The organism is Pseudomonas sp. G7(2022) (assembly GCF_052660475.1).
In genome coordinates this window covers 3275241-3734645 of sequence record NZ_CP109659.1, presented here as the reverse complement: position 1 = coordinate 3734645, position 459405 = coordinate 3275241, and the positions used below count along the sequence as shown (strand labels likewise).

General features: G+C 60.6%; 421 protein-coding genes, 3 tRNA genes, 8 pseudogenes and 2 riboswitches (2 of these 434 running past the window's edge). Of the genes and pseudogenes, 197 read left to right on the top strand and 235 right to left on the bottom strand.

Going from position 1 to position 459405, the window contains the following annotated elements:
* On the top strand, positions 1-323 hold the 3' portion of the coding sequence (locus NE357_RS16835) for a ParB/Srx family N-terminal domain-containing protein (protein ID WP_249314304.1). It extends 73 nt beyond the left edge of the window; the window shows 323 of its 396 coding nt (coding positions 74-396); its start codon lies beyond the left edge, outside the window; its stop codon occupies positions 321-323.
* Positions 305-1963, top strand: coding sequence for a SulP family inorganic anion transporter (locus NE357_RS16830; protein WP_169430817.1), 1659 nt, complete (start codon positions 305-307; stop codon positions 1961-1963). The genes NE357_RS16835 and NE357_RS16830 overlap by 19 nt, the downstream gene beginning before the upstream one ends.
* 66 nt (positions 1964-2029) lie before the next feature.
* On the opposite strand, the gene acnB is transcribed toward NE357_RS16830, so the two are convergent.
* Positions 2030-4639, bottom strand: a complete 2610-nt coding sequence (acnB, locus tag NE357_RS16825) for a bifunctional aconitate hydratase 2/2-methylisocitrate dehydratase (protein ID WP_039767143.1) — start codon at positions 4637-4639, stop codon at positions 2030-2032.
* A 468-nt stretch (positions 4640-5107) separates the two neighbouring features.
* Here acnB and NE357_RS16820 point away from each other — a divergent pair, with 468 nt between their 5' ends.
* Positions 5108-5578 carry a DUF1289 domain-containing protein gene (locus tag NE357_RS16820; RefSeq protein WP_065260613.1) on the top strand — a complete coding sequence of 157 codons (471 nt, stop codon included), beginning with the start codon at positions 5108-5110 and terminating at the stop codon, positions 5576-5578.
* 125 nt (positions 5579-5703) lie between these two features.
* Here the strand turns inward: NE357_RS16820 and NE357_RS16815 are convergent, their stop codons facing one another.
* On the bottom strand, positions 5704-6567 hold the full coding sequence (locus NE357_RS16815; RefSeq protein WP_169430816.1) for a universal stress protein: 864 nt from the start codon (positions 6565-6567) through the stop codon (positions 5704-5706).
* A 159-nt stretch (positions 6568-6726) separates the two neighbouring features.
* Between NE357_RS16815 and NE357_RS16810 the strand changes: the two genes are divergently transcribed.
* The 3 genes from NE357_RS16810 to NE357_RS16800 all read left to right on the top strand — a co-directional run bounded on the left by NE357_RS16810 (position 6727) and on the right by NE357_RS16800 (position 9469).
* On the top strand, positions 6727-7335 hold the full coding sequence (locus tag NE357_RS16810) for a tRNA-(ms[2]io[6]A)-hydroxylase (protein ID WP_011334764.1): 609 nt from the start codon (positions 6727-6729) through the stop codon (positions 7333-7335).
* A gap of 139 nt (positions 7336-7474) precedes the next feature.
* Positions 7475-8182 (top strand): response regulator, encoded by a 708-nt coding sequence (locus NE357_RS16805; RefSeq protein WP_169430815.1) that lies wholly within the window; start codon positions 7475-7477, stop codon positions 8180-8182.
* The gene (locus NE357_RS16800; protein WP_169430814.1) at positions 8183-9469 is read left to right on the top strand and encodes an ATP-binding protein; all 1287 of its coding nucleotides are present in this window, start codon (positions 8183-8185) and stop codon (positions 9467-9469) included.
* 140 nt (positions 9470-9609) lie between these two features.
* On the opposite strand, the gene NE357_RS16795 is transcribed toward NE357_RS16800, so the two are convergent.
* Together NE357_RS16795 and moaA are read right to left on the bottom strand one after the other, a co-directional pair.
* Complete coding sequence (locus tag NE357_RS16795; RefSeq protein ID WP_096820198.1) at positions 9610-10509, bottom strand: bestrophin family protein; 900 nt, start codon at positions 10507-10509, stop codon at positions 9610-9612.
* Between the two features lie 28 nt (positions 10510-10537).
* A complete protein-coding gene (gene moaA / locus NE357_RS16790) occupies positions 10538-11536 on the bottom strand; it encodes a GTP 3',8-cyclase MoaA (protein ID WP_169430813.1) in 999 nt (332 codons plus the stop codon).
* A gap of 356 nt (positions 11537-11892) precedes the next feature.
* Here moaA and NE357_RS16785 point away from each other — a divergent pair, with 356 nt between their 5' ends.
* From NE357_RS16785 to NE357_RS16770, 4 genes are all read left to right on the top strand, one after another.
* A complete protein-coding gene (locus NE357_RS16785; RefSeq protein ID WP_169430812.1) occupies positions 11893-14217 on the top strand; it encodes an FdhF/YdeP family oxidoreductase in 2325 nt (774 codons plus the stop codon).
* A 109-nt stretch (positions 14218-14326) separates the two neighbouring features.
* A complete protein-coding gene (locus NE357_RS16780; protein WP_169430811.1) occupies positions 14327-15742 on the top strand; it encodes a cytochrome ubiquinol oxidase subunit I in 1416 nt (471 codons plus the stop codon).
* 16 nt (positions 15743-15758) lie between these two features.
* Positions 15759-16775, top strand: coding sequence for a cytochrome d ubiquinol oxidase subunit II (gene cydB, locus NE357_RS16775; RefSeq protein ID WP_169430810.1), 1017 nt, complete (start codon positions 15759-15761; stop codon positions 16773-16775).
* Positions 16762-16914, top strand: coding sequence for a DUF2474 domain-containing protein (locus tag NE357_RS16770; RefSeq protein ID WP_169430809.1), 153 nt, complete (start codon positions 16762-16764; stop codon positions 16912-16914). The genes cydB and NE357_RS16770 overlap by 14 nt, the downstream gene beginning before the upstream one ends.
* An 82-nt stretch (positions 16915-16996) precedes the next feature.
* On the opposite strand, the gene NE357_RS16765 is transcribed toward NE357_RS16770, so the two are convergent.
* The gene (locus tag NE357_RS16765; RefSeq protein ID WP_169430808.1) at positions 16997-17848 is read right to left on the bottom strand and encodes a CAP domain-containing protein; all 852 of its coding nucleotides are present in this window, start codon (positions 17846-17848) and stop codon (positions 16997-16999) included.
* A 201-nt stretch (positions 17849-18049) separates the two neighbouring features.
* Here NE357_RS16765 and NE357_RS16760 point away from each other — a divergent pair, with 201 nt between their 5' ends.
* Positions 18050-18670, top strand: coding sequence for a cell wall hydrolase (locus NE357_RS16760; protein ID WP_169430807.1), 621 nt, complete (start codon positions 18050-18052; stop codon positions 18668-18670).
* On the opposite strand, the gene NE357_RS16755 is transcribed toward NE357_RS16760, so the two are convergent.
* Positions 18667-19554, bottom strand: a complete 888-nt coding sequence (locus tag NE357_RS16755) for a LysR family transcriptional regulator (RefSeq protein WP_169430806.1) — start codon at positions 19552-19554, stop codon at positions 18667-18669. The genes NE357_RS16760 and NE357_RS16755 overlap by 4 nt on opposite strands.
* A gap of 104 nt (positions 19555-19658) precedes the next feature.
* Between NE357_RS16755 and NE357_RS16750 the strand changes: the two genes are divergently transcribed.
* Positions 19659-21050, top strand: coding sequence for an MFS transporter (locus tag NE357_RS16750; protein ID WP_169430805.1), 1392 nt, complete (start codon positions 19659-19661; stop codon positions 21048-21050).
* A 54-nt stretch (positions 21051-21104) separates the two neighbouring features.
* On the opposite strand, the gene NE357_RS16745 is transcribed toward NE357_RS16750, so the two are convergent.
* From NE357_RS16745 to NE357_RS16730, 4 genes are all read right to left on the bottom strand, one after another.
* Complete coding sequence (locus NE357_RS16745) at positions 21105-22511, bottom strand: heavy metal sensor histidine kinase (protein WP_169430804.1); 1407 nt, start codon at positions 22509-22511, stop codon at positions 21105-21107.
* Entirely contained in the window at positions 22508-23179 is a 672-nt protein-coding gene (locus NE357_RS16740) for a heavy metal response regulator transcription factor (RefSeq protein WP_169430803.1), read from the bottom strand. Before NE357_RS16740 ends, NE357_RS16745 begins: the two co-directional genes overlap by 4 nt.
* A gap of 9 nt (positions 23180-23188) precedes the next feature.
* Positions 23189-23446, bottom strand: coding sequence for a DUF2790 domain-containing protein (locus tag NE357_RS16735; protein ID WP_169430802.1), 258 nt, complete (start codon positions 23444-23446; stop codon positions 23189-23191).
* A gap of 167 nt (positions 23447-23613) precedes the next feature.
* Positions 23614-24327 carry a murein L,D-transpeptidase catalytic domain family protein gene (locus NE357_RS16730; RefSeq protein WP_169430801.1) on the bottom strand — a complete coding sequence of 238 codons (714 nt, stop codon included), beginning with the start codon at positions 24325-24327 and terminating at the stop codon, positions 23614-23616.
* 152 nt (positions 24328-24479) lie between these two features.
* Between NE357_RS16730 and NE357_RS16725 the strand changes: the two genes are divergently transcribed.
* Positions 24480-26075, top strand: coding sequence for a L,D-transpeptidase family protein (locus NE357_RS16725; RefSeq protein WP_169430800.1), 1596 nt, complete (start codon positions 24480-24482; stop codon positions 26073-26075).
* 3 nt (positions 26076-26078) lie between these two features.
* Here the strand turns inward: NE357_RS16725 and NE357_RS16720 are convergent, their stop codons facing one another.
* On the bottom strand, positions 26079-26594 hold the full coding sequence (locus NE357_RS16720; RefSeq protein WP_169430799.1) for an HvfX family Cu-binding RiPP maturation protein: 516 nt from the start codon (positions 26592-26594) through the stop codon (positions 26079-26081).
* A gap of 57 nt (positions 26595-26651) precedes the next feature.
* Entirely contained in the window at positions 26652-26849 is a 198-nt protein-coding gene (locus NE357_RS16715; RefSeq protein ID WP_169430798.1) for an HvfA family oxazolone/thioamide-modified RiPP metallophore, read from the bottom strand.
* Positions 26850-27209: 360 nt separating this feature from the next.
* Between NE357_RS16715 and glsB the strand changes: the two genes are divergently transcribed.
* Both glsB and NE357_RS16705 read left to right on the top strand, forming a co-directional pair.
* Positions 27210-28118: a glutaminase B gene (glsB, locus tag NE357_RS16710; RefSeq protein WP_085711458.1), complete on the top strand. Its 909-nt coding sequence runs from the start codon at positions 27210-27212 to the stop codon at positions 28116-28118.
* Positions 28119-28187: 69 nt separating this feature from the next.
* A complete protein-coding gene (locus NE357_RS16705; RefSeq protein ID WP_169430797.1) occupies positions 28188-29690 on the top strand; it encodes an aldehyde dehydrogenase family protein in 1503 nt (500 codons plus the stop codon).
* 47 nt (positions 29691-29737) lie between these two features.
* Here the strand turns inward: NE357_RS16705 and NE357_RS16700 are convergent, their stop codons facing one another.
* The 4 genes from NE357_RS16700 to cynS all read right to left on the bottom strand — a co-directional run bounded on the left by NE357_RS16700 (position 29738) and on the right by cynS (position 32139).
* Positions 29738-30511 carry an alpha/beta fold hydrolase gene (locus tag NE357_RS16700; protein ID WP_169430796.1) on the bottom strand — a complete coding sequence of 258 codons (774 nt, stop codon included), beginning with the start codon at positions 30509-30511 and terminating at the stop codon, positions 29738-29740.
* Positions 30512-30682: 171 nt separating this feature from the next.
* Entirely contained in the window at positions 30683-31342 is a 660-nt protein-coding gene (locus NE357_RS16695) for a carbonic anhydrase (protein WP_169430795.1), read from the bottom strand.
* Positions 31343-31354: 12 nt separating this feature from the next.
* Entirely contained in the window at positions 31355-31591 is a 237-nt protein-coding gene (locus NE357_RS16690; protein WP_169430794.1) for a DUF2790 domain-containing protein, read from the bottom strand.
* An 83-nt stretch (positions 31592-31674) separates the two neighbouring features.
* On the bottom strand, positions 31675-32139 hold the full coding sequence (gene cynS / locus NE357_RS16685; protein ID WP_011334741.1) for a cyanase: 465 nt from the start codon (positions 32137-32139) through the stop codon (positions 31675-31677).
* A 120-nt stretch (positions 32140-32259) separates the two neighbouring features.
* Here cynS and cynR point away from each other — a divergent pair, with 120 nt between their 5' ends.
* Positions 32260-33138, top strand: coding sequence for a transcriptional regulator CynR (cynR, locus tag NE357_RS16680; protein ID WP_169430793.1), 879 nt, complete (start codon positions 32260-32262; stop codon positions 33136-33138).
* Between the two features lie 74 nt (positions 33139-33212).
* On the opposite strand, the gene NE357_RS16675 is transcribed toward cynR, so the two are convergent.
* Positions 33213-33542 (bottom strand): hypothetical protein, encoded by a 330-nt coding sequence (locus NE357_RS16675; RefSeq protein WP_047293552.1) that lies wholly within the window; start codon positions 33540-33542, stop codon positions 33213-33215.
* Between the two features lie 127 nt (positions 33543-33669).
* Here NE357_RS16675 and NE357_RS16670 point away from each other — a divergent pair, with 127 nt between their 5' ends.
* A complete protein-coding gene (locus tag NE357_RS16670; RefSeq protein ID WP_169428213.1) occupies positions 33670-34041 on the top strand; it encodes a hypothetical protein in 372 nt (123 codons plus the stop codon).
* A 12-nt stretch (positions 34042-34053) separates the two neighbouring features.
* On the opposite strand, the gene NE357_RS16665 is transcribed toward NE357_RS16670, so the two are convergent.
* A complete protein-coding gene (locus NE357_RS16665) occupies positions 34054-34557 on the bottom strand; it encodes a GNAT family N-acetyltransferase (RefSeq protein ID WP_169430792.1) in 504 nt (167 codons plus the stop codon).
* 47 nt (positions 34558-34604) lie between these two features.
* Complete coding sequence (locus tag NE357_RS16660; protein ID WP_169430791.1) at positions 34605-36548, bottom strand: DNA topoisomerase III; 1944 nt, start codon at positions 36546-36548, stop codon at positions 34605-34607.
* A gap of 279 nt (positions 36549-36827) precedes the next feature.
* Here NE357_RS16660 and NE357_RS16655 point away from each other — a divergent pair, with 279 nt between their 5' ends.
* Complete coding sequence (locus NE357_RS16655) at positions 36828-38234, top strand: serralysin family metalloprotease (RefSeq protein WP_169430790.1); 1407 nt, start codon at positions 36828-36830, stop codon at positions 38232-38234.
* A 93-nt stretch (positions 38235-38327) separates the two neighbouring features.
* Here NE357_RS16655 and NE357_RS16650 read toward each other — a convergent pair whose 3' ends face one another.
* Genes NE357_RS16650 through NE357_RS16625 form a run of 6 tightly spaced genes read right to left on the bottom strand, consistent with a single transcriptional unit; the run spans position 38328 to position 44494 of the window.
* Positions 38328-39542, bottom strand: a complete 1215-nt coding sequence (locus NE357_RS16650) for an MFS transporter (RefSeq protein ID WP_064379501.1) — start codon at positions 39540-39542, stop codon at positions 38328-38330.
* Positions 39543-39587: 45 nt separating this feature from the next.
* Complete coding sequence (locus NE357_RS16645) at positions 39588-39974, bottom strand: ectoine synthase (protein WP_169430789.1); 387 nt, start codon at positions 39972-39974, stop codon at positions 39588-39590.
* 37 nt (positions 39975-40011) lie between these two features.
* Positions 40012-41193: an acyl-CoA dehydrogenase family protein gene (locus NE357_RS16640; protein WP_169430788.1), complete on the bottom strand. Its 1182-nt coding sequence runs from the start codon at positions 41191-41193 to the stop codon at positions 40012-40014.
* The gene (locus NE357_RS16635) at positions 41186-42220 is read right to left on the bottom strand and encodes a class I SAM-dependent methyltransferase (protein ID WP_169430787.1); all 1035 of its coding nucleotides are present in this window, start codon (positions 42218-42220) and stop codon (positions 41186-41188) included. Before NE357_RS16635 ends, NE357_RS16640 begins: the two co-directional genes overlap by 8 nt.
* A 16-nt stretch (positions 42221-42236) precedes the next feature.
* Complete coding sequence (locus NE357_RS16630) at positions 42237-43778, bottom strand: class I adenylate-forming enzyme family protein (protein WP_169430786.1); 1542 nt, start codon at positions 43776-43778, stop codon at positions 42237-42239.
* A 35-nt stretch (positions 43779-43813) separates the two neighbouring features.
* A complete protein-coding gene (locus NE357_RS16625) occupies positions 43814-44494 on the bottom strand; it encodes a class I SAM-dependent methyltransferase (RefSeq protein WP_169430785.1) in 681 nt (226 codons plus the stop codon).
* Positions 44495-44916: 422 nt separating this feature from the next.
* Between NE357_RS16625 and NE357_RS16620 the strand changes: the two genes are divergently transcribed.
* A complete protein-coding gene (locus NE357_RS16620) occupies positions 44917-45285 on the top strand; it encodes a DUF427 domain-containing protein (RefSeq protein ID WP_085602857.1) in 369 nt (122 codons plus the stop codon).
* 49 nt (positions 45286-45334) lie between these two features.
* Here the strand turns inward: NE357_RS16620 and NE357_RS16615 are convergent, their stop codons facing one another.
* Together NE357_RS16615 and NE357_RS16610 are read right to left on the bottom strand one after the other, a co-directional pair.
* Positions 45335-46957, bottom strand: a complete 1623-nt coding sequence (locus NE357_RS16615) for an MFS transporter (protein ID WP_169430784.1) — start codon at positions 46955-46957, stop codon at positions 45335-45337.
* Positions 46958-47093: 136 nt separating this feature from the next.
* The gene (locus NE357_RS16610; RefSeq protein ID WP_169430783.1) at positions 47094-48755 is read right to left on the bottom strand and encodes a GMC family oxidoreductase; all 1662 of its coding nucleotides are present in this window, start codon (positions 48753-48755) and stop codon (positions 47094-47096) included.
* Positions 48756-48888: 133 nt separating this feature from the next.
* On the opposite strand from NE357_RS16610, the gene NE357_RS16605 reads away from it, so the two are divergent.
* Both NE357_RS16605 and NE357_RS16600 read left to right on the top strand, forming a co-directional pair.
* Complete coding sequence (locus NE357_RS16605; RefSeq protein ID WP_169430782.1) at positions 48889-49776, top strand: LysR family transcriptional regulator; 888 nt, start codon at positions 48889-48891, stop codon at positions 49774-49776.
* A gap of 98 nt (positions 49777-49874) precedes the next feature.
* The gene (locus tag NE357_RS16600) at positions 49875-51137 is read left to right on the top strand and encodes an MFS transporter (protein WP_169430781.1); all 1263 of its coding nucleotides are present in this window, start codon (positions 49875-49877) and stop codon (positions 51135-51137) included.
* 31 nt (positions 51138-51168) lie between these two features.
* Here the strand turns inward: NE357_RS16600 and NE357_RS16595 are convergent, their stop codons facing one another.
* From NE357_RS16595 to NE357_RS16565, 7 genes are read right to left on the bottom strand one after another with little or no spacing between them, the layout of a single operon-like run.
* Complete coding sequence (locus NE357_RS16595; RefSeq protein ID WP_169430780.1) at positions 51169-52536, bottom strand: ATP-binding protein; 1368 nt, start codon at positions 52534-52536, stop codon at positions 51169-51171.
* Complete coding sequence (locus NE357_RS16590; RefSeq protein WP_169430779.1) at positions 52533-53195, bottom strand: response regulator; 663 nt, start codon at positions 53193-53195, stop codon at positions 52533-52535. The genes NE357_RS16595 and NE357_RS16590 overlap by 4 nt, the downstream gene beginning before the upstream one ends.
* A gap of 11 nt (positions 53196-53206) precedes the next feature.
* Positions 53207-53488 carry a hypothetical protein gene (locus NE357_RS16585; RefSeq protein WP_169428212.1) on the bottom strand — a complete coding sequence of 94 codons (282 nt, stop codon included), beginning with the start codon at positions 53486-53488 and terminating at the stop codon, positions 53207-53209.
* Positions 53454-54263 carry an SDR family oxidoreductase gene (locus NE357_RS16580; RefSeq protein WP_169430778.1) on the bottom strand — a complete coding sequence of 270 codons (810 nt, stop codon included), beginning with the start codon at positions 54261-54263 and terminating at the stop codon, positions 53454-53456. The genes NE357_RS16585 and NE357_RS16580 overlap by 35 nt, the downstream gene beginning before the upstream one ends.
* Positions 54250-54924 carry a TenA family transcriptional regulator gene (locus NE357_RS16575; RefSeq protein WP_169430777.1) on the bottom strand — a complete coding sequence of 225 codons (675 nt, stop codon included), beginning with the start codon at positions 54922-54924 and terminating at the stop codon, positions 54250-54252. The genes NE357_RS16580 and NE357_RS16575 overlap by 14 nt, the downstream gene beginning before the upstream one ends.
* Entirely contained in the window at positions 54921-56402 is a 1482-nt protein-coding gene (locus tag NE357_RS16570; protein WP_169430776.1) for an AMP-binding protein, read from the bottom strand. Before NE357_RS16570 ends, NE357_RS16575 begins: the two co-directional genes overlap by 4 nt.
* Positions 56392-57069, bottom strand: coding sequence for a thermostable hemolysin (locus NE357_RS16565; protein WP_169430775.1), 678 nt, complete (start codon positions 57067-57069; stop codon positions 56392-56394). The genes NE357_RS16570 and NE357_RS16565 overlap by 11 nt, the downstream gene beginning before the upstream one ends.
* A gap of 208 nt (positions 57070-57277) precedes the next feature.
* Here NE357_RS16565 and NE357_RS16560 point away from each other — a divergent pair, with 208 nt between their 5' ends.
* Positions 57278-57832, top strand: coding sequence for a cytochrome b (locus NE357_RS16560; protein WP_169430774.1), 555 nt, complete (start codon positions 57278-57280; stop codon positions 57830-57832).
* Between the two features lie 209 nt (positions 57833-58041).
* On the opposite strand, the gene NE357_RS16555 is transcribed toward NE357_RS16560, so the two are convergent.
* Positions 58042-58620, bottom strand: coding sequence for a DUF4337 domain-containing protein (locus tag NE357_RS16555; protein ID WP_169430773.1), 579 nt, complete (start codon positions 58618-58620; stop codon positions 58042-58044).
* A 515-nt stretch (positions 58621-59135) separates the two neighbouring features.
* Here NE357_RS16555 and NE357_RS16550 point away from each other — a divergent pair.
* Positions 59136-59477 (top strand): DUF6124 family protein, encoded by a 342-nt coding sequence (locus NE357_RS16550; RefSeq protein ID WP_169430772.1) that lies wholly within the window; start codon positions 59136-59138, stop codon positions 59475-59477.
* Between the two features lie 67 nt (positions 59478-59544).
* On the opposite strand, the gene NE357_RS16545 is transcribed toward NE357_RS16550, so the two are convergent.
* On the bottom strand, positions 59545-59901 hold the full coding sequence (locus NE357_RS16545) for a hypothetical protein (protein WP_169430771.1): 357 nt from the start codon (positions 59899-59901) through the stop codon (positions 59545-59547).
* Between the two features lie 289 nt (positions 59902-60190).
* Here NE357_RS16545 and NE357_RS16540 point away from each other — a divergent pair, with 289 nt between their 5' ends.
* The 6 genes and pseudogenes from NE357_RS16540 to NE357_RS16515 all read left to right on the top strand — a co-directional run bounded on the left by NE357_RS16540 (position 60191) and on the right by NE357_RS16515 (position 64721).
* Positions 60191-60460: a hypothetical protein gene (locus NE357_RS16540; RefSeq protein ID WP_169430770.1), complete on the top strand. Its 270-nt coding sequence runs from the start codon at positions 60191-60193 to the stop codon at positions 60458-60460.
* A 240-nt stretch (positions 60461-60700) separates the two neighbouring features.
* Positions 60701-62242, top strand: a complete 1542-nt coding sequence (locus NE357_RS16535; protein WP_169430769.1) for a phospholipase effector Tle1 domain-containing protein — start codon at positions 60701-60703, stop codon at positions 62240-62242.
* Entirely contained in the window at positions 62242-62895 is a 654-nt protein-coding gene (locus tag NE357_RS16530; RefSeq protein ID WP_169430768.1) for a DUF2931 family protein, read from the top strand. Before NE357_RS16535 ends, NE357_RS16530 begins: the two co-directional genes overlap by 1 nt.
* Before the next feature lie 517 nt (positions 62896-63412).
* Positions 63413-63643, top strand: a pseudogene (locus tag NE357_RS16525) (DUF2235 domain-containing protein); the annotation flags it as partial.
* The gene (locus tag NE357_RS16520; RefSeq protein WP_169430767.1) at positions 63643-64299 is read left to right on the top strand and encodes a DUF2931 family protein; all 657 of its coding nucleotides are present in this window, start codon (positions 63643-63645) and stop codon (positions 64297-64299) included. The pseudogene NE357_RS16525 and the gene NE357_RS16520, both read left to right, overlap by 1 nt.
* A gap of 122 nt (positions 64300-64421) precedes the next feature.
* Complete coding sequence (locus NE357_RS16515; RefSeq protein WP_169430766.1) at positions 64422-64721, top strand: hypothetical protein; 300 nt, start codon at positions 64422-64424, stop codon at positions 64719-64721.
* A gap of 87 nt (positions 64722-64808) precedes the next feature.
* Here the strand turns inward: NE357_RS16515 and NE357_RS16510 are convergent, their stop codons facing one another.
* The 3 genes from NE357_RS16510 to NE357_RS16500 form a co-directional block, all read right to left on the bottom strand.
* Entirely contained in the window at positions 64809-65426 is a 618-nt protein-coding gene (locus NE357_RS16510; protein ID WP_169430765.1) for a LysE family translocator, read from the bottom strand.
* A gap of 110 nt (positions 65427-65536) precedes the next feature.
* Entirely contained in the window at positions 65537-66640 is a 1104-nt protein-coding gene (locus NE357_RS16505; protein WP_169430764.1) for a DNA alkylation repair protein, read from the bottom strand.
* 2 nt (positions 66641-66642) lie between these two features.
* On the bottom strand, positions 66643-67248 hold the full coding sequence (locus NE357_RS16500) for a glutathione S-transferase (protein WP_169430763.1): 606 nt from the start codon (positions 67246-67248) through the stop codon (positions 66643-66645).
* Positions 67249-67656: 408 nt separating this feature from the next.
* Here NE357_RS16500 and NE357_RS16495 point away from each other — a divergent pair, with 408 nt between their 5' ends.
* From NE357_RS16495 to NE357_RS16485, 3 genes are all read left to right on the top strand, one after another.
* Entirely contained in the window at positions 67657-68061 is a 405-nt protein-coding gene (locus NE357_RS16495) for a TraR/DksA family transcriptional regulator (protein ID WP_039767046.1), read from the top strand.
* A 229-nt stretch (positions 68062-68290) separates the two neighbouring features.
* Positions 68291-69895, top strand: coding sequence for a methyl-accepting chemotaxis protein (locus NE357_RS16490; RefSeq protein ID WP_169430762.1), 1605 nt, complete (start codon positions 68291-68293; stop codon positions 69893-69895).
* 115 nt (positions 69896-70010) lie between these two features.
* Positions 70011-70214 carry a hypothetical protein gene (locus tag NE357_RS16485; protein ID WP_169430761.1) on the top strand — a complete coding sequence of 68 codons (204 nt, stop codon included), beginning with the start codon at positions 70011-70013 and terminating at the stop codon, positions 70212-70214.
* A 6-nt stretch (positions 70215-70220) separates the two neighbouring features.
* Here NE357_RS16485 and NE357_RS16480 read toward each other — a convergent pair whose 3' ends face one another.
* Positions 70221-70457, bottom strand: a complete 237-nt coding sequence (locus tag NE357_RS16480) for a DUF2789 family protein (protein WP_169430760.1) — start codon at positions 70455-70457, stop codon at positions 70221-70223.
* A 40-nt stretch (positions 70458-70497) separates the two neighbouring features.
* On the bottom strand, positions 70498-70761 hold the full coding sequence (locus NE357_RS16475; protein WP_249314302.1) for a hypothetical protein: 264 nt from the start codon (positions 70759-70761) through the stop codon (positions 70498-70500).
* Positions 70762-71167: 406 nt separating this feature from the next.
* On the opposite strand from NE357_RS16475, the gene NE357_RS16470 reads away from it, so the two are divergent.
* The 3 genes from NE357_RS16470 (at position 71168) to NE357_RS16460 (ending at position 72982) form a co-directional block, all read left to right on the top strand.
* Positions 71168-71638, top strand: coding sequence for a hypothetical protein (locus NE357_RS16470; RefSeq protein ID WP_085711422.1), 471 nt, complete (start codon positions 71168-71170; stop codon positions 71636-71638).
* On the top strand, positions 71638-71841 hold the full coding sequence (locus NE357_RS16465; RefSeq protein WP_169430759.1) for a hypothetical protein: 204 nt from the start codon (positions 71638-71640) through the stop codon (positions 71839-71841). The genes NE357_RS16470 and NE357_RS16465 overlap by 1 nt, the downstream gene beginning before the upstream one ends.
* Before the next feature lie 127 nt (positions 71842-71968).
* The gene (locus NE357_RS16460) at positions 71969-72982 is read left to right on the top strand and encodes an ABC transporter substrate-binding protein (protein WP_169430758.1); all 1014 of its coding nucleotides are present in this window, start codon (positions 71969-71971) and stop codon (positions 72980-72982) included.
* A 38-nt stretch (positions 72983-73020) separates the two neighbouring features.
* Here NE357_RS16460 and NE357_RS16455 read toward each other — a convergent pair whose 3' ends face one another.
* Complete coding sequence (locus NE357_RS16455; protein ID WP_169430757.1) at positions 73021-75153, bottom strand: TonB-dependent receptor; 2133 nt, start codon at positions 75151-75153, stop codon at positions 73021-73023.
* Between the two features lie 94 nt (positions 75154-75247).
* Positions 75248-75634, bottom strand: coding sequence for a DUF2946 domain-containing protein (locus NE357_RS16450; protein ID WP_169430756.1), 387 nt, complete (start codon positions 75632-75634; stop codon positions 75248-75250).
* 94 nt (positions 75635-75728) lie between these two features.
* Here NE357_RS16450 and NE357_RS16445 point away from each other — a divergent pair, with 94 nt between their 5' ends.
* Positions 75729-76169, top strand: a complete 441-nt coding sequence (locus tag NE357_RS16445; protein WP_007950535.1) for a DUF3995 domain-containing protein — start codon at positions 75729-75731, stop codon at positions 76167-76169.
* Here the strand turns inward: NE357_RS16445 and NE357_RS16440 are convergent.
* The 7 genes from NE357_RS16440 to NE357_RS16410 all read right to left on the bottom strand — a co-directional run bounded on the left by NE357_RS16440 (position 76166) and on the right by NE357_RS16410 (position 83250).
* Positions 76166-76528, bottom strand: a complete 363-nt coding sequence (locus NE357_RS16440; RefSeq protein WP_169430755.1) for a Na+/H+ antiporter subunit G — start codon at positions 76526-76528, stop codon at positions 76166-76168. The two genes, NE357_RS16445 and NE357_RS16440, sit on opposite strands and share 4 nt — an antisense overlap.
* Entirely contained in the window at positions 76525-76803 is a 279-nt protein-coding gene (locus NE357_RS16435; protein WP_003225959.1) for a K+/H+ antiporter subunit F, read from the bottom strand. Before NE357_RS16435 ends, NE357_RS16440 begins: the two co-directional genes overlap by 4 nt.
* A complete protein-coding gene (locus NE357_RS16430) occupies positions 76800-77288 on the bottom strand; it encodes a Na+/H+ antiporter subunit E (protein WP_169430754.1) in 489 nt (162 codons plus the stop codon). The genes NE357_RS16435 and NE357_RS16430 overlap by 4 nt, the downstream gene beginning before the upstream one ends.
* On the bottom strand, positions 77285-78964 hold the full coding sequence (locus tag NE357_RS16425) for a monovalent cation/H+ antiporter subunit D (RefSeq protein ID WP_169430753.1): 1680 nt from the start codon (positions 78962-78964) through the stop codon (positions 77285-77287). The genes NE357_RS16430 and NE357_RS16425 overlap by 4 nt, the downstream gene beginning before the upstream one ends.
* Positions 78961-79305, bottom strand: a complete 345-nt coding sequence (locus tag NE357_RS16420; protein ID WP_003192163.1) for a Na+/H+ antiporter subunit C — start codon at positions 79303-79305, stop codon at positions 78961-78963. The genes NE357_RS16425 and NE357_RS16420 overlap by 4 nt, the downstream gene beginning before the upstream one ends.
* A complete protein-coding gene (locus NE357_RS16415) occupies positions 79305-82205 on the bottom strand; it encodes a monovalent cation/H+ antiporter subunit A (RefSeq protein WP_169430752.1) in 2901 nt (966 codons plus the stop codon). Before NE357_RS16415 ends, NE357_RS16420 begins: the two co-directional genes overlap by 1 nt.
* 106 nt (positions 82206-82311) lie before the next feature.
* On the bottom strand, positions 82312-83250 hold the full coding sequence (locus NE357_RS16410; protein WP_169430751.1) for a DMT family transporter: 939 nt from the start codon (positions 83248-83250) through the stop codon (positions 82312-82314).
* An 85-nt stretch (positions 83251-83335) separates the two neighbouring features.
* On the opposite strand from NE357_RS16410, the gene NE357_RS16405 reads away from it, so the two are divergent.
* The 3 genes and pseudogenes from NE357_RS16405 to NE357_RS16395 all read left to right on the top strand — a co-directional run bounded on the left by NE357_RS16405 (position 83336) and on the right by NE357_RS16395 (position 85710).
* On the top strand, positions 83336-83899 hold the full coding sequence (locus NE357_RS16405) for a helix-turn-helix domain-containing protein (RefSeq protein ID WP_169430750.1): 564 nt from the start codon (positions 83336-83338) through the stop codon (positions 83897-83899).
* A gap of 166 nt (positions 83900-84065) precedes the next feature.
* Positions 84066-84232: pseudogene (locus NE357_RS16400) on the top strand (5,10-methylene tetrahydromethanopterin reductase); the annotation flags it as partial.
* 59 nt (positions 84233-84291) lie between these two features.
* Positions 84292-85710 carry an FAD/NAD(P)-binding protein gene (locus NE357_RS16395; RefSeq protein WP_169430749.1) on the top strand — a complete coding sequence of 473 codons (1419 nt, stop codon included), beginning with the start codon at positions 84292-84294 and terminating at the stop codon, positions 85708-85710.
* Here the strand turns inward: NE357_RS16395 and NE357_RS16390 are convergent.
* The 3 genes from NE357_RS16390 to ppnN form a co-directional block, all read right to left on the bottom strand.
* Positions 85704-85913 carry a hypothetical protein gene (locus tag NE357_RS16390; protein WP_134826386.1) on the bottom strand — a complete coding sequence of 70 codons (210 nt, stop codon included), beginning with the start codon at positions 85911-85913 and terminating at the stop codon, positions 85704-85706. The two genes, NE357_RS16395 and NE357_RS16390, sit on opposite strands and share 7 nt — an antisense overlap.
* A gap of 280 nt (positions 85914-86193) precedes the next feature.
* A complete protein-coding gene (locus tag NE357_RS16385) occupies positions 86194-86526 on the bottom strand; it encodes a hypothetical protein (RefSeq protein ID WP_169430748.1) in 333 nt (110 codons plus the stop codon).
* Positions 86527-86917: 391 nt separating this feature from the next.
* A complete protein-coding gene (gene ppnN, locus NE357_RS16380) occupies positions 86918-88291 on the bottom strand; it encodes a nucleotide 5'-monophosphate nucleosidase PpnN (RefSeq protein WP_169430747.1) in 1374 nt (457 codons plus the stop codon).
* 211 nt (positions 88292-88502) lie between these two features.
* Between ppnN and NE357_RS16375 the strand changes: the two genes are divergently transcribed.
* Positions 88503-89024 carry a DUF3087 domain-containing protein gene (locus tag NE357_RS16375; protein WP_169430746.1) on the top strand — a complete coding sequence of 174 codons (522 nt, stop codon included), beginning with the start codon at positions 88503-88505 and terminating at the stop codon, positions 89022-89024.
* Here NE357_RS16375 and NE357_RS16370 read toward each other — a convergent pair.
* Positions 89021-89407: a DUF2784 domain-containing protein gene (locus tag NE357_RS16370; RefSeq protein WP_169430745.1), complete on the bottom strand. Its 387-nt coding sequence runs from the start codon at positions 89405-89407 to the stop codon at positions 89021-89023. The two genes, NE357_RS16375 and NE357_RS16370, sit on opposite strands and share 4 nt — an antisense overlap.
* Positions 89408-89561: 154 nt before the next feature.
* On the opposite strand from NE357_RS16370, the gene NE357_RS16365 reads away from it, so the two are divergent.
* From NE357_RS16365 to NE357_RS16355, 3 genes are read left to right on the top strand one after another with little or no spacing between them, the layout of a single operon-like run.
* Positions 89562-90260 carry an AzlC family ABC transporter permease gene (locus tag NE357_RS16365; RefSeq protein ID WP_169430744.1) on the top strand — a complete coding sequence of 233 codons (699 nt, stop codon included), beginning with the start codon at positions 89562-89564 and terminating at the stop codon, positions 90258-90260.
* On the top strand, positions 90260-90571 hold the full coding sequence (locus NE357_RS16360) for an AzlD domain-containing protein (protein ID WP_164872179.1): 312 nt from the start codon (positions 90260-90262) through the stop codon (positions 90569-90571). Before NE357_RS16365 ends, NE357_RS16360 begins: the two co-directional genes overlap by 1 nt.
* Before the next feature lie 50 nt (positions 90572-90621).
* Positions 90622-90768, top strand: a complete 147-nt coding sequence (locus NE357_RS16355; protein WP_169430743.1) for a hypothetical protein — start codon at positions 90622-90624, stop codon at positions 90766-90768.
* Positions 90769-90814: 46 nt separating this feature from the next.
* Here NE357_RS16355 and NE357_RS16350 read toward each other — a convergent pair whose 3' ends face one another.
* The 4 genes from NE357_RS16350 to NE357_RS16335 form a co-directional block, all read right to left on the bottom strand.
* Positions 90815-91087, bottom strand: a complete 273-nt coding sequence (locus NE357_RS16350; RefSeq protein ID WP_169430742.1) for a hypothetical protein — start codon at positions 91085-91087, stop codon at positions 90815-90817.
* Positions 91088-91355: 268 nt separating this feature from the next.
* Positions 91356-92036: an SOS response-associated peptidase gene (locus NE357_RS16345; RefSeq protein ID WP_169430741.1), complete on the bottom strand. Its 681-nt coding sequence runs from the start codon at positions 92034-92036 to the stop codon at positions 91356-91358.
* 53 nt (positions 92037-92089) lie between these two features.
* Positions 92090-92929, bottom strand: a complete 840-nt coding sequence (locus NE357_RS16340) for an ABC transporter permease (protein WP_169430740.1) — start codon at positions 92927-92929, stop codon at positions 92090-92092.
* Between the two features lie 61 nt (positions 92930-92990).
* Positions 92991-93977, bottom strand: a complete 987-nt coding sequence (locus tag NE357_RS16335) for an aliphatic sulfonate ABC transporter substrate-binding protein (RefSeq protein ID WP_169430739.1) — start codon at positions 93975-93977, stop codon at positions 92991-92993.
* A gap of 293 nt (positions 93978-94270) precedes the next feature.
* Between NE357_RS16335 and NE357_RS16330 the strand changes: the two genes are divergently transcribed.
* From NE357_RS16330 to NE357_RS16320, 3 genes are all read left to right on the top strand, one after another.
* The gene (locus NE357_RS16330; protein WP_169430738.1) at positions 94271-95218 is read left to right on the top strand and encodes an ABC transporter substrate-binding protein; all 948 of its coding nucleotides are present in this window, start codon (positions 94271-94273) and stop codon (positions 95216-95218) included.
* A gap of 133 nt (positions 95219-95351) precedes the next feature.
* Positions 95352-96251 carry a polysaccharide deacetylase family protein gene (locus tag NE357_RS16325; RefSeq protein WP_169430737.1) on the top strand — a complete coding sequence of 300 codons (900 nt, stop codon included), beginning with the start codon at positions 95352-95354 and terminating at the stop codon, positions 96249-96251.
* A gap of 122 nt (positions 96252-96373) precedes the next feature.
* The gene (locus NE357_RS16320) at positions 96374-96616 is read left to right on the top strand and encodes a DUF1652 domain-containing protein (RefSeq protein WP_169430736.1); all 243 of its coding nucleotides are present in this window, start codon (positions 96374-96376) and stop codon (positions 96614-96616) included.
* Position 96617: 1 nt separating this feature from the next.
* Here NE357_RS16320 and NE357_RS16315 read toward each other — a convergent pair whose 3' ends face one another.
* On the bottom strand, positions 96618-96980 hold the full coding sequence (locus tag NE357_RS16315) for an NUDIX hydrolase (protein WP_169430735.1): 363 nt from the start codon (positions 96978-96980) through the stop codon (positions 96618-96620).
* 219 nt (positions 96981-97199) lie between these two features.
* Here NE357_RS16315 and NE357_RS16310 point away from each other — a divergent pair, with 219 nt between their 5' ends.
* Positions 97200-97388: a DUF2188 domain-containing protein gene (locus NE357_RS16310; RefSeq protein WP_096820121.1), complete on the top strand. Its 189-nt coding sequence runs from the start codon at positions 97200-97202 to the stop codon at positions 97386-97388.
* A 57-nt stretch (positions 97389-97445) separates the two neighbouring features.
* On the opposite strand, the gene NE357_RS16305 is transcribed toward NE357_RS16310, so the two are convergent.
* Positions 97446-97685 carry a hypothetical protein gene (locus NE357_RS16305; protein WP_065259780.1) on the bottom strand — a complete coding sequence of 80 codons (240 nt, stop codon included), beginning with the start codon at positions 97683-97685 and terminating at the stop codon, positions 97446-97448.
* 227 nt (positions 97686-97912) lie between these two features.
* Here NE357_RS16305 and NE357_RS16300 point away from each other — a divergent pair, with 227 nt between their 5' ends.
* Complete coding sequence (locus NE357_RS16300) at positions 97913-98248, top strand: hypothetical protein (RefSeq protein WP_169430734.1); 336 nt, start codon at positions 97913-97915, stop codon at positions 98246-98248.
* Between the two features lie 153 nt (positions 98249-98401).
* Here the strand turns inward: NE357_RS16300 and NE357_RS16295 are convergent, their stop codons facing one another.
* Entirely contained in the window at positions 98402-99286 is an 885-nt protein-coding gene (locus NE357_RS16295) for a LysR substrate-binding domain-containing protein (protein WP_169430733.1), read from the bottom strand.
* A 159-nt stretch (positions 99287-99445) separates the two neighbouring features.
* Between NE357_RS16295 and ydiJ the strand changes: the two genes are divergently transcribed.
* Positions 99446-102475 carry a D-2-hydroxyglutarate dehydrogenase YdiJ gene (ydiJ, locus tag NE357_RS16290; protein ID WP_169430732.1) on the top strand — a complete coding sequence of 1010 codons (3030 nt, stop codon included), beginning with the start codon at positions 99446-99448 and terminating at the stop codon, positions 102473-102475.
* Between the two features lie 115 nt (positions 102476-102590).
* Positions 102591-103760 carry a DUF1624 domain-containing protein gene (locus NE357_RS16285; RefSeq protein WP_169430731.1) on the top strand — a complete coding sequence of 390 codons (1170 nt, stop codon included), beginning with the start codon at positions 102591-102593 and terminating at the stop codon, positions 103758-103760.
* Here NE357_RS16285 and NE357_RS16280 read toward each other — a convergent pair whose 3' ends face one another.
* Positions 103761-104666 carry a LysR family transcriptional regulator gene (locus NE357_RS16280; RefSeq protein WP_169430730.1) on the bottom strand — a complete coding sequence of 302 codons (906 nt, stop codon included), beginning with the start codon at positions 104664-104666 and terminating at the stop codon, positions 103761-103763.
* Positions 104667-104772: 106 nt separating this feature from the next.
* Between NE357_RS16280 and NE357_RS16275 the strand changes: the two genes are divergently transcribed.
* Positions 104773-106305: an MFS transporter gene (locus NE357_RS16275; protein WP_169430729.1), complete on the top strand. Its 1533-nt coding sequence runs from the start codon at positions 104773-104775 to the stop codon at positions 106303-106305.
* Positions 106306-106355: 50 nt separating this feature from the next.
* On the opposite strand, the gene NE357_RS16270 is transcribed toward NE357_RS16275, so the two are convergent.
* Positions 106356-107747 (bottom strand): aldehyde dehydrogenase family protein, encoded by a 1392-nt coding sequence (locus tag NE357_RS16270; RefSeq protein ID WP_169430728.1) that lies wholly within the window; start codon positions 107745-107747, stop codon positions 106356-106358.
* Between the two features lie 103 nt (positions 107748-107850).
* Here NE357_RS16270 and ptrR point away from each other — a divergent pair, with 103 nt between their 5' ends.
* On the top strand, positions 107851-108732 hold the full coding sequence (gene ptrR / locus NE357_RS16265; RefSeq protein WP_039767672.1) for a putrescine utilization regulator PtrR: 882 nt from the start codon (positions 107851-107853) through the stop codon (positions 108730-108732).
* Positions 108733-108820: 88 nt separating this feature from the next.
* Positions 108821-109483: a M24 family metallopeptidase gene (locus NE357_RS16260; protein WP_169430727.1), complete on the top strand. Its 663-nt coding sequence runs from the start codon at positions 108821-108823 to the stop codon at positions 109481-109483.
* 92 nt (positions 109484-109575) lie between these two features.
* On the opposite strand, the gene NE357_RS16255 is transcribed toward NE357_RS16260, so the two are convergent.
* The 7 genes from NE357_RS16255 to NE357_RS16225 all read right to left on the bottom strand — a co-directional run bounded on the left by NE357_RS16255 (position 109576) and on the right by NE357_RS16225 (position 116824).
* On the bottom strand, positions 109576-110199 hold the full coding sequence (locus NE357_RS16255; RefSeq protein WP_169430726.1) for a glutathione S-transferase family protein: 624 nt from the start codon (positions 110197-110199) through the stop codon (positions 109576-109578).
* 99 nt (positions 110200-110298) lie between these two features.
* A complete protein-coding gene (locus NE357_RS16250; RefSeq protein WP_169430725.1) occupies positions 110299-111714 on the bottom strand; it encodes a purine-cytosine permease family protein in 1416 nt (471 codons plus the stop codon).
* A 397-nt stretch (positions 111715-112111) separates the two neighbouring features.
* Entirely contained in the window at positions 112112-113260 is a 1149-nt protein-coding gene (argE, locus tag NE357_RS16245; protein WP_169430724.1) for an acetylornithine deacetylase, read from the bottom strand.
* Positions 113257-113934 (bottom strand): DUF1028 domain-containing protein, encoded by a 678-nt coding sequence (locus tag NE357_RS16240; RefSeq protein ID WP_169430723.1) that lies wholly within the window; start codon positions 113932-113934, stop codon positions 113257-113259. Before NE357_RS16240 ends, argE begins: the two co-directional genes overlap by 4 nt.
* A 27-nt stretch (positions 113935-113961) precedes the next feature.
* Entirely contained in the window at positions 113962-114378 is a 417-nt protein-coding gene (locus NE357_RS16235; protein ID WP_007950460.1) for a RidA family protein, read from the bottom strand.
* A 58-nt stretch (positions 114379-114436) separates the two neighbouring features.
* The gene (locus NE357_RS16230) at positions 114437-115744 is read right to left on the bottom strand and encodes a flavin-containing monooxygenase (RefSeq protein WP_169430722.1); all 1308 of its coding nucleotides are present in this window, start codon (positions 115742-115744) and stop codon (positions 114437-114439) included.
* A 261-nt stretch (positions 115745-116005) separates the two neighbouring features.
* The gene (locus tag NE357_RS16225; protein ID WP_169430721.1) at positions 116006-116824 is read right to left on the bottom strand and encodes an alpha/beta fold hydrolase; all 819 of its coding nucleotides are present in this window, start codon (positions 116822-116824) and stop codon (positions 116006-116008) included.
* Between the two features lie 180 nt (positions 116825-117004).
* On the opposite strand from NE357_RS16225, the gene NE357_RS16220 reads away from it, so the two are divergent.
* Together NE357_RS16220 and NE357_RS16215 are read left to right on the top strand one after the other, a co-directional pair.
* Positions 117005-117454 (top strand): winged helix-turn-helix transcriptional regulator, encoded by a 450-nt coding sequence (locus tag NE357_RS16220; RefSeq protein WP_169430720.1) that lies wholly within the window; start codon positions 117005-117007, stop codon positions 117452-117454.
* Between the two features lie 148 nt (positions 117455-117602).
* The gene (locus NE357_RS16215) at positions 117603-118151 is read left to right on the top strand and encodes a hypothetical protein (RefSeq protein WP_169430719.1); all 549 of its coding nucleotides are present in this window, start codon (positions 117603-117605) and stop codon (positions 118149-118151) included.
* A 77-nt stretch (positions 118152-118228) separates the two neighbouring features.
* On the opposite strand, the gene NE357_RS16210 is transcribed toward NE357_RS16215, so the two are convergent.
* Positions 118229-119272 (bottom strand): LLM class flavin-dependent oxidoreductase, encoded by a 1044-nt coding sequence (locus NE357_RS16210; RefSeq protein WP_169430718.1) that lies wholly within the window; start codon positions 119270-119272, stop codon positions 118229-118231.
* A gap of 67 nt (positions 119273-119339) precedes the next feature.
* Positions 119340-119825: a flavin reductase family protein gene (locus tag NE357_RS16205; protein ID WP_169430717.1), complete on the bottom strand. Its 486-nt coding sequence runs from the start codon at positions 119823-119825 to the stop codon at positions 119340-119342.
* 325 nt (positions 119826-120150) lie between these two features.
* Here NE357_RS16205 and NE357_RS16200 point away from each other — a divergent pair, with 325 nt between their 5' ends.
* Together NE357_RS16200 and NE357_RS16195 are read left to right on the top strand one after the other, a co-directional pair.
* Positions 120151-121557 (top strand): purine-cytosine permease family protein, encoded by a 1407-nt coding sequence (locus NE357_RS16200; protein ID WP_169430716.1) that lies wholly within the window; start codon positions 120151-120153, stop codon positions 121555-121557.
* A 251-nt stretch (positions 121558-121808) separates the two neighbouring features.
* Positions 121809-122909, top strand: coding sequence for a polyamine ABC transporter substrate-binding protein (locus NE357_RS16195; RefSeq protein ID WP_169430715.1), 1101 nt, complete (start codon positions 121809-121811; stop codon positions 122907-122909).
* A gap of 42 nt (positions 122910-122951) precedes the next feature.
* Here the strand turns inward: NE357_RS16195 and NE357_RS16190 are convergent, their stop codons facing one another.
* Entirely contained in the window at positions 122952-123929 is a 978-nt protein-coding gene (locus NE357_RS16190; RefSeq protein ID WP_169430714.1) for a TerC family protein, read from the bottom strand.
* Positions 123930-124088: 159 nt separating this feature from the next.
* Here NE357_RS16190 and NE357_RS16185 point away from each other — a divergent pair, with 159 nt between their 5' ends.
* Positions 124089-125072: a Dyp-type peroxidase gene (locus NE357_RS16185; protein WP_432760309.1), complete on the top strand. Its 984-nt coding sequence runs from the start codon at positions 124089-124091 to the stop codon at positions 125070-125072.
* Positions 125073-125107: 35 nt separating this feature from the next.
* Here the strand turns inward: NE357_RS16185 and NE357_RS16180 are convergent, their stop codons facing one another.
* Complete coding sequence (locus tag NE357_RS16180; protein WP_169430713.1) at positions 125108-126820, bottom strand: amidase; 1713 nt, start codon at positions 126818-126820, stop codon at positions 125108-125110.
* A 138-nt stretch (positions 126821-126958) separates the two neighbouring features.
* Complete coding sequence (locus NE357_RS16175; protein WP_169430712.1) at positions 126959-127747, bottom strand: AraC family transcriptional regulator; 789 nt, start codon at positions 127745-127747, stop codon at positions 126959-126961.
* Between the two features lie 84 nt (positions 127748-127831).
* Here NE357_RS16175 and NE357_RS16170 point away from each other — a divergent pair, with 84 nt between their 5' ends.
* Positions 127832-128830: a bile acid:sodium symporter family protein gene (locus NE357_RS16170; RefSeq protein ID WP_169430711.1), complete on the top strand. Its 999-nt coding sequence runs from the start codon at positions 127832-127834 to the stop codon at positions 128828-128830.
* A 15-nt stretch (positions 128831-128845) separates the two neighbouring features.
* Here NE357_RS16170 and NE357_RS16165 read toward each other — a convergent pair whose 3' ends face one another.
* A complete protein-coding gene (locus NE357_RS16165; protein WP_169430710.1) occupies positions 128846-129451 on the bottom strand; it encodes a LuxR C-terminal-related transcriptional regulator in 606 nt (201 codons plus the stop codon).
* A gap of 115 nt (positions 129452-129566) precedes the next feature.
* Here NE357_RS16165 and NE357_RS16160 point away from each other — a divergent pair, with 115 nt between their 5' ends.
* Positions 129567-131204, top strand: coding sequence for an ATP-binding response regulator (locus NE357_RS16160; protein ID WP_169430709.1), 1638 nt, complete (start codon positions 129567-129569; stop codon positions 131202-131204).
* Here the strand turns inward: NE357_RS16160 and yecR are convergent.
* From yecR to NE357_RS16135, 5 genes are all read right to left on the bottom strand, one after another.
* Positions 131176-131484: a YecR family lipoprotein gene (yecR, locus tag NE357_RS16155; RefSeq protein WP_007950440.1), complete on the bottom strand. Its 309-nt coding sequence runs from the start codon at positions 131482-131484 to the stop codon at positions 131176-131178. The two genes, NE357_RS16160 and yecR, sit on opposite strands and share 29 nt — an antisense overlap.
* Positions 131485-131544: 60 nt before the next feature.
* Positions 131545-131859 carry a hypothetical protein gene (locus NE357_RS16150; RefSeq protein WP_039766904.1) on the bottom strand — a complete coding sequence of 105 codons (315 nt, stop codon included), beginning with the start codon at positions 131857-131859 and terminating at the stop codon, positions 131545-131547.
* Positions 131860-133315: 1456 nt separating this feature from the next.
* A complete protein-coding gene (locus NE357_RS16145) occupies positions 133316-134494 on the bottom strand; it encodes a cystathionine gamma-synthase (RefSeq protein WP_169430707.1) in 1179 nt (392 codons plus the stop codon).
* A complete protein-coding gene (locus NE357_RS16140; RefSeq protein ID WP_169430706.1) occupies positions 134491-135867 on the bottom strand; it encodes a pyridoxal-phosphate dependent enzyme in 1377 nt (458 codons plus the stop codon). The genes NE357_RS16145 and NE357_RS16140 overlap by 4 nt, the downstream gene beginning before the upstream one ends.
* A gap of 259 nt (positions 135868-136126) precedes the next feature.
* On the bottom strand, positions 136127-137062 hold the full coding sequence (locus NE357_RS16135; RefSeq protein WP_207866571.1) for a Ppx/GppA family phosphatase: 936 nt from the start codon (positions 137060-137062) through the stop codon (positions 136127-136129).
* A gap of 297 nt (positions 137063-137359) precedes the next feature.
* Here NE357_RS16135 and NE357_RS16130 point away from each other — a divergent pair, with 297 nt between their 5' ends.
* Positions 137360-137620 (top strand): ParD-like family protein, encoded by a 261-nt coding sequence (locus tag NE357_RS16130; RefSeq protein WP_169430704.1) that lies wholly within the window; start codon positions 137360-137362, stop codon positions 137618-137620.
* Entirely contained in the window at positions 137617-138408 is a 792-nt protein-coding gene (gene map, locus NE357_RS16125) for a type I methionyl aminopeptidase (protein WP_169430703.1), read from the top strand. The genes NE357_RS16130 and map overlap by 4 nt, the downstream gene beginning before the upstream one ends.
* A 212-nt stretch (positions 138409-138620) precedes the next feature.
* On the opposite strand, the gene NE357_RS16120 is transcribed toward map, so the two are convergent.
* From NE357_RS16120 to ribBA, 5 genes are all read right to left on the bottom strand, one after another.
* Entirely contained in the window at positions 138621-139775 is a 1155-nt protein-coding gene (locus NE357_RS16120; protein ID WP_169430702.1) for an ABC transporter ATP-binding protein, read from the bottom strand.
* A gap of 17 nt (positions 139776-139792) precedes the next feature.
* Positions 139793-140602, bottom strand: a complete 810-nt coding sequence (locus NE357_RS16115) for an ABC transporter permease (RefSeq protein WP_169430701.1) — start codon at positions 140600-140602, stop codon at positions 139793-139795.
* Positions 140603-140608: 6 nt separating this feature from the next.
* Complete coding sequence (locus tag NE357_RS16110) at positions 140609-141556, bottom strand: ABC transporter permease (RefSeq protein WP_169432663.1); 948 nt, start codon at positions 141554-141556, stop codon at positions 140609-140611.
* Entirely contained in the window at positions 141553-142578 is a 1026-nt protein-coding gene (locus NE357_RS16105; RefSeq protein ID WP_169430700.1) for an ABC transporter substrate-binding protein, read from the bottom strand. Before NE357_RS16105 ends, NE357_RS16110 begins: the two co-directional genes overlap by 4 nt.
* 389 nt (positions 142579-142967) lie before the next feature.
* Positions 142968-144077 (bottom strand): bifunctional 3,4-dihydroxy-2-butanone-4-phosphate synthase/GTP cyclohydrolase II, encoded by a 1110-nt coding sequence (ribBA, locus tag NE357_RS16100; protein ID WP_064380429.1) that lies wholly within the window; start codon positions 144075-144077, stop codon positions 142968-142970.
* Between the two features lie 64 nt (positions 144078-144141).
* On the opposite strand from ribBA, the gene NE357_RS16095 reads away from it, so the two are divergent.
* Both NE357_RS16095 and NE357_RS16090 read left to right on the top strand, forming a co-directional pair.
* A complete protein-coding gene (locus tag NE357_RS16095; protein ID WP_169430699.1) occupies positions 144142-144435 on the top strand; it encodes a DUF1330 domain-containing protein in 294 nt (97 codons plus the stop codon).
* A 137-nt stretch (positions 144436-144572) separates the two neighbouring features.
* Complete coding sequence (locus NE357_RS16090; protein WP_249314299.1) at positions 144573-145055, top strand: hypothetical protein; 483 nt, start codon at positions 144573-144575, stop codon at positions 145053-145055.
* Between the two features lie 57 nt (positions 145056-145112).
* Here the strand turns inward: NE357_RS16090 and NE357_RS16085 are convergent, their stop codons facing one another.
* The 7 genes from NE357_RS16085 to NE357_RS16055 form a co-directional block, all read right to left on the bottom strand.
* Positions 145113-145676 (bottom strand): NUDIX hydrolase, encoded by a 564-nt coding sequence (locus NE357_RS16085; RefSeq protein WP_169430698.1) that lies wholly within the window; start codon positions 145674-145676, stop codon positions 145113-145115.
* A gap of 1 nt (position 145677) precedes the next feature.
* Complete coding sequence (locus NE357_RS16080) at positions 145678-146430, bottom strand: GntR family transcriptional regulator (protein ID WP_169430697.1); 753 nt, start codon at positions 146428-146430, stop codon at positions 145678-145680.
* Between the two features lie 58 nt (positions 146431-146488).
* On the bottom strand, positions 146489-146878 hold the full coding sequence (locus NE357_RS16075; RefSeq protein WP_007968634.1) for a carboxymuconolactone decarboxylase family protein: 390 nt from the start codon (positions 146876-146878) through the stop codon (positions 146489-146491).
* A 136-nt stretch (positions 146879-147014) separates the two neighbouring features.
* The gene (locus NE357_RS16070) at positions 147015-147500 is read right to left on the bottom strand and encodes a flavin reductase family protein (RefSeq protein WP_169430696.1); all 486 of its coding nucleotides are present in this window, start codon (positions 147498-147500) and stop codon (positions 147015-147017) included.
* A gap of 12 nt (positions 147501-147512) precedes the next feature.
* A complete protein-coding gene (locus NE357_RS16065) occupies positions 147513-148994 on the bottom strand; it encodes an aldehyde dehydrogenase (protein WP_085603065.1) in 1482 nt (493 codons plus the stop codon).
* Positions 148991-149824: an alpha/beta fold hydrolase gene (locus NE357_RS16060; protein WP_169430695.1), complete on the bottom strand. Its 834-nt coding sequence runs from the start codon at positions 149822-149824 to the stop codon at positions 148991-148993. Before NE357_RS16060 ends, NE357_RS16065 begins: the two co-directional genes overlap by 4 nt.
* A gap of 33 nt (positions 149825-149857) precedes the next feature.
* Entirely contained in the window at positions 149858-150448 is a 591-nt protein-coding gene (locus NE357_RS16055) for an amino acid synthesis family protein (protein ID WP_007957412.1), read from the bottom strand.
* Positions 150449-150773: 325 nt separating this feature from the next.
* Between NE357_RS16055 and NE357_RS16050 the strand changes: the two genes are divergently transcribed.
* Positions 150774-151802, top strand: a complete 1029-nt coding sequence (locus NE357_RS16050) for a WD40/YVTN/BNR-like repeat-containing protein (RefSeq protein WP_169430694.1) — start codon at positions 150774-150776, stop codon at positions 151800-151802.
* Between the two features lie 28 nt (positions 151803-151830).
* Positions 151831-154215 carry an efflux RND transporter permease subunit gene (locus NE357_RS16045; RefSeq protein WP_169430693.1) on the top strand — a complete coding sequence of 795 codons (2385 nt, stop codon included), beginning with the start codon at positions 151831-151833 and terminating at the stop codon, positions 154213-154215.
* 282 nt (positions 154216-154497) lie between these two features.
* Here NE357_RS16045 and NE357_RS16040 read toward each other — a convergent pair whose 3' ends face one another.
* Both NE357_RS16040 and NE357_RS16035 read right to left on the bottom strand, forming a co-directional pair.
* Positions 154498-155217, bottom strand: a complete 720-nt coding sequence (locus NE357_RS16040) for a FadR/GntR family transcriptional regulator (protein WP_169430692.1) — start codon at positions 155215-155217, stop codon at positions 154498-154500.
* A 185-nt stretch (positions 155218-155402) separates the two neighbouring features.
* Positions 155403-157139 carry an IlvD/Edd family dehydratase gene (locus NE357_RS16035; protein ID WP_169430691.1) on the bottom strand — a complete coding sequence of 579 codons (1737 nt, stop codon included), beginning with the start codon at positions 157137-157139 and terminating at the stop codon, positions 155403-155405.
* Positions 157140-157332: 193 nt separating this feature from the next.
* Here NE357_RS16035 and NE357_RS16030 point away from each other — a divergent pair, with 193 nt between their 5' ends.
* The 8 genes from NE357_RS16030 to NE357_RS15995 all read left to right on the top strand — a co-directional run bounded on the left by NE357_RS16030 (position 157333) and on the right by NE357_RS15995 (position 163981).
* Positions 157333-158655 (top strand): MFS transporter, encoded by a 1323-nt coding sequence (locus tag NE357_RS16030; RefSeq protein ID WP_169430690.1) that lies wholly within the window; start codon positions 157333-157335, stop codon positions 158653-158655.
* Positions 158656-158690: 35 nt separating this feature from the next.
* Entirely contained in the window at positions 158691-159683 is a 993-nt protein-coding gene (gene araD1 / locus NE357_RS16025; protein ID WP_169430689.1) for an AraD1 family protein, read from the top strand.
* Positions 159684-159692: 9 nt separating this feature from the next.
* Positions 159693-161273, top strand: a complete 1581-nt coding sequence (locus tag NE357_RS16020; RefSeq protein WP_169430688.1) for an aldehyde dehydrogenase (NADP(+)) — start codon at positions 159693-159695, stop codon at positions 161271-161273.
* A 170-nt stretch (positions 161274-161443) separates the two neighbouring features.
* Complete coding sequence (locus tag NE357_RS16015; RefSeq protein ID WP_169430687.1) at positions 161444-161752, top strand: DUF5629 family protein; 309 nt, start codon at positions 161444-161446, stop codon at positions 161750-161752.
* Positions 161749-162924 (top strand): lactonase family protein, encoded by a 1176-nt coding sequence (locus tag NE357_RS16010; protein ID WP_169430686.1) that lies wholly within the window; start codon positions 161749-161751, stop codon positions 162922-162924. Before NE357_RS16015 ends, NE357_RS16010 begins: the two co-directional genes overlap by 4 nt.
* A gap of 156 nt (positions 162925-163080) precedes the next feature.
* A complete protein-coding gene (locus NE357_RS16005) occupies positions 163081-163260 on the top strand; it encodes a hypothetical protein (protein WP_011334602.1) in 180 nt (59 codons plus the stop codon).
* Positions 163261-163514: 254 nt separating this feature from the next.
* Positions 163515-163727 (top strand): hypothetical protein, encoded by a 213-nt coding sequence (locus tag NE357_RS16000; protein WP_169430685.1) that lies wholly within the window; start codon positions 163515-163517, stop codon positions 163725-163727.
* Positions 163724-163981, top strand: a complete 258-nt coding sequence (locus NE357_RS15995) for a hypothetical protein (RefSeq protein ID WP_169430684.1) — start codon at positions 163724-163726, stop codon at positions 163979-163981. The genes NE357_RS16000 and NE357_RS15995 overlap by 4 nt, the downstream gene beginning before the upstream one ends.
* 5 nt (positions 163982-163986) lie before the next feature.
* On the opposite strand, the gene NE357_RS15990 is transcribed toward NE357_RS15995, so the two are convergent.
* The 10 genes from NE357_RS15990 to NE357_RS15945 form a co-directional block, all read right to left on the bottom strand.
* Complete coding sequence (locus NE357_RS15990) at positions 163987-164571, bottom strand: glutathione S-transferase (RefSeq protein WP_169430683.1); 585 nt, start codon at positions 164569-164571, stop codon at positions 163987-163989.
* Positions 164568-168209, bottom strand: coding sequence for an SbcC/MukB-like Walker B domain-containing protein (locus NE357_RS15985; protein WP_169430682.1), 3642 nt, complete (start codon positions 168207-168209; stop codon positions 164568-164570). The genes NE357_RS15990 and NE357_RS15985 overlap by 4 nt, the downstream gene beginning before the upstream one ends.
* Positions 168206-169450 (bottom strand): exonuclease SbcCD subunit D C-terminal domain-containing protein, encoded by a 1245-nt coding sequence (locus NE357_RS15980; RefSeq protein ID WP_169430681.1) that lies wholly within the window; start codon positions 169448-169450, stop codon positions 168206-168208. The genes NE357_RS15985 and NE357_RS15980 overlap by 4 nt, the downstream gene beginning before the upstream one ends.
* 95 nt (positions 169451-169545) lie before the next feature.
* Complete coding sequence (locus NE357_RS15975) at positions 169546-171186, bottom strand: BatD family protein (protein ID WP_169430680.1); 1641 nt, start codon at positions 171184-171186, stop codon at positions 169546-169548.
* Positions 171183-172919, bottom strand: a complete 1737-nt coding sequence (locus NE357_RS15970) for a tetratricopeptide repeat protein (RefSeq protein ID WP_169430679.1) — start codon at positions 172917-172919, stop codon at positions 171183-171185. Before NE357_RS15970 ends, NE357_RS15975 begins: the two co-directional genes overlap by 4 nt.
* Positions 172916-173995 carry a vWA domain-containing protein gene (locus NE357_RS15965; protein ID WP_169430678.1) on the bottom strand — a complete coding sequence of 360 codons (1080 nt, stop codon included), beginning with the start codon at positions 173993-173995 and terminating at the stop codon, positions 172916-172918. Before NE357_RS15965 ends, NE357_RS15970 begins: the two co-directional genes overlap by 4 nt.
* The gene (locus NE357_RS15960) at positions 173988-174485 is read right to left on the bottom strand and encodes a DUF4381 domain-containing protein (protein ID WP_169430677.1); all 498 of its coding nucleotides are present in this window, start codon (positions 174483-174485) and stop codon (positions 173988-173990) included. Before NE357_RS15960 ends, NE357_RS15965 begins: the two co-directional genes overlap by 8 nt.
* The gene (locus NE357_RS15955; RefSeq protein ID WP_134826462.1) at positions 174482-175426 is read right to left on the bottom strand and encodes a DUF58 domain-containing protein; all 945 of its coding nucleotides are present in this window, start codon (positions 175424-175426) and stop codon (positions 174482-174484) included. The genes NE357_RS15960 and NE357_RS15955 overlap by 4 nt, the downstream gene beginning before the upstream one ends.
* 5 nt (positions 175427-175431) lie before the next feature.
* A complete protein-coding gene (locus NE357_RS15950) occupies positions 175432-176391 on the bottom strand; it encodes an AAA family ATPase (protein ID WP_007913915.1) in 960 nt (319 codons plus the stop codon).
* A gap of 270 nt (positions 176392-176661) precedes the next feature.
* The gene (locus NE357_RS15945; RefSeq protein ID WP_169430676.1) at positions 176662-177015 is read right to left on the bottom strand and encodes a hypothetical protein; all 354 of its coding nucleotides are present in this window, start codon (positions 177013-177015) and stop codon (positions 176662-176664) included.
* 516 nt (positions 177016-177531) lie between these two features.
* Here NE357_RS15945 and NE357_RS15940 point away from each other — a divergent pair.
* Positions 177532-182424 carry an NAD-glutamate dehydrogenase gene (locus tag NE357_RS15940; protein WP_169430675.1) on the top strand — a complete coding sequence of 1631 codons (4893 nt, stop codon included), beginning with the start codon at positions 177532-177534 and terminating at the stop codon, positions 182422-182424.
* A gap of 283 nt (positions 182425-182707) precedes the next feature.
* On the opposite strand, the gene NE357_RS15935 is transcribed toward NE357_RS15940, so the two are convergent.
* The 4 genes from NE357_RS15935 to pdxR all read right to left on the bottom strand — a co-directional run bounded on the left by NE357_RS15935 (position 182708) and on the right by pdxR (position 186162).
* Positions 182708-183421: an ATPase gene (locus NE357_RS15935; protein ID WP_169430674.1), complete on the bottom strand. Its 714-nt coding sequence runs from the start codon at positions 183419-183421 to the stop codon at positions 182708-182710.
* A 241-nt stretch (positions 183422-183662) separates the two neighbouring features.
* Positions 183663-184082, bottom strand: a complete 420-nt coding sequence (locus tag NE357_RS15930; protein ID WP_169430673.1) for a cupin domain-containing protein — start codon at positions 184080-184082, stop codon at positions 183663-183665.
* Between the two features lie 229 nt (positions 184083-184311).
* Positions 184312-184605 (bottom strand): putative quinol monooxygenase, encoded by a 294-nt coding sequence (locus NE357_RS15925; RefSeq protein ID WP_169430672.1) that lies wholly within the window; start codon positions 184603-184605, stop codon positions 184312-184314.
* A 120-nt stretch (positions 184606-184725) separates the two neighbouring features.
* Positions 184726-186162 carry a MocR-like pyridoxine biosynthesis transcription factor PdxR gene (gene pdxR / locus NE357_RS15920; protein ID WP_169430671.1) on the bottom strand — a complete coding sequence of 479 codons (1437 nt, stop codon included), beginning with the start codon at positions 186160-186162 and terminating at the stop codon, positions 184726-184728.
* Between the two features lie 310 nt (positions 186163-186472).
* Between pdxR and NE357_RS15915 the strand changes: the two genes are divergently transcribed.
* Positions 186473-186913: a carboxymuconolactone decarboxylase family protein gene (locus NE357_RS15915; protein WP_169430670.1), complete on the top strand. Its 441-nt coding sequence runs from the start codon at positions 186473-186475 to the stop codon at positions 186911-186913.
* A 9-nt stretch (positions 186914-186922) separates the two neighbouring features.
* Here the strand turns inward: NE357_RS15915 and NE357_RS15910 are convergent, their stop codons facing one another.
* Positions 186923-187237, bottom strand: coding sequence for a hypothetical protein (locus tag NE357_RS15910; protein WP_169430669.1), 315 nt, complete (start codon positions 187235-187237; stop codon positions 186923-186925).
* A 195-nt stretch (positions 187238-187432) separates the two neighbouring features.
* On the opposite strand from NE357_RS15910, the gene NE357_RS15905 reads away from it, so the two are divergent.
* Genes NE357_RS15905 through NE357_RS15895 form a run of 3 tightly spaced genes read left to right on the top strand, consistent with a single transcriptional unit; the run spans position 187433 to position 189639 of the window.
* A complete protein-coding gene (locus NE357_RS15905; RefSeq protein WP_169430668.1) occupies positions 187433-188107 on the top strand; it encodes an STN domain-containing protein in 675 nt (224 codons plus the stop codon).
* Positions 188104-188655 carry an RNA polymerase sigma factor gene (locus NE357_RS15900; RefSeq protein ID WP_169430667.1) on the top strand — a complete coding sequence of 184 codons (552 nt, stop codon included), beginning with the start codon at positions 188104-188106 and terminating at the stop codon, positions 188653-188655. The genes NE357_RS15905 and NE357_RS15900 overlap by 4 nt, the downstream gene beginning before the upstream one ends.
* Before the next feature lie 45 nt (positions 188656-188700).
* Positions 188701-189639, top strand: a complete 939-nt coding sequence (locus tag NE357_RS15895; RefSeq protein WP_169432661.1) for a FecR family protein — start codon at positions 188701-188703, stop codon at positions 189637-189639.
* A 141-nt stretch (positions 189640-189780) separates the two neighbouring features.
* Here the strand turns inward: NE357_RS15895 and NE357_RS15890 are convergent, their stop codons facing one another.
* The gene (locus NE357_RS15890) at positions 189781-190389 is read right to left on the bottom strand and encodes a prepilin-type N-terminal cleavage/methylation domain-containing protein (protein ID WP_169430666.1); all 609 of its coding nucleotides are present in this window, start codon (positions 190387-190389) and stop codon (positions 189781-189783) included.
* Positions 190386-190838: a type II secretion system minor pseudopilin GspH gene (gspH, locus tag NE357_RS15885; protein ID WP_108562333.1), complete on the bottom strand. Its 453-nt coding sequence runs from the start codon at positions 190836-190838 to the stop codon at positions 190386-190388. Before gspH ends, NE357_RS15890 begins: the two co-directional genes overlap by 4 nt.
* Positions 190839-190971: 133 nt before the next feature.
* Here gspH and NE357_RS15880 point away from each other — a divergent pair, with 133 nt between their 5' ends.
* On the top strand, positions 190972-191403 hold the full coding sequence (locus NE357_RS15880) for a type II secretion system protein N (RefSeq protein ID WP_445576622.1): 432 nt from the start codon (positions 190972-190974) through the stop codon (positions 191401-191403).
* A gap of 253 nt (positions 191404-191656) precedes the next feature.
* Positions 191657-192322, top strand: a complete 666-nt coding sequence (locus NE357_RS15875; protein WP_169430665.1) for a DUF4145 domain-containing protein — start codon at positions 191657-191659, stop codon at positions 192320-192322.
* Between the two features lie 513 nt (positions 192323-192835).
* Here NE357_RS15875 and NE357_RS15870 read toward each other — a convergent pair.
* Together NE357_RS15870 and NE357_RS15865 are read right to left on the bottom strand one after the other, a co-directional pair.
* Entirely contained in the window at positions 192836-194797 is a 1962-nt protein-coding gene (locus NE357_RS15870; RefSeq protein WP_169430664.1) for a hypothetical protein, read from the bottom strand.
* A gap of 278 nt (positions 194798-195075) precedes the next feature.
* On the bottom strand, positions 195076-195672 hold the full coding sequence (locus NE357_RS15865) for a hypothetical protein (protein ID WP_169430663.1): 597 nt from the start codon (positions 195670-195672) through the stop codon (positions 195076-195078).
* A 219-nt stretch (positions 195673-195891) separates the two neighbouring features.
* Between NE357_RS15865 and NE357_RS15860 the strand changes: the two genes are divergently transcribed.
* Together NE357_RS15860 and NE357_RS15855 are read left to right on the top strand one after the other, a co-directional pair.
* Positions 195892-196047 carry a hypothetical protein gene (locus NE357_RS15860; protein ID WP_212633388.1) on the top strand — a complete coding sequence of 52 codons (156 nt, stop codon included), beginning with the start codon at positions 195892-195894 and terminating at the stop codon, positions 196045-196047.
* Positions 196047-196493, top strand: coding sequence for a phage baseplate assembly protein V (locus NE357_RS15855; RefSeq protein WP_249314297.1), 447 nt, complete (start codon positions 196047-196049; stop codon positions 196491-196493). Before NE357_RS15860 ends, NE357_RS15855 begins: the two co-directional genes overlap by 1 nt.
* Before the next feature lie 83 nt (positions 196494-196576).
* Here the strand turns inward: NE357_RS15855 and NE357_RS15850 are convergent, their stop codons facing one another.
* Positions 196577-197233, bottom strand: a complete 657-nt coding sequence (locus tag NE357_RS15850) for a DUF4145 domain-containing protein (RefSeq protein WP_445576621.1) — start codon at positions 197231-197233, stop codon at positions 196577-196579.
* A gap of 100 nt (positions 197234-197333) precedes the next feature.
* Here NE357_RS15850 and NE357_RS15845 point away from each other — a divergent pair, with 100 nt between their 5' ends.
* The 6 genes from NE357_RS15845 (at position 197334) to NE357_RS15820 (ending at position 201505) form a co-directional block, all read left to right on the top strand.
* The gene (locus NE357_RS15845; protein WP_169430662.1) at positions 197334-197711 is read left to right on the top strand and encodes a GPW/gp25 family protein; all 378 of its coding nucleotides are present in this window, start codon (positions 197334-197336) and stop codon (positions 197709-197711) included.
* Entirely contained in the window at positions 197695-198147 is a 453-nt protein-coding gene (locus NE357_RS15840) for a baseplate J/gp47 family protein (RefSeq protein ID WP_169430661.1), read from the top strand. The genes NE357_RS15845 and NE357_RS15840 overlap by 17 nt, the downstream gene beginning before the upstream one ends.
* Before the next feature lie 90 nt (positions 198148-198237).
* Complete coding sequence (locus tag NE357_RS15835; RefSeq protein WP_169430660.1) at positions 198238-198525, top strand: hypothetical protein; 288 nt, start codon at positions 198238-198240, stop codon at positions 198523-198525.
* A 471-nt stretch (positions 198526-198996) separates the two neighbouring features.
* Complete coding sequence (locus tag NE357_RS15830; protein ID WP_169430659.1) at positions 198997-199383, top strand: DUF6124 family protein; 387 nt, start codon at positions 198997-198999, stop codon at positions 199381-199383.
* 592 nt (positions 199384-199975) lie between these two features.
* Complete coding sequence (locus NE357_RS15825) at positions 199976-200689, top strand: hypothetical protein (protein ID WP_169430658.1); 714 nt, start codon at positions 199976-199978, stop codon at positions 200687-200689.
* 429 nt (positions 200690-201118) lie between these two features.
* The gene (locus tag NE357_RS15820) at positions 201119-201505 is read left to right on the top strand and encodes a DUF6124 family protein (protein ID WP_169430657.1); all 387 of its coding nucleotides are present in this window, start codon (positions 201119-201121) and stop codon (positions 201503-201505) included.
* A gap of 564 nt (positions 201506-202069) precedes the next feature.
* Here NE357_RS15820 and NE357_RS15815 read toward each other — a convergent pair.
* From NE357_RS15815 to NE357_RS15785, 7 genes are all read right to left on the bottom strand, one after another.
* Positions 202070-203389, bottom strand: coding sequence for an OprD family porin (locus tag NE357_RS15815; protein ID WP_169430656.1), 1320 nt, complete (start codon positions 203387-203389; stop codon positions 202070-202072).
* A 192-nt stretch (positions 203390-203581) separates the two neighbouring features.
* Positions 203582-204415 (bottom strand): phosphodiesterase, encoded by an 834-nt coding sequence (locus NE357_RS15810; protein WP_169430655.1) that lies wholly within the window; start codon positions 204413-204415, stop codon positions 203582-203584.
* A 24-nt stretch (positions 204416-204439) separates the two neighbouring features.
* Complete coding sequence (locus NE357_RS15805; protein WP_169430654.1) at positions 204440-205471, bottom strand: ABC transporter ATP-binding protein; 1032 nt, start codon at positions 205469-205471, stop codon at positions 204440-204442.
* Positions 205468-206262, bottom strand: coding sequence for an ABC transporter permease (locus NE357_RS15800; protein WP_169430653.1), 795 nt, complete (start codon positions 206260-206262; stop codon positions 205468-205470). The genes NE357_RS15805 and NE357_RS15800 overlap by 4 nt, the downstream gene beginning before the upstream one ends.
* On the bottom strand, positions 206259-207077 hold the full coding sequence (locus tag NE357_RS15795) for an ABC transporter permease (RefSeq protein WP_432760330.1): 819 nt from the start codon (positions 207075-207077) through the stop codon (positions 206259-206261). The genes NE357_RS15800 and NE357_RS15795 overlap by 4 nt, the downstream gene beginning before the upstream one ends.
* 51 nt (positions 207078-207128) lie before the next feature.
* Positions 207129-208133 carry an ABC transporter substrate-binding protein gene (locus tag NE357_RS15790; protein WP_169430652.1) on the bottom strand — a complete coding sequence of 335 codons (1005 nt, stop codon included), beginning with the start codon at positions 208131-208133 and terminating at the stop codon, positions 207129-207131.
* On the bottom strand, positions 208117-209136 hold the full coding sequence (locus NE357_RS15785; protein WP_169430651.1) for a LacI family DNA-binding transcriptional regulator: 1020 nt from the start codon (positions 209134-209136) through the stop codon (positions 208117-208119). The genes NE357_RS15790 and NE357_RS15785 overlap by 17 nt, the downstream gene beginning before the upstream one ends.
* A 156-nt stretch (positions 209137-209292) precedes the next feature.
* Here NE357_RS15785 and NE357_RS15780 point away from each other — a divergent pair.
* From NE357_RS15780 to NE357_RS15770, 3 genes and pseudogenes are all read left to right on the top strand, one after another.
* A pseudogene (locus NE357_RS15780) lies at positions 209293-209589 on the top strand (hypothetical protein); the annotation flags it as partial.
* 204 nt (positions 209590-209793) lie between these two features.
* Entirely contained in the window at positions 209794-212175 is a 2382-nt protein-coding gene (locus NE357_RS15775) for a hypothetical protein (protein ID WP_212633387.1), read from the top strand.
* A 235-nt stretch (positions 212176-212410) separates the two neighbouring features.
* Complete coding sequence (locus NE357_RS15770; protein WP_169430650.1) at positions 212411-212710, top strand: hypothetical protein; 300 nt, start codon at positions 212411-212413, stop codon at positions 212708-212710.
* Positions 212711-212816: 106 nt separating this feature from the next.
* On the opposite strand, the gene gspI is transcribed toward NE357_RS15770, so the two are convergent.
* Positions 212817-213197, bottom strand: a complete 381-nt coding sequence (gspI, locus tag NE357_RS15765) for a type II secretion system minor pseudopilin GspI (protein ID WP_445576620.1) — start codon at positions 213195-213197, stop codon at positions 212817-212819.
* A gap of 146 nt (positions 213198-213343) precedes the next feature.
* Here gspI and gspG point away from each other — a divergent pair, with 146 nt between their 5' ends.
* The 9 genes from gspG to NE357_RS15720 all read left to right on the top strand — a co-directional run bounded on the left by gspG (position 213344) and on the right by NE357_RS15720 (position 235553).
* The gene (gspG, locus tag NE357_RS15760; protein WP_283241340.1) at positions 213344-213802 is read left to right on the top strand and encodes a type II secretion system major pseudopilin GspG; all 459 of its coding nucleotides are present in this window, start codon (positions 213344-213346) and stop codon (positions 213800-213802) included.
* 8 nt (positions 213803-213810) lie between these two features.
* Positions 213811-214764, top strand: a complete 954-nt coding sequence (gene gspK / locus NE357_RS15755) for a type II secretion system minor pseudopilin GspK (RefSeq protein WP_169430649.1) — start codon at positions 213811-213813, stop codon at positions 214762-214764.
* Positions 214761-215918, top strand: coding sequence for a type II secretion system protein GspL (gspL, locus tag NE357_RS15750; RefSeq protein ID WP_169430648.1), 1158 nt, complete (start codon positions 214761-214763; stop codon positions 215916-215918). Before gspK ends, gspL begins: the two co-directional genes overlap by 4 nt.
* The gene (gene gspM, locus NE357_RS15745; protein ID WP_169430647.1) at positions 215911-216456 is read left to right on the top strand and encodes a type II secretion system protein GspM; all 546 of its coding nucleotides are present in this window, start codon (positions 215911-215913) and stop codon (positions 216454-216456) included. Before gspL ends, gspM begins: the two co-directional genes overlap by 8 nt.
* The gene (gene gspD, locus NE357_RS15740) at positions 216453-218804 is read left to right on the top strand and encodes a type II secretion system secretin GspD (RefSeq protein ID WP_169430646.1); all 2352 of its coding nucleotides are present in this window, start codon (positions 216453-216455) and stop codon (positions 218802-218804) included. The genes gspM and gspD overlap by 4 nt, the downstream gene beginning before the upstream one ends.
* Complete coding sequence (gspE, locus tag NE357_RS15735) at positions 218801-220207, top strand: type II secretion system ATPase GspE (RefSeq protein ID WP_169430645.1); 1407 nt, start codon at positions 218801-218803, stop codon at positions 220205-220207. The genes gspD and gspE overlap by 4 nt, the downstream gene beginning before the upstream one ends.
* Complete coding sequence (gene gspF / locus NE357_RS15730) at positions 220207-221418, top strand: type II secretion system inner membrane protein GspF (protein ID WP_169430644.1); 1212 nt, start codon at positions 220207-220209, stop codon at positions 221416-221418. Before gspE ends, gspF begins: the two co-directional genes overlap by 1 nt.
* A gap of 338 nt (positions 221419-221756) precedes the next feature.
* Entirely contained in the window at positions 221757-222866 is a 1110-nt protein-coding gene (locus tag NE357_RS15725) for a substrate-binding domain-containing protein (protein ID WP_169430643.1), read from the top strand.
* 189 nt (positions 222867-223055) lie between these two features.
* A complete protein-coding gene (locus tag NE357_RS15720) occupies positions 223056-235553 on the top strand; it encodes a filamentous haemagglutinin family protein (protein ID WP_169430642.1) in 12498 nt (4165 codons plus the stop codon).
* 64 nt (positions 235554-235617) lie between these two features.
* On the opposite strand, the gene NE357_RS15715 is transcribed toward NE357_RS15720, so the two are convergent.
* Entirely contained in the window at positions 235618-236565 is a 948-nt protein-coding gene (locus tag NE357_RS15715; RefSeq protein ID WP_169430641.1) for a SphA family protein, read from the bottom strand.
* A 211-nt stretch (positions 236566-236776) separates the two neighbouring features.
* Here NE357_RS15715 and NE357_RS15710 point away from each other — a divergent pair, with 211 nt between their 5' ends.
* The 15 genes from NE357_RS15710 to NE357_RS15640 all read left to right on the top strand — a co-directional run bounded on the left by NE357_RS15710 (position 236777) and on the right by NE357_RS15640 (position 253621).
* Positions 236777-237808: an AraC family transcriptional regulator gene (locus tag NE357_RS15710; RefSeq protein WP_169430640.1), complete on the top strand. Its 1032-nt coding sequence runs from the start codon at positions 236777-236779 to the stop codon at positions 237806-237808.
* Between the two features lie 292 nt (positions 237809-238100).
* The gene (locus NE357_RS15705; RefSeq protein ID WP_169430639.1) at positions 238101-238988 is read left to right on the top strand and encodes a Dyp-type peroxidase; all 888 of its coding nucleotides are present in this window, start codon (positions 238101-238103) and stop codon (positions 238986-238988) included.
* A gap of 33 nt (positions 238989-239021) precedes the next feature.
* Complete coding sequence (locus tag NE357_RS15700; protein ID WP_169430638.1) at positions 239022-239990, top strand: Gfo/Idh/MocA family protein; 969 nt, start codon at positions 239022-239024, stop codon at positions 239988-239990.
* A gap of 216 nt (positions 239991-240206) precedes the next feature.
* Positions 240207-240953, top strand: coding sequence for a GntR family transcriptional regulator (locus NE357_RS15695; RefSeq protein ID WP_169430637.1), 747 nt, complete (start codon positions 240207-240209; stop codon positions 240951-240953).
* A gap of 2 nt (positions 240954-240955) precedes the next feature.
* Positions 240956-242686, top strand: a complete 1731-nt coding sequence (locus NE357_RS15690) for a fumarate reductase/succinate dehydrogenase flavoprotein subunit (protein ID WP_169430636.1) — start codon at positions 240956-240958, stop codon at positions 242684-242686.
* A 25-nt stretch (positions 242687-242711) separates the two neighbouring features.
* The gene (locus NE357_RS15685; RefSeq protein WP_003225615.1) at positions 242712-242957 is read left to right on the top strand and encodes a 4Fe-4S dicluster domain-containing protein; all 246 of its coding nucleotides are present in this window, start codon (positions 242712-242714) and stop codon (positions 242955-242957) included.
* Between the two features lie 234 nt (positions 242958-243191).
* On the top strand, positions 243192-244595 hold the full coding sequence (locus NE357_RS15680; protein ID WP_169430635.1) for an ABC transporter substrate-binding protein: 1404 nt from the start codon (positions 243192-243194) through the stop codon (positions 244593-244595).
* A 222-nt stretch (positions 244596-244817) separates the two neighbouring features.
* Entirely contained in the window at positions 244818-245600 is a 783-nt protein-coding gene (locus tag NE357_RS15675; RefSeq protein ID WP_169430634.1) for an ABC transporter permease, read from the top strand.
* Positions 245600-246448 (top strand): ABC transporter ATP-binding protein, encoded by an 849-nt coding sequence (locus NE357_RS15670; RefSeq protein WP_169430633.1) that lies wholly within the window; start codon positions 245600-245602, stop codon positions 246446-246448. The genes NE357_RS15675 and NE357_RS15670 overlap by 1 nt, the downstream gene beginning before the upstream one ends.
* Positions 246445-247407: a HEAT repeat domain-containing protein gene (locus NE357_RS15665; RefSeq protein WP_169430632.1), complete on the top strand. Its 963-nt coding sequence runs from the start codon at positions 246445-246447 to the stop codon at positions 247405-247407. The genes NE357_RS15670 and NE357_RS15665 overlap by 4 nt, the downstream gene beginning before the upstream one ends.
* Complete coding sequence (locus tag NE357_RS15660; RefSeq protein ID WP_169430631.1) at positions 247404-247682, top strand: DUF971 domain-containing protein; 279 nt, start codon at positions 247404-247406, stop codon at positions 247680-247682. Before NE357_RS15665 ends, NE357_RS15660 begins: the two co-directional genes overlap by 4 nt.
* A gap of 207 nt (positions 247683-247889) precedes the next feature.
* Positions 247890-248507: a transcriptional repressor LexA gene (gene lexA / locus NE357_RS15655; protein ID WP_119429325.1), complete on the top strand. Its 618-nt coding sequence runs from the start codon at positions 247890-247892 to the stop codon at positions 248505-248507.
* Positions 248507-249124 carry a translesion DNA synthesis-associated protein ImuA gene (gene imuA / locus NE357_RS15650; protein WP_169430630.1) on the top strand — a complete coding sequence of 206 codons (618 nt, stop codon included), beginning with the start codon at positions 248507-248509 and terminating at the stop codon, positions 249122-249124. The genes lexA and imuA overlap by 1 nt, the downstream gene beginning before the upstream one ends.
* 7 nt (positions 249125-249131) lie before the next feature.
* Positions 249132-250547 carry a Y-family DNA polymerase gene (locus NE357_RS15645; protein WP_169430629.1) on the top strand — a complete coding sequence of 472 codons (1416 nt, stop codon included), beginning with the start codon at positions 249132-249134 and terminating at the stop codon, positions 250545-250547.
* Complete coding sequence (locus NE357_RS15640; RefSeq protein WP_212633386.1) at positions 250523-253621, top strand: error-prone DNA polymerase; 3099 nt, start codon at positions 250523-250525, stop codon at positions 253619-253621. Before NE357_RS15645 ends, NE357_RS15640 begins: the two co-directional genes overlap by 25 nt.
* On the opposite strand, the pseudogene NE357_RS15635 reads toward NE357_RS15640, so the two are convergent.
* Both NE357_RS15635 and NE357_RS15630 read right to left on the bottom strand, forming a co-directional pair.
* Positions 253622-253894, bottom strand: a pseudogene (locus NE357_RS15635) (flavin reductase family protein); the annotation flags it as partial.
* Positions 253885-254213: pseudogene (locus tag NE357_RS15630) on the bottom strand (spermidine/putrescine ABC transporter ATP-binding protein); the annotation flags it as partial. The pseudogenes NE357_RS15630 and NE357_RS15635, both read right to left, overlap by 10 nt.
* A gap of 137 nt (positions 254214-254350) precedes the next feature.
* Here NE357_RS15630 and NE357_RS15625 point away from each other — a divergent pair.
* The 3 genes from NE357_RS15625 to NE357_RS15615 all read left to right on the top strand — a co-directional run bounded on the left by NE357_RS15625 (position 254351) and on the right by NE357_RS15615 (position 259947).
* Positions 254351-255040, top strand: coding sequence for a GntR family transcriptional regulator (locus NE357_RS15625; RefSeq protein WP_169430628.1), 690 nt, complete (start codon positions 254351-254353; stop codon positions 255038-255040).
* A gap of 132 nt (positions 255041-255172) precedes the next feature.
* Complete coding sequence (locus NE357_RS15620) at positions 255173-257284, top strand: hybrid sensor histidine kinase/response regulator (RefSeq protein WP_169430627.1); 2112 nt, start codon at positions 255173-255175, stop codon at positions 257282-257284.
* A 29-nt stretch (positions 257285-257313) separates the two neighbouring features.
* Complete coding sequence (locus NE357_RS15615; RefSeq protein ID WP_169430626.1) at positions 257314-259947, top strand: excinuclease ABC subunit UvrA; 2634 nt, start codon at positions 257314-257316, stop codon at positions 259945-259947.
* Between the two features lie 120 nt (positions 259948-260067).
* On the opposite strand, the gene NE357_RS15610 is transcribed toward NE357_RS15615, so the two are convergent.
* The 7 genes from NE357_RS15610 to NE357_RS15580 form a co-directional block, all read right to left on the bottom strand.
* Positions 260068-262011, bottom strand: coding sequence for a response regulator (locus NE357_RS15610; RefSeq protein WP_169430625.1), 1944 nt, complete (start codon positions 262009-262011; stop codon positions 260068-260070).
* Positions 262001-262876 carry a sensor histidine kinase gene (locus NE357_RS15605; RefSeq protein ID WP_169430624.1) on the bottom strand — a complete coding sequence of 292 codons (876 nt, stop codon included), beginning with the start codon at positions 262874-262876 and terminating at the stop codon, positions 262001-262003. The genes NE357_RS15610 and NE357_RS15605 overlap by 11 nt, the downstream gene beginning before the upstream one ends.
* Positions 262869-263879 (bottom strand): ATP-binding protein, encoded by a 1011-nt coding sequence (locus NE357_RS15600; RefSeq protein ID WP_169432656.1) that lies wholly within the window; start codon positions 263877-263879, stop codon positions 262869-262871. Before NE357_RS15600 ends, NE357_RS15605 begins: the two co-directional genes overlap by 8 nt.
* Positions 263876-264280 carry an anti-sigma regulatory factor gene (locus tag NE357_RS15595; RefSeq protein WP_039768856.1) on the bottom strand — a complete coding sequence of 135 codons (405 nt, stop codon included), beginning with the start codon at positions 264278-264280 and terminating at the stop codon, positions 263876-263878. Before NE357_RS15595 ends, NE357_RS15600 begins: the two co-directional genes overlap by 4 nt.
* Complete coding sequence (locus NE357_RS15590) at positions 264277-264639, bottom strand: STAS domain-containing protein (protein ID WP_011334518.1); 363 nt, start codon at positions 264637-264639, stop codon at positions 264277-264279. Before NE357_RS15590 ends, NE357_RS15595 begins: the two co-directional genes overlap by 4 nt.
* A 3-nt stretch (positions 264640-264642) precedes the next feature.
* Positions 264643-265494, bottom strand: a complete 852-nt coding sequence (locus tag NE357_RS15585) for an STAS domain-containing protein (RefSeq protein WP_169430623.1) — start codon at positions 265492-265494, stop codon at positions 264643-264645.
* A 239-nt stretch (positions 265495-265733) separates the two neighbouring features.
* Entirely contained in the window at positions 265734-266255 is a 522-nt protein-coding gene (locus NE357_RS15580; protein ID WP_169430622.1) for a DUF4142 domain-containing protein, read from the bottom strand.
* A 206-nt stretch (positions 266256-266461) separates the two neighbouring features.
* On the opposite strand from NE357_RS15580, the gene NE357_RS15575 reads away from it, so the two are divergent.
* Together NE357_RS15575 and NE357_RS15570 are read left to right on the top strand one after the other, a co-directional pair.
* Positions 266462-266704, top strand: a complete 243-nt coding sequence (locus tag NE357_RS15575) for a YdcH family protein (RefSeq protein ID WP_039768852.1) — start codon at positions 266462-266464, stop codon at positions 266702-266704.
* Between the two features lie 109 nt (positions 266705-266813).
* Positions 266814-266984, top strand: coding sequence for a hypothetical protein (locus tag NE357_RS15570; RefSeq protein WP_169430621.1), 171 nt, complete (start codon positions 266814-266816; stop codon positions 266982-266984).
* A gap of 108 nt (positions 266985-267092) precedes the next feature.
* Here NE357_RS15570 and NE357_RS15565 read toward each other — a convergent pair whose 3' ends face one another.
* The 4 genes from NE357_RS15565 to NE357_RS15550 form a co-directional block, all read right to left on the bottom strand.
* Positions 267093-268109 carry an SMP-30/gluconolactonase/LRE family protein gene (locus NE357_RS15565; protein WP_432760329.1) on the bottom strand — a complete coding sequence of 339 codons (1017 nt, stop codon included), beginning with the start codon at positions 268107-268109 and terminating at the stop codon, positions 267093-267095.
* Positions 268110-268165: 56 nt separating this feature from the next.
* Positions 268166-269311 (bottom strand): sterol desaturase/SRPBCC family protein, encoded by a 1146-nt coding sequence (locus tag NE357_RS15560; protein WP_169430619.1) that lies wholly within the window; start codon positions 269309-269311, stop codon positions 268166-268168.
* Between the two features lie 109 nt (positions 269312-269420).
* Positions 269421-270284 carry a LysR family transcriptional regulator gene (locus NE357_RS15555; RefSeq protein WP_169432655.1) on the bottom strand — a complete coding sequence of 288 codons (864 nt, stop codon included), beginning with the start codon at positions 270282-270284 and terminating at the stop codon, positions 269421-269423.
* 238 nt (positions 270285-270522) lie between these two features.
* Positions 270523-272241 (bottom strand): hydrogenase maturation protein, encoded by a 1719-nt coding sequence (locus NE357_RS15550; RefSeq protein WP_169430618.1) that lies wholly within the window; start codon positions 272239-272241, stop codon positions 270523-270525.
* 298 nt (positions 272242-272539) lie between these two features.
* Between NE357_RS15550 and NE357_RS15545 the strand changes: the two genes are divergently transcribed.
* The 8 genes from NE357_RS15545 to NE357_RS15510 all read left to right on the top strand — a co-directional run bounded on the left by NE357_RS15545 (position 272540) and on the right by NE357_RS15510 (position 285540).
* Complete coding sequence (locus NE357_RS15545) at positions 272540-273046, top strand: sigma-70 family RNA polymerase sigma factor (RefSeq protein ID WP_169430617.1); 507 nt, start codon at positions 272540-272542, stop codon at positions 273044-273046.
* Positions 273043-273993, top strand: a complete 951-nt coding sequence (locus tag NE357_RS15540; protein WP_169430616.1) for a FecR domain-containing protein — start codon at positions 273043-273045, stop codon at positions 273991-273993. Before NE357_RS15545 ends, NE357_RS15540 begins: the two co-directional genes overlap by 4 nt.
* A gap of 91 nt (positions 273994-274084) precedes the next feature.
* A complete protein-coding gene (locus NE357_RS15535) occupies positions 274085-277003 on the top strand; it encodes a TonB-dependent receptor (protein WP_169430615.1) in 2919 nt (972 codons plus the stop codon).
* 144 nt (positions 277004-277147) lie between these two features.
* Positions 277148-279802 (top strand): TonB-dependent receptor, encoded by a 2655-nt coding sequence (locus NE357_RS15530; protein WP_169430614.1) that lies wholly within the window; start codon positions 277148-277150, stop codon positions 279800-279802.
* A 229-nt stretch (positions 279803-280031) separates the two neighbouring features.
* Complete coding sequence (locus NE357_RS15525; protein WP_169430613.1) at positions 280032-281882, top strand: extracellular solute-binding protein; 1851 nt, start codon at positions 280032-280034, stop codon at positions 281880-281882.
* Entirely contained in the window at positions 281869-282933 is a 1065-nt protein-coding gene (locus tag NE357_RS15520) for a microcin C ABC transporter permease YejB (protein WP_169430612.1), read from the top strand. Before NE357_RS15525 ends, NE357_RS15520 begins: the two co-directional genes overlap by 14 nt.
* Positions 282933-283955: an ABC transporter permease gene (locus tag NE357_RS15515; RefSeq protein WP_169430611.1), complete on the top strand. Its 1023-nt coding sequence runs from the start codon at positions 282933-282935 to the stop codon at positions 283953-283955. Before NE357_RS15520 ends, NE357_RS15515 begins: the two co-directional genes overlap by 1 nt.
* 1 nt (position 283956) lies before the next feature.
* The gene (locus tag NE357_RS15510) at positions 283957-285540 is read left to right on the top strand and encodes an ABC transporter ATP-binding protein (RefSeq protein ID WP_169430610.1); all 1584 of its coding nucleotides are present in this window, start codon (positions 283957-283959) and stop codon (positions 285538-285540) included.
* 52 nt (positions 285541-285592) lie between these two features.
* Here the strand turns inward: NE357_RS15510 and NE357_RS15505 are convergent, their stop codons facing one another.
* A complete protein-coding gene (locus tag NE357_RS15505) occupies positions 285593-285910 on the bottom strand; it encodes an SCP2 sterol-binding domain-containing protein (protein ID WP_007959502.1) in 318 nt (105 codons plus the stop codon).
* 48 nt (positions 285911-285958) lie between these two features.
* A complete protein-coding gene (locus tag NE357_RS15500) occupies positions 285959-286669 on the bottom strand; it encodes a histidine phosphatase family protein (RefSeq protein ID WP_169430609.1) in 711 nt (236 codons plus the stop codon).
* 207 nt (positions 286670-286876) lie between these two features.
* On the opposite strand from NE357_RS15500, the gene sohB reads away from it, so the two are divergent.
* On the top strand, positions 286877-287899 hold the full coding sequence (sohB, locus tag NE357_RS15495; RefSeq protein WP_169430608.1) for a protease SohB: 1023 nt from the start codon (positions 286877-286879) through the stop codon (positions 287897-287899).
* A gap of 55 nt (positions 287900-287954) precedes the next feature.
* Here the strand turns inward: sohB and NE357_RS15490 are convergent, their stop codons facing one another.
* Both NE357_RS15490 and NE357_RS15485 read right to left on the bottom strand, forming a co-directional pair.
* Complete coding sequence (locus tag NE357_RS15490; RefSeq protein WP_169430607.1) at positions 287955-288449, bottom strand: DUF934 domain-containing protein; 495 nt, start codon at positions 288447-288449, stop codon at positions 287955-287957.
* A complete protein-coding gene (locus NE357_RS15485; protein ID WP_169430606.1) occupies positions 288433-290091 on the bottom strand; it encodes a nitrite/sulfite reductase in 1659 nt (552 codons plus the stop codon). Before NE357_RS15485 ends, NE357_RS15490 begins: the two co-directional genes overlap by 17 nt.
* 525 nt (positions 290092-290616) lie before the next feature.
* Between NE357_RS15485 and NE357_RS15480 the strand changes: the two genes are divergently transcribed.
* Positions 290617-291690 (top strand): ABC transporter substrate-binding protein, encoded by a 1074-nt coding sequence (locus NE357_RS15480; protein ID WP_169430605.1) that lies wholly within the window; start codon positions 290617-290619, stop codon positions 291688-291690.
* Between the two features lie 6 nt (positions 291691-291696).
* Here NE357_RS15480 and NE357_RS15475 read toward each other — a convergent pair whose 3' ends face one another.
* Together NE357_RS15475 and metH are read right to left on the bottom strand one after the other, a co-directional pair.
* Positions 291697-291915, bottom strand: a complete 219-nt coding sequence (locus NE357_RS15475; RefSeq protein WP_065257810.1) for a DUF2970 domain-containing protein — start codon at positions 291913-291915, stop codon at positions 291697-291699.
* 100 nt (positions 291916-292015) lie between these two features.
* Positions 292016-295726 carry a methionine synthase gene (gene metH, locus NE357_RS15470; protein ID WP_169430604.1) on the bottom strand — a complete coding sequence of 1237 codons (3711 nt, stop codon included), beginning with the start codon at positions 295724-295726 and terminating at the stop codon, positions 292016-292018.
* A gap of 158 nt (positions 295727-295884) precedes the next feature.
* Here metH and NE357_RS15465 point away from each other — a divergent pair, with 158 nt between their 5' ends.
* The 3 genes from NE357_RS15465 to nfuA all read left to right on the top strand — a co-directional run bounded on the left by NE357_RS15465 (position 295885) and on the right by nfuA (position 299915).
* The gene (locus tag NE357_RS15465; protein ID WP_169430603.1) at positions 295885-298179 is read left to right on the top strand and encodes a fatty acid cis/trans isomerase; all 2295 of its coding nucleotides are present in this window, start codon (positions 295885-295887) and stop codon (positions 298177-298179) included.
* A gap of 59 nt (positions 298180-298238) precedes the next feature.
* Positions 298239-299240 (top strand): acyltransferase family protein, encoded by a 1002-nt coding sequence (locus NE357_RS15460; protein ID WP_169430602.1) that lies wholly within the window; start codon positions 298239-298241, stop codon positions 299238-299240.
* Between the two features lie 90 nt (positions 299241-299330).
* Positions 299331-299915, top strand: coding sequence for a Fe-S biogenesis protein NfuA (gene nfuA / locus NE357_RS15455; protein ID WP_007959519.1), 585 nt, complete (start codon positions 299331-299333; stop codon positions 299913-299915).
* A gap of 145 nt (positions 299916-300060) precedes the next feature.
* Here the strand turns inward: nfuA and cobM are convergent, their stop codons facing one another.
* From cobM to NE357_RS15425, 6 genes are all read right to left on the bottom strand, one after another.
* The gene (cobM, locus tag NE357_RS15450; RefSeq protein ID WP_169430601.1) at positions 300061-300807 is read right to left on the bottom strand and encodes a precorrin-4 C(11)-methyltransferase; all 747 of its coding nucleotides are present in this window, start codon (positions 300805-300807) and stop codon (positions 300061-300063) included.
* Positions 300808-300897: 90 nt separating this feature from the next.
* The gene (locus NE357_RS15445; protein ID WP_169430600.1) at positions 300898-301311 is read right to left on the bottom strand and encodes a cobalamin biosynthesis protein; all 414 of its coding nucleotides are present in this window, start codon (positions 301309-301311) and stop codon (positions 300898-300900) included.
* Complete coding sequence (locus tag NE357_RS15440) at positions 301308-302009, bottom strand: CbtA family protein (RefSeq protein ID WP_169430599.1); 702 nt, start codon at positions 302007-302009, stop codon at positions 301308-301310. The genes NE357_RS15445 and NE357_RS15440 overlap by 4 nt, the downstream gene beginning before the upstream one ends.
* Before the next feature lie 11 nt (positions 302010-302020).
* Positions 302021-302218 (bottom strand): CbtB domain-containing protein, encoded by a 198-nt coding sequence (locus NE357_RS15435; RefSeq protein WP_016983301.1) that lies wholly within the window; start codon positions 302216-302218, stop codon positions 302021-302023.
* A gap of 122 nt (positions 302219-302340) precedes the next feature.
* Positions 302341-302562, bottom strand: a riboswitch (cobalamin riboswitch).
* 435 nt (positions 302563-302997) lie between these two features.
* Entirely contained in the window at positions 302998-303861 is an 864-nt protein-coding gene (locus NE357_RS15430) for an IS3 family transposase (RefSeq protein ID WP_169430598.1), read from the bottom strand.
* Positions 303858-304151, bottom strand: a complete 294-nt coding sequence (locus NE357_RS15425) for a transposase (protein ID WP_169428789.1) — start codon at positions 304149-304151, stop codon at positions 303858-303860. Before NE357_RS15425 ends, NE357_RS15430 begins: the two co-directional genes overlap by 4 nt.
* 605 nt (positions 304152-304756) lie before the next feature.
* A riboswitch (cobalamin riboswitch) is annotated at positions 304757-304966 on the top strand.
* 99 nt (positions 304967-305065) lie between these two features.
* Between NE357_RS15425 and cobW the strand changes: the two genes are divergently transcribed.
* Genes cobW through NE357_RS15400 form a run of 5 tightly spaced genes read left to right on the top strand, consistent with a single transcriptional unit; the run spans position 305066 to position 313395 of the window.
* Positions 305066-306139: a cobalamin biosynthesis protein CobW gene (gene cobW / locus NE357_RS15420; RefSeq protein WP_064597024.1), complete on the top strand. Its 1074-nt coding sequence runs from the start codon at positions 305066-305068 to the stop codon at positions 306137-306139.
* A 3-nt stretch (positions 306140-306142) separates the two neighbouring features.
* Entirely contained in the window at positions 306143-310024 is a 3882-nt protein-coding gene (gene cobN / locus NE357_RS15415) for a cobaltochelatase subunit CobN (RefSeq protein WP_169430597.1), read from the top strand.
* Between the two features lie 8 nt (positions 310025-310032).
* Positions 310033-311046, top strand: coding sequence for an ATP-binding protein (locus NE357_RS15410; protein ID WP_169430596.1), 1014 nt, complete (start codon positions 310033-310035; stop codon positions 311044-311046).
* Entirely contained in the window at positions 311016-311711 is a 696-nt protein-coding gene (locus NE357_RS15405; protein ID WP_249314443.1) for a vWA domain-containing protein, read from the top strand. Before NE357_RS15410 ends, NE357_RS15405 begins: the two co-directional genes overlap by 31 nt.
* Positions 311712-311751: 40 nt before the next feature.
* Positions 311752-313395 (top strand): phospholipase D-like domain-containing protein, encoded by a 1644-nt coding sequence (locus NE357_RS15400; RefSeq protein WP_169430595.1) that lies wholly within the window; start codon positions 311752-311754, stop codon positions 313393-313395.
* Between the two features lie 3 nt (positions 313396-313398).
* Here the strand turns inward: NE357_RS15400 and NE357_RS15395 are convergent, their stop codons facing one another.
* Positions 313399-314622 carry an NADH:flavin oxidoreductase/NADH oxidase family protein gene (locus tag NE357_RS15395; RefSeq protein WP_169430594.1) on the bottom strand — a complete coding sequence of 408 codons (1224 nt, stop codon included), beginning with the start codon at positions 314620-314622 and terminating at the stop codon, positions 313399-313401.
* A 79-nt stretch (positions 314623-314701) separates the two neighbouring features.
* On the opposite strand from NE357_RS15395, the gene NE357_RS15390 reads away from it, so the two are divergent.
* Both NE357_RS15390 and NE357_RS15385 read left to right on the top strand, forming a co-directional pair.
* Positions 314702-315112 (top strand): MerR family transcriptional regulator, encoded by a 411-nt coding sequence (locus NE357_RS15390; RefSeq protein ID WP_169430593.1) that lies wholly within the window; start codon positions 314702-314704, stop codon positions 315110-315112.
* Between the two features lie 295 nt (positions 315113-315407).
* On the top strand, positions 315408-316964 hold the full coding sequence (locus NE357_RS15385; protein ID WP_169430592.1) for a TerC family protein: 1557 nt from the start codon (positions 315408-315410) through the stop codon (positions 316962-316964).
* An 8-nt stretch (positions 316965-316972) separates the two neighbouring features.
* Here the strand turns inward: NE357_RS15385 and NE357_RS15380 are convergent, their stop codons facing one another.
* Entirely contained in the window at positions 316973-317404 is a 432-nt protein-coding gene (locus NE357_RS15380) for a thioredoxin family protein (RefSeq protein ID WP_169430591.1), read from the bottom strand.
* Between the two features lie 338 nt (positions 317405-317742).
* On the opposite strand from NE357_RS15380, the gene NE357_RS15375 reads away from it, so the two are divergent.
* The 8 genes from NE357_RS15375 to NE357_RS15340 all read left to right on the top strand — a co-directional run bounded on the left by NE357_RS15375 (position 317743) and on the right by NE357_RS15340 (position 324376).
* Positions 317743-318591, top strand: a complete 849-nt coding sequence (locus NE357_RS15375) for a transporter substrate-binding domain-containing protein (protein WP_085695951.1) — start codon at positions 317743-317745, stop codon at positions 318589-318591.
* A 51-nt stretch (positions 318592-318642) separates the two neighbouring features.
* Positions 318643-319305, top strand: a complete 663-nt coding sequence (locus tag NE357_RS15370; protein WP_007960243.1) for an amino acid ABC transporter permease — start codon at positions 318643-318645, stop codon at positions 319303-319305.
* A gap of 9 nt (positions 319306-319314) precedes the next feature.
* Positions 319315-319977, top strand: coding sequence for an amino acid ABC transporter permease (locus NE357_RS15365; protein ID WP_065260531.1), 663 nt, complete (start codon positions 319315-319317; stop codon positions 319975-319977).
* Positions 319974-320771: an amino acid ABC transporter ATP-binding protein gene (locus tag NE357_RS15360; RefSeq protein ID WP_169430590.1), complete on the top strand. Its 798-nt coding sequence runs from the start codon at positions 319974-319976 to the stop codon at positions 320769-320771. Before NE357_RS15365 ends, NE357_RS15360 begins: the two co-directional genes overlap by 4 nt.
* A gap of 31 nt (positions 320772-320802) precedes the next feature.
* Entirely contained in the window at positions 320803-321192 is a 390-nt protein-coding gene (locus NE357_RS15355; RefSeq protein ID WP_007912330.1) for a RidA family protein, read from the top strand.
* Positions 321193-321419: 227 nt separating this feature from the next.
* A complete protein-coding gene (locus NE357_RS15350) occupies positions 321420-322184 on the top strand; it encodes an IclR family transcriptional regulator (RefSeq protein ID WP_085603279.1) in 765 nt (254 codons plus the stop codon).
* A gap of 39 nt (positions 322185-322223) precedes the next feature.
* Positions 322224-323444, top strand: a complete 1221-nt coding sequence (locus NE357_RS15345) for an amino acid deaminase (RefSeq protein ID WP_169430589.1) — start codon at positions 322224-322226, stop codon at positions 323442-323444.
* A complete protein-coding gene (locus tag NE357_RS15340; RefSeq protein WP_169430588.1) occupies positions 323444-324376 on the top strand; it encodes a sugar kinase in 933 nt (310 codons plus the stop codon). Before NE357_RS15345 ends, NE357_RS15340 begins: the two co-directional genes overlap by 1 nt.
* A gap of 119 nt (positions 324377-324495) precedes the next feature.
* Here the strand turns inward: NE357_RS15340 and NE357_RS15335 are convergent, their stop codons facing one another.
* Complete coding sequence (locus tag NE357_RS15335) at positions 324496-324771, bottom strand: peptidylprolyl isomerase (RefSeq protein WP_169430587.1); 276 nt, start codon at positions 324769-324771, stop codon at positions 324496-324498.
* A gap of 50 nt (positions 324772-324821) precedes the next feature.
* Complete coding sequence (locus NE357_RS15330; RefSeq protein WP_169430586.1) at positions 324822-327359, bottom strand: PAS domain-containing hybrid sensor histidine kinase/response regulator; 2538 nt, start codon at positions 327357-327359, stop codon at positions 324822-324824.
* Between the two features lie 127 nt (positions 327360-327486).
* Between NE357_RS15330 and NE357_RS15325 the strand changes: the two genes are divergently transcribed.
* Positions 327487-328596 (top strand): PilT/PilU family type 4a pilus ATPase, encoded by a 1110-nt coding sequence (locus NE357_RS15325; protein ID WP_169430585.1) that lies wholly within the window; start codon positions 327487-327489, stop codon positions 328594-328596.
* 6 nt (positions 328597-328602) lie between these two features.
* Here NE357_RS15325 and NE357_RS15320 read toward each other — a convergent pair whose 3' ends face one another.
* The 10 genes from NE357_RS15320 to NE357_RS15275 form a co-directional block, all read right to left on the bottom strand.
* A complete protein-coding gene (locus tag NE357_RS15320; protein ID WP_169430584.1) occupies positions 328603-330558 on the bottom strand; it encodes an acetoacetate--CoA ligase in 1956 nt (651 codons plus the stop codon).
* A 63-nt stretch (positions 330559-330621) separates the two neighbouring features.
* Positions 330622-331395, bottom strand: a complete 774-nt coding sequence (gene hbdH / locus NE357_RS15315; protein ID WP_169430583.1) for a 3-hydroxybutyrate dehydrogenase — start codon at positions 331393-331395, stop codon at positions 330622-330624.
* A 7-nt stretch (positions 331396-331402) separates the two neighbouring features.
* Positions 331403-332794 carry a GntP family permease gene (locus NE357_RS15310; RefSeq protein WP_169430582.1) on the bottom strand — a complete coding sequence of 464 codons (1392 nt, stop codon included), beginning with the start codon at positions 332792-332794 and terminating at the stop codon, positions 331403-331405.
* A gap of 274 nt (positions 332795-333068) precedes the next feature.
* A complete protein-coding gene (locus NE357_RS15305; RefSeq protein ID WP_169430581.1) occupies positions 333069-334484 on the bottom strand; it encodes a sigma-54 interaction domain-containing protein in 1416 nt (471 codons plus the stop codon).
* Between the two features lie 40 nt (positions 334485-334524).
* Entirely contained in the window at positions 334525-336099 is a 1575-nt protein-coding gene (locus NE357_RS15300; protein ID WP_169430580.1) for an ABC transporter ATP-binding protein, read from the bottom strand.
* A 13-nt stretch (positions 336100-336112) separates the two neighbouring features.
* Positions 336113-337135 (bottom strand): ABC transporter permease, encoded by a 1023-nt coding sequence (locus NE357_RS15295; protein WP_102622254.1) that lies wholly within the window; start codon positions 337133-337135, stop codon positions 336113-336115.
* Positions 337135-338196: a microcin C ABC transporter permease YejB gene (locus NE357_RS15290; RefSeq protein ID WP_169430579.1), complete on the bottom strand. Its 1062-nt coding sequence runs from the start codon at positions 338194-338196 to the stop codon at positions 337135-337137. Before NE357_RS15290 ends, NE357_RS15295 begins: the two co-directional genes overlap by 1 nt.
* Positions 338196-340064, bottom strand: a complete 1869-nt coding sequence (locus tag NE357_RS15285; RefSeq protein WP_169430578.1) for an extracellular solute-binding protein — start codon at positions 340062-340064, stop codon at positions 338196-338198. Before NE357_RS15285 ends, NE357_RS15290 begins: the two co-directional genes overlap by 1 nt.
* A 134-nt stretch (positions 340065-340198) precedes the next feature.
* Entirely contained in the window at positions 340199-340480 is a 282-nt protein-coding gene (locus NE357_RS15280; RefSeq protein WP_041478733.1) for a peptidylprolyl isomerase, read from the bottom strand.
* 94 nt (positions 340481-340574) lie between these two features.
* On the bottom strand, positions 340575-341444 hold the full coding sequence (locus tag NE357_RS15275; RefSeq protein WP_169430577.1) for an esterase/lipase family protein: 870 nt from the start codon (positions 341442-341444) through the stop codon (positions 340575-340577).
* A gap of 336 nt (positions 341445-341780) precedes the next feature.
* On the opposite strand from NE357_RS15275, the gene NE357_RS15270 reads away from it, so the two are divergent.
* Positions 341781-342890: a hypothetical protein gene (locus tag NE357_RS15270; RefSeq protein ID WP_249314291.1), complete on the top strand. Its 1110-nt coding sequence runs from the start codon at positions 341781-341783 to the stop codon at positions 342888-342890.
* 47 nt (positions 342891-342937) lie between these two features.
* Here NE357_RS15270 and NE357_RS15265 read toward each other — a convergent pair whose 3' ends face one another.
* Both NE357_RS15265 and NE357_RS15260 read right to left on the bottom strand, forming a co-directional pair.
* Positions 342938-344014, bottom strand: coding sequence for a 3-deoxy-7-phosphoheptulonate synthase (locus NE357_RS15265; RefSeq protein WP_169430576.1), 1077 nt, complete (start codon positions 344012-344014; stop codon positions 342938-342940).
* A 335-nt stretch (positions 344015-344349) separates the two neighbouring features.
* Positions 344350-344478 carry a hypothetical protein gene (locus NE357_RS15260; protein WP_279382168.1) on the bottom strand — a complete coding sequence of 43 codons (129 nt, stop codon included), beginning with the start codon at positions 344476-344478 and terminating at the stop codon, positions 344350-344352.
* 188 nt (positions 344479-344666) lie between these two features.
* Here NE357_RS15260 and NE357_RS15255 point away from each other — a divergent pair, with 188 nt between their 5' ends.
* The 7 genes from NE357_RS15255 to NE357_RS15225 all read left to right on the top strand — a co-directional run bounded on the left by NE357_RS15255 (position 344667) and on the right by NE357_RS15225 (position 348858).
* Positions 344667-345131: a GNAT family N-acetyltransferase gene (locus tag NE357_RS15255; RefSeq protein WP_169430575.1), complete on the top strand. Its 465-nt coding sequence runs from the start codon at positions 344667-344669 to the stop codon at positions 345129-345131.
* Positions 345132-345258: 127 nt separating this feature from the next.
* Positions 345259-345900 (top strand): response regulator transcription factor GacA, encoded by a 642-nt coding sequence (gacA, locus tag NE357_RS15250; protein WP_024012761.1) that lies wholly within the window; start codon positions 345259-345261, stop codon positions 345898-345900.
* A gap of 2 nt (positions 345901-345902) precedes the next feature.
* Positions 345903-347726 (top strand): excinuclease ABC subunit UvrC, encoded by a 1824-nt coding sequence (gene uvrC / locus NE357_RS15245; RefSeq protein ID WP_169430574.1) that lies wholly within the window; start codon positions 345903-345905, stop codon positions 347724-347726.
* A gap of 32 nt (positions 347727-347758) precedes the next feature.
* Positions 347759-348319 carry a CDP-diacylglycerol--glycerol-3-phosphate 3-phosphatidyltransferase gene (pgsA, locus tag NE357_RS15240; protein WP_169430573.1) on the top strand — a complete coding sequence of 187 codons (561 nt, stop codon included), beginning with the start codon at positions 347759-347761 and terminating at the stop codon, positions 348317-348319.
* Between the two features lie 60 nt (positions 348320-348379).
* A tRNA-Gly gene (locus NE357_RS15235) sits at positions 348380-348455 on the top strand.
* Positions 348456-348502: 47 nt separating this feature from the next.
* Positions 348503-348576 (top strand) — tRNA-Cys (locus NE357_RS15230).
* 195 nt (positions 348577-348771) lie between these two features.
* Positions 348772-348858 (top strand) — tRNA-Leu (locus tag NE357_RS15225).
* Positions 348859-349018: 160 nt separating this feature from the next.
* Here the strand turns inward: NE357_RS15225 and NE357_RS15220 are convergent.
* The 4 genes from NE357_RS15220 to NE357_RS15205 form a co-directional block, all read right to left on the bottom strand.
* Complete coding sequence (locus NE357_RS15220; protein WP_169430572.1) at positions 349019-350371, bottom strand: c-type cytochrome; 1353 nt, start codon at positions 350369-350371, stop codon at positions 349019-349021.
* Positions 350372-350388: 17 nt separating this feature from the next.
* Positions 350389-352641: a xanthine dehydrogenase family protein molybdopterin-binding subunit gene (locus NE357_RS15215; RefSeq protein WP_169430571.1), complete on the bottom strand. Its 2253-nt coding sequence runs from the start codon at positions 352639-352641 to the stop codon at positions 350389-350391.
* Complete coding sequence (locus NE357_RS15210; RefSeq protein WP_085611777.1) at positions 352641-353096, bottom strand: (2Fe-2S)-binding protein; 456 nt, start codon at positions 353094-353096, stop codon at positions 352641-352643. Before NE357_RS15210 ends, NE357_RS15215 begins: the two co-directional genes overlap by 1 nt.
* A 78-nt stretch (positions 353097-353174) precedes the next feature.
* Positions 353175-354107 carry an AraC family transcriptional regulator gene (locus NE357_RS15205; protein WP_169430570.1) on the bottom strand — a complete coding sequence of 311 codons (933 nt, stop codon included), beginning with the start codon at positions 354105-354107 and terminating at the stop codon, positions 353175-353177.
* A gap of 229 nt (positions 354108-354336) precedes the next feature.
* On the opposite strand from NE357_RS15205, the gene NE357_RS15200 reads away from it, so the two are divergent.
* The gene (locus NE357_RS15200; protein ID WP_169432652.1) at positions 354337-355545 is read left to right on the top strand and encodes an MFS transporter; all 1209 of its coding nucleotides are present in this window, start codon (positions 354337-354339) and stop codon (positions 355543-355545) included.
* Between the two features lie 199 nt (positions 355546-355744).
* Here the strand turns inward: NE357_RS15200 and NE357_RS15195 are convergent, their stop codons facing one another.
* The 4 genes from NE357_RS15195 to NE357_RS15180 form a co-directional block, all read right to left on the bottom strand.
* Entirely contained in the window at positions 355745-356743 is a 999-nt protein-coding gene (locus NE357_RS15195) for an NADP-dependent oxidoreductase (protein ID WP_169430569.1), read from the bottom strand.
* Between the two features lie 68 nt (positions 356744-356811).
* Positions 356812-357681, bottom strand: a complete 870-nt coding sequence (locus tag NE357_RS15190) for an alpha/beta fold hydrolase (protein WP_169430568.1) — start codon at positions 357679-357681, stop codon at positions 356812-356814.
* An 83-nt stretch (positions 357682-357764) separates the two neighbouring features.
* The gene (locus NE357_RS15185; RefSeq protein WP_169430567.1) at positions 357765-358553 is read right to left on the bottom strand and encodes an SDR family NAD(P)-dependent oxidoreductase; all 789 of its coding nucleotides are present in this window, start codon (positions 358551-358553) and stop codon (positions 357765-357767) included.
* A 39-nt stretch (positions 358554-358592) separates the two neighbouring features.
* Entirely contained in the window at positions 358593-359693 is a 1101-nt protein-coding gene (locus NE357_RS15180; RefSeq protein WP_169430566.1) for an alkene reductase, read from the bottom strand.
* Between the two features lie 148 nt (positions 359694-359841).
* On the opposite strand from NE357_RS15180, the gene NE357_RS15175 reads away from it, so the two are divergent.
* The 3 genes from NE357_RS15175 to NE357_RS15165 all read left to right on the top strand — a co-directional run bounded on the left by NE357_RS15175 (position 359842) and on the right by NE357_RS15165 (position 361212).
* Entirely contained in the window at positions 359842-360429 is a 588-nt protein-coding gene (locus NE357_RS15175) for a TetR/AcrR family transcriptional regulator (protein WP_169432651.1), read from the top strand.
* 93 nt (positions 360430-360522) lie between these two features.
* On the top strand, positions 360523-360960 hold the full coding sequence (locus tag NE357_RS15170) for a hypothetical protein (protein WP_169430565.1): 438 nt from the start codon (positions 360523-360525) through the stop codon (positions 360958-360960).
* 18 nt (positions 360961-360978) lie between these two features.
* Positions 360979-361212: a hypothetical protein gene (locus tag NE357_RS15165; RefSeq protein WP_169430564.1), complete on the top strand. Its 234-nt coding sequence runs from the start codon at positions 360979-360981 to the stop codon at positions 361210-361212.
* A gap of 38 nt (positions 361213-361250) precedes the next feature.
* On the opposite strand, the pseudogene NE357_RS15160 reads toward NE357_RS15165, so the two are convergent.
* Positions 361251-361400 (bottom strand): annotated as a pseudogene (locus NE357_RS15160) (DNA-methyltransferase); the annotation flags it as partial.
* A 577-nt stretch (positions 361401-361977) separates the two neighbouring features.
* Between NE357_RS15160 and NE357_RS15155 the strand changes: the two are divergent.
* Entirely contained in the window at positions 361978-362427 is a 450-nt protein-coding gene (locus NE357_RS15155; protein WP_169430562.1) for a hypothetical protein, read from the top strand.
* Between the two features lie 369 nt (positions 362428-362796).
* On the opposite strand, the gene NE357_RS15150 is transcribed toward NE357_RS15155, so the two are convergent.
* The 10 genes from NE357_RS15150 to NE357_RS15105 form a co-directional block, all read right to left on the bottom strand.
* Positions 362797-364770, bottom strand: a complete 1974-nt coding sequence (locus NE357_RS15150; RefSeq protein WP_169430561.1) for an acyltransferase family protein — start codon at positions 364768-364770, stop codon at positions 362797-362799.
* A 556-nt stretch (positions 364771-365326) separates the two neighbouring features.
* Positions 365327-365611: a hypothetical protein gene (locus tag NE357_RS15145; protein ID WP_169430560.1), complete on the bottom strand. Its 285-nt coding sequence runs from the start codon at positions 365609-365611 to the stop codon at positions 365327-365329.
* Positions 365612-365697: 86 nt separating this feature from the next.
* Complete coding sequence (locus tag NE357_RS15140) at positions 365698-365928, bottom strand: hypothetical protein (RefSeq protein WP_085710047.1); 231 nt, start codon at positions 365926-365928, stop codon at positions 365698-365700.
* 120 nt (positions 365929-366048) lie between these two features.
* The gene (locus tag NE357_RS15135; RefSeq protein WP_169430559.1) at positions 366049-366279 is read right to left on the bottom strand and encodes a hypothetical protein; all 231 of its coding nucleotides are present in this window, start codon (positions 366277-366279) and stop codon (positions 366049-366051) included.
* A 71-nt stretch (positions 366280-366350) separates the two neighbouring features.
* Positions 366351-367988: an ABC-F family ATP-binding cassette domain-containing protein gene (locus tag NE357_RS15130; RefSeq protein WP_169430558.1), complete on the bottom strand. Its 1638-nt coding sequence runs from the start codon at positions 367986-367988 to the stop codon at positions 366351-366353.
* A gap of 143 nt (positions 367989-368131) precedes the next feature.
* Entirely contained in the window at positions 368132-369169 is a 1038-nt protein-coding gene (locus NE357_RS15125; protein ID WP_169430557.1) for a DNA topoisomerase IB, read from the bottom strand.
* A gap of 70 nt (positions 369170-369239) precedes the next feature.
* On the bottom strand, positions 369240-370319 hold the full coding sequence (modC, locus tag NE357_RS15120; protein ID WP_169430556.1) for a molybdenum ABC transporter ATP-binding protein: 1080 nt from the start codon (positions 370317-370319) through the stop codon (positions 369240-369242).
* A 3-nt stretch (positions 370320-370322) separates the two neighbouring features.
* Positions 370323-371003, bottom strand: coding sequence for a molybdate ABC transporter permease subunit (gene modB / locus NE357_RS15115; protein ID WP_169430555.1), 681 nt, complete (start codon positions 371001-371003; stop codon positions 370323-370325).
* Positions 371004-371771 carry a molybdate ABC transporter substrate-binding protein gene (modA, locus tag NE357_RS15110; protein WP_169430554.1) on the bottom strand — a complete coding sequence of 256 codons (768 nt, stop codon included), beginning with the start codon at positions 371769-371771 and terminating at the stop codon, positions 371004-371006.
* Between the two features lie 174 nt (positions 371772-371945).
* Positions 371946-373007 (bottom strand): NAD(P)H-dependent flavin oxidoreductase, encoded by a 1062-nt coding sequence (locus NE357_RS15105; protein WP_169430553.1) that lies wholly within the window; start codon positions 373005-373007, stop codon positions 371946-371948.
* A 256-nt stretch (positions 373008-373263) separates the two neighbouring features.
* Between NE357_RS15105 and acuI the strand changes: the two genes are divergently transcribed.
* On the top strand, positions 373264-374247 hold the full coding sequence (gene acuI, locus NE357_RS15100; protein ID WP_169430552.1) for an acrylyl-CoA reductase (NADPH): 984 nt from the start codon (positions 373264-373266) through the stop codon (positions 374245-374247).
* A 114-nt stretch (positions 374248-374361) separates the two neighbouring features.
* On the opposite strand, the gene ada is transcribed toward acuI, so the two are convergent.
* The 5 genes from ada to NE357_RS15075 all read right to left on the bottom strand — a co-directional run bounded on the left by ada (position 374362) and on the right by NE357_RS15075 (position 377493).
* Positions 374362-375429, bottom strand: coding sequence for a bifunctional DNA-binding transcriptional regulator/O6-methylguanine-DNA methyltransferase Ada (gene ada / locus NE357_RS15095; RefSeq protein WP_169430551.1), 1068 nt, complete (start codon positions 375427-375429; stop codon positions 374362-374364).
* 88 nt (positions 375430-375517) lie between these two features.
* The gene (gene alkB, locus NE357_RS15090) at positions 375518-376174 is read right to left on the bottom strand and encodes a DNA oxidative demethylase AlkB (RefSeq protein ID WP_169430550.1); all 657 of its coding nucleotides are present in this window, start codon (positions 376172-376174) and stop codon (positions 375518-375520) included.
* 5 nt (positions 376175-376179) lie between these two features.
* The gene (locus NE357_RS15085; protein ID WP_432760308.1) at positions 376180-376893 is read right to left on the bottom strand and encodes a 2OG-Fe(II) oxygenase; all 714 of its coding nucleotides are present in this window, start codon (positions 376891-376893) and stop codon (positions 376180-376182) included.
* Positions 376894-376985: 92 nt separating this feature from the next.
* Positions 376986-377162, bottom strand: coding sequence for a hypothetical protein (locus NE357_RS15080; protein ID WP_169430549.1), 177 nt, complete (start codon positions 377160-377162; stop codon positions 376986-376988).
* A 28-nt stretch (positions 377163-377190) separates the two neighbouring features.
* Positions 377191-377493, bottom strand: a complete 303-nt coding sequence (locus NE357_RS15075; RefSeq protein WP_039768744.1) for a DUF1883 domain-containing protein — start codon at positions 377491-377493, stop codon at positions 377191-377193.
* 212 nt (positions 377494-377705) lie between these two features.
* Between NE357_RS15075 and NE357_RS15070 the strand changes: the two genes are divergently transcribed.
* Together NE357_RS15070 and NE357_RS15065 are read left to right on the top strand one after the other, a co-directional pair.
* Positions 377706-378062: a hypothetical protein gene (locus NE357_RS15070; RefSeq protein ID WP_169430548.1), complete on the top strand. Its 357-nt coding sequence runs from the start codon at positions 377706-377708 to the stop codon at positions 378060-378062.
* Positions 378063-378134: 72 nt separating this feature from the next.
* Positions 378135-378365 (top strand): hypothetical protein, encoded by a 231-nt coding sequence (locus NE357_RS15065; RefSeq protein WP_169430547.1) that lies wholly within the window; start codon positions 378135-378137, stop codon positions 378363-378365.
* Between the two features lie 4 nt (positions 378366-378369).
* Here NE357_RS15065 and NE357_RS15060 read toward each other — a convergent pair whose 3' ends face one another.
* Complete coding sequence (locus NE357_RS15060; protein ID WP_169430546.1) at positions 378370-378666, bottom strand: hypothetical protein; 297 nt, start codon at positions 378664-378666, stop codon at positions 378370-378372.
* A 128-nt stretch (positions 378667-378794) separates the two neighbouring features.
* Positions 378795-378983: a hypothetical protein gene (locus NE357_RS15055; RefSeq protein WP_169430545.1), complete on the bottom strand. Its 189-nt coding sequence runs from the start codon at positions 378981-378983 to the stop codon at positions 378795-378797.
* Between the two features lie 247 nt (positions 378984-379230).
* Between NE357_RS15055 and galU the strand changes: the two genes are divergently transcribed.
* From galU to gorA, 3 genes are all read left to right on the top strand, one after another.
* The gene (galU, locus tag NE357_RS15050) at positions 379231-380070 is read left to right on the top strand and encodes a UTP--glucose-1-phosphate uridylyltransferase GalU (RefSeq protein ID WP_007912230.1); all 840 of its coding nucleotides are present in this window, start codon (positions 379231-379233) and stop codon (positions 380068-380070) included.
* Between the two features lie 215 nt (positions 380071-380285).
* Positions 380286-380555, top strand: coding sequence for a hypothetical protein (locus tag NE357_RS15045; protein ID WP_212633385.1), 270 nt, complete (start codon positions 380286-380288; stop codon positions 380553-380555).
* Positions 380556-380660: 105 nt separating this feature from the next.
* Positions 380661-382019 carry a glutathione-disulfide reductase gene (gene gorA / locus NE357_RS15040; RefSeq protein ID WP_169430544.1) on the top strand — a complete coding sequence of 453 codons (1359 nt, stop codon included), beginning with the start codon at positions 380661-380663 and terminating at the stop codon, positions 382017-382019.
* On the opposite strand, the gene NE357_RS15035 is transcribed toward gorA, so the two are convergent.
* Positions 382016-383020: a DNA-binding protein gene (locus NE357_RS15035; RefSeq protein ID WP_169430543.1), complete on the bottom strand. Its 1005-nt coding sequence runs from the start codon at positions 383018-383020 to the stop codon at positions 382016-382018. The genes gorA and NE357_RS15035 overlap by 4 nt on opposite strands.
* Before the next feature lie 177 nt (positions 383021-383197).
* Between NE357_RS15035 and NE357_RS15030 the strand changes: the two genes are divergently transcribed.
* The 3 genes from NE357_RS15030 (at position 383198) to ahpF (ending at position 386527) form a co-directional block, all read left to right on the top strand.
* The gene (locus tag NE357_RS15030) at positions 383198-384136 is read left to right on the top strand and encodes a site-specific integrase (RefSeq protein WP_169430542.1); all 939 of its coding nucleotides are present in this window, start codon (positions 383198-383200) and stop codon (positions 384134-384136) included.
* Between the two features lie 136 nt (positions 384137-384272).
* The gene (gene ahpC, locus NE357_RS15025; RefSeq protein WP_007958941.1) at positions 384273-384836 is read left to right on the top strand and encodes an alkyl hydroperoxide reductase subunit C; all 564 of its coding nucleotides are present in this window, start codon (positions 384273-384275) and stop codon (positions 384834-384836) included.
* 128 nt (positions 384837-384964) lie between these two features.
* On the top strand, positions 384965-386527 hold the full coding sequence (ahpF, locus tag NE357_RS15020) for an alkyl hydroperoxide reductase subunit F (RefSeq protein WP_169430541.1): 1563 nt from the start codon (positions 384965-384967) through the stop codon (positions 386525-386527).
* A gap of 82 nt (positions 386528-386609) precedes the next feature.
* Here the strand turns inward: ahpF and gloA are convergent, their stop codons facing one another.
* Positions 386610-387131: a lactoylglutathione lyase gene (gene gloA, locus NE357_RS15015; RefSeq protein ID WP_169430540.1), complete on the bottom strand. Its 522-nt coding sequence runs from the start codon at positions 387129-387131 to the stop codon at positions 386610-386612.
* Between the two features lie 142 nt (positions 387132-387273).
* Between gloA and NE357_RS15010 the strand changes: the two genes are divergently transcribed.
* The gene (locus NE357_RS15010; protein ID WP_169430539.1) at positions 387274-387792 is read left to right on the top strand and encodes a DUF4946 domain-containing protein; all 519 of its coding nucleotides are present in this window, start codon (positions 387274-387276) and stop codon (positions 387790-387792) included.
* A gap of 209 nt (positions 387793-388001) precedes the next feature.
* On the opposite strand, the gene NE357_RS15005 is transcribed toward NE357_RS15010, so the two are convergent.
* The 3 genes and pseudogenes from NE357_RS15005 to NE357_RS14995 all read right to left on the bottom strand — a co-directional run bounded on the left by NE357_RS15005 (position 388002) and on the right by NE357_RS14995 (position 391126).
* Positions 388002-388367, bottom strand: coding sequence for a histone-like nucleoid-structuring protein, MvaT/MvaU family (locus NE357_RS15005; RefSeq protein WP_169430538.1), 366 nt, complete (start codon positions 388365-388367; stop codon positions 388002-388004).
* A gap of 235 nt (positions 388368-388602) precedes the next feature.
* Positions 388603-390138, bottom strand: a pseudogene (locus tag NE357_RS15000) (EAL domain-containing protein).
* A gap of 115 nt (positions 390139-390253) precedes the next feature.
* Positions 390254-391126 carry a LysR family transcriptional regulator gene (locus tag NE357_RS14995; RefSeq protein WP_169430537.1) on the bottom strand — a complete coding sequence of 291 codons (873 nt, stop codon included), beginning with the start codon at positions 391124-391126 and terminating at the stop codon, positions 390254-390256.
* 77 nt (positions 391127-391203) lie between these two features.
* Between NE357_RS14995 and NE357_RS14990 the strand changes: the two genes are divergently transcribed.
* Complete coding sequence (locus NE357_RS14990; RefSeq protein WP_169430536.1) at positions 391204-392151, top strand: DMT family transporter; 948 nt, start codon at positions 391204-391206, stop codon at positions 392149-392151.
* A 246-nt stretch (positions 392152-392397) separates the two neighbouring features.
* Positions 392398-393474 carry a 4-hydroxyphenylpyruvate dioxygenase gene (gene hppD / locus NE357_RS14985; RefSeq protein WP_007958955.1) on the top strand — a complete coding sequence of 359 codons (1077 nt, stop codon included), beginning with the start codon at positions 392398-392400 and terminating at the stop codon, positions 393472-393474.
* 127 nt (positions 393475-393601) lie between these two features.
* On the opposite strand, the gene rarD is transcribed toward hppD, so the two are convergent.
* The 3 genes from rarD to NE357_RS14970 form a co-directional block, all read right to left on the bottom strand.
* Complete coding sequence (gene rarD, locus NE357_RS14980; RefSeq protein WP_169430535.1) at positions 393602-394483, bottom strand: EamA family transporter RarD; 882 nt, start codon at positions 394481-394483, stop codon at positions 393602-393604.
* A gap of 316 nt (positions 394484-394799) precedes the next feature.
* A complete protein-coding gene (locus tag NE357_RS14975) occupies positions 394800-395813 on the bottom strand; it encodes an aldo/keto reductase (protein WP_169430534.1) in 1014 nt (337 codons plus the stop codon).
* Positions 395814-395882: 69 nt separating this feature from the next.
* Entirely contained in the window at positions 395883-396782 is a 900-nt protein-coding gene (locus NE357_RS14970; protein ID WP_169430533.1) for a LysR family transcriptional regulator, read from the bottom strand.
* A 99-nt stretch (positions 396783-396881) separates the two neighbouring features.
* Between NE357_RS14970 and NE357_RS14965 the strand changes: the two genes are divergently transcribed.
* The 3 genes from NE357_RS14965 (at position 396882) to NE357_RS14955 (ending at position 398677) form a co-directional block, all read left to right on the top strand.
* Complete coding sequence (locus NE357_RS14965; RefSeq protein ID WP_169430532.1) at positions 396882-397586, top strand: SDR family oxidoreductase; 705 nt, start codon at positions 396882-396884, stop codon at positions 397584-397586.
* Positions 397583-397948, top strand: coding sequence for a hypothetical protein (locus NE357_RS14960; protein ID WP_169430531.1), 366 nt, complete (start codon positions 397583-397585; stop codon positions 397946-397948). Before NE357_RS14965 ends, NE357_RS14960 begins: the two co-directional genes overlap by 4 nt.
* Positions 397949-398305: 357 nt before the next feature.
* Complete coding sequence (locus tag NE357_RS14955; RefSeq protein WP_169430530.1) at positions 398306-398677, top strand: DUF6124 family protein; 372 nt, start codon at positions 398306-398308, stop codon at positions 398675-398677.
* Positions 398678-398739: 62 nt separating this feature from the next.
* Here the strand turns inward: NE357_RS14955 and NE357_RS14950 are convergent, their stop codons facing one another.
* On the bottom strand, positions 398740-400050 hold the full coding sequence (locus tag NE357_RS14950; protein WP_169430529.1) for an MFS transporter: 1311 nt from the start codon (positions 400048-400050) through the stop codon (positions 398740-398742).
* Positions 400051-400221: 171 nt separating this feature from the next.
* Here NE357_RS14950 and NE357_RS14945 point away from each other — a divergent pair, with 171 nt between their 5' ends.
* The 4 genes from NE357_RS14945 to NE357_RS14930 all read left to right on the top strand — a co-directional run bounded on the left by NE357_RS14945 (position 400222) and on the right by NE357_RS14930 (position 405653).
* Positions 400222-401346: a sugar diacid recognition domain-containing protein gene (locus NE357_RS14945; protein ID WP_169430528.1), complete on the top strand. Its 1125-nt coding sequence runs from the start codon at positions 400222-400224 to the stop codon at positions 401344-401346.
* Positions 401347-401437: 91 nt separating this feature from the next.
* Positions 401438-402577 (top strand): glycerate kinase, encoded by a 1140-nt coding sequence (locus tag NE357_RS14940; RefSeq protein ID WP_169430527.1) that lies wholly within the window; start codon positions 401438-401440, stop codon positions 402575-402577.
* Positions 402578-402798: 221 nt separating this feature from the next.
* Positions 402799-404424, top strand: a complete 1626-nt coding sequence (locus NE357_RS14935) for a methyl-accepting chemotaxis protein (RefSeq protein WP_169430526.1) — start codon at positions 402799-402801, stop codon at positions 404422-404424.
* Positions 404425-404465: 41 nt separating this feature from the next.
* Positions 404466-405653 carry a pyridoxal phosphate-dependent aminotransferase gene (locus tag NE357_RS14930; RefSeq protein WP_169430525.1) on the top strand — a complete coding sequence of 396 codons (1188 nt, stop codon included), beginning with the start codon at positions 404466-404468 and terminating at the stop codon, positions 405651-405653.
* A 123-nt stretch (positions 405654-405776) separates the two neighbouring features.
* On the opposite strand, the gene NE357_RS14925 is transcribed toward NE357_RS14930, so the two are convergent.
* The 8 genes from NE357_RS14925 to NE357_RS14890 all read right to left on the bottom strand — a co-directional run bounded on the left by NE357_RS14925 (position 405777) and on the right by NE357_RS14890 (position 416212).
* Complete coding sequence (locus NE357_RS14925) at positions 405777-406754, bottom strand: 2-hydroxyacid dehydrogenase (RefSeq protein WP_169430524.1); 978 nt, start codon at positions 406752-406754, stop codon at positions 405777-405779.
* A 21-nt stretch (positions 406755-406775) separates the two neighbouring features.
* The gene (locus tag NE357_RS14920) at positions 406776-408074 is read right to left on the bottom strand and encodes an MFS transporter (RefSeq protein WP_169430523.1); all 1299 of its coding nucleotides are present in this window, start codon (positions 408072-408074) and stop codon (positions 406776-406778) included.
* 66 nt (positions 408075-408140) lie between these two features.
* On the bottom strand, positions 408141-409160 hold the full coding sequence (locus tag NE357_RS14915; protein ID WP_169430522.1) for a sugar kinase: 1020 nt from the start codon (positions 409158-409160) through the stop codon (positions 408141-408143).
* A complete protein-coding gene (locus tag NE357_RS14910) occupies positions 409153-409935 on the bottom strand; it encodes a sugar phosphate isomerase/epimerase family protein (RefSeq protein ID WP_169430521.1) in 783 nt (260 codons plus the stop codon). The genes NE357_RS14915 and NE357_RS14910 overlap by 8 nt, the downstream gene beginning before the upstream one ends.
* A 105-nt stretch (positions 409936-410040) precedes the next feature.
* Positions 410041-411069: a LacI family DNA-binding transcriptional regulator gene (locus NE357_RS14905; protein ID WP_169430520.1), complete on the bottom strand. Its 1029-nt coding sequence runs from the start codon at positions 411067-411069 to the stop codon at positions 410041-410043.
* Between the two features lie 151 nt (positions 411070-411220).
* On the bottom strand, positions 411221-411862 hold the full coding sequence (locus tag NE357_RS14900; protein WP_169430519.1) for a DUF1345 domain-containing protein: 642 nt from the start codon (positions 411860-411862) through the stop codon (positions 411221-411223).
* A 78-nt stretch (positions 411863-411940) separates the two neighbouring features.
* Positions 411941-415039, bottom strand: coding sequence for an efflux RND transporter permease subunit (locus NE357_RS14895; RefSeq protein WP_169430518.1), 3099 nt, complete (start codon positions 415037-415039; stop codon positions 411941-411943).
* 15 nt (positions 415040-415054) lie between these two features.
* The gene (locus NE357_RS14890; protein WP_102718708.1) at positions 415055-416212 is read right to left on the bottom strand and encodes an efflux RND transporter periplasmic adaptor subunit; all 1158 of its coding nucleotides are present in this window, start codon (positions 416210-416212) and stop codon (positions 415055-415057) included.
* Positions 416213-416415: 203 nt separating this feature from the next.
* Between NE357_RS14890 and NE357_RS14885 the strand changes: the two genes are divergently transcribed.
* The gene (locus NE357_RS14885; RefSeq protein WP_065261627.1) at positions 416416-417117 is read left to right on the top strand and encodes a response regulator transcription factor; all 702 of its coding nucleotides are present in this window, start codon (positions 416416-416418) and stop codon (positions 417115-417117) included.
* 4 nt (positions 417118-417121) lie between these two features.
* On the top strand, positions 417122-418423 hold the full coding sequence (locus tag NE357_RS14880) for an ATP-binding protein (protein WP_169430517.1): 1302 nt from the start codon (positions 417122-417124) through the stop codon (positions 418421-418423).
* Positions 418424-418516: 93 nt separating this feature from the next.
* On the opposite strand, the gene pncA is transcribed toward NE357_RS14880, so the two are convergent.
* The gene (gene pncA, locus NE357_RS14875; protein ID WP_169430516.1) at positions 418517-419143 is read right to left on the bottom strand and encodes a bifunctional nicotinamidase/pyrazinamidase; all 627 of its coding nucleotides are present in this window, start codon (positions 419141-419143) and stop codon (positions 418517-418519) included.
* A gap of 222 nt (positions 419144-419365) precedes the next feature.
* Here pncA and NE357_RS14870 point away from each other — a divergent pair, with 222 nt between their 5' ends.
* Positions 419366-421630, top strand: a complete 2265-nt coding sequence (locus NE357_RS14870; protein WP_169430515.1) for a hypothetical protein — start codon at positions 419366-419368, stop codon at positions 421628-421630.
* On the opposite strand, the gene NE357_RS14865 is transcribed toward NE357_RS14870, so the two are convergent.
* The 3 genes from NE357_RS14865 to NE357_RS14855 form a co-directional block, all read right to left on the bottom strand.
* Positions 421614-422369: an anti-sigma factor family protein gene (locus NE357_RS14865; protein WP_169430514.1), complete on the bottom strand. Its 756-nt coding sequence runs from the start codon at positions 422367-422369 to the stop codon at positions 421614-421616. The two genes, NE357_RS14870 and NE357_RS14865, sit on opposite strands and share 17 nt — an antisense overlap.
* Entirely contained in the window at positions 422366-422851 is a 486-nt protein-coding gene (locus NE357_RS14860) for an RNA polymerase sigma factor (protein ID WP_169432649.1), read from the bottom strand. The genes NE357_RS14865 and NE357_RS14860 overlap by 4 nt, the downstream gene beginning before the upstream one ends.
* Before the next feature lie 62 nt (positions 422852-422913).
* The gene (locus tag NE357_RS14855) at positions 422914-423447 is read right to left on the bottom strand and encodes a tetratricopeptide repeat protein (RefSeq protein WP_169430513.1); all 534 of its coding nucleotides are present in this window, start codon (positions 423445-423447) and stop codon (positions 422914-422916) included.
* Positions 423448-423605: 158 nt separating this feature from the next.
* Between NE357_RS14855 and NE357_RS14850 the strand changes: the two genes are divergently transcribed.
* From NE357_RS14850 to nudC, 3 genes are all read left to right on the top strand, one after another.
* Complete coding sequence (locus NE357_RS14850) at positions 423606-424379, top strand: class I SAM-dependent methyltransferase (protein ID WP_169430512.1); 774 nt, start codon at positions 423606-423608, stop codon at positions 424377-424379.
* Positions 424380-424461: 82 nt separating this feature from the next.
* A complete protein-coding gene (locus NE357_RS14845) occupies positions 424462-425274 on the top strand; it encodes a crotonase/enoyl-CoA hydratase family protein (RefSeq protein ID WP_085709995.1) in 813 nt (270 codons plus the stop codon).
* Positions 425275-425280: 6 nt separating this feature from the next.
* The gene (gene nudC, locus NE357_RS14840; protein WP_169430511.1) at positions 425281-426111 is read left to right on the top strand and encodes an NAD(+) diphosphatase; all 831 of its coding nucleotides are present in this window, start codon (positions 425281-425283) and stop codon (positions 426109-426111) included.
* Here nudC and NE357_RS14835 read toward each other — a convergent pair.
* From NE357_RS14835 to NE357_RS14820, 4 genes are all read right to left on the bottom strand, one after another.
* On the bottom strand, positions 426079-426858 hold the full coding sequence (locus NE357_RS14835; RefSeq protein ID WP_169430510.1) for a TSUP family transporter: 780 nt from the start codon (positions 426856-426858) through the stop codon (positions 426079-426081). The two genes, nudC and NE357_RS14835, sit on opposite strands and share 33 nt — an antisense overlap.
* A gap of 108 nt (positions 426859-426966) precedes the next feature.
* Positions 426967-427488 (bottom strand): hypothetical protein, encoded by a 522-nt coding sequence (locus tag NE357_RS14830; protein WP_169430509.1) that lies wholly within the window; start codon positions 427486-427488, stop codon positions 426967-426969.
* 213 nt (positions 427489-427701) lie between these two features.
* On the bottom strand, positions 427702-428181 hold the full coding sequence (locus NE357_RS14825) for a nuclear transport factor 2 family protein (protein WP_007951263.1): 480 nt from the start codon (positions 428179-428181) through the stop codon (positions 427702-427704).
* A gap of 53 nt (positions 428182-428234) precedes the next feature.
* On the bottom strand, positions 428235-428801 hold the full coding sequence (locus tag NE357_RS14820) for a TetR/AcrR family transcriptional regulator (RefSeq protein WP_007951264.1): 567 nt from the start codon (positions 428799-428801) through the stop codon (positions 428235-428237).
* Positions 428802-428971: 170 nt separating this feature from the next.
* Here NE357_RS14820 and pssA point away from each other — a divergent pair, with 170 nt between their 5' ends.
* A complete protein-coding gene (gene pssA, locus NE357_RS14815; protein ID WP_169430508.1) occupies positions 428972-430315 on the top strand; it encodes a CDP-diacylglycerol--serine O-phosphatidyltransferase in 1344 nt (447 codons plus the stop codon).
* A gap of 148 nt (positions 430316-430463) precedes the next feature.
* On the opposite strand, the gene efeO (NE357_RS14810) is transcribed toward pssA, so the two are convergent.
* Genes efeO (NE357_RS14810) through efeU form a run of 4 tightly spaced genes read right to left on the bottom strand, consistent with a single transcriptional unit; the run spans position 430464 to position 434682 of the window.
* Positions 430464-431288, bottom strand: coding sequence for an iron uptake system protein EfeO (efeO, locus tag NE357_RS14810; protein WP_169430507.1), 825 nt, complete (start codon positions 431286-431288; stop codon positions 430464-430466).
* A 21-nt stretch (positions 431289-431309) separates the two neighbouring features.
* The gene (gene efeB, locus NE357_RS14805) at positions 431310-432608 is read right to left on the bottom strand and encodes an iron uptake transporter deferrochelatase/peroxidase subunit (RefSeq protein WP_169430506.1); all 1299 of its coding nucleotides are present in this window, start codon (positions 432606-432608) and stop codon (positions 431310-431312) included.
* Between the two features lie 17 nt (positions 432609-432625).
* Complete coding sequence (gene efeO / locus NE357_RS14800) at positions 432626-433825, bottom strand: iron uptake system protein EfeO (protein WP_169430505.1); 1200 nt, start codon at positions 433823-433825, stop codon at positions 432626-432628.
* An 8-nt stretch (positions 433826-433833) separates the two neighbouring features.
* On the bottom strand, positions 433834-434682 hold the full coding sequence (gene efeU / locus NE357_RS14795; protein ID WP_169430504.1) for an iron uptake transporter permease EfeU: 849 nt from the start codon (positions 434680-434682) through the stop codon (positions 433834-433836).
* Positions 434683-434903: 221 nt separating this feature from the next.
* Between efeU and NE357_RS14790 the strand changes: the two genes are divergently transcribed.
* The 6 genes from NE357_RS14790 to NE357_RS14765 all read left to right on the top strand — a co-directional run bounded on the left by NE357_RS14790 (position 434904) and on the right by NE357_RS14765 (position 441851).
* Positions 434904-435920, top strand: a complete 1017-nt coding sequence (locus NE357_RS14790; protein WP_169430503.1) for an AraC family transcriptional regulator — start codon at positions 434904-434906, stop codon at positions 435918-435920.
* Positions 435921-436145: 225 nt separating this feature from the next.
* Entirely contained in the window at positions 436146-437810 is a 1665-nt protein-coding gene (locus tag NE357_RS14785) for an AMP-binding protein (RefSeq protein ID WP_169430502.1), read from the top strand.
* Positions 437811-437825: 15 nt separating this feature from the next.
* Positions 437826-438587 (top strand): SDR family NAD(P)-dependent oxidoreductase, encoded by a 762-nt coding sequence (locus NE357_RS14780; protein WP_169430501.1) that lies wholly within the window; start codon positions 437826-437828, stop codon positions 438585-438587.
* Positions 438588-438600: 13 nt separating this feature from the next.
* Positions 438601-439794, top strand: a complete 1194-nt coding sequence (locus tag NE357_RS14775; protein WP_169430500.1) for an acetyl-CoA C-acyltransferase — start codon at positions 438601-438603, stop codon at positions 439792-439794.
* Positions 439795-439935: 141 nt separating this feature from the next.
* Positions 439936-441063 (top strand): acyl-CoA dehydrogenase, encoded by a 1128-nt coding sequence (locus NE357_RS14770; RefSeq protein WP_169430499.1) that lies wholly within the window; start codon positions 439936-439938, stop codon positions 441061-441063.
* A gap of 14 nt (positions 441064-441077) precedes the next feature.
* Entirely contained in the window at positions 441078-441851 is a 774-nt protein-coding gene (locus NE357_RS14765; RefSeq protein ID WP_169430498.1) for an enoyl-CoA hydratase, read from the top strand.
* A gap of 254 nt (positions 441852-442105) precedes the next feature.
* Here NE357_RS14765 and NE357_RS14760 read toward each other — a convergent pair whose 3' ends face one another.
* Entirely contained in the window at positions 442106-443257 is a 1152-nt protein-coding gene (locus tag NE357_RS14760; RefSeq protein ID WP_169430497.1) for an acyl-CoA dehydrogenase family protein, read from the bottom strand.
* Between the two features lie 3 nt (positions 443258-443260).
* Entirely contained in the window at positions 443261-444367 is a 1107-nt protein-coding gene (locus NE357_RS14755) for an enoyl-CoA hydratase/isomerase family protein (RefSeq protein WP_169430496.1), read from the bottom strand.
* A gap of 281 nt (positions 444368-444648) precedes the next feature.
* Between NE357_RS14755 and NE357_RS14750 the strand changes: the two genes are divergently transcribed.
* Positions 444649-445128, top strand: a complete 480-nt coding sequence (locus NE357_RS14750) for a hypothetical protein (RefSeq protein WP_169430495.1) — start codon at positions 444649-444651, stop codon at positions 445126-445128.
* Between the two features lie 34 nt (positions 445129-445162).
* Here NE357_RS14750 and NE357_RS14745 read toward each other — a convergent pair whose 3' ends face one another.
* From NE357_RS14745 to argH, 9 genes are all read right to left on the bottom strand, one after another.
* Positions 445163-445849, bottom strand: a complete 687-nt coding sequence (locus tag NE357_RS14745) for an HPP family protein (protein ID WP_169430494.1) — start codon at positions 445847-445849, stop codon at positions 445163-445165.
* A gap of 159 nt (positions 445850-446008) precedes the next feature.
* Entirely contained in the window at positions 446009-447187 is a 1179-nt protein-coding gene (locus NE357_RS14740; protein WP_169430493.1) for an MFS transporter, read from the bottom strand.
* 16 nt (positions 447188-447203) lie between these two features.
* Positions 447204-448556, bottom strand: coding sequence for an MmgE/PrpD family protein (locus NE357_RS14735; protein WP_169430492.1), 1353 nt, complete (start codon positions 448554-448556; stop codon positions 447204-447206).
* A complete protein-coding gene (locus NE357_RS14730; RefSeq protein WP_169430491.1) occupies positions 448553-449443 on the bottom strand; it encodes a polysaccharide deacetylase family protein in 891 nt (296 codons plus the stop codon). The genes NE357_RS14735 and NE357_RS14730 overlap by 4 nt, the downstream gene beginning before the upstream one ends.
* Positions 449436-450284 carry a polysaccharide deacetylase family protein gene (locus NE357_RS14725; protein ID WP_169430490.1) on the bottom strand — a complete coding sequence of 283 codons (849 nt, stop codon included), beginning with the start codon at positions 450282-450284 and terminating at the stop codon, positions 449436-449438. The genes NE357_RS14730 and NE357_RS14725 overlap by 8 nt, the downstream gene beginning before the upstream one ends.
* A 147-nt stretch (positions 450285-450431) precedes the next feature.
* A complete protein-coding gene (locus NE357_RS14720) occupies positions 450432-451256 on the bottom strand; it encodes an ABC transporter substrate-binding protein (RefSeq protein WP_169430489.1) in 825 nt (274 codons plus the stop codon).
* A 39-nt stretch (positions 451257-451295) separates the two neighbouring features.
* The gene (locus tag NE357_RS14715) at positions 451296-452060 is read right to left on the bottom strand and encodes an amino acid ABC transporter ATP-binding protein (RefSeq protein WP_169430488.1); all 765 of its coding nucleotides are present in this window, start codon (positions 452058-452060) and stop codon (positions 451296-451298) included.
* Between the two features lie 10 nt (positions 452061-452070).
* Positions 452071-452949, bottom strand: a complete 879-nt coding sequence (locus NE357_RS14710) for an amino acid ABC transporter permease (RefSeq protein WP_169430487.1) — start codon at positions 452947-452949, stop codon at positions 452071-452073.
* Between the two features lie 150 nt (positions 452950-453099).
* Positions 453100-454527 (bottom strand): argininosuccinate lyase, encoded by a 1428-nt coding sequence (argH, locus tag NE357_RS14705; protein WP_085745592.1) that lies wholly within the window; start codon positions 454525-454527, stop codon positions 453100-453102.
* A gap of 298 nt (positions 454528-454825) precedes the next feature.
* On the opposite strand from argH, the gene NE357_RS14700 reads away from it, so the two are divergent.
* Positions 454826-455791 (top strand): LysR family transcriptional regulator, encoded by a 966-nt coding sequence (locus NE357_RS14700; protein WP_169430486.1) that lies wholly within the window; start codon positions 454826-454828, stop codon positions 455789-455791.
* Positions 455792-455793: 2 nt separating this feature from the next.
* Here NE357_RS14700 and NE357_RS14695 read toward each other — a convergent pair whose 3' ends face one another.
* From NE357_RS14695 to arnF, 4 genes and pseudogenes are all read right to left on the bottom strand, one after another.
* Entirely contained in the window at positions 455794-456312 is a 519-nt protein-coding gene (locus NE357_RS14695) for a GNAT family N-acetyltransferase (RefSeq protein WP_169430485.1), read from the bottom strand.
* Between the two features lie 62 nt (positions 456313-456374).
* Positions 456375-457973, bottom strand: a complete 1599-nt coding sequence (locus tag NE357_RS14690; RefSeq protein ID WP_169432648.1) for an ArnT family glycosyltransferase — start codon at positions 457971-457973, stop codon at positions 456375-456377.
* Positions 457968-459349: pseudogene (locus tag NE357_RS14685) on the bottom strand (UDP-glucose dehydrogenase family protein); the annotation flags it as partial. The gene NE357_RS14690 and the pseudogene NE357_RS14685, both read right to left, overlap by 6 nt.
* Positions 459346-459405: the 3' end of a 4-amino-4-deoxy-L-arabinose-phosphoundecaprenol flippase subunit ArnF gene (gene arnF, locus NE357_RS14680; RefSeq protein ID WP_169430483.1), read on the bottom strand. Its footprint extends 354 nt past the window's final position; the window shows 60 of its 414 coding nt (coding positions 355-414); its start codon lies off the right edge, out of view; it ends in the stop codon at positions 459346-459348. The gene arnF and the pseudogene NE357_RS14685, both read right to left, overlap by 4 nt.

The window sequence follows — 459405 nt, the reverse complement described above, 5'->3', positions numbered from 1 at the left end:
TCGCTGAAGTCGCCGACAAGCGTCAGGAATGGAAAAAGCTCAAACGCAAGGAGCGGGCGGCAGCGCTGGACAATCACTGGTTCCCCAGTGTGCTTGGGCCTGAAGGCGTCTACTACATCGTTGATCAGCATCACTTTGGTCTTGCGCTGATCGAGGAAGAGGTCAAAAAGGCTTCGCTGCTGGTGCTCAAGGATCTTTCGTTTGTCGACACGGTAACCTTCTGGAACGTGATGAAAGCAGACCAAAGCCATGAACCTGGCGCGCAGCCAGGAGGCTCGGTATCTGCCGGGGTGGGTGGGTCCGATTGTCAACTGAACCGCTGAGTACCGCTTCCCGGCCCGAAGTACCCAGTCGCAGTCAGGACCTGCTGGCCGGGCTGTCGATTGCCGGTCTGTTGCTGCCCGAAGCGGTGGCGTATTCCAGCATTGCCGCTCTGCCACCCCAGGCCGGGGTGATCGCGTTGTTCGCCGGGCTGCTGTGTTACGCGTTGATGGGCACCAGCCGCTTTGCCGTGGTCTCGGCGACGTCGTCATCGGCGGCGGTGCTGGCGGCTGCGACGGCTTCGCTGGCTGGCGGCGATCCGGCATTGCGCCTGAGCCTGGCGGTCGGTCTGGTGATGATGACCGGTGTGCTGTTTCTGCTGGCGGGGTTGTTCAAGCTCGGCAGTGTGACGTCCTTCATCGCCAAACCGGTGTTGCGCGGCTTCGCCCTGGGGTTGGCGGTGACGATCATCCTCAAACAGGTAGCGAGCGTCGTCGATGTCCACCTCACGGACAGCAACCTGATCCGTTTCCTGCCGCAACTGATCGAGCAGTGGCCAAAATGGAACCTGGCCGGCGCTGCAGTAGCGCTGGTGGCGTTGCTGGTGCTGATGGCCTGCGCCCGCTTTCGTCGGGTGCCGGGTGGGCTGATCGTCGTGGCGCTGGGCGTTGCCGCCAGCCAATGGCTGAACCTGCCGGCCTATGGGGTGAAACTGATCGGTGTCATCGACCTGGCGCTGGAGATGCCACAGCTGCCGAACATGCCGTTTGCCGATTGGCTGCGCCTCGGCGAGCTGGCGTTTGCCATGGTGATGATCCTGTACGCCGAGTCCTATGGGTCGATCAGCTCGTTTGCCCTGAAGCACGGTGACCGGGTTTCCTCGAACCGCGATCTGCTGGCTCTTGGCGCGTCCAATCTGTTATCGGGCCTGTTTCACGGCATGCCCGCCGGGGCCGGGTATTCGGCGACTTCGGCCAATGAAGCGGCGGGCGCTACATCGCGGTTGGCGGGCGTTGTCGCCGCGGCAGTGGTGTTGCTGATCGTGTTGACCGTGCTGCCGTACATCGCCCTGACCCCGGAACCTGTGCTGGCCGCGATCGTGATTCACGCCCTGGGACGAGCGTTGAGCCTGCAACCGCTGGGTCGCTACTTCATCTGGCGCCGTGATCGCTTGCTGGTGATCTGCGCGGTGGCCGCGGTGCTGGTGCTGGGCGTGCTCGACGGCTTGCTGCTGGCGGTGGCGATCAGCGTGGTGCTGATGCTGAGGCAGATGTCTTCGGCGGAAATTCAGGTGCTGGGACAAATGGGCGGCGGTCACGATTATGTCGACCTGCAACGTCATCCGGATGCCCGGGAAATCCCCGGCGTGCTGATCGTGCGGCCGAGTGAAGCGCTGTTCTTTGCCAACGTGGAACGGATTCTCGGCGGCGCGCTGCGGTTGGCTCGTCATGCGCCGGCGGCGGTGCACACGATCATCCTGAGTCTGGAGGAGTCACCGGACCTGGACGGCACCAGCATCGAAGCGCTGGAAGCGTTCTTCCTGCAAGTGCGGGCCGAGGACAAACTGTTGATTCTGGCGCGCCTCAAAGATCAGGCGCAGACCGTGCTGGCGCAATTGCCAGAGCTGGAACGCGAGCAGGTGCTGTTGAGCGGTTTGAGTGTGGATGAGGCGGTTCAGCAGGCACTCAAGCTCAATGCCTGAATGTCAGAGGGCATAAAAAACGCCGCTCATCTCGCGATGGGCGGCGTTTTTCATTGCGTTGCAGCGTCAGGCTTGAACGACAGGGATCTTGGCGTTCGCAGCAGCTTCACGGAACTCGGCAATCTGGTCGAAGGACAGGTAGCGGTAAACGTCGGCCGCCATGCTGTCGATCTTGCCAGCGTATTCCATGTACTCCTCGACGGTCGGCAGGCGACCCAGGATCGAAGCAACGGACGCCAGCTCAGCCGAAGCCAGGTAGACGTTCGCGCCGTCGCCCAGACGGTTCGGGAAGTTACGGGTCGACGTCGACACCACGGTGCTGTTCGGCTCAACGCGTGCCTGGTTACCCATGCACAGCGAGCAGCCTGGCATTTCCATGCGGGCGCCGGCCTTGCCGTAGATGCCGTAGTAGCCTTCTTCGGTCAGCTGGTGAGCGTCCATCTTGGTCGGTGGCGACAGCCACAGACGGGTTGGCAGCTGACCCTTGACCTGATCCAGCAGCTTGCCGGCAGCGCGGAAGTGACCGATGTTGGTCATGCACGAACCGATGAACACTTCGTCGATCTTCTCGCCAGCGACGCTGGACAGCAGACGGGCGTCGTCCGGGTCGTTCGGCGCGCACAGTACAGGCTCGCTGATGTCGGCCAGATCGATTTCGATGACTTCGGCGTATTCGGCGTCGGCATCGGCTTCCATCAGTTGCGGGTTGGCGATCCAGGCTTCCATCGCTTGGGCACGACGCTCCAGGGTACGCGCATCGCCGTAGCCTTCGCCGATCATCCAGCGCAGCAGGGTGATGTTGGACTGCAGGTACTCGGTGATCGACTCTTTCGACAGCTTGATGGTGCAACCGGCAGCCGAACGTTCGGCCGAGGCGTCGGACAGTTCGAACGCCTGTTCCAGGGTCAGACCTTCCAGGCCTTCGATTTCCAGGATGCGGCCGGAGAAGGCGTTTTTCTTGCCTTTCTTCTCGACGGTCAGCAGACCGTTCTGGATGGCGAAGTAAGGAATGGCATGAACCAGGTCACGCAGGGTGATGCCAGGTTTCATTTTGCCTTTGAAGCGCACCAGGATCGATTCCGGCATGTCCAGCGGCATGACGCCGGTGGCTGCGGCGAACGCGACCAGACCGGAACCGGCCGGGAACGAGATGCCCATCGGGAAACGGGTGTGCGAGTCACCACCGGTACCCACGGTGTCCGGCAGCAGCATGCGGTTCAGCCACGAGTGGATGATGCCGTCGCCCGGACGCAGGGAAACGCCGCCGCGGGTCATGATGAAGTCAGGCAGGGTGTGGTGGGTGGTCACGTCGATCGGCTTTGGATAGGCCGCGGTGTGGCAGAACGACTGCATCACCAGATCAGCGGAGAAGCCCAGGCACGCCAGGTCTTTCAGTTCGTCACGGGTCATTGGACCGGTGGTGTCCTGAGAACCTACGGTGGTCATCTTCGGTTCGCAGTAGGTGCCAGGACGAACGCCTTTGCCTTCTGCCAGACCGCAAGCCTTGCCGACCATTTTCTGCGCCAGGGTGAAGCCCTTGGTGCTTTCAGCCGGAGCTTCAGGCTTCTTGAACAGGTCGAACGCTGGCAGACCCAGTTCGGCGCGAGCCTTCTCGGTCAGGCCACGGCCGATGATCAGCGGAATACGACCGCCGGCACGGACTTCGTCCAGCAGCACAGGGGTCTTCATTTCGAAGGTGGTGATGACTTCGTCGGTACCGTGCTTGCAGACTTTGCCAGCGTGCGGGTACAGGTCGATCACGTCGCCCATGTTCATGTTCGATACGTCGAACTCGATTGGCAGTGCGCCGGCATCTTCCATGGTGTTGTAGAAGATCGGAGCGATTTTGCTGCCGAAGCAGAAACCGCCAGCGCGCTTGTTCGGTACGTAAGGAATGTCGTCGCCGAAGAACCACAGGACCGAGTTGGTCGCCGATTTACGCGAGGAACCGGTACCGACCACGTCACCGACGTAGGCGATAGGGAAGCCCTGGCCGCGCATTTCTTCGATCTGCTTCATCGGGCCGGTCTTGCCTTGCTCGTCCGGCACGATGCCGTCACGGGCCATTTTCAGCATGGCCAGGGCGTGCAGCGGGATGTCAGGACGCGACCAGGCGTCTGGAGCAGGGGACAGGTCGTCGGTGTTGGTTTCGCCGGTCACCTTGAACACGCGCAGGCTGATCTTGTCGGCCAGCACAGGGCGTTTCTTGAACCACTCGCCGTCAGCCCAGGATTGCAGCACGGCCTTGGCGTGAACGTTGCCGTTCTTGGCTTTTTCAGCCACGTCGTGGAAGGCATCGAACATCAGCAGGGTGTGCTTGAGTTCTTCGGCGGCCACTGGTGCCAGCTCGGCATTGTCCAGCAGTTCGACCAGGGTCACGATGTTGTAGCCGCCCTGCATGGTGCCGAGCAGTTCTACAGCGCGTTTCTTGTCCAGCAGAGGGGAGGAGACTTCGCCCTTGGCCAGTGCGGAGAGGAAACCGGCCTTGACGTAGGCGGCTTCGTCCACTCCTGGTGGTACGCGATTGGTGATCAGGTCAACGAGGAAAGCTTCTTCGCCAGCCGGAGGATTCTTCAGCAGCTCGACCAGGCCTGCAGTTTGTTCGGCGTTAAGCGGCTGGGGAACGATACCCAGGGCTGCACGCTCTTCGATATGTTTGCGGTAGGCTTCAAGCACAGTTATTACCCTCATCAGTGGTCCCAAATGGGTGTCCGGGACGCTCATCCCGAAATTGCCGTACTCATGCTCCTCACGACGTTGTGGGTCGTTCGGCCAGAATTACCGGCAATTCCTTACAGAAGCTGCTTTCAAAGTTTTACGCCTGCAGAACGGGGAGCTGATGAGGGTTGGCGTTGGGCTTTTCCCCGCTGGAAAAACCCTTCGCCAACACCGCTCTGAAGGAACGACTGTGCTCGTGACGCTTTGAAAACAGCTTCTAACGGACATTGGCGCCTAAAAAGGCTGGCTGATTCTACGGCAAAAAAAATTTAAAGGTAAGTCGGGCTCTATTGGACTTTGGTGGCGTTGTGCGCGGGCGGGGCAAACCTTGATCCAGCGCTTGCCCCTGACGTTTGAGGGGTGATGTATGCCGGACAAAGGGCTAACATGCCGACCTGTTCCGCGTTTCAAGTGTTCTGCCCATTTATGCCCAATCAGACCATCAAGACCCCCTGCGTCGGCCTCTGCTCCACTGTTTACGGTGATCTGGTGTGCCGTGGCTGCAAGCGTTTCCACCACGAAGTGATCCACTGGAACGGTTACAACGAGGAAGAAAAGCGCGCGGTGTGGCTGCGTCTTGAGCAATTGCTGTCACAAGTGATGGCGAGCAAGGTCGAGGTCTTCGACCCGGCGCGCCTGCGCCAGCAGCTTGAGCAGAGAAAGATCCGCTTCGTGCCGCATCAGTCGGAGTATTGCTGGGCGTATCAGCTGATCGCCCGGGGCGCGCGGGTGATCATTAATCTGGAAGCCTACGGGATGGTGCTGCTGCCGGAGTTTCGCGACTGGAACCTGCCGGAACTGCGCGATGCCATTGATCGGGAATTTTTCCTGCTGTCGGAAGCGCACTATCAGCGCTACATCGCGCCCGGTTTTCTCAAGGATGCCCTCGGCGACTGAAGATCAAAAGCTTCGCGGGCAAGTCGAATCGTCGCACCGTCGCTCCCACATGGCTTTGTGAACGACACCGGCCTGATGTGGGAGCGGGCTTGCTCGCGAAGGGGACATGACAAACGCCGCAACACCTAATGCTTCACCGCCAACTCCACCAAATGGTCTTCAACCTCTTGGGGTTTTAGCACCAGCACATCACTCTCCAATTGATCCAGCACCTGTTCGGCCGTATTGCCGATCAACGCCCCCGACACACCGCTGCGCGCCACGGTGCCAATCACGGTCACGGCGGCCTGCAGCTTGTGCGCCATGAACGGAATCAGTACATCCGCCGGGCCTTCCTCGACATGCAGATGCTCGTCGTCGACATCGAATTCAGCCTGAAACGCCCGGCATTGCTCGCGATAGCGCGCTTCGATGGTTTCCTTGAGTTGGAACGTCGGGTCGGCCGCCGAGAGCATCGGCGACGGATGGGCGGTAATCACGTGCAGATGCCCTTTGGCCAGGCTCGCGATGTCATAGCCGTGGTCGATGATGGTGGTGTGCAGATGACGGTGCTCGCCGTCGGCATTGCCCACGTCGACCGCGGCCAGAATCACCCGGTCTTTCCAGGAGGCGGCGGTTTTCACCAGCAGCACCGGAGTAGGGCAATGGCGCAGCAGTTTCCAGTCCGCGGGGGTCAGCAGGGCCTTTTTCAGCGAACTGTCGGGGAAGTGCTGCTTGATCACCAGGCCACAGCCTTCGGCCTGCTGCACGTCGATGATGGTTTCGTGCAGGCTCTCGTTCCACGCCTGTTCGGTGGTGACGCTGTAACCGTCCGCCAGCAGCCCGGCCTTGAGCACGCTGAGCATGCCGGCGTGATCGTGCTTCTTGTCGCAGACCAGCAGGTGCAGATGGGCCTGGGTCACCCCGGCGATCAGCTTGGCGCGCTTGAGCGCCAGGCTTTCCGCGTGTTCGGGTTCGATGACCACCAGAATGCTGCGAATGGCTTGCATGAGTGAGTCTCCAGCAATGAAAAGGCACGGCGTTGCACAACTATAGTTGCTGCCGATGCGCCTGCGAGTTGATGCATATCAAGGGCTGGCGCTGGTGGTCTGCGGGCAGGCCGGTATAATCGGCGCCCTTCGCTCGAACACCTTTTGACCGTGAGCCCCATGATCCTTCCCGAAATCCACGAATTCCTTGGCTGCCGCACGCCTGACGCCTGGGTCCAGGCCGCGCTGGCCGATCAGGAAACCCTGCTGATCGACCACAAGAACTGCGAGTTCAAGGCCGCCAGCACCGCGTTGAGCCTGATCGCCAAATACCACTCCCATGTCGATCTGATCAACATGATGTCGCGCCTGGCCCGGGAAGAGCTGGTGCATCACGAACAGGTCATGCGCATCATGAAACGGCGCAAGATCGAACTGCGCCAGCTCCACGCCGGCCGTTATGCCTCAAGCCTGCGCAAAGTGGTGCGCAGCCACGAACCGGTGAAACTGGTCGACACCCTGGTGGTTGGCGCCTTCATCGAAGCGCGCAGTTGCGAACGTTTCGAAGCGCTGGTGCCGCATCTGGACGAAGAACTCGGCAAGTTCTATTTCGGCCTGTTGAAAAGCGAGGCCCGGCATTTCCAGGGTTACCTGAAACTGGCCTACCAGTACGGCGACGCCAAGGACATCGCCCAGGTGATCGAGAGAGTCCGCGCCGCCGAGCAGGACCTGATCGAGTCGCCGGACGAGGAATTCCGTTTCCACAGTGGCGTACCCGTCGCGGCATGAATTGTTAAAAACTCTTAAGAGTATGAAACTTCAACGAAAACCGGCCCCAGAGGCCGGTTTTTGCTGCCCGCAATAAACGTCTCGCGTGTGAATGCCGCCATAATGGCGCCCACTTCACTGAGGGTTGGCGACGATTGTTATGGATAACCTGGGTTTTGGCAGAGTCCTGCTGGTGGAAGACGATGAGCGCCTGGCCGCACTGATCGCCCACTTTCTTGAACAACACGGCTATGAGGTGCGCACGGTGCATCGCGGCGATCTGGCCGTGGCCGCGTTTCTTGAATTCAAGCCCAAAGTCGTGGTGCTCGACCTGATGCTGCCGGGGCAGAGCGGCCTGCATGTGTGCCGGGAAATCCGCAGCGTGTCTGACACGCCGATTGTCATCCTGACGGCCAAGGAAGATGACCTCGACCACATTCTGGGTCTGGAGTCCGGCGCCGACGACTACGTGATCAAACCGATCAAGCCGCCCGTCCTGCTCGCACGCCTGCGGGCGCTGCAACGCCGGCAGGTGCCGGACAGCGGCGTGGTCAGCTCGCTGGAGTTCGGCAACCTGATCATCGACCGCAGTTGTCGCGAAGTGCGTCTGGCGGGCGATTTGATCGAGCTGACCACCATGGAATTTGAACTGCTGTGGCTGCTCGCCAGTGCCGCCGGCACCATCCTGTCGCGCGATGACATTCTCAATCGCATGCGCGGCATCGCTTTCGATGGCCTCAATCGCAGCGTCGATGTGTACATCAGCAAGCTGCGCAACAAACTCAAGGACAATCCCCGCGAACCGGTGTGCATCAAGACCGTGTGGGGCAAGGGCTATCTGTTCAATCCGTTTGCGTGGGAGCTGTAGATGCTGCGGTTATTCCTCGGGCTGTTTCTGGTGATGACCGTCGGGCTGGTGGCGGCGCTGCAAACTGTCGAGCACACTTTCAACGCGTTGCTCGACAACCAGATGCAAGCCTACAACCGTGAGGCGGTGCGCGGTCAGGCCTGGTCGTTGATCGAGCACATGCGCGATCAGCAGGGCGCGGCGCGCGAGGCGCAGTTGGAGGCGTTGCGGCCGCACTACGGGTTGACGCTGAGTCTGGTGGAGGCCGATCAACTGAACCTCAGCGATGAGGAAAAAGCCGAACTGGCCCAAGGCCTGTTGGTGATCCGTCACGACTACACCCAGTTCATCAGTAACATCGACGGCGGCTCGCAACTGCTCAGTATCAAGCTGCCGCCCGAGCCGAGCCTGATGCCGTTCTATATCTCGGCGGCTTACATGATGCTGGCCGTGCTGCTCGGTATCGTCCTGTATTTCTGGGTGCGCCCGCACTGGCGTGACCTGGAAAAACTGCGACTGGCGGCCGAGCGCTTCGGCGACAACGACCTCTCGTCGCGCATCCAGCTCTCCAAGCGTTCGAACATTCGCGATCTGGCCGAACACTTCAACCTGATGGCGGCGCGCATCGAAGGCCTGATCGCCAATCAGCGCGAACTGACCAACGCCGTGTCCCACGAACTGCGCACGCCGATTGCCCGGTTGTCGTTCGAACTCGACCAGCTCAAGCAGCAACCGGACGCCAGCCAGAACCGCGAACTGATCGCCGACATGTACGCCGACCTCGGCGAACTGGAAGAAATGGTCTCCGAACTGCTGACCTACGCCAGCCTCGAACGCGGCGCGACCGTGATCACCCGCGAGAATATTCAAGCTGCCAACTGGCTTGACAGCGTGGTCGGCAGCGTGGCACTGGAAGCCGAGGCGGCCGGGGTGCAGCTATTGATCGTTGATTGCCGGGTCGATGAAGTGCGGATCGAGCCGCGGTTCATGGCGCGGGCGGTGATCAATCTGCTGCGCAACGCCATTCGTTATGCCGAGCAGCGGGTCGAAGTGTCGCTGGTGCGCATCGGCGATCAATACGAAGTGCAGGTCAATGACGACGGGCCGGGTGTGCCGCTGGCAGGGCGGGAGAAAATCTTCGAACCGTTCTCGCGCCTGGACGCCAGTCGCGACCGCCGCACGGGCGGCTTCGGACTTGGTCTGGCGCTGGTGCGGCGGGTGTCGCAATCCCATGGCGGTCAGGTCGAGGTCGGTGATTCCCCGTGGGGCGGAGCATCGTTTCGTATGACCTGGGCGCATCTGGACTGACCCGATCCAAAAAACACCACATGCCCTCTGTGGGAGCCAGCCTGCTGGCGATGACGGTGTGTCAGCTTGCAAATCAGTTGGATCAGGCACCGCTATCGCCAGCAGGCTGGCTCCCACAGGTAAACAGAGGTGCATCAACTTCAGCTGAGTACGTAGTCGACGGGCTTGAGCGCCGGCGGCAACGGCTCAGTCCCCAGCTCCGAAAGAATGTCCCGCTCGATACCCCGCACCAGCGCATCGGTCGGCAGGTCGTTTTCATCCCGGCCGAATGGGTCTTCCAGCTCATCGGCAATCGCATCCAGCCCGAAGAAGGTGTAGCTGACAATCGCCGTGAACAGCGGCGTCAGCCAGCCCAGCGGTTCGGCCATGGCGAACGGCAGCAGGATGCAGAACAGGTAAATCGTGCGGTGCAGCAGCAAGGTGTAAGGGAAGGGCAGCGGCGTGTTCTTGATCCGCTCACACACCGCCTGCGCCTGGGTCAGGCTGGTCAGGTGATTGGCCAGCAGCATGTAGCGCCATTCGCTGAGATCGCCCGCTTCATGCAGATCGGAACATTGCTGACCGACGGTTTGCAGGATCCGCCCGCTGTAGTCCGGCACCTGCGCATCGTGTTGCGGGGTGATCCATTCGGCGCTGGCAGCCGCTTCGTTTTCCCGGCGCAACCGCGCATTCAACGCATGAGCGAACCCACAAAGGTTAAGCAGCAATAACCGACGCTGGGCCGATTCGCGGATCACATGGGTCTCGCGAATCACCGAGCGCACATGCACGATCACTTCACCCCAGGCCTTGCGTGCTTCGTACCAGCGGTCGTAGCAGGCGTTGTTGCGAAAATTCATGAAGATCGACAGCGATAGACCAAGCAAGGTGAACGGCGTGGCGTTGACCTTGGTGAAGTTGCTCGGGTGGAGCATTTCCACCAGCACGATGGCCGACGCCAGCAACGTCACCATCAGGGTGCGCAGGGCGATGCGCTTGGCAATTGAACCCTTGAGGGTAAACAGGACGGCGAACTGATTGATCTTGGGCCGGATGATCATGCTTTTTTTGCCTTGAAAACGTGGCGGCTCAGCCGCCGGTCATGTTCATGAAACGCACCACTTGCACGTCGTCGTTCACTTCGAAATTGTGCCGGTAAGGCTTGAGTTTCATCGCTTCGATAATGGCTTTCTCCAAGCGTTCCGGTTGGCCCGGATGAGCCCGAAGCACCGCTTTCAAGTCCACCGAATGCTCGTTCCCCAGACACAGTAGCAAACGCCCCTCGACGGTCAGCCGCACCCGGTTGCAGGTGCCGCAGAAGTTGTGGCTGTGGGGCGAGATGAACCCCAGCCGAATGTGCGGCGCTTCGGCCAGCCGCCAGTAGCGCGACGGGCCCTGGGTCGACTCGGCGGAGTCGATCAGGGTGTAGCGCTCGGCAATCCGCTCACGCACCTGGGCACTGGAGAAGAACGACTCGGCGCGGCTGTGTTCGCTGATGATCCCCAGCGGCATTTCCTCGATGAAAGAAATATCCAGATCCCGCTCGATGGCGAACTGCACCAGATCGTTGATCTCGTGATCGTTGCGGCCCTGCATCACCACGCAGTTGAGTTTAGTGCGGGTAAATCCGGCGGCGCGTGCGGCGTCGATGCCGTCGATCACCCGGGCCAGGTCACCGGTGCGAGTCATTTGTTTGAAAAGCACAGGGTCAAGGCTGTCGAGGCTGACGTTGAGGCGCTTGAGCCCGGCGTCGAACAACGGGCCCGCAAGTTTGCCGAGCTGCGAGCCGTTGGTGGTCAGGCACAGTTCGCGCAGGCCGGGCAGGGCGGCGATCTGCTTGCACAACCCGACGACCCCGGGACGAATCAGCGGTTCACCACCGGTCAGGCGGATCTTGCGGGTGCCCAGCGCCACAAAACTCTGCGCCATTTGATAGATCTCCTCCAGCGTCAGTACTCGTTGCCGGGGCAGAAACTGCATGTCTTCAGCCATGCAATAGACGCAGCGGAAGTCGCAGCGGTCGGTGACCGACATGCGCAGGTAGTCGACGCGGCGGTTGTAACCATCGATCAAGACGCGCTCTGACATGACAGCCTCGCTTGGGTGAAATCCGCTGTTGAAGGGATTGGGTCGGCGCAGGTTATGAGCAACTTCGAACAGCGTCCAATCACTCTTGATTACCGGCCGATTGATGCTGTCGATGATGAAATAATTATTACGGATTTATCGCTTCCTGGTTTTGCAAGTGCCCGTATTTAAAGGGTTTAAGTCCGTGATAGATGCTTTCGATAACGCAGTCATTAATAGCGATTAGACAAGTTTTTGCAGCGGTTCCTATCCTTGGCCCCGTCAAACGAAACGACCGCTTTTGAACTTGAAAGTCAGTCGTCGCTGTTTAAACCCGATCAGGTTTTTGCCTGTGTGCATCGTCATGGAGAAGTCCCATGTCACAAGTCGACCGTTACAAACCCTACAAGGGCGCCGCTGCGGGTTGGGGCGCTGTGATCAGCCTCACCAGGAACTGGCTGGGCAGTGAAAACGCCCTGAAGAACATCCGCGCCATGCTCAAGACCAACCAGAACGGCGGCTTCGACTGCCCCGGTTGCGCCTGGGGTGAAGCACCCGGCGCGAGCATGCTCAAGTTCTGCGAGAACGGCGCCAAAGCGGTGAACTGGGAAGCCACCGGCCGCCTGGTCGACCCGGCATTCTTCAACAAGTACACGGTGTCGACCCTGGCCGAGCAAAGCGATTACTGGCTCGAATATCAGGGCCGGATCACCCATCCGATGCGCTACGACGCGCGGGTCGACCGCTATGTCGAAACCACCTGGGACGACGCTTTCGCACTGATCGCCAAACACCTCAAAGGCCTGAAATCGCCCCACGAGGCCGAGTTCTACACCTCGGGTCGCGCCAGCAACGAAGCGGCGTTTCTCTATCAGTTGTTCGTTCGTGCCTACGGCACCAACAATTTCCCGGACTGCTCGAACATGTGCCACGAAGCCAGTGCGGTGAGCATGGGCGAGAGCCTGGGCGTGGGCAAAGGCACGGTGGTCTATGAAGACCTGCACCACGCCGACGCGATTTTCGTGATCGGCCAGAACCCCGGCACCAACCACCCGCGCATGCTCGAACCGCTGCGTGAAGCGGTGAAGCGCGGCGCTCAGGTGGTGTGCATCAACCCGCTCAAGGAGCGTGGGCTGGAGCGATTCCAGAACCCGCAGAACCCGATCGAAATGCTCAGCAACGGCTGGGAAGCGACCAACACCGCGTATTTCCGTCCAGCCTTGGGCGGCGACATGGCGATGATTCGCGGCATGGCCAAGTTCCTGCTGGAGTGGGAGCGTGAAGCTCAGGCCACGGGCGGCGAGGCGGTGTTCGATCACGCCTTCATTGCCGAGCACACCTCGGGTCTCGACAGCTATCTGGCCGAAGTCGATGCCACGCGTTGGGAGCACATCGTCGAGCAGTCCGGCGTGCCGCTGCATGACATCGAACTGGCCGCGCGCATGTATGCCCGGGCCAAGAGCGTGATCATGTGCTGGGCCATGGGCCTGACCCAACACGTGCACTCGGTGCCGACCCTGCAGGAAGTCATCAACCTGCAACTGCTGCGCGGCAACGTCGGCCGTCCGGGCGCCGGGCTGTCGCCGGTGCGCGGCCACAGTAACGTGCAGGGCGACCGCACCATGGGCATCAACGAACTGGCCCCGACCGAACTGATGGACGCCCTGGAAAAACGCTTCAACTTCAAGGTGCCGCGCATGCACGGCCACAACACGGTCATGGCGATTGGCGCCATGGAACGTGGCGAAGCCAAGGTGTTTATCGGTCTGGGCGGCAACTTCGCCCAAGCCACGCCGGACACCCCGCGCACCCATGCAGCGATGCGCAAACTTGATCTCACCGTGCACATCTCGACCAAGCTCAACCGCAGCCATCTGGTGACCGGGCGTGATGCGTTGATCCTGCCGTGCCTGGGCCGTACCGACATCGACGTGCAGGCCGAAGGCCCGCAAGGCGTGACCGTGGAAGACACCTTCAGCATGGTGCATTTGTCGTTCGGCCAACTGAAGCCGAAGTCGGCGCACCTGAAATCCGAGCCGGCGATCATTGCCGGGATCGCCGCCGCGACGCTGGGCAAACACCCGATCGACTGGGAATGGGCGGTGGGCGACTACGGGCGCATCCGCAACCTGATCGCCGACGTGATTCCGGGTTTCGAGAACTTCAACGAGAAGCTGCTGATCCCCGGCGGTTTCCACCTCGGCAACAACGCTTCCGACCGGGTCTGGAACACCGAATCCGGCAAGGCCCAGTTCACCCCGTGCGTGCTGCCGGAACATTTGATCAGCGAAGGCGTGCGCAACCTGCCGGTCAAGCCGCACCTGATCCTGCAAACCATGCGTTCCCACGATCAGTACAACACCACGCTGTACGGCCTCGACGACCGTTATCGCGGTGTTTACGGTATGCGCGACGTGGTGTTCGCCAACGAGCAGGACATCCGCCGGCTCGGTTTTGAACCGGGGCAAAAGGTCGATCTGGTGGCGCTGTGGGGCGACGAGCGCGAGCGTCGGGTCAGCGGTTTCACGCTGATCGCCTACGACATTCCCGCCGGGCAGGCTGCCGCGTACTACCCGGAAACCAATCCGCTGGTGCCGCTGGAAAGCTACGGCGACCGCACCTACACGCCAACCTCCAAATTCGTGGCGATCCGCCTCGAAGCGGCCGAGACGAGCAACCTGATTCCGTCGTCGGTGGTGTAACCGACTCACGCGATCCAACCCTTTTGCAATTTGACTGGCTGCAGGCGTTCGCGCCTGGCGGTGGCCCGGCCGTGTGCCGCCGCTTTTCAGCCTGGATGAGGACAACATCATGTTCAACCTGGAGGCACTGGACCTGGCGCGAATTCAATTCGCGTTCACGGTTTCGTTCCACATCATTTTCCCGGCGATCACCATTGGTCTTGCGAGTTTCCTGGCGGTGCTCGAAGGCCTGTGGCTGAAAACCCGCAACGACACTTACCGCGATCTCTACCATTTCTGGTCGAAGATCTTCGCCGTCAACTTCGGCATGGGCGTGGTGTCGGGGCTGGTCATGGCGTACCAGTTCGGCACCAACTGGAGCGGATTCTCTGATTTTGCCGGCAGCGTCACCGGGCCGTTGCTGACCTATGAAGTGCTGACCGCGTTCTTCCTCGAGGCCGGGTTCCTCGGGGTGATGCTGTTCGGCTGGAACCGTGTGGGCCGTGGCTTGCACTTCTTTGCCACGGTGATGGTCGCCATCGGCACGCTGATTTCGACCTTCTGGATTCTCGCCTCCAACAGCTGGATGCAGACCCCGCAAGGCTTCGAAATCGTCGACGGCCGGGTGATGCCGGTCGACTGGCTGGCCATCGTGTTCAACCCGTCGTTCCCGTTCCGCCTGGCGCACATGGCGATTGCCGCGTTCGTCGCCACGGCGTTCTTCGTCGGCGCTTCGGCGGCCTGGCATTTGCTGCGCGGCAATGACAGCAAACCGGTGCGCAAGATGTTTTCCATGGCGCTGTGGATGGCGCTGATCGTTGCACCGATTCAGGCGGTGGTCGGTGACGCCCATGGCTTGAACACCCTGGAGCACCAACCGGCGAAAATCGCTGCCATCGAAGGCCACTGGGAAAACCCCGACAACGGACCGACCCCGCTGGTGCTGTTCGGCATTCCGGACATGCAGGCGGAGAAAACCAAATACGCCATCGAGATTCCGTACCTCGGCAGCCTGATCCTCACCCACAGCCTCGACAAGCAGATCCCGGCGCTCAAGAGTTTCCCGAAAGAAGACCGGCCGAACTCGACCGTGATCTTCTGGAGCTTTCGCGTGATGGCCGGGTTGGGCATGTTGATGATTCTGGTCGGCGTGCTGGGGCTGGCGTTGCGGCGCCACGGCAAGGTCTACCGACATCGCGGCTTCCAGCGACTGGTGCTGTTGATGGGGCCGAGTGGTCTGATCGCGTTGCTGGCCGGCTGGATCACCACTGAGGTCGGGCGTCAGCCGTGGGTGGTGTATGGACTGATGCGTACCCATGACGCCGCGTCCCACCACTCGGTGGCGCAGATGAGCACCTCGCTGGCGCTGTTCGTCGTCATCTACTGCTCGGTGTTCACCGTGGGCATCGGCTACATGATGAAACTGGTGAGCAAGGGCCCGCAGCCGCACCACGAACATCCGCCCGAAGGCACTCAGGTGCAGACCCCGCGCCGGCCACTTTCGGCGGTCACCGACAACCTCGAATCCGCGACCCGGATCCACTGAAAAGGAGCGTTGAGTCATGGGTATTCAAGGTATCGATCTCTCGTTGATCTGGGGCGTAATCATTGCCTTCGGCGTGATGATGTACGTGATCATGGACGGCTTCGATCTGGGCCTCGGGATCCTGTTCCCGCTGATCGGCGACGAGCAGGAACGTGACGTGATGATGAACACCGTCGCGCCGGTCTGGGACGGCAACGAAACCTGGCTGGTGCTTGGCGGTGCGGCGTTGTACGGCGCATTTCCGCTGGCGTACGGAGTGATTCTGGAGGCGCTGTATCTGCCGCTGATCTTCATGCTCGCGGGGCTGATTTTTCGCGGGGTGGCGTTCGAGTTTCGCTTCAAGGCACCGACCGAAAAACGTCATCTGTGGGACTGGGCGTTCATTGGTGGTTCGCTGCTGGCGACGTTCTCCCAGGGCGTGGTGATCGGCGCGTATGTGGCCGGGATTCCGGTGGTGGATCGGCAGTTTGCCGGTGGCGGTCTCGACTGGCTGGCGCCGTTCCCGCTGGTCTGCGGCGTCGGTCTGGTGATTGCTTACGCCTTGCTCGGCAGCACCTGGCTGCTGGTCAAGACCGAAGGCATGCTCGAATCGCGGATGCGTCACTACAGCCGTCCGCTGGCGTGGCTGTTGCTGGCGATGGTGGTGGTGATCGGCGCGTGGACGTTGCAACTGCATCCGGAACTGGCCACTCGCTGGTTCAACCATGCGCACCTGACCGTGTTCGCCGGGCTGGTGGTGCTGGCGGTGCTGTCGCTGTTCGGGCTGTTGCGTTCGCTGCGTCAGCGACACACCCACTGGCCGTTCGTGTTCACCCTGGTGCTGATGTTCCTCGGCTACATCGGGCTGGCGCTGAGCATCTGGCCGAACATCATTCCGCCCTCGGTCAGCCTGTGGGCGGCGGCCTCACCGGCCACCAGCCAGTTGTTCGCCCTGATCGGCGCACTGTTCATCCTGCCGGTGATCCTGATGTACACCTTCTGGAACTACTACGTGTTCCGCGGCAAAGTGAGGATTGGTGATGGCTACCATTGAGATGCGTGAAGTGAAAAGCCGCTGGTACAAACGCCTGGGCTGGCTGCTGCTGATCTGGTCCGGCAGCGTGGTGTCACTGGCGGTGGTGGCGAGCCTGCTGAAACTGGCGATGTATGCGGCGGGAATGAGAATCCACTGACCATAAAAAAACCGGAGCCTGGCTCCGGTTTTTTATTGCCTGCATTTTGGGTTTTCCTCTTGGGGGGAAAGAACCTTGAGGTTTATTCCCCGCCAAACATCGCCGTCCAGTAGATCCCGGCGCTGCTCTTCGGGTCGACTGCGTAAGCAGCACCCAGTTCGCGATACTGCGGGTTCATCAGGTTGGCGCAGTGGCCGGGACTCGCGAGCCAGCCATCGACGACCTTCTGCACGGTGTCCTGCCCGGCGGCGATGTTCTCGCCAACCAGCTGGCCGCTGTAACCGGCCAGTTCCGCGCGATCACCGGGGGTACCGCCGTTGCGGTCCTTGTGGTCGAAATAGTTGTTGTTGGCCATCTCGCGGCTGTGATCCTGAGCGACACCGCCGAGCACCGCATTCCACGCCAATGGCGCAGCCGCGGAGAAGGCCTGGCCGCCGCACTGGCGTGGCTGGCTGCGGGCGGCGTTGAGTTGCGTCAGCAGTTTCTGGCCCTCGGCTTGTCCGTCACCCAGGCGGGCGGACAACAGCGGCCGCGCCAACGTGATGCGCCAGTCTCGGTCGGCGCGGCTGACGCCGATATCGACAAACTGCGGATCCAGCACCACCTGACAGAAGCTCTCCTGAATCGCCTTCATCGCTGAAACCGGATCGCGAGGGCCGTTGAGGGTGATCGCCTGCACGTTGACCATCGGGTAGCTGGCGCTGGCCATGGCCTGTTGCAGATCGACCATGCCACTGGCGGGCAGACGCAGGCGCGGGTCGGCCGACAGCGGCGGCAATTCACTGGACGCCTGCGCACCGCAACGCTGGGGCTGGCTGCGGTAGCTGTTGATCGACTCGATCAATTGCGACTCATCGCTGGCCATGGCCGAAGCGGCCAGCGCCAGGCCCACGGACAACGCGGCGAATCGCAGAACGGATGGCATGAAGCGCATGGAAATCTCCCTTGGGCTGAGAGTGCCCATGATGCGCGAAACGCCCCGGGGTCGTGCAATGTCTTTTTTCTTCATCGAGTGGTTTTCAGCGCGGAACGTTGCGCCGGATTCTGCCGTCTACACTCTGCGAAGTCCCCGGAAACCGGGCGTCTCAGCCACGCAACACTTTGCCCGCATCGGGCGCTGCCGGAAGAAACGATCATGAAATTGCACGGGCTGATCTGTTGTTTTTTATTGACCCTGCTGAGCGGTGCGGTGCTGGCCACCGATCAGGCGCCGATCAAGGAAAAGGCCGAGGCAAAAGCCGAGGTACTGGAAGAGAAAGCGGCCGACAAGCCCAACGCGCCCCCGGCGCCGAAGTCCGAAGCCATCACCCCCAAAGAGGTGCAAGCCGTCGACCCGGCCGGCACCGCGCCGCTCGACGACCCGATCACCTGTCTGGCGCGCAGCATCTATTGGGAGGCCAAGGGCAAGGACACGGCAGAGATGGAAGCCGTGGCCAGCGTGGTGATGAACCGCCTCGGCCACGACGGATTCCCCGGCACCGTGTGCGAGGTGGTCAAACAGGGTTCGGAAACCAAGAGTTGCCAGTTTTCCTGGTGGTGCGACGGCAAGTCCGATCAGGTCAAGGAAGACGCCGAATATGCGCTGGCCAAGGAGATCGCGGGCAAGGCCCTGAACCGTCAGCTCATCGATCGCACCCGCGGCGCTTTGTACTTCCACGATCACAACGTCGACCCGAGTTGGGCCAAGGAGTACACCAAGACCGCCGAGACCGGGAAATTCCTGTTTTACAAACCCAAGGATGGAGAGGCGCGCTAAGCGCAGACTTCCCTCACGCAGTTGCGCAACCAGCGATGCGCCGGGTCGGCGTCCATGCGTGGATGCCAGAGCATGGACACGCTGATGTCCGGCATGCGCAATGGCAGGGCGAAACTGAACAGTCCCGTTCGCAGTTTGCTGGTGTGGCGTTCCGGGACGGTGGCGATCAGGTCGGACTCTCGGACCAGTGTCAGCGCTGCCGAAAACCCGCCGAACGAGGTGACGATGTCCCGCTTCAGGCCGAAAGCAAGCAGCGCCTCGTCTACCGGTCCGCTGCTGCGACCACGGCGTGACACCAGAATATGCTGGCCCGAGGCGAAGCGTTTGGCGCTGACCTTGCCGCTGCTCAGCGGATGTCCCTCACGCACCACACCAATCCACTGATCGCGGAACAGGATGCGGCTGTGCAGCGTCGGGTCGGTGCTGTCGTCGACCACGCCGGTTTCCAGATCCACCCGGCCTGCGCGCAGCAATGTGCTGTCCTTGTCGGCCTTCTGCACAAAGCGCAGGCGCACGCCGGGCGCCTCTTCGGCGATGCGGGCGAGCAGGGCGGCGGCAAAGGTTTCCACAAACCCGTCGGTGTTGCGCAGGGTGAAGGTGCGCCGCAACTGACCGGGATCGAGCACTTCTGCCGGGCGCAGAACCGCTTCGGCTTCCTGCACCAGATAACTGACCCGGTCGCGCAGCTCCAGGGCACGCGGGGTTGGCACCAGCCCACGACCGGCGCGCACCAGCAGCGGATCCCCGGTGGTTTCGCGCAGCCGGGCCAGCGCCCGGCTCATGGCGGAAGGGCTCAGACGCAGGCGCTCGGCGGCGCGGGCGACGCTGCCTTCGCTCAGCAACACGTCGAGGGTAATCAACAGGTTCAGATCCGGTGCATTCATGACATGGCGTTCCATGCAGGTATCAAGTGCAAAGCATGCGTCTTGCGCCTCGTATTGTCGAGGCTCAGGCTATGTCCCACGACCTCTGCCGCAATGAGCCTCCCATGCACCGAGAATCCCTGAGTCCTTCCGCCCGCTGGGCGCTGACCAGTCTGGCGCTGTCGATGTTGATGCCGTCGCTGGACACCAGCATCGCCAACGCCGGATTGCCCACGTTGGCGGCGGCATTCGATGCGACGTTTCAACAAGTGCAGTGGATCGTGCTGGCCTATCTGCTGGCGGTCACCACGTTGATTGTCAGCGTCGGGCGGCTGGGTGACGGCTTCGGGCGGCGGCGCTTGCTGTTGATCGGCATCGGTATTTTCAGCGCCGCTTCCCTGGCTTGCGCACTGGCGCCGAGCCTCGCCTGGCTGATCGGCGCGCGGGCGGTGCAAGGCCTGGGCGCGGCGATCATGTTCGCGCTGACGGTGGCGCTGGTGGCCGATGCGGTGCCCAAATCCCGGGCCGGCAGTGCGATGGGCTTGCTGGCCACGATGTCGGCGACCGGCACCACCCTCGGGCCGTCGCTCGGTGGGCTGTTGATGGCGCATGTTGGCTGGCAGTCGATCTTTGTAATCAACGTGCCGTTGGGATTGCTCAATGGCTGGCTGGTGTATCGCTATCTGCCGAAGGATCGAAGCGCTCGCACGGGTATGGCGTTCGATTATCCCGGCACCGCCGTGCTGATGCTGACATTGGCGGCTTATGCGTTGGCGATGACGGTTGAAGGATTCACCCCGGCATTGCTCTTGCTCAGCCTGTTGGGTGTTGGGTTGTTCGTCCTGGTCGAAAAACGGAGCAAGGCACCGCTGATTCACTTGTCATTGTTCACCGATACGCGAATCAGCAGCAGTCTTGCGCTGACCTTGCTGGTGACGACGGTGATGATGACCACGCTGGTGGTCGGGCCGTTTTATCTGAGCCGAGGCTTGGGCCTCAGCAGTACTCAGGTCGGCCTGGTGTTGTCGGTCGGGCCGTTGCTGGCGGCGTTCAGCGGCGTACCGGCCGGGCGTCTGGTGGATCGTTTCGGCGCGCGGCGGGTGGTGCCCGGCGCTTTGCTCGGCCTGGGCTGCGGTTGCGGTTTGTTGGCGCTGTTGCCGATGAGTCTCGGAGTGCTTGCGTATGTGCTGCCGATCACGGTGGTGGCCTTGAGTTATGCGTTGTTCCAGGCCGCCAACAACACCGGGTTGATGTCCGGCGTCGCGCAGGATCAGCGCGGCGTGGTCTCGGCCATGCTCGGGTTGTCGCGCAATCTGGGCTTGATCACCGGGGCGGCGGCGATGGGCGCGGTGTTTGCCCTGGCCACGGACGATCCGACTCAGGCATCGACTGAAGTGATTGCCAGCGGATTACATGTCACTTTTGGTGTTGCCACGGTGTTAATGATCGCTGCCCTCGGCCTTGGCTGCAGCCCTGTGGGAGCGAGCCTGCTCGCGATGCGGAGTGTCCGGCGCTGATTAAGCTGGCTGATCCGACGCTATCGCGAGCAGGCTCGCTCCCACAAAGAGTACTCAATCCCGAAGTTGGCGGGCCGGAAAGAACAGCTCAAAGCAGGTGACGCCGTCAACGCTGGTGACGCTGTAGCGGCCCTGATGCAACTGCATGATGGTCGCGACAATCGACAGGCCCAGACCGTTGGATTGGGCCGAGCGTTCGCGAGACGGATCGACGCGGTAGAACCGCTCGAACAGTCGCGACAGATGCTCGGGGGGAATCGTCGCCCCGTGATTGCGCACTCGCAGGTAGCTGCCATCCGCTTCGGCGATGGCTTCGACCTGCAACGTCGAATCCGCCGCGCCGTACTTGATCGCGTTGGCGCACAGATTGGCCAGCGCCCGGCGCAGCAGCATCGGCTCGGCCCAGATCACGCCGCTGCCACTGGCCTCGATGGTGACGCCAACGTCCGCCGCCAGCCCTTCGAAGTAATCGGCAATGCGTTGCATCTCATCGCAGGCGTCCAGCTCCTGCCGCTGGCTCAGCGCGCTGGTTGGGTCAGTGCGGGCGAGAAACAGCATGTTGTCGAGCATCCGCGCCAGCCGTTCGAGCTCTTCGACGTTGGAGGCGAGCAACTGCTGGTAGGCGTCGACACTGCGGTGCTGTTGCAGGGCGACCTGGGTTTCGCCGAGCAGGTTGTTGATCGGCGTGCGCAGCTCGTGGGCCATGTCAGTGGAGACCTGGCTCAGTTGCGCAACACCTCGGTCGAGCCGGTCCAGCATCGCATTGAAGGCTTCGATCATCGGCTGCAATTCCCGGGGCGTGCCGTGGCGGTCGAGGCGTTCACCGAGGTTGGCGATGCCGATCCCGTGGGCATGCCGGGCAATCCGCCGCAGCGGCAGCAGGCCGCGATACACCAGCAGACAGCCAACCAGCGCCAGGACAATCGCCGCCAGTGACGCCAGGCCATACACGCTGAGTCGATAGCTGGCGAGCATCGCCGTGCGCTCGCTCATCACCTTGCCGATCAGCACTTGCAGATTGCCCTGATCGCCGGAGTCGATATTGGCCGCCACCGCCGAGAACGGCACGCCGTTGATGCTCGGCAGGTGCTGCACATCGTTGAGGGCCATCACATGGTTGATCGGCACGGCGGGCACGGTCGGCAATGTCAGGTTGCTGGGATTGACCACGAACAAGGGCGGTTGCCCCGGTGCGCCGATGGTCAACAGCGCTTCGCGGTTGCCGAGCATGTTCTGGAACAGCGCCGGTTTGTTCTGGATCAGTTCAAGGGTGTTGCTGTCGTTGAGGATGGTGCGCAACTGATCGATGCGGCTGACCAACTGGATGTCGTCGCGGCGGGTCAGTTGTTCTTCCAGCTGGTTGTAAAGCGCCGCGCCCAGGCCCGCCAGAGACGCGAAGGCGAGCACCGCGAACACCAGCGCCAGGCGCAGCGTCAGGGAATACGTGCCGGCGATTTTCATGGCTGGGTATCGAAGCGGTAGCCGATGCCGCGCACGCTGTGGATCAGCTTGAGCGGGAACGGATCATCGATCTTCGCCCGCAGGCGGCGCACGGCGACATCGACCACATTGGTGTCGCTGTCGAAATTCATGTCCCACACCCGCGAGGCGATCAGCGAGCGCGACAGCACTTGCCCTTCGTGGGTGGCGAACAGTTGCAGCAGGGCGAACTCCTTGTTGGTCAGGGTGATCCGGCTGCCGGCGCGGGTGACCCGGCGCTTGAGCACATCGATCTGCAGATCGGCCACCTGCAATTGCTCTTCTTCGTGAATCGGCCCGCGCCGGGTCAGGGTGCGCAGGCGCGCCACCAGTTCGGCGAAGGAAAACGGTTTGATCAGGTAATCGTCGGCGCCCAGCTCCAGGCCCTTGACCCGGTCGGCGATGTCGTCCCGGGCGGTGAGGAACAGCACCGGCGTGTGGGCTTCCTTGCGCAGCCGGCGCAGGACTTCCCAGCCATCCATTTTCGGCATCATCACGTCCAGCACGATCACGTCGAAATCGAATTCCAGTGCCAGGTGCAGACCGTCGGCGCCGTCCCGGGCCAGGCTCACGCTGTAGCCCAGTTCCTGCAAGCCGTTGAGCAAGTAGTTGCCGGCCTTGGGTTCATCTTCGACGACAAGGATGTTCATGAACGTGCCTCAATGATCATTCGTGCAGCCGCTGCCTTGCACTTGATAGTCCAGCACATGTTCGCGGCCCTGGTGGTCGAGGTAATTGAGCCGGGCGGGGATGATGCCGCAGGCCTGGGAAATATCGGTGCTGGAAAGGACTTTGTCGACATCCAGATGCACGTAAAAGCCGTTGGTGTCGTGAATGACCGTGTGCTCGGGCATTTCGGCGGCGAACACGGAGCCGGTGGCGAGGAGGGCGGTGAAGGCCAGGATCAGGGTTTTCATGATGAGTCACTCGGGTCGGTGAAGTGGATCGGCAGGTGTGCCGGAACAACTTCAGGCTACCGAGCGATCCGCTCGGCAAACCGACAACTCAATGACAAAGTTGTAATGAAACCCTGAAAACAAAAATCCCCTGTGGGAACAGGGGATGATTTTTACAGCGCAGACTTTCAGCTGCCGTGAGTGCTGAGAATGCTCGCAATCTGCTGTGGCTGGCAGTTGAGGTACGGCGAGGACTTCAGCCAATGCTGGTCCGGATACCAGGAAAACATGTACTGCCCGTCCTTCAGGCTGTCGATCACCCGTCTGGCGACCTGCGGCCGCACCGCCGGGCAACCCTGGCTGCGACCCAGTCGGCCCGTACGTTTGCTCCAGAACAGATTCACGTAGTCGGCGGCATGGATCACGATGGCGCGATCGCGGGCCATGTCGTTGACGCCCGGCTCCAGACCGTCCATGCGCAGCGAATAACCGTGGGTGCCTTCGTAACTTTCCTGGGTGCGGAACAGGCCGAGGCTGGATTGAAAGCTGCCTTCACGGTTGGAGAACCGGGTGGCGAAGTTGTCCCCGGAGTTTGAGCCGTGGGCGACCAGGTCGCGCAGGATCAGTTTTTTCTGCGTCAGGTCGAAGATCCACAGGCGCCGCTCGGTGGACGGTTGCGAATAATCGATGATCGCCAGGTGCCGGGACTGCTTCGCGCCGTTGTTGATTGCGCATTGCATGGCGTTCAGGGCACCTTTAAGCGCCTGGGGATTGAGTTCCGGAGCGGCGTGGGCGAGGCTGCTATAGAGAACCGGCTGCGAGGTGCCGGCGGCAAAAACCTGACTGGTCACCAGCCCGATGGCAGTGGCAGTCAGCAGAAGTCGGCGCAAAAACGTCAACATTTAAAGTGAATCCTCACTGGCTACATGTTTGGCACTTTGGCTCCTGACGTCCAGTCGTCCCCGGCAGGCCCGCGAATCGGACCTGACTGTATCACCGCACCTGATGTAAGGTTGACCGTCAATCAAGACGGCCATGGATTGGAGTAAAGCAGTTGTTCAAAAAGTACGCATGCTACTTGAGCATTTGTTTGCTCGCTGCGCCGTTTGTCGCTTGCGCCGAAGAGCCATTGCCGGCACTCCCGGCGCAAGTGCCCGTGGAGCCGCAAAGTCCGTTGCACGCCGTGCTGATCGGTTTGCCGCAGGCTTGCCCGGCGATTGCCGCCCGTCTCAGCGGCCCGGCCCTGGAGCAGTTGCAGTCCTTCTACCAGCAGCAGGACTGGATGCCGGTCTGGGCGGCGGCCGGGCAATTGCCGGCCTTGCACGCGCAATTGCAGCTGTTGGCCGACGATGGCCTCAATCCGAAACGCTATCCGGTCGCCGACACGGCCCCGCAGGATGGCGAGCTGTGCGCTGACATCGACATCAGCCGCAACTACCTGCAGGCCTTGCAGGACCTGCATTACGGTCGCCTTCTGCAGTCTCACTTCGAGCCGCTTTGGCATGCCGACGATACGCCCCGTGACCGACAGGCGGAGCTGCTCGCCATCGCCGTGCCGGGCATGCATGACGTTGCCGCCGCCTTCGATCTGGCCCGCCCGCGCCTGGCGCAATACCAGAATCTGCGCCACCTCTATGCCGCGCAACGCCTGCAGGCCTTGCCGCACTGGCAATCGGTGGGCAACGGGCCGCTGCTGCGCCCGGACATGGAAGACAAACGCGTGCCGGAACTTGCCAGGCGGCTGTACAGCGAAGGTTATTTGAGCCATGTGGTCGGCACGCCGGACAACGCTTATCACGGTGTTTTGGTGGAGGCCGTGAAAAGCTTCCAGGCCAGCCATTCGTTGCAGGCCGACGGCGTGGTCGGGCCGGGAACGATTGCCGAAATGAACATCAGCCCACTGACTCGCCGCGAACAGCTGCGGGTCAACCTTGAGCGTTTCCGCTGGCTGGCCCAGGACATGGAGCCCGACGGCCTGCTGGTCAACGTTGCCGCTGCCGAACTGACCCTGTATCAGGGCGGCCTGCCGGTGTGGCAGACCCGCACCCAGGTCGGTCGCGCCGAACGCCAGACACCATTGCTCAAATCCCGGGTCACTCGCTTGACGCTGAACCCGACCTGGACCGTGCCGCCGACCATCTGGAAGGAGGACAAGCTGCCGGAAATCCGCAAGGACCAGACCTTCCTCAGCCGTCAGAACCTGCAAGTGCTCGACGCCAACGGCCAGCCACTGGCTGCTGCCGACATCGACTGGGACAACCCCGGCAATATCCTTTTGCGCCAGGACGCCGGGCCGCGCAACCCGCTGGGGCAAATGGTCATCCGTTTCCCCAACCCGTTCTCGGTGTACCTGCACGACACACCGAGCAAGGCGCTGTTCGACAAGGGGCCACGGGCGTTCAGTTCCGGTTGTGTGCGGGTCGAGCATCCGATGAAACTGCGCGACTTCCTGCTCAGCCCGGCGGAAAGGGCCCGCACCGACACCTTGCTCGCCACCGGCACCACCCATGAGTTTCGCCTGAGCAATCCGGTGCCGATCCTCATGACTTACTGGACGGCGCAGGTCGACGGGCAGGGCCGGCTGGTGTACGCGCCGGACATCTACAGCCGTGACAGCGCATTGCTGGCGGGGCTCGACCGGGCGCCTTGATCTTCAGTGGCTGGCGCGTTTCCAGAAACGCCGCGCCAGCCACGCATCCACGCTCAACTTGCCGGCCCCGGCGAACACCAGCGGCACCAGTGCGGCCAGGTAGATCGCCGGCAGCTTGAAGTTGCCGAAGCCTTTGTTGGTGATCGCGTAGCCCTGGGCCAGTTCGCTCAAGGACGACCAGTCTGCCGGCCAGTGCACCGCAGCGGTGGCGACGACCGTCACCACGATCAGCGAAATCGCCGAGATCCGCGTACCCAGCCCGATCAGGATCGCCAGGGCGCAGATCAGCTCGGCCCACATCGACAGCTCCCAGTTCAGCGTGGCCGGCAGACGATCGAAGGGAAACGGGAACCGCTCCTGAATGTCTTCGAACCAGTTCTGGCCGTTGAATTTCTCCAGGCCCGATTCGAAAAACTCCCAGGCGATAAACAGGCGCAGGGTCAGCGGCGCCAGCCATTGGCCTGCGCGATCAAGATTCAGGTGCAGGCCTTTGACGACGGTCGAGAGAGCAGTGGTCATGGGATGGCTCCGTTCAATCAAGGGAAAACGGGGCACCGACGTGCCCCGTGAAGAGGGTTATTCGCTGGCACCGCACTTGCCTTCGCCGCACTTGCCTTCCGAGGTTTTTTCCGGGGTGTCGGCCTGGGCCTGGCTGTAGCCGTGATCCAGTTGCTTGACGCTGAAGGCCTCGGAAGCCGAAGCCGCGTTGGACAGGGCCAGGCCGCCAGCCAACAGCAGGCCGAGCGTCAAAGAAGTTTTCGAGAGCTTGGTCATGGTGAATCTCCGATAAAAATGTGGGTTCAAAGGCTTGATCGGGGCTGCCGATCGACAGGTTCATTTGAGCGTCGGGCTGTATCGGGGATGTGTCGCGAAGGGCCGGATTTGTGCGCGGGATGTGTCGGGCGTCGGGCCGTACACACTGCGATACACAGACTGCTAAAAACTGTGGGAGCGAGCCTGCTCGCGATAGCGGTGGCTCAGGCGCCGAGTATGCTGGCTGTGCTGGCCTCATCGCGAGCAGGCTCGCTCCCACAATGGATCTCCAATTATTCCGAATGTGTGATTTGCCTCAGCCCCGCAGCGTCTAGCCACGGTGTCCCCGCAATCCCATGGGGCGAGACTTCGAGACCCGGCATGCAAGCGCTGTTGAACGAGATCCTTGACGCTGTCCGGCCCCTGATCGGGCAGGGCAAGGTGGCTGACTACATTCCCGCCCTCGGCACCGTGCCGCCGGACCAATTGGGCATCGCCGTGTATGGCAACGACGGCGAAATGTATTGCGCCGGCGATGCCGAGACGTTGTTCTCGGTGCAGAGTATTTCCAAGGTGTTCAGCCTGGTTCAGGCCATCGAACACTCCGGCGAGGCAATCTGGGAACGCCTGGGTCACGAGCCGTCCGGCCAGCCGTTCAACTCGCTGGTGCAGCTGGAGTTCGAGCGCGGTCGCCCGCGTAATCCGTTCATCAATGCCGGGGCACTGGTGATCTGCGACATCAACCAGTCGCGCTTTGCCGCCCCGGCGTTGTCGATGCGTGATTTCGTGCGTCGGTTGTCGGGCAATCCGCAGGTGATGGTCGATGGCAAGGTCGCCGATTCCGAATACCAGCACCGCGCACGCAACGCGGCGATGGCCTACCTGATGCAATCCTTCGGCAACTTCCACAACGACGTCGAAGCGGTGCTGCGCAGCTACTTCAGCCACTGCGCGTTGCGCATGAGCTGCATCGACCTGGCCCGGGCGTTCTGCTTCCTGGCCAACGACGGCTATTGCAAGCACAGCGGCGAACAGATCCTGACTCGCCGCCAGACCCAGCAAGTCAACTCGATCATGGCCACCAGCGGTCTGTACGACGAAGCCGGCAACTTCGCCTACCGCGTTGGCCTGCCGGGCAAAAGCGGTGTCGGCGGTGGCATCGTCGCGGTGGTGCCCGGGCAATTCACGGTGTGCGTGTGGTCGCCGGAACTCAATGCGGCGGGCAACTCGCTGGCGGGCATGGCGGCGCTGGAAATGCTCAGTTCGCGGATCGGCTGGTCGGTGTTCTGAGCCTGTGTTGCTTTGAGGGAGGCCAACCTATACATTTTCCGGCCGCCCTCAATATGGTGAATCCGCTCCATGTCTCTCGCGCTCGAACGTCTCGTCGCTGGCACGCCTATCCCTTTCGCCGGTAACCGCGTCACCGTGGTCAGCCCCGAACTGGCCGAGCGTTTCCGACCCGGCGACCACCTGTTGGTGGAGCAGGTGAGCGGCGAGCTGTTGCTGATTCCGGTGGCGGATCAGCAGGCCGCGTCGGTGGCGATCGAGCGTGCAGCGGCGGCGTTTACTGCGTTGTCTGCTGTGTCGGATGAGGCCATTAGCCGCTTCTTCGATCTGTTCGCCCAACGCCTGGAAAGCCCGGACGCCTGGGCACTGATCGAAACCGCCAACCTCGCCGACATCGAACGGGCCAAGGCTCGCGGTCGTTCGACTACCCGTTTGCTCGCCGACGAGCGCATGCGCCGCGACATGATCGCCGGCCTGCGTGCCTGGCGCGACGCGCCGGCCACCCGTGGCAAGGTGATCAGCAGCGTCGAACATGACGGCTGGAAGGTCGAGCAGGTGGTGTCGCCGCTGGGCATCGTTGCGTTCGTGTTCGAAGGTCGGCCGAACGTCTTCGCCGACGCCGCTGGTGTATTGCGCACCGGCAACACAGCCGTACTGCGCATTGGCAGCGATGCATTGGGCACCGCACAGGCCATCGTCACCCATGCCCTGAACCCGGCACTGGCCGATGCCGGTCTGCCGGCGGGGGCGGTGTCGCTGGTGGAGAGCGTCAACCACGCCGCTGGTTGGGCGATGTTCGCCGACCGGCGTCTGTCGCTGGCCGTGGCCCGTGGTTCGGGCCGTGCGGTCAGCCAGTTGGGCAGCATTGCCCAGCAGGCCGGCACCGCTGTCAGCCTGCACGGCACCGGTGGCGCGTGGCTGATTGCCGATCGTGATGCCGACGCCAAACGCTTCTCCGCCGTGGTACGCAACTCGCTGGATCGCAAGGTTTGCAACACCTTGAACGTCTGCCTGATCCAGCGCGATCGCGCCGCTGAACTGGTGCCGTTGTTCCTCGACGCCTTGCAACAGGCCGGTACTGCGCGCGGTCAGGGCTGCAAATTGCACATCGTCGAAGGCAGTGAGGGTTACCTGCCGAGCGATTGGCAGAGCGCGACGGTCGAGGTTTATCGTGCCGAGGGCTATCAGACCGAAGCCTTGGCCGAACCATTGCCGCAAGCACAACTGGGCCGTGAGTGGGAATGGGAAGAAACCCCGGAAACCAGCCTGATGATCGTCGACGATCTGGATCAGGCCATCGCGCTGTTCAACCGCTACAGCCCGCAGTTCACCGTATCGTTGATCAGCGAAGACGCGGCGGTTCAGGAGCGTTTTTACAGCGCGGTCAACGCGCCGTTCGTGGGCAATGGCATCACCCGTTGGGTCGATGGCCAATATGCGCTGAACAAGCCGGAGCTGGGGCTTTCGAACTGGGAAAGCGGTCGCCTGTTTGCTCGCAGCGCGATTCTCTCGGGTGACGGTGTGTTCACCGTCCGCAGCCGCATGACCCAGGTCGATCTGGGCGTAAAACGCTAAAACAAAAACGCCGCGCCTGTCGCAATGACAGGCGCGGCGTTTTCTTGTCACTTGGCGGTGGCGGCGGATTCGATCAGGCTGGCCACGGCTTTCGGATTCGACACCATCGCCACGTGGGACGCGCCCTTAATCACAAGGGTCTTTTTGGCGTGCGCCCGTTCGGCCATGAACGCCATGGCTTGCGGCGGGATGTTCTTGTCCTTGTCGCCATACACGAACCATGACGGAATCGTCTTCCACGCTGGCTCACTGGCGGCTTCGTTGAGCGCCGCCTCGGTAACGGGGCGCTGAGTCGCGGCCATCAGTTTCGCGTCGGCGTTCGGTACGTCGGCGGCAAACTGGTCGTGGAACTTGTCCTGCTGGATGTACAGATCCTTGCCGCCGTCCTTCAACGCAACGGGCGGCGCCAGAGTCGGGCCGAGGGTGCTTCCGGGGAATTTTCCGGCCAGCCCGGCCACGGTTTCACCGGCTTCGGGCGCCAGCGCTGCCACATACACCAGTGCCTTGACGTTGGCGTTGCCGTACGCGGCTTCACTGATCACCGGCCCACCATAAGAATGGCCGACCAGCACCACCGGCGATTTGATGCCGGCCAGCACGTCGGCGACCGATTGCGCATCACCCTTGAGCGTACGCAGCGGGTTGGCCGCCGCGATTACCGGATAACCGTCCTTTTCCAGAATCTTCACCACACCGTTCCAACTGCTGGAATCGGCAAAGGCACCGTGCACCAGCACCACGGTGGGTTTCTCGGCGGCCATCGCCGAGGTGGCGCCGGCCATGGCGGCGGTAAGGGCCAGTCCTGCAAACAGCTTGTTCATCGAGTGTTCCTTGTGTCGGGAGGAGGGATGCAGCGTTCGGGCTTATTCAAGGCGTTCGCTGTATCGGGGATGTGTCCGCCTCCCGGTTCGGGTGCATGGAACTGTGTCTGGCGGGGTGCTGGCTACACGCTGATACAAAGCAAACGCCCCGACAGGTGCGGGGCGTTCGGTTCAGGCGGCATCGACCGTCTGGCCATGCACTGCGCACGTCGACGGCTGTTCGGCCAGCGAGACGAAGGTGCGACGGTCGGCTGTGAGGGCATCGATGGAACCGGTCTCGATGTCGTAGACCCAGCCGTGCAGGTTCAGCAAGCCTTTCTCCTGGGCCAGACGCACACTCGGGTGGGTCTGGATGTTCGCCAGTTGGGCGATCACGTTCTCGCGCACCATCGAACTCAGCTTGGCCGCGTCATTGGCGTGTGGCCGTGATTCGTTGACCACTTTCGCCGACTCGGCATGTTGCAACCAACCGCTGACGGCGGGCAGGTGATCCATGCATTTGCACTGGGCGATGGCGGTCATGGCGCCGCAATCGGAGTGACCGCAGATCACTATGTCGGTGACGCCGAGCACGGCTACCGCGTATTCCACCGTCGCCGAAACCCCGCCCGGATGCGGGCTGTAGGACGGCACGATATTGCCGGCGTTGCGGATCACGAACAGCTCGCCGGGTTCTTGTTGCGTCAGCAGCTCGGGCACTACACGGCTGTCGGAGCAAGTGATGAACAAGGTGCCCGGGGTTTGGGTAGTCGCCAGGTGTTTGAACAGTTCAGTGCGTTGCGGGAACGCTTCGTTCTGGAACTTCAGAAAGCCTTCGATCAGGTTTTTCATGGGGCAGTCCTCTCAGTTCGAGCAGCCGGTGCCGAACTCGCTGTATTGAAGAATGTGTTTTGCGCCGTGACTGTCGAGGTAAGTCATCTCGACCGGCACTACACCGCAGACGTCGGCGACCGGGGTGATGCTCACGACTTCAGCGATATCCAGAGACATGCCGTAGTGATAGGCGACGGCCTCTTCATCAGCCTGGGCCTGGGCGGTAAGGCCGGCGAGCAGGGCCAGAGTCAACAGAATTTTTTGCATGGGGCAGCCTCCAGGCAGGTGGGGTGACGACTTGGCGAATCAGGTTTGGATGAGCCCGCACGCGAGGTGCGGGCCCGGAGGGATCAGAACGGACGCAGCGGGAGGAACTTGCCGTCGAGGGTGACCACGGCGCGGGAACCGCCTTCAGGATCTTCGACTTTCTTGATGTCGAGCTTGAAATTGATCGCGCTGATGATGCCGTCACCGAATTGCTCGTGAACCAGTGCCTTCAGGGTGGTGCCGTAGATCTGGATCATCTCGTGGAAGCGGTAGATGGTCGGGTCGGTCGGCACACCGTCGAGGCTGCCGCGCAGCGGGATGATTTGCAGAGCGGCGACGTCTTCGGCGCTCAGCTCAAGCTTGTCGCCGACCACTTCGGCAGCGGCTTTCGGCAGTGGATGCTGGCCGAGGAGGGCGGCGGTGACGTAGGCCAGGCTCAGGCCGGTGCCGTCGGCCAGATCCTGCCACGACAGGTTTTTCTGAGCCTTGGCATCCAGGGCGCGGGTGGTCAGGGCGATGCGGCTGTCGTTGTAGGCTTGAGATTGCATGGTGTTTCTCCTTTCGGGGTTGGCTTGCTGTGTGGGATTCATCTTCTGCCGATTGATCCATAGCGTCCAAGACCGATATACAATGCAAAGCATAAGCAATGCCTATAGATGGAGCGTCCCATGCTGTTGCGACATTTGCGATACCTGCTGGCCGTGGCCGATCACGGTGGCTTCACCCGGGCGGCCGAGGCGCTGCATGTGTCGCAGCCGACTTTGTCGCAACAGATCCGCCAGTTGGAAGAAAGCCTCGGTGTGGATTTGTTTGATCGCACCTCGCGTTCGGTCAAACCCACCGACGCCGGTCAGGCCTACATAGAATGTGCGCGGCGGGTGCTGGTGGAGCTGGAGGCGGGCAAACGCGCGTTGCATGACGTGAAGGATCTGTCCCGAGGCTCGTTGCGCCTGGCCATGACCCCGACCTTCATGGCATATCTGGTCGGGCCATTGGTGCGAGACTACGTGGCGCGTTATCCGGGGATTCACCTGGAGATTTTCGAGCTGTCGATGGACGACATCGAGGCCGGGCTGGCGGATGACTCGCTGGACATCGCGATTGCCTTCACCCCGGTGCGCAACCCGGACATTGAATGCATTCCGGCGTTTGTCGAGACGCTGGGAGTGATGGTCGGGCGTGGGCATCCGTTGTATGACAGCGCTGCAGTGCTGACGCCGGATGACATTGCGCAACTGGATTTCGCCTTGCTGGCACCGGACTTCATCACGCGCTTGTCGATTGATGAGTACTTCCGCCAGCACGGCATCACGCCCAAGGTGCAGATCGAGGTGAACTCGGTGAGTACGTTGCTTGAAGTGATCCGGCATGCGCCGATTGCGACCATGCTGCCGGAGGCGATTGCGACCGAGGACCGGGCGTTGCGCCGGTTACGTGTGGAGAGTGAGGCGCCGCAGCGAGGGGCGGCGTTGTTGCGGCGCCAGAACAACTATCACAGTGCGGCATCTGTGGCGTTCATGGAGATGGTGCTGGAAACCCGTTCATGAACAGGGTTTGCGATCAATAAAAAAGGGCCTGCTCCTTATCGGAAGCAGGCCCTTTTGTTTATTGAAGATTCAACTTAGCAGAACCGATCAATCACCCGAACTTCGTTCTTGTTCTGCATCGAGTCCCACGCCTGTTTCAGCGTTTGCAGAACATTACCGATGAAGTCCTTGTCGGCCGCGGCTTTCTTGCCGACGTAGCCGTGGCCGCGGCGGTACATCTTCAGGCGGGCCAGCAGGTTCTGGTTGTTCCGGTCGAACTCTTCTTCACCAGCATGGGGCGACAGGCAGTCGATATGCACCTGACCCGACTTGCTGATCCACAGAATATGGCTGTCATGGCTGTCTTTTTGTGCAGCGAACATACGAGCCAGTTCTTCGATAGTAGGTTGATTGTTCAGATTCATGATATTGCCCCTTGACCAGTCTGGTGATCTTTCAAAGTTGATTCGCTAATACAGGTAGCCCATCGGTTAGTTGATCCCTGGCACCGAAACCAGGACGTCAGCGGTCGCCCGTGTGAAGTACGGGGTCATGCGTCTGTTGCATGTAGTCGTGTTGAATAACTGCTACGCAATAGCGTCACAACGAGGAGAAGCAGCGAAAACCGGGAGGCTCCTTGACGACGTTTTCAGGGTCGACCACAAGCGTCTTGAGAATTTTCGCCAGCGCTTCTCGTCCTTGTACTGGACGTTCAGGCCAGGTCAGCTTCTTCAATCTGCCTTGTGGGCAGCGTGTATCCGGAAAAAACAGCTCGGCGGTCAGACGAGCTTGCTCAAGCGTGTTGCCAGTGCTCCCGATCGGGGAGACGTCTGCATCATGCAAAAGCCAAACGACGCCGTCAACGGTTTTGTAGTGATTATTTTTAGTCACTACATATTGTCGGACAAAGTCATTCTGGAATGAAAAAAGGGGGCTTCAGGCAGCGGGAGAAAGGCTTCGCAGGCCGTAGAAGGTGCAGGGGTAGCCGTCCACGGTTTTGGGCTGGCGGGTAAAGTCGCCGCCGCTCAGCTCGGGGATGAGCCGGGCCCAGAACCGCTGCGCAGGCAGGTTGGCGTCGACATGGAAAATCTGCCATCGACCGGGCAGGTGGCTCAAGAGGGCAGAGGCGACAAACTGCGCGACACCTTGGCCACGCCAGCGTCGGCTGACGAAGAAGTAGCCGATGTTGTAGTCGGCGCCTTCGATGAGGAGGTGGTCGTCCACGGTCACGAACCCCGCCAGCTCATCGTCGACGTGGATCAGGAATGGCCGGGTCGCCGGTTGACGCCAGTAATCGTCTTTCAACTGGATCGGGAAAAAACCATGCCCGCCCAACTTCAACGGCACCCACTCGCTGAAGTCATAGGTGTAGAACTGCATCAGGTTTTCGAGGGTTTCCAGTTCGTCGCGCCGGGCGACGCGCAGTTCGATGACAGACATGCCGCAGGCTCCTGACAATCACTGCAGAAACAGTAGCGCGCAACGAGCTATCTGGCAGCCGGTTTTGCCGTACGTTTGCCGGTACCCGTGGTTTTTCGCCGGGTGGTCTTGCGCTTGTTCTTCCACGGTGCTGCGGCCTTGCCGGCAGGCGGCGGGCCGCTGATGGTCAGGTTCAACCCGGCACAACGGGTCACTTGCTTGCTCATCCACGCCGCCTGTTTGGTGACGAACTCTTCCAGACTCATCTCGCCACTCTGCACCATGTCCAGCGCCTGTTCCCAGATTGCCGTGGTGCCGGGGTCGGCAATCGCGCGCGGCACGGCGTCGATCAGGCTGAACGCGGCGGGCGTGGCGGACAATGCCTTGCCGTTCTTCACCAGATAACCGCGATCCAGCAGGCCTTGAATGATCGAGGCGCGGGTGGCTTCGGTGCCGATGCCGGTGGTGTCCTTGAGTTTCTGCTTGAGCAGCGGATCTTCCACCAGTTTGGCGACGTTCTTCATCGCCTTGATCAGGTCGCCTTCGGTGTAGGGTTTGGGCGGTTGCGTCCAAAGGTCCTTGAGCTTCACGTCCGCCACAGCGCATTCGGCACCTTGGGTCAGTGTCGGTAGCGTTTGTGGCGCGGGGGCTTCACGGCCCTTGGCCGGGGCCAGCGCTTCGGGCAATGCGCGTTTCCAGCCCGGCTCGATGATTTGCTTGCCGACGGCGCGCAAGGCCTCCCCGGCGCAATCGAAATCGGCCTGGGTGCGGTCGTATTCATGATTGGGCAGAAACTGCGCCAGATACCGCGCGCGGATCAGCGTGTAGACCGCGCGGTGCTTGCCGGTCAGACGCTCCAGATTTTTCGCGGCAGCGGTGGGGATGATGCCGTGGTGAGCGCTGACCCTGGCGTCGTTCCAGGCGCGGGAGCGGCGCTGTGGCTCCAGATGGTCACGCAACGCTTCGAGGCCCGGATCGGCCTGACGCAACGCCGCGAGAATCCCCGGTGCCTCGCTGTGCTGGCTCAGGGGCAGGTAACCGCAATCGCTGCGCGGGTAGGTGATGACTTTGTAGGTTTCGTAGAGGGCCTGGGCGATGTCGAGGGTTTCCTGGGCGCCGAGGCCGAGCTTCTTCGAGCAGACCTCCTGCAAGGTGCCCAGATCGAAGGGCAGGGGCGCTACTTCGCGCATGCGCTCGGTGCGCAGCTTGACCACCCGGGCGCTGGCGGCGCTGCCGATTGCGGCGGCCGCTTGCTGGGCGAGTGCCTGATTGAGGCAGCGGTCCTGATCATCGCAGGCATCGTTCGGGGCGCGCCATTGGGCGGTGAACGATGTGCCGTTGTGCAGCAGTTGCACATCGATGGCCCAGTACGCGACCGGCACGAAATCGGCGATGCTGCGGTCGCGATCCACCACCAGCCGCAACGTCGGCGTCTGCACCCGGCCTACCGGCAGCACGCCTTGATAACCGGACTGCCGGCCGAGCAGGGTGAACAGGCGACTCATGTTCATCCCGATCAGCCAGTCCGCCCGTGAGCGGCCCAGTGCCGAGTGATACAGGCTGAAGGTTTCGGCGCCCGGCTTGAGCGCCGCCAACGCCTTGCGAATCGAGGCTTCGTCCAGCGCCGACAGCCACAAGCGGCGGATCGGCCCGCGATAGCGACAATGCTCCACCAGTTCCCGGGCGATCATTTCGCCTTCGCGGTCGGCGTCGGTGGCGATGATCAGTTCGCTGGCCTCGCCCAGCAGGCGCTTGACGGCTTTGTACTGGCTGGCGGTACGCGGCTTGACGGTCATTTTCCACTTGTCCGGGATGATCGGCAGGTCGGCCAGCACCCAGCGCTTGTATTTGGCGTCGTAGGCGTCCGGCGGCGCGGTTTCCAGCAGGTGGCCGATGCACCAGGTCACCGTGACGTCCGTTCCCAGCCAGCAGCCGTCGCCTCGGCGCTTTGCGCCCAGCACGGCCGCAATATCCTTGGCCTGGGAAGGTTTTTCACAGAGGTACAGCCGCATAACCACCGTCGTCGATCATTGCCCGAAGAGGCGCACAGAATGGCCTGAGTCGGGCGCCGGGGCAACTTTTATCTGTATGGATATACAGATAAAAGAATTACCGGTGATGACAGACGTCGCCGGGGCAATCGGGGACGCTATCGAGAAATTGAATGGCGTTCACGCCCGGCACTGTGTCAGGTTCGAGTCGCCTCAAAAGGGCGAGTGACAGGACGATCTCGCCAGAAGATCGCCGTTTTACTGTCTGACACTGACTCTTCAGCAACAAGGACGTACACCATGTCTCAACCTTCCTCCCAGGCCAGCAGCGCCTTCACTGCTGTCGACACCTTCAGCCACCTGTATGACCGTGGCACCGGGACCGTCAACGGCAAACCGTCGTTCACCGCCGACCAGGCCGCTGCCGAAATCCTGCGCAAAGGCATGTCCTGGCAAGACAAGAACGCCGACGGCAAGATCGATCTGACTTACACCTTCCTGACCGACAAACCGTCGAACTACAACCCGAAACTCGGCAACTTCAGCGAGTTCAGTGCCCAGCAGAAAGCCCAGGCTGTGCTGTCGATGCAGTCGTGGTCGGATGTGGCCAAAGTCACCTTCACCGAGGGCAAGGGCGGTGACGGTCACATGACCTTCGGCAACTACGATGTCAGCACCGGCGGCGCAGCGTTCGCCTACCTGCCGCAGGGCAGCAGCTACGACGGTCAATCGTGGTATCTGATCAACGATCAATATCAGGTCAACAAGACCCCGGACACCAACAACTACGGGCGTCAGACCCTGACCCACGAAATCGGCCACACCCTCGGCCTGTCGCACCCGGGCGCCTACAACGCCGGCAACGGCAACCCGACCTACGGTGACGCCAAATACGCCGAAGACACCCGTGGCTACAGCCTGATGAGCTACTGGAGCGAGGCCAACACCGACCAGAACTTCAGCAAGGACGGCAGCGGCGCCTACGCTTCGGCACCGTTGATGGACGATATCGTCGCGGTGCAGAAACTCTACGGTGCCAACCTCGAAACCCGTGCCGACAACACTGTGTACGGCTTCAATTCCAACGCCGATCGCGACTTCTACAGCGCCACGTCGAACACCTCGAAAGTGGTGTTCTCGGTGTGGGATGGCGGTGGTAACGACACCCTGGATTTCTCCGGCTTCAGCCAGAACCAGAAGATCAACCTCAATGAAGGCTCGTTCTCCGATGTCGGCGGTCTGGTGGGCAACGTGTCCATCGCTCACGGCGTGACCGTGGAAAACGCCATTGGCGGTTCGGGCAATGATTTGCTGATCGGCAACGCGGCGGCCAACGACCTGATCGGTGGCGCCGGCAACGACATCATTTACGGCGGTGGCGGCGGTGATTCGCTGTGGGGTGGTGAAGGCGCGGACACCTTCGTGTTCGGCGCGGCCAGCGATTCGACCATGACCGCGCCGGACTGGATCATGGATTTCACCAGCGGCCTGGACAAGATCGACCTGTCGGGCATCGCCGGGTTCGCCACCGGCGTAGCCACGCTGAACTTCGTCAGCGGCTTCACCGGCCACGCGGGCGATGCGATCCTCACTTACTTCGAACAGACCAACCAGACCAGCCTGATGATCGACCTGACAGGCCAGGGTTCGGTGGACTTCGCCGTGGGTGTGGTGGGGCAGGCCGTGGCGACCGATATCGTCGCCTGATCTGAAAACGGAAATCTGAAACGAAAAAACCGCAGTCCTTCGCAGGCTGCGGTTTTTTTGTTTTCGGACATCGCTCTACGACATTGAAATCGGTTACTGCTCGGTTTCGAGGATCGAAGCGGCGGATGTATTACGTACTCTGGCAAACCACCAGAGAGCCGCAACGCCCAGCAGCGTCGCCAGCACAGCCAGGATCAGGATCACACGTTGTGCCCCCAAAGGCGCGGCGAGCAGCGCAACAAGCAGTCCCGCGAGCGGTTGTGACAAGTTGTTGAGCAGGGTGATCACGCCCACGGTCTTGCCGAAGTCCTGAGGGGGAATGACTCGCTGGCGAATGCTGCGCATGTAAACGTTGAACATCTTGTCGAAGCCGACGATCAACAGGAAACCCAGCACATAACCCGCCAGGTTCGGGCTCAGGGCGCTGATGAAGGCGCCGGCGGCGAGCATCGAACAGGCAACGCCACCCAATACGCGCAACGGCAATACCACCCGGGCGAGGAAAAACAGAATCACGATGGTGGTCACCGCGCCAGCCGCTTGCAGCACGGCGTAGTCGTCCTTGCCGGCGCTGTATTGACCGAGCACCATGGCCGCCGAAGTGGCCAGGGTGACCCCGACAATCAGGTTGACCCCGATCGCCAGGGTGATGATCTTTTTCAGCTCCGCCAGTTCGCGGATATGCCTGAACGCGATGCGCAGAGGCTGCAGCCAGATGTCCTGATGCTGCTCAAACACCTCGAGGGTGATACGACTGAAACGTTGCCACACCAGCATGCTCAGGTCGGCCAGCAGGAACAGCCCGGCCACCCACAGCACCACCCAGTGCCAGGCCGAAACCTCCAGCAGCAATGCCGCCACCAAGGGTCCCAGAACCAGTCCGGTCTGGTCGGCTATCTGCGAGTAGGAAAGGGTTTTGGTGTAGCTGTAGTGCTGGAAAATATGCGGCATCAGCACTTCGCGGGCCATGATGCCCTGAGTAGTCAGCACGCCGCACAGCGCAGACAGCACCACAAGCCACGCGATACCGCCGAAGACGGCATAAAGCCCAACCGCCAACACGCAGAGCAGCGCCCGGTAGACCTGACTGATGTGCAGAATCCTGATGGGCGAGAACTTGTCGCACAGGGCCCCACATAGTGGAAACGCGAGAAAACGCGGCAGCGACTCGACGAAAAATGCGAGCCCCGCCCAGGACGCGCTGTTGGTGGTCTGGAACACCACCAGCGGCACGATGAACAACAGGATCTGATCCGCCAGCCGCGACAGGAACAGCGAGATGAAGAAAGCCAGGTAATCCTTACGCATGATGACACTCCTGTGGGTGGGCGCCCTGGCGGGGCTGCCGCAACATCAGTAAGCCGAGCCCGAGCTGTCGTTGAGGTTATGTCGCTCGTCGCCACGCAGGGGCGGGTTGAACACGCTGACCAGAATCAGATCCTTTTCCTTGCCCCCGCGCAGATAATGGCGATCGTGCTGGTCAAGCACATACACATCGCCGGGCCGAATCGGGTAGACATTTCCCTGCATATCTTCGACTTCGCCTTCCCCGGCAATGCAATAACACGCCTCCAGATGATTGCGATAGTGCAACAGCGATTCGGTGCCGGCGCGGACCACGGTGTGACACAGGGTAAAGCCCATGGCATCGCGTTCGGTGAGCAGCCGATGGCTGGTGCCGGCGCCCCATTCGACGAAGTACGGGGTTTTTTCTACATCGGATTTGTTGCGAATGAACATGTAAACCTCGCTGAGACAATCGCTAATGAAATATCAGTCAGGCCGTTTTGGCGTCGACGCTGGAAGGGTTCAATATGGCCTCGCCACAGGCCAGCATCGTGTCGTTCCACACCAGGTCGCGGTGCGCGGCGATGGCCTGGATATCGCGCCAGTGACGCTGGAGCGGGTTGCCGGCCACCAGTGACGAGGCACCAAGTCGTTCCACCAGGCGCCGGACCACTTGCACGCATTGCTGTGCCAGATAGGCGCGGTCGCGCTTGAGCTGTAACACCTGGCCGCTGTCCAGTGGGCAATTCTGGACACCTGCCTCATGCAGTCGGGAAACCAGCGAGTCATACAGCAACCCGGCGCTGTACAACTGCGCGGCCGAATGGGCTGCTTGTTCGGCAATCCGTGGGTCACTGGCCAGGGACGATCCGGTGAGCGCCGTCACAAACGCGGCGTGGGCGCCCTCGGCGCAACCCAGCAACGGACCAATGATCGAGGTCGTGAGATAAGGCACCAATGGAGCATGGTCGATGTAGTCGGTGCCGGGCATAGGCGAATGTCGGGCAAATACCTCATGCAGCGCGAACACCCGTTCATGGGGTATTAGCAACTGATGGGTCAGCACATCGTGGGAACCGGTGGCCGACATGCCACAGCTGTCCCAGCTGTCGAGCCGCTGAACATCATTAGCAGCGACCAGCAGCAGGAATCGAGGAGTCTTTTCGGCATCCGGATGGTTCGGGCAGGGAGCATTGAGCATCAGCCAGGTGGCGTCTTCGATACCCGAGCTGAAGCGCCACCGCCCGTTGACCCGAATGCCATCGGATTCTCGGGATAACTGGCTGTTGGTGCTGCCGGACGCCGAAGCGAACAATTGCCGGGACCCTTCGGCGTACAACAGGTCCTGGCAGGCCGGCGGCAGGCGCCGGGCGATGCAGCCGTGGCCGCCGACCAGGGCCAGCATCCAGCCCGTGGAGGCACAGGCTCTGGCGGCGATGCGCGCGCTTTCCACCAACGTTGGCCAGTGCCCGCTGCTGGTGGTCTGCGCGCGCGGCGAGAGCAGGTCCAGCCAGTCGCCAGCGAACAGTTCGCTGAAGGTGCTGCTGCTCAGTCGGCGGTTCTTTTCTGCCGCGGCTGCGCGTTCGCGCCAGACCGGAAGATGCTCCAGCGCCCGTTGGCACAGTGCGGGTGACGCGGCGTGGTGAAACGCTTGGCCGGTGCGATCAATCATCGACTGGCTCCGCGACAGCATTGTGGGGAGCTGACAAGTCGCCAAGGCGCGCCCTTTCAAAACAGAATGCTGCGGGTTGCACTACCGGTCCCAGCAGACCGAGGAAACGTTCGATTTGCGCTGGATCGTCCGAGGCAACGAATTCGCAGAAATTGCTGCTGCTCCACAGCAAGTGGACATGCTTGAATCGGGCCGACAGGGCACTGACCAATTCTTCCAGGGTGACCTGTCCATTCTGCATCTGCTCAAGCATCTGCTGGCGTTTCCAGCGGATTTCTTCCTCGCTGAAGTAGCGAGTCTTGAATACTTCGTCCTTGATCCGTTCGCGCCGCAGGTATTCCTGCGGGTCGGGGTGGTTGAGTTTTTCAAGGAAGAACACCAGCCCCCCAGGTTTGAGAAACTGTTTGATATGACCGATCTGCCGCTCGCGATCGCGGGTATAGAACTGAAACGCGGCCATTTCATAAATGAAATCGAACCCCTGGCTGAAGCGTTCGTAGTCGGGACTTTGCAGCAGCGCAGGGGTGACTTTGAAGACCGATTGCGGATAGAACAGCGACAGCGCCGGGTCTGCATGGCGCTCGAACGGAATCCGGTTGGCCTGGTTGGGCGATGAGGTAAAGCTGCGAATCAGGCCCTGCGAGTGGCCGGCCAATGCGCGGCCGTTGCTGCCATCGAAAGCGTCCACCTCGAACAGACTGAAGGTCTGGTCGACGCTTCGGGTGTTGGCCCGGGCCAGGCGGTTCAGGGCCACGCCGACCCTCGACAGTTCTTCGAGGATGTACGGCACGCTGGCCAGAAAGTGCGAGAACAGCGGACCCGCACCTTCGATCAGACGATCGTGATAGTCGAGGATCTCAGGGTCTCCGATCTCTGACATCAGATGGCTGTGCAGCGACTGCAAAGGCACCTGGCTGGCGCCCGTGGCCAGACTGTGGAAGTGCCCGGCCAGTTTCAGCATGGCGCTCTGTTGCAGATTGTGGTCCAGACCGATGTCATCCAGTGACGACTGCGGACAAGTGTTCATGAAGTAGCTCCTGCTGTCAGATCAGTCCTTTGGCGGTGAACTTGCCCGAATCGGTTTTTGGCAAGGCTTCGAGAAATACGAATTGGGCCGGCACCATGTGCCAGTCCAGGCGGCTTTTGCAGTAATCCAGCAAGGCCTGTTCGCTGGTCTGGCGATGGTCGGTGTCAAGTACGATGCAGGCCTTTGGCACGTGCCCGGCCGATTCGTCGGCGACCGGCACCACCAGCACTTCGGCGACGGCGGGGTGGGAGGCCAGGCACTGTTCGATTTCCCTCGGGTTGACGTTCCAGATGTTGCGCGCAAACACGTCATCCTTGCGCGCCACGTAGTAGAGATAACCCTCGGCATCTCGCTTGAACAGATCGCCGGTGCGGTACAGCCGCGAATGGCCGAACTTATCGTGGACGAAGGCCCTGGCATTAGCCTCGGGCATGTTCCAGTACTCCAGCATCAGGTAGTCGCTGGTCACCAGCAACTCGCCGATTTGTCCGGGTTCGTCAATGGCACGACCCTGTTCGTCGACCAGATAGAGGCTGACGCCGGGCAGAGGTTTGCCCACCGACGTCGGGCGCAGGTCAATCTCTTCAGGGGGGAGATAACTGACACGTTTGCATTCGGTGAGCCCGTAATTGGAAAAAATCCGCACCTGGGGCAAGGCCTGGCGGATTCGCTGAATATGTCGGGTGTGCAAGGCCTGGCCGCTGCTGGAGATATAGCGCAGCTCCGGGACTCGTGCCTGCCACTGCGGGCCGGTATTGGCCAGCAGAAAAAACACTGGGGGAAACACATGCATGGCGGTTACGGACTCGCGCTCGACCACCCTGAGGACATCCTCCGCGCTGGCGGCGGGCTTGCTTTCAATGACGCTGGTGGCGCCGGCAAACAACGGCATCATCACGTTGTAGACGCCGTAGTCGGAGGCCAGCGTCGAGTAGCTGAGGATGCGGTCGTCGGGACTGTTCTGCAGGTAGGTGGTAACCCTGCTGGAAGCCGCCAGCATGATCCGGTGATTGACCAGCACGCCTTTGGGATTGAAGGTCGAGCCTGAGGTATAGAAAATCGAGGTGGCTCGTTCAGGGTCCGCGTAAAGTGGTGCGGTGGCCGGGGTATCTTGTGTACGGTGCGCGGCAAGGGCATCGGCCAGGGGGATGACATTTGGCGTAGCGTCGGGGACGGGAACGGTCAGCAGGATCAGCTCCAGTCCGGCGGCTTCGATCAGGCCAGGCAGGTCGTCAGTGCAATCGGTGATCAGGACCCGGGCGCCCGAATGCTTGAGCTGGTGAATCAGCTTGGCGCGACTCAGTGTGTGATGGGTGGCGGCGGTGATCGCCCCGGCTTGCAGCAGCCCGAGGTAGGCGGCGATGAGTTCGATGGATATGGGCGAATACAGTCCAACGCGTTCGCCGGGGGCGACTCCCAGGGTGGATACAAGGGCGGCGATGGCATCCGCTCGTTGCTGCAGTTGCTGATAAGAGGTTGCGACCCCATCCAGAACGATGGCCGGTTTGGTCGGGTATTGACGGGCGTTATCGGCGATGACCTGATGAAAAAGTTGCATGGCTCAATATCCTTTCAAGCACAACTTCGGGGGAGTTAATTGCGTTTTCTTGCGCACACCGAAACATAGGTGCCCTGCCAGGTATAAGGATCGATGGGCAAGTTGTCAGAGTTGCTCAATGGCCAACTTTGCTTGTCGAAAAATTTATTGAAGGAATAGATATCAAAGTCGCCCAGCCAGGCATCAAAGAAACCTTCGCTGTCTTGAATGGATAGTCCGGCTTCCTTGTCCCAGATAAAAGGCTCGCCGCTTGCTTGGAAGTAACGTGTCAGGTCGGATAACAAGTCGAGAAATATATAGCCACCCGTTTTTACTGCGCTGATGATTTTGGGCATCACCTTGTTAAGCTCCTCCTGAGTGAAGAAGTGCAACACTTCGGAACAGACGAGTACGTCGTAAGTCGCAGGGGCGGGGTCATAGTTGAGGATGTCCGTCTGCTGGAAGTCGAGCTCGCGTAACAAGGGGTTGAGCCTGCGGCTCCGAATCGTGCTGTCAACCATGTCCACACCGCTCAGGCTGTAGCCCTTGCGAGCCAAGGCCGTGAGGTTGCGACCATCGCCGCAACCCAATTCCAGTGCGCGACCCGGGCCGTCGGGAAGACTGGTCAGAAATTGCTTGAATTCATCGCGTAATTCACCGAACAGGGTGCCGTTGTCGCAAGCGCTGTATTCTCTGTCATACCATTCCTTCAGGACGGAACTGTTCACTACTTTCATAGTTATTCTCTGGCATCGATAGATGTGGCACAGGAAAATGCGCTGGGTAAGAGCGTGCGATCAATTGATCAGGCTGGGGGCGGGAAATATGAAATATTTATGAGGGAGAAAGAATGTGGCTGGCGAAAGCAAGGCATGCTGAAACTCCATTTCATTATTTTTTTGAGAGCGTCCATGGTTATCGGAGATTGAAGTTTCTCGATAACGGTAAGGATATTTCCATCGCGTGGCTGGCGCTGTCAAGGCGAACTACGGGAGGACAAGAGTTATTTTTGTCACAAGTTGGTGACCTTCAAAGTTACAGTCTCCACAGGCCACGATTTTATTTGCTCGGCAAAAAACCGTTCGGCTGCGAACCCGACGAGTTTCCCCCGCATGGGTTATACCTGAACCGGTGCCTTCGCCGCCGTCAGGAGAAACCGATGAAAACCTCCGGTCCCAGCCCCGTCATCACCATCGCCGAGCAGCCAGGCTGCCTCCTTGTGAAATTCCACGGCATACAAGTCGCCGCCTCGGCCCGAGCGCTGGTGCTGCTGGAAGCCAATTACCCACCGGTCTACTACATCCCCCGCGAAGACATCGACGAGAAGTACTTCGCCCGCACCGACCACACCACCTACTGCCCGTACAAGGGCGACGCCAACTATTTCAGTCTGCAAGTGCCGGGGCATGAGGGGGCGAACGCGGTGTGGACGTACGAACATCCGAAGATTTCGGTCAGCCAGATCAAGGACTACGTGGCGTTCTATCCCGATCAGGTGAAGTTTGAGTTGCTGGAGGCGGAGGTTTGAGATCCAGCAGGGTGGCGAGGGCATTGCGCCCCCGCCACACGTCGATCAATCAGTTCTTGTCCAGATCGATATTCCTGGTCTCACGCAGGCAGATCATCCCCACCACCAGGCTCACTCCGGTAATCAGCACCGGATACCACAGCCCGTAGAAAATATCCCCGGTGTACACCACCAGCGCAAACGACACGGTTGGCAGGAAACCACCGAACCAGCCGTTGCCAATGTGGTACGGCAGGGACATCGAGGTGTAGCGGATACGGGTCGGGAACAGTTCGACCATCAGCGCCGCGAGCGGGCCGTAGCACATGGCGGAGATGATGATCAGGCCGACGATCAGGGCCACGATCATCGGTTTGTTGATCTGCTGCATGTCGGCCTGTTGCGGGTAGCCGGCGAGGGTGATGGCGCCGCGCAGGGCGGCCTCGTCGAAGCCGTCGAGTTTCACATCGCCGACGCTCACTTGCACCGTGCTGCCCGCCGGGGCGGCGACGCTGGAGTAGGGCAGACCTTGCTTGACCAGGAAGGTCTTGACCTTGTCGCACGGGCTGTCGAATTTGGCCTTGCCTACCGGGTCGAACTGGAAGGTGCAGGTGGCAGGGTCAGCCACCACGGTGATTGGCGCCTGTTGGCTGGCCTGATCGATGGCCGGGTTGGCGTAGTGGGCCAGGGATTTGAAGATCGGGAAGTACAGCGCCGTGGCTAACAACAGGCCGAGCATCAACACCGGTTTGCGCCCGACCTTGTCCGACAGCCAGCCGAAAATGATGAAGAATGGCGCGCCGATCACCACACTGATGATCAGCAAGCTGTTGGCCACCGCCGGGTCCATTTTCAGGAACTGGGTGAGGAAGAACAGTACGTAGAACTGCGCGGCGTAGAAGGTCACCGCTTGCCCGGCGTTGATGCTGAACAGGGCGATCAGCACGACCTTGAGGTTTTCCCATTTGCCGAAGGATTCGCGGATCGGCGCCTTGCTGGCCTTGCCTTCCTCTTTCATCTTCAGATAGGCCGGCGACTCGTGCAGGCTCAGGCGAATCCAGGTGGAAATGCCCAGCAGCACGATCGACAGCAGGAACGGAATACGCCAACCCCAGACTTCGAACTGATCACCGGTGAAGTAGCGGCAACCGAGCACCACCAGCAGCGACAGCAGCAGGCCGAGGGTCGCGGTGGATTGAATCCAGCTGGTGTGGAACCCGCGCTTGCCGATCGGCGCGTGTTCCGCGACGTAAGTCGCGGCGCCGCCGTACTCGCCGCCCAGGGCCAGGCCCTGAAGCATGCGCAGCACCACCAGAATGATCGGTGCGGCGATGCCAATGCTGGCGTAGGTCGGCAGCAGGCCCACCGCGAACGTCGCCACGCCCATCAGGATGATGGTCGCGAGGAAGGTGTATTTGCGCCCGATCATGTCCCCCAACCGACCGAACACCAGCGCCCCGAACGGCCGCACGATGAAGCCTGCGGCAAACGCCATCAGCGCGAAGATGAACGCCGTAGTGTCGTTGACCCCGGCGAAGAACTGCTTGCTGATCACCGCCGCCAGGGCGCCGTAGAGAAAGAAGTCATACCACTCGAACACCGTCCCCAGGGACGAGGCGAAGATGACCTTTCGGGTATCGGGGCTGGCGTCCGCGCTGCGCACGGCATCCAGCGGCTGAACGTGTTCTGACATATCGGTATCCCTCACAGTGATTGTTTTTGTTGTTTCCACTGGTGTTGCGTGTCCGGGTGAAGCGCGATGCCTTTGTGTCTGGTGCAAAAAACTGTGGGAGCGAGCCTGCTCGCGAAGGCGTCCTTTCAGTCAACAACTATGTTGAATGTGTAACCGCATTCGCGAGCAGGCTCGCTCCCACAGGGGCAGTGATTACAGGTGGAGTAAGGATCAGCTGTGCTGCCTTCTCGGCAATCATCAGCGTAGGCGAACAGGTGTTGCCGGAGGTAATGCGCGGCATGATCGACGCATCGGCAATCCGCAGGCCCGGCACGCCGTGCACCCTCAATTGCGCATCGACCACCGCATCTGCGTCGTTGCCCATGCGACAGGTGCCGACCGGGTGGAAAATCGTCGTGCCGATCTTCGCCGCCGCTTCGTGCAGTTGTTCTTCGGTCTGCAGGCTGGCGCCGGGCAGGTACTCCACCGGGTTGAAGGCTCGCAGGGCCGGGGCGCTGACGATGCGGCGGGTCAGGCGGATCGCATCGGCGGCGACGCGCAGGTCTTCGGGATGGCTGAGGTAGTTTGGCTGAATCAGCGGTGCTGTTTGCGGATCGGCGGAGCGGATCTCGACCCGGCCACGGCTCTGCGGACGTAAATCACACACTGAAGCGGTGAACGCGGGGAAGCTGTGCAGCGGCTCGCCAAAACGCTCCAGCGACAGCGGCTGCACGTGGTATTCGAGATTGGCCGAGGTCTGTTCCGGCCCCGAGCGGGCAAACGCGCCCAGCTGACTTGGCGCCATCGACAATGGCCCGCTGCGGTCATACAGATAGCGCAGGCCCATGCCCATCTTGCCCCACACACTGCCGGCGATCTGGTTGAGGGTGCGGGCGTTTTCCAGTTGGTAGATCAGGCGCAGTTGCAGGTGATCCTGCAGGTTGCCGCCCACCCCCGGCAATTCATGCACCACGCCGATCCCGAGTTTTTCCAAAAGCGGACGCGGCCCGATCCCGGAGCGTTGCAGAATGCCTGGCGAGCCCACGGAGCCTGCGCACAACACGATCTCTTTGCGCGCCTTGAAGCGCTTTTCCTGACCCTGCCAACGTGCGCTGATCTTTGCGGCGCGGCCATCCTCGAACAGCACCCGATCAACCTCGACGTCGGTCAACACCGTAAGATTGGCGCGATCTCGAATCGGCTTTAGAAACGCTTTCGCCGCATTCCAGCGGACCCCGGCCTTCTGATTGACCTGAAAGTAGCCGCAACCCTCGTTGTCGCCCTGATTGAAGTCATCGATGCTGGCGATGCCGCTCTGTTCGGCAGCGCTGCGGAATGCATCGAGAATCGGCCACGACAGGCGCTGGCGTTCGACCCGCCATTCACCCTTGTCGCCATGGAATTCCGCTGCGCCGGCAAAGTGGTTTTCGCTCTGTTTGAACAGTGGCAGCACATCATTCCAGGCCCAGCCCGGATTGCCCTCGGCGGCCCAGCCGTCATAGTCGTTGGCCTGGCCGCGCATGTAGATCATGCCGTTGATCGACGAGCAGCCGCCCAGCACCTTGCCGCGCGGATAACTCAGCGCGCGGCCATTGAGGCCCGGTTGTTCTTCGGTCTTGAAGCACCAGTCGGTGCGCGGGTTGCCGATGCAGAACAGGTAACCCACGGGTATGTGAATCCACGGATAGTTGTCACGCCCGCCGGCCTCCAGCAGCAACACACGCTGCTGCGGATCCGCCGACAGCCGATTGGCCAGCAAACACCCGGCCGGCCCGGCGCCGACCACGATGTAATCGAATTCATCGAGGGAAGTCTGCATTCCCTGACCTCGCTTATTGTTTTTGTTATCAGTCATCCTAGTTGTTAGCTTTCGTCAAAAGAATGTTAGTTTTTGCGCAGCCGCTGTGCGTTTTCAAACAGCACTTTCTGACGATAGCCGACAAGGACAAGCCATGTTCGACTGGAACGACCTGCGGTTCTTTCTTGAGTTGCAGCGCAGTGGCCGACTGCTTACCGCTGCCCGCCGCCTCAACACCACCCACGCCACCGTCGCTCGGCACATCGAGGCCATCGAAAAAAGCCTCGGCACCGCGCTGTTCGTCCAGCACGCCCAAGGCTACGAAATGACCCCGGCGGGGGAGGCGCTGCTCAAGCACGCCGAAGCCATGGAAAACGTCGCGCTGCTGGCTCAGGAAGAAATCACCCAGTCCACGGCGCCACTGGGCAAGATTCGAGTCGGCGTGACGGAAGGGCTGGGCATCATGTTCCTGGCCAGCCGCATGATCGGATTGTTCGAGCGCTATCCGGGGCTGGAAGTGGAGTTGGTGGCGGTGCCGCGCTTCGTCAGCATCCTCAACCGCGAGGCGGAAATCAGCATTCACCTGGAGCGCCCGGCGGCGGACATGCTGGTCACCCGCAAACTCACCGATTATCGGCTCGCGCTCTATGCCAGCCGTGCTTACCTCGACCATGCGCCGCCACTGCGTACCCGCGAAGATCTTGGCCAACATGCCTGGATCGGTTACGTGGATGATCTGCTGTTCAGTCAGGAGCTGATGTTTCTCAACAGCTTCTGCCGCAATCCGCGTGTGGTGTTTCGCAGCACCAGCGTGATTGCCCAGCAGCAGGCGGCGCGTTCGGGGCTGGGGATTGCGGTGCTGCCTTGCTATATGGCGGCGTCGGACCCGGATCTGGTGCCGCTGTTGCCGGATGAGAGCATTGAGCGCAGTTACTGGATCAGCACGCGGCGCGAGCTGCACAAGTCGGTGCGGTTGCGAGTGGTCTGGGATTACGTGGTGGGGTTGTGCGAAGGCGAGCGGGAGTTGTTGATGGGCCAGTAAAGACGGCTGTTTCATGCAACTAAAACGCTTGGCAAAAGGTCATTCGATTTGCGGAGGTTGAGTCATTTCGCAGAACCTCGACAACGAAGAAGTTACCCGTGGCTACTCACCTCGATCACCGCAACAACCTGTCCCTCGACAGCCTGAATTTCTTCCTCGCCGATGTACGCGACGGGCTCGGTCCCTATCTGGCGATTTACTTGCTGGCGGTTCATCACTGGGAGCCGGCGAGTATCGGGCTGGTCATGACGATTGCCGGGATCGCCGCGCTCATCACGCAAACCCCGGCGGGTGCGCTGGTCGACAGCACACGCTTCAAACGGGCGCTGATCGCGATTGCCGCGCTGGTGGTCACCGGAAGCTGTCTGCTGCTGCCGTTCGTGACGTCGTTTACCCTGGTGGCCGTGACGCAAGCCATCAGTGCCGTTGCCGCTTCGATCTTCGCGCCGGCCATCTGCGCGATCACTCTCGGCATTACCGGACCTCGCGCGTTTACGCGCAGAACCGGGCGCAACGAAACCTTCAACCACGCCGGCAACGCCTGCGCGGCGCTGTTGGCCGGTTTGTCCGCGTACCTGTTCGGCCCGGTCGCGGTGTTTTATTTGATGGCGGTCATGGCGCTGGCCAGCGTGATTGCCGTTTCGTTCGTATCGGCAGAGGCCATTGATCACGATCTCGCCCGAGGTCTTGCACCGAGCGGGTCGGGGCAGAGCAAGCAGCCTTCGGGCTTTTCCGTATTGCTGACCAACCGACCGTTGCTGATGTTCGCGATTTGCTGCGCGCTGTTTCATCTGGCAAACGCGGCGATGTTGCCGCTGGTGAGTCAGAAACTGGCGCAGGCCAATCTGCAAATGGCCACGCCACTTACGTCCGCCTGCATCGTCGCGGCGCAGCTGGTGATGGTGCCGGTCGCGCTGCTGGTGGGAGCAAAGGCCGATCTGTGGGGACGCAAGCCGTTGCTGCTGGCGGGGTTTCTGATCCTGCCGTTGCGCGGCGTGTTGTATGTGCTGTCGAACGATCCGTGGTGGCTGGTTTCGGTGCAGTTGCTCGATGGCATCGGCGCGGGGATTTTCGGCGCGCTGTTTCCGGTGGTGGTGAAAGACCTGACGCTGGGGACCGGGCACTTCAACGTCAGCCTCGGGGCGATCTCGACGGTGTTCGGTCTGGGCGCGGCATTGAGCAACAGCCTGGCGGGGATTGTGGTTCAGGAGGCGGGGTACAGTGCTGCGTTTCTGACATTGGCCGCCGTTGCGGCGGTGGCGCTCATGTTGCTGTGGGTGACGCTGCCGGAAACCTTGCAGCGCTCCCGAATGGAATCCGCCGAGTCAGACGCTGCCGCACGGCCAATCGTGTCATCTTGAGTTCTCTTCTGAACGGCAAACCGCGCAATGCTCAGCCGACCGGAATCGACAACGTCGCCCGTAACCCGCCCTCTGCCCGGTTGACCAGCGTGATGCGCCCGTGCAAGCGCGTTGCGATGGTGTTGACGATGGCCAATCCCAGTCCTGCCCCCTGCGGATTGCCCCGACTGTAAAAGCGCTCGAACAACCGGGGCCTGTCCGCTTCATCAATGCCTGGCCCCTGATCCTCGACACTCAGGTGATAGAAGCCGTCTGCCTGATGAAGAAACACTGAAATCACGCCATGCTCGGGTGAAAAACTGGCGGCATTGGTGATCAGGTTGTTTAGCGCGATGTCGATGACGGCCGCATCGGCGTGAACGTTGAAAGGGTGGTCGCTGGCATCGAATGCCACTTCCAGATGCCGGCTCAGCAGCCACGGCGTAAGTTGCACCAGCGTGTTGCGCACGGTTTCGCCGAGGTCGATTAGTGGGCGGACGGGCTTGTCGGCCGTGGGTTCCAGGCGGGCCATGGTCAGCAACTGGTTGACCAGACGGCTGGTACGGTCCACGCCTGCGATCAGAAACTCCAGCGATTCACGCCGTTCCTGTTCGGTGCCGGCTTCCTGCAGGTTTTGCGCATGCAAACGCAACACGGCCAGCGGCGTGCGCATTTCATGAGCGGCATCGGCAATGAAGCGACGTTCGCGCCCCAGTACTTCCTGAATCTGCGCAAGCATGCGATTGAGCGCCGCCTGCATGGGTTCCAGCTCGCTGGGCAACGGTGTCAGTTGCAAGGGTTCAAGGGAACCACTGTGCCGGGCACGAAGGGTCGCCGCCATATTGGCCAGGGGCTTGAGCCCCCAGCCGATGGCAAGCCAGACCATCGCCGCGAGGATCAGGCTGCCAACCACGTTCGGCCATAGCGTGTGACGGACGATGCGGTCGACCAGGTCGGCACGGACATCACTGCGTTCGCCGGCCCAGATACGGAAACCGTTCTGCGGGTCTTCGAGGATGAAGGCTCGCCACTGGCGCTGGTCAAGGTCCACCACATCGCTGAAGCCGGGCTGGGACGGCGGCGTGGTGAACGTCGGTGCGCTGGCGGTGTGTACCAATACCTCGCCCTTGGCGTTCCACACCTGAAAGGCGAGCTTTCGCTCATAGGGATGGCCGTCGCCCCGAGGGACCCCTTCAGCCAGCGCAGCGTTGAAGGCGCGGTACAGGTCCGCGTGTTCGTGCCCCGTCAGAGGCATGCGCATGACGCCCTGCAGCAGACGCGCGTTCTGCGCCAGTTGCGCGTCGTAGACTTCGGCGATTTCATGGTTGCTGTCGTGCAGGTTGAACACGCTGAGTACCAACAGGCCGGCAAGCAGCAGGCCGGTTATCAGGGTCAGGGTACGGCGACGGATCGAGGTCATTGACGCTCCTCCACCAGATACCCCACACCACGGATGGTACGGATCAGCTCGGTGGAGAATTTTTTCCGCAGGTGGTGAATGTGCACTTCCAGGGTGTTGCTTTCGGCTTCTTCGTTCCAGCCATAGAGCAGTCGCGTCAAGTGATCGCGGGTCAGGACCCGTCCCGGCGGCGACAACAATTCATGCAGCAGTTGATACTCCTTGGGCGTCAGCACCACCGGTTCGCCCAGATAGCTGACTTGCTGGGTACCGGGGTTGAGGCTGATGCCGGCATGCTCGATCAGCATCTGTGCGCGGCCGGCGCTGCGCCGCAGCAAGGCGCGAAGGCGTGCCTTGAGCTCAGCCAGATCAAAGGGTTTGACCAGGTAATCGTCGGCACCGGCATCGAGACCGGCGATGCGATCCTCGGTGGCATCTCGAGCCGTGAGGATCAGCACCGGCAGGTTGGCGCCGCTGGCCCGGACCCGGCGCAGTACATCGAGGCCGTCCATGCGTGGCAGGCCAAGATCCAGCACCGCCAGGTCAAAGGTTTCGCTGAGCAAGGCGTGCAGGGCGCTGCTGCCATCCTTGAGCCAGTCGACGGTATAACCTTCGCGCCCCAGCGCCTGGTGAATGCCCTCACCGAGCGCTACGTCATCCTCGATCAGTAATAAACGCACACGGACTCCTGTCATTCGAGTTTCTTGTTCACGTCCACCAGCAACGCGTCGATTTCTTCGTGGTGCCCGCTATCGGCACTTTCCCGGCCAGGGTGGGGAGCGGCCTGCCGGGCCTTGAGCAGCGTCGCCCTGGCTTCAGCGTAGCGTTTTTGACGGTAGAGATGATCGCCCCGCGAGCACAGGTTGTCGCTGCTGATCGACGGCGTCCAGTGCCCGGACCGTGCGAGGCACCCGGCAACACAGGTGCGAAGAGTGGTTTCATGGCTTTGGCGTCTCGTTGTCGATTTTTTCACTCAAGCGACGAATCAATGGCAACTGCTTGCGCAGACCGCGATCCACCAGATTGGGCAGCAGGTTGTTCAGGCGCACGAAAAAACGCTCGGGCCAGCCCAGATAGAGGTCGCGTCGATCACCGGCAATCGCATGCACCACCGCCGTGGCCACGGCTTGCGGGTCGTCGACGCTGGCGTTGAGCGCATCGTTCAGTGCCTGGGCTGCGGGACTGTTCATCGATGTGCGGGTGGCTCGGGGAGCGACGTACAACACGCCGACATGGGTGTCAGCCAGCTCGCGGCGCAAGGCTTCGGAAAACCCGCGCAAGGCGAACTTGGTTGCGCAGTAGCTGGCATAGCCGGGGTAGCCGATCGAACCATAAGTCGAACCGACATTGACCACCATCGCGCTGTCAGCCTGCTTGAGCAGCGGCAGCAAGAGTCTGGTCAGGCAGATCGGCGCACTGATGTTCACCGCCAGCATCGCGTTGATTTCGCTGTCGTCGAGCTGTTCGAGCATGGCGAAGTGATTGATCCCGGCCGCGTTGATCAGCAGGTTGAGGCCGCCAATCGCCTCGGCGGCGACCAGCACCTTGCGCCGGTCGCTCAGAAATGTCAGATCGGCGGCGACCCAGCACAGGTTCTGCGGATAACGCTCAAGCAAGGGCTGCAAACGTGCCTGATGCCGGGCGACTGCCAGTACCTGCGCGCCGGCTGCGCAAAGGGCGTCGGCGATGGCGAGGCCGATGCCGCCGCTGGCACCGGTCAGGACCACCCGGGCTTCATGCAACTGCATGATGGGCCTCCGCATCGCGGGGCAGGCCACGGAACATATCGGAGTAGAGCCGGTAGACGACTTTTGAGGCGTGGATCACCGCGGCCTGGTCGGCGGGATCCTGCAACTGATTCATCAGGTGCCGATAGGTTTGCATGTGCTCGATGTCGAGTGCGCCGTGAGAATTGAGGTAACTGAAAGCGGTTTCCGGCAGCCCCAGTTGCTCGCGGATACTGCCCGCCGCATGGGTGGCCAGGGCAATGCTGGTGCCTTCCAGTACATTGACCATACCGAACAGACCCACCGGGTTGCCCCGGGCGATCAGGTCGTAAAGGAAGCTGACCATCAATTCGATCGGCAGTGACGGCTGCCCGCCGCGCACGGCCTCGCGGTCGCCGCCACAGGCTTCGATATCGTCCAGCACCCATTGCTCATGTCCATATTCGTCCTCGATGTATTCGCACACCGCCTTGCGCAGCCATTCAAGGTGCGTCGGCAGGCGAGCACCGCACGCCATCATCAGCGGTACGGTGTGGCGTACGTGGTAGTAGGCCTGGGCAAGAAATGCCCGGTAACTCTCAAGGCTGACCTTGCCCTGCAGGGCATCGTGGATGATCGGCAGGTTGAACAGCGCATGACGCTCCTCGTGCGTGGCTTCTTGCAGGGTGTCGAAAAAACTCATGATGCGGACTCCTGGGATTTGGCGAATTCAGTCAGTTGCGCCTGATACAGCGAAACGATGGCGTCGCGACGCGGGCGGCCATTGGCGGTGAGCAGACCGTTGGACGCGGTGAACGGGTGCGTCAGGCGTGTCCAGTGGTGCACCTGGGCATAGTCGGGCAAGGCCTCGTTGGCGGCGGCGACATCGGCCGCCAGTTGCGCATCGGTACACGCCGGGCTGTGTGGCCAGAGCAGGGCGTGGTTATGTGGCATGGCTTCGCCGTAGACGAAGGCCTGGGCGATGTGACGGCGTTGGGTCAGTTCCGATTCGACCCATTCCGGGTTGACGTTGCGCCCGAAACTGGTGACGAACTGATGCTTCTTGCGACCCTTGAGATAGAGAAAACCTTCCGGATCGAATTCACCCAGATCGCCGCTCGGCCACCACTGCTCGGTGCAGGCCGGCTCACCGAGATAACCGAGCAGGGTCGACCCCTTGATCAGTACCTCTGCGTCTTCGGCCAGGCGCACCTCCACATGGGGAAGAGGGCGGCCAACGCTTCCCGGACGGCACGCCCCGGGACGATTGAGACAGACCACCGAGGCGCACTCGGACAATCCGTAACCCTCGTACACGGGCAGGCCCACTCGTTGGGCACGCTGCAACAGATCTGCGGAAACCCGCGCACCACCGACCGCAGCAAAACGCAGGGATTGCGGATCGAAGGCTTTCTGTTCGGCGGCACTGACCAACAGGAACAACAGTTGCGGCACCAGAATCAGGCTTTCGGGTGCCCGACTGGCCAGACAGTCAAGCAGGCGCGGCACGTCGACACTGCTGGCCCCCTGGATGCCCAGGGTCTTCTGGCTTGGCACACTCAGTGTCACGCCGGCATACAACGCGGCGTAACAACCGAGGTTTTCCAACAGAATCGCCAGCGGCAACAACGCCAGGTGATGGCGCGGTGCGGTGGGTTTGCTGGCCTGATCGAGTTCGCGTGCCACCCGAAGCAGGCTGTCTGCGCTCAGGCATACGCCTTTCGGGGTGCCGGTGGTGCCGGAGGTGAATGTCAGTTTGGCGGTGCCTGGGAGCAACCCACTGGGTCCACTGAAGCGGCGGTGCCAGAACTCGCCGTGTTGTTCATACCCTGCGGCGCGTAACTCTCGCTCCAGCTCCGGTCCCGCGATCACCCATTGCGCCTTGCTCTGCTCCAGGCAATGGGCGCGTTGTGCCGGGCTGAAAAACGGTGGCAGAGTCACGCACGTCAAACCTTCGAACAGCACCGCCAGATCCCAGAGCATTGCCTGGACCCCGTTTTCCAATGCCAGTGCAATGACCGTCACGTGTTCATCGCGCAGACGCTGCTGGCGATACATCACTTCGCTGTACAGCGTCGTGTAATCGAGCTTCAGGTTGTCGCCCCACAGCGCGATAGTGTTGTCGTTGCGCCGGGCATGGCTGCGCAGGGTTTCCTGGAATTGTTGCCGTTCAAGCGACATGGCAGGCTCCTTCCAGCGAGGTCTGCAGGCCAAGCCGGGTAAAAAGGCCGATATTGCGCAAATGAAAGAAGCCGGCGCGGATATTGCCGACATGCACCCAGGGCTTGCTTTCGTAATAACTGCCCCAGTGTTGACGCTCGTCACCCAGGCGTTCCGGATCCGCGGCGCACAATGTCACGGGTTTGAGGCCCAGACGATGGAAGCTGTTGACTAGTCCGACATTGCCGGTGAAGGTCACCCATTCCAGGCCACCCATGGCCAGCAGATAGGTGATGGCGATGATGCTCAAGCGCGCGCTGCCGGCATCGCTGGAGGCGAGGTTGCCGACTTCGACAATGTCGCGGCGCTCCACCGGTTTACCGGCAGCGGCACTGATCAAAGGCTCGATAGGCTCGTCCAGATAACGCTCCAGAAACAGCGGTTCAAGATGGGCGCGGCGTACCCCGGCCACCGCGCACAGCTCGCCATCGCCGGTGTGAACACCGAACAGCTCGGGCATGAAGTGCCGGATGTCGGCGCCATGTGCCTTGCGGAATCGATGCTGGATGAAGGCTTCGAACGTCTCGCGCAGCGCATCGTCCGGCAAGGCGGCGGTCAACGTCATCGGCGGTGTTTCGGCCTGGCCGAAGTGCAGGGGCAGGGGAATATTCCAGACGGGATCGGGCATGGGCTGAACGCCTCCCTCATTAGGTTCGAGGGAAGTATCCAGACCATTTCTTAACGAAGTCTGAAGGTGAAAAAAAGTTTACGGGCAGTCTATCTTCAGACTGCCTTAAGGCTGGGCAGGCAGGGTGGCACCGTCGGTTTGCCCGGCAACAAGATCGAGACTGTCGAACGAATCGACCGTCGCCCACGACAATCACGAGGCGCTTCTTATGACCCGCGACAACGCCGTAACCCGTTATGGAAAACTTTCAATCACGCTTCACTGGCTGATGCTGGCGCTGTTCGTCGGCGTGTATGCGTGTGTTGAAATCAAGGGTTTCATGCCCAAAGGCAGTGAAGCCCGAGGTCTGCTGATGGGCCTGCATGGCGCATTTGGCGCGGGTATCTTCGCCCTGGTATGGGTTCGCCTGCTCGGGCGCCTGACGCCGCGCCCGCCGATCACCCCCAAGCCGCCAGCCTGGCAGACGGGCATATCGCACCTGATGCACCTGGCATTGTACGTGCTGATGATCGCCACTCCGGTACTGGCCTGGCTGATGCTCGCCGCTGCCGACAAACCGTTTCCGTACTTTGGCTTCCATCTTCCGGCCCCGGTGGATATCGACCCGGACTTTGCCAAACGCCTCAAATACTGGCATGAACTGCTGGGCAGCACCGGCTACTGGCTGATCGGTCTGCATGCGGCGGCGGGGCTTTTTCACCACTACTGGGTGCGGGATAACACCTTGGTGCGGATGTTGCCGGGGCGCAGCAATTCGCAGTAGGCCTGTTCGGATCGACTCCTGGAAGGTCGCCATCCTGGCGCCTGCCCGCCGCAAGACCGTGCAGGTAGTGATGTCGGGGGCATTGGTGGTGAAGCAGGCATTGGATAGCGTGGAGCCGAAGGGGCAGAGGCCGTTTCCAAGCGAAAAGGAACAGATTCATGCACTGAGTCTGTTCCTTTTTTCGTCAGCTTCAGCGGTTTCTGCCTCTTTCAGATATGCAACCAGGCCAAGGAGCCCAACATGACACCCAGGCCCGCCGCCCCAAACGAGACGCGTCTGAGCCATTCCTTGCGCGTCAGCAGGGTGATGGCCGCCAGCGAAATAGCGATTTGAATCGCGGTCATGGCCTGGGCCCAGCGGTGATGCTGATGCAGGACCTGCTCTGACTTTTCGTCCCACTCTCGCGCCTGCTGCTCAAGTGTTTCCGCCTTTTTGCGCGCTTGCTCTTTCTGCTCGGCATAGCGCCGAGCCTCGGCAACATAATGAGCGGAATCCAGTCCCGGAAGATGGCTGGCCAGCTCCGACAGGTTCTGCCGACTGGACTTGGCCTGGTAATAGCTCCACTCGTTGGCCGCTTCGGTCTTCTGAATGGCCGCGTTGTTTTTGTCCATGGCCGCCTCACTCTCCGTCGAGCCGGCCTGATAACTCATCAGGGCGCCGACCGTCGCCATGATCGCTGTCATGACCGCAATCTTGCTGGCAAAGCGATCGCCTTTTGCGTGGGCATGATGGGTGGTGTGTTCAACGTGTTGCTCGTGAGGACTGGGGACTTCGAACTCTTCAGGCATGACGGTCGGACTTGGGTTGATGGGGAAATTTGCGCGGATTATGCCGGGTGGCCGGTTTTTTAGACACAGGGCAATGGTGGTGTCTGGGTGAAAGCGGACGGCCTGATTTACGTATTCCCGTCGGACTGCGAAACAGTCTTTTTTGTCAGACATTAAACACAGAATACGTAGCCTGTTTATGCGTGGTCTTTCGTCACATCCCGATGCCCACAACGCCTTGCGCCACGCCCTGCACCTAAGACAGAATCCGCCGGCTTGTGCGTCTGGCGCTCCCTCCGTAACTTTATTCCCGTCACTGCCTATCAGTGATCGGGTCTGCAAGCCCGCCGGAAAAACCAGTCGCACAGCCCTGCCAAAAAGGACGCTCGTTTGTGTCCGCTCAATGGCGGCTTTGTGCGGGAGACCCTCGGGTCTGCCGGGTGCCTGGTTTCCCGGTCTTGCAGACCCGCACTTGGCTGCCACCCATCATCTGCAAGTGATGCTGGTAGCTCCTAATCAAAATCAGGAGTTTCACCATGATCAAACCAACACCTAATCCGCCAGAAACTGATCCGGTCTCACCCTACAAATTCCCCGATTCGCGAACCTTGAACGAAGCCGCAGAACGCGCCCTCGATCATTACCTGACCCCGCAACAACGCATCATGGGCAGCCACACCACACACGACCCCATGTTCCTGGCCAACCCCGCCTACAACAGCGAATCCCTGTTGGCCAGCGCCAGCGAAATGCTCAGCAACTTCGCCGCCATCCTCGAGCCCGCCCACCGTAAAACCGCACTGGGCATCGCACAAGTGGTCATGGTCGCAGGGCTGGCCGTGAATCAGGCGCTGGATAAGCTAGAGCTGAAAGCGTAGAGGCTGCCCTCAAGTAAAAAGGAGCAGATTCATTACCTGAATCTGCCCCCTTTTTTGTTCGATGAGCTCAGCCGTTGGCGCCGGCTCGCTTTTCCGCCGTCACGATGCAAGCCTTGTAGAAATTGGAATGGAAATCGCTGATCGCTTTCTGCTGCAAGCTCTCGCTTGAGTACTGCGGAATCGCGTACGCCTCGCGAATCAGCGTCTTGAACAACTCACCCACATACTCGCTCTGCTTGCCTGCCGCTTCGGCCAGTTCCCACACCGAATCCATGGGCGCGCCTTGCTGCCTGCTTTTCATGACCTGTTTGGCCGAGTTTTCTATTCGCTGGCACTCTTCGAGCTCTTCCTGCGGCACAGGAGAGGCGAGAGCGGAAAGGCTGATGGTGAAGGTTATTGCTGCTGCAAGACATTGTTTGTGCACGAGGTGTCGTCCGTGATTTTGAGGCTGAACCTTATCATTCGGGGCTTGGCGCCACCATTGCACACAGGGTGATAGACAGGAAAAGAACCCGGCGCGTTGCCCGAGTCTTGAGCGTTCGAAAAGATCTCTCCCCTCACTCCATCAGCTTGTCAATAGCACAGTTGAGCGACTGTGCAGCCGGCAGCGCGGTGGTAGGCTTTTTACGAGCGCCCGATCTGTTCAGATTATTGATTAAGGCAGGTCAGGCCAATGCACAAGCCGCATGTCAGATAACTGAAAGGATTCGAAAATGAAAAAGTCCATCACTGCTCTGGCCGTATCCGCAACGCTCGCTTTCACCGCCACCGTTGCGAATGCTTCCGTACATCCGACCACCCTCAAGGCTCCTCAAGCTGTCAATCAAGTAACAGCTTCTATTGGCACGCCTTTCGGTACCCAACAAACAGCGGGCGGAATCCATATGGCCAGTCTGGCCAGAAGTTGCTCCGATGATCGATATTCCTGGTGGGAATACAGCGGTTGGGAAATCGTCGGCTGTCTCGCAAGCGGCCAGTGGTAACTGCTCAAATGAGTCTGGTGCGTGACTTGCGTGGTGAGTGCGCACCAGCGCTTGTTGTGAGGTTGGTTGTGAGTCAGGTGCTGGATGTATCTAAAGGCATAAACCCAATTCTGCTGCGACAAGAGGAGCCGTTCTTCGCCGCATGAAGCCAAGCGCTGGCACTGGGCCACGGCTTGCGCCACCCTGCATCGACTGTCACCCTTCGGCCCGTTCTCAAGGATCAGAACGAGGTATCAAGGATTGAGTGGCTACGTTCCCAACCCGCCTAAACATTTCCGCAACACAGGCACCAAACCCGTCGATATCCATGCCCAGCGTTGGGCGGAGTATGAGAAACACGGGAAAGAGCCTGCGCGTGCGCCTGAAAAAATCGGCATAGCCCTGCGGATCGGAGTGTTCTTCGATGGTACGGGGAATAATGCCAACAACGCTGCGGCCGGACTTCTGTGCGGCGCTCATCATCCGATTGCGGCTAAAGATATCGATGCAAGCTGCAAGCCGTATATGAGTGATCCGGATAGTAGTTATGGCAATGATGTCAGTAACATCAAAAAGCTCAGTGATCTATATGACACTCCCGAGGCAGCTGAAGGCGAGGGGGCGCGAAAGCGTGCTTTTCGCATGGTGTATGTTGAAGGTATCGGTACCCGTTCAGGTCAAGAAGACAGCTCCTTGGGAGCAGGAACCGGGCGCGGCGAAACGGGTGTTGCGGGACGTGTCCAATCTTCGTTTGTATTGATCAAGCAGCGTATCAAGGAGGCGCTGGACGAGAATCCGGGTAGTGAAATCGTCTCCCTGACATTTGACACTTTCGGCTTCAGTCGCGGTGCGGCAGCCGCTCGGCACTTTGCAAATGAGGTCGTCCGGGGAAAACAAGGTCCATTGGGAGAAATCCTTCGCAGCAATGCTGATGCCTTCAGTTCGACTTTCAGCGATCAATATAAAAGCGATATCAATATGGGCTTCATAGGCCTGTTCGATACCGTTCCTTCGATTGCTGGCTGGTCCAATCTGGGCGACATCAAAAGCCCGATTGCGACAGGTATCAAGCTCTACCTGGATCGACGCTATTTCACCGATGTCGTCCAGTTGGTTGCGCGTGATGAATGCAGGGGGAACTTTGCCCTCAGCCGAGTAACACCAGATCACCAGGAAATTGTCTTGCCCGGCGTGCATTCTGATATTGGCGGGGGATACCTTGAGGAGGCTGAAGAATGTGTACTTGTCAGCCCCATGCAAATGCTTGAGGTGTCGCTTAACACTGATGTCGTCAGCACTTCGATTTATCAGGATGCGGTAACGGTCAAAAATCAGTGGCTCGCTAATGGTTGGCCTTCTGAAATGCTGGAAATCGTAACGCCACCTGCACTTGTAATGCCCAACAGCCCACAGGATCGAATGAGCCCTCGCGTCAAACGCGTCTACGCCGCCGTTCAGCTCAGGCGGACGGTGAGCGGAATGCTATCGAGAGTGTGCCTGCGTGTAATGCATCAGCAGGCGAAAGCCAAAGGGGTTCGCTTCAACGACATTCCTGAAACACCCGACTTTTCCATTCCCGCAGAGCTTCAAGGGTTGTCTGATCGTTTTGTCTCTGGCGACTACAGCACGACCCTGTTAGAGGAGAAAACCCTCAAACTCAAGTACATTCATACATCGGCCAACTGGAACCATCCACTTGGCCGAAGGGATGGAAGTGGTGTGAAAGCGGTTTACATCAACGCTCCCACGTCAGACGCAATTCGCGTAAAACACCCGCACGTACCTGATTGGACGCTTTGGTAATGAAGCTACTTTTAACCCTGCTGTGCACTTTGCTTGCTGCTGGTTGTTCCGCAGACCCGCTTTCAGCAAAGAACGATCCAAAATCTCCATGGTGGGAGCTGGGTTTCACTGAGCCTCGCTACATGAAGGTTTGGGTGGAAGACACTTCGGTGGAAGACATCAAAGGAAGAACGTTCCTGCACACGGGCTCTGGATCGGCGTCGGGAGGGCAACCAGAGGATGGCACAGAGTCCGCCAAAGGCTGGCACGGCGTAGGTGGTTCTGCGAAAGCAGTAGTAGGCGCGGATCTTCCCAAACGAATCTTCGTTCGCTGGCAATCTATCGTAGAACCACAAACCTATCGTGTTTGGGTGGACATACCCGAGGAAGCCAGGCAACTGATGCTGACGTCGGTCAACCAGCGATGCGCGAAAACGCCAGAGCAAACGGCTACCTATATTTCTTCGGTTTATCTGGGGTTGGCTCCTGGTGGAGTTGTGCAGGTGTGGGTTAGAGATTCTTGTCATCACCCGGTAAAGGTGGCAAGGGCGCAAGCTGAGATTGAGCCGCTGGGGCCAAGTCAAGGCAAGAATCAAGGGCGTTACGCCTATCCAGTTAATGAAAAGGCTAAGCGCTATATTGAGAAATTTGGTATTCCATATGGCAGTTGGTAATTCTTCGAAGTTGGGAAGAAATGAGGGGGGCAAATAGCGTGGGCGCTTAAGATGTAAAACTGTCCTCGCTCTTTGAATAAATCGCTGCATGATGCGATTTTTCTATGGGTCCCGAATGCCGGATACTGTTTTGCAAATAGTGTACTCGCTTTGGTGATGTTGACCATGAAGTTTGATATGAATACCGTGGTTATAACTACGATATACAGAGTGAAGAGGGTGTGTTTTTAATTAGGGTTTACGATGATGAACCCGGACAGGCAACGGTAGTGCGTCCGACTTCAATGTCTAAAAACGAAAGCCTTGGAAAGCTTGTCGAGTTCTTACGATCCGAACTGGGAGTGGGCAGGGTCTTGCTTTATATGGAGAATGTGGGGGGCTATGCCGAGATTGATCTTGATGGTCTGACATTCTATCCCGCCTGAACTCGGTCTCATGATGGGAAGAGGGAAGATTTACTTCTCGAAAATAAATCTGTCCCGTTATCCTGCGTTATCCTGACACGCCCGATTTGACCATCCCAGCAGAACTTCAAACTTTGTGTGATCGGTTCGTTGCGGGTGACTACAGCACCACGCTTGAAGAGGAGCAACTGCTGAAACTCAAGTACATTCACATGTCCGCAAACTGGAACCATCCACTCGGCCGCAGAGATGGCAGCGGACTAAATGCGGTATACATCAACGCCCCGACGGCCGACACCATCCGCGTGCTGCATCCCCACGTACCTGATTGGACGCTTTGGTAATGAGAGTTCTTGTAACCCTGCTTTGTGCTTTGTTCACGACTGGATGCCAGTCTGCGGATCCACTGTCTGCCAAAAACGACCCTAAATCCGAGTCGTGGGAGCTTGCGTTTACTGAGCCTTACTACATGAAAGTGTGGGTGGAGGACAGCGCCGTCGAAGATATAAACGGCAAGCTGTTCAAGCGTACGGGGGGAGGTACGGCCGCTGGTGGGGAGCTTGAAGACGGTAAAGAATCTGCACGTGGATGGCACGCCGTAGGCGCTGCTGCAAAGCCAGTGATTGGTGCCGACCTCCCCAAACGCATTTACGTGCGTTGGCAATCGATTGTCGAACCTCAGACCTATAGTGTTTGGTTGGATGTGCCCGAAGAGGCTAGGCAACTAATGAGGACGTCGGTCAACCAGCGTTGTTTGGAAACTCCGAAGGAGCAAGCGAGTTATTCCGCTTCTATTTACCTGGGGTTGGCTCCCGGCGGGGTTGTACAAGTCTGGGTCAGGGACTCGTGCCACTATCCGGTGAAAGTGGCCAGGGCCAAAGCCGAAATCGAACCTCTTGGTCCGAGTCAGGGTAAGAACCAAGGGCGTTACGCTTATCCGATCAGTGAAAAATCCAAGCGTTATATCGACAAATTCGGCATTCCATATGGCAGTTGGTAACTCTTGGAAAATGGGGGCGAGTCGGAAAAGATAGGGCGGCTCTTTTGATAAATCGATGAGTCCCCATTTTTTGCATTTCTTTGAAACGATCCTTCTATGGTGATCGAATACTGGATGCCACTTTGAAGATAATAAAAGCTACCCGCTTTGATGATGTCGACCACGACCTCGGGTATGAGTATCGTGGTTATAACTACGAAATACAGAGCGAAGAGGATACGTTTCTGATCAGAATTTACGATGACGAACTCGAACAGGCAACGGTGGTACGTCCGGCTTCGCTGTCCAAAAACAAGAACCTCAGAAAGCTTGTCGAACTCTTACAGTCCGAGCTGGGAGTGTCCAGGGTCTCGCTTTACAAGGGGGATATGGGGTGTTACGCCGAGATCAATCTTGATAGTTTGACATTCCTTCCAGCCTGAAGCCTGCCGCGAGAAAGTGCCACGCGTGTTTACAGGATCTGGGCCAAAAGCAGTCCGAAAGTAAATCTATCCGCATTCCTCCCTGACTTATTGGACAAGCTGCCGGATCCCCAGAGATAAAATCAAAGCGCCGCATAATTGATCAATAGCCTTTTTCCTCCTTTGATACGCTGACGCGATGTCAGGCTGCGAAAGAGCGATTGCGACCATTCCATACCAAGTCATTGAAACCACCACTACGACTGCCAGCATCGACAAAAACGTGCTTGTTGACACGTGGGCGGGGGCTGCCGCTGAGAAAATAGCGGCGTAGAAGGCCATGGATTTAGGGTTGCCGATGTTCGTGATGACTCCTTGAATGAATGATTGCTGAAAATTTCCGACGGCAGCCTCATTACTGGGGGAAAGTGTGGTCTTCCCGGCATTTAGCAGCAGTCGCAGTCCAAACCACATCAGATAGGCTGCCCCCAGAACTTTTACGAATAGCGCCGCCCAAGGAAACGCAGCAAATACAACGCCGATACCTGCTATTGCACAGGTGGCCCAGAGTAAGTTGACCAATACAATGCCTGCCACCAAGGCCAAAGCTTCTGACCGCGACGCAGCTACCGCTTTGTGGACTACCGCAACGAAATTGGGTCCTGGAATAACGACACCGGCCAGGTAAACCAAAAAGACTGTCAAAACAGCGGGACCATCGATCATGTGCGTTCCTTTGCGAGCTCAGTGGTTGGAGAGGTCATCATTCGGTTCAAGATCCAACGTACCTGCTACTTTCGGTTGTCATCCGATGAGCAGACCATTTTTGACGCTTATTAAGTGATGATGTCAACGGCAGTACTCCCCAGCCGCTCCCCGTTAACCACCACATGCACCGCATGTACCCCCGCATAGTGCTTGCGCGTAGTGAAGTCCTTGATCACCTGCCGCCGCGCCACAACCTCACTCCCAAACCCCGCCAACACCAACGTCTTCAACTTGAAAACCTTGGCCGAAGTCCCGCCATTGGCCTTCACGTAGTCAATCGCATAATCAATCACCAACCGCTGCTCCACCGGAACCAACGACTTCACCGTAAACGATAAAGTAATCGTCTCCCCAAGCCGGACAACCGCCGGTTCCACCTTCACATCCAGCAACTCAACTTCAGCCTTCGCCCCTGCGCCGATAACCGTGAGCGCCCGAGAATCCCCCTGTTTGATCAAACTCCGCAACGCATGCTTGGCAATCCATGCCGTGTGCCTGTTCTCCAGCGCCCACCCCTCAATCGTATCCAGCACCCACTCCGGATGTTCCTTGGTCACATCATTCAAATGATTCGCCACGGACTTGCGCACGTACAAACTCTCATCGGCCTTCAATCGATCAAGAATCCCGGCGGCCAATTGTGGATTTGCCTGCACCGGTTCCAGCCGAAACGACCATGGCAGGCGAGGGCGGCTGCCTTCGCTGGCGAGGCGGCGGACGTGGTGGTTTTCGTCTCGTGCCCAGTCGTGCATCAGTTCCAGCGAGCGCTCGAGGTCGCTGCGCAGGAAGTGGCGGATAGCGAATTCGGAGGAGCCGAAGGTGGTGAAGTACTTCAGGGCTTCCATCGAGGTGTCGAATGCGTGCGCGCCGTAGCTCGCGACGTAGTGCGGCAGGCACATGCTGACGAAGCCGCTGTTCAGGCGCGGGGCGAGTTCGCGCAGTACGGAGAGGGAATCGGTGTAGTCCAGTGGCAGCACGGCGTGCAGGCTTTCGCTGACGCGGGCCATGCGTTGCATGACCGAGAGTTCGCCGAGGCCGTCGTTGGCATGCTTGAGAAAGGCCTTGGCCTTGAACGCCGGGTATACGGCGCTCATCTCGCTGGCGATGTGTTGCAGGCGTTCGGCGTTGAAGATTTCTTTCAGGGCCGGGGCGGCGGTTTCGGTTGTGCTCATGGTCAGGTCATCGGGGTGCTGATGAACGCTTGGAGGCCTTCGGCGCAGGCGGTGTATTGGGCGATGCGCGGGAAGCGTTCAGCGTCGATCTGATCGGGAACGACAAGGCCGGTGAAACTCCAGGCGACGGCGAGGGTGATGCCGTCCTGTTGCAGCGTCCCGTCAGTGGACAGTGGGTGTTTTTCCAGTTGGTGTTCCAGGGCGGTGAAAGCGGCGGCGAGCTGGCCTTCGACGCGCTCGACCCACGGCTGGTATTGAATGTCGGCCGGACGCAGGTTGCGTTCATAGTAGAGCTGCACGGCTTTTTCGCAGGCGGCGAGGCCGAGGCCGATCAGGCGCAGGGCTTTTACCCGTCGCGGCAGGTCCGTCGGCAGCAGGGTTTGGCCGGACAGGGCTTCGAGGTAGTCGAGGATCAGCGTCGAGTCGATCAGCACTTCACCATCGTCGAGGACCAGAGTCGGCGCCTTGACCACCGGATTGATCTGTTGGAAGCGCTCGAAATGGCGGAACACCGACACCGGGTCGTGTTCCAGTTCAATCCCCAGGCATTTGGCGGAGATCGCCACGCGACGCACGTAAGGGGAGTCCAGCATGCCGATCAGTTTCATGACGCGTTCCTTCAAGTCGAACCGGGGAGGGCATAACGTAGCTGAGGTTGGGAGGAATGTCAGTCCTGAGGGCGGACTGGTTTTGCCGTCGGCGATTGTAAAGAAATGCGACAAAGCGCCGCTCATCCGCCGTTTGTCTTCTATATACAGCCGCTCGACTGAATTTCTTGCTATAAACGCACTCCGATGAGCGCCGTGAAGCCTGTGTCAGAGCAGTTTCCGGGCTTTGTCGGACAAATTCCCGGTATTTAGAGTTGCTGAGGCCTCAAACGGGCCTTAGACTGCCGCCCCTTCGTAAATTGAGTGCCGGGTGGCGTTTGCAATAAACGATGCCTTTCCGATGACCGCAGGCGGTTCGCCGGAACGCTCCCTAATTCGCCTTAATGCACGTTTTTTATAGAGATATCAATGACAAAGGACAAGTTGCTGGCCATGCCGGCAGATGACTACATGAATGCCGAGCAACACGCTTTCTTCCAGGAGCTGTTGCAGAACATGAAAGTCGAAACCCACGAGCGCATTGAGCAGAACCGTATTGCCATCGAAAGCCTGGACACCCCGGCTGACCCGGCGGACGCCGCATCGGTGGAAGAAGAGCGCACCTGGCTGGTGAACGCGATCGATCGCGACCAGCGCATGCTGCCGCAACTCGAGCAGGCCCTTGAGCGTATCAAGGAAGACAGCTTTGGCTGGTGCGACGACAGCGGCGAGCCTATCGGCCTGAAACGCCTGCTGATCAGCCCGACCACCAAGTACTGCATCGAAGCTCAAGAGCGTCATGAGCAGATCGACAAGCACCAGCGTCAGGCCTGATTCCTGAGGCGACCCCTTCAATGCGGGTCGTCGCGAAAAGATCGCAGCCTTCTGCAGCTTTTGTTTAAAGCTGCAGAAGGCTGCGATCTTTGCTTTTTCTCGTCTGCCGGAAATCCTCCGCACCGTTCCATTGACCTGCCACAGACCCACGACTAACGGACCATGGATAATGGCCTTGTAGTGGCGTTTAATGCAGTCACAACAATGAGAACAAGCGTGGGGTCACAACATGACGAGAGATGGATCTCTGGTTGCAGATCTACCTGCACCAGTTGTTTTGCCGAAAAATCGCTGGCTGATGCCGACCCTTCAAAGCATCGCCCTGATGCTGGTGCTGGCCGGGATAAGCCTGGGTGAATGGCCCTTGTATGTGGGCATGCCATTGGCGGTGCTGATTGTATGGCTGCCGCGCCTGCGTGCCCGTGCCGTCGCCGATGTGCAACCCGTCGTCGGTAACGACGCGATGTCCGAGCTGACTCGCGACCTTTCCTACACCACCAGTCATAACGCGCTGTCGGCCGCCGGTGTGGCTTTTTCCGTCAAGGAACTGGCTGGCCGCCTGCAATCGCAACTCGACGCCGCCGCGCAGATCGTCAACAACGCCGAAGTGATGATTGCCACTGAGCAAGCCACGTCCCAGCTCAGCCGCGAAGCGCTGGGTGCCGCCAGTGAAGCCCATCACAGCAGCGCGGCGGGGCGCACCGAACTGGTGGATTCGATTTCGCGCATGCATCAGCTCAGTCAGCGTGCCAATGCCAGTCGCGAACTGATCGAGGCCTTGAGCGAGCGCAGTGATGACATCCAGCGCGTGACGCTGGTGATTCAGTCGATTGCCAGTCAAACCAATCTCCTGGCATTGAACGCGGCCATCGAAGCGGCCCGGGCCGGTGAGCACGGTCGTGGGTTTGCGGTGGTGGCGGATGAAGTGCGCGGTCTGGCGGCTCGTACGGCGACGGCCACTGGCGAAGTGGGCGAGATGGTCGCCGACATCCAGCAACGTACGGCGCAGGTGGTGGAGCAGATTCGTCAGCTCTCCGACGATTTGCATACCGGCGTCGAGCAGGTCGAACACACCGGTCAGCACCTGGAAAACATCGCAAGGCTGGCGGCCGGGGTTGAAACCCAGGTCGGCGAAATCGCCCGGGGCGCCGAAACCAATCGCGAACAACTCGACAGTCTGTTCACCGCCATCGAGCAAATGCGCAGCGATCTGGCGATCAGCGACCAACAGACCCGGCGCCTGGCCGAAGCAGCGGTGCAGATGGAAGGGCAGGCAGAAACCATCAGCGAACGCCTGGCCGAAGTCGGTCTGGATGACTATCACCAGCGTATCTACGACCTGGCCCGGGAAGGTGCGAGCCAGATTGCCGCGCGTTTCGAGGCTGACATCGAGCAGGGGCGGATCAGCCTCGAAGACTTGTTCGACCGCCAGTATCAGCCAATCCCGAACACCCAGCCCGCCAGGTTCCAGACCCGATTCGACCGTTACACCGATCAGGTGCTGCCGGCGATTCAGGAACCGTTGTTGCCGCGCCACGAAGGCCTGGTGTTCGCCATCGCCTGCACGCAACAGGGTTATGTGCCGACCCACAATCAGGCGTTCAGCCAGCCACTGACCGGGGATGTGCAGGTCGATACCATCAACAATCGCACCAAACGCAAATTCGCCGACCGCACCGGCATCCGCTGCGGCAGCCATCAGCAACCCGTGCTGTTGCAGACCTACACCCGCGATACCGGCGAGCTGATGCACGACCTGTCGGTGCCGATCATGGTCAAGGGCCGCCACTGGGGCGGATTGCGTCTGGGCTACAAACCGGAGAAGCCGCGGTGAGGCATTGTTGCCGGAACTGCAATTAAGCTGTGCACGCGCGTTGCTGTTTCCTCCTGATTCCAATCATTAACATGCCTGCATAGTTAGGTAGCTAATGAAAAGATTGGAGGTCAGCATGCAATGCAGAGTCGATGTCGCCGTGATGATCGGCAGTGGTGTTCCGGCCGGGCTGCGTGCGATGGGGCAGAGTGTCTGCTGGGTGGTGTTGCTCAACGGAGAGCGACGGGGCACGGCGTTCGCCAGTCGTGACGAAGCGGAAGAGTGCAAAGCCGCCTGGCTCGCGCAATTGGGCGACGAGCCCGGAGACTGCGTCCATTGATCGAATTTATTTGCCTCTGTGCAGGCGTACGTTGAGTTCGTCGACCATCACGGCTTCCTCGCCATCGGCACGCAACCACTCCTTGAGCAATTGGGCCTGCTGCGGGCTCCAGAAATCGGCGTCGATCAGTTTGGTCTCGGCATCCAGCGGATGGGCTTCGATGAAGTCGTCTATGGCCATTTCCTCCGAAGGCAGCCCTAATTGATCGAACAGGGTTGTCAGATTGTAGGCAGGCAGTTCCATGGTGTGCTCCTTGGCGGGTGGGGTGGTCGATCACTCTCTTTTATCTGAGGGGGACGTTGGGCAGGAGTTCGATTCGTGATTCCAGCGAACGCGCAAGCGCACACGCGGCATTGTGATCTTCACGGAAACCTCTTACGCGGCCGGTCGACTTTTCCTTGATATGGAAAAAGGCGTTTCCGGCGAGAATCACTTGAAACTGGGGCTCCCGGCCCGAGGAGTCGGGTGCGGAGTCAGTACCAAAGTCAGGGTTATTCAAGTCAAAGGGTTGTTCGTAAGCCACGGCAAAATGCGTCAAAGTGCACATATGAAGTCCTTTTCATGGATTGACCCGCATTTACAGACGGTTGCGGGTAGTCGCGAGCAGCGTCGCTGCTCTAGAATCGCCAACACCTGTTGACGGCATGGCGTTATCTAAAGCAATTTTTTGCGTGCGATATGTCGGAAAAGTGCTTTTCTTGGTGAGTTTTTTCCCTAAAGTTCGTAGTCAGTTTTCTCTGGCCGACCGTGAAGCTTTTTCCTTCAACATTTGGAGAACGTCTTTGCAGGTTTCGCGAGTGCCATTCCAGTAGTCTTGTGAACCTCGCGCTGAATGAGCTCTTTGCTCGCTCAGGCTTTTATCCGAGTCATTGCGCAACACCATCGGCCTGGCCGTTTTTACTGTCGTGCGCGTTTTCCGCGTGCGGCACTCTTTCAAGTGTGGGGATGTTTCTTTGGCAGTCAGTAACCTCGATATGCATGCTTTGTTCGTGCTGGGTGATTTGCGGGCAAAGCTGGTCAAGCAGTTCCAATCGCGTTTTGTTTACATCACCGAGCAAAACGCTGAAGGCATTTACGTTGCCGAGATCGACACCGAAAGCGCATTGGTGGTCGACGACAAGCCTGGCCTGAAGCTCAAGGTCGGCGATCACTTCAGCGCTTCGGTATTGCCCAGCCGTGAAGGCGGCAAGATGGATATCCGTTTTCGCGAGATCAAAATGACCGTGTACGGTCTGGGCGACTATGCCTTTGTCAGCACGGCCGACGGCCATGCCATCGTGTTCAAGGAAGGCCATAGCGCGGTCACCGTGTTTGCCGCCAATGAACAACTGCAGGAAGGCCTGACCAAGACCCTGAAAGCCGTTACCGCCAAGGCTGCCAAATGGCGCAAGGGCGAGCTGGTGACCTTCAAGGCCAGCGAGTGATGACGGTGAGTCGCGCCGATTTCCATTTGCAGAACCTCGACAGCGCCCGCGACGAGGCCCGGCGCCTTTTCGATGCCAGGGCCGAGTTGAAGGGCGTCTGGCTCGGTTGGGTCGCCTCGCAGATCTACGCTTTGCAGCCTGCCGAGTACGCCAGCATGGTCAGACGCGAGCTGCAACGCTTGCAGGAAATGTCTGAAAAGTAGCCTCGCCCGTGGCATGCCCCTGAAAAAGCAGGAACCTCGTCTACAGTCAGTTGACTGAGTATTCAGAGGCTGGCGGACTTCTGTCAGGCCTTCCTGCTATTGCTGCGAACAGCACGAGGTGCAAAGCATGAACGGATTTCGACGGTTGCTGGGCGCTTGTCTGGCCACATTCGGTTTGTTGACAGCGGTGCCAGCGGTCAATGCCGCACAAGCGCCGATTCACTTCGCCGACCTGAACTGGGAAAGCGGAAGCCTGATCACCGATGTCCTGCGGATCATCGTCGAGAAAGGCTACGGCCTGCCGACGGACACGCTGCCGGGCACCACCATCACCCTGGAAACCGCGCTCGCCAACAACGACATCCAGGTGATCGGCGAGGAGTGGGCGGGGCGCAGTCCGGTGTGGGTCAAGGCTGAAGCCGAAGGCAAGGTTGCCAGCCTGGGCGATACGGTCAAGGGGGCTACCGAGGGGTGGTGGGTGCCGGAGTACGTGATCAAGGGCGATGCCGCCAAAGGCATCAAGCCAATGGCGCCGGACCTGCGCAGTGTCAGTGATCTGAAGAAGTACAAGGATGTGTTCAAGGATCCGGAGAACCCGAAAAAGGGACGGTTCCTCAACAGCCCGATCGGCTGGACATCGGAAGTGGTGAACAAGCAGAAGCTCACGGCTTATGGGTTGCAGGATGACTTCACCAATTTCCGCAGCGGCTCCGGTGCGGCGCTGGACGCCGAAATCAGTTCATCGATCCGCCGGGGCAAACCGGTGCTGTTCTATTACTGGTCGCCAACGCCGTTGCTTGGCAAGTTCAAACTGGTGCAGCTGGAAGAGCCGCCGTTCGACGCCGAGGCCTGGAAGACCCTGACCGACGCCGATAACCCCAACCCGAAACCGACCCGTTCACTGGCGTCGAAACTGTCGATCGGTGTGTCCACGCCATTTCAGAAGCAGTATCCGGAGATCGTTGCGTTCTTCAGCAAAGTCCATTTTCCGATCGAGGACCTGAACAAGGCGCTGGCCGAGATGAGCGAGAAGCACACGCCGCCAAGGGATGCGGCGCACGCGTTCATGAAAGCCCATCCGGATGTGTGGCAGGCGTGGCTGCCGAAGGATGTGGCGGACAAGGTTCAGGCAGGTCTTTAGATTTGAGGCGAGGAAGCCTGCTCCCTCGCCCGACCCAATCAGAACCGGGTCTGTACGGCCAGTTCAAAGGTGCGTGGTGTGCCCAGGTAATACGCCGGCGACACATGGGCGAATTCGGCATACACCTCGTTCGTCAGGTTGCGCACCCGCCCCGTGACAGTGGTGTGTGCGTCGACCTTGTAGCTGAGGAAACTCCCGAACAACGTGTACGACGGCACGGTCATGGTATTGGCACTGTCCGCATACACCGACGCCACATACCGCGCATCGACCCCGCCTTGCCATTGTGGGGCGAAGTCATAGGTCAGCCACAGATTGCCGACCCGGTCCGGCACGTTGGTCGGTGTGTTGCCCTTGCGTGAAACCACCCCACCGGCGGCGTTCTTTTCGTTGAACTCATCGTACTCTGCATCGACCCAGGCGAAGTTGACCTCGGCCAGCAGCCTGTCGGTGATCCGCAGTGAGCTGGCAATCTCGATACCCTTGGACGTCTGTTGGCCAACAGGAATGCTGTTGGTCGGGTCCAGCGGATCTGTAACGGCAAAGTCCTTGCGCTCGATGGTGTAAGCCGCGACCGTCGCCGAGCCACGTCCGTTCAGGTAGTCGAACTTGCTGCCGATTTCCCATTGCTTGCCCGTTGAAACATCGAAGTCCTGAGTACCGTTGGGTTGTTCGGCGGCGGTGCTGTATTGCGCGTAGACATTGGCTGATGGCGTGAATTGGTAGGTCAGGCCGACACGCCCGGTGACCGGCTCCCAGCTGCGCTTGAGGTGGCGCGGGTTGCTCGCCGTCACCGTGCGATGGTTGGTCACGTCCAGATCGATGTCGTCATGGCGCAGGCCAGTGAGCAACGAAAGTTTGTCGGTCAATGCCAGGCGGTTTTCAGCGAACAACGCTTTGGTGGTGACCTCGTTGGTCTTGTCGCTGACAAAACCCGGATTCGTGCCCGGTATGTCGTAGAAGTGTCCCGGGCGATAGTTGTTCGGATCCACGGTGCTCGCGCCTTTGACGTTGAGTGGCGAGTTGGTGGTCTGGTTGACCTTGTACTCGAAACCGCCGGACCAGGTGGTGTCGAGGCCGAACAGGCTGTTGTCGTGGCGCAGTTCGAACTGGTTGCCGTTCTGCTCGCCCTGGTGTCGCACCTGATACGCAGTGGAGCGGTTCACTGCGCTGTTGTCGGCGTTGTATTGATAGGTTTCCAGGTTGCGGTAATCACGCTGGCTGTCGAGGTGATAGAGGGTGTTGCGCAGGGTGGTGCTGTCGTTGATCCGGTAGTCGATGATCGAGCGTACCCAGATTGTCCGTTGCTCGTAGCGGCCGTCTTCGACGTTGTAGTTGTTGAAGCGATTGTGCTTGTCGATCCTCAATTCGCCGCCCTTGGGGTTGAGCACCGGCGTGCCCCAGTACGGGCTGTCTTCGTGTTCGTCCTGATATTCCAGGGCCAGGGTGTGCGACAGGTTCGGCGTCAGATCGCTGAGCAGCGAGAACGCCACACTCCAGGCATCGCGTTCCTGGCGGTCGATGTAGCCGTTGCTGGTGTTGTGGCTGACGTCGAGGCGCGCGTAGTGCTGCACGTCGGCACCGGGTTCGGTCAGCGCGTGGTTGAGTCCGAACGCGGCTTCGGTGGTGTCGTAGGTACCGTAGCTGACCCGACCTTCGGCGGCCTGCTCGTCGCGCGTGGCCAGTTTGGTCACGTAGTTCAGCGAGCCGCCGACCGAGCCTGCACCATTGATCAGCGACGACGGGCCGCCGACCAGTTCCACCCGGTCATAAATCCACGAATCCACCGGCCGCGCCAGCCCGCCGGAGACGTTGACGCCGTTGAACATCTGGGTGATCTGGCTGCTGGTGAAACCGCGATAGGAGACGAACCCGCCAAACCCCGGCGGCGCACTGGCGTTCACCCCCGGCAAGGTGTTGGCCGCGTCCTGAAAGTTTTGCGAACCGTGACGTTCGATGTCATTGCGGTTGGCGATGGCCACTGAGGCCGGAGTGTCACGCACGCTGAGGCCGAGGCGCGAGGCCATGCCGCTGGACTGGTCGAGGCTCAGGCCCGGTTCGGCGCCGGACTCGCCATCAATGGTGATCGGCGCCAGATCCACGGTGGATTGCGCCCAGACGTTGACGGACAGGCAGCCGCACAGGCTCGCCAGCAAGGTAAGTTGTTTCATCGTTTGAATCCTGAATGCTTGTTCTCGGAGTCAGCGCACAGGCGAACGCCGCGCGTTGGCGCAGTGGGCTGACAAATCAAAAAGGCAAAGACACTCAGGCGAGCGGTGGGGCGCGGGGGTTGGCCGAAGGCCAGATAAAGCGGGCAGGGAGGTTGATGCTGACGATGACCGGCAGCGGCGGGCTGTGTTGTTCCGGCAGGATCGCCAGCGTCAGGCTGGAGTTGAACGCCGGGCCCATGCCGCCGGTGGAGCACAGCGGACAGCCAAAGGCCTTGGCCAGGGTCGGCAGTTTTTCTTCGGCGGGATTTGAGGCCAGCGGCGCCTGGGTGCTCGGGTCGACGGCGCAGAACTGGCCACCGATTCCGTTGAGCTGCATCCCGACCATTTGTCCGTGACCGATGCTGCAGGCGAACACGTTGAACAGGACGCAGCAATAGAGCATCCAGGCCAGCATTGAGCGATCGGTACGGGTGAATTTCATGGGGCGGCACTTTACCGCACCGCCGATCGGTCGTGCACATGGAAAAATGCCGACTAGGATGTTTTGTTCAAATCCCTTTAAAGGATTCTCGACCATGACCTTTGTGTTGGCTCAATGGCTGGTGACGATATTTGCGGTGATCAGCCTTATGCATGTGTATTGGGCGATGGGTGGGCAGTGGGCGGCCGTGGCGGTGGTGCCACAGGTTCCGGTGGATAACGGCGGACTGACGCTCAGGCCGGCTTTCAAGCCTTCAGGCTGGATCACGCTGGTGGTGGCGGCAGCCCTGCTACTGATTGCCGCATTGGTGTGCATGCGGGTGGGATGGTGGCTGCCCGCCGTGCATCACTGGGCGCTGCAATGGGTGATCAGCGCGATTGCGCTGCTGATGTTTGCGCGGGCGATTGGCGATTCGGAGCTGGTGGGTTTTTTCAAGGAAGTGAAGGGGTCGCGGTTTGCCCGGCTCGACACTTGGGTTTACTCGCCGCTGTGTCTGATATTGGGAGCCGGGCTGTTGGCTGTCGCCTGGATCTAGCTGCCGGTTTCAGTACGCCGGCTGCTGACCTCGGCCGGCACATCATCCCCGGCCATGCGCTTGCGGAACAACGCCGCTCGCGCCAATAGCAAGGTGGTCACCGGCACGGTGATCGACAGAAGAATCGGGATCAGCCACGCGTGCAGCACCGGCCCGGACTTGAGCGCGGAAAAGCAGATGATCGATGCCAGCGCCACGCACCACGCGCCGAGGGTCGAGGCCAGCGCCGGAGGGTGCATGCGCTGGAAGTAGTCCTTCATCCGTAACAGGCCGGTCGCGCCGATCAGGGCAAACACACCACCGAGCACCAGCAGGATCGCCACCGGGATTTCCACCCACAGAGACAATTCAGCGTTCATTCGATCACCTCGCCACGCAGCAGGAATTTGGCCAGGGCAAACGAGCCGACGAATCCGAACAGCGCGATCAGCAGCGCCGCCTCGAAATAGGTGTCGCTGGAGTAGCGAATCCCCAGAGTCAGCATCATCAGCATGGCGACGATGTACAGGTAGTCCAGTGCGAGTACCCGATCCTGTGCCGATGGCCCTTTGAACAGGCGAATCAGCGTGAGCACCATCGCCAGGGAAAACAGGAACAGCGTCAGCAGAATCGCGTTCGACAGCAGCGGGCTCATTCGAAAATCTCCATCAACGGCTGCTCGTAAGTGACCTTGAAGTGCTGGATGAATTGCGCTTCGTCATCCAGGTCCCAGACGTGCAGCAACAGAATGCTGCGATCCAGCGCCAGTTCCGACCATACCGTGCCGGGCACGACCGTGCAGATCATCGACAACGCCGCCAGGCCATGGGCATCGCGCAGGTCCAGCGGCACCTTGATAAAGCGCGAGCGGGGCGGACGGCGACCGGCGTTGAGGACGCCCCACGCCACTTGAAGGTTGGAGACGATCACGTCACGCCCGACCAGCAGAAACAATCGCAGGATGGTGCCCGGGCGGCGGATATGGATCTGTTGCGGGCGCAGCTTGCGCATCATCAGCGGGGCACAGAAACCGAGTACGGCACCCAGCAGCAGGTTGCCCGGGCTGGCCGACAGGTTCAGCACCAGCCACAGCAACCACAGCGCGAGCGACAGCCACGGAGCAGGAAACAGACGCTTCATGGTTGCACCTCCAGCAGCGCAGCCTTGGCTTCCGGGCTCGGCACGGCGCGGGTGCCGAGCACCGCCATCACATATTGCTGCGGATTGTTCAGGGCATCTGCGGCGGCCTGGGTGTAGCGCAGCAGCGGCTCGGCCTTGAAAGTCAGGGCGATGCTCAGGCCCAGCAGCAGGAAAATCGGCACGCATTCGAGTTTGCGCAGCACCGGCGACGGGCGCTCTTCCGGTGACCAGAAACGCTGGATGCCCAGGCGCGAGAAGGCCATCAGCGAACCGAGACCGGTGAGGATCAGCAGAGCCAGCAAACCCCAGGCGGCCATCGAGATCGGTTCGTCGGAACCCAGACCCAACGGATTGAGCAGGGCGCCGATCAGGCTCAATTTGCCGATGAACCCTGATAGCGGCGGCATGCCGATAATCAGCAGCGCACAGGCGATGAAGCTCAGGCCCAGGAAGGCCATGGTCCACGGAATCACCTGGCCGACCACGGCTTTCTGGTCATCATCCAGGTTGATGCCTTTGACTGGCCGCTGCCATTCTTGCGGACGCGGCAGCAGTTCGTTCTCGTCTTCCAGCGGTACTTCGATGGCGGTGCGCGAACGTTCGATCAGTTCCGCCAGCAGGAAGAGTGCGCTCAGGGCCAGGGTCGAGCTGACCAGATAGAACAGCGCCGCGCCGATCAGGTTCGGCTGGGCGAAACCTGCGGCCGACAGCAGAATCCCCGCCGACACCAGAATGCTCAGGCTGGCCATGCGCTCCAGGCGTTGTGCGGCGATGATCGCCACGCCGGCGCAGAGCATGGTCGCCATGCCGCCGTAGATCAGCCAGTCGCCGCCAAAGTAGGCCGAGGCGCCTGCCTGCCCGGAGAACAGCAGCGTCCACAGGCGCAGCAGGGTGTAGACGCCGACCTTGGTCATGATCGCGAACATCGCCGCTACCGGTGCGCTGGCCGAGGAATAGGCCGGCACGAGCCAGAAGTTCAGTGGCCACATTCCGGCCTTGGCCAGGAACGCTACTGCCAGAATGGCCGCGCCAGCATGCAGCAAGCCACGGTCGGCTTCCGGTACCAGCGGAATCTTCATGGCCAGGTCAGCCATGTTCAACGTGCCGGTGACACCATAGATCAGTGCTGCGCCAATCAGGAACAGCGACGAGGCCAGCAGGTTGATCGAAATGTAATGCAGCCCCGACGACACCCGCGCCCGTCCCGAGCCATGAAGCAGCAAGCCATAGGACGCGGCGAGCAGCACTTCGAAGAACACGAACAGGTTGAACAGGTCCGCTGTCAGGAACGCGCCGTACAGGCCCATCAACTGAATCTGGAACAGCGCGTGAAAGCTCGAACCTGCGCCGTCCCAGCGGGCCATGGCGAACAGCAAAGCGCTGACACCGATGATGCCGGTCAGCACCAGCATCAGCGCCGACAGCCGATCGACTACCAGCACGATGCCGAACGGCACCTGCCAGTTGCCCGGCAGGTACACGCCGATGGAACCGGGCACGCCGGTGGTCTGGGTCCATTGCAGCAACATCACCGAGATGCCCAGGCCAAGCAGGCTGGAGAACAGGTTGATTTTCGCCTTCAGCGGACGGTGCTTTTCACCGAGCATCAGCATGATGGCAGCCGTCAGCAGCGGCAGCAGAATCGGTGCGGCGATCAGGTGTGTCATCGCCGTCATTCCTTGGGCTCCCTTCCGTCAACGTGGTCGGTACCGGTCAGGCCCCGCGACGCGAGCAGCACCACCAGAAACAGCGCGGTCATGGCGAAGCTGATGACGATGGCCGTCAGTACCAGTGCCTGGGGCAGCGGATCGGTGTAATTGAGTAGGTCCTGCGGTACGCCGTCCTTGATGATCGGTTCTTTGCCGATGAACAGGCTGCCCATGCTGAAGATGAACAGATTGACGCCGTAGGACAGCAGGCACAGGCCCATGACCACCTGGAACGTCCGCGGACGCAGGATCAGCCAGACGCCGGAGGCAGCGAGCACTCCGATGGCGATTGCGATGACTTCTTCCATCAGACGGCTCCTTTGATGGCAGCGGTTTTGTGGCCCCTGACTGACTGGTGGGCGAGGGCAGTGAGGATCAACAGCGTCGAACCGACCACCACTGCATACACGCCGATGTCGAAGAACAATGCGCTGGCGACATGGATGTCACCCAGCACCGGCAGACTGAAGTGCCAGGTATGCGTGGTGAGAAACGGATAACCCGCCAGCATCGCGCCGAGTCCGGTGACCGTGGCGAACAGCAGTCCGGTGCCCATCCAGCGCAGCGGCCGCAGACTCATTTGAGCCTCGACCCATTGGGTGCCGGCGACCATGTATTGCAGGATGAACGCCACCGACATCACCAGACCGGCAACGAAACCGCCCCCCGGCTGGTTGTGTCCACGCATGAACAGATAGAAAGACACCACCAGCGCAATCGGCAGCAGCAGGCGCACCAGCACCGCCGGCACCATCATGAACCCGAGCGCGGTGTCGCTGGCCGAACGCGGGTTGACCAGATCGGTGACCACGTCCGGTGCCAGCAGGCGTTGCTGGGCGGGCAGTTGCAGGCTCTCTTTCGGTGGGCGGAAGCGGCGCAGCAGGGCGAATACAGTCAGCGCCACGGCCACCAGCACGGTGATTTCACCGAGGGTGTCGAAACCGCGGAAATCCACCAGCATCACGTTGACTACGTTGCTGCCGCCGCCTTCAGGCAAGGCACGGCTCAGGTAGAACGAGGAAATGTCGTTCGGAGTCTGCCGGGTCAGCATCGCGTAGGACAGCAAAGCCATACCCCCACCGACGGCGATCGACAGCAGCAAGTCGCGCAGGCGCCGGACCCGGGCCTTGCGCAGGCTGCTCGGCAACGGCGAAACCTCTTCGATCCGCCGTGGCAGCCAGCGCAGACCGAGCAGGATCAGCACCGTGGTGACCACTTCGACTACCAATTGCGTCAGGGCCAGATCCGGTGCCGAGAACCAGACAAAGGTCACGCAAGTCATCAGACCGCAGACGCTGACCATGGTCAGGGCGGCGAGACGGTGATACTTGGCCTGCCACGCGGCGCCGAGGGCGCAGGCGATTGCCAGCAGCCACAGGGTCACGAACACGATGGAACCGGGGATTTTCGGCCGGTCGCCCCAGCTCAGGCTGCTGTGCAGCATCGGGATCAGCCCGGCGAGCACCGCCGCCAATACCATCAGGAACAACTGGGTTTGCAGGCGTTTGGTGCCGATTCGCCGCTCCAGGCGTCGAGCCAGGCGCATCATCGCCACCAGACTGCGTTCGAACATTCGCTTGCCGTTGAGGCGACCCGCCAGCGGCGGATACTTGAAGCGGCCGCGCTTGAGCTGGTTGCGTAGCAGCAGATACAGCACGATGCCGCCGGACATGGCGATCAGGCTCATGATCATTGGTGCATTGAGGCCGTGCCAGATCGCCAGGCTGTATTCCGGGAGCACGCCGCCGACTACCGGCAGTGCAGCGGCAGCCAGCAACGGGCCGACTATCTGGGCCGGGAAGATCCCTACCAGCAGACAGGTGAACACCAGCAGTTCCACCGGAGCACGCATCCAGCGCGGGGGTTCGTGCGGGGTGTGGGGGAGATCGGTGGCGGTGGTGCCGAAGAACACGTCGACGGTAAAGCGCAGCGAGTAGGCCACGCTGAACGTACCGGCGATGGTCGCCACGATTGGCAAGGTCGCTTCAACCCAAGCGGTGGCATTGATGAACACGGTTTCGGCGAAGAACATTTCTTTCGACAGGAAGCCGTTGAGCAGCGGCACGCCGGCCATGGACGCGCTGGCCACCATCGCCAGGGTGGCGGTGAACGGAATCAGTTTGAACAGACCGTTGAGCTTGCGGATGTCGCGAGTGCCGCTTTCGTGGTCGATGATCCCGGCGGCCATGAACAGCGAGGCCTTGAAAGTCGCGTGGTTGAGAATGTGGAACACCGCCGCGACGGCGGCCAGTGGACTGTTCAAACCCAGCAGCAGCGTGATCAGGCCGAGGTGGCTGATGGTCGAGTAGGCCAGCAGTCCCTTGAGGTCGTTCTGGAACATCGCGCAATACGCGCCAAGCAACAGCGTGGCGGCGCCGGCGCCACTGACGATGTAGAACCATTCTTCGCTGCCGGACAGCGACGGCCACAGGCGGGCCAACAGGAACACCCCGGCCTTGACCATGGTCGCCGAGTGCAGATAGGCCGAAACCGGTGTGGGCGCCGCCATTGCGTGGGGCAGCCAGAAGTGGAAGGGGAACTGGGCGCTTTTGCTGAGGGCGCCGATGAGGATGAGGGGAAGCAGGATAGGGTAGAGGGCATGTGCGCGAATCAGATCGCCGGCGGCCAGGACCTTGTCGAGGTCATAGCTGCCGACCACATGGCCGAGGATCATGACCCCCGCCAGCAGACACAATCCCCCGGCACCGGTAACCATCAACGCCATGTAGGCGCCGCGGCGCGCGTCGTGGCGGTGGTGCCAGTAGCCGATCAACAGGAATGAGAAAAGGCTGGTCAGCTCCCAGAAGAACACGATCTGGATCAGGTTGCCGGAGATCACCAGCCCGAGCATGGCGCCCATGAACGCCAGAAAGAACGCAAAGAAACGCGGCACCGGATCGTCCGGCGACATGTAATAACGGGCATATAAGGAAACGAGGGTGCCGATGCCCAGTACCAGCATCGAGAACAGCCAGGCGAAGCCGTCCATGCGCAGGACGAAGTTCAGGCCCAGGCTGGGCAGCCACGTGAATTCTTCGCGGATCACGCCGCCGTGGGCGATCTGCGGGTACAGCATCGCGACCGAGACAGTGCCGATCAGTGCGACCAGACCTGCGAGCAGGGATTCGGCGTTACGTGCGTTGTGCGGCAGCACGGCTGCCAGACAGCTGCCCAGAAAAGGCAGAAGCAGTAGAACTATCAGGGACATAGGCTTCTAATCTGCGGAAGTTTGTGAAGCATCATACGTGCCAGCTCCCGGATCGCCAAACGCGAGGATGTCTCTGAATCCTACAAAGTAGCCGTAAAACCCCCGTTCAGCCTTCGGTCTCGTGCTCCAATTCTTCCGTGACCGTTTGTGTCTCTTTACCTTTGGTCTTCAGTTCACTGACGATCACTGCCGCCACGATCAGTCCCGCACCCACCAATGCAATCGCTGGCAGACGCTCTCCGGCGATGCGTCCGACGATCCCCGCCCACACGGGCTCACCAGCGTAGATCAGGGTCGCGCGGGTTGGCGAAACACTTTTTTGTGCCCAGTTCATCGCCACCTGAATTGCCGCACTCATCGCGCCCAGGCCCAGGGCGGTGCTCAGCAACAACCACGAGAAGTCCGGAATCGTCTCTCCGGTCGGTACCACCATCAAAAACGACAGCACCGAAGTCGTCGCCAGCTGCACCACGGTTACGCGGCGCACATCGACCTGACCCGCATAGGTGCTGATCAGAATGATCTCGGCCGCTATGGCAATGGCGCTGATCAGCGTGGCGATTTCACCTGGGCTGAAATTCAACGAAGCGCCGGACGGCCCCGACAGCAGCATCAACCCGGTAAACGCCAGCATGATGCCGATGCTCGGCATCAAACCCGGGCGCCGGCCCAGCACCAGCCATTGCAACAGCGGCACGAACGGCACGTAAAGCGCGGTGATGAACGCCGACTGACTGCTGGGAATGCTCTGCAAACCGACGGTCTGCAAGCCATAACCGAGCATGATCGCCACCCCGATAAAAGCGCCGGCCTTTAGTTCGAACAGGGTCAGTTCGCGCAAGTGTTTCCACGAGAACAACGCAACGATGCTCGCGGCGGCGGCAAAGCGCAGACCGACGAAAAACATCGGGCCACTGACGGTCATCGCGTGCTGCACCAGCAGAAAGGTGCCGCCCCAGAGCATGGTGATCAGCACCAGCACGCACTCGGCTTTGCTGAACCGGGAAAATCGCAGGGGAGTTTGAGTGGAGTTAGCTGACGTCATGACCTTGCGTACTTTTAAGGAGGGGACGCACAATGCGCCAAATGTTGCGCAGTATACTGCCCAACCCCAGCCAGTGAGCAATATAGTGCACAGAGATTCCGTTCAGCGGGCTTCGGTCCTGCAACACGTCAGCCAGAACGTCCGACGCCTGCGCCACGCCGCCGACATGAGTCAGACGGCCCTGGCGGAAAAGTCCGGGGTCAGCCGGCGGATGCTGGTGGCCATCGAGGCCGGCGAGAAGAATGTCAGCCTGACCACCCTCGACCGCGTCGCCGAAGCCCTCGAAGTGGCCTTCAGCGATCTGATCCAGGCCCCGGACAATCGCGATCCGGGTCGTATCAACGAACTCGCCTGGGCCGGCAGCATCCCCGGCAGCAAAGCCGTTTTGCTGTCCAAGGCCAACGCCACTCGCGCGGTGGAACAGTGGGAATGGTGCCTGCAACCGGGCGAGGTCTATCCCTCGCAACCGGACGCCGACGGCTGGAGCGAGCAGATTTTTGTGTTCGAAGGCTGCCTGACGCTGATGCTCGGCGATCAACCCCAACAGATCGCGGCCGGGGAGTTTTTCATGTTCGCCAGTAACCAGCCGCACACCTATCGCAACGATGGGGACGTGGCCGCGCGGTTCGTGCGCAATGTGGTGATCTGACTGTTGCAGGGCCGACAGCGGATAAACAGTTTGCTTCACCCTGCGTGCAGACTGCTTTAAGTTGTTATCTCAATCTATTGATAAATAAAGAATATATATTCAGGCATGACTCCTGCTAAGGGTTCTGGATCCTCATCCGGAAACCACGGAGTCGCCTCATATGCGGGTGCCGGAGTTGCAGAGGCGCGGTGTCTACAAGACCGAGTACGCGCCGGGGACCTTGCGCGAGAAACTGTTTGGCGAGGGGCCAGGTTGCCGGAGATCCCTCCGGGCAGCGGGTATCGAAACCTGGGCGAGCTGCATCGGCAGGAGAAAAAAGTCGCGTCCGTCTAGACGCCTTCGCGGCGTCTGCACGACACTGACTTGAGCAAACCCTCAGCAGCGAGAACGGCATGACTCAAACCGATACGACCGCACTGCGTCACGCTGACATCCTGATTGTCGGCGGCGGCCTCAGCGGCACGATGCTGGCGGTGCAATTGCTGCGTTTGCCGGGGCGCAGAAAGATTCTGGTGATCGAGCCCCGGGCCGAACTGGGCCGGGGCGAAGCGTACAGCGCGGTGGAACTGGGCCATACGCTCAACGGCAACGCGGCCCGGATGAGCGTTGATCCGGACAATGCCGATGATTTGACCCAATGGCTGACCGCTCACATTGCCGCTGGCGGTTGGCCGGAGTCGGATCAGCAGCATGTGCCGGTCAGCGAACTGTTTCCGCCACGGGGGCTGTTCGGTGTGTACGTGCAGCAGCGTCTGGCCGAAGCGCAGCAGGTGGGCGCGCAACACGGGTCGACGGTCGAGCATGTGCGCGCCGAAGTGGTCGATGTTCAGGCTGCCAGCGATTCCGTGCAGCTCACCTTGAATGACGGTCAGCAACTGCACGGCGCTTTTGCAGTGTTGGCGACCGGGATGTTCCCGGCTGCCCGCACCCCTCAAAAAGAATCCAGCGGCCTCAATGCAGCGGCGCTCGATCCGTGGGATGTCGCGGCCATGCGTCAACTCGATCCGCAATCCACGGTGCTGATCATCGGCTCCGGCCTGACCATGGTTGATGCCGTGGTCTCGCTGGAACAGGCCGGGCATCGCGGGCCGATCGAGGTGTTTTCCCGGCACGGGCTGCTGCCCCATGTGCGTCGACAACCACCGGCCTGGGCGGATTTCCTTGCCGAGGACCACGGTATTCGCTCACCACGTCAGCTATTGCGCGAGTTGCGCCGGCATTGCAAAGACGCAATCGCTCAGGGTATCGACTGGCAGGCGCCGCTGGACACGGTGCGCGCTCATATCGGCCGGCTGTGGAGCCAGGCCACTGATGTGCAACGCCGGCAATTCGTGCGGCATGTGCGGCCGTGGTGGGAGAGCCATCACCATCGCTCACCGCCGCTGAGTGCGGAACTGGTCGAGCGTCTGCACCGCGAAGGGCGCCTGCAGATTCATGCCGCTTCTTATAAAGGACTTGAACAGGTGTCGGGTGCAGGCGTCGGTATCCGCATCCGTCGTCGGGGCGAAAATGCAACTTGCGTGGTGCAAGGCGCGGCGCTGATCAATTCCAGTGGTATCGAATACGATTGGCGCCGGGTCGATCGGCCTTTGCCGCAGCAGTTGCTGGCCCGTGGGCTGGTGCAACCGGGGCCGTTGGCGCTGGGGATCGCGGCGGCAGAGGATGGTGCGGTGCAGGATGCGCAGGGGAAAGCGTCACAAAGACTGTTCGCGATGGGCCCGCCACTGAGAGGGATGTGGTGGGAAAGTACGGCGGTGACCGATGTTGCGTCGCAGGCCAAGGCGTTGGCCACGCGGCTGGTGGCTCAATAGTCGTAGGCGAATCCGGAATCGTTTTGCGCGACGTAAAGATTCTGCTCCACACTGCCACGGGCCTCACGGTCAATGCCAACGGTGTCGACATTCACGGTACCGGTCATGGCGACAGCCGGCCCGTGGCCATGTGCGCTGGCGATTGCGGCGGAAGTGGCACCGATCAGGGCGACGATAAACCCAAGGGCAATGAAGTCTTTCATGGGTCTGTACCAGAAAGTGGGAGGAAGGTGACTGCCACTTTAGGGCGACCGGCGCCAGAAGAAAAAACACCTTTTCAGATAGTTGTTATCAAAGACGTTGATGCGTGATCAGCGCGGCACGGTGATCCGGCCCAGGTGATCGGCCTCGCGCAGGCTGCGTACCGGTGGCTGTCTTGGGGAAACAGCGGGGCTTTTGTGTCAGAGAACAAGGCTTATCGTTAGTGATCGCTGCGGGGGCAGAGCGCCCCCGGCAGGAATCGACAACAGCCGGTACAAATGATCAGTAGCGCTGGTACTTGGAACCGAACTCGGGACGGTTCTCGGCGACCAGCACGCTGCGGGCGGAACGTTCGCGCAGTTCCTGCAAGCGGTCGGCACCAACCTCGGCGACGCGCTCATGCAACTCCTGCAAGCGGTCGGCGTCACCTTCAGCCACCCGCTCACGCAGTTCCTGCAAGCGATCCGCGCCACCTTCGGCAACGCGATCCTTCTGCAGGTTTTCCGAACCGTATTCGGCGATCAGCGGCTGGGAGCTGGCGGATGCCAGGTCGGCCAAAGCCAGGCCGCCGAGCAGGCTGAGTGCGAGTACCAGGGATTTAGTGGACTTGAACATGGTGCTTCTCCTTGCGTTTGAGATGAGTGAGCCAGTGCTTTCTGGTGGGTTCATTCAATCGCGAGGGTGTATCGCTGATATGTGGTGATGGGGCCCGAAAACACGGGTTACGTATCTGCGCGGCGAATTTATACAGAGCGATACAAATCCATCAGGATTCGGCGCCCGTTTCCAGGCCGAGGACGCGGTCGGTCTGGTCGTCGCGGGCGGTGAGCATCAGGATCGGGATGTGGTGGGTTCACACTCTTTTTGTGGAAGCGAGCTTGCTCGCGAAAGCGGTCTGTCAGTCAACAATGATGCTGAATTCGATGGCGCCTTCGCGGGCAAGCCCGCTTCCACAATGTTGTGGGGTGCCCTGAAGAACGGGTCTTCAGGGCTTGTACATTGATGGTCAGGACACCACGCGGTAGCACGGCACATACGCCGCGCCGCCCGGCAGTTTCATCCGGTGCTGGGCGACGAAGGCTTTGAGCAGCAGATCGAGGGGCTGCATGATCGCGGCGTCACCACGGATCTGGTACGGCCCGTGTTCCTCGATCAGGCGGATGCCCTTGTCCTTGACGTTGCCGGCGACGATCCCGGAAAACGCGCGGCGCAGGTTGGCCGCCAGTTCATGGGGTGGCTGGTCGCGGTGCAGCTTGAGGTTAGCCATGTTTTCGTGGGTCGGATCGAACGGGCGCTGGAAGCCTTCGTCGATCTTCAGCAGCCAGTTGAAGTGGAACGCGTCGGCGCGCTCGCGGCGGAACTGCTTCACGGCTTTGAGGCCCGCGGTCATCTGCCGAGCCACTTCGACCGGGTCGTCAATGATGATTTCGTAGTGCTGCTTCGCTGCCTCGCCGAGGGTGGCGGTGACGAAGGCGTCCAGTTGTTCCAGGTACGGCGCGGCGTGTTTCGGCCCGGTCAGGATCACCGGAAACGGCAGGCCGGCGTTGTCTGGGTGCATCAGGATGCCCAGCAGGTACAGGAATTCTTCGGCAGTGCCGGCGCCGCCCGGGAAGATGATGATGCCGTGGCCAACGCGGACGAAGGCTTCCAGGCGTTTTTCGATGTCTGGCAGGATCACCAGCTCATTGACGATCGGGTTCGGCGCTTCGGCGGCGATGATGCCTGGCTCGGTCAGGCCCAGATAGCGACCGCCATGAATCCGCTGCTTGGCGTGGGCGATGGTCGCACCTTTCATCGGGCCTTTCATCACGCCGGGGCCGCAGCCGGTGCAGATGTCGAGGCTGCGCAGGCCCAGTTCGTGGCCGACTTTCTTGGTGTATTTGTATTCTTCGGTGTTGATCGAGTGACCGCCCCAGCACACGACGATCTTCGGCTCGACGCCCGGGCGCAGGGTGCGCGCGTTGCGCAGCAGGTGGAAGACGTAGTCGCTGATGCCCTGGGAAGTGCTGAGGTCGATGCTCAGGGCATCGAGTTCGTTTTCGGTGTAGACGATGTCGCGCAGGGCGCTGAACAGCATTTCCCGGGTGCTGGCGATCATTTCGCCGTCGACGAAGGCGTCGGCCGGGGCGTTCAGCAGTTCCAGGCGCACACCGCGATCCTGTTGGTGGATGCGGATTTCGAAGTCCTTGTAGGCTTCCAGAATGGTTTTTGCGTTGTCGACATGGGCGCCGGTGTTGAGGATGGCCAGGGCGCACTGGCGGAAGAGGGTGTAGGTGCTGCCGGTTCCGGCCTGGCTCAGTTGCTGAACTTCACGTTGGGAAAGGGTTTCCAGGCTGCCTTTTGGGCTGACCGAGGCGTTGATTACGTGTCGTTGGGTCATGCAGTGATCCTTAAAACGATGTCATTGCCGGCTGGCCAATGGCATCCGAATAGAGTGTATCCATGAATGAAGATGGCACGATCTGCGTGGTATCGCCATGTCCCCCGCTGGACGATGAAAAGATGAAAAGGAGCTCCAGCATAGCTAAATCCGCCTCAGAGGCGATAATGCGCCAGCCTCTTTTTATTTCAAGCCATGGAAGCCTGTCGCGATGTTCGAGATTCAACCGATCGATGCCATTACTTATCGCCAGCAGACCCGGCGCAGCACGCTGATCATCGCGGTGTTGTTCCTGGTGTTGGCGATGGCATTCTCGACCGTGGCGGTGGCGCTGTTCGGCGAGCCGGGCGGGGATAATCTGCGGTTCAATGTTGGCGGGGTATTCGGCGCATTCCTGCTGACGGCGGCGTTGCTGCGCGGGCGTTTCTGGAACCAGACCTGGATGGCCCCGGCGGTATACGGCTGGCGGCTCAAGCGCAGCCTGATGAGCGTCACCAATGTCATGCATCAGGTGACGGCGGCGGTTGAGGCGGGCGATCCGACTGCGATGAAGGTGCTGCGTTTCTATCACCTCGGCCTGACGCAAATGCATGAACTGGACGGCAACTCCAGCGATCACGCGCAATTGAATCGGGAAGTCGAAGCGCACAAGACACGGATGCAGGCGCTCGGTCTGGACACCGATCAGACGCGCCTCGATCCGGCCTGGCTGGACGCTTTGAAAGCGCGCTAAAACGGAATGCGTGCGGCGCGACGCAGTTGCCACTGGCGGATCAGGCGCCCGTAGACGAGCAGGTTGATTGCGAGTACCACGCTGCCCAGCGCGAGTTGAATCTGCGGGGTAAGTCCCGCCGGGTAGATGATCGGCCAGACGTAATGCTCGATGAAACCGCCGGCATATTCGGTTTGCCCGGCGGCGTGGCGCATCAGGTTTTCCCAATAGGTCAACGGGCAGGTCAGGTGCAGTACCTCGACCATCACGCCCCAGGTGGCGGCCGGCAGATGTAGCCATGCCACTCGATGCCACTTGAGCACCAGCAGCCCGCCGAACAGCACGAACAGAATGAACGAAAGGTGAAACAGCACCAGCCCGTCGGCGGCAATTCGATACAGCATGTCGTCTCCCTGACGCAGATGTGAATGGCTGCAATGGTACGCCGGTCGGCGGCTCATGGCAGGGCGAATTCTCGCAACTGAGCAAGATTGTTCAAGCCAGCCGATGGCGTTTGCGGGCAGAGTCCGGGGTCTTGTCTCACGGTTGAAGAGTGTTATGTCTGACTCATTAATGCCGCGCAGTGCCTTTCTTCGCGGAGCCGCGGCGATCATGCCGCTATCCCTGGCAACTGCGCCGTGGGGGCTGTTGGCCGGCTCCATGGCGATCGAAGCCAACCTCACGCCGCTGCAAGGGCAGGGCTTGTCCACCATCGTGTTTGCCGGTGCCGCGCAACTGGTGGCGATCGGCATGCTCAAGGGCGGCGCGGGGATTTTCTCGATTCTGCTGACCACCTTGCTGTTGACGTCGCAGCATTTGCTTTATGGCATGAGCATGCGCCACGTGATCTCACCGTTGCCGGGGCGCTGGCGTGTCGGCCTTGGTTTTTTGCTCACTGACGAACTGTTCGCCCTGACCAGTCAGCACGACCGTCAGCAGTTCAACCGCTGGTACGCCCTCGGCGTCGGCCTGACGTTCTACATCGCGTGGAACCTCTTCACCCTGGCTGGCATCGTTCTGGGCAGCAGTATTCCGGGGCTTGAGCACCTGGGTCTGGACTTCTCGATTGCCGCCACATTCATTGCACTGATCACACCCGTGGTGCGCAATGTGCCGACAGTGGTGTGTGTGGCGGTGTCGCTGTTCTGCTCGGTGTTGTTCAGTTACTGGCAGTGGGGTTCGGCGCTGGTGCTGTCGGGACTGGCGGGAATGATGGCGGGGTTTGTCTGCAACAAGCTGTATCGGGAGCGCACATGATGGTCTGGGCAGTGATTTTCGGCATGGGAATTCTGGTGTTCCTCAACCGCTACGTATTTCTCGAACCTCGATTGCCGGTGCGCTTGAGCAGCAACGCACGACAATTTCTGGGTTTCGCCGTACCGGGCATGTTGACCGCGATTTGTGGACCGATCGTGTTCATGCCGGACAAACAGCTGAATCTGCAGTGGGACAACCCTTATCTGCTGAGTTCGTTAGTGGCCATCGGACTGGTGATCTACACACGCAATACGTTGCTCAGCATGCTATTGAGCATGGCGTTCTTCTTCCTCTTGCGCTGGTGGCTATAAGTTGCGGGTGTTCTACGCTTGAAAGATGACTTTCAGATAGCGAGGTGAACATGGCAACCGAGCAGAAACGTCCCGAAGAAGATGAAGAACCGAGCGAAGAAGAGATCGAGCGGGAGAAACACAAGGAGCAGACCTGGAAACACGACGACAGCCGCGAGTTGTCCGATCGTGACCAGGAACGTCCTCTCAAGCCCTGAACCCTGCAACGAAAAAGCCCCGCGAGTGCGGGGCTTTTTCGTTTCATCAAAGCTCTTCCAATTGTGTGAAGTCGGGGTGTGCGGCCCGATAGCCCAAGGTCTTGTCGATCCAGGCATTGAGCTCGTTGACCATCACTGGCGGGTGGCAGGGATAGCTTTCGAGGGCGGTGCGCAGGATGCGATCGATCTCGGGGACGTCACGCAGGTTTCGAGTCTTTATGTAGTGGCCGATAAAACAGTCGAGCTGAAAGCGTTCTGTCATGGACAGATAGATACACTCCAGGCCATTGGCCTGTTTGATTGCAAAATCGTCGCGCAACTTAGTTCTCTGCAAGGCTTGTTAAGTTTGGAGGGTATTCCTGGTTTTGCTGACTCTTTGGTCAACTGGTATGCCAAAAGGAAATGCGGCGCGCATGCTATCTGTAGTGTTTGTAAATGTATGTATGACGGTTGAAATGTCAGACAGGCGGTTAGTTCAATCAAACGACTGTTTATGTTGAATGTTTCGCGTTTGAAACACCGGGTGTAACGCGCAGGATTCAATTCGTGGAATCCTGCGCTTGATAACGCACCGCATCGGCATTTATTTACGTCACCGCTTCAATCAATTCCGCACCCTGATTGCGGGAGTTGCCCACCGCTTTGCCGACTTTGTGCCATTGGAACGCTTCGCTGGGTTCGGCTTCGAACAGCAACATCTGCTCGGCGCGTTCGGTGGGCGTGGCGGGATCGAGCCATTCCTGCACCCGTTCGGCGCGCAGCACGATCGGGCGCCGGTCATGCACATCGAGCAGGCCGCCTTCGCTGTTGGCAGTGATGATGACGAAGCCGTCGTCTTCCCGTGGAGGTTCGCCGGGTGTCGGAAACTGGCCGATGGCGGCGCAGAAAACCGGTTGATGATCGGCGCGACGAATCAGCCAGGGCTGGCGGCTTTTGTCGGGGGCGTCGACCCATTCGAACCAGTTGTCGACCGGCACGATCAGCCGATGACGCCAGATCGCTCGAAAGAACGGCCCGTGGGCGACTTTTTCCACCCGCGCGTTGATCGGCGCGGCGCGATCCTTGGCCCAGTGCGGGCGCCAGCCCCACCGCAGATTGTCGGCGTATAGCCGTTGTTGGTGCTGATGGAGGATCGCCAGTGACGTGGTGGGTGCGGCGTTGTAATGCGCCAGCGGTGCGTCGCCGACGTGATTGATCAGCGCATCGGGAATGCTCAGCACCGCGACAAAATCGTGGATGCCCCGGTATTGCGACAGTCTTCCGCACATTGGCCGACCCTCCGGCGCACAGCTGCCTGAAGGTTTCAGCTTAGTTGCACGGTTCACTCCTTGCTGCCCTGACCAGTAAACGCGTCGCGCCAGACCAGCCAGCGGCGTTCCACCACCGCAAGCAAACCGTCGCTGAGTTTGCCCAGCAGCGCCAGGACGATGATCGCAGCCAGCACGATGTCCGGCCTTGAAGTTTCGCGACCGTCACTGAGCAGGTAACCCAGCCCTTTGGTCGCTGCGATCAGTTCGGCCGCCACCAGAAACATCCACGCCAGACTCATGCCGCTGCGCAGCCCGGTGAACAGGCCGGGCAGGGCGGCGGGCAGCAGAATCCGGCGCACCAGTTGCAGGTGAGTGAAACCATAGATGTGGCCGACTTCCACCAGTTTGCGGTCGATGTTACGGATCGCCGCGACTACGTTGACGTACACCGGGAAGAAAGCGCCAATGGCGATCAGGACGATTTTCGAGGTCTCGTCGATGCCCAGCCATAAAAGCAACAGCGGCACCCAGGCCAGGCTCGGGATCGAACGCAACGCGGCAAAGGTCGGTTCCAGGTACGCCTCGGCCTCCCGGCTCAGGCCGACCCATGCCGCAAATACCAGGGCAAGGCTTGCGCCAATGGCAAACCCGATCAGCACGCGAATCAGGCTGGCGCCGATGTGTTTCCACAGTGCGCCTTCGGCCAGATCGGTGAGGGTCAGGGCGACTTCGCTCGGTGCAGGCATCTGATAGGACGGCAGCCAGCCGACGCGCACGATGATCTCCAGGGCGATCACGATCAGCAGCGGCAGGGCGAGCCCCTTCAGCCGCCGCTGCCAGAGCGGATTCAACGGCCGGGGTTGCGGGCGCGGCAGCGACACGGCGAGGCGGGCGGGCAGGTCATTGCTCATGGACGGTACTCCGCTCACGACAAATCCGCGTCGGGCGCGGATTTGTCGCGAGCCTGATCGGTTACTGGGCGGCGGCGACTTGCTGGAAACCGGTGTCGATCAATTGATCGATCACCTGATCGACATTCACTCCACGGCGCACCAGCTCTTCGGAGACCAGAATCGGCGCGGCGGCTTTCGAGGCGAGCACGTCCTTCGCCGTCAGTTGCGGACTGCCGAGGTCGGTGCGCGACAGTTGCAGCCTGGCCACGTCCAGCGGCAGGCCGGATTCGCTGGCGAGCAACTTGGCCAGCTCGTCCGGGTTCTTCACCGACCACTCGCGGGCCTGTTCGTAGGCCTTGATCACAGTGTCGATGGTTTGTGGATGTTCCTTGGCGTATTGCTCGGTGACGCTGATCACGCCGTAGCTGTTGAAGTCGCGATTGCGGTACAGCAGGCGTGAGCCTGCCTGTACCTGGCTGGCGGCCATGTGCGGATCGAGTCCGGCCCAGGCGTCGACGTCGCCTTTCTCCAGGGCGGTGCGGCCGTCCGGGTGTTGCAGGTGCACCAGTTCCACATCGTCTTTTTTCAGCCCGGCCTGTTGCAGGCTGCGCAAGGTGAACAGGTACGGGTCGGTGCCTTTGGTGGCGGCGATTTTCTTGCCCTTGAGGTCGGCAACGGTCTGGTATGGCGAGTCCTTGCGCACCACCAGCGCGGTCCATTCGGCGCGGCTGTAGACGTACACCGATTTGATCGGGCTGCCGTTGGCGCGGCTCAGCACGGCGGCAAGACTGGCGGACGAAGCGAAGTCCACGCCGCCGCTGTTGAGGTACTCCAGCGAACGGTTGCTGCCCTGGCTCAACACCCAACTGACCTTGCTCTGAGGCAGGGCCTTTTCCAGATAGCCCAAATGTTTGAGCGCCAGGCTGACCGGCGAGTAATAGGCATAGTCCAGATGCACTTCGGCGGGTGGCGATTGCTCCGCCTGGGCGAAAGGTTGCAGGCTCAGGGCCACAGCGCAGGCCGCGAGCAGGGTTTTGATTCGGGAAAACGGTAAAGGGGATTTCATGGGCACGCTCCGGCAAGGCAACAGGTTCTTATGTCAAAAAAGATATTTTTATCGAATGCTTCCTGCATGAATGGAATATTGCAGGCTCTGTGCCATACGCCTTGAGCGCCGTGTTTACGGGGTTTTCAGAGGGTTTGTGCGCTTTGAACTGTTGCAGGACAAACACTGTGCCGCGCCACTGTTGCCAGACAGACAGCGTTCATCGACAGTGCTGAGCTTATGCGCTAATCGAATTTCAAGTTAGATTTGTAAGAGCGTTATGGTCTATAAAAATCCCCTTTGCAGGACTCGCCATGAAGCTCTCCCGTTTCCTACGCGCCGCGTTGACCAGCGCATTGTTTGCCACGCCATTGACCTACGCTGCTGATCCCTTGGTCCTGCATGTCGGTGACCAGAATTACTACAACATCCGCGCCTCGGTAGAAGCGTCCGGCGTCTTGAAGGACGCGCCTTACACCGTCGACTGGAAACACTTCCAGGCCGCCGCACCGCTGGCTGAGGCGTTGCAGACCGGTTCGCTGGACCTGGGCTTTCTCGGCGATTCGGGCTTTCTGTTTCTCGCTGCCAAGCAGGCGCCGGTAAAACTGATCGGCGTGTCACGGCAGAACCCGGACACCATCGCTCTGTTGGTGCCCAAAGATTCGCCGGTGAAAACCATCGAGGACCTGAAGGGCAAGAAAGTCGCCTACTGGCCGGGTGCCTGGAGTCAGCAGTTGACCCTGCGAGCGCTGGAGCAGGGCGGCCTGCCGGAGAACTACGTCGAATTCGTCAAACTGATGCCGATCGACGCCGCTGCGGCTTTGCCTCAGGGCAGCATCGATGCTTTCCCGGTGTGGGAGCCGTACATTTCCCAGCAGATCGTGTTCTCAGGCGCACGACCGATTCTGACCGCAAAAAACCTCATGCCGGGCTTGAGCGCCATCGCCGCTTCCGCGCCGTCCATCGACAGCAAGCGTGAGGCGATTGCCGACTTTCTTGGGCGTCTGAAACAGGCCCGGGCGTGGGTTGACAACCATACCGACGAATACGCGGACCTGTGGGCGAAGAAAGCCAATCTCGATCAGGAAGTCTCGCGGCACTGGTTGCGCCAGGCGCACATGACTGTCGGTCCGGTGGACCAGCAAGCCGCTGCCGATCTGCAAGGCACCGCGGACTTCCTGTTCAAGGTCAAGGCGCTGCCGGCTCCGCTGGCCACGGCAGGCATTATCGATACCTCGTTCCAGCAGGCATTGGCGCACTGAGTGAGCACTGGAACAAAACCCTGTTATCTTTATCCAACCTCGGCCCATTTCAGTGGGTCGCAGGGAGGCAGCAGCGGCGAGGGAGTTTTGCCAATCGACAACGTGACCGCAACGGTCGGGCTCAAGGCAAAACATGAAACTCTGGTTCAAGCTTTTCTGCGCTGTAGCCATCATCAGCGGGCTGGCGGGGTGTATTGCGGCCCCTATCGAAATGACTGAGCAGACCCGATCGCGTCTGGATGCGCAGGCTCCGGTGAAATTTCTGCTGACCTTCGATGACGGTCCCAGTGCCTCGAGTTTCTACAATCCGACCGAAACCGTACTCGACAGTCTGAAAGACAACCCGCTGCAGCCTGATATCAAAGCGGTGTTTTTCGTCCAGACCCGTGCGCCAAGGGCCGGCAACAGCGAGATCGGCCGGCGGATCATGCATCGCGAACACGATGAAGGTCACATTCTGGGTTTTCATACGGCGACCCACTGGCACACCAACCATCGCTCGCTCGATCCGCAGGAACTCGAAACGTCACTCACCAATGGCACGGCGGACATCGCGGCGATCACCGGCGCGCCTCCGGTGCTGCTGCGTCCGCCATTCTGGAATTACGACAAACGTACGTTCGCGGCGTATCAGAAACATGGTCTGCATGTGTTACTGACCGATCTGAGCGCCAATGACGGCAAGATCTGGGGCTTCAATGCCAGCCCACGGCGTCGGGCGAACCTGTTGCGTCAGCTGTCGCAAGTGCGTGAGCGAATCGCCCTCGGTGAATTGCCGACGGTGGACGGGGTGATCCCGGTGGTAGTGACGTTCCATGACCTCAACCGCTATACCGCGCGACATGCCCGCGAGTATCTGCAGATTCTGCTCGACAGCGCCGCAGCCACCGGCGTGCGCCTGGCGGACAAACCGTTCTACGACGATCATGCGCTGCTGGAAAAAGCCGCGCTGGCGCGTACGGTGCAGAAGAGTTCGGACCCGGTTCGGCTGCCGGGAATCTGGAACTGGATCTGGGGCCGCGACGCCAATTGAGTGTGCCGATTCAAAGATGTGAAGCGCTTGGCATTTTTTCGCTGTCTGCCGCTCGCGCAAGGTCGAAACGCTCATCTATGCTCAATGGGTCGACCGATCCTTCGCCCACGAGGCGTCCACCCATGCTTGCCATTGCCGACATTTGCCGCATCGTCGAATCCGGCTTTTCGCCCCTTTGCTGTGATTGCACGGAAACGGGGCAGGGGCTGTTGCAGATCAAGGTTTACGAACCTGACAGCGGGCGGGTCGATCTGCTGCTCAACGGCGTATCGCCGGAACATCTGGTCACCATTCGTGACATCTCCAACTTCATCGGTGAGTTGCGAACTGAAATGAGTGCCGGGCGCCGGGCGTTCGCCGGCTGACTCAGAGGCGGCGCTGAAAGGCCCGGACGATTTGCAGCGTTGCGTCGCTGACACTCAGGTTCTGCACTGCGTCCAGCGGATGCCAGATGCAATCGACGATTTCGTTCTGCGGCCGGACTTCTTCAATATTCAGCACCGATGCCTCATAGACATGGTGGCGGGTGCTGCCGGCCTCCAGCTCCATCAGATACAGCAAGCCATCGGCGAGCAGGCCGGTTTCTTCCTCAAGTTCGCGTGTCGCGGCGTCAACCCTGGCCTCGCCGGGCTCGACCTTGCCGCCCGGCAAGTTCCAGCGGCATCGGGGTTTGCGTACCAGGAGAATGTGTCGATCCTGTTCGCAGATGATGGTTGCACGTACTTTCATTTGTTACTCGGTTGCTGAATGTCATGATTCTGTCATGAAAATGCAATATTCACGCCGTGCCTTGGTTTAGGCGCCCTTTTGATGTCAGAGTGGTCGAAAAACGCAAAAGTGCCAGACACTTGACGCCGAAGTGGGCGACGTCTGGTCGGCACGCGGTGGCGAACCCGGTGTAAGGTGAAAATGTGCAGTTGGACTATCGATAGTCGACAGGAGGTGCCTATGAGCATGGCGATACTGAACAGAATGCACATGAATGGCTATGACGTACTGAGTGTGAACAACGGCCCGTGGCGGGTCTGCACGCAGGGTGATCGACTGGCGTCTTTCGCCAGCCGAGAGGAGGCGCTGGCGTATGCCGCTGCACTTCCGGGTTACAAGAGCCGCACGCACGGCCGCAAGACAGGTTGAAGGCCTGCAATGAAAAAGCCCCGGTTGTCCGGGGCTTTTTTGTTGCAGGATCAAGGGTCAGTGGACTTTCGTTCGGCTGATGGCGCGGGCTTTTACTTCCCTGGCATAGAGCTGCAGACGTTCCTCGTCACTTTGCAGCACCTCGCAGGATCTGAGCACCGTCTGCGCATCCGCCTCGTTGCCGGATTTGCGCAATTGCTCGGCAATGCGCTTGAGGTCGACTGCCGACCATCGCAGGTCTGATGCAACACTTTGCAGGTCACGCTGAAGTTCATGTTCGTATTCATTGAGCCGCATGATCACCTCCGGAACATTCTCGGTAGAAAATAGTAGCCGCATTTTCGCAAGAGAGGGCAAGGGCGATCGGTCACCGGGCCGAATGGCTGTGAATCGACTGCCATTGGTCGGAGCGGTTCACCTCGAAAGCGGGAAAAGCCCGGGTTTCGGGGCGCGAGCATTGCGCCACGATGGATGTTCAAACAGTAACAGGGTAAATTCGCGACTTTTCAGATGAAGGATTCTTTATGCGGATGTTGATCGGGGGCCTGATGATGGCCGCGTTGGCCGGTTGTTCTCTGCCGGCGTCACTCGTGCCGGGCGAACCGAACTTCAGCAAGATCAGTGGCAAGGCTCCCAAGGAGTACGCCGCCTGCGTGCTGCCGTTGTGGCAACAGGATATCTCCAAGACATCCCAGGTCGCGATTTCCAATGGTTACAGGATCACGGCGCCAAGCATCGTCACTGCCGACGAGATTCTCGATATCGTGAAGTACAAGGATGGCAGCCGTGTGTCGCTGTACCAGGGGCCGCCATGGGCCAAGTCCGGCTCGCTGCGCAAATCGGTGCGCGATTGCCTTTGACGGCCATGCTGTCGATATGAAAAAAGCAGAAAGCGTGTGAGCGTTTTCTGCTTTTTTTTGCCTGTCAGTCGGTGATGTCGGCAAGCGGAATGCTCGTTTACACGGTGGGTTGCGCAGCAGAAACGTAATCCACCCGAACATCGCTCATTCAACTCAGAGCGTCTGTACCAGCCAATCCCGAAACGCCTTCAGCGACGCCAGCGATTCATTACGCGCCGGGTACACCAGGTAGTAGCTGCGCCGACTGCTGATCGGCTCCCCCAGTTGCACCAACTCACCGTTGTGCAGTTCATCCTCCACCAGAATCCTCGGCACCAGTCCGATGCCGATATTGGCGCGCACGGCCTGGATCAGGTGTGAGGTCATCTCGAAGCTGGGACCGATGCGCATGCTGCGATGGGGCAGGGCGTGATGACTGAACCATTCACTCCACGCCTGGGCATTGCTGCTGACGTTGAGCAGCAGTTGCCCGGCGATATCCTTGTCGGCAGCCAGACGTTCGGCATCGGACAGCTGCGTGCTGGCGATCACCACCAGTTCTTCGGTGTGCAGGCGGTGGGCGGTCAGCCCCGGCCAGTCACCGCCGCCGACGTAAATCGCCGCGTCGATCTCGCTGGTGTCGAAGTCGATGGCTTCGATGCGTGAATGCAGGTGCACGGTCATGCCGGGGTGCGCGGTGTAGAAATCCTTCAAGCGTGGCAGCAGCCATTTTGAGCCGAAGGTTGGCAGGGTCGCCAGGCGCAGGCTGTGAATGCCCGAGCCAAACGCCATGGCTTGCAGCGTTGCGCTGCGAATCTGCCCGAGGGCTTCGGACAATTCACGCTGATACATACGCCCGACGTCGGTAAGGACCACCCGCCGGCCTTCGCGGCTGAACAGGCGCATGCCAAGCATCTTTTCCAGGATCTGTACCTGACGACTGACGGCGCTTTGGGTCAGCGACAGTTCGTGAGCGGCGCGGGTGTAGCTTTCATGGCGTGCAGCGGCTTCAAACGCCAGCAGCAACGACATCGAGGGAGTAAGGGTTCGCGGATTCATTCGTTTTAGTCATGGATTGCGGGTCAATTTTACGGTTGTCCCGGCATCGCTCTGCAATGAACATAAGGCCTATGAGATGGCGGGAGCGTGACGCAATCATTCCTTGCGCACAACTGTTCACCGCCACACGGCCCGTTTTTGACCGAGATTGCCCTCCCGATGATTGCCCAGCTGTCGCCTTCCACCACGCTGAACACCGACTACCAACAGTTTCTCAAAGCCCTTGAAACCAGCGGCTTTCGTGGCGAAATCAGTGCCGACTACGCCAGCCGCGTGGTGCTGGCCACCGACAACTCGATCTATCAGCGCTTGCCGCAAGCGGCGGTATTCCCGCGTGACGCCGACGACGTGGCGCTGCTGGCCGGTCTGATCGCCGAACCGGCGTACCAGAAAGTGGTGATCACCCCTCGCGGCGGCGGCACCGGCACCAACGGCCAGTCGTTGACCGACGGTATCGTCGTCGACCTGTCGCGGCATATGAACCGGATCCTCGAGATCAACGTTGAACAGCGTTGGGTGCGGGTGCAGGCCGGTGTTGTGAAGGATCAACTGAACGCCGCGCTGAAATCCGCCGGGCTGTTTTTCGCTCCGGAACTGTCGACCTCGAACCGCGCCACCGTTGGCGGCATGATCAACACCGACGCCAGCGGCCAGGGCAGTTGCACCTACGGCAAGACCCGCGACCACGTACTGGAACTGCACATGGTCCTGCGCGGGGGCGAGCGCTTGCACGGCCGCCCACTTGAAGAAAGTGAGCTGGCAGCGGAATGCGCCCGTGAAGGCCGGGCCGGCGAGGTGTATCGCTGTGCGCGGCAGATCATTGATGAGCAGGGCGAGCTGATCCGGGAAACCTTCCCCGATCTCAACCGCTGCCTGACCGGCTACGACCTGGCGCACCTGCGCGAGGCCGACAACCGTTTCAACCTCAACAGCGTGCTGTGCGGTGCTGAAGGTTCGCTGGGGTTTGTGGTCGAGGCCAAGCTCAACGTCTTGCCAATCCCCAAGCACACCATGCTGGTGAACATTCGCTATGGCGGCTTCATGGACGCGTTGCGTGATGCCCGCGCGTTGATGGCACTCAAGCCGCTGTCGATTGAAACCGTGGACTCCAAAGTGCTGTTGCTGGCGATGCAGGACATCGTCTGGCACGGCGTCGCCGAATACTTCCCGGAAAGCGCCGAGCGTCCGACATTGGGGATCAACCTGGTGGAGTTCTGCGGCGACGATCCCGAGGAACTGAGAGGCCGGGTCGAGGCTTTCGTCCAGCACCTGGGCACTGACGCCTCGGTCGAGCGCCTCGGCCACACGCTGGCCGTCGGGCATGCGGCGGTGAATCGCGTCTATGGCATGCGCAAACGCGCAGTGGGTTTACTCGGCAACGTTGCCGGTGAAGCGCGGCCGCAGCCATTTGTGGAAGACACCGCCGTGCCACCGCAACACCTGGCCGAATACATCGCCGAACTGCGTGACCTGCTCGACAGCCATCAATTGCAATACGGCATGTTCGGCCATGTCGATGCCGGCGTGCTTCACGTACGGCCAATTCTCGACATGAAAGACCCGCAACAAGCCGCGCTGGTGCGACCGGTGTCGGACGGCGTCGCCGCGCTGACCCAGCGTTACGGTGGCCTGCTGTGGGGCGAGCACGGCAAGGGCCTGCGCTCGGAATACGCGCCGGCCTTCTTCGGTGATTTGTACCCGGCGTTGCAAGCCTTGAAGGCGGCGTTCGATCCGTTCAACCAGTTCAACCCCGGCAAGATCGCCACGCCGGATATTCCCGGCGCTGCATTGCTGAAGATTGACGAAGTGACCCTGCGCGGCGAACTGGACCGGCAGATCGACGAGAAAGTCTGGCAGGACTACGGTGCAGCGATGCACTGCAACGGTAACGGCGCCTGCTACAACTTCGATCCTGACGATGCGATGTGCCCGTCGTGGAAAGCCACTCGCCAGCGTGCGCAGTCGCCAAAAGGCCGCGCCTCGCTGATTCGCGAATGGCTGCGTTTGCAGGGCGAGGCGGGTGTCGACGTGTTGTCCGATGCCAGTCGCCGTCCGCCGTTTTTCAGTACGTTGCTGCAGCGCTGGCGCAACAGCCGTGCGCAGGAGCACGACTTCTCCCACGAGGTGTACGACGCCATGGCCGGCTGCCTGGCGTGCAAGTCCTGCGCGGGGCAGTGCCCGGTGAAGGTCAACGTGCCGGACTTCCGTTCGCGGTTTCTGGAGCTGTATCACACGCGTTACCTGCGGCCGGCGCGGGATTATCTGATTGCCTCGCTGGAATACACGATTCCGTACATGGCGCGGATTCCGTTTCTCTATAACGGTCTGATGGGCGCTTCGTTCAGCCGTCGCTTGATCGAGCGTCTTGGTGGAATGGTCGATGTGCCGTTACTCAGTCGTTTCGATTTCCACGCGGCGATGCGCCGCTGGCAGGTTCAGCCGGCGTCGGTCGAGGTGCTTTCGGCGCTGACTCAGCCGCAACGCGAGCGCAGTGTGGTGCTGGTGCAGGACGCGTTCACCCGGTATTTCGAAGCACCATTGCTGGCGGATCTGATCGAGCTGATTTCGCGACTGGGCTATCAGGTTTATCTGGCGCCGTTCAGTGCCAACGGCAAGCCGCTGCACGTGCAGGGTTTCCTCTCGGCGTTCAATCGTGCGGCGTTGCGCAATGCCGGGCAACTGCGCGCACTGGCCGAAATCGGCGTGCCGCTGGTGGGGCTCGACCCGGCGATGACTCTGGTTTATCGCCAGGAATACCTGAAAGTGCCGGGGATGGAAAAATGCCCGGAGGTGGCGCTGGTGCAGGAGTGGCTGCTCAACGTCATGCCGGAGCCAGTCGATCGGCGCCGTGAGGAAACCTTCCGTCTGCTGGCGCACTGCACCGAGAAAACCAATGCGCCCGCCGCGACCCGGCAATGGGAGCAGGTGTTCGAACGGGTCGGCCTGAAGCTGACGACGCAGGCCACCGGTTGCTGCGGAATGTCCGGCACTTACGGGCACGAAGCGCGCAATCGCCAGACCTCGGCGGTGATTTACGAGCAGTCCTGGGCGAAGCAGATCGAGGCTCCGGTGGAGAAGGGAGAGGCACTGGCCACCGGTTATTCCTGCCGCAGTCAGGTCAAGCGCCAGGCCGATCAACAGTTGCGCCATCCGTTGCAAGTCGTGCTGGAAACCCTGCGTACAGCGTGATCGCTGTTCGAGAATCGCTGGCGATTGGATCGGTTTTTCATGTTATAAGGTAACGCAAATTGTGCGGCCGCTTTCGGGCGGCTGCATTGATCAACCTTTCGATTGCGATACCTCCATGACGATTGCGGTTCCCCGTTCTGCCCCCTCGGTGACTGGCCGGTTGCTGTCCATTGATGCGCTGCGTGGCTTGGTGATTCTGTTCATGTTGCTCGATCACGTGCGCGAAACCTTTCTGCTGCATCGTCAGGTGTCCGATCCGATGGACATTGCCAGCACAGAGCCGGCGCTGTTCTTCAGCCGCACTTTGGCGCATTTGTGCGCGCCGGTGTTCGTGCTGCTGACCGGATTGTCGGCGTGGCTGTTCGGCGAGAAGTACGACGGCAAGGCTGACGTCAGTGCCTTTCTGTTCAAGCGCGGACTGTTTCTGGTAGCGCTCGAATTCACCCTGGTGAATTTCGCCTGGACGTTCCAGCTGCCGCCGACCGTGATCTACCTGCAAGTGATCTGGGCCATCGGCCTGAGCATGATCGCGTTGTCGCTGCTGGTCTGGTTGCCACGCTGGTTGTTGTTGATGCTGAGTCTGGCGATCATCGCCGGGCATAACCTGCTCGACGGGCTGCACTTCGCAACGGAGTCGGTGCTGCATGTGCCGTGGGCGATCCTGCATGACCGCGGCTGGATCGAAGTCGGCGAGAGTTTGCGTTTGCGCACGTCGTACCCGTTGCTGCCGTGGATCGGCGTGATCGGTCTGGGTTACGCGCTGGGGCCGTGGTTCGCACGTGCGGCCGATGCAGGCGTGCGGCAGCGACGTTTGCTGATCGTTGGCATCGCCGGGCTGGTGGGTTTCGTGGTGCTGCGACTGGTCAACGGTTACGGCGAGAAACCGTGGTCGATCAATGACAGCAGCCTGCAAACCCTGATGAGTTTTTTCAACATCACCAAATACCCGCCGTCGCTGTTGTTCATCACGCTGACAGTGAGCGTCGGGCTGCTGTTGTTGCTGGTGTTCGAGCGTGCACAGGATCGACGCTGGATTCGCTGGCTGACCGTGTTCGGTTCGGCGCCGATGTTTTTCTACCTGCTGCACCTGTACGCATTGAAGGTGCTGTACCTGATCGGCGTGGCGTTGTTCGGGCTCAATCAGGGCAGCTATTTCGGGTTCTCGGCGGTGACGGCGGTGTGGTTGGCGGCGATGCTGCTGGCGGTCGCGCTGTTTCCGGCGGTGCGCTGGTTCTCGGCATTGAAGTCTCGGCGACGTGACCTCGCCTGGTTGAAGTACCTGTAGCTAGCCCGTTTTGCTGTGGCGAGCGTTGCGGGCAAAATCGATGAAGGCCTTGAGCGGCGACGGTACATGGCGTCGGCTCGGATAATACAGATGCAGCCCGGGATAGTACGGGCACCAGTCTGCCAGCACCTGCACCAGACGCCCGGCGGCGAGGTGTTCGCTGACCATGTCTTCGAACACATAAGCCAGTCCCAGCCCTTGCAGCGCGGGGCCGACCATCAGGCTGACATCGCCCAGGGTCAGCGGGCCGTTGACGTCGATTTCCTGTTCAATGCCATCACGTTCGAATTCCCAGCGGTACATCGAACCACTCGGGAACCGATGGCGGATGCAGGGCAGGGCATGCAGGTCTTCAGGTTGCTGCGGCGCAGGATGTCGCTGGAAAAACGCCGGCGAACCGACCACCACTGAACGCAGGTCCGGCCCGATGGGCAGCGACACCATGTCCGCCTCCAGCCGATTGCCGAAGCGTACGCCGGCATCGAATCCGGCAGCGACGATATCCAGCAGCGCATCGCTTTCGACCACCTCCAGACGAATGTCCGGGTAGGCCTGCAGGAACTCGCTGGCGATCGGCAGCAGCACCAGTTCGCATGCCTGGCGCCCGGAGGTGATGCGCAGGTTGCCCGAGGGTTTGTCACGAAAGTGGTTGAGGTCTTCGAGCGCATCTTCGATATCGCGAAACGCCGGTTTCAGCCGGCCGTAAAGCCGTTCGCCGGCCTCGGTCAGCGCCACGCTGCGGGTGGTGCGATTGAACAGGCGTACGCCCAGGCGATTTTCCAGAGCCCGCAACGAGTGGCTCAACGCTGAAGGTGTCAGGCCCAGATCCACCGCCGCACGGCTGAAATTCAGATGTTGGGCGATGCTCAGAAAGATCGACAGATCCGCCGTGGACGGATTTTTCATTAGTGAGCACCTTTCATAAAGTCATGTAATTTTGTTGGGATTATCGCATCAATGGAACGGCTTTAAAGTCGCATCAAGCCTGATTTTCTATTCATTGGATGAACCCATGACAACTGTCTCCCAATACCCTGGCGAGCGCGACAAGCTGCTGATCCTCGCGGCCATTTGCCTGTCGGCACTGGTCCTTCCGTTAAGTTTTACCGGTGGCGCGGTCGCGACGCCGGCCATGGGGCGTGACTTGGGCGGCAGCCCGGTGGCGCTGACCTGGATCACCAATGCATTCATGTTGTCGTTCGGCAGTCTGCTGATGGCGGCGGGGGCGTTGGCTGACGTTTATGGGCGTAAACGCCTGTTCACCGGCGGCATGCTGTTGTTTACCGCAGCGTCGATTGCCCAGAGCCTGGCGCCTTCGGTGGTCTGGCTGGATGTGTTGCGGGCGATCCAGGGCGTGGCCGGGGCGGCGGCGCTGGCCAGCGGTTCGGCGGCGCTGGCGCAGGAATTCGAAGGCCATGCGCGCACCCGTGCCTACAGCATGCTCGGCACCACGTTTGGCATCGGTCTGGCGTTTGGGCCGCTGGTGGCCGGGGCGTTGATCGAGGCGTTCAACTGGCGTGCAATCTTTGTCTTCACCGCACTGATCGGCGTGATCGCGATGGTGTTCGGCCTGCCGCGCATGCGTGAAACCCGCGACCCCGACGCCAGCGGTCTCGATTGGCCGGGCACCGTGACGTTCAGCTCGATGCTGGCGCTGTTCACGTTCGGTGTGATCCAGGCTCCCGAAAACGGCTGGGGGAGTCCGTTGGTGGTCGGTCTGCTGGGCGCTTCGGCGCTGTTGCTGGCACTGTTTGTCATGATCGAAATGCGTGTCAAACGTCCGATGCTTGATCTGACGCTGTTCCGTTTTCCGCGCTTTATCGGCGTGCAGATGCTGCCGATCGGCACCTGCTTTTGCTACATCGTGCTAGTGGTCATGCTGCCGTTGCGCTTTATCGGCGTCGAAGGCTTGAGTGAAATCGATGCCGGTTTGCTGTTGCTGGCGCTGTCGGCACCGATGCTGGTGGTGCCGATGCTGGCAGCATCGATGACCCGGTTTGTCTCGGCGGGTCTCTTGTCGGGCGTTGGTTTTTTGATTGCCGCCGTGGGTCTGCACTGGCTGAGCCTGTACAACGTCGGCGAGCCGAAATTCGCGCTGGTGGTGCCGATGGTGTTGATCGGGATCGGCGCGGGCCTTCCGTGGGGCTTGATGGACGGACTGTCGGTCAGCGTGGTGCCGAAAGAACGGGCCGGCATGGCGGCCGGGATTTTCAACACGGTGCGGGTGGCGGGAGAGGGGATTGCGCTGGCCAGTGTCGCGGCGATTCTTGCCTCGCTGCTGCACACCGATCTGCAAGCCGTGGCCAGCGGTGCAGACACCGCGCTGATTGCGGAGACGGCGCACCGGGTGACCACCGGCGACATGGCCCATGCGATCAACACGGTTCCGGGGTTGGCCAATGAACGTCTGGTGCAGGGTTACGCCTCGGCGTTCCAGTATCTGCTGCACATCCTGACGATCATCACGCTGGTGTCGGCGGCTGTGGTGCTGGGACTGTTGAGCAAGGATCGGACGGTGTCGGAACCCCGACAGGCTGCGGCATAAATGAAAAAGCCCGGAAGCGCAAAACGCTTCCGGGCTTTTTTTTCAATGGATCAGCGGCGATCCAGCCACACGGTCTGCGCATTGCAGAACTCGCGCACGCCGAAGTGCGACAGCTCGCGGCCGAAACCGCTTTTCTTCACGCCGCCGAAGGTCACGCGCGGGTCGCTGGCGGAGTAGCCGTTGATGAACACGCCACCGGTTTCCAGTTCGCTGGTCAGTTGCTGGGCCAGGGCGACGTTGGCGGTGTAGATCGTTGCAGTCAGACCGAACTCGCTGTCGTTGGCCAACGCCACGGCATGGGCGCAGTCGCGAGCGGTGATGATCGAGGCCACCGGGCCAAACAGCTCCTGCTTGAACGAGGTCATGCTGTCGGTGACGTCGGCCAGTACGGTCGGCTCGTAGTAGTTGCCCGAACCCTCGACTTTGCTGCCGCCGAGCAGCAGGGTGGCGCCTTCTTCCAGGGTATCGCGCACTTGCTGATCCAGTTCGTCGCGCAGATCGAAACGGGCCATCGGGCCGATGTAGTTGTCGGCAGACAACGGATCGCCCATCTTCAACTGGCGGGTGGCTTCGACGAATTTGCGGGTGAATTCCTCGACCACGCCTTCTTCGATGATCAAGCGTTTGGCGGCGGCGCAGACCTGGCCTGAGTTCTGGTAACGACCGATCACTGCCGCTTGCACGGCTTCGTCGATATCGGCGTCGTTGAGCACGATGAACGGATCGGAACCGCCCAGCTCCAGCACGCATTTTTTCAGTGCGGCACCGGCCTGTGCGCCGATGGCCATGCCGGCGCGGACGCTGCCGGTCAGGGTCACGGCGGCGATGCGTGGATCGGCGATGGCGGTGGACACGCCTTCCGGGGTGACGTTGATCACTTCGAACACGCCGTCGGCAAAACCGGCGCGGGTGAAGGCGTCGCGCAGCAGATAGGCGCTGCCCATCACGTTCGGCGCATGCTTGAGCACGTAAGTGTTGCCGGCGATCAGCGCCGGGACGGCGCCACGCAGTACTTGCCAGATCGGGAAGTTCCACGGCATGACGGCGAGGATTGGCCCCAGCGGACGGTATTCGATGCGCGCCTTGCCGCCTTCGACCAGGGTCGCTTCGGCGTTGAGCATGGCCGGGCCGTGTTCGGCGTACCACTCGCAGAGCCTGGCGCATTTCTCGATTTCGCCACGGGCCTGAGCGATCGGCTTGCCCATTTCTTGAGTAATCATGGTCGCCATGGCCTCGCTGCTGTCACGCAGAGCGCCGGCCAGCGCGGTCAGGGCATGGGAGCGGTCCTGCAGCGGCTTGCGTTTCCATTTTCCGAAGCCGAACGCGGCACGGGTCAGTGCAGCGTCGAGGGCTTCAGCGGATTCGAAGGCGTAGTGACCGATCTGTTCCCCGGTGGCGGGGTTGATCGAGATGGCGTGGGTCTGGCTGGAAATCGGGCTCATGGCATCGTCCTGCGAAGTCAGTGGATGCGCTCAGAGTAGGGTGGTGTTTGGTTTCTGGAAACTGAATAATAAAGAGTGTTTCTTTCACGATTGGAGAATGACTGTGGATCTGGTGCAACTGGAAATCTTCAAGGCCGTGGCCGAGCACGGCAGCATCAGCGCGGCAGCGGCGCAGATCCATCGCGTGCCGTCGAACCTGACGACCCGCATCAAACAATTGGAGGAAGACCTGGGCGTCGATCTGTTCATCCGCGAGAAAAGCCGCTTGCGGCTGTCGCCGGCCGGCTGGAGTTTTCTCGAGTACGCACGGCGGATTCTCGATCTGGTTCAGGAAGCCCGCGCCACGGTCGCCGGCGAAGAACCTCAGGGTGCATTCCCGCTGGGTTCGCTGGAAAGCACGGCAGCGGTACGCATTCCCGGTTTGCTGGCGACCTATAACCAGCAGCATCCGAAGGTCGATCTGGACCTGTCGACCGGACCCTCCGGGACGATGATCGACGGTGTGCTTTCGGGACGTCTGGCCGCTGCATTTGTCGATGGTCCGGTGTTGCACCCGGCGCTGGAAGGCATTCCGGCATTCGAAGAGGAAATGGTCATCATCTCGCCGCTCCATCATGGGCCGATCCAGCGTGCTGCGGACGTGAATGGCGAGAACATCTATGCATTCCGTTCGAACTGCTCCTATCGCCATCACTTCGAAAAGTGGTTTAGCACCGACGCTGCGGTGCCCGGCAAGATCTTCGAAATGGAGTCCTATCACGGCATGCTCGCCTGCGTCAGCGCGGGCGCCGGTCTGGCTTTGATGCCGCGCAGCATGCTGCAGAGCATGCCCGGCTGCGCGACGGTGAGTGTCTGGCCGCTGGCGGCGGATTTCCGCTATCTGACGACGTGGCTGGTATGGCGGCGGGGTACGGTTTCGCGCAGTCTGAGCATGTTTGTGCGCTTGCTCGAGGAGCGCGGTGTGGTGCGTGCAGAAGAGAATTGATGCTTTGTGTCATGGTTGTATCTTAGGCGTCCTGTACCGAAATATAAAAAACTATACAGCGCAAGCGATTAGCCAGAAGGAATCAGCGATGACCACAGCCCTGAGCGGTAAAAAAGCAGTAGGTGAGCGTTTTGTGCTGGAAACCATGCGCCACGCCCAGCAGTTGACCTGGAAGGCCGTGGACGAGATCGCCAAGGTGATCAAACCCGGCATGCGCGAATCCGAAGCCCATACGCGGGGCAAGGAAATCCTTGTCGAACTGGGCATGGACCGAATCTGGCACCCGCTGCTGATCCGTTTTGGCGCCAACACGCTGAAGACCTTCAAGGAGCGCTCCGAAGGCGATCCGATCCTGGGTGAAGAGGACATTTTCTTCATCGACATGGGCGTGGTCTGGGAAGGCCACGAAGGCGATGCCGGGGCGACGTTCGTCACCGGGTCCGATCCGCAAATGATTGCCTGCGCAGCCGCCTCCAAAGAACTCTTCGACAAGGTCGAGGCCTTCTGGCGTCAGGGCGTAACCGGTGTCGAACTGTATCGCTACGCCACCGATCAGGCCGAGGCCATGGGCTGGAAGCTGAATCTGGACATCAAAGGGCACCGGGTCAGCGATTTTCCTCACGCGATCTATCGCGGCGGCAATCTGGGTGACTTCGAACAGGCTCCGAATGCCGGTGTGTGGATTCTGGAAATCCAGATCGAACATCCTGAGCTTCCGTACGGCGCCTTCTATGAAGACCTGCTTATTTGATTGAACAAGTGTGCCCGATTCAGCGTCTTCATCGTGCCCTCGGTGGCGGGCACGTCAGTAGCGCCGCGAGGCGTTCAAAAAAATGACCGGAATCATGGCGTGCCGTTGCGTCCATGCAATCGGTAAGCGGGGCGCTGATTCAAGCGTTCGTAATAAGCGCTCACCGCCGGTAGATGCGGATGTTCCAGCGGCGTCTCGAACCAGCGATTGACCGACAGGCCGACAGGGATGTCAGCGAGGGAAAACTGCTCGCCGCTGACATAGGCACCGGTCTTTTGCAGCTGCCGGTCGAGGATCTCCATGTGCCTTGCCCATTCCCGGCAACCGGCCGCAAGAGCAAGGCTGTCCTGATGCACGGGTGACTTGCGCACCAGCGACATGAATGCGTACGACCAGGACTTGTTCAACTCCGAAGCCTGCCAGTCGATCCATTGATCCACCCGCGCGCGGGCGCGCGGCTCGCTCGGGTAAAGTGGTTCGCCGTCATAGCGCGACGCCAGATAGCGAATGATCGAGTTCGACTCCCACAGCGTGAAGTCATCGTCCTGGATCACCGGCACCATCGCGCAGGGATTGAGTGCGAGGAACTCCGGTGTCAACGTCGACTGAAAACCCGAGCCCCAATCTTCGCGTTCGAAGGGAAGGTTCAGTTCAGCACAGGTCCACAGCACTTTGCGCACATTGATCGATGAGGCTTTGCCCAGAATTCGCAGCATGGGATTTCCATCTCCGGTTGTCGTCGGGCGTAAAGAAATAGCACAACGCAAAGCAGAAGGCCCGCACAGGGCGGGCCTTGTTGGTGCATCGTGTCAATCTCAGAGACTGCCCGCCAGTTTTCCCGAGGTCAGCCGCCGGCGATAAGCACTGTCACGACTGGCCAGCCAGAAATACAGCGGCGACGTCACCAGCAATCCCACCAGCCAGGAAAGGTCCGCGCCGTTGATGTGCGCCGACACCGGCCCGACGTACAGCGGCGTGTTCATGAATGGAATCTGCACCGCGATACCGATCGCATAGGCCAGCAAGGCCTGCGGGTTGTAACGGCCGTAGATGCCGCCGTCGACCTGGAAGATCGAGCCGATGTCGTACTGGCCTTTGTGGATGGCGTAGAAGTCGATCAGGTTGATCGCGGTCCACGGCACCAACACCACCAGCAGCACCAGCACCATGTCGACGAAGTGGCCGATGAAGTCTGCCGAGGCGCCGACCGCAGCGAAGCAGCAGGCCAGCAGGACGATGATCGAAATCACCGCGCGGCTCTTGGCGGTCGGAATCCAGCGGTAGGCGAAGGTCTGCACCAGGGTGATCAGCGACAGCACCGCGCCGTACAGGTTGAGGGCGTTGTGGCTTATCACGCTGAGCAGGAACAGCACCAGCATCAACGGGCCGATGGCACCGGTGGCGAGTTTCACCGCGTCCATGGTGTCCATGCCCACTGGCGTTGCCAGCACCGCGACGGCGCCGAACACGAACGACAGGCTCGAACCCAGCGCCGATCCCAGGTAGGTCGTCCAGAAGGTCGCCGCCACCGGCACATTCGCCGGCAGGTAACGCGAGTAGTCCGACACGTAAGGCGCAAACGCGATCTGCCACAGCGCTGCCAGCGACACCGTCGCAAGCCAGCCCGAGATGTTGAAGCTGCCGCGAGTGAGGAAATCATCGGTCTGGATATGGGTGAGGATGTAGCCGAAACCGACCACGATGCCGATCCCCAACACCCAGGTGCCGATGCGGTTGAGCACATGGATGAAGCGGTAACCGATGATCCCGATGATCCCCGAGCCCAGAGCGCCAATCACAATGCCAACCGGCACCGGAACGCTGTCGACCACGCCATGCAGCGACTTGCCGGCGAGCACGATGTTGGAGGCGAAGAAGCCGATGTACATCACGCCGGCAATCAACACCACCAGCAGCGCGCCGAGGGAACCGAATTGTGCGCGACTCTGGATCATCTGCGGGATGCCCATCTGCGGGCCTTGCGCCGAGTGCAGCGCCATCAGCACACCGCCGACCAGATGGCCGACCAGAATGGCGACGATGCCCCACACCAGATTCAGGTGAAACAACTGCACGCCCAGGGCGCCGGTGACGATGGGCAACGGCGCGATATTGCCGCCGAACCAGAGGGTGAACAGATCCCGAACCTTTCCGTGGCGATCTTCGGGCGGCACGTAGCCGATCGTGTGTTTTTCAATGAGCGGTGCAGACGTTGATGCAGAGGTGGTCATGACGAACTCCAAGGCAAGGACGAGTACGTGGACGTACTTCAATGAGCGCCGGCACGGGACGGCGCATTTCTTGTTGGGGTTGATCATGGGCAAGGAACGGGGAGAGATAAATGAGTAGTTTTGTTGCTTCAGACGTTAAAAAAACGAGCTTCGTTTTTCTGTCGTAACCGCTCTGTTTCGGGGCTTTCGTGCATGCAAGCGCGAACGCAGCCGACCTCCCCAGGAGCAGCTGTCTGTCGGTTGCGGCGCATCGAAAATCTGTGCCAGTCGCTGGATTACTGTGGGAGCGGGCTTGCCCGCGAAGAGGCCAACAGCCTCAACATAAGCAGAGACTGATCTGACCCCATCATCGGAGCGCCGCCCGGACCAATTCCGCCCCCCCAGCATGGGGCAGGTGTCAAAGGCGAATCGAAGCCAGCATCCGTTGCAGCATCTCATCGCAGGCCTTGAGCTGATCGCGGCTGACGAACTCGTCCGGCTTGTGCCCCTGATCCATGCTGCCGGGGCCGCACACCACCGTGGGAATACCCACCGCATCGAACAATCCGCCTTCAGTCCCAAACGCAACAGTGCCGAAATCGTCCGAGCCACAGAACGTGGCGATCAGTTCCGCAGCCTGGCTTCGGGCGCCAGTCGCCAGCCCCGGATAGGCCGACAATTCGCTGAAGCGAATATCGCTCTGCTCGTTGACCGCCCGCATGCGCGGCAGCATTTGCTGTTCGGCGTAGGCCTGGAGTTGTTGTGCGACGAGTGCCGGATCCTGCGAGGGCAGGGCGCGGATTTCGAAGTCGAAACGGCAATCGGCGGGGACGATGTTCAACGCCTTTCCACCGCTGATCACGCCGGTTTGCACCGTGGAGTACGGCGGGTCGAAACGCGGATCGACGTGCTCATCCTTGAGTTGCCCACCGATGCGTCCCAGCTCGCCGATCAGCTCGGCGGCGCATTCGATGGCGTTGACCCCAAGTGGCGCGTAGGCCGAGTGACAGGCGTGACCCTGAACATCGCAACGCATCGCCAGTTTGCCCTTGTGCCCAAGCACCGGTTTGAGTTCGGTTGGCTCGCCGATGATGCACAACAGCGGTTTGACCGGACGTTGCTCCAGCACCTTGAGCAGCGAGCGCACACCGAGGCAGCCGACCTCTTCGTCATAGGACAACGCAATGTGCACCGGCATACGCAGCGGTGCTTCGAGCAACGACGGCACCAACGCGAGCACGCAGGCGATGTAGCCCTTCATGTCCGCCGTGCCGCGACCGTAAAGCTTGCCGTCGCGCTCACTGAGTTCGAACGGCGGCAGCGTCCACGGCTGGCCATCGACGGGCACCACATCGGTGTGCCCCGACAGCACGATGCCCGGTTGGTCGGCCGGGCCGATCGTGGCGAACAGATTGGCCTTGCTGCGCTCATCGTTGTAGATCAGCTCGCAAGGCACATCGAACCCTTCGAGGTAGTCGCGCACGAAGTCGATCAATTGCAGGTTGGACTCGCGGCTGGTGGTGTCGAATCCCACCAGCGTCTTGAGCAACGCGACGCTGTCGCTCATCGGTCGTCTCCGGCAACCCCGTAGCCCGGCGCCTTGGCCGGGTCGAGGGCGCGGTCGATGTAGTCCTGCAGCTGCGGGCGATAGGCGTCCCAGAGTTTTTGCAGTTGGCCGATCGGGTCTTCATCGGCCCAGTCCACCCGCAGGTTGACGATGGGCCAGGTCAGTTCGCCGACCACGACCACGGCTGCCGAATGCACCGGGCCCGCTTCACCGCCCAGGGCCTGGGCGGCGTGCAAGGCCTTGATCAGGCGGTCGGCCAATTGGCCTTCGCCATCCTCGAACGCGCTGACCATGGCTTCGATCACCGAGCGCCCGGCGAGCATGTTGCCCGCCGCCACGCATTGCTCGCCGGATACAGCGTTGTGCACGCCCAGGGTTTGCGCGCCGCTGAAATGCGCGGTCTGGCCGAGGTGATTGATCGCCGTGATCTGCCGGTACTGACTGTAGCCGTTGCGGGTCAGCACCTTGTCCAGCGCCGCCTCGGGCGCCAGGCCTTGCTCCATCAAAGCGAGCACTTCCGGGCCGAGGGAGGGCAGGGTGATGTTCTGGCTCGACACCGCGCCGACACCGGGCAGCAGCCACGGGCAGCGGGCGCCGACGGCGATGCTGGAGGAACTGATGGCGATCCCGAACTGACCGGTTTCGGGGCAGCGGGCGGCGATGGAAAATGTCATGTGTGGCCTCCTTTCGCTAAGGTCGAATTACTCGGGAATCACCGCAACCACATCAATCTCCATCAGCCACTGCGGCTGACCCAGGGCCGACACCACCAGCCCGGTGGAGATCGGGAATACGCCCTTCAGCCATTTACCGACTTCCTGATACACCGGCTCGCGGTAGCGCGGATCGATCAGGTACGTGGTGGTCTTGACGATGTGGCTCAGGTCGCTGCCGGCCTCTTCGAGCAATTGCTTGACGTTGCGCATGGCCTGTTCGGTCTGCGCGCGCGGGTCGCCGAGGCCGACCAGTTCGCCATCGAAATTGGTCCCGACCTGACCACGGACATACACGGTATTGCCGGCACGCACGGCCTGGCACAGGTCGTTGTCCAGGGTCTGGTTCGGGTAGGTGTCCTTGGTGTTGAACATGCGAATGCGGGTGTGGGTTGGCTGACTCATGTAAGGCTCCTGACGAAATCGAACCCGGCGCGACGGGCGCCGGTATTGAAGAGGGAAATCAAGCGTCGACGGTGTCGACAGCGTTGTTGTGCAGCGCGGCTTCGCGTTGTTCGGCATCGCGATAAGCCAGGTATTTGCGCTGGGTGGCGATGTGATCAGCCACGTGCCTGGCGTCGTGCCACACGCCCCAGATGAACGAGGATCCACGTCGCGACTGCCACGGCAGACCGAGGAAATACACACCCGCTTCGCTGGACACGCCGCGCTGGTGCTGCGGCTTGCCGTTGTCATCGAACGCGGCGACTTTCAGCCACGAATAGTCCACGGCAAACCCGGTGGCCCAGATGATCGAGGTGATACCGGCGGCGGCCAGATCGAGATTGGCCAGCGGGTTTTTTACGCATTCAGGATCCGGATACGTCTCGCGGGCTTCCGGTTCCAGCGGCAGATCCAGACCGTTGCGTTCGATGTAGGCGTCGGCAGCATCCAGCAGCGCGAGGTAGTTCTCGTCGCCACGCTTGAGGTTGTCGCGCAGGTCCTGTTTGAAGGTCACCACGCCATCGCTGAACGATTCGGTGACGCCGACCAGGGTCATGCCGCGATGGGCCAGACCCCGGAAGTCGATGGTGCGGCCACCGTGGGCGCCGCTCACGGCGATGGTCACGTGCTCGCGGCCGGGTTTCATCGCGGCCTGATCCCACTCGCCGAGCACGCCCAGCCACCAGCAGAAATCACGGTTGCGGTAAGCGCGAGGAGGGCGGTCATGGGCGCCGACCGAGAGGTAAACCTGCTTGCCCGAGCGCTGCAATTCATCGGCGATCTGCACGCCCGACGAACCGGCACCGACCACCAGCACTGCACCGGCCGGCAGCTGTTGCGGGTTGCGATAGTCGGCCGAGTGAATCTGCAGCAGACGCTCATCTTTTGGCGCAATGGCCGGGATCACCGGACGCTGGAACGGACCCGTCGCAGCAACGACCCGGGCCGCTTCAATCACGCCCTCGGAGGTCTCGACGGTAAAACCCGGGCGCCCGACATTGCGCACCACGCTTTTCACATCGACGCCGGTGCGGATCGGCGCATTGAATTTCTTCGCATAGGCCTCGAAGTAATCGGCGACGCGTTCCTTGTGGGCGAAACCGTCCGGATCGACATCATCGAATTCCATCCCCGGAAACCGGTCGTGCCACGCCGGACCGTTGGCTACCAGCGAGTCCCAGCGCCCGGTGCGCCAGCGTTCGGCAATGCGGCTGCGCTCCAGCACCAGGTGCGGCACCCCGAGTTTGCTCAGGTGTTCACTCATGGCCACACCCGCTTGACCGGCGCCGACAACAAGCGTGTCTGTTTTTATTATTTCAGTGGTCATCTCTGATCCCTTCTCACGAGGCCGTTGGATTCAGGTCGCTGTCGACCTGTTCTCTGTGCTTGGGATCAGACTAGGGAGGGGGTGGTTATCGGTAAAATATTATTAAGCTGGCATGTGAAGATAAAAACGTGATGCAGAGGCCTGAACGTCCCGAAAACACGGGGCCTCGCTATGGCGCCGGAAGACTGGACAACGAAAAAAGGGGCCGTCGACAGGTGTGTCGGCGGCCCCTTTTCAGATGGCGCTCGATTTACATCGGACTCAACGATTGAGGAACGCCAGCAGGTCTTCGTTCAATGCCTGCGCATGGGTCACGGCGAAGCCGTGCGGTGCGCCGGCATACACCTTGAGCTCGGCACCCTTGATTTGCTCGGCGGCGCGTTTGCCGGTGGTTTCGAACGGGACGATGACGTCGCCGTCACCATGGATGACCAGGGTGGGTACATCGATTTTCGCCATGTCCGGACGGAAGTCGGTTTCCGAGAATGCGGTGACGCAGTCCACGGTGCCTTTGAGCGAGGCCAGCAGGGCGATGTTCAGGGTTTGTGTCAGCACACCGTCCGAGACTTTCTGACCCTTGTCGAGGCCATAGAACGGCGTGTTGAAATCAGCGATGAACTGCGCGCGATCTTTTAAAAGACCCGCCTTGATCCCGTCGAACACCGACTTGTCGACGCCTTCGGCAAAGTCCGGCTTCTTACCAAACAACGGCGTCACCGCGCCCAGCAACACCAGGCCGGCGACGCGCTCGCTGCCGTGGCGTGCGATGTAGCGGCTGACATCGCCGCCGCCCATGGAGAAACCGACCAGAGTCACATCACGCAGATCCAGGTGCTCGATCAATTGCGCGATGTCGTCGGCGAAGGTGTCGTAGTCGTAGCCGGTCCACGGCTGCTCGGAGCGGCCGAAACCGCGACGGTCGAAGGCAATGGTGCGGTAGCCGCGGCTGCTCAGGTATTCCATCTGGTATTCCCACATGTCGGCGTCCAGTGGCCAACCGTGGCTGAACAGCACGGGCCGGCCGCTGCCCCAGTCCTTGAAATAGATTTCGGTGCCGTCTTGAGTCGTGAACGTGCTCATGGAAACTCCTTGGGTGTAGGCCTGCGTGGATGCCGTGATGGCAACGATCACTATCGCGGCAAAGCGCTTCAGCCACTTGTACGCAGGTGCTAAGTTCGTGGCGCACGGTGTTATCGCTTTTGCAACGTGAGTTGTAAGATGCAACCACAGCCCATCTGTCGTTTGCCGGAGATACCCGAAATGAAGCGCAAAAGCCTTGCAGGCAATGCCTGTCCGGTTGCCCGTACGCTGGACCTGATCGGCGACTGGTGGTCGTTGCTGATCATCCGCGATGCACTGGAAGGCATTTGTCGTTTCAGCGATTTCGAGAAGAGCCTGGAAATCGCCAAGAACATGTTGAGCGTGCGGCTCAAAGGACTGGTGGAACGCGACATCCTGCGCCTGGTGCCGGCGTCCGATGGCAGCGCCTACAAGGAATACGTGCTGACGGAAAAGGGCCGGGCGTTGCAAACCGTGATTGTTGCGCTGTCGCAGTGGGGCGGGGAACACCTGTTCGCGCCAGGCGAGTCGGGCTCGGTGATGGTCGATGCGCAGAAGGGGCAACCGATCCGCAAGCTTGAGTTGATGTCAGCCGATGGTCGAGTGCTTGCGCCGCAGGACGTGGCGACGAAATTGGGCGTTGAGCACTGATTTCGGCCGCTGGCCTGATTGACGGTGCGTATCTGCATCGCCAGGGTGCTGAATCGATGGATTGACGTCAAAATAGTGGCTATCTAATATCGCGCCGCTACTTTGATAACACTTTTGTACTGTTGCGCTGATTAGGGAAGATTCATACGTGAACAAACGTGCACTCGCCACTTTGACCTTGGCGTTCGCGCTTGCAGGCTGCCATTCCAACGTTCGGGACTCGTCTCCCAATCTGCTGAAAGACGGTGTCCAGTTGCATCAGAATACAGTGGCGGTCGATGCGCAGCACGCCAAGGTTGTGATGAAAGCGTCGGGCTCGACGATTCCGGTGGAGTTTTCGATCCGTCGTGCAGACGATCCCGACCGCCGCATGGAGGAGGTGGGAACCGTTGTGGATTCGGGGCGAGGCCAGGTGTTCGGCTGGATTGCCAAGCTCAACGAAGTGGGCAACAGCGCAGTGGCCAAACGCTTCCCGCAACTGGAAACCCAGGCCGATGCGGATAAGACGCTTGAAGTATCGGGCTATGCAAATGGCCCTCGCACCGGCGTTCTCCATACCTGCGGGCCAGTGAGCAATTCGTTTACGCCAGAGCGCGGCAAAACCTATCTGGTGGAGTTTCAATTCATTGGCGACAACTGCGTGCAACATGTCTTCGACATTACCCGTCCCGAAAAGCGTATTCCTGTGAAGAGCTGACCTGCGGAATCGGAACCTGGATACGAAACGCAAACGCCCCGAACATCTCGGGGCGTTTTCATATGCCAGGCGCAGGTTTATCTGAACGCCGGCACCACATGCTTGATAAACAGTTCCAGCGACTTCTTCTTCTGCGCATGCGGCAAGCTGTTGTCACACCAGAAGCTGAACTCATCCACCCCCAGTTCCTGGTAGTACTTGATGCGCGGAATGATCTCTTCCGGCGTGCCGATCATGGCGGTCTTGTGCAGGCTCTCCAGCTCAAATTCCGGACGCCCGGCAAATTTCTCTTCCGGGCTCGGGGCGAGGAAGCCGTTGACCGGCACTTCCTTGTTGCCGAACCACGCATCGAACGTGCGGTAGAAACGTGAGATGGCTTTGGCGCCCACCTTCCAGCCTTCCGGGTCATCCACTGAATGCACGTGGGTGTGGCGCAGCACCATCAATTGCGGACGCGGCACATCGGGGTTGTTGTCCAGCGCCGTCTGGAACTTGTTTTTCAAGTCGAGGACTTCTTCGTCACCCTTCATCAACGGCGTGACCATCACATTGCAGCCGTTGGCCACGGCGAAGTTGTGCGAGTCCGGGTCGCGGGCGGCAATCCACATCGGCGGGTTGGGCTTCTGGATCGGTTTCGGCACGCTGGTGGAGGTGGGGAATTTCCAGATCTCGCCGTTGTGGGCGTAGTCGCCTTGCCACAGGGCGCGGACCACCGGGACCATTTCCCGCAGCGCCTGGCCGCCGGATGAGGCAGGCATGCCGCCAGCCATGCGGTCGAATTCCACCTGATAGGCGCCACGGGCCAGGCCGACTTCCATCCGGCCGTTGCTGATCACGTCGAGCAAGGCGCATTCGCCGGCCACCCGCAGCGGGTGCCAGAACGGCGCGATGATGGTGCCGGCGCCCAGGTGAATGGTGGTGGTCTTGGCGGCGAGGTAGGCCAGCAACGGCATCGGGCTCGGCGAGATGGTGTATTCCATGGCGTGGTGTTCGCCGATCCACACAGTGCTGAAACCGCCGGCCTCGGCCATCAACGTCAGTTCGGTCAGGTCTTCGAACAGTTGACGGTGGCTGACGTTTTCGTCCCAGCGTTCCATGTGTACGAACAGGGAAAATTTCATGACGCTACCTCGAATCTCTTGTGGTCGGCCGGTCGCATGCAGGCCTGTTTAAGTGCAATCGTGGGGATCAGGCGAAGGCGGGCAGGGCGCCCATCTTGCCGTGGCAATACACCAGCGGGCCGGCGTCCTGTTGAGGGACGATGAGGTTTTTCACCGCGCCGACCATGATCGCGTGGTCGCCACCTTCGTATTCGCGCCACAGCTCACATTCGATGATAGCTGTCGCGTTGGCCAGGATTGGATTGCCCAGTTCGCTCAGCGTCCACTCGATGCCCTGCGCCTTGTCCTTGCCTTTGCGGGCGAACGCATAGGCTTCGCTCTGCTGGCCGCCGGACAGTACGTGAATGGCAAAACGTCGGTTCTTGATCAGGACGGGATAGGAATCGGAGCTGTAATTGGGGCAGAACAGCACCAGGGCCGGATCCATCGACAGCGAACTGAAGGCGCTGGCGGTGAGGCCGACGATCTGGCCGTCGTCATCAAGTGTAGTGATGACGGTGACGCCGGACGGGAACGAGCCCATGACTTGTTTGTAGACGGCAGCATCGATCATTGGTCAATCCTCGAGTGCGGTGAAGCGTGTTTTTATTCGTTTGTGGGTCTGATGGTATACCGTAATACATCGATTGCAAGCGCTTTTTTGGTGAAACGATAAACGTGGTTCACCCGTCGGAAACTCAATATTTACGGGCCTTTCGTCTAGCCGTAAAGCCTGGCTATCAGGGAGGATGCCGGATCAGATGCCGTCGTAAACAGCGGATCAGTCTTGTGAAAATGTTGGAATACCATAATATGGTGTTCGTCTGGGGGGCAGCCACGAAGCACCCCCGGTTTGGCTTCATACAACGATAAGAACAGACCCAATCGAGTTCATTTTTATGTCCCAGATGTCCCGGCAAGATCCGTTGATCGAGAATCACACGGTCGACTACGTCCCACTCGCGGAACGCCACGGGAAGGCCCGCGACCTTTTCACCCTTTGGTTCAGCACCAACATTGCGCCACTGCCCATCGTCACCGGCGCCATGGTGGTCCAGGTGTTTCATCTCGACCTGTTCTGGGGGCTGCTGGCGATTGCGCTGGGGCACATGATCGGCGGTGTGGTGATTGCTTTGGCGTCGGCACAGGGACCGCGCATGGGCATTCCGCAGATGGTCCAGAGTCGTGGCCAGTTCGGGCGCTACGGTGCGCTGTTGATCGTGTTCTTCGCGGCGATCATCTATATCGGTTTTTTCATTTCCAACATCGTGCTGGCCGGCAAATCCATCGTCGGCATTGCGCCGTCGGTGCCGGCGCCGCTGAGCATTCTGATCGGCGCCCTCAGCGCCACGGCCATCGGCGTGATCGGCTACAACTTCATCCACACGCTGAACCGCATCGGTACCTGGGTGATGGGTAGCGCGTTGCTGGCCGGGTTCATCTACATCTTTGCCCATGACTTGCCGGCCGACTTCTTCACTCGTGGCAGCTTCAATCTGTCGGGTTGGCTGGCGACGGTGTCGCTGGGGATCATCTGGCAGATCAGCTTCTCGCCGTACGTGTCCGACTATTCGCGCTACCTGCCGGCGGACATCGGTATCAGCAAGCCGTTTATCGCGACTTATCTGGGCGCAACGCTGGGCACGATTCTGTCGTTCACCTTCGGTGCGGTGGCGGTGCTGGCGACCCCCGAAGGCACCGAAGCGATGGCGGCGGTCAAGCAGTCCACCGGTTGGCTGGGGCCGATTCTGATGGTGTTGTTCCTGCTCAACATCATCAGCCACAACGCGCTGAATCTGTATGGCGCGGTGTTGTCGATCATCACCTCGATCCAGACCTTCGCCAGCCGTTGGACGCCGAGCATCAAGGTGCGGGTGGTGCTGTCGAGTGTGGTGTTGGCGGGTTGCTGCGTGGTGGCGCTGGGCGCGTCGGCGGACTTCATTTCCGAGTTCATCGGATTGATTCTGGCGTTGCTGCTGGTCCTGGTGCCGTGGGCGTCGATCAACCTGATCGACTTCTACCTGATCAAACGCGGCCGCTACGACATCGCCTCGATCTTCCGTGCCGATGGCGGGATCTACGGGCGTTTCAATCTGCACGCGATCATTGCCTATTTCATCGGCATCATCGTGCAGCTGCCGTTCGCCAATACCTCGTTGTACGTCGGCCCTTACGCCAACCTGGTGGAAGGCGCGGACCTGTCATGGCTGGTCGGCCTGCTCGTGACCTGCCCGTTGTATTACTGCCTGGCGACTCGCGGGCACACTCAGAAGAGCACGGCGACGCGGCTGGGCTATACCGACTGATCGCTCGCAGGCTGTTCAACAACGCCCGGCACTTTGCCGGGCGTTGTCGTTTGAGCATTCGGGCGGTCACGCAAATTGGCCAGATCGATCCCCTTTTGGCCAACCGGCTACTGTGCTGCGGCTACGCTGTCGGCAAGAATCGAAGCCACAACTAAATGCTGCACCTTCCTTGCCCTTGGCTGACCTGACAGCCGCTGCCGTGTACAGAACATAAAAACCATCGACTCACGCCGCATTCGGGGAAACACAACATGGTCACGATGAAACGCATTCTGGGCGCTACTGTTTGCGGTTTGACGCTGCTGGCCGGCGCCGCACACGCCGAGCAGCGCGAACTGCGGGTATACAACTGGGCGGACTACATCCTGCCGTCGGTGCCCAAGGACTTCGCCGCCAAAAGCAACATCAAAGTGACCTGGGACACCTTCGACACCAACGAATCCCTCGAAGCCAAACTGCTGACCGGCAACTCCGGCTACGACCTGGTGGTGCCGTCGAACCAGTTCCTCGATACCCAGATCAAGGCCGGTGTATTCCAGAAACTCGACAAGTCCAGGCTACCGAACTGGAGTCACCAGGACCCGGCGCTGCTCAAGTTGCTCGACGCCAATGATCCCGGCAATCAGTACGGCGTGCCCTACATGGTCGGCACGGTGCTGATCGGTTTCAACCCGGCCAAAGTCAAGGCTGCGCTCGGCGAGAATGCGCCGGTGGACAGCTGGGATCTGGTGTTCAAACCCGAAAACATGGAAAAACTGAAATCCTGCGGCGTGGCGATGCTCGATTCACCATCGGAAATCCTGCCGCTGGCCTTGCATTATCTCGGTCTGGACCCGAACAGCCAGAACCCGGCCGACTATGAGAAAGCCAAGGACCTGATGCTCAAGGTTCGTCCCTATGTCACCTACTTCAACTCGGCCAAGTACATGACCGACATCGCCAACGGCGACATCTGTGTGGCCATCGGTTATTCCGGCAGCTTCTACCAGTTCGGCAACCGCGCCAAAGAGGCGAAGAACGGCGTGGTGGTCGACTGGCGCCTGCCGAAGGAAGGCGCGCCGATCTGGTTCGATACCTTCGCCATTCCGAAGAGCGCCAAAAACGTCGAGGAGGCCCACGAGTTCCTCAACACGCTGCTGGATCCGAAAGTGATTGCGTCGATCAGCGACTTCCTCGGCTACCCGAATGCCAACAAGGATTCGCTGCCGCTGATCAACAAGGAAATCACCGGCAACCCGAACCTGACACCGACCAGCGAAGCGTTGAAGACACTGTACGTGGTGCAACCGTTGCCGCAGAAACTGGAGCGGGTGCGGACCCGGGTGTGGACCAGCATCAAGTCGGATAAATAAGCTCAAGGTCGCGGGAGCGAATCACATTCGCTCCCGCGGCCGTTATTTCGCCTGACTTTCTTCAGGCGACTTGTCCTTCGTCAGGATCAGACTCAGCAACACCGATGTCAGAATTACCCCGCCGACAATCGCCAGTGACCATTCCACCGGCGTGTGAAACCACGGCATCACCGTCATTTTGCCGCCGATGAACACCAGTACCAGCGCCAGTCCGTACTTGAGCAGATGAAAGCGGTCGGCCATGTCCGCCAGCAAAAAGTACAGCGCCCGCAGACCCATGATCGCGAAGATGTTCGAGGTGAAAATGATGAACGGATCGGTGGTCACCGCGAAAATCGCCGGGATGCTGTCGACCGCAAACATCAAGTCGCTGGCCTCGATCAGCACCAATACCAGAAACATCGGCGTAGCCCAGCGCACACCGTTTTGCCGCACAAAAAAGCGCTCGCCATGGAAGCTATGGGTGATGCGTAAGTGTCCACGAGCCCAACGCACAATCGGATTTTTTTCCAGATCCGGCTTCTGATCGGCGAACATCAACATCTTGATCCCGGTAATGATCAGGAACACACCGAACACATATAGCAGCCACGTGAACTGCGACACCAGCCAAACACCGGCGAAGATCATCGCCGCGCGCATCACGATCGCTCCCAATACGCCGTACAGCAGCACCCGGCGCTGCAACTCCGGCGGCACGGCGAAGTAGCTGAAGATCATCACGAAAATGAACATGTTGTCGATCGACAGCGACTGCTCGATCAGGTAACCGGTGAGGAATTCCAGGGTCTTGACCTTGGCGATTTCGGGCCCGAATTCGCCGTTGAGGTACCACCAGAGCAACCCGGCGAAGGCCATCGCCAGCATGCACCAGGCGATCACCCAGGCTGAGGCTTCACGTACCGAAACCCGATGTGCCTTGCGCCCACCGAAGACGAACAGGTCAACGGCCAGCATGGCGAGGACAAAAACGATGAAGGCGACCCACATCCAGGGTTCGCCGATGTTGATGGGGTGCATGCCGTTCTCCCTGTCTTTATGTTTTTCGGGGTAGACGGGGCCATGCTAGTGGGAGCCTTCCGGCAAAGAAAAATCGTTTATTTCGTGGGTATTGTTCGTGAATAACGAAGTGTCGGACGACTCGGGCAGAGCGAGGGTAATACTTCATTCAACACTTCTTTGCTAACCTCGCTGTCGAGTCAGTCCACCACTCCGGGAGCTACGATCATCGACACGCCAGATCCTCAAGCCGTCTGCAGCCCGATCACCAGTGCTGCCATATTCATCGTGGCGACCCTCAACGCCGAGACTGAGGCCACCGAAAAAGTCCGTGGCTGGTGCGCCGATGTCGCCGGCCTGACGCGCTCGGTCGGCAAGCGTGTCCCTTCTGGAAACTTGTCCTGCGTTTGCGGGTTTTCTTCCAGCGCGTGGGATCGTCTGTTCGGCAGTCCACGCCCCGCGTCATTGCATGACTTTCGCGAGTTTGGCGTAGAAGGGCGGCGCGCCGTTTCCACACCGGGCGATCTGTTGCTGCACATTCGCGCCGATCAGATGGACCTGTGTTTCGAACTGGCGACGCAGCTGATGTCGGCGCTCGACGGCGCCGTTACTGTGACTGATGAAGTGCAGGGTTTCCGCTATTTCGACATGCGCAGCATCATCGGTTTTGTCGATGGCACGGAAAATCCGGTCGGCCGCAAAGCCGAGCATTTCACCCTCGTGGGCGATGAAGATCAGCCGTTCAGTGGCGGCAGTTACGTGCTGGTGCAGAAGTATCTGCACAACATGAAGGCGTGGAACGAATTGTCAGTCGAGGCCCAGGAGCGGGTAATCGGGCGCACCAAACTGTCCGATATCGAGCTGGATGACTCGGTCAAGCCGAGCAATTCCCACAGCGCCTTGACGACCATCACCAAGGACGGCGAAGAGGTGAAAATCCTGCGCGACAACATGCCGTTCGGTCGACCCGGCGCTGGGGAGTTCGGCACTTACTTCATTGGCTACGCGCGTTCGCCGGAGCCGCTGGAGCAGATGCTGGAAAACATGTTCGTCGGCAAGCCGCCGGGCAACTATGACCGGCTGCTGGACTTCAGCACGGCGGTCACCGGCAGTCTGTTCTTTGTGCCTTCGGCGGATTTACTGGAAGCGTTGGCAGAAAGATAAAGAAAAAGGCGGGATCGAAAGATCCCGCCTTTTTCTTATTTGCCGGTTGCCAGCGCTGGCGTGCGCGGCGGCACCAGACGTCTCGAACCGGTCGCCTCGAACGCCGCCGCCAGTCGCAACAGTGTCGAGTCGTCATAGGCACGTCCGGCAAACGTCAGCCCGACCGGCATGCCGATGTCGGCCATCACGCCCATCGGCACGGTGACGGTCGGGACGCCGAGGTGGCGGATCGCGAGGTTGCCGTTGGCGACCCAGATGCCGTTGCTCCAGGCGATGTCGGCCGAGGCCGGGTTGACGTCGGCGTCGGCCGGGCCCACGTCGGCGTTGGTCGGGAACAGCACGGCGTCGAGGCCGAGGCGATCCATCCAGTCTTCGAGGTCGAGCTTGCGGGTCTTCTCCAGGCCGCGCAGGCCGTCCGGCAGCGTCGGGATCTGATCCCACGGCGTGATGCCGCGCTCGGCCATGCGCACGTATTCGTCCATGCCGGCGGCGAGGTCGCCTTCACGGTTGGGCAGGGTGCCCGGGTCATGCGGAAAGATTTTCGGCCCGTCGACGTCCGCCAGACGGTTGAGTTTCGGGTCGCCGTTGGCGCGCAGGAAATCATCGAAGGCCCAGGCCGACAGATCCCACAGTTCGTGGTGCATGAACTCTTTGGAGACGATGCCGCGATTGAACACGGTCGGCGCGCCCGGGCGATCGCCTTCGCAGTTGGAGACCAGCGGGAAATCCACTTCGATGACTTCGGCACCGGCCGCTTCGAGGGCCTGGCGGGCCTGTTTCCACAAATCGATCACCGAGGCGCGGGTGTTGATGCGTTGCCCGGTCGGGCCGCCGATACCCGGTTTTTCACTGGTGCCGGCCTCGGGGTCGGCGTTGATGTACATGCGCGGCACGCCCAGGCGTTTGCCGGCCAGTGCATCACTCTTCACCGCCAGATCGAGGTAAGAAGCGGGGCGCACCGAGGCCACGCTCGGGATCGGCACCCAGGGTTGCAGGCGCCACAGGTCGCCACGGGTGTCGGTGTCTTCGGCGACCACCACGTCGAGCACTTCCAGCAGGTCGGCCATGGTGCGGGCGTAGGGCACCACCACGTCCATGGTCGGTGTCAGCGGCCAGTTGCCACGTACCGAGATCACCCCGCGCGAAGGCGTGTAGGCGCACAGGCCGTTGTTCGAGGCAGGGCCGCGACCGCTCGACCAGGTCTCTTCCGCCAGACCGAATGCCGAGAAGCTTGCAGCAGTGGCGGTGCCGGCACCGTTGGACGAGCCGGAAGCAAACGGCGCAGTCAGATAAGCGGCGTTGTACGGGCTTTCGGCCCGACCGTAGACGCCGCGTTGCATCCCGCCATTGGCCATCGGTGGCATATTGGTCTTGCCGAGGCAGATCGCGCCGCCCGCACGCAGACGCTCGATGGTGAACGCGTCGCGTTGGGCCACCAGATCGGCGAACGCCGGACTGCCGGACGCAGCGGTCAGGCCTTTGACCAGATAGCTGTCCTTGGCGGTATAGGGGATGCCGTCCAGCGGACCGAGGGTTTCGCCCTTGGCGCGACGGGCATCGGAGGCCTGGGCTTCCTTCAGGGCATCGGGGTTGCGCACGATCACCGCGTTCAGGGCGGTGGCGGTGTCCGGGCCGTCATAGGCATCGATACGCGCCAGATAGGCCTGAACCAGTTCAACTGCCGTGGTCTGGCCGGATTCGAGCGCTGCGCGCAGTTGGGCAATGGAGACTTCAGTGACTTCGATCATGCTGTTACCGCCGACAGGTTCGCTAAAGGGTGGTTGATCATTGTTATCGTCGAAACGTGTCAATCATTCTTGATGGACGAAACTCTACCCTGAAGTTTGTCCATTGGCATGTCCTAATTCGATAAATATCGACAAAAATCAGCGAAAAAATTCTCCGGGCGTCTCTCCAAACTGCTGGCGAAAGGCTGCAATGAACGCCGATGTCGAATCATAACCGCAGGCCAGAGCCACTTCGGTGACGCGTTCACCACGCTCCAGCGGCGTCAGCGCACCCAGCAAACGCAAGCGCTGGCGCCAGGCGCGGAAGGTCAGGCCGGTATCGCGCAGGAACAGCCGGCTCAGGGTTTTCTCGGTCACGCCAAACTTTTCGCTCCAGTGACTGAGTGTGGTCTGCTGTTCCGGATGCTGCTCCAGACTCTGATAGATCTGGCGCAAACGGATGTCCTGAGGCAGTGGCAGCATCAGGTCGATCTGCGGGGCTTCGGCCAATTGGTCGAGGATGACCTGCGCCAGCCGACCGTGAGGGCCGCGCTGGTCATACTCGACAGGAATCTGACTGAAGGCCCGGATCAACTCACGCAAAAGATCACTGACACCGAGTACATGACAGCGCTCCAGCGCCCAGCCCGCGACGCTGCAATCGATGTACAGGCTGCGCATTTCCGTGTGCGGCGAACTGAATACCCGATGGGGCACGCCCGCCGGAATCCACACGGCCCGCTCCGGCGGCGCAACGAAGCGGCCGGCGGCGGTCTGCACTTCGAGTACGCCCTGGATCGCGTAGGACAATTGCACCCACGGATGACTGTGGCGGCGGGTCAGGGCGCGATTGGGCAGCGATTCGGTGCGCCCGTACAACGGACGCGGCAGGCTCGGCAGCCCGGGAATGCTGCGTCTGACACTTTTGTCATGTCCTTTTGGCGGCATCTTGAGGCTCTTCGGCGTTAGTCGGTAATTTCCAGCCACGTTAGAGTCGCTTCCACGTACTGGCAACCCCCGGATGAGCAAACCATGACGCGCCCAAGATTCCTGCCCGACAACTTCACCCTGACCCTGATCGGCGTGGTGCTGCTGGCCAGCTTCCTGCCCGCCAGCGGCCAGGTCGCGGCCGGCTTCGGCTGGCTGACCAACATTGCGATTGCGCTGCTGTTTTTTCTGCACGGCGCCAAGCTGTCGCGCGAATCGATCATCGCCGGCGCCGGTCACTGGCGCCTGCATCTGCTGGTGTTCAGCCTGACCTTTGTCCTGTTCCCGTTATTGGGGCTGGCGCTCAAACCGCTGCTGTCGCCGATGATCGGTGACAACCTGTACATGGGCATGCTTTACCTTTGCGCGCTGCCGGCGACGGTGCAGTCGGCGATTGCCTTCACTTCGCTGGCCCGGGGCAACATTCCGGCGGCGATTTGCAGCGCGGCGGCGTCCAGCCTGTTCGGGATCTTTCTGACGCCATTGCTGGTGACGCTGTTGCTGAACGTGCACGGCGACGGCGGTTCGACCGTCGACGCGATCCTGAAGATCAGCGTGCAACTGCTGCTGCCGTTCATTGCCGGGCAGATCGCCCGCCGCTGGATCGGCGCCTGGGTCGGCCGTAACAAGAACTGGCTGAAATTCGTCGATCAGGGTTCGATTCTGCTGGTGGTCTACGGCGCGTTCAGTGAGGCCGTCAACGAGGGCATCTGGCATCAGATTCCGGTCATCGACCTGTTGGGGCTGGTGGTGGCCTGCTGCATCCTACTGGCGCTGGTGCTGCTGGCGTCGACGCTGCTGGGCAAGGCGTTCGGTTTCAGTCAGGAAGACCGAATCACTATTTTGTTCTGCGGCTCGAAGAAAAGCCTGGCCACCGGTGTGCCGATGGCTCAGGTGTTGTTCGCCGGCAGCACCATCGGGGTGCTGATTCTGCCCCTGATGTTGTTTCACCAGATTCAGCTGATGGTCTGCGCGGTGCTGGCGCAGCGGTATGCGAAACGGCAGGAATCAGTGCCCGAATTGATGGCGCAGGTGGATCCTTGATCACGCCTTCCAACGCTAACCCGCACCGGAATACTTGACTGCCGCCGCAGCCCGCGACGGCACGTTGAGCGCCCGCAACAACGACGACACATGAATCCGCACCGTGAACGGCGAAATATCCAGTTCACGGGCGATTTCCTTGTTGGTCTTGCCCTTGGCGATCAGCCGCAAAACCTCTTGCTGACGCGGGGTGAGGGCGGTGCCTGTGTCCAGCGGCAGCAGGCCGGACGGGGCAAACTTCACCAGAACCTCACCTTCACGAATCGCCCGGATCGCCTGACCGATCTCATCGGGGGCGATGTTCTTGCCGATGAAGCCATCGATGCCGGCGGCCATGACTTCACCGATCAACGCTTCGTCGTCGACCATCGACACCACGATCAGCGTGGTTCGCGGCAAGCGGCGGCGTAGTTCCGCGAGCTGGGTGACACAGGTCAGGCCGGGGAAGCGCAGGTCGAGGATCAAGGTGTCGGGCTCATCGCCGGCCGGCAGCAGGGCGAGCACGCTGTCGAGGTCGCCGGCTTCTTCGATCAGCGCTTGCGGCAACAGGCGCCGGACGGTGCGCATCATCGCTTCGCGAAACAGTGGATGATCGTCGGCTATGATGATTCGGCATGTCATTGCACAACCCTCCCTGGGTCAGCATTTCTCACGGCATGCACCTTAGCACCGGGCGAAGGCATTGCCTGTTGGTTCGTGTTGTTTATGACGACTGCCGCACAAGGACGTTCCCCCCATGAAGTTCGAGAAAAACACCGAGCTCGATCAGGCCAATCTACGCATCATCATCGCCAGCATCGCGCTCATTTACATGGGCGTGCTCGGCTTCTTGCCAGGGCAGCGCTTCGAGACTTACCTGCCGGTGGTCACCTACATTGCCCTGTTTTTGCTGGCCTCCGTCGGGCTGCGTCAGGCCATCGTACGTTGGCCGGGGCATTATCCTGCGCGGCGGATATTCGGCATGATCCACGATTACACCGGCACCTGCTTCGGTCTGGTGGTCGGCGGTGAGGCGGCGTTGCCCATCTATGCAGTCATGGTCTGGGTCAACCTCGGTAACGGCATGCGATATGGCTCTCGCTATCTGGCGATTGCCACGGTACTGGCGTTGCTCGCGCTACTGGCGGTCTATCGGTTGACGCCGTACTGGCAGGCGCAACCGTTCATGGTGTTGATGCTGATGATCACCAGCACGGTCATTCCGGTGTATGCGCACCTGCTGCTGGAGCGTACGCGCAAGGCCTCCGAAGAGGCAGTCGCGGCCAATTTGGAGAAGTCGCGCTTCCTGGCCCAGGCCAGCCATGACCTGCGCCAGCCGATTCATTCCATTGGTCTGTTCACGGCGTGCCTGCGCGAATCCCGGTTGGGTGAAGACGAGCGGCAATTGGTGGACAGCATCGACCGTTCGCTGCTCAACGTGTCGCAGCTTTTCCGCTCGATCCTCGATCTGTACACCCTCGATAACGGCCGGGTTCAACCCCGGATGCAAACGCTGGAACTGGGGCAGTGGCTGACGGAGCTGATTCGCCAGAACGTCGAAGCGGCGCGTTGGGCGGGTGTGGAATTACGTCTGCACCGTTGCGAGCATTGGGTGTACACGGATCCGGCCCTGCTGGCGACCATGGTGCAGAACGTGCTGTCCAACTGCTTCAAATATGGCGCGCAGCGACCGGTGCTGGTGGGCGTGCGCAGAAAAGGGACGGGGTTGGCCATCGTGGTTTATGACCGTGGCACAGGCATCGCCGAGGAGCATCTGCCCAAGGTTTTCGAGGAGTTTTATCGGGTTCGTCAATTGCGCGACAAGGACGTTGAAGGCGTGGGGCTGGGCCTTTCGATCGTCAAGCGGCTGGGGCAGATGATCGGCGTCGATGTGCGGATTCGCTCTCGACTGGGGCACGGCACGGCCGTGACGCTGCAGGGGCTGTCACAGGTGGCACCGCAGCTGCCCGTCAATCGCGACGAAGTTCGTCAGGTTGGACTGCTGACGGGGTTGAAGGTGTGTCTGGTGGAGGATGATCGCAACGTCCTGCTGGCGACGTCGGCGTTACTGGAGCGCTGGGGCTGCGTCGTGCAGGCCGAGCTGACGGGGCAGGGGCTGGTCACCGACTGCGACATCATCGTTGCCGACTATGACCTCGGTACCCACAGTACCGGCATCGAGTGCATTGATGAGGTTCGCCGTCAGCGGGGGTATGCGGTGCCGGCCATGATCATCACCGGGCATGACATCGAAAAAATCCAGGCGGCCCTGCATGACCGCCAGATTGCCATTCTGTCCAAACCGGTGCGCCCGGCCGAGCTGCGCGCGACCTTGCGTGCGCTGCGCGACCGGCAGACCGAAGCGGTCAGCGCTTACACAGATAGTCCTGCGTGATGGTGGTTTGCAGGCAGTTGTACTGGCCCATGGTGCGACAGATGTTTTTCTCCGAACCCGACACCTCGGCGCTCTTGTAGCCCCAGACCTTGCAGCGACCTTCGGCCGTCGCCAACCCTTGGGCGGCGGAGGTCTGCCCGCTTTCGAACTGGCCAAGTTCGTAGGAGACCTGGACGACGCCGTCGGTCTTGCTGCCGCCGGTGGCTTCCCATTGTTTCGGTGTGGCGCAGCCGGTGAGCACGACGGCGGCGAGGCTGAGGGTGGCGATGAGTGTTTTCATGATTGAACGCAATCCTTTACCGGATGAGAAGAGGCGTTGGAACGGTTTTGCTGCGCCGGATTACTGGTACGGAATCGGCGACGCGCCTTTGGGCAGGCAGGACAGCGGCGGCGTCATGATGCCCATGCTGGCCACCGCGATGATCGCGCCGCTGGGTAATTCGCAGTTGTACTCGCCGGCGGCGGTGTAGGCGGTGTAGTAGGTCAGTGTGCTGTCGTTGCGGATGTTGCCGATCTTGGTGACCGGTTGGCCAATGACGGTCTGGGCACGTTCGCGCATGCTGTCTTCGGTGGGTTTGGCGGTCTGGCAACCGCTGGCGCCGAGGAGCAGGGCACCGAGAACCGTAATCTTGGCGAGGCTGAGCTGCAGTTTCATGGTGTTTCTTCCTTGGTGTTGTTGTTTTTCCAGGCGCAACGATCCCGCGCACTGCTCAGCGGCAATGTCAGGGAGCGTCGGGGTTGCGAGGGAATATAACGCCAGGGATCGGGGTGGTCGATTAGCACAAATGTGCTAGAGCGGCGCAACCAGCGGCGGGCTGGTTGCGCCGATAGCGGTCATTGAGGGGTGTTGAACTGGTCTGAATAACTGCCGGTCATGAGAGCGGAAGCGACCTGGTCAGAGCCTACGCCAACGCGAGTGGACGCGAATCGACTGGCTCCCACTTTATCGCCGCCATCGGAGGCGAGGGCGCCCGCGCGGACGTGGTCGGAGCCGTCAGAAGCTACAGCGCCGGTACCGACGTGGTCGGAGCCATCAGAAGCCACCGCGCCGGCACCAACATGGTCCGAACCGTCAGAGGCCACAGCGCCGGCACCGACATGATCGGAACCGTCAGAAGCTACAGCGCCAGCGCCAACATGGTCGGAGCCGTCGGAGGCCACAGCCCCAGCGCCAACGTGATCCGAACCATCTGAAGCTACTGCACCCGCGCCCACATGATCCGAACCATCCGAAGCCACAGCCCCAGCGCCAACATGGTCGGAGCCGTCAGACGCTACAGCGCCGGCGCCAACGTGATCGGAACCATCAGAGGCGACTGCGCCAGCGCCCACATGATCAGAGCCGTCAGAAGCCACCGCGCCAGCGCCAACATGGTCTGAACCATCAGAAGCTACTGCCCCTGCGCCGACATGATTCGAACCATCCGAAGCAACCGCCCCGGCTTTGACGTGATCCGCCCCGTCAGACGCCAGCGCCTGAGCCTGCGCAGCCCAGACACTGGGCATCACCACGACCGATGCAGCGACCGCCAGGACGACGCCTGACCAAAGCTTGTGTTTCATGATTTTCTCCACGACCCATCAGCCACAAAGCATCCGAGCATTGCCCGTCATTGGTTCATCGACGGAAGGCTCGTTGGCCTGGGGTTAACCAGATTGGCGATTGGCACGGGCGCACCTCAAGGCGCACGGGTGTCGACGGTTTACAGGAAATCTGAACAGCGAACTGAAAAGTATAGTTCGCCCTTGGCGGGTGGCAGTTGGAAGGGCCCTGAAGGCGATAGTCGGTTAGCTTCCTTGCAGGCGTGCGCTAGAAAACAATCAATCTAAAAACCGCGTAGCGCACCGCAGCGGGTTTGCTAGGCTCAAGGTTGTAGGCGAAGACGCAGACTGATGCGCAAGCGGATAGCGAGGAAGCGTTGGGCGCGTTCCGAAGGGTACACGGTTAGAAAGAACCCCGCGCTGGGTTCCAGCCCTTATGCCGTGTGAAGCAGCAGAGCACATTGCCTGTACTGTGGGAGTCCTGAGAAACCTCGTAAGCCAGAGACCAGCACTGGCCGCCTACTCGAATACCAAAGCCCGCTTCGTGCGGGCTTTGACGTTTCTGCGGATTAGATGCTGGCCAAGGCTTGCGCCAGATCCGCACGCAGGTCTTCGATGTCCTCGACGCCCACCGACAAGCGCACCAGGCTGTCACCGATGCCGAGCCTGGCACGGGTTTCGGCCGGAATGGTCGCGTGAGTCATGATCGCCGGGTGCTCGATCAGGCTTTCCACACCGCCAAGGCTTTCGGCCAAAGCGAAGATCTGCACGTTCTCCAGGAAGCGCCGGGCGCCCGCCAGATCACTGTTCAGATCCAGGGAAATCATCCCGCCGAAACCACGCATCTGCCGTTTGGCCAGTTCATGCTGCGGGTGCGATTCCAGGCCCGGGTAGTAGACGCGTTTGACCTGCGGCTGTTGTTCCAGCCAGCGCGCCAGTTCCAGTGCGTTGCTGCAATGACGCTCCATACGCAGCGCCAGGGTCTTCACGCCGCGCAGGGTGAGGAAGGCGTCGAACGGGCCGGAGATGGCGCCGACAGCGTTCTGCAGGAAGCCCAGGCGCTCGGCCAGCGCAGGATTGTCGCCGACTACCGCAATCCCGCCGATCACGTCGGAGTGACCGTTCAGGTATTTGGTGGTCGAGTGCAGCACGATGTCGAAACCCAGTTCCAGCGGACGCTGGATCCACGGGCTGGCGAAGGTGTTGTCGGCCACGCAGATGATCCCGCGCGCCTTGCAGATGCGCGCGATGGCGGCGAGGTCGGACAGGCTCAGCAACGGGTTGGTCGGCGTTTCCACCATGACCATGCGCGTGTCGTCCTGCAACGATGCTTCGAACGCCGACAGGTCGGCCAGATCGACGTAGCTGAACCGATGCCCGGCACTGCGCTGGCGCACCTTGTCGAACAGGCGGAAGGTGCCGCCATAAAGGTCATTGCCGGAGACGATGTGCGAGCCGGCGTCGATCAGTTCGAGCACGGTGGAAATCGTCGCCAGCCCGGACGCAAAGGCGAATGCCTGGGTGCCGCCCTCAAGGTCCGCCACGCAACGCTCCAGGGCAAAACGCGTCGGGTTGTGCGAGCGGCCGTAGTCGAAACCCTTGTGCACGCCGGGGCTGTCTTGCAGGTACGTGGAGTTGGCGTAGATCGGCGGCATCAGCGCGCCGGTGGTCGGGTCCGGCGTCTGCCCAGCGTGGATCACGCGGGTGGCGAAACCCTGCGGGCGGGCGTTCTTGTCGTGCTGACTCATGCAAGGGATCTCCGTAGTTGGTTGAGCATGTCGACGCGGGTGATCAGGCCGTGGAAGCCTGAAGCGTCGGCAATGATCGCCACCAGGCCACTGCTCAGCACGGCTTCCAGTTCAGCCAGCGTGGCGCCGGGGGCGAGGGTTTGCAGCTTGTCGGTCATCGCGCTGGCGACGGGCTTGCTGAAGAGCGAGGCGTCTTCGTGTACGCGCACCAGAATGTCCGATTCGTCGATCACGCCGACCAGTTGTTTGCCATCCACCAGCACCGGCAACTGCGAGACATCGGCCAGGCGCATGCGCTGGAACGCGGTCATCAGCGTATCGTCGGGGCCTACACTGACGACTTTGCCGTCTTCGAAGCGGCGGGCAATCAAGTCGCGCAGGTCGCCGTAGCGTTTGCGCTGCAACAGGCCCTGATCGGTCATCCATTGGTCGTTGTAGACCTTCGACAGGTAACGGGTGCCGGTGTCGCAGACGAAGCTGACCACCCGCTTCGGCACGGTCTGCTCACGGCAGTAACGCAGCGCGGCGGCGAGCAGGGTGCCGGTGGACGAACCTCCGAGGATGCCTTCGGCTTTCAGCAACTGACGGGCGTGATCGAAGCTTTCTTCGTCGCTGATCGAGTAGGCGCTGCGCACGCTCGACAGGTCGGTAATCGACGGAATGAAGTCTTCGCCGATGCCTTCCACCGCCCACGATCCGGCGGTGCCCAAGTGCTTGCTGCGGCTGTATTCAGCCATCACCGAACCGACCGGGTCAGCCAGGACCATTTCAAGATCCGGCTGCACGCGCTTGAAGAAGCGCGTCAGGCCGGTCAGCGTGCCGGCCGAGCCGACGCCGACCACGATGGCGTCCAGGTCATGCTCGGTCTGCGCCCAGATTTCCGGCGCGGTGCTGCATTCGTGGGCCAGCGGGTTGGCAGGGTTGTTGAACTGGTCGGCGAAGAACGCGCCGGGTATGTCTTTCGCAAGACGGGCGGCGACGTCCTGGTAATACTCGGGGTGACCCTTGCCGACATCGGAGCGAGTGATGTGCACTTCGGCGCCCATGGCCTTGAGGTGCAGGACTTTTTCGGTGGACATCTTGTCCGGCACCACCAGCACCACCCGGTAGCCCTTGGCGCGTCCGACCAGCGCCAGGCCCAGGCCGGTGTTGCCAGCGGTGGCCTCAACGATCGTGCCGCCGGGTTGCAGGCGACCGTCGCGTTCGGCGGCATCGATCATCGCCAGACCGATGCGATCCTTGATCGAGCCGCCGGGGTTCTGTGATTCGAGTTTGAGAAACAGGGTGCAGGGACCGGTATCGAAGCGGGTGACTTGTACCAGCGGCGTATTGCCGATCAGCCCAAGTACGGCAGGGCGTGAATCCTTTGACATTTCTTCACCTCTTTGTGGTGTTGATCGCGTTCCATTCGCGGGGGAAAAGCTCGCGTGCAACATAGGCGCAGACATCAACTGTCGCAACCATTAGTCAGCGTGCAATTCAGCCATTTCGATCTAACCATAGAACGAAATCAGAGAGAGGAAGGGAGCGATTTACCGAGGTTTACACAGAGGCGTCATTGAGTATTCAAAGGGCGTCTTCAGCGTCATCAACGGCTTGATCTGACGATGAATATCCGGCAGCGAAAACCGATCAGTGGTTGCTCATCAGGCCGTGCAGAACACCCAGTCTCAAACCGGGTTCCGATGGTTCCATTTGCGCGATACCGAATACCTTGAAGGCTGCGAGCATGACGACCAGCCCACCGGGCAGAATGCTCTGGCGGTGGGACTGCAGGCCGGCGAGTTTCAGTTGCCGCACGTTGCCGACCTCCAGCAGACGAAGCGACAGCCGCAGCAAGCCGCCGTAGGTAATGCCGCCCTGACCGTAGTCGTTCAGGTGATTGGCCTTGAGCACCTTGGCGAGCATCCGCGCGGTGCCCGAAGAGCCTATGGTCTGCTGCCAGCCCTGTGCGCGATAACGCCGGGCGACCTTTTCGAATTGCAGGATCGCCGCCCGTTCGGCCTCTTGCAGGGCGCCGGGGGAAATCTCGCCGTTGCGAAAGTAGCGCGTGCTCAAGGTGCCACTGCCGATGGCGATGCTTTCGGTCAGCAACGGTTGCGAACCCTGACCGAGGATCAGTTCGGTGGAGCCGCCGCCAATGTCGACCACCAGACGCATGTCATCGGCGACCGGCAGGGTGTGGGCCACACCAGCGTAGACCAGACGCGCTTCTTCGTGACCGGAAATCACATCGATGCGAAACCCCAGATGCCGCTCCGCGCTCGCCAGAAACAGCTGCGCATTGTCCGCCTCGCGCACCGCGCTGGTGGCCACCGCACGCACGCGACCAGGCTCGAAACCGCGCAGCTTCTTGCCGAATCGCGCCAGGGCCTGCCAGCCGCGATCCAGCGCCATTTCATCCAGTGCCCGGCCATCGAAGCCTTCGGCCAGACGCACCGGCTCACGCAAGGTTTTGACTTCCTGAATCATGAAGCCCTTTCTGCTGCGCACCGATTGACCGATCATCATGCGAAACGCATTCGAGCCCAGGTCGATGGCAGCAAACAGCGAGGTGTCTTCTTTCATGGGAATCCTTGCAGATCTTCCGTCGGGAGGCTCGGGACGGTTTGCGAGGATTCTGCCGTGGGTTCGATGACAACCTGATGACGCGGGGAGGGCGGTTCAATGAGTTTGACGCTGTCATGACACTGTCATTATCAGGCACCTATTCTTGGCCCCAATACATCGCGTGCTTTTCATGATTTTGGCTGCCAACTTTGGCAGCTTTTTTTTGCCTGCGATTTGACTTCTCAGCGAAATTTGCAATTCGGGGAGATGCCTGGCTAATATACGATCCATATATATTTCATATCGGATTTTGCCATGGGCATCGTAAAGATTTCAGAGGATATGCACGAGAATCTGCGCATTTCCAGCAACGCACTGAGCCGCTCGATCAACGCGCAGGCCGAGCACTGGATGCGCATCGGCATGCTCGCCGAGCTGTATCCCGACCTTGATCACCATGCCATTTGCCGGTTGCTGATTCGTGCCGAACAGGCCGGAGGCCTGGATCTGCAGCAAGTCTGCGCACTGGCGGACGCCGCGCAGAACGCCTCGGTCAAAGAGGCGGCCAAGGCATGAGAAATCCGATCAAGATCAACTCCCGGGCCGAAATTGCCCAATCCCGCGTGGCCGGCCAACTGGCTGCCGAGGTACTGGCGATGCTGGTGCCGCACGTCAAGGCTGGCGTGACGACCGATCAACTTGATCGCCTGTGCAACGACTACATCGTCAATGTGCAGAAGGCGATCCCGGCGAACGTCGGTTATCACGGCTTCCCGAAAACCGTCTGCGCGTCGGTCAACGACGCGGTTTGCCACGGCATTCCATCCGGTACGCCGTTGAAGGATGGCGACATCCTCAACCTCGATATCGCGGTGATCAAGGACGGTTGGTTCGGCGACACCAGTCGCATGTACGTGGTCGGCCAGGCTTCACCCCAAGCGCAGCATCTGATCAAGACCACCTACGAAGCGATGTGCGCCGGCATCCGTGTCGTGCGCCCGGGTGCTACGTTGGGCGACATCGGCCATGCAATTCAAAGCCTGGCGGAGAAGGAAGGTTTCAGCGTGGTGCGCGAGTACTGCGGGCACGGGATCGGCAAGGTCTACCACGACGAACCGCAGGTGCTGCACTACGGTTATCCGAATCAGGGCATGAAGCTGAAGGCGGGGATGATTTTCACCATCGAACCCATGCTCAACGCCGGCAAACGCCATGTGAAGAACATGCCGGATGGCTGGACCGTGCTGACCAAGGATGGCTCGCTGTCGGCGCAGTGGGAGCACATGATTGCGGTGACTGAGGACGGGTTTGAGGTGTTGACGGCCTGGCCTGACGAAATTGAGGGTTTTGCAGCTATCAAGTGAGACCGCGTCGTCTGCTGGCCCTCACCCTAGCCCTCTCCCGGAGGGAGAGGGGACTGATTGGGGGATATTGAAGAAATACACCGACTTGAGTGAACTGCGTTGAATCCATAATCGACTCGGTTTTTCAGGTCGATGTACAGCGCAAGACAACTCGGTCGGCTCCCTCTCCCTCCGGGAGAGGGCTGGGGTGAGGGCGGGCAGGCGACTCGGTGTTAATGAGCCCCCGCCGCTTTGTTCAAATCACTCTCAGCCCACTCGGTATAGACGCAAGCATCCGCCGTCGCCCAACGCACTTGCACGGGATCCCCGGCCTTCAACGGCATCCCCGCCGCCGACAATGCTTTCACGGTCATGGACGTGCCACCCGACGTGACCACACTGCAAGTCTGGCTCTCCCCCAGAAACAGCACCTCGACCACCTTCGCCGAAACCTCGTTCCAGCCCGCTGCCAACGGCTCGTCATTCGCCTGCTGCACACTCAATGCCAACGCCTTTTCCGGGCGCACCATCAGCAGCACGTCCTGACCGGTCTGCAATCCTGCCGTCAGGCGGATCGACAATGACTGCCCCTCAAAACTCGCCGCCGCGTTGCCCTGTGCCTTGAGCTTGAGGAAGTTCGAGTTGCCAAGGAACGACGCCACAAACGCATTCGGCGGATTCTGGTACAGGTCATAACCGCTGCCGAGCCCGACAATCTTGCCGTGGCTGAAAATCGCGATGCGCTGGGACAGGCGCATGGCTTCTTCCTGATCGTGGGTCACGTAGACGATGGTGATGCCGAGGCGACGGTGCAGCTGGCGCAATTCATCCTGCAAGTCTTCACGCAGTTTCTTGTCCAGTGCGCCGAGCGGTTCGTCCATCAGCAGAATGCGTGGCTCGTAAACCAGAGCGCGAGCGATGGCGACCCGTTGTTGCTGGCCGCCGGACAATTGCGAAGGGCGGCGATGGGCGAATTGCTCCAGTTGCACCAGTTTCAGCATCGCATCGACGCGCTTGTCACGTTCGGCGGCCGCGAGTTTGCGAATCGCCAGCGGGAAGGCGATGTTGTCGCGCACCGATAGATGCGGGAACAGCGAGTAACGCTGGAACACCATGCCGATGTCGCGCTTGTGCGGCGGTACGTTGACCAGCGACTGGCCGTTGACCAGGATCTCGCCACTGCTCGGGGTTTCGAACCCGGCGAGCATCGACAGCGTGGTGCTTTTGCCCGAGCCGCTGGAGCCGAGGAAGGTCAGGAATTCACCGTCCTTGATGTCCAGCGAGATGTTGTCCACGGCCGCGAAGTCGCCGTAGTGCTTGTTCAGGTTGCGCAGGCTGACCAGGGGTTTGTCGTTCTGCTGGGATGCGTCTTTGATCACGGCACTCATGTCGTACTCCTGGGCGCTCAGGCGCTGATTTCGTTGCGCCGGCGCAGGGCGGCGGCGATCACCATGACCAATACCGACAGGCCGATCAGCAGCGTCGAGGCGACGGCGATCACGGGCGTCAGGTCCTGGCGCAGGGTGGTCCACATTTTCACGGGAAGGGTTTGCAGGGTCGGGCTGGCCATCATCACGCTGAGCACCACTTCGTCCCATGAAACCAGGAAGGCGAAGAGGGCGCCGGCCACCATGCCCGGACGGATCGCCGGGAAGGTCACCTTGAACACCGCTTGCAGGCGTGACGCACCGCAGATCACCGCCGCGTCTTCAATCGACTGATCGAACAGCTTCAGCGAGTTGATGATCGAGATGATGGTGAACGGCAGCGCGACGATCACATGGCTGACGACGAAGGCGAACATCGTCCCGGTGTAGCCGAGCTTGAGGAACAGCGCGTACACCGCCACCGCGATGATCACCAGCGGCACGATCATCGGCAGGGTGAACAGGCCGTAGAGCATTTCCCGGCCGGGGAAGCGTCCGCGCACCAGCGCAAAGGCCGTCGGCAAACCGAGGGCCACGGCGCAGATCGTGGTCAGCACCGCGACCTTGAGGCTGGCCGCCGCTGCGTTCATCCAGTCGGCGTTGGAGAAAAACTGGCCGTACCATTTCAGCGTCCAGCCCGGCGGCGGGAATACCAGCCACTGGGACGAACCGAACGACAGCAGGACGATGAACACGATCGGCAACAGCAGGAACAGGCCGATCAGCCCGGTGGTGAAATACAGGCCGAAACGCATCCGGCGGCTCATGGCATTGGGCGTCAGGAGCATGTCGGGTTACCTCGCATTACTGGCGCCAACCGGGGATTCCGGCTGGAGCTTCAGGTAGAAGTAGAACAGCACCAGGGTGATGGCGATCAGCAACGCGGCGCCGGCGCTGGCCAGGCCCCAGTTGAGGAACGACTGCACCTGCTGAATGATGAACTCCGGCAGCATCATGTTCTGCGCCCCGCCCAGCAGCGCCGGGGTGACGTAGTAACCGAGCGACATCACGAACACCATCAACCCGCCGGACGCCAGACCCGGCCGGCACAGCGGCAGGAACACCCGGAAGAAGTTGGTCCAGGGACTCGCGCCGCAGATCGAACCGGCCTGCAGGATCATCGGGTCGATGGCCTGCATGGTCGCCTGCAACGGCAGCACGATGAACGGGATCATGATGTAGCTCATGCCGATCACCACGCCGGTCAGGTTGTGCACCATTTCCAGCGGCTGATCGATGATGCCCATGGCCATCAAGGCTTTATTGATCACGCCCGAAGCCTGCAACAGCACCAGCCAGGAATAGGTGCGGGCGAGGAGGCTGGTCCACATCGACAGCAGCACGATGTTGAGGATCCAGCGGCCCCAGCCCCGCGGCACCAGGGTGATTGCCCAGGCCAGCGGAAAGCCCAGCAGCAGGCTGAAAACCGTCACCAGTCCGGCCACCGAAAAGGTGTTGAACAGCACCCGTGCATACGCCGAGTTGGCGAACAGTTGTTCATAGTTGCCAAGGCCCGGCACCGGTTCCAGCACGCCGCGCAGCAACAAGCCAATCAGCGGCGCGAGAAAGAACAGGCCAAGGAACAACAGCGCCGGCGCGAGATTGCCGGCGCCGCGCCAGCGTTGCTTGAGGGACGGGGCTGGCGCCATGGCACTCGCCTTTTTTCCGGCGGCCGACCCGGCAGCGCTGGCGGCGCTCCCGGTGGCAGTGGAGGGATGGGACGCGGTGGCCGCCATTTTCATTTGACCAGCCATTCGTTCCACCGTGTCGCGATGGCCTGGCCGTTTTTGGCCCAGTACGCGAAATCAAGAGTGATCTGATCCTTAGCGTAGGCAGTCGGCAGGTTCGGGGCCAGCGTCGAGTCCAGACGCGCCACGCTGTCGACGTTGACCGGGGCGTAGGCGGTCAGGTTGGAGAAGTCGGCCTGACCCTTGGCACTGCTGGCGCTGGCCAGGAACTTCATCGCCGCGTCCTTGTTTTTCGAACCCTTTGGCACCACCAGAATGTCGGCCATCACCAGGTTCTGTTTCCAGCTCACGCCGACCGGTGCGCCGTCCTCTTGCAGGGCGTGGACCCGGCCGTTCCAGAATTGGCCCATGCTCGCCTCACCGGAGGCCAGCAGTTGCTGCGACTGCGCACCGCCGCCCCACCAGACGATGTCTTTCTTGATGGTGTCGAGTTTCTTGAAGGCGCGATCCAGGTCCAGCGGGTAGAGCTTGTCGGCTGGCACGCCGTCGGCGAGCAGGGCCAGTTCAAGCACGCCGGGGCTCGGCCATTTGTACAGGGCGCGTTTGCCGGGGAAGGTCTTGGTGTCGAACAGCGCGCTCCAGTCCTGCGGCTTGTTGGCGCCGAGCTTGCCCTCGTTGTAGCCAAGGACGAAGGAGAAGAAGAACGAGCCGACGCCGTAGTCGCTGACAAAACGCGGGTCGATCTTGTCGCGCTGGATCTGTTTGAAGTCGAGGGGTTCGAGCAGGCCTTCGGCTGCGGCGCGCAGGGCGAAGTCGGCTTCGACGTCGACCACGTCCCACTGCACGTTGCCGCTCTCGACCATGGCCTTGAGTTTGCCGTAGTCGGTCGGACCGTCCTGCACGACGGTGATGCCGCTGGCCTTGCTGAACGGATCGGCCCAGGCCTGTTTCTGCGCATCCTGGGTGCTACCGCCCCAGCTGACAAAGTTCACACTCTCGGCGGCCATCGCGGCCTGACCGGTCACGCTCAGCAGTCCCGCAAGAAAGATCGCGGTTGCAGCTTTGTTCAACACCATTTTTACGCCCTCATTGTTGTGTTTTTGAGCGGGCTTGCGTTGTTGCCCGCCTGTCGGGAGCAGTAGCTGGACGGTTTTTCAGGTCGTCCGGTCTATGGAATATCATATTATGGTATTCCAAACTTTGTGCAAGCACTTTGCCGTACCGGCTATCTGGCGAATGTGGGTTTTGTGGGTGTCTGGTTTGATATTTTCAGTGGATTCTAGATCCAGCCCCTCACCCCAGCCCTCTCCCGGAGGGAGAGGGAGCCGACCGAGTTGTTTTACCGCTATACATCGACCTGAAACTCAGAGTCGAACTCGAGTTTTGAAAAGCATAGAGATCTGCTCTCCCTCTGGGAGAGGGCTGGGGTGAGGGCAGCATTAGTCGCTTGAAATGCAACATCCAATCACTCGGTGAACGGAATGCTCTCGACCACTTCCAGATCGTAGCCGGTCAAACCGGCATACTTCAGTGGCGGGCCCAGGTGGCGCAGCTTGCCGACGCCCAGGTTTTGCAGAATCTGCGCCCCGGTGCCGACCTCCGAATAGATCCGAGATTGCGAGCGACTGAACTGACGCGGCGGCTGAGTCAGCTGCGGAATGCGCTCCAGCAGCGCCTGGGAAGATTCATGATTGGCCAGCACCACCACCACGCCATGCCCTTCGGCCGCGACCCGTTGCAGCGCCGCCCACAATGTCCAGTTCGTCGGCCCGCTGTACTCGGCGCCGACCAGATCCCGCAGCGGATCGATCACATGCACCCGCACCAGCGTCGGTTCCTCACGGCGCAGTTCGCCCATGACCATCGCCATGTGCACGCCGCCCTCGATACGGTCTTCGAAAGTGATCAGACGGAACGTGCCATGCACCGTCGGCAGTTCCCGCTCGCCGATGCGTTCGATGGTGTGTTCGGTGCTCAGGCGATAGTGAATCAGGTCGGCGATGGTGCCGATCTTGATCCCGTGCTTGCGCGCGAAGACTTCCAGATCCGGACGGCGGGCCATGGTGCCGTCGTCGTTCATCACTTCGACGATCACCGAGGCCGGCGTAAAGCCCGCCAGCCGAGCCAGGTCGCAACCAGCCTCGGTGTGACCGGCGCGGGTCAGCACGCCACCTTCCTTGGCGCGCAGCGGGAAGATGTGACCGGGCTGCACCAGATCTTCTGCGCGAGCATTTGGCGCCACCGCAGCGGCCACCGTACAAGCGCGGTCGGCAGCGGAAATGCCGGTGGTCACGCCGACTGCCGCTTCGATGGAAACCGTGAATGCGGTGCTGAACACGCTGCCATTGCTCGGCACCATCTGCTCAAGCCCCAGGCGCTGGCAATGATCGTCAGTCAACGTCAGACAAATCAGCCCCCGAGCCTCACGGGCCATGAAACTGATCGCCTCGGGCGTGCAACGGTCGGCGGCCAGCAACAGGTCGCCTTCGTTTTCCCGGTCTTCGTCATCGACCAGCAACACCATTTTGCCGAGGCGATAATCTTCGATGATTTCTTCGATGCTGTTGAAGGCCATGCTGGACTCTCGATAGGGATGAATTCGTGGTATACCATAATACAAAATCAACCAAGAGGTCACTATGAAGGCGTACTGGATTGCACACGTGGACATCATCGATCCCGATCACTACAGCCAATACACCCAACGCGCACCGAAAGCGTTCGCCGAGTTCGGCGCGAAGTTTTTAGCCAGAGGAGGGCGCAGCGAAGCGATGGAAGGACGGGCGACGCCACAGCGCAGCGTGGTGATTGAATTCGACAGCTACGAGCAGGCGGTGGCGTGCTACCGCTCGGTGGCGTATCAGGAAGCGAAGAGCTATCGCGAGGAGTGGGCGAGGGCGGAGATCGTTATTGTGGAAGGGATGGCACCGTAACGGCTTGCCCACAAGCCCTCAGGAACCACAGAATCGAACGTGGCCGCGATCTTTTGATGTTTTTCTGGATCAGGAGATCGCCACCCGGACGGAATTTAATGCCTGCGGTTTTACACGATGTGCTTTAAGGGAAATTGATGCGCATGACAAAAGGAATGTTTGCAGGTAGGCGAGTAAGCCTCTGGCTAGTGGCTGCTCTATCTATAAATGCAGTCTTTTTGGCTTTTCTGATTTTCGGGAACAGTGCGAAGGGACGCGATCTGGAGATGGTTAAAACCAAAGAACCCCTGCTGATCGAAGGGCAAGGTGGCGATGACAATTACTATGTCCTGCCGATGGGAACGACGCTATATCACGATAAAAGCTTTCCTGAAGGGCACGATCGATATGTTGTGTATCTGAATCACAAAGGTGCCATTGCCCACGAAGAAGTCCCAATGAAGCCTGAATATGGCGGTTCTTTTATTGATCCTCTTTGGCTGGCCAATATTGATGCCGATACCTTGAAGGACATTTTCAAGCGTTTCCCGCTCTCCAAGAAAGACATCTCCGCTGCTCTCAAAGCCAATGAAATCACCAAAGATGATCTGGCGGATATCATTCGTGCGATGCCGGACTGAGCACCTATCTACCGAGGAATCGGGCCGGGCTCTGTATCTCTTGCAAGTGATGGCTGATCAACGCATGAAATGAATCTTGCCGCTGTCGTCATTGCCCATGTACATGCCATACACCCCGGCCTGGCGTTCCTCGATGTAGCGTTCGAGGATCTGCCGGATCGCCGGGTAGTAGATCTGCTCCCACGGAATGTCTTCGGGGGCGAAGAATTTGCAGGCGAGGGTTTCCGGGCCGTACTGGCCGGTGATCTCCAGCGCGAGGGCGCGGAAGATGATGTAGACCTCGCTGATCTTCGGCACGCTGAAGATCGAATAAGGCGAGATGATTTCCGCGCGTACGCCGCTTTCTTCCCAGACTTCGCGCAGGGCCGCCTGTTCGGTGGTTTCGCCGCTTTCCATAAAACCGGCGGGCAGGGTCCAGGTGCCGGGGCGCGGGGGAATCGCCCGTTGGCACAAGAGGTATTTGCCGTCCTGCTCGATGATGCAGCCGGCGATGATTTTAGGGTTTACGTAGTGGATGTAGCCGCAGCCGCGGCACATCAGGCGCTCGTGCGTATCGCCCGGCGGCACTTGCTGACCGAGGTCGGCGCCACCGCATTTCGGGCAAAAGCTCGGGCTGAACATGTCAGTGACCTATGCGCGGTTCTTTCAGCGCGATGGGCAGGGTGATTGGCGGTGTGTCGCCGGTCTCTTCCTGTTTGCGCTTGAGGTAATCGAGAGCGACGGCAGCCGCAGCGCGCACGTGATCGACACATGCCTGATGCGCCGCCAGCGGATCGCCGCTCTTGATCGCCTCGACCATTTTTTCCATTTCCTGGTTGCTCGCGCCGCGACGGTTTTCCTGGGACACCGATGTCGCCCGCAGGTAGCTGATACGCGCCTGCAACTGACGCAGTTGAGTGGCCGCGACATGGTTGCCCGAGCCTTCCAGCAGCACGTCGTAGAAGCCCTGCACCGAGTCGATCACCTGTTGCAGCTCGCCGTCCTTGAGCGCCTTGCGGTTCTCGTCGAGGGCTTTTTCCAGAGCCTTGATGTCCTTGGCCTTGGCGCGCAGGGTGAACAGCTGGACGATCAGGCCTTCGAGTACGCAGCGCAGTTCATAGATGTCGACCGCATCGGCGAGGGTGATGATGGCGACACGCGGGCCCTTGGCATCGGCGAATTCCACCAGGCCTTCGGATTCCAGGTGACGCAAGGCTTCACGCACCGACGTACGGCTCACGCCCAGGCGATCGCACAGATCGCGCTCCACCAGGCGATCGCCCGGCAGCAGCTGGAAGTTCATGATGGCGCTTCGCAGTTTATCCAGCACGATTTCGCGCAGGGTGACGGGGTTGCGATTGACCTTGAAGCTGTCGTCGAGTGGCAGGCGTTTCATGGGGTCCGCTCTTTAAGTTGGCTGTCCATGCCAGACGGGCATTCAAACAGCCGAGGGGTTAACTGGAGGCCTCGGCGTCGGCTTCGGCGAAGGCTTCACGGGCGAGCCGGAAACTGTCCACGGCTGCCGGGACGCCGCAATAAATACCGACCTGAAGCAGAATTTCGCGTATTTGCTCACGACTCAGGCCGTTACGCAAGGCGCCGCGCACATGCAGCTTGAGTTCGTGCGGGCGGTTCAGCGCCGAGATCATCGCCAGGTTGATCATGCTGCGCTCCTTGAGCGACAGGCCTTCGCGACCCCAGACGTGGCCCCAGCAGTATTCGGTGACCATTTCCTGCAGCGGGCGGGTGAAGTCGTCGGCGTTCTCGATCGAGCGCTGCACATAGGCTTCGCCCAGCACCTGGGTGCGGATCTTTAAACCCTTTTCATACTTCTCGTTACTCATAAATCCTCCAGTCACCACAATTCCCTTGTGGGAGCGGGCTTGCTCGCGAATGCGGTAGCTCACTCAGCATAGATGTCGACTGACACGACGCCTTCGCGAGCAAGCCCGCTCCCACAGTGGAATCTGTGTGAATCTCTCAGGCCAAGGTCGGCAACGCGCCGAGCTTGCCCTTGTGATAAATCATCGGCGTCACCGGTTGCGCCGGCAGGATCAGGTTCTTCACCGCACCGACGATGATCGCGTGATCGCCGCCGTCGTATTCGCGCCACAGCTCGCACTCGATGATCGCCGTGGCCTTGGCGAGGATCGGGTTACCGAGCTCGCTCAAATGCCAGTCGATGCCGTTGGCCTTGTCCTTGCCCTTACCGGCGAAAGCGTAGGCCTCGGCGGTCTGGTCGGCGGACAGCAGGTGAATTGCGAAACGCTTGCTGTCGCGCAGCACCGGGTAGGTGTCGGAGGCGTAGTTGGGGCAGAACAGCACCAGCGCCGGATCTATCGACAGCGCACTGAAGGCGCTGGCGGTGATCCCGACAATGCCGCCATCCGGGTCGAGGGTGGTGACCACCGTGACCCCGGACGGAAACGAGCTCATGACGTCTTTGTAAATGCCGGGTTCGATCATGTCACGGGACTCCTAACGCATCACAAACGGATCAGGCATCGGTGCCTGAGAGAGGTTGATCCACACCGTTTTCAGTTCGGTGTAGGCCAGCACCGAATCGATGCCGCTTTCGCGTCCATAGCCACTGTTCTTGAAGCCGCCGATCGGTGCCATCGCCGACACTGCGCGGTAGGTGTTGACCCAGATGATCCCCGAACGCACGTCCCGGGCCAGACGATGGGCGCGGCCCAGGTCGCGGGTCCAGATGCCAGCGGCGAGGCCGAACTGCGAGTCGTTGGCAATCGCCAGCGCTTCGGCTTCGTCCTTGAAGCGGATCACCGAGGCGACCGGACCAAAGACTTCTTCCTGCATGATCTTCATCGAGTTGCGGTCGCATTCGAACAACGTCGGCTCGTAGAACCAGCCGTCACCCACGCCGCTCGGCCGCTTGCCACCCAGGCGCAGGCGCGCACCTTCAGCGATGGCATCAGCCACCAGACCTTCAACCACTGCCAGCTGCTGCGCGGTGGCCATCGGGCCCATTTCGCTGCTGTCGTCCTGCGGGTTGCCGATGCGGATGCGCTGGGCGCGCTCCACCAGTCGGCTGACGAATTCGTCGTAGATTTCATCCTGCACCAGCAGTCGCGAACCGGATACGCAGCTCTGGCCGGACGCCGCGTAGATCCCGGCGATGGCGCCGTTGATCGCACTGTCGAGATCGGCGTCGGCGAAGATGATGTTCGGAGACTTGCCGCCCAGCTCCAGCGACAACTTGGCGAAGTTCTCGGCGCTGCTGCGCACCACATGCCGGGCCGTGGCTGCGCCGCCGGTGAAGGCGATCTTGCGGATCAGCGGATGGCGGGTGAGGGCGGCACCGGTGCTCGGGCCGTAGCCGGTGACCACGTTGACCACCCCCGGTGGAATGCCGGCTTCGAGGGCCAGGCGCGCCAGTTCCAGAATGGTCGCCGAGGCGTGTTCGGACGGTTTGATCACGATGGTGTTGCCCGCTGCAAGCGCCGGCGCCAGTTTGATCGCAGTCAGGTACAGCGGGCTGTTCCACGGAATGATCGCGGCGACCACGCCCATGGCTTCGTGCACGGTGTAGGCGAACAGATCGGGTTTATCCAGCGGCAGGGTGCCGCCTTCGAGCTTGTCGGCAAGGCCGGCGGTGTAGTGGAAAAACTCCGGCAGATAACCGACCTGACCCCGGGTTTCGCGGATCAGTTTGCCGTTGTCGCGGCTTTCCAGTTGCGCCAGTTGTTCCTTGTTTTCGGCGATCAGGTCACCGAGACGACGCAGCAGTTTGCCGCGTGCGGTGGCGGTCAAACCACGCCAGGCCGGGCTGTCGAAGGCGGTCTGCGCGGCTTGCACGGCGCGTTCGACGTCGGCCTCGTCAGCGTCGGGCAGTTCGGCCCAGGGTTCGGCCAGCGCCGGGTTGAGGCTTTCGAAAGTCTTGCCGGAGAGGGCGTCGACCCATTCTCCGCCGATGCACATCTGGAAGCGTGCGAGCGTCATGCAACGATCCCCTTTATATGGTTTTGTCGGGCGTGTGCGGTGTCGAGAAACTCCAGCAGCGTCTGGTTGACCAGCCGTGGCGACTCTACCGGCATCATATGCCGTTGCTCAGGCAGCACGGCAACCATCGCACCGGGAATGCGCGCGGCCAGTTGCTCGGCCATTTGCGGGGTCGATCCGGGGTCCAGCTCGCCGGTGGCGATCAGCGTCGGTGCCTGGATGCTGCCCAGGTCGTCGGCGCGGTACATGTCCTGGGTGGCGAACAGTTCGTAAGTGGTCAGGTAGCCCTGCGGATCATTGCCGGCCAGGGTCTGGCGGATCGCGGCGATCTGCGCCGGGTTGGCCGCCTGATATTCACGGCTGAACCAACGCGACAGCGCCGCTTCGGCATTCGCGTCCGGTCCGTGTTCGGCGGCCTGCGCGGTGCGGGCGATGACGCCGGCGCGCTGCTCTTCGCTGCGGTTGAACACGCTGTTGAGCACCACCAGGCTTTTCAGGCGCTCCGGGTAGTGCAGGGCAAACGCCCGCGCCACCAGACCGCCCATGGAAAAACCGATCACCGATGCCTGGGGCAATTGCAGGTGGTCGAGCAGCTCCAGCAACTGATCGGCATAGCCGAGCAGGGCGGTGCCGCTGGCCGGGCGCGGGCTGGCGCCGTGGCCGAGCATGTCGTAGGCGATCACCCGGTATTGCGTGGCCAGGCCAACGATCTGGCCGCCCCACATTTCTTTGTTCAGGCCCACGCCGTGGATCAACACCACGGGTTGGCCAACGCCTGTCGCCAGATAACTGGTGCCGGCCGGGGTGAGTTCAGCGGTGAGCCGAATCATGGAGCGCTCCTGCAATGCCTTTTTTTATTGTGATTACTGGGCTTTTTCGGCGGCCAGTTCTTCCAGATCGATGTAGCGGTTGCCGATGCGCGGGTGCAGGCGACCACCGTCGGCGCAACCGAGTACCACAACGATTTCATCGGCGCGGGGGGCATCTTCGATCTGCATTTCCAGGGTGATGTAGTGCGAGCGCAGGCCCTCGTCGTCCTTGTGCATCATCGGGATCTGAATCGAAGTCCCCGGACCGCCACGCTTGTTGGTGAAGCTCAGGTAGCTCTTGGCCTTGACCGCTTCGCGATAGTGGTTGCCGAAGCGCAAGGTGTGGATCACCGCCGACGCGTGTTCGATCTCGCCATCGGCGCCGACCACCGCGGCCTTGCCGTAAGCCTCGATCTTCTCGGCGCCACCGATGATGCCCACCAGACGCTCGACCATCATCGCGCCGAGGTCGGAGCAATTGGCGCGGATCTGCGGCTTGAGGTCTTCGACAAAGCCATTGCCGACCCAAGGGTTCTTCATCACGACGGCCAGGCCGACCATGGTCACCGGGGTGTCGGAAGCCTTGCCGCCTTCGATGAAGGTCTCTTCGACATAGCTGACGATCTTGCGAATTTCGAAACTCATGAGCTGCTCCGTAGGGGATAAAGAGTGTCTGTGCGTCTGATGGTATACCATAATACCGATCGTGCAAGTCCTCTTCGCAAGAATCCCTGCCATCAGTCGGACGAATGCCCGTGCATTCAGCCGCTGCTGTAATCCCTTTCGGTTAACAAAAGATAACGTTGCGCCGATTGTCAGACGTTTCGAATGCCCGATAGGATGAGCCAGCTTCCGAAGTGGCTCTGGATTGCGGGTTTCAGGACTATGCTTCTGACCAACCGTCGCTGGAGCACACTTGCGGCGCCCTTGAAGGCCGAATGGCCTAACAATAATAAATAGGGGAAGGTCTATGAGTCGTTGCCGCCCGCCGGCGTTTCGCAACACCGCGTTGCTGGCCACAGCACTCTCTCTGCTGGGCTTTGCCACCTTGTCGGCGCCCGTACTGGCCGCCGAAGCGCCCGCCGACATGGTCTACGCCATCGAGTCGGCCAAGGCCCCGAAAAGCCTGATGCTTGATGTCGTCCACGCCGGCGCCCGATTGGTGGCGGTCGGGGATCGCGGGCACATTCTCTACTCCGATGACCAGGGCAAGACCTGGACCCAGGCCAAGGTGCCGAGTCGTCAGTTGCTGACGGCCGTGTATTTCGTCGATGACAAGCACGGCTGGGCCGTCGGCCATGACGCGCAGATCCTCGCCAGTGAAGACGGCGGCCAGACCTGGACCAAACAGTTCGAAGACCTCAAGCGCGAATCGCCGCTGCTCGACCTCTGGTTCAAGGACGTCAACAACGGCCTGGCCGTAGGGGCCTACGGTGTCTTGCTGGAAACCACCGACGGTGGGAAGCACTGGCAAGACGTCAGCGATCGCCTCGACAACCAGGATCAGTTCCACCTCAATGCCATCGCCGCCGTCAAGGACGCCGGGCTGTTCATCGTGGGCGAGCAGGGCGCGATGTTCCGCTCCGCCGATTGGGGCCAGACCTGGGAAAAAATCGAAGGCCCGTATCAAGGCTCGCTGTTCGGTGTGATCGGCACGGCCCAGCCTTCCACGCTGCTGGCCTACGGGTTGCGTGGCAACCTCTACCGCTCCACTGATTTCGGCAGCACCTGGCAGCAGGTCGAACTCAAGGCTGCGCGTGGTGCGCTGGAGTTCGGCCTGTCCGGCGCCACGCGGCTCGACGACGGCTCCATCGTCATCGTCGGCAACGGCGGCACGGTGATCAGCAGCAGCGACAACGGTGAAACCTTCAGCGTGTTCAACCGCCCGGATCGCATCTCGCTGTCGTCGGTCACCGCCGCCGGCAACGGCAATCTGATCCTGAGCGGGCAGGGTGGCGTCCACACCACCACGCCCAACGGCACCGAGCTGGGCAAATGAGCCGAATCAATAATAAGAAGGCGGGGCTATGACTTCCTTGAGCACTCATCATCAGGACAAGGCGACGTTCCTCGAACGCCTGATCTTCAATAACCGCCCGGCAGTGATCGTGATCTGCCTGCTGGTCAGCATTTTTCTGTTCTGGCAGGCCACGCTGATCCGGCCGTCTACCAGCTTCGAAAAAATGATCCCGCTCAAGCATCCGTTCATCGAGAAGATGATGGAGCACCGCAACGATCTGACGAACCTGGGCAACACCGTGCGCATATCGGTGGAGGCCAGGGACGGTGACATCTTCTCCAGGGAGTACATGGAGACCCTGCGCCAGATCAACGACGAGGTGTTCTACATCTCCGGCGTCGACCGTTCCGGCCTGAAGTCGCTGTGGAGCCCGAGCGTGCGCTGGACCGAAGTGACCGAGGAAGGCTTTGCCGGCGGTGAAGTGATCCCGCAGAGCTACGACGGCTCCCAGGACAGCCTCGACATGCTGCGCAACAACGTGCTCAAGTCGGGTCAGGTCGGGCGTCTGGTGGCCAACGACTTCAAGTCGAGCATCGTCGACATCCCGCTGCTGGAGTCCTACCCGGACCCGCAGGACCAGGGCAAGCTGCTGGCGCTGGACTACCGCCAGTTCTCCCATGAACTGGAAGACAAGATCCGCAACAAGTTCGAAGCGCAGAACCCCAACGTCAAGATCCACATCGTTGGTTTCGCCAAGAAGGTCGGTGACCTGATCGACGGCCTGGTGATGGTGGTGATGTTCTTCGGCATCGCCTTCGTCATCACCCTGATCCTGCTGTTGTGGTTCACCAACTGCCTGCGCAGCACCGTGGCGGTGTTGAGCACCACGCTGGTGGCGGTGGTCTGGCAACTGGGGTTGATGCACTTCTTCGGGTTCGGCCTCGATCCGTATTCGATGCTGGTGCCGTTCCTGATTTTCGCCATCGGCATTTCCCATGGCGTGCAGAAGATCAACGGTATCGCCCTGCAATCGAGCGAGGCAGACAACGCTCTGACCGCGGCGCGGCGCACGTTCCGGCAACTGTTCCTGCCGGGGATGATCGCGATTCTCGCCGATGCCGTGGGCTTCATCACGCTGCTGATCATCGACATTGGCGTAATCCGTGAACTGGCCATCGGCGCGTCCATCGGCGTGGCGGTGATCGTGTTCACCAACCTGATCCTGCTGCCGGTGGCGATTTCCTATGTCGGCATCAGCAAGCGCGCCATCGCCAAGAGCAAAAAGGATGCAAACCGCGAGCACCCGTTCTGGCGCCTGCTGTCGAATTTCGCCAGCCCGAAAGTCGCCCCGATCTCCATCGCCCTGGCGCTGGTCGCCTTCGGCGGCGGTCTCTGGTACAGCCAGAACCTGAAGATCGGCGACCTCGACCAGGGCGCGCCGGAACTGCGTCCGGACTCGCGCTACAACAAGGACAACAACTTCATCATCAACAACTACTCGACCAGTTCCGATGTATTGGTGGTGATGGTCAAGACCAAGTCCGAAGGTTGCTCGCGCTACGAAGCCATGGCGCCGATCGACGAGCTGATGTGGAAGATGCAGAACACCGAGGGCGTGCAATCGGCGATCTCGCTGGTGACGGTGTCCAAGCAGATGATCAAGGGCATGAACGAGGGCAACCTCAAATGGGAAACCCTGTCGCGCAACCCGGACGTGCTGAACAACTCCATCGCCCGGGCCGATGGCCTGTACAACAACAGCTGCTCGCTGGCGCCGGTGCTGGTGTTCCTCAACGATCACAAGGCTGAAACCCTGGATCGTGCGGTGAAAGCCGTGCAGGAGTTTGCCAAGGACAACAACAAGGACGGTCTGGAGTTCATCCTCGCGGCCGGTAACGCCGGGATCGAAGCGGCCACCAACGAAGTCATCAAACAGGCTGAGCTGACCATCCTGATTCTGGTGTACATCTGCGTGGCGGTGATGTGCATGATCACCTTCCGTTCCTGGGCGGCGACCCTGTGCATCGTGCTGCCGCTGGTACTGACGTCGGTGCTGGGCAACGCGCTGATGGCGTTCATGGGCATCGGCGTCAAGGTGGCGACCCTGCCGGTGGTGGCGCTGGGCGTGGGGATCGGCGTCGACTACGGCATTTACATCTACAGCCGTCTGGAAAGTTTCCTGCGTGCTGGCCTGCCGTTGCAGGAAGCCTATTACCAGACCCTGAAGTCCACCGGTAAAGCGGTGCTGTTCACCGGTCTGTGCCTGGCCATCGGCGTGTGCACCTGGATCTTCTCGGCGATCAAGTTCCAGGCCGACATGGGCCTGATGCTGACCTTCATGCTGCTGTGGAACATGTTCGGTGCGCTGTGGCTGCTGCCGGCACTGGCCAAGTTCCTGATCAAGCCGGAGAAACTGGCGGGGCAGAAGGGCAACTCTCTGTTTGCTCACTGATCCATTTGGCTGAAATGAAAAAGCCGCAACCTTGAAGGGTTGCGGCTTTTTTTATGGGGCAAGATCGAAAGCTTGCCCTCACCCTAGCCCTCCCGAAACGTCGGACCGCCCGTAGGGAGAGGGAACCGAATGGGGGATATTGGATAGATACACCGACGTGAAAGATTAGCTTTGAATCCATAATCGACTCGGTTTTTCAGGTCGATGTATTACGCAAGACATCGCGGTCAGTTCCCTCTCCCTCCGGGAGAGGGCTAGGGTGAGGGCCAGCGGTATCAAGGCTTAGGAGAGTTCAGTGCCTAGCACGACGCTAAGCGCACTGCGCGCATCATCCAGCTGAACCAGCGTCGCATGCCGAGCCCCCAGCGCATCACGATTCTCGATCGCCGTCAGAATCGCCTTGTGCCGAGGCAACGCCAGTTCATGCAGATTCGGCCGCTGATTCGAATGTTTCAGCGCCTCGGCAATCGCCACCGACAGCATGTTGCACAGGTTGGCCAGCAAATCGTTATGGGTCGCGTCGGCAATCCGGCTGTGGAAGTCCAGATCCGGTTGCAGCAGGGCCTCCGGCGTCGGTGCGGCTTCCATGCGTTGGTAGGCTTCGCCGATGGCTGCAATGTCGGCATCCGTGGCGTGTTGGGCGGCGAGGGCGGCGGCGGCCGGTTCGATGATGCTGCGCACGCTGGTCAGCACATTGAAGAATTCATTCTGCGGGCTGCTTTGCATCAACCAGTGCAGCACGTCCGGATCGAGCATGTGCCATTCGCGGCGCGGTTTGACCACGGTGCCGACCCGGGGCTTGGAGTACACCAGCCCCTTGGCCACCAACACCCGTGTGGCTTCGCGCAACACCGGCCGACTGACCGCGTACTCCTCGCAGAGCAAGGCTTCGGCGGGCAGTTTGTCACAGGGCAAAAAACGTCCGGAAACAATCTGCATGCCCAGTTCCTGAACGATGCGCGAGTGCATGCTTTTGCGGTCTGAAGGTTTGCGGTAATCCATGGGGCGCGGCGCGATCCTGAGCGATGGAGATGCCGCGCATCATAGCAGGCACCACACAATCTTGAGGCAGATACAGAGCAAATGTGGGAGCGGGCTTGCTCGCGAAAGCAGCGTGTCAGACAAACACAGGTTGCTGACACTCCACTTTCGCGAGCAAGCCCGCTCCCACAGGAGGCATGGTGGTGTCAGTGCGAGTGGCGAGGGACCTCAGCACCTCGACAGCCGACAAGGAAATCAAAATCGCAACCTTGATCCGCCTGCAGCACATGGTCGACATACAACTGACGATACCCACCCACCAACAACTGCTGCGGCGGTTGCAGATCCGCCATGCGTGCCGCCAGTTCGGCGTCCGGAATATCCAGGTGCAGACGCCCGCTGGCGCAGTCCAGTTCGATCCAGTCGCCTTCCTTGACCACCGCCAAAGGCCCGCCGGCCGCCGCTTCCGGGGCGACGTGCAACACAACGGTGCCGTACGCCGTGCCGCTCATGCGCGCATCGGAAATGCGCACCATGTCGGTCACGCCCTGGGCCAGCAGTTTGGCCGGCAAACCCATGTTGCCGACTTCGGCCATGCCCGGATAACCCTTCGGCCCGCAGTTCTTCATCACCAGAATCGAGTTGGCATCGACGTCCAGTTCCGGGTCGTTGATGCGCGCCTTGTACAGGTCGAAGTTCTCGAACACCACCGCTCGGCCACGGTGCTGCATCAGTTCCGGCGTGGCGGCTGAGGGTTTGAGCACCGCGCCCAGCGGCGCCAGGTTGCCGCGCAATACACAGATGCCACCGTCAGCGCGGATCGGATTGTCGAGGGTGCGGATCACTTCGTCTTCACCGTAGATCGGTGCATCCTTGGTGTTCTCGCCGATGGATTTGCCATTGACGGTCAATGCGTTCGGATTGGGGATCAGATTGGCTTCGCCGAGTCGACGCAGCACCGCAGGCAAGCCGCCCGCGTAATAGAACTCTTCCATCAGGAAACGCCCGGACGGTTGCAGGTCGACGATGGTCGGCATGCCGCGACCGATGCGGGTCCAGTCGTCCAGATCAAGTTCGACACCGATGCGCCCGGCGATGGCTTTGAGATGGATCACCGCGTTGGTCGAACCGCCAATCGCCGCGTTGACCCGAATCGCATTCTCGAAGGCTTCCTTGGTCAGGATCTTCGACAGTTTAAGGTCTTCACGCACCATCTCGACCGCACGCATGCCGGACATGTGCGCCAGCACATAACGCCGCGCATCCACTGCCGGAATCGCCGCGTTGTGGGGCAGGGATGTGCCCAGCGCTTCGGCCATGCAGGCCATGGTCGATGCGGTGCCCATGGTGTTGCAGGTGCCGGCCGAGCGGGACATGCCGCCCTCGGCCGCCAGGAAGTCGTCGATGGTGATAGTGCCGGCCTTGACCTGTTCGCTGAGCTGCCAGACCACGGTGCCGGAGCCGATGTCCTTGCCCTTGTGCTTGCCATTGAGCATCGGCCCGCCGGTGACGACGATGGCCGGCACGTCGCAACTGGCCGCGCCCATCAGCAGGGCCGGGGTGGTCTTGTCGCAACCGGTCAGCAGCACCACGCCATCAATCGGGTTGCCGCGAATCGCTTCCTCGACGTCCATGCTCGCCAGATTGCGGGTGAGCATGGCGGTCGGGCGCAGGTTCGATTCGCCGTTGGAGAACACCGGGAATTCCACCGGAAAACCACCAGCCTCGATCACACCGCGTTTGACGTGCTCCGCGATCTGGCGGAAATGCGCGTTGCACGGCGTCAGTTCCGACCAGGTGTTGCAGATGCCGATGATCGGCTTGCCATGGAACTGATGGTCGGCGATGCCCTGATTCTTCATCCAGCTGCGGTACATGAAGCCGTTCTTGTCGGCCGTGCCAAACCATTGGGCGGAGCGCAGGGTGGGTTTCTTATCAGACATGATCGATTCTCTTATTGTAAGACTATTGTTTGCGAGCCTCGGCTAAACATAAGCGCAAAATCGACGTTTTGGAAGTGTTGTTGGGTAATTAGTATTACTATATAGTTCTTTTCGACGGAGGGATGGCCCTGGCGGTTTTCCGCGAGAGGCGTCCCCCGAGGTTCCATAAAAACAACAATCGGAGACCGATCCCATGAGCCAGGAACTGCGGCTTGTCCGGCGCATCACGCTGAAACTGATTCCCTTTCTGATCCTGCTGTACCTGATCGCCTATGTGGATCGCTCCGCCGTCGGCTTCGCCAAGCTGCACATGGGCGCCGACATCGGCATTGGCGATGCTGCCTACGGCCTCGGTGCCGGGCTGTTTTTCATTGGCTATTTTCTGCTGGAGATCCCCAGCAACCTGATGCTCGAACGCTTCGGTGCGCGGCGCTGGTTCGCGCGGATCATGATCACCTGGGGCGCGATCACCATCGGCATGGCGTTCGTCCAGGGCCCACACAGTTTTTACGTGATGCGCTTTCTGCTCGGCGCGGCGGAGGCGGGATTCTTTCCCGGCGTTCTGTACTACATCACCCAATGGTTTCCGGTGCGCCATCGCGGCAAGATCCTCGGGCTGTTCATCCTTTCCCAACCCATCGCAATGATGATCACCGGCCCCGTGTCCGGTGGCCTGCTGGGCATGGACGGCATTCTTGGTCTGCACGGCTGGCAGTGGCTGTTCATCGTCATCGGTACTCCTGCGATCCTGCTGACCTGGCCGGTATTGCGCTGGCTGCCGGACGGCCCGCAGCAAGTGACATGGATGGATCAGGCCGAGAAAGACTGGCTTACCGGCGAACTGAAAAAGGATCTGCAGGAATACGGCCAGACCCGCCACGGCAATCCGTTGCATGCGCTGAAAGACAAACGGGTGTTGCTGCTGGCGCTGTTCTATCTGCCGGTGACCCTGAGCATCTATGGGCTTGGCCTGTGGCTGCCGACCCTGATCAAACAGTTCGGCGGCAGCGATCTGGTGACCGGTTTCGTGTCATCGGTGCCCTACATCTTCGGGATCATCGGGTTGCTGATCGTGCCGCGCAGTTCCGACCGCATGAATGATCGCTACGGTCATCTGGCGGTGCTCTATGTGCTGGGCGCCATCGGCCTGTTTCTCAGTGCCTGGCTGTCGTTGCCGGTGGCGCAACTGGCGGCATTGTGTCTGGTGGCGTTTGCGCTGTTTTCCTGCACGGCGGTGTTCTGGACCTTGCCGGGACGTTTCTTTGCCGGCGCCAGCGCGGCGGCGGGCATTGCCTTGATCAACTCGGTGGGCAACCTCGGCGGCTACATCGGGCCGTTCGTGATTGGCGCGTTGAAGGAATACACCGGCAACCTCGCTTCGGGCCTGTACTTCCTGTCCGGGGTGATGGTGTTCGGGCTGGTTCTGACGGGCGTCGTCTATCGCTTGCTGGAGCGCAAGCATGTGCTGCCAGTCGAGCAATTTGCAGCGAGCGCACGCGGTGCGACACGCACCTGATTTCGATCCGGGATTTGTTTCAACAGGAGAACATCATGCATCTGGTTCAATTCGAATTAAGTAGCGGCGAGCGCCGTGTCGGGGTGGTCGAGGGCGGTCTGGTGCGTGAAGTGCAGGATGCTCACACCGTACGTGATCTGGCACTGGCGGCAATCGAGGCCGGCAGTACGTTGGCGCAACAAGTGCAATCCCTCGGCCTCGGTATCAGTCACGATTACGCGCAGTTGCTCAAAGACCTGCGCATCCTGCCGCCGCTGGACCATCCGGACCCGGCGCACCTGCTGGTCAGCGGCACCGGCCTCACGCACCTGGGCAGCGCATCGGCCCGGGACAAGATGCACCAGCAGGCCGGCGACGAAGCAGCGATGACCGACACCATGCGCATCTTCAAGTGGGGCGTGGAGGGTGGAAAACCGGCGGCGGGGCAGGCCGGGGTGCAACCGGAATGGTTCTACAAGGGCGATGGCAGCATTGTCGTGCGTCCCGGTCAGCCGTTCCCGCTGCCGCCGTTTGCCGAAGACGCCGGCGAGGAGCCGGAGATGGCCGGCCTCTACATCATCGGCCACGACGGCAAGCCGTATCGCCTCGGTTTCGCGGTGGGCAACGAGTTCTCCGATCACGTCATGGAACGCAAGAATTACCTGTACCTGGCCCACTCGAAACTGCGCAGTTGCAGCTACGGCCCTGAGCTGCGCGTCGGTGAATTGCCGCAACACCTGGCCGGCACCAGCCGCATCCTGCGCGACGGCGAAGTGCTGTGGCAAAACGAGTTCCTCAGCGGCGAGGCCAACATGTGCCACAGCCTGGCGAACCTCGAATACCACCACTTCAAGTACAGCCAGTTCCTGCGTCCCGGTGACGTACACATTCACTTCTTCGGCACCGCGACCCTGTCGTTCGCCGATGGCATTCGCACTCGACCCGGCGACGTGTTCGAGATCAGCCAGGCCGAATTCGGCGCTCCGCTGGTCAACGGCATCGCCCCGGTCGCAGCGGCATTCGAACCGGACAGCATCGGCACCCTTTAAGGAGATCCCATGACTCAGATTCTCGGTCACAACTACATCGGCGGGCGTCGCAGCGCCGCCGGTAGCGTCAAACTGCACAGCATCGACGCCACGACGGGCGAGGCACTGCCCCACGATTTCATTCAGGCCACGGAAGCGGAAGTGGACGCTGCCGCCAAAGCCGCTGCGGCGGCGTATCCAACGTATCGCAGCCTCAGCGCCGAACGCCGCGCGCAGTTTCTCGATGCGATTGCCGATGAGCTGGATGCGCTGGGCGATGATTTCGTCGCCGTGGTCTGCCGCGAGACCGCACTGCCGGCCGGGCGGATTCAAGGTGAGAGAGGTCGCACCAGCGGCCAGATGCGCTTGTTCGCCAAAGTCCTTCGGCGCGGTGACTTCTATGGTGCGCGCATCGACCTGCCGCTGCCGGATCGTCAACCGTTGCCGCGTCCTGATCTGCGCCAATACCGCATTGGTCTCGGCCCGGTGGCGGTGTTCGGCGCGAGCAACTTTCCATTGGCATTTTCCACCGCCGGTGGCGACACAGCCTCGGCGCTGGCTGCCGGTTGTCCGGTGGTGTTCAAAGCTCACAGCGGCCATATGGCCACAGCCGAACTCGTGGCCGATGCGGTAATTCGTGCAGCAGAGAAAACCGCGATGCCGGGCGGTGTGTTCAACATGATTTATGGTGGCGGAGTGGGCGAATGGCTGGTCAAGCATCCTGCCATTCAAGGCGTCGGTTTTACGGGTTCGCTGAAGGGCGGACGGGCGCTGTGTGACATGGCCGCTGCTCGCCCTCAACCGATTCCGGTGTTCGCCGAGATGTCGAGCATCAATCCAGTGATCGTGTTGCCCCAGGCCCTGGCCGTGCGTTCGGAAACCGTCGCTCGCGATCTGACCGCGTCGGTGGTGCAGGGCTGCGGTCAGTTCTGTACCAACCCGGGTCTGGTGATCGGGATTCGCTCGCCACAGTTCACGGCGTTTGTTGAGCAAGTCGCCGCGCTGATCGGCGATCAACCGGCGCAAACCATGCTCAATGCCGGGACTCTCGGCAGCTACGGCAAGGGCCTGGAAAAGTTGTTGGCACACCCAGGCATCAAGCATCTGGCCGGCAATCCACAGCAGGGCAATCAGGCGCAGCCGCAGTTGTTCAAGGCCGATGTCAGCCTGTTGATCGATGGCGATGAAGTGCTTCAGGAAGAAGTGTTCGGCCCGACCACGGTGATCGTCGAAGTGGCCGATCAGGCGCAGTTGAGCGCTGCACTGCATGGCCTGCACGGGCAGCTCACGGCGACGATCATCGGCGAGCCGGCAGACTTCGCGCTGTTCCCGGAACTGACGCCGTTGCTGGAACAGAAGGTCGGGCGGATCCTGCTCAATGGCTACCCGACCGGGGTTGAAGTGTGCGATTCGATGGTTCACGGCGGGCCGTATCCGGCGACGTCCGATGCTCGCGGCACATCGGTCGGAACCCTGGCCATCGATCGTTTCCTGCGCCCCGTGTGCTTCCAGAACTACCCCGACAGTCTGCTGCCGGAACCGCTGAAAAACGGCAATCCGCTGCGCATTCAGCGGCTGGTGGACGGCAAGCCATCGCGCGAAGCCCTCTAACCGCCGAACCCAGTCAATGTGGGAGCGAGCCTGCTCGCGATAGCGGTGTATCAGTCGACATTCATGTCGCCTGACATTCTGCAATCGCGAGCAGGCTCGCTCCCACAGGGAGAGCTCAGCGGCCACATTGAGCTATCATTGCCCCTTTCCCCCTGAAAGACATGATTGCCATGACTGCCGTAACCGACACCCTTCTCAACGCCCTCGAACACTGCGGTATGGTCGAAATCGACGGCCTGCACGCTTTCGAATTCGCCCTCGATGAAGACGACAACCTGCACATCGAATGCATCGATGGCCGGGAAGCCAAGCATTGGGAGTTCACCCCGGCTCAGGTGGCAGCGGCGACGTTTGATCAGGACCTGCAGAGCTGGTTGATCATCGGTTTTGCCAGCGACACCAAAACCGTTGGCGAACACCGTCTGGTCTGCCTCGGCGACGTACTCAGCAGCGCCGACGACGAGGATGAAACCGAATGAACATGCGTAAATTCTGGCCATTGCTGATGGCCGGCAGCGTCGGCGCGATGGGCCTTTCCAGCGCCTCGGCCGAGAGCTTCCAGTTGCTGGTCGGTTCCTACACTGCCGGCACCAGCCAGGGCATCTACCGGATGAACTTCGACAGCGCCACCGGCCAGATCGACGCCAAACCGCTGCAAGTGATCAAGAGCGAAAACCCGTCGTGGCTGACCCTGTCCAAGGATCAGCACCGGCTGTTCGTGGTCAACGAAAACGGTCCAGGCCAGAAAGACCCGGTCGGTCGCGTCAGCAGTTATTCGATCGATCCCAAGACCCACGCCCTGACCCTGATCAATCAGGTGCAGAGCCTGGGCAACGAGCCAACCCATTCGAGCCTCAGCGGCGACGCCAGTCATCTGTTCGTCAGCAACTACTCGGTGGTCGAGGACCCGGGCGGCACGCTCGCCGTGTTGCCGGTGGGCAGCGACGGCAAACTCAAACCGGTGGTGCAAATGAGCGCGCACCCGGCGAGTCGGGTCAACCCTGAGCGTCAGGCTTCGAACCACGTGCACTCGACGATTTCCTCGCCGGACGGTCGTTATGTGTTCTCCGCCGACTTGGGCGCGGACAAGGTCTTCATCTACCAGTTCGACCCGAAAGCCAATGCGGACCTGCCGCTGACTCCGGCGAAAACCGCCTCGGTGCAATTGCCAGCAGGCAGCGGGCCGCGTCATTTGCTGTTCAGCGCTGATGGCAAGCATGCCTGGCTGACCATGGAAATGAGCGCCCAGGTTGCCGTGTTCGATTACAAGGACGGCGTGCTGACCCAGACGCAAATGGTCGATCTGGCTGCCGGCCAGCCGACTTCGGACAAGGCCGCTGCTGCGTTGCATGCGTCTGCCGATGGCAAGTTTCTCTACGTCAGCAACCGTGGCACCGCCAATCAGTTGCTGGTGTTCGCCATCGACCCGGCCAGCGGCCAGCTCAAGGAATTGCAGCGACGCTCGGTGGAAGGTGATCACCCGCGTGAGTTCAGCCTCGATCCAAGCGGCAAATTCCTGCTGATTGCCAACCAGAAGAGCAACCAGATTGTCGTGGTCGAGCGCGACGGCAAGACCGGTCTGCTGGGCAAAACCGTGCAAAAACTGCCGATGGATGCGCCGAGCGACCTCAAGTTTCTGCTGCGTCAATAAGCCGCAGGCCCCGGTCTACGGGGCCTGAAGCATTGTATTAATCCTGCTGATAACAGGTAATGTTGCAAAGCATTTCAAGCGAGCGACCCTCGAGCGTTAAGTTTGCTTCACGGCCCAACCGGGCAAGCAAGCCAACTGAACACGAGGGTTACCGCCATGAACTTCAATCTCTTCTCGATCATCGCCGCTTCCGCCATCTCCGCCACCGTGGCTCTGCCAGCCAGCGCTAACGTTGAAATCAGCGATAAAAAATCCCACACCCAGAGCTACACCCAGAAATACCTGCAACAAAGCGCGAACTTCTACGCCGCGCTGGATCACAAAGCTCAACACTGAAATTTCCGTCACGCCCTGGAACTGCCCAAGGCTGCGATCCTTTGATCTTGTTTCCCAAAAGCAAAATCAAAAGATCGCAGCCTTGGGCAGTTTTTTGCCTGCGCAGCGACCGACGATAGCTATTTTCGAACGACGAGATAGATCGGCTAAATAATCAACGAAGCTGATGGTTACTATGCCAATCCCTGAGTGGTTACCCCGGCTTTTTTGATCGATTCTGTGGACCTCGAAACATTGTCCACGGAGCACACATCATGGCCACTTCAATCATCACTTCCGCCAAACGCGGCGCCTACGTGGCCATCGGTCTGTACCTGGTCATGGTGCTGTTCGTCAGCCTCGCGTCCCAATCGCAACACAGCCTGGAAGCCCCGATCCAGGTCGCGCATCCCGGCGTCCAGTTCGAACTGCGCTCGCAAAGCGCAGCAGCGGATTCAGTTGAACTCGCAGGAGCCGTCGGAGCATGAAAGGCTACAGATTCTGGATCATCGCCGGTCTGGCGATCATGACCAATGGCGCGTCCCTGTTGGGGTTCGGTCAGGGTTCAGTCGGCGGACTGGCCCGGGCCATAGAGGCCAACCACACCATCGCGCACAATATCGAACGGGCCAATGCATTGGGGCTGCTGGCCGGCAATCCACCGGTGAAAACCGAAGCCAGTTTTCTCGGACCGTTCCAAGTGGATTGCTCGGCCATCGGCATGTGCCAGGTGCTGGCGTAAGGTGCTTACTTTTTCATGATGGCGGTAAACAGATCCGACTCAAGAAAGCGCTGTAACCACGCCTGCAATCGCTCATAAGGCGTTGTCGCAAACCAGTCACGATCAACATGGGCGAACTGGCGAACGAACGGCAACAGCGCGATATCGGCCAGGCTCGGATGCCCGGCCAGCAAGTAATCGCGACCCTCGAGCAACTCATCCAGTTTCTGCAAGAACAGAGCACCTTCCGCCCGATAAACTTCCATCGGCTGTTCCGGGTAGCGCTCGGCGTACTTGTAGCGATTCAGGTGAACCTTGAACACTTGATCGTTGGCTTCGATCAACTCGGCAGTCCTTGAATCGCCACCCAGCAACCAGTCATCCGGATCATTCTGCGCCAGCGCCCAGCGCATGATTTCCAGGCTCTCATCGATCACCTGACCGCCCGCATCCAGCACCGGCACCGTGCCCTTGGGCGAGATCGCCAGCATCTCCGCCGGTTTGGCCTTGAGGCTGACTTCGACGATCTCAACCGGCACGCCCGAATACCGCAGGGCCATCCGCGCCCGCATCGCGTACGGGCAGCGGCGGAAGGAATACAGCGTGTTCATTTCACCTCCAGCGTGCTCAAACCATTGCCCTGGCGCTGCACCTGAATCTGTACCGGAATCCGCTCATGCATTTCCTGCACGTGGGAAATCACCGCGACCTTGCGGCCCTGAGCCTGCAAACCGTCGAGGGCGTCCATGGCCAGTTGCAGGGATTCCGGATCGAGGCTGCCGAAACCTTCGTCGATGAACAGCGATTCGATCTTCAGCGTGCTCGACGCCATCGAGGCCAGACCCAGTGCGAGGGCCAGCGACACCAGGAAGGTTTCGCCGCCGGAAAGGGAATGCACCGAGCGCAGTTCGTCGCCCATTTCCGTGTCCATCACCAGCAGACCCAGCATGCTGCCGCCGCGCTTGAGGCGATAGCGCTTGACCAGTTGCCGCAGCTGCACGTTGGCGTGATGCACCAGCAGGTCGAGGTTGTAGGCCTGGGCGATCTTGCGGAAGGTGTCGCCGGTGGCCGAGCCGATCAGTGCATTGAGTCGTGCCCAGCGTTGATACTCGGCATTGGCGTCGGCGATCTGCTGCGCCAGCGCGGAGTTGGCGTTCTGCCGGCGCTGATCTTCGACTTGCTCGGCACGCAGTTCGGCGCAGCGCTGTTCGCTCGCGCTGCACTGGTTCTGCAAGTCGGCGAGGGCCGCGGCGAGTTGTTCGGCGTCGAGGTTGCCGTTGTGCTGCGCCTGATGTTCGAGCAACTGGCGATCACGTTCCTGCAACAGCACTTTGGCATGTTCCAGGGCCTTTTCGTTGCGCTGCAAACGCTCGCGCAGCTCGCCGACCTGCGCGTCATCGATCCGCAACAGATCTTCCAGGCCGCCGTCATCCAGTTCCGGGTGGCGAGCGCGCCAGTCGGCAATCTTGCCGGCCAGATCACGCTCTTCGGTTTCCAGCGCTAGCACGCGTTCCTGCTGCGCCTTGAGCTCGGCGGCCATTTGCACAAGCTGCGTGCGTACACTTTGCAGCGCCTGAGTCGTGGTGGATTCGGCGTTGCGTGCCTGTTCCACAGCCTGTTCCAGTTGCTGCTGCCAGTGTTCGGCGCGGGTGTGATCGCCCAGCAACTGCGTGAGTTTCTCTTGGCTGGCCTGTTGCTGAGCGGTCAGTGCGTTGAGCTGTTGCTCAGCGGTTTGCAGTTGCTGCACGCGGCTTTGCTGACGATCCTGTTCCTTTTCAAGCGTCTGCTGGCGTTGTTGCTGTTCGGCCAGCTCTTCCTTTTGCTGATCGACTTGCGCCAGACGCTCGGCGATCTGCCGGTCGAGTTGCATGAAGGTCGCGGCCGGTTCGGCGCGCAGGGCTTCGTGAGTCTCGGCGGGCAGCAGCGTGGCGAAGGCTGCCAGTTCTTCGTCCAGACGCTGCCGGTCAGCGCTCAACTCGCGCTGCTGATTGTTCAGGTGCTGGGTTGCTTGCTGATGCGCGGTTTCGGCGTGACGCAATTGCTGGGTCAGGCGCGCCGCGTCCTGTTGCAGTGTGAGCAAGGCGGTCTGGCGCTGTTCGTCCTGGGTGATGCTCTGGTTCAGCTGATCGTTCTGGCGAGTCAGCCAGGCAGCGCGTTTGTCGCTGTCCTGATTGAGCAACTGCGCTGCCAGCGGATGAGCCTCGATGCTCGGCGTCAGCGCCAGCTGTTGTGCCGCCAGTTGTTCCTGCTGTTGCAGCAACTCTTTTTGTTGAGCAATGACACCACCGACACTGGTACGCAGTTCGGTGAGTTTTTCCTTCAGTTGATCGACCGCTTGCTGCGCGTTGGCCTGCTCGCTTTCATCGTGACGGCCGAGGCTCTGCAGCAGGGCTTGCGGCTGGTGATACGGATGTTCGTTGCTGCCGCACACCGGGCACGGCTGGTCGTCCTGCAATTGCGCGCGCAGCTCTTCGACACTGGCGCTGCGGGCCAGACGCTGGCGTTCGAGCAACTCACGAGTGACGCTGAGGGTTTGCTCGGCGACCGTCAGTTCGGACCTGGTTTTCACCCCGTCCTGAGTCAGGCGCTCGCGCTCCTGTTGCGCATCGAGCTGACGCTGTTGCAACTCGGCACTGCGTTTGTCCAGCTCCTGTTGACTGGCCCAAAGGCGCGTCAGCTCTTCGACGGCGCGCAGCTGTTTGCGGTTGTCCTGCAACAGAGTGCCGAGGATGCCGATCTGCTCGGCGACGGCATCCGGCTCGGCGCCGGCCTCCTTGAACAGCACTTCGAGTTGCTGCTTTTGTGTGGCCAGTTCTTCGGTGGCACGGGCGGCGTTCTGTTCGAGATTCGCCAGTTCGCTTTCGCCCTTGTTCAGCCGGTTGCCAATCAGCATCAATTGCTGCAAGCGGTCGCGGTAGGCATTCCAGGCTTCGCTCAACGGTGCCAGATGAGTGCTTTGCTCCAGATCGGCGGCGATTCGTTGCAGGCGCTCGGCGACCTGCGTTTGCTGATCGAGCAGGGCCTGGATTGTGCTCTGGCCCTGGGTGCAGGCCTGTTCGGCGGCCTGCTTGGCTTCAGTGCCGGAGGCGACATCCCTGGCCAGACGGGCGAGGGTGCTTTGCTCATCGAAAGCCTGACGCAGCAACGGTGCACTTTCGCTCTGTTGCTTCTGCGCTTCGGTCAGGGCGATTTGTGCAGCACCGAGGTCTTGTTCAAGTTGCGTCTGGCGCTCAGTCAGCTCGCCTTGTTGCAGCGTATGTGAGCTGATCTGCGCCGTCAGCGGCATCAGCAAGGCATCGATTTCAGCCTTGCGCGCAAACTGATGCCGTTGCGGGGCGAGCTGTTCAAGGTGCGTCAGTCGCAGGCGTTCGCCGGCCAGCGCTTGGCGTTCGTGTTCAGCGCTCTGCAACTGCTCGGCCGCCGCTTGTCGGGCGTCCTGCAACAGGTGCAGATCCTTGAGCCAGGTGTGTTGTTGCTCAAGCTGTTTGAGCTGGGCCTGCTGCAACTTCAATTGCTGTTGGGCAGCGTTGAAGCGCTCGTCGAGTTCGGCGCGGGCTTCGGGCGGCAGCGGGGTCACACCGGTGGCCTGATCCTGCAACTGCTTGTGGGCCTCGCGAGCCTCTTTGGTCTTGTCGAACGCGCGACGGCCGAGGCGGGTGTAGAGCGCGGTGTCGGTGAGTTTTTCCAGCAGTTCGCTGCGGTCGTTGTCGTCGGCCTTGAGAAAGGCGCTGAACTCGCTCTGGGCCAGCAGCACGGCGCGGGTGAACTGTTCGAAGTTCAGGCCCAGCGCGGCTTCGAGCTGAACCTTGTACTCGCCTTTCTGGCTGGCGAGCAGTTGATCCTGATCGATGTCGCGCAGGCTCTGACGGCTGGCCTGCAACTTGCCGCCGGCCTTTTCCCGGGCGCGGTTGGCTTCCCAGCGTGCGCGGTAGCGGCGGCCATCGACGCCGACAAAATCCACCTCGGCAAAACCTTCGCCCGTACCACGACGCAGCAGGGTGCGCGGGTCGCCGGTGGCGATTTCACCGTCGGCGTCCGGCACCTTGGCGTCACGCCCGGTGTTGTTCAGACGCGGCACGGCGCCGAACAGCGCCAGGCACAGGGCATCGAGCAAGGTGCTTTTGCCGGCGCCGGTGGGGCCGGTGATGGCGAACAGGCCGGCGCTGGCCAGCGGTTCAGCGGTGAAGTCGATTTCGAACGGGCCCGCCAGCGAAGCGAGGTTTTTCAAGCGAATGGCGAGAATCTTCATGGCTGCTCGCCCTCCATTTGTACGTCTTGCAGCAGTTCGGCGAAGTCCTTGAGGGTTTGCTCGTCGACTTCGCTGCCGTAATTGTCGAGCCAGGCACGGCTGAATAATTGCTGCGGTGTGAGCTGGTCCAGTTCGATCAACACACTGCCGTCCTCGGCGCCGTCAGCGCCACGGTTGCCGGCGTATTCGGCGGCGATTCGTACCAGTCGCACAGCCTTGCCTTGCAGAGCGCTTTCGACCTGATGACGCAGATCCGGTTGCGGCTCGTCGAGGGTCACGCGCACTTCCAGCCATGGCTGGCGCTGGGTTTCGGCCAGCAGATCGATGTTCGGCAGATCGGCCAGTTGCAGCAGGATTTGCGCCAGCGGCGCAGGGCCGAGGCGTTGCAGATTGACGGAACGGGGGATCAGTATCGGCTCGACGCTGACCAGGGTTTCGCCGTCCAGGACGACGTCGAGAATCTGGTGCTGATAACTGATTTCCGAAAACGATAACGGGATCGGCGAGCCGCTGTAGCGAATTCGTTCTTCACCGTTGACCTTCTGCGGCTTGTGCAAATGCCCGAGCGCGACATAACTGATGCTCGACCCGAACAGGCTGGCGGGCAGGGCTTCGGCGTTGCCGATGATCAGGCTGCGTTCGGAGTCTTCCGACACCGAACCGCCGGCCATGTGCGCATGACTGATGGCAACCAGCGCCTGGCCCGGCTGGCGCTTGGCGTTGGCCGCTTCGATCAACCATTCATGCACCTGACCAATGCCGCGCAGATAGTTGTCACCCAAATGCGCGCCGGTCACCTCGGCCGGGCGCAGGAACGGCAGCGCCAGGCACCACGCGGCGATCTCGCCGGACGCATTCGGCAGCGGCAACAACAGACGTTCTGCATCGAGCTGGCCATCGTCCAGCCACATCACCCGGCCCAACGCATGGGTGCGCAAACGCCGCATCAACGGCGCGGGCAGTTCGATCCGCGAGCCGGAGTCGTGGTTGCCGGCGATCATCACGATGGTCAGCAACGGCTGCTGTTCGTGGGCGCTGACGATGAAATCGTAGAGGCGTTCCTGGGCTTTGACCGGTGGATTGACCGTGTCGAAGATGTCGCCGGCAATCAGCAGCACGTCCGGCTGCGCCAGCTTCAATTGACGCAGCAGCCACTCGAGAAAACAGGCGTGCTCGAAATCGCGCTCCTGGCCGTGCAGGTTCTGCCCAAGGTGCCAGTCGGAGGTGTGAAACAGACGCAAGGCTGACTCCGCAATATAAAGAGGTGATGGCCGCAGGAAAAAACGCGGCGAAAAAAGAAGAGAGTTTACGGGCAAAAGCTTCTATTGAACTGCAACTACTTCGGATAAAGCGGCGGCAATCCACTGTCCCCAACTGGATCCTGCACCCGCTCCGCCGTCGGAATCGTGCGGATCGCCCGCCACAGATCCTCTCCCTGCCAATGCTGCCCGGTCTCGCTGTACAGCGCGCCGTTCAGCCCATCGAGCGCATCCGACAGCGGCACAAAACGCGCAGCCATATCCGCCAGAGTCTCCGGCTGCTGACGGGCCCAGGCGTCGAGGGCCTGGCGGGTGGCGTGGGGGTCGTTGGCCTGGCTTGCGCGTTTGATGTCGTCGAGCAGGGTGCGCGGGCTCGGGCCGGTTTGCGCGGCGCGAAGGATTGCCGGTTGCCAGCGGGCGCGCCACCACAGACCGAAGCCGAGCAGGGTGGTGCACGCCAGAACCAGCGTGCTGAGTTTCCACCACCAGAGTGCTTCGCTGTCGGTGGTGTTGAAGGATTGCGCGCTGCCGGCCGGGGTGTCGACCTGCAGGCTCGGATTGTTCACCACTTGCAGGGTGCGCGCTGGCAGGCTCGTGTGTTCCAGATGATCTTCAAAGGTGTTCCACCACACCACATCCACGGTCGGCAGTTCGATCGAACCGCTGCGGCTCGGCACCAGTGCCTCGCGTTCTTCACGGCTGCCGATCAGGCCACGCTCGCTGCTTTGATTGTTCAGCACCGGTTGGTCCGGGTAGCGACGCAGACCGTTGGCCTCGGTGGCGGGCAGGGCGGGCAGTTGCGAGCCGGCCAGGCCTTCGACCTTGAGAGTCAGGCTGCGTGTCAGGGAGTCCCCGACCTGGGTGTGATCCGGTTCCGGGTTCCAGCTCTCGCTCAGGCTCAGGCTGCGGGCCGGCAGCCACGGCGCATCGGCCGGATAAGTGAGCGGTTTGGGTTTGACCGTCAGCGGGATTTCCGTAGACGTCACTCGCAACACTTTGCCTGGTTTCGGCCCCTGTGCGTTGGCGTCTTTGGCAGGCTGAGTGTCCACCCGTGTGGCGCTGAACGTCTGCGGGGTGATGGTCAGCAAGCCGCTGTGTTGCGGGAAGATCGCATAGCGCATTTCGATCACGCCATGCCGCACGCCGTTGATGTCTTTTTCGTAGGTGCGCGTATCGCCCAGCTGTTCGACTCGTGCATCGTTGATCTGCAACGGGGTGACGCTGCTGTCGTCGTACAGCGACACCGAATGGTAGATGCGCAGGGTCAGGACGGCCTGGGCCTGCACATAGACGCTGCTCTGGTCGAGGCTGGACTCGATGAACACCGGATCAAGCACATTCTTTTCTTCGTGGACGTCGCTTTCGACCACCTGCACGGTGATTGGCTGGCTCTGGGTTTCGCCCAGTTTCAATGATGGAATTTCAACGCTGCCATTCTGTTTCGGCAACAGGGTGATGATCCAGCGCGTGGTGGCGCGGTTCTCGTTGTTGAGCGTGTTCAACTGGTTGACCTGACGCGTGCCGCGCACTTCGAACAGCGGTTCGAGCGGGGTCAGGTCCGGTTTGCCGAACTGCGTGACATCGTTGGATTCGAGGGTGAGTTCGACCGTCTCGCCGGAATTCAGGCGACTGCGATCCACACTGGCCGTCAGCTCGGCCGCCTGAGCGGTGGCCGTGCAGATCAGCAGGGGCAGCAAGAGGGCGGCGAAACGGGTCATCGAGTGTTTTCCTGATCCTGATGTTGTTGCTGTTCGTACCAGAACTTGCGTCGCAGCAGTTCGCCCGGATCGTCCGGAATCTTGCCGAGCCATTGCTCCAGCGCCTGGCGCTGCTCGCCTTCGAGGTTGTCCTCGCCGGGGCTCAGCGTCGGGCTGGTGTGCGGCTCCGTGTCCGGGGCGCTGTCCGGCAGTTCGTTGGGCCCCGGTTGCGGCGGGGTGGTCGGCGGTGGTTCGCTGGCCGATTCCGCAGGCTGGGCCTCGCTGGGCGTGTCATTCTTGATTGCCGGTGGCGGCGCGGTCGCGGGCGGTGGTTCGTCGCCCGGCACGTTCTGTTGTGCCGGTTGCTTTTCGGGCTCGGCGGGCGGCGGGGCGTTTTTCTGCTTGAGCAGGTTTTCCACCAGCGCCTTGTTGGTCAGTGCCGGACGCAAGTCCGGTTGCAATTCCAGAGCCTGTTCATAGGCGTCGATCGCCGCTTCCAGCTCACCGCTTTTCGCCAGTGCGTTGCCTCGATTGTAGTGCGCGCGGGCATCGCTGCCTTCGGCGAAACGCTCGGCGGCGCCACTGTAATCGCCGGCCTCGTACAACGCCAGCCCCTGCCACTGGTGATCTTCGAAGTGTTGCGCGGCCTCGGCCGGGCGCTTCTGTTTCAACAGATGCAAACCCTGTTGGTCGGGGCGCAGCCACAGGTCTTCGAAATTGAAAGCGTAGCTCGGTTGCGGCAGACAAAAGAGCAGCGGCAGACAGAACAACCAGCCACGGCGCCCGGCGCACGCGGCAAGCAGCAAGAGCGGCAACAGCAGCCAGTAACCCTGATCGGCCCAGGTGTCGAGACGCAGGGTCTGGCCGTCGTTGCGCAGGCTGCGCGGGCCATTGAGCAGGCCGAGGCTGCGCAGGTCCGATTCATCCAGCCTGGCACTGTGATACTCGCCACCCACCGCGTTGAGGAAGGCGCCAAGACCTGGGCTGTCGAGTTGCGGCACGCGGATCGCACCCTGTGCGTCCTTGAGGAAACTGCCGTCTTCCTGAGCAATAGGCGCGCCCTCGGCGGTGCCGATGCCGAGCATCAGCAATTGCGCCGATTGCCCGCTCAATGCGCGACGAATGCCTTGGCGTTCTTCTTCCGAGAGGGATGAACCGATCAGCAGAATGCGCCCCTGACCCAGCGCCCCTTGCTTGAGCAATGCCAGCGCCTTGCTCACTGCAAGATCGGCGCGGTGGCCGCTTTCCGGCATCAGCGACGGCTTGAGCGCATCGAGCAGATTGCGACTGGTGGCCAGGTCGTCCGACAGCGGCACCAACGTGTGGGCGCTGCCGGCGTAAACCACGATGGCGGTCTGCGCGTCGCTGCGTGCTTTGAGCAGGTCGAACAACTTGCGCCGGGCCTGTTCCAGACGGGTCGGCGGCGAGTCGGTGGCGAGCATTTCCGGGGTCAGCTCCAGCACGACCACCAGCGGGTCGGCCGGTTTCTGGCTGGTCTGTTCGACCCGTTCCCAGCTCGGGCCGAGCAGCGCCAGGATCGTCAACAACCACGCAACGCCCAACGCCACCCACGGCAACTTGCTGTCGCGGCCGCTGCCGCCACTGAGCAACGCGGCATGGAACGCCGGCGGCAGAATCATCTGCCAGCGTCCGGCGCGCTTCTGCCGATGCCAGAGCTGCCAGATCAACCAGCCGAGCAGCGGCAACAGCAGCAGCCACCAGGGACGAAACCAGTGCGGCCAGAGCGCGATCATCGACGCCTCCGCAAACGCAGGCGCTTGAGGCGTTCGCGCCAGTCAGGCAGTGGGCTTTGCAGATACAGCTCCTTGGTGAACAGTCGTTGCAGCGGGTTGTCCGGCCACAATTCGCGGGCAACCAGCAACATGCTCAACAGCAACGCGAGCGCCAACGGCCATTGATACAACGCCTGGGCCGGGCGCGCCTGGGTCGGTTGCTGGGCCACCGGTTCCAGTCGGTCGAGGGTGTCCTTGATCGCTTGCAGCTCCTTGCCGTCGCGGGCGCGGAAGTAGCGGCCGCCGGTGGCATCGGCGATGGCCTTGAGTGCCGGCTCGTCGAGGTCGAGGGTCGGATTGCCGCCGAGCAGGGCGGTGGCGCCACTTTCTTCAGGGTCGGCACCGATGCCGATCGGATAGATTTTCACGCCTTCGTTGGCGGCCAGTCTGGCGGCGGTCAGCGGATCAATTTCCCCGCCGTTGTTGGCGCCGTCGGTGACCAGAATCAACACCCGGCTCTGCGCCGGGCGCATGCGCAGGCGTTTCAGGGCCAGGCCGATCGCGTCGCCAATCGCGGTGTTCTTGCCGGCGATGCCGATCCGCGCTTCGTCGAGCCACACGCGCACGGTGCGCCGGTCAAACGTCAGCGGCGCCTGCAGGTAGGCCTGGCTGCCGAACAGGATCAGACCGACCCGGTCGCCATCGCGGCTTTCCAGAAAGTCACCGAGCAGATGCTGCACGAGCGAAAGGCGACTGACGTCTTCGTCGTTCCACTGCATGTCGGGAAAGTCCATCGAGCCGGACACGTCCACCGCCACCAGCAGATCGCGACCACTGGCGGCAATCGGCAACGGTTCGCCCAGCCATTGCGGGCGGGCGGCGGCGATCAACAGAAACAACCACAGCAGCATGAACGGCGCCTGCTGGCGCCATGTCGGTAGATTGGCCCGGGCGCGGCGACGGGCGAGGCCTTCCAGGTCACCGAGGAAACTCACCTTCAATGCCGGCTCGCCACTGTCGGCGACAGGCAGCACGAGGCGCATCAGCCACGGCAGCGGCAACAGCACAAAGATCCACGGCCAGGCGAACTCAAACATGCTTGCGGATCCAGGTGTCGACGGCTTGCGTCAGGCCGGCGATGGCCTTGTCGTCGAGTTTGCACTCGGGCTTGTAGGCGCCTTCCACCAGCACCATCCAGCGGGTCAGGCCGGCGGCAGGGCAACGGTTATCGAGGAACGCCAGCCACTTGCGCCCGTTGAGGGTATGACTCTGGCTGTAGGGGTAATGGTTGCGGCACAGGCGCTTGAGCAGGCCGTTGAGCTGCTGCAGCCAGGCTCCGGCCGGTGCGCCGTCGTAGGGTTTGACCATTTGCGCCAGCTCTGCGAGCGCGGCAATGCGCACCGGATCGAGCTGGATTTCGGCGCGTACGACGGGTTTTTTCTTGATCGGAATGAAACGGCGCAGGCGCCACAGCACGAAGGCAATCAACGGCAGTAACAGAAGCAGCAGCCACCAGCCCGGAGCCGGCGGCCAGAAAGCGATCGGTGGCGGAGAAATCAGCGGTTGCAGTTGTTCGAGGCCGTTCATCGAGCGTTCCCCGGACGCTGCGGGTTGAGAAACTCGCGCATCTGCTCGACCATTTCGCTCTGGGTGCTCAGGGGCATCAGCAAGACCCGCAGTTTCTGCGCGAGCAATTCCCAGCGGGCAATGCGCGCTTCAGCCTGGGCCCGGTAGGTCTGGCGCAGATCGAAATTCAGTGTGTCGAGTTCCAGTTGCGCGCCGCGCTCGGCGAACCTCAACAGTCCGGCGGCGGGCAGGGCGTGGTCCAGGGGATCGGACAGCGGCAGCATCAGCAGATCGCAATGGCGCGACAACAGACTCAACTGCTGCTCGGCGCTGTCGCTCAGTGCGCGCTCGTCACAAATCACGATCACCAGACTGCCCGGTCGCAGCACCTCGCGGGCCCGGCGCAGCGCCACGCCAAACGCATCGCGATCCGGCTCCCGCTCGCTGTGCAGCGACTGATTGACTTTCACCAGACGGTTGAGCAGTTGCAGCAGACTCTGCTTGCTGCGGCGCGGTTTGATCTCGTAATGCTCGTTGTCGCCGAACACCAGTCCGCCCACCCGGTCGTTGTGACCCAGCGCGGCCCAGCCGATCAGCGCTGCAGCCTGCGCCGCGAGCACCGACTTGAACATCAGTCCGGAGCCGAAAAACAGCCGCGTGCTTTGCTCGACCATGATGAAAATCGGCCGTTCGCGTTCTTCATGGAACAGCTTGGTGTGCGGTTCCTGGGTCCGTGCGGTGACGCGCCAGTCGATGGTGCGCACGTCGTCCCCGGCCTGGTAGACCCGCACCTGATCGAAGTCCACACCACGACCACGGAATTTCGAGTGGTGCAGGCCGATCAGCGGGCTGCGCTGGCTCGGCGTGGAAAACAGCTGCACTTCGCGCACGCGGTGACGCATCTCGATCAGCTCGGCGAGGCTGATGCGGATGCCCGGTTCGGACGGCAGGGAGGCGTTCATCGGGGTCAAGCGACGGCTACGACGTCGAGAATCCGTTGCACCACCCGATCCTGGTCGATGCCGGCGGCTTCGGCCTCGAACGACAGAATGATGCGGTGGCGCAACACGTCGAACAACACCGCCTGGATGTCTTCCGGGCTGACGAAATCGCGACCGGCCAGCCACGCGTGGGCGCGGGCACAGCGGTCGAGGGCGATCGAGCCACGCGGGCTGGCGCCGTAGGCGATCCACTCGGCCATTTCCGGGTCGAACTTGGCCGGGTTACGCGTGGCCATGACCAGTTGCACGAGGTATTCCTCCACGGCGTCCGCCATGTACAGACCGAGGATTTCCTTGCGGGCGGCGAAGATCGCCTGCTGGCTGACCCGGCGTTCGGGCTTGGTTTCGCCGTTCAGGGCTTCGCCCCGGGCCTGTTGCAGGATCCGCCGTTCGACGGCAGCGTCGGGGAAACCGATTTTCACGTGCATCAGGAAGCGGTCGAGCTGGGCTTCGGGCAGCGGGTACGTGCCTTCCTGCTCGATCGGGTTCTGGGTGGCCATCACCAGAAACAGCGGCGACAGCTCGTAAGTGCTGCGCCCGACACTGACCTGACGTTCGGCCATGGCTTCGAGCAGCGCCGATTGCACCTTGGCCGGGGCCCGGTTGATTTCGTCCGCCAGCACCAGGTTGTGGAAGATCGGGCCTTGCTGGAACACGAAGCTGCCGGTTTCCGGGCGATAGATCTCGGTGCCGGTGATGTCGGCCGGCAACAGGTCGGGCGTGAACTGGATGCGATGGAACTGGGCTTCGATGCCCTCGGCGAGCTCTTTGATCGCTTTGGTCTTGGCCAGACCCGGAGCGCCCTCGACCAGCATGTGGCCATCGGCGAGCAGGGCGATGAGCAAGCGCTCGATGAGTTTTTCCTGGCCGAGAATCTGCGTTGAAAGAAAGGTTCGCAGCGCCAGCAGCGCTTCACGATGTTCCATCGATGACTGTTCCTGGAAAGGGTGGCCACAGGCGTTCGGATAACGCCGGGGCTGGGGGCGTTACTTTAATCCATCGCAGGGGGTGGCGACTAACGGCATTTTGCGCAAAGTGCGGGAAATGACCGGGGCAATTGTTGGAATTTTGTAGAAGGGGAGATGTGCAGTGTTTTTCAAGGCCTCTTCGCGAGCAGGCTCGCTCCCACACTGACCGGTGTACACCGTTCAAATGTGGGAGCGAGCCTGCTCGCGAAAGGGCCAGTCAGGCCAACATCAAATCTGGCTGATATAGGTGCCAGTACCGTCAAGAATGTTCTTCAGGGTCTCCTCGACCTCGGCCAGATCCACCATGTCCGGGTTGTAGGTGATTTCCAGCACATCATCCCCGTTCAACGCATCGGCATCCGCTGCAGCAATTTCGATCTTCAGCAGGGTCTTGGTCAGAGTGACTTTCACGCCGTCGAGGGTCGAAGGCTCGCCATCCAGGGTGATCTCCAGTTCATCCTCGTCCGGATAGCGGCTCATCAGAAACATTTCGCCCTTGTCGCTGTGGCAGCAGAGCATGGCCATGTTGTCTTCTTCGTCGTCGCACGGGTTGACGATCAAAAGGGCGGTGGTCATTTGCATGGGGAATTCCTGACTTGGCGGGCGTGTTGGTCGCATTTGGGCGCGATTCTGCCAGCCCCCGGGAATTTATGCATGTGAGAGTGTCAGAGCATGTGTCGTGAACGCGACACAGGTCAATGGTCATTCCTGGCACGTCTGTACCGTAAAAACGGGCATTCAGACCGACGTTCTGCCCCATGAATGCTAGTGTTTAGCGATGCCCCGGCCTTGGTTTACGTGCCAATGACCGAATATGTCGCAGCACCGCAAGCAGACACATTGTCGCACCCATTAAGCTGCGCAACGGATGTGCACCCGTAAAGACATTGCCATGGCCCCGCGAGCGGCGCCGGACAGTCGTTTTTGCAGATGCCCATTCATGGAAGGTGAATGTGACCTGAGAGTCTCGTCCAGCTTCACCCACCTGTCACCCTGTTTCCTCTGCCCGAGATTCAGGAACAGGGCGACGGAACGCCCCGAAAGGGGTTTTGCACGCGACGCTTTCCATCAATAACAAGCCCAAGCGGAGTACCACAGATGGCGTTCTTCACCGCAGCCAGCAAAGCCGACTTCCAGCACCAACTGCAAGCGGCACTGGCGCAGCACATCAGTGAACAGGCACTGCCACAAGTGGCGCTGTTCGCTGAACAATTCTTCGGCATCATTTCCCTGGACGAGCTGACCCAACGTCGCCTCTCCGACCTCGCTGGCTGTACTCTTTCTGCGTGGCGCCTGCTTGAGCGCTTCGATCACGCGCAGCCGCAGGTGCGCGTCTACAACCCCGATTACGAACGTCACGGCTGGCAGTCGACCCACACCGCTGTCGAAGTGCTGCACCACGACCTGCCATTTCTGGTGGACTCGGTGCGTACCGAGCTGAACCGTCGCGGCTACAGCATCCACACCCTGCAGACCACCGTGCTCAGCGTGCGTCGTGGCAGCAAGGGCGAGCTGCTGGAAATCCTGCCAAAGGGCACCACCGGCGAAGGCATTCAGCACGAGTCGCTGATGTACCTGGAAATCGACCGTTGCGCCAACGCGGCCGAACTGAATGTGCTGAGCAAGGAACTGGAACAGGTTCTGGGTGAAGTCCGCGTCGCGGTCGCCGATTTCGAGCCGATGAAGGCCAAGGTGCAGGAAATCCTCACCAAGCTCGATCACAGCGCATTCGCCGTCGATGCCGACGAGAAGACCGAAATCAAGAGCTTCCTGGAATGGCTGGTGGGCAACCACTTCACCTTCCTCGGCTACGAAGAGTTCACCGTGGTCGATCAGGCCGATGGTGGTCATATCGAATACGACCAGAACTCCTTCCTCGGCCTGACCAAGATGCTGCGCACCGGTCTGACCAACGAAGACCGCCACATCGAAGATTACGCCGTGAACTACCTGCGCGAACCGACGCTGCTGTCGTTCGCCAAGGCTGCACACCCGAGCCGCGTACACCGTCCGGCCTACCCGGACTACGTCTCGATCCGCGAAATCGACGCCGACGGTAAAGTCATCAAGGAACACCGCTTCATGGGCCTGTACACCTCGTCGGTGTATGGCGAAAGCGTACGTGTCATCCCGTTCATCCGCCGCAAGGTCGAAGAGATCGAGCGTCGCTCCGGCTTCCAGGCCAAGGCTCACCTGGGCAAGGAACTGGCCCAGGTACTGGAAGTGCTGCCGCGTGACGACCTGTTCCAGACCCCGGTCGACGAACTGTTCAACACCGTGATGTCGATCGTGCAGATCCAGGAACGCAACAAGATCCGCGTGTTCCTGCGCAAAGACCCGTACGGTCGTTTCTGCTACTGCCTGGCCTACGTGCCGCGCGACATCTACTCCACCGAAGTTCGCCAGAAAATCCAGCAAGTACTGATGGAGCGCCTGAAGGCGACCGACTGCGAATTCTGGACCTTCTTCTCCGAGTCCGTGCTGGCCCGCGTGCAACTGATTCTGCGCGTCGACCCGAAAAACCGCATCGACATCGACCCGCTGCAACTGGAAAACGAAGTCATCCAGGCTTGCCGCAGTTGGCAGGACGACTACGCCGCCCTGACCGTTGAAACCTTCGGCGAAGCCCACGGCACCAACGTGCTGGCAGACTTCCCGAAAGGCTTCCCGGCTGGCTACCGCGAGCGTTTCGCGGCGCATTCGGCCGTGGTCGACATGCAGCACCTGCTGAGCCTGAACGAAAAAAATCCACTGGTGATGAGCTTCTATCAGCCGCTGGGTCAGGTCTCCGGCCAGCGCGAGCTGCATTGCAAGCTGTACCACGCCGACACCCCGCTGGCACTGTCCGACGTCTTGCCGATCCTGGAAAACCTCGGCCTGCGCGTATTGGGTGAATTCCCGTACCGTCTGCGTCACACCAACGGTCGCGAGTTCTGGATTCATGACTTCGCGTTCACCGCTGCCGAAGGCCTGGACCTCGACATCCAGCAGCTCAACGACACCCTGCAGGACGCGTTCGTCCACATCGTCCGTGGCGATGCCGAGAACGATGCGTTCAACCGTCTGGTGCTGACCGCCGGTCTGCCATGGCGCGACGTGGCGCTGCTGCGCGCTTACGCCCGTTACCTGAAGCAGATCCGTCTGGGCTTCGACCTGGGTTACATCGCCAGCACCCTGAACAACCACACAGATATCGCTCGCGAACTGACCCGGTTGTTCAAGACCCGCTTCTACCTGGCGCGCAAGCTGGGCAGCGAAGATCTGGAAGACAAGCAACAGCGCCTGGAACAAGCGATCCTGACCGCGCTGGACGACGTTCAAGTCCTTAACGAAGACCGCATCCTGCGTCGTTACCTGGACCTGATCAAAGCTACCCTGCGCACCAACTTCTACCAGACCGACGCCAACGGCCAGAACAAGTCGTACTTCAGCTTCAAGTTCAACCCGCACTTGATCCCTGAACTGCCGAAGCCTGTTCCGAAGTTCGAAATCTTCGTTTACTCGCCTCGCGTCGAAGGCGTGCACCTGCGCTTCGGCAACGTCGCTCGTGGCGGCCTGCGCTGGTCCGACCGTGAAGAAGACTTCCGTACCGAAGTCCTGGGCCTGGTAAAAGCCCAGCAAGTGAAGAACTCGGTCATCGTGCCGGTGGGTGCGAAGGGCGGCTTCCTGCCGCGTCGCCTGCCACTGGGCGGCAGCCGTGACGAGATCGCGGCCGAGGGCATCGCCTGCTACCGCATCTTCATCTCGGGCCTGTTGGACATCACCGACAACCTGAAGGACGGCAAACTGGTACCGCCGGCCAACGTCGTGCGTCATGACGACGATGACCCGTACCTGGTGGTCGCGGCGGACAAGGGCACTGCAACCTTCTCCGACATCGCCAACGGCATCGCCATCGACTACGGCTTCTGGCTGGGTGACGCGTTCGCGTCCGGTGGTTCGGCCGGTTACGACCACAAGAAAATGGGCATCACCGCCAAAGGCGCGTGGGTCGGCGTACAGCGCCACTTCCGCGAGCGCGGCATCAATGTCCAGGAAGACAGCGTGACCGTGGTCGGCATCGGCGACATGGCCGGCGACGTCTTCGGTAACGGTCTGTTGATGTCCGACAAGCTGCAACTGGTTGCCGCGTTCAACCACCTGCACATCTTCATCGACCCGAACCCGAACCCGGCCACCAGCTTCGTCGAGCGTCAGCGCATGTTCGACCTGCCGCGTTCGGCCTGGTCCGACTACGACACCAGCATCATGTCCGAAGGCGGCGGCATCTTCTCGCGCAGCGCGAAGAGCATCGCCATTTCGCCACAGATGAAAGAGCGCTTCGACATCCAGGCCGACAAGCTGACCCCGACCGAACTGCTGAACGCCTTGCTCAAGGCGCCGGTGGATCTGCTGTGGAACGGCGGTATCGGTACTTACGTCAAGGCGAGTACCGAAAGCCACGCCGATGTCGGCGACAAGGCCAACGATGCACTGCGCGTGAACGGCAACGAACTGCGCTGCAAAGTGGTGGGCGAGGGCGGTAACCTCGGCATGACCCAACTGGGTCGTGTGGAATTCGGTCTCAATGGCGGCGGTTCCAACACCGACTTCATCGACAACGCCGGTGGCGTGGACTGCTCCGACCACGAAGTGAACATCAAGATCCTGCTGAACGAAGTGGTTCAGGCCGGCGACATGACCGGCAAGCAACGCGATCAGTTGCTGGCAAGCATGACCGACGAAGTCGGTGGTCTGGTGCTGGGCAACAACTACAAGCAGACGCAGGCCCTGTCCCTGGCTGCCCGCCGTGCCTACGAGCGTGCTGCCGAGTACAAACGCCTGATGAGCGATCTGGAAGGCCGTGGCAAGCTGGACCGCGCCATCGAGTACCTGCCGACCGAGGAGCAGCTCACCGAGCGCGCCGCGGCTGGCAAGGGCCTGACGCGTCCGGAACTGTCGGTACTGATCTCGTACAGCAAGATCGACCTCAAGCAGCAGCTGCTGGACTCACTGGTGCCGGACGACGACTACCTGACCCGCGACATGGAAACGGCGTTCCCGCCGACTCTGGTCAGCAAGTTCTCCGAAGCCATGCGCCGTCACCGTCTGAAGCGCGAAATCGTCAGCACCCAGATCGCCAACGATCTGGTCAACCACATGGGCATCACCTTCGTTCAAAGGCTCAAAGAGTCCACCGGCATGACCCCGGCGAACGTGGCAGGCGCTTACGTGATCGTGCGCGACATCTTCCACCTCCCGCACTGGTTCCGTCAGATTGAAGCCCTGGACTATCAGGTCTCCGCTGACGTGCAACTGGAGCTGATGGACGAGTTGATGCGTCTGGGCCGTCGCGCTACACGCTGGTTCCTGCGTGCCCGCCGCAACGAGCAGAACGCTGCCCGTGACGTCGCGCATTTCGGTCCGCACCTGAAAGAGCTGGGCCTGAAGCTGGATGAGCTGCTGAGCGGCGAAATCCGTGAAAACTGGCAAGAGCGTTATCAGGCTTACGTAGCCGCCGGTGTACCGGAGCTGCTGGCGCGTATGGTGGCGGGCACAACCCACCTCTACACGCTGCTGCCGATCATCGAAGCGGCCGACGTGACTGGCCAGGATCCAGCCGAAGTGGCCAAGGCCTACTTCGCCGTGGGCAGCGCGCTGGACATCACCTGGTACATCTCGCAGATCAGCGCCTTGCCGGTTGAAAACAACTGGCAGGCCCTGGCCCGTGAAGCGTTCCGCGACGACGTCGACTGGCAGCAACGTGCGATCACCATCGCCGTTCTGCAAGCGGGCGGCGGTGATTCGGACGTGGAAACCCGTCTGGCACTGTGGATGAAGCAGAACGACGCCATGATCGAACGCTGGCGCGCCATGCTGGTGGAAATCCGTGCCGCCAGCGGCACCGACTACGCCATGTATGCGGTGGCCAACCGTGAACTGAACGACGTGGCGCTGAGCGGCCAGGCGGTGGTGCCTGCTGCGGCGACGGCGGAGCTTGAGCTTGCTTGAGTAGCTGCTGAATGAAAAAGCCCCGCTCTCGAGAGAGGCGGGGCTTTTTTATGCCTGTTGTTTGGCGGTATTTGTGTGTTGCTGCACAAATCCAGCCCCTCACCCCAGCCCTCTCCCCAATGGGGCGAGGGGGAAAGGGAGCCGATTTGTGTGTTTTTCGAAACTTGAGTTCGACTCGGTATTTCACGTCGGCGTAACTCTAACAAACACCTCGGTCAGTCCCCTCTCCCTTCGGGCGGTCCGACGTTTCGGGAGGGCTAGGGTGAGGGCCGCGGCCTGACAGTCACTGCAACTTATGTAGTTGTTTACTATCAAGCATCGACACATTACCTGCCGACCTGGTCAGCAAATTACTGAGCGACTGATCAAACTTCTGCAACGCCCGAACCTGAACTTCCTGCTGCTGATTAATATCCGCAACAATCTCTTCCGAACGCTTGAAGTCCGCCCAGACTGGCGTCAACTCTTTCGCCTCGGACCCCTTGGCCGTCCCGATGTAGTTCAACTTCCCGTCATAAAAGTCCGCACTCACATCCGCCTTGATGTCCGAACTGCGCGAAGTCATCAACTGGCTGTGAGTGTCGACGATCGCCACCACATCCGGCTTCGCCGCACGCAAGCTCTGCATGTCCGGGTACACGGTGACCGAGCCGAACTGGCGTTGAAGCGAGGCTTTCACCCAGTCCACGGCCATGTCCGGTTTCGAGGTGGCGACGTAGGCGTCGTGGATCGGCTGCACCAATAAACTCTGGCCGAAACCGGTGCCGGCGTTGGCCTGATAGTCGCGCAGGTATTCGCGGTTGGTCTGGGTGCTTGGGCTGTAGACGACGCCCAACGAAACGCCGGGACCGCTTTTGACCTGGGCCGCGTTGCTGCGGCCGACCGGTTGGGTGAACAGTGTGTCGAGGGAAGAAACCGCTTTTGGAGCGGTGGGAACGGAGCAGGCGGACAACGCTAAAACTGATATCGCCAAGGTACTGGCAAAGGCAAGTTTCATGGTGAGTCTCCCGTGAAGCAACTTCAGTCGGAAAGTCAGAGGTGTCGGGGTTGATTAAATGGAACCGGCGACAGTTGCCTCAGACTACGCCCGCCCAACTGAAAACTTCCTGACAATTTGCTGAATGGCTGTCATCCAATGGTTTTATTGGTTGTAAGCGTTCGGGACTAATTACCGCGAGAAATAAAAAAGGCGCCAATCAACAATTTGCGCCTTTTAGTTATGGCTGGTGGAACAACCATCAGTTTTTCAATGGGATCAACACTTGCTCGTCCGGCGAGAGCACCATGAACACCAGCAACTTGGCCGGCCTGGTTTTGCTGGCGTTTTTCGACACCAGATGTTCGGAGCCGGCGGGTTCGTACCAGAATTGGCCTTTCTTGTAGGTGACCGCTTGTTCACCCTTGACCTGGGACGTCACTTCGCCTTCGAGCACATACGCCATGGCCGTGCCGTCGTGCTTGTGAGCGATGGAGGACTGGCCGGGTTTGTAGTCGACTTCGATCATCATGGCTTTTTTGCCGGGGACATTTTTCAGCATCTGATCCTGCAGGACCGAGATTTTCTCGGACGGGGAATCGGTGTCGTGGGCCAGTGCCGAAGCGCTGATGGTGAGGGCCAGAGCGGCGAGCGGGGCGGCAAGCAAGTGCAGGACTTTCATGGTGATCACCTGATGAAGTGGGGGAGTCGGTCATCACAGTAGTCCGCGTGCCGGGGTATTCAAACGGCCAATGTTCGGGAAGTTTGGGTGACCAATCTGGGGGATTTCAGCGCCTTCAAATACGCCATCGCTGGCAAGCCAGCTCCCACAGGTTTTTGTGTCGTTCATATGATTTGTGAACGATACAAAACCTTGTGGGAGCTGGCTTGCCAGCGATGGCGTCAGTAAGTCAAACGATTGGAAACGAGTTGAAATCGACGCTGTTGGCCAGTCGACTGTCGATCAGATCGATAAACCCCTGCGCCTCAGGCCGGTTGAAGTGCGCCTGCATCGCCGCTTCCGACTGCCAGCGGGCACTCACCGTCCAGCGGTGGCTGTCCTCGGGGCAGCGGTCAACCAGATAGGAATCGCAGCCCGGTGTTTCGCGAAGGGTGTCGACGATCTTCTGCAACTGCTTGCCCAGCTCCTCGGAGCGGCCGGCAGCAGCCTGCACCTGTACGGTGTTGATCACTTCGTTGGACATTGCTCACACTCCTGAATCAGGCCGGACGAATCCTGCTCATTGAGGGATAACGCCTGTGCAGAATAGGCCTGCACCCCCGTATCACCAATAACCAATCGGCGGGTAATCCGTTAGACCAATCTACCCGGCGACCTGTTGCAGAATGTCGCGCAGGCGATCCAGCGCGATATCGATGTCCAGCGTCTCGATGGCACCGAAACCGAAATACAGCCCGCTTCTGGCAGGCTGCTGGTAATAGAAGCCGTCGATGGCGTACAGCCCGACTTCGACCTTTTTCGCCAGTTCGATCACCAGCGGCAAGTCGATCGCCACCCGGCAGAACACCGCCATATGGAAGCCTGCACTCGCCGGCACGGCTTCCAGCCACGGCGAAAGGTCGGTGGCCATGCGGGCCAGGATCCGCTCGCGGCGCTGGGCGTAAATGGTGTGGCAGCGGCGGATGTGCTTGAGCAGGCAACCCTCGGCGATGAACTTGGCCAGCGCCCATTGCGGCAGGGTGGAGGCGTGCAGGTCGGTGAGCTGCTTGGCGCGGATCACCGCTTCGAGGATCGCCGGCGGCAGGATCGCGTAACCGAGCCGCAGCTCGGGCAGCAGGGTCTTGGAGAAGGTGCCGACGTAGGCGACGATGCCGCGCTGATCGAGCTTGTGCAGCGAATCGGTCGGGCGACCCTCGTAGCGGAATTCGCTGTCATAGTCGTCCTCGATGATGATCGCGCCAAGTTCGTAGGCCCGGGCCAGCAACGCCTCGCGCCGCGCCTGGCTCATCGGCATGCCCAGCGGGAACTGGTGCGACGGCGTCACGTAGATCAGCCGGGTGCCATCGGGAATCTGCGCGACCTGAATCCCTTGCGCATCCACCGGCACACCGACCACCGTGGCGCCGTGAGTGCCGAACAACAACCGCGCCGGCGGATAACCCGGATCTTCCATCGCCACCAGACTGCCGGGCCGCAGCAGCACACGGGCGATCAGGTCCAGCGCCTGCTGCGCGCCGTTGCACACCACGATGTCTTCGTCCTGGCAGGTCACGCCACGGGAAAACGCGATGTGCCGGGCAATCGCATTGCGCAGCGCCGGCAAGCCTTCCGCCACGCTGTAGAAACCTTTGGAACCGGCCATTTGCCGCATGGCGTGGGAGACACAGCGGCGCCAGTCATCGTGGGGGAATTGACCCTTGCTGGTGGCGCCGCCGATAAAGTCGTAGCGCAGCGAGCCGTCCAGCGTCGGATGGCGCAGGAACACCGGTAAATTGCACCAGCTCGCGATCACCTCGGAACTGGCCAGTTCGCAATGGCTTTGCTTGCGCTGCACTGGCGTCGAGCGGGCGTTGACGTAAGTGCCTTTGCCGATGACGCCGGTGAGGAAGTTCTCGTAAGTGAGTTGCGCGTAGGTGTCGGAAATGGTCTTGCGCGAAATCCCCAGTTGCTCAGCGAGCAAGCGGCTGGGCGGCAGTTGCGTGCCGGCGGCCAGACGCCCGGATTCAATGGCGCCGCGCAGTTGTTGATACAACTGACCCGCCAGATCCTTGCGGCCGTTGATCACGACGTGAAGTTCCATACCGACGGGGCTCTCCGGGTAATTGAGTGTGCCGGCCAGATTACTCCCGAATGCGGTATCGGCAGAAGTTGAGTAGTGAAAATCCCCCAAATTGGCATAGGGCCCTGTGGGAGCGAGCCTGCTCGCGATAGCGTCCTGTCAGTCACCATTGACGACGCAGACAAACTGCCATCGCTAGCAGGCTAGCTCCCACAAGGTTTTGTGTTTGGCATTGTTCAGTGGTCTGCCGGTTTTTCGTGCAATTGGGGCTGTAACCCTGGCGCGCCAGCGCTTACCGTGAAATCACTCTTCTGCTGCCCGAGGCCCGCCCATGTCCCCGCGTCTGGATTACTACAGCGCTTCACCCAAAGCCATGAAAGCGATGATTGCCCTGGAAGCGCTGACCAGCAGCCTGAGCATCGAGGCGCCATTGCTGCACCTGATCAAGATCCGCGCTTCGCAACTCAACGGGTGCGCGTTCTGCACCGACATGCATTCGGTGGAAGCGCGGCGGGCAGGGGAGACGGACCGGCGGCTGTATGCCATTGCGGTCTGGCGCGACAGCGGCTTCTTCAACCTGCGCGAGCGAGCGGCGCTGGCCTGGACCGACGCGGTGACGCTGCTGGCGGAAAGTCATGTACCGGACGACGTCTATGAGCAGGCACGAGCACAGTTCAACGAAGGCGAACTGGTAGACCTGACAATGGCCGTCAGCACCATCAGCAACTGGAATCGCCTGGCGGTGAGTTTTCGCCAGATTCCCAGCGACTGATCGACGAAACTAGTTCGGTGGCCGCTGCGGTTTGACCGACGTGCCAAACGTGTTGCCCATCCGCGTGCTGGTGGCCGCCGGCGTCGCCAGTCCCACCTGATTCGGCGGGCGCTTGTTGACCGGTACATTCATCGCTTCCTGATTCTTCTGCGCAGCCGCCGCGCCATTGGGGTTGTTGCCCATCTGCTGGCTCAGGCAGTCGTAATTCGGCGCCTTGTAGCCACCCACCGTCACCTCGACACAGCCCAGCGGCTCCTCCGCGTGTGCGCTGCCCAACACCGTCAGCACCAAGCCGCCGAAGACGACTTTCCAGACTGATTTCATGCCTGCCTCCTGGCCGGCCCGAAGGGGCCGTTCTGGTTCAAGAGTCTAGTGCAACGGCGGTGCCGATCCCGTGATGGTTTTTTTGCAGTGGCCGTCACACCAGATTCATAAACAGCCCTCAGGATGACGGTTTTCAGGGGTGCATCAGTCGTGCAGCGAGGCCGTGCCAGGGACGAATTTGCGCGCTCAGCGCTCATGCGCCAGCTCTGTCTGGGGCTGCTGCTTGGCTTGTTTCTGAGCCGTGCCAGCGCCGATCCGGTACCGGCGTCGATGCGCATGACGCTGCACATCCCGGCCCAGGAACTGGCCCGTGCCCTCGATCAGTTCAGCCGCGCCACCGGCATGGCGGTGCTGGTCGACAGCCAGTTGAGTCGCGGTCGACGTTCACTGGCGGTGGATGGCGAATTCACCGCCGCCGAAGCGTTGCGGCGGATGCTCGGTGGCAGCGGCTTGATGGCCAAGTACAGCCGCGACGACGCGTTCACCTTGCAGGTTGCGCAAGTCGAGGAAGTGCCAATGCCGGCGGAGAAACCGACCCCCGCCAGCGCAGCGGTCAACCGCAGTTACGCCACGGCGGTGCAGGCCGCGATTGAGCGCAACCTGTGCCGCTCGCCGCTGACCCGGCCCGGCAGTTTTCGCGCGGTGTTGCAGCTGTGGATCGGTCGCGACGGAGTGGTGCAGCACAACCGGTTGGTCACCACCACCGGCGATGTTCGGCGCGATGCGGCGTTGGTAGACAGTTTTCACACGCTCAAAATCGACCGGCCCACACCCGGCGCATTGCGCCAGCCAGTCACCTTGCTGTTGTTACCCGAATCGTCAGGAAAGCGCATGGAATGCACACAATGGGAAGGAGTTTCCGGGGGATGAAAGACGCCGGGCAAAGTTCGATGGTCCAGCTGTTCCTGACGTCCTACGAGGACTTTCGGGTGCGCCTGCGACGCCGTCTCGGCTCGGAAGACCTGGCCAACGACGTGCTGCAGGAAACCTGGCTGCGGCTCGACCGCATGGAAGCGCCGCCGAACCTGCTGCGGCCCAACGCCTACCTCTATCGCATGGCCCTGAACATCGCCGCCGACCGCCGCCAGGCCGATGCGCGGCTGCTCACCGGCAGCGAAGTCGAAGAACTGCTGCAAGTCAGCGACGAAGCGCTGGACCCGATGCGCGTGGTCGGCGGCCAAAAGGAAATCCAGTCCCTGGTCAGCGCCCTCTACGAGTTGCCGGCCCGGCGCCGCCGGATCTTTATCGCCGCACGGCTGGAAGAAGCGCCGCACCTGGAAATCTCCCAGCGTTTCGGCATTTCCACGCGCATGGTCGAGAAAGAAATCAAGGCTGCACTGGGGTACTGCGCGGCCAAACTGGAAAGAAAAGTGTTTCAGCGGTTCGGTCGCGGGGCCGGAAAACCGTCTAGTGAATGAAGCTCCGATTGAGTGTCCCGATCAACCCGTCGAGTACCTGTGCGTTTGAACATCTTCCGTCTGACACCTGCCGAGCCCACGCCTGCCGAGCGTCTGCAAAGCGAAGCCCGCGACTGGCTGATCCTGCTGACCTCCGGCCGCGCCACGGTCGCCGATGCCCGAGCGCTGCGCCAGTGGTGCGCCCAAAGCCCCGAACACGCCCGCGCCTTCGAAGAGTGCAAAGCGTTGTGGCACCTGCTGCAACCGGCGGCCGAAGCGACGCAGGCGCCACGCCGGTTCGGGCGGCGAGCCTTTCTCGGCGGCGCGATGGCTGCTTCGGCGGCGTTCCTGTTGGTGCGCGGCACGATCCCGGGTGGTTTCTCCGGACTTGGCGCGGATTACATCACCGAAGTCGGCCAGCAACGCCGGGTCGAACCGGCCGATGGCTTGAGCCTGGAACTGAACACCCAGACCCGTATCAACCAGCGTTCGGTGGATGAGGGCGTACAAGGTTTTGAACTGGTCAGCGGCGAAGTCGAAGTGCAGACCGCACGGCTGCCCATGGCGATGCAGGCCGGTGGCGGATGGCTGCGGGCGAGCAGGGCGCGGTTCAACCTGCGCAACCTCGATCAACAGGTGTGCGTGACGTGCCTCGATGGCGCGATAGATGTGGAAGTTGAAGGTCGCAACCTGCGACTGGAACCGGGCCAGCAATTGACCTATGACGCGCAACAAGTCGGTACCGTGCAAAGTGTCGACACGACGGCAGTCACCAACTGGCGCCAACAGGTCCTGGTGTTTAACGGCGCAACCCTGAGCCAGATGATCGACGAGATCAACCGCTACCGTCCTGGCATGTTGTTGCTGCTGAACCGTGAACTCGGCCAGCGCCGCGTTCAGGCGCGTTTCTCTCTTGATCAACTCGCCGGCGTAGGCGCACTGATCCGCGATGCCTACGGCGTCAAATGCACCGAGCTGCCGGGCGGCGTAGTCGTCCTCAGCTAACTAAAAACAGTACTCACAAACACCCTATATCCCTGTGGGAGCCAGCCTGCTGGCGATGAGGGCAGCACATTCGACATCTCATTGCCTGACCCACCGCATCGCCAGCAGGCTGGCTCCCACAAAGTTCAACGGTGACCGCCGCTACTGCAAAGGCCCCATAACCTGCCGATACTTCTCCGGCCCTTGCGGTGTTTGCCGAGTCAACCGCACCTCCAGCCCCAACGGATCCTCCCGCCGATTCCCGCTCAACTGCCGCCACCCGTTGTCCACTTCCCAAACCCGCACCTGCAAATCAGTCACCTCACCCAACACCGCCACCCCAGCGGTCGGCGCCGGCAACGGATAGCGACTGCGCGCCGGCCCCACAGCGCGATACAACGTGTCCCCCTTGAGCCACCACCGCACCCGCTGCAACGCCCCCGGCTGATCCGCCGCGCTCCGAATGATGTCCAGTCGAAACCCCTTGCTGTCACTGCTGCGCACCGTAACGGCAGGCTGGGCCGTCGCCGGTTCATCCTCGGTGCCGACCTTCTTCGGCTCCGTCAGCTCGATCCCGGCGCGCATCTCCACATCTCGCTGCATCTGATTCAACGCCCGCAACAGGCTGTCGCTCTGCTCACCACTGGCCTGCAAATGGCTGTCGGCGCGGGTGACACTGTCCAGCCCCTTCCAGGCGATCAGGCTGACCACCGCCATCAACAGAATCGCGACCATCACCTCGATCAGCGTAAAACCGTGTTGTCTGTTCATTGCACGCTAATCCGGCCCGAAGCATCGCGCAGCACACTCAACCGATTGAGCCCGTCAGACAGCGTCAACTGCAGCGGCGGATTGATCCACTCCGCGTTCAGCACCACTTTCTGCTTCGGCTCCACCCGCACCGCAAGCTTCGGACTCTGCCAGGGACGTGGCCGCAACTGCGGGTCCCGATCGAAATGATCAAAGCCCTTGCCGCTGTCACTGCGCCGACTGAACCGAAACCCCTTGCCATCGCTCAACCACGCAATCGGCCGGCCATCGGCGCGGGCCTCCGCCTGAGCAATCTGCAGCAACTGCGCCACGCGCTCGGCGTCCTTGCGCAGCAACTGCAACGGATCGGGCTTGATACTCAGACTGATCGCCGCACTGGCGATGCCGATGATAACCAGCACCACCATCAACTCGATCAGCGTAAAACCCTGCTGCCTGCACCGGTTCATCGAATGCGCACTCCCTTGCGTCCAGCCCCGTCCCAAAAAACCATCCTGCACGGCCAACATGTAAGGCGTGTGAAATAAAACCGTGAGAATTGCCGCGTAGTCTGGTCACCGGGACTAAAAGGAGATTCAGCCCATGAGATTCACCGCACGCTTTTCACCCCCCCAAATCATCCAGGCCACCGCACTGCTGGCCGCCCTGGTCGGCATCGCCACCTGGTCATCCCTGCTCCTGACCACCGCCGAATCCCACACCCCGGCCGCCGCCCCGCAACTGCTCGCGGCGCGCAGCGATAACCCGGCTTTGCAGTGGTTCTCCAACCGCACGGCGCCGGTGGAGATCAAGGTGAGTGGCGTGATGGCGGGGAGTCGGGGGGCGGTGGCGATACTCAGCCTGAACGACGGACCGCCGAGGAGTTTTTTGCAGGGAGAGCGGGTGAGTCCTGGGGTGAAGTTGGTGGCGGTGGAGGGGGATGGGGTGGTGATTGAGCAGGGTGGGGAGAGGGTGAGGTTGGGGGTGGAGAAGTTGGAGGAGGGGGTGGAGATGCCTAGGTTGGTTAGGCCGTGATGTGGTGAAAGAGGCAGGACCCGGCATTGCTCAGCGAATGGCTGAGTAGAGAATTGCAAAGACTCACCCTCTATTGATGGATTGGCGGCTTTCTTAGCGTGTTGATTGGCTGGCTCGAAACGGAACACACTTTTGTCCCGCGGGTAGGAGTCGCGTTCATTTTTCAACAATTCTTCTATCCGTACGCGATAGTGGCAATTTGCCCGGATGTGGGTTAAGTTTAAAAAAACCTTCATTACGCTAGGGAAAGAGCATGTCGGGCTACTCATTTGAAAATGGCAAAACCAATGGATGTATACACAAAGCAGTGTGTGAAAGTTGCCAAATTGAGCAACGACATGTTGTGGAGACATCTAGACGCGCCAAATGGAAAAGTGATGAATTTACCGCAATTACAGAGTTTGAAATAATCCGCTGCATGAATTGCGATACTATTTCTTTCAGAAAAGAGTCGTCTAATAGTGAGGACTATTATTACAATCCTGAAAGTGAAGAATATAACAGCCACTATGATGTTTCTCTTTATCCTAATCGGACTGCTGGTCGATTTAAAATAGAAGGTAACTGGTATCTTCCGCCGGATGTTCGTGCTGCTTACGAGGAAGTCATTAGTGCAGTCAATGGTGGGCAGCCAATCCTTGCAGGACTTGGAGTGAGGGTTCTTATTGAAGTTATATGTCGAGATCAGAACGCTGCTGGAAAATCTTTGCTCTCAAAAATTGATGATCTAAAAACAAAGGGTGTACTCACTGTTGCAGGTGCTGATATTTTGCACAAGCTTCGGTCCATGGGTAACGACTCCGCTCATGAGGCCAAGCCAAGCAGTGATAAGCAGATATCTCTTGCTATGGATGTTGTAGAGAACCTTTTGCAGAGTGTTTATATTCACCCAGGTGAAGCAAAGTCTGCCTTTAAATGAAGTTTTTTTCAAAGCGGCGAAGGTGGATTGATTTGATATATGAGAATGCGGTTCACGTTTAGGTGTGTCGCTCTGTGCTAAAGATTAACCCTTTAATTGGGGGGGGGTAGTTGCTGTTGTGTTTGGCCTGACGTTTGTAATCATGGTGTCTGATTTCAGTAGTCAATTAATGTAGGAGATCATAATTCAATGAATTGTTTTTGCGCTTTTAAGGTGGTCCTGGAAAAGGAAAAGGGGACGAAAGGAAAAGGGGAGTGATTTATTTTCTGAGTAATAAATCACTCCCCATTGTTTCCAAGGCCGATGTTATCAACAGCATCGGTTAATAGATGGCTTTCAATATGCCCACGATCGCACAGGAATGTTAATGTTTGGTAAATGGGTGAACCCCATATGCAAAAATTGTTCTAAGCAGAAAAGTGGGCTGATCTATTTTTCACTTTTTTACCAAAAATAGATCAGAAAATAGATCAGAAAATAGATCAGTCCTATGTTTTCATGTAGTGTATTCGTTTACGAGGAAGTCATAGGACGATTCAGGAAAGTAGGCGTTCTATCGAATATAGACATATCTAGCTTTTCGGGTCTAACATATGCGTCGTCGCGCATCCAGCTTTCAATGTAGTCAGGAATGAACTGAGGCAAAGGTACAGCTTCTTTGTTCATGCTCTTGAGAAGAATTTTGCAAAGTCGCGTAATTTTTTCAGAGGGGCTATTATCCTGAATGACGGTAAGAAATTGTTGATGCATAAACTGTACAAATTTTCTTTTGTGCTGAACGATGATTAAGTCGCAATATTCAGGCGACATGAAGTCCAGGTCGAATGGGTCCGTATGATAAGCTTCAGGGTCGTCCAATACTAGTCTCTGACGATATATAACCAACATCCTATGATAGTCGCGAATTATGCGTTCCAGTGCTTTGTCTGAGGCTTTAGTTTTACCCTCTGTCGCGATGAGAGAGGGTAATTGGAATGCAAAAAAATCAAAATCAGCTCCTGTGAAGTAGCTAAGCGAATCATTAATGTGTTCTTTCGAAAATTGACTAAAAATCAGTCGCTGCGCTATATTAGTTCGATCATTCGATTTGAATGATATAAGGTAGTTTTCACCAAGATTAAGTGATACGAAATCTACGAGCATTGAACTGTTCATGGGCACTACAACTCCATCCCTCCCAATAATGAACATGCTATCATCATCGTGCCGCTTGATGTACGAGTTAAGATTGAACTCATGATAGGTTGCTGCTCTAGATGGTGACGAAGAAAGCTCCTCTAAGAATATAGCTATTGAATTCTGGTTGTGGTGAGTTTTTGCTCCGTAAATGAAGAGCTTATGCAGGCGCTTTAATTCGAATAGGTGAAGGCCGCCTGTGTGGATTACTGAACATTGTAGAAAACGTTGCATGCACTTGAGGAAGTGGTCGGTTTTGTTGAGAAGGTCATATTGCAAGAGGACGTAAAAACATTCATACGCATTTTGTGATATTTGGCATGCGTTGAAATCCAATGGTGATCCGGATTTTGGTATGTTTGAAAGGTAGAGTGCTTGCTGTTGAAAAGATGATTCCTTTGTTATTACATGGTCTTTTAAATAAGTTATTGTCTTCGCGAGGTCGGAATGACTAAGGGAGGATGCTACTTGATCTAAAGATGCAAGCCTTTTTTCACGCCACTCGTCATGAGGCTGCCCTTTTTTTGGTATGGTTCTGGTAATGGTAAACTCAGGTGTAAGCCGTCGCAGCTTTTCGTAGTTAGGTTGTCCGTTATGCCAAATTTTGCTCAAATTGTAATGCTCGCTCGATCGCAGTTCAACTGACTCTGCCATTATTAACGAGATGGTGTCACCATGGGAGAAGGGTTTACCGTTGTTGCCAGTCCACGGTTGAGTCCAAGAAGGAAACGCGGACCTTATTTCTCTGCCTTTCAATTGTACTTGAATTCTCATCGAGGTCATTGGGTGTTCAACGTTTGCATATCCAACGATGTGATATTCCTGATCAGGAGAAGACGGCTGCACCGAATTTTCCTTGTCAATATTTTGAAGCGCCTGATCAATAATGTTTAGGATCTCGGGCTGTTCTAATTCTTTGGGGAATAATGTTTTCCAAAGGTATCCTGATTTGTAATAGGTCTCAGGTAGTAAGGTTAAGTCTGCTGCTTTACTTGCAAATAGCCGCCTTGGTAATTTAACTGTAAGTACTTTGTTTTGAAGTTCTCGAAGGTAGAACCAGTCATCATCCACTTCCGGATCAAATGCATCCAAGGATGTTATTTTTGGATGCTGGTTTAAAAAATTGACAAGCGCAGAGTAGGTGTGAACTCCCCCAGATATCACATTGGTCACAGTAGATTTTCCACCACCAGCTGGTCGTTCAATCCTAGTTGTGAAGTCGCCTTCGATAATATGTCGAAGTGCTCTCGGGTGAAGTGTGTACGCCCCGTTTGGCCCGAGCTTTATAGTGTTTTCCATAAAAGGTTCCTCAATACTTGAAAAGTTTCATAATTTGGCATTTGAGAAATAAGACGGACATTGAAGGCCATCCAGCGATTAGGGCGTAAAAGGGACTGATCTGTTTTTAAAAATAGATCAGTCCCCTTTTTTGTCCGAAACGCATTTAGAATATTCCACAACCATGGAATACTAGATGATTACCTCGCAGGAATGGATGCTGTCAGGCTAAAGAAATAGAAATTTTAAATCACGGCTTAATCAGACTGTTTGGTTTGTTTAAGCCGCGAGCGATAGGGTCAAAGATTTGGCCAAAGAGTTTCAATATAAGATAATTCAGCATCGATAATTGCTTGAGCATTAGCCATTGCCCCATTAGATACAAAAATTTTTGAGTTTCGGACATCTAGCACACATAATCTATCCCCCTCAAGAACGAGAGCCGACAATGATAACTCCATGATAGAGTGTACGAGGTCGACTCTGTTTTTAGCCAATGTGTCAGATTTTGTATAAAGCTTTATTACGTGCCGATGCCCATCAATTTCAACGCCCAACTCAGGATTAACAGAGATGGTGAAGTTATGATAAGAGTAACTTCCTCTCGGTGGATTGAACCAGGAAATACTCTTCCTTCCCCACCACTTCCTATACCCTTCAACCATCTCAGAATAATTTTCCATCTTATGGATAGGTAAGTTTTGAAGAATTTCTCCAAGCGAGTCTTTAGATTTACCCAAAGAGTGAATTTCAACAATTCCTTCGCGAAAACGACGATAGTAATCCGTCGCGGGAGAATAAACTTCTCGGTTCTTGATTTCGCGAACCTTGGTAACCCGTGGAGTGCCGGCTTTTGAAAAAACGTCAACCAAATCTGTAAGCGATAATGAGGGCATGCTGCATCCTTATAATATCACTAAGATTGTCTATGGCAGGCAAGTGGCCATCACTGGAAGCGTAGTCGCTTAAGTCGTAATGTCAAACGGAGCTAAAGCATTTGAGGATTTTGATGTAACAAGAAAATTGGCGAGCCGCATTGAGAGTGCAATTCGCGTTATTCAAGAGGCATATTAAAAAGGAGACTGATCTATTTTCTGGGAGGCAGCTATTTGATCATGTCCGCACAGCACCGAATGACCCGCACCGGCGGTTACACCGTGGATAAAACAGTCTGTCGCATCTCGGCGCCCTCGATCTCGATGACCCAGGAAAACACCAAGCCGGACCTGGCATTATCGACTTATGGCATTCAGCATGAGGTGGTGGCCTGATGGGTGTTGAGCTGGAGTACGGCGAGGTGAGTGCCGTTGACTATATGACCTGTCGCATCAGGGTGAGGCTGGATGACCGTGACGGCGTTGAAAGCTACTGGCTCAACGTGCCGCAGCGTAACACCCAGGGCACGCAGCGCCGGCCGCTAATGCCCGAGCTAAATGAACAGGTCGCAGTGCTGTTGGATTCTGACGGTGTAGGTGGTGTTTACCTTGGCGGGATCTTTTCGACGGCCGAGCCACCACCCGTGGTCGATGCGGACACGGACTATGTGCGGTTCAGTGACGGGACAGTCTCCACCTACGACCGTGCGGCCGGGGTGATGACGTTGGATTGTGTGGGCGCTTTGCTCTTGAAATGCGGCCGGAATATCACAGTCGAGGCCGGTGAGCCGGTGGTGGTGAAAGCGCCATCAGCGACTTTGGATATCCCGCAGGTCGCCTAGAATGGCAACCTGCAGGTGAATGGCAACATTAATGCGACAGGCACAATCATGGATGCCGGTGGCAACTCGAACCACCATAGCCATTAAGCTGGTTTACCCTCGTCGCGCTTAGCAATCGCTGCTAGGGCACCAGCTGGCAATTTGCCAAAACGTTCCGCTATTTGTTTGGGACGTGCAATCAGTTCCTCAACGATCAGATTGATCATCTCAAACATGATCGTAACGTGTTCAGGACTATCCTCGAGAGACATTTCTCCCGGATGCACAGCCTGATTACCTGTTACACGCACGAGATCCAGCGCTTGCTGAACTTGGGGAGCAAGACCTTTTTGCACGAGAGCCTTTATGTCGTCATTGATATTTTTCCCTTCTCCCCCTAAATGTATGCACAACTTTTGCAATGCCAACCGGAGTAAGGCTGCCGCGCCTCTGGGGGACTGACTCGATATTTCACGAGCTTCATTGAAGTCCTTTTTGCACTCCTCAGGCAGATCGGTGTGAGGCATGGGAGCGCTCACGGAAGAGGGTAAAATCATGTGCCCCGAGTCGGCATCAGCTGCCATCCAAAGGCTAAATTCTTGACAATGGTCGCAATAGCATTTTTGAAACTCTGTTCCCCCATAACCCCGATTCACTCCCCATAGGATTCTTAGGGGATACCAGCTCATTGTTGTTAGAACCCCACAAAAAATGCAGGTAAAAGCCTTTTCCCCGAAGGTTGGTTGAACATATTTCGACATTGAACATTTCCTTTTAAGTTCAGCTGGTCGCCGATCGCCAGATTACCTTCTTTAAACTCGATTAAAAGCCTGTGCCCGCAGGCTTTCGCATTATGGGCGCATGACGACGCCTAAACCGTATACCAGCATCACCGCCGCCCACTGGCAACCCGCCCTCGGTACATCCGGGGAGTTTGTAGAGGGCCTGCGCGATATCGACCAGTCCATTCGCATCATCCTCACCACGCCCAAGGGCGCCGACGCTCATCGGCCGGACTTTGGCAGTGACCTACATCTATATATCGATTGGCCTGTTAACCGAGTGACGCCGCACCTGGTGCGGGAAACGGTCGACGCACTACGTCGCTGGGAAACCCGTATCTCAGTCTTCCAGGTACAGGTGCTGATTGAAGGGGCGCAGATTAGGGTGCGGGTACAGTGGCGTATTGCGGATGGTGTCACCCAGTTGACCGAGGTGCCCTATGCGCGAGCTGCCTAAACCAGTGTTTGTCGAGATCGATCCGGCTGCTACCGAAGCCGCTCTGATTGCCCGCTATGAGGCCAAGTCAGGGAAAACCCTATATCCCGCTCAAATCGAGCGGCTTTTTATCGACTTGATAGCCTATACCAAGACACTCTCGGACATGTCCATCCAGAATGCCGGCGAGCAGCTCCTGGTGCGCTTTGCGGATGCCCCGATTCTGGATTACCTGGGCGAACTGGTTGCAACCCCCAGGTTGTTGGCTGCCCCAGCACGTTGCCCGATACGCTTCAGCGTGCCGGCCGTTCTGCAGCAACCTTTGCTAATTCGTGCCGGCACTCGGGTCAGCACCCAAGACGCCATGGAAAAAAGGGGACTGGAAAAAAGGGGACGGATTTATTTTCCATTGGTCATGATCTGCTTCGGAGTAGCTGTGAAGTCAGGGTTTGTTTAGCGCATTGTGCAATGCGCGGCTCTCACTCCTACGCATAATTAAGCGCCTCGTTTGTACAGTCGGAGGGCTACAGACAAAGGCGTCACAAGAATGAAAAAGCTTCTAATCGCGGTGGTCTTCGCCCTAGTGACCATGCTTTACGTCGGCTACTACGAAGCTCTTGAGGACGGAGACATCGAGACCATTGTCTTCATCAAGAAGCATCCGACGTTTCAGATGAAGTTCTACAACATCCACGCTAACGATGGAGAGATCAGGAACGTAGAACGCCTGACGGCAGAGGAGCGGGGGTGGATTATTGATTACTGCAGGTATCGCTTGGGGATCGACACAGCCCTGAAAACTCAGGATGACGTCGAGATGTGCCGGAAGAAATAGAGCTGTTCACCTGGCTTGGGTTTTCTATTACGACTGGCAACCTGGGCCAATTCCCTCGATCTGTTGGGATAACGGGGCGGATCTGTTGAAGGATAAGTGGCGGAGTGAGTCCCCGATAAACACCAACGTTTAAAAAGACATCTCAAGACACTCTCTCAGGCTACATATCCTTGCGCCGTTGCCTACAGCTACGCCAGAATCCGCCGGCTTGTGCGCCTTGGGGACGGGTTCTATTGTGGTGCGGTCGCTGACGAATCAGTGATCGGATTTGACCGTCCGCCCAACATCAAGGCGCACCAGCGTTCTGCACGTGTTCAGGCATTGTCTGAAATCATGTCGCGGTGGCTGTGCGTGGGACACCTTCGGGTGTGCCGGATTCCTTGATGTCCGGTCGGTCAACCCGCGTACAGCTGCCACCCTGTTTGTTTGACCGCGAACGGTGGCGGCTCCACTCATCAAGGAGCTTCACTCATGATCAAACCAACACCCAACCCGCCCGAAACCGACTCGGTTTCCCCCTACGAATCCATCGATTCCAAAAAACTCCACGAAGCCGCTGACCGCGCGCTCGACCATTACCTCTGTCCGCCCGGCTCCACGCCGCCTCCACGCAGAACCCGCGGGATGTATGCCGTGACTGCGGACAACAAAAACGAAGAACTGCTGATTGATGCCAGTGAAACACTCGCTTCGGCCCAAACCATTGCCCAGAACATCGCCAGTCTGGTACCGGCTTCTCAGCGTCGGGCGTTGGTTGGGATTGCGCAGTTGATCATGCTCGGGGAGTTGGCGGTGAATCGGGCGTTGGATAATTTGCAATTGCCGGTGAAGCAGCCCTCGGGATCACCTGCTGATTAGGCGGGTGTCAATTCTGACGCCTTCGCGAGCAAGCTCGCTCCCACAGGGATTTAGGGGGGGGGGGAGGGGACTGAATTATTTCATTCAGTCCCCTTTGTTTCTTAACCCGCGTCGCCGCGATCTGGCTCTGAAGGCGCATCCGGACACTCATCGGCCCATCGCGTAACCGTCATGTCGTTGAGCTGCTCACCCATGGTGTCGACGCGCAAGTAGGCGCCTTTCTTTGAATAGAACAGGATGCAGCGCGAGCTATAGCTAAAAAGGGGACTGATCTATTTTCAAAAAAATAGATCAGTCCCCTTTTTGCTCTTTTTGCTGAGCGCCTGACAGCAGTGGAGCGGGGGCGGATTACTGATTACTGCTGGTACCGGTTGGGAATCGACACCGACCTGAAGACTCAGGATGACGTCGAGATGTGCTGGAGCAAATAAGGCTGTCTATTTGGCCAAGGTTGCCAGCTAGGGCTGGCAACCAAGACCATCTTCTACCCACTATTGGGATAAGGGAGGCAGCCTGCCTACACAATTCGGCCAGGTGGGCCATGTCGTCACTGATACACTGATTTCGACTCGCCGATTAGCCAGGAGCTGAGATGGATATCAAAGAGTTTTGCGTCGCTCATGGATTTGACTTGAGTAAAAGTGGAGTGGCGTTAGGAGGTGGAAGTTTTGGAATGACAGATCTGAAAATTTCTCCAATGGAATTTTTGATCTTGGCCGAAGAAGATTTTGAGCGGGGCGGATTGGCCGCGCTTGTGAACGCAACGACCAATGTGAAACGAGCCATTGTCGGACAGCTTGATCAGTTACTGATCTCCTTCGGCTATCCATCACTTAGATGGAACGTGCCAAAAAAGATCGAGCGAGTAAGGGCGCTTGGATTATTGGCGCCCAGTCTGTTGCGTAAAGTTGTCGATATGCGAAATTTTCTTGAGCACGAGTACGCTACACCTGAGCTCAAAAACGTTGAGGAAGCATTGGATATTGCGAGTCTATTTGTAATGTCCGCTTCAGCTATGTTCGTTCCGTTCGATGACGTTCTGGAGTTTTCACGGCCTGAGCCCCAAGTGGCAGACGGCGCTATTGCACTTCTCACTGCAGGGTTGAGACGGGAGTCAGGGAGGGTTTTTTACAACGTCTACGCATATGAAGCTGGCGGGTATGCTGGACATTGTGTTGGTCAATGCCAGATTCAATCAGGGCATATCCTGTTTGAAGCAATGGTAAAGCTTTCCGCATCGCTGATGCTTCGATACAAAGTAAACCAAGCGATCAATGATTTTGAAGCTGCGTATGCTCAGTCATGAGTGCTCGATAGGTGAGTACTGCCGGTTATGGGGCGGATTTATTTAAGTGGGGAGGTGCCGCAGTAAGGTCTTGATAAACACCAATGTTTAAAAAGACATTTCCAAACACTCTCTCAGGCTACATATCCTTGCGCCGTTGCCTACAGCTACGCCAGAATCCGCCGGCTTGTGCGCCTTGGGGACGGGTTCTATTGTGGTGCGGTCGCTGACGAGTCAGCGATCGGGTTTGGTAGCCCGGCTTAGACTTGGCGCATAGCGTCACCCGATACAGGCCTTTTTGGGGCTGTGTATTTATGGTGGCCATGCGCAGGGCGTCTTCGGGCGCGCCGGTTCTCCAAGTCACCGGTCTACCAACCTTCGTATGGCCACCACCCCTTCGTTTGGTAGCGAAAGATGATGGCTCCTTTTCTATGATTTGGAGATTCACTCATGATCAAACCAACACCCAACCCGCCCGAAACCGAATCGGTTTCCCCCTACGAATCCATCGATTCCAAAAAACTCCACGAAGCCGCCGATCGCGCGCTCGACCATTACCTCTGTCCGCCCGGCTCCACGCCGCCCCCACGCAGAACCCGCGGGATGTATGCCGTGACGGCGGACAACAAAAACGAAGAACTGCTGATTGATGCCAGTGAAACACTCGCTTCGGCCCAAACCATTGCCCAGAACATCGCCAGTCTGGTGCCGGCTTCGCAGCGTCGGGCGTTGGTTGGGATTGCGCAGTTGATCATGCTCGGGGAGTTGGCGGTGAATCGGGCGTTGGATAATTTGCAATTGCCGGTGAAGCAGCCCTCGGGATCACCTGCTGATTAGGCTGGTGTAAATTCTGACGCCTTCGCGAGCAAGCTCGCTCCCACAGGGATTTAGGGGGGGAGGGGACTGAATTATTTCATTCAGTCCCCTTTGTTTCTTAACCCGCGTCGCCGCGATCTGGCTCTGAAGGCGCATCCGGACACTCATCGGCCCATCGCGTAACCGTCATGTCGTTGAGCTGCTCACCCATGGTGTCGACGCGCAAGCAGGCGCCTTTCTTTGAATAGAACAGGATGCAGCGCGAGCTATCAACAGAGCAGGTATCGAGCTCCAGGAAATTGCGTGCAGCCGCTTTCAGCCGATTCTGTTGAAAAAGTCGGCCATGGTTTGCACATCAAAAAAGTACGCGTCCGAGATTGAAATCTCTACTTTTGGCAGAGGCTTCCGGACTCGGATTTCACGTAGCGGCGTGCAAAAAGGCGTTTTCACCAGTCAATGATCTGGCAGTTTGGGCAGACCGACTGTTTCAACAGAATTGGCCAATAGCAGCCGCTCGCTTTGAAGGCAAATCAACGACTGTCAGACAAATTCGCGCGTCTGAGTTTCGTAAGTAACTTTTACGCCTTACATCAACGGAATTGTATAGCTCACGATCAGGCGATTCTGGTCTTGGTCGCGGGCGATATCACTTCGAGACATCGCGTTCCGCCAGCCAAAACCGACGTTCTTCAACGCACCGCTCTGGATCACATAGTCCAGAGAGATATCGCGCTCCCATTCGCCTGCGTCCTTGCCGCTGGCAGTCTGAATATTGTCGCCCTTGAGGTACATCACCGATGCCTTCAAGCCAGGAGCACCCAGTGCAGCGAAGTCGTAGGCATACTGCGCGAATGCGGTCCGCTCCCCCGCCTGGATGAAGGTCTGAATGGTGCGGTCGGTGTAAAGATAAAGACTGGCACCTGCCTCGCCTTTATCGACCAGGCCACCCTGATTGAGTTGCGCAAAATTGCTGTCATCGGAAACACTTTGATAGCCCGCCGTAATTGCATGGCCACCCAACGAATAAATGAACGCCGCGCTCCAGGTATCGTTGTCGATTTCACCGGTACCGCCTTTGGTGTAACCCCCGAACTTGTAACCGTTGGCGCGACCGGCCGCACTGCTGTTCTTGCCATCGGACGTGGTCTTGAAATAACGCAGATCGGTTTTCAGCGAACCGTATTCACCGAGCGGCAACACATGCAGCAAACCAGCGAAGTGCTGCTGGTAATAGTCTTCCAGATTGGCGTAGTAATACTGAACGGTCAGGTCCTTCGTCAGTTTGTAATCGCCACCGGCAAAGGTGAATTTATTGCTTTCCTTTGTGCCGCCCGCAACGGCCAGACCTGCGCTATCGCTGGAAGCACGCCCGGTGGCGTATTCAAGTTGGCCGGCAGTGACGGTCAGGTTATCGATTTCATTGCTGATGACTTGTCCGCCCTCGAAGGTTTGAGGCAACAGCCGGCCATCATTGGAGACCACTACCGGCAACTTCGGCTGTAAGGTGCCGTAACGCAGCTCTGTCTTCGAGAAACGCATCTTGGCAGTCGCACCGACACGGCCCCATTGGTCCGCAGCCTTGTCGCCGTCATTGGGGAACATCGAACCACCGACATGACGACCCGCACCGCTGTCGAGCTTCAAACCCAGCAGGCCAATGGCATCCAGGCCGAACCCCACAGTGCCGTCGGTAAAACCGGATTGATAATTGAGCATGAAGGCCTGCCCCCACTCTTCGGTCTTCGAAGGAGCAGCGGCCCCATCGCGGTTATCATTGTTGAAGTAGAAGTTGCGCAAGTTCAAATTGGCTTTGCTGTCTTTAATGAAATCAGCAGAGGCGAACGGACTCATGGCAATACTCAGGCCGCCGGTCAAAAAACTTAATACTTGAAGCGTGGCTTTCATCAGGACGAACTCCAGCGCAGAACCTATGTTCCGGGCACATTAAAAGGACAGCGGGAAGCACTCAGCCAATCAGGCGATTGACCAATGCGTTAACTAATCATCAAGAAAGATCTGAACCGTGCGCAGAGAATGATATGGGTTAAAACCTCCGAAGAACTTCGTCAAAAAACGCCTTGAAAAATCTCTGTGCCATCAGTCGATCAATCCATGTGCGTCGTAAAACGGATACGGTCCGGGATACTCACCAAACACGGCGTTATGGGTCACCAGCCCCTGCTGCGCTTGCCAGCGATGCAGCAAATACCCGGCCGGTTCCAGATTGAAATGCGCCGGGGCGGTTTGCTGTAGATCCAGCACGATTTGATGTGAGGTACCGGGACACACACAACTCAGGCTGCCACCGAAACGCCGCTGCATCGGTCGGTGTAAATGTCCGCATAGCAAGCGTTCCACCTGCGGGTGACGGGCGATGATCTGCTCAAGCGCCGACGCGTTGATGAACGGCTCGCGGTCCATATGACCAATACCGCTGATAAATGGCGGGTGATGCAGAATCAATAACGTCGGTGCATCGGGACGACGAGCCAGTTGCTCATCGAGCCAGTGCAACTGGCTGTCCAGCAACTGACCGCCATGAGCGCCGGGGATCGTCGTGTCCAGACCGATCAGGCGCACCGGGTGCTCTTCAACCACCCAATCCAGTGGTGCGCCGGCAGACATCGGCAGGTAGGCATGATCGGCAAATGCCGCCAGCAAATGCTCGCGATTGTCGTGGTTGCCAGGCACGAGGTAGCAAGGCATTGCCAGGCGCGCCAGTTCGGGATGCAGCACGGCATATTCATCAGGTCGACCGAAGTCCACCAGGTCGCCACTGATCACCACGATGTCGGGACGCGGATGGAGGCGATTCAAATGATCGACAGCACGCCGCAACGCGCCGAGGGTATCGACGACGCCGTAAGTCAGCCTTTGACCGGCTTTAAGGTGCAGATCGCTGATCTGCGCAATGAGAAACGGACGATTCAAGATAAGTTCTCTGAAAACTAAAGATCACGAATGCAGGGTAAACAGCATTTGCGGCTCGATGGCCAAGGCAATCAGCGTGCCGGGGGCGAGGATGACGCCATCGGCGCTGTCCACCAACAATGGCTGTGAAGCACCCACATCCACCAGCAAGCGGCTGTGTGCACCCTGGAAAAACTGCCCCACCAGACGCCCGCGCAGATGACCCTGGTTGTCCGTCACCCGCAAATGCTCAGGGCGGCAGTACACGGTGGCGGGCAGACTCGCGCCACTCCACGGCAACTCGCCACCACTGACTCTCAAGCCATGGGACGTACGCTCGGTCACAGAAAAAGCATTGAGGTTGCCAACGAAACTGGCCACGAAAGCGTTGGCCGGCTGCTGATAGATTTCCCGCGGGCAAGCCAATTGCGCGACGCGGCCGTGCTCCATGACCAGGATGCGATCCCCCAACGCCATGGCTTCTCCCTGGTCGTGGGTGACGAACACCGCGGTGATTCCCAAACCACGTAGCAACTGATCCAGCTCGCTGCGCAAGCGCTCACGCAACTGCGCATCCAGCGCAGCCAAGGGTTCGTCGAGCAGTAACACCCGCGGCCGAGGTGCCAGTGCTCGGGCCAAGGCGACACGTTGGCGTTGACCGCCGGACAACTCGTGAATGCTGCGCTTGCCATGTTCTTGCAGACCGACCAATTCCAGCAATTCCGAACAACGCTTGTTGCGTTCGGCGGCGGTAAGACCGCGAATCTTCAGGCCGTAAACAATGTTGCCGGCCACATCCAGGTTCGGAAACAACGCATAGTTCTGGAACACCATGCCCACGTCGCGGCGCTCGATGGGCAGGCGTGTGACATCGCTGTCGCCAAAGAATATCTGCCCCACGTCCGGGCGTTCCAGACCGGCGATCAGGCGCAAGGTGGTGGTTTTACCGCAACCGGACGGGCCGAGAATCGCCAAGGTTTCCCCAGCCTCGATGGTCAGGTTTAAATCATGCACAGCAACGGTGCCGTCAGAGAACGCCTTGCGGCAACCCTCAAGGCGAATGGTGGTTCCGGTCATCGGCTCTTTCCTCGGGAAATACGGGCGCTGATGGCCTGCAGCGCAATGAGCAGCGGCACGATCATCAACAGGAATATGAGGGTGTAGGCGCTGGCGACTTCCAGCCTGGCCGAGGCATAACTGTCGGCCAAGCCCACCGGCAATGTTTTGGTCATCGGGGTATGGAGCATCCAGGTCAGGTTGAACTCACCCAACGACAGGGTGACAACCATCAACACCCCGGCGAGAATCCCGGCCCGGCAGTTGGGCACCACCACACTGAAGAAACGCTGGATCGGCCCGGCGCCAAGACTGGCCGCTGCGTCTTCCAGCGTTGGCAGGTGCTGACGTTGCATCACAGCCATCACCGGGCGAACCAGAAATGGCAGGGTGAACAGCACATGGCCGACGAGAATGAATAACCAGCTGCTGCGAAACCCACCGAACTGACCATAGGTGAGCAGCAAGGCCAAGGCGCTGGCCAGGCCTGGCATCGCCACGGGCAACACCATCAGTTCTTCGAACGCGCGGCTGAAGCGATTGTTCATCCGCACCAACGCGTAAGCCGCCGGTACGCCAATCACGCAGACACACAGAGCACAGGCCACCGCCAGTTGCAGGGATAGCCAGACAGTCGGCGAATAGGTTTGCCAAACCTGTATCAACCAGTCGAATGTGAATCCGCTGGACAGGCCTGCGAAGTAATTGCGCGTCAGCCCCGCCAGCAGCGACATCAGCACGGGCACCAACATAAAGGCACAGACCAGCAAGGTAAAAACCAGTTGCCCGACAAACAGCGTTGAGCGTTTCACAATACAGTCCCCGATTGTTTGACCAGCCGCCGGGTCAGCAGCAGCGCGGCCCAGGTCACCACACCCAACACCACCGACAGCGCAGCCGCCACAGCGAAGTTGGCGTAATTGGTGAACACGTTGTAGATCGCCACAGGGGTCACGTTCAGCCGAGTGCCCAAGGTAAAGGCCGTACCGAATGCGCCCATGGAGGTCGCGAAACAGATCGCCCCACATGAGACCAATGCCGGCGCCAGGCCGGGCACAATGACATCGCAGACCACTCGCCAATGACCCGCCCCCAGTGAATGGGCGGCTTCTTCCAGGCTACGATCCAGGCTTTCGCAAGCGGCCATCACCGTGAGAATCACCCGCGGAATCGAGAAGTACAGATAGCCGATGAACAACCCCGTCAGCGAGTAGGCAAAAATCCAGCGCTCCCCCACCAGCTCAAGGCCGAGTGTGGCGAACAGCCCCTGACGACCGGACAGCAGAATCACCAGAAAGCCGACCACCACGCCGGGAAACGCCAGCGGAAAGGTCAATAAGGCGACCAGTGCCGAGCGGCCGAAGAAGCGCTGGCGAGCCAGAAACACGCCACTGATACCGCCCACCAACAGCGCCGCAAGGGTCACCACGAGAGCAAGAATGCAGGTCTGCGCCAGACTGCCCAGGTATTGCGCGCTGCCAAGCACTTGCCAGTAACCGCTGTCGCTGCTGTCGCGGCTTTGCCCACCCAGCACTATCAGATGCGCCAGCGGCAATAACCAGAATGCGAACAGCACAGCTGCTGCTGGCGCTAGTGCCCAGGCAGCTGTCGGTCGCAAGCGCGGCACGATGGACCAACCCGACCGGACTTCCCGGGCTTTTACTACCGAAGCCGTCACTTACTTGACCTCACTCAGATAACGCGCCGAGAAGGCTTCCTGCACCGCCGCCATGTGTTCGTAATCAACTACGCCGGCCCGTGCATACTCGCTGTCCGGCAGGAACTGCGCGGCGACGTCGGCAGGCATCTTCACCGCACGTACTGGTCGCAGGTACGCCTTAGCCCACAGCGCCTGACCTTGATCGGACAGGACGAAATCCAACACCTTCTCGGCGTTGGCACGATGCGGGGCGTTGGCGACCATGCTCATCACGTAAGGCACGCTGATGCTGCCTTCTTTGGGGATCACGAACGCTACGTTAGCGTTGTCCTTGTAACGCGCCCGATAGGCGTTGAAGTCGTAATCGACCAAAATTGGCAACTCGCCGGACAGTACCCGCGCGTAAGCCGTCTGCTTGGGCACAATGGGCGAGTTTTTCGCCAGTTTCCGGAAGTAATCGATGGCGGGGGCGAAGTTATCCAGGGTGCCACCCATTGCCTGATTGATGGCCACGGCAGATACGTAACCCACGAAAGCGCTGGACGGATCAAGATAACCAACCATGCCTTTGTATTCGGGCTTGAGGAGATCGGCCCAGCTTTGCGGAACCGGCAAACCACCCAGTGCATCGACGTTAACCATGATGCCAAGGGTGCCGGAGTGAATCGCAAACCAATGACCTTCCGGATCTTTCAGACCGACTGGAATCTGATCCCAACCCTTGGGCTTATAAGTTCCAGTCACGCCTTTTTTTTGCGCCTGTAAACCGAACGTCACGCCGTAATACACCACGTCGGCCACCGGAGCGGCCTGTTCGGCCACTAGTTGCGCGAGTGACTGGCCGGAGTTCTTGTTGTCCAGTGGGACCTGCACACCGGTGGTGTCGGCAATCGCCTTGAGCTGCACCCCCCAGTCCGCCCACTCCGGCGGGCAGTTGTAGCAAATCGCCGTTTCGGCGGCTTGTGCCAGGCTGGTCACACCGCATAGCAGCAACGCCGCCAGGGTTTTACTGAATCGGATCATCAAACATCTCCTCGTAGGGCTGAGTACTTTCGCCCGACCGGATATGGCAGGGCAGGCAATGGGAAACCGGTGCGGCGCCAGCGATCTGCGCCAACAGTTGATCGATCACGGTGCAAGCCAGCGCCGCGATGGGTTGAACGACGCTGCACAGCGTCGGGTGCATTTGAGTACCAAGGGAAATACCGTCAAAGCCAATGACCGAGAGCTGCCGGGGCACGTTCCAGCCGTTGCGCCGCAGTTCCGCGATCAGACTGATCGCCAGCAAGTCGTTGGAACAGACCAGCGCACTGGGTGCCTGCGGGCTGCGCAATAAGGGCTCGATGACGGCGAAGTCTGCCTGGGTATGGGCAGGCATTTCGATCACCGGCAGGCTGTCGAGGCCGGCCTCACGCATAGCGTCGAGATAACCGGCGTAACGCAGTCGAGAGCGGTCTGACTGCAAGGCTGGACCGGCAACCATGCCGATCTGCGAGTGTCCCGTTTCCAGCAGATAACGGGTGGCGAGCGCCATGCCGGCGCGATTATCCACCGACACAGCGCTGTAGTCAGGATTGTCGGGCTGGTGATAGGCCAGCACAAAAGGCGTGTCTTCGTTGGCAAGGTTTTGCAGCACGCGACTGCTCTGGGCATCAGTCACGGTAAGGACCAGACCATCGACCCTTTGGCGCAACAAATCCTCGACCACCGCGCTTTCGCGCTCGCTGTTGTAGTCGGTAGTTGCCAGCAACAGGTTGTAACCGTGCAAGCGTGCGGCCTGCTCCATCGCCTGAAATTGCTCGGCGAACACAGGGTTAAGCAGATTGGGCACCACCACGCCGATCAGGTTGGTGGTTTGCAAGCGTAGTTGGCGGCCGAGGCGATTAGGCCGAAAACCTAGCTGACGCGCGGCGGCGAATACTTGCTCTCGGGTCGCCGGACGCACAACTTCGGGGGAGGCAAAGGTTCGCGCGGCGGTCGCCCGCGAAACACCTGCCAGCCGTGCAACCTCTTTCAAATCTGTCATGTTCACTCGCTTGAGATCGATCTCATTGGCGATGACATTACTCGGGAAACATGGCACTCCTGCGATGAACAAATGACGTTTTGATGTCAGACGCTCACCCGTTATCCTGCGCATCCCGCCAAGAAAAAAGGTCTACCGTGGCGTGGAATCGACCTGCACGCCAAGCCCGGGCAGCTCATCGTGTTGAGCGATCCGAACAATCCCCAGTGCACACGTGAAGAAGTGTTGCTCATGGAAGCGGCTCAGAAAGTGGACGCGGCACTCAAGCCCATGTCCGACGAAGAAGCGAGCTTCATGGTCCGCTATCGGAGCCAGATAGAATCCGTTCTTTCGCAAGGCTCTACATCAATCGGTGTTGGAGAATCGATCTTCGCCAAGAACCTTGAAGACCTGAAAACGTCGCTAAAGCAAATCGAAACGCGGCATCAGAAAAGAAAACAGATCAGTCCCCATTGTTCTAAAGAAATGACCATTCATCTTGAAGTTCCACTCACCTGTCAGATATGACAGGTGACAGCCGCTGTGTTTCAAGCCTTCAATCATCCCGTGTATTCATGCCTGAACAGAAATGTTCGCCATGCACAACTAATGATTGCCTGACAGTGGACCGGGTTTACTCCTGGGCCCGTTCGAAGCTTGAGATCGAGGCGCAGCATCATGCAAATGGAATGGACGTGGATGAGGTCGTGGCTGCTGGTATTGCTACTGTTCAATAGCTTGGGTGAAGCCGCAACCGGCCCGGAAATCGCACAGTTGCTCAACAAGCGCTATCAAAACGTGCAAACAGAGTGTGCGGGCGGCAACCCGGCGTATTTTTGCAGCGGCGTCATGTTGCATGGCAGCACTCCGATGATCGAGTTCTGGAAACACGATGATGTGGCCGCGCAATTGGGGGCGGAAAGTTTTGTCTATCTGCGTGCCGATTTGGGTACGCAGACATTGTCGTCAGCCAACGGCATGGTGTTCAGTGATTCATTCACGGCCATCGGCAAGGATCAGCCACTAGACGTTCTTTGCGCCTATCCTTTCGCGTTTGAACCTGTTGAGAGCCGTGCTGGTTTCGGTTGCGGCCTGTCAGCGGCAAGTCGACAGGCCGCCGACGCGAGCTCTTGCGCAAGCGAGGGAGTGAGTGATTCAGCGAGTTGGCTGGCGCACTTCGAGCAACAAGGCCGACAACCCACAAAGCAATGCTCGTTGAGCAGCCTCAATCCCATGCTATTCAAGGCCAGCCTGCTGGCGCATCAAGGCATCGACAGCGATTGGTCGGCCAGACCTACCCAGTTGCAGATACGTAACTGGGACGAAAGCACACCCCAAAAAATTCCGATGCAGGCGCTTTTTTACGATGCGAATAAATCAGGTTCGTTGTTCGCGGCACAGAAAGATCAGTATGACTACTTTGCAACTACCGGGAATTGGCTGCCAATTCTGCGAATGGATTTGGCTCAGGCAGAGCGTGCGGTATTCGGATTCAATCAGCAGGATCAGTTGTACATCGGTTATCAAGTGGCCGATAAGCTGAATGCACGTTATGCCGATACTACGCCTGCTTGTCGTGGTAACACGCCCGCCTACGACTGCAATGGCGTGTTGATCAGAGTGACAAGTGCTTCACCTAACTACCATGCGTGGAACCCAAGCCTCGGATCGGTAGAGCGGAATGGCGTGGCATTTTCCTATGTGCGTGAGGATGTCGGCACCAAGAGTTTTTTGTATTCGAAAAGCCAAGGTTTGATCCTCAAGGAAATGGCGGCACCCACAGGTTTTCCCCTTACCGTACGATGCGCCTATCCGTTTGATGCCGCTACCGATACTCGAAGCGACAGTTGTAACGAGTATATGGCGTTACCCATTAGCAAGCCCTGTTTGGAGCAAGGTGTTATCGATATCGCAACATGGCGCGTTTACTACGATCAGTTGAATGGGGTTTATGGGCACCATTGTAGTTTCGGTCCAAATCAATCCGAATTTGCGATGAGTGTTGATGTTAGATCTCACCTTCCTGATCCTGGTATGCGCAGGCTTCATAACGAGGTCGTCATCGGCGCATGGCCCCAGAACATTCCGCGACAGCTCCCCATTCAAGCCTTTTTCTATACAAATGAAACGGCGTTAACGAGCGCTCGCTTTTTTCAGCGCGATTATTTTCAGCAGACGGGGCAGTTCATGCCCATTGTCCGGGTGGACTTGAGCGCGTCTGATGGCCGCATCTTTGTTTATGATCCTCAGGCCCAAATTGCTCAAAGTCCGATACTGCAAGTGCCACACGCGCCAGATGTCAGCGCGAGTGTGAACCTGGCCGCTCTTGATGCCAAATCAGGTGTACAGGTGAGCGTTGCCTATCCCGGTATGAATAAGGAGCAAAGCATTCAGTTGATAATGTCCGGCACTCCGGGAGTCGGCTCCCCTACGATTCCACCCATGCAGGGCGCGGAGAGTGGGAGTGTGGAGTTTTCGATTGATTCTGAGGCCATTGCTGCCAACGTCGGCAACGCAGCTAAAACCTTCATACTCAAGTACGAAGTCACGGAGGCCGGCAGTAAAACCTCGTCGGGCACGCTGACTGTAAACCTCTTGCCGTTACCTGCCGCGGAGTTGGATAAACTCAGCATCGTACAGGCTGATGGCGATGAGCTGGATCTCAGCGACGTCACGGAGGGCGGTACTTTGCGTGCGGGGATCTGGGCATTCATGAAGGCTGGTCAGCCTGTTTGGCTGGAATTGAAAGGCAAGACTGCCACGGATAAAGAGCACAATCGTCAGGTTTGGAATGTCCCGGGCGCGTCGGTAAATCAGAAATGGATAAATGACGGGGAATATTTTCAGGATGTGCCATACAGCTATCTCAAAGAGCTGGGAAACGATAGCGTGCTTGAGCTGCATTACAAGTTGGCTTTGACCATGAGCCAAGTCAAGGCGGACGCTATCGACGGGCCGGTGAAACGGTACAGGATCAAATCGGTGGGTGCTGTGAAAGCCTCTGTTTCCCGAACAAGGACCTATATAAAAATTCCCGGTACCGCATCGCGGCATCCTTAATAACGTCGTCGCTATTTGGCTCTGAAGGCGCATCCGGACATTCACCGCTCCATCGCGTCACCGTCATGTCTTTGAGCTGCTCACCCAGTGATCGAGCAGGGTGAAAAACGAATACAAGAGAAATGACCGTTGGTCGTAAACATCCGAATACCTGTCAGATCTGACAGGTGACGCTTCCTGCGGTCCACGATTGAATCACTCCGTCAAAACAATCTCACGAAACGGAGTTACTGATATGTCTACATCCAAGTCCAATGCCACCGCACCCGTGATCGTTTCTATCAGGGATTCCAAGGGTGAAGTACCTCAAAACGGAAAAACCTCTGATACCAGTGTGACAGTCGCAGGTCACTCGGAACCAGGGACGAACGTCAAAGTGTTCGATGGAACAATGTTGAAAGGTACTGTCCCTGCTGACACAGCAGGCCATTGGTTACTGGTTTTAAGTGAGCTTGCTCTGGGTGCACACATGATTGCGGCCGTTGCTGACGGTCCTTGGTCAGCTTCCAGAACATTTTCAGTGGTTCAACAGTAGAAAACAGATTCAATGGTTGTGAGTGAAGATCGGGAGATTTGAGGCGCGAGGTCCTCAAGGATCCCGATCTGTTCCTGATACATCGTGCCTGACGTATTTGAGCGGGCTAGGGGGTTTCCGGGCGACTGAGCAACGTTTCAAGCCGAGCCAAAGGGGGCCGCTCTTGTCCCCGATCAAAAACCTGCACCCCCACCTTCAACAACCGCCCATTCTCCGCCCCCCCAATCACCTGCTCACACCGCAACAACAACCGCCCCTGATCACACTCCATCGCCTTGAACCCCATCGGCAACCGCCCCTCCAGCCGCAATTCCGCCATCCGACTCTGCGCCGCAATCATCGCAATCGAGCGATCCCGCAAGATCCCGCTGCTCTGCGTCATCAACCCCGCCACGCGCACGGCGGCGGACATGGCCACGGCGATGATCGCCAGCGCGACGAGCACTTCAATCAGGGTGAATCCGGCTTGCGGAGAGGGGGTGCGCATCGGGGGCTCGGGCTGTTGGGCAGCCCTTGACGCTAACGCCCGTGCTTGACGGCTTGACGACGGAAACTCCCGAGGATTTTCAACATCCCTGACATATCTTCTTGCAACACTGCGCGTCGAATCGAATCAAGCCAGGGAATGACGAGATGGATATCGCGCAATTCAAACAACCCGGTCGACCGAGCCGGATGCCCCGTGGGCAGCAGGGTTTCACGCTGATCGAGATCATGGTGGTCGTGGTGATTCTCGGGATTCTGGCGGCGATGGTGGTGCCCAAGGTGCTCGACCGGCCGGATCAGGCGCGGGCCACGGCGGCGAAGCAGGACATTGGCGGGTTGATGCAGGCGCTGAAGCTGTATCGCCTCGATCACGGCACTTACCCGAGCCAGAGCCAGGGCCTGAAAGTGTTGGTGGAGCGCCCAGCCGATGCGAAGAACACCAACTGGCGCTCATACCTGGAGCGCCTGCCGAATGACCCGTGGGGTCGTCCTTATCAATACCTCAATCCCGGTGCCAACGGCGAGATCGACATCTTTTCCCTCGGCGCCGACGGCCAGCCTGACGGCGAAGGCGTGAATGCCGACATCGGTTCCTGGCAGTTGTAAGGCCGGTCATGAACAGCCAATCGAACCAGCAGGGGATGGCGATCATCAGTGCGCTGCTGATCGCGGCGGTGGTCGCGGTGATCGCCGCCGGGATGCTGACGCGTCAGAGCGTTTCGACCCGGGCGCTGGAAGCCGAACAATTGCGCGTGCAGGGCCGTTGGGTGCTGCACGGCGGGTTGGAGATCAGCCGGCAATTGTTGTGGGATGCGCGGCAACGCGATCCGCTGACCCGACTCGATCAACCCTGGGCGCAGCAGTTGAACACTCAAGGTTTCGAAGGGCGGCTGGAGGATGAGCAGGGCAAGTTCAACCTGCGCAATCTGGTGGCCAACGAACGGATCGACGACGCCCAGGTTCAGGCCTTTGAGCGCCTGTGTGGGTTGATCGGTATCAGCGACGCGTTGAGTCGTCGCATCAGTCAGCGGGTGATCGGCTCGTATCCGCATCTGCTCAATGCACAACTGACGGATAAACCTGTGACGAAAAACACCTTCGACAGCGGCCGCAGCACGTCGCCGTCTGCCTCGCGCAAACCGCAATCGCCAACCTTGCCGATGCTGCGCAATCTTGAAGACCTGCGCAGTGTCGACGGGGTCAACGATGCGGTGCTGATGAAACTGGCGCCGTACCTGACGGTGATTCCGGCGACCACCTGGCTCAACGGCAACACCGCCACGGCGCCGGTGCTGGCAGCTTATGTGCCGGGGCTGTCGCTGGAGCGGGCGCAGGCACTGATCAATGAACGCGACGCCGGGCGCTGGTTCATCAATCGCGGGGATTTCGTCAATCGCCTGCGCTTGCCGCAACTGGAGATCACCAGCGTCAAGGTCGGGATCACCAGCGACTGGTTCCGTTTGCGTGGGCAGGCGCGGCGCGATCAGCGGCGGGTCAGCCTCGATGCGTTGCTGCATCGCAGCGAGGATCGTTTGCCCCAGGTGATCTGGTCGCGGGTGGGCGTATGAACCACTTGCGCGTAAGTTTGCCGCCACTGGCGGAACTCAATCTCGACAGTGAGCTGGACTGCGCGTGGCTGGACCGCCACGGCAAGGTCACTCGCCAGGATCGTCAACGGCTGCGCAAACTGCCGAAGCTGCCGCTGGTGTGTTTCCTGCACCCGACCGACAGCCTGCTGGCGAGCATCAACCTGCCGCCGTTGGCCACCAGCAAAACCGCCGCCGCCGTGCAGTGCGCCGCGCAGGCGCTGATGCTCAGCGACATCACCACGATGCACGTCGCCCATGGCCCGCGCGACGCTTCGGGGCAGGTGCAGATGGCCTGGTTGCCGCGCCGGGACTTGCAATACTTCGGGCAGTTGCTGCACGAGACCGGGTTGAACCTGAAAGGCCTGTACCCGGCGGCCTACAGCTTGCCGGTGATGGCCGGCGGCGTCGGGCAACTGCTCGGCGATCATTTGTTGTTGCGTCAGGGGCCGGACTCGGCGCAGGTGCAACCGTTGATCGATGAAGCGTGGTTGATGGAAATTGCCCTGCCTGCGCACTGGATCGGTGAGGGCGCGCCGCAGGCGGTGCAGTCGACATTGGCCGACGCACAACGCTGGTCCGGGCCATTACCGAGTTGGGGCCTGCACGGCGGCATTCAGCAACCCGGTGCCGAAGGTCGGGGCTGGGGACGGGCGGTGGGTTTGTCTGCGCTGGCGCTGGTGGTCTGGGTGATCGGTTTGAACCTGTACGCCGCCCGCGAGGCCGGGGCAGGGCAACAGATCAAGGCGCAGATGGCGCAGCGGGTGAAGCAGGCGTTCCCCGAGTTGCCGGTGATCCTCAATCCGCTGCAACAGGCCCGTCAGCAAATCGCAGCACGCCAGCAAGGCGCGCAGGACGCGCCGGGTCAGGATTTCAGTCGGCTGGTGTTGCAGGCCGGCAGCGGCATGCCGTTCATGGCGGGCACGGTGCAGCGTCTGGCGTTCGTCGACGGTGTGCTGCAACTGCGTCTGCTGCCTGAGGCCCGGCGCTCGGGTAACGACAAGGACTGGCAGGCGGCGCTGGCCCAGGCAGGAGTCAGTGTCAGCGCCGATGAGGACGGCTGGGTCTTGCGCCCGGCCGGCGAGGTGGCCGCTGTCGCTGACAACGACGACAGCAGCGGAGCCGAAGATGAATAGCCCAGCGCTGGCGAAATACCGCGCCGGTTGGCAGCGCTTGAATGCTCAGTTGCAGGCCCGTTGGCAGCCGTTGGCCGTGCGGGAAAAACGCATGGTCGGCGGCATGGCGGCGCTGTTGCTGGGGCTGTTTGTGTGGGTGGCGCTGATTCAGCCGCCGCTGAAGAAGATCGCCGCCTCGCAAGTCGAAACCCCGAAGCTGCGCGCCCAGGCCGAAGCGCTGGAAGTGCTGTTGCGCGACGTCAGCGTACGTCCAGACGGTCAGAACCTGGAGCAGTCGCTGCAACAGACCTTGCAGGCTGGCGGACTGGGCGGCCATTACCAACTGGCGGCCGCGTCTGCAGGGTGGCAGTTGACCTTCGACGCAGCCCCCGCCGACGCCGTCCTCGACTGGTTGTTGATCCAGCCCCGCCGTTTTTCACTGCAAGTGGTCGAGGCGCGCCTGCAACGCACAGACGACACCGCAACCGATGACACCGCCGGCACTCTGTCGGGCACCGTACGCATGGATCAGGCGCTGGGCGCTAAGGAAGCTTCATGAAGGGGTCAGGATCCAAACGCATGGCGTTGCCGATGCTGTTGATGGCATTGAGCGCGTGCAGCAACACCACGCCACCGAATCAACCGCCGCTGCTGGTGGACAGCGAACTCGGCCGGCCGCTGGCCAACACCCAGCGCAGCGGCGACGCGGTGCTCGACCGCGAGCGGGCGCAGGCTCAGGTCAGACCGGCGCCCAAGCCATTGCACAACATCACCGAGCGCGCCCGCAGCGGCGGTTCGGCGCGGGGCACGACGTTGCCGGCCAATCCGTTGGGCGATCAACCGGTGACGCTGAATTTTGTCGATGCCGATATTCAAGCGGTGGTGCGGGCGTTGTCGCGCTCCACCGGTCAGCAGTTTCTGGTGGATCCTCGGGTCAAGGGCAACCTGACGCTGGTCTCCGAAGGCCAGGTGCCGGCGCATCAGGCTTACGACATGCTGCTGGCGGCGCTGCGCATGCAGGGTTTCAGTGTGGTCGATGTCGGCGGTGTGGCGCAGGTGGTGCCGGAGGCTGACGCCAAGTTGCTCGGCGGGCCGATCTACAGCGCCGACAAACCGGCGGGCAACGGCATGCTCACCCGCACGTTCCGCCTGCAATACGAGAACGCGGTGAACCTGATCCCGGTGCTGCGCCCGATCGTGTCGCCGAACAATCCGATCAATGCCTATCCGGGCAACAACACCATCGTCGTCACCGACTACGCCGAGAACCTCACGCGGGTCGCGCAACTGATTCAAGGCATCGATACGCCGAGCGCCATCGACACCGACGTGGTACAGATCCAGAACGGCATCGCCGCCGACATCGCGCCGATGGTCGCCGACCTGCTCGACGCGCCGGGCAACGATCCAACGCAGAAAATCGCAGTGATCGGCGACCCGCGCTCCAACACCATCATCATCCGCGCCGGCAGCCCCGAGCGCACGGAGCTGGCGCGCAACCTGATCTACAAACTCGACAACGCCCAGAGCAACCCGAGCAACCTGCACGTGGTGTATCTGCGCAACGCCCAGGCCGGCAAACTGGCCCAGACCTTGCGCGGTTTGTTGACCGGCGAGAGCGACAGCGGCACCAGCGACAGTGCACGCTCAGTACTCAGTGCGATGGGCGGCTCCACCAACTCGGGCGGCGGGCAGAACGGCCAGAGCGGTACACAAACCAACGGCAGTACGTCGACCACCAACAACGGCAGCACCGGCGGAAGTTACGCTCAGGGCAGCAGCGCCACCAGCGGCAGCAGTAACGCGCAAAGCAGCGAACAGAACGTCGCGTTCAGCGCTGGCGGCGTGACCATTCAGGCGGATGCGACCACCAACACCTTGCTGATTTCCGCGCCGGAGCCGCTGTACCGCAACCTGCGCGAAGTCATCGATCTGCTCGACCAGCGCCGTGCGCAAGTGGTGATCGAAAGCCTGATCGTCGAAGTCGGCGAGGACGATGCCAGCGAATTCGGCGTGCAATGGCAGACCGGCAATCTGGCCGGCAACGGCGTGATCGGTGGGGCCAACCTTGGTGGCTCGGGGATCAACGTCAACGGCAAGACCAGTGTCGACGTGTTGCCCAAAGGTTTGAACCTTGGCTACGTCAACGGCACCGTCGACATCCCCGGGATCGGCAAGATCCTCGACCTGAAAGTGCTGGCCCGGGCGCTGAAGAGCAAGGGCGGCACCAACGTGCTGTCGACACCGAACCTGCTGACCCTGGACAACGAAGCGGCGAGCATTTTCGTCGGCCAGACCATCCCCTTTGTCAGCGGCAGCTACGTCACCGGTGGCGGTGGCAACAGCAACAACCCGTTTCAGACCGTGACCCGGGAAGAAGTCGGCTTGAAGCTCAACGTGAGGCCGCAGATTTCCGAGGGCGGCACGGTGAAGCTCGACATCTATCAGGAAGTCAGCAGCATCGACGAACGCGCTTCGGCGGCGGCCAACTCGGCGGGGATCGTCACCAGCAAACGCGCACTCGACACCAGCATCCTGTTGGATGACGGGCAGATCATGGTACTCGGCGGCCTGCTGCAGGACGGCTACAGCCAGAGCAATGACGCGGTGCCGTGGCTGTCGAGCATCCCGGGGATCGGCGCGCTGTTTCGCAACGAGCGTCGTTCGATCACCAAGACCAACCTGATGGTGTTCCTGCGCCCGTACATCATCCGCGACAGCGCGGCGGGGCGCAGCATCACGCTTAACCGCTACGACTTCATGCGCCGCGCCCAGGGCGGTCTGCAACCGGAGCGCAGCTGGGCGATGCCGGACATGCAGGCGCCGCAATTGCCCGCCACCGCCCAAGGCGTGCCGGCACCGGTGTCCGGCCCGCGCGCGACGATCAAAGCGGTGCCGTTGCAATGAGCGCATTGCCTTATGCCTGGGCCAAGGCGCAGCGGATTCTGCTGCGCGACGGCGTGCTGACGGTGTGCCCGTCGACGCCGGGCTGGTCGATCAGCGAGGTGCGTCGGCAGTTCGGCGCGGCCAGGCTTGAGCGGGTGCGCGATGACGAACTCGACGGCCTGCTGGCCATGGCCTACGCCGACACCGGCAGCGCGGCGGCTGTGGTCGGTGCGGCGGAAAACGAAGTCGACCTCGACCGCCTGATGCAGGACATGCCGGAAATCACTGACCTGCTCGACACCCAGGACGGCGCGCCGGTGATCCGCATGATCAATGTCTTGCTCACCCAGGCAGCGCGGGACGAGGCCAGCGACATTCATATCGAACCGTTCGAAACCCATTCGGTGGTGCGCTACCGGGTCGACGGCACCCTGCGCGACGTGGTCTCGCCGCGCAAGGCCTTGCACGGTGCACTGGTGTCGCGGATCAAGATCATGGCCCAGCTCGACATCGCCGAAAAACGCCTGCCGCAGGACGGGCGCATTGCGCTGCGCGTAGCGGGGCGACCGATCGACATTCGTGTTTCCACCGTGCCCACCGGCCATGGCGAGCGGGTGGTGATGCGTTTGCTCGACAAGCAGGCCGGGCGCCTGCATCTGGAGACCCTGGGCATGGACGCGCAGGTGCTGGCCAAACTCGATCACCTGATCCGCCAGCCCCACGGCATCGTGCTGGTCACCGGCCCGACCGGCAGCGGCAAGACCACCAGTCTCTACGCGGCGCTGGCGCGGCTGGATGCGAGCACCAGCAACATCCTCACCGTGGAGGACCCGGTGGAATACGATCTGCCGGGCATCAGCCAGATTCAGGTCAACGCCAAGATCGACATGACCTTCGCCCTCGCGTTGCGCGCCATTCTGCGGCAGGACCCGGACATCATCATGATCGGCGAGATCCGCGATTTGGAAACCGCGCAGATTGCGGTGCAGGCTTCGCTGACCGGTCACCTGGTGCTGGCGACGTTGCATACCAACGATGCGGTGTCGGCGGTCAACCGCTTGGTCGACATGGGCGTCGAGCCGTTTCTGCTGGCTTCGTCGATGCTCGGTGTGTTGGCTCAGCGCTTGGTACGACGGTTGTGCAATCAGTGCAAACAAGAAGACCCGGCGATGCCCGGCACCTGGCGCCCGGTCGGTTGCGCGGCGTGCAATCACACCGGTTACAGCGGCCGGACCGGCATTCATGAATTGTTCTGCATCGATGACGACATCCGCACGCTGATCCACCAAGGGGCAGGGGAACAGGCGTTGCGTGCGGCGGCGAGCAAGGCCGGGATGTTCAGCCTGCGCGAGGACGGCGAACGCTGGATTCGCAGCGGTACCACGGCGCCGGAAGAAATCCTTCGTGTGACACGGGACGCCTGATGAATCGCTATCGTTTTGAAGCCGCCGATGCCAGCGGCAAGATCGAATCCGGGCATCTGGAGGCGGACAGTCAGGGCGCCGCGTTTGGCGTGCTGCGCAGTCGTGGCCTGACGGCGTTGTCGGTGGAGAGGGAAAGCAACGTCTCCCAACATGGCGGCGGTGGGTTGTTCAGCGCCAAGCTGTCGGATAACGATCTGGCATGGACCACCCGGCAACTGTCGAGCCTGCTGGGTGCCAGTCTGCCGCTGGAAGCGGCGCTGAGCGCCACGGTCGAACAGGCCGAGAAAAAGCACATCGCTCACACCCTCAGCGCCGTACGCGCCGACGTGCGCAGCGGCATGCGCCTGGCCGAAGCGCTGGCGGCGCGGCCTCGGGATTTTCCGGAGATTTACCGGGCGTTGATTGCGGCGGGCGAGGAGTCCGGGGATCTGGCGCAGGTGATGGAGCGGCTGGCGGATTACATCGAGGAACGCAACAACCTGCGCGGCAAGATTCTCACCGCGTTCATCTATCCGGGTGTGGTCGGGCTGGTGTCGATTGGTATCGTGATTTTCCTGCTCAGCTATGTGGTGCCGCAGGTGGTCAGCGCGTTTTCCCAGGCCCGGCAGGATCTGCCGGGCCTGACGCTGGCGATGCTCAATGCCAGTGATTTCATCCGCGCCTGGGGTTGGTTGTGTGCAGGGGTCATGGCCGCTGCGTTCTGGAGTTGGCGCTTGTATCTGCGCAATCCGGCGGCGCGTTTGAGCTGGCATCATCGGGTGTTGAAGCTGCCGCTGATCGGGCGGTTTGTGCTGGGGTTGAACACCGCACGGTTCGCCTCGACGCTGGCGATTCTCGGTGGCGCCGGCGTGCCGTTGTTGCGGGCGCTGGAAGCGGCGCGGCAGACCTTGTCGAATGATCGTCTGAGCCTGAGCGTCAATGAGGCCACCGCCAAGGTGCGAGAGGGCGTCAACCTGGCGGCAGCGCTGAAAGTGGAGAATGTGTTTCCGCCGGTGCTGATTCACCTGATCGCCAGCGGTGAGAAAACCGGCGCACTGCCGCCGATGCTCGAGCGTGCAGCGCAAACCTTGTCCCGTGATATCGAGCGCCGGGCGATGGGTATGACCGCGTTGCTGGAGCCGCTGATGATCGTGGTGATGGGCGGGGTGGTGCTGGTGATCGTGATGGCGGTGCTGGTGCCGATCATCGAGATCAACCAACTCGTGCAGTAGTTTTTTTATCGGCGCCAGCTCTCACCCGAGCGCCAAAAACAGCATCCTCGGGTTCTCCTTTCTGTCATCTGCAACGGCCCTTCAAGGGCTGTGGCCGATTCCCCCGAAAAGCTTGCCGCAGACACTCCGCACAACGGCGCAAACACCCGAGAAAATCCCTCGAAAATCAGCCTGCACCTCCCGAGGTTTTTTCCTTTATCTGTCACCGGAAACTGCGAATTTCTCAGTGCGACTTAACCACGGACCCCGCTTGCGAAGGTCGGCGGTGAGTCTTCCCAGTGTCATGCAAGTCCCCTGAAAACCTGTGTTCACAACCAACGTTGAAAAGGAGATTCTTCATGTTCAAGCGCACTCTGATCGCAGCTTCCCTGACCGTCGCTGCCCTGGCTTCCGCCCAGGCCATGGCCGCCAACGTAACCGGTGGTGGCGCGACTCTGCCTGCCGCTCTGTACAAAGGCTCTAGCAACAGCATCCTGCCAGCCAACTTCAGCTACGTCGGTACCGGTAGCGGCACCGGCAAGACCGCTTTCCTGACCAACAACTCGGCGCTGTTCAGCACCACCGGTTCGGTGCATTTCGCCGGCAGCGACTCGATCCTCAGCGCTTCGGAAATCAGCACCTACAACACCAACTTCGGTGCTTCGTACGGCCCGCTGATCCAACTGCCGTCGGTCGCCACTTCGGTTGCCATCCCATACAAAAAAGCCGGCCAGACGGCTCTGAACCTGACCAGCGCCCAGCTCTGCAATGTGTTCTCCGGTACTGCGACCACTTGGGGCCAATTGCTGGGCAACTCTGATGCCACGCCGATCCGCGTTGTGTATCGCAGCACTGCCAGCGGCACTTCGGAAATCCTCACCCGTCACCTGAACAACGTTTGCCCGGGCAAGTTCTCGGTCAACACCACGTTCGCCAACTCGTTGCTGCCAGCCGGTACTGCGCTGCCATCGACTTTCGTCGGTGTTGCCAACACCGCTGACGTCGCTGTTGCCGTGAACGCCGTTGACGGCTCCATCGGTTATGTCGGCCCGGACGGCGTGAACGCCAGCAGCAACGCCGTGGTTTCTCGCGTCAACGGCGTACAGCCGACGCCGGCCAACGTCACGACCGCGCTGTCTTCGGTCGCACTGCCAACCGCACCAGCCAACCCGGCGCAATGGGCTCCAGTGGTTGCCAACCCAACCAGCGGTTACCCGATCGCTGCCTACACCAACTTCATCTTCGGCCAGTGCTACAAGGACGCCTCCGTGGCGGCTGACGTCAAAGCCTTCCTGACCACTCACTACAGCGTGCCGGGCAATGCCGCCGCAACCATTGCTCACGGCTTCAGCGTGGTTCCGACCAACTGGAAAAATGCTGTGACCGCCAACTTCATCACCAACTCCACCGGCAACAACCTGAACATCAACAACGCCAGCGTTTGCAACGGCATCGGCCGTCCTCTGTAAGGTTTCATCCGCAGTCCGCCGTTCGAATGGCAGCCCCTTCCGGGGCTGCCATTTTTTTTGCCTGCGGGCGCCGTTACTCGCAAAACATGAAGTTTGTGTGACATCCGTTCGGTCGCGGCACCCGCCAACCGCCTATGTCGTAACAGCAGGTTGTTGCCGACCTGTGGCCATCAAAAGGATCTCGTAGTGATGCTTGCTCGCCCATCCCGCCGCCTTACCGACGTTCAATCTTCCCGACGTGATGCCGTGGACCCGGCGCTGTGGTTGCTCAAGCCTCTGGCGCAGGCCGTGGCGTTGTGCCTGGTGGCGGGCAGCGCGCACGCGCAGACAGCGTTCAGCTCGGGCTGGTTTGCCGCCAAGGGCGCCGCACAGCAATCCGCCGCACGTCCGGGTTCCGGCGCGGCTGGTCTGCCGGGGATGACGCCGCCTCTGGCGCAGCAACAGAAGGCCAGCCAGCAATTGCAGCGTTCGTTGCAGACACTCAATAACACCGTGGCGGCGATTGCTGCGCAGCAGGCCGCTCAGGCTGCCGGACGCGCCGTGGCATCCGGTACCGTCCAATGGGTTCCGGACGGTCTGGGCGAAGGGGGCTTGAAGGTCGACAACAGCCTCACCCAGGGTTGGCAGAACGCCAAGGGGCCGCAGCAGACCCAGGTCGATGGCAAGACCCATGTGCGGATCGAGCAGACCGCCGACAAGGCGATCCTCAACTGGGAAACCTTCAACGTCGGACGCAACACCACGGTCGAGTTCGCCCAGCAGTCGAACTGGGCGGTGCTCAATCGGGTCAACGACCCCAACGCGCGGGCAAGCCAGATCCAGGGCCAGATCAAGGGTGACGGCACGGTGATGCTGATCAACCGCAACGGCATCGTGTTCAGTGGCACCAGCCAGGTCAATGTGCGCAACCTGGTGGCGGCGGCAGCCAATATCACCGATATCCAGTTCCGGGATCGCGGTCTGTACTTCGACAGCAGCGGCAGTCAGCCGACCTTCACTGAAGCCGCCGGCAAGGTCCTGGTGGAGCGCGGTGCATCGATTCAGACGCATGCTCCCGCCACATCCACCGATGCCGGCGGCTATGCGTTGCTGCTGGGCAGCGAGGTGCAGAACGACGGCCACATCGGCACCGCCAAGGGGCAGATCGTCCTCGGCGCTGGCGATCGTTTCTATATCCGCAAAGGCTCGGGCACCGAGGGCAATGGTTTTTCCACCACCTTCGGCAACGAAGTCGTCCCGGGCTTCAAGGCCGACAGCAGCGCCGGCAAGGTCAGCAACAACGGTTTGATCCAGGCGGCCACCGGTGACATCACCCTGACCGGCCACGATGTACAGCAAAACGGTGTGCTGCTGGCCAGCACCTCCGTGTCGACCCGCGGCACCCTCCACTTGCTCAATCCGGCCACTGATACCGGCGGCCGCGTGACGCTGGGGCAGGGCAGTGCCACGGCGATCCTGCTCGACAGCAGCGACCTGACGGCGCTGGACAGCCAGCACAAAGCCGCGCTGACCGGTGTCAACGCCAACAACAGGGTGCGTGGCGACCAGTCGCGCATCGATATCCAGAGTGGCGGCAGTGTCGAGTTCCAGAACGGTTCGATCACTCTGGCCACCGGCGGGCAGGTCGCTGTCACGGCGGGGCTTCGCAGCCTGGTACGCAACGGTGCGCTGATCGATGTGTCGGGGGCCATTGGCGTGAAGGTCGCCATGGAATCCAACAACATCAAGATCAACGTGCAGGGCAACGAGCAGCGCGATTCGTCGGTCAACCGCGAGAAGGGCGCGCTCAACAGCAATGATGTGTGGGTCGATGTGCGCGAACTGGTGTACGTGCCGGCCGGCACCAACGGCTATGCAACCGACCGCTGGTACACCGCCGGCGGACTGCTGGAAGTCGGCGGCTATCTGGGCACCCAGGGCCACGGTATTGGTGAGTGGATGGCGCAGGGGGGCATGGTCAGTTTTGCCGGCAACGATGTGGTGACCGAAAAAGGCTCGTTGATCAACTTGTCCGGTGGCACCCTGGATGTGCAAAGCGGAGAAATCCGCCAGAGCTGGCTGCGCGGTGCCGATGGCCGTCTGTACGAAGTCTCGCGGGCACCGGGGGATATTCTCTACACCGGGTTGTACAAGGGTTACGAAGACAGCAGCGAGCGCTGGGGCCAGACCGACTATTACTTCAACCCGCTGATTGCCCCGCCCCGTCGCCAGGAATCGGGTTACACCGTGGGCCGCGATGCCGGACAACTGGTGATCGCGACCCGCAATGCGCTGCTCGACGGGCAGATGCTCGGGGAGGTCTATCAGGGCGAACGCCAGACCCGGACGCCGCGTGCGGTACTCGACGGTTATGAGCAGAGCCAGACCGCACTGGCGCGGCGTGGACAACTGATCGTCGGCAGTTACGACCCGGCCTATGTCGCGTCGGCCGGGGGCTTGTTGTACGGCCTCAATCCATTGCTCGATCAAGTGCAGATCGGTGCTGACAAACCCATCGATGACGGTGTTCCGGATGTGCTCTCGGCGGTGTCCGGGAACCGCGAGGGCAAGCTGTTCCTCGATGCCGATCAGCTCAATGGATGGCACCTGGGTGCATTGAAGGTTGCGGCCCGGGACCGTATCGACGTCAATCAGGCGCTGACGGTCGACACCGGAGGCGACATCACCCTGTATGGCCCGGATGTGCAGGTCAGTGCCGATCTGATCGCCCGGGGCGGCAGCCTGCACTTGGGCAACGTGCTCAATCAGTTGCAGACCAACGCCACGACCGATACCCGGATCACCGCGCCTGCGGGCCATCCGACCCGAGTGGCCGTGGCCAAGGGCGTGCAACTCGATACCCGTGGCGTGTGGAGCAACCTGTCCACCAACCCGGATGACGCTGCGGGCCTGGCCTACTTGAACGGTGGTCTGATTTCGATCCGCAGCAGCGGCGATATCGATGTCCAGGCCGGCAGTCTGCTGGACGTTTCGTCCGGCGGCGCGGTGCTGGCCAACGGCAAGACCCGGGACGGCAAGGGTGGCAGCCTGACGCTGGAGTCCAGCGCCAACACTGTTGCGGACGCGGCGACACTGCGTCTTGACGGCGACGTGCGCGGCTACGGTGTGAGCGGTGGCGGCACGCTGCTGGTACAAGCCGGCAAGGTGCTGATCGGCAAGACGGACGAAAAACTCGCCGATTCGACCCTGCAGTTGTCACCGAGCCTGTTCGAGAAAGGGTTTTCGGCTTACAACATCATCGGTCTGAACGGGCTGAGCGTGGTCGATGACACACGGATCGACGTCACGATGCCGGTCTATCGTTTCGGTGCTCAGGCGTCGGACCGGGTCAGCGGCGTCGATCCAGGCACGGCGCTGGAGTTGTGGACGCCGGCGCTGTTCCAGGAAAACCCGACCAAGGCTGAGTTGACTCAGCGCGGCGGCGCCAGCCTGTCGTTGCAGGCCGGATCGAGCAATCCCAATCTGCTCGATCCGGTCAAGTCCACGCTGGTTGTCGGCACCGGCTCACGGATTAGCGTCGATCCTGGCCAACGAATCGGCTTGCGCGGGCCCGGACAGATCACCGTTGACGGTGAGCTGAATGCCTGGGGTGGTACGATCGATATTCGCCAGCAGCAGTTCGGTTCGGTGGACCCTGCCGACAGCCAGCAAGAAGCTGCGCGACAGGCGCACAACCGTTCTATCTGGATCGGCGAGCACGCCGTACTGGATGTGGCCGCGCGTGCCGCTACGGCGGTGGATGCACTGGGGCGCGTCTACGGTCTGGTCGGCAAGGGTGGCAGCATCGTCATCGGCGGTGAGCTCGATGCGAAGAAAGCCACTGCCACCTCTGCCGATGCTTACGTCATCGTGCGCAATGGCGCCCGCCTGGACGCTTCCGGTGCCGCGGCGGTGCTGGATATCGCCGGGCAGGGGCCGACGGCGGTCGCCACCGATGGCGGAAGGATTTCCCTGAGTTCCTACAACGGCCTGTTCATCGACGGCCGGTTGCGGGCCGCTGCCGGTGGCACCGGCGCCGCCGGCGGTCGACTGGACATTGCCCTGGAAACCCCGTTGTACCGCATCGGTGAAGCCGCTGACGAGGTGCGTCTGCCCCGGGAAATCGTGATCGGCCAGGGGGCGGTGGAATCGCCGTTGGCGGCCGGCCTGAAACCGGGAGACGCGGCACCGGGTCTGGTCTATGGACGCACACGATTGAGTGCCGACACCTTGATGAGCGGCGGTTTCGATAATCTCGGGCTGCTGAGCAACGGACTGATTTCATTCGACGGCGATGTCGACCTGCATTTCAACCAGAGCCTGAGCCTGTATGCCGGTGCCTTGTCTCTGGCCGAACACGCGAAAGACAATGCCCGGATCAACCTTTTCGCACCTTCTCTGCGCCTGTTGGGGCCTGGGGTCTATTACGGCTCCAACGCGTTCATTCGTCCAAGGGTCATGAACGCACCGACCCCGAATCTGTCGGCAGCGCAGTTCAGTGCGTCGGCCAACCTGCTGGATATCGGCAACAGCCTTTCGTTTGGCACTCTGGGTTCGATCGTGCAACTCAATGCGCCGGCGGTGCAGGTCGGTCGCCGAGGTTTTGCGCAGGTGTCGCTTGCCAGCCAGGGCGACATGCGTTTTCTGGCCTCGGCCACACAACCGCTGACCGAGCTGTGGGCGGCGGGCGATCTGAATTTGAGTGCGGCACAGATCTATCCGGTGTCCGGTGCCAGGGCCAGGGTCAGGGCCGGTTTCCAGCAGGAAACGGCGCCTTCCGACGGCACGTTGCGGATCCTCGCGCAGGGCGCGGCGCCCAGCGCATTGCCGTATTCGGTGTTCGGCGAACTGACGCTGGCCGCCAGCCGTATCGAGCAGGGCGGTGTACTGCGTGCGCCGCTGGGCCTGATCACGCTGGGCGAGAGCACCAGGTCGGTGCTGACCCGCGAAATCCATCTGCTGCCCGGCAGCCTTACGTCCGTCAGCGGCGCCGGGTTGGTCATGCCTTACGGTGGCACCACTGACGGCATCGACTACCGCTACAACGCCAGCTCCGTGCTGTTGAAAGGCATCGCCGGCCTCTCGGCCGGGGTGACCCTGCAGTCTCAATACGTGGATGTGGCACAAGGTGCAGTGATCGATCTTTCCGGCGGTGGCGATCTGCGCGGTGCCGGGTTCATTTCGGGTCGCGGCGGCTCCACCGATGCGCGCTATAACCCGCTGGTGCGTAACGCCAGCGACGGCACGTTCAGCCTGCCGGGGCTGGCGAGCAACCCGGTCTACGCGATTGTGCCGGGTGATCAAAGCCTTTATGCACCAGTGCTCGCGGAAGCGGGGGCGGTCGATCCCCGTGTCGGCCAACGCATCACCCTCGGCGTCGGCGTGCCGGGCCTGGCGGCCGGAACCTATACCTTGCTGCCATCGACGTTCGCGCTGTTGCCCGGTGCGTTCCGGGTCGAGGTCAATGGTCAGGTCGTGGCGGCGCCGGGAAGCGGCACATTGCCGATGCGCAACGGCTCATGGGCTGCCAGCGGCCGGATGTCGATTGCCAATACCGGACTGCGCGACAGCGTTGACAGTGCGATCATCCTGACGTCGGCCGATGTCCTGCGCCGTTATTCGCAATACAACGAAACCGGCTTTACCGCGTTCATCAAGAGCGATGCCGCACGTCGGGGGGTACCACGGGCATTGGCGCCGATGGATGGAAAAACCCTCGATCTGCGCTTTGAAAACGGTGCAGATCGAGAGGTGGCGCTGGACTTCAACGGCCAGGTGCTGTTCAAGCCTGCTGAGGGCGGCGTGACGGGAACCGCTGTCATTCGCGCCTCGGGCGGTGCCCTCGAAGTGCTGGGAGCGGGCCGGCCACGCACGAAGGATTTCAGCGGCGTTTCGCTGTATGCCGACAGTCTCAATAACCTGGAGGCCGGACGCCTGGCCATCGGTGCCGTGCCGACAGTGGATTATGGCTCTGGCGGCAATATCGTTTCTTTCGGCAGCAGCAATTCCAACCACATCGTCCTGCGTGAAGGCGCGGTGCTGTCCGCACCGGAGGTACTGCTGCGAACCCAGAAGACTGACGCAGGCATCACCCTGGAGGCGGGGGCAGGCATCAACACACTGGGTCGCGGTGACGTGCCTTACGACGCCACCGCCGGATTTGTCTATCAACCCGGGGCTGGCAGCGTGTTGCTGGTGTCCAACGGCCAGACCACGATGCTGGCGCCGGCGAAGGCGGTCGGAACCGATGGCGCGGGCAGCATCCGCATCGGCACCTGCGCAGTCGAGACGTGCACGGCGGCGACATCGCTGTATTCCCGAGGCAGCATCACCGCGGCCACCGACAATCGCTTCGAACTGGCGGATTCAGTGGGTTTCGGCACCCGACACCTGAGCCTGGCGGTCGGCGCGGTCAACGTCGGGAACGCTCAGGCACTGTCCGACAGTGCGGGACGTGTACCGGTCGGCCTGACACTCAGCCAGCGTGTGCTCGACCGTCTGCTTCAGGGCGATACCCGGTTGGGTGCGCCGGCACTGGAATCCCTCGGCCTGACGGCTCGGGACTCGTTCAATTTCTTTGGCAGCGTGACGCTCGATACGCTCGACCCACAGACGGGCAGCAGCAAGCTACAGAACCTGGTGCTGACGACGCCGGCGATCTACGGCCTGGGAGAGGCTGCGGATGTGGCAACTCTGCGCACCGCCAGTCTGATCTGGAACGGTGCGCCCCAGGCGCCGGGTGCGGTGGTCAGTGGCGGCGCCGGGACTGGTCGCGGCGCGCTGGATATCCAGGCCCAACGTATCGAATTCGGCTACGGCCCGAACCCGCAACCGAGCGGGCTGGACCAGAACAATCGTTTGGCACTGGGCTTCGCCAACGTGAATCTGACGGCCAGCGAACGCATTACCGCCAACCACAAAGGCAGCCTCGCGGTGTACCGGGAACAGGGCGCTTACGATCCACTGAAGGGATACGCTTACACCGGCGGCAACCTCAATCTGCGCACACCGCTGTTGACCGGTGAAGCGGCTTCGGTCAACTCGCTCAAGGCCGGCGACAGCCTGACCCTGAAGGGCGCCGGTGCTAGCGCAGTGGCCAATGCATTGGGCGCGCAACTGACACTCGATGCCCATGACGTGGTGCTCGAGAGCCGTATCGCGCTGGCCAGCGGCAAGCTGGTAGTCAAGGCGGAAAATGACCTGACGCTGACCGCCGACGCACAACTGGATCTGGCCGGACGTACCTTGCCGTTCAACGATGTGAAGAAATACAGCTGGGGCGGCGACGTGTCGCTCTTCAGCCACAGCGGCAATATTCGCCAGGCGGCTGGCTCGCGGATCGATCTGTCGGCGCAGAACAATCAGGCCGGCCATCTCAGTGCGGTCGCCTTGGCCGAGAATGCGGGCGTGGTTGATCTGCAGGGAGAGATCCTCGGCGCCAGCAGCGGTTATTACGATGCTGGCGGCACGCTGGTGCCGTACAAGGCCGCCGGTGTGGATCTGCGCGCCCGCCATCTGGGAGGTGATCTGAACGGGCAATTCGCGGCGCTCAACCAGCGTCTGAACGCCGGGCACGTGTTCGGCAGCCGCAGTTTCCAGTTCAAAGAGGGCAGCCTGCTGATCGGCGACGGCCTCAAGGCCGGTGAAATCAATGTCTCGGTGGACAATGGCAGCCTTTCGGTTGCCGGTCTGATCGATGCCAGTGGCGAGCGGGTCGGCAGCATCCGGCTGTCCGGCAAGAACGGTCTGACACTCGCCGGCAATGCCGTGCTGGACGCCCATGGCCGGATTCTGCGGGTCGACAGCTACGGCAAGATCATCGACGCACCGAACCGCGCCGTGGTTGAGCTCAATTCCGGCGAAGGATTGTTGACATTGGCCTCTGGCACCCGGTTCGACTTGCGTCACGGCACCGATGCGACCGTTGGCAAACTGCCGGGGCAGAACGACGGGGTGGCGCGCGGCACGCTGGAACTCAATGCGCCGCGCCTGGGCGTTGGCGACATTGCCATCGATGCCAGCGGAGCGCTGAGCATTCAGGGGGCACGCTCCATCGGCCTCAACGGTATGCGTCGTTATACCGATGCCCGTGACGGCGCCGATCCGGCGGCCAGTGGCCGCCCTTATCAAGTGATCGATCAGGCGCTGTTCGATCGCATCGATGGCGACAGCAGCACATTCATCAGTGCCGCGCTGAGCAACAGCGACTTGCTGCAACGCAAACTGGCGGGGCTGAACAACGCGACCTATGCCGACGTGTTCCATTTGCGTCCCGGGGTCGAGATTGCCAGCCAAACCGCCGATGGCGATCTGGTGGTGGAAGGCGATATCGACCTGTCGCGCTACCGATATGCCAGCCTCAATCGGCACTCACAGAAAACCTTGGTCTATGGTTCCGGCGAGTCCGGCAGCCTGGTGATGCGTGCCGGTGGCAATCTCGATATCTACGGCAGCCTCAACGATGGCTTCGCACCACCGCCGGAAACGGTCGACGATGCCGGTTGGAAGCTGTTACCGGGCGTGCAGCCGTTCGGCGGTGACCTGATCGTGCCGGGCACCGGCGTAACGCTGGCCGAGGGCACGCGGTTCCCGGCGGGCACCACGCTCAATTACGACTTGCCGATACAAGCCGTGACCCTGGTCAGCGGCACGTTGCTGCCGACGCAGGCGACGCTGGCTGGCCCCTATTCGCTCAATGCCGGCACGGTGTTGTCCGGCGCGGTGCATGACGCATCGGGCAATCTGCTGTACGCCGCCGGTACGCTGCTCAGCGACAGCGTGATCCTGCCTGCCGGCAGTCGTTTGGGGGCCGGTACCCGATTGAACGGTGCGGTTGCGTTGCAGGCCATGCTCTGGCCCAAGGGCGTGCCGTTGCCGGGTACGGTCGGTGCGGACAATCAGACGGCGGGTGTGACATTGAGCGGTGCACTGGCGCTGCAGCGCGGTTCGCTGATTCCGTCCATGACCGATGTCGTACTGGCCACCGGCACCGCATTCATCGAGCTGCGCGGCTATTCCGGCACCACGCAGCAAGGCAGCAACTGGGCCGTGGCGAGCATGCTGCCATCGGGCAGTACGTCCTGGTCGATGCGGGTGGTGGCCGGGTCTGACCTGGAGGCCGCCGACAGCCGTGCAGTGAAGCCGTTGACCCGTGAAGGCAACCTGCGCCTGGCCGATACCCATTACGGTTTGACTGTGGTGGAGAAAAAACTCGACACCACCTGGGCCGAGGGCAACCCGATGGGGTATCCGGCCGGGGAGGTCGTGAGCGATGACGAACTGTACCTGTGTGACATCCTGCCGGGTGCCTGCATCGCGCCCGCCAGGTTCCTGTGGGCGGTGGACAACATCGCCGGCATGCCGCCGGGAACACCGGTCACGGATGACGAGCTGTTCTGGTGCGATGCCGACCCCAACTCCTGCACACCGAACAAGGGCGGTATCACCGTTTCACCGCACACCCAGATGTTCAGCGTGTTGCGCACCGGCACCGGCGATCTGGACCTGATGGCCGCCGGTGACCTGAGCATGGATTCGCCTTTTGGCGTCTACACCGCGGGCACTCAGTCCCGGGATATCGATCCACGCTTCAATCAGCGCCGGGGTGCCCTCACGGATAACGGTTCAGTGCTCGGCAGCAAAGGCGCCGATTATGAGAAGTGGGTCAATGGCGGCAGCGACAGTCTTTATCAGGCCTGGTACCCGGAGCTGGGCGGTAACCTGACGATCAGTGCGGGTGGGTCGGTCTCGGGGGATACCCTGGGGCGTCGCGGATTCATTCGGGATGCGAACCTGCGCGAACAGGTTTCCAGTGTCTCCGTGGGTAACTGGTTGTGGCGGCAGGGGACGGGCAACAACGACGTGCCGACTGCCTGGTGGATCAACTTCGGCAGCTATGCCACGCAGCCACTGCCCGACCCGGACTTTGACACCGGCCCCTATCTAGTTGGGTTCACCGGATTCGGCGCACTGGGCGGCGGCAACGTCAGCCTGCGCGCCGGAGGCGATGGCGGCATGCTCAAGCCGTTGGGTGACAGCAGCCTGAATCCACGCAGCCAAGGGCTGATCGTGGCGGTGGGCAGCACCGGCAGGGTGGGCAGCGACGGCAGCCTGCAACTGACCGGTGGCGGCGACATGGACATTCGGATCGGCGGCACGTTGAACCCGTCATTACAGGCACGGGCAGGGGAAAGCGGTACGGGAGCACCGAATCATGATCTGCAGGGGGCATTGATCAACCTGCGCGGTGCGGCGCAACTGTCGGGCGGTGCGCTGGGCGGTATCAATCTGCAATACGGTGCCTACACTTCCCTCCAGGACCCTCGTGAAACCCGGGCCTTCGATCCGTTCACCTCGACCCTTGGCAGCGCGTCCGGTGGCCTGGTGCTGATCCCGGGCGACTCCGGCATGCGCCTGACTACCCGTGGCGATCTGGTGCTTGGCGGTGCGGTCGACCCGGCAAGGGTGCGCCTGCAGAACTCCACACCGTTCACCGATACCAATGGCGTTGCCCATGACGGTGGCGGATTGGCCGGTTTCTCGTTGTGGACCGATCACACGGCCATCGATCTGTTCTCGGCGGGGGGTAACCTGACACCTGGCACACAGCTGGGTGAAACCGACACCCAGGGCCCATTGGCCAGCCGCAACACCTCGCCCACTGACGGACGTTTCGTGTACCCGTCGATTCTGCGCGCGGTAGCGGGGCAGGGCTCCATCTATGCCGGCCCTTCGGCCACTTACCGGGCAAGCGGGTTTTCCGCCGCGACGGCTTACTCGATCGTGCTGGCCCCTTCCCGCGCCGGGCAACTGGAGTTGCTGGCCGCAAACTCGATCTACGCCGGCGGCTACGCGATCAACCAGTCTGGCGCCAGTCTGTCCGCCATCGCCACGCCGTTCGCGCCGTCGTTTACCGGTTATGCGCAATACGGTTCCAGCAGGCCGGTCACAAGCAACTACAACAGCGACGGCATTGCTCCGAGCCTGAACGTGCGTTATCCGTTGTTTGCATTCGGTGCCGACAGTTACTCGGGAACCAGCGGCGTTCAGGCACCCGCCCGCTTCTACGCCATGACCGGCGATCTGGTGGGCATTCGCAGCGGCGAAACCTTGCGTTTCGGCACCTCGCTGCGCACCTGGTACGAAAGCGCTTCGCCTGTCTGGATGCTGTCCGGGCGCGATATCGTGGCGTCCGGCACCCACCTGGGCCAACCGGCAACGGCACCGTCGGAAATCGGCTGGAACAACGAAACCATTTCATCGTCAGGCAACCTGCTGATTCACACCAACCTGCATGATGTTTCGCGGATCTCCGCCGGTCGCGACATCCTGTACAGCAGCTTCGATATCGCGGGGCCGGGGCTTCTGGAGATCAACGCCGGGCGCAATATCCTGATGGAGGATCGCGCCGGCATCACCAGCATCGGACCGGTAGCCGCAGGCGATCATCGTTCGGGTGCAAGCATTGTGATGCAGGCCGGCGCCGGCGCTCAGGGGCCGGATTACTCACGGTTCATCGCCCGTTATCTGAGCCCGCAGAACGTCGCCGACCCGAACGCACCGCTCAACGGCCAACCGGGCAAAGTGGTCAAGACCTATCTCGAGGAGTTGCAGAGCTGGCTGACCCTCGGCTACGGCTTCAGCGGCAACGCAGAGCAGGCGCAGTCCTTCTTCGCTGCACTGCCAGGTACCGAGCAGGCGATCTTCGCCCGTCAGGTGTACTTCGCCGAACTACGTGCCGCAGGCCTGGAATACAACGACGCCGATGGTCCACGCAAAGGCAGTTACCTGCGCGGCCGCAACGCAATCGCTGCGTTGTTCCCGACTGCCGATGTGGCCGGTAACGCGATCCGTTATGACGGCGATATCACGCTCTACGGTGGCGCCGGGGTCAAGACGCTGTTCGGTGGTGATATCCAGATGCTCACGCCGGGCGGTGGTCAGGTGTTCGGCATCGAGGGCGCGGCGCCGCCATCGACGGCGGGGATCATCACTCAGGGTTCGGGCAACATTCAGCTCTATTCACAGGGCAGCATTCTGCTCGGACAGAGCCGAATCATGACCACGTTTGGCGGCTCGATCATTGGCTGGTCCGCCGAAGGCGACATCAACGCCGGTCGCGGTTCGAAAACCACCGTGGTCTACACCCCGCCAAAGCGTGTGTACGACACCTGGGGCAACGTGACCCTGTCGCCATCGGTGCCGAGCACCGGCGCCGGTATCGCCACGCTCAACCCGATTGCCGAAGTGAAGCCGGGGGACATCGACCTGATCGCGCCGCTGGGCACCATCGATGCCGGCGAAGCGGGGATTCGCGTGTCGGGCAACGTCAACATCGCTGCGCTGACAGTGGTCAATGCCGCGAACATTTCGGTGCAGGGCAAGGCGACCGGCGTGCCGGTTGTGGCGGCGGTCAACACCGGGGCGATCACCTCGGCCAGCTCCGCCGCGTCATCCGCGACCCAGGCAGCGGAAGATGTCGCTCGTCAGCAACAAGCTGCGTCACGCCAGAATCAGGCTTCGGTGTTCACCGTACAGGTGCTCAGCTTCGGCAACGAACAACTGGCCCCGACCCGCGACGGCGCCAGCCGCGCACCAACACCGGGCTACAACCCCGACAGCCCGGTGCAGGTGCTGGGCGCCGGGGTGCTGGACGAACAGGCGAAACAACAACTGACCGAGGAGGAGCGGGGACAGCTGACGTTGTAAAAGGACTCTCGTGCTGTACGCTTCGGGCGGCCGTTTGGCCGCCCTTTTTTTGCGGTTCTTTTACTTAAAATGCATACGGAATACTCACCTTCGCCCACAACATATCCCCCTCCGGCCGGTTCTCCACGTCGAACTCCCTGGCCCAGCGGATCTCCGCACTGGCGTACTTGAGAAAGGTGAAATGCAGCGCCGGGCCGATGGCGAACACCTGGCCGCGTACGCCATCATCAACGTCCTGGCCGGCGAACTGTACGGTGTGGCCGAACTGTTTGTCGTCGGTGGTCTGCTTGAGGTAATAGCCGTTGATGCCGAGCATCAGGTCGTCGGTGATCTTGTAACTGGCCGAGTAATCGAAGTGGAAGATTTGCCCGGATTTGTAGTCGGTGTCCTTGTTCTTCTCGTTGAAGCTGTAGGTGGTCTTCATCGAGATTTCGGTCTTGTCTGTCGGCAGCCAGGTGAAGGAGAACAGCGGTTTGTAGGTGTAGAAATTGTTGCTGGTGTTGGCCAGGCGATCGACGCTGTACTCACCGGTGGGCACGGTGATTTCCACGGCGGCGCCGAGGGTCAGGTTCTTGCCCATGTCCCACAGGATGATCGGGGCGATGGTGGTATCGCCCATGCCCTCGCGGGTGTCGCTCAGGCCGAACACCGAGACTTCCTGCTTGAGCCAAGGCTGGGCGATGTAACCGGCCAGACGTCCACCGAACACCCGCACCGGGCTCAGGTAGTCGATGCGCGGGATGACGGCGGTGGATTCGATCTCGACGTTTGGCACTTTGCCGCCGAGTGAGCTGATATTGAGCTTCGTCGACTTGTAGTGGTTGTAGTAGAGGTTGAAGGCGACCATGTTCTCCGGAAGGCTGTCGACTTCCAGCGGCAGCATGAAGAATCCGTCGGTGCCGGGGCCGATGTTGTCGACGCCGGCTTCGGTGGCCAGGGCCGGCAGGGCGGTGGCGCCGCCAAGCAGGCTCAGCGCCAGTCGCACAGGGAATGTCGCGCGGTTCGGGGTCATGTCCGTCCTCATTATTATTGTGTTTGGGCGCAACGCCGGCACGCAGGACGTCCGGCCACTATAGAAATAAGCCCTTGGCGCACGACGGGGCAGGGTATTGGCGGACACGGAAGGGGACTTCTGCGGACAGTCCGCCAACCCTGTGCTAACTTCTTTCGACATAACCGGTTACAAAAATAACAATTCAGCGTGATCCGGAATGTCAGCCCCCATGAACGCAAAACTCCAAGACCCCACCTTCGATCTGGCGCTGGTGTCGCCATTTCTGCTGCAGACCCTGGCTGAAGTCGCCGCGAACAAGGGCATAGAGCCGCAAAGCCTGTGCCGTGGCCTGGGTTTTACTTTCGAGGATCTGCAGGACCCTTCGCAGCGCATTTCCTATCGCCAGGCCGTGGCCATGATCCAGCGTGCGCTGAAGGCCTTGCCCAATCAGGGATTGGGCCTGTGGGTCGGTGCGCAGAACGTGCTGGGCACACTCGGATTGCTCGGGCATGTGCTGTCGCTGTGCAAGAACCTGCGCGATGCGTTCGATCTGGGGATTCGTCATCAGCACACCTCCGGCGGGATCGTGGTGATCAGCGTGGATGTCATGGGTGAGCAGGTGCACGTCGACGTGGAATGCCGCTTGCCGTTCGCTGAGGTGCAGATATTTGCCGTCGAAGAGTTTTACGCCAGCCTGCTGGTTTACGGCCGGGCACTGGTGGGCGAGACGTTCCAACCGATTGCCGTGGAGTTCGTCCACGCGGCGCCGGATTACGTCGATGAATACCGGCGGCTGCTGGGGCCGGACGTGCGCTTCGGCTGCCTGCACAACCGCATGCTGATCGACGTGAAGTGGCTGGATGTGAATTTGCCCAATCATCATTCGCTGGCGCTGCGTCAGGCGGTCAAGTTGCTGGAGCTGGAGGCGGCGCAGGTTCATCAGAAACTTGATCTGATCCAGGCTGTGGAGCGGGCGATTGCCCGGGACTTGAGCCGGGGCAGCCACATCGAAAAGATTGCTGGTGACCTGAACATGAGCAGCCGCACCTTGCGCCGGCGCCTGACCGAGCACTCATTGACGTTTGAGGCGCTGCTGGAGCAGGTGCGCCAGGCGCGCACGATGAGTCTGCTGGCCAATCCGGACATGCCGATCGAGCGCATTACCGAGGAAGTCGGCTATAGCGATGTGCGCAGTTTTCGTCGGGCGTTCAAGCGTTGGACGGGGAAGAGTCCGAGTGCGTGGCGCAGTGCTTCGATTTGATCGGAAATCGCTGGCCTCACCAAAACGCCGCCCTCACCCCAGCCCTCTCCCGGAGGGAGAGGGGGCCGACCGAGTTGTCTTGTGCGATACATCGACCTGAAAGTTCTGTGTCGATTATGGATTCCCAGGCGTTTTTTCAGGTCGCAATCCATCTTCAATATTCCCGGATCGGCTCCCTCTCCCTCCGGGAGAGGGCTGGGGTGAGGGGGCTTTTGAATCTATCCAACCCATTTCAATCCCACACAAACCCTCCGCCTACAGTTAAACTCCGCGCTCTTTCCAAGGAGTCGACATGAGTTACTACCAGCCGGGCATCCTCGCCACCCCTGTACCGCCGCAAGCACGTCACCTGTTTTTCGCCCTCGATTCGGTTGAAGCATTGCCGCAGGCGATCGACAACCTGCTGAACCTGGTGGACGGCAAGTCGGCGGTGGTCGGTTTCGGTGAATCCCTGGCCAAGGCCCTGAATGTGAACATCGATGGCCTGCGCAGCTTCCCGGCGCTGACCGGCGTTGGCGTGGAAAACCCGTCGACCCAGCACGCCCTGTGGGTGTGGCTGCACGGCGTCGACCGTGGCGAGCTGCTCAACCGCAGCACTGCGCTTGAGGCCGCCCTGGCCCCGGCGTTGCGCCTGGTGCAGATGCAGGAAGCCTTCCGCCACAAGGACGGCCATGACCTCACCGGTTATGAAGACGGCACCGAAAACCCCCACGACGAAGCCGCCATCGCCGCCGCACTGCAAAGTGAAGGCGCCGACGGTCTGGTCGGTGGCAGTTTTGCCGCGATCCAGCAGTGGCAGCACGACCTCAAGGGTTTCCATGCACTGTCCGCCGAGGACAAGGACAACATCATGGGCCGTCGCCTGAGCGACAACGAAGAGATCGACGATGCCCCGGTGTCCGCCCACGTCAAACGCACCGCCCAGGAAAGCTTCGCTCCGGAAGCCTTCGTCGTGCGTCGTTCGATGCCGTGGATCGAAGGCGACCGCGCCGGCCTGATGTTCCTCGCGTTCGGTTTCTCCCTCGACGCCTTTGAAGCGCAACTGCGCCGCATGAGCGGTCTGGAAGACGGCATCACCGACGGTCTGTACCGCATCAGCCGGCCGATCACCGGCGGCTACTACTGGTGCCCGCCGCTGCAAAACGGCCACCTCGATCTGCGCGCACTGCGTATCGTCTAAGACCCAAGCAATGGCGAGGCTCAAGGAATGGCGATGAACGTGGTGCGCTGGGGCATGATCGGTTGCGGCAGCGTCGCTGAACGCAAGAGCGGGCCGGCCTTCTACAAGGCCCCCGGCTCGGCGTTGGTGGCGGTGATGGGGCGACGCCTCGAAGCGGTGACCGATTACGCCTCGCGCCACGGCATCGCCCGGACTTACACCGACGTCGATGCCCTGATCAACGATCCCGAGGTGGACGCGGTGTACATCGCCACGCCCCCCGACAGCCATCACGCCTACAGCCTGAAAGTTGCCGCCGCCGGCAAGCATTGCTGCGTGGAAAAACCCATGGCGCTCAACGTCGGGCAAAGCCGCGAAATGCAGCAGGTGTTTACCGACGCCGGTTTGCATCTGTTCGTTTCCTATTACCGCCGTTCGCTGCCGCGTTTCCAGCAGGTTCGGCAATGGTTGCAACAAGGGCGCATCGGTGAGGTGCGGCACCTGAGCTGGACGCTGACCAAGGCGCCATCGCCCAAGGATCTGGACGGCAGCGACAACTGGCGCACCGATCCGACGGTGGCCGGTGGCGGCTATTTCGCGGATCTGGCCAGCCATGGTTTCGACCTGTTCCAGTACCTGCTTGGCGACATCGTTGAAGTCGCCGGTTTCACGGCGCGTCAGGCCGGGTTGTACGCGGCGGAAGACGCGGTCAGTGCGAGTTGGCGATTCGCATCCGGCGCGTTGGGCATGGGCTGCTGGAGCTTTGTCGCGGACCGGCGCGAGGATCGGGTCGAGATCATCGGGAGTAAGGGGCGGATCGGCTTTTCGGTGTTCGACGAGCATCCGGTCGAGCTGCACGCCGATGAGGAGATCAGCCTGGAAATCCCCCATCACGAACACATCCAGTGGCACCACGTACTGGGCATGAACGCGCAGATTCGCGGTGAGTCGCAGCATCCGGCCGTTGCCGCAGAGGCCCTGAAGACCGATTGGGTCATGGATCAAATCCTCAAGCGCCACTGAACTTTCAAGCTTCACACCTTTCCTTGTGGGAGCGAGCCTGCTCGCGATAGCGGACTGTCAGCCGATGAAAGTGTTGACTGACCCGACGCTATCGCGAGCAGGCTCGCTCCCACAGTATTTTGTGCGCATCTAACCTTATGCTCATTCGGTATTTCTCAAGCTTGTCATAACGTCTCTATGATCACGTCATAACTCGTTATAACAAGTGATCCCGTGATGACCGATAACGTTCTCTCCCTGGGCAGCGTCCCGCTGCACACCCAACTGCGCGACGTATTGCGCGCCCGCATTCTCGACGGCGAATACCCGCAAGACAGCCAGATGCCGTCCGAAAGCGAGCTCGGCACGCTGTTCAAGGTCAGCCGCATCACCGTGCGCCAGGCCCTGGGCGATCTGCAGAAAGAAGGGCTGATCTTCAAGATCCACGGCAAAGGCACCTTCGTCGCCAAACCCAAGACCTTTCAAAACGTCAGCACCCTGCAAGGCCTCGCCGAGTCCATGACCGGCCGCGGCTACGAGGTGATCAACCGCCTGCGCAGCTTCAAATTCATCGCCGCCGACAAACTGGTTGCCGAGCGTTTGCAGGTCGCCGAAGGCGAAATCGTCGCGCAGATCAAACGTGTACGCCTGATCAACCGCGAACCGATCTCGCTGGAAATCACCTACCTGCCCAAAGCCGTCGGCGAGCGGCTGGAGAAGGCCGATCTGGTGACCCGCGACATCTTCCTGATCCTCGAAAACGACTGCGGTATCGCCCTCGGCCACGCGGATCTGGCCATCGACGCGGTGCTGGCCGACAGCGACCTGACCCAGGCGCTGAACGTCGAGGCCGGCTCGCCGATCATGCGTATCGAACGTCTGACCCACGACGCCCACGGCCGGCCGCTGGACTTCGAACACCTTTACTACCGTGGCGATGCGTTCCAGTACCGCCTGCGGATCGACCGGCAAAAAGGGGCCTGACCATGACCCGCAACACCTTAGAGCAGGAATACGACATCGTCGTGATCGGCGGCGGCACGGCTGGCCCGATGGCGGCGATCAAGGCCAAGGAAAAGAACAAGGACCTGCGCGTGCTGCTGGTCGACAAGGCCAACGTCAAGCGCAGCGGCGCGATCAGCATGGGCATGGACGGCCTGAACAACGCGATCATTCCCGGCCACTCCACACCCGAGCAGTACACCAAGGAAATCACCATCGCCAACGACGGCATCGTCAATCAGGCAGCGGTGTACGCCTACGCGACGCACAGTTTCGAAACCATCGAACAGCTCGACCGTTGGGGCGTGAAGTTCGAGAAGGACGAAACCGGCGATTACGCGGTGAAGAAAGTCCACCACATGGGCGCCTACGTGCTGCCGATGCCGGAAGGGCACGACATCAAGAAAGTCCTGTATCGCCAGTTGAAGCGTGCGCGGGTGAGCATCACCAACCGACTGGTCTGCACCCGTTTGCTGACCGACGAGGAGGGCGCCGTCAACGGCGTGATGGGGTTTGACTGCCGCACCGCCGACTTCCATGTGATCAAGGCCAAGGCTGTGATTCTCGCTTGCGGCGCGGCCGGGCGACTCGGTCTGCCGTCCTCGGGTTACCTGATGGGCACCTACGAAAACCCGACCAACGCCGGCGACGGTTACGCAATGGCGTATCACGCCGGGGCTGAACTGGCGAACCTCGAGTGCTTCCAGATCAACCCGCTGATCAAGGACTACAACGGCCCGGCCTGCGCCTACGTCACCGGTCCGTTGGGTGGCTACACCGCCAACAACAAGGGTGAACGCTTCATCGAGTGCGACTACTGGAGCGGGCAGATGATGTGGGAATTCCACCAGGAACTGGAAAGCGGCAACGGCCCGGTGTTCCTCAAGCTCGATCACCTGGCCGAGGAAACCATCCAGAACATCGAGGAAATCCTGCACAGCAACGAACGCCCGAGTCGCGGCCAGTTTCACGCCAATCGCGGCACTGACTACCGCACGCAGATGGTCGAGATGCACATCTCCGAAATCGGTTTTTGCAGCGGTCATTCGGCGTCCGGCGTGTGGGTGAACGAGCGGGCCGAGACCTCGGTGAAAGGTTTGTACTCGGCCGGTGACATGGCCGCCGTACCGCACAACTACATGCTTGGCGCGTTCACCTACGGCTGGTTTGCGGGCAACAACGCGGCGGAGTTTGTCGCCGGGCGCGAGTTCTCCGCGTTGGATGCCGAGCAGATCGCGAAGGAGAAGGCCCGGGTCTACGCACCGCTGGATCGCGAACACGGCCTGCCGCCGGCGCAGGTCGAGTACAAGCTGCGGCGCTTCGTCAACGATTACCTGCAGCCGCCGAAAGTGACCAAGAAGATGGAAATCGGCCTGCAACGCTTCAGCGACATCGAGCGCGATCTCAACGAGATGAAGGCCAACAACGCCCACGAACTGATGCGCGCCATGGAAACCAGCGTGATCCGCGACTGCGCCGAAATGGCTGCCCGCGCCTCGCTGTTCCGCGCCGAAAGCCGCTGGGGCCTGTACCACTATCGCGTCGATCACCCGCAACGGGACGACCGCGAATGGTTCTGCCACTGCCACCTGAAGAAGGGCGAGGACGGGCGCATGATCAGTTTCAAGAAAGCCGTCGAGCCTTACATCATCCCCCTCGATGCCGAGGAAATGCAGGCCTACGACCGTTTGCGGGTTGGCGCTTTCGCCGCTTGAGGCATCACTAGAGAGAGTCCGAACCATGGCCTATCAAGCCCAGGAAATTTTCTTCCGCTCCAATGCCCCCGTCACCGTGGACGAGGACAAATGCATCGCCGAAAAGGGCTGCACCGTGTGCGTCGACGTCTGCCCGATGGACCTGCTGGCGATCAACCCGGCCACCCAAAAGGCCTACATGGCGTTCGATGAATGCTGGTACTGCATGCCGTGCGAAAAGGACTGCCCGACCGGTGCCGTCAAAGTCGACATCCCTTACTTACTGCGTTGAAACACAGTTCCCTGTGGGAGCGAGCCTGCTCGCGATGAGGCTGGCACAGCTTGCATCTCCATGAACTGAACTGACGCCATCGCGAGCAGGCTCGCTCCCACATGGGATTTGTGGGAACCCCAAAAGCCATCCGTAAACCCCGGACGCTGGATTCACCAAACACCCCTCGTTTCCCACCGCGCCCTGATCGCGGCGGAGACGAACATCCTATAAATGATTCGAGGGGATTCAACCATGTTGCGTGCAGCAATCGCCGGTCTGGTACTGGCTTCGTTCACCCTGTCGGCCTCGGCCGAAACCATCCGCATCGCCATCGGCACCCAGGACACCACCATCAACTGCGCCGCCGGCGGGCTGTTGATTCGCGAGCTGGGCCTGCTCGACAAATACCTGCCTCACGACGGCGCCTACAAAGACGCCAAATACGACGTGCAGTGGAAGAACTTCACCAGCGGCGCACCGCTGACCAACGAGATGGTCGCCGGCAAACTCGACTTCGGCGCCATGGCCGACTTCCCCGGTGCGTTCAACGGCGTGGCGTTCGAAACCGCCGGCAAACACAGCCTGTTCATCAGCGTGCTGTCGGGCAGCATCAAGGGCAGCGGCAACGGCATCGTGGTGCCGAGCGCGTCGGGCGTGCAGTCACTGAGTGAACTCAAGGGCAAGACCATTTCCGTGCCGTTCGCCTCCACCGCCCACGGCATGTTGCTGCGTGCCGTTGCAGAGCAGGGTTGGGATCCGTTGAAGGATGTGAACATCATCGCCCAGCCGCCGGAGGTCGCAGGTTCCGCGTTGCAGGCCGGCAAGATCGACGCTCACGCCGACTTCGTGCCGTTCGCCGAACTGTTCCCGAGCCGTGGCTTCGCCCGCAAGATCTACGACGGCGCCCAGGCCAATGCGCCGACCTTCCACGGTGCGCTGGTGGATCAGGCCTACGCGAAGCAGTACCCGGAAATCGTCGTCGCCTACCTGCGTGCAAGCATCGAGGCCAGTCAACTGTTGGCCGCTGAACCTGAGAAGTACAGCGAGCTGATTGCCAAGGTCACTGGCGTCGATGCCGAGGTCAATTACCTGTTCCACGGCCCGCTCGGCGTGCAGACCCGCGACCTGAGCTGGAAACCGGAATACCGCCAGGCCGTCGGCACGGCCATCGACACGCTGAAGTTGCTGAAGAAAGCCGATCGCGGGCTCGACCTGAACACCTTTATCGACGATCAGTACATCCGTGCGGCGTTCAAGGCTTCCGGTCTGGATTACACCGAGCAACTGGCCAATTACGCGCAGACGCCGTTGAAGTCTGTCGATGCGGTGACTGGAAAAACCATCAGCGACTTCAGTCATGTTGCGGAAATCTGGGTGCGGGGGGAGGACAAGGTCCGGCGCTATGCCTCGGCTGAAGAGGCGTTCACGGCGCTGGCCGGCCTGAAATCGGAAGGCAAGAACATCCGTGCGGTATATGCCCAGGCGAGTGACAGCGGGATCAAGTTGCTGGCGGAGCAGGCTTGGTTTGCCAGTGATGCGAAGGGACGGCTCAGCGCGTTTTTGTTGAAGGGGCAGGCGCAGCAATTTGCCACGGCGCAGGGTGGGAAGGTGTTTGACTTCACCGACGCCACCGCACAGGCCGTCGCCACCCGCTAATTGAAGATCAAGAGCACCCCCTCACCCTAACCCTCTCCCGGAGGGAGAGGGGACTGACGGAGTTGTTCTGGAGAGTTACGCCGACCTGAAATATCGAGCCGAACTCAGGTTTTGAAACGCTTGAAGATCGGCTCCCTTTCCCCCTCGCCCCCTTGGGGGAGAGGGCTGGGGTGAGGGGGTAATCTCAGCCACAACACAGCTCCACAATTGGAAACCCGATCCATGAAGTCACCCACCCTACGCTGGACATCGAGAGCCGCCTCATTACTCCTCTGCCTGCTCTTCTGGCAACTGGCCGCCAGCCACCACTGGAACCTCGGCCTCGTCACCTTCGCCAACGTCCCGACCCCGCTGGCCGTGATCGAAGCCGCCCTCGGCCTGGGCGACTCCGGCAAGCTCATCCAGCACCTGATCGCCAGCCTCGGCCGGGTGTTCGCCGGCTACCTCGCGGCGCTGGTGATCGGCATCGCCCTGGGCCTGGCCATCGGCCGGTCGAAATGGGCCGAAGACCTGCTGCTGCCGCCACTGGAAGTGCTGCGCCCGATCCCCGCCGTGGCGTGGATTCCACTGGCGATCCTGATGTTCCCGTCGTCGGAATTGTCGATGGTGTTCATCACCTTCACCGGCGCGCTGTTCCCGATCCTGCTCAACACTGTGCACGGCGTCGAAGGCGTCGACCCGCGCCTGATCGCCTCGGCCAAAAGCCTCGGGGCGGGGCGTCGGGCGATCCTGCTGGAAGTGATCCTGCCGGGTGCTGCACCGAGCATCATCACTGGGCTGGCGATCGGCATGGGCACCTCGTGGTTCTGTCTGGTGACCGCCGAAATGATCTCCGGCCAGTTCGGCATCGGTTACTACACCTGGGAGTCCTACACCATTCAGAACTACGCCGACATCGTGGTCGGCATGTTGCTGATCGGCGTGTTGGGCATGGGCAGCAGCCTGCTGATCAAACGCCTGGGCGGACTATTCACGCCCTGGCACCGACCACGAGGAAAAGCCTGATGAGCGTGATGCAAACCCCGGAAGGGCGGATCGACATCCGCCAGTTGTCCATCGTCCTCGGCGAAGGCCGGCAAGCGTTCGAAGCGGTGCAGGGCCTGGACTGCCAGATCGAGCCGGGCCAGTTCGTGTGCATTCTCGGCCCGTCCGGTTGCGGCAAATCGACCTTGCTCGGCGCGCTGGCCGGGCATCTGCAACCTCACCGGGGGCAGTTGAAAGTCGACGGCGCCGAAGTGTCCGGCCCGTCACCGCAACGCGGCATGGTGTTCCAGCATCACACCTTGTTCCCGTGGCGCACGGTGCGCGACAACGTTGCCTTCGGCCTGAAAATGCGTGGCATCGGCAAGGCCGAGCGCCTTCGTGGCGCCGACGACATCCTCAAACTGGTCGGCCTCGAAGACTTCGCCGAGCGCTGGCCCGATCAGCTTTCCGGCGGCATGCAGCAACGGGTGGAAATCGCCCGGGTGCTGGTCAACCGGCCACGCCTGTTGCTGATGGACGAACCCTTCGGCGCACTGGACGCGCTGACCCGACTGAACATGCAGGAACTGCTGCTGGACATCTGGACGCGGATTCGCACCACCGTGGTGTTCGTCACCCATGACATCGACGAAGCGCTGTTCCTCGCCGATCGCTTGCTGGTGATGAGCGCGCGGCCGGGGCGGATCATCGAAGACTTGCGCCTGGATTTCCCACGCCCACGCACCACCGAACTGGTCACCAGCCACGCGTTCTCGCGCCTCAAGCGCCACTGCCTCGACCTGCTGCGCCACGACAACGACCGACCGCTGCCGCGCCTCAACCCGCTCGGTTTGCCTCCTGAAAACGCCTTGCCGAGATTTGCCCTGTGACCTCATTTTTTGCTGTGACCGATAACGACGACATTCTCGCCCTGCAACCGCGCCTGACCGCCGATGACGCCGGTGTGCGCCGGATTGCCCTGATCGACCTGGCCGACCTCGAAGAGCCGGACGGCTTGCTCTGGCTGGTCGAGCGACTGGCTGAAGACCCCGCCGAAGAAGTGCGTGCCGAAGCGGCGCGCCTATTGGAGGCCTGGGAAGACGAGCCGGTGGTTGAAGCGCTGTGCCAGGCGCTGACGGATCCGTCGCCCGCAGTGCAAGCCGCAGCGGCGCAGAGCCTGAGCCTGCTCAAGACCGAAGCGGCGGGCAGGGTGATTCTGCCGTGGACCGCCCATGCCGACACCGGCGTGCGGGTTGCTGCGTTCCGGGCCTTGCGCGAACTACGTTTCCCCGGCGCTGCGCCTGCCGCGATTCAGGCGTTGAACGATGCCGACGCCAGTGTCCGTCGCGAAGCCGTCGGCGTGCTCGGCTGGCTCAAGCAACTCGACGCACTGCCGGCCTTGGCCCGACTGGCGAGTGACGACCCGGACACCGAAGTACGCCGCGCCGCCACCGGCGCCCTGGGTCTGGCAAGTGACGCTGAAGTGCTGCCCGCGTTGCGTCAGGCCTTGCAGGACCACGCTTGGCAAGTACGCGAAGAAGCCGCGACCACCCTCGGCAAGGTCGGCCACACCGACGCCGGGCCGGCGCTGATCGAAGCCTTGGCCGACGACTACTGGCAAGTGCGCCTGCGCGCCACCCGCAGCCTCGGCCGTTTGCGTTACGTGCCGGCCCTCGACGCCTTGATCGAAACCCTCGGGCATCGCATCAGCAACCTGCGCAAGGAAGCGGCGCTGGCGCTGGGCGAGTTGAATGATCGCGGCGCCGTGGCAGCGTTGCAGGCCGCGCAGGACGACGGCGACCCGGAAGTGCGCAAAGCCGTGCGGATTGCCTTGAGTCAGCTGCAATGAATCCGCTGGCGGTCGGTAATTCTCAAAGTGAACACCGCTTGCGGTTGAGCTGGCCGGATGGCCGCGAGCAGTTGCTCGACCATGCCGAACTGCGCCGCCAGTGCCCGTGCTCGCAGTGCCGGGCGTTTCGCCTGCGGGGTTCGCCGCCAATGGTTGACCCGCGTGTGCGGGTCATCGAATTGAACGCTCAGGGCTACGGCCTGCAACTGGTGTTCAGCGATGGTCATCAACGCGGGATCTATCCATGGCAGTACCTGGCGCAACTCAAACCTTAGGCTCACCGCAATCAACCGGGGCTCAGAAAGACTTACTGACACTGGCCACGACCGTCGCAGGGGGATCGCGTGGCTGTTCAAGGGCAGCAGGCTCAGGGGGCCGATCTGTTGCTCCAGGCCGATGGTCCGCGCCGCGTTGACGGTGTAGGCGTAGAACGGTTTGAGCTGACTGGCGGTGCTTGTCAGGAAATTCTCGCAGGAGTACAAATGTACTCCATGACGACTCTGACTCCCCGCCGTACCGCCATCCTGACCTTTATCCGCGAACGCATCGCCGAACACGGTCAGCCCCCAAGCCTCGCTGAAATCAGCGAGGCTTTTGGTTTTGCCTCCCGCAGCGTGGCGCGCAAGCATGTGCTGGCGCTCACCGAAGCCGGGTTCATCGAGGTCAATCCGCATCAGGCCCGGGGCATTCGCCTGCTCGGGCAGCCGCCGCGGCCGGAACTGCTCGACGTGCCGGTGCTCGGCCGGGTAGCTGCCGGTGCCCCGATTGGCGCCGATGCCGACATCCACAATCGCCTGATGCTCGATCCCGCGCTGTTCTCCCGTACGCCCGACTACATGCTGCGGGTGCAGGGCGACTCGATGATCGAGGACGGCATTCTCGACGGCGATCTGGTCGGCGTGCGGCGCAACCCCGAGGCCCTCAACGGCCAGATCGTGGTGGCGCGGCTCGACGGCGAGGTCACCATCAAACGCTTCGAGCGGGTCGGCGATGAGGTTCGCCTGCTGCCGCGCAACCCGGCGTACCAGCCGATTGTGGTGCGTGACGATCAGGACCTGGCCATCGAAGGCGTGTTCTGCGGTCTGGTGAGGCAAGGCTGATGGGTGCCGTCGTTGCGCTGGATACGCTGTTCAATGGCGGCCAGGTCTGGAAGGGCCGGCCTGCGCCACCGACCGCCAGCCCGCAACCCACCGGGCACGCCGCGCTGGACGCGGCCTTGCCCAGTGGCGGCTGGCCGGAAGCGGCGCTGAGCGAGATCCTCCTGGCCGGGCCCGGTGTCGGCGAGCTGCAACTGGTGTGGCCGACCCTGGCGCGGCTGTCGGCGGCGGGCGAGCGCATCGTGCTGGTGGCGCCACCGTTCGTGCCGTACCCGCAGGCCTGGGCCAATGCCGGGGTCGATCTGCGTCAGTTGTCGGTGATCCGGGCCAGCGAACGCGATGCCTTGTGGGCGGCGGAACAATGCCTGCGCTCGGGCAGTTGCGGCGCGGTGCTGTGCTGGCCGCACAAGGCCGATGACCGCGCCTTGCGCCGTTTGCAGGTGGCGGCGGAAACCGGCCAGACCCTGGCGTTCGCGTGGCGGCCCTTGAGCGAAGCGGTCAACCCGTCGCCAGCCGCGTTGCGCATCGCCATTGATGCGCGCCCGGCGCAATTGCGCGTGCTCAAGTGCCGGGGCGGTCTGGCGCGCAGCGCACCGATTGCCTTCACCGTGGGGCATTGAGGTCGCCATGCGCTGGGTTTGCATTCTGTTCCCACAATTGGCCCTCGACGCCGTGCTGCGTCAACGGCCCGATCCCGAGCAACCGTTGGCGCTGCTCAGCGGCCCGGCCCAGCGCCGGCTGCTGCAAGCGGTCAACCCGGCAGCGCGGGCATTGGGCTTGCGTCCGGGTCAGTCGATGACCGCCGCGCAAGCCATGAGCAAAGGGTTCGCCACCGTCGATTACGATTCGGCCGAGGTCGAGCACTGGCAGCAGTTTCTCGCCGCCTGGGCCTATCGTTTCAGCGCCCAGGTCAGCGTCCATTACCCGCGCACCGTGGTGTTCGAGATCGAATCGAGCCTTGGGCTGTTCGGTTCCTGGGCGCAGTTCGAGGCGCGATTGCGCACGGAACTGACGGAACTGGGCTTTCGGCACCGCATCGTTGCCGCGCCCAACCCGGTGGCGGCGCGGGTGTTGGCCAACGCCTACGACGGATTGGTGGTGCCCGACGGTGAAGCCCTGCGCCATCACCTCGGGCAACTGCCGGTCGACCGCGTCGGGCTTGAGCCGAGCGTGGCCACGGCGCTGTCGCGCATGGGCCTGCGTAACCTCCATCAGGTGCAGAGCCTGCCGCGTCAGGCCCTGGCTCGGCGTTTCGAGGCGCCGATGCTCAAGCATCTGGATACGCTGTTCGGCGCACGACCGCTGGCGCTGGCGTTCTACCTGCCGCCGGATCGTTTCGATGTGCGCATCGAACTCAACTTCGACGTGCAGTCCCATCAGGCGCTGCTGTTCCCGTTGCGCCGCCTGACATCCGATCTGGCGGCGTTTTTGTGCGGGCGCGACAGCGGCGTGCAGCGCTTCGATCTGCACCTTGAACACGCCGGGTTGCCGGACACGCTGATCAAGGTCGGCCTGCTCAGCGCCGAGCGGGATCCGGCGATGCTCTTTGAACTGGCCCGTGGCCGACTGGAGCAGGTGCAGGTCGAAGCCCCGGTGCGCGGTTTTCGTCTGCGCGCCGAAGATTTGCCGAGTTTCGTGCCGCAGTTTCAGGAACTGTTCGACGAGCGCCCGCAGCAGACCTTGCCCTGGGAGCAATTGCGCGAACGCCTGCGTGCGCGGCTGGGGGATGAGGCGGTGCAGGGCCTGCGCTTTCAGGCCGATCATCGCCCGGAGTGCGCGTGGCAGAACGCCGATGACAAACAGCGTTGCCCTGCATTGCCGGGCGTGCAGCGTCCGGGCTGGTTGCTGGGCGAGCCGCAGTCGGTGCCCGAAGGTTCGGCACGCATCCTCATGGGGCCGGAACGCATCGAGTCCGGCTGGTGGGACGGTGATGATGTGCGCCGCGACTATTACCTGATCCAGAACCGCGCTGGCCAGCAAGGCTGGGCGTACCGGGCAGTGGGTGAGGGCGGCCCGTTGTGGCTGCAGGGCTGGTTCGCGTGAATCTGGGTTATGCCGAGCTGCACTGCCTGTCGAACTTCAGTTTTCAGCGTGGTGCTTCGAGTGCGCTGGAGCTGTTCCAGCGGGCGAAAAAACATGGCTATCAGGCGCTGGCGATCACCGATGAATGCACCCTGGCCGGGATCGTCCGTGCCTGGCAGGCGGCAAAATCTGTGGAGCTGCCGCTGATTATCGGCAGTGAGATGCGCATCGAAAACGGCCCGAAACTGGTGTTGCTGGTCGAAAACATCGAGGGTTATCAAACGCTGTGCGGCTTGATCACCCAGGCTCGACGGCGCACCCAGAAAGGCCAGTATCAAGTGCTGCGCGAAGACTTCAGCGAGCCGCTGCCGGGGCTATTGGTGCTGTGGGTGCCGGAGGCGGTCGATGACATGAAAGAGGGCCGTTGGCTGAAGCAGACCTTCGGTGAACGCCTGTGGCTGGCGGTGCAGTTGCATCGCGGGCAGAACGATCAGCAGCGGTTGACCGCGTTGCTGAGCCTGGCGGATGAACTGCAGATCCCCGCCGTGGCCAGTGGTGATGTGCACATGCACGCCCGTGGCCGGCGAGCCTTGCAGGACACCATGACTGCGATCCGTCACCACGTCCCGGTGGCCGAAGCCGGATTGCGCCTGCACCCCAACGGCGAACGGCATTTGCGCTGCCTCGATGTGTTGCGCGAGTTGTATCCGCAGACCTTGCTGGAAGAGTCCGTGAAACTGGCCCGCCGCTGCACGTTCGATCTGGGCGAGTTGCGCTATCAATACCCCAAAGAACTGGTGCCTGAAGAGCACAACGCCAGCTCCTGGCTGCGCCACCTGACCGAGCAAGGCATCGCCTGGCGTTGGCCGAAAGGCGCACAGCCCAAGGTGCTCAAGCAGATCGATGATGAACTGGAGCTGATCGCCGAACTCGGCTACGAAAGCTACTTCCTCACCGTACACGACGTGGTGCGCTTCGCCCGGGAGCAGAAGATTCTCTGCCAGGGCCGGGGCTCGGCGGCCAACTCGGCGGTGTGTTTTGCCCTGGGCATCACCGAAATCGACCCGGATCGCACCACGCTGCTGTTCGAGCGCTTCATGTCGAGGGAGCGCAACGAGCCGCCGGACATCGACGTGGATTTCGAGCACGAACGCCGGGAAGAAGTCCTGCAATACGTGTTTCGTCGTTATGGCCGTCGTCGTGCGGCACTGACGGCGGTGGTCAGCACCTATCACGCATCCGGCGCGATCCGCGACGTGGCCAAGGCGCTGGGCTTGCCGCCGGACCAGATCAATGCGCTGGCCGATTGCTGCGGCCACTGGAGCGATGAAACGCCGCCCGTGGAACGCCTGCGCGAAAACGGCTTCGACCCGGACAGCCCGATCCTGCACCGGGTACTGAGCCTGACCGGGCAACTGATCGGTTTTCCCCGGCATCTGTCGCAGCACCCCGGTGGTTTCGTGATTTCCGAGCAACCGCTGGACACCCTGGTGCCGGTGGAAAACGCCGCCATGGCCGACCGCACGATCATCCAGTGGGACAAGGACGATCTCGACGCGGTCGGGCTGCTCAAGGTGGATATCCTCGCCCTCGGCATGCTCAGCGCGATTCGCCGTTGCTTCGACCTGCTGCGCCGTCATCGCCATCAGGACCTGAGCCTGGCCACCATCCCGCCTGACGATCGCCCGACCTACGACATGATCAGCCGCGCCGACACCATCGGCGTGTTCCAGATCGAGTCCCGGGCACAGATGTCGATGCTGCCGCGCCTGCGCCCGCAAACCTTCTACGACCTGGTGATCGAAGTGGCCATTGTCCGGCCGGGGCCGATCCAGGGCGGGATGGTGCATCCGTACCTGCGCCGCCGGAACAAGGAAGAAAAGGAAACCTATCCGTCCCCGGAGCTGGAGGTGGTGCTCAAGCGCACCCTCGGCGTGCCGCTGTTTCAGGAACAGGTGATGCAGATCGCCATCGTCGCCGCCGACTACAGCCCCGGCGAGGCCGACCAGTTGCGCCGCTCCATGGCCGCGTGGAAACGCCACGGCGGGCTGGAACCGCACAAGGAACGGCTGGCGGCCGGCATGAAGAAAAACGGCTACAGCCCGGAATTCGCCGCGCAGATCTTCGAGCAGATCAAGGGCTTCGGCAGTTATGGTTTTCCCGAGTCCCACGCCGCCAGTTTTGCCTTGCTGACCTATGCCAGTTGCTGGCTCAAGTGCCATGAACCGGCGGCATTCGCCTGTGCGCTGATCAACAGCTGGCCGATGGGTTTCTACAGCCCGGACCAGATTCTTCAGGATGCGCGCCGGCATCATTTGCAGATCCGCCCGGTGGACGTGCGCGCCAGCGACTGGGATTGCAGTCTGGAGCCGATTGCCGGCGAGCAACCGGCGATCCGCATGGGCCTGCGGATGATCAAGGGTTTTCGCGAGGAAGATGCGCGCAGCATTGAAAGCGCTCGGACGAGGGGCGCGTTTGCCGATGTCGCCGACCTGGGCGAACGGGCCGGGCTCGACAGTCGGGCCCAGGCATTGCTGGCGGATGCCGGGGCGTTGCGCGGCCTGGTCGGTCACCGCCATCGTGCGCGCTGGGAGGTGGCCGGGGTGCAGAAACAGCTCGGGTTGTTTGCCGGATTGCCGAGTCAGGAAGAACCGGATGTGCGGCTGCCCACGCCGAGTGTCAGCGAAGACCTGTTCACCGATTACGCCACGCTGGGCACCACGCTGGGGCCGCATCCGCTGACGCTGTTGCGCGACGAATTGCGGGCGCGGCGCTGTCGCAGTTCCCGGGAATTACTGGAGGTCGAGCACGGGCGACCGGTCAGCGTGGCAGGGCTGGTGACCGGCCGCCAGCGTCCGGGCACTGCCAGCGGCGTGACTTTCGTGACCCTGGAAGACGAGTTCGGCAACGTCAATGTGGTGGTCTGGCGCGATCTCGCCGAGCGCCAGCGTCAGGTGCTGGTCGGTTCGCAGTTGCTCAAGGTTGACGGCCGCTGGGAGCGCGAAGGCGAGGTGCGGCACCTGATCGCCGGACGCCTGAGTGATCTGACTCCGCTGCTCAACGGCATCCGTGTACAGAGCCGCGACTTCCACTGATCAGCGCTGCGGCCAGAACCGTTCGCCACCCCCCGGTGCCTCCGTCCACGCCTGCAACGTGCGGGTTGGCAGATCGAAATAATCCCGGGTTCGCGCATAACCATGCCCGCCCATGCGACCGATCGCATCGAGCCCCAGTTGATTGATGTACAGGGTTTTCGGATCGATCAACTCGTCGCGCACATGGGCCATCAACACCTCGCCAAAAATGATCTCCCGTGACTGGCCGATGTTCAGCGCCATCAATCGCCGACATTCCAGCGCCACCGGTGCTGCGGACGCTCATAAATGTCGGTCGGGGTGCCGATCTGCAGGATCTTGCCGGCAGACATCACCGCGATCCGGTCGGACAGGGTCAACGCTTCTTCCTGAGCGTGGGTGACGAAGAAGACCCAGCATCTCGAGGCCGAAGGCGATATTCTGCGCGACACTCATGTGCGGAAACAGCGCGTAACTCTGGAACACCGTGTTGACCCTACGCTTGAACGGCGGCAGGTGGTTCACGGTTTCGCCCGCCAGCCGGATCGCCAGGGTCATCAGAATACCGCTTGGATACGTTGCGCACTTCAATGGCTAATGATTGACCCGCAATGGTGCAATCCTCTAATTATTGTATGCAATATCTGAATGCAATTTAGAGATGCCCGGATTAATCTGCTGGCGCAACCCCCCATTTACCTGACTGAGTCGTTCGTCGGGCAGCGTTGCCAGCATTGAAGGAGTTTTCAAATGACCGAGAAAAAAACGGAAACCACGGTCCACCGCGTCTACCAAGGGGTTTACGAGGCGATCAGCAAGCGTTCGCTGCGTCCGGGGATGAAGCTGGGCGAGGCGTCGCTGGCGGAATTGTTCAATGTCAGCCGCACGTCGGTTCGCGCGGCACTCAAGCAACTGGAGGCCGACGGACTGGTTACCACCGAGCCTAATAAAGGTGCGTCGGTATCGTTGCCCAGTGATGAAGAAATCCGTTCGCTGTTCGAAACCCGGCGCCTGATCGAGATCGGCATCGTCACCGAGCTGTGCCGGCGCAAGGATTGCGCCGCGATGCAGGACCTGCGCGAACACCTGCTGCTGGAAGATGAGGCCCACGCGGCCGGAGACCACGAACGGCTGATTCACCTGCTCGGCGAGTTCCACCTCAAACTGGCCCGCAGCCTGAACAACCCGGTGCTGCTCGACTGGTTCCAGAAGCTGATTTCCCGCGCTTCGCTGTACGCCGCCGCGCTGGACGACGACAGCCACCAAGCCTGTCGCGACGATGAGCATCTGCGCCTGATCGAGTACATCGAGGCCGGTAATCAGAGCGCGGCCATCGAGCTGACCTGCATGCACCTGGACGGCATCCAGAAGGCGATTCTCGACGTCGCTGCGAAGATGAAGAGCGGCTACCACCCGCTCAAACACCTGATCGAAGTCTGAGTCTTGGCCGGGTCCGAAATCGGCTATACCTCTAATGAAACCAATGAGGCCTCTCGATGCTCGAAACACACGGGCGTGGCGTCAGAGGGCGTTGCGAAATCGGTCGAAAACCACAGGACATTGAGTCAATCGATGCAGTTTTTATCCGATAGTCACGGTTGTGACGGCTGGCAGGGCGAGATGGCCGGGCGAATCCGTGCGTTCGACTGGAGCGGGACCGATCTGGGCCCTCTCGAATCCTGGCCGGCCAGCCTGTGCAGCACGGTGCAGTTGATGCTCGCTTCTCCGTTGCCGATGGTCATGCTCTGGGGCCGTGCCGGCTACATGATCTACAACGATGCCTACTCGCGGTTCGCCGGCGGCCGCCACCCGTACCTGCTCGGCGTGCCGGTGGAGCTGGGCTGGCCGGAGGTCGCCGACTTCAATCGGCATGTGGTCGACACCTGCCTGGCAGGCGGCACCCTGGAGTACCGTAACAAGGTGCTGGTGCTGTTGCGCGATGGCGTGCCCGAGGATGTCTGGCTCGACCTTTATTACAGCCCGGTGGCCAACGATGCCGGGGTTCCGGCCGGCGTCATGGCGATGGTGGTGGAGACTACCGAGCTGGTGCTGTCCGAACGTCTGCGTCAGGCTGCCGAAGACGCCTACCGCGCCGACAATGAACGGGTTCGGCTGGCGCTGAATGCCGGGGCGCTGCTCGGCTCGTTTGTCTGGGACGTCAGAAACAACGTGCTGTCGGCCGACGAGCGATTCGCCCGGACATTTTCCTACCCGCCTGATCAAGACCTGACCAACCTGCCGCAGCATATCGCCGAAGCGCACATTCACCCGGACGATCGCAATTGGGTACGGGAGTGCGTGGAGAATTCGGTACGTACCGGCGAGCCCTACAACGCCGAATACCGAGTGGTGCGTGCCGATGGCAGTTGTCTGTGGGTACTCGCCAGCGGCGCCTGCGAATTTGACGAGCAGGGCCGGCCGTTCCGTTTCCCCGGCGTGCTGATCGACATTCACGAGCGCAAGACCGCCGAAGAATCCCTGCTCAAGTTCACCCGCAACCTCGAACAGCGTGTGGCGGATGAAGTCGAGGCGCGCCTCACCGCCGAAGAGCAATTGCGTCAGTCGCAGAAACTCGAAGCCATCGGCGGCCTCACGGGCGGCGTGGCCCACGACTTCAACAACCTGTTGCAAGTGATCGCCGGCAACCTGCACCTGCTGGCCCGCCATGAACCGGACAATGCCAACGTGCAACGCCGGGTCAGCGCCTCGCTGGCGGCGGTGGAACGCGGGGCCAAGCTGTCCTCGCAACTGCTGGCGTTTGCCCGGCGCCAGCCGCTGTCGCCGGCAGTGTGCGATCCACGGCAGATCTTCGAAGGTGTCGGCGAATTGCTGCAACGGGCACTGGGGGAAACCATTCAGATTGATGTGCAACTGCCCGAGGAACCGTGGCACATCAACGTCGACCGCAATCAACTGGAAAACGCCATTCTCAATCTGGCGATCAACGCCCGGGATGCCATGAAAGGCGAGGGCACCATCGTGCTCGGCGCCGCCAATACGTCACTGGATCGGACGTTCTGCGCCGGCAAGGGCATCGCGCCGGGGGATTTTGTGCGGGTTTCGGTCAGTGACAGCGGCGTCGGCATCGCCCCGCACATGCTGGAGCAGGTCTTCGAACCGTTCTTCACCACCAAGGCTGACGGCCAGGGCACGGGCCTGGGCTTGAGCATGGTGTTCGGTTTCGTCAAACAGAGCGGCGGGCATGTCGAGATCGACAGCCACGTCGGCGAGGGCACGCGGGTGCAGTTGTATTTTCCGCGCAGCTTGCGACCGATGCTCGATGAAACGCCAGGCGCGCAACGTCAGCAGGCGGGCGGCAACGAGACCATTCTGGTGGTCGAAGACAACGAAGCGGTGCGCACCTCCGCTGTCGAACTGTTGCGCGAGGAAGGTTACCGGGTGCTGATCGCCGGCAATGGCGACACGGCCATGCAAATGCTGCTGGAGGGGGCCCGGGTCGACCTGATCTTTACCGACGTGGTCATGCCCGGGCTGATCAAAAGTTCCGATCTCGCCGCCTGGGCCAAGGTGCAAATGCCGCCGGTGGCCGTGCTGTTCACCTCCGGCCACACCCGCGACATCATCTCGCGCAATCACCAGCTCAGCCCGGACACCCATTTGCTCGGCAAGCCCTACGGGCCCGAGGCGTTGTTGCAGATGATCCGTGCGGTGCTGAGTGCCTGAGCCATTTCTCTTCAGACCAAGGTTGGCCGATGACTTCCAAGCGCAGCTCCAGTTCCGCCGCCGGCATGGTCCGGGTGCGCGGTGCCCGCGAACACAATCTGCAGAACGTTGACGTCGATATTCCCCGGGATGCGCTGGTGGTGTTTACCGGGGTGTCCGGTTCGGGCAAGTCGTCGCTGGCGTTTTCGACCTTGTATGCCGAAGCGCAGCGCCGCTATTTCGAATCGGTGGCGCCCTACGCGCGGCGGTTGATCGATCAGGTCGGCGTACCGGACGTCGATTCCATTGAGGGCCTGCCGCCGGCCGTGGCCCTGCAGCAACAACGCGGCACGCCGAGCACGCGCTCGTCGGTGGGCAGCGTCACCACGCTGTCGAGCCTGATCCGCATGCTGTACTCCCGCGCCGGCAGTTACCCGGCGGGTCAGCCGATGCTGTACGCCGAGGACTTCTCGCCGAATACGCCACAAGGTGCCTGTCCGCAATGCCATGGACTGGGCCGGGTTTATGAAGTGACCGAAGCCTTGATGGTGCCGGATCCGAATCTGACCATCCGCCAGCGCGCCGTGGCCTCCTGGCCGTTGGCCTGGCAGGGTCAGAACCTGCGCGACATCCTGGTGACCATGGGCATCGACGTCGACATACCCTGGCGCAAGCTGCCGAAAAAGCAGCGCGACTGGATCCTCTTCACCGAGGAAACGCCAACGGTTCCGGTGTACGCCGGGCTGACGCCGGAAGAAACCCGCGTCGCCCTCGAACGCAAGATGGAGCCCAGTTATCAAGGCACGTTCACCGGTGCCCGGCGCTACATCCTGCACACCTTCACCCATTCGCAAAGTGCGCTGATGAAGAAGCGCGTGTCGCAATTCATGCTCGGCAGCCTGTGCCCGTTGTGCGATGGCAAGCGCCTCAAGCGCGAGGCGCTGTCGGTGACGTTTGCCGGCCATGACATCGGCGAGTTGTCGCGAATGCCGCTGCTGCAAGTCGCTGAGGTCTTGAAGCCGGTAGCTGACGCGAGCTGGCTGGAACAGGTCGATGAGCCCGGCGAAACCCTGACGCACAGCCAGACCCGCGAAGCCCGGCAACAGCGCGTAGCCCATGGTGCCAGCGGCCACACCCACGCACCGGACGTGCGCCACACCCCCAACCTGTCGCTGGAAAAACGCCTGGCGGCGCAGCGCATCGCCGAGGACCTGCTGGAGCGGGTCAGTACCCTGACCGATCTCGGCCTCGGTTATCTGGCGCTGGAGCGCAGCACGCCGACCCTGTCGTCAGGCGAGCTGCAACGCCTGCGACTGGCCACCCAACTGGGCTCGCAATTGTTCGGCGTGATCTATGTGCTCGACGAACCTTCCGCGGGCTTGCACCCGGCTGACGGCGAGGCGCTGTTCGAGGCGTTGCAGCGTCTGAAGGCCGACGGCAACAGCGTGTTTGTGGTCGAGCACGATCTGGACACCATGCGCCGCGCCGACTGGCTGATCGATGTCGGCCCGGCGGCGGGTGAAAAGGGCGGGCAGATTCTCTACAGCGGCCCGCCGCCGGGGCTGGCAGCGGTCGAGCAGTCGCAGACCCGCGCCTATCTGTTCGCCGAACAGCAACGCACCACACGCGCCGCGCGCAAACCGTCGGGCTGGCTGAAGCTCGACGGCGTTACCCGCAACAATCTCGATAACCTCAGCGCCGAATTTCCGCTGGGTTGTTTCACCTCGGTCACCGGCGTCTCCGGTTCCGGCAAATCGAGTCTGGTCAGCCAGGCGCTGCTGGAACTGGTCGGCGCGCAGCTCGGGCGCAGCGTCAGTGATGCCGAGCCGGAGGAACTCAATCTGGAAGACGATACCCCGACTGCCAGCACCGGCCAGGTCAGCGCCGGGCTGGAGTCGATCAAACGTCTGGTGCAGGTCGATCAGAAACCCATCGGCCGTACCCCACGTTCGAATCTGGCGACCTACACCGGGCTGTTCGACAACGTGCGCAAGTTGTTCGCCGCGACCGACGAGGCGAAAGCGGCGGGTTACGACGCCGGGCAGTTTTCCTTCAACGTTGCCAAGGGCCGTTGCCCGACTTGCGAGGGCGAGGGTTTTGTCAGTGTCGAGTTGCTGTTCATGCCCAGCGTTTACGCGCCGTGCCCGACCTGCCATGGCGCACGTTACAACCCCGACACGTTGGCCATCCTCTGGCAGGGCTTGAGCATCGCGCAGGTGCTGCAATTGACCGTGGACGAGGCGGTAACGGTGTTTGCCGAGCAACCGGCGATTCGTCGTTCACTGGAAGTGCTGCGCGATATCGGCCTTGGTTATCTGCGCCTCGGGCAACCGGCGACCGAATTGTCCGGGGGTGAGGCACAGCGGATCAAACTGGCCACCGAGCTGCAGCGCAATCAGCGCGGCGCAACGTTGTATGTGCTGGATGAACCCACCACCGGCCTGCACCCGCGAGACGTCGACCGCTTGCTGGAACAACTGGATACGCTGGTGTCGGCAGGGCACACGGTGATCGTGGTCGAGCATGAAATGCGCGTGGTGGCGCAGAGCGACTGGGTGATCGACATCGGCCCGGGCGCCGGAGACCAGGGCGGAAAGATCGTCGTGGCCGGGACACCGCAGAAAGTGGCGGCGAGCAAGAAGAGCCGGACTGCGCCGTTTCTCGCCCGTGCCTTGAACCGATAACTGCGTCGCCTGGGCGGGCCTCATCGCGGGCAAGCCCGCTCGCACAGAGTCTGATGTGTTCACGAAGTTGTGTACGGCACAAAAAACTGTGGGAGTGGGCTTGCCCGCGATGGCGGCGTATCAGGTGCCGTCGAGCGTGCGGCGTACCTTGTCCAGCAATTCGCTGATCTGGAACGGCTTGACCAGCATGTCCATGCCGGCCCCGAGGAACACTTGCCGGTTGATCGCGGTTTCTGCGTAACCGGTCATGAACAGGATCGGCAACGCTTCGCGCCAGTCCCGTGCAACGTCCGCCAGTTCGCGGCCGGTCATGCGTGGCAGACCGACGTCGGTCAGCAGGAGGTCGATCGACGAGTCGTTCTGCAAGCGCTCCAGCGCCGTTTCGATATCGGCGGCCTGGGTGCAGCGGTAACCGGCGTCTTCCAGCACTTCGGTGACGAACAGGCGTACCGTCGGCATGTCTTCGACGATCAACACATGTTCGCCCGAGCCTTGCGGATCAATGGTCACCGGGGCCAGATCGACAGCGGTCGGATCGCTGGTGGCCGGCAGCATGATCGTCACTTCGGTGCCACGTCGCGCCACGCTGCGGATGTGCGCATCGCCACCGGACTGACGGGCGAATCCGTAGATCGTCGACAGACCCAGCCCGGTGCCCTGGCCCAGCGGTTTGGTGGTGAAGAACGGCTCGAACACCTTGTCGATCACGTTGTGCTCGATGCCGGTACCGTCATCGCGCACCGATAGCGCCACATAGGAACCATCGGCGAGGTTCGGGTCGCCGTGGGAATACGCCGCGTAAGTGCTGACCCAGATATTGCCGCCCCGTGGCAATGCGTCCCGGGCATTGATCACCAGATTGAGCACTGCACTTTCGAGCTGGATCGGGTCGACCAGCGCGATGGCAGATTTGGTGGTCAATTCGAGCTTGAGGGCGATGCGTTCGCCGATGGTACGCACCAGCAATTCTTCGAGCGAGCGGACGTGCTTGTTGATGTCTACCGGACGGGTGTCGAGCGGTTGCTGACGGGCAAACGCCAGCAGACGATGGGTGAGCGAGGCCGCGCTCCTCGCCGAGCTCAGGGCCGCTTCGGCGTAGAACTGCACCTTGTCCGTCCGGGCATCGGCAACACGTTTCTGAATCAGCTCGAGGCTGGTGATGATCCCGGTCAGGAGGTTGTTGAAGTCATGGGCGATGCCGCCGGTGAGCTTGCCCAGCGCATCCATTTTCTGTACTTGCAGCAGTTGCGATTCAACGCGAACCCGGTCGGCGACTTCCTTGGCCAGTTGCGTGGTGGTGTCGTCCAGTTGCGCCAGGTGCGAACGTTCGCGGTGACGGTGCTCGGTGACGTCTTCGACGAACACCAGGCTCAGTTTGGGGGTCCGATAGGGCGAAATCTGCCATTCGGTCTCGCGTATCTCGCCCTGAACGCGCATGTTCAGCGTGCCTTTCCAGCGCTCGCCATCCACCAGTCGCAGGCGCAGTTCGTCGAGGATCGCGCCCTGATCCTCGGCGAAGCACTCGCTGAGGGTCTGCGGGTCGCGGTTGTCCTGGATCAGTTGGGAGAAGGCGTGGTTGCACTCGTGGACTTTCAGGTCGGCGTCGAGCACCGCGATGGGCGCGGAGATGTTGACGAAAATCTCCCGGAAACGCGCCTCGCTTTCGCGCAAGGCGTTCTCCGTGTCGCGCACCCGCAGCAGGGTGCGCAACGTTGCCAGCAGCACATCGGGATCGACCGGGTGAATCAGATAAGCATCGGCCCCGGCGTCGAGGCCGGTGATGATGTCGCCGGTCTGGATCGACGCGGCCGACACGTGGATCACCGGGATCAGGGCGGTGCCCGGGTCGGTGCGCAGTTTACGAACGATGTCGAACCCGCTCATGTCCGGCAGATTGACGTCGAGAATCAGCGCATCGAGCGACTGACTGGCGATCAGGGCCAGACCCTCACCGCCGGTGCCGGCCTCGAGCACTACGTAACCGTGGCGCTCCAGGCGTCGGCGCAGGGCGTAGCGGGTGGCGACGTTGTCATCGACGATCAACAGACGGATGTCATGTTTCATCGACGTTCTCCTGGGCAATCGCCAACGGAATGATCACGAAAAAGCTCGAACCCACGCCCGGTGTACTTTCGACACCCACCTCTCCACCGAGCAATTCGGCGAAGCGCTTGCACAGCGACAAGCCGAGACCGGTGCCGCGCAGGCGTTTTTGCAGCGGTGAGTCGACCTGCGAAAAGTCTTCGAACAGGGTGCCGTGCAATTCAGGGGCGATGCCGATGCCGGTGTCGCTGACCGCAAATCGCACTTTGTCCTGACCTTCCAGGCGTGCCGAGACCCGGACTTCGCCACGGGTGGTGAATTTCAGCGAGTTGGAAATGAAGTTGCGCAGGATCTGCGCCAGTTTCTTGTCATCGGTGTACAGGCGCGGCAAGCCCACCGGTTCTTCGAAAATCAGGTCCACCGCCGTGGCGTCGACAATCGGCCGGAACATCCCCCGCAGTGCGGCGAACAGATCGAACATGTCGAACCACGCCGGAGAAATGCTGATGCGACCGGCCTCGATCTTCGCCAGATCGAGCAGGTCGTCAACCATGTCGCTGAGCTCGCGGGCTGCGGTGCTGACGAAGGCCACCTGCTTGTGTTGCTCGGGGCTGAGCGGGCCGTCGAGCTCGTCGGCCAGCAGGCTGTTGATGCTCAGGATCGAGCCCAGCGGCGTGCGGAATTCGTGACTCATGTACGACAGGAAGCGGCTTTTCAGGTCAGAGGCCTGGCGCAGTTGTTCGGCCTGAGTGTCGAGTTCGGCGTAAAGGGCCAGCACGCCCTGATTGGTTTCGTCGAGCTCTTCACGCAGCGCTGCGGTTTCGCTCTGCAATCGTGCGATCAGTTCTGCCTGTTCGGCGTTGGTCAAGATCGGAGACTCAGTCATGGGCGGATTCCAGGGCAACGACCAGTACGGTGACATCGTCGCGCCCGCGGCAGAAGTCGCGGTGCAGGACGGTGGCAATCACGGCGGGATGGCGATGCACCAGACCGGGGTAATCCTGCAGGTTCCAGCGGGACTGCAAGCCGTCGCTATACATGATCAATAGATGTCCGTTCACGTGAGCATAGTCAAAAGGCTGGGCTTTTCGGTACTGGCCGCCGACGATGCCCGGATGCGAGGCCAGTCCGCGGGACTTGTCGGAGGCGATCAGACAGGCACCGATGTTGCCGACACCGGTGAACGCCAGACTGGCCCGATCGGCGTGAAACTGCGCGAATGCCACAGCGCCGCCACGGGTTCCGATCATCTCCCGGTGCATGTCTTCCATCAGGACCGTCGGCGCACCGAACGGATTCAGGGCAAAGGCTTTTTCTCCGGCCCGGGCCGCACACTCGGCGTCTTCGCCATGACCCAGACCGTCGACCACCAGAGCACTGACGTCAGCGCCGTGGAATGCCAGATGCCAGACATCACCGCAGGCCGGGTCGTTGTGCAGCGAGTGCTGGCTGACACCATACGGCATATCCACCTGCCGGTCGCTGCGCGGGTATAAACGAGCAAGCAGAACCGCGCCGCGATGGTCGGCAAAAACATCAAAGACATCGGCCTGGCGTGCCACGGCGCCCAGGCCGATGCCCTGAGTACCGCCGGTGGAAAAGCCATCGGCCATGCACGCATCCAGATCAAAGCCGTGCGCCCGGTCGACCGCGATCATCTCGATGCCGTCGTCACTCTGACGCGGCAACAGACGCAGGTGCAGTTCGCCGTGTCCGGCATGCTTGAGCACATTGCTCGCCAGCTCCGTGGCCACCAGCGCCACGCGGCCGGCATCGCTTTCGCCAAAACCGTGTTGCTCGGCCAGGCGCTGGGCCGTACGCCGGACATGGCCGATCTGGCTGCTGTCTTCGATCACCAACACCTGGGTCAATGACCCGCTGATGTTCATGTCCATCGGGTGATCGTTATGCGGGTGCCTTTGCCGGGCTCGGTGTCCAGTTCGAATTCGTCCACCAGTCGTTTGGCCCCGGTCAGGCCCAGGCCCAGACCGCTGCCGGAAGTCCAGCCATCGGTCATCGCCAGTTTGATGTCGGGAATGCCCGGGCCCTCATCGCGAAAGGTCAGGCGCAGGCCGACCTTGTGGTTGTCATCGAGGATCTGCCAGTCCATGTCGCCACCCCCTCCATACACCATGGTGTTGCGCGCCAGCTCGCTGACGGCGGTCACCAGTTTGGTCAGGTCGATCAGGCGCATGCCGCATTCGGTGGCCAGTTTGCGCGCCTGTTGCCGGGCCAGCACCACGTCCTGCTCGATGTTGATCGGTTGGGTACCGCTGCTGCGCACGGTCATTGCTGGCGTACTCGTTCCTGCAGCAGTTTCATGCCGCGCTCGACGTTCAGCGCGGTACTGACGCCGGGCAGGTACAGACCGAGCTCGACCAGGGTAATGGCGACCGCAGGCTGCATGCCGACGAGCATGGTTTCGGCATCCATGATTTTCGACAGGCCGGAGATGGTGCCGATCATCCGGCCGATAAACGAATCGACCATGTCCAGCGCCGAGATATCGATCAGCACCCCGCGCGCGGAGGTCTTGCTGATGCGCTCGGACAGGTCGTCTTGCAGGGTGAGGGCGAGCTGGTCGTGCATGTCGACCTGGATGGTCACCAGCAGGAAGTCACCCATCTGAAGAATCGGGATACGTTCCATTGTTCAGACCGTCTTGGTGAGGGTAATGCCCAGACGGGTCAAGGCCAGTTTCAGCGCATCGGCCAGATTGGCCTTGGTCACCACGCCTTGCAGGTCGAGGCCCAGGTGCACGATGGTCTGGGCTATCTGCGGACGTACGCCGCTGATGATGCAGTCGGCGCCCATCAGGCGGATCGCGGTGACGGTCTTGAGCAGGTGCTGGGCGACCAGCGTATCGACGGTCGGCACGCCGGTGATGTCGATGATGGCGATTTCCGAACCGGTGTCGACGATGCGTTGCAGCAGCGATTCCATGACGACCTGAGTGCGTTGCGAATCGAGGGTGCCGATCATCGGCAGCGCCAGTACGCCGTCCCACAATTTGACCACCGGCGTGGACAGCTCCAGCAGTTCTTCCTGCTGACGCTTGATCACCGCTTCACGGGACTTCTGGAACGTGCGGATCGTGTAAAGGCCGAAGGCATCGAACAGTTCGGAGATTTCCCAAAGCTGTTCGGCGAGCAGGGCGGGCTGGTCCTGATAATGGTTCTGCAGCAGGGCGAACAACGGGCCTTTGAGCGAGAAAATGAAATTGGCGGTTTGCTGCGAATCCTGACCGAGCAGGGCGCGGCTGTGGGAGAGCTTTTCGAGGAACTGGCGGATGGCCTCCCAACCGGGGGCGGCAATGTTGGTGCCGTTACCGTTTTCCAGACCACTGAGCACCAGTTGCAGGAATTCGCTGGTCTGTTGCTGTATGTCATGTTCCTTGAGGTTGCGGGTGGTGCCGCTGGCCTGCAATCCGTTGACCCATTCGCTCAACAGTTGTGTCTGTTTGTTCTTCATCGCATCGAGTGTGCTGTTCTGCAGTGCTGCCATGTGCGTTGTGCTCCATTGCGAATTGGGGCCGGCTCTTCGGAAAATGACCGGCGCGAAGTGAATGACCCTGGCCGTTCGAAATAGTTGTTCGTTTCTGTGAGGATATTTTTGATCCGGTGCAAGGAAAGCCCCGTTAACTCTAGTCGGCGTGGCCGGCAACGCCGATTTTTCGCACTTGTGGATGACCCAATAAAAAGAGGCCGCGTCCAGTGGAGGCGGCCTCTTTGCGTGTCTTGCGCTTATTTGGAGGGGTGTTTGGCCTGCAGTTCCTTGGCGGCTGCCAGGTGTTTTTCCAGGCCAGGCAGCATTTTCTGCGCGAAGCCCTTGAGCTCGGTGGCGCCCTTGACCTGGTCGTCGGTCACGGTGTTGGCCTCCTTCTTGAACAGCTCGATGGCTTCTTCGTGGGCTTTCACCTGATTGTTGGCGTAGGCGGCGTCGAAGGATTCATCGCGCATGTCGAGGATTTTTTCCTTGGCCTGTTTCACCAGGGTGGTGGAGTCCGGAACCTTGATGTCGTGGGCCTTGGCAATGGTAGCCAGCTCATCGTTGGCCTTGCCGTGGTCAGTGATCATCATGTTGGCGAATGCCTTGATGTCCGCCGACTGGCTCTTTTCCAGGGCGAGACGAGCGGCTTCGATCTCGGCGATGCCGCCAGCTGTCGCGTTATCGACAAAGTCGTTGTCGGTCGCGGCGAAGGCTGAGCCCATGCCGGTACTCAAGGCAACTGCCAGAAAGAGATGACGCAGTTTGAATCCGTCCATTGATGTTTCTCCACGCAGGTTTTTGTGAGCGTTATTCAATGGAGGGAATGTGCCGATCAAAGGTTTTATCGCATTTGTGCCCAAGGCGACGAACGGCCACCGCTGGTCTGACAGGTGGTCGACAGAAGGGTACAACCAAGGCCATTCTGATAACTGGCCAGCGCAATCGGTCGTGTTGGCTGCCGATCAACTGACGGAGGTGTTCCATGCCGGTGACCCATGATTTGTTACAGGACTTGAAACTCACAAAGGAAGAGATCCAGCAACGACGCACCGCGGATCCACATCTGGATGCACTGATCAACAAGTATTCCCAGGCGGACGCCGAAGTCGTCAAGGCCGAGACGGCGACCTCGGACGCCCCCAGCGATGACACACTGAAAAAACTCAAAGAGAAACGCCTGCAGGTCAAAGACAAGATCGTCGAGCAATTGCAGGCTCGATCCTGACCGTCAGTCGCGCCACCGGCCTTCGGTGGTGAAGCGACTGGAACGACAGCCCTGACTGGCACCTCGAATGTTCAGAGTCTTCACATAGCGACTCTCAGCGAGGTGCCTTATGAAAGATCCAAAATTTCCTAGTGAAGAGCAGGGCGCATTCGACCCGGTTCCCACGCATCCCGAGCCCAATAGCCCGGCGCACACTGTTCGTAATCCTGAAGAGGAACGCAAGAGCGAGGAAGTGCCGGAGGATGAGGATCCGGAAACTTTCGATAGATCCAATAACTGACAATCCGCTATCGCCAGCAGGCTGGCTCCCACATTTGGAATCCAATCCCCCTGTGGGAGCCAGCCTGCTGGCGATAGGGCCATTCGATTCACTACACAAGCCCGGTCCTCACTTCAAGGCTGCCTCCAACGGCATCCGCGCCATGTGCGTGGCTTTCAGCGAGCCGAAATACAACCAGTCGCCATACTCGCGAGCGGTGGTAATCGGCGAGTAATTGCCGTTGCTGGCATCCTGCAGATTGGCGATGACCTTGCCGTTCAGATCCAGCCCGAGGACAAAGCCGCGTTTCTCCACCGGTTTGGGCAGAACCATCATCGCCCGCACGATCATCTTGCGTACGAACGGATGCCCGGCGGTGCCATCGAGCAGCGGATTGCGCGGCGTGTACAGCGCCACCCAGAAGCGGTCCCGGCCATTGAACGCGAGGTTGTCCGGCAGCCCCGGCAGGTTGTCGATGAACAGATCGTGGGTGCCGGCGTTGGGGCCGGTCAGCCAATAGCGGCTGATGCGGTAGGCACCGGTTTCGTTGACCAGCACATAGGCGTCATCCGGGCCGAGGGTGACGCCGTTGGCGAACTCCAGCTTGTCGAGCAGAACGCTGGTCTTGCCGGTCTGGAAGTCGTAACGCAGCAAGCGACCGTCACCGCCATGCTCGATGATCGCCTCGCCGTCATGGCCGTAGCCCCAGCGACTGCTGGCATCGCTGAAGTAGGCGTAATGCCCGGACTTGTCGATGGCCACATCGTCGGTGAAGCCGAACTTCAGGCCGTTGGCTTCAGTGGTCAGCGCGGTCAGCCGTCCTTGGGCATCAAGGGACAGCAAGCCCTTGACCCCATCGGCAATCACCAGCAAGCCGTTGGGGTGTCGCGCCAGACCCAGCGGACGCCCGCCGGTATCGGCGAGCACCTGGCGCTGCTGGCCGTCGAGACTGGTGCGCAGCAGGCGCCCGTCATGCAGGCCGGTGATCAGAAAGTCATCCTCCAGCAGCAGCGCTTCGGGGCCTTCGATACCGCCCGGGCCGACCTGTTTCGCGCTTTTGAGGCGTTGGTTGTCCGCGTAGATCCCATCAGTCAATGATGGGGCGACTTGCGGCTTCCACGCCACAGGCTCGACGTTGGTCGGCATCAGCAACAGGAAGGCCAGAATCAAAATCACCAGCAGCAGGATCAGATGGCGCAGCTTCACACGTGAGCTCCTGCCAGTGCCAGATGTCGGGTGGCCATGTCGCGCAGGGCCAGCATCGAGGCCGCCGACTCGCGTTCGATGCGGCGTTTGAGCAACAGCCGATTGGCGATGCGCATGCCCAGACTGTCGAAGCGGTATTCCAGGGTGCGCACGAAGGCTGTGCCTTCGCCTGCGGCCGAGCATTCATAAGTCAGCCGCAGGGACAGTCCATGATCGCCCTGTGCCCGGGCACACCAGCGCCGTCCCGGCAGATACTCGGTGACCTCCCAGCTCAAATGGCCCTCGCGGCCGCCGGCATGAATGTCTTCCTCGAATCGCCCGCCGGCATGCAACGGGCCGGCGGGACCGTCGATTTTCAGCGAGGACGGATGCCACTCAGGCCAACGGCTCACCGTGGCGGCGTAGGCGAGTACGGCAATCGGGTCGCCGGTGATATCGATCGGATGCTGCATGCGGGTCATGGGCGTTCTCGAATCGGTGAGGGGGATGGGTTCCGGTTCCCGGTAGAGGGTGCCGAACAGGTAATCCATCAACGGCAGGACGATGTTGAAATTGCGCTCCTGCATGTGTTCACGCCGGTGATGCAATTCGTGCAGACGACGCATCTGGCGAATCCAGGGCAGGCGACTCAGCGGATGTTTTTCCGGCAAGTGTTCGCAGGCGTGGAACACCTCGTAGGTCAGGTAACCCAGTACCATGCAGCCACCGAACAGCCCGGCCACGTTGGCGTTGACCTGCGTAAACAGCCACCACAAGGGCAGGGTGATCACCAGTGTGTGCACCACGATCAGCCACGCCGGAAACAGGATCACCCGCCAGTCGCGGGCGCTGTCCCAGGTCATGTGGCCGGGGGTGAAGAAACTGTGATGGTCGCCGGCATGGCGGGCGTAGAACATCTTGGCGAAGGCTTTCTTGTGATGCCCGAGATGGCGGTGCACCACATATACGCCGAAGTTGAAGAACAGCAACGTCAGCGGCACCGTCAGCCATTCCAGCGGGTGAACCTGCTTCACGCTGCTCCAGAACGCGCCGATGGCCAGCATGCCGAACAGCAGCACGAACGCACCGTGCAGCCACGGGTTGTACAGCGGATGAATCGCCGCACGGTAGCGGCTGCGAAATGCCTCGGTGGTCTGCCTCACTGCGGTCACCTGCGGATATTGTCGTTATCCCGGCAGATTAGCCGATCCCGCCGTTTGTGCAGGGTGTACCTTGAGGTCACAACTGCCATGCTCCGGTGCATAGCGGTCGTCAGCTCAACGGGTTCCAGCGCTGCGACCAGTCGTCATCGGCCTTGATCACTTCGCGCAGCAGATCGAACGCCTGTTGCAGGATCGCCGAGTCGCGGTCGCGGGAGTACACGAGGTAGGTGGGATAGCCAAACTCCGGCGCTTTGGTGACAGTTTCCAGTGCGCCGCTTTCCAGGTAGGTGCGAACGACACGGGTACGGAAATAGCCGCTGCCGCCGTTCTCCAGAATGTATTGCAGTGCCAGCGGGCCGAGGTTGAAGCTCAGGGCCGCCTTGGCTTTTTCCGGCAGTGCGGCGTCGTGCTGGCGGCGGAAGTCTTCGCCCCAATCGATGTACACATAGGGGGCGGGGCGGTTGGGTGTCCGGACCAGAATCAGTTTCTCTTCCAGCACTTGCTCGACCTGCAGGCCCGGCCAGTATTCCGGTTGGTAGACGAGCGCGGCATCGAGCACGCCGAGTTCGAGCTGACGCAGCAGGTTCTCGCCGTCGCGGATGTCCATGCGCAGGGCATGGCTGGGGATTTTCTCGCGCAGTTCGGCGGCCCAGCTGAGCATCAACGGGTTGCACAGGCTGACCTCGCCACCGATGTGCAGCACGTTGTCGTAACCCTCGGGCAGCGGCAGGTCGCGGCGGGCGGCTTCCCAGGTCTGCACCAGTTGATTGGCGTAGACCACGAAGGCCTCGCCATTGGCGGTCAGACGCGCGCCGGCGCGGTTGCGCACGAACAGCGTGCTGCCCAACTGGCTTTCGAGCTTTTGTACGCGGGCGGTGATTGCCGTTTGCGTGACAAACAGCTTTTCTGCCGCCGCGGCGAGGCTGCCGTGGCGGACGATTTCCAGAAAGGTGCGGGCGAGGTCGATGTCCATGGGCGGGCCGGAGATTGAGGTGCCGGCATTGTAAGTCAAAAGCGCCCTCACCCTAGCCCTCTCCCCGAGGGAGAGGGGACCGACCGAGTTGTCTTGCGCTATACATCGACCTGAAAGACCGAGTCGATTATGGATTCAAAGCAGATATTCCAAGTCGATGTATCTCGTCAATATCCCCGGATCAGTTCCCTCTCCTGGGGGAGAGGGCTAGGGTGAGGGGAAAAGCAGGCACCGCCGATCAACTGACCAGATCGGTCTCAACCACCCGCGCCCAATCCTCCACCAACCGCGCCGGCGTACAGCAAGTCTTGCGCTTGTACACGAAGTTGCGGCATTTCTCGGCAAACTGATTGCGGTTGTACAGCATGTCTTCCTGCATCTCTTGCAGCTCGCTTTCGCGGCACCGGCGAATCAACTCGTGATCGACCCGCAGCTTGCGCTCACGCACCGCTGCATACGTCGGATCGGTCAGTACCGAATTAGCCCGTTGCAGCAACCACAAACCAAACTCGTCCGGGCAGCGCGGGCCGATTTCCTGGACCATGCCCAGTTGCAACGCTTGAGCAGCGCTGACCGGCAGACAGGCCTGGGTCAATTGTTCGGCCATGGCCGGGCCGACGGCGCGGGGCAGGCTGTAGGTCCAGTATTCCGAGCCGTACAGGCCCATGCTCTTGTAATGCGGGTTGAGCACGATGTCAGCACGGGCGAACACGATGTCAGCCGCCAGGGCGAGCATCACACCGCCCGCGCCGGCATTGCCGGTGACGCCGCTGACCACCAGTTGCCGTGCGCTGAGTAATTCTTCGCACACATCATCGATGGCCTGGATATTGGCCCAGGCTTCGGCACCCGGATCTTCGGCGGCCTGAATCACGTTCAGGTGCACACCGTTGGAGAAACTGCCGCGTCCGCCCTTGATCAGCAGCACGTGCGTGTCGCGGGATTTGGCCCAGCGCAGGGCCTGGACCATGCGTTGGCACTGCTCGGTGCTCATGGCGCCGTTGTAGAACTCCAGGGTCAGCTCGCCGACCTGCCCGGATTCGCGGTAACGGATCGGTTGATACGCCTCATCGCTGAACGGAGCGTTGGCAATCGACCAGTCCAGCACCGGTACGTGCGCCAGTTGCCCGGCCAGCACATGCCGCGCCGGACGCTTGAAGGTTTCCTCGCCCGGTTGCGGTTTGCGTCGCAGCGAGCCGATCCACAGGCTGTGATCACCGGTGGCTACCAGCACGGCGTCGTCGTGTACCGCGAGGATCTCGCCGGGGATGCCGGTGCGTTGATCGAGGTGGGCGTCGTACACGTAATACTGCCCGCCGGCGAGGCTGGCGAGCACGCCGGGCTGGCCGTCCGCCGCGTCGATGCAGCGCTTGATGAAGCGCGAGCAGTCGTGCCAGCTGAAGGTGCGGTCATCCTGTTTCATGTTCGGTTGCAGACAGCCGCGAACCTTGGGATCGGCGTAATCCAGAGGCATCGGGACAAAGCCGTCGATGAATTTTTCCACCACTTCGCGGATGCAACGGATCGCTGCGTCGCTGACCCGGCCGTTGTACAGCTCGGATTTGCGCAGACCGGCCGGCAGGTTGAATTCGCAGGTGGCCCAGACCGGGCCGGCGTCCATTTCTTCCACCGCTTGAAGGGCGGTCACGCCCCAGGACGGCAGCTCGCGCATGATCGCCCAGTCCAGCGCGCTGGCGCCGCGATCGCCGACGATGCCGGGGTGAATGATCACCACGGGACGCTGCAGGTTGCTCCACAGCGCGTGGGGGACACGGTCCTTGAGGAACGGGCAGATCACCAGGTCAGCGCCGCTGTTTTCGATCTGTTCGCACACGGTGGTTTCGTCGGTGAACAGCACCACGCTGGGCGAATGGCCCGCCTGGCGCAGGTCCAGCCAGGCACGTTGGGTCAGACCATTGAACGCCGAAGACAAAAGAATGATGTTGAGTGATCGCATGATTGCTCTTCCTTGAAGGATCAGCCGCAGGCTCCCGGTGAGCCGTCCGTGGCTATCGATGGAGGCGCAAGGTTAGAGAGTGGCGTGGCGCGCGCCACTGATCGAGATCAACGTTGTGTCAGCCAATGTTGCCGGGGCGATAAAACGTCTTATGCTCAATGGTTTGCTTATCCTGTTTTTTTATTACTTCAAATGTCGGCGACGCTATTGCACAGTCGCAACCCTGATCAACGCCGGACGATCCCGGCGTATCCATGGATTTTCGCAGCGGGTGGAGCCCGTTTTCAGGGAGTAAGGCATGGGGAGTCACAACCCGCATTACCAGCTCATCGGGCAAATGTTCCAAAAGGACTACCGATGGTTGTGCGCCGCAGTCAGCCGTACCCTCGGCTGCCCGCACAGTGCACAGGACATTGCTTCGGAAACCTTTCTGCGAGTGCTGGCATTGCCCGATCCGCTGGCCATTCGCGAACCCCGTGCGCTGTTGACCACGATTGCCCGGCGTCTGGTCTATGAAGGCTGGCGCCGGCAGGATCTGGAGCGTGCCTATCTGCAAAGCCTGGCGCTGGCACCGGAGCCGGTGCATCCGTCGCCTGAGGAAAGGGAGTTGGTGATCGAAACGCTGCTGGCGGTGGATCGCTTGCTCAACGGCTTGTCGGCCAAGGCCAAGGCTGCGTTTCTCTACCATCAGCTCGATGGCCTGACCTACAGCGAAATCGGCGAACGCCTCGGCGTGTCCACCAGCCGTGTGCAGCAATACATGGTCGAGGCGTTCAAGCGTTGCTATCAGGCGATGCAGGCATGAGGCCGGACGAAACATTGATCGATGAAGCGGCGCAATGGATGGCGCTGTTGCAGTCGGGGGACGTCAGCCTTCAGGAACGTGCAGCGTTCGAAGCCTGGCGTGCGGCGGATCCACGGCATCAGCAGATCATCGAGCAGATGGGCGGCGGGCTGAACCTTTTGCGCCATGCGAACCTGCGGGGTTTGCCCCGTGAAAGTGTGCTGCACAGCCTGAATGCTCCCCCCAGCAGTCGTCGCCGATTCATCAGCGGTAGCCTGAGCGTACTCGCCGTCGCGGTGCTGGCCGGGTTGCTCGGGCGACGTTATGGCTGGTTGCCCGAGGCTGGCGAGTTGTCGACGGGTACAGGCGAGCGACGTCAATTCACTCTCGAGGACGGCAGCGCCCTGACGTTGAACGCCCGCAGCCGCGTGGTGCCGCGCTTCAACAGTCTCGAGCGTTTGCTGGACCTGCGCAGCGGTGAGCTGCTGATCGATGTGGCGAAAAATCTGCCCCGGCCGTTTGTCGTCGAAACCGGGCATGGGCGGATGCGTGCGCTCGGGACGAAATTCCTGGTGCAGCGTGCAGAGGATTCGACGCGGCTGGTGATGCTGCATTCGCAAGTCGAAGTGGTCACTGCCAGCGGTGCGCGGCAGGTGGTGGAGGCGGGCGAGAGTCTGTTGTTCAACGGCCGGGAAGTCCTCGCGCTGGAACGCAGCAAGGGGCAGGAAAGTGCCTGGGTTCAGGGCCGACTCGAAGTGCGCGACCGCCCCTTGAGCGAAGTCATCGACAGCCTGCGCCGCTACCGTCGCGGCATCCTGCACCTGAGCCCCGACGTTGCTGGTCTGCACCTCAGCGGTCTCTATTCGCTGGACGACAGCGACCGAACGTTGCAGTTGCTCGAACGCTCGCTGCCGATTCGCGTGACCTGGCACAACCCGTACTGGGTGAGCATCGAAGCACGGTTATAAAACCATAACTTCCCGGTCTATCCGTCCCCCTATAAAAAGCGCCGGCCCGCTGCTCATTCCCTGCAGACGCCTTCAACAGGGAAGCCCCTCGATGTTCTCATTCAAACAACAATCAACCCGCCTGACGCTGGCCGCCGCGCTGGCGATGGGCATCGCTCCTTGCGCCGTTCTGGCGCAAGACGCCGCTCAGGTGTTCAGTTTCGATATCGCCCCAGGTGCGCTCGACGAGGTACTGCTGGATATCTCGCGTCAGACCGGCGTGCCGATTTCCTTCAGCCAGAATCTGGTGCAGGGCAAGCGCAGCAGTGCGGTACGGGGTGCGTTGGGTGGCAGGCAAGCAGTTGAAAAGGCGTTATCCGGCAGCGGCCTGCAAGTCGAGCAGGGCACTCAGGGTTTGAGCATTCGTCAGGCCGAGGCGCCGAGCGCCGTGCCCGTGAAAGCCGCCGCCGAGCTGCCCGCCAGCAGCGCCGATTACCGCATGGAAAAAGTCACGGTCACCGGCTCGCGGATCGCCCGGGCGCAGTCCGACGGGGCGACGCCGGTCAACGTCATCACCCACGAAGAAATGGAAGCGCGGGGCTACAAGAACGTCTACGACGCGCTCGCCACGCAAACCCAGAACACCGGCATGACCCAGGGCGAAGACTACGGCAACACCTGGCAGCCGGCCGCCAGCGCCCTCAACCTGCGCGGCCTCGGCCCCAACCACACGCTGGTGCTGATCAACGGCCGGCGGGTCGCCGATTACCCGACGCCGTACGATGGCAAGGTCAACTTCACCAACCTTGCGAACATTCCGTCGGCGATCATCGACCGCATTGAAGTGCTCAGCAGCGGCGCCTCGGCGATCTACGGTTCGGATGCGATTGCCGGGGTGGTGAATATCATCCTCAAGGACAAGATGAATGGTGTCGATGTCAACCTCAAGGGCGGCACCAGTGAGCGCGGCGGCGGCGACAACCAGCGGTTGCAGATCAGCGGCGGCGGCAGTTGGGGCGACTTCGATGGCTTGTTCGGGCTTGAGCTGACCAACCGCGACCCGATCTGGGCCGATGATCGCGGCTTCATGCAGAGCGGGCCGCTGGCGGATGTCGGTTACCGTCGCGATCTGACCAACAACCGTTACCTGGGACCGGGCTGCGGCGCGTATCAGGGCACGTTCGACAACAAGCTGTTCAACAGCGCCGGGCGCTGCCGCACCGACCAGATGTACAACGATTACTGGACGATCCAGACGCAAAAGGAAAACTACGACGGCTACACCCGTGGCACCTGGCATTTCAGCGACAGCGGCCAGGTGTTCGCCGACCTGATGTACGGCCTCGATCACATCCAGAACAACACACGCGGCCCGAGCTTCACCTCGCCGGATTTCATCAACCAGAACAGCGGCAATCTGGAGCGCTGGTACCGGCGTTTCGGTGAAGAGGAAATCGGCGGGCGCACCAGCAACAACAGCAAGTGGCGCGACACCTCATGGACCGGCACGCTGGGGCTTTCGGACAAAATCGCCGACACCGGCTGGCACTATGATCTGGCGGTCAATCGCTCGGAATACAAAAGCGTGCGCACCACACGCTACACGCCGCTGTCGTCGATCCAGGATTTCTACCTCGGACCGCAGCTCGGTACCCGTGGCGGCTACCCGGTGTTCGCGCCGGATGCCTCGCGCCTCGACCGGCCACTGACAACCCAGGAGTGGGAGCAGTTTCGCGGCAATCTGACCCAGAGCAGCAAGTCGGTATCCACCAGTTATAACGCCTCGGTCAATGGCGATCTGTTTGACCTGCCGGCCGGCCCGGTGGGATTCGCCGGGGTGCTGGAGGCGGGCAAACAGGAATACCGCATCGACCCGGATGACAGCCTCAACGACGGCAGTTTCTACGGCGTGACCCCGGCACAAAGCTCCGGCGGCTCTCGCAAACGATACGCGGCCGGTGGCGAATTCAGCATTCCGGTCACCGACACGGTGCTGGCGACAGCCGCAGGGCGTTGGGACCAATACAAATTCAGCGGCCGCACCGAACAACAGAAAACCTACAACCTCGGCCTGGAATGGCGGCCGGTGACCAGCCTGCTGGTGCGCGGCAGCTACGGCACCAGTTTCCGCGCCCCGGACCTGAACTACATCTATCAGTCCGACAGCAACGGTTACTACCCGGCGCAGATCGACTATTACGGTTGCAGCCAGGGCGTGGAGGGCGCGTGTGATCGCGGGCGGGTCGATTACACCCAGAGCGGCACGGCGGATCTGCAATCCGAACGCGGCAAATCCTGGACCTACGGTTTCGTCTGGTCGCCGTCGCGCAACTTCGATTTCTCCACTGACTTCTGGCGGGTGGAGATCGATGACCTGCTGACCACCGTCGACGAAAACCGCCTGTTGCAGCAAGAGAACGAATGCCGCAATGGCATCCAGGACATCAACTCGGCGAACTGCCAATCGACTCTCGCTCGTGTCGATCGCAATCCCGGCAATGCCGCCATCGATCCCAACCAGTTGCAGCGGGTACGGGTGAATGCGATCAACGCGGCGAGCGAACGGGTCAGCGGCCTGGACTTCAAGAGCAACATTCGCTGGGGCGCCGGGCAGTACGGTGCGTTCAGTTCGGCGCTGGGCTACACCCTGGTGCTCTCGCATTACTACAAGGAATCGGACGAAGCCCCGACCCAGGATTGGCGCACCTCGCGCACCAACTACGACTGGCGCAGCAAGGTCAACGCCAGCCTGACCTGGGATTACCAGAAGGCCACAGCGACCCTGATGGGCATTCGCTATGGCTCGGTCACCAACGGCGCGGGCGACGGGCGTCTGTCACCGTGGACGGTGTTCAACGCCAGTGCGCGCTATCGCTTGAACGAGCGGGCAAGCGTCGGGCTGACCGTGAACAACGTGCTCAATCAGGTCAAGCATGACGACTCCGCAGGCTGGCCGTATTACCCGACCGGCAACTACGACCCGTACGGGCGACAGTGGTGGCTGGATGTGAGTTATCACTTTGGGGGATAAGCGGCCCTCCCTGGCGATTGCATGAAGCCTGTCATCACGCTGCTTTGGCATAACGTCAGCATTCAACGGTCTAAATCGGGCTCTATAAATCCCCGACACTCGTCGCACATCCCTGCATAAACCAAAACGCAGGGATGGCTGTTCATGATCCATTTTTCACCCGTTAAATCCCCTTTAAGCCTGGCCTTGCTGCTGGCAATCAACACGTTACCGGCCGTGGCTGCAGACAGCACGGCAACCGAGCCGACCACCCAATTGCAGCGGGTCGAAGTCACAGGTACCGCGATCCGCCGGGTCGATGCCGAAACCGCCGTACCGGTCACCATCCTGCGGGTCGAGGAGTTGCAGAAGCAGGGCGTGACCACCACTGAAGAGCTGGTCAACCGTATCTCGGCCAACCAGTCTTCCGTAGGTTCCGGGCGCTCGGTGGGGTCGAGCAGTGGCGGGGCGTCTTATGCGGACTTGCGCGGGATCGGCCCGAACAAGACCCTGGTGCTGCTCAACGGGCGACGCCTGAGCAACAACGCGACCAACGCCATCAATGGTTCCGGCGTCGACCTCAACACCATCCCGTTCGCCGCCATCGACCGGGTGGAAGTGCTGCGCGACGGCGCCTCGGCGCTGTACGGCACAGATGCCATCGGTGGGGTGATCAACTTCATCACCAAGACCAGCCTCACCGAAGGCCAGATCAGCACCAGCTACGACACGCCGACTCATTCCGGTGGCGGTGAAAGCCGAAACTTCAGCGGCAGCTGGGGTTTCGGTGATTTGCAGGACGATCGCTTCAACGTCTTCGGCGTCGTGAGCTACGACAAGCAGCAGCGCCTTGCGGCCGATGATCGCGCCTACACCTACAACTATCAGCCGGGGCGCGGTCTGGATTACACCTCGGGCACAGCGTCGCCCGCCAACTGGAGCCAGGGCAGCAACGCCACCAACCCATTGGCCGGTTCCGGTTGCAATGCGCCGGGGCTGCTGTCGCGCAACGGCATCTGCCGTCAGAGCCTGTGGAATTACCTGGATCTGGTGCCGGAAACCGAGAAGACCTCCGCGTTCGCCAAGGCCACTGGCAAGCTGTCGGACGATCACAACGTCAGCCTCGAATACTTTTGGGCGCGCAACGAGAACCGGACGCAGATCGGCCCTGGCACTTTGATGGGCAATCAGGTCAATCCCGGCACTGCGTTCTATCCGGGTAACGGCATCACGCCAGGGCCGAGCGGTTTCGCCCTCGACCCGACGCAGCCGGTGGACGTGAACTGGCGCGAAACGACGGTCGGCGCCCGTCAGCATGAGGATGACAACACCGGTCAGCGCCTGCTGTTGAGCTTCGACGGCACGCTGGTCGGGTGGGATTACAACCTCGGCGCGTCGTACAACCAGAACAAAGTGGTCAACACGATTCGCGGCGGATACGTGAACGACCGTGCCGTCAGCCAGGGGATCGCCAACGGCGTGATCAACCCGTTCGGTCCGCAGACGGCTGCCGGTTCAGCATTGCTGGCGGCCAACGCTGTGGACGGTGATTACGCAACCGCCGTGGGCCGGGTGAAGGCGATTGATGGCCGTGTCAGCCGCGAGATCGGTGACTGGTTTGGCGCCGGTCCTTCGGCGCTGGCGCTGGGTGGCGAGTACCGCAAGGAAGATTTCCATCAGGACTTCGCCGCATTTGCCGGGGATGTGCAGAGCCTTGGCGTCGACCCGAACGGCAGTGTGTCAGGGGATCGCAGCGTCTCGGCACAATATGCCGAGGTCAATGTGCCGGTGTTCGACAGCCTGGAATTGTCCGCCGCCGTGCGACACGACAAGTACAGCGATTTCGGCAGCACCACCAATCCGAAATACTCGTTCCGCTTCCAGCCGTTCAAGGAGCTGGTGGTGCGCGGCGCCTACAGCGAAGGATTCCGTGCGCCGTCGCTGTACGAACTCTACAACCCGAACTTCACCACCTTCACCAACGCCAATTACAACGACCCGCGCCTGTGTGCCGGTGGCAATCCGAGCAACGGCGGCATTGCCAACCGCGACTGCGCCCAGCAGTTCAACCGCACCACGGGCGGCAATACTGACCTTAGCCCGGAAACCGCGCGCAACGTCACCCTCGGTTTTGTTTATCAGCCGTTTGATCGCCTGACCACCGGGCTGGACTTCTGGTGGATCAGCATCGCCAATCAGATCGCCGAATTCCCCGAATCCGCGGTGTTCGAGAACCCGGAACTGTATCCGGAGCGTTTGATCCGCAAGCCTGACGGCTCTATCGATCACGTCGTCACCGGTCTGGCCAACCTCGGCAAGATCAAGACCAACGGCGTCGACGTCAGTTTCGACTATCGCCTGCCAAGCACGTCCTTCGGTGACTTCGGCATCGGCCTGCAAGGGACTTATGTCAGCCGTTATGAGTATCAGCAGCAGCTCAAGGGCGATTTCATCGACAAGCTCGGGGATTTTCGCGGGGGTGACTTCGCGTCGGCCGGCGCGGTGGCCCGCTGGCGTCACAGCCTGACCGGCAGCTGGAGCCATGGCCCGTTCGGCGCGAGCCTGACCAACCGCTACACCAGCGGTTACCACGACTCGGATCGCGAGACTCACGATTACGTCGGTTCGTACAACGTCTGGGACGTGGCCGGCACCTACACCTGGCGCAAGACTCTGGCGGTGACCCTCGGGGTGAAAAACCTGTTCGACCGCGAGCCGCCCTTCAGCAATCAGACCTACACGTTCCAGAGCGGCTACGACCCGAAATATGGCGACCCGTTTGGCCGCACGTTGTACACGCGGGTCAATTACAAGTTCTGAGAAAGGTTAGGTAAGGGCGGGTTTTAGTTATTTATCGTTCTAAATCTCGCCCTATAAAAAATGCCGGCCTGTTGCACATCACAGGTAGGCAGGAGGTGTGGTGACTGCTTTGGCCCTATCGCGAGCAGGCTCGCTCCCACAGGTGTTTTGTGTTCATTGCGAACCATTGTGGGAGCGAGCCTGCTCGCGATGGGGCCATCGGAGGCGCCCAATTATCAGGATCTTTCCGATGCTCTCCAGACTCATGCTTTTCAGCATCTTCGTGTTGTCGAGCCCGCTCATTTTCGCCGCGCCCCAACACGCCCTCACGGTCTACGGCGAAGCGCCGAAATACGCCGCGGATTTCCAGCACCTGGCTTACGCCAACCCCGACGCGCCCAAGGGTGGAACCTTGCGCCGCTCTTCGCTGGAGAGCGGTCCGTTCGATCACCTGATTCCCTACATCGACAAAGGCACAGGTGTCGCCGAAATCGATGGCTGGCTCTACGCGCCGCTGGCCTATCGCAGCAAGGACGAGCCTTACAGCGTCTACGGTGTGGTCGCGCAGAGGATGGAGCTGGACGCGGACCGGCGCTGGCTGCGCTTTTACCTCAACCCCAAGGCACGGTTCGAGGACGGCGCGCCGATCACCGCCGAAGACGTGCGTTACACCTTCGAGCTGTTCACCACTCAGGGCAGCCTCAAGTATCGCCAGCAGTTTCGTGATGTCGCCGAGGTGCAGGTCGAGTCGCCGACCCAGGTGCGTTTCATGTTCAAGAACAACGAGAGCCGAACCTTGCCGCTGGATCTGGCGACATTGCCGGTGTTGCCCGAGCATTGGTGGCGTACACGCAATTTCGCCGATGGCGCAGGCTTCGAGATTCCGCCGGGCAGCGGGCCGTACAGGGTCAGCGCGGTGGATGCCGGGCGCAGCGTGAAATTCCAGCGGGTCAAGGACTGGTGGGCCAGGGATCTGCCGATCACTCGCGGGCTTTATAACTTCGATCAATTGAGCGTGGAGTTCTTTGCCGACACTGACGTGTCACGACAAGTGCTCAAGGCCGGCGGCTTCGATTACAACCGCGAGTTCTCCGCCACCAGTTACACCATCGGTTATGCCGGCGCAGCGCTGGAGCAGGGCAAGTTGCTGCGCGAACACCTCGCACCCGGTGCTGCGCAAGGCGCCCAGGGGTTTGTGTTCAATCTGCAAAAACCGATGTTTCAGGATCGCCGGGTGCGGCAGGCAATTGCCATGCTCTGGGATTTCGAATGGAGCAACCGGCAGATGATGCGCAGCCTGTACCTGCGCCAGCGCAGTTACTTTTCCCATAGCGCGTTGTCGGCCACCGAGTTGCCGGATGCCGAAGAACTGAAAATCCTCGAACCGTGGCGCGGCAAGATCCCCGATGAGGTGTTCAGCCAGGTGTTCGAAGCGCCGCGCACTGATGGCAGTGGCAACATCCGTGCGCAACAGTTGCAGGCGCTGAAATTGCTGGAGGCCGCCGGCTGGAAACCCCGTGGCGATCAATTGGTGAATGCCGCCGGCGAGCCGCTGCAATTCACCTTTCTCAACGGCCAGAAAGGATTCGAACGCCTGCTGCTGCCGTTCAAGCGCAACCTGGCGCAGATCGGTATCGGCTTCGATATTCGTCAGGTCGACACCGCGCAATACACCAACCGCGTGCGCAGCCGCGACTACGACATGATTGTCGTCGGTTACCCGGTCAGTCAGGCGCCGGGGCGCGAGCTGTTCAACTATTTCGGTTCCGAGGGTGCCGATGATCCGGGCTCCAACAACTACATGGTGCTGCGCGACCCGGCGGTGGATGCGCTGCTCGAAGGCGTGGTGCAGGCCGACAATCGCGAAAGTCTTCTGCGCCACGCCCATGCTCTGGATCGGGTGTTGCAGTGGGGCTATTACTGGATTCCCAACTATTACCCACCGGGCATCTCCACGGTGTGGTGGAACCGTTTCGGTCGCCCGGCCATTGCGCCGCTGTACGACGCCGGACTCGACACCTGGTGGGAAATCAGCCCGACCGCGCTGACCTCGACGCAGATGCAGCAACAGCAAAAGGAGTACGCCCATGTGGGGTTATAGCCTGCGGCGTCTGCTGCTGATCGTGCCGACCTTGCTGGCAATTCTGCTGGTGAACTTCGTGATCGTGCAGGCTGCGCCCGGTGGCCCGGTCGAGCAGGCCATCGCTCGATTGCAGGGGATTGGTGTCGGTGCCGCGGTGGGTGCCAGTCATGTCGAAACCATTGGCGGTGAGTCCCGCGCCACCCGTGGCCTGGACCCGAAACTGGTGGCCGAGATCGAGCGCCAGTACGGGTTCGACAAAGGTGCCGGTGAGCGTCTGTGGCTGATGCTCAAGAGCTACGCGCAACTGGACTTCGGCAAGAGTTTTTTTCGAGGCGCGTCGGTGACCGAACTGATCTGGCAGAAGCTGCCGGTGACCCTGTCGCTGGGTTTGTGGGCGACGCTGATCACTTATCTGGTGTCGATTCCGCTGGGCATCCGCAAGGCGGTGCACAATGGCTCGGCGTTCGATGTCTGGAGCAGCGCGGCGATCATCATCGGCTATGCGATGCCGGGGTTTCTGTTTGCGCTGCTGCTGATCGTGGTGTTTGCCGGCGGTACGGCGCTGGACTGGTTTCCGGTACGCGGGCTGGTCTCGGACAACTTCGCCGAGCTGTCGCTGTGGGGCAAGGTGGCGGACTACTTCTGGCATCTGGTGCTGCCAGTCAGCGCGCTGGTAATCGGCGGATTCGCGACGCTGACGATCCTGACCAAAAACAGTTTTCTCAACGAGATCTCGCGGCTGTACGTGGTCACCGCCCGGGCCAAGGGCCTGAGTGAGCGGCAGGTGCTGTACGGGCATGTGTTTCGCAACGCGATGCTGTTGGTGGTGGCTGGATTGCCTCAGGCATTGGTCACGGTGTTTTTCGGTGGTTCGCTCTTGATCGAAGTGATTTTCTCCCTCGACGGCCTCGGCCGCCTGAGTTACGAAGCAGCGGTGTCGCGGGATTACCCGGTGGTGTTCGGTTCGCTGTTCATCTTCACTCTGTTCGGGCTCTTGATAAAACTGCTGGGCGACCTGTGTTACACGCTGGTCGATCCGCGTATCGACTTTTCCGCGAGGGCAGCCTGATGCTGACACTTTCTCCCATCGGGCAGCGCCGCTGGGCGCGGTTCAAGGCTCATCGGCGCGGCTGGTGGTCGTTGTGGCTGTTTCTCGCACTGTTCGGCCTGAGCCTGGGCGGCGAGCTGGTCGCCAACGACAAACCGTTGCTGGTGACGTATCAGGGCGAGTGGTATTTCCCGGCGTTCAAGCGCTACACCGAGCAGGATTTCGGTGGCGAGCTGCCGTTCCAGCCCGACTACCGCAGTGCCCAGGTGCGTGAACTGATCGAGGGGCAGGGCGGACGGATGTGGTTTGCGCCGATCCCGTTCGGTTTCGACACGGTCAATTACGACCTGACCCAACCGGCACCAAGCCCGCCTTCCGGCGAAAACTGGCTGGGCACCGACGATCAGGCGCGGGATGTGCTGGCACGGGTGATCTTTGGTACGCGGGTTTCGTTGCTGTTTGCCTTGTCATTGACCGCCGCGAGTGCGCTGATCGGTATCGCAGCCGGTGCCCTGCAAGGTTATTACGGCGCCTGGGTCGATCTGATCGGGCAGCGTTTGCTGGAGGTCTGGTCGGGGCTGCCGGTGTTGTATCTGCTGATCATTCTGTCCGGATTCGTCGAGCCGAATTTCTGGTGGTTGCTGGGGATCATGGCGCTGTTTTCCTGGCTGAGTCTGGTGGACGTGGTGCGCGCCGAGTTCCTGCGCAGCCGGGGCCTGGAGTACGTGAAGGCAGCGCGGGCGCTGGGCGTCGGCGATGCGCAGGTGATCGTGCGACACATTCTGCCCAATGCCATGAGTGCGACGTTGACGTACTTGCCGTTCATTCTGACCGGGGCAATTGCCACGTTGTCGGCGCTGGATTTTCTCGGCTTCGGCATGCCCGCCGGCAGTGCTTCGCTGGGCGAACTGATCGGTCAGGGAAAGAACAATCTGCAAGCGCCGTGGCTGGGCCTGACGGCGTTCTTTGCGCTCGCGCTGATTCTTTCATTGCTCGTCTTCATCGGCGAAGCCTGCCGTGATGCCTTCGACCCCAGGACTTGATATGCGTGAACATTTGATCGAAATACGCGACCTGCGAGTGGCGTTCAAAGGGCAGGAAGTGGTGCACGGCATCGACCTCGACATTTGCCCGGGAGAGTGCCTGGCGCTGGTGGGCGAGTCCGGTTCCGGCAAGTCGGTGACGGCCCACAGCATTCTGCAACTGCTGGACCCGAACATCACGCAGATCGACGGCAGCATTCGTTATGGCGGTGAAGAGTTGCTGGGTGTGCACGAGCGTTATTTGCGGCAACTGCGCGGCAACCGCATCGCGATGATTTTTCAGGAGCCGATGAGTTCGCTCAACCCGTTGCACAGCATCGAGCGGCAACTCGGCGAAAGCCTGGCGCTGCACAAAGGCCTGGCGGGCGCGGCGGCGCGCAAACGGATTCTGGAACTGTTGGAACTGGTCGGCATTCAACGTCCGCGCGAACGGCTGAAGGCGTATCCGCATCAGCTCTCCGGCGGGCAGCGGCAGCGGGTGATGATCGCCATGGCGCTGGCCTGCGAGCCGCAATTGCTGATCGCCGATGAGCCGACCACAGCCCTCGATGTCACGGTGCAACGCAAGATTCTGTTGCTGCTCAAGGAACTGCAACAGCGGTTGGGCATGGCACTGTTGATCATCAGTCACGACCTGAATCTGGTGCGCACCATCGCCCAGCGAGTGGCGGTGATGCGCGCGGGCGAAATCGTCGAACAGGCAAGCTGCGAGCAATTGTTCCGCGCACCGCAGCATCCCTACAGCATCGAGTTGCTCAACGCCGAACCTGGTGGCGCGGCACTGTGCCGTGATGCCGCGGAGGATTTGCTCGAGGTTCGTGATTTGAAGGTGCGTTTTCCACTGGGTGGCGGATGGCTGCGGGCCAAGGCGTATCTGCACGCGGTCAATGGCATCAACCTGAACCTGCAGCGGGGCAAGACGCTGGGCATTGTCGGTGAGTCCGGTTCGGGCAAGTCCACGCTGGGTCAGGCGATTCTGCGGCTGATCGACTCCCAGGGCAGCATCCGCTTCGCAGGCGAGGCGCTGGAGGGCTTGAGCGGCAAACAATTGCGGCCGTTGCGCAAGCGTCTGCAAGTGGTGTTTCAGGATCCGTTCGGCAGCCTCAGTCCGCGTTTGTGCGTGGAGCAGATCATCGCCGAGGGCTTGCAGGTGCACAGTGACTTGAACGTGCGGGAGCGCGAACAGGCCGTGATCGATGTCTTGCGCGACGTGGGCCTCGATCCGGCGACACGCCATCGCTATCCCCACGAGTTTTCCGGCGGGCAGCGGCAACGCATCGCTATCGCCCGGGCGCTGGTACTCAAGCCGGATCTGATCCTGCTGGACGAGCCGACCTCGGCGCTGGATCGCACGGTGCAGAAACAGATCGTCGCACTGTTGCGGCGATTGCAGGAGGAGCACGGCCTGACCTATCTGTTCATCAGTCATGACCTGGCGGTGGTGCGGGCACTGGCCCACGATCTGATCGTGATGAAGGACGGCGAGGTGGTGGAGCGAGGGGAAACGGACAAGTTGTTCGGCTCGGCGCGGCATCCGTATACACAGGAGTTGCTGGCAGCGTCGTTTGCCGGTTCGAGTGCCTGAAACGACAAATCCCGCCACAGGGGCGGGATTTGTTCGCAGTCTGGCTGCCGACTTACGCCGGGAACAGCTCGGACAGTTTCATCGACAGCATCATGTCGCCTTCAACGCGCAGCTTGCCGCCCATGAAGGCCTGCATGCCGTCGGTTTCACCGCTGACGATGCCTTTGAGGGTTTCGCTGTCCAGCACCAGCGTGCAGTTGGCGTCCGGGTTTTCGCCTTCCTGGATGTCGCAGGTGCCGTCTTTGACGATCAGGGCGTATTGCTTGTCTTCGTCAGTGATGTTGAAACCGAAGACCAGATCCAGACCGGCAGCGGCGGCTGGGTTGAACTTGGCTTGCATTGCTTTTACGGCATCAGCTACGGAGGTCATGGTTCGATCCTTTTTGGTTGATTGCAGCAGGGTCACAGTAATCCGGACTCAGCGAAACGTGATGAGTTCCGGGGCCTTCAGCAGTTGCAGATGTGCATGACTGTTGAAGGAAGCCAGCGCCACCTCGCGACCGCGAAACTTCAGCTGGTTGAGCGAGGTGTTGACGATTTGCCAGTTCAGTTCAAAGGCCTGTCGCGCAGGTATTTGAGTGATGAGGTGGAGCAGGGCGGTGATTGTGCCGCCGGAAGTGAACACCGCGATTTTCTGGGTGTTGTCGGCTTGTTCGAGTATTCGGTGCAGACCGGCCTGGACCCGCTCGACGAAACCCAGCCAGCTTTCCAGGCCGGGTGTGTCGTAGGTGCCGGCGAGCCAGCGCTCGATGATCAGCGCGAAAATGCGCTGGAATTCGCCACGGTTCTGTGCGGCGTTGCGCAGAATCTCCAGTGCTTCGGGTTCTTCGGGCAGCATGGCCGGCAGCAGGGCGCGGATCACGGCGTCGGCGTCGAATTCGTTGAAGGCTGAATCGATTTCCAGAACCGGAACCGGCAGGCCGACAGCCGCGAATTGTTCCAGCGCGCTGTTGGCCGTGTGCTGCTGACGACGCAGATCGCCCGACAGGCAGCGGTCGAAGCTGATTCCGAGTTCGGCCAGGTGACGGCCGAGGATTTCTGCCTGGCGAACACCGGTCGGCGACAGGACGTCATAGTCGTCTGCACCAAAGGAGGCCTGGCCATGTCGAATCAAGTAGATGCTGCCCACGTCCGCGTCATCCCGGTACGTTGAAGGTTGTGGCGAGGTTATGGGGATGACGGTGAGCTGTCAATGAAAAAACATACGCTTGTTTGAAATGCCCGTTCCAGCCTTGTTGCCAGAGGTTTCACGGCTGGCCGACCGGCCGGTGCATGGGTATGCTGGAGCCAATTCCCGCGTGTGTTTCACGACCGCGCATCGTTTGAAGGAGTCACTGTGGAGTTTTTGACTGAATACGCCAGTTTCCTGGCCAAGACCGTCACACTGGTCATCGCCATTTTGGTGGTGCTGGCGAGTTTTGCAGCGTTGCGCAGCAAGGGCCGGCGCAAAGCCGCGGGCCAGTTGCAGGTCAGCAAGCTCAACGATTTCTATAAAGGCTTGCGTGAACGCCTGGAGCAAAGCCTGCTCGACAAGGATCAGCTCAAGGCCCTGCGCAAGGGCGAGGCCAAATCCGAGAAGAAACAGAAGAAGAATCCCGAAAGCAAATCCCGGGTGTTCGTGCTGGATTTCGATGGTGACATCAAGGCGTCCGCCACCGAGAGCCTGCGCCATGAAATCACCGCGTTGCTGACGCTTGCCACACCCAAGGACGAAGTGGTCCTGCGTCTGGAAAGCGGTGGCGGTATGGTGCACAGCTACGGCCTGGCGTCGTCGCAACTGGCGCGTATCCGTGAAGCCGGCGTGCCGTTGACCGTGTGCATCGACAAGGTGGCGGCCAGCGGCGGCTACATGATGGCGTGCATTGGCGAGAAGATCATCAGCGCACCGTTCGCCATTCTTGGTTCCATCGGCGTGGTTGCGCAGTTGCCGAATGTCAATCGCCTGCTGAAAAAGCATGATATCGATTTTGAAGTGCTGACAGCCGGCGAATACAAACGCACCCTGACCGTGTTTGGCGAAAACACCGAGAAGGGCCGGGAGAAATTCCAGGAAGACCTGGACATCACCCATCAGTTGTTCAAGAACTTCGTTGCCCGTTATCGCCCGCAGCTGGCGATCGACGAAGTCGCCACCGGTGAAGTCTGGCTCGGCCTCGCGGCGCTGGACAAGCAACTTGTGGACGAACTCAAGACCAGTGACGAGTACCTGGCGGACCGGGCGAAAAAGTCCGAGGTCTATCACCTGCACTACGCCGAGCGCAAAAGCCTGCAGGAGCGCATCGGCATGGCGGCCAGCGGTTCGCTGGATCGTGTGTTGCTGAGCTGGTGGAGCCGGCTGACCCAGCAACGGTTCTGGTAAAGCGGGCATAAAAAACGCCGGTCGAATGACCGGCGTTTTTTTATGCCCCGGGGATTTACCGGCGACGGAACAGCGGCAGCGGTTCGTCAGTGGCGGCCTGATAGGTCACCGAGAAGTCCTTGAGGCTTTCAAGGGCGTCGTACGGGTCTTTGTCCGCGCGCAGGGCGAAGGCGTCGAAACCGCAGCGGCGCATGTAGAACAGCTGGTCGCGCAGCACGTCGCCAATCGCTCGCAGTTCGCCTTTGAAACCGTAACGGTCACGCAGCAGGCGGGCGTTGGAGTAGTTGCGGCCATCGGTGAACGCGGGGAAGTTCAGGGCAATGACCTGGAACTGGTCCACGTCGGCACCGATTTCCTCGGCTTCTTCGTCGGCGTCCAGCCACACACCCAGACCACCGTCGCGGGCCTTGAGCATGCGGCTGTGTTCACGCCACAGCTGCAGCGGGACGATCAGGTCGTCGCAGTTGCTGATCTCGTCGATGTTGAAATCCTTGGGCAGCAGGTGCCAGGTTTCGTCGACGACCTCGTTGTTCTTAATGATTCGCTGCATAGACGCGTTCCTTGAAGAGGTCGATGCCAATACGCTGGTAGGTGTCGATGAAGCGCTCGTCTTCGGTGCGCTGTTCCACGTACACGTCGATCAGTTTGGAGATCACGTCCGGCATGTCTTCCTGAGCGAAAGACGGGCCGAGGATCTTGCCCAGGCTCGCATCACGGCTGGCGCTGCCGCCGAGGGAGACCTGATAGAACTCTTCACCTTTCTTGTCCACCCCGAGGATACCGATGTGGCCGACGTGGTGGTGACCGCAGGCGTTCATGCAGCCGGAGATGTTCAGGTCCAGTTCACCGATGTCGAACAGGTAGTCCAGATCATCGAAACGGCGCTGGATCGATTCGGCGATCGGGATCGACTTGGCGTTGGCCAGGGAGCAGAAATCACCGCCAGGGCAGCAGATGATGTCGGTCAGCAGGCCGATGTTCGGCGTGGCGAAACCGCCTTCACGCAACTCGCCCCACAGGGTGAACAACTGGCTCTGCTCGACATCGGCCAGAATGATGTTCTGCTCGTGGGAGGTGCGCAGTTGACCGAAGCTGTAGCGGTCCGCCAGATCGGCGACGGCATCGAGCTGCTTGTCGGTGATGTCGCCCGGTGCAACGCCGGTCGGCTTCAGGGACAGGGTCACGGCCACGTAGCCCGGCTTCTTGTGCGCCAGAGTGTTGCGGGTGCGCCAGCGGGCGAAGCCCGGGTGTTCCTTGTCGAGGGCGGCCAGTTCGGCGTCATGATTGCTCAGCGCCTTGTAGTCCGGGTCGACGAAGTGTTTGGCGACGCGATGAACTTCGGCTTCGGTCAGCGTGGTCTGGCCGCCGCGCAGGTGTTCCATCTCGGCATCGACTTTCTGCGCGAAGACTTCTGGAGTCAGCGCTTTTACGAGGATCTTGATCCGCGCCTTGTATTTGTTGTCGCGACGGCCGTAGCGGTTGTAGACCCGCAGGATCGCGTCGAGGTAGCTCAACAGGTCCTGCCATGGCAGGAACTCGTTGATGAACGCGCCAACGACCGGAGTACGGCCCAGACCGCCACCGACCAGAACGCGGAAGCCCAGCTCGCCAGCGGCGTTGTGCACCGGTTCAAGTCCGATGTCGTGGACTTCGATGGCGGCACGGTCGGAGGTCGAGCCGTTGACGGCGATCTTGAATTTGCGCGGCAGGTAGGCGAATTCCGGGTGGAACGTGGTCCACTGACGAACGATTTCGCACCATGGCCGCGGGTCGATCAGCTCATCGAACGCCACACCGGCGAACTGGTCGGTGGTGACGTTGCGCAGGCAGTTACCGCTGGTCTGGATCGCGTGCATCTGCACGGTGGCCAGTTCCGCGAGGATGTCCGGGATGTCTTCGACTGCCGGCCAGTTGAACTGCACGTTCTGGCGGGTACTGATGTGGGCGTAGCCCTTGTCGTAGTCGCGGGCAATCTTCGCCATCATGCGCACCTGACGCGAGGTCAGTTGGCCGTAAGGCACCGCCACCCGCAGCATCGGCGCGAAACGCTGGATGTAAAGGCCATTTTGCAGGCGCAGGGGGCGGAATTCTTCTTCGCTCAGCTCACCTGCCAGATAGCGTCGGGTCTGATCACGGAACTGCTTGACGCGGTCCTCGATGATCCGCTGATCGTACTCGTCGTATACGTACATATAAGTCCTGTTCTCAGGCTTTGGGCTACTCGGAAAACGCTGCGTTTTCGCTTGCTGGAGTCCGATGGTGCCTCGGCAATTACGCGCGCACGGCCGCGCACTCCTTAATGGAGCCGGGGCAATATACCCGTTTGCAGTTATGCGCAAAAGTGATGTTTGAGTATATGTAAAGAACCAAATCGCCTAACAGGAACGAGTGTCAACTAACCCACATTTGTCGTGCGGACAATCATCGTCTTAACTGTGGTCGAGTCTTTCTGCAATCACCGATAAAACCGACAAGAGGCGATGCAATGAGCAATCCAACCAAGGCAAGGAAAAGCGATAGCAGTGTCGATGCGTGGGCCATTCTGTTCCTGATCATTCTGGTCGTGGGCACAGCGGTGTTCTGGGTCAGTCATCAATAAAACGACCTCTCCGGGCCCGTTTCCGACGATTGTCGGACAAAAAACGGGATCAGGCGCTAATGGCCGGCGATTGAATGGCTATAATGCGCGGCCATTTTTTCCGGGGCCCGGATGCTTCATGTTCAAGTTTCTCCACATCAGTCTGCTGTTGCTGAGCCTGGCCTTCGGGACCGGCGCGCGGGCGGAATCTGTGTTGTTTTTGAATCCGGGCTCCACCCATGAAGCGTTCTGGGTCAGCTATTCGCAATTCATGCAGGCTGCCGCCCGGGATCTGGGAGTCGACCTGCGCATTCTCTATTCAGAGCGCCAGCCCGAGCTGACCCTGGCCCAGGCGCGGACAGCCCTGCAGGGGCCCGATCGCCCCGATTACCTGATGTTCGCCAATGAGCAATACATCGCGCCACAGATCCTGCGCATGGCCAACCATAGCGGAGTGAAGCTGTTTATCGTCAATACCTCGCTGACCCCCAATCAGCAAGCGCTGGTCGGGGACCGGGCCGACCGGATCGGCAGCCTCGTGCCCAATGACGAGGAGGGCGGTTATCTGTTGATGAAGGAGTTGATTCGTCTGCATCCACCTGTCGCCCCCGGCAGCAGCATCGAATTGCTGGCGTTCTCCGGCCTGAAGATCACCCCCTCATCACAGTTGCGCGAGAAAGGCATGCAACGGGCGCTGGCCGAGCACCCTGAAGTCCGTTTGCGGCAACTGGTCTACGGCGGCTGGACGCAGCAGCGGGCCTATGAGCAGGCCCGTCAGTTGCTCGTTCGTTACCCCGGGATCTCATTGGTGTGGGCCGCGAACGACGAAATGGCCTTCGGTGCGATGCGAGCGGTCTCAGAAATCGGGAAAGTGCCTGGCAAAGACGTTCTGTTCAGCGCGGTCAATACGTCGCCCGCAGCGTTGCAGGCCTTGGTCGACGGGCGTTTGAGCGCCTTGCTCGGCGGCCATTTCACTCTCGGTGGCTGGGCGTTGGTAGAGGTGCACGATCATGCGCAGGGTGTCGACTTGAACCAGTACGGTGGTCGCGACCGGCAGATTCCCTTGTTGCAATTGATCGACAAGGAGCATGCCCGCCGAATGCTGGCCATGGGCGCGTTGCCGGACTACGGCGTGCACTTTCGCAAGCTCTCGGCGAAAGGCCGCCCGGCCTCGTACCGCTACCCGTTCGATTTTCAAACCCTGATGCACTGAGCCCGGTCAAGCGCCTGCCAGATGCACCACCAGTTGCACGATGCCAAACAGCGTCAGGGCGAACACTGCCGTGAACGCAATGCCCAGGAAGATGAAGTGGCTGGGCTTTCCATGGGTGAAGTCCCTTGCCCGGTTCTTGCCACTTTGCACCCCGAACGCCGCCGCCATGACGCTGTGCAGCATCTGCCAGAAGGTGGGTGGCTTGTTGTCGACTGGATCGTCCATAAATCCCTCGTCTGCCGTGTGTGTCAGACAAGCATAGTCAACCCATGAAAAAAGACCGCAGCCTGCGGGGCAGGCTGCGGTCTTTTGATCAGGCTTCTGCTTAGTTGTCGTAACCCAGGTTAGGCGCCAGCCAGCGCTCGGTCAGGCTCAGTTCCTGGCCTTTGCGCGAGGTGTAGCTCTGCACCTGATCCTTGTCGACCTTGCCCACGGCGAAGTATTGCGCCTGCGGATGGGCGAAGTACCAGCCGCTGACCGCTGCCGCCGGGAACATCGCGTAGTGCTCGGTCAGGAACACGCCGCTGCGGCCGGCGCGCATTTCCTGGGCCTCAGGGTCGAGCAGGGCGAACAGCGTGGCCTTCTCGGTGTGATCCGGACACGCCGGGTAGCCTGGGGCCGGGCGGATGCCGGAGTATTGCTCTTTGATCAGCGCCTCGTTGTCGAGGGCTTCATCCTTGGCGTAACCCCAGTGCTCTTTACGCACCTGCTGGTGCAGCCACTCGGCGCAGGCTTCAGCCAGACGGTCGGCCAGGGCTTTGACCATGATCGAGTTGTAGTCGTCGCCAGCGTCCTGATAGGCCTTGGCCACTTCTTCGGCGCCGATCCCGGCGGTGGTGATGAAACCACCGACGTAGTCGGTCACTTCGCTGTCCTTCGGCGCAACGAAGTCGGCCAGGGAGAAGTTCGGCTTGCCGTCGGTCTTGATGATCTGCTGGCGCAGGTGGTGCAGGCGGGCCAATGGCTTGCCGTCATCGCCGTACAGTTCGATATCGTCGTCGTGCACCTGATTGGCCGGCCAGAAGCCGAACACGGCACGGGCGCTGATCAGCTTCTCGTCGATCAGCTTGGTCAGCATCTCGCGGGCGTCCTTGTACAGCGAGGTGGCGGCTTCACCGACCACTTCGTCTTCGAGGATGCGCGGGAACTTGCCGGCCAGGTCCCAGGAGATGAAGAACGGCGTCCAGTCGATGTACTCGGCGAGAACGTTGAGGTCGATGTTGTCCAGCACACGGGTGCCGGTGAAGGTTGGTTTGACCGGCGTGTAAGAGGCCCAGTCGAACTGCGGTTTCTTGGCGATCGCGGCGGCATAGCTCAAGCGCTCGGTGCGGGCGCTGCGGTTGGCGGTGCGCTCGCGGACGTCGATGTACTCTTCGCGGGTCTTCTGGACGAAACCGGCTTTCAGTTCCTTGGACAGCAGCTGCGTCGCCACGCCCACGGCGCGGGAGGCGTCGGTGACATACACCACCGCGTCGTTGCTGTACTTGGGCTCGATCTTCACCGCCGTGTGCGCTTTGGAGGTAGTCGCGCCGCCGATCATCAGCGGAAGGTGGAAGTCCTGACGCTGCATCTCGCGGGCCACGTGGACCATCTCATCCAGCGACGGGGTGATCAGGCCGGACAGGCCGATGATGTCGCATTTCTGCTCCTTGGCCACCTGCAGGATCTTCTCTGCCGGCACCATCACGCCAAGGTCGACGATGTCGTAGCCGTTGCAACCCAGCACCACGCCGACGATGTTCTTGCCGATGTCGTGCACGTCACCTTTTACCGTGGCCATGAGGATCTTGCCCTTGGCTTCCGGCTTGTCGCCTTTTTCCAGTTCGATGAACGGGATCAGGTGGGCCACGGCCTGCTTCATCACGCGGGCGGATTTAACCACTTGCGGCAGGAACATTTTGCCGGCGCCGAACAGGTCGCCAACGATGTTCATGCCGGACATCAGCGGACCTTCGATCACTTCGATCGGGCGAGCGAACGACTGACGGGATTCTTCGGTGTCTTCGACGATGTGGGTGGTGATGCCCTTGACCAGCGCATGCTCCAGACGCTTGTTGACGTCCCAGCCGCGCCATTCTTCGGTCTCGGCTTCCTTGACGCTGCCGTCGCCCTTGTACTTGTCGGCGATGGCGAGGAGGGCGTCGGTGCCTTCCGGCGTCCGGTTGAGGATCACGTCTTCAACGGCATCGCGCAGTTCCTGCGGGATCTGGTCGTAGATTTCCAGCTGACCGGCGTTGACGATACCCATGGTCAGGCCGGCGCGGATCGCGTACAGCAGGAACACCGAGTGGATCGCTTCACGCACCGGGTTGTTGCCGCGGAACGAGAACGACACGTTGGACACGCCGCCGGAACTCAGGGCATACGGCAGCTCGTCACGGATGTAGGCACAGGCGTTGATGAAGTCCACAGCGTAGTTGTTGTGTTCTTCGATGCCGGTGGCCACGGCGAAGATGTTCGGGTCGAAGATGATGTCTTCCGGCGGGAAGCCGACTTCGTTGACCAGAATGTCGTAGGAGCGTTTGCAGATTTCTTTCTTGCGCGCTTCGGTATCGGCCTGGCCGGCTTCGTCGAACGCCATCACCACCACGGCGGCGCCGTAGCGCTTGCACAGTTTGGCGTGGTGGATGAACTGCTCGACGCCTTCTTTCATGCTGATCGAGTTGACGATGCCCTTGCCCTGAATGCACTTGAGGCCGGCTTCGATCACGTCCCATTTCGAGGAGTCGATCATGATCGGTACGCGGGAAATGTCCGGCTCGCCGGCAATCAGATTGAGGAAGGTCACCATGGCCTTCTTCGAATCGAGCATCCCTTCGTCCATGTTGATGTCGATCACCTGGGCACCGGCCTCGACCTGCTGCAGGGCGACTTCCAGGGCTTCGGTGTAGTTGTCTTCACGGATCAGGCGGGCGAATTTCGCGGAGCCGGTGATGTTGGTCCGCTCGCCGACGTTGACGAACAGCGAGCTGCGATCAATGGTGAACGGCTCCAGGCCCGACAGGCGGCAAGCCTTGGGAATGTCCGGAATCTGCCGTGGCGCGTAGCCGGCGACGGCTTTGGCGATGGCTTCGATGTGGCCCGGGGTGGTGCCGCAGCAACCGCCGACGATGTTGAGGAAACCGCTCTGGGCGAATTCTTCGATGACTTTGGCGGTGTCCACCGGCAGTTCGTCGTACTCGCCGAATTCGTTCGGCAGGCCGGCGTTCGGGTGGGCGGATACGTGGGTGCTGGCCTTGTCCGACAGCTCTTCCAGGTACGGACGCAGCTCGCGGGCGCCGAGGGCGCAGTTCAGGCCGACGGAAATCGGTTTGGCGTGAGCCACGGAGTTCCAGAACGCTTCGGTGGTCTGGCCCGACAGGGTACGGCCGGAGGCGTCGGTGATGGTGCCGGAAATCATGATCGGCAATTCGAAGCCCAGTTCTTCGAACACGCCTTGCACGGCGAAAATCGCGGCTTTGGCGTTGAGGGTGTCGAAGATGGTTTCGATCAGGATCAGGTCGGCGCCGCCCTCGATCAGGCCTTTGGTGGCCTCGGTGTAGTTTTCCACCAGCTCATCGAAGGTGACGTTGCGATAGCCCGGGTTGTTGACGTCCGGCGACAGCGAGCAGGTGCGGCTGGTCGGGCCGAGCACGCCGGCGACGAAACGCGGCTTGTCCGGGGTCTCGAGGGTTTTCGCGTCGGCGACCTTGCGCGCCAGACGGGCGCCCTCTACGTTGAGTTCGTAGACCAGTTCTTCCATGCCGTAGTCGGCCATGGAGATCTGGGTGGCGTTGAAGGTGTTGGTCTCGAGGATGTCGGCACCGGCATCCAGGTAGGCTTTCTCGATGCCGCCGATCACGTCGGGACGGGTAATGACCAGAAGGTCATTGTTGCCCTTGACGTCGCTCGGCCAGTCGGCGAAGCGTTTGCCGCGATAATCCTGCTCTTCGAGCTTGTAGCTCTGGATCATCGTGCCCATGCCGCCGTCGAGAATCAGGATGCGCTCTTTGAGAGCTTGCTTGAGAGCTTGAAGGCGGACGCTGCGATCGGACATTGGGGCTACTCGAAAAAGACCATGACTAAGGGGCCGGATCATAACAAACCTGCGCCGATTTAGAGCATGCGCGGCTTTTGCATGAATATCGCTCATGTTGGTACGGGCGTCATAACGGTAGAATCGCGGCGTTTTTCTTCAGGATCAGGATCAGGGACATGTCGTACCGCGTCATCAGCATTGCATTGCTGTTTTTAAGCTTTGGCGCGGCGGCGCAGAGTCCCGCTGTTTCTTCTTCTATCTCCTACACCCGAGACATCCAGCCGATCTTCACCGAGAAGTGCGTGGCCTGCCATGCGTGTTACGACTCTGCCTGTCAGTTGAACCTTGGCAGCGGCGAAGGCGCGGCCCGTGGCGCGAGCAAGATGCCGGTCTACGATGGCGAGCGCACCCAAGCTGCACCGACCACCCGGTTGTTCTATGACGCCTTCGGCAAACGCGCCTGGCAGCAAAAAGACTTTTATTCGGTGCTCGACGCCCAAGGCAGCCAGGCCGCTCTGATGGCACGCATGCTGGAGCTGGGACACAAAACGCCGCTGACACCCAACGCCAAACTGCCGGAAGAAATCGTGCTGGGCCTCAACCGCGAGAACCTTTGCGCGATGCCTGCCGAATTCGACGGCTATGCCGGCGCCCATCCGAAAGAAGGCATGCCGCTGGCGGTGACCGGCCTGACCGACCAGCAATACCAGACGCTGCAACGCTGGCTGGCGTCCGGCGCGCCGATCGATGAGCAAGGCCTGGCGCCTAGCGCTAAAGAGGCGCTGCAGATCGTCCAGTGGGAAAACCTGCTGAATCAGCCCGGCGCGCGTGAAAGTCTGGTCGGACGCTGGCTGTTCGAACACTGGTTCCTGGCGCACATCTACTTCAAGGACGGCGAGCCGGGGCATTTTTTCCAGTGGGTGCGTTCACGCACGCCGACCGGTCAGCCGATCGATCTGATTGCCACCCGTCGCCCGAACGACGATCCGGGCACCCAGGTGTATTACCGTCTGTGGCCGGTGCAGGGCGTGATCGTGCACAAGACCCACATCACCTATCCGCTGAGCGCGGCGAAGATGGCGCGGGTCAAGAGCCTGTTCTACAACGGCAACTGGCAGGTGCATGCGCTGCCGGGCTACGGACCGCAGAGCCGAGCCAATCCGTTCGCCACCTTCGAGGCGATTCCGGCGCAGGCGCGTTATCAGTTCATGCTCGATAACGCCGAATATTTCGTGCGCACGTTCATTCGCGGCCCGGTGTGCCGTGGGCAGATCGCAACCGACGTGATCCGCGACAACTTCTGGGCGCTGTTCCAGGCGCCGGAACATGACCTGTACATCACCGATCCGAACTATCGCGGCCAGGCCACGCCATTGCTGGCCATGCCGGGGCAGAACGACGATGTCGGCAGCGTCCTGAGTCTGTGGCACGACTACCGCAACAAGCGCAACAAGTACGAAGCCTTGCGCCGTGACAGCTACGCCGAACTGCCGGCGCCGAGCTGGTCGACCCTGTGGGCGGGCAACGACAACGCACTCTTGAGTATCTTCCGCCACTTCGACAGCGCTTCGGTGACCAAGGGCCTGATTGGTGAGGTGCCACAGACGATGTGGCTGTTCGACTATCCGTTGCTCGAACGCACCTATTACCAGTTGGCGGTGAATTTCGACGTGTTCGGCAACGTCTCTCATCAGGCGCAGACCCGCTTGTATTTCGACCTGATCCGCAACGGCGCCGAGCAGAACTTCCTGCGGCTGATGCCGGCCGATTCCCGCGAGGATTACCTCGACGATTGGTACCAGAGCAGCGGCCAGTTCAAGATGTGGCTCGATTACGAGTCTATCGACGACGACAAGCCGACCGCGCTGAAACTCGACGAGAAAGACCCGAAACACGATTTCGCCATGCAGCTGCTTGCCCGTTACGGTGACCTCAACGCACGGCCCGATCCGATCAACCGCTGCGTGGATGCCTACTGTTCGCGGCCGAACATCGACCCGGCGCTGCAAAACGCCGAGCAGGCGCTGAGCCGCCTGACGGCGCGTCCGGCGGCGGGGCTGAAGGTGATCGATCAATTGCCGGAAGCCACGATGCTGCGCATCGAAACCCGCAGCGGCCAGCGTGAGGTCTACAGCCTGCTGCGTAACCGGGCCCACAGCAACGTGGCGTTCCTGCTGGGCGAGTCGCTGCGCTATCAGCCGGGGCTCGACACCCTGACCATTTATCCGGGCGTGCTCAGCAGTTATCCGAATTTCATGTTCAACATCCCGGCAGATCAGGTGCCGGCGTTTGTCGATGCCATGGAAAGCGCCAAGGATGCGCCGCAGTTCGAGAAAATCGTCGAACGTTGGGGCATTCGCCGCAGTCATCCGCAGTTCTGGTTCTATTTCCACGATCTTAGCCAGTACATCCATGAAACCGACCCGGTGGAAGAGGGCGTGCTGGACATGAACCGGTACGAGAATCTTTGATCGTTTGAGCGATGGCGATTGTCCCAATCCTGTGAAGTAAGGGATCGGGAGCGCCATCGATGTTGATTTCAGTGCAGGCCCTGCGAGCGCTCGCCGCGTGGGCGGTGGTCTGCCATCACTTCATGCAGATTTTCTTCGACTTCGAGGCGCGCGGGCCGATAGGGCAGTTGTTCATCGACAAGGGTGCCGTGGGTGTCGATATCTTTTTCGTGATCAGCGGGCTGGTGATCTTCCTGTCCACTGAGGGCAGGTCGCTGCCGCCTGCGCGGTTTCTGCTGTATCGACTGTTCCGTATTGTCCCGGCGTATTGGCTCTACACCGTGCTGATGGCGCTGCTGGTGGTGTTTGCCCGGCCGCTGCTGCCGGATCAGACGGTGGACTGGCGTCATTTGCTGCTGTCGTTGCTGTTCATCCCGACCGAAAACCCCGGCGGCTACGGGATCTACCCAACCCTGAATGTCGGCTGGACGCTGAATTACGAAATGCTGTTCTACGTGTTGTTCGCCTGGGCACTGTTGTTTCGACTGCAAGTCCGTTTGCTGGTGGTCGCGGCGCTGCTGTTTGCGGTGTGCCAGACCTGGACCGGGTTTGGCTGGGTCAGCGAGTTTTATCGCTCGGATATCGTCTATGAATTTCTGCTCGGGATCGGTATCGGCATGCTGTATCGCAAGGGCTGGATCGCACAGGGCTTGTGGATGCCGCTGACGGGGATCGGCGCGGCGTTACTGGCGATCTATTATCTGCCGCCAGCGCCCAGGCTGCTGAACTGGGGGGCGCCGAGCGCGGTGCTGGTCATGGCGTGTATGGCGCTGGAGCGGCATGTTGAACGCAACCGAGTGCTCAAGCTGCTGGGCGACTGTTCCTACTCGGTTTATCTGATGCATGTTCTGGTGCTGTCTGCTGGCGGATTTGTGGCCCATCGCTTCGGGATCAACCCCTATTTGATGTTCATCCTGTGTGCCGTGGCGATTGGCGTGGGTTCCTGGCTGAGTTATCACTGGGTGGAAAAGCGCAGTTATCAATGGCTTAGAGCGCGTATCGACGGCAAACCTGCGGATTAGGCGATTGTGAACTATTCCTACGAAAATACTGGGACTTTGTGCCGCGCGCCGATTGGCGTAAACTCCGCCTCAAGCCTGCGAGGAGTTTCCATGACCGCTATTACCATTACCGACGCCGCCCACGATTACCTGGCCGATCTGCTGTCCAAGCAGAACACCCCGGGCATCGGCATCCGCGTTTTTATCACCCAGCCTGGCACCCAGTACGCCGAAACCTGCATTGCCTATTGCAAGCCGGGCGAAGAGAAACCTGAGGACACCGCGCTGGGGCTGAAAAGCTTCACTGCCTACATCGACTCGTTCAGCGAAGCGTTCCTCGATGATGCTGTCGTCGACTACGCCACCGACCGCATGGGCGGCCAGCTGACCATCAAGGCGCCGAACGCCAAAGTCCCGATGGTCAACGCCGACAGCCCGATCAACGAGCGCATCAACTATTACCTGCAAACCGAAATCAACCCGGGGCTGGCCAGCCACGGCGGTCAGGTCAGCCTGATTGATGTGGTTGAAGACGGCATTGCCGTGCTGCAGTTCGGCGGCGGTTGCCAGGGCTGCGGCCAGGCGGACGTGACCCTGAAGGAAGGCATCGAGCGCACCTTGCTCGAGCGCATTCCGGAGCTCAAGGGCGTTCGCGACGTGACCGACCACACGCAGAAAGAAAACGCCTACTACTAAGGTGTTCGCTGCGAGACAAAAAAAACGGCGCCCCGTGAGCGCCGTTTTTTTATGCGTGAGATTCAATGACGCCTTCGCGGGCAAGCCCGCTCCCACATTGGATCGCATTCCAAATGTGGGAGCGGGCTTGCTCGCGAAAGAGCCGTCATGGGCGGTAAAGATGCGCATGCCCCGCGCGATACAGTGAAGATTCACTGAAATGATCGCTGCCCAGCACCCGACCCACCAAAATCAATGCCGTACGCCGAAACCCTTTGGCCGCCACCTTCTCGGCAATGTCCTCCAGCGTCCCGACCACCCAGTCCTGATCCGGCCACGTCGCCCGGTGAATCACCGCGATCGGGCAATCCGCGCCGTAATGCGGCAGCAGTTCAGCCAGGATTTTCTCCAGATGATTGACCCCCAGATGTATTGCCATGGTCGCCCCGTGCTGCGCCAGATTGCCGAGTTCCTCGCCGACAGGCATCGCGGTCTTGTCCGCGTAGCGGGTCAGGATCACGCTTTGCGAGATGTCCGGCAGGGTCAGTTCGGCGCCCAACAGTGCGGCGCACGCGGCGGTGGCGGTTACGCCGGGGATGATCTCGAACGGAATATCCAGCTCGCGCAGATAACGAATCTGCTCGCCAATGGCGCCATACAGGCTCGGATCACCTGAATGCACCCGCGCCACATCCTGGCCGTTGGCGTGGGCTGTCTTGATCAGCTCGATGATCTGTTCCAGGTGCAGTTCGGCGCTGTTGACCACGGTTTCAGCACAATGACCTTCCAGCACCGCCGTCGGCACCAGCGAACCTGCGTAGATGATCACCGGGCAGCTGCGGATCAGCCGCTGGCCTTTGACAGTGATCAATTCCGGGTCGCCGGGGCCGGCGCCGATGAAGTAGACGGTCATCGTTGGATCCTGTGAAAGTCGGGCAGGTGGGGCTTCAGAAGCACTTCAGATGAAGAATGCTCATGATCGAAAGCGAGGATTATCGGGAATTTACGCCGCGCCGGCCAATGCGAGAGTTGCCTGAGCGTACTTTTGCCGGGAAATCAGCAGTTTCGCCGGTGCTTGAATCAGTTGTTCGGCGAGCGCCAGTGCAGCGCTTTCCGCCACGCCGTAGCAACCGGTGCGTTCGAAGGCGATCTGTGAATGGTGGCTCAAGCGTTGCTGATAACTGGCCAATTCCTCGCTGCTGAAATACAGCAACGGCAGCGCCAGTTGGGCGGCGAGTTCTTGCAGGCCGGGTTCATCGCGCTTGAGGTCGATGCTGGCCAGCGCCTTGACCTTCCCAAGGTCAATCCGATGCGCCTGCAAGGCCTGGTCAAGCAAGGCGCGCAGCGTGCTGGCCGGGCAGCCGCGCTGGCAGCCCAGGCCGACCACGAAGGTCGGCGCTGCGCTGTCATCGGTCATGCGTGGTACTGACCTTCGCTTTTACGGCGGAACAACCAGGCGCTGATCAGGCCCAGAGCCAGCCAGAACGCGACGTTGGTCAGCTGCGAAGCGATTTTGAACTGGGCTTCCAGTGCTTCCGGGGCGAGCATCGAGTGCACGTCCGGTTGCGGTGCGCCGATCACATGCGGCACGGCAAGGATCGCCACACCGAGGATCTTCAGCAGCCAGTTGCCGCCAAACGCGATCAACGCCAGGCCGACAGCGGTCGATGCGGCGGTGCCGATCCACCACATTTGGCGCGACGCCAGATCAGCTGCAGCAGTGCCCGGCAGTTCAGGCGGCAGGCCCATGGTCGGTGCAAGCACGAAAGTTGCGTAACCGGCCAGACCCCAGAGCAGACCTTGTGAGGTCTTGGTCGGCGCACGCAGGGTGTACAGACCGGCCAGCATCAGAGCGAAACCCACGGCGACGACCAGATTGCCACCGGTGGTGGACACCACACGCTGCCAGCCGTCTTCCGGTTCCCAGGCTTCGGCATCGTGGGTGTGAGCGGCGGTGCCGGCGGCGTGTTCGTGGACTTCGGCCACCGGTTCGGATTTCTCGTAGGTTTCGGCTTGAAGAATCAGTGGCGAAACCCAGAAGCTTTGCAGCAAGGTCAACAGCAGGGCGGCCAGAAGTCCGGTGAAACCTGCGGTCTGCGCAATACGCTTGATCATGTCGTCAGGTCTCAGTGGCACGGGAACGCAGCGCTGTGGCGGGTATCGTGCGCGGCGTTGTGCACCGCTTCAATGTGCGAGAAACCGGCGAAGTAGACCAGGCTTGCGCCCAGGATCGACGCGAAGATCGCAGCGGTCAGGCGTTGGCTCAGGGTGGTGGTGCTGGAGATTTTGTCCGTATTGCTGCCGGTGCTGCTGATGATCGACATGGCGCTTCCCTCTGGAGTGTCAGCGGGTGAATGGAGCGCATGAAAACCCCTGCGAGTCGGGCACGCAGAGGTTCGAACAGCGCCCGCCCACCGCGGGTTTGTTATGTTCAGTGACGCAAGATGCGTACTGTGTGTTGCGGGCCGGTCTCCGGGCTCACGAGGGGTTGGCGTCTGGCCGACCTGCAAGCGTCACCTTCCCATGCCCTTGGGCACAGTGGATCTGACGCTTCGCTCGCTTACCGTTGCGGGGGCAGCACCGGACTGACATGGCTTTAGAGTAAAGCACATGATTCACCGGTTTCCCGTTTCACCCTGTGAAGGGCACCCGTAACAAGTTGTGTAGGAGACCATGGGTTGGGGAATATAGTCAATTTTTGGGCAGATCCGTTGCTGCGGTAACGGCCACTTAGGGTTCCGCCCTTACGGCGGGTCACTTTGGCAAACGCCGGAATGCCGGCCCAGCCCAAAGTAACCAAAGGTCTTGAGCCCTGACGTACGGCCCTCGCTGTGGCTCGGGTTCCTTCGCTCCGGGATTGATCCGGGGGCATCGCCTACGGTTTGCTTCGCTGCACCTCCTCTCGATGCATGCGGCTGCGCCGCACGGTCGCTGCGCTCCCACCCCCGGATCAATCCCTCCACTCAGCCTGCCGACGGGCCCTGCGATCAAAAACGGTGCTCGAGCTAACGCTCATGGTTTGAGTGGGGGGAGCAGGGCGTGTTTGGCTTTGGTTTTGTTGTGGGTTGGACCTGCCCCATCACAACGGACGCCAAGAAGCTGGCTATTTAGCCGCCTGCCTTAAGACCCTGGCGTATTCGTTCGGAGAACGGTACCCCAAGGCAGAGTGCAGTCGGCTGCTGTTATAAAACCCATGGATGTAGTTAGCGATTGATAGTTGAGCCAGCCTCTTGCTGGGATAGACGCCATACGCCTCCTCCCTTTTCAGAGTAGCGAAAAAGCTCTCAGCCACTGCGTTATCCCAACAATTTCCCTTTCGACTCATGCTTTGCGTGAAGTCTTTCTTGGCCAAGGCCAGTCGGAATTTGCTACTCGCATACTGACGCCCTTGGTCGGAATGAAAAACCACACCACTAGAGCCGGAACAGGCGCTCCAGGCATTCAGGAAGGCATTCTCGACCAAATCGTCGGGCATCCGATCCGACAGGCTATAGCCCAATATTTGGCGCGTCTGAATGCTCAAAACCACTGCGAGATACAACCAACCTTCTTTGGTTGAGATATAGGTGATATCACTGACCCAAGTCGGTGTGGGGTTATCGATGGAAAACTGACGAGCGAGCAAATTTCTCGCAACAGGCAAGTAGTGGTGACTGTCGGTGGTACGGGGCTTGAAACCGCCTTTGGATCTACCACGTATGCGTTCTTCGTGCATCAGCCGGCTCACTCGCTTGTGGCCCACTGTATGCGCTTTTCGCCGTAAGGCCTCGACCAGCCGTGGTCGGCCATATGTATTTCGGCTGGCCATATAAACCTTACGCAAATCAACGCGAATCTGCGCATCCCGATCTGGACGCTCCTCGCGATGCTGGTAGTCGTAAAAACCTGAAATCGAAACATCCATCACCCGACACAGCATGCGCACCAGGAAGTGAGCCCGTTCAGCAGCGACGAAGGCGTATCTCACCTGGACTCTCTGGCAAAGAATACCGCCGCCTTTTTTAGGATTTCGCGCTCCATCTTGAGTTCGGCCACCTCCGCTCGCAAACGCGCAAGCTCGCTGTCTTCTTTGGTGATGGCTTTGCGTTCTGGAGAACTCAACGGTAATCCCTTGCGCGCAGCATCAACCCAGTTATCGAGCGTTTTCACGGACATCTCGAGCTGACGTGCGGCTTCGGTTCTACCAACGCTTTCCGCGAGTGCGATAGCTTGAGCCTTGAACTCATCGGTGTAGTTACGGCGAGTGCTTGGGTACATGGCAACCTCCAAGATAGCGATTTAAGTATCGCTTCTTGGCGTCCGTTGTCACGGGACAGGTCCAGGTTTACCCCTCACCCCAGCCTTCTCCCCAAGGAGAGGGAGCCGATTTGTGGGCTTTTCAAAACTTGAGTTCGACTCGGTATTGCAAGTCGGCACAACTCTCCCAATCAACTCGGTCGGTTCCCTCTCCCTACGGGCGGTCCGACGTTTCGGGAGGGCTAGGGTGAGGGGCTCTTGATCTGGCTCTTGATCTGGCTCTTGATCTGGCTCTTGATCTGCTTTTGATCTTTAGCCCCTTCGGCAGGCCGAGCGGAGGTGTCCATCAGGGGGTAGGCGCGCAGCGCCGTGCGGCGAAGCCGCATACATCGAGAGGAGGTGCAGCGAAGCAAACCGTAGGCGATGCCCCCTGATGGACACCGTAGCGAGGGAACACTGAGCCTAGGCGAAGTGCCGTACGCCGGGGCAAAAGCCTTTTGCTTACTTTTCGGCGTTTGGAAAAGTGAGTCGCTGTAAGAGCGAAACCATAAGAAGCCGTTACCGCAGCAACGGATATGCCCACAAAACCAAAAAGCACCAACCATTGACCCATCACGAACCCATGCGTAGCCTTGCGCTTTCGAGGTTCTTCGGCCCACGTCGAAGCTAAGAAGGGAACGCGGTCCAAGCCGCGGCTGCCCCCGCAACTGTGAACGGTGCTGTTCGCTGCCACGCCACTGCCAACTCAATCCAGAGCCAGCGGGAAGGCGCAGCTAACCCCGGGCCAAGGCCCGAACACCGTCAGCCAGGAGACCTGCCTCGTCACAGATTCTCACTTTCAACCGGGCGGGGTGATCCGGTGGCGAACTCTCCAGGCACGCACCCGCGTTGCCGGTCTCGTCCCGTATGCCCGCCACCTTGCCAAAGGGCATCCGATGAAAACACTGGCCAAACTCCCCGTCACCATCGTCACCGGCTTCCTCGGCTCGGGCAAAACCACCTTGCTGCGGCACATGCTCGACAACGCCCAGGGCCGCCGCATCGCGGTGATTGTCAACGAGTTTGGCGAGCTGGGTATCGACGGTGAAATCCTCAAGCAGTGCACCATCGGCTGCACCGAAGAAGAAGCCACCGGCCGCGTCTACGAACTGGCCAACGGCTGTCTGTGCTGCACAGTTCAGGAAGAGTTCTTCCCGGTAATGCGCGAACTGGTGGCCCGTCGCGGCGACCTCGACCACATCCTGATCGAAACCTCGGGCCTGGCCCTGCCAAAACCTTTGGTGCAAGCCTTCCAGTGGCCGGAAATCCGCAGCGCCTGCACCGTTGACGCGGTGATCACCGTGGTCGACAGCCCGGCCGTGGCCGCCGGCACCTTCGCCGCGTTCCCGGATCAGGTCGACGCCCAGCGCAAACTCGATCCGAACCTGGACCACGAATCGCCACTGCACGAGCTGTTCGCCGACCAACTGGCCAGCGCCGACCTGGTGATCCTCAACAAGGCCGATCAGACCAGCCCTGAAGACCTCGCTCGTGTGCGTCTGGAAGTCGCCGAAGAGCTGCCGCCTGCGGTGAAAATCATCGAAGCCAGCAACGGTCGCCTGCCGCTGGACGTGCTGATCGGCCTCGGTGCCGGTTCCGAAGAACACATCGACAGCCGCCACAGCCATCACGATCACCACCACGGTGAAGGCGATGACGATCACGATGACCATGATCACGACGCCTTCGACTCGATCTCCATCGAACTGCCGCAAGCCGACGAAAGCCTGCTGCTCGATGCGCTGACGCAACTGGTGGTCCAGCACGGCATCCTGCGGGTCAAAGGCTTCGCGGCGATCCCGAACAAGCCGATGCGGTTGCTGATCCAGGGCGTGGGCACTCGTTTCGACAAGCACTTCGACCGTCAGTGGGGCGCTGATGAGGCACGCGTGACGCGTCTGGTGTTGATCGGTCAGGAATTGGATGCCGCTCAACTCGAAGCGCAACTGCGCGCCGCGCTCAGCGTTTAAGCCATGCACCTGCTCAGGACCCAGCCCGGCGGTTTCGTGTCGGATGACAACATTGCCGACCTGGGACAAACCCCCGCCGAGTTGGTGATCCTGTGCAGCGGCGATTCCAGCCTGGCGCTGCTCGCCGAAGCGGCGCAGCAACTGCCCGAGGATTACCCGAGCGTGCGCCTGGCCAACCCGATGCAGGTGCAGAACCATGCGTCGGTCGACCTCTATGTCGATGAGGTGCTGCGCCACGCCAAGGTCATTCTGATCTCGCTGCACGGCGGCATTGCTTATTGGCGCTATGGCGTCGAGCGACTGGTCGAGTTGTCCGAGCGTGGCGTGCAGGTGATTCTGGTGCCGGGCGATGACCGTCCCGACCCGGAGCTCAGTGACTTGAGCACCGTAGGCGCCGAGGATCGTGACCGGCTCTGGCAGTTCCTGCGTCAGGGCGGCATGGGCAATGCGCTGGATTTCTTCCGCTGTCTGGCCAATCGCTGGCTGTCGCGGGACTATGCTTGGGGCGAGCCGCAAACGCTGCCGCGCACGGCGATTTATCACCCGAACAAAAACACCGCCGCACTGAGTGACTGGCAAGCCGATTGGCGGCCTGGTCAACCGGTGGCGGCGGTGTTGTTTTATCGCTCGCATTTGCAAGCGGCGAACACGGCGTTTATCGACGTGTTCTGCCAACGGCTTCAGGCGGCCGGTCTCAATCCGCTGCCGATCGCCGTGGCCAGTTTGAAAGAGCCCGGCTGCCTGTCGGTGGTCGAGGACTGGCTGGATGAGGTCGAAGCCTCGGTGATTTTGAATACCACCGGTTTCGCCCAGTCCAGCCCGGAAGCGCCGCATCTGCGCCCGTTCCGTCGCAACATACCGGTGATTCAGGCGATCTGCGCCCAGGACAACGAGCCCGGCTGGCGCGACAGCGAGCAGGGCCTCGGTCCGCGGGATCTGGCGATGCACATCGCGTTGCCTGAGCTCGACGGTCGGATCATCAGCCGGCCGATCAGCTTCAAGGATCTGGCCTGGCGCAGCGAGCGCAGTCAGTCCGACGTGGTGTGTTATCGGGCCCAGCCCGAGCGCATGGATTTCGTGGCTGAACTGGCGCGGCGCTGGGTCGATCTGGCGCGGGTGCCGAACGCTGAAAAGCGCATCGCCCTGATCCTCGCCAACTACCCGACCCGGGACGGACGCATCGGCAACGGCGTCGGCCTCGACACGCCAACCGCCGCGCTGAATATCCTGCGGGCGTTGCAAGCCGAAGGTTACCCGTTGCCGGCCGACCTGCCGGACAGCGGCACCGAACTGATCCGGCAACTGCTCGGCGGCGTCAGCAACGATCTCGATACCTTGGATCAGCGCCCGTGCCAGCAAAGCCTGGCGATGAATGATTACCTGGCGATGTTCAACGCACTGCCCGAAGTCAATCGAACAGCGGTGCTGGAGCGTTGGGGGCCGCCGCAAAATGATCCGATGTGCCGTGACGGGCGGATGATGATTGCCGGTCTGCGTTTTGGCCTGACTTTCGTCGGCATTCAACCGGCGCGGGGTTATCAGGTCGATCCGAGCGCGGTGTATCACGATCCGGATCTGTTGCCGCCGCACGCGTACCTCGCGTTCTATTTCTGGCTGCGCCAGACCTACGGCGCTCACGGCGTGATCCACGTCGGCAAGCACGGCAACCTCGAATGGCTGCCGGGCAAGGGCGTGGGTCTGTCGGAGAATTGCTGGCCGGACGCGCTGCTCGGGCCGCTGCCGAATATCTATCCGTTCATCGTCAACGACCCTGGCGAGGGCGCCCAGGCCAAGCGTCGCACTCAGGCGGTGATCATCGATCATCTGATGCCGCCGCTGACCCGTGCCGAAACCTACGGCCCGTTGCGCAATCTGGAACTGTTGGCGGACGAGTATTACGAAGCACAGTTGCTCGATCCGCGCCGCGCCCGGGAATTGCAGCGCGACATTCTGCAACTGGTGCGTGACACGCAGATCGATCGCGAACTGCAACTGGATGCCGCCCTCGACAGTGATGCCGACGCGGCGATCTGGCTGCCGCGTCTGGATACCTATCTGTGTGACTTGAAGGAGTCGCAGATCCGCGATGGTCTGCACATCTTCGGTGAGTCGCCGACCGGGCGTTTGCGTATTGATACCTTGCTCGCGTTGCTGCGCATCCCGCGTGGCGATGGCAAAGGGGCGCAGTCGAGTCTGTTGCGGGCGTTGGCCAAAGCGTTTCAGTTGGGGTTCGATCCGCTGGATTGCGCACTGGCTGATCCCTGGGCCGGCCCGCGTCCAATGGAGTTGCTGTCGGTCAGCGACGAGGTCTGGCGCACGGCGGGGGATACCCGCGAGCGTCTGGAGCTGTTCGCGGCGCAATTGATTGAGCAGACACTCAACCAAAATCAAGCCTTGCACAATACCTGTGGGAGCGGGCTTGCCCGCGAAGGCGTCGTGTCAGTCAATATCCCTTTCACTGACATACCGCTTTCGTCGGATCGCCGCCCGGGGACAAGCCCGCTCCCACAGGGACCGCGCTGGGTTGAAGTCGGTGCAATCCTCGACAACCTGCGCGAAGTGATTGCCCCACGCCTCGATGCCTGCGGCCCGGCCGAAATGCACGGCTTGCTCGACGCGTTGAGCGGCCGATTCGTCCCGGCCGGCCCGAGCGGCGCGCCGAGTCGCGGTCGCCTTGACGTGTTGCCCACTGGCCGCAATTTCTATTCGGTGGACGTGCGCAACCTGCCGACCACCACGGCCTGGCGAATCGGTTTCCAGTCGGCCACGCTGATTCTGGAGCGACACCTGCAGGATCACGGCGACCACCTGCGTCAGCTCGGTTTGTCGGTCTGGGGCACCGCGACCATGCGCACCGGCGGTGACGACATCGCACAGGCCATGGCGCTGATGGGCGTGCGCCCGGTGTGGGCCACGGGCAGTCAGCGGGTCGATGATTTCGAGATTCTGCCGCTGAGCCTGCTCGACCGGCCTCGGGTCGATGTCACGCTGCGGGTCTCCGGATTTTTCCGCGATGCGTTCGCCAACCTGATCCGCCTGTTCGATGCCGCCGTACAAGCCGTGGCGGAACTGGACGAGCCGGACGACCTCAATCCGCTGGCCGCCAAAGTCCGCGCCGAACGTGAGGCGCTGCGCCAGTCGGGGCTGGATGAGGAGGCTGCCCGGCGTCAGGCCGGCTGGCGGATCTTCGGTGCCAAACCCGGCGCTTATGGCGCAGGTGTGCAGGGCGCTATCGATGGTCGCCTCTGGCAAACTCGCGAGGATCTGGCCGAGGTCTACCTGAACTGGGGCGCCTACGCTTACGGCGGTTCCGATGAAGGCACCGCCGCTCGCGAGCAATTTGTCCAGCGCCTCAGCCAGGTGCAGGCCGTGCTGCAAAATCAGGACAACCGCGAGCATGACCTGCTCGACTCCAACGACTATTACCAGTTCCAGGGCGGCATGCTCGCTGCCGTGGAAAGCCTGCGCGGCGAAGCGGCGGCCAGTTATCACGGCGACCACAGTCAGCCGGATCTGCCGAAGATCCGTACGCTGAAAGAAGAACTGAACCGTGTGATTCGCTCCCGAGCGGCGAATCCGAAATGGATCGACGGCGTCAAACGCCACGGCTATAAAGGCGCCTTCGAATTGGCGGCGACGGTCGACAACCTGTTTGCCTTCGACGCCACCACGCAATTGATCGACGATCACCAGTACGCGTTGCTGGCCGATGCCTATCTGCTGGACCCGGCGACCCGCGAGTTCGTGCGCGAGCATAATCCCCACGCACTGCGCGACATGACCGAGCGCATGCTCGAAGCGCAGCAGCGCGGGATGTGGCAGGAACCCGGTGCTTACAAGGAAGCGCTGGAGAATCTGCTGCTGGATATAGAAGAAGAGAGCTGAGACTGAACATGACTGACATCCCGCATTTCCCGCTCTCTGCCGTGGTCGGCGCCGAGGATCTGAAGCTCGCGTTGTACCTGACGGCCATCGACCCGAAAATCGGCGGCGTGCTGATCGAAGGCCCCCGCGGCATGGCCAAGTCGACTCTGGCCCGGGGCCTTGCGGATTTGCTGGCCAGCGGTCAGTTCGTCACCTTGCCGTTGGGGGCGACGGAAGAGCGGCTGGTTGGCACGCTGGATCTGGACGCGGCGTTGAGCGACGGTCGCGCGCAGTTTTCTCCGGGCGTACTGGCCAAGGCTGACGGCGGTGTGTTGTATGTCGATGAAGTGAATCTGCTGCCGGATCATCTGGTGGACTTGTTGCTCGATGTCGCCGCCAGCGGCACCAACCTGATCGAGCGCGACGGAATTTCCCATCGGCATTCGGCGAAGTTCGTGCTGATCGGCACGATGAACCCGGAAGAAGGCGAACTGCGCCCGCAATTGCTCGATCGCTTTGGTCTGAACGTCGCCCTGAGCGGTCACACGGCGCCGGTCGAGCGCGGGCAGATCATTCGCCGTCGGCTGGATTTCGACAGCGACCCGCGGGCTTTCTGCGGGCAGTGGGAAACCGAGCAACACGCCCTGCGCGAGCGTTGCGAAAACGCTCGCAATGCGTTGGCAAACATTCCTCTTGACGATCAAGCGCTGGCACAGATTACCGAGCGTTGCTTTGCGGCAGGCGTTGACGGTTTGCGTGCCGATCTGGTCTGGCTGCGTGCCGCCCGGGCGCATGCGGCCTGGCGTGGGGCCGAAGCCATCGGCGAGCAGGACATCGATGCCGTCGCTGAATTTGCCTTGCGTCATCGTCGCCGGGAACAGTCTTCGTCCAATGCACAACCACCGGCTCAATCGCCATCCGGCACTCAGCTCGAGCCGAGTGAAGGGCAGGGGCAATGGGGTGAAATGCCGGCGCCGGCCCTCACCACCGGTGTGCGCCGCGAAGTCCCGACCTGGCCGCCACACCTACAAAAAAAGCCTTAGGCATTCGCCCCCGATCCGACGCGGGGGCGAATGCCAGACCTCGCGCCGGGCGCCTCGATAACGGTCGACAGGGCAAACGTCATGCCGCTCGCAGCGGTTCGGTGAACTGGCCGGGAACATTGCTCAATGGCCGCCCGAAAGTGCGCGCGGATCTGTTGTTTCAACTGCGCACCCGCAGCCCCCATGAATTGTGGTTGGTGATCGTCGATGCCTCGGCCTCGACCCGACGTCATCAAGCATTGAGCGATGCCAAAGGCGTGCTCGCGCAATTGTTCGATGATGCTTACCGGCAACGGGCGCGGCTCGCCTTGCTGACTGCCAGTGGCGCGGCGCCGAAATGGCAGGTGCAGGGTTTGAAAGCTTCCAGCGGACTGCGTGTGTGGCTCGATGACTTGGGAGCGGGAGGCGGCACGCCATTGCTGGCGGCGCTGAACGAGGCCGAGCACTGGCTGACGGTACGCCGCAAGCGGTTCCCGGCCGAACAACAGCGTCTACTGGTATTGACCGATGGGCGCTTGAAAGAATGGTCGGGGTTGCCGGTGCTGGCCTGTCCGGGCCTGTTGATCGATATCGAACGCGGGCCGATCAGGCTGGGCAGGGCGAAGCAGTTGGCGACTGCACTGGAAGCGGATTACCGGCATATCGACGACCTGCTGTCTGTCTGAGGTCTATGCTGCATCCAGCCCACATCACAAGGAGTGAATCATGCGCGTACTGGTTGCCAATCCTCAGGACGATTTTCGCGTAAAGGCTTACGCCGGCACCAACGGCGTGCTGCTGGCAATGGATCTTGCCGAACCCCGCCGCAAAGGCCTGCTGGGGTTTGCCATCGAGAAGCAGCAGGGCGACAGGCCGTGGCAGTTTCTGTTCAACAGCCTGACCTTTCCCGGCAAGGAACACACCTTCGCGCAGTTTCACGCCACGCCCAGTGACATCGCGCCGCTGCAGAAATTTCGCTGGGCCGATTACGCGGTCAATCCGGGCACAACCATGCATTACCGCGTGCACCTGGCCTACGGCACTGCCGACGCGCCGGTGCTTGGGGAGTCGCTGGAACTGAGCATTACCTCGGATGACGGACACCCGACCAACCAGAGCGTGATCTTCAACCGCGCCGTGGCTGCCAGTCAGGCGTTCCAGCGCAAGTTTCCCGATCTCGATGCACAGATCAGCGCCAACAAGAACATGCCCATCGAAGCCTGGCCCGACGCTGCGCGGCAATGGCTGGAAAACGGCCTGCTCGGACGTTTGCAGGGCTTTATCGAGCGAGCCGTCGACGGGCAATGGGCGCTGGACATTGCGATTTACGAGTATCAACTGCAAGCCATCATCGACACGGTGAACGCGGCGTTTGATCGCGGTGTGCAGGTGCGGGTGCTGTATCACGCCAAGCCCGGTGACGAAGACACCACGATGAACGAGGCCAGCCTTGCCAAGCTGCCGGAAGCCAACAAGCGCGGCCGGGTGACCCACGACATTTTCCATGACAAGTTCATCGTCCTCAGTCGCATCGCTGGCGGTGAGCGGCAGCCCCAGGCCGTGCTGTGCGGTAGCACCAATTTCACCGCCAACGGCGTGTATCGCCAGGCCAACGTGGTCCATGTGCTGGACGACACGGTCATTGCAGCCAGCTACCTGCAGACGTTCGAGCAGGTCTGGGCGACGCCGGCGGATGTCGGTGCCGCCCGGGACTGGATCACCCAGCACAACCCGATGAACCCGGCGCAACCGCTGTTTGCCGGGTTCTCGCCGCGCAGTGGTGGTGCCGATCTGCGCGAGTTCGTCGACATCATTAACGCGGCGAGGAAAGACGTGCTGTTCGTCACGGCATTCGCCTTGCCCGACGCGATTCTCAACGCATTGCTCGGTCAGCCTCACGACGACATCCTGCGTTACGGCCTGCAAAACACGGTCAGCCGCATCACCGGGTTTCACGCTGACCGAACCGCTGAGTTCGCCGCCACCGCGCTGCTCAACACCGGGCTGGAAGGCTGGCTGAAAGAGAACATGAAAGGCCAGAAGGGCAACCTGCTGGTGCACACCAAGGCGATCGTCACCGACTTCACCAGCGACAGCCCGACCATCATCAGCGGCAGCCACAACCTCAGCACCTCGGCCAGCAACGGTAATGACGAGAACTACCTGATCATTCGCGGCGACACCGAACTGGCGGACCGTTACGGCCTTGAGCTGCTGCGCTTCTACGAGCATTACCGCTTCCGCTATTTCGCGAAAAAACTGGCGTTGAAGCAGGTGCAGCCGCTGGCGGCGAATGACAGCTGGACCAACGACTATTACGTCGAAGGGGATTTGCGTCAGCTGTCTCGCCTGCGGTTTGCCGGACGCTAGGGTTTATACATCCATTGCCTGACGGTACTGCCGGGTGCGGCGACTGAGATACAACCGGTCGCGAATCAGCGCCCAGAGTGCCGACACTTCGGGATGCGGCTGGCGACCCCGGCTCAGGCGGGCCATCTGGAAACGCACCACGGCCATGTTCGCCAGTGCGGCCAGCGGTTTGCGTTTCCAGCGGATCGGCGGCAGTTGTGGTTCGCTGTGGCGGCCTTCGCGCCAGTGTTTGACCAGACTCGGTTCGATGGCCAGCGCAGTGGCGATGCCGGCCATGGCGATACCGCTGTCGAGCACTTGTTCGACGATGGGCAGGCGCCGGATACCGCCGGTGACCATCACTGGCATGCGGGCCACTCTGGCCAGTTCACTGGCCATCTCCAGAAAGAACGCCTCACGGGCCAGGGTGCGTCCGTCGCGGGCTTCGCCTTGCATCGCCGGCGCTTCGTAGCTGCCACCGGACAGCTCGAGCAGGTCGATTGGCTGTTCGTTGAGCCATTCGATCACCTGACGCGCGTCGTCCGTGTCGAAGCCGCCGCGCTGGAAATCCGCGGAGTTGAGTTTCACCGCCACGCAAAACTGTGGTGAAACGGCCTGACGCACAGCCTCGATCACCGACAGCAGCAGGCGCGCACGGTTTTCCAGCGAACCCCCCCAGCGGTCGGTGCGGCGATTGGTCAGCGGCGAGAGAAACTGGCTCAGCAGATAGCCGTGGGCAGCGTGAATCTGCACGCCGGTGAATCCGGCTTTTTCGGCGAGCGCGGCGCTTTTGGCAAAACGTTGAATGACTTCTTCGATGTCGTCCTCGGTCATTGGCTTGGGCTCGGCGAACAGCTTCGAGAACGAGCCCATTTCCAATGCCACCGCCGACGGCGCCAGCGCTTGCTGGCCCATGTTGGCGAAGGTCTGGCGGCCGGGATGGTTGAGCTGAACCCAGACTTGTGCACCTCCACTGCGGGCGATTTCGGCCCATTGACGGAAACGGTCCAGATGCCGCTCGTCTTCGAGCACCACGCCACCAGGGCCGGTCATGGCGCGGCGGTCGATCATGACATTACCGGTCAGCAGCAAGCCGGCGCCGCCGTCGGCCCAGGCTTGATACAGGCGAAACAGTTCGCGGGAGGGAGCCTGGTCACGATCGGCGAGGTTTTCTTCCATGGCGGCTTTGGCGATACGGTTGCCGACGGTCTGACCGTTGGGCAGTTTCAAAATCTGGAAGGGCGACATTGCTTGACTCCTCATCAGTGATGGAGAAAGGCTAAGCTTAAAGTCAACTTTAATGTCAAGCAGGCAAATCGAGGCTGAAATGAAAATCGGTGAATTGGCGCAACGGAGCGGGCTGAGCGCTTCGAGCATTCGCTTCTACGAGGCCCAGGGCCTGATTCCGAAAGTGGAGCGGCTGGGCAATGGCTACCGGCGTTACCCGCCGCAAGTGCTGCAAACCCTGAACATTATCCGCAGTGCCCAGCAGGCCGGATTTTCCCTGGAAGAACTCAAGCAGTTGCTGCCAGCCGCCGGAACCGGCGAATTCAAGCACGAAGAATTGGTGGAAGGCCTGACGCGCAAGGTCGAGCAGATCGAAGTCATGCAGCAGCATCTGGCCCAAAGCAAGGCGCGGCTGCTGGAGGTGATCGACAGTATTCAATCCAGGCCCGAAGGCATGAGTTGCGGTGCGAATGCCGAACGGGTTCTCGCCGCGATCTACCCGGAATCCTGAGGCGACGGCGAAGGCGTACAGATTTTGAAATGATTTCCAGCTGTAGGAAAAGTCATCTGAGCCTGTACGCTTCAAGGCCTTTTTTCATTCAGGATTTGCATGAATACCCTCTCGGAGCCTCCCAGTTCTACTCAAAGAACAACGTTCCCTTCGCGCCATGGCGCGGTCTTGACGCACTCGCAGCATCCAGTCTTCCGACTCCCGACTATCGTTGATGGCGCAGCCTTTGAGCTTTCGCGCCGCACTTTGCCGTGCCCGGCAGCCTGAAATCACTGAAGAGAGATAGAGACAGAATATGGAATGGTTAGCGGATCCCACGGCGTGGCTGGGCTTGTTGACACTGATCGTGCTGGAACTGGTGCTGGGTATCGACAACCTGGTGTTCATCGCGATCCTGGCGGACAAGCTGCCGCCGCATCAGCGCGATCGTGCGCGAATCATCGGCTTGAGCCTGGCGCTGATCATGCGTCTTGGCCTGCTGGCGAGTATTTCCTGGCTGGTCACCCTCACGGCACCGTTGTTCGAAGTGTTCGGCAAGAGCTTCTCCGGCCGTGACCTGATCATGCTATTCGGTGGCGTGTTCCTGTTGTTCAAGGCGACCATGGAACTGCACGAACGGCTTGAGGGCCACGTCGGCGAGCGTTCGACCAACACCGCTTATGCGCTGTTCTGGCCCATCGTGGCGCAGATTGTCGTGCTCGATGCGGTGTTCTCCCTCGATGCGGTGATTACTGCCGTGGGCATGGTCGATGAACTGGCGGTGATGATGATTGCGGTGATCATTTCCATCGGCCTGATGATCGTTGCCAGCAAGCCGCTGACCCGCTTCGTCAACGCACACCCGACAGTGATCATGCTGTGCCTGGGCTTCCTGATGATGATCGGTTTCGCCCTGACTGCCGAAGGCCTGGGTTTCCACATCCCGAAAGGTTATCTGTACGCCGCGATTGGTTTCTCGATCCTGATCGAGGTGTTCAACCAGATCGCCCGTGCTCGCCGCAAGCGCTCGATGCAAGGCTTGCGCCCGATGCGTGAGCGTACGGCGCACGCGGTGATGCGTCTGTTGGGTGGCCGTAAACTGGCGGTGGAAGAGGTGGGCGAGGAGATTTCCGACTTGCTGGACGATGGTCAGGCGCCAAGCGCGGAGCTGTTCGACCGTCGCGAACGGGTGATGATCAGCGGCGTGCTGCAACTGGCCGAGCGGTCAATCCGCACACTGATGACCGTCCGTGCGGATGTCGATCACATTGATCTGGCGGACGACGCTGCGGCGATTCGTACGCGACTGATGCATTCGTCCTACTCTCGTCTGCCGTTGATTCGCAACGGTGCGGTGGATGAGCCGTTGGGCTTCGTTCACAAAAAGGAGCTGCTCAAGGAGTATCTGGCCGGCAACGAGCCGAACCTTGAACACCTGGTGCGCAAGACCGTCAATCTGCTGGACAGCTATTCGATCCTCAATGCGTTGGAGCAAATGCGTGCGGCGTCGACCCACATCGCGTTTGTGGTCAACGAATTCGGTGACTTCGTCGGCGTATTGACCATGACCGACATTCTCGAATCGATTGCCGGTGAACTGCCGGACGCCAGTGAAATCGCCGGCCCCGATGTGGTCGAGGAGCAGGGCGGGTTCATCGTCAACGGTGCGTTGAACCTGACCCGCATCCGCGAACACACCGGTTTTTGCGCCGAGCCGACCGAGGATTACCAGACCTTGGCCGGGCTGGTGATGAGCCTGCTGGATCGCCTGCCGATGAAAGGTGATCGACTGGAGCATGAAGGCTGGGGCATGACCGTGATGGCGGTCGAAGAGCGTCGCGTGACGCGGGTGTTGCTGGTGCGTGAGGCCTGACGGCACTTTCAGGAAAGGTTCCACCGTTTTGCGCGGTGGACGGTGCAGAGGGTGCGGAGGGTGTGACGCAGCCAGTTCAGGTCATGGGCCGATTTGCGCGGTACAGCGAAGTGTCGGGTTTTGCCGAGGAATTGGGTGAAGTCTTGAAGGAGGGATTCTTTCGAACCGATGCCTTTCAGTTTTTTGACCAGAACGCCTTCCTTGTAGAGCAACACCGTCGGGGTGCTCGTGACATCCGGATGTCGACACGACTGTGCGGTATCGAGCATGAAGATATCCATCCATGACCGAAAGGGCTTGGCGATCTCGAGAAAAACCGGGCCGGAAGACACGCAGGCACCGCAGTGCTCGTTGAAGAAATACAGGACGACGAGGCGCCGGGCTTTCAAGACCTTCCGGTACGTCGGAGGCAATGCTGAATATCGAGTCGGTGTCGTCATCGGAACCTCCTTTATTCGATGTGCTGGACAGTACGACGTTAGGGGAGTCGCGACCGTTGCCGCAACTGTCAGAGTTGACAGGTGCAGCCCGCGCCCAATCGTGCATCGCGCACCAGAATGTGGCCCGGATACCCGCCATGTGTGGCGCAAAGTAGCGAAGTGATTAATCAATGTTCGTTGCAGCGTTTCGCAGGTTTCTTCCATCCCTTTGATTCAAAACACAATTCAATCCTTTGCAGATTCCCCTTGAATCCTGTGGCACACTTTCTGCTGTCTATTCCGTAGTAACAAACCGAGTTCCGGTATAGCGGAATAAACAACTTCCTGGAGTGCTTGCCATGCATCGCCGACCTTCCTTGTTCAAAGCGTGTGTTTTTGTTCTCGCGGCTTCGTCCGCTGTCATGGGTATGGCCCAGGCGGCCGACAGCAAGCTCGACAGCGTCCTGGCCCGTGGAAAACTGATTGTGGGCACCGGCAGCACCAATGCGCCGTGGCACTTCCAGGGCGCGGACGGCAAGTTGCAGGGCTTTGATATCGACATCGCCCGGATGGTGGCCAAAGGTCTGTTCAATGACCCGAGCAAGGTCGAGTTCGTGGTGCAGTCGTCCGATGCGCGGATTCCCAACCTGCTGACCGACAAGGTCGACATGAGCTGCCAGTTCATCACCGTCACCGCCAGCCGTGCGCAGCAAGTGGCGTTCACCTTGCCTTACTATCGCGAGGGCGTCGGTCTGCTGCTGCCGAACAACAGCAAGTACAAGGAAATCGAAGACTTGCAGGCCGCCGGCGACAGCGTGACCGTCGCGGTGCTGCAGAACGTGTACGCCGAAGAGCTGGTGCATCAGGCACTGCCCAAGGCCAAGGTCGATCAGTACGACAGCGTCGATCTGATGTATCAGGCAGTGAATTCCGGCCGCGCCGATGCTGCCGCCACTGACCAGTCATCGGTCAAATACCTGATGGTGCAGAACCCTGGCCGCTACCGCAGCCCGACCTACGCCTGGAGCCCGCAGACCTACGCGTGCGCCGTCAAACGCGGCGATCAGGACTGGCTGAACTTCGTCAACACCACCCTGCATGAAGCCATGACCGGCGTTGAATTCCCGACCTACGCCGCGTCGTTCAAGCAATGGTTCGGCGTGGATCTGCCATCGCCCGCCATCGGTTTCCCTGTCGAATTCAAATGATCCCGTGAGAGCGGGGCGCCCTGATGCGCCCCGCTCAAGGTACTGCCGACCATGAACTATCAGTTGAACTTTGCCGCCGTGTGGCGCGATTTCGACACCTTGCTGGCGGGGCTCGGTCTGGGCCTGGAACTGGCGCTGGTGTCGATCGCCATCGGCTGCGTGATCGGCCTGCTGATGGCGTTTGCCTTGCTGTCCAGGCATCGCGCCTTGCGGGTGCTGGCATCGGTGTATGTGACGGTGATCCGTAACACGCCGATTCTGGTGTTGATTCTGTTGATCTACTTTGCGTTGCCGAGCCTGGGGATCCGGCTGGACAAGATCCCGTCGTTCATCATCACCCTGTCGCTGTATGCCGGGGCCTACCTGACCGAAGTGTTCCGCGGTGGCCTTTTGAGCATTCCCAAGGGCCAGCGTGAAGCGGGGCTGGCCATTGGTCTGGGCGAGTGGCAGGTGAAGGCCTACGTCACCGTGCCGGTGATGTTGCGCAACGTGCTGCCGGCGCTGTCGAACAACTTCATTTCGCTGTTCAAGGACACCTCGCTGGCCGCTGCGATTGCGGTGCCCGAGCTGACCTATTACGCGCGCAAGATCAACGTCGAAAGCTACCGGGTGATCGAAACCTGGCTGGTGACCACGGCGTTGTATGTCGCGGCCTGTTACCTCATTGCCATGCTGCTGCGTTACCTGGAGCAGCGTCTGGCAATTCGCCGATAGGAGGCTGCGATGTACGAATCCCCCAGTTGGTTGCATGAGTTGTGGATTGCCCGCGAAGCCTTGTGGCAAGGCTTTCTGACCAGCGTGCAGGTGTCGGCGCTGGCCATTCTGTTCGGCACGGTCATCGGTGTGTTTGCCGGTCTCGTACTGACCTACGGCAAGTTCTGGATGCGCGCCCCGTTCCGCTTTTACGTCGACCTGATTCGCGGCACCCCGGTGTTCGTGCTGGTGCTGGCCTGCTTCTACATGGCGCCGGCGCTCGGCTGGCAGATCAGCGCATTTCAGGCGGGTGCCTTGGGTCTGACGCTGTTTTGCGGCTCCCACGTCGCCGAGATTGTGCGCGGCGCATTGCAGGCGTTGCCACGCGGGCAGATGGAAGCCAGCAAAGCCATCGGCCTGACGTTCTATCAGTCCCTCGGTTACGTGCTGTTGCCTCAGGCGCTGCGGCAGATCCTGCCGACCTGGGTCAACTCGTCCACGGAAATCGTCAAGGCCTCGACCTTGCTGTCGGTGATCGGCGTGGCCGAGCTGTTGCTCAGCACCCAGCAAATCATCGCCCGGACGTTCATGACCCTGGAGTTTTACCTGTTCGCCGGTTTTCTGTTCTTCGTCATCAACTACGGCATCGAATTACTCGGCCGGCACATTGAAAAGCGGGTGGCCCTGCCATGACTCAAGCTCAAGTTTCCAACGTCCAGAACGCTCAGCCCTTGCTGGACATCCGTGGCCTCCATAAACAATACGGCACGGTCGAAGTGCTCAAGGGCGTCGATCTGAGCATGCAGCGCGGCAACGTGGTGACACTGATCGGCTCCAGCGGCTCGGGCAAGACCACGCTGCTGCGCTGCGTGAACATGCTCGAGGAGTTCCAGGGCGGGCAGATCCTGCTCGACGGTGAATCCATCGGCTATGACGAACTCAACGGCAAGCGCGTGCGCCACCCGGAAAAAGTCATCGCCCGTCATCGGGCAATGACCGGCATGGCGTTCCAGCAATTCAACCTGTTCCCGCACCTCACCGCGTTGCAAAACGTCACGCTCGGCCTGCTGAAAGTCAAAAAGATGCACAAGGACGAAGCCGTGGTCCTGGCCGAGAAATGGCTGGAGCGGGTCGGTCTGCTGGAGCGGCGCAATCACTTTCCCGGTCAGTTGTCCGGCGGTCAGCAGCAGCGCGTGGCGATTGCCCGAGCGATTGCGATGAACCCGAGCCTGATGCTGTTCGACGAAGTCACCTCGGCCCTCGACCCGGAGCTGGTCGGCGAAGTGCTGAACGTGATCAAGGGCCTGGCCGAGGACGGCATGACCATGTTGCTGGTGACCCACGAAATGCGTTTTGCCTTCGAGGTCTCGGACAAGATCGTTTTCATGAATCAGGGGCGCATCGAAGAGCAGGGGCCTCCCAAGGAACTGTTCGAGCGTCCGCAATCGCCGCGGCTGGCGGAATTTCTCAAAAGCACGCGGTTCTGACTTTTCACTTTTTCAATCAGGAGAAACACCCATGAGCATTACTCGTTACGGCACCGGCAGCACCGCCGCTGGCGGCCAGCCTCGTCCATTCGCCCGCGCTGTCGAGGCCGATGGCTGGCTGCATGTTTCCGGGCAGGTGCCGGCGGTGGATGGCGAGATCATTGTGGGCGGTATCGTCGAGCAGACCCACCAGACCATGAAGAACCTGATCGCTATTCTCGAAGAGGCCGGTTATGGCCTGGAAGACGTGGTACGTGCCGGCGTGTGGCTGGACGATCCGCGGGATTTCAGCAGTTTCAACAAGGTCTTCGGCGAGTACTTCAAGCCTGAACACGCGCCGGCCCGGGCCTGTGTGCAGGCGAGCATGATGGTCGACTGCAAGGTCGAGATCGACTGCATTGCGTACAAGAAGAAGGCCTGAGAGATGTGGCGTTGCTGAGGCCGTAGCCCCCTCACCCTAGCCCTCTCCCCCAGGAGAGGGGACTGATCTCTATCGATGCAGATTGTTGTGTCAGACGATGGCATTTGCATCGATGCGATCAGGCTCCTTCTCCCCGTGGGAGAGGGCGGGGGGTGAGGGCTGCGATCCAACTGACACAACGCCAAGGGCCAGTTACCATCCCGGCATCTTTTATGGGAACCACAGAAATGACCGAAGACACCATCAAGCGCCGGGCACGCGGTCTGGACCGGGCGTTCGATATCCTCGATTTCCTCAAGGAAATCGGCCAGCCACTGCGTCCGAACGATATCGCCAACGGTATCGGCAGCCCGAAATCCACGGTCTACGAACTGGTGGCCTCGTTGCTCGAACGACGAATTCTGGAACCGGTGGGCAAGGACGGTCACGTCTATCTCGGTCGTCAGCTGTACTTCCTTGGCCAGGCGCATTTGCGTCATTTCGACCTCAGTCGCGAGGCCGATCACGCCTTGCAGGAGATCGTCAGCCAGACCCGGGAAACCGCGCAAATGTGCCTGCTCAACGGGCGCAAATACACGGTGGCGCTGATGAAGGAGGGCGAGCGGCATTTCCGCATTTCTTCCGATATCGGCGAAAACGCGCCGATCCCGTGGACCGCCTCCGGACGTCTGCTGCTGGCGCACTTGAGCGATCAGCAGATCAGCGACCTGATCGACCCCGACGACTTCATCCTGCCCGGTGGCGAACGCCTGCCGATGGAAACGTTTCTGGCGGAAATCCGTCAGGCCGGCATCGACGGTTTCTTCTCCTTCGACAGTGTTGCCGACACCTTCACCCATTGCTTCGCCGCCCCGGTCAAAGACCCTCAAGGCGTTGCCATCTGCACCCTGTGCATCGTCGCCCCGCGCGCCGATGCCAAGAACAATTACAACGACTATCGCCGGGTCTTGATCGAGAGCGCCAACAGCCTCGCCCGGCGAATCAACGAATAACCGCGCCTGCCTGCGGGCGCGACTGTGAGGAGTTCGACCATGACGACTGCCAACAACACTGCTGCCGTGGAAAAGGGCGATGCCGCCCTCGGCGCGCAACTGGTGCGTGACATCAGCCTGCCGGCGCTGGTGCTGCACCGCGAAGCGCTGGAGCACAACATCCGCTGGATGCAGAAATTCGTCAGCGACAGCGGCGCCGAACTCGCGCCCCACGGCAAGACCAGCATGACCCCGGCGCTGTTTCGTCGTCAGCTCGACGCTGGCGCCTGGGGCATCACCCTGGCCAGCGCCACCCAGACCCGCGCCGCTTACGCTCACGGCGTACGCCGGGTGCTGATGGCCAACCAACTGGTCGGCACGCCGAACATGGCGTTGATTGCCGATCTGCTGGCGGCCGATTCGGGCTTCGATTTCTATTGCATGGTTGATCACCCGGACAACGTCGCCGATCTGGGCGCTTACTTTGCGTCCCGTGGCGTGCGGCTGAACGTGATGATCGAGTACGGCGTGGTCGGAGGCCGTTGCGGTTGCCGCAGCGAACAGGAAGTCATCGAACTGGCCAAGGCCATCGGCGCGCAACCGGCGCTGGCCCTGACTGGCATCGAAGGTTATGAAGGCGTGATCCACGGCGATCATGCGGTCAGCGGTATCCGTGAATTTGCGGCCTCTTTGGTGCGACTGGCGGTGCAGTTGCAGGACAGCGGCGCGTTCGCCATCGCCAAACCGATCATCACCGCATCGGGTTCGGCGTGGTACGACCTGATCGCCGAATCGTTCGAAGCGCAAAACGCGGGCGGTCGTTTCCTCAGCGTGTTGCGCCCAGGCAGTTATGTGGCTCACGACCATGGCATCTATAAAGAGGCGCAGTGCTGCGTGCTCGACCGTCGCAGCGACCTGCACGAAGGCCTGCGCCCGGCGCTGGAAGTCTGGGCCCACGTGCAGTCGCTGCCGGAGCCGGGCTTTGCGGTGATTGCCCTGGGCAAGCGTGACGTGGCGTTCGATGCCGGGATGCCGGTGCCCTTGCTGCGTTACAAGGCCGGCGTGCTGCCAGCAGTGGGCGACGATGTCGGCGCCTGCAAGGTGACGGCGGTGATGGACCAGCACGCGTTCATGACCGTGGCACCGGGCGTGGAATTGCGCGTCGGCGACATTATTTCCTTCGGCACTTCGCACCCGTGCCTGACCTTTGACAAGTGGCGCGTTGGGCTGCTGGTGGATGAACAACTGTCGGTGATCGAAACCATGGAAACCTGTTTCTGATGAACATGCTCAGTGCCTTGGGTCCGAACACCCCGCGCATCGCTTTGATCGGCGAATGCATGATCGAACTCCAGCAACGTGCCGATGGCAGTCTGCAACAGAGCTTCGGCGGTGACACGCTGAACACGGCGGTCTATCTGGCCCGCGCCATGGGCGACAAGGCGCAGGTCGATTACGTGACTGCGCTGGGCGACGACAGCTTCAGTGACGCTATGTGCCGCAGTTGGGTCGATGAAAACATTGGCCTGGATCTGGTTCAGCGCTTGCCCGATCGCCTGCCGGGCCTGTATTGCATCCAGACCGATGCTGCCGGGGAGCGCCGCTTCCTTTACTGGCGTAACGAAGCCGCTGTGCGCGACTGCTTCACCACGCCGGCAGCCGCGCCGATTCTGGCCGCGCTGCCGGATTACGACGTGCTGTATTTCAGCGGCATCACGCTGGCGGTGCTCGGCGTTCAGGGTCGGGAGAGACTGATCGAGACCTTGATCCAAGCCCGCCAGCGTGACGCGCGGATCGTCTTCGACAACAACTATCGGCCACGCTTGTGGGCCTCGGTGGAGGATGCGCGGGCGGCGTATCGCAGCGTGTTGCCTCACGTCGATCTGGCGTTGCTGACGGTGGACGACGAGCAGGCGCTGTTCCATTTCGAGGACTGTGATGCGGTGTTTGCAGCGTACGCGCAGATCGGCACGCCGGAAGTGGTGCTCAAGCGCGGGGCGGAAGCCTGTCTGATCCGTTGTGACGGGGAAGCGTTTGAAGTGCCGGCGCAGAAGGTCGAGAAGGTGGTAGATACCACGGCGGCGGGGGATTCGTTCAGTGCGGCTTATCTGGCGAGTCGTTTGCTTGGGGGTAGCCCGGCGGAAGCGGCGCAGGCCGGCCATCTGCTAGCGAGCCAGGTTATTCAAGTACCCGGAGCTCTGATTCCGAAGTAGTCGGTGACCGATTGCCGGGCAATCGGATCGCGAGCAGGCTCGCTCCCACAGTGATTGTGTGTCGCTCACGATTTTTTGTGGGAGCGAGCCTGCTCGCGATTGGCCCTGAAGCCAAATACTCAATCGCGGTAAAAAACCTGTACCAGGTGATAGCCGAATTTGCTCTTGATCGGCCCGTGCACCGTGCGCAGCGGTTTCTTGAAGATCACCGCGTCGATCGCGCCGACCATCTGCCCTGGCCGCACTTCACCCAGATCGCCGCCGCGCTTGCCGGACGGGCAGGTGGAAAATTTCTTGGCCAGCACATCGAACGCTTCACCGTTGGCGATGCGTTGTTTGAGTTTTTCAGCCTCATCGGCAGTCTTGACCAGAATGTGGCGGGCTTGGGCTTTCATCGTGCAATACCTGTAGCGGGGTGACGGCGGGGCGCGGATTATGCCTCAAGTCACGGGTTTTGGCTGAGCATCGTGCGGATCTTGCCGGCCAGTTGCTCGATGGAAAACGGTTTGGCGACCATGTCCATGCCGTCCTCGAGGAAGCCCTGACGTTCGGCGGCTTTCTGCGCGTACCCGGTCATGAACAACACTTTGAGCCCTGGACGATGCTGACGGGCGATCTCCGCCATTTGCCGGCCGTTCATGCCCGGCAGGCCGACATCCGTCACCAGCAGGTCAACCCGCAGGTCGGATTCGAGCAATGGCAAGGCACCCTTGGCGTCTTCGGCTTCATGGGCGCGATAACCCAGCTCCTTGAGCAGGTCCATGACCAGCATGCGCACCGCCGGATCGTCCTCGACCACCACCACGGTTTCGCCGGTTGCGACGGCAGGGGCCTCGGTGACCGTTTCGATGACTGGCCGCTCCGGTTCCAGTGCATACAAACGAGGCAGGTAAAGGCGCACGCAGGTGCCCTGACCCGGCAGGCTGTCGAGGCTGACGTGCCCACCCGATTGCTGGGCAAAGCCGTAAATCATCGACAACCCGAGCCCGGTGCCCTGGCCGATCGGTTTGGTGGTGAAGAACGGATCGAACGCCTTGGAACGTACCGAGGGCGTCATGCCGGTGCCGTTGTCGCTCACCGCGAGCATCAGGTAATCCCCGGCCTTGACCGGTTCGAGGGTGGTGATGTCGTTGCCGTCGAGGTAGACGTTGGCCGTTTCGATCAGCAGTTCGCCGCCGTCGGGCATGGCATCGCGGGCGTTGATCACCAGGTTGAGCAGGGCGTTTTCCAGTTGGCTGACATCGGTGCTGACCGGCCAGACGTTGTCGGCCAGGCGCAACCTGAGCTCGATCGGATCACCTTTGGTGCGGCGGATCAGGTCCTCCAGCGAATGGATCAGCTCGTTGACGTCGAGGGTCTTGCGATCCAGCGACTGACGCCGGGAGAACGCCAGCAGGCGGTGGGTCAGCGCCGCTGCGCGGTTGGCCGAGGACACGGCTGCGTCGGTGAAGCGGCCGATCTCATCGGCGCGGCCACTGGCGATGTAGCGCTGCATCAGGTCGAGGCTGCCGATGATCCCGGTCAGCATGTTGTTGAAGTCATGGGCGATGCCGCCGGTGAGCTGGCCGACCGCTTCCATTTTCTGCGCGTGGCGCAGGGCGTCCTCGGCGCGCTCGCGTTCGAACATCTCGTTCTGCAAACGCTGATTGGCCTGGGCCAGTTGCTCGGTGCGCGCACTCACGCGCTCCTCAAGGGTTTCATTGAGGTTGCGCAGGGCTTCTTCGGTCTTTTTACGCTCGGTCTCGTCGATCACGAAGATATAGAAACCGTTTACCGCGCCGTCCGCGCCGTGACGCGGCAGGTAATTCATCAGAGCATGGCGCTGGCTGCCGTCGCGGTGTGGGGTGTACAGGCTGAACGAGCAGGGGCGGCCGGCCAGGGCTTCGGCGATGTACGGCGCCCGCAGGAAATAGGCCTCCTCGCCGATCACTTCGCGGATCGTGCGACCGTACAGCTCCTGCGGGGTCAGCCCGTACCAGTCCAGGTACGCGGCGTTGTTCAGGCGAAAGCGTTCTTCGTGGTCGACGTAGCTGATCAGGATCGGCATGGCGTTGATGATCAGTTGCAGCTCGGTCTGGCTCTGTCGCAGCGCCTGCTCGGTGTGCTTGCGCTCGGTCAGGTCCAGCGCCGCGCCGAGGAAACGCATCGGCCGTCCGTGATGATCCTTGTAGCAGCGTCCCCGGGCGAACACCCAGCGCACTTCGCCATCGGCTTGCAGCAGGCGATATTCCTCGGCGTATTCGGTGCCATGGGTGATGCAGTGTTTGATGCTGCGGGCGATCAGTGCGCGGTCTTCAGGGTGCACGCCTTGCAGGTATTCACTGATCGGCAACTGACTGGCCATTGCCGGATCGACACCATGCGATTGGGCAAAATGCGCGTCGGCGATGAAACGGTCCTGGCCGATATCCCAGTCCCAGGTGCCAACCGCGTCGGTAGCCGCCAGTGCCAGTTGCAGCCGTTCTTCGGTCTGTTTTTGCGCCTTGAGGCTTTCTTCGGAACGCTGCTTGAGTTCCAGTGCGATGCGTCGGCGTTCGTTGGTTTCGATGGCGGTAACCAGAATCCCGGCCACTTGCGCGCTTTCATCGCGGATCGGGCTGTAGGTCAAGTCGAGCCAGAAATCGGAATCCTTGCCGTCCCGTTGCAGGGTGAAGCGGCGTTCGCTGTAGGTTCGTACCTGGCCTTGTAGGACGGCGCTGTAAATCGGGTCGGTAAAGTCTCGAAGTTCCGGCCATATCTGGTGCGCCGGCTGTCCGAAAGCGTGCGGATGCTTGTTGCCGGCCAGCACCGCGAAGCCGTTGTTGTAGATCTGGGTGAGCTGCGGGCCCCACAACAGCAGCATTGGCATCGGCGAGTGAATCACGATATCCACCGCGGTGCGCAGGCTCTGCGGCCAGGTATCGGCGCTGCCGAGCGGACTGCGGTTCCAGTCGGTTCGGGCGATCAAGGTCTGGGCGTCGTTGGTGTTCGGTACAGCGTTCATCACATCAATCCTGGGCGTCGGTCGGTGAGGCGGCGTCTACTATCCTAGTGCGGTAGACGCTGTAAGGCCCGTCGCGTCACGACGCACGGTCTTAAGTTCATTGAAAGCTTCGCAGGTGCTTTTGGCCATGGAAATCGACGCATTGCTCAAACAATTGGCGAGCCGTCACGGTTCGGATCTGTTCCTGTCCACGGGCGCACCGCCGAGTGCGCGGTTTGACGGCGTGCTGATGCCCCTGAGCGAACATCCGTTCAAGCCAGGCGAAGTGGCGACTGTAGCCGCTTCCCTGATGGACGCCGAGCAGCGCCGGGAGTTCGACCGGGATCTGGAAATGAACCTGGCGATTTCCCGTACCGGGATCGGCCGCTTTCGGGTCAACATTTTCAAGCAGCGCAACGACGTTTCGATCGTGATCCGCAACGTCAAACTCGACATTCCCCGGTTCGAAGACCTGAAGCTACCGTCGGTATTGCTCGAATCGGTGATGCTCAAGCAAGGCCTGATCCTGTTCGTCGGCGCCACCGACTCGGGAAAGTCCACGTCGCTGGCGGCGCTGATCGACCATCGTAATCGCCACAGCAGCGGGCACATCATCACCATCGAGGATCCGGTGGAATACATCCATCGCCACAAAAAATCGATCATCAACCAGCGAGAAGTCGGGGTCGATACCCGCAGCTTTCACGCTGCGCTCAAGAACACTCTGCGCCAGGCACCAGACGTGGTGCTGATTGGGGAGATCCGTGATCGCGAGACCATGGAGCATGCGCTGGCCTTCGCCGAAACCGGGCATCTGGTGTTGTCGACGTTGCACGCCAACAACGCCAATCAGGCGCTGGACCGGATCATCAATTTCTTCCCCGAAGAGCGTCGGCCGCAATTGCTGCATGCCTTGGGCAACCACCTCAAGGCATTCGTCTCCCAGCGCCTGGTGCGAACCCGGGACGGTCAGCGACGGGCCGCCGCCGAGGTGATGCTCGGTACGCCGACGATTGCCGACCTGATCCGGCGCAATGACTTTGGCGAGCTGAAAACCATCATGGAAAAATCGGCGGAACTGGGCATGCAGACCTTTGACGCTGCACTGTTCGCGCTGGTAGCAGAAGGGGTGATCGATGAAGACGAAGCCCTGAAAAACGCAGATTCGGTGAATAACCTGCGCCTGCGCCTGAAGCTGCATGCCGACACCATGCCGTCCCCACCGCCATCGACCGGCGAGTGGGGACTGATGGACTGACAGGCTTCAGTCGCGAAGTTCGACCCGATTGCGAAACTGCTCAAGCGCTTGCGGATTGGCCAGCGCATCGGTGTTTTTCACCGGCTCGCCGTGCACCACATTGCGCACGGCCAGCTCCACCACTTTGCCGCTGATGGTGCGCGGAATATCGGTGACCGCGACAATCTTCGCCGGTACATGGCGCGGTGTGGTGTTGGCGCGGATCACCTGGCGGATCTGCTGTTGCAGTGCCTCATCCAGCGTTAAGCCGTCCTTGAGGCGCACGAACAGCACCACCCGGACGTCGTCCTGCCACTGCTGGCCGATGGCAACGCTGTCCAGCACTTGCGGGACTTTTTCCACCTGGCGGTAGATTTCCGCCGTGCCGATGCGCACGCCGCCGGGATTGAGCACAGCATCGGAGCGGCCGTGGATCAGCATTCCGCCGTGCGGCAGTTGCTCGGCATAGTCACCCTGGGCCCAGACGCCGGGGAACTGGCTGAAATAGGATTTGCGCAACTTTTCGCCGTCGGGATCGTTCCAGAGTCCGACAGGCATGGCGGGAAATGGCCGGGTGCACACCAGCTCGCCTTTTTCGCCAATCACCGATTGCCCGGCGTCGTTCCACACCTCGACCGCCATGCCCAGGCTCTTGCCCATGATTTCGCCCCGGCGGACTGCGGACATCGGGTTGCCGTTGACGAAGCAGGACACGATGTCCGTGCCGCCGGACATCGAGGACAGGCAAACGTCTGGTTTGAAGTCGCGATAGACGAAGTCATAACTCTGCGGCGACAGCGCGGAGCCGGTGCAGAGCAGGGTTTTCAGGTGGCTCAAGTCGTAGCTTTCACGCGGTTTGATGCCGCTGCTTTCCAGGGTCGCAAGGAATTTCGGGCTGGTGCCGAACACGCTGACCTGCTCGTCGTCGAGCAGCTCCAGCAACCGCTCGTTGTCCGGGTAAAACGGTGAACCGTCATACAGCACCACCGCGCTGCCGACCGCCAGTGCCGAGACCAGCCAGTTCCACATCATCCAGCCGCAGGTGGTGTAGTAGAACAAGCGGTCGCCGGGGCCCAGGTCGACATGCAGCCCGTGTTCCTTGACGTGTTGCAGCAACACGCCGCCGGTGCTGTGAACGATGCATTTCGGCACGCCGGTGGTGCCGCTGGAATACAGCACGTACAGCGGATGATCGAAAGGCACCGGGACGAAGTGCGGTTCATTGCCCGGTTCGTAGAAGTCGTCCCACAGCGTGACATTGGCGGGTGTCCGGTAATCCGTGGCATGGGCGTGAGGGCGTGCGTAAGGCACGATGACCAGCTGTTGCAAGGATGGCAGTTGTTCGAGGATTTCGTTGATCTTGACGGTCTGGTCGATCTCTTTGCCGGCGTAACGGTAACCGGCGCAGGTAATCAGCACCTTCGGTTCGATCTGGCCGAAGCGGTCGATCACACCGTGGGTGCCGAAATCCGGCGACGAACATGACCAGATTGCGCCGAGACTGGTGGTCGCGAGCATCGCCACCAGGGTTTGCCAGGTGTTGGGCATGCACGCTGCAACCCGGTCGCCGAGCACGACGCCGGCTGCTTGCAGGCTGGCCTGGAAGCCGGCGACTTGCTGGGCCAGTTCGGCCCAGGTCAGCAGTTCACGCTGGCCGTTTTCCCCGATAGCGATCACGGCGATGGCATCGTCGCGGCGACTCAGCAGGTGCTCGGCAAAATTCAGGGTGGCGCCGGGAAACCACTCGGCACCTGGCATCTTGAGGCCTTCGCGCAGGACCGCGTCGGGTTGGGTGTGAAAACAGATACCGAAGAAATCCACGATCGCCTGCCAGAACGCTTCACGCTGGTCGATGGACCATTGATGCAGGGCGGGGTAGTCGTCGAGCTTCAGGTGGTGGCGCTGATTGATGAAGCGCCGAAAACCGTCCATGCGGGACCGGGCAATGCGTTTGGCATCGGGTTGCCAGAGGATGTCGGACATGGTTTGCCTCTTATTGTTTGTCAGAAAGCTCCCACCGCAAAGTGGGAGCAATCAGTTGCACGCTTACTGCGCCAGCCATCCGCCATCGATGTTCCACGCGGCGCCTCGTACCTGGCTGCCGGCCTCGCTGCACAGAAACAGCACCAGTTCACCCAGATGCGCCGGGGTGACGAACTCCAGCGACGGCTGTTTCTCGGCCAGCAGATCGTGCTGCGCCTGTTGCGGGTCGACACCCTTGGCCGCGCGATCGTCGATCTGTTTCTGCACCAGCGGCGTCAGCACCCAGCCCGGGCAGATCGCGTTGCAGGTGACGTTGCTGGCGGCGGTTTCCAGGCCGATCACTTTGGTCAGGCCGATCACCCCATGCTTGGCCGCCACATACGCCGCCTTGCCGGTGGAGCCGACCAGACCGTGTACCGAGGCGATGTTGACGATCCGCCCCCAGCCCTTGGCACGCATGCCCGGCAGGCTCAGGCGAGTGCTGTGAAACACAGACGAGAGGTTGATGGCGATGATCGAGTCCCAGCGCTCCACCGGGAACTCTTCAACCGCCGCGACATGCTGGATGCCTGCGTTGTTGACCAGAATGTCCACGCCACCGAATTCGCGTTCGGCGTAGGCGATCATGTCGGCGATCTGCGCCGGGTCGCTGACGTCTGCCGGGTGATGGCCGACCTTGCCGCCGAACTGTTCGACTTCGGCGATCACCTTCGACGCGTCGCCAAAGCCGTTGAGGATCAGGTTGGCGCCGGCCTTGGCCAGCGTCAGGGCGATGCCCAGCCCGATGCCGCTGGTGGAGCCGGTGACCAGTGCGGTCTTGCCAGAAAGAGTCGTCATCAATACCTCACACAATGCCGGTGGCGTAGAAAGTGCCGATCACCACGAAAACTGCCAGTGTCTTGATCAGCGTAATACAGAAAATGTCCTTGTAGGCCTCACGATGGGTCAGGCCGGTGACGGCGAGCAGGGTAATCACCGCGCCGTTGTGTGGCAGGGTGTCCATGCCGCCGCTGGCCATGGCGGCCACCCGGTGCAGCACTTCCAGCGGAATGTTGGCGGCGTGGGCGGCGCTGATGAATTGTTCGGACATCGCCGCGAGCGCGATGCTCATGCCCCCCGAGGCGGAGCCGGTGATACCGGCCAGCAGGGTCACGGTGATCGCTTCGTTGACCAGCGGATTGGGAATGCTCTTGAGCCAGTCAGCCAGCACCAGAAAACCCGGCAATGAGGCAATGACCGCACCGAAACCGTATTCGGACGCGGTGTTCATCGCTGCCAGTAATGCGCCGCTGACTGCACTTTTGCTGCCCTCGGCGAGCTTGCTTTTGATCGCTTTGAAACCGAATGCCAGCACCATCAGGATGCCCACCAGCAAAGCAGCCTGCACCGCCCAGATCGCCGTGAGTTTGGCGATTTCAGTGGTAACCGGTGCAGCCATGCCGGGTAGCGCGAGGCTGTGGGTCTTGCCGTACCACTGCGGAATCCACTGGGTAAACAACAGGTTCATGATGCCCACCGCCAGCAGCGGTGAGAGGGCGATCCACGGGTTGGGCAGTTTCAGGTCTTCGGCGGTTTCCGGTTCGTTGCGCAGTTCGGTGCCATAGCCTTCGCCGGCGCGCTGGGCCTTGTTGCGTTGGCGCTGGAGGAACAGCATGCCGGCGCAAAACACGAAAATCGTGCCGATCATACCCAGCCACGGCGCCGCCCACGCGGTGGTGTTGAAGAAGGTGCTGGGAATGATGTTCTGGATCTGTGGTGTACCGGGCAGGGCGTCCATGGTGAACGAAAACGCACCGAGGGCGATGGTCGCCGGGATCAGGCGCTTGGGGATGTTGCTCTGGCGGAACATCTCTGCAGCGAACGGATACACCGCAAACACCACCACGAACAGCGACACGCCGCCGTAGGTCAGCAGGGCGCAGACCAGCACGATCACCAGCATCGCCTGGCGGGTGCCGAGCAAGCGAATCGCTGCTGCGACAATCGAGCGGGAGAAACCCGAGAGCTCGATCAACTTGCCGAACACGGCGCCGAGTAGGAAGACCGGGAAATACAGTTTGATGAAGCCGACCATCTTCTCCATGAACACCCCGGTGAAGGCAGGGGCGACGGCGGACGGGTCGGTGAGCAGGACGGCGCCGAGGGCGGCGATCGGGGCAAAAAGGATAACGCTGTAGCCACGGTAGGCCGCGAGCATCAGCAGCGCGAGGGCTGCCAAGGCGATGATCACACTCATGGTGTGCTCCTTCGATTGTTATTTTTGTGGGTGGAACAGGTGCAGGAAGGGGCTTTAGCGAGAACTGTGCCAGATGATTAAGTTATTGAAATAAAAGGAATTAGTTTGATTTGTGGCGGCGATTTTTGGGGTTTTGTCTCGGTTTGGAGACTTCTATGACTGAGAGGACGCTTTCGCGGGCAAGCCCGCTCCCACAGTTGAACGCATTCCTCTGTGGGAGCGGGCTTGCTCGCGAAGTTTTTGCTGCAGTCTTGATTTGGAGAATGCTGTCTCTCTATTGAGACTCGGCAATCCCCAGCGCAATCATCTTCTTGTATAGCGTGGAGCGTCCTAGCCCGAGCCGCTCAGCCGCCTCGATCACCTTGCCCCCGCATTGCGCGAGGGTGGATTGAATCAATTGCCGGTCAAACCGCTCGCGAGCCTGACTGAAGGTCTCGTTGATTGCCGGCGCTGACAGAGGCGCCACCGCTCGATCAACTGGTGTAAACGTGCCAATCGCAGCACGAATGTCATCCGCCGTCAGCATCAAGTCATCACTGAGCAATGCCGCACGCTCCAGCACATTGCGCAACTCACGGATATTTCCCGGCCAGGCATGCTGACCCAGCAGCTCCAGTGCTTCGTGGTTGAGTTCATGCTGGCTGCGCAACTCTTCAAGAATCGCTTCACTGAGGGCCGGCAGATCATCCAGCCGCTCTCGCAGAGGCGGTACCTGAATCGGCAGCACGTTGAGGCGGTAATACAAATCCGCGCGGAACTCGCCACGCTTGATCGCCGCCTCCAGATCCGTCGAGGTGGCGGCAATCACCCGCACATCGCTCTGGATCACGTCGTTGGAGCCTACAGGCTCGAATTCCTTTTCCTGCAACACCCGCAGCAATTTGCTTTGCAGAGGCAGCGGCATATCGCCGATCTCGTCGAGAAACAACGTGCCGCCCTGAGCGATCTGCAACTTCCCGGTTCGACCCTTGCGGTCGGCGCCGGTGAAGGCACCGGGCGCGGTGCCGAAGAACTCGGCTTCGAGCAGTGCTTCGGGAATCGCCGCGCTGTTAATGCTGACGAACGCCTTGTGGGCCCGAGGCGAAGCGCCGTGGATGGCCTGCGCCAGCAACTCCTTGCCGCTGCCCGTCTCGCCCAGCAACAGAACCGGCGACTCGGCACTGGCGCTGCGCCGGGCACGGCGTTTGACCTCCAGGCTCGCAGCACTGGTGCCGATGAAATGGGCAAAGTTGTATTTGGTCTGCCGGGCGCGCAACAGCGAACGGGTCGAGGCCAGTTCTTCCTGCATGCTCAGGTAGCGCTTGAGCATCGGCGACAGCGTGCGCAGTTCGTCGAACAGGGCGAAGCCGATGGCGCCGATCACCGCTCCAGCGTCGTCGTGGATCGGCAGACGCATCACCACCAGCGGTTCTTTTGGCGTGTCCTGCATGTCCAGCAGAATCGGTCGCCCGGTGCGCACCACTTCACGCAGCAGACTGCCCGGAATTACGCTTTCGCAAGGCTTGCCGATGGCTCCGGCCGCAGAGTCGAGGCCAAAACGCCGGGCGTAGCGCTCGTTCATCCAGACGATGTTGGCGTCGCGGTCGACAATCACCGTGCCCTCACTGGATTGCTCGATGATCTCGAACAACGAACGGATCGCCAGGGTGCGGACCCGTTGGTAATCCTTGAGGCTGTCAGTGGTGTTCATGGCGGCGTCCATTGGCGGAAGTCAGGTGGCGCGATTATGCCTATCCTGGATGCGCCGCCGCCAACAGCTCTTTGGTATAGGGATGCTGCGGCGAGTCGAACACCTCATGGCTGGCGCCGCGTTCGACCACTTTGCCGTCCTTGATCACGATCATGTCGTGGGCCAGCGCCCGCACCACTGCCAGGTCGTGGCTGATGAACAGGTAGGTCAGGCCGTGTTTTTCCTGAAGCTGGCGGAGCAGGGCGACGACCTGTTTCTGCACGGTGCGATCCAGTGCCGAGGTCGGCTCGTCGAGCAGGATCAGCGCCGGTTTGAGTACCAGCGCCCGGGCAATCGCAATGCGCTGACGCTGGCCGCCGGAAAACTCGTGGGGGTAGCGATGACGGCTTTCGGGGTCGAGGCCGACTTCCCTGAGCACGCGGATCACCTGGTCATCGCACTCCTCAGCCGTTGACTGGCAATGCACCTCCAGCCCTTCGCTGATGATCTGCGCCACGGACATGCGCGGGCTGAGGCTGCCGAATGGATCCTGAAAGACGACCTGCATCTGTCGACGCCACGGGCGCAATTGTTTTTGATTGAGGCCATCGAGAGACTGGCCCTGGAAGCGGATGCTGCCTTCGGAATCAAGCAGGCGCAGGATGGCCTGGCCCAGTGTCGACTTGCCCGAGCCGGACTCGCCGACGATGCCCAGAGTCTTGCCTCGCTGGATATTCAAGCTGATGCCATCCACGGCGCGCAGCAATTGTTTGCGTTGGAACAGACCGCCGCCGACCGCGAAGTCGACCCGCAGATCTTCAACTTCCAGCACATTTTCACGCTCGTCCCGGGGCAAGGCTTCGCCTTCGGGCTCAGCGTTGAGCAACACGCAGCTGTACGGGTGTTTAGGCTCGGTGAACAAAGTTTCGCATGGCGCCTGCTCGACGATTTCCCCGGCCTTCATCACGCACACCCGCTGGGCGATGCTGCGCACCAGATTGAGGTCGTGGCTGATGAGCAGCAGCGACATGCCAAGGCGTTGTTGCAGGGATTTGAGCAGCACCAGGATCTTGCGCTGCACGGTGACGTCGAGGGCCGTGGTCGGTTCGTCGGCGATCAACAGTTCCGGTTCGCAGGCCAGGGCCATGGCGATCATGATCCGCTGTCGCTGGCCGCCGGACAATTGATGGGGGTAGGCCTTCAACCGTTCTTCCGGCTTCTGGATACCCACCAGTTCGAGCAGTTCGAGAATGCGTTTGCGGGCCTCTTTGCCGCCGAGACCTCGGTGCAGCAGGAGGGTTTCGCCGATCTGCTTTTCGATGGTGTGCAGCGGATTGAGTGAAGTCATCGGCTCCTGGAAGATCATGGCGATGCGGTTGCCCCGCAAGTCGCGCAAGGTCTTGGGATCAGCTCCCACCAGCTCCTGGCCGCGATAGCGAATACTGCCGGTGGTGGCGGCTTCGCTGTCGGGGAGCAGTTGCAGGATCGAGTGGGCTGTCACCGATTTACCCGACCCTGACTCGCCGACCAGTGCCAGACACTCGCCGGGGCGGATGTCGAGACACAGGTTGCGCACCACGGTCTGGCCATTGAAGGCGACGCTGAGGTCACGGATTTCGATCAGGTTGTCAGTCATGTCAAGTATCCGTTCATGAGCGCGGGTCAAAGGCATCGCGCAACGCTTCGCCGATGAATACCAGCAAGGACAGAATCAGCGCGAGGGTGAAAAATGCGGTCAATCCCAGCCATGGTGCTTGCAGGTTCTGTTTACCCTGGCCGATCAACTCGCCCAGCGATGCGCTGCCGGCGGGCATGCCGAAACCCAGGAAATCCAGCGCCGTCAGGGTGGAAATCGCCCCGGTCAGAATGAACGGCAGGTAACTCAACGTGGCATTCATCGCGTTGGGCAGGATGTGCCGGAAGATCACCTTGCGGTCGGTCAGGCCCAATGCCCGCGCAGCCTTGACGTATTCGAGGTTGCGCCCGCGCAGGAACTCGGCCCGTACCACGTCCACCAGCGCGAGCCAGGAAAACAGCGCCATGATCCCCAGCAGCCACCAGAAGTTCGGTTCGACAAACCCCGAAAGAATGATCAACAGATACAGCACCGGCAGTCCCGACCAGACTTCGAGCAGGCGCTGACCGAGCAAGTCGATCCAGCCGCCGTAATAGCCTTGCAGGGCGCCGGCCGCGATGCCGATCAGGGCGCTGACGAAGGTCAGCATCAGGGCGAACAGGATCGACACCCGCGCACCGAAAATCACCCGTGCCAGCACGTCCCGCGCCTGATCGTCGGTGCCCAGCCAGTTGACCGAAGTCGGTGGGCTTGGCGCCGGTTTGTTGAGGTCGTAATTCGGTGTGTCGTCACTGAACGGGATCGGCGGAAACAGCAGCCAGCCACCGTCCTTGCGGATCAGGTTCTGGACATAGTCGCTGCGGTAATCGGCCTGGAAGGGCAGTTGGCCGCCGAACTCCTGTTCGGTGTGGCGCTTGAACACCGGGAAATACCATTGACCCTGATAGCTGACGACCAAGGGTTTGTCGTTGGCGATCAGTTCGCCACCGAGGCTGATTACGAACAGACCAATGAACAGCCACAGCGACCACCAGCCTCGACGGTTTTTCTTGAAACGTTCGAAGCGGCGACGGCCCAGAGGCGAGAGCTTGAACATCAGGCGTTCCTCGCGGCGAAGTCGATGCGTGGGTCGACCAGCGTGTAGCACAGGTCGCCGATCAGTTTTATCAGGAGGCCGAACAGGGTGAAGATGAACAGCGAGCCGAACACGACCGGGTAGTCGCGGGAGACCGCTGCTTCGTAGCTCATTCGCCCGAGGCCGTCGAGGGAGAAAATCACTTCGATCAGCAACGAACCGGCGAAAAACACGCTGATGAACGCTTGGGGAATACCCGATACCACCAGCAGCATTGCGTTTCGGAACACATGACCGTACAGCACCCGACGTTCGCTCAGGCCTTTGGCGCGAGCGGTGACCACGTACTGACGGGTGATTTCATTGAGGAACGAGTTCTTGGTGAGGATGGTCAGGGTCGCGAAGCCACCGATCACCAATGCGGTCACTGGTAAAACAAGGTGCCAGAAATAGTCGGCAATCTTGCCCAGCGTCGACAGTGATTCGAAGTTGTCCGAGACGAGTCCGCGCACGGGAAACCAGTTCAGCGACGTGCCGCCGGCAAACACCACAATCAGGAACATCGCGAATAGAAACGCCGGCATCGCGTAACCGATGATGATCGCCGTACTGCTCCAGATATCGAAATGGCTGCCGTGGTGCACCGCTTTACGAATGCCCAGCGGGATCGACACCAGATAGGTGATCAGCGTCGCCCACAGCCCGAGGGAAATGGTCACCGGCATTTTTTGCAGGATCAGGTCGGTGACCGTGGCACCGCGGAAGAAACTCTTTCCGAAATCCAGCTGCGCGTAATTCTTGAGCATCAGCCACAGGCGTTCAGGGGCGGGCTTGTCGAAGCCGTACTGTTTTTCGATGTCCCTGATCAGTTGCGGATCGAGGCCGCGGCTGGCGCGGGAAGTGCCGCTCATGGTCTCGCTCGCGCCGCCGCCGACACTGGCACCGCCTATGCCTTGCAAGTGGGCGATGGCCTGTTCCACCGGACCACCCGGTGCGGCCTGGATGATCACGAAGTTCACCAGCAGGATGATCACCAGCGTCGGGATGATCAGCAGCAGGCGTCGCAGTATGTAACCCCACATCAGTGCGGCCCTCCGGGTCTGCCACGGCTGATTTTCTCGGCCGTCATCTGCTGGTTGGTCAGCGGCGTGCTGCTCATTTCCCACCAGCTCTCGATCGCTTCGTCATTGCTCGCCTGCACGGTCGGGATGCCGAAGCGGTTCCACCACACGGTCGAGGTGCCCGGCGGGTAATAATTGGGAATCCAGTAGTAGTTCCATTGCAGCACGCGATCCAGCGCGTGGGCGTAGTGCAGCATGTCCGTCTGGGTCGAGGCACGGATCAGGCCGTTGATCAAGGTATCGACCGCCGGGTTCTTCAGCACCATGTAATTGTTGGCGCCGGGATCGTTGGCCGAAGCGGACCCGAAGTAATTGAGCAACTCACCGCCGGGAGACGTGGTGACCGGGTAACCGGTGACGATCATGTCGTAGTCGCGGCTCATCAGCCGATTGACGTATTGCGAGGAATCGATGCGGCGGATGTCGAGATTGATACCGATCTGTTTCAAGGTGCGTTTGTAGGGCAGCAGCAATCGGTCCATGCCGTTCTGGCTGACCAGGAAGGTGAAACTCAATGGCTCGCCCTGAGCATTGACCAATTGGTCGCCGTCGGGTTTCCAGCCCGCCTGTTCCAACAACTCCAGTGCCTGCAGCTGCTTGTCACGGATCAGGCCGCTGCCGTCGGTTTTCGGCGCCTCGAAGACCTTCGTGAATACCTCGTCCGGGATTTGCCCGCGCAGCGGTTCAAGGATCTTCAGTTCGGCGGCGTCCGGCAGTTCACTGGCCGCGAGGGCGCTGTTGGAAAAATAACTCTGCTGGCGGATATACATGTTGCGCATCATCTGCCGGTTGCTCCATTCGAAATCCCAGAGCATGGCCAGGGCCTGGCGTACGCGGCGGTCCTGGAACATCGGCTTTTGCAGGTTGAACACGAAGCCCTGGGCCGACTGCGGCGCTTCGGTGGCCAGATGAGCCTTCTGCAGACGACCGTCGCTCAGGGCCGGGCTGTCGTAGCCGATGGAGTAGCCAGTGGCGGAGAATTCACGGTTGTAGTCGTAGGCACCGCCGCGCAGGACCTGGCGGGCGACATCTGTGTCGCCGAAGTACTCGATGCTGAAGTGATCGAAGTTGTACAGACCACGGCTGACCGGCAGGTCCTTGCCCCACCAGTCGGGATTGCGTTCAAAGGTGATGCTGCGCCCGGAGTCGACCTTGCCGACCCGATACGGACCGCTGCCCAGCGGTGGTTCATAGCCGCCACCTCCGGCGAAATCCCGGGTCTTCCACCAGTGCTCGGGAAAGACCGGCAACGTGGCGATGTCCAGTGGCAGGGTGCGATTTTCGTTGCTCTTGAAATCGAAACGCACGGTCAGGGGCGCTTCTATTGCGACGCCTTTGACGTCGGCGAACTGAGTGCGATAACGCAGGCTGCCCTGGGTCATCAGCAATTCGTAGGTGTAGCGCACGTCTTCGGCAGTAATCGGCTTGCCGTCGGCGAAGCGTGCCTTGGGGTTGATGAAAAAGCGCAGGGACAGGCCGTCCTCGGAGCGTTCCATTTTCTCCGCCACCAGTCCGTAAACGGTGTAGGGCTCGTCCATTGAACGCTGGGCCAGCGGGGAGTACAGCAGGCCGTCGATCTGGGTGACGCCGATGCCTTTGTCGATGTACGGCAGAAGATGGTCGAAGTGACCGATCTCGATCGCCGAACGGCGCATCGTACCGCCCTTTGGCGCGTGGGGATTGGTGTAGTCGAAATGGCTGAAATTTGCCGGGTACTTCGCCGGCTCGCCATACACGGTCAATGCATGTTGCGGTGCAGCGTTCACCCCGGTGGCGCCCATCAGCAGAGCCACGGCGGTGAACATCAAGGTGGAGAAAGCCAGTCGCATTGTCAGCCTTAAAGCCGGGTGAACGATAAGCGCAATTTGTACGCGAGCGCAGTGCTGATCGCCAGCCGCGAGGTGTAACCAAAACACAACGGCCCGCCATCAGGCGGGCCGTTGCACAGCAGGACGGTGAGGGGTCAGTCCTGACGGCTGGTAACTTCCAGCAGGTGATAACCGAATTGAGTCTTGACCGGGCCTTGAACGACGTTGATCGGTGCGCTGAACACCACGGTATCGAACTCCTTGACCATCTGGCCCGGGCCGAACGAGCCCAGGTCGCCGCCCTGGCGGCTGGATGGGCAAGTGGAGTTGGCCTTGGCAACTTCTGCGAAATCTGCACCGGCCTCGATCTGGGCCTTGAGTTCGTTGCACTTGTCTTCGCTGGAAACCAGGATGTGGCGGGCAGTGGCTTTAGCCATGGGAAAATCTCCAATCAAATCAGTAAAGGGTGGAGCCTACCGGATTCAGTGGCCGATTTCTCGGCAAAGTTCCGATTGGTTGTCGGATGCGTTCTCAGAGGTTAGCTGCCTGCAGACGCAAGGCGTGCTCGACATACAACTGGATCGAATCGATTGCTCCGGCTTGCTCGCCTGCGGTTCGACCCAGGCTGCGCAAGTGATCAAATGGATAGTCGGATCGGATCACGGTGCCCAGATGAGAGCTGTTGCGACCGACGAAACCGTCGTTCTGCAAAGGTTCGGTCATGAAGTACTGCGACAGGGCCCGGCAGATGTCCTGCACTGGATCGGGTTTGTGCAGGTTTATTGTCGGCACGACACCACTCCAGGAGTAGTAGCGCACATCATTGACCTGTTCGGCGCCTTGCCCGCCCCAACTCTGCGGCAGGCCTTGCGGGTACTTGTCATTGAAGTCGCCGACACCTTCGGTCGTCAGGGCACTCAATGCGGCCAATGCATGTTGCGGCAGCGCCGTGGTCCCGCTGAGCAAGCACAGGAAGTCGGAAAACACGGTGGCCACATTTTGTGCCACGGCTTCCGGCAGCTTTCCGGGTATCAGTGCCTTGCGCAGGAAATCCGCCAGTTCCGAACCGTGATTCGGCCCGCTGACCGACGTCACGGATGCGACCTTGTGTGGGGCAAGCGCTGCTGCGTAGCGAACAGCCAGTGCACCCTGGCTATGGCCAATCAGGTTGACTTTGGCCGCACCTGTGCCTTTGAGCACGGAGTCGATCTGGCAAAGCAGTTGTCTGCCTCGTACTTCATTGTCGTGAATGGCTGACAAGTGCGGCACGAAGACCTGTACGCCAATGGTCTGCAGAGCCTTTTTTACGTCGTGGAAGAGCTCAAAAGGGCCGATACGCTCGAATCCGAACAAACCGTGCACCAGGAGGATGGGGTAAAGAGTGGTGGTATTTTGTCGCATTTTTCATCCTTGATCGCAGAAGTTCATCGATATTTGCAGGCACCACTTTAAAGCAGTCGTTGAGCTCTCGATGTATGACCCATCCTCAACCGAAGTCGGAAACTGGATCAGCGTGCGCAGGAAATGTCCCTGAAATTTGAAATCCGGATCGGAATATCTGGACATCTTTTGCCTCACCCAATGATTTTTTCCTGCTATTGCCTACCTGCTGTGATGCGGTTGCTACCGCTACGCGGGATGGATGGACGACATCATTTTTCTTGTAGGGCGGGTTGAATAGAGATTCTTCGACGCAGCAAGCAAGCTGCAGGGGATTTCCATGGAATGGAGCTACGAATGAATATGCAGAACGCACGGGAACCCGCTAAGAGCGATATTGAAGTTATAACGATGATCGACTCACCGTTACACGCCTGCTTGCAGGAGCGGCCGGGTTCGTTACCCGCACTCAACCTCGAATCGGTGGAAGGAGATGTTCTGGATCCTTCATTGAGCAGGGTTGTCATCCGGATTGCGCCCTATCCCGATATGGCATGCGGTGACAGAGTGACACTGAGTTGGCACGGTCTTGATATCGAGGGGCTTGCGTATCGGCGTGAGTTTGTGCGATCGATCAGCGAGGCTCAGTTGGGGAGGGATACTGTTTTTGTCATCAGGAGCCCTCACATCGCCGCACTGGACGGTGGTTCACTGGAGGTGTTCTGGACATTGAACAGCGTAAAGTGGGGGTTACCCGTCAGCTCAGTCAGGACTCAACTGAATGTGGGAGACGTTCTATACAGTTTGCTGCCGCCCACGGTTGACGAGGCCGTTGGCGGGCATCTTGATCCGGCACGTGTAAATGAAGGCACCACAATCACTCTCCAGCCATATGCCGGGATGTCGGCCGGTGATCGAGTGGCGTTGCTCTGGCAAGGCGCTGCAGAGCATGCCTCATTCCGGGACAGCTTGATCGTCGAACCTTTTGCTGTTGGAGCACCGCTGGTGTTTGGTATCGATCCTCGATTCATCATCCCGCATTCTGGAAGCAAAGTGCTTGTTCGATATGTCATCGAACAAAAGACCGGCGCGTTGCGCGAATCGGGCTCCATGAACATCATCATTGCTCCGTTGGTGCGCGAAGAGCTGTCCGCACCACAAGTGCTTGAAGCACGGGAAGGGACGCTGGACGTACGCGATACCATTGATGGCGTCAGCGTCGTGATCAGCGATGCGCAGGTGGAGGTCGGTGAGCTGGTTTATCTCAAATGCGATGGCGAGTATTTCTTCCATCACGATGATCGGGAAATAACCAGGGCAATGGAGATCGAGCCTCTGGTCTTTATCGTTCCCTATCGCTTCTGGCGCGAACATGTCGGTACGGTTGTTCGAGTGTCCTTTTCGGTCGAGCGACTGGATGATGTCAGTCAAGTATCCGATACGACACTGCTGCGCGTGCAGGGTTGATCCAGCGGCCTTCCGGGCATGCACGCTCCGGAAGGCCGGTTTCATTTTCAGGCCCGGGACGGTTTCCGAAGACGCTCCGCAGCGTTGAGCAGCAGACGTTCCGTGGCAGAGAAACCCAGGCAGCCATCCGTTACCGAGACACCGTAGCGCAACGACTCACTCAGCGGTTGGCACCCTTCGAACAAATGTGACTCGATCATCATGCCGACCAGTGAGTGGTCTCCCTGGAGGCGCTGCTTCAGCACATCATTGAAAACGTCCGGCTGTCGCAGTGGGTCTTTGCCACTGTTGGCATGACTGCAGTCGACCATGATCCGGCCCGGAATCTTCAAGCGGCTCAGTTCCGTATGGATTCGGGCAACACTGGCGGAGTCGTAATTCGGTCCTTGATGGCCGCCGCGCAAGACCAGATGCGTGTCTGGATTGCCTGAGGTCGCGATGATTGCGGGATGTCCCTGGCTGTCCACTCCGAAATGACGATGAGGATGTGCGGCCGAGCGCATGGCGTCGACCGCGATGGCTACGCCGCCATCGGTGCCATTCTTGAAACCAACCGGCATGCCCAGCCCGCTGGCCATCTCGCGATGGATCTGTGACTCGGTGGTTCGCGCACCGATGGCCACCCAGCTGAGCAGGTCATCGAAGTAACCGGCAGCCATGGGCTGCAGCAGTTCGGTGGCAACAGGCAAGCCGAGGCGGATCATTTCCAGCATCAGCTCGCGTGACAGTGTCAGGCCGGCGGCCATGTCATCACTGCCATCGAGATGCGGATCGTAAGCCAGGCCTTTCCAACCGACGGTGGTACGGGGTTTTTCGACGTAAGCGCGCATCACCAGCAGCATCTCGTGATGGACGTCATCGGCCAGTCGGGCGAGCTTGCTTGCGTATTCGAGGGCGGATTGCGGGTCGTGAATCGAGCAAGGGCCGACGACGACCAGCAAGCGAGGGTCTTCGCCGTTGAGAATGGCGCGGATCGCCTGGCGGTGACTGGCGACCTGCTGGCTCAAGGCGCTGGCCAAGGGCAATTGCTGTTTGAGTTGCAGCGAACTGGGCAGACGCAGAGTCAATGCTTCGTTGGCCGGGTTCAGGGTGGACAGTGGCAGAGCAGAAACGGACGAGTTCATATGCGATTTTCCTGGGCTGGTCGCGGGGCTTTCCCGCCGACTCGGCCCTATTGGGGTGTTCGACAGTTGGCCGGATTGGCTACTTTTGTTGGCTTGCCACCTGTGGGTGACCGATCGGAGGCGGCAGGCTGTCCCGAGCGGAGGCTGCTAAATCGCCAGGCGGTAAAGGTGTCGTAGCGGTAATAAGTGGCGTAGTTCATGTGGCAATTCCTCAATTTGTCTGGTGTGTCGCTGAAAATTCGGGGTCTGAAAAAACAAAACCCCCGGTCGGGAGGCCGACCGGGGGTTGAGATTTCTCTGGTAGGCGACCCGTTTGTATGGGCGCCGGTTGGGTATCAGGCGCGCCAGTGGCTAAACCAATACCCAAAATAAAAGCTGGCAGGAGCACAGGCGCCGTTCACGCGGGCAGCAGCAACCGAGCGCAGGGCGCGGGTGTCAGGCAGCTGTACGATGGCGTTGAACATTATGTGTCTCCGATGAATGCGCCGAGCTTACTAGAGCCCGGGGCGCGTCAGCAATCAGAAAATGCTATCGAAGTTCAAAGAGCGTTTCTATGGCTTGAGCCTTCGGTCATGTGTGACACACTCTGCCTCTTTTTCAGCGATTCAGGGCAGAGTCGCGTTGGCGCCGACATCGCGGGAGAAGTCAGTTCATGAGTGAAGGGGACGAGCAGACAGGTTTTCATTTGCGGCAGTCAACGACCGATGACCTGTCATTTGCGCGAGAAATCACTTGCCGGAACATGCTCCGCTACTACATGAACTACGATTTGCTATGGCAGGACGATGCATTCGATATGGCCTGGGCCGGTCGCGAAAACTGGTTGATCGTGTGCGGTACTACTCCTGCAGGCTATTTCAGCCTGAGTCGTGATGCGCGAGCCTTGTATATTCGTGAGCTGCAGGTCTGTGAGGCGTTTCAAAGGCGAGGGGCAGGTTCCTGGGCGATCGATCAGGTTGTGGCAATGGCGTGCCGGGAGCGTCGTCCGGCAGTGCGCCTCACGGTGTTCAAGAACAACCCGGCGCAAAACCTGTATCGCAGAAAGGGATTGGTTGAGCAGGGCGGTGACGACTGTTTCCTGCGGATGCAGCTCGATTTAAGTACACGTGTGCTCTGAAACGCACGTCCGGCAAGCCTTGAATGATGAATTGAAACTTTTTATATGTCGCTTGCCGCTAGGTCTGCCGGGTACTTTTTGCTAAGGTGTCCGGCATCCCAATAAGACCATATCGCGAGGTGTCTGCTTGATTAGGGTGCTAGTGGTCGATGACCATGATCTCGTTCGTACAGGCATTACACGTATGCTGGCCGATATCGATGGCCTGCAAGTGGTTGGTCAGGCCGAGTCCGGGGAAGAATCCCTTATCAAGGCCCGTGAGTTGAAACCCGATGTGGTGCTGATGGACGTCAAGATGCCTGGCATCGGCGGCCTGGAAGCCACGCGCAAATTGCTGCGCAGCCATCCGGACATCAAGGTGGTTGCGGTCACCGTGTGCGAGGAAGATCCTTTTCCTACGCGCTTGTTGCAGGCCGGGGCTGCGGGTTACCTGACCAAGGGCGCCGGACTGCCGGAAATGGTGCAAGCCATTCGCCTGGTGTTCGCCGGTCAGCGTTACATCAGCCCGCAGATTGCCCAGCAACTGGCGATCAAGTCCTTTCAGCCAACCAATGATTCTCCGTTCGACGCCTTGTCGGAGCGGGAAATCCAGATTGCCCTGATGATTGTCGGCTGTCAGAAGGTACAGATCATTTCCGACAAATTGTGCCTGTCGCCTAAGACCGTCAACACTTACCGTTATCGTATTTTCGAGAAGCTTTCGATCAGTAGCGATGTCGAGCTGACGCTGCTTGCGGTACGCCATGGCATGGTCGATGCCAGCGCCTGACCATGACTGAGACATTTGATTCCGGCGCGTTTCTGTCGACGGTCAGCGGGCGCCCCGGCGTTTACCGCATGTTCGACAGTGATGCGCGTCTGTTGTACGTCGGCAAGGCCAAGAACCTCAAGAAACGTCTGGCCAGTTACTTTCGAAAGACCGGGCTGGCGCCTAAAACAGCTGCTCTGGTGGGGCGAATCGCCCAGGTCGAAACGACGATTACGGCCAACGAAACCGAGGCTCTGCTGCTTGAACAGACACTGATCAAGGAATGGCGACCTCCTTACAACATTCTGCTGCGCGACGATAAGTCCTATCCGTACGTTTTTCTGTCTGACGGGCAGTTCCCGCGACTGAGCATTCACCGCGGCGCCAAGAAGGCCAAGGGCAAGTACTTCGGCCCTTACCCGAGTGCCGGGGCCATTCGTGAAAGCCTGAGTCTTCTGCAAAAGACGTTTTTCGTGCGTCAGTGTGAAGACAGCTATTACAAGAACCGGACCCGTCCGTGCCTGCAGTACCAGATCAAGCGATGCAAGGCTCCTTGTGTCGGACTGGTCGAACCTGAGGTCTATGCCGAAGACGTTCGCCACTCGGTGATGTTCCTTGAGGGGCGCAGCCATGCGTTGACCAACGAGCTGTCCGGTGCGATGGAGGAGGCTGCGATCAATCTTGAGTTTGAACGCGCCGCCGAACTGCGCGACCAGATCGCATTACTGCGTCGGGTCCAGGATCAGCAAAGTATGGAAGGTGGTACTGGCGATATCGATGTAATCGCCGCATTCGTCAACCCGGGCGGTGCCTGTGTGCATTTGATCAGTGTGCGAGGTGGACGGGTTCTGGGGAGCAAGAATTTCTTCCCGCAAGTCGGTATCGAAGAGGACGTCGCCGAAGTCATGGCTGCATTTCTCGGCCAGTATTTCATCAGTAGCCCTGAGCGCGACTTGCCGAGCGAACTGATCGTCAACGTGGTTCATGATGATTTCCCTGCATTGATTGACGCGATCCATGAACTGCGGGGGCGCGAGTTGACCATCAGCCATCGGGTCCGCGGAACCAGGGCGCGCTGGCAGCAACTGGCCGTGACCAACGCCGAACAGGCGCTGGGGGCAAGGCTGGCCAATCGTCAGCATGTCGCGGCGCGTTTCGAGGCGTTGGCTGAAGTGCTGAACCTGGATGAGCCGCCACAGCGCCTGGAGTGTTACGACATCAGCCACTCCAGTGGCGAGGCGACGGTGGCGTCCTGTGTGGTATTCGGTCCGGAAGGCGCTATCAAGTCGGATTACCGCCGCTACAACATTGAAGGTGTGACGGCGGGTGACGATTATGCCGCCATGCATCAGGCGCTGACCCGGCGCTTCAGCAAGTTGAAGGACGGGGAGGGCAAGTTGCCGGACATTCTGTTGGTGGATGGTGGCAAGGGCCAGTTGTCGATGGCCCGGGATGTGCTCAATGAACTGGCAGTGCCGGATCTAATTCTGCTGGGGGTTGCGAAAGGCGCGACGCGCAAGGCGGGGTTCGAGACTTTGTATCTGAATGATGCGGCGCACGAGTTCACCCTGCGCGGCGACTCCCCGGCGTTGCACCTGATTCAGCAGATCCGTGACGAAGCTCACCGATTTGCGATTACCGGACACCGTGCCCGTCGCGGTAAAACCCGGCGTACGTCAACACTGGAAGGCGTGGCGGGGGTAGGCCCGACCCGTCGCAGGGATTTGTTGAAACATTTTGGTGGATTGCAGGAGCTGTCTCGTGCAAGCATCGAAGAGATCGCCAAAGCGCCGGGGATCAGCAAAAAGCTAGCAGAGTCGATTTATGCAAACCTGCATAGTGAGTAGAATGCCCATTCACCTCGTAGCCAGTTGTGCCGATGAATATCCCTAATCTGATTACCGTTCTCCGTGTCCTGCTCATCCCGATTTTCATTTTGCTGTTCTATCTGCCTTACCAGTGGAGTTATCTGGCCTCAAGTTCGGTATTTGCCTTCGCGGCAGCCACAGACTGGCTGGACGGTTACCTGGCGCGGCGCCTGGAGCAAAGCACCCCGTTTGGCGCGTTCCTGGATCCTGTCGCTGACAAACTGATGGTTGCCGTTGCACTGGTGTTGCTGGTGCAAGAACACGGTAACCTCTGGCTCACACTGCCGGCAGCCGTGATCATCGGTCGCGAGATCGTGGTTTCTGCATTGCGTGAGTGGATGGCCGAACTCGGTGCGCGGGCTCATGTTGCCGTATCGAACCTGGGTAAGTGGAAAACCGCTGCGCAAATGCTTGCGCTGGTGATTCTCCTGGCCAATCCCAAGGTTTTCAGCTTCTGGGTTTTTCTCGGTTATACGTTGCTGATGGTCTCGGCAGGCCTGACCCTGTGGTCGATGGTTCAATACCTTCGGGCTGCCTGGCCGCATCTGAAGACCGATGTTGAAAAGAAATAAAACTTTTTTGAATCAAAGGGTTGACGGCGCTTCTGATTTCTATAGAATGCGCCACACCAAGCGGGAATAGCTCAGTTGGTAGAGCACGACCTTGCCAAGGTCGGGGTCGCGAGTTCGAGTCTCGTTTCCCGCTCCAAGTTTGTACAGCGTTTGTTGTTGCGCTACTGACGACAAATGTTTTGAGGCCGAGTAGCAAAATGGTTATGCAGCGGATTGCAAATCCGCCTACGCCGGTTCGATTCCGACCTCGGCCTCCACTATAAACAAGCTCCGTAGATCCATGATTTACGGAGCTTTTTTATTTGTATTACGCTGAAAGATTTAGTCTTTAAAACAGCCTTTGCAAACTTGCTTCACAGGGGACTGATGTATATATTTCCCCCTCTGCTGAACGGGGTAACGATCTGTCAGGATTGCTAACCGGCATCAGAGCAATGTAACACCGCGCTACCGCCCGAATGGCGAAACTGGTAGACGCATGGGACTTAAAATCCCCCGCTCGTAAGGGCGTGCCGGTTCGATTCCGGCTTCGGGCACCATTAATATCAAGGGCTTGCATGATATATCTCATGCAAGCCCTTAGTTCTTTTTTCCGCAATCAAAAAATCTTTTCCGCAATTCGTGATCGTCAGTCACTTTGTGGGGTATCCCGCGCTGTGCGCAGGACCAGCAAGTCGATGCTCTCCATCGGGTTCTCCTCTAACGCATCTGCAGAATGATCGGGCTGCTGCTGGCCGGGTCGGTGTGTTTCCGCAGTTTGCCAACCGTCTGTGCGTCGACAGCACTGCTCTGATTACCCCAGGTGCTGCGCATGAAGGTCAGTACTTCGGCGATCTGCTGATCCGACAGCTGCTCACGGAAGGCCGGCATGCGATAGGCATCCGGCACGCCGGCCGCCACCACACGTTGCGCGCCATTGAGGGTGATGTTGATCGCCGAGGCGCTTTCCTTGGCCAGTGCAGAGGTCGCGCCGGCCAGCGGCGGCATCCATTGCGATTGACCCTTGCCGTCCAGACCGTGGCAAGACGCACAGCGTGTCACGTAGGTATGAGCACCGGGCGAGTCCAGACGTTGCGCTGCCGAAACCGCTTGGTACTGCCAGGGTGCGCCATCCCGTTCGCGATCCCCGGGAAGCGACTTCAGGTAGTGGGCAATGGCTGTCAGATCGTCATCGCTCATGAACTGCGTGGAGTTGTTGAACGCCTCGGTCATCGAGCCGTAGACCACCGCATGTTGGTTGCGCCCGGTCTTGAGGAACTGCACGATTTCCGACTCGCTCCAACGGCCCAGGCCGGTGTTGTGATCATCACGCAGGCTCGGCGCGTACCAGCCATCGAGCAAGGCGCCGGCAAGGTAGGGCTTGCCGGACTCATCCAGTGCTTTTTCGTTGAACGCCAGGCTGCGCGGTGTATGACAACTGCCGCAGTGTCCGGCGCCCTGAACGAGGTAAGCGCCACGGTTCCACTGTTCATCCTGCGACGGTTTGGCTACGTAGGGCTCGGCATCGACAAACACACCGTTCCACAGTGCAATCGGCCAGCGCAGGTTCAACGGGAACGGAATCGCACTCGGGATGTTCGCCTGTTTGACCGGCGCCACGCCTTTCATGAAGAACGCATACAACGCACGCACGTCATCGTCACTGAGCTTGGCGTAGGACGGGTAGGGCATCGCCGGGTATAACCGGCGGCTGTCGGGAGCTACGCCGTGGCGCACGGCACGGTCGAAGTCCGCCAGGCTGTAGTAACCGATGCCGGTGTCCATGTCCGGGGTGATATTGGTCGCATGGATCGCGCCCAGCGGTGTGGCCATTTCCAGCCCACCGGCGAACGGCGCGCCATCCGGCACGCTGTGACAGGCTACGCAATCGCTGAGTCTGGCGACGTATTCGCCACGCGAGACCAGTGCCGGGTCGATATCGGCCACGGCGATCTGATGGTTTTCAAGGCGCGAGACGGGCTCGCGGGTGACATACCAGGCCAGCAGGCCTGCCGCGACCAGACATGGCACGGCCAACCAGCCAGCGGTTCTTGCGAATCGGCTGTTGTTCATAAAGGCTCCGGCGATGATCAGGTGAAGGTGTGTCGGCTCAGGGGCAGGCTGCGTACCCGCTGCCCGGTCAGCGTTGCCACCGCATTGGCGACGGCAGGCGCGACGGCAGGCAACGGCGGTTCACCGATGCCACCCATTTTTTCCCCGCTCTCGACCACACGCACATGAACCCGTGCCATCCGCGCAGGCGGCAGGATCGGATACAAGTCGTAGTTGCGCGCCCTAGGCTTGCCATCAATCCACACGGCTTCTTCCACCAGGGTTTGCGACAGTCCCAACGCCACGGCACCATTCACCTGAGCCTCGACAATCGCCGGATTGACGATGCTGCCGGGGTCAATCGCCTGCCAGATGTCATGCACCTTGACCTGGCCGTTTTCGATGGAGACCTCGGCGATCACCGCAGTCTCCGTACCGAACGGCGAAGCCATGGCCACGCCTCTCGCCCGTCGGCTGCCGTCTTCGGCGGTAAACGGGCCACGCTTCCAGCCGCCCGACAATTCACCCACTGCTTGCAATAACGTGGTCAGCCGTTTGTTGTCACGCAGCAAATGCAGGCGCAGGTCGAACGGATCTTTGCCGCCCTTGTCGGCCAGTTCATCGAGGAACGATTCATAGAAGAAGTCGTTGAGGGAATTACCCACCGAGCGCCAGTAACCGAGCATGGCCGGGCCTTTGACGTAGATCTGCGCGATGCGCTTGTTGGGTATCGCATAGGACTTGCCCGACAACCCTTCCAGCGCCGTCGGGTCGAGTTTTTCACCTTGCTTTCCGGCAAGGGCTTCGGTCGGACCTTCGGTGGCACTGATCGCTTCGATTGCCAGCGGCCAGCCGTCGCTGTCCAGCGCGGCACGGAAATTCACCGCCGCAACGGGACGGAGCACGTCACGCAGAAACTCTTCCTCGCGACTCCAGATCAGTTTGACCGGGCGCCCAACCGCTTTGGCCAGCGTGATGGCCTGAGGGTAGGGACTGGCCGAGTCGTAGAGGAAATGCCGACCGAAGAACCCGCCCAGCAGCGGCGAATGCAAGGTGATGCGTGACGGATCGAGCCCGGTGCGCTTGGCGATGTCGGCGCGGAACATATCCGGCGCCTGATTCGGCAGCCAGACCTCCAGCGAACCATCCGGATTGAATCGGGCCAGTGCTGAAGGCGGCTCCAGTTGTCCGTGGTTCAGGTATTGGTTGTGGTAAGTGGCGTCGATCCGGGTCTTGGTCTCCTTGAGAATCGAAGCCACATCGCCTTCATGTTCATCATCTTTGGCGGGGCTTTTATCTTCAGCGAGGCGCTTGAACCACGCATCGCTGGAAAAGTCGGCGGGCATCGGCCGCACTTGGCTGTCGGCCGTCGGCTCTTGCCAGTCGACCTGAATCGCCTCGACGGCACGTTTGGCGTGCCACCAGCGCTCGGCGACCACCGCCACTGCGCCCGGCAGCCGGTGCACGGAATGCACGCCTTTCATTGCCTTGACCTGGTCTTCGTTGCGCAGGTTGCTCACGGTCATGCCCAGGCGCGGCGCATGTTGAACAGCAGCATGCAGCATGTCGTCGACTTTCAGATCGATGCTGTACAGCGCCTTGCCCGTGGACTTGTCGTAAGCGTCGAGACGCTTCACCGGTTTGCCGATCCAGCGGAACTGGCTCGGATCACGCAGCTTCACAGAGGCCGGATCGGGAACCGGCAGATCCATCGCACGCTCGGCCAGTTCACCGTAGGCCAACGAGCGCCCCGACTTGGCGTGCACGACTTTGCCAGGCTCGGTGCTCAACTCGCTCACCGGCACGCCAAGTTGCTGCGCGCCCGCCTGCAACAGCATGGCGCGGGCAAGGGCACCGAGGCGGCGCATGACCGGGTAACTCATGCGCACCGACATACTGCCGCCGGTGATGCGCATACCGTTTTCCATCACCACATAGGCTTCGCCGGGTGGCGCGGCTTCGACCAGAAAGGTCGCCGGGTCGGCATCCAGTTCTTCACCGACGATCTGCGCCATCGCAGTGAACGTGCCTTGTCCGCCTTCCATGAATGGGCAGAGCAGACGCACGCGGTTGTCCGGGCGGATCTCGAGAAACGCCGGGACCTGTGTGCCACGCTCGGCAGTTGCAGTTGCTGCAGCCGCCTGTACGCGTGTCACACCCAGCGGCAGACCGAAGCCGAGCACCAATGCGCCGACGGCGGTACCGGTCAGAAAACGTCTGCGCGACACATTGATCGGTTCATGCAGATCCAGTACTGAAGCGTGTTGTGAAGGGTCGATACGAACGTTCATCACGCGTCCCCCTTGCCGGCAAGCTCATGCACGGCGGCATGAATGGCGTTGTAAGTACCGCAGCGGCACAGATTGACCATCGCCGCCTCGATCTGTGCATCACTCGGTTTGGGGTTCTGCTTGAGCAGCGCGGTGGCGGCCATCACCTGCCCGGACTGGCAGTAGCCGCACTGGGCGACCTGCAGATCGACCCAGGTCGAGACGACTCGTTTGCCCACGTCATCGGTTTCGATGGCTTCAATGGTGGTGACCTCGCGGCCAACTACACCGGCCACTGGCGTGACGCAGGAACGCACCACATTGCCGTCCACCAGCACCGAGCAGGCGCCGCATTGCGCCAGTCCGCAGCCGTACTTTGTCCCGGTCATGCCCAGATCATCGCGGATCACCCACAGCAAGGGCGTATCGGCGTCGGCATCGACCTGATAGGTCTTCTGGTTGATTCGTAGTTCCATGGTTCACCCGCTTGATCATCGGTTGACGTGCATTGTTATGAGCGGTGACACGTGGCGGGGCGAATCACCGGTTTTCGTTCAATTCGCGACTGTGCCGAGCGCTTCTGCCTCGAAGGGCTGCCCGCGCAAAAGGGCCATGTCACGACTCGGCGCGGTGCCGAACAGGCGGCCGTATTCGCGGCTGAACTGCGAAGGGCTTTCATAGCCGACCGCAAACGCTGCCCGCGACACATCGAGGCGCTCGATCAGCATCAGCCGCCGGGCTTCGTTGAGCCGAAGCCATTTCTGGTACTGCAGCGGACTCATGCCGGTGAGCTGGCGGAAATGATGGTGAAAGGTCGGCGCGCTCATCTGTACCCGCGCGGCCAAATCATCGATGCGCAGGGCATCGGTGTAGTTGACCTTGAGCCAGTCGATCGCCTTGGCGATGCGATAACCCTGACCGTCGACGGCAGTGATCTGCCGCAGCCGCGGGCCTTGGTCGGTGTGGAGCAGTCGATAGTGAATTTCTCGCAGAATCAGCGGTGCCAGGACCGGGATCGCCTCGGGTTCATCAAGCAATGCCAGCAAGCGATCGAGCGCGTCCTCCAACGCTGACGACAGGCTGCCAATCGCAGCGCCCGTACCCGTTGATGGCTGGCGTTTCGCGGGCAAGCCGCTCTTGGTAATGACCTCGGCAAGCATGCTGACATCCAGTTTCAGCACAAGGCCGACACAGGGCTGTTCGGGACTGGCGAGCATCACTTCGGAGTTGGCGGGCAGGTCCAGCGACGTGACCAGAAACCGCGATGGGTCATAGCTGTAGCCCTCACCACCGACCCACAAGCGCTTTTCGCCGCGACCCACGAGAATCAGGCTGGGCTCGATCATGCACACAGCGGGGGGCGCCGGCTGGTCGCGACGAAACAGCGTCAGTCCGGGTATGGCCGTGGCGAAGTCACCCGGCGTGCTCAGGCGCGGGTCGATGTGCAAGGCCAAAGGCGATTCCTGGGGCAGAGAGGGCGGGTTCATGTCGGGTCACTCCTGTTGTCCGAACTCTAATCCGCGCGCGAGACGTTTCCTATCCGTCAGCCTGCATCGCCAGAGGATCAGGCAAGCATTCAAGAGGAATGCGCTAGGGAAGGGCCGGATTGACCGGGAGAATGTGTCTATCTGTTACAGGGGCAGTGCCCGCATAGACGAAGAACCGCTGACCCCTGCGCATCACATCCATACGTATTCCGCTCTACAGGTCTTTCTCATGACGTTTCCTTCTACAGATCCTTCTAAAAGAACAGGCGGCTGGAGCGCCGTGCTGGCGATGTCGTTGGCCGCGTTCGCCCTGGTCGCTTCAGAGTTCATGCCCGTCAGCCTGCTGACGCCCATCGCGGCTGACCTGCACATCACCGAAGGTCAGGCAGGGCAGGGGATTTCCGTGTCCGGTGCCTTTGCATTGATCACCAGTCTGTTGATTGCCTCGGTCGCCGCTCGCATCGAACGGAAGAAATTGTTGTTGGGCCTGACCTTGCTGATGATCGTCTCCGGTACGGTCGTCGCGTTCGCCCCGGGCTACGCGTCATTCATGTTTGGACGTGCCTTGATCGGGATTGCGATTGGTGGTTTCTGGTCACTATCGGCGGCGACCGCCATGCGTTTGGTGCAACCTGATCAGGTTGCCCGTGCGTTGGCCATCGTCAATGGTGGTAACGCTCTGGCGACGGTCATCGCCGCTCCGGCGGGCAGCTTCCTTGGCTCGTTGATCGGCTGGCGCGGCGCATTCTTCTGTGTGGTGCCGGTCGCAGCGTTGGCAGCCGTGTGGCTGCTGATCAGCCTGCCGTCCTTCAAGGCCGAACGCCAGGCAGGTAGCGGCAATGTCCTGCGGCTGATGAAGCAGTTGCCAGTTGCTTTGGGCATGGTCGCCGTCAGCGTATTTTTCATGGGCCAGTTCATGCTGTTCACGTACCTGCGGCCCTTTCTTGAGGGCGTGACTGGCGTCAGTGTCTCAACCTTGTCGTTCATGCTGCTGGGGCTGGGGCTGGCCGGTTTTATCGGCACCTTTTTGATCGAGCGGTTTATGGGGCGCAGCCTCTACCGCACGTTGACCATCATCCCGCTGATCATGGCGGCCATCGCGCTGGCGTTGGTCAGCTTCGGCAAATCACCGCTGCTGACCGCCGTGTTGCTCGGAATCTGGGGGCTGGTCGCCACGGCCGCGCCGGTTGGCTGGTGGATGTGGCTGGCGCAGACGCTCCCGGATGATGCGGAAGCCGGAGGCGGCTTGCTGGTGGCCATCGTCCAACTGGCGATCGCCGCCGGCGCAATCATTGGCGGTCTGGCCTTTGATTTGAGCGGCTACAAAGCCACCTTCGAGCTTAGCGCCGCTGTCCTGGTCGCCGCGTCTGTGCTGGCCTGGCTGGCCGGGCGCAATACCACGGAAGTTCATCTTGTCGAGTCGAACGCGACAGCCTGACGAGATTACATTCAACCCGTTTCGCCCTAGGGCTCAAGCATCAAACTGCGCCAAACGATAACGGGCGGTTCAACCCGCGTAACATCCGGTTGCGGCGCTTCCTGTTCCTGCACCTCTGGCGAAATCACCTCGGCTGATGACCGCTCAAGCAGTAAAAGCTGTGCAGTTTCTGTGGTCGACTCATGAGTCGGCGGCGTGGTCATTTGAGCGCAACAACGACCTTGCCCTTGGCGCGTCCCCGCTCAACGTACTTCAATGCCTCGGCCGTTGATTCAAAGGGGAAGGAGCGATCAACCACAGGTTTGATGATTCCGTCCTCCACGAGCGCGGTGATGCGTTGCAGTTGAGCGCCATTGGCCCGCATGAACACGAACGCGTAGCTGACATCCTGCTTGCGCGCTTTGCGACGAATGCCAAGGCTCAACAGGCGCATGACTTGCTGCAATGGCCAGGACAACCCTTGCTCCCTCGCGAACTGCACAGTGGGTGGGCCCGAGATGGAAATGAGTTGACCACCGGGTTTCAGGACCACGAGTGATTTCTCCAACACGTCGGCGCCAAGGCTGTTCAGCACCACGTCGTAGTCACGCAGTACATTTTCGAAGTTCTGCTGTTTATAGTCGATGACTAGATCGGCCCCCAGCGCCTTGACCCATTCGACATTGGCGGTGCTGGTAGTTGTGGCGACAAACGCACCGAGGTGTTTGGCAAGCTGAACCGCAATGGTGCCGACGCCGCCAGAACCTGCGTGAATCAGCACTTTCTGGCCCTTTTGCAGCCGGGCGGTTTCAACCAGTACTTGCCAGGCGGTCAGTGCAACCAAGGGCAGGGATGCGGCTTGTGCCATGTCGGTATTGGCGGGTTTCAGGGCGACCGCGTTTTCGTTCACGGCGATCAATTGGGCGAAGGTCCCGATCCGCGCTTCGGGCGGGCGAGCGTATACCTCGTCTCCCGGTTTGAAGCGTGTCACCTGCGGGCCGACTTCAACCACAACCCCCGCCAGGTCATTACCCAATATCAACGGAAAGGCGTAGGGCAGAATCAGCTTGAAGTCGCCTTTGCGGATCTTCGAATCCAGCACGTTGACACTGCTCGCATGGACCTCGATCAAGACGTCGTGGGCACCGACGGCGGGGGCGGGCGCTTCGCCAATGCGTCCGGGATTCTTGCCATAGCCATCAATCAGAAATGCTTTCATCGTGGTGCGACTCTTGCTGGTTATACGGAGGGTAGTCGGTGGGGTTGCGGTGTTGCTGCGTGACGTGGTCACGCATCGAGAAACGCCTGCGCCTTGGCCACAAAGTCGGCGTGATGCTGGAAAATCCCGCCGTGCCCGGCATCCTCATAAATCACCAACTGTGCGTTGGGGATAAGCCTGGCCAGCTCAAATGAGTTAACGCTGGGCACCATGAGGTCGTTGTCGCCGTTGACGATTAGCGTCGGCGTGCGCAAGTGCCCAAGCGCTTGCCGCTGTTGTCTGCCCCACGCGGTGATGGCTCTCAATTGCCGCAGGAAGGCGCGGGGCGTCGGGCCCTTGTCGCGATTTTTTTTGCGTGCCTTTAGGCGTCTTAAATACTGCGAGGCAGACCGTCGCCCATTGGCCGACGAGGTGAAGAAAAGGTAGAACTTGGGATCGCGCAGGGTCAGCAAGCCTTTGAGGATCAATGGCCATGATACTGTGCCGACCTTGTCGATGCCGGTGCCGCCCGCCGGTCCAGTACCGGTCAGAATCAACCGGCGTACCAAGTCAGGCGCCTTGAGGGCAATATCCTGAGCGACGAAACCTCCGAGGGAGAAACCGAGCACATCCACGGTTTTCAGCCCCAGCGCCCTGATCAGCTGGATGGCATCGTCGGCCATTTCGCTCACTGTCAGTGGCGCGGTTCCCCCCGAGTTGCCGATGCCGCGATAGTCGGTGGTGATGACGCGTCTGGTTTGCGCCAGGCCATCGATGATCGCGGGGTCGAAGTTGTCCAGTACTGCACCCCAATGGTTGAACAGTACCAAGGGCATGCCGGTCGCGGGCCCGGTATCGCGGTAGGCGAAGGGAATGCCGTTGACCGTGATCGACTGGTTCGCCGCGTCAAGAAATGGCGTCGGCAAACCCGAGCGGGAATTTGTCTGCATTGAACTCATTGTCACTCCGGACAGCGGGCAGGATTCGATGCAATGCCGTGTGCCTGCATCGAATCTGCCGCGAATGCTCGCTAGCAAAAAAATCACTGTGGCGTCTGGTAGCGTTGGGCGACCGCAGACTGGCGGATTTGCCCCAGCAGGCCCTGGCGTGCGCCCTGCAGGTCATCCCAGCGCTCAGCTTCGTGCAGCGGCGGGATGGTCACAGGTTCGCGACGATCGAAGCCGACCAGTGCGGCATCCACCAGATCACCCACTTCCATGATTTCGCTCAGGGTATTGATGTCGACGCCGGAGCGATCCCAGATTTCGGTGCGGGTGGCGGCGGGCAACACGGCTTGCACGTAGACGCCCTGAGGCGAAAGCTCCAGGCTCAGGCCTTGGGAAAGGAATAGCACGAAGGCCTTGGTCGCACCGTAGACCGTCATGCCGAACTCCGGCGCCAGACCCACCACCGAACCGATGTTGATGATTGCGCCGTCGCCGGCCTTGGCCAGGCGTGGGGCGATGGCGCTGGCGAGCCGCACCAGCGCTGTGGTGTTGAGGGCGACCAGTTGCGCAACGCTGTCGGTGCTTTGGTCGACGAAGTGGCCGGACAGCGCAGCGCCGGCGTTGTTGACGAGAACGCCGATGCGGGCGTCATCGCGCAGGCGGCTTTCAACGGTGTTGAGATCGCCGAGTTGGGTCAGGTCTGCGGGGATGACATCGACGGCGACGTCGTGCTCGCTGCGCAAACGCGCTGCCAGTGTGTCCAGGCGAGCCTTATCGCGGGCGACCAGTACCAGATCGTGGCCACGTTGCGCGAAGCGTTCGGCGTAGACGGCGCCAATGCCGGTGGAGGCGCCGGTGATGAGAACAGTAGGGCGAGTGCTCATGGGGTATCTCTCTTTCAGGAGGTGAGAAACAGAACGCGCTCAGCTTGCGCTGACGCTTGATTCAGCCAGCGTCGGGTAGTCGATGTAGCCCGCCGCGCCGCCGCCATAGAGGGTGGCGGGATTGAACGCGGACAGCGGCGCGCCCTGCTTGAGGCGCTCCACCAGATCCGGGTTGCCAATGAACGGGCGACCGAAGGCGATCAGGTCGGCCTGGTCTTCGGCGAGCCGCGCGTTCGCCAGGTCCAGGTCATAGCCGTTGTTGGCGATATAGGTGTTTTTGAAGCGCTGGCGCAGGGCACCGAAATCGAAAGGGGCCACGTCGCGCGGGCCGCCGGTCGCGCCTTCGACCATGTGCAGATAAACCACACCGAGGGCGTCGAGTTGCTCGACAACGTAATTGAATTGCGCCTGCGGATCGCTGCTAGACACGCCATTGGCCGGCGACACGGGAGACAGGCGCACGCCAGTGCGATCCGCGCCGATCTCGTTGATGACAGCCGCCGTCACTTCGAGCAACAGACGCGCACGATTTTCAATCGAGCCGCCGTAGGCATCGGTCCGCAGATTGGCGTTGTCCTTGAGGAATTGATCCAGCAAGTAGCCGTTTGCACCGTGAATCTCCACGCCATCGAACCCCGCATCGACCGCGTTGGCCGCAGCCTGGCGGAAATCGGAGACGATCCCCGGCAGTTCGCTGGTTTCCAGGGCGCGGGGTTCGGAGACGTCTTCAAAGCGGTTGTTGACGAACACTTTGGTCGCGGCACGCAGCGCAGAAGGGGCCACCGGTGCGGCGCCGTTTTCTTGCAGGTCAACGTGTGAAACGCGGCCGACATGCCACAGCTGCAGGAAGATTTTTCCGCCCTTGGCGTGGACGGCATCAGTGACTGTGCGCCAACCGTCAATCTGTGCCTGGGTGTAGATCCCGGGGGTGTCCTGATAACCCTGACCCTGTCGGGAAATCTGAGTAGCTTCGCTGATCAGCAAGCCGGCGCTGGCGCGCTGGCTGTAATAGGTCGCCGCGAATTCGCTCGGGACAAAGCCCTGGCCCGCGCGGTTGCGTGTCAGCGGTGCAAGAACGACGCGGTTCGACAGGGCGAGACTGCCTAGCGTGTAAGGGGTGAACAGAGTCTGTTTGGTCATCTGATGAATCTTCCGTGCCCGTGGATGGAGATCGGTGGGTGTGAAATTAGGATGATGATCGAAATCTAAACTGTCAACGGTTTTGATTATGGTCGACATCTATGTATCATCGGACGCAGGAATTCCCGCTGAACACGAGGTATTGCACGTGAGAGTGACCAAGGCCCAGGCGCAGGCCAATCGAGAACACATCGTTGAAACGGCCTCAGAGCTGTTCCGTGTGCGTGGTTTTGACGGCGTCGGTGTAGCGGACCTCATGGCGGCTGCCGGTTTCACTCATGGAGGCTTCTACAAGCACTTCGGTTCGAAGGCCGACCTGATGGCCGAAGCCTCGGCCTGCAGTCTTGGCAAATCGTTAACAGGTGCCCAGGCGCTCGACGTGCCCGGTTTCATCAACGTCTATGTGAGCAGAGAACATCGCGACGGACGCGGCAGCGGTTGCACGATGGCCGCACTGTGTGGCGACGCGGCGCGTCAGACGGACGATGTGAAAGCGACGTTTGCTGAAGGCATTGAACGCACCTTGCAAACCCTGGGGGGAAAATATCCGACAGGGCCGGATGCCGCAGAGGGTGAGGGGAGAAAGAAAATGATCGACCTGCTGTCGCGTGCGGTCGGCGCGATTATTTTGTCGCGTGCTTGCCCCGATGACTCCGCACTTGCTGATGAAATCCTTGAGGTGTGCCGGGCAGAAATGCTTGCTTCATTGCCGGTCGAGGACGTGGAGCCGGAGTAGATAGGGCGCTCACTCAAAGCGTAGTTTCAGTAGAAGTGCGATGTTGATGCAGGGAACAGAAAACCAATTTGAGTCCAAAACTATGGATCACGAATGACGGGTTGCGATCGTTCGTGGGCGGCTGCTATCGGCCGGCCCTTGATGATCTTCGTGATGTTCATGGCGCACTTCCTTGCCCGGGTGAGCGGTGGTTTACGCAGTCAACAACCCTTTCGCCTCGGCTTCATTCCGACATTGCTTCCGGAGCTGACGGGCCGACTCGATGGATTCCTGCTTGGTAATAGCCTTCCTATCGGCACCGGATTTAACGAACTCGCCGCGCAGCTTCCTGCATCGGTAGGTGGCGATTTTTCGGTTCTCGATCTGAGGAATCGGACCGGCCATGGCCTACCTCTTCAATTCCGCTGGCCGGCAATTGCGGCCAGGTCTGTCGGTGACCTCCAGTCGGGCGCTGTCCTCCGTTACCGGATGCGCCGCATAGGGTTATGGCAAAATGATGTCGGATCGGTTAACTTTTGCGGCTCGGCATGAGGCCGAAGGGAGATCAAAATGGCCGTTGTTCGTGAAAGTGCCTTACAAACTGCCCTCATATCTGTGCTGATCGCATCAGAAAGGTTTGGTGTAAATCTTGATGACTTGGTTGCTCACGCGCTTTCAATGACCAAGAGCTGCCCCCGTGAACCTTCGGTATCGGACTTTATTCCGACCCGTGCAAGCATCGAGTTGCAGAATGCCTATGATGCTGTTTTGAGGGGAAAGAGCGAGCCACTCAAGCAGGCATGAGTCCAGGCACGGCAATTTTGTCGTCAGGCTCTGGCGGATCAGGCGGCCGGCGCAGAATCGTGAATCACGTCCATCTGTGCCGCACCGTCGAGCCATGCCGCCGCTATCCGCTGTTCGGCCATGGCTGCATAGTCCGGGTTTAGTTCGCACAGGATCGATTTTCGGCCTTCCTGTATGGCGACCACCGCCTTGATCCTGCCACGGGCGCTGTCTTGACTATAGGTGCCATGCCCCCAGCCAACGCCGTTTGGCTTCCTGGCCACCGCTTTCATATTTCCGTTGCTACTCGGCAGGGTTTCTTCCTGGCCTATCTGCGCGTCGACGCCGTCATCCCGCAACTCGAAGTAGGGCGGTCTGGTCAAACAGCACTGCTCTGACTGGTCGGGCAGAGTCCACATCATGTCGATGCAGTCACCGATCAATATAGGGTGGGAAGGGGCCATGGGCTGCTCCAGGTAGACCTATGAGGCTGGCGTATTGGCGTTTTATTCGGGAATGGTCTATTTCTTGATAGCTGGCATTAAGCTTGGATAAAGAGAAGTAAAAATGCTCGGGCGATAGACCAAGAGTTTGCGTGTGGACAGGGCGCCTGGCCGGCTGTTATATCAAGTCAGGGGTTTTTAGGGGGTAGACAGCTCTCATCATCTAAATTGATGGCGAACTGACGGAACCCGATCTATTTAATCTAGGTGTCTCGTCTTCCTGGAGGGCGATTTACTCAGCCTGTGAGTTTGGATGAATCGTGTAACTTAAATGGAGTTTTCTATGAGATTAATAGGTTTTCACGCTACTAGATCTGGACATAGGGCATCTTTGACAAGCGGTCTGAGAGTCGTGCCAGGGGCTTGGGATCATGCATCAGGCGGGGAGTTGGGAAGTGGATTTTATGTAATAAAATCCTTTAAAAAAACACCGGCCCTTTATACTTATGGATATGGGATTGCTTCTACTGTTGTTCCTCAGGAGGGAGTTGATATATGGGCTGTATATTGCAATCGAGAGTTGGTCGATATGGAGAGCTTTGCGGTTCCAGAAGCTCAGCAGTGGCAAAACATACCTGCGGACTATTGCAATAATTATGATTGGCTGTCGAATGCCAGTGAAAACCCAGCTGTGCAGATCAAATTCAACCCTAGGGCTTATCGTTATCTAAAGATTGAGTTGACTCAGGTGTTGACTCTTGAGCAGGCTGAAGATTTAGTGTTTGGTCCGTGATCGGTTTTATATTTATATGCTGGTCTGTTTTGGGTATGGATTAGATCAATCAATACGTGTTTCAGTGCGTGGATGTTTCTGGCCTCGTTTTTGTTCCGTTATCCCACGTTGGGGACTTTGACCGAGGCGCCGCGCCTGGCGAAGACCACGGCGTCGGTTCGGGTCTCGCCGGGCTGGTGGCTGAATGCATTGTTCGTCGCGTCGTCCAGCCACGTGTGCCGGTGACCGACATTCTGGCCATGGCTCAGCAACCCAGAAATGTGCGGCGCCGCTCACATTTACGAAATATGGCGCCACTGTAACCGTGGGAAATTCGATCAGCGGGCCGCCCTGCGCCCAGTCCGTGCAGGGTGGGCCGCGATTTTGGGGTTAGTTGTTACTCTCGATTGCCTTAACCAAATAGGGTGCAACATATCGAGATCCATCGAAATTTAGATGGCTGTTATCGCTATAGAGCAAGCGTCCATCCTTCGCCAGATAGCAGCGATTTTCATCGCAAAGCTTGGTGGAAAGATCGAGTATTTTAACTTGCGGGAAGTCATTGGTTGCCGCTTCTACAAGCGCTTTGTAATCTGCGAAAGGCTGGTTTTTGTCGAATTGCTCGCGCGGGAAGGAGCAGCGATCAGTGTTCTTTGTAAGCCTGAAAGGGCGTTCGGTACACGCTGAGGGCGCGTAGGGCAGGACTGGGTTATCCAGCAAAACAATGATTTTTTTGTTTGCTTGCGTCAGTGCCGAGAAAGTCCGCTTCATTCCTTCAGTGAGAGCTTTCTTATAGTCGCCATTGGAGGGATCTCTCATGTCAGTGGCATCTTGATAAGAGCAAATCGGAAGGTGAGCCAGAATAACGACTTTGATTTTCGGGTCGTCAATTATGTAGTCATACGCGCGGTTTATAAGCTTGTAGGCGCCTTTCCTGACTTTCTGAGCATTTTTGTCTTGCTGAGCAGTGGCGACATCAATATAGGGCGCCGCACAGCTGGCTGCAAATACCGCAACCCCTTCGCTTGGCTTCAGCAGCTCGCTAATACCCAGAAATAGGTGGCCAGCATGAGAGTCGCCAACAATGGCAACGGAGTTGTCTGCCTCTCTCTGGAAACGGCAGGCATTGTCCGTGATGCTAGTCCAATCCGGGAACCGTTTTTCACAGTTTGCCTGTGACAGAGCCATGGTTTGATAACTCTTTGTCAAGGCCATGGTTTGAGTCTCGTCAGCACTGCTTTGGCTGACAAGGCCCTTATAGCCAATGGCCCCCGCCACCAGCATGACTGAAACCAGTGCGACGACTTTGCCCAATCTGCGGTTGCTGCTGCGGAATGGGGGTTCAACAAACTTGTATGTGAGCCATGCAAGTCCGATTGCGAGCAGTACTGCAGCCAGTCGTATTTCTCGGCCAGGCTCGTCGCTCTGAACAATCCTTGCAAACGACAGCAGTGGCCAATGCCACAGGTACAGCGGGAAGCTGATCAGACCGATAAATACCGCTAGTTTATTCGAAAGCAGGAAACGGTTGACGCGTGCTTGCGGACCCGCAGCAATCAACAGGACAGCTCCGGTAACCGGTGCAAGTGCAAACCAGCCGGGAAACGCGTCAGATTTATGGACAAACAACATTGCCCAAACAACCAGGGCGAAACCAAGTACACCAGCCAGATCATCAAGCAATGCACGAAGTGGCGTCCGCGCTGTTGCCCCGCCGCCTTGAAGAGCGAGCCATGCCAGGATACTCCCTGCAAGCAGTTCCCATGCGCGACTCGGTAGCAGGAAGAATGTCGCAACAGGATTGCTGGTGACATGGGTGATATTGATGGCAAAGGACACAAGTGCGATCACGATGGTCACAGCCAACATGTTTGCGCGCAGTTTCCATGCTCCCCACAGCACCAGTGGCCAAATCAGGTAGAACTGCTCTTCAATAGCCAGAGACCAGAGATGTAACAGTGGTTTAAGTTCTGCGGCAGTGTCGAAATAACCACTTTCACTCCAGAATGCAAAGTTGGCGATGAACGTGGCGCCAGCAGTCACATGTTTGCCAAGTTGTCGATACTCATCATCGAGCAGTACGAGTTTGCCTATTATCAAACAAGATGCCAGAACAACGATTAGCGCGGGGAATATTCGACGTATCCGGCGAGAGTAGAAGTCGCTGAAGCTGAATGTGTCTTTTGCGAGACTTTTAAGTAGTATCGTACCGATCAGAAAACCGGATATCACGAAGAATACATCGACACCAACAAACCCACCGGGAAGTAAAGACGGGAAAGCATGGTAGATGACAACACCCAGAACGGCCAGGGCGCGCAGCCCATCAATATCCGGACGGTATTGGATGTTCGGATTACTCATAATTTTCCTATTGGTTTCAAAGCAGCTTGCCGTGATGGGGGGGAGATTCTAAAGAGTCGCTGCATGAATATTCAACTCTCCCAGCGTTTGGCTCGCTGATGATCCTTTCGATGACTTGTCTCGTGGAGTGGACTTGCACGCTATTTTTCATGCGAGCCCCTTTTGCCTTGCAATAATCATTCACCCCTTTTTCTACCGTTTGTTCACTTTAGAGACTTCCAGACTTCGGTCGAAGCGGTGCGCTTGGCATAAGCGCTGAAGTCGTTCGCAGGCCGCCCCAAAGCTTCGGGCCTGTCAGCTCATAGAGTTTTGCGGTGTGACCCGCAGCTGTGAGGGCCTGCACGGCGACACTCTGCGGTTGAATGTGAGTTGCCCTCATAAAAGTTGCGACGGGGTGACGGGGCGTTTCCGGTGCTGTCTGTAGATTCAAATGGTACTGGCACGATGAGTTTCCAATTGAGGCGTACAAAAACTCACCATAGCATCGGCAGATCTGCACAGGGGTAAACGCATCCGCAAAAAGGGCCGGGCAGGCCGGCCCGTTGTGAGGGGATGTCTAGACGAAGGCCTGGCCGGTAAAGCCCCTTGGCAAACGCTGAAGACCTGCCATGGCCGTCAGGCGGTCGATCCATTCAGAACGCCAATTTGATTCGTGGTGTGACGCCTTGGCATGACGCGCGGCCCGTCGTGCGGCATTGCGCTGGTCCTTGCGTGCATCCTTATAGGCTTCAGTATTGCGGCAGCTGCGGCATTTGACGCGATTGAGCTCGGAGCTCGCGCTGAGATTGTTGCCCTTGTGACCACAGGCAAGATGCCCGTCGACTTTGAAATGAGTGACCATGAGACGTCTCCTTGGTGACGTGTAAAGGGTTTGACCTTTCACCACCAGAGACGTTCTTTGTAACTGACCACACGCAAATCAGCGGATTACCGGAAACGTGGCAGCGGCCGATCGACAGGTTTTAGCGATGACAGGGTGCTGCGGATCAGCGGAGTGTCCTTTTCAATGTCGTTCAGACGGTCACGGATACGCAGGGCGGTCGGGTGCCCGCCTTGATGATCGACCCAGTCGGCGATCTCTTTGCAGGCCGCGGCGAGGCGCGCCTCCCGGGCCTCGAGCAAGGTAAGAAGCGTGGTGATGGACTCTCTTTCGGACATGGGACACCTCCGTTCGGTAAACCGCTCTGAGGCAGCAAAAAGCCCGCGAAGCGCGAGCTCTCTGCCGTTGGGGCGCTGCTCCTTCAGCTCGTTTGAGTATAGACCCGTAAATGACAGCTATCAGCCGCAAGACTCATCGACGGTTACTCGGGCGCTGGCGGCATTGAGCCGCAGGCATTCTTGCCGGGCGTCTTCCTCGAGATCGTAGCCGTCGCCGATGAAGCCGCCGGTGCGGGTGTCGCTGATGCGATACCAGCCAATGGCTTCGGCAGGCTCATGAAGACTTTCTCCGGCGCGGCGACCGTGAATGATGATCTTGTTGCAATGCTTCACGACGAATATGTCTTCCATGGCGTCACCGCAGCTGATGCGTGTCAGATCAACTATAGAAGCCCTGACCGATCATGCAAAAAATACACAGCTCAGTTTGTCGGCTGGAGCAACCAGCCTGAGGGGTGCCAGTGCAGGTTGTGCGTCGGGCGCAACGCTTTTCGGAATTTCTGGTCGTGTGAAACCACAACAATTGCTCCCGGAAATGTCTGCAAGGCCTGTTCAAAAGCTTCAACAGACGGCAGATCCAGATGATTGGTCGGCTCGTCGAGCAGCAACAGTTGTGCGGGCTTTTCCCTCCACAAGGCCAGCGCCAGTGCCGCTTTCAGTCGTTCGCCACCACTCAGTGAACCGCAAGGTTGCGTGGCGCGCCGGGCATCGAGCTGCAACTGAGCAAGGTAACTGCGCAGAGTGCCTTCACTCAGCGTCGAGCCTTGAGCTGTCAGCTGTTCAGTGATGGAGTGCTGCTCGTCCAGCAGATTCAGTTGCTGATCGAGAAATGCGCAAGGCACATGAGTCGTGCAATGTCCGCTGACAGCTTGCAGCTCCCCCGCGAGCATTTTCAGCAAGGTGGACTTGCCGCAGCCGTTTGGGCCACTGACAGCGATCCGCATCGGACCGCGCAACCAGAAGCTCAGTCTGCTTGTCGGCGCATCAGGCGGCAACCAGGGCAAACCTGCATCAATCACTGTACAGACCTGGCGCGCGGTCGGCACGCTGCTGCCCGGCAGGTTGACCAGCACACAATCCTCGGGGGTTACCTTGGCGTAGGCATCACGCACCTGAGCATTCAATTCGGATTTGCGTCGCTCATGTACAGAACGGACATGACCCATGATTTCGCGGGCGGCGCCCTTGATGGCGACGCGTTCGAAACTGGCGATGTTGGCCGTATCGGCATTGCGACTGGAGGTGGCCGCGTGTCGCTGTATGGTGTCGTGCTCGCGCCGCAACCTGATCTGTTCACGATGGCGTTCGCTCCTGGCCTGATCGAGGCGAGCCTGCGCGGCCGCTTGATGAGTTTTCTGCTGCTCTCGAAACGCCGAGTAGTTGCCACCAAACTCGTTCGCGCCTGCGGCGGTCAGCTCGACCGTGCGCTGCATGCAATCAAGCAATTGCCGATCATGACTGATGACGATCAACCCGCTTCGCCAACGTTCGAGCATGCCCAGTAGCCATTGCCGGCCGACAGCATCCAGGTGGTTACTCGGCTCATCGAGAATCAACAGAGAGGTGTGGTTTAAAAAGGCGCCAATCAGCGCAATGCGGGCCTGCTGACCACCACTCAGATTGCCGACCCGGTCGTCAAAGCCAGTCTTTGCCAGCCCTGCGTCATCCAGCAACCGTCGCAGGCGCTCTGCGAAATCCCATTGTTCGCCGACAATGTCGAAATCCTCGATTGAACCCTCGCCCTCGCTCAGACGATCAAGTGCCAGAAGAATGGCTGTGCTGCCTGTTGCGTCGGCGACTGTCAGGTCGGCTGGTACGACAGGGTTTTGCTCCACGCAGGCGGTTGTCACGGAGCGGACCACGCTCCCGTTGGTTGGCTGTAAACGCCCGGCGATCAAGCGTCCCAGTACGCTTTTGCCGACGCCATTGCGCCCGACGATGGCGGTTGGGGTGTGGTCGAATTTCAGATTGAGTTCATTGAAAATCGTCTCGCCATTGGCGAACTGGAAACCCAGTTGATTCAGGGAGACGAGGGCAGGCGTACGCGAGACGTGAGTCATCGGCACCTCCAGAAAATGTCGTGAACACTGACACGCGCCTTGAAAGGCGTGTCGCGATTACATTTTTGAAGGCTTAGTTGTTCACTTCTGCGGTCATCCCGAGGAGGAGAAAGCCGCAAGCCTAGCCAAAACGTCTGCAGGGTTCAAGGTGCGGTTGCCATGTCGGCCATTCGCTCAAGAAACATTGCCAGGGCGACTTCCTCTGCGCGCAAGCCCTTGCGCACCCGGGGCCTTGGAAGTTCAGCCAGCGCGCCCAGCATGAACTGCTCGACCACAGCCGGGTGGATGTAGCACTTGCGACAGACCGCCGGCGTATTGCCCAGTTGCCGGGCGACGCCCTTGACCATCTCCAACACATGGCGCTTGGCCTCGGTTTCCGACGCCCATTGCAGCTCTCGCAATACCGCCAACGCCAGAGCACTGCCGGCCCAGGTGCGGTAGTCCTTGGCGGTGAAGTCTGCGCCGGTGAGGGTTTTCAGGTACGAGTTGACGTCTTGTGAACTGACGGTGTGCCGCTCGCCATTTTCATCCAGATACTGAAACAGATTTTGCCCCGGAATCTCCAGGCAGCGCTTGATGATTCGCGCCAGTCGCCGATCCTTCACGGTGATCTGATGCTCGATGCCGCTCTTGCCCCGGAACTGGAACAGAATCGCGCTGCCATTGATCTCAACGTGCCGACTGCGCAATGTGGTGAGGCCGTATGACCGGTTATCCCGTGCGTATTGAGTGTTGCCGACACGGATCAGCGTGGCGTCAAGCAGTGTGATGACCGTGGCCATGACTTTGTCGCGGCTGAACCCCGGTGCTGCCAGCAGCGCTTCCAGTTGTTTGCGCAGCTTTGGCAACGCCATGCCGAACTCGCGCAGGCGCGAGTATTTGTCGGCATCGCGCACTTCACGCCAGCGTGGGTGATAGCGGTATTGTTTGCGCCCTCGAGCATCGCGGCCGGTGGCTTGCAGATGACCGCGAGGATCGGCGCAGATCCACACATCGGTATAGGCCGGCGGCACGGCCAGCGCATTGAGGCGTTTGACTTCATCGGTATCGACGATTCGCTGTCCATGGGGGTCGAAGTAACAGAACTTGCCACGCAGCTTCTTGCGTGTGATTCCGGGTTGGGTGTCATCGACGTAATGCAGGTCCGAAGGCAACACTTCGGTCAGCGTGGCATCGGGCATGGCGGATTCCTTTGCGGCGGTCATCTGTTACAGCGATTGACCGCATGCCCTGCCAGTCGTGCGAACCGATTCAGGCCAGAACCGCGACTGCCTTGATCTGCGCCCACAATGCCTGGCCCGGATGCACGCCCAGTTGATCCCGCGAGTACCGTGTAATCCGCGCCAGCAGCGGCGTGCCACCGGCGTCAAGGCGAATCAGCACATGCGCGGCATTGTCGGCAGGCATCTCGCTGACCACCCTGACCGGCAGTCGATTGAGAATGCTGCTGTGTTCGGTGTCGTGCAGCGTCAGGCTGATATCGCGGGCCTGTACTTTGCAGCGCAGTGCCTGGCCGACGTCCATCGGTGCATGGGTCACGCGAATGCCCAGCAATGTGTCGGGCAATTGCAGGCAGAGCAACTGGTACTCGTGATCGTAGGAGATGACGTGCCCCTCGATGATCACTCCGGCGTCATCGCCCATCGCCAATGGCAGGTCCAGTCGGGCGAGGGTTTCCCCGATCGGGCCACTGGCCAATGCTTTGCCGTCTTCGAGCAACACCAGATGATCGGCCAGACGCGCCACTTCATCCTGAGCGTGGCTGACGTAAAGAACCGGTATGTCGAGCTCGTCGTGCAGGCGTTGCAGGTAAGGCAGGATTTCACGTTTGCGCTGACTGTCGAGAGCTGCCAGAGGTTCGTCCATCAACAGCAATTTCGGACTGGTCAGCAAGGCGCGGGCGATGCCGACTCGCTGACGTTCGCCGCCGGACAGGTGCTGCGGATGACGTTCCAGCAAATGGCCGATCCCCAGCAGTTCGGTGGCTTGCGCCATGTCGACCCGGCGCTGGGTTCTTGCGATGCGTTTGAGGCCGAATTGCAGATTGGCCAACACCGAAAGGTGCGCAAACAGGCTGGCTTCCTGAAAGACATAGCCGAGCGAACGTTTGTGGGGCGGGACGAAAATACTGTTATCGCTGTCCTGCCAGATTTCATCGTTGATTCTGATGAAGGCATGGGGAGCCCGTTCAAGTCCGGCAATACAGCGCAGGCAGGTGGTCTTGCCCGAACCGGACTGCCCGAACAGCGCGGTAACGCCACGCCCGGGCAGGCTTAGATCGACATCCAGGCCGAAGCCCGACCAGGCGAGTTTCAAGCGTGCTTCTATCATCGGTCAGCTCCAGCCTGAGCGCGACTTGCGGCTGGAATAGAGTGCCAGCAACACCAGGAACGAAAACACCAGCATGGCCCCGGCTAGCCAGTGTGCCTGCGAGTATTCCATGGCTTCGACGTGGTCGTAGATCTGTACCGAAACCACGCGGGTCTTGTCAGGAATATTGCCGCCGATCATCAGCACCACGCCGAATTCGCCCACGGTATGGGCGAAACCGAGGATTGCCGCGGTAACGAAACCCGGACGCGCGAGCGGCAGGATCACGCTGAAAAAAGTGTCCCAGGGATTGGCGCGCAAGGTGGCGGCCACTTCCAGTGGGCGAGTGCCGATGGAGGAAAAGGCGTTTTGTAACGGCTGCACCACAAAAGGCATGGAATAGAGCACCGAACCGATCACCAGCCCGGTGAAACTGAAGGTGAGCGTGCCAAGCCCCAGCCACTGGGTGAAATGGCCAAGAAAGCCATTCGGGCCCATTGCCAGCAACAGATAAAAACCGATGACGGTTGGCGGCAGCACCAAAGGCAAGGCGACGATGGCTCCGATGGGGCCGCGCAGCCAGGAACGGCTGCGCGACAACCACAGGGCAATCGGAGTGCCGATGACCAACAGGATCGCAGTGGTCAGAGACGCCAGTTTCAGGGTCAGCCAGATCGCCGCGAAATCGGCATTCGTCAGCGACATTTAAAGCTGATAACCGTAGGACTTGATGACCGCAGCGGCTTTCGGGCCTTTGAGGTAATCAACCAGCGCCTTGGCAGCGGCGTTCTCCTTGCCTTTGTTCAGGATGACGGCGTCCTGCTTGATCGGGTCGTGCATGCTTGCCGGAACGATCCAGGCCGAGCCGTTGCTGACCTTGCCATCCTTGTAGATCTGCGAGAGGGCGACGAAGCCCAGTTCAGCGTTGCCAGTAGCAACGAACTGGTAGGCCTGGGTGATGTTCTGACCCTCGACGATCTTGGCTTTGGTCGATTCAGTCAGTTTCAGCTTTTCCAGCACCTGAGTGGCAGCCAGGCCATAGGGCGCGGCTTTCGGGTTGGCAATGGACAGGTGCTGATACTCGTTTTTCTTCAGAACCTCGCCTTTCGCATCGACGTAACCTTCTTTAGCCGACCACAGCGCCAGGGTGCCAATGGCGTAGGTAAAGCGCGAGCCTTTGACGGTGTCGCCTTCTTTTTCCAGTTTTTCCGGGGTGGTGTCGTCAGCGGAGAGGAATACCTCGAATGGCGCGCCGTTCTTGATCTGGGTGTAGAACTGCCCGGTGGCACCATACGCGGCAACCAGTTTGTGCCCGGTGTCTTTTTCGAAATCGACGGCGATTGCCTGGATCGGTGCAGTGAAGTTGGCCGCGACGGCGACCTGCACTTCTTCGGCCTGAACAGCGCCAACGGCGAATACCGCAAGCAGGGAGGCCAGGCAGGCAGGGGCAAAACGTGAGGCACGAATGGTCATGTAACAGCTCCGTTGTTGGCAGGTGCAGCGGGCAGTTGTTGTTAGAGGGGTAGACTGCGCCGATACGAGGGTCTGGCCCGCTATATATCTGAATATATAGCGAAATGCCGCTAAACGGAAAGTACTGGTTTCACATCAGGTGAGGGCGCGCAGCCTCTCACCCGATTGCGCTGGTTATCGAGCCAGTTTCGCCAGCGCGCCTTCAGCCAGTTGCCGGGTCAGTTCGGCGCTGCTCAGTTCCTTGCCCAGCGTGAACGCCTGGCCCGCCCACAGGTTGCTGAAGTCTGCTTCATCCTTGGCGCGCAGAGGCATCAGGGCGCCGCCAGCCAAGGGAAATGCGGGTGCCTTGCCCGACATCGGCCCCAGTTCGCGCATCACCCGGTTCATGATCCCCCGTGCGGGACGCCCGGTGAACAGGTTGGTGACCGCCGTTTCGCTTTCTTTCGCTGTGCGCAACGCCTTGTGATGGGAAGCGCTGACTTTCGCCTCCGGAGTGAACAGGTAGGCCGTACCGACTTGCACCGCCGACGCGCCGAGCATGAAGGCGGCTGCAACCCCTCGTGCATCGGCGATCGCGCCGGCAGCGATCACCGGCACTTTGACCGCGTCGACGATTTGCGGAACGAGGGCAAAGGTTCCGACCTGGCTGCTCAGGTCATCGCTGAGAAACATGCCTCGATGCCCGCCGGCCTCATAGCCCATGGCGATGATTGCGTCGCAACCGTTCTGTTCCAGCCAGATGGCTTCGTCGACTGTAGTCGCCGACGACAGGATTTTTGCCCCGGTGGCCTTGACCCGATCCAGCAGGGATTTTTCCGGCAGGCCGAAATGGAAACTCACCACTTCAGGACGAAACTCTTCCAGCACTTCGCAGGCTGCTGCATCAAAAGGCGCACGATTGGAAACCGGTGTGGGAGCGTCGAAATCGGCACCGAGTTCGCGATAGTAAGGTTCCAGCAGATTCTTCCAGTCCCGTGCCCGCTGCTCATCGGGAGTCGGCGGCTGGTGGCAGAAGAAATTGACGTTGAAGGGTTTGTCAGTGCCCTGGCGGATGGTCTTCAACTCTTCGCGCAGTTGCTCGATGCTCAACATTGCCGCCGGCATCGACCCCAGGCCACCTGCGTTGCACACGGCGATGACCATCGAAGACTGGGTGGCACCGGCCATCGGGCCCTGGATGATCGGCAGTTCGATGCCAAACAGGTCGAGAATGCGGGTATCTGGCCATTGGCTCATTGGAAAAGACTCCGAAAGACAAAACAGGGCTGGACGCTCGAGCCGGTTTTTTACCAGCAAAAGCGGGTCGAGGGCCAGCCGGGATTGTGGCTTCACGGTAATTCCGGTCAACGCCGACGCAATCCGCCACCTCCGCAGGAGTGGTTCATGAATCACCCGCCGGTTGCAGCGATTGGCGGAAAGTCGAGTGGGGCAAAATGTTGCGGTGTGCTATTTGAATGCCACAATCCCAGAATCCTTCCCCAGAGAGGCAGCCATGTTCAACGGCATTCTGATCGACAAAGACGACACCGGTTATCGCGCCAGCCTGCAGGAAATCGGCGAGCAGCAACTGCCCGAGGGCGATGTGACCGTGCGTGTGGCTTACAGCACGCTCAACTTCAAGGACGGACTGGCGATTACCGGCAGCAGTCCGGTGGTGCGCAAGTTCCCCATGGTGCCGGGGATCGATCTGGCCGGTACGGTAGACGTCAGCTCGCATCCGGACTACAAGGCTGGCGATCAAGTGTTGCTCAACGGCTGGGGCGTGGGAGAAAGCCACTGGGGCGGCCTGGCCCAGAAGGCGCGGCTCAACGGCGACTGGCTGATCCCGCAGCCCGAAGCGTTTTCCCCGGCACAAGCCATGGCCGTTGGCACGGCCGGTTACACCGCGATGCTGTGCATCATGGCGCTGGAACGTAACGGCGTGACGCCGGAGCAGGGTGAAGTACTGGTCACCGGCGCCAATGGCGGAGTCGGCAGCTTTGCCATCGCGTTGTTGCACACGCTGGGCTATCGGGTGGTGGCCTCCACGGGGCGGATCTCGGAGCATGCGTATCTTCAACAATTGGGCGCCAGCGAAATCATCGATCGCGCAACCTTGTCCGAACCGGGCAAACCATTGGCCAAGGAGCGCTGGGCGGCTGTCATCGATTCGGTCGGCAGCCATGCCCTGGCCAACGCCTGCGCCAGTACCCGCGCCGAAGGTACGGTAGCGGCCTGCGGTCTGGCTCAGGGTATGGATTTCCCGGCGTCGGTGGCACCGTTCATTCTGCGCGGGGTGACGCTGGCCGGGATCAACAGCGTGACTCAGCCGAAGGCGCGACGGATCGAGGCCTGGGAGCGTCTGGCCAAGGATCTGGACTTTTCCTTGCTGCCTCTGATCAGTCACGAGATCGGCCTCGGCGAAGTGATTGAAGCGGCTCCGAAATTGCTCGCCGGCCAGTTGCGCGGACGGGTTGTCGTGGACGTCAATCGCTGACTGGGGCCGGATCTGGAAGCACTTCGAAACCCATCCGCAGGTTTCGCGCCGCTGCGCCACCGACTTCGAGGCCCATCCGGGCTCCGAGTCGGTAGCCATCTACATCGGCATTCGTCAAGAGCGGGTTTCCCGGGACAACAACTCACGCTTGCGTTCCACGCCCCAGCGATAGCCCGAAAGGTTACCGTCGCTGCGGACCACGCGGTGGCAAGGGATTGCTACCGCGAGGCTGTTGGCGCCGCAAGCCTGGGCCACCGCCCGAACCGCTTTGGGTGAGCCAATGCGCTGGGCGATATCGGCGTAACTGGCGGTGCTGCCAACCGGTATTTCGCACAGCGCCTGCCAGACCCGCTCCTGAAACGCGGTGCCCCGCACATCCAGTGGCAGATCGAGGCCGATGGCCGGTGCTTCGATGAAACCGACGACATGGGCGATCAGTTGCTCGAACTCGGCATCAGCCCCGATCAGGTTTGCCCGGCGAAACTGATCCTGCAGGTCACAGACCAATTGATGCGGATCATCTCCCAGCAGAATCGCGCAGATTCCTCGCGCACTCTGGGCCACCAGAATGGCACCGAGCGAACACTGGCCCACCGCAAAACGAATGTCGTTGTTTTGCCCGGCAGCCCGGAAGTCGCCGGGTTTCATGCCCAGCAACTGGTCTGCTGCTTCATAGAAGCGGCTGTTGGAGTTGAAACCGGCGTCGTACAGCGCTTCGGTTACCGAGCTGCCATCCGCCAGGTGTTGCCGTACCCGACGAGACCGGTGCGCGGCAGCGTAGCCTTTGGGAGTCAGGCCGGTGGCGGCTTTGAAAACCCGATGGAAATGAAACGAACTCAGGCCAGCGGCTTGCGCGAGTTCATTGAGCGGCGGCAGGTTTTCGGCTGCTTCGATCTGGCGGCAGGCTGCCGCTACGGTCGCGGCATGTTGCGCGGCGATTTCGCTCTGATCCCTGCTCGCCCGTTTGCTGGGGCGATAACCCGCCGCTTCAGCTGCTTCGGCCGTGTCGAAGAACTCGACATTCTGCGGTTTCGGCAAGCGCGCCAGGCTGCTCGGGCGGCAATAGACGCCCGTGGTTTTGACGGCGTAGACAAATTGTCCATCCGCCCTTGGATCCCGTGCGACGACAGCGGCCCAGCGTGGATCGTCTTGAGTGCTCGAAGTGGTCGAAAGCGTTTTCATGATGGAGAGTCCGTTGACCTGTTGAATGTCAGGTTAACCAGTGCCGCCAACCGTAACACTCCGGCCCTTGCGGTCAAATTCCGCGAGGTTATCCCGCGGTGCGAAACGTCAGGTTGAAACGCTGCTCGCCCAGTTGCGGATGCCGACCGTGTCTGATCGGCAGGACGCCGTGGTAGCGCAGCCGGTCGACACCACCCCAGATCACCATGTCACCGTGCAGCAGCGAAATGCGCTGACTCCTGTCGCTGCGATTGAAGCCGCCGAACAGGAATGTCGCGGGCAAACCCAATGACAGGGAAACGATGGGCGCTGTGTAGGAGCTTTCGTCCTTGTCCTGATGCAAAGACATTTTTGCGCCGGGAATATAGCGGTTGATCAGGCAGGAATCCGGGATGAAACCGCAGAAGCCTGCCTGCAAGGCTGCTGTTTGCGCCAGTTCGCGAAACACGTCAGGCATCTGCGGCCAGGGCCGGTGGCTGATCGGATCTTCGGCCGAGTAGCGGTAACCGCCACGATCGGTGATCCAGCCAAGTGCGCCGCAACTGCTGGTGGCCACCGACATGCTGAACCCGCCAGGCGTCATCATGTGTCGCAACGGTGCGCGTTCGATGATCGAATCCAGAGCTGGCAGTAATCGTTCGGTACAGGACAGCGCGAAGCCGCGCAGCACCCAAGACTGCTCTCCAATCTGTTCAGAGCGGAGTGGCTGCTCGATGTCGGCGAAGAGGTCGAAATTGCTGTGCATGATGGTCAGGTTGCGTCGTGAAAGATGATGCCCAGAGTATGCCGTTTTCCGCTGTGCAAGCGACTTACGCCGTGACGCATGGTGACGCGATAGTCGCCGCGCAGGCCTTTGACCGGGCGCTGGTTGACGGCAAAGATCACCGCATCGCCTTTCTTCAGGTCCATCACCAGTGGGCGAGACTGCATTCTTGGGCGCTGTTCGGTCAGGACGAATTCACCACCGCTGAAATCCTCGCCAGGTTCTGACAGAAGAATCGCCACTTGCAGCGGGAATACGTGTTCGCCGTACAAGTCCTGATGCAGACAGTTGTAGTCCTGGGGGCCGTATTGCAGCAAGAGCGGGGTAGGCCGCAGTTGACCGGCGGCATGGCAGCGCGCAAGAAAATCGCTGTGCAGGGGCGCAAACCGTTCCGGTATTGCCATTCGTTCATGCCAGCGGTTGGCCAAGGGGACCAGGCGCGCGTAAAGCGCACTGCGCAGGTGCTCCACCAATGGCGGCAGCGGGTAGCGCAGATACTTGTATTCGCCGCGCCCGAAACCGTGGCGGGCCATGATCACCTGCGAGCGGAACGGTTCGCTTTGCGGGTAAAGCGTACTCAGGCGATCGCAGGTTTGCGGGCGTAACAAAGAATGGATGACGGTACAGCCGTCCTGATCCAGCTGTTGTTCCAGTGCGACCCAGTCGAGCGTATCGAGGGGAGAGTCGGGTGACATCGGCATACTGATTCCTTGGCTTGCGTCCAGGCGATCAGTCTAGGCAACACGCGAGGCCGGAACACTCCGGCGCTTGCGGTCGAATTGTCATCCGCGTCTTACAACGCCTTGCTGACGCTGATGTCGCTGATCACGTCTTCGCTTTGGCCGTGCAGGGCGTCCAGCGCAGCCTTGGCTTCTTCCGGCGTGCCGTTCTCCAGCTGGGCGAATTCGAAGCGGCGCTCGCCGTTCAATTTGTACTTGATGACATATTTGGTCGTTTGGGCCACGGTCATGCTTACCTGATTGTATTGGTGGGGTCGATCAGCTGAGCTTCGAGCTGGAACGGCGGATGATCTTGATCGAGTGCGTCAGGGTCGGCTTGCGAGTCACGCTGATTGCGCGGCGGCTGACGGTGTCGATGGTGATGTTCCAGAAACCGGTGCTCGGCGCGGTGATACGGGCAGGAAATGTGTCGAACGCGCCGCCGTGATAGGTGTGACGACCGCCGTTCTTGAAGCTGCGGAAGTTGGCGTCGTTCATCAGACGGATGTTGCAGGTTTGCGAGCACTGGATGACGACGATGTCGTCTTCGTTGAGGTGCTCGCGCTGGTGAATAAATTTCATGGTCGCCTCCAGAAGGGCTTTTTCTACAAAATCAAAACGATAGCAAGGTCAATTGGCGGCAGTTTATCAGTCCGGACAGGTTATTATCCGGCCGTCGAGCGCTGCTTTGACAATTAAAAACAGTTATTCGCGATTCCATGTGCGTTAAATGCAATGGGCCTCGGAGAAAAACGGCATTCAGGCTGTCCGAGGGTCTTTATAGGAGATTCTGTATGAAGTGGGGTGTGGTCATTGTGCCGTTCGCATTGGCGATGGGTGGTTGCGCAAGTGTTTCGCAGATCAATGAAACGCTGCCGACCATGAACGTCATTTCCGGCAAAAAACCCCACGAGTACGCACAGTGTCTGGCCGACAAGCTGGCCCAAAGCCGCGGGGCCCTGCAAATGGAGCCGCACAAGGACGGCGTCAGGGTTATCGTGCCGGGGAAATTGTCGTCCGGCCCGGCGGCGGTGTTTGACATCGAGGATCGCTCTGGCGGCAGCAGCATCAAGTTGCATGAGCGCATGTCCAATGTGCCGATACGTCCACGGGATGTACGCAATGCCGCCACGGCGTGCATTTCCGGCTGATAAACTGTCAGTCACCGGTATCGATGCCGTCCAGGTCACGCCTGGACGGCATTTTCATTTCAGGAGACGTGCATGAAGCGAGAACAGGTGCGCGAGCGCCATAGAGAGGGGCTGATTGAAGCCACCCATGTGATCCAGAATCCGGCGAACCCGGGTGAATGGATCGTATTTTTCAAGAAGAGCGCCGGACGCAGTTATTTTCTGGTGGATGAAAACGACGAAGTCGAATCCTTCGACCGGCTCGACGATCTGATCGAGGTGGTACGCGGACTGGGTATCAAGTTCGCCGAGATTCACATGTAGGCCCTTACTTGCAGACCACCACAACACTGCGATTCTTGTAATTGCCGACGTCGACACCCAGCGTCTTGTCACTTTCTTTTGGCGCCGGCGTGCCGTCGGTTCCGACGATGCGGTAGCCGGTGCCGGCGCAGGAAGCATCGGCCTTTTCATAGCAGGCGGCCCAGGAATTGGCCTCACCGGAGCAGTCGATGCTCAGGCCTTGTTCACCATTGTTCAGATAAGTCGTTTCGGAAGTGGCGCAGCCGGCCAGGGCCAGAAGTGCAATCAGTGGCAGCATGCGGTGCAGGGTACGGGTGGTCATGGCGATGTCGTCTTCGGAAGGAGAGGGCTAGACGCTATGACAGCGCCGGTGTGAAAAGGTTATAGCGATTGGCCACGTCTTTGTGTGCGGACCAAAAAAAGCCCTGCGCAGTGGCAGGGCCTGTTTGATCAGTCCTGATCCTTCCCGCGACGCTTCGGTGCAGGAGGTGTGTAATCAAGCACCGCGGCTACCTCAATTGCCATCGCTTCAGTGGGCAATGGGCCGGATACATCTTCGCCGTTGGCGGCGGTGATATGCCACTGGCCATCTTTTGCCTTGGCGACGGTGTACCCGTTGACGATTTTTGCTGCGGACATCTAGCGGCCTCGTTGGCTGGTTCAAAGGCGTCATGATAACGGGAAACGGGCGAACGGGCGCGGGTCGATGCGGTGTTCCTGAATCTTTGGGCTACGCTCAATGCGCAGCTTCTGCGTGCGGATTGAACTATCCGCCAGAATATTTCTCTATGTTGACATCGGTTAGCCAGTGCGGGGCATTGTAAGGTGCACGCCGCCTGATTAGACTGCGCCGAAACTCGTACACACAGCCCTTTCAAGGACTTATATGATCAAGAAATGCTTGTTCCCAGCAGCCGGTTACGGTACTCGCTTCCTTCCAGCGACTAAGGCCATGCCCAAAGAAATGCTGCCGGTGGTAAACAAGCCACTGATCCAGTACGGCGTCGAAGAAGCTCTGGATGCTGGTCTGACTGAGATCTCCATCGTGACCGGCCGTGGCAAGCGTGCTCTGGAAGACCACTTCGACATCAGCTACGAGCTGGAAAACCAGATCAAAGGCACCGACAAGGAAAAATACCTGGTTGGTATCCGCAAACTGTTGGACGAGTGCTCGTTCTCCTACACCCGTCAGACTGAAATGAAAGGCCTGGGTCATGCGATCCTGACCGGTCGTCCGCTGATCGGCGATGAGCCGTTCGCCGTAGTGCTGGCGGACGACCTGTGCGTCAACCTCGAAGGCGACGGCGTGCTGACCCAGATGGTCAAGCTGTACAAGCAGTTCCGCTGCTCGATCATTGCCATTCAGGAAGTCGATCCGCAAGAAACCAGCAAGTACGGCGTAATCGCTGGCGAGATGATCCGCGACGACATCTACCGCGTACACAGCATGGTCGAGAAGCCAAAGCCGGAAGATGCTCCGTCGAACCTGGCGATCATCGGTCGTTATATCCTGACCCCGGACATCTTCGACCTGATCGAACAGACCGAGCCAGGCAAGGGTGGTGAAATCCAGATCACCGACGCCCTGATGAAACAAGCCCAGAACGGTTGCGTAATGGCCTACAAGTTCAAGGGCAAGCGTTTCGACTGCGGTGGTGCTGAAGGCTACATCGAGGCAACCAACTTCTGCTTCGAAAACTTCTACAAGACTGGCAAGGCCTATTGATAGCGCCTGATCTGTCTGAAGGTGCGTCACGCGGTCTGAATCGTGTGACGCTAAAAACAAACGCCCCGACATGTTCGGGGCGTTTGCGTTTGTGGGGAGAAATAGTGCATCTCGATTCGATACGCGATGCAACGTCAAACAAATGTTCGATTGTCAGCCAGAATGTTCGCTGCTGAGCTGACTCGTCTTCGCCAGGGAGGTGCGAAGGAGAGCGTTTGGCAGCTCACTACCGAGCAGACCTGCAGCTTCCAGTGTTTTTGAGCGATGTTCAGACGATGCTGGCAAGTGAAACGCTGGCTGGCGCTCATGTGGCGACGGGGTTGGCGGGGGATCAAGCGCAACAGTTGATGCAGCAGGCGGGAAGTGCATTTGAGGGCGGAATTGCATTGGCATCGTGGCTCGCTTTCGGCCTGGCGCTCGTAGCGATTCTGATCGCCTGGCATACGTTGCGGCTGCCAAAAATTCAACCGGCAGAAAGCCATTAATCAAATGCTAACGGTAGAACCTCCCGGTATTGCCCGTCCCCGTGCAGTAGAGACTTGCTCAATAAGCGTCTGCGGGTATGCTGATCGCCTGCCGAGGAGATAGAAATGGCCTACGATTTTGACCTTTATGTGATTGGTGCCGGTTCCGGCGGTGTGCGGGCTGCGCGTTTTGCTGCCGGGTTCGGTGCGAAAGTGGCGGTGGCCGAGAGCCGTTATCTGGGCGGTACCTGCGTCAACGTCGGTTGCGTACCGAAAAAACTGTTGGTGTACGGCGCCCATTTTGCCGAAGACTTCGAACAGTCCTCGGGTTTTGGCTGGAATCTGGGCGAGGCGGATTTCGATTGGGCCACGCTGATTGCCAACAAGGATCGCGAGATCACTCGCCTGAACGGCATTTATCGCAATCTGCTGGTCAACAGCGGCGTGACCCTGCATGAGGCTCACGCGAAAATCGTTGGCCCGCACGAAGTCGAGGTCAATGGCGAGCGATACACCGCGAAGAATATTCTGATCGCCACCGGTGGCTGGCCGCAGATCCCCGAGATTCCGGGGCATGAGCATGCGATCAGCTCGAACCAGGCGTTCTTCCTCAAAGAGCTGCCCAAGCGTGTACTGGTCGTCGGTGGCGGTTACATCGCCGTCGAATTTGCCGGAATCTTCCATGGTCTGGGCGCCAACACGACGTTGCTGTATCGCGGCGATCTGTTCCTGCGCGGTTTTGACGGTTCGGTACGTAACCATCTCAAGGAAGAGCTGACCAAGCGCGGCATGGATCTGCAGTTCAATGCCGATATCGAGCGGATCGACAAGCAGGCGGATGGCAGCCTGAAAGCGACCCTCACGGATGGTCGCGTGCTGGAGGCCGATTGCGTGTTCTACGCCACCGGCCGACGTCCGATGCTGGACAACCTGGGGCTGGAAAACACTGATGTGCAGCTCGACGACAAAGGCTTCATCAAGGTCGATGAACAATATCAGACCACTGAGCCATCAATTCTGGCGTTGGGCGATGTCATCGGTCGTGTGCAGTTGACGCCGGTGGCGCTGGCTGAAGGCATGGCGGTGGCGCGGCGTCTGTTCAAGCCTGAGCAATACCGCCCGGTGGACTACAAGATGATCCCGACGGCAGTGTTCAGTCTGCCGAATATCGGCACCGTCGGCCTGACCGAAGAAGAGGCCCGGGAAGCGGGTCACGACGTGGTGATCTACGAAAGCCGTTTCCGCCCGATGAAGCTGACCCTGACGGACTGCCAGGAGCGCACGCTGATGAAGCTGGTGGTCGATGGCAAATCTGATAAGGTGCTGGGCTGTCACATGGTTGGTCCGGATGCCGGCGAGATCGTGCAGGGGCTGGCAATTGCGTTGAAGGCTGGCGCCACCAAGCGTGACTTCGACGACACCATCGGGGTGCACCCGACGGCGGCCGAAGAGTTTGTCACGATGCGTACGCCGGTCGGCGTTTAAGTCTTTTTCGGTTCTGCTGCGTCTGGCGCTGCCGCAACGGTGGTAGCCAGACGCAGGCTGTCTTGCACCTTGGTCAATTCCTTTTCCAATGACTGATTGAGCTGCGACTGCTCGTCGACGCTCTGCTTGAGCGTCTGGCTCTCCAGCAGCGCCACGCGCAGGCGTTCCTGGAGGAGGGTGCGCTCGCTGTCGACACGCGTCGCTTGCTCCAGCAATTGATCCTGACGCTGATTGCTGTGCTTGAGCTGATCCTGCATCAGGCTCAGTTCGCGCACGGTGCCGCGATTCTCGGTCAGCAGGCGTTCGTTGTCGCGGTGCAGCTGGGTGATCTCGTCTTGGCGTACCAGCGCGCTTTGTTGCGCCTGGCGCAACTCCATCTGCAACTGCTGAACCTGAGTTTCGTGACGGCTTTGCTCCTGCTCGCGCTGTTCCTTGATGGCGTTGCGGTAGTGCTCAAGTGCATCGCGGGCGTGCAGGTGCTTTTCTTCCAGCGAGCGGATCTGCTCGTCCTTGTCCTGCAGGCGCAATTCAAAATCGGCCAGCGCCTGATTCAGTCCGGCGTTGCGGGTCTGTTCGGTCTGCAGCATTGAGCGGGTATCGCTCAGCACTTCGGATTCCTTGGCCAGCGCGGCAGCCTGAATGTCGTGCTTCTTCTCCAGTTGCGCATGATCCTGACGAAGCTGATTCAGCTCGTCCTCCAGTGCCTGACGCTGTTGCTCGTACTGCTCGCGAGCCTGGTCAATCGGCTCCTGTGCCTGTTCTTTCAGGCGTTGCGCCAGGCGCGTGACGAGGGCGAGGAGTTCGTCATCGACAGGTTCTGCCGACGGATCGGCCGGTTCGCTGCCGTCATCCAGTTCCTTCAGATAACGATGAATCGTGGTTTTGGAACCCGTATTGCCCAGCTCGATGCGTACTGCGTCGATGCTGGGGTGTTCGCCACGGGCGAGGATCGCTGCGCGCGCGATCTGGACTACTGCTTTGTTAACGCCGCCACGGGCCATATGTGCTCCTACGATTACGTACTGTGGTACATGCCACCAAAGTACGCAGTGTACCATGCTGAAAATAAAGTTAAATGTTTCAAGATAAACGGGCGGGATATACTGGTATTACCCCGTGTGAAGCGCCAGAATCCGCTTTTCAATCTTCAAATCAGTACATCTGCGAGAAATCAGCCCATGAGCGATATCGATCGCTATCTGCAAGCCGCCACCCGTGACAACACCCGCCGCAGCTATCGTGCGGCCGTCGAGCACTTTGAAACGGTATGGGGAGGGTTTCTGCCCGCGACGGCTGACAGCGTCGCGCGCTACCTGGTGGCTCACGCGGGTGTGCTGTCGGTCAATACGCTGAAGCTGCGTTTGTCGGCACTCGCGCAGTGGCATAACAGTCAGGGGTTCGCTGATCCCACCAAGTCGCCGGTGGTGCGCAAAGTGTTCAAGGGCATCCGCGCGCTGCATCCCGCGCGGGAAAAACAGGCCGAGCCGTTACAACTGCAGGATCTTGAGCAGACCGTTGCCTGGCTAGAGCAGGAAATGAAAGAGGCGCGAGAAAATCAGGACCGGCCGTTGCTACTCAGAGCCTGTCGGGATCGAGCGTTGATTCTTCTGGGCTTCTGGCGCGGCTTTCGCAGTGATGAGTTGTGCCGGGTGCAAATCGAGCATGTCCAGGCCCACGCCGGTAGCGGCATCACCCTGTACTTGCCGCGCAGCAAGGGCGATCGGGAGAATCTCGGTCAGACCTATCAGGCGCCTGCATTGCTGAAGCTGTGCCCGGTGCAGGCCTACATCGACTGGATCACCGAAGCAGCATTGGTGCGGGGCCCGGTGTTTCGCGCCGTCGACCGCTGGGGCAATCTGAGCGAGGAGGGCTTGCACGCCAACAGTGTGATTCCGTTGTTGCGTCAGGCCCTGGAGCGCGCCGGGATCTCTGCCGAACGCTATAGCAGCCACTCACTGCGGCGCGGCTTTGCAACGTGGGCACATCAAAGTGGCTGGGACCTCAAATCGCTGATGAGTTACGTCGGCTGGAAGGATATGAAGTCCGCCATGCGCTATGTTGAAGCGAGCCCTTTTCACGGGATGGCCCGGATTACGGATAAGCCGCTGTCGCCATAGATATCGTTTTCTTCTATTAATAACCTCAGCTAATAGCGAAAACAAATCAGCAGCATCAGGTTTGCCAATGAGCCATCCGTCGAGTGAGTGGGTAGGATTCACCCATCGAATTCACAACCCTGACGGAGAGTCATCAATGCCTATCATCAACAGCCAAGTAAAACCGTTCAAAGCTACCGCGTTCAAAAACGGCGACTTCGTACAAGTCTCGGACGCTGACCTGAAAGGCAAATGGTCCGTAGTGTTCTTCTACCCGGCCGACTTCACCTTCGTTTGCCCAACCGAGCTGGAAGACCTGGCTGACAACTACGCTGCCTTCCAGAAACTGGGCGTAGAGATCTACAGCGTTTCGACCGACACCCACTTTGCCCATGCTGCCTGGCACAACACTTCGCCAGCCATCGGCAAAATCCAGTACACCATGATCGGCGACCCGACTCAGGTGATCTCCCGCAACTTCGACGTGCTGATCGAAGAAGCTGGTCTGGCGGATCGTGGCACCTTCGTGATCAACCCTGAAGGCCAGATCAAAATCGTTGAACTGAACGATGGCGGCGTTGGCCGTGACGCTTCCGAGCTGCTGCGCAAGATCAAGGCTGCTCAGTACGTTGCTGCACACCCAGGCGAAGTTTGCCCAGCCAAGTGGAAAGAAGGCGAGGCCACTCTGGCTCCGTCCCTGGACCTGGTCGGCAAGATCTAAGTCTGTGACACGCAATGCAGGGCGGAACTCCGCACCTACCTAAGTAAGCTGCACCGCCCAATAGAAAAGCCCGGGCGAGATTCGCTCGGGCTTTTTTTCGCCTCAAATAAAGTCAGGAGATCGCCCGTATGTTGGACGCCAATCTTAAAGCCCAGTTGAAATCGTACCTGGAACGGGTCACCCAGCCGATCGAGATCGTTGCTTCACTCGACGACGGTGCGAAATCCCGTGAAATGCTCGACCTGCTGAAAGACGTTGCCAGTCTTTCGCATCAGATTACTTTGATTGACAGCGGCGACGATGCACGCAAACCGTCGTTCTCGATCAACCGTCCCGGTGCCGACATCAGCCTGCGTTTCGCCGGCATCCCGATGGGCCATGAATTCACTTCGCTGGTGCTGGCCCTGCTGCAAGTCGGCGGCCACCCTTCGAAGGCCAGTGTCGAAGTGATCGAGCAGATCCGCTCGCTCAAGGGCGAGTTCAACTTCGAGACTTACTTCTCGCTGTCCTGCCAGAACTGCCCGGACGTGGTTCAGGCGCTGAACCTGATGGCTGTGCTGAACCCGAACATCCGCCACGTCGCCATCGACGGCGCGCTGTTCCAGGACGAAGTCAATGATCGCAAGATCATGGCCGTGCCAAGCATTTACCTGAATGGCGAAAACTTCGGCCAGGGCCGCATGGGTCTGGAAGAAATCCTCGCCAAACTCGATACCGGCGCCATCGAGCGTCAGGCCGAGAAAATCAGCGCCAAGCAAGCTTTTGATGTGCTGGTGGTCGGGGGTGGCCCGGCCGGTGCGTCGGCAGCGATCTATGCCGCACGTAAAGGCATTCGCACCGGTGTTGCAGCCGAGCGCTTTGGCGGTCAGGTGCTGGACACCATGGCCATCGAGAACTTCATTTCCGTGCAGGAAACCGAAGGCCCGAAACTGGCGACCGCGCTTGAAGAGCACGTCAAGCAGTACGACGTCGACATCATGAATCTGCAGCGCGCCGACAAGCTGATCCCGGGCAAGCATGGCGAGCTGCATGAAGTCCACTTCGCCAGCGGTGCGACCCTCAAGGCCAAGAGCGTGATTCTGGCGACGGGTGCGCGGTGGCGTGAAATGAACGTGCCGGGCGAGCAGGAATACCGCAACAAAGGCGTGGCGTACTGCCCGCACTGCGACGGTCCGCTGTTCAAAGGCAAGCGTGTGGCGGTGATTGGCGGCGGTAACTCCGGCGTCGAAGCGGCCATCGATCTGGCTGGCATCGTGTCCCACGTCACCTTGCTCGAGTTCGATGTACAACTGCGTGCCGACGCTGTGTTGCAACGCAAGCTTCACAGCCTGCCGAACGTCACCGTGATCACCAGTGCGTTGACCACTGAAGTCACTGGCGATGGCCAGAAGGTCAACGGTCTGCGCTACAAGGATCGCAATACTGACGAACTGCGCTCGGTCGAGCTGGAAGGGATCTTCGTGCAGATCGGTTTGCTGCCCAATACCGACTGGCTCAAAGGCACCATCGAGCTGTCGCCGCGCGGCGAGATCATCGTCGACAACCGCGGTGAAACCTCGATCCCCGGCATCTTTGCCGCCGGTGACGTGACCACCGTGCCGTACAAGCAGATCGTGATTGCGGTGGGCGAGGGCGCCAAGGCTTCCCTCAGCGCTTTCGATCACTTGATCCGGACTTCGGCCCCGGCATAAATCCCGGGCCTAAAAAAAGAAAAACCCCATCAGCGATGATGGGGTTTTTTCGTTGCGCGGTGCTTTCTACCCAGGTTCAGCTTTACAGCGGCGCTGGCTGGATGATCTCGACCCAGTAACCATCCGGATCCTTGATGAACGCCAGGCTTTTCATGCGGCCATCGGTCAGGCGCTTCTGGAAGTCGCAGCCCAGTTCTTCAAAGCGTGCACAAGCCGCGACGATGTCCGGGACCGAAATGCAGATGTGGCCGAAACCGCGCGGGTCAGTGTTGCCATTGTGGTAGGCGAAATCGGCATCGCTTTCGGTGCCGTGGTTGTGGGTCAGTTCCAGGATGCCGGGGATCGACTTCATCCACTCGGTACGCGCAGCGGCATCGGCCGGGATCTGCGACTTGTCGACCAATGCGAGGAAGTACAGGCTGAATTCCGCTTCCGGGAAATCACGCTTCTCTACCAGCGAGAAGCCCAGTACACGGGTGTAGAAGTCCAGCGACTTGGTGATGTCCTTGACGCGCAGCATGGTGTGGTTGAACACAAAGTTGCGGGTTGCGCTGTCCGGGGTGGCGGTCACGCCAGGGAAGGTGTTCAGTTCTTGCAGGCTCATGAGCCCTCCGTAACAAATTGGGGCGAGTGAATGGGCGCAATGATACGCATGCGTTGCGGCATCGCCAAACCGAAAGCGCGGGCTTGCCCTGCGAGCGGGCGAGCCTCAGACTTTATGGTTCAATCTGCGAGTGCCTCTGGTAATGATCCGACCGTTCAAATCGCTGTTCGTTTTCTTCGGCTTGTCCCTCGTTGCCATTGCAGCCCTGGCGGACGCTCCGAGCATTACCTGGCCGTCCGGCTGGCAAGTTGAAGCGTTGCCCGACACAACGCCGGAAGTTACCCGTCAGCGGGCGGCGAAGACCGACGCCGATGGTAATCAGGTGATGGTGATGGAGTTGACGATGACGCGTGTGGAGACAGGTCATCAGGTCAATCTGCAAGGCGTGTTGCTGGAGATGCGCAAGTCGGTGCAGAAGGACTTTTTCCAAGGGGGCTACCAGAGTGTCTGCAACAAGGTTCATCCCAGTACGCTGGGTTCATTGGCAGCGCTTGAAACCACTTGTACTGTCACTGAGAACGGGCGTCATGTGTTGTCGCAAACACTGGTCGCCGCAGTAGAGGCGGACAAGGCGTATGTACTTTCGTATGCCGGGCAAGCCGACGTTTACAAGGCCAGCGCGGATGAAATTGCGAGCGCAAGAAACAGCCTGAAATTTTAATCGGCTGTTCGCTGGTCAACGGGCTTCCAGATACCGAAAGTAATTAAATACAAAGTTGTTCGCCTGGCAGGTGCGCAACATCCGGAAGCATAGTTTCAGCGTGCGACGGAGATTTTGCTGCCAACTTTTTCAACAAGAAAATGTTGCATTTGTTAAATATTGTCCAAAAAAAAGCCCTGCATTTGCAGGGCTTTTATGTTTGCCAGGGATTAACCGCGCAACCAGGAATCAACGGTGGCTGCACCGTATTGTTCCTTCCAGGCCTTCAGGCCGCGATGGTTGCCACCCTTGGTCTCGATCAGCTCGCCGGTGTGCGGGTTCTGATAGACCTTGACCACGCGAGCGCGGCGGGTTTTAGGTGCCGAGGCCTGTTGCAGGCCGGATTTTGCCGGATTCGGATCGAGGATGGCGATGATGTCTTTCAGGCCTTTGCCGTAGGTTTTCATCAGCCCCTGGAGCTTTTCTTCGAATTCGATTTCTTTCTTGAGCCCGGCATCGTTCTTCAGCGATTCCAGCTGCTTGAGCTGTTCCTGAAGGGCCTTTTCAGCTGCACGAAATTCAGCGAGTCTGGACAATATCTTTACTCCAATAGTGTGTTTGGCTGATACCAACCGCAAACAAAGCTATAAGCCAAGAGCCTTGAAGCGACTCGGTGATAGTGGCTCACCTGCCAGTCTTGCAACAGGTAAGAAAAATTGTAGTAGTTAATGCGACGAGAGTAAATCCTGACTTTTTCTTTATGTAAAAAACGGCGATGTCTTGAATCAATTTCGTGCGCGCTGTCGGCAAGCCCGGATTTATCAGGCCAAGTTAATGGTGAGTTAATGCGTCAATGAAGTCTATGGCAGAAACGGGCTTGCCGAACAGGTAGCCTTGCAGAAAGTTGACGTGATGCGCCGCCAGGTAATCGCACTGGGCTTGTGTCTCTACACCCTCGGCCACAGTTCCCAGATCCAGTTTGGCGCATAGCTCGATGATGCTGTCCAGAATGTGTCGTGACAGGGCATCTTTATCGATCATGGCGACGAACGTCTGGTCGATCTTGAGGAAGTCGACATTGAGTGTTCTCAGGTAACCCAGGCTCGAATGACCGGTGCCGAAGTCGTCGATGGCGATCTTTACGCCCATGGCGCGCAGTTGCTCAAACAGTTGATGGGTGATGTCGGTGGGCTCGATCAGTTCCCGCTCCGTCAACTCAAGTACCAGGCTGACACTATCGGGCGCGAATGCCGCCAGGAACTCCCGACAGTCTTCCACCAATTCAAGATCGTGGCAGTGGCTGGCTGTAATGTTGATTCCGATGTGGAAGGGGGCTTCGAAGGAAGAAGACAGCGGCCCGAGCACGACAGCGGTCTGCTGCATCAATGAACGGGTCATCGGCACGATCAGCCCGGAATGTTCGGCAAACGGTATGAACAGGTCCGGACGTACCAGGCCTTCTCTGGGATGATTCCAGCGCATCAGTACTTCGCAGCCCGACCAGCGTTTGCTGTCGCCATAGACCACCGGTTGAAAGTAGGGAATGAACTCTCCGGCCTCCAGCGCGCGCAGCATTTCGTGACTGGGGGATGTTGCGCGGTTCTGCACGACATAACCGATTGCTCCGGATACCGCCCCGAAGAAAATCAACAGACTGAACAGCGGCGGATATTCGTCGCTCATGTAGTTCCAGATTTCATCTTCAGGGAAACCGGCGCTCACCGTGTAGGCATAGTGTGGAGAGTTCAACGTACTCTGGGCCACCGGCAACTCGGGAAGGGCGCCTTGATGCACCTTGCCATCGGCTGAAAGCCAATTGTTGCCGACCTGCAGCAATAACAATGTCTGCCGGCCGATCAGGCGCAGGATATTGCTCAAGTGATAGCCGTCCAGCGTCGTCAGGGCGCCGCCCCGGCCATCGTTCAGTCGATACACCAGCAGCGCCGTATCCGGTGTAACCGGGTTGCCGTTCATGAGCCATAACTTGCCTTGGGTGTAGTCCCCCGGATTGACGGCTTCCTTGAAATCACCGAACAACGAACTGCAATAGAGGTTGTTGTCCCACACCAGATTGGTCGAGCGCACGAACGGGCGGCGGGTGACCTATTCGCGCAGTGCCAGTTTGACGTTCTCGCAGGGCTGGCCAGCCAGCGGCAGCAATTCCCGGGCGGACTGGGCGGTGTTGTCGAGCATCAGATCAAACTGGCGCAAAGCTTCCTCGGCGGTTTGTCGGGAACTCTGCTCCAGCGTACGTTCGGCCTGTATATGAAGAATGACGGTGCCGATGAGGATCGGCAGCAAGCCGCACAACAGTGTCACGATGATTCGGGTACTGCGTTTGCGGCGGGGCCTGACGGTCAGAGGCATGGGCGCATCCTGTTGCGATGGTGTGGGGCTCTCGACTGCAGGCGGGGCAAGGGTGCACCTTCCGGAAAGCGATGGGGCTGTGCCCATGATAGTTGGCCGTTGGAACTCGTGCCGCTCAGCGGTAATCCAGCGTTGTTGCCAATTTGATGAATGCCAGGGTCGCGGGTGAAGCCTGGCGTTTATCGAGTACGGCCAGACCGATGTGTCGTTGCACGGCCGGTGACAATGGCTTCTTCACATAGCGCGGATCCGGCTCGTCCGGGAGGGAACCTTCGGCAACGATCGTGATGGCGTCGCCCCGGCTCACGGTATCGAGGGTGCTCAGCAGTTGCGAGCAGCGGTAGCGGATATTCGGGCTCAGCCTTGCCGCGTTGAACAGTCGCGATACCAGTTCCGAAGAGCCGGCTTCGGTGAGTACGAACGGGTCGCTGCACAGATCGTTCAGGCTCAGTGCCGCCTGCGTGGCCAGAGGATGGTCGAGCGGGAGCAGGGCGACCATCCGATCTTCCATCAGGGCGAACGTATCGAAGCGTTCTTCGGGCAACACCACGAAACCGATATCGATCCGTCGCGCATCAAGCCACTGGAGCACCTGGCGGTCCGGCCCTTCGTCGATGTGAACCTCGATGCCCGGGTGCACCTGGCGGAAATGCCGGAGGATTCGCGGCAGCAACCTGATCGATGAGGTCGGGCCGAACGAGCCGATGCGCAAGGTGCCGCTTTTCAGCCCGCGCGCATCGGCGGCTTCCTGGCGCAACGTGTTGGCCAGCCCGAGCATGGCCCGCGCGCGCAACAGCAACTGCTCGCCAATGTCGCTGAGTTCCACTTGCGATTGATGCCGGCGAAATAAATCGACACCCAGTTCCTGCTCCAGCGACTTCAAGGCGTGGGACACCGCCGATTGCGAGATCCCCAGGCGATGGGCCGCGAGGGTGAAGCCGCGCAGTTCGGCCACCAGCGAAAAGATTTCGAGCTGGGTCAAGGTCATGAGTAAAAGCTCATTTTACGATGATCAATAATGACTCGAATGATACGGCATCCGCCCGTTGAGTCGTTGAGAGCGTTATGAGTAGTCATGAATCAATCCGTCCAGAGACCTCGGACATTCCCGTCTATCTGAATCTGGCCATGGTCACCATGATCTGGGGCGGGACCTGGGTCGCCGGGCGCATGCTGGCCGGCAGCCTGAGCCCGATCCTTGCGGCCAGCCTTCGATTCCTGCTGGCCAGCGTCGCGTTGCTCGGATTTCTGTGGCTGGCGCGAATTCCTTTTGCGCGACCCACCGGCCGGCAATGGCTGCAACTGGTGTCGCTGGGTTTCTTCGGGATCTTCTTCTACAACCTGTGCTTCTTTTACGGCTTGCAATACATCAATGCGTCGCGGGCATCGCTCATCGTCGCGTTGAATCCGGCGGTAATCGGTCTGGCGTCATGGCTCTTGTTCAAGGAGCAAATGAGTCGATCCAAAATCATCGGCATTCTGGTGTGTATCGGCGGCGCCGGTGTGGTGATCGTCAGCCGTGATCCACAATGGCTGACCACGCCGCCAGACGCCTGGCTGGGTGACCTGCTGATTTTCGGCTGCGTAATCGGCTGGGGCGTTTATTCGCTTTTTTCCCGCAGCCTTAATCACAGCATCGGCCCGTTGCAGACCGTTACGTTTTCGATCGTACTCGGTACGCTGATGCTTTGGGTGCTGGCTGCCATTCACGGTGAGGTGAGCGTGCAACCGGTGGCCAATCTGGGCACGACGCAATGGCTGAGCCTGATCTACCTGGGCGTACTCGGCTCGGCGGTGGCCTACATCGGTTACTACGACGGTATCCGCAAATTGGGTGCAACTCGCTCTGGCGTGTTCATCGCGCTCAACCCGCTGACTGCCGTGCTGGCTGGTGCCATCCTGCTGGGTGAACCAGTGACGATCCCCATGGGGCTGGGCGGCGCACTGATCCTGACGGGCATTTACCTGTGCAACAAACCCCTTGCACCGGGCCGAAAAAAGCGGATTTTATAGAGAGGGCAGACAACCCTATTTACGCTGTGTAGAATCGGGTTACGCATACAATAATAATCGTCTTCTGGCAGCAGAAGCCTCGCCCGCAAGAGCCTTGGGTCGACAATGAAGATATTCGGGTTTCAACTGATCTACGGTGACTTCCTCGCCCGCAGTGTGCGTGGCATCTCCTGTGCGCCACCCACCGGTCTCAGCATTACTGACAAATAACTCTGGTTAATTGATAAGAATGATGAGGCGCCAACCATGGCAGATTTATACGAAAACCCAATGGGCCTGATGGGCTTCGAGTTCATCGAGTTCGCATCGCCGACGCCTGGCACCCTGGAGCCGATCTTCGAGATCATGGGCTTCACCAAGGTCGCGACCCACCGTTCCAAGAACGTGCACCTGTATCGCCAGGGCGCGATCAACCTGATCCTCAACAACGAACCCCACAGCGTTGCTTCGTACTTCGCGGCCGAACACGGCCCGTCCGTTTGCGGCATGGCGTTCCGGGTCAAGGATTCGCAAAAGGCCTACAACCGCGCACTGGAACTCGGCGCCCAGCCGATCCACATCGAAACCGGTCCGATGGAACTGAACCTGCCGGCGATCAAGGGCATTGGCGGCGCGCCGCTGTACCTGATCGACCGTTTCGGCGAAGGCAGCTCGATCTATGACATCGACTTCGTGTTCCTCGAAGGCGTTGACCGCAACCCGGTCGGTGCCGGCCTGAAAATCATCGACCACCTGACCCACAACGTGTATCGCGGCCGCATGGCCTACTGGGCCAACTTCTACGAGAAGCTGTTCAACTTCCGCGAGATCCGTTACTTCGACATCAAGGGCGAATACACCGGCCTGACCTCGAAAGCGATGACCGCTCCGGACGGCATGATCCGCATCCCGCTCAACGAAGAATCGTCGAAGGGTGCCGGGCAGATCGAAGAATTCCTCATGCAGTTCAACGGCGAGGGCATTCAGCATGTGGCGTTCCTCACTGACGACCTGGTCAAGACCTGGGATCAGCTGAAGAAAATCGGCATGCGCTTCATGACCGCGCCGCCGGACACCTACTACGAAATGCTCGAAGGCCGTCTGCCGAACCACGGCGAACCGGTCGATCAGTTGCAATCGCGCGGCATCCTGCTCGATGGTGCGTCGGATAAAGAAGACAAGCGTCTGCTGCTGCAGATCTTCTCGGAAACCCTGATGGGCCCGGTGTTCTTCGAATTCATCCAGCGAAAGGGCGATGATGGTTTCGGCGAAGGCAACTTCAAGGCACTGTTCGAATCGATCGAGCGTGACCAGGTGCGTCGTGGCGTACTCGCTACCGAGTAATCAGCTGCACCGATAAAAAATGTGGGAGCGGGCTTGCTCGCGAAAGCAATCGTTCATTCAACACTTCAGTTGACTGATCCGACGCCTTCGCGAGCAAGCCCGCTCCCACATTTGTTTTGTGCTGCTTTTAAGGCCTGCGCTGGCGCATCAGATGCTTGAACCCTTCAAACACCAGTACTACCACCGCGAGCCAGATCGGGATGTAAGTCAGCCATTCACCGGGCTTGATGCTCTCGCCCAGCAACAGCGCCACACCGAGCAGCAACACCGGCTCAACGTAACTCAACAAACCAAACAGGCTGAACGGCAGCAAGCGGCTGGCGATGATGTACACCACCAGCGCCGACGCACTGATCAGACCGAGCAGTGGAATCAGCCACGTCAGCGCCGGGTACTGATCGAACACGCCGAAACCCTGTTCGCCGCCGCGCACAAACCAGTACGCCACCGGCAACATCAGCGTCATGTCGACCCACAAACCGCCGAGGTTGTCGGTCTTGAGGTATTTGCGCAGCACGAAATACAACGGGTAACCGACAACTACGACCAGCGTCGCCCAGGAAAACCCGCCGACCTGATACAGCTCGTTCAACACGCCGAGGCTGGCAAAAAACACCGCGACTTTTTGCAGGTATGACAGGTTTTCGCCATAAGCGATGCGTCCGGTCAGCACCATGGCCAACGGCAACAGGAAATAACCCAGCGATACATCGAGGCTGTAGCCGTTGAGCGGCGCCCACATGAACAGCCACAACTGCATGCCCAGCAATGCAGACGACAGGATCAGGCCACCGATCAGCTTCGGCAGCGCAGGGATCCGGCGCAGCAGCTCCAGCGCCCGCCGCCATTCGCCGGACAACATCATGAACACGGTCATGCAGGGCACGGTCAGCAGCATCCGCCAACCGAAAATTTCCACGCCGCTCAACGGAGTGAGCAACGAGGTGTAGTAATACATGACGGCAAACAGCGTCGAGGCTGTTACCGAAAGAGCGATACCTTTAGACAAACTGTCCTCGCGGGGGTGATGGTCAAACGGGGCGCGCAGGATACGTGGTTTTTGTGGTGAATATTGGTCGGAGTGGTCAATATTTTCTACATGAGTTCAAAAGCCCCTCATCGGAACGCCGCCCGCCTAACCCTCTCCCGGAGGGAGAGGGGACTGACCGAGGTGTCTCACGAGTTTCAGCGACGTGAAAGTCCGAGTCGATTACGGATTCAACACAACAGCTTCAGGCAAAAGCGTAGCTTCAATTTCCCCCAATCGGTTCCCTCTCCCCCCGGGAGAGGGATAGGCGGGCGGCGTTCCGATGAGGGCAGCGATCTCACGCCGAACGCGGTTTACGCCCAGACACAAAATGGCTCACATCATTAAACCCCGGCGTAGACGCATGCCCCGGCGTCACCAGCGAATCGATAAACGCTTCGTCTTCCGCCGTAATCTTCACTGCCTGCGCCTTGGTGTACGCATCCCACTGTTCTTCCGTACGCGGCCCGACAATCGCCGACGTCACCGCGCCGTTGTTCAGCACCCAGGCAATCGCAAACTCGACAATCCCGACCCCGCGCTCTTTGGTGTAGTGCTGGATCTGCTGGGCAATGCGCAACGACTCCACGCGCCATTCAGTCTCCAGAATCCGTTTGTCCTGACGCCCGGCGCGGCTGTTGGCGTCCGGGGTCACGTCCGGTGCGTATTTGCCGCTGAGCACGCCACGGGCCAGCGGGCTGTAAGGCACCACGCCGAGGCCGTAGGTCTGGGCGGCGGTGATCTGCTCGGTTTCGGCCTGACGGTTGACGATGTTGTACAGCGGCTGGCTGATCACCGGGCGATCGACACCCAGTTTGTCTGCCACACGAATCACCTCGGCGATCCGCCAGCCGCGATAGTTCGACAGGCCCCAATAACGGATCTTGCCCTGGCGAATCAGATCGCCAATCGCCGAGATCGTCACTTCCAGCGGCGTGTTGTGGTCTTCGCGGTGCAGGTAATAGATGTCGAGGTAGTCGGTGCCGAGCCGTGTCAGGCTGGCTTCCAGACCATTGAAAATGTGCTTGCGGCTCAGTCCGCTGCGATTCGGCACGCCGTCCACCGGGCCGAATCCGACCTTGGTCGCCAGCACCCATTCGTGACGATGACGGGCGATGGCTTCGCCGACGATCTCTTCCGAGCGGCCGTTGGTGTAGACGTCAGCCGTGTCGATGAAGTTGATGCCCTGATCCCACGCCTTGTCGATGATGCGCAGCGAATCCTCTGCGCTGGTCTGCTCGCCGAACATCATCGTGCCGAGGGTGAGGGTGGACACCTGCAACCCCGAATGACCCAGTGTGCGATAGCTCATGCCGAAATCCTTTTGTCGGTGGGAAAGCTTCCATCAAATACCAGAAGCGCCCGGCGCGGCAAAGTGAATTTATCGGCGCAACGCCTCGCAGCGCTCGCGTAAAAACGCCTGCAACACCTTGACCCGTTCCGACACCTGCACCCGGTGCGGGCACAGCAGATTGAACGGCACGCTCTCACCATGCCAGTCATCGACCAGCGTCACCAGTCGTCCGGCGCGTACGTCTTCGGCCACGTCGAGCCAGGCCTTGTAAGCGATGCCGTGCCCGGCGAGTGCCCAGCGGCGGGCGACTTCGCCGTCGTCGCTGAGGTAGTCGCCGCGTACTTCGACTTCAAGCGTTTCGTCTTCGCGATGGAAACGCCAAGTGTTGTAAGGCCGGCCGTTGCGCAGATAGAGCAGGGCGCTGTGATCGCTCAGCTCGGCGGGGTTCTGCGGTGTGCCGTGACGCTCCAGATACGCAGGGCTGGCACAGGCCACGCGACGATGCTCGGACAGAATCGGCAACGCCACCAGCGTCGAATCACTCGGCACGCCAAAGCGCAACGCCACATCCACCGTCTCGCGAAACAGGTCCGCGTGTCGGTCGTTGAGCAGCAATTGCAGCTGAATGTGCGGGTGCTCGCGCTTGAAATCGTCCAGCCACGGCAGCAACACGTTGCGCCCGAAGTCCGACGGTGCCGCCAGTTGCAGCACGCCGCTCAGGCCTTCGGTCTGTTGCTTCAGCGCCTGTTCGCCCTCGGCCAGTGTGGCCAGTGCCAGACGCACGCTTTCCAGATAGCGCCGGCCTTCTTCGGTCAGGCGCATGCTGCGGGTCGAGCGGGCGAAGAGGCGGATGCCGAGGCGGGTTTCCAGGCGTTTCAAGGCGATGCTGGCGGCGGCCGGGGTCAGCTCCAGCGCCCGGGCGGCGGCGGAAATGCTGCCGGAGTCGGCGGTACGGACGAAGATCTCAAGATCCAGAATCGAGCTCATTGGTAAAAATCCTTTAAAGATCCTTCCGATTTACCGGGATTTTTCTGCGATTGGCAACGGGGGAAGATGCAATCTCCTCAAGCCCACCGGAGAACTCCCATGAAACCATTCGACAATCAGACTGTTGTGGTCATCGGCGGCAGCAGCGGCATTGGCGCCGCCGTCGCGTCGAATGCCGCGGAACGTGGCGCCCGTGTTTACTCGGTCGGGCGCCGTGCTGAAACGTCCGAAACTCACGAAGGTATCCGCCACGAGTCAGCCGATGTCACCGATGAGGCCTCGCTGCGTCAACTGTTCGAACGCATCGGCGCGTTCGATCATCTGGTGATGACCGCCGGGCCGAGCGTCAGCGCCAAGCCGTTGGCCGACAGCGATCTGCTCCAGGCGCAGCAGGCGTTCGATGTGAAATTCTGGGGCACTTTGCGCGCGATTCAAGCGGCGCTGCCGTACCTGAGCGAGCGGGGCAGCATCACCCTGACGTCGGGTTTGCTGTCGCGCAAATTCGTCGCAGGGCAATTCATCAAGACCACCCTGAATGCCGCGCTGGACGCTCTGGCCAAACAACTGGCCAAGGAGCTGGCGCCGCGTCGGGTCAACGTGATCAGCCCCGGCGTGACCGACACCGAAGCCTACGCCGGCATGGATGAAAGCCAGCGCAGCGCGATGTTCGCCCGCACCTCGGCGGCGCTGCCGGTGGGCCGTGTCGGCACGCCACAGGACCTGGCCGCCGCGTTTATGCTGGTCATGAAAAACGGCTTTATCAGCGGCAGCATCATCGATGTCGACGGAGGTGGATTGTTATGACCTGGCACTTCGATCACATGGCGTTCAACGCGCCGGACGGGCAACCGATTCAGGATGCTTTCAACGCACTGCTGGGATTGACGCCGGGGCGTCGACCGCCGTTTCCGTTTCCCGGGCGTTGGTTGTATCAGGATGGGCAGGCGTTGGTGCATGTGATTGAGCAAGCGGCGCTGGATGAGGCGGCGTTGAGTCATATCGCGTTTCGGACCGATGAAGACGCGGCGGTGGTTTTGGAGCGGGTGCAGGGCAGTGGGTTGCCGTATCAGGTGGCGCAGGTGCCGGAGGATGGGGTTTGGCAGATTTTTGTGCAGATGCCGGGAGGCCTGGTGCTGGAACTGGATGCAAAAACGGGGATTTTGTGAGTGTTTAATCGTGGCGTTTAAAGGACACGTTCAGACACGCACCTCAGGCTACACAACCTTGCGCCGTTGCCTACGACTGCGCCAGAATCCGCCGGCTTGTGCGCCTTGGACGCGGGCTCTATCGTTTCCCGGTCGCTGACGAATCAGCGATCGGGTTTCGCAGCCCGGATCAATCAAGGCGCCCAGCGCGCCGTTTCCGTTCAGCATTGTTGCCTGATCGTGTAATGGCGGTTGTGCGCGGGATACCTTCGGGTATGCCGGGTTCCTTGATTCCCGGTCTGCGAACCCGCGTACAGCTGCCACCTCTATTCGTTTCGCAGCGAACTGTGGCAGCTCCATCAATCAGGGAGTTTCACCATGATCAAACCAACACCCAACCCACCCGAAGCCGATTCAACGTCCCCCTACGAAACCCTCGATTCAAAGAAATTCCACGAAGCCGCCGAACGCGCCCTCGATCATTACCTCAATCCGCTGCTCCCCCGAAAACCGTTGCTCAAACCCAACACCCGCTACCTCATCGCCCCCGGCATCCCGAGCGAAGAGCTACTGGCCGACGCCTGCGAAACCCTGACCTCGGCCAAAACCATGGCCAGCGATTTCGCCGGAATGCTCGATGCGCCGCAGCGGCATGTGCTGCTGGGCATCGGGCAACTGATCATGCTGGCGGAACTGGCGGTAAATCGGGTGCTGGATAATCTGGACACGGCGGCTGAAGCCCAGCCCTGACCGATCAACGAGCAACAATAAAAACGGCCCGAATCGGGCCGTTTTTGTGTACCTGCCAATAATCAGGCCCGCAACGTCCGCGTCATCCGCAACGCCAGCAGGCTCCCGCCAACAATCACACCCGCCAGCAGGTACAACGCCGCATCCGTCGACCCGGTGCTGTCCTTGACCCAACCCACGAGGTAAGGGCTCAGGAACCCCGCCATCTGCCCCATCGAATTGATCAACGCCAACCCACCCGCCGCAGCGCCTGCACTCAGCATCGCCGTCGGCACGGGCCAGAACATCGGCAGACCGGTCAACGCGCCCATGGTCGCAATGGTCAGACCGAGAATCGCAATCGCCGGATTCGCCGCGAAGTTCACCGCGATCAGCAGACCAATCGCCCCCATCAACATTGGCACCACCAAATGCCAGCGACGCTCTTTACGCAAGTCCGCCGAACGACCCACCACCAGCATGAACACCGCCGCCAGTAGATACGGAATCGCACTCAACCAGCCAATCACCAGGTTGTCGCTGAAACCGAGGTTCTTGATGATCGACGGCAGCCAGAAGTTGATCGCGTACACGCCGCTCTGAATGCAGAAGTAGATCAGGCCGAAGGCCCAGATGGCTGGGTTCTTGAACACGGCGATCAGCGAGTCGGAAGTGGTTTTAGGTTTGTTCGCCAGGTCTTCCGCCTGATCGGCTTCCAGTACCGAACGCTCATGCGGGGTCAGCCACTTGGCGTTGGCGAAGTTGTCGCTGAGCAGGAAGTAGGCGAGTGCGCCGAGGATCACAGTCGGAATACCTTGCAGCAGGAACATCCACTGCCAACCGGCCAAACCGCCCTGGCCCGCAGCGAAGTGATTGAGGATCCAGCCGGAAAACGGGCTGCCCAGCAGGCCGGACACCGGGATCGCCGACATGAACAACGCCATGATCCGGCCACGGCGGAAGGTCGGGAACCACTGCGAGAGATAGAGCACAACGCCCGGGAAGAACCCGGCTTCAGCCGCGCCGGTGAACAGGCGCAGGGTGTAGAACTGGGTCGGTGTGGTGACAAACAGCAGGCAAGTCGACAGCGTGCCCCAGGTGATCATCATCAGCGCGATCCAGCGCCGTGGGCCGAACTTGGTCAGCGCGAGGTTGCTCGGTACGCCGCACAGCACGTAGCCGATGAAGAAGATACCGGCACCGAGGCCGTACACGGTTTCGCTGAATTTCAGCGCGTCGAGCATCTGCAGTTTGGCAAATCCAACGTTGACCCGGTCGAGGTAGTTGAACAGGTAGCAGATGAAGATGAAGGGGATCAAACGCAGGGTGATGCGTTTGTAGACGGCATTTTTATCGTCAGCGATGGTCTGGGCGGCAGCGGCGCTCTGCGACATGGCGGCTCTCTCTTTATTATGATTTTTTGCGATGCAAAGGGTAACGTTGATCGCCCTGAGAGTCTCGGTCACCTTTGGCCGGATTGTCTTTGTGCCTGAGCACAGGGTTTGCCGGCAGACCCTGTGCGGGTGAACAACCGTCCGCGCCTGTTTTCAAGGATTTCAGCCTTTATGTTCGAACTCGATCACGACCTCGCCCAGGACATCGTCGACCGGGCCATGGCCATTTTGCCGTACAACGTCAACGTCATGGACAGCCAGGGACTGATCCTCGGCAGCGGCGAGCCGGAGCGCATCAACACCCGTCACGAAGGTGCGCAATTGGTCCTGGCCAACGGGCGAGTGGTGGAGATCGACGCGCAGACGGCGGTGCATCTCAAAGGCGTGCAGCCGGGGATCAATCTGCCGCTGTTGCTCGATCAGCGCTTGATCGGTGTGCTCGGCATCACCGGCGAACCGGAGCAACTGCGCACTTACGCCGAGCTGGTGCGCATGACCGCCGAAATGCTGGTCGGCCAGCGCAACCAGCAATCCGAGCAGCAATGGCGGCGGCAGCGTTGCGATGACTTGCTGGCGCTGCTGCTGAGTGAGGCGGGGGATTCGCCAAGGCTGGTCGACGAGGCCCAGCAACTGGGCCTCAAACCGCAACTGACGCGGGTGCCGTACCTGTTTGAGCTAGGACTGGAGCACGGGCCGGGGCAAACCGTCGAGGCGCTGAGTGCCTGGCTGACGACACGCTATCCGGACAGTTGGTGCGTGAGTTCGGCCAAGTCGTCGCTGCTGTGGTGTCGGCCGGCGAGTCAGAACGTCGAGCATGATCGCTTGCTGGAAAAGCTCGATGGCCTGGGCTGGAACATCCTGCGCATTGCGGTCGGCGGGCAGGCCGATGGGCTGGCCGGGTTGCGTCGTTGCTATCGACGGGTCGGCGATCTGCTCGCCTATGGCCGCGAAGTGTTGCCGCATTCTCGACTGCTGACCCTCAACCGCTATCGCCTGCCGGTGATGCTCTGGCGCCATCGCAACGATGATGCGCTGGACGAATTGCTCAAACCATTGCGCAAGGTGATCGCCAAGGACAGCAACGGCCAGTTGCTCGCGACCCTGCGCAGTTGGTGCGATCACGACGGGCAGAGTCAGGCCTGCGCCGATGCGTTGGGGATTCACCGCAACAGCCTGCGTTACCGGATGGAGCGGATCGCCGAGTTGAGCGGGGTCGATCCGTTGAAACTGGACGGGATGCTGGCGTTGTATCTGGGTGTGCAATTGCTGCCACAGACCGACGATTTGTCGAAATGAACAATAAACGCCTGCACGACTTGTGCAGCGGACAGGCGTCAACGTGCGAGGCGACTGGCAGCATGAGGGGCATTGGAACTGGAGAATTCGCATGAAAATCGTCATCGCCCCCGATTCGTTCAAGGACAGCCTGAGTGCCCAAGGCGTTGCAGAAGCCATTGCGCTGGGCCTGGCGCAGGTCTGGCCGCAGGCGACGCTGGTCAAGTGCCCGATGGCCGACGGTGGCGAAGGCACGGTGGAGTCAATTCTCGCTGCGTGTGAAGGCGAACTGCGCCGTACCCGCGTGCGCGGCCCGTTGGGCGCGGCGGTCGATGCGGCGTGGGGCTGGCTGCCGCACAACCACACCGCAATCATTGAAATGGCCGAGGCCAGCGGCTTGCAACTGGTGCCGCCGGGGCAGCGCGATGCCTGCATCAGCAGCACGTTCGGCACCGGTGAACTGATCCGTGCAGCGCTGGATGCCGGCGCACAGCGGGTCATTCTGGCCATCGGCGGCAGCGCCACCAATGACGGCGGCGCCGGCGCGATGCAGGCGTTGGGCGTGAAATTGCTGGATGCTCAAGGGCAATCGCTGGTGCCGGGCGGTCTGGCGCTGGCGCAACTCGCACGACTGGACTTGAGCGAATTCGACCCGCGTCTGGCGCAAGTGCGTTTTGACATCGCCGCCGACGTCAACAATCCGCTGTGTGGCCCTCACGGCGCCTCGGCAATCTTCGGTCCGCAGAAGGGCGCATCTCCTGCGCAAGTGCAGCAACTGGATCAGGCCCTCGGCCACTTCGCCGAACTCTGCGCGCAAGCGCTGGGCAAGGATGTCCGCGATGAGCCGGGCAGCGGTGCCGCGGGTGGATTGGGCTTTGCTGCCAAGGCATTTCTCGGCGCACGGTTCCAGGCCGGTGTCGAAGTCGTCGCGGAACTGGTCGGACTGGCCGAGGCCGTGAAGGGCGCACATCTGGTCATCACCGGCGAAGGACGCTTCGATGCCCAGACCCTGCGCGGCAAAACCCCGTTCGGCGTCGCGCGGATCGCCAAGCAGCACGGCGTGCCGGTGATTGTCATTGCCGGCACGCTGGGCGAGGGTTATCAGGCACTCTACGAGCACGGTATCGACGCAGCATTCGCCGTCACCAGCGGCCCGATGACGCTGGAACAAGCCTGCGCCGAGGCGCCACGCCTGCTGCGCGAACGTGCCACAGACATTGCTCGCGTATGGCGTGTGGCAACTGCGGGCTGACCTGTCACCCATCATCTAAAACGTCGGGTGTTTCAATAGCGAAACACTCGCAATAATTAGAAAAATATTTGCTCTTTACCTGCAAAATCCCTCAAGCCTGGCCGATACAGAGATCAGGCGCGCACAAGACTTCCTGAAACAGTGACGCCGGACTGAAGCCCGCACAAGGGCCAGTGAAAGGGCATGGACGCTAGTAGTTTCAACTATCCGAGAGTCCTCCTATGTCCTTGCGTAATCTGAATATCGCGCCCCGTGCCTTCCTCGGTTTTGCCTTTATTGCCCTGCTGGTGATCGTGCTCGGCGTGTTCGCCGTCAACCGCATGTCGATCATCCGTCAGGCTTCCGTCGAGATGCAGACCAATCAGTTGCCCAGCGTCACTTATCTTGGTGTGATGACGGAGAACGTATTGCGTCTGCGGATTCTATCGTTCCGGGTTCTGGTCAACCGTGAAGCTGCAGGCCTGCAGGAAGCACAGACTCGCATCGGCGTGCTGGTGGACAAAGTGCGCAGCGCCCAGGCCGCTTACGCCGCGTTGCCCGCTGAGAGTGAAGAGCGTGCGCAATATCAGGCCTTCGCGACGACGCTGGACAACTATCTGCAAGCCCAGAACCAAATGATGGATTTGTCGCGTCAGGACAAGCTCGAAGAGATGCGCGCCCTGATCAACACGAAGATCAAGGACGGCACGGACCAGATGGGAGAGCAGCTCAACAAACTCATTGCGATCAATGCCGCTGGTGCTAAAGACGCTTCTATTCAGGCCGGTGAGCATTACGACGGTGCCATTACCGGCATCGTCATCGTGGCCGTCATCGCAGCAGTGGCCACGGTATTGCTGGCCTGGCTGCTGACCCGCAGCATCGTCACCCCGCTGAACCGCGCCGTCGCTGCGGCACAAACCATCGCCGGCGGCAACCTGACCAAAGTCATCGAAATCGACGGCAAGGACGAACCGGCGCGTCTGCTCGAGGCCCTGTCTGCCATGCAGGCCAACCTGCGCAAGACCATCGAGCAGATTGCCGGCTCCGCCACGCAACTGGGCGCCGCCGCCGAAGAACTCAACGCCGTGACCGAAGAAGCCTCCCGTGGCCTGCAACAGCAGAACAACGAAATCGAACAGGCCGCCACCGCCGTCAACGAAATGACCGCCGCGGTGGAAGAGGTGGCACGCAACGCGGTGTCGACCTCCGAAGCCTCGAACCAGTCGACCCACGCCGCCCGCGAAGGTCGCGATCAGGTGGTGAAAACCGTTGATGCGATCCAGACCATGACCCACGACGTACAAAACACCGCGCAGATGATCGAAGGCCTGGCCGCTCAGGGTCGCGACATCGGCAAGGTGCTGGACGTGATCCGCGCCATCGCCGAACAGACCAACCTGCTGGCACTCAACGCTGCCATCGAAGCGGCCCGTGCCGGTGAAGCCGGGCGTGGTTTCGCCGTGGTAGCGGACGAGGTTCGCGCCCTGGCCCATCGCACCGCGCAATCGACCCAGGAAATCGAAAAAATGGTCGCCGGCATCCAGAACGGCACCGGCGAAGCGGTCGAGTCGATGCAGCAGAGCAACCAACGCACCCAGACCACTCTGGAAATGGCTCGCGCCGCCGGCGTTGCACTGGAGCAGATCACCCAATCGATTCACCAGATCAACGAGCGCAACCTGGTCATCGCCAGCGCTTCGGAAGAGCAGGCGCAGGTGTCCCGCGAGGTCGACCGCAACCTGGTCAACATCCGCGACCTGGCCACGCAATCGGCCGCCGGGGCCAACCAGACCAGCGCCGCGACCCACGAACTGTCGCGCCTGGCGGTGGATTTGAATGCGATGGTGGCGCGGTTTGTGATTTGACCTAGGGTGTAGGCTGGAGACCGCGCAATCAGGAGACGTACATGCGCTATTCAGCCTTGACCCAACGAATCGCCGGGGAGGGAGCAGCGGCCTGGCGGATTCACGACCGAGCGCTGGAACTGCGCGCCGAAGGGGTCGATGTGTTGCTGCTGTCGGTGGGTGATCCGGATTTCGACACGCCGCTGCCGATCATCCACGGCGCCATCGACAGCCTGTTGGCGGGCGATACGCATTATTCCGAAGTGCGCGGCCGGCGGGAGCTGCGCACGTTGATCGCTGAGCGCCATCGACGCAACAGCGGCCAGGATGTCGATGCCGAGCATGTGATCGTGTTGCCCGGCGCACAATGCGCGGTGTATTCGGTGGCGCAATGCCTGCTTGATCCGGGCGATGAAGTGATCGTCGCCGAACCGATGTATGTGACTTATGAAGGTGTATTCGGTGCCTGTGGCGCAACCGTGGTGCCTGTTCCGGTTCGCCCTGAGAACGGTTTTCGCGTCGACCCGGTGGATGTCGCGGCGCGGATCACTCCGAAGACTCGGGCCATGTTGCTCAACAGCCCCAACAATCCTTCCGGCGCCAGTCTGTCGTTGCTGATCTGGCAGGCGCTTGCGGCGCTGTGCATTCGTCATGACTTGTGGCTGATCAGTGACGAGGTTTACAGCGAATTGTTATACGAAGGTGAGCACGTCAGCCCGGCGAGCCTGCCGGGCATGGCCGAGCGCACCGCGACCGTCAACAGCCTGTCAAAGTCCCACGCGATGACCGGTTGGCGGATCGGCTGGATGATCGGGCCAAAACCGTTGGCCGAGCATTTGGTGAATCTGTCGTTGAGCATGCTGTTCGGTCTGCCGGATTTCGTGCAGAAAGCGGCGCAGGTAGCGCTGGAGACAGACCTGCCGGAAGTGACGCTGATGCGCGAGGAATACCGGTTGCGTCGGGATCTGGTGTGCGAGCGGTTGCGCGGCTGTCCGGGGTTGTACCCGATCAAGCCGGATGGCGGGATGTTTGTGATGGTCGATGTGCGCCAGACCGGGATCGGGGCGCAGGATTTTGCAGAACGATTGCTGGAGGGGTATGGGGTTTCGGTGCTGGCCGGTGAAGCGTTCGGGCCCAGTGCGGCGGGGCATATTCGCATCGGGCTGGTGGTGGATCGGGTGAAGCTGGCGGATGCGTGTTCGCGGATTGCGCTGTGCGCTGCGCAGCTTTTGCAAGTGCGCAGCGCCTGAAGGTTCTGTGTTGTCTTTAATGGCCCCTTCGCGAGCAGGCTCGCTCCCACAGTGTACTGCGGTGTACACAAGACCTGTGGGAGCGAGCCTGCTCGCGAAGGGCCGGTACAAGCGCTGAAAGTTTCAGCTCTGCCAAGCTGATGAGTTCACCAGATTCACCGGCTTCTTCCCAGTTAACGCCGCCAACAGATTCTCCACCGCACACCGCGCCATCGCTTCGCGCGTTTCATGGGTCGCCGAACCCATGTGCGGCGTTGCCACCACATTATTCAGTTGCAACAACGGCGAGTCATGATTCAACGGCTCGCGCTCGAACACATCCAGCCCCGCCGCGCGAATCCGGTTATGGCGCAAGGTATCGATCATGGCCGTCTCGTCTACTACCTTGCCTCGGGAAATGTTGATGAAGATGCTTTCCGGGCGCATCAACGCAAACTGTTCGGCGCCAATCAAACCTTCAGTCTGCGCCGTCAGCGGCAACGTCAGACAGATGAAATCCGCCTGCTGCAGCAAGTCTTCAAGGCTGCGGTACTGCGCGTTGAAGCGTGCCTCGACCGCCGGTTTGCGCGACTGGCTGTGATAGATCACCGGCATCCCGAACCCGAAATGTCCACGCTGCGCCAACGCCTCGCCAATCCGCCCCATACCGATGATGCCCAGGGTCTTGCCGTGCACATCGGTGCCGAAATGCGCCGGGCCGATGCTGCGGTGCCAGTGACCGCCGCGCACCATGTTCGCCAGTTCCACCACTCGCCGGGCGGTGGCCAGGATCAGCGCGAAACCGGTGTCGGCAGTGGTTTCGGTGAGCACATCCGGGGTGTTGGTCAGCAGAATTCTGCGTCGGGTCAGGTAGTCGATGTCGTAGTTGTCGACGCCCACCGAGACGCTGGAAATCGCTTCGAGCTGCGGTGCCAGATCAAGCAATGCCGCATCCAGTTTCAGGCTCGCGCCGAGCAATCCGTGGGCGCCGGGCAGGGCGTCACGCAGTTTCATCAGGCCGTCGGCGTCGAGGCTGTCGATCAGCGTCACGTCGACCTGTTCCTCAAGGCGCGCCATCAGCGCCGCCGACAGTTTTTTGTACAGCACAACCTGCTTTTTCATCGCAGTCATCTCTCTATCAATTCAGGAATGGGCCGGCTGCGGACGCGGTGCGACGCGCTTGGCCGTCACCCGGTCGCTCGCGCCGGGCTTGAGAAAAATCGTCAGCACCACCGAGAGCATCAGTGCGCCGCTCATCAGCAGGTACGAAGCGCCGGGCGAACCGGTGGAGCTGTTGAGGTAACCGACCAGATACGAACCACCGAACGAACCGAGGGCGCCCATGCTGTTGATGAGTGCCATGGCGCCGCCAGCAACGTTGGCCGGCAGGATTTCCGGCACGATCGCGAAGAACGGCCCGTAAGGCGCGTACATGCAGGCGCCGGCAATCACCAGCAGCGTGTACGACCACCAGAAATGCTCGGCACCCAAGGCATACGAACCGTAGAACGCCACCGAGGCAATCAGCAGCGGCGGCCAGACGAAACGTTTGCGCTTTTGCAGTTTGTCCGAGCCCCAGGACACCAGCAGCATCCCGATCACCGCCGCCAGATACGGCAGGGCCGAGAGCCAGCCGGCCTCGATCATGTCCATTTGCGCGCCGGCCTTGAGAATCGACGGCAGCCACAACACGAAGCCGTAGACGCCAATGCTCCAGCAGAAAAACTGCAGCGCCAGAATGATCACCTTCGGCGAGCGGAAAGCTTCAGCGTAGTTCTTAACTGCTTTGATCCCGACCTGTTCGGCGGCGAGAGCGCTTTGCAGATCGTGCTTTTCCCGGTCGCTGAGCCACTTGGCCTGAGCCGGACGATCATCGGCCAGCTTCCACCAGATAAACGCCCAGAGCACCGCCGGCAAACCTTCGATGATGAACATCCAGCGCCAGCTGAAATGCTGCACCAGATACCCCGACACCACCGACATCCACAGCATCGTCACCGGGTTGCCGAGGATCAGGAAGGTGTTGGCCCGGGAGCGTTCGGCACGGGTGAACCAGTGACAGAGATAGACCAGCATCGCCGGCATCACCGCCGCTTCGACCACGCCGAGCATGAAACGGATGACGATCAGCCAATAGGCGTTGGAAACCACGCCGGTCAGCGTGGCGAGCCCGCCCCAGAGGATCAGGCTGACGAAGATCAGCTTCTTGACGCTGTGCTTCTGCGCGTAGATCGCGCCGGGCACCTGGAAGAAAAAGTAACCGAGGAAAAACAGCGCGCCGAGCAGCGAGGACAGGCCCGGCGTGATCATCAGGTCGGCGGCCATCCCGGAGGCGGCAGCGAATCCGTAGTTGGCGCGGTCCAGGTAAGCCAGGCTGTAGGTGATGAACACGATCGGCATGATGTACCACCAGCGGCGGGTGGCGAGGGTTACGGTTTTCATGGTCTTGCTCCTGAGCTTGTTGTTTTTGTCGCAGCAGGTTCAATTAATCGGTTGTTTGTACTGGCCCTATCGCGAGCAGGCTCGCTCCCACAAGGGGGCTGAGTTGGAACCCGATCCAGTGTGGGAGCGAGCCTGCTCGCGATTGACGGCCTCCAGTTCAGCCGAAAGTTCGGATCGGGTCGGCAAACCCTCCATGTCGCCACGGCTCTGCACCGCCCGGCTGCCAATCCAGTTGGCGCGTCTGACGGCTTCGGGAAAGCTCTGGTGCTCCAGCAGGGCACTGATCATCCCCACCGCAAATCCATCTCCGGCACCGACCGTATCGACCACGGTTTCGACCGGCACACCGGCAACAAACCCCTGATCCAGGTGCGTGCGGTAATACGCACCCTGCGGCCCGAGTTTGATCGCCACGGCTTCGGCACCCTGATCCAGATAAAACGCGGCGATGTCCGCCGGATCTTCAAACCCGGTGAGCAAGCGACCTTCGCTCAGCCCCGGCAACACCCAATGGGCGAGGGCGGCGAGGCGGTTGATTTCGGTGATCATCTCCCGTTCGCTGGCCCACAGGCTCGGGCGCAGGTTCGGGTCGAATGACACGCTGCGCCCGGTGTTGCGCATGCGGGTCATCAGTTCATGGGACATTTCCCGGGCCGACGCCGACAGCGCTGGCGGAATGCCGGTGGCGTGCAGATGTCGCGCGCCCAGCAGCGTCGGGGTGATCGACTTCGATGACAGATGACTGGCCGCCGAGCCGCGACGGAAGTACTCGACCGTCGGATCGCTGCCGTCATCGTTGCGCGACTTGAGCTGGAAACCGGTCGGGTGCGCGTTGTCCACTTCGACATGGCTGCAATCCAGACCTTCGCGGGCCAGGGTTTCGACGACAAATCGTCCCAGGGAATCGGCACCGACACGGCTCAGCCACGCAACGTTGAAACCCAACCGGGACAAACCGATGGCCACATTGCTGTCCGCCCCGGCAATCCGCCTGTGGAACTGATCGACGAATGCCAGATCACCGCTCTGTTCGGCAACAAACATGGCCATGGTTTCGCCGAACGACAGAATATCGATCTCAGACATGAGCAGGCTCCAGGCGGGATTGGCCGAGGCAGGCGAGGGCGGCAACGTGTTCGGTGGTCAATTGCACCAGGTCGTCGCCCTGCAACGGGTATTCGGCGGCGCGCATGACCCCTTGGGCCATGTGCCGCAGCAGTTGTTCCCACAGATGCAGGTCGGTGGCGGCCGGCGGAACCGCTACCAGTTTGCCGTCGGCGCGGCGGGCCACGGCTTTGCAATGCACGTAACCGACGTGGCGGCCCAGCAGTCGAGCGGCACTGGTGGCGGACTGGTCCTGCCACTGCCAGTTGCCGATGTCGAAGGTCATCTTGATTGGCAAGTTGTGTTGCTCGACGGCGGCGAAAAAGCGCTGGAACGGTTCGATGCGACCGCCGTGCAAGGTCTGATCGTTCTCCACCAGCAGTTGCACCGGGCTCTGCGCGAGGATTTGCCCCAGCGCCTGCAGATCGTTGTTGTCGGTGAAGAAACCAAGGGAAACCTTCAGCCACTTCGATCCGAACGCTTCAGCGTTTTGCAGTGCAGTGATGAGTTCGGGATTGGGCCGCGACTGGCCGGCCAGCCACAGTTCGGTGGGCGAGGAATAGATACTTTGCAGGCCTTCGGCTTGTGTGGCGGCGGCGAGTTGTTCGGGGACTTCGATGGTCAGCAGTTCTTCGCGCCATTCGATGCGATGGGCACCGGCAGCGGCCAACACCTCGATGAAAGAGCCTTGACCACGGCGGCGCACAAGGTCGGCGCCGTAGCTGGAAAGGCTGATGGAAACGGCGGGTTTATTCATTGTTATCTACCTCTGAAACCGGTTTCATTTTTGTTCAAAAAAAATCATCAAGTTGTGCATTGCTCTTTCGGGTCCCTTCGCGGGCTTGCCCGCGAAGAGGCCATGTCAGTCACCACAAAATCCACGGGTCGAACCGCGCTCAATGAGCAACGGTGCAAAATCCAGCGTCCGCGCCGCTTCATCATCCCCACGCAAGCGCTTGAGCAAGCATTCAAATGCCTGTGCCCCAATCTCGGCGGTTGGCTGGGCGAGGGCCGTAATCCCGCTGCCCACCAATGGATACCAATCCAGATCATCCAGCGCGATCAGCCCGACATCCTCGAACAAGCGGCAGCCGATCTCGCGCAAGGCCAGGGTGCAAGCCAGCGCCGCCACGCCATTGGCGCAGAACAGGGCTTTAGGGCCCGAATCAGGTGTGTTTAAAAAGGTTTGAAGGTCTTTGGCAAGACTCGGGCCGGTTTCCAGTACAGCGCCACGGATGTCCTCGCGCTGGCCAATCTGCTGCTGAAAACCGCTGACCCGCTCGACCCGCGAGCTGGTGCCGTCATAGGGTTCAGTCACCAGCAGTACATCGCGATAGCCGCGTTGCTGAAGATGTTCGAGCGCCATCTCGATGGCTTGCGGGTTATTCAGCCCGGCCATGTCGCTGTCGAGCCCATCGACCTTGCGATCCACCAGCACCAGCGGCATTTCCCGCTTCAGCTCATCCAGTTCATCCCGGTGGTGGCCCAAGGTGTTCACGATCAGCCCTTCGATGTTGTACGAGCGCAACAGCGCCAGATGCTGGCGTTCCTGCTCGTCATCGCGATCGGTGTTGCACACCACCAGGCTGTAACCGTGCCGGCGGCAGGCGGTTTCCACGCCGTGCATCACGGCAATCGAATAGGGGTTGCGAATATCGGCCACCAGCATGCCGATCAGGCGGGTGCGCCCGCGTTTCAGGCCTCGGGCCATTTGATTGGGACGGTAGCCGAGTTCGGCAATCGCCTGCTCGATGCGCTGGGCAATGGCATCGGAGAGCAGGGCGCGGTCATCGCCGATAAAGCGCGAGACGCTGGCCTTGGACACGCCAGCGTGTTCGGCGACGTCGAGCATGGTGACGCGGCTGCGCTGGGCGGCGGAGAAATCGTTCACGGTCTGAAACCTTGTTATTGGATTTGTCAGGTCAGATTATCTGTATCTGAAACCGGTTTCAGGAAACACCAGAAGCGATTGGATCGTCAAGTGAATGATCGGAGGAAAACCCTAAGTCACCGACAAGTGGCGCTCGAGGATGAGCTAGACATCAGCCGAACAGCCCGGCCGCAATGTTGATCGAGAACCCGAGAATGGCAGTGTTGAATACAAAGCCGATCAACGACTGTGCCAGCACGATCTTGCGTATTTCTCGGGTGGCCACGCCGACATCCGCCGTCTGCACAGCGACGCCGATGGTGAACGAGAAGTACAGAAAGTCCCAATAGTTGGGCGTTGTCAGGCCTTCGGCAAAACGCAGCGCCGGCTCCTTGCCGTCCCAGGTATAAAACAGCCTGGCGTAGTGGACACTGAAAATGACCCCGATCAGCAACCATGAGCCAATCACCGTCAACGCGGTAAAGCCGTAGTGCAGGAGCTTGTGGGAAGTTTGCAGATCCTTGCTGCCGACCAGTTCCAGGGTGATGGCCGCCAGACTGGCCAGCGCCGCGATACACACCACGAACAACACCAGTCCGGCGTTCTCGTCCTCGACTTCGGCGATGCGTCTGACGTCCGGTGCTTTCGCGCGAGCTGTCAGCCAGAACATCAGGAGCAGATAGGTCCAGACGCCGGCGTTCCAGCCAATGAGGGTTTTGCTGATGACGGAGTCGGCAGGGACCAGCAGGCCGACGGCAAGACCGAATAATGCGGCGGCGGAAAGGCGAGGGTGGGTGCGGGCGAGGAAGCGCATGGGAACTCGATGGGCCAGGGTGTGCAGACACCTTAGCCCAGCGCGGCGACCTGTGGCCACCGCGCCGGAACCGGTCAATCAATCAGGCTTGGCGAACCTGCGCACAAGCTTGATCACCACCACAAAGAATACCGGCACGAAAATCACCGCCAGCGTCGCCGTAATCATCCCGCCAATCACCCCGGTACCGATGGCTTGCTGGCTCGCCGAACTCGCGCCCGTGGCAATCGCCAGGGGTACCACGCCCAGAATGAACGCCAGCGAAGTCATCACAATCGGCCGCAACCGCAGACGCGCCGCTTGCAATGTGGCATCAATCAGATCGTGACCTTCGTCATACAGGCTTTTGGCAAACTCGATGATCAGGATCGCGTTTTTCGCCGACAGACCGATGATGGTGATCAGGCCGACCTTGAAGAACACATCGTTGGGCATCCCGCGCAAGGTCACCGCCAGCACCGCGCCGAGAACACCGAGCGGTACGACGAGCAGCACGGAAGTCGGAATCGACCAGCTCTCGTACAACGCCGCCAGACACAGGAACACGATCAACAGCGACAGCCCGAGCAGAATCGGTGCCTGACTGCCGGACAAACGTTCCTGCAGCGACAGCCCTGTCCATTCCTGCCCCAGGCCTTTCGGCCCTTGGGCAACCAGCCTTTCGATTTCCGCCATGGCTTCGCCGGTGCTGTGGCCGGGTTTTGGTTCGCCGGAAATCGAGATCGCCGGGTAGCCGTTGTAACGGGTCAGCTGCGCCGGGCCTTGAGTCCAGGTGGCCCGGACAAACGCCGACAGTGGCACCATTTTCCCGGCGTCGTTGCGCACGTGCATTTTCAGCAGGTCATCGACCTGACTGCGGCGATCGCCTTCAGCCTGCACGACCACCCGTTGCATCCGCCCCTGATTGGGGAAGTCGTTGACGTACGAAGAACCGATGGCGGTGGACAGCACGTTGCCGACGTCGGCGAACGAGATGCCCAGTGCGTTGGCCTGCTTGCGGTCCACTTCCAGCTGCACTTGCGGCGCTTCGGCCAGGGCACTTTCACGCACGTTCATCAGGATCGGGCTTTTTTCGGCGGCGTCCAGCAGTTGGGTGCGCGCTTCCATCAAGGTCGCATGACCGAGGCCGCCACGATCCTGCAGGCGGAACTCAAAGCCGCTGGACGTGCCGAGGCCATCCACCGGCGGCGGCAGTACGGCGAAGGCCACCGCGTCCTTGATCTGGCTCAGGGCAATGTTGGCGCGGTCGGCAATCGAGCTCGCCGAGTCGTCGCTACCACGCTGCGACCAGTCCTTGAGCGTAGTGAACGCCAGCGCGGCGTTCTGCCCGCTGCCAGAAAAACTGAATCCGAGAATCACCGTGCTGTCGCCCACGCCCGGTTCGCTGGCGTTGTGCGCTTCGATCTGCTCGACCACCTGCACTGTGCGGTTCTTGCTCGCACCGGGTGGCAGTTGAATGTCGGTGATGGTGTAACCCTGATCCTCGACCGGCAGGAACGAGGAGGGCAGGCGCGCAAAGCACAGGCCCAGACCCACCAGCAACACAACGTAGATCAGCAGATAACGACCGGTGCGTTTCAGCGCGTAGCCGACCCATCCCTGATAACGATCCGTCAGTTGCTCGAAGCGGCGGTTGAACCAGCCGAAGAAACCGGTTTTCTCGTGATGCTCACCCTTGGCAATCGGCTTGAGCAAAGTGGCGCACAGTGCCGGGGTCAAGGTCAGGGCGAGGAATGCCGAGAACAGGATCGAAGTCGCCATCGACAGCGAGAACTGGCGATAGATGACGCCCACCGAGCCCTGCATGAACGCCATCGGAATGAACACTGCCACCAGCACCAGCGTGATGCCGATGATCGCGCCGGTGATCTGGGTCATCGCCTTGCGTGTCGCCTCCTTGGGTGACAAGCCTTCGGTGGCCATGATCCGTTCGACGTTCTCCACCACTACGATGGCGTCGTCCACCAGAATGCCGATGGCCAGCACCATGCCGAACATGGTCAGCACGTTGATCGAGAAACCCAGCGCGAGCATGGTCGCGAAGGTGCCCATGAGCGCCACCGGCACCACCAGCGTCGGAATCAGGGTATAGCGGATGTTCTGCAGGAACAGGAACATCACCGCAAACACCAGCAACATCGCTTCGCCCAGGGTGTAGACCACTTTGGTGATCGAGACCTTCACGAACGGCGACGTGTCGTAGGGAATCTTGTATTCCACGCCCGCCGGGAAATAACGCGACAGTTCATCCATCTTCGCCCGGATCAAGGTCGCGGTGCTGAGGGCATTGGCGCCCGGCGACAGTTGCACGCCGACGGCGGTGGACGGCTTGCCGTTCAGGCGGGTGCCGAACTGGTATTCCTGGCTGCCGATCTCGACCCGAGCCACATCCTTGATGCGCACGGTGGAGCCGTCGGGGTTGGCCTTGAGCACGATATCGGCGAACTCTTCCGGCGTCGAAAGCTGACCCTTGACCAGAATCGTCGCGGTGATTTCCTGACTGCTCGGATTTGGCAAATCACCGATGCTGCCCGCCGAGACCTGAGCGTTCTGCGCGACGATGGCGGCGTTGACGTCCGCGGGCGTCAGATTGAAACCAATCAGCTTCTGCGGATCTACCCAGATCCGCATCGCCCGCTCGGCGCCGTACAACTGGGCCTTGCCGACGCCGTCGATGCGCTTGATCTCGTTCATCACGTTGCGCGCCAGGTAATCGCTGAGCGCCACGTCGTCGAGCTTGCCGTCGCTGGAGGTCAGGGTGATGAGCAGCAGGAAACCGGCGGAGACTTTCTCCACCTGCAAACCTTGCTGGTTCACCGCTTGCGGCAGGCGCGACTCGACCACCTTGAGGCGGTTCTGCACGTCGACCTGGGCCAGCTCCGGGTTGGTGCCTGGTTGGAACGTCGCCTTGATCGTGGCGCTGCCGAGGCTGCTTTGCGATTCGAAATACAGCAGGTGATCGGCGCCGTTGAGTTCTTCCTCGATCAGGCTGACGACGCTCTCATCGACGGTCTGCGCCGAGGCGCCCGGGTACACGGCATAGATTTCGATCTGCGGCGGCGCGACGTCGGGGTATTGAGCCACCGGCAATTGCGGGATGGCCAGCGCACCGGCCAACAGGATGAACAACGCGACGACCCAGGCGAACACCGGGCGGTCGATAAAGAACTGCGGCATAGAAGAGCGTCCTGCTTACTGACCAGAGGTCTGGGCAAGTGGAAGAGGGGTGTCGTCGATCTGCACCACTTCGCCCGGACGGGCGTGTTGCAGGCCTTCGATGACAATGCGGTCGCCGGGCTTGAGGCCGCCGGTGACGATCCAGCGGTCGTTCTGTACCGCGCCGAGCTGCACTGGCTGCTGCGCGACGCGCATCTGGTCGTCGACCGTCAGGACCTGCGCCACACCGGCGCTGTCACGTTGTACCGCGCGCTGCGGCACGGTCAGGCCATGCTGGATCACGCCTTGCTCCAGACGCACGCGAACGTAGCTGCCGGGCAACAGATCGAGGTCCGGGTTGGGGAATTCGCTGCGCAGGATGATCTGCCCGGTGCCCGGATCGACCGTGATGTCACTGAACAGCAGTTTGCCCGGCAGCGGATAGAGGCTGCCGTCGTCCTGGATCAACGTGGCCTTGACCTGATCCTGGCCGACCTGCTGCAACTGACCGGAACGGAACGCCCGGCGCAGCTCATTCAATTCACGGGTCGACTGGGTGAGGTCGGCGTGGATCGGGTTCAACTGCTGGATCAGCGCCATGGGCGTGGTTTCGTTCTGGCCGACCAGTGCGCCTTCAGTCACCAGGGCACGCCCGACGCGCCCGGAGATCGGCGCGGTGACGGTGGCGTAACCGAGATTCAGTTTGGCGCGCTCGACGGCAGCCTTGTTGGCGGCCACGTCGGCGGCGGTCTGCCGGGCGTTGGCGCGGGCGTTGTCGTAGTCCTGAGCGCTGATGGCCTTGTCGTCGATCAACTGGGCGTAGCGCTGCTCCTGCAACTTCGCCTGGAACGCGTTGGCCTCGGCCTTGCGCAGGGCCGCTTCGGCGCTATCGAGGTCAGCCTTGAACGGTGCCGGATCGATGCGGAACAGCACGTCGCCTTTTTTCACGTCGCTGCCTTCGCGGTAGGTGCGTTGCAGCACCACGCCGGCGACCCGGGCGCGGACTTCGGCGATGCGCGGGGCGGCAATCCGCCCGCTCAGTTCGCTGCTGATCGACAGGGGGCGCGCCTCAAGGGTTTCGATCCGCACGGTGGCCGGCGGCGCCTGTTCCTCGGCGTTCGAGGATTTATCACAGGCACTCAGCGTCAGCGCTAATGCGATCAGGCCGAGCCCGGCCAGCAGATTCTTCGACATGTACAACCCCCAATATTGATCTGCGCATCCTACGGACAGTCGCAGAGGGTAGCGGTGAAGCTTTGTAGGTGCTGTGTGAAATTGTGTAAGGGTTTTGCTCAGGGACGAGTGAGGGCGTATATCCTTTACGCCTTGAAATTTATTGCGACAGATATGCCGCCTTCGCGGGCAAGCCAGTCGCCACAGCACTTTCTGGATCATCAATGCCCAACATCCTCCTGGTCGAAGACGACACCGCCCTCGCCGAACTGATCTCCAGCTATCTCGAGCGCAACGGCTATTCCGTCAGCGTGATCGGCCGAGGCGACCATGTGCGCGAACGGGCGCGGCTCAATCCGCCGGACCTGGTGATTCTCGACCTGATGCTGCCGGGCCTCGACGGCTTGCAGGTCTGTCGCCTGCTGCGCGCAGACTCGGCGACGCTGCCGATTTTGATGCTGACCGCCCGCGACGACAGCCACGATCAGGTGCTGGGCCTGGAAATGGGCGCCGACGATTACGTGACCAAACCCTGCGAACCACGGGTTTTGCTGGCGCGGGTACGCACCTTGCTGCGTCGCAGCAGCCTCGGCGAGCCGATGACCGCCAACGACCGCATCCTGATGGGCAACCTGTGCATCGACCTGTCGGAGCGCACGGTGACCTGGCGCGATCAGCCGGTTGAACTGTCCAGCGGCGAATACAACCTGCTGGTGGTGCTGGCCCGTCATGCCGGTGAAGTGCTGAGTCGCGACCAGATTCTGCAACGCCTGCGCGGCATAGAGTTCAACGGCACCGACCGCTCGGTGGATGTGGCGATTTCCAAGCTGCGACGCAAGTTCGACGACCACGCGGGCGAAGCGCGCAAGATCAAGACCGTGTGGGGCAAGGGTTATCTGTTCAGCCGTTCCGAGTGGGAATGCTGATTCGATGTTCAGAATCCTGTTTCGCCTCTATCTGGTGACGATCGTTTCCTACAGCGCGGCGATCTATCTGGTGCCGGATCTGGTGGTGATGGCGTTCAAGCAGCGGTTCGTCACCTACAACCTCGATTATTCCCGTGGCCTGCAATCGCTGATCACCAAGCAGTTTCGCGCCGTGCCGCAGGATCAGTGGCCGGCGGTTGCGGCGTCGATGGACAAGGATTTCCAGCCGCTGCACATCGTCCTCGCCCGTATCGATAACGCCGATTTCACCCCGATCGAACAAGAGCGCCTGCGTCGTGGCGAAAACGTGGTGCGCATCGGCGACTGGGGCTGGCGTACGCTGGCGGTGACGCCGCTGAACGACCAGGTGGCCGTGCAAATGGTGGTCCCGCCGGATCCGATGGACGTGAACCTGTTGTACTGGAGCATCAACGTGCTGATCGGCGCGAGTCTGCTGGCGTGCCTGTTGCTCTGGTTTCGTCCGCACTGGCGCGACCTGGAACGCCTCAAGGGCACGGCCGAACGTTTCGGCAAGGGCCATTTGAGCGAGCGCACGCAGATTGGCCCGAGCTCCAACATCGGCAGCCTGGCCAACGTGTTCGACACCATGGCCGGCGACATCGAAAACCTGCTCAACCAGCAGCGGGACTTGCTCAACGCCGTGTCCCACGAATTGCGCACGCCGCTGACCCGCCTGGACTTCGGCCTGGCGCTGGCGCTGTCCGATGACTTGCCGCAAGCCAGCCGCGAACGCCTGCAAGGGCTGGTCGCGCACATCCGCGAACTGGATGAGCTGGTGCTGGAGTTGCTGTCCTACAGCCGCCTGCAGAATCCGGCGAAGTTGCCGGAGCAGGTCGAAGTGTCGCTGGACGAGTTCATCGACAGCATTCTGGGCAGCGTCGACGAAGAGCTGGAATCACCGGAAATCGTCATCGATGTGCTGCTGCATAATCAGCTGGAACGTTTTTCCCTTGATCCACGCCTGACCGCCCGTGCAATTCAGAACCTGTTGCGTAACGCCATGCGTTACTGCGAAAAGCGCATTCAGATCGGTGTGCAGGTTTGCCCGAAGGGCTGTGAGATCTGGGTGGATGACGACGGGATCGGCATTCCGGAAGACGAGCGGGAGCGGATATTCGAGCCATTCTATCGGCTGGATCGCAGCCGGGATCGGGCGACCGGCGGGTTTGGACTGGGGTTGGCAATCAGCCGTCGGGCGCTGGAAGCCCAGGGCGGGACGTTGACGGTGGAAGGTTCGCCGTTGGGCGGGGCGCGGTTCAGGCTGTGGCTACCAACCCCCGTTTAGCGCTCGTTGATGATCGTTCCCACGCAAAAGGTTCGAGGCCTCGACGTGGGAACGATTAGTGCACAGCGATCAGCGTGAGATAACAGGCGTCAGTCAAAGCAGTTCAGTGGAATGGATCAGGCCGACCCCCGCCACTTGCATCCGCTCGATCGCCGCCGTCAGCGAGCCGTTCAGATCAATCGCCCGGCATGCATCCAGCACCACAAACGCATTGAACCCCGCGGCCCGTGCATCCAGCGCGGAGAACATCACGCAGAAATCCAGCGCCAGGCCGACCATGTACACCGTGTCGATGCCGCGCTCCTTCAGATAACCCGCCAGACCTGTGGTTGTGACGCGGTCCGCTTCCAGAAACGCCGAATAGCTGTCGATGTCCGGGTTGCAGCCCTTGCGGATGATCAGTTGCGCATGGGGCAGGTTCAATTCCGGGTGGAGTTCGGCACCCCGGGTGGCCTGCACGCAATGATCCGGCCACAGGGTCTGTTCGCCGTAGGGCAGTTGAATCACGTCGTAGGGCTTGTGGCCGGGGTGACTGGAGGCGAACGACGCATGGCCGGCAGGGTGCCAGTCCTGTGCGATCACGACCTGTTTGAACTGGCGGGCGAGATCGTTGACCAACGGCACTATCCGATCTCCCTCGGGCACCGGCAATTGGCCGCCGGGAATGAAGTCGTTCTGTACATCGATGACCAGCAATGCACTACGAGGCGTGATAGACATCGGTAATCCTTACTTGGAAAGTCACTGGTCCAGCATAGTACAGCCTGCCTCGTGCGCCTGATCGGGCGAGCGCAATTCAACAGCAATTCTTGATCATTTTCTTCGAGAAAACACCTGTCAGATATGACAGTTGTGGCCTTCGCTGCATGGGTATCTGATGGCAGGCAACGCGATCCTGCAGTGATCAATCCCTTTCGATCCGCTGGCAAAGGACTGAAGACGATGGCCGTCCCTACACTCGTTCAACCTCGTATTCCCGGTATGAAACAACCGGTGTCCGCGCCGCAACCGGTCGATGCCGGACTGCCGTTGGCGCTGACTTATCTCTATCCCGAGGGGGTCAAGGTTTTCATCGAGCCTTCGGCGGGTATGGTTGCGGATGACAGGCTTGTCTTACGACTTGACGGTGTTGTAGTGGCAACTAAACCGATTCCCGTCGGAGAGGAAAACCAACGAGCGGACCTGTATGTTCCGGTGAAATTTTTGAAGGTCGGGCTTAACACGCTGGACTACAGCCTGGAACGAGGCGGCGTCGAGATTGAAACTTCATACCCGTTGCAGGTCTGGTTCCATGACAAACGTCCGGGGCTGGTGGATCGTTTTCCCGAGAAGGAGGGGCATTCGGAGCTGAAGCTGAAAGTCGAGCAAGTGGTCCTCGATGAAGGCGTCAATCCCGAACGGGCACGGGAAGGCGTTGCTGTCACGCTTTCCTATCCGCTGATGAGAGCTTTCGACAAAGTGCAACTTGATTGCAACGGCGTGATCCTGACGCGGCTTGTGACCCAGGCCGACGTCGATAGCGGAGAGCCTTTGGTGATCAGGATCCAGGAAGCGACGTTCATCGAAGCGGGCGACGCGGCGGATTTTCCGTTGAAGTACACGGTGACCGATTGTGTTGGCAACGGTCCGGACACCGACAATCCGTACTCGGTCGCATTGCCTTTGTACGTCAATCTTTTGGGGCAATGGTACGACCCGCCGATTGTCAGTGAAGACCCTGCCGACGCCGAAGATGACCCCGATACGATCGACCTCGACAAGCTTGCCGGCGGGCCCGCGACTGCGCAGGTGTACGTGTCACGCGACTGGATGAAAGGTGACGACATTCACCTGTACTGCCGCTTTCAGGATGCGATCGGTGACGTGCAGTCATTGACGTTGGTCGAGACGGTCAAGAACATTCCGTTCATGTACACGTTCTCGGTACCGAACAATTATCTCACTGCCGCCGCGGACGGCACGGCTAAATTCCGGTATACCCGGGTAAGTGGTGGTGTACCGCTGGATCGTTCCGAGACGTTGACCGTCCGCATCATTGGCGGCGCCACCAGTGATCTGTTGCCTCCAACCCTCGTCGGGACTGGCGATCAGTTTGATCCATTGGACTTTCCCGAGGGTCTGACCGTTCGTGTCGAGCACCTTGAGGCCCAGGACGGCGATCAGGCTCGTCTGCTGGTCAAAGGGGCTCCAGGGCTTGGCTCACCGGTGTTCAAGGCGGTCAACTTCAACAAGAATCACCGTGCCAATTTTGTACTCAGGCCTGAAGTGCTTGCGGCCAATCACGGCCGAACGATGACACTGGGTTGGGAGTTGCTGCAGGCAGGAGGCTCGCAGCCATCGGGCGAGCGGGAGGTCACCGTCCACAGGATCGAAGACGCCGATCGGCGCTTGCCAACCCCGGGGTTGCCACAGGCTCTGGATGAAGTGCTCGAACTGGGCGCATTCAAAGGGCACGCTCAGGCAACCTGCAAACCGTGGCCAGGGATGGCTGTGGGGCAGTTACGCTGGTTTCGTCTATGCGGTGTCGGACACGATGACAAGGACCATGAGATCACGATTGCCAACGGCGCTCCGGTCACGGAGCCAGAAACAAAGGCCGGTCTGGACAATGCGCTGATGCGGGATCTATTGCTGAAATTCAAGCCGGAAACCAAGGTGGTCCTGGAGCTGAAGGTGGCATTTGACGGTCATCACGACGAGCGCTCCGCCGTGGTTTTCAAAACCCGCGAGTATAAGGTTCTGAACCTGCCGGCCATGGTATTGGAGGACTTCACGCAGGCACCCGCGCAAGTGGTGACGAAGGGGGGCATCATGGAAACCGCCAACCTGCTTATCAATTTTGTGTCGGGTAGTGGCGAGTGCGCGATCATGCCACGTGCCGATATCGGCCAATCGTTCGCCGGGCGGGTTGAAGGACAGGTGTTGAGTATCGGTCGCGACAGTAATACTCCGGAGCCGGTGATCGTCGAGCTGGAGTTGAAAGATGCCTGTTCCTGCGCCAGTTTCTGGCATTTAAGCAGTAACTATGAAGACAGTTTCGTGGAGTATCTGTCTGCGCACGGAACCCTGCTTGCAAGCAAGTCTCTCGGCACGTCCTACAGCACGCCACAAAGCGTCTTGCATGAGGCATCGGGGATAAAGTTCATCCGGATTGTCTGTCCGAAGGCAGACTGGTTCTCCCTCGACACGATCAAAGTTGAATATTGATCAGGGTTCGGGCGAAACCATGAAGCTCGGATGTCGGGTTGTATCCGATCAACATCCATGCATGTTCGTGAACGGTCCAGTACACCACATTCATTTTGTGTCGACGCTCCTGCTCCACGGGAAGACTGCCACTGTTCGAGCGCGTCACGCATAGCGCAAGCGGGCCGTATCTGGCGTCCTGATAAACGATTTGCGCAATGGGTACGCCGTCGTATTCGAGTATTTGTGCACGCTTGAACACGGCGCCGGGCAATTTCAGTTTCGCGGGCGACAGGCTCACGCCCAGGCGCGCATCGACGGTTCGCAACTGCGCCAGTTGCGAGGCTTCATCGGTGGGCAAGTGTTCGAGAGTCTGCGGCACGTACAACGCCATGTAATCGCCCACCAGTTCGCGCCAGTTGTGCGATTGCTGCGCTTGCCAGGCCAGGAACAAGCGGTCCGCCGCGACACCTGCGAGCGCCACGCCCGCTGCCGCTGCGCCGATGAACCAGCGTCGGCTGAAACCCGGCTTCTGCGGTGACGGCGCGGCATCGAGGCGGGCCTGCAAGCGATCGAGCGGCGCCTGTTGCGCCAGTTCGTCATAGGCGGTCTTGAACGGCAGGTTGCTGCGGCTCAGCCATTGCACCCGTAGGCTCAGGAGCGGATCGTCGGCGATGAGACTGTCGAGGTGGCTGCGCTGTTCGCGGTCCAGTTCATCGTCCAGATACGCCACCAGTTGCTCGTCGGAAGGCGTATTCATTGCCGGTCTCCTGCGGGGGTGTTCAGTACCGCTTGCAGCGGCGGGTATTCGGCCAGTTTCAGGCGTGCGGTGGCCAGGCGGCTCATGACCGTGCCGATCGGTACTTGCAGAATCTCGGCGACTTCGCGGTAGGACAGGCCCTCGACGTACGCCAGATAAACCGTCTCGCGCTGGGTTTCGGGCAACGCATCGACCCGGCGGATCACCTGCGCCGCCATGACGTGGGTCTGCGCGGCGTATTCGCCATCGAATGTCAGCTGGCTGTCGGCGTCTGCCACGCCCTGGCCCTGGCGCACCCGGCGGGCGCGCACTTCGTTGAGCCAGATCGAATGCAGGATACTCAGCAGCCAGCGATCCATGCGCGTGCCGGCCACGTACTGGCCGGCACGCTCCAGTGCCCGCACGCAGGTGGCTTGCACCAGATCCTCGGCCACGTGCCGATTGCGCGACAGCAGCAAGCCGTAACGCCACAGGCGCGCCAGGTGTTGCCCGAGTTCGGCTCTGAAGGCCTGATCGCTGAAAATGTTCGCCTCCGCGTGTCGTGTCAGGTTTTCGATGAATCGTTGATGGCTTCGGCCAGGTCTCGGTATTCCTCGCAGGTTGTGCCGCAAATCTTCTGGATGTGCTGCAACTGTTCCTGCGCCAGATCGACGCGACCCTTGATGACATAAGCCTCGCCCAGGTACTCGCGGACTTGCGCGTACTGCGGATCAAGCCTCACCGATTGCAGGTAATAGCCGATGCCTTCGTCGGTGCGCCCCAGTTTGCGCGTGGCATAACCGCGATAGTTGAGGGCCTTGGCGGTGTTCGGTTGTTCCAGCGTATCGAGCAGGGCCAGGGCTTCTTCATAACGGCCGGCCTTGGCCAGACGGTAGGCGTAATCGGTCCGGTCGGCGTCGGGCACCAGATGGCTGGTCTGCATCACGCACTTCTGCGTTTTGGTGTCGAACACCTGGCCTTTGGGGCAGTTGGGTTTCTGAACGGGCGCCTCTTCATCGCCATTGGCGAAGGCGAGGGGGCTCACGAAAACGGCGGCCACCAGCAACGGGGCGGCGAACATAACGGAACGGATAGTCATGGGCAAGGCTCCACAGGGGGTCATGTTTCACTTTGAACACCGCAGGGTGAACATTTATTCATTGCTTTGTCAGGCTTTGTTAAAGGAAAGCCCTTTTTCCGGCGCTATGCTGGTCAGCGTTCGTCGTCGATCTGCAGTTCTACCATGGGAGTTTGGCCATGAAAGATCAGGTTCACCATTCGGCCGCCAGCGGCTACAAAACCGCCGCCGACACCTACGTCAAAGGCCGGCCCGACTATCCGCCTGCCGTTACCGAATGGCTGACGGGCACACTGGGCCTCGATGGCCACAAGACCGTTATCGACCTCGGCGCCGGCACCGGCAAGTTCACCGGACGATTGGTGGCGACCGGTGCTCAGGTGATTGCCGTTGAGCCGGTGGCGCAGATGCTGGAGAAGCTGTCGCTGGCCTGGCCGCAGGTGTTGGCCGTCAGCGGTACGGCAAGGGATTTGCCGCTGCCCGATGCCTCGGTGGATGCCGTCGTCTGCGCGCAGGCCTTTCACTGGTTCGCCAGCACCGAGGCGCTGGATGAAATCGCCCGGGTGCTCAAGCCGGGCGGCAAACTGGGCCTGATCTGGAACCTGCGCGACACCCGGATCGACTGGGTGCCCAAGCTGGACGCCATCGTCAATGCGTTGGAAGGCGACACGCCGCGCTTCTACACCGGCGAATGGCGCAAGGCCTTTCCACACCCGGCGTTCGGGCCGTTGCAGGCTCAGCACTTTCAGCATGGTCATACCGGCTCGCCGGAAGATGTGATTTTCAACCGGGTGCGATCCACCAGTTTCATTGCCGCGTTGAACGATCAACAGCGCGCGAAGATCGACGAGCAGATTGCTCAACTGATTGCCGGCGAGCCGCAGCTGCGGGGCAGGGAGGTGGTGACGGTGCCTTACGAGACCGCCGCTTTCGTCGCGGTGAAGAACGGCTAAAGTCCCGCATTTGGCCGAACCGCCGTGCTGATGCCTTGTTATAGTTCGGGCCTCATTTTCAGCCCGGTAAAGGATTTCTGCCATGACTCAATACACCGCCTTCAGCGTCGAACTGGCCGACAACATCGCCCATGTGCAGATCAACCGTCCGGAAAAAATCAACTCGATGAACGCCGCGTTCTGGAGCGAAATCGTCGAGGTGTTTCAGTGGATCGACGACACCGACGAAGTGCGGGTGGTGGTGCTCAGTGGTGCCGGCAAACACTTTTCCTCGGGTATCGACCTGATGATGCTGGCCGGCGTCGCCAACGAGCTGGGCAAGGACGTCGGCCGCAACGCACGCCTGCTGCGCAAAAAGATTCTGACCCTGCAAGCCTCGTTCAACGCTGTCGACAATTGCCGCAAACCGGTGCTGGCGGCGATTCAGGGTTATTGCCTGGGCGGCGCCATCGATCTGATCGCGGCCTGCGACATGCGCTACGCCGCCGAAGATGCACAATTCTCCATTAAAGAAATCGATATCGGCATGGCGGCCGATGTAGGCACTTTGCAACGGTTGCCACGGATCATCGGTGACGGCATGCTGCGGGAACTGGCTTACACCGGTCGCACCTTTGGCGCCGAAGAAGCGCGCAGCATCGGCCTGGTCAACCGCGTCTACAGCGACAAGGACAGCCTGATCGAAGGCGTGATGGACATTGCCCGGGACATCGCCGGCAAGTCGCCGATCGCGGTCACCGGCACCAAGGAAATGATCAGCTACATGCGCGACCATCGTATCGACGATGGTCTGGAGTACGTTGCCACCTGGAACGCCGCCATGTTGCAATCCACCGACTTGCGCGTGGCCATGGCCGCCCATATGAGCAAACAGAAACCCGAATTTCTGGATTGAGAAACCATGACATCTCGCTGGACCACCGCAGTACTGGACACCGATCAACCCGGCGGCTGGGCCGTCGCGCGCAGCCCCGAGGGTTTTCTGTTCGATGACAACGGCGCGCTGTTCCCCCGGGAATGGCTCAAGCGCCAGGACTTGTCGATCCTTGCCGAGCACGGCATCGGCCACCTCGATGGCGAGCCGGTCTACCTGCTGGAATTGCGCAACACCAGCGAGGTGTCGGGTTGTAACTGGAAGGGGCTGCGGGCGTTCATGCTCGACGGCGATCACACGATCTACAAAGTGCTGGGCTATGCTGCACAGATCGGCACCTGGGCCCGTGAACACCGGTTCTGCGGCAACTGCGGTCAGGCCATGACTCAGGTGCCACGGGAGCGGGCGATGTATTGTCAGCCGTGCGAGCTGCGCAGTTATCCGCGCATTTCGCCGAGCATGATCGTGCTGGTGACCCGTGGCGATGAAGTCCTGCTGGCGCGCTCACCGCGTTTCGTCACCGGGGTCTACAGCACGCTGGCCGGGTTCGCGGAGCCTGGGGAATCCGCCGAGGATTGCCTGATCCGCGAAGTACGCGAAGAGGTCAGCATCGAAGTGAAGAACATCCAGTACATGGGCAGCCAGTGCTGGCCATTCCCACACTCGATGATGCTCGGCTTCCATGCCGAATACGCCGGTGGCGAGATTGTCTGTCAGGAAGACGAGATCGAAGACGCCCAGTGGTTCAACGTACACGATCTGCCGCCGTTGCCGGCGTCAAAATCGATTGCCCGTTACCTGATCGACGTCTATGTAGCGCGGCGTTTAGGCCATGCTGAACCAGTGCTGCCAGGCTAGACGCACGGTCAACCCCAGCACCACGGTGATGAACACCGGACGAATGAACTTGGCGCCGCCGCTGATCGCGGTGCGCGCCCCGAAGAAGGCGCCGACCATCACCGACAGGCCCATGCTCAGGCCGATGATCCAGTCCACCTGCCCGGAAAACACGAACACCGACAGCGCCGCAATGTTGCTGACGAAGTTCATGCTGCGCGCCACGCCGCTGGCCTTGACCAGATCGATCGGGTACAGCAGCAGACTGCTGACGGTCCAGAACGCGCCAGTGCCGGGACCCGCCACGCCGTCGTAGAAGCCGAGGCTGAAGCCCTGGGTCGATTGCCACTTTTTCTTGATCGGTGCGTCGCTGTCCAGCGGCGCTTTCGGCGTGCCGCCAAACAACAGGTACAGGCCGCAGGCGAAGACGATTACCGGCAGCATCTTGTTCAGCCATTCCGCCGGCAGATAGTGGGCGACGATGGCGCCGGTCAGGGCGCCGACCAGCGTGCCAATGATGGCGTGCATCCATTGCCTTGGGTGGAACAGCTTGCGCCGGTAGAAAGTAAAACTGGCGGTGGCCGAACCGAAGGTCGAACTCAACTTGTTGGTGCCCAGCACCAGGTGCGGCGGCAGGCCGGCGGTGAGCAGCGCAGGCGTGGTCAACAGACCGCCACCGCCGGCGATGGCGTCGATGAATCCGGCAATGAAAGCGACAAGGGCCAGAACGGCCAGGGTAGTGAGGTCAACGCTGAGATCGAAAGGCATGGAATCGGCTTATTTCGGCAGGGCAGGAGCGGGCGGTCATCATAGCCGTAACACCCGGTCATCGCGACTTGGATCCTCATCGATAAAGTGGAGCTCGGACGGAAGTCGCTACACGACCGAGAACCAGACTTTGCTGATGAGGTAATGCCCTTTGTTTCCAAAGGGATCGTTGGGAATGGCGAAGTGAACACTTAACCACTCGTAACCGGGCCGGATAGTGCCTTTGAGCGTCAGCGTTCTTGTTTGCGGATCGACATAGCGTACTTCGGGCCATACTTCATGCTCACCAGTGTTGCGATTGGTCGTCCAGAGCGTGCAGTAGATGTGCGCGTGAAACATTGGATTGGGGGTTTTGCCGAGGACCGGGATGTGAATTCGTCGATCCTTGGTGTCTTGCAACGGGGCGGCATTGGGAGCCTGGATCCGGGAACTGAAAGCGAACACTCCCGGTTGAATGTGAAAGGTCTTTGTTGCAAGACTCTGCCCCTGGTTTCTACCACCGACCAAGCGTGCGGCATAGCTACCGTTGTGGCGTTCGACGGACATCGGTGTGTCGTAACCTTGTGGAATCCATTCGCTGAAATCACCTGTGCTGAAATCACCATTTGGAACCATGTTTTTCTGGGTCATATCAGTCGCTCACTGTCATGGTCGATAGAGAGGCCGTTAATTCGGCCAAATATGGCTGCATGACAATGATTTGATGAATTTGCTGTTGTCGCTACTGTCATTACTGACAGTCCATAAGTACCTTTTGCGATAAAAACAATGGGCTATTGTTGTTTTGGGGAAAGCACGAAATGGAAGCATCCCTGCTTCCATCGTGAGTGGCGGGCTCCGTGATTACAGACCCAGCTCGGACAACCCCGGATGATCATCCGGGCGTCGGCCCAGCGGCCAGTGGAACTTGCGTTCGCTTTCCTTGATCGGCATGTCGTTGATGCAGGCGTAACGCTGGAACATCAGGCCGTGCTCGTCGAATTCCCAGTTCTCGTTGCCGTAGGAGCGGAACCAGTTGCCCGAGTCGTCGTGCCATTCGTAGGCGTAACGCACGGCGATGCGGGTGTCGGAATAAGCCCAGAGCTCCTTGATCAGACGGTAATCCAGTTCCTTGGCCCATTTGCGGGTCAGGAACCCTTTGGCTTCTTCGCGGTTGTTGGCGAATTCGGCGCGGTTGCGCCATTTGGTGTCCAGGGTGTAGGCCAGCGACACGCGCTCCGGGTCGCGGGAGTTCCAGCCATCTTCGGCCAGACGAACTTTTTCAATGGCCGATTCACGGTTGAACGGTGGCAATGGCGGACGAACTTCGGCTGCAGTAGACATGTTTGTCTCCCGATCTATTAACAGTTAAACAACTTGTCAGGCTTATTAAGGCGTTACAGGTCCAATAACTTTCGCGCCATGCATTGCGCATTATCGGCGGCACTGTGATCACCCATCACAAGCGCTACGGTAATGGCGCCGTCAATCAGGATCAGCAGCTGCTTGGCCAACAGCTGCGGGTCCTCGGCACCATGTTCGGTACACAGCTCGCACAGGTAGTCGAGCAGCTTTTGTTTGTGGTCTTTGGCGACCAGGCGCACCGGATCCTCGGGATCGCCGGTTTCGCCACTGGTATTGATGAAGGCACAGCCCCGAAAGCCTTCCGAGGCGAACCAGCCCTTGAGTACGGTAAACAGGTTGAGCAGGCGGTCGGCCGGGGTTTCGGCCTGATCGACGGCGCTTCTGTACCAGTGCATCCAGCGCACGTCGCGGCGTTGCAGGGCGGCGACGGTCAACTCCTCCTTGTTGGCGAAGTAGCGGTAGATACTCTTTCTGGAGACACCGGCGGTTTTCACCAGAAGATCCATGCCGGTGGCCGCGATGCCACTTTTGTAGATCAACTTTTCGGTGACATCCAGAATGATGTCTCGGGTCGTGTCGTTGCTTGTGATTTCGTTCATGTGATGAACAGTAGAACGATCGTTCTCCTTGGTCAAGAAATTATTTTACGATCGTTCCCGCGCTCTGCATTCCCACGCAGAACGTAGGAACGATCAATCAGGCGTGAAGACCCGAAGGAGTTGATGGTGTAAGCTCTCGGGTTCTTCGGATTCGACCCATTGCGAGCCCTATGCCGTTGCTTTTCAAACGCTCTCTGCTGCCCAAGTTGCGCAGCTTTCCGCTGACCGCCGAGGCCGTGACCATTCTGTCCGGTGCCGCCGAGTTCCGCCGTTGCCTGCTGGAGAAAATCGCCCAGGCGACCCAGCGCATCTACCTCGTCGCGCTCTATCTGCAAAACGATGAGGCCGGCCAGGAAATTCTCGAGGCCTTGCACGCCGCCAAACTCAAGCGTCCCGAGCTTGAAATTGTTGTGGTCGTCGACTGGCTGCGCGCCCAGCGCGGCTTGATCGGTGCCGGCAAGCAACCGGGCAACGCCGCCTGGTATCAGGAGATGACCCGCACCCACCAGAGCGTGGTGCCGGTTTATGGCGTGCCGGTGCAGACCCGCGAGCTGTTCGGCGTGCTGCACCTGAAGGGCTTCGTGATCGACGATTGCGTGGTCTACAGCGGCGCCAGCCTGAACAACGTCTACCTGCACAAGTTCGACAAGTATCGCTTTGACCGTTATCACGTGTTGCAGAACCGTGAATTGGCGGACTCCATGCACCACCTGGTCAAGCACGGCCTGATCGAATCCAAAGCGGTGCATCGCCTCGACCTGCCGAACCTGCCGACCACCCGCAGCCTGCGCAACGACATCGGCGACCTGCGCAGCCGTCTCAAATACGCCGCGTATGACACCAGTGCCGGCAGCACGGCGCATGCCGGCCTGACGGTCAGCCCGTTGCTCGGTGTGGGCAAGAACAATCCGCTGAACCGGGTGATTCTGGAACTGATTGCCAGCGCCCAGAAGCAACTGACCATCTGCACACCGTACTTCAACCTGCCGCTGGGGGTGATCCGCGAGATCAACCGGGCGCTGGCCCGTGGTGTGAAGATCGATATCGTTGTCGGCGACAAGACCGCCAACGACTTCTACATTCCGCCGACCGAGCCATTCAAGGTGATCGCCGCGCTGCCGTATCTCTACGAGATCAGCCTGCGCCGTTTCGCCAAGCGCCATCAGCGCAACATCGACAGCGGCCAGTTGAACCTGCATCTGTGGCGTGAGGGCGACAACAGCTATCACCTCAAGGGCATGTGGATCGACCAGCGCTACACGCTGCTGACCGGCAACAACCTCAACCCGCGGGCGTTCCGTCTCGACCTGGAAAACGCGTTGTTGATCGATGACCCGAAAGGCGAGTGGCTGGAACCGCGCCGCCTTGAGCTGGAAAACATCTTCGAACACACCACGCGGATCGAGCGATTCCAGGACTTGGAAGCCTTGGCGGACTACCCGGCCGGGGTGGCCAAGTTCCTCAAGCGCGTGAGCCGGGTGCGGGTCGAGCGGTTGCTCTATCGCATCCTCTAACGCACAGAGTTTTCAGCGTCGCTAAAAATGTCTTCGCGAGCAAGCCCGCTCCCACACTGATCTTCGCTGAGCACAATTTTGTGTTCAACAAAGACCCTGTGTGGGAGCGGGCTTGCTCGCGAAGGCGGCAGAACAGGCGCTACACGTCTCAGTTCAGACCGAGCTTGCCACGCAACGTCGACAGGTCTTCCGCCAGGGTATTGACCGGGCCCACCAGCGCCTTGCGGTCGTTGTCCTTCACCTTGTCGTAAGTCTCGAAACCACCGTCCCTGGTCTTGTACTTGGCCAGGATCTTGTCCACGGTGGCGAAGTTCTTGTCGACTTTGGCCGCAAACGCCTTGTCCTGCTTCTCGATCTGCGGACGGAACAGGTCGACGATTTTCTTCGCGCCGTCGATGTTGCCCTGGAAGTCATAGAGATCGGTGTGGCTGTAACGGTCTTCCTCACCGGAGATCTTGGTGGCGGCGACTTCTTCCAGCAGTGCGGCAGCACCGCCGACGACTTTCTCGGGCGGGAAGGTCAGGCCGGCGACGCGGGTCTGCAGGTCCTGGACGTCTTTATCCAGCTTGTCGGCCAGATCGTTCAGGCCCTGGGTGCTTTTTTCCGAGAACAACGAGTACTCGAGGCGGTGAAAACCGGTGAAGTCTTCAGCCTTCACGCCTTTTTCGTGGTCGTCGACGCGGGAGTCGATGGATGCATCGAGGTCACTGAACAGCTCGGCAATCGGCTCGATCGACTCGTAGTAGACGCGTGTTGGCGCATAGAGCTTTTGTGCGGTGGCCAGGTCGCCCTTTTTCACGGCATCGGTGAATTGCCTGGTGTGGGTGCCCAGTTGGTCCAGTTGCTCGGTGACGTAGATCTTGTAGTCCGAAACCGGCCCGACCAGATCCAGCGGCGCGGTCGCCGCGAACGCCGACAGCGGGGTGTTGAGTAGACCAAGGGTCAGCAATAACGCGATGGGCGTCTTTTTCATGGGGGCGGCTCCTGTTGAATGCTATGCAGTTGTTTTTGGTTGGGTAGCGTTGAGCAGCGAGCGACCGATGAAATCCTTGTCGCCCGTCACACCCGGCAGGGTGAAGAAGTAACCGCCGCCGACCGGCTTGAGGTATTCCTCCAGCGGCTCGCCGTTGAGGCGGGTCTGAACGGTGATGAAGCCTTTTTCCAGATCGGCCTGGTAGCAGATGAACAACAGGCCCATGTCGAGCTGGCCGTTCTTGTTCACGCCGTTGGAATAGTTGAACGGCCGGCGCAGGATCAGATTGGCCTGGGTCGCGGCGGTGCGCGGGTTGGCCAGACGGATGTGCGCGTCGAGCTTGGTCAGCTTGCCTTCCGGGTCCTTGCTGTAGTCCGGGACTTCGGTTTCATGGCTGGCGCCCATTGGCGCGCCGGTGGTTTTCACCCGGCCGATGATGCTTTCCTGCTCCTGTAACGGCGTGCGGTCCCAGCGTTCGACGAAGTTGCGGATGATCCGCACCGCCTGATAACTGCCGTGGACGGCCCAGGCCGGTTCGTCGCTGCCCGGTTGCACCCAGACGATACGGTCCATGGCCTTGTCGTCGTTGGAATCCGGGTTGGCCGAGCCGTCGCGAAAACCCAGGAAGTTACGCGCCGATTGCGCCGGCACACCGGGTTTGGCCGGGGCTTGCGGCGGCACGCTGCCTTCCTGTTTCCAGCGCACCAGCAGCAGGTCCGGCAGGTTTTTCACGATGTCGCGCAGGGCGTGAATGTTGGTGTCGGCGGTGTTGGAGCAGAACTGCAGGCTCAAGTCGCCGTGACAGCAATCGGCTTCCAGCGCATCGTTGGGGAAGCCGACCATGCGGATCAGGCGCTTGGGCTTGGCAGCGGCGAGGCCGAAACGCTCGTCGAACAGCGATTCGCCTACCGACACGGTGATGGTCAGGTTGTCCGGGGTGACCACCGGGCCGAGGATGCCGGAATCCGGCGGCGGCAGCTTCGGATCGATCTGCGCCACCGGCCCGCCCTTCATCAGGAACGCGATGCGCTCGTTGAGGGTGCGGAACAGGCGTTCGAGGTCTTCACGGTCGCTGGCCAGTACATCGAATGACACCAGCATGCCGGACGCCGGACGCGGGGTGACAATGCCGGTCTGGTGTACGCCATGAAAGTCGTGATGATCCTGGGTCTTGTCGCTGCTCGGTGCTTCGGTGACTTGCGCGGGTACGGCGGCCATGGCCGGGCAGCTCAGGGCGGTGCCGGCCAGTGCGACGCCGGCGGCGCCCATCCCCATCAGTACGCGACGGCGTTGCAGGTTGAAGTGTTCGGAATCGTTCATCGGTATTCGTCTTCTATTTACAGGCCGGAGAGGCCGAGGGCGGGATCGATGCCGTCGAGGGCGTCGGCCAGGGTCTTGGCCTTGTCGGCGATCTGTTTGCGTTGTTCACCGCTGACGGTGTCGTAACTGGCGTAGCCATCCTTGACCTTGAAGCCGTTCAGGGTGTTGTCGAAATCAGTCAGCGCGCTGTCGATTTTCGGCAGCAGTTCGGCGGCGGATTTGCTCAGCAGCGGCCGCAGCAGTTCGACGACTTTGTGCGCGGTCTCCAGATTGGCTGCGAAACCGTTGAGATCGCTGTGGCTGTAGCGTTCCTCTTCGCCGCTGGCGGCGCGCCCGTCGGCCAGGGTGTTGAGGTTGCGCACGAGGATTTCCACCAGTTGCTCCGGCGGCAGCGATTGGGCCAGCAACTGTTGTTTCAGCGTGTTGACGTCGCCCAACAGGCGTTCGGCAACCGGCGACAGGCCGTCGAGACTGCGTTGCTGGAACAGCGCGTATTCGATGCGATGGAAACCGACAAAGGCCGGATCCTGCTCGCGTTTTTCGAAGTAATCGGCGCGGGCGTTGATGCTGTTGTCCAGTTCCGCCAGGCGTTGTGCGGCCGGGGCCAGACGCTGATACGCGGCACGGGCCGGCAAATACGCCGCTTGGGCCTGGGCCAGATCACCGCGGGTGATTGCCTGGTTGAGCGCCGTGACAGCTCTGATCAGCGCGCTGCCCTGAGTGGCCAGATAAACCCGGAACTCCGACAGCGGCCCGACGAAAGCGACCATCGACGGCTTGGCCTTGGCGGCGGCGTCGGAAGCGGCGGTCGGCGTGACATGCAGCACGCCGCGCGGATTGCTCAGCAACCCGCAGGTGATGGCGTAGTCGCCGGGTTGCAGGTTGGCGTTGATCACCTGGCTCAGGCCCGGCGCGATGTTCTCGCGTTCCTCGATCACCAGCACGCCGTCGAGGATTTCCCATTCCACCGCCCGGTCGGAGCGGTTGACGATGCGGAAACTGGCGCGCCCGGCGGGTACGCTCAGCTCGTTCGGCTCGCAACTGCCGGGGTGGATGTTGACCACCACTTCGTCATGATTGTGCTGACGTTTGGCCGCGGCCATTTTCGAGGCGTAGTAGAACAGGCCGCCGGCGGCGATCATCACGACCACCGAACCGGCCACCGCCCAGCGCAAGGCGCGGGGAGGCGAGGCCTGAGGGATATTAGGCTTTGACATGGAGGCCCTTATTGGCTGGACACGGAATTCGAGGCGGCGGCTTTGGGTGCAGGGGCGGGAGCCGGATAGAAGAACATCACCAGCGCCACTACCAGATAGATCAGATACGCACCGAGGGTGCTGACGGTCGGGGCATCCTGATAACCGAACATGCCGGCCAGCACCGAGCCCAGCGGGCCGTCCATCGGCAACGTCGCGCTGAAGTCGAAGAGCACGGTTTGCAGGTGATTCCAGACCCCGGCTTCGTGCAGCGCCTGCACCGAGTTGGAGAGAATCCCGGCAGCGACCACCAGGATGAACAGTCCGGTCCAGCGGAAGAACGCCGACAGGTTCAGGCGCATGCTGCCGCTGTAGATCAGGAAGCCGACGACGATGGCCAGGATCAGGCCGAGCAGGGCGCCAATCGGTGCGCCCGGGCCTTCGCTCTGCTGGAACACGGCGAGCAGGAAGAACACCGTTTCCAGTCCTTCCCGGGCGACGGCGAAAAACACCATGGCGATCAGGGCGATGACCTGATGCTTCGACGAAGTCAGTGCGTGATCGAGAGAGGCTTGCAGCGAATGTTTGATCGAGCGCGCCACCTTGCGCATCCAGAACACCATGGAACTGAGAATCCCCACGGCGACAAGGCCGACCACGCCTTCAAAGAGTTCCTGCTGTTTTTGCGGGAATTCGGCGCTGACCAGTTCCAGGCCACCGCCGACCAGCAACGCCAGCGCAGCGGCGAGAAACACGCCGATCCATACCGCCGGCATCCACTGGCCACGACCAGTCTGTTGCAGGTAGCTGGCGATAATGCCAACGATCAGCGCGGCTTCAATGCCTTCACGCAGCATGATCAGAAAGGGAACGAGCATTCGGCATCCACTGTGTAACGAAATGAGGTTACAAGTTGTAACATAATGAAAGTCATTCTCACATGCCACTCATTGACATTTACCTGAACGATAGCTGAACAGGCCTGAAGAACAATCATTCTCATGTCAGCCAAAAGCATTTCAGAGCGTGAGCGAGCTGTGTCTCGATGGCTGCGTTAAGATGCCAGCCACTCGAACAACAACAGGATTTGCCTCGATCCATGTCGGAAAAAGACACCATCGCCATTCAACTGGTGCGTGAAGCACTGCAGCAAAGTTGTGCGCCGGGCGTGGCCACGGAGGAAGTCTTGAACAAGGTCGGCATCGATCCGGCGCTGCTGGGCACCGATGACGCCCGCGTGCCGGCCGGTCAATATGCGCGGTTGTGGCGGCTGCTGGCGCGGCGGGGAGACGACGAGTTCTTTGGCATGGACCCGCGCAAGCTGAAGTCCGGCAGCCTGGAATTTCTCTGCCGCAGCGCGATGGCCCAACCGAATCTGGCGGCCGGGCTGAGCAGCGGTTTGAGTTTCCTGTCGCTGATGCTTGAACGCCTGCCGGCACAACTCGTGCACCAGCAAAGCCTGGCGGAGATCGTCCTGCTGGAGGACGACCCCAAGCCGCGCCGCGCCTTCACCTATTTCACTTACTGGATGATCGTCCACGGCGTGGCGTGCTGGCTGGCGGGGCGGCGGATTCCGATCCTGGCCATCGAGTTGCGCTGCCCGGCGCCGGATTTCTGTGATGACTATCGGGTGATGTTCTCCGAGAACCTGCGTTTCGACCGGCCGCGCACGCGGATGATTTTCGCCGCCGACGTGCTGGATCTGCCGATCAAGCGCAGTGCCGAGGAGTTAAAGCGTTTTCTGGCCCATGCCCCGGCGAACATTCTGGTGAAGTACCGCGACCCGGAAAGCCTTGCCAGCCGGATCAAGCAGGATCTGCGGCAGTTGCCCGCCGAACAGTGGCCGGAAACCGAAGCCCTGGCCCAGCAACTGTGCATGTCGGCCTCGACCCTGCGTCGGCGTCTGGCGGAAGAGGGGCAGACGTATCAAGGCCTCAAGGACAGCGTGCGCAAGGAATTGGCGATTACCTGGCTGGCAGAGCCTGCGATCAGTTTTGCCGAGATCGCCACGCGGCTGGGGTTTGCCGATGCGAGCTCGTTCTACAAGGCGTTTCGCAAGTGGTCGGGAACCAATCCGGGGCACTATCGCAGCTTGATATTGAATGAGGCCGTCTGATCCGGCCCCATCGCCAGCAGGCTGGCTCCCACATTTGAAACGCGCTCTCCTGTGGGAGCCAGCCTGCTGGCGATAGGGCCAGTCAAGGCAACACACCCTTTGAACCTTGGCCAAACCAGTCATCCACTTTGAGGGCTTTGACCATTGCCGCAACCGGCGTGCGGCGCGAGTATTCCTCTGTTGTTTACGGTTCCCCAACCTAATAAGAACAGAGGGATTCTGGCAATGCGCGATTACTTGTCTGCCACCGCACAGTTTGATTATCAGCACACCGTGGACGCCGCACTCAGCGGCTCGCTCGAGGCGCTCAACGCCTGCGTCGAATGTTGTGACCGTCACGCCTTGCCGGGGCGCATCGCGCTGTTCTGGGAAGGTCGCGACGGCGCCAGTGCGACGTACACCTTCAGCGACCTGCAGGACAAAGCCGCGCGCTTCGCCAATTTCCTTCTCGCCCAGGGCGTGCAGAAGGGCGACAAGGTCGCCGGCCTGCTGCCGCGCAATATCGAATTGCTGATCACCGTGTTCGCCACCTGGCGCATCGGCGCGGTGTATCAACCGCTGTTCACCGCGTTCGGCCCCAAAGCCCTCGAACATCGCCTGAACAGTTCCGGCGCCAAAGTCGTGGTCACCGATGCCGTCAACCGGCCCAAGCTCAGTGAAGTCGCCGATTGCCCGACGCTGGTTACCGTCGGCGGCCCGAAAGGCCAGGGCATCGTCCGAGGCGATTTCAGTTTCTGGGCCGAGTTGCCCAACCATTCCAGTGTCTGCGAACCGGTGATGCTGACCGGCGAAGACCCGTTCCTGCTGATGTTCACTTCGGGCACCACCGGTCCGTCGAAAGCACTGTCGGTGCCGCTCAAGGCCATCGTCGCGTTCCAGAGCTACACCCGCGACGCCGTGGATCTGCGCCCGGAAGATGCGTTCTGGAACGTCGCCGATCCGGGCTGGGCCTACGGCATTTATTTTGGCGTGACCGGCCCGTTGTCGATGGGCCATCCGATCACGTTCTACGATGGCCCCTTCACCCTCGAAAGCACTTGCCGGGTGATCAACAAGTACGGGATCACCAACCTCACCGGTTCGCCCACGGCGTATCGTCTGCTGATTGCCGGCGGCGATGAGTTTGCCAAATCGATCAAGGGCAAGTTGCGCATCGTCAGCAGTGCCGGCGAGCCGTTGAACCCGGAAGTGATCCGCTGGTTCGCCGACAACCTCGGCGTGGTCATTCACGACCACTACGGCCAGACCGAACTGGGCATGGTGCTGTGCAACCACCACGGCCTCGAACACCCGATCCACCTCGGCGCTGCCGGTTTCGCCTCGCCGGGCCATCGCATCGTGGTGCTCGATGATCAGTACAACGAGCTCGGCGTCGGTCAGCCCGGCATCCTTGCCATCGACCGCACACAGTCGCCGATGTGCTGGTTCGCCGGTTACGAAGGTGCACCGACCAAGGCCTTCGTCGGCAATTACTACCTGAGCGGCGACACCGTGGAGTGGAACCCGGACGGCAGCATCAGCTTCGTTGGCCGCAGCGATGACGTGATCACCACGTCCGGCTACCGGGTCGGCCCGTTCGACGTTGAAAGCGCCCTGATCGAGCACCCGGCCGTCGTTGAAGCCGCAGTGGTCGGCAAGCCCGACCCCGAGCGCACCGAACTGGTCAAAGCCTTCGTCGTGCTCAACCCGCAATACCGCGCCGAACCGGCGCTGGCCGAAGAACTGCGCCAGCACGTGCGCAAGCGCCTGGCCGCGCACTCGTACCCCCGTGAAATCGAATTTGTCAGCGAGTTGCCGAAAACCCCGAGCGGCAAATTGCAGCGCTTTATCTTGCGCAACCAGGAAATCGCCAAGGCTCAAGAGGCCGCGGCGCACAACGTTTCAGCTTGAATCAGGAAGTCAGTCATGCAGATCGAGAACAAGGTTTTTATCGTCACCGGCGGCGCATCCGGCCTGGGTGCCGCCACCGCTGAGTTGCTGGTGAGCGCCGGCGCCAAAGTGATGCTGGTGGACATGAACGCCGAAGCCGTCGCCGCCCAGGCCCAACGCCTCGGCGCGCAAAGTGTGGTGGCCGACATCAGCAACGAAGCCGCCGCCGAAGCCGCCGTGCAGGCCACGGTAAAAGCCTTCGGCAGCCTCAATGGCCTGGTGAACTGCGCCGGCATTGTTCGTGGCGAGAAGATCCTCGGCAAGAACGGTCCGCATGCGTTGGCGAGCTTCGCCCAGGTGATCAACGTCAACCTGATCGGCAGTTTCAACATGCTGCGTCTGGCGGCAGCCGCGATTGCCGAAAGCGAAGCCAACGCCGACGGCGAGCGCGGCGTGATCATCAACACCGCATCCGTCGCGGCGTTCGACGGCCAGATCGGCCAGGCGGCGTATTCCGCGTCCAAAGGCGCCATCGCCAGCCTGACTCTGCCTGCCGCCCGTGAACTGGCGCGCTTCGGCATCCGCGTGATGACCATCGCCCCGGGCATTTTCGAAACCCCGATGATGGCCGGCATGACCCCGGAAGTGCGCGACTCGCTGGCCGCCGGCGTACCGTTCCCGCCACGCCTGGGCAAACCTGCCGAGTACGCCGCGCTGGTGCGGCATATCATTGAAAACAGCATGCTCAACGGCGAGGTGATCCGTCTCGACGGTGCCTTGCGCATGGCCGCCAAGTAAGGAGGATTTTTTCATGACCATCTCCAACGATCCGATTGTCATCGTCAGCGCCGTCCGCACCCCGATGGGCGGTTTTCAGGGCGAACTGAAAAGCCTGACCGCGCCGCAACTGGGCGCCGCTGCAATCAAGGCGGCGGTTGAGCGTGCCGGTGTGGCCGCCGATGCGGTCGATGAAGTGTTGTTCGGCTGCGTACTGCCGGCCGGGCTCGGCCAGGCGCCTGCGCGTCAGGCTGCGCTGGGCGCCGGGCTGGATAAATCCACTCGCTGCACCACCGTCAACAAGATGTGCGGCTCGGGCATGGAAACCACCATTCTGGCTCACGACATGTTGATGGCCGGCAGCGCCGATGTGGTGATCGCCGGCGGCATGGAAAGCATGTCCAACGCGCCGTACCTGCTGGACCGCGCCCGTGCCGGTTATCGCATGGGCCACGGCCGGGTGCTGGACTCGATGTTCCTCGACGGCCTCGAAGACGCTTACGACAAGGGCCGCCTGATGGGCACCTTCGCCGAGGATTGCGCCGAAACCAACGACTTCAGCCGCGAGGCTCAGGACGCTTTCGCCATCGCTTCGACCACCCGTGCCCAGCAGGCAATCAAGGACGGCAGCTTCAAGGCCGAGATCGTTCCGCTGACCGTGACCGTCGGCAAAGAACAGGTTGTGATCAGCAACGACGAGCAGCCGCCAAAAGCCAAGCTGGACAAGATCGCGTCACTGAAACCGGCGTTCCGCGAGGGCGGCACTGTGACCGCCGCCAATTCCAGCTCGATCTCCGACGGCGCCGCCGCACTGGTGCTGATGCGCCAGTCGCAAGCGCAGAAGCAAGGTCTGAAACTATTGGCGGTGATTCACGGCCACGCCGCGTTTGCCGACACTCCGGGCCTGTTCCCGGTGGCACCGATTGGCGCGATCAAGAAGCTGATGAAGAAGACCGGCTGGTCGCTGGATCAGGTCGATCTGTTTGAAGTCAACGAAGCCTTCGCCGTGGTCGGCATGGCGGCGATGACCCACCTGGAAATTCCTCACGACAAGCTCAACATCCACGGTGGCGCCTGCGCCCTGGGCCATCCGATCGGTGCCTCCGGTGCGCGGATTCTGGTGACCTTGCTCTCGGCCCTGCGCCAGAAAGGCCTGAAACGCGGCGTTGCGGCAATCTGCATCGGCGGCGGCGAAGCCACGGCGATGGCTGTCGAGTGCCTCTACTAAAGCTCGCGCATCTCGAATTGTGGGAGCGGGCTTGCTCGCGAAAGCGTCCTGTCAGCCAACACTCACTGTGCTGATCCACCGCTTTCGCGAGCAAGCCCGCTCCCACAGGGGATAGACGGTGCCAATGAATAAGGATTTGCCATGATTCCCAATGACGACCAACAACAAATCCGCGACATGGCCCGGCAGTTTGCCGAGGAACGGCTCAAACCGTTTGCCGCCGAGTGGGATCGCGAACACCGCTTCCCGAAAGAAGCCATCGGCGAAATGGCCGGGCTGGGCTTCTTCGGCATGCTGGTGCCGGAGCAGTGGGGCGGTTGCGACACCGGTTATCTGGCCTACGCCATGGCGCTGGAAGAAATCGCCGCCGGCGACGGCGCCTGCTCGACGATCATGAGCGTGCACAACTCGGTGGGTTGTGTGCCGATCCTCAAGTTCGGCAACGACGACCAGCGTGAACGTTTCCTCAAACCGCTGGCCAGCGGCGAGATGCTCGGTGCCTTCGCGCTGACCGAACCCCAGGCCGGCTCCGACGCCAGCAGCCTGAAAACCCGTGCGCGGCTGGAAGGCGATCACTACGTGCTCAACGGCTGCAAACAGTTCATCACCTCCGGGCAGAACGCCGGGGTTGTGATCGTGTTTGCGGTCACCGATCCGAGTGCCGGCAAGCGCGGGATCAGCGCCTTTATCGTGCCGACCGCCTCGCCGGGCTACAAAGTCGCTCGCGTCGAAGACAAGCTCGGCCAGCACGCCTCGGACACCTGCCAGATTCTGTTTGAAGACGTGAAAGTGCCGGTGGCCAACCGGTTGGGCGAGGAGGGCGAGGGCTACAGGATTGCTCTGGCCAACCTCGAAGGCGGACGCGTCGGCATCGCTTCGCAATCGGTGGGCATGGCCCGTGCCGCGTTCGAAGCCGCCCGTGATTACGCCCGCGAGCGTGACACCTTCGGCAAGCCGATCATCGAGCATCAAGCCGTGGCGTTCCGTCTGGCGGACATGGCCACTCAGATCGCCGTGGCGCGGCAGATGGTGCATTACGCCGCCGCCCTGCGTGACAGCGGTCAGCCGGCGCTGGTCGAGGCGTCGATGGCCAAGTTGTTCGCCTCGGAAATGGCCGAGAAGGTCTGCTCCATGGCCTTGCAAACCCTGGGCGGTTACGGTTACCTCAACGACTTCCCGCTGGAGCGCATCTACCGCGACGTGCGGGTTTGCCAGATCTACGAAGGCACCAGCGACATTCAGCGCATGGTCATTTCGCGCAATCTTTGAGAAGGAATCTGCACATGAGTTACGAAACGATTTTGCTGGAAACCCACGGCCGCGTCGGCCTGATCACCCTCAATCGCCCGCAGGCGCTCAATGCCCTCAACGCGCAACTGGTCAGCGAAGTGAACCGCGCCCTCGATGGCCTGGAAGCCGATGCGAACATCGGCTGCATCGTCATCACCGGTTCGAAAAAAGCCTTCGCCGCCGGCGCCGACATCAAGGAAATGGCCGAACTGACCTATCCGCAGATCTACATGGACGATCTGTTCAGTGACAGCGACCGCGTGGCCAACCGCCGCAAGCCGATCATCGCGGCGGTCAACGGTTTTGCCCTCGGCGGTGGCTGCGAACTGGCGCTGATGTGCGACTTCATCCTGGCCGGCGACAACGCCAAATTCGGCCAGCCGGAAATCAACCTCGGTGTGCTGCCGGGCATGGGCGGCACCCAGCGCCTGACCCGCGCCGTGGGCAAGGCCAAAGCCATGGAAATGTGCCTGAGCGGGCGTTTGATCGACGCGGTGGAAGCCGAACGCTGCGGCATCGTCGCTCGGATCGTGCCGAGTGATGAACTGCTGGACGAAGCGCTGAAAGTCGCGGCGGTGATCGCCAGCAAATCGCTGCCGATTGCGATGATGGTCAAGGAAAGCGTCAACCGCGCGTTCGAAGTGAACCTGACCGAAGGCGTGCGCTTCGAGCGCCGGGTGTTCCATGCGGCGTTTGCGACGCAGGATCAGAAGGAAGGGATGGCGGCGTTTGTGGCCAAACGGCCTGCCGAGTTCCAGGGCAAATAACGCGGCGCCCTCAAGAGCCCCCTCACCCTAACCCTCCCGAAACGTCGGACCGCCCGGAGGGAGAGGGGACTGACCGGGTTGTACTCGGGAGTTACGCCGACCTGAATTACCGAGTCGAACTCAGGCTGTAAAAAGCATGTAGTCCGCTATCCATAATCGACGCGATCTTTCAGGTCGATGTATGACGCCAGACACCTCGGTCAGCTCCCTCTCCTGGGGGAGAGGGCTGGGGTGAGGGGGCAGGCGTTACTCGGTTACAACTGATAGTTCTTCAACTCCCGAGCAATCACCATCCGCTGTATCTCGCTCGACCCCTCATAAATCTGGGTAATCCGTGCATCCCGGTAGTACTTCTCAACCGGATAATCCTCCAGATACCCATACCCGCCATGAATCTGAATCGCTGACGAACACACCTTCTCGGCCATTTCCGAAGCAAACAGCTTGGCCTGCGAAGCCTCCGACAGACAGGGTTTGCCCGCCGTGCGCAGCCGCGCCGCGTGCAGGATCATCAAGCGCGCCGCGTTGATCTGCATCTGCATGTCCGCCAGCAGGTTGGCGATGCTCTGGTGCTCGACGATGGCTTTGCCGAACTGCACCCGATCACGGGCGTAACCCAGCGCCGCTTCGAACGCTGCACGGGCGATGCCCAAGGCTTGCGCCGCGATGCCGATGCGTCCGCCTTCCAGGTTGGAGAGGGCGATCGCCAGGCCTTTGCCGCGTTCGCCCAGCAGGTTCGCTTCAGGAATGCTGCAGTTGTTCAGCGTTACGGCACAGGTGTCGGAAGCGCGGATGCCCATCTTGTGTTCGGTACGGTCAACGATGAAGCCCGGCGTATCGGTCGGCACGAGAAACGCCGAGATCCCACGCTTGCCCAGATCCGGATCGGTCACCGCAAACACGATCGCCAGTTTCGCCCGCTTGCCGTTGCTGACAAATTGCTTGGCGCCGTTGATCACCCATTGCCCGTCGCGCAGTTCGGCGCGGGTGCGCAGGTTGTGCGCTTCGGAGCCGGCCTGGGGTTCGGTCAGGCAGAAGCAGCCGATTACTGCGCCGGTAGCCAGATCCGCCAGCCAGGTCTGTTTCTGTTCTTCGCTGCCGTAATTGAGCACCGGCCCGCAGCCCACCGAGTTGTGGATGCTCATGAAGGCGCCGGTGGCGCCGTCGCCGGCGGAAATCTCTTCCACCGCCAGCGCATAGGCTACGTAGTCGACATAGGTGCCGCCCCATTCCTCCGGTACCACCATGCCCAGCAGGCCAAGTTCGCCCATCTTCGCCACAAGACCGTCATCGATCCAGCCGGCCTTTTCCCAGGCTTGCGCGTGGGGGGCGATTTCGCCACGGGCAAAGTCCCGGGCCATGTCGCGGATCATGACCTGGTCTTCAGTCAATTCGAGATCGTGCATGACTCAGCTCCCGCTCTCTTCGAAACCGTGGAAGAAACTCGCGACCTGCTCGGCGTGCAACGCGGCGAGGGTCGGCGGGTTCCAGCGTGGTGATTTGTCTTTGTCGATCAGCAAGGCGCGCACGCCTTCGATCAGGTCGCCGCGCTCGAACCACTGGCGATCCAGATGCAGTTCGAGGGCGAAGCAGTGTTCCAGTGTCAGGTGCCGGCCGCGACGCAGCATCTCCAGGGTCACACCCATGGCCAATGGCGAGCGGGTTTCCAGCAGGTCGGCCGTGGTGGTCGCCCATTCGTGGCTGTCGGCAACCGTCACGGCGCGCAGTTGCTCGACGATGCTCGGCACGTCAGGCAAGGCGAAGAAGTGGTCGATGGCCGGGCGCAAGGCTTCCAGCGGCGCATCCGGCAGGGTTTGCACGGCGTGACGGGCCAACAGGCTTTGCAGATCCTTCAATGGCGTGTCGTGCCACTCCAACTGATCGAGCTGTTCATCGAGGGTGCCGAGTTTGCTGCTGTCCAGATACCAGTCGGCCAGCCCGCAATACAGCGCATCCGCCGCACGAATCTGCACGCCGCTGACGCCCAGGTAAATCCCCAGCTCGCCAGGAATGCGCGGCAGGAAATAACTGCCGCCGACATCCGGGAAATACCCGATCGCCACCTCCGGCATCGCCAGACGACTCTTTTCGGTGACCACCCGCAAATCGGCGCCTTGCACCAGGCCCATGCCGCCGCCGAGAACGAAACCGTCCATCAGCGCCAGCACGGGTTTGCGGTAGCGGTGGATCGTCAGGTCGAGGGCGTATTCCTCGACGAAGAAATCTTCGTGCAGCGTGTCGCCGCTTTTGTGGCTGTCGTACAGCGATCGAATGTCGCCACCGGCACAGAAGGCTTTCTCGCCGGCACCGCGCAGCGCGACCGCGTGGATATCGGCATCGGCGGCCCAGGCGTCCAGGTGTTGCTGGAGCTGGCGCACCATGTCGAGGGTCAGGGCATTGAGGCCGGCGGGGCGGTTGAGGGTCAGATGACCGATGTGATTGCGAACCTCGGCCAGCACTTCGTGTGGCGTGGCATCCATGGACGAAGTCCGCGGGGATGAAGCCTGAGCAGTCATCACTAACTCCCTGCTTTTATTGTCTTTATTCGAGAAGCCCGCGCGCGGGCGTTAGCGGATCGTAACAGTGCAAATTTGCCGTGTACAACGGGGATATGTGCATGGGGTGTCTGCATTTTTACCTTAACCACGAAATGAAAAATTGTGGCCGAAGCGCTAGCTACTGCTAGGCTGCGCGGCGGTTGCGGCGAACCCGCAAACAGACCCTCGCTTCATTAGCGTCTGTAGCAGAAACACGGCGTTTTTTCTCGCCGGAACCCAACGCGCAGTGGAGGCGCAGAATGGCAAAAACAAGGTATTCAACAGGCAGACTGATCGTTGTTTTGCTACTGCTGCTGACGGTTATCAATGTCGCAGCGCTGGCGTTTGTCCTGCGTGGCGGGCTTTCCAGAACGTATGGCATGGCGATGGTCAGGACCAAAGCACCTTTGCTGATCGCGGGGAGTGGCGATGATGAAAGCTATTACGTGCTGCCCGCCAGCACGACGCTTTACTACGACAAAAGCTACCCCGAAGGTTTTAGTCGCTACATGGTCTTTTTCAATCACAAGGGTGTTATCGCTGGCGACCCAGTGCCGATGAAACCAGAGTATGGAGGATCATTGATTGATCCTCGCTGGTTGTCGAATGTCGATACCGACACGTTGAAAGACATGTTCAAACGTTTTCCGCTCTCCAAAGAAGACATCGCGGCGGCTATCAAGGCCAATGAAATCACCAAAGAGGATCTGACGGACATCATCCGGTCGATGCCGGATTGATCCGTTTTCAAGCCGTTGCAACAGGACGCCTTTGTCAGCTGAACACCTGGCCAATGCTCCGCCGTTTGGCATGCAGTTCACTGGCATGAATCAACTGTTCCAGATCCTCCGGCGTGACATCAATGAACGCCTCCATGTCCGCCAGTGCCAATTTCAGATCCTCGGCCGTGATTGCCTGAAAATCGACCGGCGCCAGGGCGGGCGCCGGTTCGGCGGGGCGTTTCGGGTAGCGAATGCGGGTCAGATTGTTGTAGGCCAGTGCGGCCAGCAGCAGGCACGCGGCGCTGAGCATCACCGGTTCCAGGGCTTTCCAGTCCATGGCGATGGTCATCGGATCGGCCAGCACCATGGTCAACGCGACGGCGCCGGCCGGCGGGTGCAGGCAACGCAGCCAGCACATCAGGATCAGCGCCATGCCTGCGGCGAGGCAGGCGCTGCCGAGGGTTCGACCGAGCACGTGGGCCACCAGCAACGCGACGACGCCCGCGCACAGGTAGCCGCCGATGATCGACCATGGCTGGGCGAGGGCGCCGGAGGACACGGCGAACAGCAGCACCGCCGAGGCGCCTAGCGGGCCGATCAGGTGGTAGGCCACTTCGATGTCGAACACCTGACTGCATACCCACACACTGAACAACGTGCCCAGCGCCATGCCGATAGCGGCGCGGCTCCATTCGGTGGGGCGGGTGTTGATGGCAGCGGGCAACCAGCGAGCGAGCATGAAGAACCGTTCCTTTGAAGAAAACCGAAGGCAAAAAAAAGGACTTGTCCGTCAACCCGGAAAGTCCTTCGAAGCGTTCCAACTATTGGGGGAGGAACGCGCACAGTGTGCCAAGCAATCTCGATGCTGACAAATTCATATAAATGCAGTTTCAATGCATTATTTGTGAAGTAAAGCCACTCGCCGACCGCTCATGAAGCACAGGAACCCGCCCATCGCGGTCAGTGCGCTGAGGGCGTAGAACATGGTCGGCGCCGGCGTATGCATCAACAGGAAGCCGCAGATCACCGGGCTCAGTGCGCCACCCAGGGCTGCGAGGTTCTGTGCGCCGTAATAACTGCCGCGCAGCTCTTCGGGGGCCAGGGTGTCGACGAACAGGAATTCCGATGGATAAATGATCATCTCGCCGAGGGTGAAGATGAACATCGCGATGCACCACGTCAGCAGGCTGTCGGCCAGGCTGAAACCGATCAGGCCGAGGATGAACAGGCTGGTGCCGGCGGCGATCCAGTAGCGCAGCTTTTCCCGGTTGAGGAAGCGACCGATCTGGTATTGCAACAGGATCACCGCGATGGCGTTGCAAGCGAGCAGGGCGGCCATGGTTTGCAGCGCACGTTGCGAGTCTTCGACCACCAGCAGGTATTGCGACAGGTACAGCGTGAAACGTCCGTGAACGACGGTGCTGAGCAGGCAACCGCAGGTGAACATGATCAGCGTGCGGTCGTTTTTCAGGGTCACCAGGGTCTTCAGGAATCTTTGTGGCTGGCCGATGGCGGCGATCGGGCTGGCGTCCCTGGGAATCCCGACCATCAGGAAGATGCTGCCGAAGGCGATGCCAGCGGCAATCAGGAATGGCGCAATCGGGTACACCCCGGCGATCACTACACCGAGCATAGGTCCGGTGGCGTAGCCGATGTTGGTCAGGGTATAGCGCAGGGAAAACGCCTTGGCCCGCTGACCCATGGGCAGATTTTCGCTGAGGATCGCCTTGGAACCGATCAGGAACAGCGCCGAGGCGGTTTCGGTGATGACCAGCGTTGCCGTGGTCAGGTAGAGGTTCTGCGCGAACGTCAGCAGCACGAAACCAATGGCGCTGGAAAGCATGGCGAGGATCAGTAACCGGCGTTTTTCCAGCCGGTCGATGATGTAGCCGCCGTACAACGCAAGCAGGGTGGCGATGAACACCGCGATGCCCAGTAACAGCCCGACGTCCTGTTGGTTGAGGCCCAGCTTTTTACTCAAAAACAGGGTGAGCAAAGGACTGGTGATGGCGCGGCTGACAACGATGGTCAGCGAAACGATCATCAGGCGGCGGATAACGAGCGAGTAGGTGGCCACGGAAAATCAAATGTCCTTATTCGGTTAACAGGTGCCCGAGATCGCGCACGCAAGCCAGCGTTTGCAGTTGTCGCAACTGCGCCAATAACGGCTCGGCCTTGACCGGTGAAATGACCCGCAACGCCAGACTGAAAAATTTCTCCTCCAGCGCCGCTTCACTCAGCGGATTGCCCGGCGCGCCCAGCGGCACCTCGACACACAGGCTCGCCTGACGCCCGTCGCGGGTTCGGACAATGACCACCGGCTCGCCATCCTCCGACAGTCGCTCATCCACTTCAAGGCGAATGCGCGTCAGCCATTGAACAATGCGCGGATCGTTGCGCGGCTGTTCGTCGTAAGCCTCCAATCGGCAATGACCGTGCACCAGTCGCGCGGCGAGGGCGTAAGGCAGACTCATCTGCGCGGCGGCCAGACTGCGGGTGTCGCGGCCGCCGCACATGTCGAGCAGAAAACCGCACAGGTTGACCTGCACGTCCTCCACCTGATCTGCGCCGATCTGCAATTGCTCCAGCAACAACCCGAGTGCATCGATGGCCGAGTGGGTGCCACGACATGCGGCATAGGGTTTGATCGAACAGCGCGCGAGTTTCCACACCTGGCCCAATTCAGCATCCAGCGCATCCGGTTGCGCGCTGCCCGGTGCCAGGGTCTTGAGAAAACCACCCCAGACATCCTCGAACAACACCGACGGCCCGCTGACACCTTCGCGAGCAAAACGCGCCGCGAGCAAACCACCCTCGGCAGCGCGTCCGCTGTGCAGTTTCTTGCTTTGCGAACCGTCATGAATGAACGCCCACAACCCGCCGCTGAAACTGCCGGCGATGCCCAGTGCCGACACGGTTTGCGCTGCATCCAGGGCAAAGATCCGCGCACAGGCCGCCGCCGCGCCGAACACGCCGCAGGTGGCGGTGGAATGCCAGCCGGCGCCGTTATGCGCCGAATAACTGCCGCAGGCTTCCAGCACCCGCCGGCCGATTTCGTAGCCGATCACCACGGCGGTGATGAACTCGCGACCGTCCACCGGTCGATCCACCAATGACAGCGCCGCCATCACTGCCGGCAGCACCACCGCACCGGAGTGATCGCACCCGCCGGTGTCGTCCAGTTCCAGCGCATGGGCGGCGATGCCGTTGAGCAACGCCGCGTGCCCCGCACCGACGTGCAAGGACGAACCCCAGACCAGCGCGTTGCCCGGCTCGGCGCCGAACACCTGCCGCGCCTTAAGCGCCACCGCACTGTCGGCCCCGGCCAGCGCTGCGCCGAAGGTGTCGAGAATGTGTCGCTTGGCCTGTTCGACCAACGCCGGGGGCAGATCTTCAAACCGCGTTTCGACGCAAAACCGCGCCAGCCGCTGCATGCGTTCCGTCATACGAGGTAGTCCCGATAATGGCGTTCATACACCGAGGCCGGATGATCCTGCGCGACCGGCGATGCGGTTTGCATCCACCACTGCGCGACGTCGGCGCCGGTGGTGATCCACACGTCGTCATGCTGCTGAATGCCTTGCAGCAACTCACGCAGTACGCCGATACGCCCCGGCGTGGCGATGATTTCCGGGTGCAGGCGCAGCACGTAGCACAGGCCGAAACGGTGGAATCCGGCGAAGTCCATTTGCAGGTTGCCGAGGGTGTGGCTGTAGGAGGCGATCCGTGATTGCGCCGGCGGCACGGCCGGGCTCAGGTTGAAGGCGAAATAGGGTTCGTCTTCCAGTTCGTAATGCAGCGGCAACTCGACCACTTCAGGGGCGGTCGGGTGCAAGAACGGCAGATCATCGCCGCGCCATGACGAAGACCAGTGAATGCCGTGATCTTTCAAGGCTTCGATGAATCCCGGCGCGCCGTTACCCGCAGGAATCCGGAAACCGGTCGGGCGCACGCCAGTCAATACTTCCAGCGCTGCACAACCCTTGGCGACTTCCGCACTTTGCGCCGCCAGATCCAGCGTGTCGTAATCCTGATGGCGGTAACCGGCGCAGGCGATCTCATGGCCGTCAGCCAGAATCGCGGCGATGTGCTGCGGGTTTTCCTCGGCAACGATGCCGGGCACGAACCAGCTGCTGCGCACCCCGAATTCCGTGAACAGACCGAGCAAACGCTCGACACCCCGTTGCGTGCCGTAGCGCCACACCGACAGTGTCTTGTCGCGTCCGGCGACTTCCGGGGCCTGAGTGAGGATGCCGTGAATGTCGTTGTAATCGACAGTCAGCACCACCGCGCAGCGTTTGCCGGCGGGCCAGAGAGTGCTGGAGTCAGCCATGGTGATGCTCCTTCAGCCACCAGCGGGCGACGTCACGGCAGGTGGCGAACCACACGTCATCGCGCTGGCGCATGTGTTCGAAGAGTTTCTCCAGCAACAGGATACGCCCCGGTTTGCCGGTGATTTTCGGGTGGAACAGCGTGGTCAGGCACAGGCCTTCGTCCATCGCGCCGTCGTACTCGCGTTGCCAGTTGTCGAGGGTCAGCTCGTAGCTGGCGGTGCGGTCGAGGCCGGACGGGAAGTTCGGTGCGCGGGTGTAGGCGAGGGACGCGTAGTCGTCCATTTCCCAGCGCCCCGGGATCTCCACCAGCGGCGTGTCGTGGCCGGGGACGTTGACCAGATACGGGCGGTCGTCGCCACGCATGCTGCTGGAATAGATGACGCCGTTGTCGGCCAGCATCGCCGGCGTCCGGGCGCGCCAGTCACCGGACGGGGTGCGAAAACCCTCGGCGCGGATGTGCAGGTATTGCCAGAAAACGTCGCGTGACTTGTTCATCACGGCCTGCTGCTGGTCCAGCGTCAGGGCGTAGAAGGATTCGTGTTTGTAGCCGTGGTAGGCGACTTCATGGCCGCGTTCGACGATGGCCTGGCACTGTTTCGGCCAGTTTTCCACGACCCAGGCGGGGACGAAGAAGGTGGTCGGGATCTTGAAGGTGTCGAGCAGATCCAGCAGGCGTGGCAGGGCGCGGTAGGGGCCGTAGCCGCCGAAGCCGAAGTACTCGGGTTTGTGCCAGATCGAGCCGTTGAGCATGGCGTCGCCAGTCGGGCCGTCGAGGTCGAAGGCCAGGGCGAGGCAGGCTTTGTGCTGGTCGGGCCAGGTGGGTTGCAAGGAGGACATCAAGGGTGCTCCAACTGTCTGAAGATGGGCACCTGACCTGTGGGAGCGAGCCTGCTCGCGATGACGGTATGACTGGCAGCATCAATGTTGAATGTGCCGGCCTCATCGCGAGCAGGCTCGCTCCCACATAGGGTCGCGGTGCCTGCAGCTTTACTTGCCGGCGTTGACGGTCACCGTCTTAATTGCACCCAACTCCAGATCCCACTTCTTCAGAATCGCGTTATAGCTGCCGTCATCCACCATGCTCTGCAACGCCACCTTCACCGCCTCACTCAGCTCAGGCTTCTTCTTGCTCACACCCAACCCGGTGAACTGTACGGAGATCGGCTGGCCGACCGTCTTGTACATGTCCTTTTCCTGGGTCTTGAGGTACGACAGGGTTTCGCTGCCCTGCATCGCCGCATCAATTCGGCTCTGGCGCAGTTGCGCACGGGCGTCGGCCGAGCCTTCGGTGCCGATCACGTTGATTGCGGGCTTGCTCGCGGCTTCACAGTGTTCCTTGCTCCACGCGGCGATTTCTGCCGGGAATGTGGTGCGGCGGCTGGTGCCGACTTTCTTGCCGCACAGGTCGATGATCTCGTTGGTCGCCGTGTTCTTCTGCAAGGTGTAGAACTGCGGGCCGCTGGTGAAGTAGTCGACGAAGGTCACGCTGGCCTGGCGCTCGGCGGTGTCGGTCATGCCCGACAGGACCATGTCCACGCGGTCGGTGGTCAGGGCGTTGATCATTTGCTCGAAGCCGGTTTCCTGCCACTTGATCTTGATCCCGAGGCGCTCGGCCAGGGCGTTGCCCAAGTCGTAGTCCAGGCCGGTGAGCTTGTTGGTGGCCGGATCCTTGAAGTCCATCGGCGGATAGTTGGGCATGATCGCGACGACGATCTCGCCTTTCTCCTTGATGCTCGCCGGCAATTCGGCGGCCATGGCGAAACCGCAAGACATGAGGGAGGTGAGTACTGCTGGAATGACGAAGTTCTTCATGGACGTTCTCTTATGAGTGTTGTGAAGGCCAAAGGGGCCTCAGGTTCGAACGGCAGAAATGAAGCTTTGGGTGCGCGGGTTTTGCGGACTTATTAGTATTTCTTCGGGGCTTCCAGCCTCCACGATCTGCCCGCCGTCCATGAACACCATGCGGTTGGAAACCTCCCGGGCGAAGCCCAGTTCATGGGTGACGACGATCATGGTCATGCCGGTCTGCGCCAGATCGCGCATCACCGACAGCACCTCACCGACCAGTTCCGGGTCGAGTGCCGAAGTGGGTTCATCGAACAGCATCAGCTTGGGGCGCATGGCCAGGGCCCGGGCAATGGCTACCCGTTGCTGCTGACCGCCCGACAGTTCGATCGGGTAACTGTCGCGCTTGTCAGCCAGACCGACCCGGGCCAGCAGTTCCAGGGCTTCTTCGTGCGCCTCCTTGGGCGAACGCTTGAGCACCTGGCACGGGCCCTCGATGATGTTTTGCAGCACAGTCATGTGCGGAAACAGATTGAAACGCTGGAACACCATGCCGGTGGCCAGGCGCTGGCGGGCGATCTGTGACTCGTTGAGTTCGTGCAGTTTGTGCCCGATCACGCGGTAGCCCACCAGTTCGCCGTCGACCCAGAGGCCGCCCTTGTCGATCTTTTCCAGCTGATTGACGCAGCGCAGCAGGGTGCTCTTGCCCGAGCCGGACGGGCCGATGATGCACAGCACTTCGCCTTGCTCGACCTCGATGTTGATGTCCTTGAGCGCGTGGTACTGGTCGTAATATTTGTTCAGGCTCACGGCCTTGACGATGCTTCTCATGACGGATTCCTCAAGAACGCTTGCCGGCGCCGCGAGCGAAACGACGCTCCAGACGGCTTTGACCAAAGGACAGGACGGTGACGGTGGCCAGGTACCAGATACCGGCGACGATCAGCAGCTCCATGACCCGGGCGTTGGCGTAGTAGATGTTCTGGGCGTTGTAGAGCAGTTCCGAGTACTGGATCACGCTCGCCAGCGAGGTCATTTTCACCATGCCGATGAATTCGTTGCCTACCGGCGGGATGATGATGCGCATGGCCTGGGGCAGGATGATCCGGCGCAGCGCTTGCAGGCGCGGCATGCCGATCGACTTGGCGGCTTCGTACTGGCCGGTGTCCACCGACAGCAGGCCGGCGCGCACCACTTCAGCGGTGTAGGCGCCCTGGTTGATGCTCAAGCCGAGCAGGGCGGCCACGAACGGCGTCATCAGGCTGACGGTGTCGAGTTCGAACAGGCCGGGAATGCCGATGGTGGGGAAGATCAGCGCCAGGTTGAACCACAACAGCAGTTGCAGAATCAGCGGCGTACCGCGAAACAGCCAGGTGTAGGTCAGCGCCACGTAGCGCAGGATCGGGTTGGCCGACATGCGCATGATCGCGGTGATCACCCCGAACACGATGCCCAGCGCCATGGCCAGAACGGCCATGATGATCGTGTTGAGCAGGCCCCACATGATCGCTTCGGAAGTCAGGAACTGGCCGATGTACGACCATTCGATCTTGCCTTCGGCGAAGGCCCGCACCAGGCCGATGATGGCGATGACGATCACGGTGGCGAAGAAGATCCGCCCGTAATAGCGCCGTGGCACGTGCTGGTACTGGGTAATGTCGAACTGGTTTTCCGCCAGTTTGCGCTCCGCCTGGAGTCGTTCTGCCTGAGTCTGGCTCATGGTGTTTCTCCGAACTGTACTTTCAAATCCACCGCATTCCACTGTGGGAGCGAGCCTGCTCGCGATTGCGGCAGCACGCTCGACATCTCTGCTCGCTGATCCATCGCCATCGCGAGCAGGCTCGCTCCTACAGGGTTTGCGTATTGGCCGTTAGAGGCGGAAGCCCTGGTAGTTTTCGGTCCACTGTTGCTGCGCGGCGAGGGCGGTTTTCAGGCGGCCGATCTGCTCGCGCACTTGTTGCGGCGCGGTGCCGCCCCAGCCGCTGCGGGCAGCGATGGCGGCTTCTAGGGTCAGGCTGTCACGCACATCTGCCGTCAGGCGCGGGTCGATCTCGGCCAGCAGCGCCGGCGAGGCTTCCCACAATTCGAGGTCGTGTTTTTCGCAGGCCTGCACCAGTGCGCCGGTGATTTCGTGGGCTTCCTTGAACGGCACGCCGCGCACCGCCAGCCAGTCGGCGACTTCGGTGGCGAGGGTGAAACCCAGCGGTGCCTGACGCCGCAGTTCCTCGACGTTGACGGTCATGGTCGCGACCATCCCGGCCATCGCTGGCAGCACCAGCAACAGGGTGTCGACGCTGTCGAGCACGCCGTTCTTGTCTTCGCTCAGGTCGCGGTTGTACGACAGCGGCAGGGATTTGAGCGTCGACAGCAGACCGGTCAGGTTGCCGATCAGGCGTCCAGCCTTGCCCCGGGCCAGTTCGGCGATGTCCGGGTTTTTCTTCTGCGGCATGATCGAACTGCCGGTGGCGTAGGCGTCGTCCAGATCGACCCAGCGGAACTGACGCGACGACCACAGGCAAAACTCTTCGGCCAGACGCGAGATGTTGATCCCGAGCATGCTGGCGATGAACAGGAATTCGGCGACGTGATCGCGGCTGGCCACGGCGTCGATAGAGTTTTCACAGACCCCGGCGTAACCCATTTCCTTGGCCGATTGCTGCGGCTGGCGAGCAATGGCGGAACCGGCCATGGCTGCGGCACCGAGGGGCGACAGCGAAGTGCGTGCGTCCCAATCCACCAGACGTTGCACGTCACGCAGCATCGATTGCGCGTGGGCCAACAGGTGATGGGCAAACACGATCGGTTGCGCCTGCTGCAAGTGAGTGAAGCCCGGGCAGATGCTCTCGACGTGTTGCTCGGCCTGATCCACCAGCGCCGTTTGCAGGGCCAGCACTTCCACGGCCAGGGTGCGGACGTGGTCACGCAGGAACAGGCGCAGATCATTGGCGGTCTGGTCGTTGCGTGAGCGGCCGGCGCGCAGTTTGCCGCCCAGTGCGCCGAGGCGCTCGGTCAACAGGCGCTCGATGAAGGTGTGAACGTCTTCGTCGTCCAGCGTCGGGGCGATGCGCCCGGCAGCGAAATCGGCACCGATGCCGTCCAGGGCTTCGATCATCGTGCGGGTTTCCTGCTCGTCCAGCAGGCCGGCACGTTGCAGTTCCCCGGCGTGGGCCTTGGAGCCGGCCAGATCGTACGGCGTCAGGCGGAAATAGCGCTCGGGGCAACGGGACAGGGCCGCCAGGGCTGCGGACGGGCCGCTTTTGAAACGGGCACCCCAGAGACGGTCGGTGGTTTGAGACATTTGTTGTTTTCCTCGTCGGTAACGCGAACTGAAATCGGTGTGCCGGGCCCTGAAAATCACGCTGAAGAGTTAGCGGACAGAGTCAGGCCAAAGCAGTTTTCAAGAGGGCAGTTGCAAAGAGACAAGAGCTGATCGAAGTGTCAGCTTTTCATGTTTGGCGATCAGTGAGTTGGCACTGATGTTCGAGGTTTTTTGGCGGTTGCCAAGGCCTGTTTTCTGTGATCATTATTATTAGTCGGCGATGTTTTTGTTGTTGGACACAGATTGTTGAACATTGCGCCAGAGGTAAATCAGCATTATGGAAACCCCACTTTCCAATTCCGGAAACCCGCCGCTGAAAACGGCTCACCGAGCACCGCTGGCCCTCAGCGGACTGGATTTCAAACTGCTCAAGGTGTTCAAGGCCGTGGTCGAGGCAGGTGGCTTCAGCGCCGCGCAGAACGAGCTGAACGTGGGCCTTGCGGCCATCAGCAAGCAGATCTCCGACCTGGAAATCCGTATCGGCATGCGCCTGTGTACCCGAGGTCGCGAGGGGTTTCACCTGACCGAAGAGGGGCGTCTGGTTTATCAGGCGTCGATTGATCTGTTTGCGTCGGTTGACAACTTTCGCGACCGGCTTAGTTCGGCGCAGAATGAACTTGTTGGTGACCTTGGTGTGGGGGTTATTGATAATACGATCACGGATGAAAGTTCACCGTTAGTTGCGGCGCTTAAAAGAATCAATGAGGAATCGCCGAAGGTAAGGTTTCAACTTCAATCCACGCAACTGGATGAGGTTGAAAGAGGCGTCGTAGAGGGGCGTCTGGTGGCCGGGATAGTACCTGTATATCAAAAGCGCGAAGAGTTCGATTACTACCCGTTATATGAAGAACGCTCGGAGGTTTACTGCGCTGTCGGCCATCCATTGTTCGACATGCCGGAGTCGCAGATGAACAGCACTGTGCTGCAGGATTACGAGTGCATCAACCACCGCTACGCGATCCATCGTGACAAGCTGAACTTTGCCCGCTACGACAGTTTTTCCGCTTCGGCGACCCAGGTCGAAGCCGTGGCGCTGCTGATCAAGACCGGGCGTTTCGTTGGCTTCCTGCCCCGGCATTACGCGGCCACGCTGGTGGCGGCAGGGCAGTTTCGTGCGGTGCTGCCGGAGCGCATCAACATTGCCACGCCGTTCAATCTGATCCTGCGTCACAACACCGTGCGCAGTCCGTTGGTGAAGGCGTTTGCCCGGGCGTTGGGTGTTGATCTGAAAGCGTCGGTGTGACGTCAATCCAGCGTAAAACGCATTGCACAGCGTCGTGCGCTGGGCAGGCCGTGGGAGATTTCGTCGTTGAGTACCTCGATCAAACGGGGTCCGGCGTCCACTTCGTTCAATGGCACAAAACCCATGCGTTGATAGAACGGCGCATTCCACGGCAGGTCGCGAAAAGTGGTCAGCGTGACGGCTTCAAGTTGCTGCCGTCGTGCGTGTTCAATCACGCCCGACAGTAACTTGCGGCCGATGCCCTGGCCCTGAAAGTGTTGGCCGACGGACAGTTCCTCGATATGCAACTGGCTGTCGGTTTCAACCGCCCTTAAAAAACCGGCAAGTTGTCCGACAGTATGCTCTGCAACCCATACACGTCCCTGTTCGATGGCCTGCAAATGTTGCGTCTCGTCAGGTACATCGCTGTCGGCCAGCCAGGCCAGCGCAGGGTCGAGGCGAAACAGTTCAGCGGCCGAGCGTTCGATGGCGGGGAGGGCGGCCGCGTCTGCGGGTCGGGCGGGGCGAATGAGGAGTGTCATGCAGGAACTGCCGATGGCTGCGATCTTGGGAAGCTCTGCAAGATCGCAGCCTTCAGCGAGGTCTACAAGGGTTTCAGGTACAACAACACGTAATCGTTCTTGTCGAAGCGACCGCTCAGTACCGGTTGCAGGCTGGCCAGCGGCGTACCTAGCAGTGACTGCATATCCTTGCTGTCCATGATCAGCCAGGCCGGCCCCTTTAGTGCCTCCAGTTGCTGAACGGTCTCGGTGAACTGCGGTTGCAGGTCCTGCTCGACGTTGACCATGAACTTGATCGCCTTGGCGTCTTTGCCCATGCCATGCAACACCAGCGGCGCCGGGTTCTGTTGAACCTGTGCGAACGCCGCACGACTGAAAGAGCGGGTGTCGTAGAGTGCGCGCTCCACCGGCTCGAACACGGCTGCATAGACCGTCCACAACGCCAGGACGGCGCTCAGGGCCAACACTTCGGCACGCCAGCGCGCCTTCCACAGTCGGGACAATGCCAGCAGTTGCAGTGCGCCGAGCACGATCAGCACCGGCATGACACCGGTCAACAACTCCGGGAACTTGCGTCGCGCAACCAGCAGGGCAACGATCAGCAACAGTGGTGTCAGCATCCACACGCCCTGAACGATCCCGCGCAACCAGGCGAATACCCGTCCGTGAACCACCTGGAACGGATACGCCGCGATGATCGCTGCCATGGGCAGCATCGGCAGCAGGTAACGCGCTTTCTTTGCCTGTGGAATCGACAGACCGACCATGACGATCAACCCGGCTGCTGCGCAGTACTGCACCAGGCGCAACGCCGGCCCGCGCTGATGCGGTTTGCTCAACCACGCCGCCGCCAGCGCCACAATGGCCAGCGGATAAGCCAGCGCGTAGTTGCCCATTGAACTGGTGAAGTAATACAGCGAACCGCTGACACCTTCACTGCCATCCATGCGCCCCATGAACTGCATGCGGATCACGTCTTGCAGGAAAGCCTCGCCACCGCTGAGTTTGGCCAGCCACAACAACAGACCGACACACACCGCGAGCAGGATCGACGCCAGCACACCGAACACAAACAGCCGTGTCCACTGACGGTTGAGCAGGTAATAACTGCAGAGCATGCCGGTTGGCACCACAAGCCCGATCGGCCCACGGATGCCGAAACCCAGTAACAACAGGACGAAAATCAGCGGCCAGCGCCGGCCGGAGCCGAAATGGTCGTGTGCGTAGCCCAGGTAGAACACCGACAACGCAACGGCGGCCAGCATCAGGTCCTGCGACACTGCGCGGACTTCCGTGACGAAAGTGCTGGTGAGCATCAACAGCGCAATACTGATCAATGCCCAGCGTTGCGAATGCACCGCCAGCAAGCGGTACATCAATGTCACGATCACACCGCCGGCGATGGCGCTGGGCAACCACGCGGTCAGGGTATTGACCGCGCCGAAGGGCAGCGACAACAGCCAGATGAACAGCGTCGAGACGGCCGAATAGTCAGCGTAAGGCTCGCCGTAGGTGGTCGGAAATACCGTCGGCCCGTGTCGCAGCATTTCCTGGGCAAACAGTACAAAGCGTGAATCAAAGCCAATGGGTGCCTGTCCATAAACCCCGGCGATAAACAACAACAGTGCCAGCAGCCCTGCGATCAGGGACTGCCGGCGGATGGCAGGCGACAACGTAATCAAGCGACGGCCGCAGTGTTGGGCCATTGTTGCAGCGGGATCGGCAATTTGCGCGAGTCCCCGCGACCGATCGGGAAGTACTTGAAGCCGTTGCGCGACAGGCGATCGGCGTCGTACAGGTTGCGGCCGTCGAAGATCACCGGATCCTTGAGGCGTTGCTGGATCAGGTCGAAATCCGGTGCCTTGAACTGTTGCCATTCGGTGCAGATGATCAGCGCGTCGGCACCGGCAAGCACCGATTCCGGGGTTCCCATCAGCATCAGTTTCTCTTCATTCGGGTACAGATGCTGGGTTTCCTGCATCGCTTCCGGGTCGAAGGCACGAACGCTGGCGCCGGCGGCGAACAGCGAGTCGAGCAGCACACGGCTTGGCGCATCGCGCATGTCGTCGGTGTTCGGCTTGAACGCCAGCCCCCACAGGGCAAAGGTCTTGCCGCGCAGATCGCCTTTGTAGAACGCGTTGATGCGGTCGAACAGCTTGTGCTTCTGACGCTCGTTGATCGCTTCGACCGCTTGTAGCAGGTCGCTGGAGCAATGGGCCTGTTCGGCACTGTGGATCAGCGCGCGCATGTCTTTGGGGAAGCACGAGCCGCCGTAGCCGCAGCCCGGATAGATGAAGTGGTAACCGATGCGCGTGTCGGCGCCGATGCCCTGGCGTACCGATTCGATGTCGGCGCCCAGGTGCTCGGCCAGTTCGGCGATCTGGTTGATGAAACTGATCTTGGTCGCCAGCATGCAGTTGGCGGCGTACTTGGTCAGCTCGGCGCTGCGCAGGTCCATGAACATGATGCGGTCATGGTTGCGGTTGAACGGCGAGTACAGATCGCGCATTACATCGCGTACTTCATCGCCTTCGCAACCGATGACGATGCGATCCGGGCGACGGCAGTCGGAGACCGCCGAACCTTCCTTGAGGAATTCCGGGTTGGAGACGATATCGAACTGCAGCGTGCGACCGGCCTTGTCCAGCGCGGCCTGGATATGTGCGCGCAGGGTGTCGCCGGTGCCGACCGGTACGGTGGATTTTTCCACCAGGATCAGCGGTTGCTCGCGATGACGGGCGACGGCATCGCCTACCGACAGCACGTATTTCAAATCGGCCGAGCCATCCTCGCTGGACGGAGTGCCCACGGCAATGAACGCCACGCGACCGTGAAGCACGGCGGCTTTCTCATCGGAAGTGAAGTGCAGGCGGCCGGAATCCAGGCCTTCACGGACCAGGCTCGACAGGCCCGGCTCGAAGATGCTGACGTGACCCTGGCTGAGCAGTTCGACCTTCTTCTGATCGATATCCATGCACACGACATCATGGCCGACCTCTGCCAGAACCGCGGCTTGCACCAGGCCGACGTAACCGCTTCCAAATACTGTGATTTTCATGGAGCACTCCTCAAATCGGGCGCTTGTGCCGGACGAGTGTTGATAGTGATGACACC

Bases quoted from the DNA above. Each gene is read 5' to 3' on its own strand.
- NE357_RS16820 (WP_065260613.1), top strand. From the start codon at position 5,108: ATGCCCAATCAGACCATCAAGACCCCCTGCGTCGGCCTCTGCTCCACT.
- NE357_RS16815 (WP_169430816.1), bottom strand. From the start codon at position 6,567: ATGCAAGCCATTCGCAGCATTCTGGTGGTCATCGAACCCGAACACGCG.
- NE357_RS16810 (WP_011334764.1), top strand. From the start codon at position 6,727: ATGATCCTTCCCGAAATCCACGAATTCCTTGGCTGCCGCACGCCTGAC.
- NE357_RS16805 (WP_169430815.1), top strand. From the start codon at position 7,475: ATGGATAACCTGGGTTTTGGCAGAGTCCTGCTGGTGGAAGACGATGAG.
- NE357_RS16800 (WP_169430814.1), top strand. From the start codon at position 8,183: ATGCTGCGGTTATTCCTCGGGCTGTTTCTGGTGATGACCGTCGGGCTG.
- NE357_RS16795 (WP_096820198.1), bottom strand. From the start codon at position 10,509: ATGATCATCCGGCCCAAGATCAATCAGTTCGCCGTCCTGTTTACCCTC.
- moaA (WP_169430813.1), bottom strand. From the start codon at position 11,536: ATGTCAGAGCGCGTCTTGATCGATGGTTACAACCGCCGCGTCGACTAC.
- NE357_RS16785 (WP_169430812.1), top strand. From the start codon at position 11,893: ATGTCACAAGTCGACCGTTACAAACCCTACAAGGGCGCCGCTGCGGGT.
- NE357_RS16780 (WP_169430811.1), top strand. From the start codon at position 14,327: ATGTTCAACCTGGAGGCACTGGACCTGGCGCGAATTCAATTCGCGTTC.
- cydB (WP_169430810.1), top strand. From the start codon at position 15,759: ATGGGTATTCAAGGTATCGATCTCTCGTTGATCTGGGGCGTAATCATT.
- NE357_RS16770 (WP_169430809.1), top strand. From the start codon at position 16,762: ATGGCTACCATTGAGATGCGTGAAGTGAAAAGCCGCTGGTACAAACGC.
- NE357_RS16765 (WP_169430808.1), bottom strand. From the start codon at position 17,848: ATGCGCTTCATGCCATCCGTTCTGCGATTCGCCGCGTTGTCCGTGGGC.
- NE357_RS16760 (WP_169430807.1), top strand. From the start codon at position 18,050: ATGAAATTGCACGGGCTGATCTGTTGTTTTTTATTGACCCTGCTGAGC.
- NE357_RS16755 (WP_169430806.1), bottom strand. From the start codon at position 19,554: ATGAATGCACCGGATCTGAACCTGTTGATTACCCTCGACGTGTTGCTG.
- NE357_RS16750 (WP_169430805.1), top strand. From the start codon at position 19,659: ATGCACCGAGAATCCCTGAGTCCTTCCGCCCGCTGGGCGCTGACCAGT.
- NE357_RS16745 (WP_169430804.1), bottom strand. From the start codon at position 22,511: ATGAAAATCGCCGGCACGTATTCCCTGACGCTGCGCCTGGCGCTGGTG.
- NE357_RS16740 (WP_169430803.1), bottom strand. From the start codon at position 23,179: ATGAACATCCTTGTCGTCGAAGATGAACCCAAGGCCGGCAACTACTTG.
- NE357_RS16735 (WP_169430802.1), bottom strand. From the start codon at position 23,446: ATGAAAACCCTGATCCTGGCCTTCACCGCCCTCCTCGCCACCGGCTCC.
- NE357_RS16730 (WP_169430801.1), bottom strand. From the start codon at position 24,327: ATGTTGACGTTTTTGCGCCGACTTCTGCTGACTGCCACTGCCATCGGG.
- NE357_RS16720 (WP_169430799.1), bottom strand. From the start codon at position 26,594: ATGACCACTGCTCTCTCGACCGTCGTCAAAGGCCTGCACCTGAATCTT.
- NE357_RS16715 (WP_169430798.1), bottom strand. From the start codon at position 26,849: ATGACCAAGCTCTCGAAAACTTCTTTGACGCTCGGCCTGCTGTTGGCT.
- glsB (WP_085711458.1), top strand. From the start codon at position 27,210: ATGCAAGCGCTGTTGAACGAGATCCTTGACGCTGTCCGGCCCCTGATC.
- NE357_RS16705 (WP_169430797.1), top strand. From the start codon at position 28,188: ATGTCTCTCGCGCTCGAACGTCTCGTCGCTGGCACGCCTATCCCTTTC.
- NE357_RS16700 (WP_169430796.1), bottom strand. From the start codon at position 30,511: ATGAACAAGCTGTTTGCAGGACTGGCCCTTACCGCCGCCATGGCCGGC.
- NE357_RS16695 (WP_169430795.1), bottom strand. From the start codon at position 31,342: ATGAAAAACCTGATCGAAGGCTTTCTGAAGTTCCAGAACGAAGCGTTC.
- NE357_RS16690 (WP_169430794.1), bottom strand. From the start codon at position 31,591: ATGCAAAAAATTCTGTTGACTCTGGCCCTGCTCGCCGGCCTTACCGCC.
- cynS (WP_011334741.1), bottom strand. From the start codon at position 32,139: ATGCAATCTCAAGCCTACAACGACAGCCGCATCGCCCTGACCACCCGC.
- cynR (WP_169430793.1), top strand. From the start codon at position 32,260: ATGCTGTTGCGACATTTGCGATACCTGCTGGCCGTGGCCGATCACGGT.
- NE357_RS16675 (WP_047293552.1), bottom strand. From the start codon at position 33,542: ATGAATCTGAACAATCAACCTACTATCGAAGAACTGGCTCGTATGTTC.
- NE357_RS16670 (WP_169428213.1), top strand. From the start codon at position 33,670: ATGCGTCTGTTGCATGTAGTCGTGTTGAATAACTGCTACGCAATAGCG.
- NE357_RS16665 (WP_169430792.1), bottom strand. From the start codon at position 34,557: ATGTCTGTCATCGAACTGCGCGTCGCCCGGCGCGACGAACTGGAAACC.
- NE357_RS16660 (WP_169430791.1), bottom strand. From the start codon at position 36,548: ATGCGGCTGTACCTCTGTGAAAAACCTTCCCAGGCCAAGGATATTGCG.
- NE357_RS16655 (WP_169430790.1), top strand. From the start codon at position 36,828: ATGTCTCAACCTTCCTCCCAGGCCAGCAGCGCCTTCACTGCTGTCGAC.
- NE357_RS16650 (WP_064379501.1), bottom strand. From the start codon at position 39,542: ATGCGTAAGGATTACCTGGCTTTCTTCATCTCGCTGTTCCTGTCGCGG.
- NE357_RS16645 (WP_169430789.1), bottom strand. From the start codon at position 39,974: ATGTTCATTCGCAACAAATCCGATGTAGAAAAAACCCCGTACTTCGTC.
- NE357_RS16640 (WP_169430788.1), bottom strand. From the start codon at position 41,193: ATGATTGATCGCACCGGCCAAGCGTTTCACCACGCCGCGTCACCCGCA.
- NE357_RS16635 (WP_169430787.1), bottom strand. From the start codon at position 42,220: ATGAACACTTGTCCGCAGTCGTCACTGGATGACATCGGTCTGGACCAC.
- NE357_RS16630 (WP_169430786.1), bottom strand. From the start codon at position 43,778: ATGCAACTTTTTCATCAGGTCATCGCCGATAACGCCCGTCAATACCCG.
- NE357_RS16625 (WP_169430785.1), bottom strand. From the start codon at position 44,494: ATGAAAGTAGTGAACAGTTCCGTCCTGAAGGAATGGTATGACAGAGAA.
- NE357_RS16620 (WP_085602857.1), top strand. From the start codon at position 44,917: ATGAAAACCTCCGGTCCCAGCCCCGTCATCACCATCGCCGAGCAGCCA.
- NE357_RS16615 (WP_169430784.1), bottom strand. From the start codon at position 46,957: ATGTCAGAACACGTTCAGCCGCTGGATGCCGTGCGCAGCGCGGACGCC.
- NE357_RS16610 (WP_169430783.1), bottom strand. From the start codon at position 48,755: ATGCAGACTTCCCTCGATGAATTCGATTACATCGTGGTCGGCGCCGGG.
- NE357_RS16605 (WP_169430782.1), top strand. From the start codon at position 48,889: ATGTTCGACTGGAACGACCTGCGGTTCTTTCTTGAGTTGCAGCGCAGT.
- NE357_RS16595 (WP_169430780.1), bottom strand. From the start codon at position 52,536: ATGACCTCGATCCGTCGCCGTACCCTGACCCTGATAACCGGCCTGCTG.
- NE357_RS16580 (WP_169430778.1), bottom strand. From the start codon at position 54,263: ATGCAGTTGCATGAAGCCCGGGTGGTCCTGACCGGTGCCAGCGGCGGC.
- NE357_RS16575 (WP_169430777.1), bottom strand. From the start codon at position 54,924: ATGAGTTTTTTCGACACCCTGCAAGAAGCCACGCACGAGGAGCGTCAT.
- NE357_RS16570 (WP_169430776.1), bottom strand. From the start codon at position 56,402: ATGTCGCTTGAACGGCAACAATTCCAGGAAACCCTGCGCAGCCATGCC.
- NE357_RS16565 (WP_169430775.1), bottom strand. From the start codon at position 57,069: ATGCCCGATCCCGTCTGGAATATTCCCCTGCCCCTGCACTTCGGCCAG.
- NE357_RS16560 (WP_169430774.1), top strand. From the start codon at position 57,278: ATGACCCGCGACAACGCCGTAACCCGTTATGGAAAACTTTCAATCACG.
- NE357_RS16555 (WP_169430773.1), bottom strand. From the start codon at position 58,620: ATGCCTGAAGAGTTCGAAGTCCCCAGTCCTCACGAGCAACACGTTGAA.
- NE357_RS16550 (WP_169430772.1), top strand. From the start codon at position 59,136: ATGATCAAACCAACACCTAATCCGCCAGAAACTGATCCGGTCTCACCC.
- NE357_RS16540 (WP_169430770.1), top strand. From the start codon at position 60,191: ATGAAAAAGTCCATCACTGCTCTGGCCGTATCCGCAACGCTCGCTTTC.
- NE357_RS16530 (WP_169430768.1), top strand. From the start codon at position 62,242: ATGAAGCTACTTTTAACCCTGCTGTGCACTTTGCTTGCTGCTGGTTGT.
- NE357_RS16520 (WP_169430767.1), top strand. From the start codon at position 63,643: ATGAGAGTTCTTGTAACCCTGCTTTGTGCTTTGTTCACGACTGGATGC.
- NE357_RS16510 (WP_169430765.1), bottom strand. From the start codon at position 65,426: ATGATCGATGGTCCCGCTGTTTTGACAGTCTTTTTGGTTTACCTGGCC.
- NE357_RS16505 (WP_169430764.1), bottom strand. From the start codon at position 66,640: ATGAGCACAACCGAAACCGCCGCCCCGGCCCTGAAAGAAATCTTCAAC.
- NE357_RS16500 (WP_169430763.1), bottom strand. From the start codon at position 67,248: ATGAAACTGATCGGCATGCTGGACTCCCCTTACGTGCGTCGCGTGGCG.
- NE357_RS16495 (WP_039767046.1), top strand. From the start codon at position 67,657: ATGACAAAGGACAAGTTGCTGGCCATGCCGGCAGATGACTACATGAAT.
- NE357_RS16490 (WP_169430762.1), top strand. From the start codon at position 68,291: ATGACGAGAGATGGATCTCTGGTTGCAGATCTACCTGCACCAGTTGTT.
- NE357_RS16485 (WP_169430761.1), top strand. From the start codon at position 70,011: ATGCAATGCAGAGTCGATGTCGCCGTGATGATCGGCAGTGGTGTTCCG.
- NE357_RS16480 (WP_169430760.1), bottom strand. From the start codon at position 70,457: ATGGAACTGCCTGCCTACAATCTGACAACCCTGTTCGATCAATTAGGG.
- NE357_RS16475 (WP_249314302.1), bottom strand. From the start codon at position 70,761: ATGTGCACTTTGACGCATTTTGCCGTGGCTTACGAACAACCCTTTGAC.
- NE357_RS16465 (WP_169430759.1), top strand. From the start codon at position 71,638: ATGACGGTGAGTCGCGCCGATTTCCATTTGCAGAACCTCGACAGCGCC.
- NE357_RS16460 (WP_169430758.1), top strand. From the start codon at position 71,969: ATGAACGGATTTCGACGGTTGCTGGGCGCTTGTCTGGCCACATTCGGT.
- NE357_RS16455 (WP_169430757.1), bottom strand. From the start codon at position 75,153: ATGAAACAACTTACCTTGCTGGCGAGCCTGTGCGGCTGCCTGTCCGTC.
- NE357_RS16450 (WP_169430756.1), bottom strand. From the start codon at position 75,634: ATGAAATTCACCCGTACCGATCGCTCAATGCTGGCCTGGATGCTCTAT.
- NE357_RS16445 (WP_007950535.1), top strand. From the start codon at position 75,729: ATGACCTTTGTGTTGGCTCAATGGCTGGTGACGATATTTGCGGTGATC.
- NE357_RS16440 (WP_169430755.1), bottom strand. From the start codon at position 76,528: ATGAACGCTGAATTGTCTCTGTGGGTGGAAATCCCGGTGGCGATCCTG.
- NE357_RS16435 (WP_003225959.1), bottom strand. From the start codon at position 76,803: ATGAGCCCGCTGCTGTCGAACGCGATTCTGCTGACGCTGTTCCTGTTT.
- NE357_RS16430 (WP_169430754.1), bottom strand. From the start codon at position 77,288: ATGAAGCGTCTGTTTCCTGCTCCGTGGCTGTCGCTCGCGCTGTGGTTG.
- NE357_RS16425 (WP_169430753.1), bottom strand. From the start codon at position 78,964: ATGACGGCGATGACACACCTGATCGCCGCACCGATTCTGCTGCCGCTG.
- NE357_RS16420 (WP_003192163.1), bottom strand. From the start codon at position 79,305: ATGGAAGAAGTCATCGCAATCGCCATCGGAGTGCTCGCTGCCTCCGGC.
- NE357_RS16415 (WP_169430752.1), bottom strand. From the start codon at position 82,205: ATGTCCCTGATAGTTCTACTGCTTCTGCCTTTTCTGGGCAGCTGTCTG.
- NE357_RS16410 (WP_169430751.1), bottom strand. From the start codon at position 83,250: ATGACGTCAGCTAACTCCACTCAAACTCCCCTGCGATTTTCCCGGTTC.
- NE357_RS16395 (WP_169430749.1), top strand. From the start codon at position 84,292: ATGACTCAAACCGATACGACCGCACTGCGTCACGCTGACATCCTGATT.
- NE357_RS16390 (WP_134826386.1), bottom strand. From the start codon at position 85,913: ATGAAAGACTTCATTGCCCTTGGGTTTATCGTCGCCCTGATCGGTGCC.
- NE357_RS16385 (WP_169430748.1), bottom strand. From the start codon at position 86,526: ATGTTCAAGTCCACTAAATCCCTGGTACTCGCACTCAGCCTGCTCGGC.
- ppnN (WP_169430747.1), bottom strand. From the start codon at position 88,291: ATGACCCAACGACACGTAATCAACGCCTCGGTCAGCCCAAAAGGCAGC.
- NE357_RS16375 (WP_169430746.1), top strand. From the start codon at position 88,503: ATGTTCGAGATTCAACCGATCGATGCCATTACTTATCGCCAGCAGACC.
- NE357_RS16370 (WP_169430745.1), bottom strand. From the start codon at position 89,407: ATGCTGTATCGAATTGCCGCCGACGGGCTGGTGCTGTTTCACCTTTCG.
- NE357_RS16365 (WP_169430744.1), top strand. From the start codon at position 89,562: ATGTCTGACTCATTAATGCCGCGCAGTGCCTTTCTTCGCGGAGCCGCG.
- NE357_RS16360 (WP_164872179.1), top strand. From the start codon at position 90,260: ATGGTCTGGGCAGTGATTTTCGGCATGGGAATTCTGGTGTTCCTCAAC.
- NE357_RS16355 (WP_169430743.1), top strand. From the start codon at position 90,622: ATGGCAACCGAGCAGAAACGTCCCGAAGAAGATGAAGAACCGAGCGAA.
- NE357_RS16345 (WP_169430741.1), bottom strand. From the start codon at position 92,036: ATGTGCGGAAGACTGTCGCAATACCGGGGCATCCACGATTTTGTCGCG.
- NE357_RS16340 (WP_169430740.1), bottom strand. From the start codon at position 92,929: ATGAGCAATGACCTGCCCGCCCGCCTCGCCGTGTCGCTGCCGCGCCCG.
- NE357_RS16335 (WP_169430739.1), bottom strand. From the start codon at position 93,977: ATGAAATCCCCTTTACCGTTTTCCCGAATCAAAACCCTGCTCGCGGCC.
- NE357_RS16330 (WP_169430738.1), top strand. From the start codon at position 94,271: ATGAAGCTCTCCCGTTTCCTACGCGCCGCGTTGACCAGCGCATTGTTT.
- NE357_RS16325 (WP_169430737.1), top strand. From the start codon at position 95,352: ATGAAACTCTGGTTCAAGCTTTTCTGCGCTGTAGCCATCATCAGCGGG.
- NE357_RS16320 (WP_169430736.1), top strand. From the start codon at position 96,374: ATGCTTGCCATTGCCGACATTTGCCGCATCGTCGAATCCGGCTTTTCG.
- NE357_RS16315 (WP_169430735.1), bottom strand. From the start codon at position 96,980: ATGAAAGTACGTGCAACCATCATCTGCGAACAGGATCGACACATTCTC.
- NE357_RS16310 (WP_096820121.1), top strand. From the start codon at position 97,200: ATGAGCATGGCGATACTGAACAGAATGCACATGAATGGCTATGACGTA.
- NE357_RS16305 (WP_065259780.1), bottom strand. From the start codon at position 97,685: ATGCGGCTCAATGAATACGAACATGAACTTCAGCGTGACCTGCAAAGT.
- NE357_RS16300 (WP_169430734.1), top strand. From the start codon at position 97,913: ATGCGGATGTTGATCGGGGGCCTGATGATGGCCGCGTTGGCCGGTTGT.
- NE357_RS16295 (WP_169430733.1), bottom strand. From the start codon at position 99,286: ATGAATCCGCGAACCCTTACTCCCTCGATGTCGTTGCTGCTGGCGTTT.
- ydiJ (WP_169430732.1), top strand. From the start codon at position 99,446: ATGATTGCCCAGCTGTCGCCTTCCACCACGCTGAACACCGACTACCAA.
- NE357_RS16285 (WP_169430731.1), top strand. From the start codon at position 102,591: ATGACGATTGCGGTTCCCCGTTCTGCCCCCTCGGTGACTGGCCGGTTG.
- NE357_RS16280 (WP_169430730.1), bottom strand. From the start codon at position 104,666: ATGAAAAATCCGTCCACGGCGGATCTGTCGATCTTTCTGAGCATCGCC.
- NE357_RS16275 (WP_169430729.1), top strand. From the start codon at position 104,773: ATGACAACTGTCTCCCAATACCCTGGCGAGCGCGACAAGCTGCTGATC.
- NE357_RS16270 (WP_169430728.1), bottom strand. From the start codon at position 107,747: ATGAGCCCGATTTCCAGCCAGACCCACGCCATCTCGATCAACCCCGCC.
- NE357_RS16260 (WP_169430727.1), top strand. From the start codon at position 108,821: ATGACCACAGCCCTGAGCGGTAAAAAAGCAGTAGGTGAGCGTTTTGTG.
- NE357_RS16255 (WP_169430726.1), bottom strand. From the start codon at position 110,199: ATGCTGCGAATTCTGGGCAAAGCCTCATCGATCAATGTGCGCAAAGTG.
- NE357_RS16250 (WP_169430725.1), bottom strand. From the start codon at position 111,714: ATGACCACCTCTGCATCAACGTCTGCACCGCTCATTGAAAAACACACG.
- argE (WP_169430724.1), bottom strand. From the start codon at position 113,260: ATGAGCGACAGCGTCGCGTTGCTCAAGACGCTGGTGGGATTCGACACC.
- NE357_RS16240 (WP_169430723.1), bottom strand. From the start codon at position 113,934: ATGACATTTTCCATCGCCGCCCGCTGCCCCGAAACCGGTCAGTTCGGG.
- NE357_RS16235 (WP_007950460.1), bottom strand. From the start codon at position 114,378: ATGAGTCAGCCAACCCACACCCGCATTCGCATGTTCAACACCAAGGAC.
- NE357_RS16230 (WP_169430722.1), bottom strand. From the start codon at position 115,744: ATGACCACTGAAATAATAAAAACAGACACGCTTGTTGTCGGCGCCGGT.
- NE357_RS16225 (WP_169430721.1), bottom strand. From the start codon at position 116,824: ATGAGCACGTTCACGACTCAAGACGGCACCGAAATCTATTTCAAGGAC.
- NE357_RS16220 (WP_169430720.1), top strand. From the start codon at position 117,005: ATGAAGCGCAAAAGCCTTGCAGGCAATGCCTGTCCGGTTGCCCGTACG.
- NE357_RS16210 (WP_169430718.1), bottom strand. From the start codon at position 119,272: ATGAAATTTTCCCTGTTCGTACACATGGAACGCTGGGACGAAAACGTC.
- NE357_RS16205 (WP_169430717.1), bottom strand. From the start codon at position 119,825: ATGATCGATGCTGCCGTCTACAAACAAGTCATGGGCTCGTTCCCGTCC.
- NE357_RS16200 (WP_169430716.1), top strand. From the start codon at position 120,151: ATGTCCCAGATGTCCCGGCAAGATCCGTTGATCGAGAATCACACGGTC.
- NE357_RS16195 (WP_169430715.1), top strand. From the start codon at position 121,809: ATGGTCACGATGAAACGCATTCTGGGCGCTACTGTTTGCGGTTTGACG.
- NE357_RS16190 (WP_169430714.1), bottom strand. From the start codon at position 123,929: ATGCACCCCATCAACATCGGCGAACCCTGGATGTGGGTCGCCTTCATC.
- NE357_RS16180 (WP_169430713.1), bottom strand. From the start codon at position 126,820: ATGATCGAAGTCACTGAAGTCTCCATTGCCCAACTGCGCGCAGCGCTC.
- NE357_RS16175 (WP_169430712.1), bottom strand. From the start codon at position 127,747: ATGCCGCCAAAAGGACATGACAAAAGTGTCAGACGCAGCATTCCCGGG.
- NE357_RS16170 (WP_169430711.1), top strand. From the start codon at position 127,832: ATGACGCGCCCAAGATTCCTGCCCGACAACTTCACCCTGACCCTGATC.
- NE357_RS16165 (WP_169430710.1), bottom strand. From the start codon at position 129,451: ATGACATGCCGAATCATCATAGCCGACGATCATCCACTGTTTCGCGAA.
- NE357_RS16160 (WP_169430709.1), top strand. From the start codon at position 129,567: ATGAAGTTCGAGAAAAACACCGAGCTCGATCAGGCCAATCTACGCATC.
- yecR (WP_007950440.1), bottom strand. From the start codon at position 131,484: ATGAAAACACTCATCGCCACCCTCAGCCTCGCCGCCGTCGTGCTCACC.
- NE357_RS16150 (WP_039766904.1), bottom strand. From the start codon at position 131,859: ATGAAACTGCAGCTCAGCCTCGCCAAGATTACGGTTCTCGGTGCCCTG.
- NE357_RS16145 (WP_169430707.1), bottom strand. From the start codon at position 134,494: ATGAGTCAGCACGACAAGAACGCCCGCCCGCAGGGTTTCGCCACCCGC.
- NE357_RS16140 (WP_169430706.1), bottom strand. From the start codon at position 135,867: ATGTCAAAGGATTCACGCCCTGCCGTACTTGGGCTGATCGGCAATACG.
- NE357_RS16135 (WP_207866571.1), bottom strand. From the start codon at position 137,062: ATGAAAGAAGACACCTCGCTGTTTGCTGCCATCGACCTGGGCTCGAAT.
- NE357_RS16130 (WP_169430704.1), top strand. From the start codon at position 137,360: ATGGGCATCGTAAAGATTTCAGAGGATATGCACGAGAATCTGCGCATT.
- map (WP_169430703.1), top strand. From the start codon at position 137,617: ATGAGAAATCCGATCAAGATCAACTCCCGGGCCGAAATTGCCCAATCC.
- NE357_RS16120 (WP_169430702.1), bottom strand. From the start codon at position 139,775: ATGAGTGCCGTGATCAAAGACGCATCCCAGCAGAACGACAAACCCCTG.
- NE357_RS16115 (WP_169430701.1), bottom strand. From the start codon at position 140,602: ATGCTCCTGACGCCCAATGCCATGAGCCGCCGGATGCGTTTCGGCCTG.
- NE357_RS16110 (WP_169432663.1), bottom strand. From the start codon at position 141,556: ATGAAAATGGCGGCCACCGCGTCCCATCCCTCCACTGCCACCGGGAGC.
- NE357_RS16105 (WP_169430700.1), bottom strand. From the start codon at position 142,578: ATGGTGTTGAACAAAGCTGCAACCGCGATCTTTCTTGCGGGACTGCTG.
- ribBA (WP_064380429.1), bottom strand. From the start codon at position 144,077: ATGGCCTTCAACAGCATCGAAGAAATCATCGAAGATTATCGCCTCGGC.
- NE357_RS16095 (WP_169430699.1), top strand. From the start codon at position 144,142: ATGAAGGCGTACTGGATTGCACACGTGGACATCATCGATCCCGATCAC.
- NE357_RS16090 (WP_249314299.1), top strand. From the start codon at position 144,573: ATGCGCATGACAAAAGGAATGTTTGCAGGTAGGCGAGTAAGCCTCTGG.
- NE357_RS16085 (WP_169430698.1), bottom strand. From the start codon at position 145,676: ATGTTCAGCCCGAGCTTTTGCCCGAAATGCGGTGGCGCCGACCTCGGT.
- NE357_RS16080 (WP_169430697.1), bottom strand. From the start codon at position 146,430: ATGAAACGCCTGCCACTCGACGACAGCTTCAAGGTCAATCGCAACCCC.
- NE357_RS16075 (WP_007968634.1), bottom strand. From the start codon at position 146,878: ATGAGTAACGAGAAGTATGAAAAGGGTTTAAAGATCCGCACCCAGGTG.
- NE357_RS16070 (WP_169430696.1), bottom strand. From the start codon at position 147,500: ATGATCGAACCCGGCATTTACAAAGACGTCATGAGCTCGTTTCCGTCC.
- NE357_RS16065 (WP_085603065.1), bottom strand. From the start codon at position 148,994: ATGACGCTCGCACGCTTCCAGATGTGCATCGGCGGAGAATGGGTCGAC.
- NE357_RS16060 (WP_169430695.1), bottom strand. From the start codon at position 149,824: ATGATTCGGCTCACCGCTGAACTCACCCCGGCCGGCACCAGTTATCTG.
- NE357_RS16055 (WP_007957412.1), bottom strand. From the start codon at position 150,448: ATGAGTTTCGAAATTCGCAAGATCGTCAGCTATGTCGAAGAGACCTTC.
- NE357_RS16050 (WP_169430694.1), top strand. From the start codon at position 150,774: ATGAGTCGTTGCCGCCCGCCGGCGTTTCGCAACACCGCGTTGCTGGCC.
- NE357_RS16045 (WP_169430693.1), top strand. From the start codon at position 151,831: ATGACTTCCTTGAGCACTCATCATCAGGACAAGGCGACGTTCCTCGAA.
- NE357_RS16040 (WP_169430692.1), bottom strand. From the start codon at position 155,217: ATGGATTACCGCAAACCTTCAGACCGCAAAAGCATGCACTCGCGCATC.
- NE357_RS16035 (WP_169430691.1), bottom strand. From the start codon at position 157,139: ATGTCTGATAAGAAACCCACCCTGCGCTCCGCCCAATGGTTTGGCACG.
- NE357_RS16030 (WP_169430690.1), top strand. From the start codon at position 157,333: ATGAGCCAGGAACTGCGGCTTGTCCGGCGCATCACGCTGAAACTGATT.
- araD1 (WP_169430689.1), top strand. From the start codon at position 158,691: ATGCATCTGGTTCAATTCGAATTAAGTAGCGGCGAGCGCCGTGTCGGG.
- NE357_RS16020 (WP_169430688.1), top strand. From the start codon at position 159,693: ATGACTCAGATTCTCGGTCACAACTACATCGGCGGGCGTCGCAGCGCC.
- NE357_RS16015 (WP_169430687.1), top strand. From the start codon at position 161,444: ATGACTGCCGTAACCGACACCCTTCTCAACGCCCTCGAACACTGCGGT.
- NE357_RS16010 (WP_169430686.1), top strand. From the start codon at position 161,749: ATGAACATGCGTAAATTCTGGCCATTGCTGATGGCCGGCAGCGTCGGC.
- NE357_RS16005 (WP_011334602.1), top strand. From the start codon at position 163,081: ATGAACTTCAATCTCTTCTCGATCATCGCCGCTTCCGCCATCTCCGCC.
- NE357_RS16000 (WP_169430685.1), top strand. From the start codon at position 163,515: ATGGCCACTTCAATCATCACTTCCGCCAAACGCGGCGCCTACGTGGCC.
- NE357_RS15995 (WP_169430684.1), top strand. From the start codon at position 163,724: ATGAAAGGCTACAGATTCTGGATCATCGCCGGTCTGGCGATCATGACC.
- NE357_RS15990 (WP_169430683.1), bottom strand. From the start codon at position 164,571: ATGAACACGCTGTATTCCTTCCGCCGCTGCCCGTACGCGATGCGGGCG.
- NE357_RS15985 (WP_169430682.1), bottom strand. From the start codon at position 168,209: ATGAAGATTCTCGCCATTCGCTTGAAAAACCTCGCTTCGCTGGCGGGC.
- NE357_RS15975 (WP_169430680.1), bottom strand. From the start codon at position 171,186: ATGACCCGTTTCGCCGCCCTCTTGCTGCCCCTGCTGATCTGCACGGCC.
- NE357_RS15970 (WP_169430679.1), bottom strand. From the start codon at position 172,919: ATGATCGCGCTCTGGCCGCACTGGTTTCGTCCCTGGTGGCTGCTGCTG.
- NE357_RS15965 (WP_169430678.1), bottom strand. From the start codon at position 173,995: ATGTTTGAGTTCGCCTGGCCGTGGATCTTTGTGCTGTTGCCGCTGCCG.
- NE357_RS15960 (WP_169430677.1), bottom strand. From the start codon at position 174,485: ATGAACGGCCTCGAACAACTGCAACCGCTGATTTCTCCGCCACCGATC.
- NE357_RS15955 (WP_134826462.1), bottom strand. From the start codon at position 175,426: ATGAACGCCTCCCTGCCGTCCGAACCGGGCATCCGCATCAGCCTCGCC.
- NE357_RS15950 (WP_007913915.1), bottom strand. From the start codon at position 176,391: ATGGAACATCGTGAAGCGCTGCTGGCGCTGCGAACCTTTCTTTCAACG.
- NE357_RS15945 (WP_169430676.1), bottom strand. From the start codon at position 177,015: ATGCAAATGACCACCGCCCTTTTGATCGTCAACCCGTGCGACGACGAA.
- NE357_RS15940 (WP_169430675.1), top strand. From the start codon at position 177,532: ATGGCGTTCTTCACCGCAGCCAGCAAAGCCGACTTCCAGCACCAACTG.
- NE357_RS15935 (WP_169430674.1), bottom strand. From the start codon at position 183,421: ATGAAACTTGCCTTTGCCAGTACCTTGGCGATATCAGTTTTAGCGTTG.
- NE357_RS15930 (WP_169430673.1), bottom strand. From the start codon at position 184,082: ATGAAAGTCCTGCACTTGCTTGCCGCCCCGCTCGCCGCTCTGGCCCTC.
- NE357_RS15925 (WP_169430672.1), bottom strand. From the start codon at position 184,605: ATGTCCAACGAAGTGATCAACACCGTACAGGTGCAGGCTGCTGCCGGC.
- pdxR (WP_169430671.1), bottom strand. From the start codon at position 186,162: ATGGAACTTCACGTCGTGATCAACGGCCGCAAGGATCTGGCGGGTCAG.
- NE357_RS15915 (WP_169430670.1), top strand. From the start codon at position 186,473: ATGTCCCCGCGTCTGGATTACTACAGCGCTTCACCCAAAGCCATGAAA.
- NE357_RS15910 (WP_169430669.1), bottom strand. From the start codon at position 187,237: ATGAAATCAGTCTGGAAAGTCGTCTTCGGCGGCTTGGTGCTGACGGTG.
- NE357_RS15905 (WP_169430668.1), top strand. From the start codon at position 187,433: ATGCGCCAGCTCTGTCTGGGGCTGCTGCTTGGCTTGTTTCTGAGCCGT.
- NE357_RS15900 (WP_169430667.1), top strand. From the start codon at position 188,104: ATGAAAGACGCCGGGCAAAGTTCGATGGTCCAGCTGTTCCTGACGTCC.
- NE357_RS15890 (WP_169430666.1), bottom strand. From the start codon at position 190,389: ATGAACAGACAACACGGTTTTACGCTGATCGAGGTGATGGTCGCGATT.
- gspH (WP_108562333.1), bottom strand. From the start codon at position 190,838: ATGAACCGGTGCAGGCAGCAGGGTTTTACGCTGATCGAGTTGATGGTG.
- NE357_RS15880 (WP_445576622.1), top strand. From the start codon at position 190,972: ATGAGATTCACCGCACGCTTTTCACCCCCCCAAATCATCCAGGCCACC.
- NE357_RS15875 (WP_169430665.1), top strand. From the start codon at position 191,657: ATGTCGGGCTACTCATTTGAAAATGGCAAAACCAATGGATGTATACAC.
- NE357_RS15870 (WP_169430664.1), bottom strand. From the start codon at position 194,797: ATGGAAAACACTATAAAGCTCGGGCCAAACGGGGCGTACACACTTCAC.
- NE357_RS15865 (WP_169430663.1), bottom strand. From the start codon at position 195,672: ATGCCCTCATTATCGCTTACAGATTTGGTTGACGTTTTTTCAAAAGCC.
- NE357_RS15860 (WP_212633388.1), top strand. From the start codon at position 195,892: ATGTCCGCACAGCACCGAATGACCCGCACCGGCGGTTACACCGTGGAT.
- NE357_RS15855 (WP_249314297.1), top strand. From the start codon at position 196,047: ATGGGTGTTGAGCTGGAGTACGGCGAGGTGAGTGCCGTTGACTATATG.
- NE357_RS15850 (WP_445576621.1), bottom strand. From the start codon at position 197,233: ATGTCGAAATATGTTCAACCAACCTTCGGGGAAAAGGCTTTTACCTGC.
- NE357_RS15845 (WP_169430662.1), top strand. From the start codon at position 197,334: ATGACGACGCCTAAACCGTATACCAGCATCACCGCCGCCCACTGGCAA.
- NE357_RS15840 (WP_169430661.1), top strand. From the start codon at position 197,695: ATGCGCGAGCTGCCTAAACCAGTGTTTGTCGAGATCGATCCGGCTGCT.
- NE357_RS15835 (WP_169430660.1), top strand. From the start codon at position 198,238: ATGAAAAAGCTTCTAATCGCGGTGGTCTTCGCCCTAGTGACCATGCTT.
- NE357_RS15830 (WP_169430659.1), top strand. From the start codon at position 198,997: ATGATCAAACCAACACCCAACCCGCCCGAAACCGACTCGGTTTCCCCC.
- NE357_RS15825 (WP_169430658.1), top strand. From the start codon at position 199,976: ATGGATATCAAAGAGTTTTGCGTCGCTCATGGATTTGACTTGAGTAAA.
- NE357_RS15820 (WP_169430657.1), top strand. From the start codon at position 201,119: ATGATCAAACCAACACCCAACCCGCCCGAAACCGAATCGGTTTCCCCC.
- NE357_RS15815 (WP_169430656.1), bottom strand. From the start codon at position 203,389: ATGAAAGCCACGCTTCAAGTATTAAGTTTTTTGACCGGCGGCCTGAGT.
- NE357_RS15805 (WP_169430654.1), bottom strand. From the start codon at position 205,471: ATGACCGGAACCACCATTCGCCTTGAGGGTTGCCGCAAGGCGTTCTCT.
- NE357_RS15790 (WP_169430652.1), bottom strand. From the start codon at position 208,133: ATGATCCGATTCAGTAAAACCCTGGCGGCGTTGCTGCTATGCGGTGTG.
- NE357_RS15785 (WP_169430651.1), bottom strand. From the start codon at position 209,136: ATGACAGATTTGAAAGAGGTTGCACGGCTGGCAGGTGTTTCGCGGGCG.
- NE357_RS15775 (WP_212633387.1), top strand. From the start codon at position 209,794: ATGCAAATGGAATGGACGTGGATGAGGTCGTGGCTGCTGGTATTGCTA.
- NE357_RS15770 (WP_169430650.1), top strand. From the start codon at position 212,411: ATGTCTACATCCAAGTCCAATGCCACCGCACCCGTGATCGTTTCTATC.
- gspI (WP_445576620.1), bottom strand. From the start codon at position 213,197: ATGCGCACCCCCTCTCCGCAAGCCGGATTCACCCTGATTGAAGTGCTC.
- gspG (WP_283241340.1), top strand. From the start codon at position 213,344: ATGGATATCGCGCAATTCAAACAACCCGGTCGACCGAGCCGGATGCCC.
- gspK (WP_169430649.1), top strand. From the start codon at position 213,811: ATGAACAGCCAATCGAACCAGCAGGGGATGGCGATCATCAGTGCGCTG.
- gspL (WP_169430648.1), top strand. From the start codon at position 214,761: ATGAACCACTTGCGCGTAAGTTTGCCGCCACTGGCGGAACTCAATCTC.
- gspM (WP_169430647.1), top strand. From the start codon at position 215,911: ATGAATAGCCCAGCGCTGGCGAAATACCGCGCCGGTTGGCAGCGCTTG.
- gspD (WP_169430646.1), top strand. From the start codon at position 216,453: ATGAAGGGGTCAGGATCCAAACGCATGGCGTTGCCGATGCTGTTGATG.
- gspE (WP_169430645.1), top strand. From the start codon at position 218,801: ATGAGCGCATTGCCTTATGCCTGGGCCAAGGCGCAGCGGATTCTGCTG.
- gspF (WP_169430644.1), top strand. From the start codon at position 220,207: ATGAATCGCTATCGTTTTGAAGCCGCCGATGCCAGCGGCAAGATCGAA.
- NE357_RS15725 (WP_169430643.1), top strand. From the start codon at position 221,757: ATGTTCAAGCGCACTCTGATCGCAGCTTCCCTGACCGTCGCTGCCCTG.
- NE357_RS15720 (WP_169430642.1), top strand. From the start codon at position 223,056: ATGCTTGCTCGCCCATCCCGCCGCCTTACCGACGTTCAATCTTCCCGA.
- NE357_RS15715 (WP_169430641.1), bottom strand. From the start codon at position 236,565: ATGACCCCGAACCGCGCGACATTCCCTGTGCGACTGGCGCTGAGCCTG.
- NE357_RS15710 (WP_169430640.1), top strand. From the start codon at position 236,777: ATGAACGCAAAACTCCAAGACCCCACCTTCGATCTGGCGCTGGTGTCG.
- NE357_RS15705 (WP_169430639.1), top strand. From the start codon at position 238,101: ATGAGTTACTACCAGCCGGGCATCCTCGCCACCCCTGTACCGCCGCAA.
- NE357_RS15700 (WP_169430638.1), top strand. From the start codon at position 239,022: ATGAACGTGGTGCGCTGGGGCATGATCGGTTGCGGCAGCGTCGCTGAA.
- NE357_RS15695 (WP_169430637.1), top strand. From the start codon at position 240,207: ATGACCGATAACGTTCTCTCCCTGGGCAGCGTCCCGCTGCACACCCAA.
- NE357_RS15690 (WP_169430636.1), top strand. From the start codon at position 240,956: ATGACCCGCAACACCTTAGAGCAGGAATACGACATCGTCGTGATCGGC.
- NE357_RS15685 (WP_003225615.1), top strand. From the start codon at position 242,712: ATGGCCTATCAAGCCCAGGAAATTTTCTTCCGCTCCAATGCCCCCGTC.
- NE357_RS15680 (WP_169430635.1), top strand. From the start codon at position 243,192: ATGTTGCGTGCAGCAATCGCCGGTCTGGTACTGGCTTCGTTCACCCTG.
- NE357_RS15675 (WP_169430634.1), top strand. From the start codon at position 244,818: ATGAAGTCACCCACCCTACGCTGGACATCGAGAGCCGCCTCATTACTC.
- NE357_RS15670 (WP_169430633.1), top strand. From the start codon at position 245,600: ATGAGCGTGATGCAAACCCCGGAAGGGCGGATCGACATCCGCCAGTTG.
- NE357_RS15660 (WP_169430631.1), top strand. From the start codon at position 247,404: ATGAATCCGCTGGCGGTCGGTAATTCTCAAAGTGAACACCGCTTGCGG.
- lexA (WP_119429325.1), top strand. From the start codon at position 247,890: ATGTACTCCATGACGACTCTGACTCCCCGCCGTACCGCCATCCTGACC.
- imuA (WP_169430630.1), top strand. From the start codon at position 248,507: ATGGGTGCCGTCGTTGCGCTGGATACGCTGTTCAATGGCGGCCAGGTC.
- NE357_RS15645 (WP_169430629.1), top strand. From the start codon at position 249,132: ATGCGCTGGGTTTGCATTCTGTTCCCACAATTGGCCCTCGACGCCGTG.
- NE357_RS15625 (WP_169430628.1), top strand. From the start codon at position 254,351: ATGACCGAGAAAAAAACGGAAACCACGGTCCACCGCGTCTACCAAGGG.
- NE357_RS15620 (WP_169430627.1), top strand. From the start codon at position 255,173: ATGCAGTTTTTATCCGATAGTCACGGTTGTGACGGCTGGCAGGGCGAG.
- NE357_RS15615 (WP_169430626.1), top strand. From the start codon at position 257,314: ATGACTTCCAAGCGCAGCTCCAGTTCCGCCGCCGGCATGGTCCGGGTG.
- NE357_RS15610 (WP_169430625.1), bottom strand. From the start codon at position 262,011: ATGAAACATGACATCCGTCTGTTGATCGTCGATGACAACGTCGCCACC.
- NE357_RS15605 (WP_169430624.1), bottom strand. From the start codon at position 262,876: ATGACTGAGTCTCCGATCTTGACCAACGCCGAACAGGCAGAACTGATC.
- NE357_RS15600 (WP_169432656.1), bottom strand. From the start codon at position 263,879: ATGAACATCAGCGGGTCATTGACCCAGGTGTTGGTGATCGAAGACAGC.
- NE357_RS15595 (WP_039768856.1), bottom strand. From the start codon at position 264,280: ATGACCGTGCGCAGCAGCGGTACCCAACCGATCAACATCGAGCAGGAC.
- NE357_RS15590 (WP_011334518.1), bottom strand. From the start codon at position 264,639: ATGGAACGTATCCCGATTCTTCAGATGGGTGACTTCCTGCTGGTGACC.
- NE357_RS15585 (WP_169430623.1), bottom strand. From the start codon at position 265,494: ATGGCAGCACTGCAGAACAGCACACTCGATGCGATGAAGAACAAACAG.
- NE357_RS15580 (WP_169430622.1), bottom strand. From the start codon at position 266,255: ATGGACGGATTCAAACTGCGTCATCTCTTTCTGGCAGTTGCCTTGAGT.
- NE357_RS15575 (WP_039768852.1), top strand. From the start codon at position 266,462: ATGCCGGTGACCCATGATTTGTTACAGGACTTGAAACTCACAAAGGAA.
- NE357_RS15570 (WP_169430621.1), top strand. From the start codon at position 266,814: ATGAAAGATCCAAAATTTCCTAGTGAAGAGCAGGGCGCATTCGACCCG.
- NE357_RS15565 (WP_432760329.1), bottom strand. From the start codon at position 268,109: ATGCCGACCAACGTCGAGCCTGTGGCGTGGAAGCCGCAAGTCGCCCCA.
- NE357_RS15555 (WP_169432655.1), bottom strand. From the start codon at position 270,284: ATGGACATCGACCTCGCCCGCACCTTTCTGGAAATCGTCCGCCACGGC.
- NE357_RS15550 (WP_169430618.1), bottom strand. From the start codon at position 272,241: ATGCGATCACTCAACATCATTCTTTTGTCTTCGGCGTTCAATGGTCTG.
- NE357_RS15545 (WP_169430617.1), top strand. From the start codon at position 272,540: ATGGGGAGTCACAACCCGCATTACCAGCTCATCGGGCAAATGTTCCAA.
- NE357_RS15540 (WP_169430616.1), top strand. From the start codon at position 273,043: ATGAGGCCGGACGAAACATTGATCGATGAAGCGGCGCAATGGATGGCG.
- NE357_RS15535 (WP_169430615.1), top strand. From the start codon at position 274,085: ATGTTCTCATTCAAACAACAATCAACCCGCCTGACGCTGGCCGCCGCG.
- NE357_RS15530 (WP_169430614.1), top strand. From the start codon at position 277,148: ATGATCCATTTTTCACCCGTTAAATCCCCTTTAAGCCTGGCCTTGCTG.
- NE357_RS15525 (WP_169430613.1), top strand. From the start codon at position 280,032: ATGCTCTCCAGACTCATGCTTTTCAGCATCTTCGTGTTGTCGAGCCCG.
- NE357_RS15520 (WP_169430612.1), top strand. From the start codon at position 281,869: ATGTGGGGTTATAGCCTGCGGCGTCTGCTGCTGATCGTGCCGACCTTG.
- NE357_RS15515 (WP_169430611.1), top strand. From the start codon at position 282,933: ATGCTGACACTTTCTCCCATCGGGCAGCGCCGCTGGGCGCGGTTCAAG.
- NE357_RS15510 (WP_169430610.1), top strand. From the start codon at position 283,957: ATGCGTGAACATTTGATCGAAATACGCGACCTGCGAGTGGCGTTCAAA.
- NE357_RS15505 (WP_007959502.1), bottom strand. From the start codon at position 285,910: ATGACCTCCGTAGCTGATGCCGTAAAAGCAATGCAAGCCAAGTTCAAC.
- NE357_RS15490 (WP_169430607.1), bottom strand. From the start codon at position 288,449: ATGCAGCGAATCATTAAGAACAACGAGGTCGTCGACGAAACCTGGCAC.
- NE357_RS15485 (WP_169430606.1), bottom strand. From the start codon at position 290,091: ATGTACGTATACGACGAGTACGATCAGCGGATCATCGAGGACCGCGTC.
- NE357_RS15480 (WP_169430605.1), top strand. From the start codon at position 290,617: ATGTTCAAGTTTCTCCACATCAGTCTGCTGTTGCTGAGCCTGGCCTTC.
- NE357_RS15475 (WP_065257810.1), bottom strand. From the start codon at position 291,915: ATGGACGATCCAGTCGACAACAAGCCACCCACCTTCTGGCAGATGCTG.
- metH (WP_169430604.1), bottom strand. From the start codon at position 295,726: ATGTCCGATCGCAGCGTCCGCCTTCAAGCTCTCAAGCAAGCTCTCAAA.
- NE357_RS15465 (WP_169430603.1), top strand. From the start codon at position 295,885: ATGTCGTACCGCGTCATCAGCATTGCATTGCTGTTTTTAAGCTTTGGC.
- NE357_RS15460 (WP_169430602.1), top strand. From the start codon at position 298,239: ATGTTGATTTCAGTGCAGGCCCTGCGAGCGCTCGCCGCGTGGGCGGTG.
- nfuA (WP_007959519.1), top strand. From the start codon at position 299,331: ATGACCGCTATTACCATTACCGACGCCGCCCACGATTACCTGGCCGAT.
- cobM (WP_169430601.1), bottom strand. From the start codon at position 300,807: ATGACCGTCTACTTCATCGGCGCCGGCCCCGGCGACCCGGAATTGATC.
- NE357_RS15445 (WP_169430600.1), bottom strand. From the start codon at position 301,311: ATGACCGATGACAGCGCAGCGCCGACCTTCGTGGTCGGCCTGGGCTGC.
- NE357_RS15440 (WP_169430599.1), bottom strand. From the start codon at position 302,009: ATGATCAAGCGTATTGCGCAGACCGCAGGTTTCACCGGACTTCTGGCC.
- NE357_RS15435 (WP_016983301.1), bottom strand. From the start codon at position 302,218: ATGTCGATCATCAGCAGCACCGGCAGCAATACGGACAAAATCTCCAGC.
- NE357_RS15425 (WP_169428789.1), bottom strand. From the start codon at position 304,151: ATGTACCCAAGCACTCGCCGTAACTACACCGATGAGTTCAAGGCTCAA.
- cobW (WP_064597024.1), top strand. From the start codon at position 305,066: ATGAAAACACTGGCCAAACTCCCCGTCACCATCGTCACCGGCTTCCTC.
- cobN (WP_169430597.1), top strand. From the start codon at position 306,143: ATGCACCTGCTCAGGACCCAGCCCGGCGGTTTCGTGTCGGATGACAAC.
- NE357_RS15410 (WP_169430596.1), top strand. From the start codon at position 310,033: ATGACTGACATCCCGCATTTCCCGCTCTCTGCCGTGGTCGGCGCCGAG.
- NE357_RS15400 (WP_169430595.1), top strand. From the start codon at position 311,752: ATGCGCGTACTGGTTGCCAATCCTCAGGACGATTTTCGCGTAAAGGCT.
- NE357_RS15395 (WP_169430594.1), bottom strand. From the start codon at position 314,622: ATGTCGCCCTTCCAGATTTTGAAACTGCCCAACGGTCAGACCGTCGGC.
- NE357_RS15390 (WP_169430593.1), top strand. From the start codon at position 314,702: ATGAAAATCGGTGAATTGGCGCAACGGAGCGGGCTGAGCGCTTCGAGC.
- NE357_RS15385 (WP_169430592.1), top strand. From the start codon at position 315,408: ATGGAATGGTTAGCGGATCCCACGGCGTGGCTGGGCTTGTTGACACTG.
- NE357_RS15380 (WP_169430591.1), bottom strand. From the start codon at position 317,404: ATGACGACACCGACTCGATATTCAGCATTGCCTCCGACGTACCGGAAG.
- NE357_RS15375 (WP_085695951.1), top strand. From the start codon at position 317,743: ATGCATCGCCGACCTTCCTTGTTCAAAGCGTGTGTTTTTGTTCTCGCG.
- NE357_RS15370 (WP_007960243.1), top strand. From the start codon at position 318,643: ATGAACTATCAGTTGAACTTTGCCGCCGTGTGGCGCGATTTCGACACC.
- NE357_RS15365 (WP_065260531.1), top strand. From the start codon at position 319,315: ATGTACGAATCCCCCAGTTGGTTGCATGAGTTGTGGATTGCCCGCGAA.
- NE357_RS15360 (WP_169430590.1), top strand. From the start codon at position 319,974: ATGACTCAAGCTCAAGTTTCCAACGTCCAGAACGCTCAGCCCTTGCTG.
- NE357_RS15355 (WP_007912330.1), top strand. From the start codon at position 320,803: ATGAGCATTACTCGTTACGGCACCGGCAGCACCGCCGCTGGCGGCCAG.
- NE357_RS15350 (WP_085603279.1), top strand. From the start codon at position 321,420: ATGACCGAAGACACCATCAAGCGCCGGGCACGCGGTCTGGACCGGGCG.
- NE357_RS15345 (WP_169430589.1), top strand. From the start codon at position 322,224: ATGACGACTGCCAACAACACTGCTGCCGTGGAAAAGGGCGATGCCGCC.
- NE357_RS15340 (WP_169430588.1), top strand. From the start codon at position 323,444: ATGAACATGCTCAGTGCCTTGGGTCCGAACACCCCGCGCATCGCTTTG.
- NE357_RS15335 (WP_169430587.1), bottom strand. From the start codon at position 324,771: ATGAAAGCCCAAGCCCGCCACATTCTGGTCAAGACTGCCGATGAGGCT.
- NE357_RS15330 (WP_169430586.1), bottom strand. From the start codon at position 327,359: ATGAACGCTGTACCGAACACCAACGACGCCCAGACCTTGATCGCCCGA.
- NE357_RS15325 (WP_169430585.1), top strand. From the start codon at position 327,487: ATGGAAATCGACGCATTGCTCAAACAATTGGCGAGCCGTCACGGTTCG.
- NE357_RS15320 (WP_169430584.1), bottom strand. From the start codon at position 330,558: ATGTCCGACATCCTCTGGCAACCCGATGCCAAACGCATTGCCCGGTCC.
- hbdH (WP_169430583.1), bottom strand. From the start codon at position 331,395: ATGACGACTCTTTCTGGCAAGACCGCACTGGTCACCGGCTCCACCAGC.
- NE357_RS15310 (WP_169430582.1), bottom strand. From the start codon at position 332,794: ATGAGTGTGATCATCGCCTTGGCAGCCCTCGCGCTGCTGATGCTCGCG.
- NE357_RS15305 (WP_169430581.1), bottom strand. From the start codon at position 334,484: ATGAACACCACTGACAGCCTCAAGGATTACCAACGGGTCCGCACCCTG.
- NE357_RS15300 (WP_169430580.1), bottom strand. From the start codon at position 336,099: ATGACTGACAACCTGATCGAAATCCGTGACCTCAGCGTCGCCTTCAAT.
- NE357_RS15295 (WP_102622254.1), bottom strand. From the start codon at position 337,135: ATGTTCAAGCTCTCGCCTCTGGGCCGTCGCCGCTTCGAACGTTTCAAG.
- NE357_RS15290 (WP_169430579.1), bottom strand. From the start codon at position 338,196: ATGTGGGGTTACATACTGCGACGCCTGCTGCTGATCATCCCGACGCTG.
- NE357_RS15285 (WP_169430578.1), bottom strand. From the start codon at position 340,064: ATGCGACTGGCTTTCTCCACCTTGATGTTCACCGCCGTGGCTCTGCTG.
- NE357_RS15280 (WP_041478733.1), bottom strand. From the start codon at position 340,480: ATGGCTAAAGCCACTGCCCGCCACATCCTGGTTTCCAGCGAAGACAAG.
- NE357_RS15275 (WP_169430577.1), bottom strand. From the start codon at position 341,444: ATGCGACAAAATACCACCACTCTTTACCCCATCCTCCTGGTGCACGGT.
- NE357_RS15270 (WP_249314291.1), top strand. From the start codon at position 341,781: ATGAATATGCAGAACGCACGGGAACCCGCTAAGAGCGATATTGAAGTT.
- NE357_RS15265 (WP_169430576.1), bottom strand. From the start codon at position 344,014: ATGAACTCGTCCGTTTCTGCTCTGCCACTGTCCACCCTGAACCCGGCC.
- NE357_RS15260 (WP_279382168.1), bottom strand. From the start codon at position 344,478: ATGTTCAACGCCATCGTACAGCTGCCTGACACCCGCGCCCTGCGCTCG.
- NE357_RS15255 (WP_169430575.1), top strand. From the start codon at position 344,667: ATGAGTGAAGGGGACGAGCAGACAGGTTTTCATTTGCGGCAGTCAACG.
- uvrC (WP_169430574.1), top strand. From the start codon at position 345,903: ATGACTGAGACATTTGATTCCGGCGCGTTTCTGTCGACGGTCAGCGGG.
- pgsA (WP_169430573.1), top strand. From the start codon at position 347,759: ATGAATATCCCTAATCTGATTACCGTTCTCCGTGTCCTGCTCATCCCG.
- NE357_RS15220 (WP_169430572.1), bottom strand. From the start codon at position 350,371: ATGAACAACAGCCGATTCGCAAGAACCGCTGGCTGGTTGGCCGTGCCA.
- NE357_RS15215 (WP_169430571.1), bottom strand. From the start codon at position 352,641: ATGAACGTTCGTATCGACCCTTCACAACACGCTTCAGTACTGGATCTG.
- NE357_RS15210 (WP_085611777.1), bottom strand. From the start codon at position 353,096: ATGGAACTACGAATCAACCAGAAGACCTATCAGGTCGATGCCGACGCC.
- NE357_RS15205 (WP_169430570.1), bottom strand. From the start codon at position 354,107: ATGAACCCGCCCTCTCTGCCCCAGGAATCGCCTTTGGCCTTGCACATC.
- NE357_RS15200 (WP_169432652.1), top strand. From the start codon at position 354,337: ATGACGTTTCCTTCTACAGATCCTTCTAAAAGAACAGGCGGCTGGAGC.
- NE357_RS15195 (WP_169430569.1), bottom strand. From the start codon at position 356,743: ATGAAAGCATTTCTGATTGATGGCTATGGCAAGAATCCCGGACGCATT.
- NE357_RS15190 (WP_169430568.1), bottom strand. From the start codon at position 357,681: ATGAGTTCAATGCAGACAAATTCCCGCTCGGGTTTGCCGACGCCATTT.
- NE357_RS15185 (WP_169430567.1), bottom strand. From the start codon at position 358,553: ATGAGCACTCGCCCTACTGTTCTCATCACCGGCGCCTCCACCGGCATT.
- NE357_RS15180 (WP_169430566.1), bottom strand. From the start codon at position 359,693: ATGACCAAACAGACTCTGTTCACCCCTTACACGCTAGGCAGTCTCGCC.
- NE357_RS15170 (WP_169430565.1), top strand. From the start codon at position 360,523: ATGACGGGTTGCGATCGTTCGTGGGCGGCTGCTATCGGCCGGCCCTTG.
- NE357_RS15165 (WP_169430564.1), top strand. From the start codon at position 360,979: ATGGCCGTTGTTCGTGAAAGTGCCTTACAAACTGCCCTCATATCTGTG.
- NE357_RS15155 (WP_169430562.1), top strand. From the start codon at position 361,978: ATGAGATTAATAGGTTTTCACGCTACTAGATCTGGACATAGGGCATCT.
- NE357_RS15150 (WP_169430561.1), bottom strand. From the start codon at position 364,770: ATGAGTAATCCGAACATCCAATACCGTCCGGATATTGATGGGCTGCGC.
- NE357_RS15145 (WP_169430560.1), bottom strand. From the start codon at position 365,611: ATGGTCACTCATTTCAAAGTCGACGGGCATCTTGCCTGTGGTCACAAG.
- NE357_RS15140 (WP_085710047.1), bottom strand. From the start codon at position 365,928: ATGTCCGAAAGAGAGTCCATCACCACGCTTCTTACCTTGCTCGAGGCC.
- NE357_RS15135 (WP_169430559.1), bottom strand. From the start codon at position 366,279: ATGGAAGACATATTCGTCGTGAAGCATTGCAACAAGATCATCATTCAC.
- NE357_RS15130 (WP_169430558.1), bottom strand. From the start codon at position 367,988: ATGACTCACGTCTCGCGTACGCCTGCCCTCGTCTCCCTGAATCAACTG.
- NE357_RS15125 (WP_169430557.1), bottom strand. From the start codon at position 369,169: ATGCCCGATGCCACGCTGACCGAAGTGTTGCCTTCGGACCTGCATTAC.
- modC (WP_169430556.1), bottom strand. From the start codon at position 370,319: ATGATAGAAGCACGCTTGAAACTCGCCTGGTCGGGCTTCGGCCTGGAT.
- modB (WP_169430555.1), bottom strand. From the start codon at position 371,003: ATGTCGCTGACGAATGCCGATTTCGCGGCGATCTGGCTGACCCTGAAA.
- modA (WP_169430554.1), bottom strand. From the start codon at position 371,771: ATGACCATTCGTGCCTCACGTTTTGCCCCTGCCTGCCTGGCCTCCCTG.
- NE357_RS15105 (WP_169430553.1), bottom strand. From the start codon at position 373,007: ATGAGCCAATGGCCAGATACCCGCATTCTCGACCTGTTTGGCATCGAA.
- acuI (WP_169430552.1), top strand. From the start codon at position 373,264: ATGTTCAACGGCATTCTGATCGACAAAGACGACACCGGTTATCGCGCC.
- ada (WP_169430551.1), bottom strand. From the start codon at position 375,429: ATGAAAACGCTTTCGACCACTTCGAGCACTCAAGACGATCCACGCTGG.
- alkB (WP_169430550.1), bottom strand. From the start codon at position 376,174: ATGCACAGCAATTTCGACCTCTTCGCCGACATCGAGCAGCCACTCCGC.
- NE357_RS15085 (WP_432760308.1), bottom strand. From the start codon at position 376,893: ATGCCGATGTCACCCGACTCTCCCCTCGATACGCTCGACTGGGTCGCA.
- NE357_RS15080 (WP_169430549.1), bottom strand. From the start codon at position 377,162: ATGACCGTGGCCCAAACGACCAAATATGTCATCAAGTACAAATTGAAC.
- NE357_RS15075 (WP_039768744.1), bottom strand. From the start codon at position 377,493: ATGAAATTTATTCACCAGCGCGAGCACCTCAACGAAGACGACATCGTC.
- NE357_RS15070 (WP_169430548.1), top strand. From the start codon at position 377,706: ATGAAGTGGGGTGTGGTCATTGTGCCGTTCGCATTGGCGATGGGTGGT.
- NE357_RS15065 (WP_169430547.1), top strand. From the start codon at position 378,135: ATGAAGCGAGAACAGGTGCGCGAGCGCCATAGAGAGGGGCTGATTGAA.
- NE357_RS15060 (WP_169430546.1), bottom strand. From the start codon at position 378,666: ATGACCACCCGTACCCTGCACCGCATGCTGCCACTGATTGCACTTCTG.
- NE357_RS15055 (WP_169430545.1), bottom strand. From the start codon at position 378,983: ATGTCCGCAGCAAAAATCGTCAACGGGTACACCGTCGCCAAGGCAAAA.
- galU (WP_007912230.1), top strand. From the start codon at position 379,231: ATGATCAAGAAATGCTTGTTCCCAGCAGCCGGTTACGGTACTCGCTTC.
- gorA (WP_169430544.1), top strand. From the start codon at position 380,661: ATGGCCTACGATTTTGACCTTTATGTGATTGGTGCCGGTTCCGGCGGT.
- NE357_RS15035 (WP_169430543.1), bottom strand. From the start codon at position 383,020: ATGGCCCGTGGCGGCGTTAACAAAGCAGTAGTCCAGATCGCGCGCGCA.
- NE357_RS15030 (WP_169430542.1), top strand. From the start codon at position 383,198: ATGAGCGATATCGATCGCTATCTGCAAGCCGCCACCCGTGACAACACC.
- ahpC (WP_007958941.1), top strand. From the start codon at position 384,273: ATGCCTATCATCAACAGCCAAGTAAAACCGTTCAAAGCTACCGCGTTC.
- ahpF (WP_169430541.1), top strand. From the start codon at position 384,965: ATGTTGGACGCCAATCTTAAAGCCCAGTTGAAATCGTACCTGGAACGG.
- gloA (WP_169430540.1), bottom strand. From the start codon at position 387,131: ATGAGCCTGCAAGAACTGAACACCTTCCCTGGCGTGACCGCCACCCCG.
- NE357_RS15010 (WP_169430539.1), top strand. From the start codon at position 387,274: ATGATCCGACCGTTCAAATCGCTGTTCGTTTTCTTCGGCTTGTCCCTC.
- NE357_RS14995 (WP_169430537.1), bottom strand. From the start codon at position 391,126: ATGACCTTGACCCAGCTCGAAATCTTTTCGCTGGTGGCCGAACTGCGC.
- NE357_RS14990 (WP_169430536.1), top strand. From the start codon at position 391,204: ATGAGTAGTCATGAATCAATCCGTCCAGAGACCTCGGACATTCCCGTC.
- hppD (WP_007958955.1), top strand. From the start codon at position 392,398: ATGGCAGATTTATACGAAAACCCAATGGGCCTGATGGGCTTCGAGTTC.
- NE357_RS14975 (WP_169430534.1), bottom strand. From the start codon at position 395,813: ATGAGCTATCGCACACTGGGTCATTCGGGGTTGCAGGTGTCCACCCTC.
- NE357_RS14970 (WP_169430533.1), bottom strand. From the start codon at position 396,782: ATGAGCTCGATTCTGGATCTTGAGATCTTCGTCCGTACCGCCGACTCC.
- NE357_RS14965 (WP_169430532.1), top strand. From the start codon at position 396,882: ATGAAACCATTCGACAATCAGACTGTTGTGGTCATCGGCGGCAGCAGC.
- NE357_RS14960 (WP_169430531.1), top strand. From the start codon at position 397,583: ATGACCTGGCACTTCGATCACATGGCGTTCAACGCGCCGGACGGGCAA.
- NE357_RS14955 (WP_169430530.1), top strand. From the start codon at position 398,306: ATGATCAAACCAACACCCAACCCACCCGAAGCCGATTCAACGTCCCCC.
- NE357_RS14950 (WP_169430529.1), bottom strand. From the start codon at position 400,050: ATGTCGCAGAGCGCCGCTGCCGCCCAGACCATCGCTGACGATAAAAAT.
- NE357_RS14945 (WP_169430528.1), top strand. From the start codon at position 400,222: ATGTTCGAACTCGATCACGACCTCGCCCAGGACATCGTCGACCGGGCC.
- NE357_RS14940 (WP_169430527.1), top strand. From the start codon at position 401,438: ATGAAAATCGTCATCGCCCCCGATTCGTTCAAGGACAGCCTGAGTGCC.
- NE357_RS14935 (WP_169430526.1), top strand. From the start codon at position 402,799: ATGTCCTTGCGTAATCTGAATATCGCGCCCCGTGCCTTCCTCGGTTTT.
- NE357_RS14930 (WP_169430525.1), top strand. From the start codon at position 404,466: ATGCGCTATTCAGCCTTGACCCAACGAATCGCCGGGGAGGGAGCAGCG.
- NE357_RS14925 (WP_169430524.1), bottom strand. From the start codon at position 406,754: ATGAAAAAGCAGGTTGTGCTGTACAAAAAACTGTCGGCGGCGCTGATG.
- NE357_RS14920 (WP_169430523.1), bottom strand. From the start codon at position 408,074: ATGAAAACCGTAACCCTCGCCACCCGCCGCTGGTGGTACATCATGCCG.
- NE357_RS14915 (WP_169430522.1), bottom strand. From the start codon at position 409,160: ATGTCTGAGATCGATATTCTGTCGTTCGGCGAAACCATGGCCATGTTT.
- NE357_RS14910 (WP_169430521.1), bottom strand. From the start codon at position 409,935: ATGAATAAACCCGCCGTTTCCATCAGCCTTTCCAGCTACGGCGCCGAC.
- NE357_RS14900 (WP_169430519.1), bottom strand. From the start codon at position 411,862: ATGCGCTTCCTCGCCCGCACCCACCCTCGCCTTTCCGCCGCCGCATTA.
- NE357_RS14895 (WP_169430518.1), bottom strand. From the start codon at position 415,039: ATGCCGCAGTTCTTTATCGACCGCCCGGTGTTCGCCTGGGTCGTCGCG.
- NE357_RS14890 (WP_102718708.1), bottom strand. From the start codon at position 416,212: ATGTCGAAGAATCTGCTGGCCGGGCTCGGCCTGATCGCATTAGCGCTG.
- NE357_RS14885 (WP_065261627.1), top strand. From the start codon at position 416,416: ATGCCCAACATCCTCCTGGTCGAAGACGACACCGCCCTCGCCGAACTG.
- NE357_RS14880 (WP_169430517.1), top strand. From the start codon at position 417,122: ATGTTCAGAATCCTGTTTCGCCTCTATCTGGTGACGATCGTTTCCTAC.
- pncA (WP_169430516.1), bottom strand. From the start codon at position 419,143: ATGTCTATCACGCCTCGTAGTGCATTGCTGGTCATCGATGTACAGAAC.
- NE357_RS14870 (WP_169430515.1), top strand. From the start codon at position 419,366: ATGGCCGTCCCTACACTCGTTCAACCTCGTATTCCCGGTATGAAACAA.
- NE357_RS14865 (WP_169430514.1), bottom strand. From the start codon at position 422,369: ATGAATACGCCTTCCGACGAGCAACTGGTGGCGTATCTGGACGATGAA.
- NE357_RS14855 (WP_169430513.1), bottom strand. From the start codon at position 423,447: ATGACTATCCGTTCCGTTATGTTCGCCGCCCCGTTGCTGGTGGCCGCC.
- NE357_RS14850 (WP_169430512.1), top strand. From the start codon at position 423,606: ATGAAAGATCAGGTTCACCATTCGGCCGCCAGCGGCTACAAAACCGCC.
- NE357_RS14845 (WP_085709995.1), top strand. From the start codon at position 424,462: ATGACTCAATACACCGCCTTCAGCGTCGAACTGGCCGACAACATCGCC.
- nudC (WP_169430511.1), top strand. From the start codon at position 425,281: ATGACATCTCGCTGGACCACCGCAGTACTGGACACCGATCAACCCGGC.
- NE357_RS14835 (WP_169430510.1), bottom strand. From the start codon at position 426,858: ATGCCTTTCGATCTCAGCGTTGACCTCACTACCCTGGCCGTTCTGGCC.
- NE357_RS14830 (WP_169430509.1), bottom strand. From the start codon at position 427,488: ATGACCCAGAAAAACATGGTTCCAAATGGTGATTTCAGCACAGGTGAT.
- NE357_RS14825 (WP_007951263.1), bottom strand. From the start codon at position 428,181: ATGTCTACTGCAGCCGAAGTTCGTCCGCCATTGCCACCGTTCAACCGT.
- NE357_RS14820 (WP_007951264.1), bottom strand. From the start codon at position 428,801: ATGAACGAAATCACAAGCAACGACACGACCCGAGACATCATTCTGGAT.
- pssA (WP_169430508.1), top strand. From the start codon at position 428,972: ATGCCGTTGCTTTTCAAACGCTCTCTGCTGCCCAAGTTGCGCAGCTTT.
- efeO (WP_169430507.1), bottom strand. From the start codon at position 431,288: ATGAAAAAGACGCCCATCGCGTTATTGCTGACCCTTGGTCTACTCAAC.
- efeB (WP_169430506.1), bottom strand. From the start codon at position 432,608: ATGAACGATTCCGAACACTTCAACCTGCAACGCCGTCGCGTACTGATG.
- efeO (WP_169430505.1), bottom strand. From the start codon at position 433,825: ATGTCAAAGCCTAATATCCCTCAGGCCTCGCCTCCCCGCGCCTTGCGC.
- efeU (WP_169430504.1), bottom strand. From the start codon at position 434,682: ATGCTCGTTCCCTTTCTGATCATGCTGCGTGAAGGCATTGAAGCCGCG.
- NE357_RS14790 (WP_169430503.1), top strand. From the start codon at position 434,904: ATGTCGGAAAAAGACACCATCGCCATTCAACTGGTGCGTGAAGCACTG.
- NE357_RS14785 (WP_169430502.1), top strand. From the start codon at position 436,146: ATGCGCGATTACTTGTCTGCCACCGCACAGTTTGATTATCAGCACACC.
- NE357_RS14780 (WP_169430501.1), top strand. From the start codon at position 437,826: ATGCAGATCGAGAACAAGGTTTTTATCGTCACCGGCGGCGCATCCGGC.
- NE357_RS14775 (WP_169430500.1), top strand. From the start codon at position 438,601: ATGACCATCTCCAACGATCCGATTGTCATCGTCAGCGCCGTCCGCACC.
- NE357_RS14770 (WP_169430499.1), top strand. From the start codon at position 439,936: ATGATTCCCAATGACGACCAACAACAAATCCGCGACATGGCCCGGCAG.
- NE357_RS14765 (WP_169430498.1), top strand. From the start codon at position 441,078: ATGAGTTACGAAACGATTTTGCTGGAAACCCACGGCCGCGTCGGCCTG.
- NE357_RS14760 (WP_169430497.1), bottom strand. From the start codon at position 443,257: ATGCACGATCTCGAATTGACTGAAGACCAGGTCATGATCCGCGACATG.
- NE357_RS14755 (WP_169430496.1), bottom strand. From the start codon at position 444,367: ATGACTGCTCAGGCTTCATCCCCGCGGACTTCGTCCATGGATGCCACG.
- NE357_RS14750 (WP_169430495.1), top strand. From the start codon at position 444,649: ATGGCAAAAACAAGGTATTCAACAGGCAGACTGATCGTTGTTTTGCTA.
- NE357_RS14745 (WP_169430494.1), bottom strand. From the start codon at position 445,849: ATGCTCGCTCGCTGGTTGCCCGCTGCCATCAACACCCGCCCCACCGAA.
- NE357_RS14735 (WP_169430492.1), bottom strand. From the start codon at position 448,556: ATGACGGAACGCATGCAGCGGCTGGCGCGGTTTTGCGTCGAAACGCGG.
- NE357_RS14730 (WP_169430491.1), bottom strand. From the start codon at position 449,443: ATGGCTGACTCCAGCACTCTCTGGCCCGCCGGCAAACGCTGCGCGGTG.
- NE357_RS14720 (WP_169430489.1), bottom strand. From the start codon at position 451,256: ATGAAGAACTTCGTCATTCCAGCAGTACTCACCTCCCTCATGTCTTGC.
- NE357_RS14715 (WP_169430488.1), bottom strand. From the start codon at position 452,060: ATGAGAAGCATCGTCAAGGCCGTGAGCCTGAACAAATATTACGACCAG.
- NE357_RS14710 (WP_169430487.1), bottom strand. From the start codon at position 452,949: ATGAGCCAGACTCAGGCAGAACGACTCCAGGCGGAGCGCAAACTGGCG.
- argH (WP_085745592.1), bottom strand. From the start codon at position 454,527: ATGTCTCAAACCACCGACCGTCTCTGGGGTGCCCGTTTCAAAAGCGGC.
- NE357_RS14700 (WP_169430486.1), top strand. From the start codon at position 454,826: ATGGAAACCCCACTTTCCAATTCCGGAAACCCGCCGCTGAAAACGGCT.
- NE357_RS14695 (WP_169430485.1), bottom strand. From the start codon at position 456,312: ATGACACTCCTCATTCGCCCCGCCCGACCCGCAGACGCGGCCGCCCTC.